Source organism: Bdellovibrio reynosensis, from assembly GCF_022814725.1.
GTDB lineage: Bacteria > Bdellovibrionota > Bdellovibrionia > Bdellovibrionales > Bdellovibrionaceae > Bdellovibrio > Bdellovibrio reynosensis.
In genome coordinates this window covers 1,265,886-1,725,330 of the sequence record NZ_CP093442.1, presented here as the reverse complement: position 1 = coordinate 1,725,330, position 459,445 = coordinate 1,265,886, and the positions used below count along the sequence as shown (strand labels likewise).

General features: G+C 43.5%; 428 protein-coding genes, 3 tRNA genes and 2 riboswitches (2 of these 433 only partly in view). Of the genes, 241 read left to right on the top strand and 190 right to left on the bottom strand.

The annotated features are described in order from the left end of the window. The 4 genes in view from MNR06_RS08015 to MNR06_RS08000 are tightly spaced (at most 35 nt apart) and all read left to right on the top strand, a layout consistent with a single transcriptional unit that may run on beyond the window. On the top strand, nucleotides 1-511 hold the 3' portion of the coding sequence (locus MNR06_RS08015; protein ID WP_243540716.1) for a DUF4194 domain-containing protein. It extends 86 nt beyond the left edge of the window; the window shows 511 of its 597 coding nt (coding positions 87-597); its start codon lies beyond the left edge, outside the window; it ends in the stop codon at nucleotides 509-511. Then, entirely contained in the window at nucleotides 508-3,981 is a 3,474-nt protein-coding gene (locus MNR06_RS08010; protein WP_243540715.1) for an SbcC/MukB-like Walker B domain-containing protein, read from the top strand. Before MNR06_RS08015 ends, MNR06_RS08010 begins: the two co-directional genes overlap by 4 nt. 3 nt (nucleotides 3,982-3,984) lie before the next feature. Continuing rightward, complete coding sequence (locus tag MNR06_RS08005) at nucleotides 3,985-5,082, top strand: Wadjet anti-phage system protein JetD domain-containing protein (protein WP_243540714.1); 1,098 nt, start codon at nucleotides 3,985-3,987, stop codon at nucleotides 5,080-5,082. A gap of 35 nt (nucleotides 5,083-5,117) precedes the next feature. Continuing rightward, on the top strand, nucleotides 5,118-6,092 hold the full coding sequence (locus tag MNR06_RS08000; protein ID WP_243540713.1) for an ATP-binding protein: 975 nt from the start codon (nucleotides 5,118-5,120) through the stop codon (nucleotides 6,090-6,092). A gap of 72 nt (nucleotides 6,093-6,164) precedes the next feature. Here the strand turns inward: MNR06_RS08000 and MNR06_RS07995 are convergent, their stop codons facing one another. Together MNR06_RS07995 and MNR06_RS07990 are read right to left on the bottom strand one after the other, a co-directional pair. Next, entirely contained in the window at nucleotides 6,165-6,713 is a 549-nt protein-coding gene (locus MNR06_RS07995; RefSeq protein ID WP_243540712.1) for a hypothetical protein, read from the bottom strand. Between the two features lie 26 nt (nucleotides 6,714-6,739). Beyond that, nucleotides 6,740-7,417, bottom strand: coding sequence for a metallophosphoesterase family protein (locus MNR06_RS07990; RefSeq protein ID WP_243540711.1), 678 nt, complete (start codon nucleotides 7,415-7,417; stop codon nucleotides 6,740-6,742). 364 nt (nucleotides 7,418-7,781) lie between these two features. Between MNR06_RS07990 and MNR06_RS07985 the strand changes: the two genes are divergently transcribed. The 4 genes from MNR06_RS07985 to MNR06_RS07970 all read left to right on the top strand — a co-directional run bounded on the left by MNR06_RS07985 (nucleotide 7,782) and on the right by MNR06_RS07970 (nucleotide 13,392). Beyond that, on the top strand, nucleotides 7,782-9,692 hold the full coding sequence (locus MNR06_RS07985) for a helix-turn-helix domain-containing protein (RefSeq protein ID WP_243540710.1): 1,911 nt from the start codon (nucleotides 7,782-7,784) through the stop codon (nucleotides 9,690-9,692). After that, nucleotides 9,671-10,090 carry a hypothetical protein gene (locus tag MNR06_RS07980; protein WP_243540709.1) on the top strand — a complete coding sequence of 140 codons (420 nt, stop codon included), beginning with the start codon at nucleotides 9,671-9,673 and terminating at the stop codon, nucleotides 10,088-10,090. Before MNR06_RS07985 ends, MNR06_RS07980 begins: the two co-directional genes overlap by 22 nt. Next, a complete protein-coding gene (locus MNR06_RS07975; RefSeq protein ID WP_243540708.1) occupies nucleotides 10,083-11,393 on the top strand; it encodes a site-specific integrase in 1,311 nt (436 codons plus the stop codon). Before MNR06_RS07980 ends, MNR06_RS07975 begins: the two co-directional genes overlap by 8 nt. Nucleotides 11,394-11,544: 151 nt before the next feature. Further along, nucleotides 11,545-13,392, top strand: a complete 1,848-nt coding sequence (locus MNR06_RS07970) for a hypothetical protein (protein WP_243540707.1) — start codon at nucleotides 11,545-11,547, stop codon at nucleotides 13,390-13,392. A 32-nt stretch (nucleotides 13,393-13,424) separates the two neighbouring features. On the opposite strand, the gene MNR06_RS16740 is transcribed toward MNR06_RS07970, so the two are convergent. From MNR06_RS16740 to MNR06_RS07940, 7 genes are all read right to left on the bottom strand, one after another. Next, nucleotides 13,425-13,769 carry a DUF6527 family protein gene (locus tag MNR06_RS16740; protein WP_407933213.1) on the bottom strand — a complete coding sequence of 115 codons (345 nt, stop codon included), beginning with the start codon at nucleotides 13,767-13,769 and terminating at the stop codon, nucleotides 13,425-13,427. Nucleotides 13,770-13,839: 70 nt separating this feature from the next. Then, nucleotides 13,840-15,036: a ThiF family adenylyltransferase gene (locus MNR06_RS07965; RefSeq protein WP_243540706.1), complete on the bottom strand. Its 1,197-nt coding sequence runs from the start codon at nucleotides 15,034-15,036 to the stop codon at nucleotides 13,840-13,842. Continuing rightward, nucleotides 15,011-15,469, bottom strand: a complete 459-nt coding sequence (locus MNR06_RS07960; RefSeq protein ID WP_243540705.1) for a multiubiquitin domain-containing protein — start codon at nucleotides 15,467-15,469, stop codon at nucleotides 15,011-15,013. The genes MNR06_RS07965 and MNR06_RS07960 overlap by 26 nt, the downstream gene beginning before the upstream one ends. A 91-nt stretch (nucleotides 15,470-15,560) precedes the next feature. Next, the gene (locus MNR06_RS07955) at nucleotides 15,561-16,475 is read right to left on the bottom strand and encodes an ImmA/IrrE family metallo-endopeptidase (protein ID WP_243540704.1); all 915 of its coding nucleotides are present in this window, start codon (nucleotides 16,473-16,475) and stop codon (nucleotides 15,561-15,563) included. Between the two features lie 3 nt (nucleotides 16,476-16,478). Continuing rightward, a complete protein-coding gene (locus tag MNR06_RS07950; RefSeq protein WP_243540703.1) occupies nucleotides 16,479-17,063 on the bottom strand; it encodes a helix-turn-helix domain-containing protein in 585 nt (194 codons plus the stop codon). Nucleotide 17,064: 1 nt separating this feature from the next. Next, a complete protein-coding gene (locus tag MNR06_RS07945; protein ID WP_243540702.1) occupies nucleotides 17,065-17,640 on the bottom strand; it encodes a sigma-70 RNA polymerase sigma factor region 4 domain-containing protein in 576 nt (191 codons plus the stop codon). A 195-nt stretch (nucleotides 17,641-17,835) separates the two neighbouring features. Then, nucleotides 17,836-17,912 (bottom strand) — tRNA-Pro (locus MNR06_RS07940). Nucleotides 17,913-17,995: 83 nt separating this feature from the next. On the opposite strand from MNR06_RS07940, the gene MNR06_RS07935 reads away from it, so the two are divergent. Next, on the top strand, nucleotides 17,996-18,658 hold the full coding sequence (locus MNR06_RS07935; RefSeq protein ID WP_243540701.1) for a hypothetical protein: 663 nt from the start codon (nucleotides 17,996-17,998) through the stop codon (nucleotides 18,656-18,658). Here MNR06_RS07935 and MNR06_RS07930 read toward each other — a convergent pair. Continuing rightward, on the bottom strand, nucleotides 18,655-18,864 hold the full coding sequence (locus MNR06_RS07930; protein WP_243540700.1) for a hypothetical protein: 210 nt from the start codon (nucleotides 18,862-18,864) through the stop codon (nucleotides 18,655-18,657). The genes MNR06_RS07935 and MNR06_RS07930 overlap by 4 nt on opposite strands. Before the next feature lie 112 nt (nucleotides 18,865-18,976). Here MNR06_RS07930 and MNR06_RS07925 point away from each other — a divergent pair, with 112 nt between their 5' ends. Beyond that, entirely contained in the window at nucleotides 18,977-19,417 is a 441-nt protein-coding gene (locus MNR06_RS07925; RefSeq protein ID WP_243540699.1) for a hypothetical protein, read from the top strand. A 78-nt stretch (nucleotides 19,418-19,495) separates the two neighbouring features. Here the strand turns inward: MNR06_RS07925 and rpsR are convergent, their stop codons facing one another. Continuing rightward, the gene (gene rpsR / locus MNR06_RS07920; RefSeq protein WP_243540698.1) at nucleotides 19,496-19,765 is read right to left on the bottom strand and encodes a 30S ribosomal protein S18; all 270 of its coding nucleotides are present in this window, start codon (nucleotides 19,763-19,765) and stop codon (nucleotides 19,496-19,498) included. Nucleotides 19,766-19,946: 181 nt separating this feature from the next. Between rpsR and rpmB the strand changes: the two genes are divergently transcribed. The 9 genes from rpmB (at nucleotide 19,947) to MNR06_RS07875 (ending at nucleotide 26,276) form a co-directional block, all read left to right on the top strand. After that, nucleotides 19,947-20,234: a 50S ribosomal protein L28 gene (rpmB, locus tag MNR06_RS07915; protein ID WP_243540697.1), complete on the top strand. Its 288-nt coding sequence runs from the start codon at nucleotides 19,947-19,949 to the stop codon at nucleotides 20,232-20,234. Between the two features lie 13 nt (nucleotides 20,235-20,247). Then, nucleotides 20,248-20,508 (top strand): KOW motif-containing protein, encoded by a 261-nt coding sequence (locus MNR06_RS07910; RefSeq protein ID WP_243540696.1) that lies wholly within the window; start codon nucleotides 20,248-20,250, stop codon nucleotides 20,506-20,508. A 164-nt stretch (nucleotides 20,509-20,672) separates the two neighbouring features. Next, nucleotides 20,673-21,023 carry a hypothetical protein gene (locus tag MNR06_RS07905; RefSeq protein WP_243540695.1) on the top strand — a complete coding sequence of 117 codons (351 nt, stop codon included), beginning with the start codon at nucleotides 20,673-20,675 and terminating at the stop codon, nucleotides 21,021-21,023. A gap of 5 nt (nucleotides 21,024-21,028) precedes the next feature. After that, on the top strand, nucleotides 21,029-21,859 hold the full coding sequence (locus MNR06_RS07900) for a carbon-nitrogen hydrolase family protein (RefSeq protein ID WP_243540694.1): 831 nt from the start codon (nucleotides 21,029-21,031) through the stop codon (nucleotides 21,857-21,859). A gap of 86 nt (nucleotides 21,860-21,945) precedes the next feature. After that, entirely contained in the window at nucleotides 21,946-22,197 is a 252-nt protein-coding gene (locus MNR06_RS07895; protein ID WP_243540693.1) for a hypothetical protein, read from the top strand. A gap of 64 nt (nucleotides 22,198-22,261) precedes the next feature. Further along, nucleotides 22,262-24,001 carry an electron transfer flavoprotein-ubiquinone oxidoreductase gene (locus MNR06_RS07890; protein ID WP_243540692.1) on the top strand — a complete coding sequence of 580 codons (1,740 nt, stop codon included), beginning with the start codon at nucleotides 22,262-22,264 and terminating at the stop codon, nucleotides 23,999-24,001. Nucleotides 24,002-24,054: 53 nt separating this feature from the next. Beyond that, on the top strand, nucleotides 24,055-25,179 hold the full coding sequence (locus MNR06_RS07885) for a THUMP domain-containing class I SAM-dependent RNA methyltransferase (RefSeq protein WP_243540691.1): 1,125 nt from the start codon (nucleotides 24,055-24,057) through the stop codon (nucleotides 25,177-25,179). Between the two features lie 214 nt (nucleotides 25,180-25,393). Further along, nucleotides 25,394-25,777 (top strand): hypothetical protein, encoded by a 384-nt coding sequence (locus tag MNR06_RS07880; protein ID WP_243540690.1) that lies wholly within the window; start codon nucleotides 25,394-25,396, stop codon nucleotides 25,775-25,777. Continuing rightward, entirely contained in the window at nucleotides 25,770-26,276 is a 507-nt protein-coding gene (locus MNR06_RS07875; protein ID WP_243540689.1) for a DUF5615 family PIN-like protein, read from the top strand. The genes MNR06_RS07880 and MNR06_RS07875 overlap by 8 nt, the downstream gene beginning before the upstream one ends. 54 nt (nucleotides 26,277-26,330) lie before the next feature. On the opposite strand, the gene MNR06_RS07870 is transcribed toward MNR06_RS07875, so the two are convergent. Next, a complete protein-coding gene (locus MNR06_RS07870) occupies nucleotides 26,331-26,696 on the bottom strand; it encodes a hypothetical protein (RefSeq protein ID WP_243540688.1) in 366 nt (121 codons plus the stop codon). Between the two features lie 14 nt (nucleotides 26,697-26,710). Next, complete coding sequence (gene lpxD, locus MNR06_RS07865) at nucleotides 26,711-27,754, bottom strand: UDP-3-O-(3-hydroxymyristoyl)glucosamine N-acyltransferase (protein WP_243540687.1); 1,044 nt, start codon at nucleotides 27,752-27,754, stop codon at nucleotides 26,711-26,713. A gap of 121 nt (nucleotides 27,755-27,875) precedes the next feature. On the opposite strand from lpxD, the gene MNR06_RS07860 reads away from it, so the two are divergent. From MNR06_RS07860 to MNR06_RS07830, 7 genes are all read left to right on the top strand, one after another. Further along, the gene (locus tag MNR06_RS07860; protein WP_243540686.1) at nucleotides 27,876-28,442 is read left to right on the top strand and encodes a hypothetical protein; all 567 of its coding nucleotides are present in this window, start codon (nucleotides 27,876-27,878) and stop codon (nucleotides 28,440-28,442) included. 98 nt (nucleotides 28,443-28,540) lie between these two features. Then, a complete protein-coding gene (infA, locus tag MNR06_RS07855; RefSeq protein WP_243540685.1) occupies nucleotides 28,541-28,759 on the top strand; it encodes a translation initiation factor IF-1 in 219 nt (72 codons plus the stop codon). A 71-nt stretch (nucleotides 28,760-28,830) separates the two neighbouring features. Continuing rightward, a complete protein-coding gene (locus MNR06_RS07850; protein ID WP_243540684.1) occupies nucleotides 28,831-31,200 on the top strand; it encodes a helix-hairpin-helix domain-containing protein in 2,370 nt (789 codons plus the stop codon). A 429-nt stretch (nucleotides 31,201-31,629) separates the two neighbouring features. Continuing rightward, entirely contained in the window at nucleotides 31,630-33,018 is a 1,389-nt protein-coding gene (locus MNR06_RS07845; RefSeq protein WP_243540683.1) for a TldD/PmbA family protein, read from the top strand. Further along, a complete protein-coding gene (locus MNR06_RS07840; protein WP_243540682.1) occupies nucleotides 33,018-34,358 on the top strand; it encodes a TldD/PmbA family protein in 1,341 nt (446 codons plus the stop codon). Before MNR06_RS07845 ends, MNR06_RS07840 begins: the two co-directional genes overlap by 1 nt. 171 nt (nucleotides 34,359-34,529) lie before the next feature. Continuing rightward, on the top strand, nucleotides 34,530-35,360 hold the full coding sequence (locus MNR06_RS07835; protein ID WP_243540681.1) for a L,D-transpeptidase: 831 nt from the start codon (nucleotides 34,530-34,532) through the stop codon (nucleotides 35,358-35,360). Nucleotides 35,361-35,366: 6 nt separating this feature from the next. Next, nucleotides 35,367-35,816 (top strand): LEA type 2 family protein, encoded by a 450-nt coding sequence (locus MNR06_RS07830; protein WP_243540680.1) that lies wholly within the window; start codon nucleotides 35,367-35,369, stop codon nucleotides 35,814-35,816. Here MNR06_RS07830 and MNR06_RS07825 read toward each other — a convergent pair. The 3 genes from MNR06_RS07825 to MNR06_RS07815 form a co-directional block, all read right to left on the bottom strand. Then, nucleotides 35,813-36,859 carry an SDR family NAD(P)-dependent oxidoreductase gene (locus MNR06_RS07825; protein WP_243540679.1) on the bottom strand — a complete coding sequence of 349 codons (1,047 nt, stop codon included), beginning with the start codon at nucleotides 36,857-36,859 and terminating at the stop codon, nucleotides 35,813-35,815. The genes MNR06_RS07830 and MNR06_RS07825 overlap by 4 nt on opposite strands. A gap of 11 nt (nucleotides 36,860-36,870) precedes the next feature. Continuing rightward, entirely contained in the window at nucleotides 36,871-37,308 is a 438-nt protein-coding gene (locus MNR06_RS07820) for a hypothetical protein (RefSeq protein WP_243540678.1), read from the bottom strand. A gap of 125 nt (nucleotides 37,309-37,433) precedes the next feature. After that, complete coding sequence (locus MNR06_RS07815) at nucleotides 37,434-38,213, bottom strand: HAD family hydrolase (protein ID WP_243540677.1); 780 nt, start codon at nucleotides 38,211-38,213, stop codon at nucleotides 37,434-37,436. Nucleotides 38,214-38,332: 119 nt separating this feature from the next. Between MNR06_RS07815 and topA the strand changes: the two genes are divergently transcribed. From topA to MNR06_RS07780, 7 genes are all read left to right on the top strand, one after another. Beyond that, on the top strand, nucleotides 38,333-41,050 hold the full coding sequence (gene topA / locus MNR06_RS07810; RefSeq protein WP_243540676.1) for a type I DNA topoisomerase: 2,718 nt from the start codon (nucleotides 38,333-38,335) through the stop codon (nucleotides 41,048-41,050). Nucleotides 41,051-41,121: 71 nt separating this feature from the next. After that, nucleotides 41,122-42,021 carry a hypothetical protein gene (locus MNR06_RS07805; protein ID WP_243540675.1) on the top strand — a complete coding sequence of 300 codons (900 nt, stop codon included), beginning with the start codon at nucleotides 41,122-41,124 and terminating at the stop codon, nucleotides 42,019-42,021. Nucleotides 42,022-42,146: 125 nt separating this feature from the next. Further along, a complete protein-coding gene (locus tag MNR06_RS07800; RefSeq protein ID WP_243540674.1) occupies nucleotides 42,147-44,165 on the top strand; it encodes a S41 family peptidase in 2,019 nt (672 codons plus the stop codon). Nucleotides 44,166-44,790: 625 nt separating this feature from the next. Further along, entirely contained in the window at nucleotides 44,791-45,921 is a 1,131-nt protein-coding gene (locus MNR06_RS07795) for a thiamine pyrophosphate-dependent dehydrogenase E1 component subunit alpha (protein WP_243540673.1), read from the top strand. Further along, nucleotides 45,921-46,976, top strand: a complete 1,056-nt coding sequence (locus tag MNR06_RS07790; RefSeq protein ID WP_243540672.1) for an alpha-ketoacid dehydrogenase subunit beta — start codon at nucleotides 45,921-45,923, stop codon at nucleotides 46,974-46,976. The genes MNR06_RS07795 and MNR06_RS07790 overlap by 1 nt, the downstream gene beginning before the upstream one ends. Continuing rightward, entirely contained in the window at nucleotides 46,976-47,818 is an 843-nt protein-coding gene (locus MNR06_RS07785; protein ID WP_243540671.1) for a class I SAM-dependent methyltransferase, read from the top strand. Before MNR06_RS07790 ends, MNR06_RS07785 begins: the two co-directional genes overlap by 1 nt. 433 nt (nucleotides 47,819-48,251) lie before the next feature. Continuing rightward, nucleotides 48,252-49,046: a phosphatase domain-containing protein gene (locus tag MNR06_RS07780; protein WP_243540670.1), complete on the top strand. Its 795-nt coding sequence runs from the start codon at nucleotides 48,252-48,254 to the stop codon at nucleotides 49,044-49,046. Between the two features lie 30 nt (nucleotides 49,047-49,076). Here the strand turns inward: MNR06_RS07780 and pyrE are convergent, their stop codons facing one another. Genes pyrE through MNR06_RS07765 form a run of 3 tightly spaced genes read right to left on the bottom strand, consistent with a single transcriptional unit; the run spans nucleotide 49,077 to nucleotide 50,993 of the window. Then, nucleotides 49,077-49,595 carry an orotate phosphoribosyltransferase gene (pyrE, locus tag MNR06_RS07775; RefSeq protein ID WP_243540669.1) on the bottom strand — a complete coding sequence of 173 codons (519 nt, stop codon included), beginning with the start codon at nucleotides 49,593-49,595 and terminating at the stop codon, nucleotides 49,077-49,079. Between the two features lie 39 nt (nucleotides 49,596-49,634). Continuing rightward, on the bottom strand, nucleotides 49,635-49,949 hold the full coding sequence (cutA, locus tag MNR06_RS07770; protein ID WP_243540668.1) for a divalent-cation tolerance protein CutA: 315 nt from the start codon (nucleotides 49,947-49,949) through the stop codon (nucleotides 49,635-49,637). Between the two features lie 3 nt (nucleotides 49,950-49,952). Further along, nucleotides 49,953-50,993, bottom strand: a complete 1,041-nt coding sequence (locus MNR06_RS07765) for a CNNM domain-containing protein (protein WP_243540667.1) — start codon at nucleotides 50,991-50,993, stop codon at nucleotides 49,953-49,955. Nucleotides 50,994-51,193: 200 nt separating this feature from the next. Here MNR06_RS07765 and MNR06_RS07760 point away from each other — a divergent pair, with 200 nt between their 5' ends. Beyond that, on the top strand, nucleotides 51,194-51,979 hold the full coding sequence (locus MNR06_RS07760; protein WP_243540666.1) for a dienelactone hydrolase family protein: 786 nt from the start codon (nucleotides 51,194-51,196) through the stop codon (nucleotides 51,977-51,979). A gap of 156 nt (nucleotides 51,980-52,135) precedes the next feature. Continuing rightward, nucleotides 52,136-52,600: a hypothetical protein gene (locus MNR06_RS07755; protein WP_243540665.1), complete on the top strand. Its 465-nt coding sequence runs from the start codon at nucleotides 52,136-52,138 to the stop codon at nucleotides 52,598-52,600. Here MNR06_RS07755 and MNR06_RS07750 read toward each other — a convergent pair whose 3' ends face one another. Then, nucleotides 52,601-53,437 carry a LysR family transcriptional regulator gene (locus MNR06_RS07750; protein WP_243540664.1) on the bottom strand — a complete coding sequence of 279 codons (837 nt, stop codon included), beginning with the start codon at nucleotides 53,435-53,437 and terminating at the stop codon, nucleotides 52,601-52,603. It lies immediately after the preceding gene. A 92-nt stretch (nucleotides 53,438-53,529) separates the two neighbouring features. On the opposite strand from MNR06_RS07750, the gene MNR06_RS07745 reads away from it, so the two are divergent. Beyond that, nucleotides 53,530-54,000, top strand: coding sequence for a hypothetical protein (locus MNR06_RS07745; protein WP_243540663.1), 471 nt, complete (start codon nucleotides 53,530-53,532; stop codon nucleotides 53,998-54,000). Nucleotides 54,001-54,412: 412 nt separating this feature from the next. Here MNR06_RS07745 and fusA read toward each other — a convergent pair whose 3' ends face one another. After that, nucleotides 54,413-56,521 (bottom strand): elongation factor G, encoded by a 2,109-nt coding sequence (gene fusA, locus MNR06_RS07740; RefSeq protein WP_243540662.1) that lies wholly within the window; start codon nucleotides 56,519-56,521, stop codon nucleotides 54,413-54,415. 191 nt (nucleotides 56,522-56,712) lie between these two features. On the opposite strand from fusA, the gene MNR06_RS07735 reads away from it, so the two are divergent. From MNR06_RS07735 to MNR06_RS07715, 5 genes are all read left to right on the top strand, one after another. Further along, nucleotides 56,713-58,194 (top strand): RecQ family ATP-dependent DNA helicase, encoded by a 1,482-nt coding sequence (locus MNR06_RS07735; protein WP_243540661.1) that lies wholly within the window; start codon nucleotides 56,713-56,715, stop codon nucleotides 58,192-58,194. Beyond that, entirely contained in the window at nucleotides 58,195-58,863 is a 669-nt protein-coding gene (aat, locus tag MNR06_RS07730; RefSeq protein WP_243540660.1) for a leucyl/phenylalanyl-tRNA--protein transferase, read from the top strand. 109 nt (nucleotides 58,864-58,972) lie between these two features. Continuing rightward, nucleotides 58,973-60,490 (top strand): polysaccharide deacetylase family protein, encoded by a 1,518-nt coding sequence (locus MNR06_RS07725; RefSeq protein ID WP_243540659.1) that lies wholly within the window; start codon nucleotides 58,973-58,975, stop codon nucleotides 60,488-60,490. Further along, nucleotides 60,490-61,341, top strand: coding sequence for a trypsin-like serine peptidase (locus MNR06_RS07720; RefSeq protein WP_243540658.1), 852 nt, complete (start codon nucleotides 60,490-60,492; stop codon nucleotides 61,339-61,341). The genes MNR06_RS07725 and MNR06_RS07720 overlap by 1 nt, the downstream gene beginning before the upstream one ends. Before the next feature lie 11 nt (nucleotides 61,342-61,352). Further along, on the top strand, nucleotides 61,353-63,167 hold the full coding sequence (locus MNR06_RS07715) for an ABC-F family ATP-binding cassette domain-containing protein (protein ID WP_243540657.1): 1,815 nt from the start codon (nucleotides 61,353-61,355) through the stop codon (nucleotides 63,165-63,167). A 90-nt stretch (nucleotides 63,168-63,257) separates the two neighbouring features. Here MNR06_RS07715 and MNR06_RS07710 read toward each other — a convergent pair whose 3' ends face one another. The 3 genes from MNR06_RS07710 to MNR06_RS07700 are packed head-to-tail and all read right to left on the bottom strand — an operon-like array spanning nucleotide 63,258 to nucleotide 66,373. Continuing rightward, nucleotides 63,258-64,148: a hypothetical protein gene (locus tag MNR06_RS07710; RefSeq protein WP_243540656.1), complete on the bottom strand. Its 891-nt coding sequence runs from the start codon at nucleotides 64,146-64,148 to the stop codon at nucleotides 63,258-63,260. Nucleotides 64,149-64,160: 12 nt separating this feature from the next. Continuing rightward, a complete protein-coding gene (locus MNR06_RS07705; protein WP_243540655.1) occupies nucleotides 64,161-65,627 on the bottom strand; it encodes a TolC family protein in 1,467 nt (488 codons plus the stop codon). Beyond that, on the bottom strand, nucleotides 65,621-66,373 hold the full coding sequence (locus tag MNR06_RS07700; RefSeq protein ID WP_243540654.1) for a hypothetical protein: 753 nt from the start codon (nucleotides 66,371-66,373) through the stop codon (nucleotides 65,621-65,623). The genes MNR06_RS07705 and MNR06_RS07700 overlap by 7 nt, the downstream gene beginning before the upstream one ends. 209 nt (nucleotides 66,374-66,582) lie before the next feature. On the opposite strand from MNR06_RS07700, the gene MNR06_RS07695 reads away from it, so the two are divergent. Beyond that, complete coding sequence (locus tag MNR06_RS07695) at nucleotides 66,583-69,732, top strand: efflux RND transporter permease subunit (RefSeq protein WP_243540653.1); 3,150 nt, start codon at nucleotides 66,583-66,585, stop codon at nucleotides 69,730-69,732. A 27-nt stretch (nucleotides 69,733-69,759) separates the two neighbouring features. On the opposite strand, the gene ygiD is transcribed toward MNR06_RS07695, so the two are convergent. Beyond that, nucleotides 69,760-70,536 (bottom strand): 4,5-DOPA-extradiol-dioxygenase, encoded by a 777-nt coding sequence (gene ygiD / locus MNR06_RS07690; RefSeq protein ID WP_407933212.1) that lies wholly within the window; start codon nucleotides 70,534-70,536, stop codon nucleotides 69,760-69,762. Continuing rightward, nucleotides 70,536-71,138, bottom strand: a complete 603-nt coding sequence (locus tag MNR06_RS07685; protein ID WP_243540651.1) for a YceI family protein — start codon at nucleotides 71,136-71,138, stop codon at nucleotides 70,536-70,538. Before MNR06_RS07685 ends, ygiD begins: the two co-directional genes overlap by 1 nt. Nucleotides 71,139-71,234: 96 nt before the next feature. Here MNR06_RS07685 and MNR06_RS07680 point away from each other — a divergent pair, with 96 nt between their 5' ends. Then, nucleotides 71,235-72,137 (top strand): LysR family transcriptional regulator, encoded by a 903-nt coding sequence (locus tag MNR06_RS07680; protein ID WP_243540650.1) that lies wholly within the window; start codon nucleotides 71,235-71,237, stop codon nucleotides 72,135-72,137. Here the strand turns inward: MNR06_RS07680 and MNR06_RS07675 are convergent. Together MNR06_RS07675 and thiL are read right to left on the bottom strand one after the other, a co-directional pair. After that, complete coding sequence (locus MNR06_RS07675; RefSeq protein WP_243540649.1) at nucleotides 72,134-72,676, bottom strand: PilZ domain-containing protein; 543 nt, start codon at nucleotides 72,674-72,676, stop codon at nucleotides 72,134-72,136. The genes MNR06_RS07680 and MNR06_RS07675 overlap by 4 nt on opposite strands. 83 nt (nucleotides 72,677-72,759) lie before the next feature. After that, nucleotides 72,760-73,713 (bottom strand): thiamine-phosphate kinase, encoded by a 954-nt coding sequence (gene thiL / locus MNR06_RS07670; RefSeq protein WP_243540648.1) that lies wholly within the window; start codon nucleotides 73,711-73,713, stop codon nucleotides 72,760-72,762. 77 nt (nucleotides 73,714-73,790) lie between these two features. Between thiL and ppk1 the strand changes: the two genes are divergently transcribed. Both ppk1 and sixA read left to right on the top strand, forming a co-directional pair. Continuing rightward, entirely contained in the window at nucleotides 73,791-75,962 is a 2,172-nt protein-coding gene (ppk1, locus tag MNR06_RS07665) for a polyphosphate kinase 1 (RefSeq protein WP_243540647.1), read from the top strand. Further along, nucleotides 75,962-76,468, top strand: a complete 507-nt coding sequence (gene sixA, locus MNR06_RS07660) for a phosphohistidine phosphatase SixA (RefSeq protein ID WP_243540646.1) — start codon at nucleotides 75,962-75,964, stop codon at nucleotides 76,466-76,468. The genes ppk1 and sixA overlap by 1 nt, the downstream gene beginning before the upstream one ends. Here the strand turns inward: sixA and MNR06_RS07655 are convergent. Together MNR06_RS07655 and MNR06_RS07650 are read right to left on the bottom strand one after the other, a co-directional pair. After that, complete coding sequence (locus tag MNR06_RS07655; RefSeq protein WP_243540645.1) at nucleotides 76,465-80,469, bottom strand: DUF3047 domain-containing protein; 4,005 nt, start codon at nucleotides 80,467-80,469, stop codon at nucleotides 76,465-76,467. The two genes, sixA and MNR06_RS07655, sit on opposite strands and share 4 nt — an antisense overlap. 149 nt (nucleotides 80,470-80,618) lie before the next feature. Next, entirely contained in the window at nucleotides 80,619-81,539 is a 921-nt protein-coding gene (locus MNR06_RS07650; protein ID WP_243540644.1) for a Ppx/GppA phosphatase family protein, read from the bottom strand. A 50-nt stretch (nucleotides 81,540-81,589) separates the two neighbouring features. Between MNR06_RS07650 and MNR06_RS07645 the strand changes: the two genes are divergently transcribed. The 6 genes from MNR06_RS07645 to MNR06_RS07620 all read left to right on the top strand — a co-directional run bounded on the left by MNR06_RS07645 (nucleotide 81,590) and on the right by MNR06_RS07620 (nucleotide 86,912). Beyond that, complete coding sequence (locus tag MNR06_RS07645; protein ID WP_243540643.1) at nucleotides 81,590-82,645, top strand: hypothetical protein; 1,056 nt, start codon at nucleotides 81,590-81,592, stop codon at nucleotides 82,643-82,645. 116 nt (nucleotides 82,646-82,761) lie between these two features. Further along, complete coding sequence (gene phoU, locus MNR06_RS07640; protein WP_243540642.1) at nucleotides 82,762-83,427, top strand: phosphate signaling complex protein PhoU; 666 nt, start codon at nucleotides 82,762-82,764, stop codon at nucleotides 83,425-83,427. Beyond that, a complete protein-coding gene (locus tag MNR06_RS07635) occupies nucleotides 83,420-84,124 on the top strand; it encodes a response regulator transcription factor (protein WP_243540641.1) in 705 nt (234 codons plus the stop codon). The genes phoU and MNR06_RS07635 overlap by 8 nt, the downstream gene beginning before the upstream one ends. Further along, nucleotides 84,121-85,545: a sensor histidine kinase gene (locus MNR06_RS07630; RefSeq protein WP_243540640.1), complete on the top strand. Its 1,425-nt coding sequence runs from the start codon at nucleotides 84,121-84,123 to the stop codon at nucleotides 85,543-85,545. The genes MNR06_RS07635 and MNR06_RS07630 overlap by 4 nt, the downstream gene beginning before the upstream one ends. Before the next feature lie 8 nt (nucleotides 85,546-85,553). After that, nucleotides 85,554-86,444, top strand: a complete 891-nt coding sequence (locus tag MNR06_RS07625) for an SAM-dependent methyltransferase (protein ID WP_243540639.1) — start codon at nucleotides 85,554-85,556, stop codon at nucleotides 86,442-86,444. 105 nt (nucleotides 86,445-86,549) lie between these two features. Continuing rightward, entirely contained in the window at nucleotides 86,550-86,912 is a 363-nt protein-coding gene (locus MNR06_RS07620; protein WP_243540638.1) for a hypothetical protein, read from the top strand. A 52-nt stretch (nucleotides 86,913-86,964) separates the two neighbouring features. Here the strand turns inward: MNR06_RS07620 and MNR06_RS07615 are convergent, their stop codons facing one another. Then, nucleotides 86,965-87,234 (bottom strand): DNA-dependent DNA polymerase, encoded by a 270-nt coding sequence (locus MNR06_RS07615; protein WP_243540637.1) that lies wholly within the window; start codon nucleotides 87,232-87,234, stop codon nucleotides 86,965-86,967. An 81-nt stretch (nucleotides 87,235-87,315) separates the two neighbouring features. On the opposite strand from MNR06_RS07615, the gene MNR06_RS07610 reads away from it, so the two are divergent. From MNR06_RS07610 to MNR06_RS07570, 9 genes are all read left to right on the top strand, one after another. Beyond that, on the top strand, nucleotides 87,316-88,578 hold the full coding sequence (locus tag MNR06_RS07610) for a DUF814 domain-containing protein (RefSeq protein ID WP_243540636.1): 1,263 nt from the start codon (nucleotides 87,316-87,318) through the stop codon (nucleotides 88,576-88,578). 62 nt (nucleotides 88,579-88,640) lie between these two features. Further along, on the top strand, nucleotides 88,641-89,582 hold the full coding sequence (locus MNR06_RS07605) for an ABC transporter ATP-binding protein (protein WP_243540635.1): 942 nt from the start codon (nucleotides 88,641-88,643) through the stop codon (nucleotides 89,580-89,582). Beyond that, on the top strand, nucleotides 89,582-90,355 hold the full coding sequence (locus tag MNR06_RS07600; protein ID WP_243540634.1) for an ABC transporter permease subunit: 774 nt from the start codon (nucleotides 89,582-89,584) through the stop codon (nucleotides 90,353-90,355). The genes MNR06_RS07605 and MNR06_RS07600 overlap by 1 nt, the downstream gene beginning before the upstream one ends. Nucleotide 90,356: 1 nt before the next feature. After that, on the top strand, nucleotides 90,357-91,895 hold the full coding sequence (locus tag MNR06_RS07595) for a GldG family protein (RefSeq protein ID WP_243540633.1): 1,539 nt from the start codon (nucleotides 90,357-90,359) through the stop codon (nucleotides 91,893-91,895). After that, on the top strand, nucleotides 91,895-92,899 hold the full coding sequence (locus tag MNR06_RS07590; protein ID WP_243540632.1) for a DUF4340 domain-containing protein: 1,005 nt from the start codon (nucleotides 91,895-91,897) through the stop codon (nucleotides 92,897-92,899). Before MNR06_RS07595 ends, MNR06_RS07590 begins: the two co-directional genes overlap by 1 nt. Next, on the top strand, nucleotides 92,899-93,891 hold the full coding sequence (locus MNR06_RS07585) for a GHMP family kinase ATP-binding protein (protein WP_243540631.1): 993 nt from the start codon (nucleotides 92,899-92,901) through the stop codon (nucleotides 93,889-93,891). Before MNR06_RS07590 ends, MNR06_RS07585 begins: the two co-directional genes overlap by 1 nt. Next, complete coding sequence (locus MNR06_RS07580) at nucleotides 93,837-94,772, top strand: DUF429 domain-containing protein (RefSeq protein ID WP_243540630.1); 936 nt, start codon at nucleotides 93,837-93,839, stop codon at nucleotides 94,770-94,772. The genes MNR06_RS07585 and MNR06_RS07580 overlap by 55 nt, the downstream gene beginning before the upstream one ends. Nucleotide 94,773: 1 nt before the next feature. Further along, nucleotides 94,774-95,460, top strand: a complete 687-nt coding sequence (locus MNR06_RS07575; protein ID WP_243540629.1) for a DUF4336 domain-containing protein — start codon at nucleotides 94,774-94,776, stop codon at nucleotides 95,458-95,460. A gap of 137 nt (nucleotides 95,461-95,597) precedes the next feature. Then, on the top strand, nucleotides 95,598-96,419 hold the full coding sequence (locus tag MNR06_RS07570) for a class I SAM-dependent methyltransferase (protein WP_243540628.1): 822 nt from the start codon (nucleotides 95,598-95,600) through the stop codon (nucleotides 96,417-96,419). Here MNR06_RS07570 and MNR06_RS07565 read toward each other — a convergent pair. Next, complete coding sequence (locus MNR06_RS07565; protein WP_243540627.1) at nucleotides 96,416-97,345, bottom strand: CorA family divalent cation transporter; 930 nt, start codon at nucleotides 97,343-97,345, stop codon at nucleotides 96,416-96,418. The genes MNR06_RS07570 and MNR06_RS07565 overlap by 4 nt on opposite strands. A 160-nt stretch (nucleotides 97,346-97,505) precedes the next feature. On the opposite strand from MNR06_RS07565, the gene MNR06_RS07560 reads away from it, so the two are divergent. Together MNR06_RS07560 and MNR06_RS07555 are read left to right on the top strand one after the other, a co-directional pair. Next, nucleotides 97,506-98,972 carry a penicillin-insensitive murein endopeptidase gene (locus MNR06_RS07560; protein ID WP_243540626.1) on the top strand — a complete coding sequence of 489 codons (1,467 nt, stop codon included), beginning with the start codon at nucleotides 97,506-97,508 and terminating at the stop codon, nucleotides 98,970-98,972. A gap of 31 nt (nucleotides 98,973-99,003) precedes the next feature. Beyond that, nucleotides 99,004-100,080: a phosphatase domain-containing protein gene (locus tag MNR06_RS07555; protein ID WP_243540624.1), complete on the top strand. Its 1,077-nt coding sequence runs from the start codon at nucleotides 99,004-99,006 to the stop codon at nucleotides 100,078-100,080. A 257-nt stretch (nucleotides 100,081-100,337) separates the two neighbouring features. Here MNR06_RS07555 and MNR06_RS07550 read toward each other — a convergent pair whose 3' ends face one another. Both MNR06_RS07550 and secG read right to left on the bottom strand, forming a co-directional pair. Further along, nucleotides 100,338-101,147 carry an AgmX/PglI C-terminal domain-containing protein gene (locus MNR06_RS07550; protein WP_243540622.1) on the bottom strand — a complete coding sequence of 270 codons (810 nt, stop codon included), beginning with the start codon at nucleotides 101,145-101,147 and terminating at the stop codon, nucleotides 100,338-100,340. Nucleotides 101,148-101,254: 107 nt separating this feature from the next. Beyond that, the gene (gene secG, locus MNR06_RS07545) at nucleotides 101,255-101,638 is read right to left on the bottom strand and encodes a preprotein translocase subunit SecG (RefSeq protein ID WP_243540620.1); all 384 of its coding nucleotides are present in this window, start codon (nucleotides 101,636-101,638) and stop codon (nucleotides 101,255-101,257) included. A gap of 134 nt (nucleotides 101,639-101,772) precedes the next feature. Here secG and MNR06_RS07540 point away from each other — a divergent pair, with 134 nt between their 5' ends. The 4 genes from MNR06_RS07540 to MNR06_RS07525 all read left to right on the top strand — a co-directional run bounded on the left by MNR06_RS07540 (nucleotide 101,773) and on the right by MNR06_RS07525 (nucleotide 104,722). After that, on the top strand, nucleotides 101,773-102,237 hold the full coding sequence (locus MNR06_RS07540; protein ID WP_243540618.1) for a hypothetical protein: 465 nt from the start codon (nucleotides 101,773-101,775) through the stop codon (nucleotides 102,235-102,237). A gap of 66 nt (nucleotides 102,238-102,303) precedes the next feature. Next, complete coding sequence (tmk, locus tag MNR06_RS07535; RefSeq protein ID WP_243540617.1) at nucleotides 102,304-102,939, top strand: dTMP kinase; 636 nt, start codon at nucleotides 102,304-102,306, stop codon at nucleotides 102,937-102,939. A 6-nt stretch (nucleotides 102,940-102,945) separates the two neighbouring features. Continuing rightward, nucleotides 102,946-103,893, top strand: coding sequence for a DNA polymerase III subunit delta' (gene holB, locus MNR06_RS07530; protein WP_243540615.1), 948 nt, complete (start codon nucleotides 102,946-102,948; stop codon nucleotides 103,891-103,893). 58 nt (nucleotides 103,894-103,951) lie between these two features. Next, nucleotides 103,952-104,722: a TatD family hydrolase gene (locus MNR06_RS07525; RefSeq protein WP_243540614.1), complete on the top strand. Its 771-nt coding sequence runs from the start codon at nucleotides 103,952-103,954 to the stop codon at nucleotides 104,720-104,722. Here the strand turns inward: MNR06_RS07525 and MNR06_RS07520 are convergent. Continuing rightward, nucleotides 104,712-105,566 (bottom strand): S1 family peptidase, encoded by an 855-nt coding sequence (locus MNR06_RS07520; RefSeq protein ID WP_243540612.1) that lies wholly within the window; start codon nucleotides 105,564-105,566, stop codon nucleotides 104,712-104,714. The two genes, MNR06_RS07525 and MNR06_RS07520, sit on opposite strands and share 11 nt — an antisense overlap. 323 nt (nucleotides 105,567-105,889) lie before the next feature. Between MNR06_RS07520 and MNR06_RS07515 the strand changes: the two genes are divergently transcribed. From MNR06_RS07515 to tpiA, 5 genes are all read left to right on the top strand, one after another. Beyond that, complete coding sequence (locus MNR06_RS07515; RefSeq protein WP_243540610.1) at nucleotides 105,890-106,879, top strand: beta-sandwich domain-containing protein; 990 nt, start codon at nucleotides 105,890-105,892, stop codon at nucleotides 106,877-106,879. 122 nt (nucleotides 106,880-107,001) lie between these two features. Continuing rightward, nucleotides 107,002-108,009, top strand: coding sequence for a type I glyceraldehyde-3-phosphate dehydrogenase (gap, locus tag MNR06_RS07510; protein ID WP_243540608.1), 1,008 nt, complete (start codon nucleotides 107,002-107,004; stop codon nucleotides 108,007-108,009). 244 nt (nucleotides 108,010-108,253) lie between these two features. Beyond that, the gene (locus MNR06_RS07505; protein ID WP_243540606.1) at nucleotides 108,254-109,456 is read left to right on the top strand and encodes a phosphoglycerate kinase; all 1,203 of its coding nucleotides are present in this window, start codon (nucleotides 108,254-108,256) and stop codon (nucleotides 109,454-109,456) included. Between the two features lie 2 nt (nucleotides 109,457-109,458). Continuing rightward, on the top strand, nucleotides 109,459-109,866 hold the full coding sequence (locus tag MNR06_RS07500) for an MAPEG family protein (RefSeq protein WP_243540604.1): 408 nt from the start codon (nucleotides 109,459-109,461) through the stop codon (nucleotides 109,864-109,866). 1 nt (nucleotide 109,867) lies between these two features. Next, a complete protein-coding gene (tpiA, locus tag MNR06_RS07495) occupies nucleotides 109,868-110,596 on the top strand; it encodes a triose-phosphate isomerase (RefSeq protein WP_243540603.1) in 729 nt (242 codons plus the stop codon). A 151-nt stretch (nucleotides 110,597-110,747) separates the two neighbouring features. Here tpiA and MNR06_RS07490 read toward each other — a convergent pair whose 3' ends face one another. After that, nucleotides 110,748-111,173, bottom strand: coding sequence for a hypothetical protein (locus MNR06_RS07490; RefSeq protein WP_243540602.1), 426 nt, complete (start codon nucleotides 111,171-111,173; stop codon nucleotides 110,748-110,750). A gap of 2 nt (nucleotides 111,174-111,175) precedes the next feature. Then, nucleotides 111,176-112,303, bottom strand: coding sequence for a hypothetical protein (locus MNR06_RS07485; RefSeq protein ID WP_243540601.1), 1,128 nt, complete (start codon nucleotides 112,301-112,303; stop codon nucleotides 111,176-111,178). A 283-nt stretch (nucleotides 112,304-112,586) separates the two neighbouring features. Here MNR06_RS07485 and MNR06_RS07480 point away from each other — a divergent pair, with 283 nt between their 5' ends. Then, nucleotides 112,587-116,354 (top strand): tail fiber domain-containing protein, encoded by a 3,768-nt coding sequence (locus MNR06_RS07480; protein ID WP_243540600.1) that lies wholly within the window; start codon nucleotides 112,587-112,589, stop codon nucleotides 116,352-116,354. A 62-nt stretch (nucleotides 116,355-116,416) separates the two neighbouring features. Here the strand turns inward: MNR06_RS07480 and asnS are convergent, their stop codons facing one another. After that, nucleotides 116,417-117,808 (bottom strand): asparagine--tRNA ligase, encoded by a 1,392-nt coding sequence (gene asnS, locus MNR06_RS07475; protein WP_243540599.1) that lies wholly within the window; start codon nucleotides 117,806-117,808, stop codon nucleotides 116,417-116,419. Between the two features lie 279 nt (nucleotides 117,809-118,087). Here asnS and MNR06_RS07470 point away from each other — a divergent pair, with 279 nt between their 5' ends. Continuing rightward, entirely contained in the window at nucleotides 118,088-118,336 is a 249-nt protein-coding gene (locus tag MNR06_RS07470; RefSeq protein ID WP_243540598.1) for a hypothetical protein, read from the top strand. Between the two features lie 7 nt (nucleotides 118,337-118,343). Beyond that, nucleotides 118,344-119,555: a threonine ammonia-lyase gene (gene ilvA / locus MNR06_RS07465; RefSeq protein WP_243540597.1), complete on the top strand. Its 1,212-nt coding sequence runs from the start codon at nucleotides 118,344-118,346 to the stop codon at nucleotides 119,553-119,555. On the opposite strand, the gene MNR06_RS07460 is transcribed toward ilvA, so the two are convergent. From MNR06_RS07460 to MNR06_RS07440, 5 genes are all read right to left on the bottom strand, one after another. Next, complete coding sequence (locus MNR06_RS07460; RefSeq protein ID WP_243540596.1) at nucleotides 119,472-120,359, bottom strand: substrate-binding periplasmic protein; 888 nt, start codon at nucleotides 120,357-120,359, stop codon at nucleotides 119,472-119,474. The genes ilvA and MNR06_RS07460 overlap by 84 nt on opposite strands. Before the next feature lie 174 nt (nucleotides 120,360-120,533). Continuing rightward, nucleotides 120,534-121,343, bottom strand: coding sequence for a substrate-binding periplasmic protein (locus tag MNR06_RS07455; protein WP_243540595.1), 810 nt, complete (start codon nucleotides 121,341-121,343; stop codon nucleotides 120,534-120,536). A 75-nt stretch (nucleotides 121,344-121,418) separates the two neighbouring features. After that, entirely contained in the window at nucleotides 121,419-121,919 is a 501-nt protein-coding gene (gene msrA, locus MNR06_RS07450; protein ID WP_243540594.1) for a peptide-methionine (S)-S-oxide reductase MsrA, read from the bottom strand. A gap of 144 nt (nucleotides 121,920-122,063) precedes the next feature. Further along, nucleotides 122,064-123,461 (bottom strand): hydantoinase B/oxoprolinase family protein, encoded by a 1,398-nt coding sequence (locus MNR06_RS07445; RefSeq protein ID WP_243540593.1) that lies wholly within the window; start codon nucleotides 123,459-123,461, stop codon nucleotides 122,064-122,066. Further along, nucleotides 123,458-124,810 carry a hydantoin utilization protein gene (locus tag MNR06_RS07440; RefSeq protein ID WP_243540592.1) on the bottom strand — a complete coding sequence of 451 codons (1,353 nt, stop codon included), beginning with the start codon at nucleotides 124,808-124,810 and terminating at the stop codon, nucleotides 123,458-123,460. The genes MNR06_RS07445 and MNR06_RS07440 overlap by 4 nt, the downstream gene beginning before the upstream one ends. A gap of 96 nt (nucleotides 124,811-124,906) precedes the next feature. Here MNR06_RS07440 and hisC point away from each other — a divergent pair, with 96 nt between their 5' ends. The 3 genes from hisC (at nucleotide 124,907) to MNR06_RS07425 (ending at nucleotide 127,707) form a co-directional block, all read left to right on the top strand. Beyond that, nucleotides 124,907-126,028 carry a histidinol-phosphate transaminase gene (gene hisC, locus MNR06_RS07435; protein ID WP_243540591.1) on the top strand — a complete coding sequence of 374 codons (1,122 nt, stop codon included), beginning with the start codon at nucleotides 124,907-124,909 and terminating at the stop codon, nucleotides 126,026-126,028. Between the two features lie 31 nt (nucleotides 126,029-126,059). Beyond that, nucleotides 126,060-126,713 carry a (d)CMP kinase gene (gene cmk, locus MNR06_RS07430; protein WP_243540589.1) on the top strand — a complete coding sequence of 218 codons (654 nt, stop codon included), beginning with the start codon at nucleotides 126,060-126,062 and terminating at the stop codon, nucleotides 126,711-126,713. Nucleotides 126,714-126,807: 94 nt separating this feature from the next. Then, entirely contained in the window at nucleotides 126,808-127,707 is a 900-nt protein-coding gene (locus MNR06_RS07425) for a TIGR02285 family protein (protein WP_243540587.1), read from the top strand. Here MNR06_RS07425 and MNR06_RS07420 read toward each other — a convergent pair. Both MNR06_RS07420 and MNR06_RS07415 read right to left on the bottom strand, forming a co-directional pair. Beyond that, nucleotides 127,679-128,185: an OsmC family protein gene (locus MNR06_RS07420; protein ID WP_243540586.1), complete on the bottom strand. Its 507-nt coding sequence runs from the start codon at nucleotides 128,183-128,185 to the stop codon at nucleotides 127,679-127,681. The genes MNR06_RS07425 and MNR06_RS07420 overlap by 29 nt on opposite strands. After that, nucleotides 128,173-129,492 carry a prenyltransferase/squalene oxidase repeat-containing protein gene (locus tag MNR06_RS07415; protein WP_243540585.1) on the bottom strand — a complete coding sequence of 440 codons (1,320 nt, stop codon included), beginning with the start codon at nucleotides 129,490-129,492 and terminating at the stop codon, nucleotides 128,173-128,175. The genes MNR06_RS07420 and MNR06_RS07415 overlap by 13 nt, the downstream gene beginning before the upstream one ends. Nucleotides 129,493-129,743: 251 nt before the next feature. Here MNR06_RS07415 and MNR06_RS07410 point away from each other — a divergent pair, with 251 nt between their 5' ends. The 5 genes from MNR06_RS07410 (at nucleotide 129,744) to MNR06_RS07390 (ending at nucleotide 134,363) form a co-directional block, all read left to right on the top strand. After that, on the top strand, nucleotides 129,744-131,540 hold the full coding sequence (locus MNR06_RS07410; protein WP_243540584.1) for a 30S ribosomal protein S1: 1,797 nt from the start codon (nucleotides 129,744-129,746) through the stop codon (nucleotides 131,538-131,540). 184 nt (nucleotides 131,541-131,724) lie between these two features. After that, the gene (gene sppA, locus MNR06_RS07405) at nucleotides 131,725-132,693 is read left to right on the top strand and encodes a signal peptide peptidase SppA (protein ID WP_243540583.1); all 969 of its coding nucleotides are present in this window, start codon (nucleotides 131,725-131,727) and stop codon (nucleotides 132,691-132,693) included. An 8-nt stretch (nucleotides 132,694-132,701) separates the two neighbouring features. Continuing rightward, a complete protein-coding gene (locus MNR06_RS07400; RefSeq protein WP_243540582.1) occupies nucleotides 132,702-133,313 on the top strand; it encodes an HIT family protein in 612 nt (203 codons plus the stop codon). Then, entirely contained in the window at nucleotides 133,306-134,061 is a 756-nt protein-coding gene (locus MNR06_RS07395) for a rhomboid family intramembrane serine protease (RefSeq protein WP_243540581.1), read from the top strand. The genes MNR06_RS07400 and MNR06_RS07395 overlap by 8 nt, the downstream gene beginning before the upstream one ends. A gap of 110 nt (nucleotides 134,062-134,171) precedes the next feature. Then, nucleotides 134,172-134,363, top strand: a complete 192-nt coding sequence (locus MNR06_RS07390) for a hypothetical protein (protein ID WP_243540580.1) — start codon at nucleotides 134,172-134,174, stop codon at nucleotides 134,361-134,363. A gap of 196 nt (nucleotides 134,364-134,559) precedes the next feature. On the opposite strand, the gene MNR06_RS07385 is transcribed toward MNR06_RS07390, so the two are convergent. The 3 genes from MNR06_RS07385 to MNR06_RS07375 form a co-directional block, all read right to left on the bottom strand. Beyond that, on the bottom strand, nucleotides 134,560-136,398 hold the full coding sequence (locus tag MNR06_RS07385) for a 6-bladed beta-propeller (protein ID WP_243540578.1): 1,839 nt from the start codon (nucleotides 136,396-136,398) through the stop codon (nucleotides 134,560-134,562). A 111-nt stretch (nucleotides 136,399-136,509) separates the two neighbouring features. Beyond that, nucleotides 136,510-136,860, bottom strand: coding sequence for a L,D-transpeptidase Cds6 family protein (locus MNR06_RS07380; protein ID WP_456237214.1), 351 nt, complete (start codon nucleotides 136,858-136,860; stop codon nucleotides 136,510-136,512). Between the two features lie 12 nt (nucleotides 136,861-136,872). After that, the gene (locus MNR06_RS07375; RefSeq protein ID WP_243540576.1) at nucleotides 136,873-137,472 is read right to left on the bottom strand and encodes a L,D-transpeptidase family protein; all 600 of its coding nucleotides are present in this window, start codon (nucleotides 137,470-137,472) and stop codon (nucleotides 136,873-136,875) included. Nucleotides 137,473-137,673: 201 nt separating this feature from the next. Between MNR06_RS07375 and MNR06_RS07370 the strand changes: the two genes are divergently transcribed. The 3 genes from MNR06_RS07370 (at nucleotide 137,674) to MNR06_RS07360 (ending at nucleotide 141,266) form a co-directional block, all read left to right on the top strand. Further along, complete coding sequence (locus tag MNR06_RS07370; RefSeq protein ID WP_243540575.1) at nucleotides 137,674-138,183, top strand: flagellar basal body-associated FliL family protein; 510 nt, start codon at nucleotides 137,674-137,676, stop codon at nucleotides 138,181-138,183. Nucleotides 138,184-138,437: 254 nt separating this feature from the next. Beyond that, nucleotides 138,438-139,844 carry a M16 family metallopeptidase gene (locus MNR06_RS07365; protein WP_243540574.1) on the top strand — a complete coding sequence of 469 codons (1,407 nt, stop codon included), beginning with the start codon at nucleotides 138,438-138,440 and terminating at the stop codon, nucleotides 139,842-139,844. A 3-nt stretch (nucleotides 139,845-139,847) separates the two neighbouring features. Next, on the top strand, nucleotides 139,848-141,266 hold the full coding sequence (locus MNR06_RS07360) for a M16 family metallopeptidase (RefSeq protein WP_243540573.1): 1,419 nt from the start codon (nucleotides 139,848-139,850) through the stop codon (nucleotides 141,264-141,266). On the opposite strand, the gene MNR06_RS07355 is transcribed toward MNR06_RS07360, so the two are convergent. Beyond that, nucleotides 141,267-142,082, bottom strand: coding sequence for a hypothetical protein (locus MNR06_RS07355; protein ID WP_243540572.1), 816 nt, complete (start codon nucleotides 142,080-142,082; stop codon nucleotides 141,267-141,269). It abuts the gene before it with no gap. A gap of 110 nt (nucleotides 142,083-142,192) precedes the next feature. After that, nucleotides 142,193-142,918 carry a hypothetical protein gene (locus tag MNR06_RS07350; RefSeq protein WP_243540570.1) on the bottom strand — a complete coding sequence of 242 codons (726 nt, stop codon included), beginning with the start codon at nucleotides 142,916-142,918 and terminating at the stop codon, nucleotides 142,193-142,195. A gap of 96 nt (nucleotides 142,919-143,014) precedes the next feature. Here MNR06_RS07350 and MNR06_RS07345 point away from each other — a divergent pair, with 96 nt between their 5' ends. Beyond that, nucleotides 143,015-143,920 (top strand): LysR family transcriptional regulator, encoded by a 906-nt coding sequence (locus MNR06_RS07345; protein ID WP_243540569.1) that lies wholly within the window; start codon nucleotides 143,015-143,017, stop codon nucleotides 143,918-143,920. A gap of 59 nt (nucleotides 143,921-143,979) precedes the next feature. Continuing rightward, complete coding sequence (locus tag MNR06_RS07340; RefSeq protein WP_243540568.1) at nucleotides 143,980-145,869, top strand: methyl-accepting chemotaxis protein; 1,890 nt, start codon at nucleotides 143,980-143,982, stop codon at nucleotides 145,867-145,869. On the opposite strand, the gene MNR06_RS07335 is transcribed toward MNR06_RS07340, so the two are convergent. The 8 genes from MNR06_RS07335 to nrdR form a co-directional block, all read right to left on the bottom strand. Further along, complete coding sequence (locus tag MNR06_RS07335) at nucleotides 145,844-146,242, bottom strand: hypothetical protein (RefSeq protein ID WP_243540567.1); 399 nt, start codon at nucleotides 146,240-146,242, stop codon at nucleotides 145,844-145,846. The two genes, MNR06_RS07340 and MNR06_RS07335, sit on opposite strands and share 26 nt — an antisense overlap. 182 nt (nucleotides 146,243-146,424) lie before the next feature. Continuing rightward, the gene (locus tag MNR06_RS07330; protein WP_243540566.1) at nucleotides 146,425-146,730 is read right to left on the bottom strand and encodes a hypothetical protein; all 306 of its coding nucleotides are present in this window, start codon (nucleotides 146,728-146,730) and stop codon (nucleotides 146,425-146,427) included. A gap of 9 nt (nucleotides 146,731-146,739) precedes the next feature. Beyond that, nucleotides 146,740-147,249 (bottom strand): hypothetical protein, encoded by a 510-nt coding sequence (locus MNR06_RS07325; RefSeq protein WP_243540565.1) that lies wholly within the window; start codon nucleotides 147,247-147,249, stop codon nucleotides 146,740-146,742. A 133-nt stretch (nucleotides 147,250-147,382) separates the two neighbouring features. Next, complete coding sequence (locus MNR06_RS07320) at nucleotides 147,383-148,231, bottom strand: pyruvate, water dikinase regulatory protein (RefSeq protein ID WP_243540564.1); 849 nt, start codon at nucleotides 148,229-148,231, stop codon at nucleotides 147,383-147,385. After that, a complete protein-coding gene (locus tag MNR06_RS07315; protein ID WP_243540563.1) occupies nucleotides 148,231-148,788 on the bottom strand; it encodes a GTP cyclohydrolase in 558 nt (185 codons plus the stop codon). Before MNR06_RS07315 ends, MNR06_RS07320 begins: the two co-directional genes overlap by 1 nt. Before the next feature lie 74 nt (nucleotides 148,789-148,862). Further along, nucleotides 148,863-149,315, bottom strand: a complete 453-nt coding sequence (locus MNR06_RS07310) for a hypothetical protein (RefSeq protein WP_243540561.1) — start codon at nucleotides 149,313-149,315, stop codon at nucleotides 148,863-148,865. Next, nucleotides 149,315-149,722: a transcription antitermination factor NusB gene (nusB, locus tag MNR06_RS07305; RefSeq protein ID WP_243540560.1), complete on the bottom strand. Its 408-nt coding sequence runs from the start codon at nucleotides 149,720-149,722 to the stop codon at nucleotides 149,315-149,317. The genes MNR06_RS07310 and nusB overlap by 1 nt, the downstream gene beginning before the upstream one ends. Then, complete coding sequence (nrdR, locus tag MNR06_RS07300) at nucleotides 149,661-150,245, bottom strand: transcriptional regulator NrdR (RefSeq protein ID WP_243540559.1); 585 nt, start codon at nucleotides 150,243-150,245, stop codon at nucleotides 149,661-149,663. The genes nusB and nrdR overlap by 62 nt, the downstream gene beginning before the upstream one ends. Nucleotides 150,246-150,393: 148 nt before the next feature. Here nrdR and MNR06_RS07295 point away from each other — a divergent pair, with 148 nt between their 5' ends. The 4 genes from MNR06_RS07295 (at nucleotide 150,394) to MNR06_RS07280 (ending at nucleotide 153,637) form a co-directional block, all read left to right on the top strand. Continuing rightward, nucleotides 150,394-151,005 (top strand): hypothetical protein, encoded by a 612-nt coding sequence (locus MNR06_RS07295; protein ID WP_243540558.1) that lies wholly within the window; start codon nucleotides 150,394-150,396, stop codon nucleotides 151,003-151,005. Next, nucleotides 151,002-152,189 (top strand): RsmB/NOP family class I SAM-dependent RNA methyltransferase, encoded by a 1,188-nt coding sequence (locus MNR06_RS07290; RefSeq protein ID WP_243540557.1) that lies wholly within the window; start codon nucleotides 151,002-151,004, stop codon nucleotides 152,187-152,189. Before MNR06_RS07295 ends, MNR06_RS07290 begins: the two co-directional genes overlap by 4 nt. A 56-nt stretch (nucleotides 152,190-152,245) precedes the next feature. Continuing rightward, nucleotides 152,246-152,794, top strand: a complete 549-nt coding sequence (locus MNR06_RS07285) for an outer membrane beta-barrel protein (RefSeq protein ID WP_243540556.1) — start codon at nucleotides 152,246-152,248, stop codon at nucleotides 152,792-152,794. 99 nt (nucleotides 152,795-152,893) lie between these two features. After that, the gene (locus MNR06_RS07280; protein ID WP_243540555.1) at nucleotides 152,894-153,637 is read left to right on the top strand and encodes a hypothetical protein; all 744 of its coding nucleotides are present in this window, start codon (nucleotides 152,894-152,896) and stop codon (nucleotides 153,635-153,637) included. Nucleotides 153,638-153,961: 324 nt separating this feature from the next. Here MNR06_RS07280 and MNR06_RS07275 read toward each other — a convergent pair whose 3' ends face one another. Beyond that, nucleotides 153,962-154,720: a hypothetical protein gene (locus MNR06_RS07275; protein ID WP_243540554.1), complete on the bottom strand. Its 759-nt coding sequence runs from the start codon at nucleotides 154,718-154,720 to the stop codon at nucleotides 153,962-153,964. Nucleotides 154,721-154,802: 82 nt separating this feature from the next. Here MNR06_RS07275 and lgt point away from each other — a divergent pair, with 82 nt between their 5' ends. Beyond that, nucleotides 154,803-155,861: a prolipoprotein diacylglyceryl transferase gene (lgt, locus tag MNR06_RS07270; RefSeq protein WP_243540552.1), complete on the top strand. Its 1,059-nt coding sequence runs from the start codon at nucleotides 154,803-154,805 to the stop codon at nucleotides 155,859-155,861. A 201-nt stretch (nucleotides 155,862-156,062) separates the two neighbouring features. On the opposite strand, the gene hisS is transcribed toward lgt, so the two are convergent. Then, nucleotides 156,063-157,313, bottom strand: coding sequence for a histidine--tRNA ligase (gene hisS, locus MNR06_RS07265; protein ID WP_243540551.1), 1,251 nt, complete (start codon nucleotides 157,311-157,313; stop codon nucleotides 156,063-156,065). 102 nt (nucleotides 157,314-157,415) lie between these two features. Here hisS and MNR06_RS07260 point away from each other — a divergent pair, with 102 nt between their 5' ends. The 4 genes from MNR06_RS07260 to MNR06_RS07245 are packed head-to-tail and all read left to right on the top strand — an operon-like array spanning nucleotide 157,416 to nucleotide 160,345. Next, nucleotides 157,416-157,865: a DUF3299 domain-containing protein gene (locus MNR06_RS07260; RefSeq protein ID WP_243540550.1), complete on the top strand. Its 450-nt coding sequence runs from the start codon at nucleotides 157,416-157,418 to the stop codon at nucleotides 157,863-157,865. A 14-nt stretch (nucleotides 157,866-157,879) separates the two neighbouring features. Then, nucleotides 157,880-158,401: a ZrgA family zinc uptake protein gene (locus tag MNR06_RS07255; protein ID WP_243540549.1), complete on the top strand. Its 522-nt coding sequence runs from the start codon at nucleotides 157,880-157,882 to the stop codon at nucleotides 158,399-158,401. After that, on the top strand, nucleotides 158,388-159,080 hold the full coding sequence (locus MNR06_RS07250; protein ID WP_243540548.1) for an ABC transporter ATP-binding protein: 693 nt from the start codon (nucleotides 158,388-158,390) through the stop codon (nucleotides 159,078-159,080). Before MNR06_RS07255 ends, MNR06_RS07250 begins: the two co-directional genes overlap by 14 nt. Then, a complete protein-coding gene (locus tag MNR06_RS07245; RefSeq protein ID WP_243540547.1) occupies nucleotides 159,080-160,345 on the top strand; it encodes an ABC transporter permease in 1,266 nt (421 codons plus the stop codon). The genes MNR06_RS07250 and MNR06_RS07245 overlap by 1 nt, the downstream gene beginning before the upstream one ends. A gap of 321 nt (nucleotides 160,346-160,666) precedes the next feature. Here MNR06_RS07245 and MNR06_RS07240 read toward each other — a convergent pair whose 3' ends face one another. Genes MNR06_RS07240 through MNR06_RS07230 form a run of 3 tightly spaced genes read right to left on the bottom strand, consistent with a single transcriptional unit; the run spans nucleotide 160,667 to nucleotide 165,949 of the window. Continuing rightward, nucleotides 160,667-162,493, bottom strand: a complete 1,827-nt coding sequence (locus MNR06_RS07240) for an adenylate/guanylate cyclase domain-containing protein (RefSeq protein ID WP_243540546.1) — start codon at nucleotides 162,491-162,493, stop codon at nucleotides 160,667-160,669. A 43-nt stretch (nucleotides 162,494-162,536) separates the two neighbouring features. Then, nucleotides 162,537-164,144 carry a fibronectin type III domain-containing protein gene (locus tag MNR06_RS07235; RefSeq protein WP_243540545.1) on the bottom strand — a complete coding sequence of 536 codons (1,608 nt, stop codon included), beginning with the start codon at nucleotides 164,142-164,144 and terminating at the stop codon, nucleotides 162,537-162,539. Further along, entirely contained in the window at nucleotides 164,144-165,949 is a 1,806-nt protein-coding gene (locus MNR06_RS07230; RefSeq protein WP_243540544.1) for a FecR domain-containing protein, read from the bottom strand. The genes MNR06_RS07235 and MNR06_RS07230 overlap by 1 nt, the downstream gene beginning before the upstream one ends. A gap of 146 nt (nucleotides 165,950-166,095) precedes the next feature. Here MNR06_RS07230 and greB point away from each other — a divergent pair, with 146 nt between their 5' ends. From greB to MNR06_RS07215, 3 genes are all read left to right on the top strand, one after another. Then, entirely contained in the window at nucleotides 166,096-166,572 is a 477-nt protein-coding gene (greB, locus tag MNR06_RS07225) for a transcription elongation factor GreB (RefSeq protein WP_243540542.1), read from the top strand. A gap of 81 nt (nucleotides 166,573-166,653) precedes the next feature. Continuing rightward, nucleotides 166,654-167,145 (top strand): DUF3465 domain-containing protein, encoded by a 492-nt coding sequence (locus MNR06_RS07220; RefSeq protein WP_243540541.1) that lies wholly within the window; start codon nucleotides 166,654-166,656, stop codon nucleotides 167,143-167,145. Then, the gene (locus tag MNR06_RS07215; RefSeq protein WP_243540540.1) at nucleotides 167,127-168,104 is read left to right on the top strand and encodes a YheT family hydrolase; all 978 of its coding nucleotides are present in this window, start codon (nucleotides 167,127-167,129) and stop codon (nucleotides 168,102-168,104) included. The genes MNR06_RS07220 and MNR06_RS07215 overlap by 19 nt, the downstream gene beginning before the upstream one ends. On the opposite strand, the gene MNR06_RS07210 is transcribed toward MNR06_RS07215, so the two are convergent. After that, nucleotides 168,084-168,809, bottom strand: coding sequence for a glycosyltransferase (locus tag MNR06_RS07210; protein ID WP_243540539.1), 726 nt, complete (start codon nucleotides 168,807-168,809; stop codon nucleotides 168,084-168,086). The two genes, MNR06_RS07215 and MNR06_RS07210, sit on opposite strands and share 21 nt — an antisense overlap. A gap of 17 nt (nucleotides 168,810-168,826) precedes the next feature. Here MNR06_RS07210 and MNR06_RS07205 point away from each other — a divergent pair, with 17 nt between their 5' ends. The 3 genes from MNR06_RS07205 to MNR06_RS07195 all read left to right on the top strand — a co-directional run bounded on the left by MNR06_RS07205 (nucleotide 168,827) and on the right by MNR06_RS07195 (nucleotide 174,159). Next, nucleotides 168,827-170,299, top strand: a complete 1,473-nt coding sequence (locus MNR06_RS07205; protein WP_243540538.1) for a glycosyltransferase family 39 protein — start codon at nucleotides 168,827-168,829, stop codon at nucleotides 170,297-170,299. Next, nucleotides 170,292-172,538, top strand: a complete 2,247-nt coding sequence (locus MNR06_RS07200; protein WP_243540537.1) for a transglycosylase SLT domain-containing protein — start codon at nucleotides 170,292-170,294, stop codon at nucleotides 172,536-172,538. Before MNR06_RS07205 ends, MNR06_RS07200 begins: the two co-directional genes overlap by 8 nt. A 64-nt stretch (nucleotides 172,539-172,602) precedes the next feature. Beyond that, nucleotides 172,603-174,159, top strand: coding sequence for a LysM peptidoglycan-binding domain-containing protein (locus MNR06_RS07195; protein WP_243540536.1), 1,557 nt, complete (start codon nucleotides 172,603-172,605; stop codon nucleotides 174,157-174,159). A gap of 49 nt (nucleotides 174,160-174,208) precedes the next feature. On the opposite strand, the gene MNR06_RS07190 is transcribed toward MNR06_RS07195, so the two are convergent. Both MNR06_RS07190 and MNR06_RS07185 read right to left on the bottom strand, forming a co-directional pair. Next, nucleotides 174,209-175,960: a hypothetical protein gene (locus MNR06_RS07190; protein ID WP_243540535.1), complete on the bottom strand. Its 1,752-nt coding sequence runs from the start codon at nucleotides 175,958-175,960 to the stop codon at nucleotides 174,209-174,211. 236 nt (nucleotides 175,961-176,196) lie between these two features. Continuing rightward, a riboswitch (cyclic di-GMP riboswitch) is annotated at nucleotides 176,197-176,279 on the bottom strand. Nucleotides 176,280-176,844: 565 nt separating this feature from the next. Next, nucleotides 176,845-177,639 (bottom strand): Mrp/NBP35 family ATP-binding protein, encoded by a 795-nt coding sequence (locus tag MNR06_RS07185; RefSeq protein WP_243540534.1) that lies wholly within the window; start codon nucleotides 177,637-177,639, stop codon nucleotides 176,845-176,847. Between the two features lie 155 nt (nucleotides 177,640-177,794). On the opposite strand from MNR06_RS07185, the gene MNR06_RS07180 reads away from it, so the two are divergent. Then, entirely contained in the window at nucleotides 177,795-178,118 is a 324-nt protein-coding gene (locus tag MNR06_RS07180; RefSeq protein WP_243540533.1) for a hypothetical protein, read from the top strand. Here MNR06_RS07180 and MNR06_RS07175 read toward each other — a convergent pair. From MNR06_RS07175 to MNR06_RS07150, 6 genes are all read right to left on the bottom strand, one after another. Further along, complete coding sequence (locus MNR06_RS07175; protein ID WP_243540532.1) at nucleotides 178,115-178,612, bottom strand: hypothetical protein; 498 nt, start codon at nucleotides 178,610-178,612, stop codon at nucleotides 178,115-178,117. The two genes, MNR06_RS07180 and MNR06_RS07175, sit on opposite strands and share 4 nt — an antisense overlap. Before the next feature lie 329 nt (nucleotides 178,613-178,941). Next, on the bottom strand, nucleotides 178,942-179,964 hold the full coding sequence (locus MNR06_RS07170) for an HNH endonuclease (RefSeq protein ID WP_243540530.1): 1,023 nt from the start codon (nucleotides 179,962-179,964) through the stop codon (nucleotides 178,942-178,944). A 368-nt stretch (nucleotides 179,965-180,332) separates the two neighbouring features. Continuing rightward, nucleotides 180,333-180,767, bottom strand: coding sequence for a YbaN family protein (locus MNR06_RS07165; protein WP_243540529.1), 435 nt, complete (start codon nucleotides 180,765-180,767; stop codon nucleotides 180,333-180,335). A gap of 86 nt (nucleotides 180,768-180,853) precedes the next feature. Further along, complete coding sequence (locus tag MNR06_RS07160; protein WP_243540528.1) at nucleotides 180,854-183,922, bottom strand: efflux RND transporter permease subunit; 3,069 nt, start codon at nucleotides 183,920-183,922, stop codon at nucleotides 180,854-180,856. A 138-nt stretch (nucleotides 183,923-184,060) separates the two neighbouring features. Continuing rightward, complete coding sequence (locus tag MNR06_RS07155) at nucleotides 184,061-184,447, bottom strand: hypothetical protein (protein ID WP_243540527.1); 387 nt, start codon at nucleotides 184,445-184,447, stop codon at nucleotides 184,061-184,063. A gap of 138 nt (nucleotides 184,448-184,585) precedes the next feature. After that, the gene (locus tag MNR06_RS07150) at nucleotides 184,586-184,939 is read right to left on the bottom strand and encodes a photosynthetic reaction center cytochrome c subunit family protein (protein ID WP_243540526.1); all 354 of its coding nucleotides are present in this window, start codon (nucleotides 184,937-184,939) and stop codon (nucleotides 184,586-184,588) included. 145 nt (nucleotides 184,940-185,084) lie between these two features. On the opposite strand from MNR06_RS07150, the gene MNR06_RS07145 reads away from it, so the two are divergent. From MNR06_RS07145 to MNR06_RS07095, 11 genes are all read left to right on the top strand, one after another. Continuing rightward, the gene (locus MNR06_RS07145; protein ID WP_243540525.1) at nucleotides 185,085-186,425 is read left to right on the top strand and encodes a glycine--tRNA ligase; all 1,341 of its coding nucleotides are present in this window, start codon (nucleotides 185,085-185,087) and stop codon (nucleotides 186,423-186,425) included. A 195-nt stretch (nucleotides 186,426-186,620) separates the two neighbouring features. Beyond that, complete coding sequence (locus tag MNR06_RS07140; RefSeq protein ID WP_243540524.1) at nucleotides 186,621-187,328, top strand: MotA/TolQ/ExbB proton channel family protein; 708 nt, start codon at nucleotides 186,621-186,623, stop codon at nucleotides 187,326-187,328. Between the two features lie 62 nt (nucleotides 187,329-187,390). Then, the gene (locus MNR06_RS07135) at nucleotides 187,391-187,846 is read left to right on the top strand and encodes an ExbD/TolR family protein (RefSeq protein WP_243540523.1); all 456 of its coding nucleotides are present in this window, start codon (nucleotides 187,391-187,393) and stop codon (nucleotides 187,844-187,846) included. A gap of 9 nt (nucleotides 187,847-187,855) precedes the next feature. After that, nucleotides 187,856-188,353 (top strand): ExbD/TolR family protein, encoded by a 498-nt coding sequence (locus MNR06_RS07130; RefSeq protein WP_243540522.1) that lies wholly within the window; start codon nucleotides 187,856-187,858, stop codon nucleotides 188,351-188,353. A gap of 82 nt (nucleotides 188,354-188,435) precedes the next feature. Next, a complete protein-coding gene (locus tag MNR06_RS07125; protein WP_243540520.1) occupies nucleotides 188,436-191,414 on the top strand; it encodes a tetratricopeptide repeat protein in 2,979 nt (992 codons plus the stop codon). Then, complete coding sequence (locus MNR06_RS07120) at nucleotides 191,414-191,662, top strand: hypothetical protein (protein WP_243540518.1); 249 nt, start codon at nucleotides 191,414-191,416, stop codon at nucleotides 191,660-191,662. Before MNR06_RS07125 ends, MNR06_RS07120 begins: the two co-directional genes overlap by 1 nt. Next, complete coding sequence (locus MNR06_RS07115; protein ID WP_243540516.1) at nucleotides 191,659-192,789, top strand: AgmX/PglI C-terminal domain-containing protein; 1,131 nt, start codon at nucleotides 191,659-191,661, stop codon at nucleotides 192,787-192,789. The genes MNR06_RS07120 and MNR06_RS07115 overlap by 4 nt, the downstream gene beginning before the upstream one ends. A gap of 5 nt (nucleotides 192,790-192,794) precedes the next feature. Next, the gene (locus MNR06_RS07110; protein WP_243540515.1) at nucleotides 192,795-193,949 is read left to right on the top strand and encodes a hypothetical protein; all 1,155 of its coding nucleotides are present in this window, start codon (nucleotides 192,795-192,797) and stop codon (nucleotides 193,947-193,949) included. Then, nucleotides 193,946-194,653 (top strand): outer membrane beta-barrel domain-containing protein, encoded by a 708-nt coding sequence (locus tag MNR06_RS07105; RefSeq protein ID WP_243540514.1) that lies wholly within the window; start codon nucleotides 193,946-193,948, stop codon nucleotides 194,651-194,653. The genes MNR06_RS07110 and MNR06_RS07105 overlap by 4 nt, the downstream gene beginning before the upstream one ends. Next, a complete protein-coding gene (locus tag MNR06_RS07100; protein WP_243540513.1) occupies nucleotides 194,650-196,245 on the top strand; it encodes a tetratricopeptide repeat protein in 1,596 nt (531 codons plus the stop codon). The genes MNR06_RS07105 and MNR06_RS07100 overlap by 4 nt, the downstream gene beginning before the upstream one ends. Before the next feature lie 2 nt (nucleotides 196,246-196,247). After that, nucleotides 196,248-197,267 carry a vWA domain-containing protein gene (locus tag MNR06_RS07095; protein ID WP_243540512.1) on the top strand — a complete coding sequence of 340 codons (1,020 nt, stop codon included), beginning with the start codon at nucleotides 196,248-196,250 and terminating at the stop codon, nucleotides 197,265-197,267. Nucleotides 197,268-197,384: 117 nt separating this feature from the next. Here MNR06_RS07095 and MNR06_RS07090 read toward each other — a convergent pair whose 3' ends face one another. Both MNR06_RS07090 and MNR06_RS07085 read right to left on the bottom strand, forming a co-directional pair. Then, nucleotides 197,385-197,876, bottom strand: coding sequence for a hypothetical protein (locus MNR06_RS07090; RefSeq protein ID WP_243540511.1), 492 nt, complete (start codon nucleotides 197,874-197,876; stop codon nucleotides 197,385-197,387). A 39-nt stretch (nucleotides 197,877-197,915) separates the two neighbouring features. Continuing rightward, on the bottom strand, nucleotides 197,916-198,230 hold the full coding sequence (locus MNR06_RS07085; RefSeq protein WP_243540510.1) for a hypothetical protein: 315 nt from the start codon (nucleotides 198,228-198,230) through the stop codon (nucleotides 197,916-197,918). A 291-nt stretch (nucleotides 198,231-198,521) separates the two neighbouring features. On the opposite strand from MNR06_RS07085, the gene ppdK reads away from it, so the two are divergent. The 3 genes from ppdK to smc all read left to right on the top strand — a co-directional run bounded on the left by ppdK (nucleotide 198,522) and on the right by smc (nucleotide 206,378). Next, a complete protein-coding gene (ppdK, locus tag MNR06_RS07080; RefSeq protein WP_243540509.1) occupies nucleotides 198,522-201,236 on the top strand; it encodes a pyruvate, phosphate dikinase in 2,715 nt (904 codons plus the stop codon). Between the two features lie 830 nt (nucleotides 201,237-202,066). Next, entirely contained in the window at nucleotides 202,067-202,510 is a 444-nt protein-coding gene (locus MNR06_RS07075; protein ID WP_243540507.1) for a hypothetical protein, read from the top strand. 280 nt (nucleotides 202,511-202,790) lie between these two features. Further along, complete coding sequence (gene smc / locus MNR06_RS07070) at nucleotides 202,791-206,378, top strand: chromosome segregation protein SMC (protein ID WP_243540505.1); 3,588 nt, start codon at nucleotides 202,791-202,793, stop codon at nucleotides 206,376-206,378. A 232-nt stretch (nucleotides 206,379-206,610) separates the two neighbouring features. Here the strand turns inward: smc and MNR06_RS07065 are convergent, their stop codons facing one another. Further along, entirely contained in the window at nucleotides 206,611-207,255 is a 645-nt protein-coding gene (locus tag MNR06_RS07065) for an NAD(P)H-dependent oxidoreductase (protein ID WP_243540503.1), read from the bottom strand. Nucleotides 207,256-207,430: 175 nt separating this feature from the next. Between MNR06_RS07065 and MNR06_RS07060 the strand changes: the two genes are divergently transcribed. The 4 genes from MNR06_RS07060 (at nucleotide 207,431) to ftsY (ending at nucleotide 211,040) form a co-directional block, all read left to right on the top strand. Continuing rightward, nucleotides 207,431-207,841 (top strand): RrF2 family transcriptional regulator, encoded by a 411-nt coding sequence (locus tag MNR06_RS07060; protein ID WP_243540501.1) that lies wholly within the window; start codon nucleotides 207,431-207,433, stop codon nucleotides 207,839-207,841. 11 nt (nucleotides 207,842-207,852) lie between these two features. Beyond that, on the top strand, nucleotides 207,853-208,044 hold the full coding sequence (locus tag MNR06_RS07055) for a DUF5522 domain-containing protein (RefSeq protein WP_243540499.1): 192 nt from the start codon (nucleotides 207,853-207,855) through the stop codon (nucleotides 208,042-208,044). A 297-nt stretch (nucleotides 208,045-208,341) separates the two neighbouring features. Further along, nucleotides 208,342-209,787 (top strand): HAMP domain-containing methyl-accepting chemotaxis protein, encoded by a 1,446-nt coding sequence (locus tag MNR06_RS07050; RefSeq protein WP_243540498.1) that lies wholly within the window; start codon nucleotides 208,342-208,344, stop codon nucleotides 209,785-209,787. Nucleotides 209,788-209,867: 80 nt separating this feature from the next. Then, nucleotides 209,868-211,040, top strand: a complete 1,173-nt coding sequence (gene ftsY, locus MNR06_RS07045; protein WP_243540497.1) for a signal recognition particle-docking protein FtsY — start codon at nucleotides 209,868-209,870, stop codon at nucleotides 211,038-211,040. A gap of 52 nt (nucleotides 211,041-211,092) precedes the next feature. Here the strand turns inward: ftsY and MNR06_RS07040 are convergent, their stop codons facing one another. After that, entirely contained in the window at nucleotides 211,093-211,764 is a 672-nt protein-coding gene (locus MNR06_RS07040) for a Rossmann-fold NAD(P)-binding domain-containing protein (protein ID WP_243540496.1), read from the bottom strand. 23 nt (nucleotides 211,765-211,787) lie between these two features. After that, on the bottom strand, nucleotides 211,788-213,293 hold the full coding sequence (locus MNR06_RS07035; RefSeq protein WP_243540495.1) for a L,D-transpeptidase: 1,506 nt from the start codon (nucleotides 213,291-213,293) through the stop codon (nucleotides 211,788-211,790). Between the two features lie 162 nt (nucleotides 213,294-213,455). On the opposite strand from MNR06_RS07035, the gene MNR06_RS07030 reads away from it, so the two are divergent. From MNR06_RS07030 to MNR06_RS06985, 10 genes are all read left to right on the top strand, one after another. Continuing rightward, complete coding sequence (locus MNR06_RS07030; protein WP_243540494.1) at nucleotides 213,456-215,099, top strand: hypothetical protein; 1,644 nt, start codon at nucleotides 213,456-213,458, stop codon at nucleotides 215,097-215,099. 159 nt (nucleotides 215,100-215,258) lie between these two features. Further along, a complete protein-coding gene (locus tag MNR06_RS07025; RefSeq protein ID WP_243540493.1) occupies nucleotides 215,259-216,947 on the top strand; it encodes a L,D-transpeptidase family protein in 1,689 nt (562 codons plus the stop codon). Nucleotides 216,948-216,956: 9 nt separating this feature from the next. Continuing rightward, nucleotides 216,957-217,721: a hypothetical protein gene (locus MNR06_RS07020; RefSeq protein WP_243540492.1), complete on the top strand. Its 765-nt coding sequence runs from the start codon at nucleotides 216,957-216,959 to the stop codon at nucleotides 217,719-217,721. A gap of 226 nt (nucleotides 217,722-217,947) precedes the next feature. After that, the gene (locus MNR06_RS07015) at nucleotides 217,948-218,538 is read left to right on the top strand and encodes a hypothetical protein (protein ID WP_243540490.1); all 591 of its coding nucleotides are present in this window, start codon (nucleotides 217,948-217,950) and stop codon (nucleotides 218,536-218,538) included. Between the two features lie 106 nt (nucleotides 218,539-218,644). After that, nucleotides 218,645-218,953, top strand: coding sequence for a cell division protein ZapA (locus tag MNR06_RS07010; protein WP_243540488.1), 309 nt, complete (start codon nucleotides 218,645-218,647; stop codon nucleotides 218,951-218,953). Between the two features lie 25 nt (nucleotides 218,954-218,978). Further along, entirely contained in the window at nucleotides 218,979-219,539 is a 561-nt protein-coding gene (locus MNR06_RS07005) for a 5-formyltetrahydrofolate cyclo-ligase (protein ID WP_243540487.1), read from the top strand. Between the two features lie 18 nt (nucleotides 219,540-219,557). Beyond that, nucleotides 219,558-221,123 (top strand): ribonuclease Y, encoded by a 1,566-nt coding sequence (gene rny / locus MNR06_RS07000; protein WP_243540485.1) that lies wholly within the window; start codon nucleotides 219,558-219,560, stop codon nucleotides 221,121-221,123. A gap of 17 nt (nucleotides 221,124-221,140) precedes the next feature. Next, nucleotides 221,141-222,352: a tyrosine--tRNA ligase gene (gene tyrS / locus MNR06_RS06995; protein ID WP_243540483.1), complete on the top strand. Its 1,212-nt coding sequence runs from the start codon at nucleotides 221,141-221,143 to the stop codon at nucleotides 222,350-222,352. A 5-nt stretch (nucleotides 222,353-222,357) separates the two neighbouring features. Further along, complete coding sequence (locus MNR06_RS06990; RefSeq protein WP_243540482.1) at nucleotides 222,358-222,765, top strand: 2Fe-2S iron-sulfur cluster-binding protein; 408 nt, start codon at nucleotides 222,358-222,360, stop codon at nucleotides 222,763-222,765. Nucleotides 222,766-222,816: 51 nt separating this feature from the next. Further along, on the top strand, nucleotides 222,817-223,641 hold the full coding sequence (locus MNR06_RS06985) for an alpha/beta fold hydrolase (protein WP_243540480.1): 825 nt from the start codon (nucleotides 222,817-222,819) through the stop codon (nucleotides 223,639-223,641). Between the two features lie 33 nt (nucleotides 223,642-223,674). Here the strand turns inward: MNR06_RS06985 and MNR06_RS06980 are convergent, their stop codons facing one another. The 3 genes from MNR06_RS06980 to MNR06_RS06970 form a co-directional block, all read right to left on the bottom strand. Then, nucleotides 223,675-224,001: a HesB/IscA family protein gene (locus MNR06_RS06980; protein ID WP_243540477.1), complete on the bottom strand. Its 327-nt coding sequence runs from the start codon at nucleotides 223,999-224,001 to the stop codon at nucleotides 223,675-223,677. Nucleotides 224,002-224,114: 113 nt separating this feature from the next. Next, nucleotides 224,115-225,272, bottom strand: coding sequence for a cysteine desulfurase family protein (locus MNR06_RS06975; RefSeq protein ID WP_243540475.1), 1,158 nt, complete (start codon nucleotides 225,270-225,272; stop codon nucleotides 224,115-224,117). A gap of 116 nt (nucleotides 225,273-225,388) precedes the next feature. Next, nucleotides 225,389-227,134 carry a hypothetical protein gene (locus tag MNR06_RS06970; RefSeq protein ID WP_243540473.1) on the bottom strand — a complete coding sequence of 582 codons (1,746 nt, stop codon included), beginning with the start codon at nucleotides 227,132-227,134 and terminating at the stop codon, nucleotides 225,389-225,391. A 145-nt stretch (nucleotides 227,135-227,279) separates the two neighbouring features. On the opposite strand from MNR06_RS06970, the gene MNR06_RS06965 reads away from it, so the two are divergent. The 3 genes from MNR06_RS06965 (at nucleotide 227,280) to MNR06_RS06955 (ending at nucleotide 231,711) form a co-directional block, all read left to right on the top strand. Beyond that, the gene (locus tag MNR06_RS06965) at nucleotides 227,280-229,628 is read left to right on the top strand and encodes a vitamin B12-dependent ribonucleotide reductase (protein ID WP_407933203.1); all 2,349 of its coding nucleotides are present in this window, start codon (nucleotides 227,280-227,282) and stop codon (nucleotides 229,626-229,628) included. Between the two features lie 288 nt (nucleotides 229,629-229,916). Further along, nucleotides 229,917-231,107: a S1 RNA-binding domain-containing protein gene (locus MNR06_RS06960; RefSeq protein WP_243540470.1), complete on the top strand. Its 1,191-nt coding sequence runs from the start codon at nucleotides 229,917-229,919 to the stop codon at nucleotides 231,105-231,107. Nucleotides 231,108-231,360: 253 nt separating this feature from the next. Beyond that, the gene (locus tag MNR06_RS06955) at nucleotides 231,361-231,711 is read left to right on the top strand and encodes a hypothetical protein (RefSeq protein WP_243540468.1); all 351 of its coding nucleotides are present in this window, start codon (nucleotides 231,361-231,363) and stop codon (nucleotides 231,709-231,711) included. A 2-nt stretch (nucleotides 231,712-231,713) separates the two neighbouring features. Here MNR06_RS06955 and MNR06_RS06950 read toward each other — a convergent pair whose 3' ends face one another. Beyond that, nucleotides 231,714-232,817: a competence/damage-inducible protein A gene (locus MNR06_RS06950; protein WP_243540466.1), complete on the bottom strand. Its 1,104-nt coding sequence runs from the start codon at nucleotides 232,815-232,817 to the stop codon at nucleotides 231,714-231,716. Between the two features lie 155 nt (nucleotides 232,818-232,972). Between MNR06_RS06950 and MNR06_RS06945 the strand changes: the two genes are divergently transcribed. From MNR06_RS06945 to MNR06_RS06930, 4 genes are read left to right on the top strand one after another with little or no spacing between them, the layout of a single operon-like run. Then, entirely contained in the window at nucleotides 232,973-234,181 is a 1,209-nt protein-coding gene (locus tag MNR06_RS06945) for an acyl-CoA dehydrogenase family protein (protein WP_243540463.1), read from the top strand. A gap of 8 nt (nucleotides 234,182-234,189) precedes the next feature. Next, on the top strand, nucleotides 234,190-234,906 hold the full coding sequence (locus tag MNR06_RS06940; RefSeq protein ID WP_243540460.1) for a TrmH family RNA methyltransferase: 717 nt from the start codon (nucleotides 234,190-234,192) through the stop codon (nucleotides 234,904-234,906). Nucleotides 234,907-234,959: 53 nt separating this feature from the next. Next, complete coding sequence (locus MNR06_RS06935; protein WP_243540457.1) at nucleotides 234,960-235,844, top strand: phosphatase domain-containing protein; 885 nt, start codon at nucleotides 234,960-234,962, stop codon at nucleotides 235,842-235,844. After that, on the top strand, nucleotides 235,841-236,239 hold the full coding sequence (locus MNR06_RS06930; RefSeq protein ID WP_243540455.1) for a hypothetical protein: 399 nt from the start codon (nucleotides 235,841-235,843) through the stop codon (nucleotides 236,237-236,239). The genes MNR06_RS06935 and MNR06_RS06930 overlap by 4 nt, the downstream gene beginning before the upstream one ends. Here MNR06_RS06930 and MNR06_RS06925 read toward each other — a convergent pair. Continuing rightward, nucleotides 236,236-237,798, bottom strand: a complete 1,563-nt coding sequence (locus MNR06_RS06925) for a class I SAM-dependent methyltransferase (RefSeq protein ID WP_243540453.1) — start codon at nucleotides 237,796-237,798, stop codon at nucleotides 236,236-236,238. The two genes, MNR06_RS06930 and MNR06_RS06925, sit on opposite strands and share 4 nt — an antisense overlap. A gap of 123 nt (nucleotides 237,799-237,921) precedes the next feature. Here MNR06_RS06925 and MNR06_RS06920 point away from each other — a divergent pair, with 123 nt between their 5' ends. From MNR06_RS06920 to MNR06_RS06890, 7 genes are all read left to right on the top strand, one after another. After that, on the top strand, nucleotides 237,922-238,467 hold the full coding sequence (locus MNR06_RS06920) for a LemA family protein (protein WP_407933211.1): 546 nt from the start codon (nucleotides 237,922-237,924) through the stop codon (nucleotides 238,465-238,467). 2 nt (nucleotides 238,468-238,469) lie between these two features. Beyond that, a complete protein-coding gene (locus MNR06_RS06915; RefSeq protein ID WP_243540448.1) occupies nucleotides 238,470-239,207 on the top strand; it encodes a TPM domain-containing protein in 738 nt (245 codons plus the stop codon). 173 nt (nucleotides 239,208-239,380) lie between these two features. Further along, nucleotides 239,381-240,025, top strand: a complete 645-nt coding sequence (locus tag MNR06_RS06910) for a TPM domain-containing protein (protein ID WP_243540442.1) — start codon at nucleotides 239,381-239,383, stop codon at nucleotides 240,023-240,025. A gap of 93 nt (nucleotides 240,026-240,118) precedes the next feature. Then, nucleotides 240,119-240,194: transfer RNA gene (locus tag MNR06_RS06905), tRNA-Arg, on the top strand. A gap of 172 nt (nucleotides 240,195-240,366) precedes the next feature. Beyond that, nucleotides 240,367-240,876 carry a TlpA disulfide reductase family protein gene (locus tag MNR06_RS06900; RefSeq protein WP_243540434.1) on the top strand — a complete coding sequence of 170 codons (510 nt, stop codon included), beginning with the start codon at nucleotides 240,367-240,369 and terminating at the stop codon, nucleotides 240,874-240,876. A 52-nt stretch (nucleotides 240,877-240,928) separates the two neighbouring features. Next, nucleotides 240,929-242,098, top strand: a complete 1,170-nt coding sequence (locus tag MNR06_RS06895) for an MFS transporter (protein WP_243540433.1) — start codon at nucleotides 240,929-240,931, stop codon at nucleotides 242,096-242,098. Between the two features lie 157 nt (nucleotides 242,099-242,255). Then, complete coding sequence (locus MNR06_RS06890) at nucleotides 242,256-242,816, top strand: hypothetical protein (protein WP_243540431.1); 561 nt, start codon at nucleotides 242,256-242,258, stop codon at nucleotides 242,814-242,816. A gap of 46 nt (nucleotides 242,817-242,862) precedes the next feature. Here MNR06_RS06890 and MNR06_RS06885 read toward each other — a convergent pair whose 3' ends face one another. From MNR06_RS06885 to MNR06_RS06870, 4 genes are all read right to left on the bottom strand, one after another. Then, nucleotides 242,863-243,771: a DMT family transporter gene (locus MNR06_RS06885; RefSeq protein ID WP_243540426.1), complete on the bottom strand. Its 909-nt coding sequence runs from the start codon at nucleotides 243,769-243,771 to the stop codon at nucleotides 242,863-242,865. Between the two features lie 87 nt (nucleotides 243,772-243,858). Then, nucleotides 243,859-244,407, bottom strand: coding sequence for a DUF2231 domain-containing protein (locus MNR06_RS06880; RefSeq protein WP_243540424.1), 549 nt, complete (start codon nucleotides 244,405-244,407; stop codon nucleotides 243,859-243,861). Nucleotides 244,408-244,606: 199 nt separating this feature from the next. Continuing rightward, nucleotides 244,607-245,746 (bottom strand): hypothetical protein, encoded by a 1,140-nt coding sequence (locus tag MNR06_RS06875; protein ID WP_243540421.1) that lies wholly within the window; start codon nucleotides 245,744-245,746, stop codon nucleotides 244,607-244,609. Between the two features lie 283 nt (nucleotides 245,747-246,029). Beyond that, nucleotides 246,030-247,754 carry a hypothetical protein gene (locus MNR06_RS06870; protein ID WP_243540418.1) on the bottom strand — a complete coding sequence of 575 codons (1,725 nt, stop codon included), beginning with the start codon at nucleotides 247,752-247,754 and terminating at the stop codon, nucleotides 246,030-246,032. Between the two features lie 172 nt (nucleotides 247,755-247,926). Between MNR06_RS06870 and MNR06_RS06865 the strand changes: the two genes are divergently transcribed. Both MNR06_RS06865 and MNR06_RS06860 read left to right on the top strand, forming a co-directional pair. Continuing rightward, on the top strand, nucleotides 247,927-248,523 hold the full coding sequence (locus MNR06_RS06865; protein WP_243540416.1) for a hypothetical protein: 597 nt from the start codon (nucleotides 247,927-247,929) through the stop codon (nucleotides 248,521-248,523). Beyond that, nucleotides 248,523-249,248, top strand: a complete 726-nt coding sequence (locus MNR06_RS06860) for a matrixin family metalloprotease (protein ID WP_243540415.1) — start codon at nucleotides 248,523-248,525, stop codon at nucleotides 249,246-249,248. The genes MNR06_RS06865 and MNR06_RS06860 overlap by 1 nt, the downstream gene beginning before the upstream one ends. On the opposite strand, the gene MNR06_RS06855 is transcribed toward MNR06_RS06860, so the two are convergent. Further along, entirely contained in the window at nucleotides 249,223-250,275 is a 1,053-nt protein-coding gene (locus MNR06_RS06855; protein WP_243540413.1) for a M23 family metallopeptidase, read from the bottom strand. The two genes, MNR06_RS06860 and MNR06_RS06855, sit on opposite strands and share 26 nt — an antisense overlap. Before the next feature lie 257 nt (nucleotides 250,276-250,532). On the opposite strand from MNR06_RS06855, the gene MNR06_RS06850 reads away from it, so the two are divergent. The 12 genes from MNR06_RS06850 to MNR06_RS06795 all read left to right on the top strand — a co-directional run bounded on the left by MNR06_RS06850 (nucleotide 250,533) and on the right by MNR06_RS06795 (nucleotide 261,852). Next, nucleotides 250,533-251,306 (top strand): AMP nucleosidase, encoded by a 774-nt coding sequence (locus MNR06_RS06850; RefSeq protein ID WP_243540412.1) that lies wholly within the window; start codon nucleotides 250,533-250,535, stop codon nucleotides 251,304-251,306. A 79-nt stretch (nucleotides 251,307-251,385) separates the two neighbouring features. Further along, complete coding sequence (locus tag MNR06_RS06845) at nucleotides 251,386-251,880, top strand: hypothetical protein (protein ID WP_243540408.1); 495 nt, start codon at nucleotides 251,386-251,388, stop codon at nucleotides 251,878-251,880. 268 nt (nucleotides 251,881-252,148) lie between these two features. Then, entirely contained in the window at nucleotides 252,149-252,691 is a 543-nt protein-coding gene (locus MNR06_RS06840) for a hypothetical protein (protein ID WP_243540406.1), read from the top strand. 197 nt (nucleotides 252,692-252,888) lie between these two features. Continuing rightward, nucleotides 252,889-254,028: a hypothetical protein gene (locus tag MNR06_RS06835; RefSeq protein ID WP_243540404.1), complete on the top strand. Its 1,140-nt coding sequence runs from the start codon at nucleotides 252,889-252,891 to the stop codon at nucleotides 254,026-254,028. Nucleotides 254,029-254,248: 220 nt separating this feature from the next. Continuing rightward, nucleotides 254,249-254,731 carry a Dps family protein gene (locus MNR06_RS06830; RefSeq protein WP_243540783.1) on the top strand — a complete coding sequence of 161 codons (483 nt, stop codon included), beginning with the start codon at nucleotides 254,249-254,251 and terminating at the stop codon, nucleotides 254,729-254,731. A gap of 197 nt (nucleotides 254,732-254,928) precedes the next feature. Further along, complete coding sequence (locus MNR06_RS06825) at nucleotides 254,929-255,360, top strand: helix-turn-helix domain-containing protein (protein ID WP_243540403.1); 432 nt, start codon at nucleotides 254,929-254,931, stop codon at nucleotides 255,358-255,360. 70 nt (nucleotides 255,361-255,430) lie between these two features. After that, on the top strand, nucleotides 255,431-256,639 hold the full coding sequence (locus MNR06_RS06820; RefSeq protein ID WP_243540402.1) for a S41 family peptidase: 1,209 nt from the start codon (nucleotides 255,431-255,433) through the stop codon (nucleotides 256,637-256,639). Nucleotides 256,640-256,824: 185 nt separating this feature from the next. Next, on the top strand, nucleotides 256,825-257,445 hold the full coding sequence (locus tag MNR06_RS06815) for a hypothetical protein (RefSeq protein ID WP_243540400.1): 621 nt from the start codon (nucleotides 256,825-256,827) through the stop codon (nucleotides 257,443-257,445). Nucleotides 257,446-257,505: 60 nt separating this feature from the next. Beyond that, the gene (locus MNR06_RS06810; RefSeq protein WP_243540398.1) at nucleotides 257,506-258,714 is read left to right on the top strand and encodes an RDD family protein; all 1,209 of its coding nucleotides are present in this window, start codon (nucleotides 257,506-257,508) and stop codon (nucleotides 258,712-258,714) included. Continuing rightward, on the top strand, nucleotides 258,711-259,646 hold the full coding sequence (locus MNR06_RS06805; RefSeq protein ID WP_243540396.1) for a rhomboid family intramembrane serine protease: 936 nt from the start codon (nucleotides 258,711-258,713) through the stop codon (nucleotides 259,644-259,646). The genes MNR06_RS06810 and MNR06_RS06805 overlap by 4 nt, the downstream gene beginning before the upstream one ends. Nucleotides 259,647-259,748: 102 nt before the next feature. After that, a complete protein-coding gene (locus tag MNR06_RS06800; protein ID WP_243540394.1) occupies nucleotides 259,749-260,627 on the top strand; it encodes an endonuclease I family protein in 879 nt (292 codons plus the stop codon). Nucleotides 260,628-260,961: 334 nt separating this feature from the next. After that, the gene (locus tag MNR06_RS06795) at nucleotides 260,962-261,852 is read left to right on the top strand and encodes a YaiO family outer membrane beta-barrel protein (protein ID WP_243540389.1); all 891 of its coding nucleotides are present in this window, start codon (nucleotides 260,962-260,964) and stop codon (nucleotides 261,850-261,852) included. Here the strand turns inward: MNR06_RS06795 and MNR06_RS06790 are convergent. From MNR06_RS06790 to MNR06_RS06730, 13 genes are all read right to left on the bottom strand, one after another. Further along, nucleotides 261,836-263,269 (bottom strand): glycosyltransferase family 2 protein, encoded by a 1,434-nt coding sequence (locus MNR06_RS06790; RefSeq protein ID WP_243540388.1) that lies wholly within the window; start codon nucleotides 263,267-263,269, stop codon nucleotides 261,836-261,838. The two genes, MNR06_RS06795 and MNR06_RS06790, sit on opposite strands and share 17 nt — an antisense overlap. After that, nucleotides 263,262-264,272 carry a hypothetical protein gene (locus MNR06_RS06785; RefSeq protein ID WP_243540386.1) on the bottom strand — a complete coding sequence of 337 codons (1,011 nt, stop codon included), beginning with the start codon at nucleotides 264,270-264,272 and terminating at the stop codon, nucleotides 263,262-263,264. Before MNR06_RS06785 ends, MNR06_RS06790 begins: the two co-directional genes overlap by 8 nt. Further along, nucleotides 264,260-265,003 carry a hypothetical protein gene (locus tag MNR06_RS06780; RefSeq protein ID WP_243540384.1) on the bottom strand — a complete coding sequence of 248 codons (744 nt, stop codon included), beginning with the start codon at nucleotides 265,001-265,003 and terminating at the stop codon, nucleotides 264,260-264,262. The genes MNR06_RS06785 and MNR06_RS06780 overlap by 13 nt, the downstream gene beginning before the upstream one ends. A gap of 23 nt (nucleotides 265,004-265,026) precedes the next feature. Further along, the gene (locus MNR06_RS06775) at nucleotides 265,027-265,407 is read right to left on the bottom strand and encodes a response regulator (protein WP_243540382.1); all 381 of its coding nucleotides are present in this window, start codon (nucleotides 265,405-265,407) and stop codon (nucleotides 265,027-265,029) included. A gap of 90 nt (nucleotides 265,408-265,497) precedes the next feature. After that, nucleotides 265,498-265,935, bottom strand: a complete 438-nt coding sequence (locus MNR06_RS06770; protein WP_243540381.1) for a hypothetical protein — start codon at nucleotides 265,933-265,935, stop codon at nucleotides 265,498-265,500. A 140-nt stretch (nucleotides 265,936-266,075) separates the two neighbouring features. Further along, a complete protein-coding gene (locus tag MNR06_RS06765) occupies nucleotides 266,076-267,284 on the bottom strand; it encodes a S8 family peptidase (RefSeq protein ID WP_243540379.1) in 1,209 nt (402 codons plus the stop codon). Nucleotides 267,285-267,341: 57 nt separating this feature from the next. Then, the gene (locus tag MNR06_RS06760; RefSeq protein ID WP_243540378.1) at nucleotides 267,342-268,202 is read right to left on the bottom strand and encodes a hypothetical protein; all 861 of its coding nucleotides are present in this window, start codon (nucleotides 268,200-268,202) and stop codon (nucleotides 267,342-267,344) included. 231 nt (nucleotides 268,203-268,433) lie between these two features. Further along, nucleotides 268,434-271,532, bottom strand: a complete 3,099-nt coding sequence (locus MNR06_RS06755) for a S8 family peptidase (RefSeq protein WP_243540377.1) — start codon at nucleotides 271,530-271,532, stop codon at nucleotides 268,434-268,436. Beyond that, on the bottom strand, nucleotides 271,529-274,849 hold the full coding sequence (locus MNR06_RS06750; RefSeq protein WP_243540376.1) for a hypothetical protein: 3,321 nt from the start codon (nucleotides 274,847-274,849) through the stop codon (nucleotides 271,529-271,531). The genes MNR06_RS06755 and MNR06_RS06750 overlap by 4 nt, the downstream gene beginning before the upstream one ends. Nucleotides 274,850-275,299: 450 nt before the next feature. Beyond that, nucleotides 275,300-278,248 carry an L-glutamate gamma-semialdehyde dehydrogenase gene (gene pruA / locus MNR06_RS06745; RefSeq protein WP_243540375.1) on the bottom strand — a complete coding sequence of 983 codons (2,949 nt, stop codon included), beginning with the start codon at nucleotides 278,246-278,248 and terminating at the stop codon, nucleotides 275,300-275,302. 113 nt (nucleotides 278,249-278,361) lie between these two features. Continuing rightward, nucleotides 278,362-278,982, bottom strand: coding sequence for a hypothetical protein (locus MNR06_RS06740; RefSeq protein WP_243540374.1), 621 nt, complete (start codon nucleotides 278,980-278,982; stop codon nucleotides 278,362-278,364). Beyond that, nucleotides 278,983-279,570 (bottom strand): fumarylacetoacetate hydrolase family protein, encoded by a 588-nt coding sequence (locus MNR06_RS06735; RefSeq protein ID WP_243540373.1) that lies wholly within the window; start codon nucleotides 279,568-279,570, stop codon nucleotides 278,983-278,985. Then, the gene (locus tag MNR06_RS06730; protein ID WP_243540372.1) at nucleotides 279,567-280,058 is read right to left on the bottom strand and encodes a phosphoglycerate mutase family protein; all 492 of its coding nucleotides are present in this window, start codon (nucleotides 280,056-280,058) and stop codon (nucleotides 279,567-279,569) included. Before MNR06_RS06730 ends, MNR06_RS06735 begins: the two co-directional genes overlap by 4 nt. Nucleotides 280,059-280,155: 97 nt before the next feature. Between MNR06_RS06730 and MNR06_RS06725 the strand changes: the two genes are divergently transcribed. Next, a complete protein-coding gene (locus MNR06_RS06725; protein ID WP_243540371.1) occupies nucleotides 280,156-281,055 on the top strand; it encodes an Hsp33 family molecular chaperone HslO in 900 nt (299 codons plus the stop codon). A gap of 653 nt (nucleotides 281,056-281,708) precedes the next feature. On the opposite strand, the gene MNR06_RS06720 is transcribed toward MNR06_RS06725, so the two are convergent. Then, the gene (locus MNR06_RS06720) at nucleotides 281,709-283,862 is read right to left on the bottom strand and encodes a phospholipase D-like domain-containing protein (protein ID WP_243540370.1); all 2,154 of its coding nucleotides are present in this window, start codon (nucleotides 283,860-283,862) and stop codon (nucleotides 281,709-281,711) included. Nucleotides 283,863-284,066: 204 nt separating this feature from the next. On the opposite strand from MNR06_RS06720, the gene MNR06_RS06715 reads away from it, so the two are divergent. Beyond that, nucleotides 284,067-285,143: a sensor histidine kinase gene (locus MNR06_RS06715; RefSeq protein WP_243540369.1), complete on the top strand. Its 1,077-nt coding sequence runs from the start codon at nucleotides 284,067-284,069 to the stop codon at nucleotides 285,141-285,143. On the opposite strand, the gene MNR06_RS06710 is transcribed toward MNR06_RS06715, so the two are convergent. Genes MNR06_RS06710 through MNR06_RS06695 form a run of 4 tightly spaced genes read right to left on the bottom strand, consistent with a single transcriptional unit; the run spans nucleotide 285,144 to nucleotide 288,272 of the window. Then, complete coding sequence (locus tag MNR06_RS06710; protein WP_243540368.1) at nucleotides 285,144-286,046, bottom strand: hypothetical protein; 903 nt, start codon at nucleotides 286,044-286,046, stop codon at nucleotides 285,144-285,146. A 1-nt stretch (nucleotide 286,047) separates the two neighbouring features. Continuing rightward, on the bottom strand, nucleotides 286,048-286,509 hold the full coding sequence (locus tag MNR06_RS06705) for a hypothetical protein (protein WP_243540367.1): 462 nt from the start codon (nucleotides 286,507-286,509) through the stop codon (nucleotides 286,048-286,050). A gap of 36 nt (nucleotides 286,510-286,545) precedes the next feature. Then, nucleotides 286,546-287,271, bottom strand: coding sequence for a coenzyme F420-0:L-glutamate ligase (locus MNR06_RS06700; RefSeq protein ID WP_243540366.1), 726 nt, complete (start codon nucleotides 287,269-287,271; stop codon nucleotides 286,546-286,548). A 2-nt stretch (nucleotides 287,272-287,273) separates the two neighbouring features. After that, a complete protein-coding gene (locus MNR06_RS06695) occupies nucleotides 287,274-288,272 on the bottom strand; it encodes an isocitrate/isopropylmalate dehydrogenase family protein (RefSeq protein ID WP_243540364.1) in 999 nt (332 codons plus the stop codon). A gap of 468 nt (nucleotides 288,273-288,740) precedes the next feature. On the opposite strand from MNR06_RS06695, the gene MNR06_RS06690 reads away from it, so the two are divergent. From MNR06_RS06690 to MNR06_RS06680, 3 genes are all read left to right on the top strand, one after another. Beyond that, entirely contained in the window at nucleotides 288,741-289,391 is a 651-nt protein-coding gene (locus MNR06_RS06690) for a matrixin family metalloprotease (protein ID WP_243540362.1), read from the top strand. 117 nt (nucleotides 289,392-289,508) lie between these two features. Next, entirely contained in the window at nucleotides 289,509-289,751 is a 243-nt protein-coding gene (locus MNR06_RS06685) for a hypothetical protein (RefSeq protein WP_243540361.1), read from the top strand. A gap of 135 nt (nucleotides 289,752-289,886) precedes the next feature. Beyond that, nucleotides 289,887-290,186: a helix-turn-helix transcriptional regulator gene (locus tag MNR06_RS06680; protein WP_243540359.1), complete on the top strand. Its 300-nt coding sequence runs from the start codon at nucleotides 289,887-289,889 to the stop codon at nucleotides 290,184-290,186. On the opposite strand, the gene MNR06_RS06675 is transcribed toward MNR06_RS06680, so the two are convergent. The 3 genes from MNR06_RS06675 to MNR06_RS06665 all read right to left on the bottom strand — a co-directional run bounded on the left by MNR06_RS06675 (nucleotide 290,149) and on the right by MNR06_RS06665 (nucleotide 292,497). Next, nucleotides 290,149-291,423 (bottom strand): Hsp20/alpha crystallin family protein, encoded by a 1,275-nt coding sequence (locus MNR06_RS06675; protein ID WP_243540357.1) that lies wholly within the window; start codon nucleotides 291,421-291,423, stop codon nucleotides 290,149-290,151. The two genes, MNR06_RS06680 and MNR06_RS06675, sit on opposite strands and share 38 nt — an antisense overlap. Nucleotides 291,424-291,454: 31 nt before the next feature. Next, nucleotides 291,455-291,790, bottom strand: a complete 336-nt coding sequence (locus tag MNR06_RS06670; RefSeq protein WP_243540354.1) for a hypothetical protein — start codon at nucleotides 291,788-291,790, stop codon at nucleotides 291,455-291,457. Nucleotides 291,791-292,182: 392 nt separating this feature from the next. Next, a complete protein-coding gene (locus MNR06_RS06665; protein WP_243540352.1) occupies nucleotides 292,183-292,497 on the bottom strand; it encodes a hypothetical protein in 315 nt (104 codons plus the stop codon). A gap of 161 nt (nucleotides 292,498-292,658) precedes the next feature. Here MNR06_RS06665 and MNR06_RS06660 point away from each other — a divergent pair, with 161 nt between their 5' ends. Continuing rightward, nucleotides 292,659-293,522, top strand: coding sequence for a PBECR2 nuclease fold domain-containing protein (locus MNR06_RS06660; protein WP_243540351.1), 864 nt, complete (start codon nucleotides 292,659-292,661; stop codon nucleotides 293,520-293,522). Between the two features lie 53 nt (nucleotides 293,523-293,575). Here MNR06_RS06660 and MNR06_RS06655 read toward each other — a convergent pair whose 3' ends face one another. From MNR06_RS06655 to MNR06_RS06640, 4 genes are all read right to left on the bottom strand, one after another. Beyond that, complete coding sequence (locus tag MNR06_RS06655; RefSeq protein ID WP_243540350.1) at nucleotides 293,576-295,201, bottom strand: hypothetical protein; 1,626 nt, start codon at nucleotides 295,199-295,201, stop codon at nucleotides 293,576-293,578. A 116-nt stretch (nucleotides 295,202-295,317) separates the two neighbouring features. After that, entirely contained in the window at nucleotides 295,318-298,026 is a 2,709-nt protein-coding gene (locus MNR06_RS06650) for a hypothetical protein (protein WP_243540349.1), read from the bottom strand. A 15-nt stretch (nucleotides 298,027-298,041) separates the two neighbouring features. After that, entirely contained in the window at nucleotides 298,042-299,262 is a 1,221-nt protein-coding gene (locus tag MNR06_RS06645; protein WP_243540348.1) for a collagen-like triple helix repeat-containing protein, read from the bottom strand. Nucleotides 299,263-299,363: 101 nt separating this feature from the next. Then, nucleotides 299,364-300,116, bottom strand: a complete 753-nt coding sequence (locus tag MNR06_RS06640) for a hypothetical protein (protein ID WP_243540347.1) — start codon at nucleotides 300,114-300,116, stop codon at nucleotides 299,364-299,366. Between the two features lie 240 nt (nucleotides 300,117-300,356). On the opposite strand from MNR06_RS06640, the gene MNR06_RS06635 reads away from it, so the two are divergent. Both MNR06_RS06635 and MNR06_RS06630 read left to right on the top strand, forming a co-directional pair. Continuing rightward, a complete protein-coding gene (locus tag MNR06_RS06635) occupies nucleotides 300,357-300,623 on the top strand; it encodes a hypothetical protein (protein ID WP_243540345.1) in 267 nt (88 codons plus the stop codon). Between the two features lie 45 nt (nucleotides 300,624-300,668). Continuing rightward, nucleotides 300,669-302,183, top strand: a complete 1,515-nt coding sequence (locus MNR06_RS06630; RefSeq protein ID WP_243540343.1) for a hypothetical protein — start codon at nucleotides 300,669-300,671, stop codon at nucleotides 302,181-302,183. On the opposite strand, the gene MNR06_RS06625 is transcribed toward MNR06_RS06630, so the two are convergent. Together MNR06_RS06625 and MNR06_RS06620 are read right to left on the bottom strand one after the other, a co-directional pair. Further along, nucleotides 302,180-304,402 (bottom strand): RCC1 domain-containing protein, encoded by a 2,223-nt coding sequence (locus MNR06_RS06625; RefSeq protein ID WP_243540341.1) that lies wholly within the window; start codon nucleotides 304,400-304,402, stop codon nucleotides 302,180-302,182. The two genes, MNR06_RS06630 and MNR06_RS06625, sit on opposite strands and share 4 nt — an antisense overlap. A gap of 117 nt (nucleotides 304,403-304,519) precedes the next feature. Further along, entirely contained in the window at nucleotides 304,520-305,959 is a 1,440-nt protein-coding gene (locus tag MNR06_RS06620; protein WP_243540340.1) for a lipase maturation factor family protein, read from the bottom strand. Between the two features lie 82 nt (nucleotides 305,960-306,041). On the opposite strand from MNR06_RS06620, the gene MNR06_RS06615 reads away from it, so the two are divergent. Beyond that, entirely contained in the window at nucleotides 306,042-306,290 is a 249-nt protein-coding gene (locus tag MNR06_RS06615) for a hypothetical protein (protein WP_243540337.1), read from the top strand. Nucleotides 306,291-306,331: 41 nt separating this feature from the next. Here the strand turns inward: MNR06_RS06615 and MNR06_RS06610 are convergent, their stop codons facing one another. Continuing rightward, on the bottom strand, nucleotides 306,332-308,659 hold the full coding sequence (locus tag MNR06_RS06610; protein WP_243540335.1) for an endonuclease MutS2: 2,328 nt from the start codon (nucleotides 308,657-308,659) through the stop codon (nucleotides 306,332-306,334). Beyond that, nucleotides 308,637-310,244 (bottom strand): apolipoprotein N-acyltransferase, encoded by a 1,608-nt coding sequence (gene lnt, locus MNR06_RS06605; protein ID WP_243540782.1) that lies wholly within the window; start codon nucleotides 310,242-310,244, stop codon nucleotides 308,637-308,639. Before lnt ends, MNR06_RS06610 begins: the two co-directional genes overlap by 23 nt. Nucleotides 310,245-310,281: 37 nt before the next feature. Between lnt and MNR06_RS06600 the strand changes: the two genes are divergently transcribed. Then, nucleotides 310,282-311,073 carry a hypothetical protein gene (locus MNR06_RS06600; protein WP_243540333.1) on the top strand — a complete coding sequence of 264 codons (792 nt, stop codon included), beginning with the start codon at nucleotides 310,282-310,284 and terminating at the stop codon, nucleotides 311,071-311,073. A 223-nt stretch (nucleotides 311,074-311,296) separates the two neighbouring features. Here the strand turns inward: MNR06_RS06600 and MNR06_RS06595 are convergent, their stop codons facing one another. Continuing rightward, complete coding sequence (locus MNR06_RS06595) at nucleotides 311,297-312,307, bottom strand: HNH endonuclease (RefSeq protein WP_243540331.1); 1,011 nt, start codon at nucleotides 312,305-312,307, stop codon at nucleotides 311,297-311,299. Nucleotides 312,308-312,911: 604 nt separating this feature from the next. Here MNR06_RS06595 and MNR06_RS06590 point away from each other — a divergent pair. Further along, nucleotides 312,912-314,237 (top strand): hypothetical protein, encoded by a 1,326-nt coding sequence (locus MNR06_RS06590; protein WP_243540329.1) that lies wholly within the window; start codon nucleotides 312,912-312,914, stop codon nucleotides 314,235-314,237. Nucleotides 314,238-314,319: 82 nt separating this feature from the next. Here MNR06_RS06590 and MNR06_RS06585 read toward each other — a convergent pair whose 3' ends face one another. Next, on the bottom strand, nucleotides 314,320-314,766 hold the full coding sequence (locus MNR06_RS06585) for a DUF1761 domain-containing protein (RefSeq protein WP_243540327.1): 447 nt from the start codon (nucleotides 314,764-314,766) through the stop codon (nucleotides 314,320-314,322). 81 nt (nucleotides 314,767-314,847) lie between these two features. Then, a complete protein-coding gene (locus MNR06_RS06580) occupies nucleotides 314,848-316,233 on the bottom strand; it encodes a S8 family peptidase (RefSeq protein ID WP_243540325.1) in 1,386 nt (461 codons plus the stop codon). A 183-nt stretch (nucleotides 316,234-316,416) separates the two neighbouring features. Here MNR06_RS06580 and MNR06_RS06575 point away from each other — a divergent pair, with 183 nt between their 5' ends. Then, nucleotides 316,417-316,929 carry a hypothetical protein gene (locus MNR06_RS06575; protein ID WP_243540323.1) on the top strand — a complete coding sequence of 171 codons (513 nt, stop codon included), beginning with the start codon at nucleotides 316,417-316,419 and terminating at the stop codon, nucleotides 316,927-316,929. Between the two features lie 24 nt (nucleotides 316,930-316,953). On the opposite strand, the gene MNR06_RS06570 is transcribed toward MNR06_RS06575, so the two are convergent. The 4 genes from MNR06_RS06570 to clpS form a co-directional block, all read right to left on the bottom strand. After that, complete coding sequence (locus MNR06_RS06570) at nucleotides 316,954-319,113, bottom strand: lytic transglycosylase domain-containing protein (RefSeq protein ID WP_243540321.1); 2,160 nt, start codon at nucleotides 319,111-319,113, stop codon at nucleotides 316,954-316,956. A gap of 165 nt (nucleotides 319,114-319,278) precedes the next feature. Beyond that, nucleotides 319,279-320,175 carry a protease HtpX gene (htpX, locus tag MNR06_RS06565; protein ID WP_243540319.1) on the bottom strand — a complete coding sequence of 299 codons (897 nt, stop codon included), beginning with the start codon at nucleotides 320,173-320,175 and terminating at the stop codon, nucleotides 319,279-319,281. Between the two features lie 98 nt (nucleotides 320,176-320,273). Continuing rightward, a complete protein-coding gene (gene clpA / locus MNR06_RS06560; protein WP_243540318.1) occupies nucleotides 320,274-322,613 on the bottom strand; it encodes an ATP-dependent Clp protease ATP-binding subunit ClpA in 2,340 nt (779 codons plus the stop codon). Then, complete coding sequence (gene clpS / locus MNR06_RS06555) at nucleotides 322,610-322,954, bottom strand: ATP-dependent Clp protease adapter ClpS (RefSeq protein ID WP_243540316.1); 345 nt, start codon at nucleotides 322,952-322,954, stop codon at nucleotides 322,610-322,612. Before clpS ends, clpA begins: the two co-directional genes overlap by 4 nt. Nucleotides 322,955-323,184: 230 nt before the next feature. On the opposite strand from clpS, the gene MNR06_RS06550 reads away from it, so the two are divergent. The 5 genes from MNR06_RS06550 (at nucleotide 323,185) to MNR06_RS06530 (ending at nucleotide 329,392) form a co-directional block, all read left to right on the top strand. Beyond that, nucleotides 323,185-323,754 carry a type IV pilin protein gene (locus MNR06_RS06550; RefSeq protein ID WP_243540314.1) on the top strand — a complete coding sequence of 190 codons (570 nt, stop codon included), beginning with the start codon at nucleotides 323,185-323,187 and terminating at the stop codon, nucleotides 323,752-323,754. A gap of 160 nt (nucleotides 323,755-323,914) precedes the next feature. Next, a complete protein-coding gene (locus MNR06_RS06545; RefSeq protein ID WP_243540312.1) occupies nucleotides 323,915-324,421 on the top strand; it encodes a tetratricopeptide repeat protein in 507 nt (168 codons plus the stop codon). Between the two features lie 110 nt (nucleotides 324,422-324,531). Further along, nucleotides 324,532-325,647 carry a molecular chaperone DnaJ gene (gene dnaJ, locus MNR06_RS06540; protein ID WP_243540310.1) on the top strand — a complete coding sequence of 372 codons (1,116 nt, stop codon included), beginning with the start codon at nucleotides 324,532-324,534 and terminating at the stop codon, nucleotides 325,645-325,647. Nucleotides 325,648-325,991: 344 nt separating this feature from the next. After that, complete coding sequence (gene dnaK, locus MNR06_RS06535; RefSeq protein ID WP_243540308.1) at nucleotides 325,992-327,896, top strand: molecular chaperone DnaK; 1,905 nt, start codon at nucleotides 325,992-325,994, stop codon at nucleotides 327,894-327,896. Between the two features lie 143 nt (nucleotides 327,897-328,039). Continuing rightward, nucleotides 328,040-329,392 (top strand): hypothetical protein, encoded by a 1,353-nt coding sequence (locus MNR06_RS06530; RefSeq protein ID WP_243540301.1) that lies wholly within the window; start codon nucleotides 328,040-328,042, stop codon nucleotides 329,390-329,392. Here MNR06_RS06530 and MNR06_RS06525 read toward each other — a convergent pair. Continuing rightward, nucleotides 329,389-330,246 carry an MBL fold metallo-hydrolase gene (locus MNR06_RS06525; RefSeq protein WP_243540299.1) on the bottom strand — a complete coding sequence of 286 codons (858 nt, stop codon included), beginning with the start codon at nucleotides 330,244-330,246 and terminating at the stop codon, nucleotides 329,389-329,391. The genes MNR06_RS06530 and MNR06_RS06525 overlap by 4 nt on opposite strands. A 110-nt stretch (nucleotides 330,247-330,356) precedes the next feature. On the opposite strand from MNR06_RS06525, the gene acs reads away from it, so the two are divergent. The 3 genes from acs to MNR06_RS06510 are packed head-to-tail and all read left to right on the top strand — an operon-like array spanning nucleotide 330,357 to nucleotide 333,888. Further along, nucleotides 330,357-332,294 carry an acetate--CoA ligase gene (gene acs / locus MNR06_RS06520; protein WP_243540297.1) on the top strand — a complete coding sequence of 646 codons (1,938 nt, stop codon included), beginning with the start codon at nucleotides 330,357-330,359 and terminating at the stop codon, nucleotides 332,292-332,294. A 29-nt stretch (nucleotides 332,295-332,323) separates the two neighbouring features. Continuing rightward, complete coding sequence (locus MNR06_RS06515) at nucleotides 332,324-332,833, top strand: DUF6580 family putative transport protein (RefSeq protein ID WP_243540296.1); 510 nt, start codon at nucleotides 332,324-332,326, stop codon at nucleotides 332,831-332,833. Then, on the top strand, nucleotides 332,833-333,888 hold the full coding sequence (locus MNR06_RS06510; protein ID WP_243540295.1) for a tRNA dihydrouridine synthase: 1,056 nt from the start codon (nucleotides 332,833-332,835) through the stop codon (nucleotides 333,886-333,888). Before MNR06_RS06515 ends, MNR06_RS06510 begins: the two co-directional genes overlap by 1 nt. Nucleotides 333,889-333,916: 28 nt before the next feature. Here MNR06_RS06510 and MNR06_RS06505 read toward each other — a convergent pair whose 3' ends face one another. Then, nucleotides 333,917-334,171 carry a glutaredoxin family protein gene (locus MNR06_RS06505; protein WP_243540294.1) on the bottom strand — a complete coding sequence of 85 codons (255 nt, stop codon included), beginning with the start codon at nucleotides 334,169-334,171 and terminating at the stop codon, nucleotides 333,917-333,919. 47 nt (nucleotides 334,172-334,218) lie between these two features. Between MNR06_RS06505 and MNR06_RS06500 the strand changes: the two genes are divergently transcribed. Continuing rightward, on the top strand, nucleotides 334,219-334,872 hold the full coding sequence (locus MNR06_RS06500) for a class I SAM-dependent methyltransferase (protein ID WP_243540293.1): 654 nt from the start codon (nucleotides 334,219-334,221) through the stop codon (nucleotides 334,870-334,872). Nucleotides 334,873-335,108: 236 nt separating this feature from the next. Here MNR06_RS06500 and MNR06_RS06495 read toward each other — a convergent pair whose 3' ends face one another. From MNR06_RS06495 to MNR06_RS06485, 3 genes are read right to left on the bottom strand one after another with little or no spacing between them, the layout of a single operon-like run. Next, on the bottom strand, nucleotides 335,109-336,059 hold the full coding sequence (locus MNR06_RS06495) for a tRNA dihydrouridine synthase (protein ID WP_243540292.1): 951 nt from the start codon (nucleotides 336,057-336,059) through the stop codon (nucleotides 335,109-335,111). A gap of 5 nt (nucleotides 336,060-336,064) precedes the next feature. Further along, nucleotides 336,065-336,520: an EVE domain-containing protein gene (locus tag MNR06_RS06490; protein WP_243540291.1), complete on the bottom strand. Its 456-nt coding sequence runs from the start codon at nucleotides 336,518-336,520 to the stop codon at nucleotides 336,065-336,067. Next, complete coding sequence (locus tag MNR06_RS06485; RefSeq protein ID WP_407933202.1) at nucleotides 336,520-336,912, bottom strand: YchJ family protein; 393 nt, start codon at nucleotides 336,910-336,912, stop codon at nucleotides 336,520-336,522. Before MNR06_RS06485 ends, MNR06_RS06490 begins: the two co-directional genes overlap by 1 nt. 117 nt (nucleotides 336,913-337,029) lie before the next feature. Between MNR06_RS06485 and MNR06_RS06475 the strand changes: the two genes are divergently transcribed. The 4 genes from MNR06_RS06475 to MNR06_RS06460 all read left to right on the top strand — a co-directional run bounded on the left by MNR06_RS06475 (nucleotide 337,030) and on the right by MNR06_RS06460 (nucleotide 340,716). Continuing rightward, nucleotides 337,030-337,800 (top strand): SDR family NAD(P)-dependent oxidoreductase, encoded by a 771-nt coding sequence (locus MNR06_RS06475; protein ID WP_243540290.1) that lies wholly within the window; start codon nucleotides 337,030-337,032, stop codon nucleotides 337,798-337,800. A gap of 128 nt (nucleotides 337,801-337,928) precedes the next feature. Next, the gene (fumC, locus tag MNR06_RS06470; RefSeq protein WP_243540288.1) at nucleotides 337,929-339,320 is read left to right on the top strand and encodes a class II fumarate hydratase; all 1,392 of its coding nucleotides are present in this window, start codon (nucleotides 337,929-337,931) and stop codon (nucleotides 339,318-339,320) included. A gap of 7 nt (nucleotides 339,321-339,327) precedes the next feature. Continuing rightward, nucleotides 339,328-340,266 carry a hypothetical protein gene (locus MNR06_RS06465; protein ID WP_243540286.1) on the top strand — a complete coding sequence of 313 codons (939 nt, stop codon included), beginning with the start codon at nucleotides 339,328-339,330 and terminating at the stop codon, nucleotides 340,264-340,266. A gap of 9 nt (nucleotides 340,267-340,275) precedes the next feature. Next, nucleotides 340,276-340,716 (top strand): hypothetical protein, encoded by a 441-nt coding sequence (locus tag MNR06_RS06460; protein ID WP_243540284.1) that lies wholly within the window; start codon nucleotides 340,276-340,278, stop codon nucleotides 340,714-340,716. Nucleotides 340,717-340,862: 146 nt separating this feature from the next. Here the strand turns inward: MNR06_RS06460 and MNR06_RS06455 are convergent, their stop codons facing one another. Beyond that, a complete protein-coding gene (locus MNR06_RS06455) occupies nucleotides 340,863-341,405 on the bottom strand; it encodes a hypothetical protein (protein ID WP_243540283.1) in 543 nt (180 codons plus the stop codon). 493 nt (nucleotides 341,406-341,898) lie between these two features. Here MNR06_RS06455 and MNR06_RS06450 point away from each other — a divergent pair, with 493 nt between their 5' ends. Next, on the top strand, nucleotides 341,899-343,926 hold the full coding sequence (locus MNR06_RS06450; RefSeq protein ID WP_243540282.1) for an ATP-dependent helicase: 2,028 nt from the start codon (nucleotides 341,899-341,901) through the stop codon (nucleotides 343,924-343,926). On the opposite strand, the gene MNR06_RS06445 is transcribed toward MNR06_RS06450, so the two are convergent. From MNR06_RS06445 to MNR06_RS06435, 3 genes are all read right to left on the bottom strand, one after another. Continuing rightward, nucleotides 343,927-344,697, bottom strand: coding sequence for a murein L,D-transpeptidase catalytic domain family protein (locus MNR06_RS06445; protein ID WP_243540281.1), 771 nt, complete (start codon nucleotides 344,695-344,697; stop codon nucleotides 343,927-343,929). It abuts the gene before it with no gap. 109 nt (nucleotides 344,698-344,806) lie between these two features. Beyond that, nucleotides 344,807-345,490 carry an RluA family pseudouridine synthase gene (locus MNR06_RS06440; protein WP_243540277.1) on the bottom strand — a complete coding sequence of 228 codons (684 nt, stop codon included), beginning with the start codon at nucleotides 345,488-345,490 and terminating at the stop codon, nucleotides 344,807-344,809. Next, complete coding sequence (locus tag MNR06_RS06435) at nucleotides 345,487-345,885, bottom strand: hypothetical protein (RefSeq protein WP_243540271.1); 399 nt, start codon at nucleotides 345,883-345,885, stop codon at nucleotides 345,487-345,489. Before MNR06_RS06435 ends, MNR06_RS06440 begins: the two co-directional genes overlap by 4 nt. Before the next feature lie 109 nt (nucleotides 345,886-345,994). Here MNR06_RS06435 and MNR06_RS06430 point away from each other — a divergent pair, with 109 nt between their 5' ends. From MNR06_RS06430 to MNR06_RS06415, 4 genes are all read left to right on the top strand, one after another. Next, a complete protein-coding gene (locus tag MNR06_RS06430) occupies nucleotides 345,995-346,246 on the top strand; it encodes a hypothetical protein (RefSeq protein ID WP_243540269.1) in 252 nt (83 codons plus the stop codon). Between the two features lie 127 nt (nucleotides 346,247-346,373). Then, the gene (locus MNR06_RS06425) at nucleotides 346,374-347,303 is read left to right on the top strand and encodes a ParA family protein (protein ID WP_243540267.1); all 930 of its coding nucleotides are present in this window, start codon (nucleotides 346,374-346,376) and stop codon (nucleotides 347,301-347,303) included. A gap of 10 nt (nucleotides 347,304-347,313) precedes the next feature. Continuing rightward, nucleotides 347,314-347,907 (top strand): hypothetical protein, encoded by a 594-nt coding sequence (locus MNR06_RS06420; protein ID WP_243540265.1) that lies wholly within the window; start codon nucleotides 347,314-347,316, stop codon nucleotides 347,905-347,907. A gap of 3 nt (nucleotides 347,908-347,910) precedes the next feature. Continuing rightward, nucleotides 347,911-348,225 carry a BolA family protein gene (locus MNR06_RS06415; protein ID WP_243540264.1) on the top strand — a complete coding sequence of 105 codons (315 nt, stop codon included), beginning with the start codon at nucleotides 347,911-347,913 and terminating at the stop codon, nucleotides 348,223-348,225. A gap of 158 nt (nucleotides 348,226-348,383) precedes the next feature. Here MNR06_RS06415 and MNR06_RS06410 read toward each other — a convergent pair whose 3' ends face one another. Beyond that, the gene (locus MNR06_RS06410) at nucleotides 348,384-348,623 is read right to left on the bottom strand and encodes a hypothetical protein (RefSeq protein ID WP_243540263.1); all 240 of its coding nucleotides are present in this window, start codon (nucleotides 348,621-348,623) and stop codon (nucleotides 348,384-348,386) included. Nucleotides 348,624-348,757: 134 nt separating this feature from the next. Between MNR06_RS06410 and ettA the strand changes: the two genes are divergently transcribed. Then, entirely contained in the window at nucleotides 348,758-350,428 is a 1,671-nt protein-coding gene (gene ettA, locus MNR06_RS06405; RefSeq protein ID WP_243540262.1) for an energy-dependent translational throttle protein EttA, read from the top strand. Between the two features lie 317 nt (nucleotides 350,429-350,745). Here the strand turns inward: ettA and MNR06_RS06400 are convergent, their stop codons facing one another. Genes MNR06_RS06400 through MNR06_RS06390 form a run of 3 tightly spaced genes read right to left on the bottom strand, consistent with a single transcriptional unit; the run spans nucleotide 350,746 to nucleotide 356,651 of the window. Next, entirely contained in the window at nucleotides 350,746-354,843 is a 4,098-nt protein-coding gene (locus MNR06_RS06400) for a tail fiber domain-containing protein (protein WP_243540261.1), read from the bottom strand. Between the two features lie 59 nt (nucleotides 354,844-354,902). Next, a complete protein-coding gene (locus MNR06_RS06395; protein ID WP_243540260.1) occupies nucleotides 354,903-356,186 on the bottom strand; it encodes a sensor histidine kinase in 1,284 nt (427 codons plus the stop codon). 60 nt (nucleotides 356,187-356,246) lie between these two features. Beyond that, on the bottom strand, nucleotides 356,247-356,651 hold the full coding sequence (locus tag MNR06_RS06390) for a J domain-containing protein (RefSeq protein ID WP_243540259.1): 405 nt from the start codon (nucleotides 356,649-356,651) through the stop codon (nucleotides 356,247-356,249). A 274-nt stretch (nucleotides 356,652-356,925) separates the two neighbouring features. Between MNR06_RS06390 and MNR06_RS06385 the strand changes: the two genes are divergently transcribed. From MNR06_RS06385 to ahcY, 3 genes are all read left to right on the top strand, one after another. Further along, on the top strand, nucleotides 356,926-357,330 hold the full coding sequence (locus tag MNR06_RS06385; RefSeq protein WP_243540257.1) for an SWIB/MDM2 domain-containing protein: 405 nt from the start codon (nucleotides 356,926-356,928) through the stop codon (nucleotides 357,328-357,330). Between the two features lie 513 nt (nucleotides 357,331-357,843). Next, the gene (gene map, locus MNR06_RS06380; RefSeq protein ID WP_243540255.1) at nucleotides 357,844-358,608 is read left to right on the top strand and encodes a type I methionyl aminopeptidase; all 765 of its coding nucleotides are present in this window, start codon (nucleotides 357,844-357,846) and stop codon (nucleotides 358,606-358,608) included. Between the two features lie 48 nt (nucleotides 358,609-358,656). Further along, the gene (gene ahcY, locus MNR06_RS06375) at nucleotides 358,657-360,066 is read left to right on the top strand and encodes an adenosylhomocysteinase (RefSeq protein ID WP_243540253.1); all 1,410 of its coding nucleotides are present in this window, start codon (nucleotides 358,657-358,659) and stop codon (nucleotides 360,064-360,066) included. Between the two features lie 405 nt (nucleotides 360,067-360,471). Here the strand turns inward: ahcY and MNR06_RS06370 are convergent, their stop codons facing one another. The 4 genes from MNR06_RS06370 to MNR06_RS06355 form a co-directional block, all read right to left on the bottom strand. Then, entirely contained in the window at nucleotides 360,472-361,608 is a 1,137-nt protein-coding gene (locus tag MNR06_RS06370) for a DNA alkylation repair protein (RefSeq protein WP_243540251.1), read from the bottom strand. 19 nt (nucleotides 361,609-361,627) lie between these two features. Then, on the bottom strand, nucleotides 361,628-362,152 hold the full coding sequence (gene orn / locus MNR06_RS06365; protein WP_243540249.1) for an oligoribonuclease: 525 nt from the start codon (nucleotides 362,150-362,152) through the stop codon (nucleotides 361,628-361,630). Between the two features lie 76 nt (nucleotides 362,153-362,228). Beyond that, the gene (locus MNR06_RS06360) at nucleotides 362,229-362,636 is read right to left on the bottom strand and encodes a response regulator (protein ID WP_243540248.1); all 408 of its coding nucleotides are present in this window, start codon (nucleotides 362,634-362,636) and stop codon (nucleotides 362,229-362,231) included. Between the two features lie 96 nt (nucleotides 362,637-362,732). Next, nucleotides 362,733-363,008, bottom strand: a complete 276-nt coding sequence (locus MNR06_RS06355; protein ID WP_243540240.1) for a heavy-metal-associated domain-containing protein — start codon at nucleotides 363,006-363,008, stop codon at nucleotides 362,733-362,735. Between the two features lie 170 nt (nucleotides 363,009-363,178). Here MNR06_RS06355 and MNR06_RS06350 point away from each other — a divergent pair. From MNR06_RS06350 to MNR06_RS06340, 3 genes are all read left to right on the top strand, one after another. Then, nucleotides 363,179-363,255: transfer RNA gene (locus MNR06_RS06350), tRNA-Asp, on the top strand. Nucleotides 363,256-363,588: 333 nt separating this feature from the next. Then, nucleotides 363,589-364,017: a hypothetical protein gene (locus tag MNR06_RS06345; RefSeq protein WP_243540232.1), complete on the top strand. Its 429-nt coding sequence runs from the start codon at nucleotides 363,589-363,591 to the stop codon at nucleotides 364,015-364,017. A 109-nt stretch (nucleotides 364,018-364,126) separates the two neighbouring features. Further along, nucleotides 364,127-364,756, top strand: coding sequence for a tRNA-uridine aminocarboxypropyltransferase (locus tag MNR06_RS06340; protein ID WP_243540230.1), 630 nt, complete (start codon nucleotides 364,127-364,129; stop codon nucleotides 364,754-364,756). On the opposite strand, the gene MNR06_RS06335 is transcribed toward MNR06_RS06340, so the two are convergent. Next, complete coding sequence (locus tag MNR06_RS06335; RefSeq protein WP_243540228.1) at nucleotides 364,731-365,207, bottom strand: YaiI/YqxD family protein; 477 nt, start codon at nucleotides 365,205-365,207, stop codon at nucleotides 364,731-364,733. The genes MNR06_RS06340 and MNR06_RS06335 overlap by 26 nt on opposite strands. Nucleotides 365,208-365,385: 178 nt before the next feature. Here MNR06_RS06335 and MNR06_RS06330 point away from each other — a divergent pair, with 178 nt between their 5' ends. The 4 genes from MNR06_RS06330 to MNR06_RS06315 all read left to right on the top strand — a co-directional run bounded on the left by MNR06_RS06330 (nucleotide 365,386) and on the right by MNR06_RS06315 (nucleotide 369,403). After that, entirely contained in the window at nucleotides 365,386-366,270 is an 885-nt protein-coding gene (locus MNR06_RS06330) for a LamG domain-containing protein (RefSeq protein ID WP_243540226.1), read from the top strand. 98 nt (nucleotides 366,271-366,368) lie between these two features. Beyond that, the gene (locus tag MNR06_RS06325; RefSeq protein WP_243540224.1) at nucleotides 366,369-367,214 is read left to right on the top strand and encodes a hypothetical protein; all 846 of its coding nucleotides are present in this window, start codon (nucleotides 366,369-366,371) and stop codon (nucleotides 367,212-367,214) included. Between the two features lie 130 nt (nucleotides 367,215-367,344). Beyond that, entirely contained in the window at nucleotides 367,345-367,788 is a 444-nt protein-coding gene (locus MNR06_RS06320; protein WP_243540222.1) for a hypothetical protein, read from the top strand. Nucleotides 367,789-367,798: 10 nt separating this feature from the next. After that, nucleotides 367,799-369,403: a S8 family serine peptidase gene (locus MNR06_RS06315; protein ID WP_243540220.1), complete on the top strand. Its 1,605-nt coding sequence runs from the start codon at nucleotides 367,799-367,801 to the stop codon at nucleotides 369,401-369,403. A gap of 58 nt (nucleotides 369,404-369,461) precedes the next feature. Here MNR06_RS06315 and MNR06_RS06310 read toward each other — a convergent pair whose 3' ends face one another. After that, nucleotides 369,462-370,316, bottom strand: a complete 855-nt coding sequence (locus MNR06_RS06310) for a LysR family transcriptional regulator (RefSeq protein ID WP_243540218.1) — start codon at nucleotides 370,314-370,316, stop codon at nucleotides 369,462-369,464. 102 nt (nucleotides 370,317-370,418) lie between these two features. Here MNR06_RS06310 and MNR06_RS06305 point away from each other — a divergent pair, with 102 nt between their 5' ends. The 4 genes from MNR06_RS06305 to MNR06_RS06290 all read left to right on the top strand — a co-directional run bounded on the left by MNR06_RS06305 (nucleotide 370,419) and on the right by MNR06_RS06290 (nucleotide 373,001). Further along, the gene (locus tag MNR06_RS06305; RefSeq protein ID WP_243540216.1) at nucleotides 370,419-370,811 is read left to right on the top strand and encodes a hypothetical protein; all 393 of its coding nucleotides are present in this window, start codon (nucleotides 370,419-370,421) and stop codon (nucleotides 370,809-370,811) included. After that, nucleotides 370,799-371,581: a c-type cytochrome gene (locus MNR06_RS06300; RefSeq protein WP_243540215.1), complete on the top strand. Its 783-nt coding sequence runs from the start codon at nucleotides 370,799-370,801 to the stop codon at nucleotides 371,579-371,581. Before MNR06_RS06305 ends, MNR06_RS06300 begins: the two co-directional genes overlap by 13 nt. Nucleotides 371,582-371,644: 63 nt before the next feature. Further along, the gene (locus MNR06_RS06295) at nucleotides 371,645-372,067 is read left to right on the top strand and encodes a DUF4288 domain-containing protein (RefSeq protein WP_243540213.1); all 423 of its coding nucleotides are present in this window, start codon (nucleotides 371,645-371,647) and stop codon (nucleotides 372,065-372,067) included. 64 nt (nucleotides 372,068-372,131) lie between these two features. After that, nucleotides 372,132-373,001: a substrate-binding periplasmic protein gene (locus MNR06_RS06290; RefSeq protein ID WP_243540211.1), complete on the top strand. Its 870-nt coding sequence runs from the start codon at nucleotides 372,132-372,134 to the stop codon at nucleotides 372,999-373,001. Between the two features lie 109 nt (nucleotides 373,002-373,110). Here the strand turns inward: MNR06_RS06290 and MNR06_RS06285 are convergent, their stop codons facing one another. After that, on the bottom strand, nucleotides 373,111-375,357 hold the full coding sequence (locus MNR06_RS06285; protein WP_243540209.1) for an ankyrin repeat domain-containing protein: 2,247 nt from the start codon (nucleotides 375,355-375,357) through the stop codon (nucleotides 373,111-373,113). A gap of 162 nt (nucleotides 375,358-375,519) precedes the next feature. Further along, entirely contained in the window at nucleotides 375,520-376,779 is a 1,260-nt protein-coding gene (locus MNR06_RS06280; protein WP_243540199.1) for a cupin domain-containing protein, read from the bottom strand. Between the two features lie 135 nt (nucleotides 376,780-376,914). On the opposite strand from MNR06_RS06280, the gene MNR06_RS06275 reads away from it, so the two are divergent. After that, a complete protein-coding gene (locus MNR06_RS06275; RefSeq protein WP_243540197.1) occupies nucleotides 376,915-378,129 on the top strand; it encodes a class I SAM-dependent rRNA methyltransferase in 1,215 nt (404 codons plus the stop codon). A 13-nt stretch (nucleotides 378,130-378,142) separates the two neighbouring features. Beyond that, complete coding sequence (locus MNR06_RS06270) at nucleotides 378,143-378,430, top strand: chorismate mutase (RefSeq protein WP_243540195.1); 288 nt, start codon at nucleotides 378,143-378,145, stop codon at nucleotides 378,428-378,430. Between the two features lie 66 nt (nucleotides 378,431-378,496). Here MNR06_RS06270 and MNR06_RS06265 read toward each other — a convergent pair whose 3' ends face one another. The 4 genes from MNR06_RS06265 to MNR06_RS06250 form a co-directional block, all read right to left on the bottom strand. Continuing rightward, on the bottom strand, nucleotides 378,497-381,058 hold the full coding sequence (locus tag MNR06_RS06265) for a U32 family peptidase (protein ID WP_243540193.1): 2,562 nt from the start codon (nucleotides 381,056-381,058) through the stop codon (nucleotides 378,497-378,499). Nucleotides 381,059-381,142: 84 nt separating this feature from the next. Beyond that, nucleotides 381,143-381,907, bottom strand: coding sequence for a TfoX/Sxy family DNA transformation protein (locus tag MNR06_RS06260; protein ID WP_243540185.1), 765 nt, complete (start codon nucleotides 381,905-381,907; stop codon nucleotides 381,143-381,145). 44 nt (nucleotides 381,908-381,951) lie between these two features. Next, the gene (locus tag MNR06_RS06255) at nucleotides 381,952-382,569 is read right to left on the bottom strand and encodes a hypothetical protein (RefSeq protein ID WP_243540183.1); all 618 of its coding nucleotides are present in this window, start codon (nucleotides 382,567-382,569) and stop codon (nucleotides 381,952-381,954) included. A 381-nt stretch (nucleotides 382,570-382,950) separates the two neighbouring features. Then, the gene (locus tag MNR06_RS06250) at nucleotides 382,951-383,343 is read right to left on the bottom strand and encodes a SpoIIAA family protein (protein ID WP_243540181.1); all 393 of its coding nucleotides are present in this window, start codon (nucleotides 383,341-383,343) and stop codon (nucleotides 382,951-382,953) included. A gap of 136 nt (nucleotides 383,344-383,479) precedes the next feature. Between MNR06_RS06250 and MNR06_RS06245 the strand changes: the two genes are divergently transcribed. From MNR06_RS06245 to MNR06_RS06225, 5 genes are all read left to right on the top strand, one after another. Next, nucleotides 383,480-384,205: a hypothetical protein gene (locus MNR06_RS06245; protein WP_243540179.1), complete on the top strand. Its 726-nt coding sequence runs from the start codon at nucleotides 383,480-383,482 to the stop codon at nucleotides 384,203-384,205. Nucleotides 384,206-384,362: 157 nt separating this feature from the next. Then, a complete protein-coding gene (locus tag MNR06_RS06240) occupies nucleotides 384,363-384,602 on the top strand; it encodes a hypothetical protein (RefSeq protein ID WP_243540177.1) in 240 nt (79 codons plus the stop codon). Nucleotides 384,603-384,788: 186 nt separating this feature from the next. Beyond that, nucleotides 384,789-385,085 (top strand): DUF1622 domain-containing protein, encoded by a 297-nt coding sequence (locus tag MNR06_RS06235; protein ID WP_243540175.1) that lies wholly within the window; start codon nucleotides 384,789-384,791, stop codon nucleotides 385,083-385,085. Nucleotides 385,086-385,217: 132 nt separating this feature from the next. Beyond that, nucleotides 385,218-385,481, top strand: coding sequence for a hypothetical protein (locus MNR06_RS06230; RefSeq protein ID WP_243540173.1), 264 nt, complete (start codon nucleotides 385,218-385,220; stop codon nucleotides 385,479-385,481). Nucleotides 385,482-385,488: 7 nt separating this feature from the next. After that, complete coding sequence (locus MNR06_RS06225; RefSeq protein ID WP_243540171.1) at nucleotides 385,489-388,011, top strand: autotransporter outer membrane beta-barrel domain-containing protein; 2,523 nt, start codon at nucleotides 385,489-385,491, stop codon at nucleotides 388,009-388,011. Nucleotides 388,012-388,050: 39 nt separating this feature from the next. Here MNR06_RS06225 and MNR06_RS06220 read toward each other — a convergent pair whose 3' ends face one another. Then, a complete protein-coding gene (locus MNR06_RS06220; RefSeq protein WP_243540170.1) occupies nucleotides 388,051-388,743 on the bottom strand; it encodes an RluA family pseudouridine synthase in 693 nt (230 codons plus the stop codon). Nucleotides 388,744-389,093: 350 nt separating this feature from the next. Here MNR06_RS06220 and MNR06_RS06215 point away from each other — a divergent pair, with 350 nt between their 5' ends. After that, nucleotides 389,094-389,909, top strand: coding sequence for a S1 family peptidase (locus MNR06_RS06215; RefSeq protein ID WP_243540169.1), 816 nt, complete (start codon nucleotides 389,094-389,096; stop codon nucleotides 389,907-389,909). Further along, entirely contained in the window at nucleotides 389,906-391,549 is a 1,644-nt protein-coding gene (locus MNR06_RS06210) for a hypothetical protein (protein WP_243540167.1), read from the top strand. The genes MNR06_RS06215 and MNR06_RS06210 overlap by 4 nt, the downstream gene beginning before the upstream one ends. A gap of 27 nt (nucleotides 391,550-391,576) precedes the next feature. On the opposite strand, the gene MNR06_RS06205 is transcribed toward MNR06_RS06210, so the two are convergent. Beyond that, a complete protein-coding gene (locus MNR06_RS06205; protein WP_243540164.1) occupies nucleotides 391,577-392,251 on the bottom strand; it encodes a hypothetical protein in 675 nt (224 codons plus the stop codon). Nucleotides 392,252-392,512: 261 nt separating this feature from the next. Between MNR06_RS06205 and MNR06_RS06200 the strand changes: the two genes are divergently transcribed. Continuing rightward, nucleotides 392,513-392,836 (top strand): hypothetical protein, encoded by a 324-nt coding sequence (locus tag MNR06_RS06200; protein ID WP_243540162.1) that lies wholly within the window; start codon nucleotides 392,513-392,515, stop codon nucleotides 392,834-392,836. A gap of 31 nt (nucleotides 392,837-392,867) precedes the next feature. Here MNR06_RS06200 and MNR06_RS06195 read toward each other — a convergent pair whose 3' ends face one another. Continuing rightward, nucleotides 392,868-393,206, bottom strand: a complete 339-nt coding sequence (locus tag MNR06_RS06195) for a hypothetical protein (RefSeq protein WP_243540160.1) — start codon at nucleotides 393,204-393,206, stop codon at nucleotides 392,868-392,870. 187 nt (nucleotides 393,207-393,393) lie between these two features. On the opposite strand from MNR06_RS06195, the gene MNR06_RS06190 reads away from it, so the two are divergent. The 3 genes from MNR06_RS06190 to MNR06_RS06180 all read left to right on the top strand — a co-directional run bounded on the left by MNR06_RS06190 (nucleotide 393,394) and on the right by MNR06_RS06180 (nucleotide 396,185). Then, complete coding sequence (locus MNR06_RS06190; RefSeq protein ID WP_407933201.1) at nucleotides 393,394-393,975, top strand: class I SAM-dependent methyltransferase; 582 nt, start codon at nucleotides 393,394-393,396, stop codon at nucleotides 393,973-393,975. 125 nt (nucleotides 393,976-394,100) lie between these two features. Beyond that, nucleotides 394,101-395,594 (top strand): carboxylesterase/lipase family protein, encoded by a 1,494-nt coding sequence (locus MNR06_RS06185; RefSeq protein ID WP_243540155.1) that lies wholly within the window; start codon nucleotides 394,101-394,103, stop codon nucleotides 395,592-395,594. A gap of 102 nt (nucleotides 395,595-395,696) precedes the next feature. After that, complete coding sequence (locus tag MNR06_RS06180) at nucleotides 395,697-396,185, top strand: YybH family protein (RefSeq protein ID WP_243540153.1); 489 nt, start codon at nucleotides 395,697-395,699, stop codon at nucleotides 396,183-396,185. A 4-nt stretch (nucleotides 396,186-396,189) separates the two neighbouring features. Here the strand turns inward: MNR06_RS06180 and MNR06_RS06175 are convergent, their stop codons facing one another. After that, a complete protein-coding gene (locus tag MNR06_RS06175) occupies nucleotides 396,190-399,807 on the bottom strand; it encodes a hypothetical protein (protein ID WP_243540151.1) in 3,618 nt (1,205 codons plus the stop codon). A gap of 296 nt (nucleotides 399,808-400,103) precedes the next feature. Between MNR06_RS06175 and MNR06_RS06170 the strand changes: the two genes are divergently transcribed. Beyond that, entirely contained in the window at nucleotides 400,104-401,183 is a 1,080-nt protein-coding gene (locus MNR06_RS06170) for a hypothetical protein (protein ID WP_243540149.1), read from the top strand. A 61-nt stretch (nucleotides 401,184-401,244) separates the two neighbouring features. Here the strand turns inward: MNR06_RS06170 and MNR06_RS06165 are convergent, their stop codons facing one another. Both MNR06_RS06165 and MNR06_RS06160 read right to left on the bottom strand, forming a co-directional pair. After that, nucleotides 401,245-401,727, bottom strand: coding sequence for a hypothetical protein (locus MNR06_RS06165; RefSeq protein ID WP_243540135.1), 483 nt, complete (start codon nucleotides 401,725-401,727; stop codon nucleotides 401,245-401,247). Nucleotides 401,728-401,874: 147 nt separating this feature from the next. Continuing rightward, entirely contained in the window at nucleotides 401,875-402,195 is a 321-nt protein-coding gene (locus tag MNR06_RS06160) for a hypothetical protein (protein ID WP_243540133.1), read from the bottom strand. 176 nt (nucleotides 402,196-402,371) lie between these two features. Between MNR06_RS06160 and MNR06_RS06155 the strand changes: the two genes are divergently transcribed. Further along, nucleotides 402,372-402,743, top strand: coding sequence for a nuclear transport factor 2 family protein (locus MNR06_RS06155; RefSeq protein WP_243540131.1), 372 nt, complete (start codon nucleotides 402,372-402,374; stop codon nucleotides 402,741-402,743). Here the strand turns inward: MNR06_RS06155 and MNR06_RS06150 are convergent. The 3 genes from MNR06_RS06150 to MNR06_RS06140 form a co-directional block, all read right to left on the bottom strand. Beyond that, nucleotides 402,731-403,204 (bottom strand): hypothetical protein, encoded by a 474-nt coding sequence (locus tag MNR06_RS06150; RefSeq protein WP_243540129.1) that lies wholly within the window; start codon nucleotides 403,202-403,204, stop codon nucleotides 402,731-402,733. The genes MNR06_RS06155 and MNR06_RS06150 overlap by 13 nt on opposite strands. Before the next feature lie 67 nt (nucleotides 403,205-403,271). Further along, nucleotides 403,272-404,027, bottom strand: a complete 756-nt coding sequence (locus MNR06_RS06145; RefSeq protein WP_243540127.1) for a UDP-2,3-diacylglucosamine diphosphatase — start codon at nucleotides 404,025-404,027, stop codon at nucleotides 403,272-403,274. Further along, a complete protein-coding gene (locus MNR06_RS06140) occupies nucleotides 404,024-404,467 on the bottom strand; it encodes a Crp/Fnr family transcriptional regulator (RefSeq protein WP_243540125.1) in 444 nt (147 codons plus the stop codon). The genes MNR06_RS06145 and MNR06_RS06140 overlap by 4 nt, the downstream gene beginning before the upstream one ends. Before the next feature lie 156 nt (nucleotides 404,468-404,623). Here MNR06_RS06140 and MNR06_RS06135 point away from each other — a divergent pair, with 156 nt between their 5' ends. Both MNR06_RS06135 and MNR06_RS06130 read left to right on the top strand, forming a co-directional pair. Then, the gene (locus MNR06_RS06135) at nucleotides 404,624-405,238 is read left to right on the top strand and encodes a hypothetical protein (protein ID WP_243540123.1); all 615 of its coding nucleotides are present in this window, start codon (nucleotides 404,624-404,626) and stop codon (nucleotides 405,236-405,238) included. Between the two features lie 97 nt (nucleotides 405,239-405,335). Continuing rightward, on the top strand, nucleotides 405,336-405,506 hold the full coding sequence (locus MNR06_RS06130) for a hypothetical protein (protein WP_243540121.1): 171 nt from the start codon (nucleotides 405,336-405,338) through the stop codon (nucleotides 405,504-405,506). 54 nt (nucleotides 405,507-405,560) lie between these two features. Here MNR06_RS06130 and MNR06_RS06125 read toward each other — a convergent pair whose 3' ends face one another. Continuing rightward, entirely contained in the window at nucleotides 405,561-406,040 is a 480-nt protein-coding gene (locus MNR06_RS06125; protein WP_243540119.1) for a hypothetical protein, read from the bottom strand. A gap of 218 nt (nucleotides 406,041-406,258) precedes the next feature. On the opposite strand from MNR06_RS06125, the gene MNR06_RS06120 reads away from it, so the two are divergent. Together MNR06_RS06120 and MNR06_RS06115 are read left to right on the top strand one after the other, a co-directional pair. Further along, nucleotides 406,259-406,660 carry a hypothetical protein gene (locus tag MNR06_RS06120; RefSeq protein ID WP_243540110.1) on the top strand — a complete coding sequence of 134 codons (402 nt, stop codon included), beginning with the start codon at nucleotides 406,259-406,261 and terminating at the stop codon, nucleotides 406,658-406,660. An 18-nt stretch (nucleotides 406,661-406,678) separates the two neighbouring features. After that, entirely contained in the window at nucleotides 406,679-407,242 is a 564-nt protein-coding gene (locus MNR06_RS06115; protein ID WP_243540108.1) for a hypothetical protein, read from the top strand. Here the strand turns inward: MNR06_RS06115 and MNR06_RS06110 are convergent, their stop codons facing one another. The 3 genes from MNR06_RS06110 to MNR06_RS06100 form a co-directional block, all read right to left on the bottom strand. Next, nucleotides 407,243-408,022: a hypothetical protein gene (locus tag MNR06_RS06110; protein WP_243540107.1), complete on the bottom strand. Its 780-nt coding sequence runs from the start codon at nucleotides 408,020-408,022 to the stop codon at nucleotides 407,243-407,245. 243 nt (nucleotides 408,023-408,265) lie between these two features. Then, a complete protein-coding gene (locus MNR06_RS06105) occupies nucleotides 408,266-409,144 on the bottom strand; it encodes a DUF2608 domain-containing protein (RefSeq protein ID WP_243540105.1) in 879 nt (292 codons plus the stop codon). Nucleotides 409,145-409,215: 71 nt separating this feature from the next. Next, the gene (locus MNR06_RS06100) at nucleotides 409,216-410,046 is read right to left on the bottom strand and encodes a nucleoside-specific channel-forming Tsx family protein (protein WP_243540103.1); all 831 of its coding nucleotides are present in this window, start codon (nucleotides 410,044-410,046) and stop codon (nucleotides 409,216-409,218) included. 215 nt (nucleotides 410,047-410,261) lie between these two features. Between MNR06_RS06100 and MNR06_RS06095 the strand changes: the two genes are divergently transcribed. Further along, complete coding sequence (locus tag MNR06_RS06095) at nucleotides 410,262-410,771, top strand: CARDB domain-containing protein (protein WP_243540101.1); 510 nt, start codon at nucleotides 410,262-410,264, stop codon at nucleotides 410,769-410,771. Here the strand turns inward: MNR06_RS06095 and MNR06_RS06090 are convergent, their stop codons facing one another. The 10 genes from MNR06_RS06090 to MNR06_RS06045 form a co-directional block, all read right to left on the bottom strand. Further along, nucleotides 410,772-411,632, bottom strand: coding sequence for a hypothetical protein (locus MNR06_RS06090; RefSeq protein ID WP_243540099.1), 861 nt, complete (start codon nucleotides 411,630-411,632; stop codon nucleotides 410,772-410,774). It abuts the gene before it with no gap. 77 nt (nucleotides 411,633-411,709) lie between these two features. Further along, on the bottom strand, nucleotides 411,710-412,471 hold the full coding sequence (locus tag MNR06_RS06085) for a hypothetical protein (RefSeq protein ID WP_243540090.1): 762 nt from the start codon (nucleotides 412,469-412,471) through the stop codon (nucleotides 411,710-411,712). A gap of 79 nt (nucleotides 412,472-412,550) precedes the next feature. Further along, nucleotides 412,551-413,876 (bottom strand): alkaline phosphatase D family protein, encoded by a 1,326-nt coding sequence (locus tag MNR06_RS06080; RefSeq protein WP_243540088.1) that lies wholly within the window; start codon nucleotides 413,874-413,876, stop codon nucleotides 412,551-412,553. 99 nt (nucleotides 413,877-413,975) lie between these two features. Continuing rightward, a complete protein-coding gene (locus MNR06_RS06075) occupies nucleotides 413,976-414,674 on the bottom strand; it encodes a pseudouridine synthase (protein WP_243540080.1) in 699 nt (232 codons plus the stop codon). Nucleotides 414,675-414,743: 69 nt separating this feature from the next. Next, entirely contained in the window at nucleotides 414,744-415,589 is an 846-nt protein-coding gene (locus tag MNR06_RS06070) for a PA2778 family cysteine peptidase (RefSeq protein WP_243540078.1), read from the bottom strand. 80 nt (nucleotides 415,590-415,669) lie between these two features. After that, nucleotides 415,670-416,011, bottom strand: a complete 342-nt coding sequence (locus MNR06_RS06065; protein WP_243540076.1) for a PA2779 family protein — start codon at nucleotides 416,009-416,011, stop codon at nucleotides 415,670-415,672. A gap of 94 nt (nucleotides 416,012-416,105) precedes the next feature. Next, nucleotides 416,106-416,762, bottom strand: coding sequence for a PAS domain-containing protein (locus MNR06_RS06060; RefSeq protein WP_243540074.1), 657 nt, complete (start codon nucleotides 416,760-416,762; stop codon nucleotides 416,106-416,108). Nucleotides 416,763-416,939: 177 nt separating this feature from the next. Beyond that, nucleotides 416,940-417,494: a hypothetical protein gene (locus MNR06_RS06055; RefSeq protein ID WP_243540070.1), complete on the bottom strand. Its 555-nt coding sequence runs from the start codon at nucleotides 417,492-417,494 to the stop codon at nucleotides 416,940-416,942. A gap of 14 nt (nucleotides 417,495-417,508) precedes the next feature. Further along, on the bottom strand, nucleotides 417,509-418,015 hold the full coding sequence (locus MNR06_RS06050) for a DUF6789 family protein (RefSeq protein WP_243540069.1): 507 nt from the start codon (nucleotides 418,013-418,015) through the stop codon (nucleotides 417,509-417,511). Nucleotides 418,016-418,139: 124 nt separating this feature from the next. Continuing rightward, complete coding sequence (locus MNR06_RS06045) at nucleotides 418,140-418,850, bottom strand: hypothetical protein (RefSeq protein ID WP_243540068.1); 711 nt, start codon at nucleotides 418,848-418,850, stop codon at nucleotides 418,140-418,142. Between the two features lie 242 nt (nucleotides 418,851-419,092). Between MNR06_RS06045 and MNR06_RS06040 the strand changes: the two genes are divergently transcribed. The 3 genes from MNR06_RS06040 to MNR06_RS06030 all read left to right on the top strand — a co-directional run bounded on the left by MNR06_RS06040 (nucleotide 419,093) and on the right by MNR06_RS06030 (nucleotide 425,377). Further along, nucleotides 419,093-423,088, top strand: coding sequence for a DEAD/DEAH box helicase (locus MNR06_RS06040; protein ID WP_243540067.1), 3,996 nt, complete (start codon nucleotides 419,093-419,095; stop codon nucleotides 423,086-423,088). 105 nt (nucleotides 423,089-423,193) lie between these two features. Next, nucleotides 423,194-423,787: a CAP domain-containing protein gene (locus tag MNR06_RS06035; protein WP_243540066.1), complete on the top strand. Its 594-nt coding sequence runs from the start codon at nucleotides 423,194-423,196 to the stop codon at nucleotides 423,785-423,787. Between the two features lie 150 nt (nucleotides 423,788-423,937). Next, the gene (locus MNR06_RS06030) at nucleotides 423,938-425,377 is read left to right on the top strand and encodes a beta/alpha barrel domain-containing protein (protein WP_243540059.1); all 1,440 of its coding nucleotides are present in this window, start codon (nucleotides 423,938-423,940) and stop codon (nucleotides 425,375-425,377) included. 57 nt (nucleotides 425,378-425,434) lie between these two features. On the opposite strand, the gene MNR06_RS06025 is transcribed toward MNR06_RS06030, so the two are convergent. Together MNR06_RS06025 and dbpA are read right to left on the bottom strand one after the other, a co-directional pair. After that, complete coding sequence (locus MNR06_RS06025) at nucleotides 425,435-427,531, bottom strand: TonB-dependent siderophore receptor (RefSeq protein ID WP_243540058.1); 2,097 nt, start codon at nucleotides 427,529-427,531, stop codon at nucleotides 425,435-425,437. Between the two features lie 66 nt (nucleotides 427,532-427,597). Continuing rightward, nucleotides 427,598-427,702, bottom strand: a riboswitch (TPP riboswitch). Nucleotides 427,703-427,743: 41 nt separating this feature from the next. After that, nucleotides 427,744-429,144: an ATP-dependent RNA helicase DbpA gene (gene dbpA / locus MNR06_RS06020; protein ID WP_243540057.1), complete on the bottom strand. Its 1,401-nt coding sequence runs from the start codon at nucleotides 429,142-429,144 to the stop codon at nucleotides 427,744-427,746. Nucleotides 429,145-429,278: 134 nt separating this feature from the next. Between dbpA and MNR06_RS06015 the strand changes: the two genes are divergently transcribed. Then, nucleotides 429,279-430,118: a CvfB family protein gene (locus tag MNR06_RS06015; RefSeq protein WP_243540056.1), complete on the top strand. Its 840-nt coding sequence runs from the start codon at nucleotides 429,279-429,281 to the stop codon at nucleotides 430,116-430,118. Nucleotides 430,119-430,166: 48 nt separating this feature from the next. After that, complete coding sequence (locus MNR06_RS06010; RefSeq protein WP_243540054.1) at nucleotides 430,167-431,126, top strand: coiled-coil domain-containing protein; 960 nt, start codon at nucleotides 430,167-430,169, stop codon at nucleotides 431,124-431,126. Here the strand turns inward: MNR06_RS06010 and MNR06_RS06005 are convergent, their stop codons facing one another. Beyond that, nucleotides 431,127-431,684 (bottom strand): hypothetical protein, encoded by a 558-nt coding sequence (locus MNR06_RS06005; protein ID WP_243540052.1) that lies wholly within the window; start codon nucleotides 431,682-431,684, stop codon nucleotides 431,127-431,129. A gap of 182 nt (nucleotides 431,685-431,866) precedes the next feature. On the opposite strand from MNR06_RS06005, the gene MNR06_RS06000 reads away from it, so the two are divergent. Then, nucleotides 431,867-432,193, top strand: a complete 327-nt coding sequence (locus MNR06_RS06000) for a hypothetical protein (RefSeq protein ID WP_243540050.1) — start codon at nucleotides 431,867-431,869, stop codon at nucleotides 432,191-432,193. Nucleotides 432,194-432,217: 24 nt separating this feature from the next. Here the strand turns inward: MNR06_RS06000 and MNR06_RS05995 are convergent, their stop codons facing one another. Together MNR06_RS05995 and MNR06_RS05990 are read right to left on the bottom strand one after the other, a co-directional pair. Then, nucleotides 432,218-433,543 (bottom strand): TolC family protein, encoded by a 1,326-nt coding sequence (locus tag MNR06_RS05995; RefSeq protein WP_243540048.1) that lies wholly within the window; start codon nucleotides 433,541-433,543, stop codon nucleotides 432,218-432,220. Nucleotides 433,544-433,634: 91 nt separating this feature from the next. Next, nucleotides 433,635-434,912, bottom strand: a complete 1,278-nt coding sequence (locus tag MNR06_RS05990) for an acetyl-CoA C-acetyltransferase (protein ID WP_243540046.1) — start codon at nucleotides 434,910-434,912, stop codon at nucleotides 433,635-433,637. 170 nt (nucleotides 434,913-435,082) lie between these two features. On the opposite strand from MNR06_RS05990, the gene MNR06_RS05985 reads away from it, so the two are divergent. After that, entirely contained in the window at nucleotides 435,083-435,448 is a 366-nt protein-coding gene (locus tag MNR06_RS05985) for an STAS domain-containing protein (RefSeq protein ID WP_243540045.1), read from the top strand. On the opposite strand, the gene MNR06_RS05980 is transcribed toward MNR06_RS05985, so the two are convergent. The 3 genes from MNR06_RS05980 to MNR06_RS05970 all read right to left on the bottom strand — a co-directional run bounded on the left by MNR06_RS05980 (nucleotide 435,445) and on the right by MNR06_RS05970 (nucleotide 439,187). Continuing rightward, nucleotides 435,445-436,164 (bottom strand): hypothetical protein, encoded by a 720-nt coding sequence (locus tag MNR06_RS05980; protein WP_243540042.1) that lies wholly within the window; start codon nucleotides 436,162-436,164, stop codon nucleotides 435,445-435,447. The genes MNR06_RS05985 and MNR06_RS05980 overlap by 4 nt on opposite strands. A gap of 208 nt (nucleotides 436,165-436,372) precedes the next feature. Continuing rightward, nucleotides 436,373-438,247, bottom strand: a complete 1,875-nt coding sequence (locus MNR06_RS05975) for a DEAD/DEAH box helicase (protein WP_243540041.1) — start codon at nucleotides 438,245-438,247, stop codon at nucleotides 436,373-436,375. Between the two features lie 139 nt (nucleotides 438,248-438,386). Beyond that, the gene (locus tag MNR06_RS05970) at nucleotides 438,387-439,187 is read right to left on the bottom strand and encodes a hypothetical protein (protein WP_243540039.1); all 801 of its coding nucleotides are present in this window, start codon (nucleotides 439,185-439,187) and stop codon (nucleotides 438,387-438,389) included. Between the two features lie 250 nt (nucleotides 439,188-439,437). Between MNR06_RS05970 and MNR06_RS05965 the strand changes: the two genes are divergently transcribed. Next, complete coding sequence (locus MNR06_RS05965) at nucleotides 439,438-441,072, top strand: ABC-F family ATP-binding cassette domain-containing protein (RefSeq protein WP_243540037.1); 1,635 nt, start codon at nucleotides 439,438-439,440, stop codon at nucleotides 441,070-441,072. Between the two features lie 848 nt (nucleotides 441,073-441,920). On the opposite strand, the gene MNR06_RS05960 is transcribed toward MNR06_RS05965, so the two are convergent. Further along, nucleotides 441,921-442,967: a polyamine ABC transporter substrate-binding protein gene (locus MNR06_RS05960; RefSeq protein WP_243540035.1), complete on the bottom strand. Its 1,047-nt coding sequence runs from the start codon at nucleotides 442,965-442,967 to the stop codon at nucleotides 441,921-441,923. 85 nt (nucleotides 442,968-443,052) lie between these two features. Here MNR06_RS05960 and MNR06_RS05955 point away from each other — a divergent pair, with 85 nt between their 5' ends. Genes MNR06_RS05955 through MNR06_RS05940 form a run of 4 tightly spaced genes read left to right on the top strand, consistent with a single transcriptional unit; the run spans nucleotide 443,053 to nucleotide 446,767 of the window. Next, nucleotides 443,053-443,874 (top strand): ABC transporter ATP-binding protein, encoded by an 822-nt coding sequence (locus tag MNR06_RS05955; protein ID WP_243540033.1) that lies wholly within the window; start codon nucleotides 443,053-443,055, stop codon nucleotides 443,872-443,874. Continuing rightward, on the top strand, nucleotides 443,871-444,707 hold the full coding sequence (locus MNR06_RS05950) for an ABC transporter permease (protein WP_243540031.1): 837 nt from the start codon (nucleotides 443,871-443,873) through the stop codon (nucleotides 444,705-444,707). Before MNR06_RS05955 ends, MNR06_RS05950 begins: the two co-directional genes overlap by 4 nt. Beyond that, the gene (locus MNR06_RS05945; RefSeq protein WP_243540030.1) at nucleotides 444,697-445,536 is read left to right on the top strand and encodes an ABC transporter permease; all 840 of its coding nucleotides are present in this window, start codon (nucleotides 444,697-444,699) and stop codon (nucleotides 445,534-445,536) included. The genes MNR06_RS05950 and MNR06_RS05945 overlap by 11 nt, the downstream gene beginning before the upstream one ends. Next, nucleotides 445,505-446,767: an MFS transporter gene (locus MNR06_RS05940; protein ID WP_243540028.1), complete on the top strand. Its 1,263-nt coding sequence runs from the start codon at nucleotides 445,505-445,507 to the stop codon at nucleotides 446,765-446,767. Before MNR06_RS05945 ends, MNR06_RS05940 begins: the two co-directional genes overlap by 32 nt. On the opposite strand, the gene MNR06_RS05935 is transcribed toward MNR06_RS05940, so the two are convergent. Next, complete coding sequence (locus tag MNR06_RS05935; protein ID WP_243540026.1) at nucleotides 446,764-446,934, bottom strand: DUF485 domain-containing protein; 171 nt, start codon at nucleotides 446,932-446,934, stop codon at nucleotides 446,764-446,766. The genes MNR06_RS05940 and MNR06_RS05935 overlap by 4 nt on opposite strands. A gap of 107 nt (nucleotides 446,935-447,041) precedes the next feature. Between MNR06_RS05935 and MNR06_RS05930 the strand changes: the two genes are divergently transcribed. The 3 genes from MNR06_RS05930 (at nucleotide 447,042) to MNR06_RS05920 (ending at nucleotide 448,861) form a co-directional block, all read left to right on the top strand. Further along, the gene (locus MNR06_RS05930) at nucleotides 447,042-447,632 is read left to right on the top strand and encodes an RlmE family RNA methyltransferase (protein ID WP_243540024.1); all 591 of its coding nucleotides are present in this window, start codon (nucleotides 447,042-447,044) and stop codon (nucleotides 447,630-447,632) included. After that, nucleotides 447,629-448,312: an RluA family pseudouridine synthase gene (locus MNR06_RS05925; RefSeq protein ID WP_243540022.1), complete on the top strand. Its 684-nt coding sequence runs from the start codon at nucleotides 447,629-447,631 to the stop codon at nucleotides 448,310-448,312. Before MNR06_RS05930 ends, MNR06_RS05925 begins: the two co-directional genes overlap by 4 nt. Before the next feature lie 75 nt (nucleotides 448,313-448,387). After that, on the top strand, nucleotides 448,388-448,861 hold the full coding sequence (locus MNR06_RS05920) for a MarR family winged helix-turn-helix transcriptional regulator (protein WP_243540020.1): 474 nt from the start codon (nucleotides 448,388-448,390) through the stop codon (nucleotides 448,859-448,861). On the opposite strand, the gene MNR06_RS05915 is transcribed toward MNR06_RS05920, so the two are convergent. From MNR06_RS05915 to MNR06_RS05900, 4 genes are all read right to left on the bottom strand, one after another. After that, nucleotides 448,858-449,517 carry an HD domain-containing protein gene (locus MNR06_RS05915; protein ID WP_243540018.1) on the bottom strand — a complete coding sequence of 220 codons (660 nt, stop codon included), beginning with the start codon at nucleotides 449,515-449,517 and terminating at the stop codon, nucleotides 448,858-448,860. The two genes, MNR06_RS05920 and MNR06_RS05915, sit on opposite strands and share 4 nt — an antisense overlap. 92 nt (nucleotides 449,518-449,609) lie before the next feature. Then, complete coding sequence (locus tag MNR06_RS05910; RefSeq protein WP_243540016.1) at nucleotides 449,610-450,077, bottom strand: thermonuclease family protein; 468 nt, start codon at nucleotides 450,075-450,077, stop codon at nucleotides 449,610-449,612. Between the two features lie 36 nt (nucleotides 450,078-450,113). After that, the gene (locus tag MNR06_RS05905) at nucleotides 450,114-451,040 is read right to left on the bottom strand and encodes a S8 family peptidase (protein WP_243540014.1); all 927 of its coding nucleotides are present in this window, start codon (nucleotides 451,038-451,040) and stop codon (nucleotides 450,114-450,116) included. Between the two features lie 194 nt (nucleotides 451,041-451,234). After that, nucleotides 451,235-452,341, bottom strand: a complete 1,107-nt coding sequence (locus tag MNR06_RS05900; protein ID WP_243540013.1) for a GGDEF domain-containing protein — start codon at nucleotides 452,339-452,341, stop codon at nucleotides 451,235-451,237. 230 nt (nucleotides 452,342-452,571) lie between these two features. On the opposite strand from MNR06_RS05900, the gene MNR06_RS05895 reads away from it, so the two are divergent. Continuing rightward, a complete protein-coding gene (locus tag MNR06_RS05895) occupies nucleotides 452,572-454,200 on the top strand; it encodes an FAD-dependent oxidoreductase (protein WP_243540011.1) in 1,629 nt (542 codons plus the stop codon). Here MNR06_RS05895 and MNR06_RS05890 read toward each other — a convergent pair. From MNR06_RS05890 to MNR06_RS05875, 4 genes are all read right to left on the bottom strand, one after another. Next, nucleotides 454,131-455,399 (bottom strand): HTTM domain-containing protein, encoded by a 1,269-nt coding sequence (locus MNR06_RS05890; protein ID WP_243540009.1) that lies wholly within the window; start codon nucleotides 455,397-455,399, stop codon nucleotides 454,131-454,133. The genes MNR06_RS05895 and MNR06_RS05890 overlap by 70 nt on opposite strands. Beyond that, nucleotides 455,396-455,833 carry a pentapeptide repeat-containing protein gene (locus MNR06_RS05885; protein ID WP_243540007.1) on the bottom strand — a complete coding sequence of 146 codons (438 nt, stop codon included), beginning with the start codon at nucleotides 455,831-455,833 and terminating at the stop codon, nucleotides 455,396-455,398. Before MNR06_RS05885 ends, MNR06_RS05890 begins: the two co-directional genes overlap by 4 nt. Continuing rightward, nucleotides 455,833-457,821 (bottom strand): autotransporter outer membrane beta-barrel domain-containing protein, encoded by a 1,989-nt coding sequence (locus tag MNR06_RS05880; RefSeq protein WP_243540005.1) that lies wholly within the window; start codon nucleotides 457,819-457,821, stop codon nucleotides 455,833-455,835. The genes MNR06_RS05885 and MNR06_RS05880 overlap by 1 nt, the downstream gene beginning before the upstream one ends. Before the next feature lie 159 nt (nucleotides 457,822-457,980). Then, nucleotides 457,981-458,607, bottom strand: a complete 627-nt coding sequence (locus MNR06_RS05875) for a hypothetical protein (RefSeq protein ID WP_243540003.1) — start codon at nucleotides 458,605-458,607, stop codon at nucleotides 457,981-457,983. 107 nt (nucleotides 458,608-458,714) lie between these two features. Between MNR06_RS05875 and MNR06_RS05870 the strand changes: the two genes are divergently transcribed. Continuing rightward, entirely contained in the window at nucleotides 458,715-459,353 is a 639-nt protein-coding gene (locus MNR06_RS05870; protein ID WP_243540001.1) for a hypothetical protein, read from the top strand. Here MNR06_RS05870 and MNR06_RS05865 read toward each other — a convergent pair. Next, nucleotides 459,334-459,445: the 3' portion of an outer membrane protein assembly factor BamB family protein gene (locus tag MNR06_RS05865; RefSeq protein WP_243539999.1), read on the bottom strand. It continues 1,163 nt past the right edge of the window; 112 of the gene's 1,275 nt are visible here — the last part of the coding sequence; the start codon falls outside the window, past its right edge; the stop codon is at nucleotides 459,334-459,336. The genes MNR06_RS05870 and MNR06_RS05865 overlap by 20 nt on opposite strands.

Genomic DNA, 459,445 nt, shown 5'->3' with positions numbered 1-459,445 from the left:
TAATCAAGCAGCGTTTGAAGCTATAGAGGATCTACAGATTCAATTAAACGAGTACTTTTCGCTCCAAGGGGCGGAACTGGTTATAGAGGCTTCCACGGGTGTTGCTCGGTTAGTTGAAGTTCAAGACTTTGACTATCAGGTATCCTTTAGCGCTAAGAAGACGCTCAATCCGTTAGAGAGTGTGATATGCCTGTTTTTAAGACAGCGTCGTCACGAGCACATAACTGGCAAAGACGTTGTCACCGAGTCAGTAGTAGTCACCGATGATGATATTTGGAATTTCTGTTTGCCATTTAATCGACAGAAAATTGTGAAACGTTTTCGCACCGATGAATTTGACGTAGCAATTTCTTCATTGAGAGAGAAGCAAGTAGTCTCTCAAAACAGTGACGGTACTTACACGATAACTCCAGTATGTGACATCATTATTCCACATGATCTTGTGTCGAACTATTTAGAAGAGGCAAAGAAGTATTTTGCTTCACGTACAGCTAAGGACCTCCCTGAATGAGTCAAGCGAAGCAAACTGGTTATGAAATATCAAAAATTGAATTGTGGAATTTCGGAACGTATAATTCCTATCAAAAAATTCCACTGTCTAATATTCAGCCTGGTTCACTGGCTGACCTTCGATCGCATGTGATGTTTACGGGCAAAAATGGATCGGGGAAATCTACCTTGATGGATTTGATCTGGATTGCACTTTTGCCGGATGAACGATTATTGCGATTAGGCGTTGTGGAGACAGCTTCGCCCGAAGGAAAAAAAAGCGTTAAAGGCGTCAGATCTACGACTGATTATATTCTCGGGAAGTATTTGAGTGGAGATCAGAGCGAGAGCGTTGCTAGGAAGACAGCGAGCCCTTATCTTAGGCATGAAGGAACTTCTGCAATTTTGCTGACGCTGACACATAGAGAAACCGGTAAGAGTGTCTCTATCGGACGATTCTGGTGGTATAGCAACCACATTTTGAAAAATGAAAATGCATTTTTTATCTGTCGTGAGAACTTTTCTATCAACGGTGGAAAATACAATCTAATGAATCCAAAGGGGACGCCTTATGAGAGTGCTCGCCTCTTTCTTCGCGGTATGAAGTCGGAATATGACAGTCTCGTAGAAGTTACCTCCAAAGGAAATGAGTATACGCGGCAACTAGGGGAGTTTTTTGGTGGAATAGAGAGCGATGATATCGTTCTTCTTATGAAAGCGGCAAATGCCAAAGCCATCGACAACGTTAACTATTTTGTTCGTGATTTTATTCTTTCACCTTTGAAAGATCAGGCCATTGAGTCACTCATGGATCGCATTAAGGAAACAAGCTTTCTTGCGAAAAAGATTCAAGATACGACTGCAATGTATGAACTATCTAAGCAGATAGTTGAAGATTTTGATAAGATTGAAGAAGGCTTTGAAAAGCAGCACGCTGGAAAAGTAAAATCGAAGCTTTTGGAGATCTACTCACTACATCTCGAAAATGAGTCGAGAATCAATCAGAAGCAAGTAAAAGAAATTGAAATCCAACAATGCCAACTGGTCTTGGATCAAGTTAGACCGAAAATTAAAGCACTAAATGACGAGGAAATGTCACTAGCGGCCCGGGTTAATTCCTCGGACACTGCGATGAAGATGCGAGAGGTCGATTCACAGATTTCTCTTAAGGAGCAGCAACTAGATCGACAGAATAATGCTTTGAGAGATGCAAAGATCGTGGCCAAAAAAGTTGAAATTGAAATCCCAACGGGTAAGGATGCGCGCGAAAAGCTGATTGCTGCCGCCAATAGTCGGTTGGCTACCATTTCAAATGTGCTAAGGGATAAAGAAGAATCTAAGGTAAAAACCGTCATTGAAATAAGCCGAGACCAGGATCTGTTGAATACCGCCAGCGATGAGCTGAATTATCTCGAACGCAACAGCACTAGTTTTCCTAAGGATCTTTACGAAATTAAGCTTGGAATGATGCGGGATCTTGGCATTCAAGAAAAGGATATAATGTTTGTTGGCGAACTTTTTATGATTCCTTCTGAAAATAGGAATTATGAAAAGGCCATTAAAGCGGTATTCTCGAGTATTGCATCTAGGCTCGTGGTTCATCCTCAATATGAGGTTGAAGCTGACGCCTGGCTGAATCGTTATAAAAACAAGCGACGAATCGGAATTCAGAGTCTGAAGGACTTTTCGTTGTCGAAACATGTAGTGGCGGCGCCAGCACAAGATTCGGTTCTTGATAAAATCAAATTTAGAGATCCATCGGAAAGCTCATTCTACTATGCAGTTCGAGAATGGCTGCAATCCGATTTTGATGTGCGGATAGTTGAAATTTCTGAGTTTTCAAAAAGAACCAACATGGTCGTTACCAAAGAGGGCTATGTTAAGATTAATGCAAAGTATCGTGTTAAACATGGTGAGAGGATTGATGCACCAATAGGTTGGGATCCTGAGCAGAAACGAAGTGAGTTGCTAGCTGAAGTGAAAAGACTTCGTCTTGAGATTGCGAAATCTCAGAAGAGTTTGGAAACGATTACTGCGGTAATTGAAACGGAAACCCATAATCGAATGCTCTTAATGAAATTGTTAGAATCAGGGTTGGAATTTTTGGATATACCAGAGACGGAGCTTTCGTTAAAAGCCCTCAATGAACAAAAAGAGGATCTTTCCAAGGGCGACGATGACTATAATAAGGCCAAAAAACTTTGGTCAGCTTGTAGAGTGCGTAGAGATGAGGCGCTTAGTTTAGAGTCCGCGCAATCGACGCTGATAAAAACATACAATAAAGAGATTGAAGCGTTGGATGGGGCGGTGGCAGAGTCCACAAGAATCCTTCTCAAAGTGTTGGATGAAAAAGTCTCCAGGGGGCAGTCTTTAAACGATTTATTTAGTAAAGATGATATCGATGCAGAACTGACAAGCATTAAGAATGAAGTCGTTAAATCTGGAATCACGTTCCAGCAGTTTGCGCGTGAGTTCAATTCTGAGGTCCAAAACTCAAATAGCAATGGTGTTGCGCCGAATCTATATAAAAATCTAAACAGGTACAAAACATCGTATCCCAATCCCAGTTTGGAATTTGACGTAAATTTAAATAGTGAAACTTTGTTCAAAAAGAAAGCTTCTGGATGGAAAGAGCATTTAACGTATCTTGGCGATACGGAGCTTCCTACATGTCATGATGAGTGGAATAGAGTTTATTCAACTAAGCTTTGGGAATCGATTCGTGATTTCATAGATACTCACAAAAAAAGTATCGAGAAAATCAAGGAAGACATAGAGACACTGAATTCTGGTATCCGTGACATGAAGTTCGAGAAGGCATACTTGGAACTTGGATATGACGATGCTAAGGATGATCAAAGAATTAAAGAGTTTAATCGCCTCTTAGACGTGCTTGAGGGAATCTTTAGTGCACGGTTTAGATCATTAGATCCAAAAAGTCAGGCTGACGAGATTGATCGTGTTTTGGAACCATTTAGTAAATTTATGGCAGATGGCACTAAGAGAGATTTTGCGACAGATCCCAGAAATCATTTTGTATTTTACATTAAATCAACGTTTAGATCTGCTTCCGGGGCTGATGAGGCTACAGAAATATTTAGAGGTTCATCCAAAGATGCCAAATCTGGTGGTCAAACGGTACAGCTTTGTTATGTGTTACTGGCAATGGCCTTAGCCCAGAAGTTTCATTTCAATGATCCTATACGGGGACTAAATACCTTCAGATTCATTATACTGGACGAGTTTGCAGACAAATTGGATAACGAAAAACCAGAAGGAATTGTGAAGTTGTTTGGCGACATGGGTTTTCAGGCGGTATTGCTTACTCCTTATAGCAAAGTTGATCTTCTTCGCCCAATGATGAACAAGATAGTGTCCGTAATTAAAAATACAGATACTCAGCATTCAAAAGCGGCTGAAATTGATATCGACAATTTGTCAGCAGAGGAGCGCGCCGCTCTGATTGACCCGTCTGAAGAGGAGTACGCTTAAGCTATGATTTTTCGCGTTGATAAAGTTATTGATTCAATCGAGAAGAGCTTTCTTATTGATGGGATCGACGAGTTCACTTGTGATCTGAGGTTAACCGAAGAGATTCGGAAAAATTTTACTCAATTCGAGCAACAAATTAGGGGATACCAAGAGATTGAAATAGTGGAATGGCGTGACGCGCGTTTATCCGGGATGAAAACGGGTTTTCCATCCGTGATCAAATTTGGACCTCCTTTAATTTATAGAGTTAGGCCCGAATTGAAGAAAATTAGACGTAGTTTTGAATCAGCGATTTCAGTGGGCAAAGTATTAGATGTGAAAACCTACGTCCGTGACAATTATTCTCTTTGCAAAAAAAATCACGAAGACTTGCAAGCATCAGTTTTAATTGCAGAGTACATAGTCGAAAATAGAGAAATTATTAAAGGCTTACTTCCCAGGCAGATTGCACATGGGCAGTCGACTAAACTATTAGCGGACAATCCTTTAGTAAAAGGTCTCCTTTCAGTTACCTTTGCCGGAGTTCTTAATGATGGCCAGGGCGATGTATTCGATTATTTGGGATTGAAGAAAAAACCTATTTCATTCCAATTTTTTGCAAATAAGGTATCGATCAGAGGAGTTTCCGTATCTAACTTTTATGGCGTCATTAATGAAATAAATGCTGGTGATTTCTTATTCGATGTTAAAAGGACCATCATCGTTGAAAATGAAGAATCGTTTCATCCACTTGCCGAAATAATTCATGATTCGCTAGTGATATTCGGTGGAGGATGGAGAGTTGCTGGCCTCAAGCATTTTTCGCGTCTTTTACCTGGAACGGTATTTTATTGGGGTGATATAGATTCGGAAGGTATAGAAATCTTGAATGGTATTTCGTCCCAAATGGAGAATGTGACTCCAGTTGCAATGGACCAGAATGCGATTACCTACTTCGGTAGTCTCATCCAAACGGTAAAAAGCCATAAGCCATCGGTTGAAAATATTCACATACTACAAGAAGAGTATGTTCGGGTTTGCAAAGAAGGAATTCGAATTGAACAGGAGCAAATTGAAATATCGTATGTAGTGCAAGAGATAGAGCGCTCGAAACCGTTTTAAGTCGAAAATTCAAAGAAATAGTCGGAGAAGGCAAAATGAGAGATCCTGCAAAAGAAATTTTTGATTCGTTAAACTTAGAAACCGACGTTGCAAATTTAATTAGTGGGCAAGTGGAAAATTTGTATATCGACTTTAAAACCAAACAAGATCATAGCACTAAAGATGTAGATTCAGATCTTCAGAAGATTTTGTCCAAAAGCTTGGCTGGTTTTGCGAACGCTGACGGTGGGGTAATAATTCTCGGTGTAGATGCTCCTCAAAATGCATCCCCCTCTTTAAAGCCGATTCAGCCGATCGTTTTATTCGAACAGGAAGTGAATAGTTACATATCTCGTGCAACTTCATTTCCCGTTCAAGGAGTACTGATAAAAAGTATTCCTGTTTCTGGGGGAAGTTTAGGAGTTGTAATAATATACGTTCCTAAGAGTGATCAGGCACCGCATTGTTCAATGAAAGATAAAAAGTATTATCAAAGAATCGGTGATTCATTTTTGCCAATGGAACATTATCAAATAGCCGATATGTTTGGAAAACGGCATCACCCTTCACTCGCTCCTGTCGTACAGATGTCTGGCAATGTGAATAGTAGAGGGAAAATCGAGCTAATTTTGGGAGTTATGAATAATGGGAGGGCCGTGGGCAGATTCCTTCTATTGAATGTTGATTCATATGCCGGATTTTCGTTTAATTCCTACGGCATTACCGGAAATGGCCATTTTGGTCTTTCTCCATTTCCAAGCGCGACTAGTCTATCTAAATATAGAGGAGGATCTGATATTGTTGTTCATCCTAATACTGACTTACCTGTTACAAAAATGGAGTACCATTGTCAGGTCGATGCAGCTGGAAACGTTTTGCACCCAACTAGCGATTTAATTATTGAGGGTCAGATAGCAGCTGATGACTTTCCAATTAGAAAGTGGAGAGTTCAAATTCCACTCGTAGATATCCAGGGTAAAGTAAGCAATCCCAGAGGACCGGCAATAGTCATTCAGGGTGAGATATTATAGGCATTCAAATTGGTCACATCAAAGCGGCGCAAAGAAATTGTTTAGCGCCGCAATGATCTCAAGCTTTTTTCATTATTTTTTTTTCAGTAGTTGCCTCAGTTTTTTGTGAACAGATAGTCCTCCTGTTTTGCTATCTTCAAAGATCTGTTCGATCTTTAATTCATTTAGAAGCGCAGGATCACCAATATAAAAATTATTTGTGTGCATTGCTAAAAGCCCAAGTTGGCGGACTGAGATAGTTTTATATCTGTTAAACAAACTTTTAATATTTTTGAGATCCTCTCGATATTTTGTTTGAGGCATTTCGGCTTCGACCTGATTTAATAGAGCTGACAAGAGTGCGAATGGACGCCCTTCAAATGGGATGAAATCTGTCTTTGATGATTCAGATTTTATTGATTTGACTGATGGTAGAAATTGAATTCTGACTTTGTTTTCAGTTTCTGCACATAAGGTTTTTAGGAAGTTGTGGATGATACTTTCAATGCTACTGACATTCCAAGCTAAGTGGAGCTCTAAAAGTTGGGATTCATACTCGTTTAAGCCCCAAGGCCCAAAATTACGGCAGTGAATACGTAGTCTTTGTAATTCATTTCGAATATAAATTTGTATGTCGTCCATTACCTTCCAACTTTCACGGTAAATTGTTAGTAGAAACTGCTTCTTTTGACGGAGACTACTTCTCTAGAAAGCAAGTCATATTCAATTTCAAATGGATACTTAGGACTCGAGCCTAAACTTCCCAGCGATGCGGCATTGACGAAAACTGAAGAGAGCGTGTCGTAGACACCGCCAAATTGGTGGATGTGACCGAAAATATGTAATTTTGGTTGCGCCTCTTTGATCTTTTCCAAAAGGCCTGGTGATCCCATTCCTCCATCAAGGATATTAAATGGAGGGGAATGCGTTACGAGAAGATCGAGTTGGTTAGGTATTTGCTGCCAGCAGTTTTTACTGAGTTCGCGATCCGTGTCTGCAAATGAATTCCAGGTATCGCTGTATAAAATTGAGCATGGACTGCCAAAAGCTTTAAAACCTTCTAGGTCGACAAATTCATTTAGAAGTAAGTGAACATTTGAGTTAGACAAAAAATTCTTTATTTCAGCGATGTGGCCGGCCAAATAGCTATCGTGATTTCCTCCTGTAAGGATCATTCCTTTTGAGTATCGGGAAGAGATATTGAGACACCATTTGAAGAACTTGTCGGATGATTCGGTATCATTACAGTCTGAATCACCGCAGTGAACGATTAAGTCGCCACCACTTAGAATTTTATCGAAAGCATGATGGTTACCGTGTGTGTCGCTTATCGCGTGTATTTTCATCTTTAATATTCCTAATAGTATTTTTTGGTGCTGGGTCGATTATATCTAACCTTAAACTGCTAAAACAGTAGATAATTCAATAAGTTACGTGCGCGCACAGCACGCACACTTAAGGTTTTAGAACTCCTGCCAAATTATTAAAACCGCTATTTATCCGAGTGATCCATTTTGAGAACACGGGTGCTAAATGTTCAGAGAAATCAGGAAAAATTTAACCAATACCAAGCTTAGTTATGACTTTTTTTTGGTAATACCAAAAAAAATTCTAAGTAATTGAAATCATTGATCCGCATCGAAAATTCAATCGATCTGCGACTGTCCCTCTAAGAAAGATTTAAAGACCATTTTTGGTATGGAGTAATAAATGATTTTTGAAAAACAACAAACAGTTTCAAGAAGTTATCGCACTGTCTCTTCTGAGTCAGAAGTTCCCACTAGGAATTTGCGTTTAGCTCCATACCAAAACAGCAGAATCAATCATTCAGCATTTCTCTCGTACCCCACCTTTAGAAAGTTGAGGTTAGAAGAAATGAAATATGTCGAATTGATAAATTCATACGAGTCAGTTGTAGCGAAAGAAATTGAAGTCAAAAAAACCGAAAATCCAGAGTTCAAAGGAACGAACTTGTTTGCAAATAGGAAAGCCTCCTTCGTGGTATTCTTTCGAGATTTTCTAAAGATTGGAGAAAATTCAGAAATCGGCACGGCATTGACGGGAGTTGTATGGGACAAAAATATAAAGAAGTTTCGCACATGGCTTAAGAACAATGGAAAAGATGCCTCCGTCGCCTCACACGTTTCAGCTGTAGCGCTGTATTATCAAAAGGTGTTTTCACTTGAGGACGCTTTAAAAGCTCCTACATTTGCTGAACGCCTAAAGCGAATCCGGACACTAAAAGGATTTACGACGTCGAAGCTAGCCGTGGCCGTTGGTCGAAAACCCAACAGTACATTTTCTCATTGGGAGATCTGTCATCAGCGTCCTTCTTCAGAGTCCATACCACTTATAGAAAAGATTGAAGAGGCATTGGATATTCCTGCTGGGACATTGACCGAATTGGTTGCACAAAGGATCACACATTCGAAAACGGTCAGAGGAGAACAACTTTGGTTGTTGAATCGAGATATGAAATATCGGATGTGCCTAGAAGATGCACCGAACTTGTTCAAACAGTTTGCGGCTTATGCCACCTATAAAAAAGCAAAAGATACAGATTTAGAGAGAACGACGCGATGGACTCCCGATCTTCAAGGACGATACCCAACAGAAAAAGCGGCAGTTATTCAACTTGAGGTCTATGCTGGTTTCCTTTGTCTTCCGAAAAACGGGACCGATTTAGATTTGGCAGTTTGGAATAAATCCAAGCAAAACTTTGAACCTTTTGGTGTGACAAATCAGATGCTTCAAGATGCGAGTAGGGGAATGGGCTACACCCTTCAGACTTTGGACTTCTGTGAGTTGGCGAAAATCGAAAATATTCGCGCTTATGAAGAGTTCGTTCTGAAACGTACGAACATAAGAAGATTGTTAGATGGGGAGGCCACGTCAGAGTTTGTTACGAGGACGGTAGAGAAGCCAGTTCAGATTTTGGATAATATGTTTAATACTACCCATGGTTTTGTAACTCAGTCGCAGGCTTTGTTTGACCGAGAAAATTTATCATCAGCGGAGTGGATCGAGAAGTGTCGCACAATTTTTAAACAAATACGAAAGTTTAAGAACGGCCTAAAAGATCGTATCGAGGAAGAAAATACCGGTTTGTTCATTCGAGAATTCAATACCCCAAAAATGCCGATGTTGGAATACATTGGATTCCTCGAAAACTTGAGAAAGCATATTGACCTGGCAGTTAAAAGTAAAGCATTGGAGCTAAGATATGCTTTATATGTTTTTCTAGGAAGTTTCCCTCTAAGAAAGAAATCCTTTTCCGATTTTAGAATTGAATGGTTGAAGTTCGATCATGTCAAAAAAACTGTGAGAGTTGAATTTCCAAAGCAGCTTTTAAAAAATGGCAGATATGAAAATAAACGATTTAGTCACGATAAAAAACCATCATGCGAATTGTATTTGTTAGATTTGGTATCGGCTGGAAAGATTAAAACATATGACGTACTTCGAAGATATGTAGACGAAATTCGGCCTGCATATACTAGCTCCATCCCTGAACGTGCTCACCTACTGTTTCCTAGATTTGAAGACTATGCGATCTGGAAAGAAACCCGCCTATTTTCTCCTTCCAAAACTGGATGGGGATGGCATGCATCCGTACGATAGTTGCAAGTCACGTAGACTGGAATTTTGATGATGGTACGCGCATGGCGGCTGATCTACTTTTGAATTCAATTAGAATGGTAGAAAAGCACTATGCGAATAAAGACACCGACGAGTCTCATCAGCTAAATAAGAAAAAAATTTCTGCACAATTGGCGGAAGATAAAAGAAACAAGGGTTCTGTTGGGACCGGAAAAAACGAGCATATCGAAATCGAACTTAGGGCCTCTAAGTCGTCCCATGAAACGATATTAAGCGTAATCGAAAAAATTGGGGGAATTGATATCTTAAAAGGGCTGCCAAAGGATGCGCTTAAATTACTATTGAATGGTTATTCTAAGGATCTCCAAAAAGATATTTTAAATTTTGTAAATATGCTTAGAGGTGAAGCGAATGGCTAAGCAGAGATCGCTCGAAGGATTCAGAATATCAGCTGATGGTCGATTCACTGGATTTATCTATCATGACCGAAAAACGCAAGAGACGACTAGATTTGGATTTAAGCAAGGTTGGCCTGAAAACATTCGAACACTAGAGAGTGCAAAAAAAGAGCGCGGTAGAATTTTAGGTAAGATTGACGCTCGTATGACGGAGGCAGCTGATCGAATTGCTTGGCAGAAGAAGTATTCTGATTTTGATAAGCTAAGTGATGAATACGTCATTTGGATAAAAGAAACTCTGAAAAGAGCAACAGTAGAGTCATATCTGTCGAATGTGAAAAACTACGTTTTCTATTATTTTATTAATCGCGAAGGTCTGAACAATATAGAAACCTGGCCAAAAAACTATAAAGAATTCAGAAATTTTTTGAAGCAAGCGCCTGCACTTAAAATTAGCAAGAAGCTAAGTACGAACTCCCGGAATAATTGCATAAAAGCGCTGAATTCATTTATGAAGTTTATGGAGGAAGAGCACTACATGGGTCCGTTCCCCCGTTGCAAGGAGTTTAAAACAGGTAAGGCAGATCGTCGGGGATTAGAAGACCTATATACAGATGGAGAAATACAAAAATTGATTTCAAATAGCCATGACGCTGTTACAGCTGGCGAGAATGGCGATTTATACAGTTTGTTTTTCAAACTTCTATCCCAGAGTGGCATGAGGGTTAATGAGCAGCTGGGTCTTCACGTGGGCTCCTTTACTTTCGGATCAGTTCCAGAAGCTAAGCGAGCTTTATTTAAAAGAATTGCCGAGGCAGGGTATTCAATTTATGGCTATATTCTTCTGACTGATCAGCCAGAGTTGGAATCGCTATATGATTCCAAGCGAAAAGTTCCGAGAGGTCCACTGAAGGCTCGCGACGAGATTGCACCTGAATACAATCGCTATATTCCGCTAATTGACGAAGAAACTGCGACACAGCTTGCGACCTTAGTTTCCCGCAGACTTAAAGAACAAAAATGTGCCAAGCAAGATAATCTGATTTTCGGATTTACATATGCGCAAATGTACAAAGTGTTATGTGAATTGAGATCGAAAGGTAAAATAAAAGCCGGCGCGGATGTCCATTCTCTTCGCCACACATTTTCCACCGAGCTAACAAAAAGATGCCAAGGAGATAAGACGGTTTCGGCAGAAGTATTAGGTCAAAGTGAACGCATCGCCGAGAGATATGTTCACCTAAATGAAGAGATCGAAAGAGAGCGCAGGCAAGATTGCAATATATCGTCGCCAGAGCGCAGGGTAAAAAAGGTAACATTTTAGGCGATGCATAAGCATCAAGCATCTTTGATTCTGAGTGCGGTCTTTGGTCGATATTTATTTGGTAAACTTGCTCATCCATTACACCAATGGGACGATTAACAATAAATAGTTTACATGAGAGGTTTGTCTGAGTAAGTGGAATGGTGCCAAGTTGCCTGAGCCGCATTTAGTTACACCCTATGGGTCTGTTCTGGTGCTTCAAAACTCTAAAGATATTTCCGATTCAAAACACATTGAGATCGTGAAAGCAGTGGTAGAGATCTTTAAAGAAAAATTGGGCGAGTCAATCGGCGAGATAGAAAACTTTCCTGAGCAATTTTTTTATGAAATCCGAATTCAAGGCTTTTCATACATTGTAAACGAAGAATGTTCTTGGAGCAGTGTCAATAAAAACAGATTACATGAATTAGTTCTTATCTCAGTTAGTGCTAATTTTGTGGCTATTTACACTTCTAATACTGCTCACCGAGCATTTATTCTAAATTCATTAGTTCAGAATAAGACGCTGCAAGTATTAAGAAAAATTCCGTCAGCAGAACTTATTAAAGCCTTTTTAACAACTTCGCAATTAAAGGCGATTTGGATGAGTGGAACACATAAAGTGGTCGATGTTAAGGCGGACTCTAAAGTATTAAGTGGAAGAAATTTAGAGTGTGCATTAGATCCTTTGGCAGATTCAACATATTTGGCTTCCGCTGCAAGGGTGAAGGATATGGGCGTGGCACTCAGGAGTTCTGTTGTATGGACTCGTTCACATGAGAATCTGGACGAATTTGCTAATGGTTTAGATAAAATATTTGAGAGCCTTCGTGCAAATGCAAAATCGCATGGGCAATTGCCAGTTTTAGCTAGTGAGCTTTCAGACTTTAATGGCGTTAGTGGGGTATTTGACTTTGAAGTAGGGCCACCGGAAGCTTTTTCTGGAAGAAGAATTGAAAAAGCAGAAAACTTAATTTCTCTATTTAACTTTGAGACAGCGCCTTGTTCACATCAGAATAGTTGCTGTTTCCATCTGAAAATTCAGCATCGAGGCTCGACAAGAGCGGCAATACAAATTCATCTAGAACCAAAGTTTCAAAAGCATTCTACCGATGTCTTTTTTCAAATGACGGCGGCCCCCCCCGTGGCAAATAGTCTTTATATTCCCATTTTGGATGCCCTGGCAGACTTTCCTGAGCTCTTTAGAGTCTTTTATGAATCTGGACATACGATTTCTGCCGGAGCATTGGCGATATCGAATACAAAAGACCAGAATTTTTCCTCCTGGCGTTGGGCGAATTTCACAAGAAATAATGGGCGGTTATCCATCGCTGTTGACATTAAGAAAGAGAAACCTGATGCGAACAATTTAAGTTTGATTTGGAGTAATCCCAATGAGGATAGTTTGTTTACATGGTTGGTAAGTACTGTTAGTACAGCTCAAGGCGCCAACACACTAGGATTGAAGCCACTGTCGAATTCTTCAGATGTGTGGCTGTTCTGCGATGATGATGCCGGGGAAATTGCTGATTTCGTGCACCTCTATTACCCAGCCAATCCGAGTGCAACGAATCAAGTCAAAGTCACGCTCATCCACATAAAGGGAGCTAAGTCGTCTTCAATAAGAAGACAAATGGTTGCAGGGCCGTTTGAAGTCGTTTGTGGTCAAGCCATCAAAAATGCTCGTTACATCGATAGATCGATCCTAGTAGAAAGAATTCAAGATAGAATATTCGATCCGGATCGCCCACTTTGGAATGACCCTTTACAAACAAATAGTCCTCCTCAGGGCGATCGATTCGACTTTTACTCTTTGCTTATGTGTCTACCGGCTGACACCAAATACGAAGTTTTAATTGTGCAGCCTCACGTCACACAAAGGGCGACTCAGCTTCCAGCTAATATGCCCGGCGCCACCCCGCAATCACTCGGGGCGGTTCAATTACGTAGTCTGTTGTTTTCAACCCAAGCTTCTGCACGCGCCGTTACTGCGGATTTCTGGGTGGTTGGATGCGCATAATGGAAGTAGCCTGACCAATATCAGGCTACTTTCTACCTAAGGCATTGAAGGATTCGATACAACCAATTCTCTTTGGCTTTTGATTTGGATGGTGTGCTGGAGGTTAAGCTTTCTTTTTCGTAGAAGTCCTGCTTTCTCTTAGAGTCAATCGCCCTAGAAAAATTCACTCTTTCTTTTGACCAATGATTTGACCATCTAGTTCTACTGCGAGTTATCCAGTAGTGGGACTGGCAAGGAAAGCTCCAATTCCCAATTGAGGGGTCGAGTGACACGGTGGTTCCATCGAAAGTTAAGCGCCAGTCTGTTGGGGTGAGCGGTGTGACAACCTCGCTTCCGCAGCCACAGCAGCACAAGTGAGAAGCCGTGGCGTATATCATCGAGATGTATAGAATATTCGGCTCCAAATGATCAGGCACGAATTCAACGAATTCGTGCCTGAGGGTAGTGTTAGATTTCATTGTCACTGTCCTCATTATTCAAATGATTTCCGTCAATGGTGTAGGTGCTGAAGTATTCGTTCTCAAAATCAAGGTAGAACCCCATCATTTTTTTCCACTTGATGACGGCCAAAATGCCATTCAATGCATTGAGATCAGCAATTTGAATATTTCGATTGTATTCATTTTCTTCGTGAGCGGCACCGAATGAAATTCTCCCTTTTTCGTGCACATGATTTCTCATGGCCGGGGAGCTCGCTGTGACTCTTAGAATACCGCCCACCTTATCCTCGGCTAAATATACTCCCATACCGACATCAATGAAGGGGATATTCCATGCCTCTAAAGCCTCGATAATAGTTCGCTTGGCGGGGCCATTGTCGATAGCGATAAAGACAAAAGTCATCTCTTTAAGGTGATCTAAGTTAGTACTATTGACCTCGTAAGGATGAACTACGATTCCATTTCGCATCATCGAGTAGATCTCGCCAAAATACTCGGCCTTATTTTGCTTTTTCAACAGTGTGTCGATCGAAGGTGCGCCCGGCGATCTGAAGGCGTTGTGCTGAAGAAATAAGTCACCATCGAATAAATGGATTTCATCGACTGGTGTTTTTGCAATTTGATCCAAGATGTAGGAGCCCGTACCACCAAGACCAATGATGCCAATTTTTCCTGTTCTTAGTTTGTCCGTGACCGCGCCAATTGCAGCTCTGCTTGACGCGGTATCGACGTACTTGAAGATGGAAGTTGTTTCCGCTGGAATGACAGAGAAAGTTTTGGCGGTAGCCGACGGATCAACAGTTTGAGCAGGCCCTTCGAGGATTGCTACGTACGTAGTAATCTTGTCGTAATAATCTAGGTAGCGACCTCCGTTCTCTTTTGGACGAGCGGAAAATGAATGGTCAATTTCGACTCCGTTGCCGAGAGTTCTTCGGGCCGATTGATTCAAGATCTTACCGTTGGGAGAGCCATCTTCATGACATGGAACCTCACCTTGGAAGTGGGTTTGATGGTCATCCGGAATCGTTGTTTTGTCGCCTGCTAGAGTCAAAGTTGAGACTAGAACTCCAAGTCTGACCTCCTTTCTGGAGGTCAGGTAAGGAACGTTCTTAACGAGTAGGTGGTTGGCGCGAATTTCAATTTCATAGCCCTCGTCTTGAAGGCGCTTTAAGTCCGAACTACGATTTATCAGTTGCTGTGACATTGAACACCATTCCTTTCTTGATTCTTACGCTGTGACCAGCCGTGAGTGTGCCCTCGGGATTCTTTTTGGGACCATTACGATATGTAATTGTAAAGAGTGTATTGGGGCCGTATGGTGGATTTTCGAATGCTAGTTTCACGAGTTCATCGAAAGATAAGTCGTACTGGACTGTCTCTTTCCTTTTACCGTTCACAATGATCGGAACTTCTTTTTGAGTGTAAAAGTGGTCGTCCTCGTGAAGGACTACTTCATGGTCATCGCGCGAGATAAGAAAGTCTTCAGAATCGCCAGTCACAGATTTGAACAGTTCTCTGTTGTCTGGAATGTCGGCAAGCTTGTAGAGCGCCTTTCCAGTTGTTGGATTCTTGGACTCGAATTCTTCCCTGTCGATGTGGATACGAGTTTTCTGTTTCGTTACTTCAATGTCTTTCATGACACCTCCAAGTTAGATCCTCTTAGTGAAGATCGTTTATTTATAACCCTATGCCGAGCTATTGGAGGATTTGGGACATTGATGAATAAAATTAAAAAATAATTCCGACTTTACGAACGTAAACTCCTAAGGTCAGGCATTCGTAAGAATTTGAAAAGCTTTCGAAGCGGAAGTCATGAGCATCGCCGTTCACATCGAGAAGGCGTATCATCGCCGTTCCCAATGGGCCGCCTTTGTTGCGAGAACAATACTTTTTGATCGATGCAAAGAGATTAAAGACATTGATATTACCAAACTGTTCTTTGAATCCAGGTGATTCAACCAGATGCTTGATTGGTGCTAGCGCATCGAAGTCATTTTTAGGATGGTGAGGGTGTTGGGAAATTACCCCCACCAGAAACTTGTCTTCATGACATTCTTCAACAAAACGCCAAAGCGTGGAAGTTTTTGTATTTCCAAAAACTTCTGAAAGTTGAAGAACCGTTTTCATGTTGGCTTGATTGTCATTCCCTTCAATAACAAAACGATCTTGAAGAAATAGAAGTTGCCCCGCTGCAAAATTTGCTTCTGCCTCCAGCTGTTCGTGGCACCCTTGGCCCAGTGTTTCCTGGTTGTCGCCAAATAGGAATAGTTTATGCCATGGGGCTAGCCCATGGCCAATCTCATGACCTTCAAACCATCGATGTTTTAGTTTGGGTGTGCTTTCATCGATTAAAATACGCTTATGATCAGGAATCCAAAGTGCTGAGAGCTTTGCTTTTTTCACGACGTCCAATAATAACGAAGGACGCTTAATGATCTGCTTTCCAGCAATTTTCATTCGACTAATAGTCTCCTGAAGAAAGCTGTCATTTGTACTGCTATAATATCGTACGTCGAGCTTAAGTAGCTCTCGCACGTCACGCAAGTCAAGGGGTGGTTTTGGATTTCCAAGACCCTTTATAACTTTCTCAACAATCTTCTTTAAGTCCTCTGCCTCATGTTTACCGACTGTAGGATTTTTCATTAGTTATCCGCGCTTTTTAAGTTCATTTGAAAGAAACTTAACAAAGTCATTTAGGAGTTTCTTTTCTTCTGAACTTAACTTTCCTATCTCTTTTGAGTGAGCGGCAAATTTAACTATTTGATCAGTAAATCCTGAAGAGTGTTTAGATACTGTGCCTGACATCAATACCAATGATCGAGGCTCAAGCTCAAAAAACTGTTCAAGTTGATAGACAGTTCGTGGACTTGGGGTGAAATAGTCATCCGTTTCAATATTCCGTACATCACTGAGATTTATTCTTGCTAAAGCTGCTAATTCTTCTTGGCTAATGCCTTTCTTGCGTCTCAATAGGGTTATGATAGTTCGAAGGCCCTCATGAAGAGCCTTTTGGTTTTGAATCTTTGGCTCGGTTTTCGAAGATATCCTACCTGCCTCGGCAAGTGCGCGAGCAATCGCTGAATCAGCAGCTTTTAGTATACTCTTTGGATCTTCACCTGCCGCAGTGAGGGCTTCATCGAGTTCCTTTTCAGTTGCCTCAAATGCAAAGCTCTCAAACGCTTGTAAGATTGATTGAGGCGAAGGCTTTTTGTTATTTGATTTGTTATTCATTTTACTCCTCCTCTTTGCTTGCTATGTATTTAGCGACCTTTCTTTGAACCCTCTTTCGAACGGTTTCCCATTCCTTTTCATCGAGTTCGAGGGCTTCCATAATCTCTACGCCATCAAGTCCTTCAGCTTTCAACTTTAGAACTTCAAAACCTTGAGTGTCTTCACCAAAAAAGATACGAATCTTTTCAACTTCAGCGGCAGCGTCAATCTTAGAGTCTTGATCGCTTGATCCGTCAGTGATCTTTTGGTTGATTCGATCTAGCTCAGACTCTCTGCTTGTGCGGTGGTGGCCAGCAATACTTTTGATTGTCTGGCTAATGAACTTGATAAAGGAGACGTGCTTGGGCCACTTTCTATCTCCACTTAGTGCGCGACAGACTGCTTCTTGTAAGAGGTCCTCGGGCTGGAGTTCAGAGTAGTGCAGGCCAAACTTTCGCCACCAGAACCGCGCTGAAAGCAGAAGTTTTTTGCGATCACCTGGTGTTAGTGCTCGAACGGCGAACTCCACTTCCTCGCTAGAGGCGTAACTTTGTGGCGTGGCCGTTTTTTCTAGTAAATGGATGTTACGTTCTTTCATTAATATCCCTCTTAAATACTACCTATGCCGAGCAAAGGGTATGTTTGGGACATTAAGATCACTTTTTTTATATATTTTTACGAATTTGAATGAGGTTAACTGCGTTTAACGTGGTTCGGACCTAACCTGCGTATTTTTAAAATCGATGTCTGTTGTGCTTATTTTAGAGAAGAGAACCTAAAGTAGGTTAGAAAATGGTCGGGGAGATAGGATTCGAACCTACGACCCTCTGGTCCCAAACCAGATGCGCTACCAGACTGCGCTACTCCCCGACAAGGCCAGGACAATAAATAAAAGATGGGCCTGTTGTCAAATCTCTAGATAATAACGCACATCAGAAGCTATACTTTTTTTCATGGAAAACTTCATTAACTCTCTGCCGAAGCCCGTTCTCGCATTTTTAGCCATATTAGTGGGCATTGGTGTGTTCATGTTAATCAGTCCGCCACATACAGTTTGTGATACGCAGGCAGCAACTTTTAAGGAACTGCAGCAAGGAAACATTTTTTCGACCACGGTGAAGAAGGCAAAAATTCCTCCGGTGATTGTGCGAGCTAAAGAAGCTTGTCAGTTGGGAAACAGTGCAGGCTCTTGTTATGAGTACTTCATGGTGCTTAAAAAAGTTGCAGATGATATCGGCAAATCCTCTACCGATTGCACCAATCAGGTTTTCAACATTGGTGAAGTTAAGTCAGCTATGAATGATGGCATTGAGTTGATGGTAAGACTAGCCTGGGGGACGAAGCCCCCAGAACCGGGTTTGGAAAGATTCGGATGGATGTCAGAGGCGGAGATCGCAATTTTCTGTCGTCTCCGTGGCGTATATCTTCGCGCGAATGGCGAAGACGGCTGGGTGGCACTTCGTCAACGAATCTCTGCAAAACTTCCGGGGGAAGAGTTAGAGATTTCTACCGACCCTACAGCCGTAGCTGTAGAGCCCAAAAAAGCTAAAGATCTATTGTCAGAGCAAGATATCTGGAATCGCAGCCTGTTTTCCGTACGCTGTGATTCTTTTTAAAGAGACAGAATTTCCATCTCTTTCCATTTTGGCTTTTGCTCTCTGTATTCAAGGTGTCCGTACAGTTTGAAATTCTCATCTACATTGTTGATTAGTAGATAAGCCAACGAGTGGATTCTTTCTAAGCTCCACTCGTAAGGGTTTAAGCCGAAATCGCTAAGTGAAGATTGCAGTTTCAAGTTATTAAGTTCGTTTTGAGAGATCATTTCAGTATTCCTTTTAAAAAATAAATAAGACGAATAGACACTATTGCAAGGCCGGTGCTCGGCCATGCCGCCTTCAAATCAAATATAAAAGGGTTTGGGCTTGAGTTGTCCTATGGGTTGGACTAGCTTCTTGGATATGGGACGAAATAGATTTCTTTATTATTTAATCGCAGAGCTTGTCGTCATCGTTTTAGTGATGGTGATTTTCAGGTTTATTCCCGATCGTCAGATTGCGGCAACGACTGCCGGCTTCCTATTTGTGGGGCTGCCTTTAGGAATGATGGTGCTTGAATATAGAGGGGCGGGCCTAGAGCAATTTTATTGGTTCGTCGCCGTTTTGCAGTTTTGGACTTTATTTGCCTTACCTATTTTGGGGCTGAGACTTGCCAACTGGGGAGTTCCCTTTGATCAACTTTCGTTTATTGGGATTTCGGGTCCGAGCTTACATCAGTGGTCGAGTAAAAGTTACATCGTGATGATGGGTTTTACGGCAGGGGTGTGGTTTAAACTTCGTCGTCAATCCGGGCGAAAACGTTTAAATAAGATTGGATAGCTTTTAAAATGCAAAAAGCCGGTTTTTCAACCGGCTTTTTCTATCCTTCAGGAAATCTAGATCGATTTAAGATCGTTATTAGATCTCGAATGGAACTGGAGAGATAGCTTCAGCTCTGTGGAAATTGTCAAAAGCGTCTGAACCAGAAGGCAATAAAGCTAGGTTGCGAGACTTTTTAACTGCAGCTGCAACTCTTTTTTGTTGAGCTACTGATAATTTAGAGATGCGAGATGGAGTGATTTTACCGCCGTCGCCGATGAAACGAGTCAAAGATGCCGGATCTTTGTAATCAAAAACGTGGTCGCCTGAGAATTCTTGTCTGTATTTGCTACGAGTAGTTTTTTTCATGGAACTGTCCTCTTTCGATTTCCTGTTGGTTAGCGAGTTAATGTGTGTACAAGAAAAAAGAGTTGCCATCAAGTGTCTTTTTAACTTATATGGTTGTTTCTTGTTTGCGGCGCCCATATTAAGTTTTCGTGCGTTGTAGACCCAGACTTGTAGCTAGTTAAGAGAGCCAGAGGAGCTTAGTATGAGCAGATGCGAAATTACCGGAAAAGGCCCAGTTGTTAAGAACTTGGTGTCCCACTCTAATATTAAAACAAAATCAACAGCTCAACCAAATGTTCAAAAGAAACGCATATTTAGCCGCGTTTTGAACCAAATGGTGAGATTGCAAATCGCGACCAGCGCTATCCGTGATATGGAACACGTTGGCGGTTTTGATAACTACCTTCTTAATTCTGATGACTCTAAGCTTTCAAAAAGAGCTGCAGCAGTAAAATCTAGAATTAAAAAGAAAATCAGCACTAAGAAATAAGTAAGAGGCCGTCATGAAATTAAAAGTAAAAAAAGGTGCGACTGTTCAAGTTATCACTGGCTCTGATAAGGGCAAAAAAGGTTCTGTTTTGGCTGTAGACGCTAAAAATATGTTAGTAAAAGTTCAAGGTGTGAAAGTTCAAACACACTATGATAAAAAAGACGGTCTTTTGAAAAAAGAAGGCTTCATCAACTATTCAAACGTGAAACTAGTTGAAGCTGCTACTAAAGAAAAAAAGACTTCTAAAAAAGCTACTAAATCTAAGTCTGCTTAGTATGTAGATATTAGACTTGGTCAGCCGGCAAACTTTGCCTATGACTAAGTCTAATTTTGGTCCTTAAGTCCATCTCTTCGTTTTAGTCTCATACATAGCTGCGTAAAATCAAAGTTGAGCTAGGATTTTTAAATTCTTCCAACTTGTTAAAGAGGAGATGCAGCTTGAAACGGGACCAAATCTCAGCAGAAAAAAACATAAAAGCACTGTGCGCGACGGCGTTAACAGTGCTTTTTTTTTCGTCGTTAGCGAACGCTGACATTGGTGACTCTCTAGTTCTGTGCAAGAACAATAAAACCGTAAGAACTCTGCGTGTGGAAATGGGCAAAGACGAAAAATGTCGTGCTATTTACACTAAGCAAGGCGTTGATGAAACAATCGGCTCTGGACAGAATGTTGATTCTTGTGTTGAGTTTGTTTCTAACGTTAGAAAAAATCTTGAAGAAGCAAAATGGAATTGTCGTGAAGTGAAAGAGGCAAGAACCTCAACGCTTCAATTAGACGCCGCGGAGTAAATCTTATGAGTTCGGAACTAGTGGTTGCAGCCGTGCAGATGACGTCGGTTGATGATGTCGATGCAAACTTGCAGCAAATTTCTGAACTCCTAAAAGAGACCTTTAAAAAAGACCAACCTCGCTTGGTCTGTTTTCCTGAAAATTGCCTATATATGAGAGTGAAAGAAGGGGAGCCGATCAATGGTTTTGACCTTTCTCACTCTGCATTTGCGCAACTTTCTTCTTTAGCAAAACAATATAAGACTCATTTGCATTTAGGTTCGGTCCCGCTTTTGGTTGATGGGGTTTTATTTAACTCTTCAATCTTAATCACTCCTGAAGGTGAAGTTCGCCCGACATATCAGAAGATGCATTTGTTCGATATTCAGCTTGAAGGGCAAAAGCCTATTCGTGAATCCGATGTTTTTAGTCATGGGCAAAAACCGAGTTTGATTGAAGTCGATGGTTGGCGCATTGGTGAATCAATTTGTTATGATCTGCGTTTTTCAGAGCTTTTTGCTCGTTATGCTAAGCAGGATGCTGATTTGATTTTAATTCCTGCAGCGTTCTTGGTGAAAACAGGAGAAGCGCATTGGGAAGTGCTTTTGCGTGCTCGCGCAATTGAAAGTCAGGCCTATGTTTTAGCTAGTGCTCAAGGTGGAACTCATCATGGTGTTCGTGGAGGTTCCAGAGATACATTTGGTCACACGTCAGTGATTGACCCTTGGGGAGCTGTTATTGCCCAAGTTAAAGAGTCTCGCCCAGGTGTGACAATCGCGATACTTTCTAGAGGAAGAATTGCTCAGGTTCGTCAGCAGATTCCGATGAAGTCCCATCGCCGTCTTCCAGTTGCCTAAAGTCTAGAAATCCTGCACTATTTCAATGACAAGTTTCTCAATTGGCTTTTATTATGCGCGCAAATGCGCAGTTAGGGAGCTGGATTATGATCCGAGTTTTCTTATTATTTTTTCTGCTAGTCTTTACTGTTGTTCCGCACGCGTGGTCGCAAGAAGAAAATTCTGAGCCCGCGTTTGATGAAGCAAAAGAAGCTGAAATCGCGATGAAGGCAAAAAAACGTCTTTATCCCGGTGGCAGAGATGAAGAAGAACTGAAAGTGCAGGCCCAAGTTTCTACACCTGTTAGAAAAGTGGCTCCGCAAGCAGAACTTAAAGAAGACGAACCTGCTGAAGAATAGGCGCGCAGAGTGCAGCGGGCGCGGCCCGCGGAACTGAAGCAGAATTAAGTTTGGAGAGATACCTATGTCAACAATGTATACTGAACTACCAGAAGGCGTAACCCGCGAAACCATGGACGTTGATGTTCTTATCGTCGGCGGTGGATCTTCAGGTTTATCTTGCGCCCTTCATTTGCAAAACCAAATTCAAAAACATAATGAAGATGTTTCTGCGGGTCGCAAAACCGGCGAACAAATTCCAGAGCAAATGATCGTGGTTCTTGAAAAAGCTTCTGAGGTTGGTGCCCACAGCTTGTCGGGTGCGGTTTTAAATCCAAAAGCTTTGCGTGAACTTATTCCTAATTTTAAGGAAGAAGGCGCACCACTTGAAACTGAAGTTAAAAAAGATGCGGTTTACTATCTAGGTTCTGATTTTTCTTTTAAACTTCCGATTGTTCCTCCGCCATTTCATAACGAAGGGAACTACATCACTTCAATTTCTAAATTCAACCGCTGGTTGGGTTCTAAGTGTGAAGAAAAAGGGATCAATATCTTCCCTGGCTTTGCTGCTGTAGAAGCGTTGTATGAAGGTGATAAAATTGTCGGAGTTCGTACTGGCGATAAAGGCCGTGATAAAAATGGTAAACCAAAAGCGAACTTTGAACCTGGTTTGATTTTAAAATCAAAAGTTACGATCTTCGCAGAGGGAACTCGCGGATCCTTATTCAAACAAGTTGAAAAGAAATTAAATCTTCGCGCTGGAAAAAATCCTGAAGTATTTGAAGAAGGCGTAAAAGAAATTATCCAAATGCCTCCGGGCACTGTGGAAGCGGGCCAAGTGATTCACACTTTGGGTTTCCCACTTTCTAAGTCTATCGGTGGTACTTTCATTTACACAATCCCAGGTGACAAAATCATCCTAGGTCTTGTGGCTTATTTGGATACGAACGATCCTTTGTTGGATCCACATCGTGAATTGCAAAAACTGAAAACTCATCCGTTCCTACAAAGCATGCTTAAAGGCGGTAAAGTAGTGGCTTACGGTGGTAAGACACTTCCTGCGGGCGGTTGGTATTCAATGCCTCGCTTGTACGGTGATGGCTTCATGGTTTGCGGTGATTCTGCAAGCATGGTGGATGTTCAGAAGCTTAAAGGTATTCACTTGGCGATGAAGTCAGGTATGCAAGCAGCTGAAACTATTATGGATGGTCTTCTTAAAGGTGGTGAGTTCACTGCCGAAGTGACTCAAGGTTATGAAAAACGCATTGAAGCTGGTTACGTAAAAGACGAGCTTTACCGCGTTCGTAACTTCCACCAAACATTAAGCAAAGGCATGTTTGCCTCTTTGCCTTTAATCGGTTTGCAAGAAATGACTGGTGGCCGTGGTCTTAAAGACAACATGAAGATCGAGCATATCGATGCGGATACGACTGAGAAGGTGGTCGACGTTTGGGGTCCTTACGGTCTTGAGCATGAAGACAATAAGCTGCCTAAACCAGATGGCGAATTGTTCTTTGATAAACTTTCTAGCGTTTACATGACGGGCACTATGCATGATGAAGATTCCCCGAACCACCTTATTTTGAAGGATGGGGATATTTGCCGTACGGTGTGTGAGCCGAACTATAAGTCGCCATGTAACCACTTCTGCCCAGCAAGCGTGTACGAGATGGTACCGTCAAAAGTTGAGGCAGGTAAGAAGGACTTACAAATCAATTATACCAACTGTATTCACTGTAAAACTTGTGATATTAAGTGCCCATTCGAAAATATCGAGTGGACCGTTCCTGAAGGGGGCGGTGGACCACAATATCGCGAAGTATAGGGAAGCCTAGCGTTTTTGGGACTGGGCTTCTTTCAACCAATGAAAGGATGCCCATGCCAATCTTTTTTGCCTCCACAGCCCGCGGATTAGTAGAACCTCTTGAAGCCGAACTTAAAGGACTAGGTCTTAAAGTTGTCGATAAGACTGCCGGCGGAGTTACTTTTGATAGCAACTGGAAAGGTTGTTACAAAGCCAATCTGCACTCTCGTTTAGCAAGCCGTATCTTAAAGCCGATTTTGGACTTTACGGCGTACGAGCCTGACGAATTATATAACAACATTCTTAAGCACGATTTCACTAAGTACATTAAGCCGACTCAGACGATTTCAATTGATGCTTCTGTGTCTGATTCAAAAATGCGTGACCAACGTTTCGTTGCGATGAAAATCAAAGACGCTATCGTGGACCAGTTCCGTGATAAGTACGGTGTTCGCCCTGACGTTGATAATTACAACCCGGCTTTGCGCATTCAAGTTCGTTGCGTGAAAAATATGTTTAACGTTTCTATCGATACTTCTGGCGAAAGCTTATTTAAACGTGGCTACCGTAAAGAAGTAGGTGAAGCTCCGTTAAAAGAAAACTTAGCTGCGGGTCTTATTAAACTTTCTGAGTGGGATCAGCAAACTCCGATCGTGGATTTGATGTGCGGTTCTGGAACTTTTTTGATTGAAGCAGCGATGATGTCTTTGAACATCGCTCCTGGTATCAATCGCACTCGTTTTGGTTTCCAAAATCTTTTAGGCTTTGAAAAAGAAGCTTGGGACGACGTTGTTCAAGAAGCTTTGGATGCTGAAAAAGAAACGTTGGAATTTAAATTCTACGGATATGATATCGACAACAAAGTTATTAAGAATGCCAAAGACAATGCTAGAAATGCTGGCGTTGACGAAGTGATTGAGTTCAAAAAAGAATCCGTAGCAACTGTTGAACCACCTGTGGAAAAAGGTTTGATCATCGTTAATCCTCCGTACGGAGCGCGTATCGGTGATGAAGACAATCTTCGTGACGTGTATCGTGATCTTAGCTTCACGCTTAAACACCGTTTCAAAGGTTGGGATGCTTGGATCCTTTCAGGAAACAAAGAGTTGATGGCTGATTTGAAATTAAAAGCCACTCGCAAGCACTTTGTATTCAATGGTAATATTGAGTGCAGATTCCTTAAGTATTCGATGTTCTAAGGGGGGATCGCCGATAAGGGCCCATCTGACTGTTGAAGGCTCCTGCCTTCAACCCCTTGCGGGGCTGGCGCGCAAAAATGCCATCATGGCATTTTTGTGCGTTGTGCGGTCTTTCGCTTCTCTCCGACGTAGCGCTGCTACGCCTGCGCTGCGGGAAGAGGCTTCCGCCTTGCATATGGACCCTTCTCGTCAATCCTGTTTTGCCGAGGGGAAGATGAAAAAACTTGTTTCGTTGTTTCTGTTTTTACCAGTTTCTTCTTTCGCCGCACTACCTGTTTTAAAGTATAGCGAAGTCACTTGTCGTCTATCTGTTGATGAAAAAGTTGTGAAAGAGACGACGGCAAGTTTGATGACTTTGGTTATTGAAGAGAGTCTTGGGCGATTTGCTCAGATTCAGTTTGGTGATGATACTAAGAAAATCCAGTATCAGATTCTTATCGAAAATTCTGAAAAGCAAAAGGATGCAGTCAATGTTCTGCAAAACCTGATGGTAGGTGATGCGGAAAGTTCTGTTGAGTTTTCTGCTTTAACTCCGAATTGGGTGCGGGTTGGACATGGCAACCACAGTGTTGCTTGCGACCTGAAGCAAGTTGACTAGCGCGCACTCTGGCGCAGCCAGAGGTAAACCTTCCCTTCAATTTTTTGTTGATGAAAATCTTTTGGGCCTTGTGAAGCGCCTGCGCATGATGGGAATTGATTCTTCCACCTTGCCTGGTGCTGCTGACGATGCCGTTCTTGAAGTAGCCATAGAAGAAAATCGAATTATTTTAACTAAAGATCGTAAGTTCTTTGAGCGTATTCCTGCTGGGCGCGGGTACTTCGTTAAGGCAGATGATGCTAAGGACCAGTTGCTCGAAGTTTTAGAGCAGTTCCCTTTGCAGGATTATGATGAAGCTTTATCTCGATGCTTTCAGTGCAATACGCCGATTCAGGCAATTGATAAGGCACAAGTGAAAGAGCGTGTTGATGCAAAAACCTATTCTTTGTATGAACAGTTTTACGAGTGCCCTACATGCCTAAGAATATATTGGGAAGGTTCGCACTTTGATAAGATGGTTAAAGAAGTGGAAAAGGTACGAAGAGATCTTTCAAAATAAAAATCCCGGTCTGAGTGCTGCCGGGATTTTTTTATTCTAAATTTTAAACTAAAACTAGAACGGTTTGTTGATAGCGATGAACGCAGCTGTTGTGCCAAGACCCCAAAGAAGGATCGCGATAGGCCAGCCGATATAACCTTTTCTTTTCACCAAAGAAATAGCGATACCTAGAACTAACCAAATACCAATCTTAGCTTGAACCCAAGCTGGTAGTCCCTGAACTAGGCCCAATCTTGCTGCCATACCGAAACCAGACAAGAAGATTAAGAATAGACCCAAACCATGAGTGATGAACGCCATCAATCTTGCAGATTTAGTAAGAGTCACTTTAGAGAATGCTGCTACCATCAATCCGCCGAAGCCGAAAAATAAAAGCATGAAACCTAGCATGTGTAGCACTTTATAGAACTGGTAAGACATGAATCAAAACTCCTTTATTCGTCTTGCAGGCCAAGATGTGTTTTCACCTTGCCCATATCTTTTCTAAGCTTCGTTAGTGAAGTGAAGCTAGATAAAGTTTTTAAATAGTCACGCATAGGCTCTAACGGGAAGCCGCCGTATTGTCCAGGTTTTGTGATGTCTCCTGTGGTGCAGCTGCGGCCAGCCATGATAACGCCATCGCAAACTGTTACATGGGGCCCAATAGCAACTTCGCCACCACACATAAAGTGATTCCCGATTTTGCTTGAACCTGCCACGCTGAATTTACCGGCGATCAAACAATTTTGACCGATTTCTACGTTATGGGCGATATGGCAAAGATTATCCATCTTTGTGCCGCTACCGATCTTAGTTTCTGTTAAAGCGGCGCGATCGATGGCGCAGTTAGCACCAATTTCCACATCATCACCGATAACGACTTTACCGATTTGCGGGATCTTTTTAGGTTGCCCTTTAGTAGGAGCAAACGAAAAACCATCAGCACCGATTGTTGTGTGTGGATGAATTTCGCAGCGTGCACCCACGATACAGTGAGAGCCCAAGAAAACTTGCGGGTGCAACAAACTGTGATCTCCAACTTCCGCATAGGATTCAATAACGGTGTGGGCGCCAATTGTTGATCCGTCACCGATTTTTACGTGCTCACCGATCACCGCAAACGGGCCGACTCCAACATTTTTGCCTAAGTGGGCTGTGGGATGAATGAAAGCCGTGGGATGAATCTTAGTTTCTTGATTGAAGCGATCCATTTTCCCATCGAACAAAGGAAGGATTGCTGCCATTCCCAGTTGAATCGATGCCGTCGTGAAAAGCGTACTTTGTGTATCTGTCGGCAGGTTTAAGTTTTTTAGTGCGACGATGATAGGTGCCTTGGCTTTAAGGGCCATTTCCAACTGTTCGGGCTTAGAAACGAAAACCAAAGTTTCAGAATCGCAGCTTTCAGGTGGAAGAACCTTTGTCGCAACGGCTTGAACGGAGCCGGATACAAAGTTGAGATCGGATGAATTCAGGTCTTTGATAACTTCTGCTGTAATCATAGTGATGCCTCGCGCTAACACTTTACTATTATTTTTTTGATGTCAAGGCACTCAGTGATAGTATAAATCTGCTAATTAAAAGTTTTCGATTGATTCTCACCTTTATTAGAGAGGACTTGGGATGGCAAAAAAGGCTGCAAAAAAGGAAGCACCTGCGGCAAAAGCCAAAGCGGCAAAACCCGCTGCAAAAGCGCCAGTGAAGGCGGCAAAACCTGCTAAAGCAGCAGCACCAAAAGCGGCTGCAAAACCTGCGAAAGCGGTTGAAAAAGCGAAACCTGCTGCGAAGCCAGAGCCAAAAGCTGAAAAAGCTAAAGCTGTGACTGCGAAAGCTCCCGAGAAAAAAGCTGCTCCACCGGCGAAAGCTGAAAAGGCTGAGAAAAAAGCTAAAGTCGAGGAAGTCGAAGAAGTTGAAGCTCCGAAAGAGGCCACTAAAGCCGCTAAGAAAGAGAAGAAAACTAAGCTCGATAAGACCGGTTTATCTGAAGATCAGGTAAAGTGGCACGAACTGAACGAAAAATATAAAGCGATAAAAGCTCCAGCTTATAGCATTTCCGGCCAATTTGAGGCAAAGACACCTTTGCAGCACAAGATTTTCGGTTGGGGATACATTCTTTCTAATGAATACGACCGCTTAGAAGTCCTTTTTGAAGACGGAAAGCGCATGCTAATCAGCAACAGAAAGCTTTAATAATCCGACGGACCAGTTTTATTAAACTGGTCTGACAGCGCACTAGATTAGAGAAAACTATTGCAAGGCAATGCTTTCTGACCTACTAATTTATCTGCATGGCAAAAGACGATTTAGTACAAATTGATGGGAAAGTAATCGACGCCCTAGCGGGTGGCCTTTACAAAATTGAACTCGAAAATAAAGCGATCATTAACGCTAAACTTTGCGGAAAAATGAGACGTTTTAATATTCGCGTGGTTGTGGGCGACAAAGTGAGTGTGGGAGTATCTCCATACGATCCAAGTCATGGCCTCATCATGTTCCGTCATAAATAATTTTGATTTAATCATTTACACTCCGGCCTCCGTCGGAGTTAGACTCATTTCCAATTAAATCTAGAGGTTCTATGGATCAGGCTCTTCAGAGTTATTTGGCGCGTATTGCACCTACTGTTTCTGCAAAATCAGCACAAGCTGTGATCGAACTTGCAGCAGAGGGCGCTACGGTTCCTTTCATCGCTCGTTACCGTAAAGAGAAAACTGGCAATTTGGACGAAGTTCAAATTCGTGCAGTTATCGAAGGTCACGAAACTTATAATGAGATTGTAAAGCGTAAAGCTTTCCTTATTAAAGAAATCGGCGAGCAAAACAATCTTACTGCGGAAATCCAAAAGCGCATCGAGCTTTCTTGGGATCTGGGTGAGCTTGAAGAGATCTACAAACCATTCAAGAAAAAGAAAAAAACCAAAGCGACTGTGGCCCGCGAAGCTGGCTTGGAGCCTTTGGCGCAATGGATTTGGGATCTTGGCCATGGTCTGATCAAAGACGATGCGACTATGGAAATGAAAGCGAAAGCTTTCTTAAATCCGACTGCTAAAATCGTCACTTACGAAGAAGCGCTAAAAGGTGCTCAAGATATCTTGGTTGAAAAAATCGCCAATGATACTGAACTTCGTGCGATGGTTGCGAAGAACTACAATGAAAAAGGCCGTGTTGTTGCGAAAGCAGCTAAGGGCTTTAAACCAAATTCTAAGTACGACATGTACAAAGAATTTGAAGAGCCAGTTAAAAACTTGATGGATGCTAAAAACAATCACCGCTACTTGGCGATGAGACGTGGCTGGCAAGAAGAGGAATTGGCTGTTGACGTTAAGGGCGATGACGAAGACATCTTAAAGTCTTACGAAAAGTTCGCGACTTCAACTCCAGACAACGCTGTTGGTGAATACTTAAAACAATGTGCTCGTTTGGCATTGAACGTTTACGTTCTTCCTTCTGTGGTGAATGAAGTTCATCGTTTGCTAAAAGAAAAAGCGGATACAGATGCTATCACGGTATTTGCTGAAAACGTTCGTAAGTTGTTATTGGGTTCTCCGTACGGATCTAAATGTGTATTGGGTGTCGACCCTGGTTTAAGAACGGGTTGTAAAGTGGCTTTGATCGATAAGACGGGCGCTTTCATTTCTCACACAGTTCTTTACACTTTAGGTGACGATGCAGAGAAAAAAGCAAAAGCACTTTTCGGTGAAGTATTAAAACAAATCCAAATCGAAGCGATCGCTGTAGGTAACGGTACCGCAGGTCGTGAAACTGAAGCGTTCTTGCGCAAAGTTCTTAAGGATCTTGGCAAAAACATTCCAGTAGTGATGGTTTCTGAGTCAGGTGCTTCTGTGTACTCGGCTTCAGAAGTGGCTCGTGAAGAGTTCCCAGATCTAGACGTGACTGTAAAAGGTGCGATCTCTATCGCGCGTCGTTTGCAGGATCCTTTGGCGGAACTTGTGAAGGTAGATCCTAAGTCTATCGGTGTTGGTCAGTACCAACATGACGTGAACCAATCTCAATTGAAAAAATCATTGGAAGCTGTGGTTGAGTCTTGCGTGAATAACGTAGGTGTTGACGTGAATACGGCGTCTGCGGCCCTTCTTTCCCATGTTGCGGGCATTGGTCCTGCGTTGGCGAAAGGGATCGTTGAACACCGTAAAAAAGCGTTGTTCTCGGACCGTTCTGAGCTTTTAAAAATTCCTAAGTTTTCTACAAAAGTTTACGAACAAGCTGCGGGTTTCTTAAGAATCCCAGGTGGAAAACAAATCTTAGATTCTACAGGTATCCATCCAGAGCGTTACCAAGCGGTGACCGACATGGCGAAGGATATCGGTGCAAACCTTTCTGAAATCATTGGTGAAGGTGCGAAAAAACTTTTGGCACAAAGAACTAAATGGGCTCAGCTGGTGGGTGAGTTTACTTTTGATGACATCGTAAAAGAACTTGAAAAACCAGGCCGCGATCCTCGTGATCCGTTCAAAGTATTCCAGTTCCGTGACGACATCATGGAAGTAAAAGACCTTCAAGAAGGTATGATCTGCCCAGGTATCGTGACGAACGTAACTAACTTTGGTGCTTTCGTTGATATCGGCGTTCACCAAGATGGTTTGGTTCATATTTCTGCACTTTCTCACAAGTTCGTGGATGACCCTCGTAAAGTGGTAAATCCAGGGGACCATGTGACAGTGAAGGTTCTTAAAGTTGATACTGTGAAAAATCAGATTTCATTAACTATGAAAATGGATGATGCACCTGAAGCTTCCGCACCTCGCGAAGCTCGTGGTGACAGACGTCCGGATCAACGTGGCGCTGGCGGCAGACCTGCTGGTGGACCTCGTCCTCCTCATGGTGGTGGTGGTCACGGACAACGTCCAAGTGGACCTCCTCCGAAGCCAGCTAATCCGTTCAACAATCCGTTTGCGGCCTTGATGAACGTGAATCCTAATAAGAAGTAGTACGTAAATTAATTTAGAAGGAGAACTAACATGGCAGTAAAAGGTAAAAGCAGAAAAGGTATCCGTCATAAGAAAAAACGTATCTCTCAAAAGAAGAGAATGATTAAAGCCAAAATCCGCAAATAGGCGGGTCGCCGATAACGGCGCATTCGACTGCGTTGTGCGGTCTTTCGCTTCCCTCCGACGTACTAGGAGTACGCCTGCGGTACGCGAAAGATCCTCCGCCTTGCGCCTGCACCGTTCTCGCCAACCCTTGTTTCTCGGTATTTGGGACCCCAGTGGCTTTGCCCTGGGGTTTTCTTTTTGGTGCTACTTTTGTTTTGGGTATTGTCTGGTGATACCTGGACCTTTTTGGGTTAGGTCCTTTCGGAATTGTCTGTCTTATTGTTTCTGGGTTTTGTTATTCTCTTTGAATCTAAGGAGGCTTCGATGCTGGTTCAACCTCATATTTTGACTAAGGCCCTTGATGCGGCTTTAAGTACTGGTGCTGATTTCGCGGATATTTTTCTTGAAGACACTTATTCCTCACAATTGACTGTTTTAAATTCTAAGCCTGAGCAGGCCATTGTTGGTCAGCTTTATGGTGCGGGGATTCGTTTGTTCTTTGGCCATGAGATCGTTTATGTAACCACGAATGACTTATCTGAAACGGGTTTGGTGAAGGCTGCTTTGAATGCGGCTCAAAGCCGTGGCACTGGTGGCGCTAAGAAGTCTATGCCTTTGTTGCAAGTGCCTTTTGATACTATTCATACCTACGGTGAAAAACCTTGGGAAATGAATCGCGATAGAAAGTTCCAATGGTTGAATGCCATTGACCAACATTCTCGTGCTCGCAACTCGGCGGTGACTCAGGTTGAGGCCGGTCTTAATGAAAAATTTCAGCGTGTGCAAATCGCAAACTCTAAAGGTTTGATGGCCTATGATGAGCGCGCTTATTCCCGCATTCGTATGAACACTTTTGTTGAACACAATGGTGTGAAAGAAAGTTCTTCTGAAGACGAAGGTCACATGGGGACTTCTGAAATTTATGATCAGATCAATCTTAAAGAGCTAGCTGAACAAACTGTGGATCGCGCGATGATGTTGACGACTGCAGCTTATGCTCCTGCTGGTGAAATGCCAGTTGTTATCGATAATGCATTCGGCGGAGTTATTTTCCACGAAGCTTGCGGTCACGGTCTTGAAACGACAAGTGTTGCTAAAGATGCTTCTGTATTCTGCGGTAAGCTTGGTCAGAAAATTGCCCATGAAAGTGTGACAGCGATTGACGATGGTACTATCGAAAATGGTTGGGGCTCTTTAAACATGGATGATGAAGGTAACAAAACTAAGAAAACCACTTTGATTGAAAATGGTGTTTTGAAGTCTTACATCGTCGATGAAATGGGATCTCGCCAAACTGGTTATGAAATTACCGGAAGCGGTCGCAGGCAGTCTTATAAGTATGCTCCAGCTTCACGTATGAGAAATACGTTCATCGCTGCTGGTAAAGATACTTTTGAAGATATGATCCGTGATGTGGACTACGGTCTTTATGCGAAGAAAATGGGTGGCGGTTCTGTGAACCCAGGTACTGGTGATTATAATTTCCAAGTGGGTGAAGCTTATATCATTCGTAACGGTCGTATTGAAGAAGCCGTAAAAGGGGCTTGTTTGATCGGTCGTGGTATCGACACTTTGGGTAAAATCACTAAGGTTTCTAACGATCTTAAACTAGCGCGCGGTATGTGCGGTTCAGTCAGTGGATCTATCCCTGCAGCTGTTGGCCAGCCGCAAATCCTTGTATCAAGCCTAATGGTCGGTGGGAGAGCGAAATAATGGATACTATTAAATCGAACTTCGAAAAAATTGCGAATTTGGCCCGTCAAGATGGCGCCAAGGTTGAAATGCTTGTCAGCGGCGGCGAAGAGTTGAGCATTGGTTATCAGAAAAAGAAGTTAGATTCTTTTGAATCTACGCAATCGCAGATGGCAGGCATCCGTGTGATCTTGGGCGCAAGCCAAGGTTATGCGTACACTGAAAACTTAAATGACGAATCTTTGCTGCGCACGTATCGCGATGCTTTGGCAAATGCGAAGACTGTGCAAAAGCAAGGTGCGACAGTTTCTTTGATGGCACCTAAAGCTATCACGCCGATGTCAAATCTGTATAACGTTCAAGATGTGCCGATGAATAAGAAATTGGACATCGCTCGCTTGCTAGAAGAGCAGTGTTTAGAAAAGGATCCGCGCATTTCAGCGGTTCCGTATTCCGGATACAGTGAAGTAAGCAGCTTTAAAAGAATTCTAAACTCTGAGGGCATGGACCAAGAGTTTAAGCAGAATTATTACTCTGGTTATGCTTATCCATTAGCGAAAGACGGTGAGTCTTCAAAAATGGATGGCGAAGGTTTCTTTGCCCGTTCTTTTGACGACATCAAAGTTTCAGAAGTGACTGAAAAAGGTGTTAAAAAAGCAGTATCGCGTTTGAATGCGACAAAGCTGACTACTGGAAACTATGCAGTTGTTATTGATCGCGATCAGTTTTCTACGGTTTTGCAGATGATCTATTCTTATTTCTCGGCAAAACAAGTGGATGAAGGCAAATCTTTATTCAAAGGTAAACTTGGTCAGAAGATCGCAAGTGATAAATTCCAGTTGTTGGATGATCCATTCGAAGCGCGTGGTACGGCGACTCGTCCGTTTGATGATGAAGGTGCCCCATCGCAAAAAACAGTTTTGTTTGAAAATGGTGTGCTAAAAAATCTTCTGACGAACTTAGAGTATGCGCATAAGATGAACCTTCCGCACACATCGCACGGTCGCAGAAGCCCGGCTTCTCAGTTGGAAATTGCTCCGACAAATTTGGTGGTGGCAAAAGGCACAAAGTCTTTGCAGGATCTATTAGCCTCCCAAACTAAAGTTGTTCACTTAACAGAGTTCGCTGGTGGTTTGCATGCAGGCTTTAAGGAATCCACAGGTGATTTTTCAATGCCGGCAGAAGGCTTCCTTTATGAAAACGGGAAGTGTGTAGGGCCGATTGATCAGTTTGTTATGTCAGGTAACGTTCTTGAGCTTCTTCGCGACATAGAGGACTTAGGAAATGACTATAACAAGCCGGGCAGTTCAATGATTTGCCCTGATGTTCTTATTAAGTCTTTAAGTTTCGCTGGAGCTTAAAAGTAATTTTTGCTTCGATACAAAAAGCCCAAGAGAAATCTTGGGCTTTTTTATTTCTGACATCGTTTGTTCAAACATCGTTTTATGTTTTTATAAAATCCCTTTAACCAAAGAGTGAGCTCTTCCCCTGTTCTATGGTCTGATGTTCAGACCATTTCCACGGAGGGATTAATGAGTAAGTATTTTTTGTTAGTGTTAGTTGTGCTGTTTACAGCGACTGAAGTGCAAGCCGGCTGGTGGGATAAGTGGTGGCCACCGGGAAGACGCCGCAGATCTCCACCACCATCAAGACCGCCAGCTCCAATTTCTTGTGAATATTCTCCAGAAGAAAAACAAAGAATCATTCCGATTGAATCAGAAAAAGCCTATGAAAGAACTCCGGTTTCTTATCCGGTAGAAAGATTCGACGTTCAGTCAGCGATGGTGACACGTCCCTGGTTGCGTGACTTTAGATATATTATTGTTATTAATAAGGCAGCGACGGGCAGAACGGCGCAATCAATCATGGTCTTTGAAGATGGGTATCCTATTTTACAAGATCGTGTTTCTACGGGCCGCGAAACTTTAGAACTGCGCCGTCGTCATGAGACTTGTTTAAAACAGCCGCCAAATTCCTATTATTCTGTAACGGCAACTGGGTACTATCCAATACAACAATTGATTGAAAACCACAGATCAGAATCTTTTGATGCGGATATGCCGTATTCAATGTTCTATGATCGTTCCTTCGGTTTAGCTCTGCATCAAGTGAACGAAGCTTTCCTATCAAGATTGGGAAGCCGCGCTTCAGGCGGATGCACGCGTTTGCGCCCAGGGTTTGCTGAAGAGTTGTTCTTTTTAGTTAAGAAAACAAAAGGGGCAGAGATTCCAGTCTTCAAAAAAGATGGATCACCAGTGTTATTGGAAAACGGTCAAATTAAAAGAACTAAAACTATTTCAACTAGTGATGGACGAAGCTCTGCCTACAGTGCGATTGTTATTATTCAAGACATCGTAGAGTAGGGTGATATGTTCAAATTTTCAGTATTCGCAGCCGGTTTTCTTTTGTTAAATCTCGTGGCCTGTTCTTCACTGCAAGAATGGGCTGTTGGGCAAAAACCTGAAGCGAAACTGAAAGAAGTCTTTATAAAAGAAGCAGACATGACCGGGGCCCTTCTGGTTTTTGTCGTTAACGTGCAAAACCCGAATAAGCATGATTTGAAAATTGATGAAATTGCTTATCGGGTTTTTCTTGATGGCAAAGAAGTAAGCCAGGCAAAAACGGAAAAAAATATTTTGTTGAAGGCTGAACAGGAAGCGGAAGTTCCAATTCCGTTGCCGATTAAATACTCGCAAATTTTTGATAATATTGCGGCCGCATTAACTGCGGGATCGATCACCTATAAAATTGAGGGGGATGCTAAGGTATCCCCATTTAGCATCCCATTTTCGAAGTCTGGAAAAGTGGATTTAAACTAAATTCTTTTTTCGTTATTTCTTATGGCAGCATCATTGGTCAGTTTGGTTAGAACTGATGGTGCTACTGCTGAATGAGACTCTGAGCCTTTTTTAAGTTCACTAAAGACCGGAGCGCTAGGCATTAATAGATTTGCCACCGCCATAAAGTCCGCCGTTAATTCAGGAGCAATGCCTTGAACTGCGATGGCTACTTTTGTTGGTAACGAAATATTTATCTCTGCCTGGCCGGCTTGCATGGCCTCGATGATTTTTCGCGCGGCTCTTTCTGCGCTCATAGTAAGAAGTGGAATAGAGTCCGCTAATGCAAACCACGAGTATTCTTTAGAGTGTTGACCGCGAAACTGCGCATGATCGACAGATCCTGTGCGCATTAAACCCGGGCACACAGTAGTTACATAAATATTATCTTTTAATAGTTCAGGGCGAATCGAGCGGGAATAGCCCACCAAGGCGAATTTCCCCGTGCAATAAGACGACAGATGCATCACTGGAACTTTTCCGCCGATGGAGCTTATGTTGACGATACGGCCGCCGCCAGTGGCTTTCAAAAATGGTCGGGCAGCTTCGGTGATATTGTATGAAGCCCAGAAATGAACTTTCAAAGATTCTTCGAAATCCGCCGCACTGAGATTTTCATAAGGCGACACTGTGATGACGCCAGCGTTATTAATGACAACGTCTATACGTCTAAAGTGTTCAAAACATCTTTCCATCGCCGTTAATGTTTGGCGCGGATTGGTTGAATCACAAACTTGATAGATCACTTCGGCTGTTGGTACTTCGAATTGAATTTGGTTCTGCGCTCTTTGCAGTTCTTCTTTGTCCCTTGCTAGTAAACAAACGGAAGCACCTTTTTTTGCAAGTTCTTTAGCTAAAACAAATCCCAAACCTCGCGAACCACCAGAAATCACAACCACCTTGCCTTCCATCTTCATGAAGCGCAGACCCTTTTTCAGTTGGTTGTAAGCAAAGTAAAGCAGCATTCCCATGCCGACGTTTCTCATCAAGCGACCGTTGGTTCTTCTGGTTTTGCGTTGGCGCATTTGGATCTCCTTTAATATTCGCGGTAATGACGGCCTCGGCGGCGGTCCTGGCGGATTCTTTCTTCCAAATCATCCGTGCCATAGTGGTATTGAAAATTTCGATTAGGATCGCGATTTGTTAATTGAATGGTGTGATCCCGCTCAAATCGGTCTTGAGGAATTTCGTTATAGCGATCTTGAGCGAAACAATCGGATTGATTGTACCGATCATCCTCAATGTCATGAGGACGGAAGCGTTCTAGCTCTTCTTCCTCTTCATCAGAAAGTCTATCGTCTTCTGCGCCTTCGACTTGTCCGTGGCCGCCATCGCTGTAGTTTGATACATGAAGGTGTTCCTTTTCACCGGGAACGCGGCGATGTCGTCTGTCGACTTTGACGTATTGTTCAGCACCATGGGTGCCGCGGTTTTGTGAAAAGTTGTCCTGGTTTCGTTTATTGCCATCAGACATAGTTCCACCCTTTTTTTATTTAAGAATGACTATGCAAATTCAAAACCAGATGAACTTCGATAGAAGTGATTTAGAAAGAAAGAAGGGGCATTTTTCTTTTAAGAAAAAGAGGAATGCCCCAAAGATTAGTTTTTATTTTTTAAAATGGCAGAAGCGATTTCGGTAAAACCTAAACCACCACGCTGACGACTCACATAAGTTGGTTTGTTAGAAATCTGATCGATGAAATTTTGAATGTTAGCAACGGCAAAGCTGTGGGGGAAGTAAGCAAACATCGGTTCATCGTTAGGGGAATCCCCGCTAAAGCCACAAAGATTTTTAGCTTCAGAGGCTATCACATTGAATTCTCTTTCTAGGAACCTTAAAGACATTGTTAGTTTGTCGTAACTGCCAAACCAGCCGTTGACGTGGATAGAGCTGACTTTGGCTTGAGCTCCGGCTTGGTTGAAGATCTCAACGATTTTTTGCACTTGATCCTTTGGCAAAGGGTTCACGTCTTCGCAGAAATCAATAGCCAGGTCCATCAAGCGGCAAAACTGATCGCTGGCAAGGTCACAGCCGGGAACTTGATTAAGAATTTGCGATTGAAGCTGCTCAAGCTTTAGGCGATTTTCTTTTTGAGTTTTTTCATCGAAGAAAAAATGGCGATGCATCTTACGATCATGGTAACGGAAGTAAAAGCCACCGTTTTCGCCAACGATGCCACTGACGGGCCAAACCCGAGCAATCATCTCGCACCAGCCAGCGGGTCTTCCTGTGACGGGGATAACGTGAATTCCCGCATGACGAAGACTCCATAATGCTTCATATGCTTCGGCACCAAGAAGACCTTCATCAGTCAGGGTGTCGTCGATGTCAGTTAGAAGAAATTTGAGTGAATGCGAGAATTCCAAAGTGTTTTTCATTTCTTAAATTTATCGGCATTTGGGATGGCTTGTCAAAAATTAGACTTGCACCGAAAGCCATTCGCCTTCATTTTTTGTCTATATATATAGTTCGGGCTGCAACAGTAAGGAACGTCATAATGGCAAAAAAAATGGATACTTCTGATGGTATTAAACTCGTGGTGGTCGAATCACCGACGAAAGCCAAAACCATTCGTAAGTTCTTAGGCAAAGATTATGTAGTTGAATCATGCATGGGTCACATCCGTGATTTGCCTAAATCTGCTAAAGATATTCCTGAAAAAGTAAAAAAAGAAAAATGGGCGCAGCTTGGGGTTAACGTAGATAAAAACTTTGAGCCTATCTACTGCGTTCCCAAAGACAAAACCAAAGTCGTCAAAAATTTAAAAGATAAACTTGAAGAAGCCGCAGAGCTTTACCTCGCGACGGACGAAGACCGCGAAGGGGAGTCGATCAGCTGGCACTTGCTTGAAGTGTTAAAGCCAAAAGTTCCAACTAAACGCATGGTGTTTCATGAGATCACCAAAGATGCGATTCAAAAAGCCTTGAAAGACACGCGTGAGATCGACATCAATCTAGTGCGTGCGCAAGAGGCACGTCGTATTCTTGATCGTTTAGTGGGTTACACTATTTCTCCGTTACTTTGGAAAAAAGTAGCTTACGGTCTTTCTGCGGGTCGCGTGCAATCTGTGGCTGTGCGTTTGATTGTTGAAAAAGAATTAGAGCGCGTTCGTTTTAAAAAGTCTTCTTACTGGGGTGTTCTTGCTGAACTTAACAAAGACGGCGTGAACTTTGAGTCTCGCCTTCAGCAGTACAAAAACCAACGAATTGCCACCGGTAAAGACTTTGATGGTTTAACGGGGCAATTGACTGCGGGAAAAGATGTTTTAGTTCTAGATGAAAAGATGTCAGCAAAATTAGCTGCTGATTTAAAATCAGGTTCTTGGGTTGTTTCTGATGTGGAAGAAAAACCAACCTTCAGAAAACCTGCAGCTCCGTTCATCACTTCGACATTGCAACAGGAAGCCAACCGTAAATTAGGATTAAGCTCTCGTGAAGCCATGCAAGTGGCGCAAAAACTTTACGAGCAGGGTTTCATTACCTATATGCGTACGGACTCTACTTTCTTATCAACAGAAGCGATCAATGCTTCTCGTGATGCGATTCAAAGTAAGTACGGTAAAGAGTACCTGACTCCGCAACCGCGCAACTATGCTGCAAAAAAAGTTAAAGGTGCGCAAGAGGCCCATGAGGCAATTCGTCCTGCTGGTAACCAATTTATGGATCCAGATGAAACGGGTCTTACTGGAACTCAGTTCCGCCTTTACGACATGATCTGGAAGCGTACTATTGCTTCGCAAATGGTTGATGCTAGACAAAAACAAGTCAGCGCTAAAATCCAAGTAGGTGATGCTTTATTCGGAGCTTCGGGAATGACTATCGAGTTCCCAGGTTTCTTGCGCGCTTACGTTGAAGGCAGTGATGATCCAGAAGCAGACTTGGCTGAACGTGAAGTGCGTTTGCCGGCTTTAAAAGTGAAAGATGGGGTGAAGGTTTCTAAACTAGATCCAACTTCCCATGAAACAAAACCACCTGCTCGTTATACAGAGGCAAGTCTTGTTCAAACCATGGAAAAAGAAGGTATCGGGCGTCCTTCTACATACGCTTCTGTTATCGGGACTATCATTGATCGTGGTTATGTTCGTAAAGCGGGGACAGCACTTGTTCCAACCTTCACGGCGATGATCGTTTCTAAACTATTAAGCAGTTATTTATCTCAGTACGTGGATCTTGGCTTTACATCTGAAATGGAGCAAAGCCTGGATAACATCGCTGAGGGTGACCTTGATTGGGAAAAATATCTTTCAAGCGTTTATAAAGGACCTAAAGGTCTGAAAGCGTTGGTTGATAGTCAGGAAGAAAAAATCAATCCTGACGACGCGCGTACCATGACTTTAGAAGGCATGGATCGTTATAAATTCCATGTGGGTCGTTATGGTGCTTATGTCACCACGACTCGTGATGGGGAAGATGTCAGTGCTTCGTTGCCTGATAATGAATCTCCGGCAGATATCACTCCTGAAATTGCTGAAAAATTAATTGATCAAAAAATCAATGGTGCTGATGCCCTTGGTAAAGATCCAACAACAGGTTTACCGATTTACGTTTTGAACGGCCGTTATGGTCCTTACGTTCAAATGGGTGATGTAACGCCTGAAGATGATAAGCCAAAAAGAGCGTCGCTTCCTCCGAACACTCAGCCAGAGCAAGTGGATTTACAGATGGCTTTAAGTCTTTTGTCTTTACCGAAAACTTTGGGTAACCACCCGGGCACTGGTAAAGAAATTAAAGCTGGTTTGGGTCGCTTTGGTCCTTTCGTGGTTCACGATGGCGATTATCGATCAATTCCTAAATCAGACAGCATCTTTACGATCACTTTGGAAAAAGCCCTAGAGATGTTGAGCCAACCTAAAAAAGGTCGCGGCAGAGCTGCGGCTTTAAAGGATCTCGGAGCGCATCCTGATACGGGTGATGCGATTCAGATTTTCAATGGTCCTTATGGTCCGTACATTAAGTGCGCGAAGGTGAATGTGTCTTTGCCAGAGGGTGCATCCCCGGACACTGTTACTTTAGAGCAAGCTATCGGTTTGATTAACGATAAAGGTGGCTTAACTAAAGGAAAAGGCAAAGCTAAGGCCGCAAAAGCGACGGGTAAAGCCCCGGCAAAAGCGAAAGCCGCGGCTCCTAAAAAAGCCTTAAAGAACGCTGAAGGTGCTAAGGAAAAAGCCCAAGCACTGGGTGTCAAAAAAGTGGTCACTCGCAAGGCTAAGAAGTAATTTGTTCATCCCCCTTTTCGCGAGGGGGATTCTTTGCTAAATTTGCTCCATCAATTTCTGTGGAGTATTTTATGAGCGATAGTCCCCTGAAGGGACAATTGGAATTGGGAATCAACCGCGCACCGGAAAAAGATCGTAACTTCGATCGCGGCGGGCGCAGTTTCTATTTCTTTGATTTCGATGACAACATCGCTTTCTTAACCACGCCTTTAATTCTGTTTCATAAAAAAGATCGCAGCGAAGTTAAAATCTCTAGCGGAGATTTTGCCCAGTATCACCAAACCATCGGTATCTCTGGTTTGTACGCTGATTATGAAATGGATTTCTGTGATGTGACGGGAACTTTCCGTAACTTCCGTGATCACGATATTTCTGAAGTGGAAAAGCTTTCGGGTCGCCAACAAATTTTCGTTCAAGATGTGGCGGGTGCTTTGGGTTTTGCTGACTTCCAGTGGAAGGGTCCTTCTTGGGAGTGCTTTTATCACGCTGCCTTTAACCAAAGACCTCTTTCCGTCATCACAGCCCGTGGTCACCACCCGAATACTTTAAAAGACGGCATTCGTGTGTTTGTACAAAAAAAGGTGCTTCCATTAGAGCCTAATTACTTAAGCATCTATCCCGTAAGCCACAAAGAAACTCGCATTGCCTTGGGTGATGCTGAGTTAAAAGAGGGCACTGCGGAATTGAAACAACGAGCTATCCGCGCCAGTGTGGAAAAAGCCATTGAGCTTTATGGCTTCAACGCTCACCACCGTTTTGGCATGTCCGATGATGACCCTAAGAACATACAATTGATCCTAGAGGAAATGACTCGACTTAAGACGAGATTCCCTGAGATGTCCTTCTTTATGATCGAAACTCAGCATGGCAATTTCATTAAGCATGAAGTGAAACATAATGGACTTCATGGAGATAGAGTAGAGAACCTCTCGCAACTTTCTTTCTTCGAGGAAGATCGACAAAAGTCTTAGAACCTTTCAAGAGTCCTAATTTATTGCTGCTATAAATTATTGAATGCTCCTTTCTGGATCTTTGCTATCCTATTGCAATCAGTTAGAGCTCTCGGGAACTGCGAGAGCGACATGGAAGGATCATCATGAGTTCGATCTCAAAAGGTGTTAAAGGTTTTATCATTGCTGGTTCATTAGCGGTTTCGTCAGTAGCATCAGCTCAGCTTAAAGACGGTTTGGAATGCCGTTATTTGACTGTGATTGAGCAAGGTTTCTTGGCTAATCACGTGAAATATACAAATCGCGATACTGAACTTCAGAACCGTGTGATTGAGCAATATTTAAAACGTTTAGATCCATCTAAAATTTATCTGACTCAAGCAGATGTTGATTTAATTAAAAAGAACGCGGGAAATGTTTTTGAGAAAACTAAGAACAGAGATTGTTCTTTCTTGGAAACTACTCAGAAAATCGTGCTTGAAAGAGTTCAAGATCGTGCGAACTTCGCTAAGAAATATCTTGGCAAAGAATTTAAGTTTGATGAAAAAACTGAATTCGCTTTCGATCCAGAAAAAAAGGCATGGCCGAAAGACGCTAACGAAGCCAATGAATATTTGAAAAAATATATTCAATTCCAAATCGGAAACTACCTAGCAACAGACATGAAGCTTGAAGAAGCTAAGAAAAATGTTGCGAAGAACTATGAGCGTGCTGCGAAAAGAACCCAAGAGACGACTCAAGATGATTTGTTTTCTGGTTACCTAGATTCTTTTGCTAGAGCCCTTGATCCTCATTCAAGTTTCTTTTCTCGCGATGTGCTTGAAGACTTTGAAATCCAAATGCGTTTGTCTTTGGAAGGTATTGGCGCGACTCTTTCATCCCAAGACGGTTTCACAGTTGTTGAACAACTTGTACCGGGTGGAGCTGCGGCGAAATCAGGGCAAATCGATCCTCAAGATAAGATCGTAGCTGTCGGCCAGGAAAAAGGTCCGATGGAAAACGTGATCGACATGGATTTAAAAGATGTAGTTAAAAAGATCCGCGGTGCAAAAGGCACGAAGGTTCGTTTAACAATCTTGCGTAAATCGGGTGAAGGCAAAAAACGTTTCGATGTTACTTTGACTCGTGAAAAAGTGAATCTAGAAGACGAAGCAGCTTCAATCACTTACGTTGATAAAGACGTTAATGGTCAGAAGAAAAAAATCGGTATCATCAACTTCCCATCATTCTATGCGGATTCTCGCCGTGGTGGTCGTTCTTCAGCAGCGGATCTTAAAAAGATCGTGAAAGAAGCAAACGACAAAAAAGTAGATGGATTGGTGTTGGATCTTTCCAACAACGGTGGTGGTTCGTTAGAGGACGCAGTTAAAATTGCGGGTCTGTTCTTCCAAACAGGAAACGTAGTAAAACAATCTTCTAAAAATGAAGGTCGTGCTGAATCAGCATTGCGTGATACAGATCCAGCGGTTGACTGGGCAGGGCCCCTTGTTGTTTTAACAAGCCGTATCTCTGCTTCAGCTTCTGAGATCGTTTCTGGTACTTTGCAAGATTATAGACGTGCGGTTGTCGTGGGTGGAGATCACACTTACGGTAAAGGCAGCGTTCAATCTGTCTTGCCAATTCCAAACAACCTTGGCGCGATCAAAGTTACTGTAGGGATGTTCTTTATCCCTGGTGGTAAATCAACTCAGCACCGCGGTGTTGATGCTGACATCATTCTTCCAGGCCCATTTAGCTCTGACGACATCGGTGAGAAGTCTATGGATTACTCTTTACCACCGAAGACAATCGAAGCTTTCCTTTCTCCAGACGCTTTCGTTAAAGATGGCCCGGGAAAATGGACTGAGATTAAGCCTGAGTGGATTAAATCGATCAAAGAACGTTCAAACGACCGTGTGGCTAAGAACGATGAATTTAAAAAGATTGTTGATGAGTTAAATAAAGCAAAAGCCCGCGGTAAAACCATCCGCGTGAGCGAAGTGCTAAAAGATAAAAACGAAAAAGATAAAAAAGAAAAAGCAAAGAAGACTGCTAGTAAGGCTAAGAAAAATGAAGAGTACTTGAAGCGTCCTGATATTCAGGAAGCAGAGAGCGTTCTTCTTGATCTGATTCAGTTGCAAGAGGGTAAAACCCTTGTAACTCCTAAGCAAGCTAGCGCTAAGTAGTTCTTTCTTTTGTTCCATGTAAGTTGTTGTTAGCCCGGTGTAAAAAACCGGGCTTTTTTTTGCTTCGAACGGAGAGCGGGCTTTGGGGCTTAAAGGCTTCTGTGGTCTGCTACTGCAAGAGCACGCCTTCCGGGCTCATTGCCGCCGCAGCAAAGCTGCGGTTCGCGCATCCTTGCGCCGGCAAAGACTCTTTCCGTATCAGACCACAGAAGCCTTTAAGCCCCAAAGCCCTCCGTGCTAAGCAAATAACAATCATTTTTAAATCTCTAAATATCATATATGGCGAAGAAAAGGTTCTTCGGCGTTTTCCGTTTGGGAGCATTGTTGAACTCTCTCGGGCAGAAGAAGATTCAAAAAAAGTTAGCAATATTCTGAATGAATCAGTGGTTGTCGGAGAGGCATTTTTTAGCTTTTGGTCGCTGGCGCCCCTGCCGGGAGCGGGTGCTGACTTACTAGGTTTTTGTAGGGAAGGCTGGTATTGATTGTGCGGCGTGTTGTTGGGTGGAACGTAGATGTTCATAAAGTTTTTTTCAATCAGGGGCTTTGGGGGATTTGGCCGTGACAATCCCTTCTCTTTTCGCTTAGATGGAGCCCGTTATCAGCACCTGTTCTTATGGAGAAAATGATGTCTAAAAAGACTACTGGGAAGACAGCGGCAAAAGGCGCTGCCAAGGGGACTGCTAAGTCGGTTTCTAAGGCTTCGGCTAAAAAAGCTTCTGCTGTTGTTAAGGCTGCAAAAAAGGCTGTTACTAAGAAAGATGATTTCGGCGGACTGTCGGAAGATATTTTGCTTCGCATGCATGACTTGATGGTTAAGTCGCGTGTGTTGGAAGAGCGTCTGATCAAAATCTATAAAGCGGGTGAGGCTTACTTCTGGATTGGTGGACCTGGTGAGGAAGCTTGGGGCGTTCCATTGGGAATGCTTGGGCGTAAAGGTCAAGGTTTAGAGCATGACTGGTGGCACTTGCACTATCGTTGTACTCCAACTTTGATTGCCATGGGTATGACTATGATTGATTCAATCCGTTTGATCATGAATCGTTCAACTGATCCTTCTACGGGTGGCCGTAACTTTGCCAATCACTATTGCTTCCCTAAGTGGAACGTGGCTCCTGTGACTTCTCCTATCGAAGTTCAGTATCCTTTGGCTTGCGGTACGGCTCATGCGCAGAAGCGTGCAGGTGGTAAAGCGATCTCTATCGTAACGGGCGGTGATGCTGGTACGGCGGAGGGCGATTTCGCTTCAGCATTGATTTTGGCTTCTCGTAAAGGCCAAGAGCTTCCGGTTCTAATCACTGTGCAAAATAATAAAATGGGTATTTCAACTCCGTTTGAAGGTCAGCATGGGGAAACTCATATCGCAGACCGTGCTCGCGCATTCAACATTCGTTCACGCGTGATCAATGGAAACGATCCTGTTGAGACTTACTTGGCTGTGAAAGAAGAAATGGAATACATCCGTAAAACGGGTAAGCCTTCTTTCATCGAGGCTCATACGACTCGTTTGTATGGCCACTCTTCAGCGGACGGTGCAAATAAAAAAACTCACATGGTTGATCCAGTGATGGCGTTTGAACAACGTTTGCTTGATGCTGGTATCTTGTCTGAAAAAGCAGTGAAAAAAATCTGGGAAATTTATGAATCTGAAGGCGTGATCGCGCAAGAACAAGCTCGTACAGAGCCAGTGCCGACTTCAGAATCAGTTTGGGATCATGTGTTTGTGAATAATGAAAATGCTGATTGGAGGAATTTCTAATGGCAAGTATTGCTCAGGCCATCAGAATGGCCCTTCACTATGGCGAAACGAATATGGGTGTTAAAGACATCTTTGGTCAGGACGTGGGTGCTCCACTAGGTGGCGTGTTCACGGCGACTCAAGGTCTTAAGACGGCTTGGAACTCTCCGCTAGATGAGCGTGGTATTATCGGCATGGCGATGGGTATCGCCATGGGTGGTGATAAGTGCGTAGCCGAGATTCAGTTCGCTGACTATATTTTTAATACCATCGACCTTCTTAAAATTGCTGGTAACACTTTGTGGTGCACGAACGGTCAAATGAATCTGCCGATGGTTGTGATGACTCCGGTTGGTGCGGGGATCTTCGGATCTGTTTACCATTCCCATTCGTTTGATGCTTGGGCTTCTCGTCTTCCAGGTTGGAAGATCGTTATGCCTTCAAACCCAGTCGACGCTTACGGTTTGATGTTAGCTGCAATCCAAGATCCAAATCCGGTTCTTTATCTTAAATCAAAAGCTTTAATGCGCCATAAAGGTGACGAGTTAATCCCAGGGGAGCCTGCGGATGAAAAAGAACTGAAAGCGATGATCGATAAACCAGTGCAAAATGCTGAAGGTTGGAAGCCTCGTTGGCCAGATCTTCAAGAATACATCGTACCGATCGGTAAAGGTAAGATCACTCGCGAAGGTGAACACATCACTGTGGTTACTTACAGCCGCATGGTTCATCTTTGTGATGAAGCTGCAGATAAATTGCGTGAAGAAGGTATCTCTGTAGAGGTCATCGATCTTCGTTCGATTTATCCTTACGACTGGCAGATGATTAAATCATCTATTGAAAAAACAGGTCGCGTTCTTTTTGTGAACGAAGACACTGAAGTGACTAACTTTGGTGAACATTTGGCTTACCGTGCGACACAAGAGATGTTCTATCAATTGATGGCGCGTCCACGCGTGCTTGCTGGTAAAAATCTTCCAGGTATCGGTCTTCATCCGAACCTTGAAAAGAACTCTGTTCCTCAGTTGCATGACATTGAACTCGCAATTCGCGAAGTAGTAGCGGAAGTGCCGTAATGACTAAAGAAGCTGTCGCTCATAGAAAAAAAGTTCGCCGTCGAATTCAAAGAAAAACCACCAAGGTTCACTTTGATAAGTACGAGCTTTATACTAAAGCTGTGCAATCTGCGCCGAACGATGTCGTTTTTATCAGAGACACCTTCAAGGAACTTAAAGGCCGAAATGCCCGTACATATCGTGAAGATTTCTGCGGGACTTTCGCTCTTTCAACTGAATGGATTAAACTTAATCCGCGCCACGAGGCGATTGGTATCGATCTTGATCCAGAACCCATGGCTTATGGTCGCCAAAACTATCTAAGTAAGATGAGAGCCGAACAACAGCGTCGTATGAAGCTGATTGAAGGCAACGTTCTTGATCCGAATCTGCCTAAGGCAGACATCGTTGCTGCGATGAACTTTTCTTATTTCTGCTTTAAGCAAAGAGACATGCTTAAGAAATATTTCGCCAATGTTCATAAAACTTTGAACAAAGACGGAATCTTCTTAGTGGATATTTTCGGCGGCAGTCAGTGTTATGATGCTATTGAAGACACTATTAAGCACGAAGGCTTCACTTACTACTGGGATCAAACGAACTTTGACCCGGTGACGAATGAAGCTCTTTTCCATATCCACTTCAAAGTCGGCGGAAAAAAGATCGAACAGGTTTTCACTTATGACTGGAGACTTTGGACGATTCCAGAAATTCGCGACATCATGGAAGAGGTGGGATTCAAAAAGACCCATGTCTATTGGGAAGGCACAGCCAAAGACGGATCAGGAGACGGCAACTTCACTCGTGTAGACCACGGTGAGGCTTGTGAATCTTGGATCGCTTACGTAGTTGCTGAGAAGTAGTTTCTGCTTCGAACGCGGGGATGGGAAAGGCTTTGGCTTAGGCCCTTAGCTTGGTGCCTATCCTCTACAGGCGCACGCCATCCGGGCTCGGTTGTCGCCGCGCCTTTGGCGCGGTTCGCGCCATCGTGGCGCCGACAAAGGCGCCTTTCGGGCTAGGCCTCAAGCTAAGGGCCTAAGCCAAAGCCTTTCCCATCCTTGTGTAACCAGAATATTTCATCAAACCTAAGGACCAAATCACAGTCTTCCTGTTGACGGAGAAGTTACATCTTTGGTTTTGGCCTTGGGATTGCTTCGTTAAAATTTGCGATTCATTAAGATGAATCAGACATTGTTTAAGTGGTTTTTAGGAGTGCTTTGCCCTTCGGGCGTGGTGCTTTTGGGCCTTTTTGGGCAATGGTGTTTATTTGTTTGTCGCTCTTTTTTGGAGGTTTGCATGTTCAAGGTGGCTTCATTAGTGCTGGGTTTATCGTTCATGGCCCAAGTGGCTGCGGCTAAGATTTTGGTTATTAGTGATATTGATGACACTGTTAAGGTGTCTCATATTCTTAGTAAAAAAGGAGCGGTTAGTTCGGCGGTGGATTCAGACAGTCACTTTGCTGGTATGCCGGATCTTTATCGTATTTTGGATTTATCTCACCAAGATATTGAGTTTCATTATGTCAGTCTTGCGCCGAAGCTTTTGATGGGTGGTCGTCACCAGGATTTTTTAGATAAGAATGGTTTTCCGATCACTGGTTTGCATATGAATCCTGGGGTTCGTCAGGATAAAGACTTGAAGAATAAAGTTATTCGTCAGTTGCTTGCAGAAAAGAAGCCTGAGCTTGTGATTTATTTTGGTGATAACGGGCAGTACGATGCTGTTGTTTATGATCAGATGGTTAAAGAGTTTCCGCAAGTTCCCTCTATTACATATATTCGTGAAGCATATTCAAGTAAGCTAGAATCCCAATATCCGACGATGCCTGGACAGATTGGTTTTGTGACGACTTTAGAGCTCGCAATTGATTTATCTCAGCGTAACCTGCTTCATGCAAAAGCTTATAAGCACATTGAACAAACTATTTATTCTCAATTGAATTCTGAAAATTCAATCGAGGTTGTGGGTAAAATGTTATTTCCTTGGTGGCAGGATTGCCGTGATTTCAAGTGGCAGTGGGATGTGAAAAATCCAACTGAGCGTTTGATCGAAATCAAAGACGTCATCGAAGAAAGATGCAGCAAGTACTAAATCAAAAGCCCTCTTTCGAGGGCTTTTTTATTATTGGAAATCAGATTTTTTAAACAGCGGAATTAGGTGAACTTTAATTTCTTCTAACTTCGGTTCTGGGAACTGCGGACCTCGGTGAATAACGCACAATACGTGGGAAATTTCTGCGCCGATGGATCTTAGGTCTGCAGTGGATAAAACCACCTGTCCACCGGTCGTAACTACGTCTTCAATCACGCACACTTTTTTGCCTTTAATCTCTAAACCTTCAGCAAATTTACATGTGCCGTACTCTTTTGCTTCTTTGCGAACAAATACGCATGGCAATCCAGTTTCAAGCGACAAAGCCGTCGCGATGGGAATGCCGCCCATTTCTAAACCTGCTAACACTTCTGTTCCTGGGGGAATTAATGGAGCCATTTGTTTGGCGATTTCTTTTAACAACAAAGGCTGGGCTTCGAAGCGGTACTTATCAAAGTACTCGTTAGATACTTGGCCCGAACGCAATTTAAACTCACCAGTCAGGTGGGCGATATCATAAATTTTCTTAGCTAGTTCTTGCTTTGTCATGGGAATCCCCTGGGGCATGTGGTTTGCCCATCTTAGGGGTTACTTCATACTGGATTCAAGCCATCTCTTATATGATTCGTTGATTCCTAAGACGTCTAGAGTCATCACGCAGGGAACCTCGTAGGGATGCAGCTCTAGCACTCTTTTTCTAAGAATTTCCTGTGCGTCAGGGGTGGCCAAAGTTTTTAGGATAAGTATATACTCAGAGCTTGTTTCGATTTTTCCATCCCACCAGTACATCGATTCCATTCCTGGAATAATATTCGCACAACCAATTAACTTTTCCTCTAATAGAGTTTTCGCTATGTTTTGTGCGACTTTTTTATCTGGGCAGGGGATATAGAGCAAAACCACGGATTAGCTCCGGCGAAGTTTTTGTTTGCGCAATTGCCATTGTTCTAAAGCAAACTTACGCATGTCTTCGACGTTATCTAGTTCGTCTACGATCTCAACGCCCAATAGCGTTTCAACCGCATCTTCCAAACTTACCAGACCTGCTACTACACCGTATTCATCCACCGCTAAGGCAATATGTTCTTTTTCTTTGATAAAGAAATCTAGAACCTGGGAAACGGTCATGCGCTCGGGAATACTTGAAATAGGCGAAACCATGTCGCCCACTTTTTTATCATGTTGGTCGTTGGATAACGCTTCATGGATCTTATAACGATAGGTCATGCCGATGATGTTATCTAAGTTGTGTGAATAAACTGGAATTCGCGAAAAACGCAAAGGTTTGTATTTCGCAAAAACCTCTTCCACCGTCAGTTCTTTATCTAATGCAAAGAACACTGATCGCGGGGTCATGATATCTGAAACATAGATCTTATCTAACATTAGAAGGTTTTTAATGATGTTAGATTCTTTACCTTTTAAGGTTCCTTCTTCGACACCCATTTCCGCAGTCATCAGAATTTCTTCGCGGGTGACTTCAGGGTCTTCCGATGTTTTTTGGAAAAGCTTGCCTAACCACTCTGACATAATCACAAGCGGGTAAAGCAAGATAATCATTAGTTGGATGGTGTAAGCAGCAAAGGGCACTAAGGCCTTCCAGTGGGCAGCACCGATGGATTTAGGAATGATCTCGGACAAAATCAGGATTAGAAACGTTAATACGAACGAAGCAATAGTCACAGCCTCTTCGCCATACTGAACTTGAATTTGGTAAGCGATAGCAGCAGAACCCATCGTGTGTGAAACCGTATTCAATGTGAGGATCGCTGAAATCGGACGGTCCAGGTTTTCTTTAAGATGCTCTAGAAGTTTCGCGCTTCGGCGGTTTTCTTTAACTAGAACTCCGATGTATGCGGAAGTAGAGCTAAGCAAAACGGCTTCTAGCATTGAGCATAGAAACGAAATACCAATAGTAAGAAGAAAAAGAACAAGTATCAGTGTCATGGTTGAAATAAGATAGAGTTAGAGAAATTGGCAAAAAGCCTACAATTATCCATAGTTGTTTAATTGTACCATAGCATCTGAGTGACCTGTCTATAACGCAACTTGCAACGTCGAGTTGTGTCCCGCCATATGCATTAAAAGCCCTTTTGACCGAGGGGACGTCTGTTCCTAAGCTTAAATTGTAGACAAAGGGAGGCACGATGAAAGTCTTGAGTTTAGCGTTGATGTTTCTGCTTGAAGTAAGCATCTGTTTGGCCGCAATTAAAACCGAAGTGATCAGTTATAAAGAAGGAAAGACCGAGCTTGAAGGTCATCTCGCCTACGACGATTCGATGAAGGGGCCTCGTCCTGCAGTGGTCATTGTTCATCAATGGAAGGGTCTTTCTGATTACGAAAAAATGCGCGCGCAACAATTAGCTGAAAAAGGGTATGTGGTTTTTGCCGCTGATATTTACGGCAAGGGTGTTCGTCTGACTGCTATGGAAGACGCAAAAACTGTGTCGAGCCAATATAAGAATGACGTTCCTAAATACCGTCTGCGCGTAAAGGCAGCCATCGATGAAATTGCTAAAAACAAAATGGTAAACCCTAAAATGATCGTGGTTATGGGCTATTGCTTCGGCGGGATCGGCGCCTTAGAGGCAGCTCGCATGAACTTCCAAGTGGTTGGTGCCGTCAGCTTTCATGGAGGCCTAACGACTCCATCGCCAGCCATGACGAAAACTGTGAGGCCCAAAATATTGGTTCTTCACGGAGCCCTTGATCCCAACGTACCTACGAAGGACGTAGAGGCCTTTATGAAAGAGATGAACGACGCGAAGGCTGATTACCAATTTATTGCTTATTCAGGGGCGGTTCACGCTTTTACGGACAAAAATTCTGGTAATGATCCTTCAAAAGGGGTGGCCTATAACGAAGCTGCTGACCGCCGTTCATGGCGCCATTTCATGGATTTCCTAGATGAAGTAGCCCCTGTGACTAAATAGACCCACAGTTCTTACTCTAGAATCCATCGGATCAGGATTGTGAAAAAATGGCAAGACAGCCCCCGTCAGCTGGCGGGGGCTTTTTCTTTGTGGTAAATCCCCACTCGCTAATGTCGGTATATCCACCGGCTCAATTTTCCATGAGGAGTTAATACCATGAAAGTATTTGTAGTTATCCTTGCAGCATTATTCTGCTTAAGCGCCCAAGCATCAATCGTTGCTGAAACTTCTGAAGTTTTAGCAAAGAAAAGTTCAAAAAAATCTGAACCAGCTCCTAAAGAAGACGAGCGTGGTGGTGAAGAGTACGATCCTCGTCAAGGTACTTACGAAGGTAACGATCGCGGCGGCGGTTCCTTCGACGGTGGTGGTTACGATGGCGGCAGCGATGAAGGTGGCATGATCGGCGAAATCTTCTTCGTAAGAAATTCAAAAACTTACCCAATCACTACGAACACAAAAACAGAAGATCGCGGTGATGTGGTTGTTTACACGACAACTGTTCAGGAAGACATCAGTGCTAACGAAAGCTGCACCACAGTGACAGTGGTTGTGATTGAAAAAGCGACAAATTCAATCGTTTCTTCAGACAGCAACTATTTCTGCAATAGCTATCCGTTGTAATTAAATTTTAGCGTTCAAGATGGCCTGTACTAGGGCCTTTCCAGTGGCCGTTCTTTTCAAGGACGGCCGATAGACCAAGCACAACGAGTCCCTATAGACACTGATTTGACTGTGCGCGGGTTCAATAGAACTTCCTGAATTCAATGCCACCCTTTTTGGTAAAATCGCATGACCTGCACCAGACTGTAACAGTGTCGCGATCACTTCTAAATTCGTTGAAGAAATCTTACGTGTATATTGCAGTCCTTTTTTCTGAAGTCGTTCCAAAATTACCTGAGTCTGGAAAAGACTAGGATCGTAAATAAGAGTGTCGCTGAGGGATCCTTTCTTTTTCCAAACAGTGACTTCATCCTGGCAAAGTTCCTTGATGATAAGATCGCCATGACGTTCAGGATTGATCACAAGACCAAGATCAAGAGTGTTATCTAAAATATCCTGCAGAACATTTCGTGATAAATCATGGTGAAGTTCCACGTTCAAGTCGCGGTGTTGTTTAAGGGTTTGCGATAAAAACGCAGGAAGCGTGTAACAAGCCACAGAAGGATGAAGTCCCAGGCGAAGGGTGCCTTTGACTTTATCTTCAAGAGAACCGGCGTTACGAAACATTTCTTCATAAAGTTTGATGAGGTTATCAGAGTACTTGTAAATCTGCTCTCCAGCAGAAGTAAGACTGACACCTTTCTTAGAACGTTCAAAAAGCCTCACACCCAACTGATCTTCAAGCTTACGAATGGCAACAGTCAGGGTAGGTTGACTGATGTGAAGTTCCTGGGCAGCTCGGCTCATATTGCCTAAGCGGGCCGTAGTCTTAAAGTATTTCAGTACATCTATATCCATAGATAAAAATAATCATAAATATCAATATTCATCAATTTTAATAATAATAGGAAATTGCTAAAAGCTCCTTATCACCTTTAAGGAGGGTAAAAATGAAAAAACTAAATTGGATCCTGGCTCTAGGCCTAACATTATGTGCAATGACCGCAACAGCAGAACTACGTGAGGAAGTAATCTCTAAAAAAGTTGTAGAACTACCTGTTGATCTATCAACTGCTGGTATCCGCTTAAGCAACGCAGGCTACGGCACCACAAAATTTGTTAAAATCCTTATTCCGCAATTAGCCGATCATACCCTTATGAATCACCGAAACGAAGGCGAATCAGCACCCTGTGTAGCAACCTTCCAAACATTCAAAGTAGAAGACGTAGTCCAAGGAAACCCAGAAGTTCTAACTGCGCCATTTACAATCGAAGTAACACGGCTTGTTTGGCCTGACACGTTCTCAAAAAAATGCTTCATGAGCTTACGTGAAAACATTTCGGCAAACGTCAGAGGATTCGAATTCATACACGAAAGACAAATCGAACTTCCAGAAAGATCACTAGAAGACTGCCGATAGATTGGAAATTAGAAAATTGAATCTAAGCCAAAAAGCCCAAGGATTGGGCTTTTTCTTTTTCCATTCTACGAACGAAGTAAAACAAAACTACCGTGGGATTTGCTTAGCTATGGGCTTTGGTGTCTCCCACGAAGCCGGCCTTCACCGGCGCCACGACGGCGCGCCAAAAATAGCAGGATGCTATTTTTGCGCGTAAGCCCCGAAGGGGTTGAGGGCAGGAGCCCTCAACAACCGCAGCAAAGCTGCGGCGGTGACTGAGCCCGGATGGCGCGCCAGCGTAGTGAGAGATACCAAAGCCCATAGCTAAGCAAATCCCCACCGAGAGCTTTGTTGATCCTATCTCCGACCGAAGAAAGGCAAAAAAAAGCCCAGTGTTTCCACCGGGCTTTTAAGATTAGATCTTAAAGAGAAATTACTTCTGCTCAGCTGCACGCTTAGCTTGGTATTTCTTAGCAAGTTCTTCTTGGATGTTGCGAGGTACTGGAGCGTACTTCGCGAATTCCATAGAGAATTCGCCTTTTCCTTTAGTACCAGAACGAAGATCAGTTGAATAACCGAACATCTCTGTCAATGGAACTTCCGCTTCGATAACAACGTTACCTTCGAAAGCAGTTGTACCAACGATAGTACCACGGCGTTGGTTGATTTGGCCAACCGCTGCACCTTGGTATTCATCTGGAACAGTCGTCTCAAGCTTCATGATTGGCTCAAGAACTGTTGGTTTCGCAGCAGCATACACTTCACGAAGAGCCGCCATACCAGCGATTTTGAACGCCATGTATGAAGAGTCGACGTCATGGTAAGCACCGTCTTCAAGAACAACTTCAACGCCAACGATTGGGAAACCAATCAATGGACCTTTAACAGTTTGCTCTTTGAAACCTTCTTCAACAGCTGGGATAAATTCTTTAGGGATACGACCACCGACAACTTTGTTTTCGAATTTGAAAACAGAACCGTCTTCTTGTGGAGGAAGAGGTTGGATTTTACCAACGATCTTCGCGTATTGACCCGAACCACCCGTTTGTTTTTTATGAGTGTAATCGTAATCAGCTGCTTGAGAAATCGTCTCACGGTAAGCAACCTGAGGTTGACCAACGATAACTTCACAGTTGAATTCACGCTTCATACGTTCAACGTAGATCTCTAAGTGAAGCTCACCCATACCAGAGATGATAGTCTCATTTGATTCCTCGTCACGGTGTACGCGGAAAGTAGGGTCTTCCTTACGGAATTTTTGAAGAGCTTTAGAGAAGTTGTTCGCTGCAGTTTTATCTTTAGGAGCAACTGCCAAGCTGATAACCGCATCTGGAACGTGCATAGATTGCATAGACGCATTCACGCGCTCGTCACAGAACGTGTCACCAGAAGCACAGTCGATACCGAACAATGCTACGATGTCACCAGCGTATGATGCATCGATATCTTCCATTTTATCAGAGTGCATACGAACTAAGCGAGGAATCTTAACTTGCTTCTTGTTCGACTGATTGATGATGAAATCACCTTTTTTCAGCGTACCTTGGTAAACGCGCATGTAAGTCAATTGACCAAATGGAGTTTCCTGAAGTTTGAACGCCAAAGCCACAAGTGGTTTTGTATTGTCTGGGTAAAGATCAAATTTCTCTTCGCCTTTGTTAAGGTCAAGAGCTTGTTCTTTTTTCTCAGCAGGAGTTGGCAAGTAGTAAGTAACGCCATCAAGCAAATGCTGAACGTTTTTATTTTTGAAAGCAGATCCGCAGAATACAGGAACTAGTTTCAAGCTGATAACACCTTTACGGATCGCAGCTTTGATTTCGTCCTGAGTTGGTTCTTCTTCCATCAAGAATTTTTCGCCGATACCATCGTCGATGTCAGCAAGAGCACCGATCATGATGTTGCGGTATTCTTTAGCTTGATCAACTAGGTCAGCTGGGATTTCGATTTCAGTGATTTTTTCGCCGTCTTGACCTTCATTGATGAAAGCTTTCATTTGCACTAGGTCAACGATACCACGGTGTTGGTCTTCCAAACCGATTGGGATCTGAACCATAACTGCATTCAAACGAAGTTTTTCGATCAAAGCATCTTTAACGCGGAAAGGGTTGGCACCTTGACGGTCCAATTTGTTAACGAATGCCAAACGTGGAACGCTGTAACGTTTCATCTGACGGTCAACAGTGATGGACTGAGATTGAACACCAGCAACACCGCAAAGAACTAGAATCGCACCGTCAAGAACGCGAAGAGAACGTTCAACTTCAACTGTGAAGTCCACGTGCCCCGGTGTATCGATTAAGTTGATTGTATAATCTTTCCACTGAACCTGAGTTGCAGCAGACTGGATGGTGATACCTTTTTCTCTCTCTAGATCCATGGAGTCCATTGTAGCGCCGACGCCATCTTTACCACGAACTTCGTGGATAGCGTGGATCTTACCTCCATAGAACAAAATACGCTCAGACAATGTGGTTTTTCCCGAGTCGATGTGAGCCGAGATACCGATATTTCTGACCGTATCAATATTCCACTTTTTGGACATAACTTTACCCTTCTTAATTGGTCGTTTTTATTGTTACTTTTATGAAAGTACTCGAAGTACCATCAAATATAATGAAGTGCAAAAGAAGATTCTAGGGCACCCGGTCGACGCAGCGCTACATTTATTTTTTTCAGAGGGGAATTTTGAGACGCGGTCTTTTAGTCGGGCTCGAAATTTAACTCGGATTTATTTTGAACTGGAAGTTCGAGCCATCTATCCTAATCCCCATGGTCGATTTAAAGCAGCTTTTAGAACAAAACTTTCCTTTCCCAGGCTTTCGCGGGGAACAGGAAGCTATTCTGCGTAAAGTTTGGGCAAACGAAGACCTTCTCGCATTAATGCCGACGGGGATGGGTAAAAGTCTGTGCTTTCAATTTCCAGCAAAGATCCGCGACGGCTTAGTTGTTGTGATTTCTCCACTGATCGCGCTTATGCAAGATCAGGTTTTCAAGGCCCAGGAATTGGGGATTTCAGCGACTTTTCTAAGTTCGACCCTGACCCGGGACGAACGGGAGCTGCGCCAAAGCCGCCTGGCAAAAGGGGAGTACAAGCTTTTGTATGTAACCCCAGAACGTTTTCGAAAACCTGAGTTTTTATCAGCCATCAAAGACCGTCTGATTCAGCTTTTAGCTGTGGATGAGGCCCACTGCATTTCCCAGTGGGGGCATGATTTTAGGCCCGACTACTCTCGCCTAGGTGAATTCCGCGCGATCTTAGGAAACCCGCCGACCTTAGCGTTAACGGCCACAGCTACGCCTGAAGTGCAAAAAGATATTCTTCAAAATTTGAAAATGGCAGAGGCTGAAATTATCTCTGCCGGTATTGAGCGACCTAACTTAGGTCTTTCAGTGCACGATGTTTACGGATTGGATGAAAAAATCCGCGCCATCGTAGGACTTCGGCATCAACATCCCGGCACTGCGATTATTTACTGTTCGTTGATTCAAACACTTAAAAAAATCTCGTCATCCTTACATCGCATGGGTGTGGAACACTTGGTATACCATGGGGATTTGTCGCCGCAGGATCGTAAGCGCAATCAAAAGAAATTTATCTCTGACGAAGCGCCATTGATGATTGCGACCCCTGCCTTTGGATTGGGAATCGATAAAAACAATGTGCGACTTTTAGTTCATACAGAAATGCCCAACGCCATTGAGTCTTACTTCCAAGAAGTCGGCAGGGCGGGGCGCGATGGCAAAGAATCTTTCTGTCATTTGTTTTACGATCAAGACGATGTGACCATTCAAATGGAATTTTTAAAATGGTCCCATCCAGAGCCTGAATTCATTCGCAAAGTTTATCAGCTGATCGAAGAAAAACGCATGCAAGTCGACCAAGATGGTTTTGATTTTCTTCGTGAACAAATGAATTTTAAAAACCGTCGGGACTTCCGCGTGGAAGCAGCCGTCAGTATTTTAGAACGCTGGGGCTGTCTTGAAAAGTCGGACGATCCATTCCCATTTGCCTGCGTGCATGAACCCACCGACGAGCAATTTAAAGCCGAAAACGGTGCGGAAATTTTAAAGGCACAGAATACCAAACTTTTAAAAATGGTTCAGTGGTGCACGCAAGACGCGGAATGCAGATTAAATCGCATCTATCATTATTTCGGTCACAATCACGAAACCCCTTGTGGAAAATGTGATTACTGTCTTTCGGCGGGGCAGTAAATGAAGTTACACTCTTCCGTTGCCTTCCCTGATCCCCGAGAAACTTTAGCTGAAGGAATTTTAGCTGTCGGCGGAAAGCTTGATGTCGGGACTTTGTATACGGCTTACAGCATGGGAATTTTTCCGTGGCCTCAACCGAATTTACCGATGCTGTGGTTTTCCCCCGATAAAAGGGGAGTTTTAGAGTTTAAAGATTTGCATGTGCCAGCGAGCCTTCAAAGACACTTAAGAAAAAATCCGCAAATTCAGTTCACAGTGAATAAAGATTTTCGTCAGGTGATTGAAGAGTGCGCTAAGCAACCTCGTCCCGGGCAAGACGGCACGTGGATTACTCCGGCGATGGTCCGTTCGTACATGGACTTTTTCAATGCGGGTTACTGTTTAAGTGTCGAAGTTCGCGAAAACAACGTCATCATTGGCGGTATTTACGGCGTTTTAGTTCAGGGTGTTTTTAGTGGTGAAAGCATGTTCTATAAAAAGCCCAATGCCTCTAAGTTGGCGCTGTGGTATCTCGCTGATTACCTGAAAAGCCAGGGCCATAAATGGATGGACGTGCAAATGGTCACTCCTGTGGTGGAAAGCCTTGGGGGTAAATACGTGGACCGTGAAACCTATCTAGGCATGTTAGAAAATCGCCACAAAGAGCTATCTTTAGGATCCCACCAGTAAGTGCCCAAAAACCGTAGTGTCTAAAGTTTAGGCACCAACATAGGCCTTCCCTTTGATTTGACCGGGGAATAAGGCTTGCACCCCCTAAATGTCATACAGGGAGTAGCAAATGTTTAAGGTATCTTCTTTTACAAAGTATCTTGTGGCTTTATCTATGGTAAGTCCTGCCATTGCTGGGGCTCAAACTAAGAAAGTAGAAAGACCGCCTCAATATGTGTTGTTTGCCTTTGATGGCTCTTACACAAATTCAGTGTGGCAATACTCCCGTGATTTTTCTAAGGACCAACAGCAAAATAGAAATGCTGACGTAAAATTCACCTATTTCATCAATCCAGTTTATCTTTTATATAAAGATACTACAGGTGCCGCTGATTCCCGCAGATTCTATCGCGCACCAGCTCCATATAAAGGTTCAGCGATTGGTTTTGGTGATAGCAAAGAAGACGTTTCAGAGCGCGTTGATCAAATGAACGATGCTTACCTTGAAGGCCATGAAATCGGTTCCCACGCCGTAGGACACTTTGATGGATCCGTGTGGAGCGAAGAAGCGTGGACTGCTGAATTCACAGAATTCTATACTATCTTGGATAACGTATTTAAATTTAACGGCCTAAGACCAACAAGCAAACAAAACCGCGGTCTTCTTTTCCGTAACGAGATTTATGGCTTCCGTGCTCCGCTTTTAGGTTTCAGCAAAGGCATGTGGCCGGTTCTTCCGAAGTTTGGTATTCGCTATGATACTTCTTTGAAAAACAATGAAAACTACTGGCCGACAAGAAATAAATTTGGAACTTGGGATTTCCCTTTAGCGCAGATCAAAGAACCAAATGGTGCTAGAACTTGGGTGTCAATGGATTACAACTTCTGTGTTCGTGATACAGCAAGCTTGCGTAAAGCAAATCCAGCAACAGATCGCTTGGGTGCTAACAAACCAGGTATTGACTGCTATAAAACTGTGACTGCAGAACAAAAGGCGCAAGTTAAAAAGAACATGTTGAACTTATACCGTACGTACTTTGCTCGTAACTATTACGGCAATCGTGCCCCTGTTCATATCGGTCACCACTTTTCTAATTGGATGAGCGGCGCTTATATGGAAGTGTTCTACGAGTTCGCTAACGAAGTGTGCTCTAAGCCAGAAGTTCGTTGCGGGACATACACGTCACTTATGAACTTTGTTGAATCAAAATCAGCTAAGGAAATCGCAGCTTACCAAGCGGGTGCTTTCGATAAAATGCCTGCGCCAAAATCTATGAAGATTGACCGTCACTGGGATCTGGCGATTGCAATGAAAGCGGACGATCAGAAAATGAATTTTGAATTAAAAGGCGCGGATGCGCAAAGACCAGGCTTGAAGCAAATCATTACGGTGAATGGCAAGAACACCGAAATCAAAGGTGAAATCACCCTAGAGAACATCCGTAAAATGGGTGCCTACGGTGAAGATACTAAGGTTCGTATTGCGGTTGAAGATCGCTTAGGTAAAGAAGTTCAAACAGCGACTTTCAAAGTAGAAGGTCTTGGTACAGATAAAGAGAAAATTTCTTCTGAGAACATCGAAGAAAAATGGAACGATGGTCATTTGGCCGGCGCCCATGATGAAGAAAATGATACTCACGGACACTAATGAATAAAATAATCGTTCTAGCTTTAATCTCAAGTCTGATGGCAGGTTGCGGAGGAGCCGCAACCACATCGGACTTTTTTGCTAAGAATGAAACGGCTACGGCCGGTGTGATTTACGGTGATAATTCGATCTCCGAAGTTAAGAAATCTGAGCCCAACAATTCTGTCAGCCTGGCTCTTATCAAAAAAGAAGACTTTCTATCTCTTAAAAACAAACAAGAAGGCTACCGGGTTTCAGATTTTATCTCTGAAGATCTTTCGTGGAAAGATCAACCGATCAGTGCTTTTTGCTCGGGCGTGTTGATTTCTGAAAACCAGTTTTTAACTGCAGGTCATTGTTTTGCTGAAACGAAGTGCGAAGAGTTCGTGGCTGCTTTCAATTATGACCTAACTGGCAAAGACATTCACGGGGTTGAGTGTAAGAAAATTGAGATCATTAAAAACAGCCTGGATGAAGAAGGCTTGGATTATGCCTTGGTTACTTTGACTGAAAAGGTGGCCATCAAGCCCGCAACTTTAAGTGAAAAAATGCTTTCAGAAAAATCCGCAGTTTATAGTTTAGGTTATCCATTGGGTGCTTATAAAAAGAAATCTGAAGGCCAAATCGTAGAAATTTCTGAAGGACTTTACCGTTCTGATTTAGATCTATTTACTGGAAATTCAGGTTCTCCGGTATTTTCTGCTGAAACCCATGAGTTGGTCGGTATTGTGTCCAGCGGCGAAACCGATTTTGAGGAAAATTCCGAAGGTTCTGGACCTGCGCGCATAAAACACTGCCAGATTGAAAGCTGCCGGGGTGAATTCATCACTCCTATTCAGAAAATCCTAGCCGATATTGCTAAAACAAACTAGTTTGTCGGCATATGCTTCTTATTAGTACCTATAAATTAGAAAAAGCTTTCGCCGGTAAAACCCTGTTTCGCAATGTCAGTTTAGGCATTGAAGACGGCGAGCGTGTGGGATTAGTCGGCCCTAACGGTGCCGGTAAATCCACGTTATTAAGAATTCTTGCCGGTCAAATGGAAGCAGACGCTGGTGATGTCACCGCGAAAAAAGGTTTGCGCCTTGGTTTCTTAGAGCAAACTCCCGTTTTCAAAGATAACGAAACTATTCTTGATGCGGTTCTTAGCAAAGCCCACGATCCGCACGAAGCTATCGCCAACGCCTATGAATGGATGGCGCGCTTAGAACTAACTCAATTCGGTGAAAGCTTTTTAGTTAAAGATCTTTCCGGTGGTTGGAGAAAGCGCGTCGCTTTAGCCCGCGAGTTGGTTCTAGAACCTGAACTACTCATGCTGGATGAGCCGACGAATCACTTGGACGTTTCAAGTATTCTTTGGCTTGAGGAATTTTTAGCGCAAGCTTCGTTTGCAACTTTGATCATCACCCATGATCGCTTGTTCTTACAAAGAGCGACCAATAAAATTTTTGATCTTGATCCTAAAAATCCCAACTACCTTCTTTCAGTTAAGGGCGGATATTTAGAATATCTTGAAGCTAAAGACCAACAGATGGCAGCACAAGAGCAACGCGAAGTTGTTTTAAAGAACACCCTTCGCCGTGAAACTGAATGGTTACGTCGGGGAGCTAAAGCCCGTCAAACAAAGCAAAAGGCCCGTATCGAACGTGCTGGTTCACTTAAAGATGACGTGCAAGAGTTAACACAAAAGAATGCAGCTCGTGTCGCTAAAATTGAATTTAAAGATGCTGATCGCAATCCGCAAAAACTGATTGAACTAGATCATGTCACTAAAGCTTACAATGGCCGCGTGCTATTTAAAGATTTCACTTACCTTGTAAATCCAAAAACGCGCTTAGCTTTATTGGGTGATAACGGTTCTGGTAAGTCCACATTGATTCGTATCATGTTAGGTGAAGAACAGCCTGACACGGGTCGTGTCGCTCGGGCTGATAAACTTAAGGTCGCTTACTTTGAACAGAATCGAGAGACTTTAAGACCTAAAGAATCGGTCCTAAAAAACATCTGCCCTGAAGGTGATTACGTTCACTATCAAGGACAATACGTATTTGCCCGCAGCTATCTAGAGCGTTTTCAATTCAATCGCCAGCAAATGGATCTGCCAGTAGAAAAGCTTTCTGGTGGTGAACAAAGCAGATTGCGTTTGGCCCAGTTGATGTTAAATGAAGCCCAAGTTCTGATTCTGGATGAGCCTACGAACGATCTTGATGTGGCGACACTGACTGTGCTTGAAGAGTCTTTAAAAGAGTTTAACGGTGCCGTGATTCTAGTAACCCATGATCGTTATTTTATGGATCAAGTGGCGTCGCAAATCATGGCCTTCCATAAAAGACCTGATGGTACAACGTCTTTAGAAAACTTCGCCGGGTACTTGCAGTGGGAAGAATGGTTTGAAGAACAAAAGGAACTGGAAGCTATAGAGCTTAAAAATACCGCGAAAAAAGAAGCAGCGAAAGCTAGCGGTAAACCAGTGAAGTTGTCCTTTAAAGAAAAGTTTGAGTTAGAAAACATGGAAGCGACTATTCAGGAATTAGAAAAGAAACTTGAAGAGTTGCAGGCCGAATCCGCTAAGCCTGAAATTGTAAGTCAGGCATCGAAGGTTCAAGAACTGTATAAGCAGATTTCTGAAACCCAAGAGAAAATTGACAAGAATTATAAGCGCTGGGAAGAATTAGAAAAGAAATCCAGTGGCGGCTGATGAAAAGCGGCCAAGCGACTGCGTTGTCGGGGGGGTGTCGTCAACCCCTCCGCCTTGCGCTTGACCACTTTTGATCAGCCTTGATTAATCCTACTGCACTTTTTTAAGAGTGAAGTCGCCTTGAAAACCCTGTTTGTTGTTTTGCCAAGAGCCTTTGTATTCGCCATTCACTAAAGTTCCGTCGAATGTGGCAAGGTAATCTGAACTGTGTTGAATCGAAGTTCCAGTGATAGTTAATACTGGTGGATTCAAATCAGTTTGATAATTTACTTTTAGATATAACGACACAGACCCAGCTGGATCATCAGCGCGATCAAATCGACCGATCAACTTAGGTACCTTTCCTTCTTTCACAACTTGCAAAGTGATGGTGAAAGTAAAAGTTGCTTTGCCACCTTTGATGTTAGCGCCAGTGTAAGTACCAGCAATCGCCTCATACTGTTCGCGAAGTCTTTCATAATATTCGTGTTCTTGATTGTCGCTGCCAGGTTTTTGGCGCTCTGCTGATTGCAGGCTGACTTTCAAAACCCCAACAAGACCTGACAATGATTTCACTTGGCCTTCGATTGTGTTACCGGCGATTTTCGCATTGATTGTGTGGACATCATCAGGGCCTGGAGTTTTATTTTCATTGGTGAAAATCAACTCGGAAGTTTCAGGGATATAACGGACGCGTAAATTTAAGCCCGCACTCGCTGGGTTGATGGCTTTATAGTTCGCGCGCAAAACCACGCGGTTTGTATCTTCGCCATTTTGATTTTGGCTATCCACTTCTTCTAACGTGAACAAAGTTAGTTCGATGTCTTTTTCAGAATTTCCAGTTGAAAGTTTACCGGCGTACGTACCGACAACAGAGTTGTACTTGCTTAATAGGCGGGCGCGCTCTTCAGCTTCTTTTGCATCACTTTTGCTAGTGTCCTGGTCAAAGGCACAAGCGGTAAGGCTAAGTACACCTAAGATTAGAATTAATTTTTTTAACATCTTAAACCCCTCTTATTTAGCATCCGCAGATGGAATATCATCTGGGATCAATTCGTCTCTGACTGCGGCCCATTCGTTAAGGGCGATGGCGTAATCACCCAGTGCGCGATAGTATTGAACTTCAGAGTCGAAAAAATTATTCATTGCAGTAATCAGAATAGAAATGTCCGTACGGCCTTGGTTGTAAGAGCGGTTTAGCTCCTGCGACGCCTTTTCGCGGAATTCCCTTTGTTTCTTTGCGCTGACAGCGATGGCATAGTTGGTTTGAACTTGGCGTTCAGACTGGCCTTCGATATCTGTAGCTTCCTGGATTTGACGTTGCAAACGAGTTGCTTCTAAATCCTTCGTTAGCTTTTTATTGATGATCTGTTCATTTTGAATGTCAGAACCAAAGTTGTATTGGAACTTCAGTCCCACATAGTATTTCGGGCGGGTGCCTGAAGCTAACTCTGAATAAGAACCTTCTGAAGATTCATCCGAACCAGAAGTATACACGCGACCCACAAAATTCAATGTTGGGTAAGCCAATGATTCATAAGCATCAAGATTTTCTTCAGCTGCTTCAACTCTTAGTTTTTGCGAACGAATGCTGCGCAAGTCTTCGATTTTCTTTTGTACTAACTTTGGTACCGCGGGGATGTCTTGAGGGATTTCAAACGTGACTTCCGTCGTTGGATCTAAAGCTAACAACGTTAAAAGATTTTCGCTGTTTTTTAGATAAGCGACAGAAAAAGACTTTACTCTTTGTTCGCGGGATTCCATTTCAGCTTGAACCTGCGGAAGGTCCCCGGGGTTTGAATAACCAAGACCCGTTTTTCTTTTCACCGCATCAACCAACTTTTTATAGCGATCACGGGAAGCAACAGCTTCTCTGAAATTTTCTTGGGCTACGTATGTGTTCCAGAACTGACGGATAGATTCTAATACAACGTCTTCAAGTTCGTTGGCTCTAGCGATCTTGTTAGCTTCATAAGTAAGCTCTGCAGCATTCACGATCCCGCGATCAGCAACACCAAAAGAGTTGCCAAGAAGAGCTTGTTCTAAAGTTAAGCCCGCCACATCCAAAGTTTGTTCAGATGGCGGAGGACTTGTGGGAATGGTATCAAAATCAACTTTTTGCGATAGACGACTTAGTTCTAATCCTAACAAAGTTCCTGTCGTAAAGGGCTTTTGTAAAGTCGCTGTTGTTCTAAGTCGTTCATACTTTGCAGTGTTGCTGCTTGTAGATGAAAGAAGGCCCGCTGATTTATCGTATTCAAAACCAGTCTCGACCCCTAATTTCCAGTCATAGGCTGATAAAGTCAGTGCCGGTGTTAAGCGGAATTGTTGGTATCTTAAGTTCACCTCCAAAGCTTTTGGGCCTTGTTTTAAAACCAGCTCTGCCACAGTTTTTTGTGACAAGGTGATTTTCTTAGGTGTTTGCGCCCACGCCGTGATGAATGTGCATGATGTAATGAGGGCTAAGAATATTTTTACCATGTGATTTTAGTTCCTAGTTCAAAGTTGTCTTTTTGAAGTGCGATGTCAGAGTTGTCTTTGAGTTGTCTTTGGGACCATTCGGTGAACAGGGACCAGTTTTTACCGACAGTGAAATCTAAACCGTAGGCCATCGATTCATAACCCGCAATCTTAGAGAATGTCGCATAATCATTGGCGCTTGCTTGGGTGTAGTTCAAAGTTCCGAATTGAGGAGAGAAAGTGAAAGCCAACCATGAAAGTCGTGCCCACTGCAATTGAAGCAAAGGCCCTAGGCTTAAAAGACTGGTGTTCAAACGAGCATCGTTGATTTTAAAACCAGACGATAAGGTCACATCTGTATCTTGAGAAGCAATAGAAGCTTTAGCGCGAAGGCCGGCCTTCCAATTCAATTGTTTGATGCCGTAATAAGGTGTTAGGGCGCCAAACTCAAAACCTGGCATTACCGTTTCGCCGTTTTTCGCTAGATCAAAAGATCCAACTCCGTCTTTCTGTGCTGTTCCTGCAGGTTGAAATTGTTGTGCAGAAAAGCCTGCGAAATAATTCCAACGACGGGTGATAATTTCAGGACGCGGATCTTTCAAAGTAAGCATTCCAGCGACTTGCGCGTCGGTAGCTGTTTGAACTGTTTTGCCTTGAATTGAAGATTCGGCCAAAGCCTTTTGACGTAAAGATACTTCGCTCACTGCGGGAGCTGCGTAACTAAAAGAGCAGGTCAGAATAGCTGCTGGGATCAATATCCACTTCATTATTTCACCCCTAAAAATAATAGAACTCGTGGGTCAGGAATAGTCCGCACATCAGGGCCTGTCAACCTCGAGTTGCTGATTTGGGGACCTAACAATGAAATCGATTTTTCCATATTGTTTCAATAGTTTGAGAGCATTGTGTTGAATGAAAATCGTAATGACTATTTTACACGGATTGCCTACAGTGGCGGGAGTTTAAAGAGGTAGTGATGAGACTCTCAGATATTTCAATTAAGAACCCGGTGTTTGCTTGGATGTTGATGTTCGGGTTGATGATTTTCGGTCTAATTTCATTTTCACGCATGGGCGTAAGCCAGCTGCCAGACGTGGATTTCCCGACAGTGAATGTCAGCGTCACAATGAGTGGGGCGGCTCCGGAAGTCATGGAACTTCAAGTTGTCGATCCAATTGAAAGCGCCTTGATGACGGTTGAAGGGATTCAATCGATTAAATCAAATAGTAAAACGGGATCAGCCTCTATCACGGTCGAATTTGATTTGGATCGCAACATCGATGTGGCTTTGCAAGACGTTCAAGCTAAAGTCGCTGGTGTTCAGCGTTTGCTTCCAGACGATGTGGATCCGCCAACTCTTTCTAAAACAAATCCTGATGACCAACCGATTCTGTGGCTGGCGCTTACGTATGAAAAGAACGATCCAGAATTCATGATGCGCTATGCGCGCGATTATTTGAAAGATCGTTTCACAACGGTTGAAGGAGTCGGTGATATTTTCTTAGGTGGTTACACGGATCCTGTGATGCGCGTGCACGTTCGTCCTAAGGATCTGATGCGCTATAATATATCTGTTAACGACGTTATGGATGCCGTTAAAAACGAACACTCAGAACTTCCTGGTGGATACATCACAACCGAAAAAAAGACTTTCAACGTAAGAACCTTGGGTGAAGCGAAAACGGAAGATGAGTTCCGTTCCATCGTCATCAGCCGTCGTGCCGGTCAAACTGTCGCGGACCCAACGAACATGGTTAAGATTTCTCAAGTTGCAGATGCAAGCCTTGGCCTAGATAAGATCGAGCGTCTATCGCGCTTTAACGGTCTACCTGCGCTGGGTTTAGGTATTCGTAAGCAGCGTGGCACAAACGCCGTATCTGTGGCGCAGGCAGTGAAAGAAAAAATCGACGAGATTCAACCGCAACTTCCTCCGGGCATGAAAGTGCAAGTGAACTTTGATAGTACAAAGTTCATCGAACAATCCGTGCATGAGCTTAATAAGCATTTGATCTTAGCTGTTATTTTTACATCGCTTGTGTGTTGGATGTTCTTAGGAAGTTGGTCTGCGACCTTTAATGTGTTGTTGTCGATTCCAACCTCACTTCTTGGTGCGTTTATTGGTCTTTACTTCCTTGGATATACTTTGAACATGTTCACACTGTTGGGTCTGACGCTGGCGATTGGTATCGTCGTGGATGATGCCATCATGGTGTTAGAAAATATCTTCCGGTATAACGAAAACGGCCGGGGACGAATTGAGTCTGCTATCTTAGGTGCAAGGGAAATTTCTTTTGCCGCCATGGCAGCCACCGCTGCAGTTATTGCGATCTTCCTACCAGTTGCCTTCATGAAAGGTATTATCGGTAAGTTCTTTATGCAATTCGGTGTGACGATTTCTTTAGCGGTTTTCTTATCGCTAGTTGAGTCTTTGACGATCACACCAATGCGTTGCGCGGGTTTTGTGCATCACGGTGAACGTAAAACAAAACTAGGTCGTGGTTTTGAAGCCTTCATGGAAAACTTGAAATTCGTCTATGAAAAATACCTTAAACTTTCTTTGGCCCATCCTTGGAAAGTATTGGTTGGCTCGCTGGTGTTCGTAGCGTTGTCCTTCATCTCTATCAAATTCTTGAATAAAGAAATGAACCCGGCCCAGGATCAAAGCATTTTCTTAGCGCGTTTAGTTTTGCCAGTGGGAACTTCGCTTTCCCATACAGACGCGCAAACGAAAAAAGCTGAACAGTGGTTCCTATCGCGTCCTGAAATTAAACAAGTTTATGCGGCTATCGGTGGTTTTGGTGGCGGTGTTTCTGATTCCAACATCACGATGATGTTCGTGACCATGAAAGATAAAGGCGAGCGCGGTAAAGATCCTGAATCAGGAAAAGAACTTAGCCAGCAGGAATTCATGCAAGTGGCTCGTAAAGCTTTAGCAAAAATCGAGGATGTTAGACCGATCTTGATGGATCTATCCCAACAAGGTTTCGGTGGCGGTCGTGGTTATCCGATTGAATTTACGATCTTAGGTTCTGATTGGGATAAGCTCGCGAAATACACAGAAACCATGATGAAGGAAATGGAAAAAAGTGGCCTGATGGTGGACGTGGATTCCAATTACCTTTTAGGTATGCCAGAAATCCAAGTGAAACCAGATCGGGTTTCAGCAGCCCAACATGGGGTTAGCATTAACTCTATCGGTACAACCGTCAATGCGCTGATCGGGGGCGTGAAAGTAGGGGAGTTCCCACAAGGCGGACATCGTTACGATATTAAGGTGAAGCTTGTTGATCAGGGTGATCCGATGAATGAAATCAAAACTTTGTTCGTTGGAAACAGCCGTGGAAATCTGATTCCGTTACCAAGAGTGACGAAGGATGAAGTGGGTTCAAGCTTACAAGCGATTTCTCGCGTGAATCGTCAAAGAGCGATCACGGTGACTGCGAATATGAAACCCGGCGTTTCTCAACAAGCGGCCATGGCCTATGTTGAAAACAAAGCTAAGGAAATCCTTGAGCCAGGTTATATGATCGATCCAGGCGGAAGTTCTAAAACATTTAAAGAATCCTTCCAAAGTTTGATCTTTGCTTTGGTGATGGGTTTAGTTATCGCTTACATGGTACTAGCAAGTCAGTTTAACTCGTTCATCGATCCAGTGACGATTCTGATGGCATTGCCATTCAGCTTTAGTGGGGCTTTCTTTGCGCTGCTAATGACGGGACAGTCGTTAAATATGTTCTCGATGATTGGGTTACTATTATTGATGGGGATCGTGAAAAAGAACTCGATCTTACTGATTGAGTTTACGAACACCGTACGTGACCGCGGAACCAGAGAAGCTATTAACGCTTTAATCGAAGCGTGTCCGATTCGCCTTCGCCCTATCTTGATGACCTCTGTTGCGACTATCGCAGCGGCGATACCATCAGCGACAGCAACGGGAGCTGGCTCAGAAACAATGCGTCCAATGGCGATTTGTTTGATCGGCGGGGTTGTGGTTTCAACAGCACTGACGTTGTTCGTAGTTCCAGTGGCCTACTTGTTGATGGATAAATTCAAACAGCGCGATGTCGTTCGTGAAAAAACCAAACAGGCCTTTGCGGCGGTGGGAACTGAAGCTCTTGAATAAAAAAAAAGCTCCTGCAAAGGAGCTTTTTTATTTCCACAATACAGAGCGCATTGAAAGACTGCCTAGTTCATATCCTTCATAAGGATATGAAATCGAGTCCTCAGGGGTCGAAGCACCATAACAATATAAAAGCGGTAAATAGTGGTCAGCTGAAGGAACACTAAGACGGTCGGCTTCCTGATTTTCATCTAAGTACATTAGTTTATAATCTTCACGATTTTCTAATGCAGCCTTTACCTTTAAATCAAATTCCTTTGCCCAAGGGTAAACTGCCTTTTGATCCTTCCAATTTATCAAACGTAAATTGTGGACGATGTTGCCGCTTCCCAAAATCAGTACGCCTTTTTCACGCAACGCCTGCAGCTTGCGACCGATTTCCACGTGGGCTTTAGGATCTTTTTTAACATCAAGGCTTAACTGGTAAACGGGGATATTGGCTTCAGGGTACATGTGCAAAAGAATAGACCAAGTGCCATGATCATAACCCCATTTTTCCGTAAGAATAGCATCACCACCAACTAGCTTCTGAGTTTCAGCTGCTAATTCGGGTGCGCCCGGCGCGGGATAACGAATATCAAATAGAGCTTTTGGAAATCCATAAAAATCATGGATGGTTTGCGGATTTGCCGCAGAAAGAATTTGCGTGCCAGTGGTTTCCCAGTGAGCAGACACTGCAAGAATAGCCTGTGGGCGAGGAATTTTCCCCGCCAGCTGATGAAGTCCTTCCGTGAATGGATTTTTATCCAAAGCATTCATCGGGGAACCGTGACCAACAAATAACACAGGCATTTTAGTCATAACAATTAACCTTTTTTATCCAGCGGTTTGTTTGCTTGAATTTTCAAAATCAAAGTCACTTCGTCGCCAATTGCAGGACCCGCTTCGATCATTTTACCCCAAGTTAAGCCGAAATCTTTGCGATTGATTTTTCCAGTCGCGTTGAAGGCTACTTTATGGTTTCCGTAAAGATCTACAACGTCACCTAGGTACTTCACATCCAAAATCACTTCTTTAGTTTTACCTTTTAAAGTCAAATCACCAACCAGTTTTAGTTTTTCCGGTGTTCCTGAAATCTTTTTTGTGACAAATGTCATTTTTGGATTTTTAGTAACGTCAAAGAAGTCAGGGCTTTTCAAATGATCATCACGATCTTTGTTAGATGTATCGATAGTGCCAACATCCACATTCAAATTAGCTGATGATTTTTCAAGCTTTTGATCCACTGTAATGGTGCCATCAAATTTTGTGAAACGACCTTCAACTGTTGAAATCACCATGTGAGGGATTTCAAAGCCAATTGTTGAATGGGCGCCATCAACGCTATAGCTTCCGGCAGGGATGGTTTTACCTGCAAATGCAGAAAGGCTTGCTAGCGTGATAAGTGATGAAAGAATAAGTTTTGTCATATGTTTTCTCCTTAGGTTCATTAATTGAACAAGATTAGTATCGAAGGATTTTGATTATTGCGGTAGGTGACGGATTCGGGATATACTGTTGCATATATGGAACAATTAGATTTAAACCAAATTCGTACCTTTGTGAGACTTGTCCAGACGGGAAGCTTTACCAAAGCCGCTGAGGTCCTGCGTCAGCCTAAGTCTAGGGTCAGTCGCCGTTTGGCCTCATTAGAGAGAGATTTAGGGGCTCAGCTGATCTACCGAACTACGAGACAATTTCAATTGACTGAGGTGGGCCGGAATTTTTATGACCGCGCCAAAAATCTGATCGAGGGTTTGGAGAGTCTTTCTAATGAGGTCAGCGAGGGAACTGCCGAAGTCAGTGGACTTATCAAGGTCACCGCTTCTGATGATATGGGTGTAAAGCACCTGCCCACGATTCTGGATGAGTTTTCGCGCTTGTATCCACAAGTTCGTTTTGAGCTGCTTTTAAGCCAAGCATATGTCGACTTGGTGAAAGAATCCATAGATGTTGCGATTCGAATTGGCACCCTAAAGGATAGCTCTTTAAGAGTAAGAAAAGTCGGAACGGTAAAAAGTATAATCGTTGCCTCCCCTGGTTTTATCGAAAGATACCGACATTATGAAGATCTGAATCAGATCGAGAAGTTGCCTTTTGTTGGCATGACTTCAATGCAAAAAATTGAAACGTTAAAAGGAAGCGACGGCAAAAAATTTTCGTTCAAGCCGAATCTTTCATACAGCGCCAACAACCCAGCTATGCTGGTTGAGCTTGCTTTATTGGGAAAAGGTATTGCCTATGTTCCCGAGTTTTTATGCGCTGATCACATAAAATCGGGAAGACTATTGCACATTCATAGAAATTTAAGAGGAGTAGAGGCCGCGGTAAACATTGTAACTCCCGAACAAAAAGAAGTTCCATTGAAGGTCAAAAAGTTTTCAGAGTTTGTCGGGAAAAGATTAAGGGACCTATTAACGACCACTTAAGAAAACAGTCTTAACAACATTTTGTAAAGGCCAACATACTCAAAGCGCAGTAAGTGCCAAATGATTGCGCCCCAAGCGAAGCCTAGGATCGCCATCAAGGTCAATTGCGGCGCTGAAGCCAAGCTAAAGCTTTCTTTAGTGCGGTTTAAAAGACCATCAATCTCGCTGCGATCTTGGGTTTCTTTGAACTTCCGCGCTAAGCCTTGGGCAAGCACGATTCTTTGTGACATTTCTAGCTTATAGAAATGCACACCCACTAAGGTTCTTTGTTCTGTGATATTTTCTAAGCGGGTTACGATGCCATAACAAGCCATCTGACGGGAACCGGGTGGAGTGAATTGAATTTTAATAACTTCACCTAATAGCGGGCAAAGATCATCCGGCGCGGTGAACGCTAAACCAGTCAAAGACACATTTTTGATTTCAGTGCCTTCTTCCCAAGGAACTTGTTTGGGGCCGGCCACACGAACTAGGCTGTCGTCCTCGGTATTGAGGATGTAACGGGGTGAGCGACCGTGATAGCGTGCTAGACTTGTCATAGTCTACTTTTCGGCGAAAAGGACCTCAGTCTGAAGCGGGAACTGGAAGACGGAAGATAATTTTTCAGTCTCAAAATGAGAAACTAGAAATGCTTCCAGCCTTTGAATTCTTTAATTTCCTTTTGCGCGTGGGAATCCGTTAAAAAAACTCCGGGCGAGTTTGTGAACTGACCAATTAATTTCCAGTCTTGAAACAAACTGTAATCATCTGGATGTATGGCCATCAAAAGTTCATAGTCTTCGCCACCCCAAAGTACCAACTCAGTTACAGATCGCCCAAGATCAATTGCTAATTGAGCAGTTTCTTGATGCACCGGCAGACTTTCTTCAAAGATATGAAGCCCGCCATTTTCAGGGATAAGCTGTAAGGAATCGTTAACAAGGCCATCACTGCAATCCATCAGGGCATGGATTTTTTGATGGTTCTGTGAAATTGTTTGCACAAGATCAAGTCGCGGTAAAGGCTGAGTGTGTTTTTTCTTAGCTTCCTCATAGCCGTTAATATTTTTATTTAAAGCCAAAAATCCAGTGTACGAAAGCCCTAAGGGTCCGCTGCTTAATAGCAGGTCACCTGACTTCACACCTTTTCTAGTCAAAGGGTGTTCACAGGAACCATAAACGCTGACGTCGATTGAAATCTTGTCAGTGGATGCGGTGAGGTCACCTCCAATGACTTCGCAACCGTGTTCATCTGCAAGGGCGACCATGCCTTTATAAAAATCGTCAAGCCAAGATTCTGTCGTGTATTTCGCTGGCAGGGACAAAGAACACTGGATAAAATGGGGCCGGGCCCCCATCGCGGCAATATCACTTAAGTTCACGGCCAAGGATTTATGTCCTAGGGAATAGGCACTGCAATAGTCAGTTTTAAAATGCACGTCTTCGACCATCATGTCCTGGCAGATAACGGAATAACCAGGGAAGTTTTTAAAAACAAAAGCGTCATCGCCTAACGGAACGACGGTGTTTTTATTTTGACGCTGGACCCGATACTTTATTACGTCGATCAGGTTCCATTCTTTCGGAGTATTCTGCATGCCGTTGTCCTTGGAAGACATTGCCAAAAAATTGGCTTTATTGTGAAATATACGAAGGAAGAGTCAAGGAGGATTCTTTGAATACGCCAAAAGTGGCTTCGCAAAAACGAACGTCAAAAAAGAAATCATCTCGCAAGCCGAAGGTTGTCGAGCATCCTCTGTCGTCTGAAAGCTTATTTAGCAGCCGTGAAATTGGTTGGCTTAATTTCAATCGCCGCGTTTTGGCAGAAGCCGAAGATGTTAGAAACCCGCTTTTAGAGCGAGTCAAATTCCTAAGTATTTCGGGATCTAACCTGGATGAATTTTTCATGAAGCGCGTGGGTGGTTTAAAACGCCACGTAGCCTATGGAATTTCTCCGCGTTCTGCTGATGGTAAAACTCCACTAGCGCAACTTCAAGAGATTCGCCAAGTGGTTAATCCCATGCTTTTGGATCAGGCGAATTGCTTTAAAAAATTGCTCAAGCCTGCTTTGGAAAAAGAAGGCATTCATTTAGTAAATTGGAAAGATCTGAGCGATAAAGAAATAGAAACCATTAAGAAATATTATATCAGAAATGTATTTCCGGTTTTGACGCCGTTATCGGTGGACCCTGGGCATCCGTTCCCGTTTATTTCAAATCTTTCTATCTCATTGGGTGTGACGCTGAAGCATCCTCACAGTGAAGATAAATTATTTGCCCGCGTAAAGATTCCGAAAGTATTGCCTCAGTGGATTCCGGTAGAAGGAACCCCCGGTAACTTGCGCTTTGTAAGTTTGCTTGAGTTGATTAAGGAAAATCTGGATGATTTATTTCCTGCCATGCAGGTTCTAAATGTAATGCCTTTCCGTCTAACGCGAAATGCAGACTCAGATCAAGACCAAGAGGATGCCGAAGATTTACTGGAAGCCATCGAAGAAGAACTGCGCCAGCGCCGATTTGCTGAGGTCGTGCGTTTAGAGCATGGACCACATCCAGATCCGTGGATGCTAAAGTTCTTGATGGATGAACTAGAGCTTAATGAAGAAGATATCTATGAACTGCCGGGTTTATTAGATTACACCGATCTTTCGACGATTTCTGATTTGAATATCGCAAAATTAAAATTTGAACCTTATCTGCCAGTTGTACCGTTGGCTTTTGCTGAAGAAGGTACTGGTATTTTTAATGCGATTAAAATGAATGACCACCTCATCCATAATCCCTATGAAAGTTTCGCGGCATCAGTCGAAAAGTTCATTCGTATTGCCAGTGAAGATCCCAAGGTTCTTGCGATTAAGATGACTCTTTATCGCACCGGCGATAATAGCCCCTTTATCAAAGCGATGATCCGCGCCGCTGAACAGGGCAAACAGGTTGTCTGTTTGGTAGAATTAAAAGCACGCTTCGATGAAGAAAGAAACATCTACTGGGCCACTGAATTAGAGAACGCCGGCGTACACGTCGTGTACGGAGTTGTGGGTTTAAAAACCCACGCAAAAACAGCACTCGTAGTTCGTCAGGAACAAGAAGGCCTTAAGTGCTATTGTCATATCGGAACTGGGAACTATAACGTTGCTACTTCCAGATTCTATACGGACTTGGGTCTTTTAACTGCGAATGAAGAAATCACCAGTGATGTTGTTGAGTTTTTCCATTACCTCACGGGTCGCTCTTTAAAAACGTCTTATAATAATCTGTTAGTTGCACCTGTAAATATGTTCACGCGCTTTAAGGCGATGATTGAACGGGAAGCTGAACACGCAAAAGCAGGAAGACCTGCTCACATCATGGCAAAGTTTAATAACTTTGAAGAAAACGATATCGCCGTTGCCTTGTACGCAGCTTCGCAAAAAGGTGTCGATATTGACATGGTCGTGCGCGGCTTCTGTTGTCTTCGTCCCGGTGTCACGGGGATGAGTGAAAAAATCAGAGTCGTTTCCATCATTGGCCGCTTTTTAGAGCATTCGCGTTTATTCTATTTTAGAAACGGCGCCAAAGATCCTATCGATGGTGAGTTTTATTTAGGATCAGCGGACTGGATGTATCGCAATCTTCATGCGCGGGTAGAGGCCATTGTGCCAATCCTAGATCGCAGCCTAAAAGAAAAATGTTATGAACTTTTAAGTCTGTGCATGAAAGAACAACGTCAATCTTGGCAGATGAATTCGGACGGTAGTTATTCACGTAAAGGTTCCCAGGATGTGGGCATTCATCAGACTTTAATGCAAATGGCAAAGGCCAAGGCCACTTTACATGAAGAAGCCCATCATCAAGGAGATCACGACTAATGGAACTGGTGATCATCCGTCATGGCATCGCTGAAGAAAGGGAAGACTTCGCAAAGAAAGGTCAGGAGGATTATTTTCGTCCCCTGACTTTAAAAGGTCGAAAGAAAATGCAAAAGGTCGCAATCCAATTGCGGGACGTGGTGAAGGAATTCGACCTTATTGTTTCAAGTCCCCTCACTCGCGCGCGCCAGACGGCGGAAATCCTTTCGCAAATTTACTTTGAAACGAAAGTAGTGGAAGCTCCGGAACTGGTACCAGGCAGTCCTCCCCAAGCATTTTTGAAATGGATTCGCATTCAAGCAAAGACCCTGAAACGAATTGCCATCGTCGGTCATGAGCCCCATTTAAGTTCATTTGCGAGTTACATGTTAACGGGGAAAGACGAAAGTTTCATTGATCTAAAGAAAAGTGGAATTATCGGTTTAGAAGTAGAATCGTTTCAAACGGCTGAAGCAGGTGGGGCACAGCTTTTATACGCTGTACCCCCGAAGTTTCTGATTGATTAAGGTTGGAAGCTTAAGGACTTAAAGTAAGCTTCTGAAGAATCTTCCGCATCATTAGAGTCATGTTGAATCGTGATGGCAACGATATCCAAATCTTCGACATTCTTATCCGGGAAGGCTTTCTTTAAATCCGCAGCTAAGTTGCGTTTATAATCTTGAGCTTTACCAAGCATATCTTGATTGTTTAACAAAAGCTGTTTTGCTAATGGTAAAGTCGCAACCACGATGTTTTTATTAGAGTAGTGATTTTCAAAAATATCACCCGCTTTGCGAATTTCCCCTTGGGCTTCATCGCCCCAGTAATAACCAAATAAAAACACCTTATCATTTTTAGGATCTACAATACCGCGGTCACCGTTGGCTTTTCCGTCACGGATCGTAAACCATACTTGGAAAGCAGAATCATCTTTGCCACTTCTGCCTTTTACTGGGTCAGCACCGTTTACACCTTTAGTAACAGCCAATTTCAAATTCATGTTTGCATATTCTGTCGGTGAAAAGCGGTAAGCCAACGTCGTCATGCGAATCGAGTTGTTTTTACTTTTCATCAAAGCCCAGTCCTTATCGCCATCAAAGTCAGCGGTCACGTAACCAAAGTCTTTGTTGTCATCTAAACCACCTGGCGAACGCGATTCATAGTTGAATTGGTGATCCATGCGGAAGTGCACCATGTTCTTATGGTTGTAAGTGATGTTAATGCCCTCTGGTAAATTCGTTTTTGTCACCGGAGCTACACGAACACCTGCCATGATGTCTGGAAGCTTTGCCACATCCAACACCGCGTAGGGATCAAAGCGCCATTGTGATTGTGGAAGCTTCGTTTTCACCTCATAGTTATCAGCCGGATCGTTGATCTTAGGAAGTAACTGTTGATTCATTTCCCAAGAGTTTGAGTAAACCACGAAATCTACGAAGTTTTCGTTTTTAAGCGAATAAACTTTTGCGATATTGTCCTTAAACCATCTGTAGTAAGTTCTTTCAGCCGTCGCACGAGAGTTGGCGGCAGCTAAAATCACTTTCGAGTTCCAAGTCAGATTTTGCTTATCATCACTAATGTTAACTTCAGCTAAAGTTTTAACCACACCTTTCATGAACGCTTTTTGATTAAAGCGCGAAGACAAGATACCGGCCAAGTGATCGGCCTTGATTGTTCCTAAGTCCACAGCTTTTAAAGCTTGTGGGAACTTAGAAGATGAAGTCGTCACAACGCCATCGTTGTTTTCTTCAAATTGACCAATGATCTTAGTCGCTTTCATAAAGATATGGGAATCTTCTGGGTCGCTTTCAAAGGTCACAGAGAAATAACGAGTCAATCCAGTCAAACCTCTTTCATTTTTTCTCCAGAACGCTTCCATCGCAGTTGGTGTAATGGATTTAGCAGCTGTTTTTTCTTTTTGGCAGATTTCTGGAATTTTATTTTCAGAAAGAGCAGACACTAACATGAATGGAAGATCTGTCGTATTTAGAATGCTTGATCCATGTAAAGGGGCTGCAATCGACACGAAAGCCTTTACGTTATTAGAAATAAACGTTGGATTCTTAGTAAAAGCCGCTAAGGCATCCACGGCACCTTTAGAGTAGCCAAGAATCAAATAGCGTGGATTGCTGTGACCACGTTGTGTGCGTGCTTTAAAATCTTCACGCAAGTAGTTTAGAATCACATCGGCGTTGTAGTCACTAGAGCAACCGCTTTCTACTGGTGGTTGGATCACTCTTAGTCCCATTTCATCAGCAAGACCATTTAAGCCAAGGCTGAAGATTTCTTTATCAAAGATGCTGTTATAAATACCTGGGATATAAACGATCGTCAGGTCTTCAAGCTTTTGATTATAGATTTGAGTCAAGGGAGTTGGATAGATGCGGTCTTCTAATTCCGCTTCTTTAATAGCTTCCTTCAATAAAGTTTGCGCCATAGTTGCTGTCTGGAATTGCGCGTTTAATTCTTTAAAGCTTTGTGAAGCTGATTCTTTATTGTTAATCCACTTTCTTGCAAACAGCATATCGCGGCTGTCTTGTAAGAAGGCTTTTTCTTGGACAACGATAGAGCGCTCTAAAAGATAGGGCATTTGATACATTTTCATCGCAGCTCTTTTTGCTGGTAACACGAAGTCTACGATATTTTTCATAAAGTCGTTATCGCCAGACAAATCCTGGTGAGTCAGATCAAGGTTTGCCATCTTGTTACCTTGAAGCATATCAACTTTATCTTTGATCTTTTCTACGCGTGGGTCGTTCATTAGGTTTTCCACTGAACCCGAAGTTAGAACAGCATCCGTCAACGCACCGATGTCTTCGGGACTGATCATGCTTGTTACGTCAAACTTAGAAATATCAAAGTTCATTGGTGAAAGAGTTTGGGAACCCGGTTGTTTGAACGGATCAAACTTAAATGCCGACATGAAGCTTTTCATTTCTGAAACTAGGAAATAAGGACGAGTGTCAGAAACGAAGCGCGTGATATGTTGGAAAATTCTTTTTTGTGAAAGATCTTTAGCTTGAGTCTCAACACCTTGTTGGTAGTTAGCCAAAACTTCTTTTAAAGATTCTTTACCAGTCGTTGCATGACGCTTTTCTGTATTGCCAAATAGTTCCTTCGGATTAACACCTAGGAAGCTAAGAATATCTTTAGAACGGATCTGTCCTGGTATTTTTCTTTTATTAGAAGCCACCAAACCAAATGATGAAGCCGCAGTTAAGGAGCCGTGGGTACGGTACATCTTGGTGAAGGCACCAAGGGAAGATTGTATGTAATAACCATCTTTCAACGTTAAAATGAAATCAGGGAAATCAAAGTTTCTTTCAGAAGCGGACTCAATCAAACGAAAGATTGAATCAGGGTAAGCTGTTTTGGCAGTCAGGTTTAAAACCTCAGTAGCCTTCATTGCTTTTGGAGCCGTTTTGCTAGAGTGGTATAGTTTGTCGATTTGCAGCGGATTGCCGCTTTCTGGATAGTAGTAATAAAGATGGGTCTTTTTATCGAACTGAACTTTCGCTTCTCCGTCAGACGACACCACAGTCATCAGCGTTTCGCTCGAAGAATTGCGATTTAAATAAACAGCCAGATCAAACCAGTTGTGCTGACGTAAACCTTGAATAAGGCTTCTAGTTTCTTTGCGCTCTTTTAAATAAACCGGAGCCCAAGTTCCTAACGCCATTAATGGAACTGCAACGTCTTTAGCGCCTTTAAGTTGTTGAACGTTGTTAAAACCCGCAGACTCAATAGCTTTATTTAGATCAACACCCAAAAGTTCTTGTTCAGGTTGGCCTTCATGGAAGCGTCCGATGTTTCCATGGTCTGAAACAAGGATAACTTCAATATCCTGACCTTTATCTTTCGAGGACTTAATAAGTCTTTGCAGTTCAGTATCAAGGACGCGCATCACGGGGAATAGACGATTTAACTGAGTATGCGCCGTAGAATCAATTGCACCAATATAACCTGTGTGAACTGGTTTTGCCTTAGCGGAAGCTAGTTCATCGACAACTGTTTTAATTTCAAGTTTTGGAACTTCCTCGGTCGGAAAGTACATTAAAGCTTCAACGTAAGGATTAAAGAAACTATCAAACGCACCCATATAATACTTAGGGAACGCCAAACGACGATAGTAATCGCGAGGATCGCCTTGCACAGTTTGTGTTGATTCATCAAAATACGTCGCTTCAACGGATTTGATTCTTCCTGCGGCACCAAAGAGATCTGAAGTATGGGTCATAGTCGCCCAAGACAAATCAGTCATTGATGGGAATGGAGCAATGTGGGCACCATAATTCGTAAAATCTTTGAAAAGACCCTGCTTTTGTGCAGCTAAGAAAGCGTAGTAGCTTAAGCCATCAACAGCTAAGAAAACCGTTTTTGTTTGTTCGACTTTTTTAGAGGCGGCGGCAGCGGGTTTTGGCTTAAACGGTAAATCAAAGGCAACGGATTTTGAGGCCGCTCCAAAAGTCAGTGAACCAATAAGGATGCTTGTAGCAACGGATTGGAAGCTGGTCTTTTTTGATTTCATAAACACCTCTAAAAGTTTGTCTCACTATGAATAGAGGCAAGACCGATGCCACAATAACGAGGCCAAATACTACAAGTGCGACTTAATAGAGGGGATTTTCGTTAAAACTGTCTCAGACTGGGAAAGGTGACATTTTGCTTTAGCGGGTGTTACTTAGTTAGCATCGACCATGCGATCCCATCGCGAAGTCCAACCCCGGGAATTAGAATTTTTTGAACCTCTGCCTGGCGCATGATTGTTTGCACTAACATTGCCGCAGGCACGATCACATCGGCGCGATCAGGGCGAAGTTTCAAGACTTCAACGCGCTCTTTGACCTTAAATGTTTTTAGTTTTTCGATGATCGCATTAAGTTCAGACAGAGTTAAAAAACTATGAGGAGCTGCATTTAAAAGCTGAACCTTAAGTTTACCCAGACACTCTAAATTTCCACCTGTACCGATGGCAAAATCCACGGGGTCATGGTCACAGTTTTTATAAATATGTTCGCCAAGATCACCTAAAAATTCACCCATGATAATATTCAAATGGGCCTCATTCAGTTGGCGCTTAGTAAGATTTTCTAGAATGCGCACGGTCCCCATCGGAAAGGATTTTGTAGCCGTCATCTTGTCGCCGTCAGAAAAAGTAACTTCAACACTTCCACCGCCAATATCAATCAGCATGCTGCGTTTGTTGTCTAAGTTTAATTCTTTGCGGACAGCCAAGTGAATCAGACGACCTTCTTCGGTTCCATCAATCACCTCAATGGGGATGTGGGAATTTTTGAAAATTTCATCGACAAAATCTTGGCGGTTTTTAGCTTCGCGGCAAGCACTGGTGGCGACCGCGCGACAGACCTCGACATTTAATTCTTTATTAGTCTCTGCATATCGGCGAAAGGTGGCCTTTGCTATGTCCATAGTTGCCGGCGTAATAATGCCTTCAGTAAAAACATCATGGCCTAGGCGCACGGCGGCCCGAAATCTTTTAACAACTTGAATTGTCGGAGACGGATGTCCAGAAATATCCGCGATCATCATGCGAATGGCATTTGAACCAATATCAATGGCAGACACACGACGTAACACGATAAAGATCTCCTTTGGCAATAGTATATAAAAATGGCACCATGAGAGACATGAAAAAACGTGTTCTTTGTGCATTATTTTATATTTTTAGCTGCTCTCAGGCCTTCGCTCTATCAGATCTAGAAATTTCTGGGGAACTAGACGCTTCCGTTGGAGTTTCAACTTTGCCAACTGGCGAAAGAGGGAATTCAAACTTTGCGGTTCCTGGGTTGTTCTTGGATATCAATGCGCCGTTAAAAGAAGAAAATGTACTAACTTTGGTTTTTGAAGGTTCAGAGTCTAAAACCTCGTCGACTGAAAGATTCGACGTCAAAGTGCGTGAGGCTTATGTTGATCTAGTGAGTCTTTTTGCAGGAATGCATGCGGTTCGTTTCGGTTTGATTCCCCAAGTTTGGCAAGAAGCCCAGTATGAAACATATCATTACCGATTTTTAGAGCGTGACGCCTGGGCCATGACTGAAAAATGGCGATATCTAAATCCAAGCGACCTAGGCATTTCATTTATGTCAGAGCTTTCCCAAAACTTTGGCGAATGGGCTTTGACTTTTTCAAACGGCGAAGGGGCTGAAGGTGCTGAAGAAGGATCCCACAAGGAGGCTTCATTATTCTTACGTCTGACTCCTGTAGAGCCCTGGAGTTTTTCTTTTGGTTACACCCGCGGCACCTATGAACTTTACGGTGAAGGGGTTTCATTAAAAGAGCGAATTCAAGCGTTAATGATGTATGAAGGGCACGGTGCCGTGACCTGGGGATTGGAATTATTAGCAACCCAAGATCCCGCTGATGGGATGACCGCCTTAGATATTGCCGATGACGTAGATGTGTCGGCACTTTCAGGCCAAGCTGTAAAAGGGCAGGCGGCCAGTTTATTCACTGTCATCAGCACGGGTCCCAAAGCAGAATTGATGCTTCGCTATGACTATCTTAATGCCGTAGTTGGTGAAGACGGAAAAAATTTGCAAACGGGGCTTGCATCTTTAGCGTACCAACTTACTGATGATGTCAAAGCTGCATTAGTGGTGGACTATACAAAATATGGCGAAAGCTTTTCGGTTTCAGCACGGGATCGCACGAAGATTTCCATTGCGGGACAGGCTTTGTTTTAAGGTAGTTTGAGTATATTGTTAAGATTCTGTTAGAATGTTTAAGAATGCCGTGTTAACCGGTGTTTTTGTTAAATAAATAATTATAAACAATGGGCAAGGTGCCCTGGAGAATGATCATGGAAAGAGCGATTGACACTCAAATTGAAGATTTAAAGAAAATGATTCTTCTAATGGGTGGCCACGTCGAAAAAGCTTTGTCGCAAGTTACTGCGGCATTGTTGTCCAAGGACTTGGGCATGTTTGATCAGGTGCACGCCATTGAAAAGCTTATCAATGAAGATCATATCAAAGTCGACAATGCTTGTATGAACTTACTTGCTAAGCAAGGGCCGGTAGCTAAAGATCTGCGTTTGATTTTGTCAGTGATTAAAATCAATAACGATCTAGAGCGTATGGGCGACCAATCTGTGAATATTTCTTATTCTGGAAAAGACTATTTAGGTCGTAAACCAATTCAACAGCAATTGGACGACATCAAAAAAATGTCGGAAATCGCAGGTCGCATGGTGAAGGGGTCTCTTGATTCCTTTGTTCGCGGTGATGTTCAACAAGCTAAAGACATTCTTATGATGGATGACGAAATTGATGCTTTGAAAAACAAAGTCTTTAAAGATGCCGTCCTCCATATGAAAAGCCATGGTGAAGATGTTGAAGCTGGTTTGGATTTGATTTTGATTGCAAGAAACTTAGAGCGCTTGGGTGACCACGCAACAAATATCGCAGAAGACGTTATTTTCGCCTTCACAGGTAAAGATATACGTCATGGAGGAAAGTTTGGCTGAGAATTTGATTCATGTGCTAGTAGTGGAAGACGAACAAGAGATTCGTGAGTTGATGGCCCTGCATTTATTGCGTCAGGGCTTCAAAGTGACCGAATGTTCTTCTGCTGAAGATGCCTTGAATGAAGTGAATCGTAATCCAAACTTCCAACTTTTCGTGCTTGATTGGATGCTTCCTGGGATGAGCGGTGTTGATCTTGTTGGAAAGATCAAAGCCAAAGCAAGGGACGCCTCCGTCCTAATGGTAACAGCGATGGCAGAGCCACAAGATATCGTGGCGGGCCTAGAAAAAGGCGCTGATGACTATCTGACTAAACCTTTTAATCCAGGTGTTTTCATTGCCAGAGTAAAGGCCCTTCTAAGAAGAAGTGCCAATATCGCAGCACCCCCTTCTGATAGCAGTGAAGTTTCGGTGGGTGGCTTAAAAATGAACTTTAAGACCTATGAAATTTCTTATAACAGCGAGCCGCTGCACTTAACTCCATCCGAGTTCAAACTTCTAGGATCGTTAGTGCAAAACATGGGCTGCGTGTTAACGCGAGAAAAACTGATCGAAAATATTCAAGGTGAGGGCATTAATGTGGTCGGCCGCACCATAGACACCCACGTTTTTGGATTACGCAAGAAGTTAGGTGAGTGGGGAGATCGCATTGAGACTATCCGCGGAGTAGGATATCGGGTTAAAGTAGATATCGCATGAAGCGATTTGTAAGATTCCCTTGGCGCATATTTTGGAAATTCTATTTTTATCAAGTGCTAGCATTCAATGTGCTTTTTTTGGTGCTTATTGCTGTGGTCGATACGCGCTACCGTGTGCGACCGTTTGTTTATAACGAAGCCCTTTTAAACTTTTTTTTCTTCAGTAATTTTGTCGCAGCACTCACGTCCTATCGATTTGCACGTCCTATTCATCGCGTGATTCTAAAGGCCTTAAGAATTTCTAGTAAAAGAGTTTATGGGAACCTAGTGGAAAATCAGGAAGACGATCTGCTTGATGATGAGCTGGATGATATTTCTGAGTTAGATGTGGCTTTAAACCACATTCACCGCAAAATGAAAAAGCGCAAAGCCCAATTTCTGCAAGCCCAAGAAGAATCCCAAGCATTTATGAGTGCTGTGGCAGAGGGCTTAGTGAGTGTAAGCCTTGATGAAAAGATCCTTTATTTTAACTCTCAGTTTGGTGCCCAGTTTTTAACTGCAGATCGCATGAAGTCCCCGAACCTGCGTTTAAAAGATGCCATCCGTTCCTCAGATGTTCTTGAAGGCTTTGCGCGCACAATCACGGAAGGAAAAGGGCAGCGTTTTACCGTGAAGCTGCCGACGTTAATCGATAATCAGCAAAGATTCTTTTCGGTTTCGGTCAATCCCATTCGCAATGAAAAAACCAAAGTCATGTACGGTGTGGTTGGCATTTTCCATGATATTACAGAGTTAAAAAAGACAGAACAGATCCGCATTGATTTCGTAGGTAATGCTTCCCACGAACTGCGAACGCCCCTGACTTCGATTAAGGGTTATGTCGATACCTTGAAAGAGGATGTTAAGTCAGGACAGATCCAACAGGCGGGAAGATTCTTAGATATCGTTTCTAAAAATATCGATCGCTTAATGGATTTGGTGAACGACTTATTAAGTTTAAGTTCGTTGGATTCCCAAGCTGCCTTGAAATTAGAACAAATTCATCCCTTACAAATTTCTGAGCATATCATCACAGAACTTGCTGTGATGGCCGGGGCAAAAAATATTTCAATTCGTGTGATTGGCGAAGTGGAACCGTTTATGGCGGATGCCAAAAAGGTCGAACAGGTTTTAAGAAATCTTGTTTCAAATGCCATCAAATTTATTCCTAACGGAAAAACTGTCCAAATCCGTTGGGAAGGTGATGAAAAGAATGTGATCTTACGGGTTATTGATGACGGGCCTGGCGTACCTGAAGAACATTTAGATCGTTTGTTTGAACGTTTTTATCGCATCGACAAGGGCCGCACTAGAGACGCTGGTGGTACAGGTTTAGGTTTAGCTATTGTTAAGCACATTATGCAAAGTCACGGTGGCACAGTGGCAGTAAAAAGTGTAATAGATAAAGGAAGCGAATTTATCTGCACTTTTCCGGTTAAATAGGACTAAAGATGATTTCTGAAGACCACGGCTTTTATAAACATTTTCAAAAGGTGTACGGCGATCGTTGGCCTGCGTTGTTCGCGGCTTTGACTCAACCAGAACAACAAGTGGCGCGCATTAATAATCTTAGCCTGATCGCTGATATCGAAAGTAAAAAGTGGTTTCATCTTAATGAAGAAATGGCCTTACCAGGTTGCAAATGGATGACCCCTGGCAGTTTCGTTCAGCCAGAACGCAATGAGGATGAACTATTAGATGTTTATATTCTTGATCCAGCCAGTGTCATGGTCGCTAGAGCCTTAGATGTTCAGTCGGGTGATCGAGTACTAGATATGTGTGCAGCACCCGGTGGAAAAAGCTTGGTGCTGATTGAAGCCTTAAAAGAATCCGGCGAAATCTTTTGCAACGATCTTTCCCCGGAAAGACGGGAACGCCTCAAAAAAGTCATTCAACAATATGTTCCCCGCGATATTCGCAACCGCGTTTGGGTGACTGGCAAGGACGGCGTACAATTCGGCCTTAAAGAGCCTGAAAGTTTTGATCGTATTCTGCTAGATGCTCCTTGTTCTGGCGAACGACATATTTTAGAAAATAAAGCCGCCCAAGATGAGTGGAGCCCGCGCAGAACCGAACACTTGGCTTCACGACAGTATTCATTGTTAGCCGCGGCTTTTTTAGCAGTGAAACCAGGTGGAAGAATCGTTTATTCTACGTGTTCCATTAGCCCAACAGAAAATGACGAAGTCGTGCGCAAACTACTTAAAAAGAAAAAAGATTCTGTAAAACTCGTTGAAGCTGCCGTCGGTGTCGGCGGCGAGCGCACGGAATTGGGTGTCGCCTTCATGCCAGATAAAAGTGGTTTTGGTCCGCTCTATTTCGCCATTTTAGAGAAATGCTAGGGCACACATAACAGAGTTGAAATTATCACTCCAATTAAGAACTCCATAGAATAAAACCTCACCGCAACTTCGGAGGATCCGAAGTGATATAGACAAGGAGTGTTTATGAGATCTTTACTGGCGATTGTTCTTTTTATTTTAGCTGCTTCATTAGTTATCTTCTCTCAAGCCCAAGCAGCCCCACCTTCTTGCGGATCCTGTGGACGTGGCAATCCTTACGAAAAAAGTTGCGGTAAATTAAGTAAGCAAGTGAAGTACATTTACGAAGAAGCCAATGAACAAGGTGCTAAATCTGAAGTAGAGCTTTGTCTTGATCTAGTAAGCGGCGAGCAAGTTTGCGGTGTATCCAGCGATTCATTATTAATGTTGTCAGTAAATACCATCACTAATTTGCAGGCTCAGGAAGTGTGCATGAAGTTTGAGGTTTCCCAAACGAATCGAAAAATCGTGGCGCTTCAAGGAAGATAGGAACCAAAAAAGAGAAATAAAAGAGCATAAAAAAGGAGCCTAGGGCTCCTTTTTAGTTTTCGTCACCTTGACGAAATTTATGGCGACGATAGTCTTCTAAGGTCATGAACCCGTAGGTCTTTTTGCGGTAGATTTCAATCACTTCAGCTTCGATATCGGCGATGACGTCTTCCATAAAAGCTATGGGAATATTGCCCTGTTTCATTAACTGCAGGGTATAGATATGGACCACCTTCAGAATAAAATCCTGGGATTTCTCCTTCAGGTTTTTTGTTTCTTGAAGCCGGGTTTCAACTATTTTTACTAAGTTATCCGTTGTCATGCCTTGTTACTATCGGAGTTTCCCTTGGGAACCTAATGTCATCCATAGAAATTTGGCCCAAAGAATGAAACAATCTCTGGTATGAAAGCCCTGACCCAGCAAGAACTAGAACATTTTGTCTCTTCAGTAGCACCTTTGTTAGATGGTGCGCAACTTCAAGAAATCATTGCAAACGATCGTGGTCTAGCTTTGGGCTTTCAATCTCGCACCCGCTATTGGCTTGTACTAGACCTTGTGCCTAACACGCCCATGATGCTATTGTTTGAAGATCACTGCCCCTTTAAGAAGAGCCCGAAGACAAAACCGGTTGGACTGTTTTTAAATTCCAAAGCTAAAAATCTGTATTTTACTTCCATGGAAGTTTTAGGGCAATGGGGCAGAATCGTCACAATCGCATTAAAGAATGCAGAAACAGAATGTGAGCTGGAACTTCGCCTGATTCCCAAACAAGTAAATCTGATCGTTAAATCCCAGGGAAAACAAATCGCTTGGGAAAAGCCATTGGATCTTTCCCCACCGCCAGCAATCGAAAATCCGCCGCCACCTAGAACCTTGGAACAAATTGAAACGGAATGGTTGGCAGAGCAAGGTTCGGTTAAGAAATCCAGTTTGGATCCCGTCGCACAGTGGGAAAAACAAAAATCCAAAGACTTAGAGAAAAAACGCAAAGCCCTTAGCGAAATTCAAAAGCAAATTGAAAGCGACAAGTATGAAACTTGGTATGAGCTGGGTAATTTTCTAAAAAGCGAAGGTCGCTTGCAGGTTCCAGAGCATCTTAAAGAGTTCGTTAATTCAAAAGAGTCTTTAAGTTGGAATATCGAAAATAGTTTTTCAAAAGCCAAGCAGCTTTTGGCGAAAAAAGAAGGCGCCAAAGATCGACTGGATGATTTGATTAAAGAAATCAGTCAGCTAGAAAAAGCAACTTACAAAGAAAGACCTGCGGGCAGTCAGCTTGTGGATTTAATGAAAAAAACGGAAGCGCGCGGTCGTAAGCTGCATTTAGAATCTGGAGCTGTCGTTTATTGCGGTAAATCGGCTGCCGACAATTTAGCTTTGCTTCGTCAGGCTAAGGCTTGGGATTTCTGGTTGCACTTGCGGGATTTTCCGGGCGCCCACGCGATAATTCATCGTCACCGTGATCAACTTATTAGCGATAAAGAAGTTCAAGAAGCCGCAGAGTGGGTTGCAAAAGAATCTTTGGCTTCAAAATCCCTTATGGTCGGGCAGAAAGTAGCCGTCGTCATAGTAGAATGCCGCTTTGTTCGCCCTATCAAGGGTGATAAATTAGGTCGCGTCACTTATCATTCAGAGCGCTCCTTAAGTTTAACTTTGCGTCATGCCTAAGGCCCCTTGATCTGACCATGTCTGAAGACTAAAATTTTCGGTGTAATCGAAAGGATGCATCGATGATTGAAGTGCGAGATCTTACTAAAGATTATGGTTCCAGACGGGCCATCGATAAGCTTAATTTTTCCATTTCAAAAGGGGATGTGGTTGGATTCTTAGGTCCGAACGGAGCTGGAAAATCCACGACCATGAAAATCATCACTGGATTCATGGCCCCTAGCCAAGGTTCTGCTTCTGTTGCGGGATTTGATGTTTTTGAAAATCCGCTAGAAGTTAAAAAGCGCATTGGCTATTTACCAGAAACTCCACCGGTTTATGGTGACATGTTTGTGCGCGATTATCTGCGCTATGTGGCAGCTTTAAAAAAAGTGCCCCACGATAAAATTGAAAAATGCGTGGATTATGCTATCGAAAAAACAAACTTAGGCGATGTGCAAAAGCGTTTGATCCAGCACCTTTCTAAAGGTTTCAAACAACGCGTGGGTATTGCCCAAGCGATCGTTTCAGAGCCGGAAGTTTTGATATTAGATGAGCCCACGGTAGGTCTTGATCCAAAACAAGTCGCAGAGATTCGTGATCTAGTAAAATCACTTAAAGGCCATCACACCATCATTCTATCAACCCACATCCTTCCTGAAGTTGAAGCGACTTGTGAAAAAGTCATCATCATCAATAAAGGACAGATCGTCGCGGAAGATAGCATTCACAATCTATCAACAATGGAAAAAGGCCAAAGCCGCATCCACGTTCGTTTGCGCAAAGAAATAACGGATATGAAGTCAGTCCTTTCTGACATCAGCCAAGTGGTTTCGGTGCACTTGGGCGCAACTTCAAAAGAATGGGACATTGACGTTCAAGGTGGTGAAGAAGTTGTCGATATGATTTCTTCGCGCATCGTGGGTAAAGGTTATGGTCTTATCGAATTAAGTCCAAGCAAACTAGATCTTGAAGATGTCTTCTTAAAGCTGACCTATGGAGCTGAAGGGAAGGAAGGTAACTAATGGGCGGAGCACTGACGATTTTTAAAAAAGAACTTAAAGGCTTTTATTTAAATCCAACTTTTTGGATCATCTGTTTTTTTGCAAGCGTGATCTTTAGCTGGGTTTTTACAATTCAATTAAATCTATTTGCTCAGCTTCTTTCAAACTACGTGATGCAACAAGGGGTGGATTCTAAACAGCTGAACATTCATTATGGTGTGTTCTTAAGAATCTTAAGCGTATTGCATATTATTTTGATGTTTGCGATTCCGGCTTTAACGATGAAGCTTTTTTCTGAAGAAAAGAAATTGCGCACGTTTGATCTGCTTTTAACTTCACCGGTGACTTCCTTAGAAATTGTTTTAGGGAAATATTTTGCCGCTGTCGGTGCATTGGCAGGACTTGTGGTATTAGCGCTCTTATATCCTTTGGCAAGCACCCTTCTGACAAAGGTCAACTGGTTGCCTTTATTTGTTTCCTTTTTTGGACTGTTCCTAGTTGGCGGTATTTATGTGGCGATTGATTTGTTTGTTTCATCGCTTACTGAAAATAGCATCGCAGCCTACATTCTGTCGGTATTCTTTAATATTTCATTATGGTTTGTAGGCTATGGCGCTGAAGTTGTGGACGGGGAATTTTCTAGAAAGTTTTTCGAGCACATTTCTTTAGGTACACACCTGTCAAACTTAGCTGAAGGCATCATCCGCACCAATGGGTTGATTTTAATTTTTAGTTTGATTGTTCTGTTCTGCTTCCTTGCTGAACGAGTGGTTGAGTCTTCTCGTTGGAGATAATATGGGAAAATTAAGTAAAATTTCATTTTTATTCGGCTTTATTTCTTTATTGTCCATGGCAATCACCAGATACCTTTTAGGGGACTGGGTTCCATTTTGCTGGCTAGCTTTAGGCATGGCCGTGTTCTTTTTTGGTTTTGGCATTTACAAGGACCGAGAGTTCTTTAAAGAGTTCTTCACCATGAAGACCACCAAAGAGGGCATGAGCATGGGAGTTTTAATCCTGCTTATGGTCGCGGTTTTGGCGATAGTTAATTACCTTGGAATTAAACATTATAAGTCCTGGGATTTTTCTACTAGCAAAGCGAACTCTTTATCAGAGCAATCGATCCAACTTGTAAAATCCCTGGATTCAGAGCTGAAAGTGTTTTTCTTTTATAAAAAAGGTGTCGAAGGTAACGAAGAAAACCGTCGTCAGTTCCGCGAGCTGATTAACAAGTACCAAGACGTCAGCGGCAAAGTGAAATTGCAATTCGTCGAAGTGAATGAAAACCCTGATCTTGCAAAAGACTATGGAGTTGATAAAGGCAGCGGCGTCGTGTTTTTAAATTATAAAGACCGTCGTAATCGCATCGAAAAAATCGATGAACAGGAATTTACCAGCGCCATCGTCAAAGTCACCCGTGAAAAAACCAAGACTTTGTATTTCACCGTGGGCCATGGCGAAAAGGATCTGAATGATTCAAAAGAGGGTTTAGGACTGGGTTCCCTAAAGCTGATGCTTGAAAACAATCGTTACGTGGTTAAAGAACTTTCATTGACGCAAACGCCGCAGATTCCAGACGATGCCGACGTCATTTTAATTGCAGGTCCGATTCGTGATTTTCAAGATTCTGAACTGCTTGTTCTAGAAAATCACTTGAAGGCCGGGAAAACCCTTTTTATGGCCATTGAAAGTCAGAACACTGCAAGACTGGAAAAGCTGACAGAAAAAATAGGTGTTAGATTCGCTAACAACTATATCTTTAACGTCGTTGATACGGTGATGGGACGCGGAGTGAACCAGGGGCCTGCGATCGGTTCTGTTTTTTCTAGCACCAACAAAATCACTAGAAGCTTTGCTCGTACGGATGTGACTCAATTCCGTATGCCTCAGGCTTTAATTAAAATTGACGCTCCGGCGGGAATCACTGTTGATGAACTGGTGAAAACCGCACCAACGGCGATGGCCTTTGACAGTATGCAAATTCGTGGCGATGCACCTGAAGCCACCTATACGTTGGTTGATGAAGTGACAGGGCGTTGGCCAGGGACCGATGAAAAGTCTGAAGAGTTCAGAGCTATCATAGTCGGCGACGTGGATTTTATGACCAATCAAATGCTATACCAAAATTTGAACCGTGATTTGGTCCTAAACTCGATCGCGGCTTTGGCCAAGGAAGAAAACTTGATTAGCATCACGCCAAAGGAAACGATGACGACACCGCTAATGATGACAGAAACCAAGTTTGCCGTTTTCTTATTTGCATTCATCATTCCACTGCCTATCCTGTTACTGGGAACTAGCATTGGTTTGTGGTTAAAAAGGAGAAACGCCTAATGAAACTTAAAGGTCGCTCCATTTTAGTCTTCTGCCTTTTGTTATTTGGCGGCTACGCTTATTGGGACTTTTTGCGCGATGAAAAGAAGGCGGAAAAGACCCAGCAAGCCAACCGTCTTATGACCGTGGACTTTCAACAGGTAGACAGTGTTCAACTTAAAAAAGATGACCAAGAAGTTTCATTAAAGCGCACTGTCGATGGTTGGGAAATCGTATCACCAATAAAAGACCTAGCTGACAATACGGTGGTGGATGATTTCGTAAAAAATATTTTTCCGGAAAGTGTGATCGAAGTTGCAAAAGAAGGGGATGGTATTGATTGGGCCGTTTATGGCTTAGATAAACCCCTGGGCACCATCACTCTTACCACATCAGCTGGGGCCAAAAATACGTTTGAAATTTCTGAAAAAAGAAATTTTGAAGAAAATGCCTTTCTTCGTAAAGACGGTGAAAACAGGGTTTTGGTGGTCAATTCAGTTTGGCAAAGCCGCATTCAAAAATCTGTTCTGGATTTCAGAGATCGTAGACTGTTAAGAAAGAAAATCGCCAGTATAGATGAAGTGCGCATTGAAAACGCCAAAGGCGCTCTTGAAATCAAACGAGTTGATGGAAAATGGATCAGTCCAGTTAAGAAAGATTTGGCCTTAGATCAAAACAAAGTTCGCGCCTTATTAACATCTATCGCGGATGCGAAGGGAAAAGAAATCTTCGAAGGTGGCGCACAAATCCCACCTGGTAAAAAATTATTCGGCTTAAAGCTGGTGATGGCCGATGAAAAATGGCAAGCCCAAGTGACCCAAGCTAAAGACTTAGGAATCTATGCGGTTCCCTCAAGTGGTCTATCGATGAAACTCGAACCGGGTGCATTGGATGGTCTTATAAATATGACGGTTGAAGACCTTAAAGAGCAGCCTGCTGATAAAAAAGATCCGCTTGAGAAAAACTCAAAGCCAGTTGAAGATAGTGATCAGGCGATGATCGTTCATCAGAAAGAAATTCAGTAATGCAAAAAATCGTTATTAAATCCCCAACCCGCGTTGATTTAGCAGGCGGGACCTTGGATCTTTGGCCATTATATTTGTTTATCAATGGTGCTTCTACTGTGAATGTGGCCATTGATATTTACACTACTGTAGAGCTTACTCCGCATGCTGATTCAAAGATCATTCTAGAAACTTTGGATCTGAATATTAAAAAAGAATACCGTGATCTTAACCAGGCTCTTGCTGATCAAGATCCAAAAATGATTTTGTTGCAAACGCAGTTACGTTACTGGAAGCCGGTGAAGGGGTTTCATTTAAAAACTTCTTCTGACAGTCCAGTAGGCGGCGGTTTAGGTGGAAGCTCAAGTTTGACAATCAGTCTGATGAAAGCTTTTTCGTTATTCTGCGGTCGTCCTTTTGCTGACATTCACCAGATGGTGCATGTGGCACATAATATTGAAGCTGAAATTCTTAATACTCCAACAGGCACGCAAGATTATTATCCGGCAGCATCGGGTGGAATCAATATTTTGCATTATGACTATGATGGTATTGAACAAGCAGTTTTGCCTGTAAAAAACACGGCGTTGGCTGAAAAATTCATGTTGGTTTATACTGGTAAAGCCCATCATTCAGGTCTTAACAATTTTGAAGTGATGAAAGATGGCGTAGTCAAAGATCCTAATACGATTCAAGCATTGCGTGATCTTAAAGCCATCGCTATTGAAACTGAAAAAGCCGTGCGCGCAGGTCAATGGCAAGCTCTTGGAAATTTATTTAAACAAGAGTTTGATGCCCGTGTGCGTTTGGCCCCTGAGTTTTCAAGTCCTGAGATTGCTAAGCTTGCGGAAGTCTCTTTGCAGAATGGGGCAGAGGCTGTTAAAATTTGTGGAGCTGGAGGCGGCGGTTGTGTCCTAGTTTGGTGTCCTCCAGACAAACGCGAGAAGGTAGCAAGCGCATGTCAAAAAGCCGGCTTTCAGGTGATGGACGCAAAACCCGTCGATCCCCTGTAAAGAAAACGACAAAGAAGGCGGTGGTTTCAAAACCATCGACTTCAGAAACCCACGCAGGGGAGGTCCACCGTTTTGTGGGTCTTTCCCTTAGTGGCGGTAAGTCCGACAAAGCCTGTATTGCCATCGTTGAATACTATCCTAAGCACAAAAAAGTTTTTCTTTCTCGGTTGGTTGAGAAAATAAAATCTGACGAAGTTCATTCCGCTGATTTTAAAATCTTTGAAATCATTAATCAGTACCACGATCAAATCACAACCTTTGCTTTTGATGTTCCTTTCAGACTGCCGCATTGTACAAATTGTGAAAGAAGCTGTCCTGGAATTGAAGGTTGTCCAGAGCCCCATGTGAAGTGGATGTGGGAATACACCCGCAAACTGCATAAAAAGAAAAAACCAAGAAAACTTTTCACCTCATACACTCAACGTTGTGTCGAGATGTATGTGTCGACGGAACTTGAAGAGCCTTTTATCATGCAGCATGCCCTGGGGGCGAACATTGCTCCGCTTTTAGCTCGCGCCATGTACATTAAACGCCGTCTGACCACGGTATGTGTTGAAGTAAATCCCAAAATTTCAGTGTGGCGAATCGGGCGAAGTCTTGATGTGATGAAAAGCCATTTGCGTTTTCATAAACACGCCATTAGTGGGGATGAAAGTCGGCGGGAAATCCTGCATGCACTTAGCAGCAGAAATGTCGCTTTCGTTTACGATCAAGACGTGAAGCTTATGATTGAAAACAATCACGCCTTTGAAGCTTTTATCTGCGCCTTAACTGCGTTTTTAAAATTCAAAAATATGACGGAGCCCCGCCCAGAAGGATTTCCTGAAAATGAAGACTGGATTGAAATTCCTAAGACCACATTGAAATGGACAGGGTTTTAGAATGTTAATTCCCGTAGGAACAAACATCTGGGTTGCTGAAGGTGTGGCGACATTCCCCGGCGGATTTAAAATGCCGGGAAGAATGACGGTTATTAGACTTGAAAATTCGGAGCTGATGGTGATTTCACCAATTGCTGTCACAGAAGATCTTATTAAAGAGGTCAATCATCTCGGCGAAGTGAAACACGTTATTGCGCCGAATGGTATGCATCACCTGTTCTTCAAAGATTTTGCCTTAAATTATCCTAAAGCCGAAACCTGGGGACCGCTGGACCTGCACGCTAAACGGTCCGATATTAAATTCACTAAAAATCTTTCTGATTTAGACATGCACCCCTGGAAGCAGGAAGTGGAGGTTTTTTCTGTGAAAGCAAACTCTCCGGTATTTGAAGAAATCACATTCTTTCATAAACTTTCAGGATCCTTGATCGTCACAGATCTATTTTTTAACTGGCACAAGTTCCCAAATGCTTTCTATAAACTTTTTTCTAAAATAAATGGTGCTTACAAAAAGTTAGAGATCACTAAGATCGGCAGAAAATCCTTCACCCATACGATTTCCCTTAAAGGTTTTTTAAACCAAGTTCAGCAATGGAATCCTAAGACTTTGATCATTGCCCACGGCGATCTTGTTTATGAAGACACACTTAACAAGATCACCGTCGCTTTAAAAAAAGTACTTCATTAGCCTGGGGGCCGCCTTTCCCGTACTGTAAAAGAACATCGTTTGTGTCTAACGAGCGGCGCAAAAAAGTCAATGCGGCAGACGGTCTTGCTATTATTTTGAGAGTCTTGGTAGGATTTTTCTCTAAACTGCGAGGAATTATGTCTAAGAAAGCTGACTTTCCATACCTCCACGGATTTTCAACTGAGGAACAGGAACGACTGCGTAAGCAAGCGCGTTTTGGTGAATACACGGTTTATCGTAACGTCAATTTCACCGGCGTTGAAAAGTTATTGGAAGTCGGTTGTGGGGTTGGCGCACAAAGTGAAATTATTCTTCGTCGCTTCCCTGATTTAAAACTGACTGGCATTGATCGTTCGACCAAGCAGTTGGGGGCCGCCCAACAGTTCCTAAGTCAATTGCCTTTCGCCCAAGGTCGATTCGAATTAAAAGAAGCTGACGCCACCAACATGGAGTTTTCAGCGAACGCTTTTGATGGTGCATTTTTGTGTTGGATCTTAGAGCACGTCCCAGAACCTATTCGCGTGCTTTCAGAGGTGCGCCGAGTTCTTCGCCCCGGTAGTCCGGTGTATGTCACTGAAGTTTTAAATGCCTCATTCTTTTTGGATCCTTATTCACCAAATGTTTGGAAGTACTGGATGGCTTTTAATGAATATCAGTTGAAACAAAAAGGGGATCCCTTCATGGGGGCTAAGCTTGGTAACTTGCTGATGCAGCTAGGATATAAGGACATTCACACTGAAGTTAAAACGTGGTTCTTGGATAATCGTTCGCCGCAAGCCCGCAAAGATTGTATCGAATATTGGACAGAGCTTTTGCTTAGCGCGAGTGAACAATTGCTTGATGCTAAATATGTTTCTAAAGAGGTTGTTGAAGGAATGAAAACAGAAATGGCCGCTGTGGCCAGCGACCCTAATGCTGTTTTCTTTTACTCTTTTGTTCAAGCTTCCGCTAGAACTTAGAACTGGTCTTTTTTTAGCCAACCTTTACGAAGCATCCACCAAGTGATGGCTATGACAACAGTCAACATCACACCTAGGGTGATGAAGTACCCATATTGTAGTTTTAGTTCTGGCATGAACTCAAAGTTCATGCCGTAAACGCCGGCTATAAAATTCAAAGGTAAGAAGAAAATTGAAAACACCGTAAGAACCCGCATCACTTCATTGGTGCGGTAAGAGGCTTCATTGGTTTTTTGCGCCATCAATGACAGATGCAGATTGATAAGGCCCGTGATTTCTTCCTGAATGCTATCAGCAAAGAAGATCAACTTATCTAGGGGCTCGCGCACGTGATTGATATCTTTTAATGGCACTTCCATTTCGGTATTTAGTTTAGCGATGATATCGGAAGTGAACTTAAAGATTTTGCGATAAGAAGATGTTTTTCTTTTTACGATATAACCTTGGCGTAAAATATTTCTTCGCTGCAAAGCAAAGACACGTTCTTCAATCACATCGGTTTTGCTATCAAGATCATCAAGGGGTTTATCGAAACTGCGGATGGTATGTAAAAAGAGCCCTTTAACAAAGGAAATCATTTCCACGTTGTTTTGGCTAGAGCAAGTTTCCTTCTTATCCGAGATGCTTTTGATAGCAGCACGGTGGATCGTGATCACGAAATTCTTGCCGACAAATAAAATAAGTTTTGTCGAAATTTCCTGCATAGTAGCAGCACTTATTTTGGCTTGTTCATCGTGGTGGCGAAGAATGATATAAATCAGCTTATCAAAGACCTCGCACTTAGGGAGGTGTTCCGGGTCTAAGGAATTAGAAATCGCCGCACGAGGGATGTTAAATTCCCCAGCCAACATTTCTAAATCAGCAGGGGTCGGGGCCTCGATATCAATCCATTTAAAGTCTTGCCATTTGTGTTCAAAGCGCTTCATGGCTTTAAGTATGGCAAACAATTTACGGCTGCTCTATCTAAAACTTTGACAGGTCATTTGTAATTTAAGGTGGTTTGAACCTTAAAGTCGAAGGCATACATTCTGCAACCTAGGCCGCAGATGGATACCAATGACGGGATCCTATTCTGGAGTGAAAATCATGAAGAAACTAGTTCGCAGCTTATTATTAATTCCTTTTTTAGTGTCAGCCTGTGCGCCAGATTCACGGGAAACAGGAATGCCTGCGACAACAACCGCGGAACCCCAAAAACCAACCATCGTTGACCTTGAAGGCTATCGTGTAGCCAAAGGTGCGACACGCATTCAAGATATGTCGGTTCTTTTTGACAAAGAAACTCGTTCAATGAAAGTCCGTGGTAAAGTCGAATATTTAAGTCTAGATGGTCGTAAGATCGAATCTCAAGATTTAGACCTTAACGGGATTCTAGATGCAGAAGGTTTCATTGAATTGCGTTCCCACCCAAGTTTAAAATTGAAAGAAGGATTGCAAGTCGCAGCCAAAGCGACCTGCTTAAGTCAGGAAAACACTTGTACCTCTTCATTTATCGATATTTACCTTGCGATTAACGGAGTGGTTTATCATCACCAAGTTGAATCCCATCAAGATTCTGGAGAGAAAGTTACAGAAGAAGATCATATTACCGATGAAGAATTAGAATCTGAAGATGAATCAGACCACGCTGATGGTGAACCAGGCCAATACATTGGTAGCCAAAAAGAAGATATCGACAAACTGTTGGATGTAAAACCAGCTCCAAAAAAAGAGGAGCCTAAGGAAGATCCAAAGCCAGAAGAACCAAAAAAAGAAGAGCCAAAGCCGGAAGAGCCGAAGCGTGAGGAACCTAAACGTGAGCCAAAGCCAGAGCCAAAAAAAGAAGAACCAAAGCGCGAGGAGCCTAAAAAAGAAGATCCTGTAAGGCCTCAACCGCGTCCTTCGCAGGACCCGGTGGCTAAGATACCGAAAGCCAACCAAGCGATTGGTTCTGTGAACTTAGGTTGGTTGCAAAATGCTGTGAGCCTACTAGATCTTCAGCAGAAGACTTCGGATCCAGGATTTAAAATTATTCGTCCCGAAAGAAAAACTCATTTTGCTACAAATGAACTGGCGTATTTGATTCAACAAATGGGCAAGTTTACAAATGCCGAAGTGAGCGGGCAGACTTTAGCAATTGGCGATACTTCTCGCCAAAGCGGTGGAAAGTTAGGCCGACATAAATCCCATCAAAATGGTCTTGATGCGGATGTGGCTTTTTATTTTAGCAACGGATCATCGCAGAAGAGCTTTGTATCTGCTGTTTCTGGAAGCAAGCCCCACAGCCAATGGATGCCTGAGGTTTCCTGGAAGTTATTTAAAAGTATCGTGGGCACAAAGCTAGTGGACAGAATTTTCATCCATAAGGCACTTAAAAACGAGCTTTGCAGGCTTGCCATTCAAAAAGGAGAGTTGCGGAAAGGTGACACAACCAGTTTGCCAGCTGAAACCCTGCGCCGATTGATTCCAGATACAGACCATGACGATCATTTCCATGTTCGTGTGAAATGTTCCAGCGCCCAAGTGCGTTGCCGCCAAATGGCAGAGCCTGCGACAGGGTCTGGATGTTTTTGACCTAGGGTCTTAAGACTGCCAAACTTAAAGCATGGCAGATTGGCGCGAACGAAGTGAAATGAATGGTGATGTGGTGTTCTTTCGATATGTATCGGAAGGAATGGAAAAAAGCCATGACGAGGTCTTTATCTGGGACCTCGATAAAACCTACCTTGATACCACAATCGATTCTTTGTCGGGTTTAATGACTACGATCTTAGAGCGCGCTTTAAATAAGAAAAACATTCCTGGTACCAATGCTCTTTTGCAATCGCTTTCAGAATATCGAAAGCAGCAGAAGGGCTATATGTATTTTCCGATATATTTTATCACGGCTTCACCGCCGCAATTAGAAGAACGAATCTCTGAAAAATTCTCGTTAGATAATATAAGACCGTTTGGATGTTTTTATAAAGACAACCTAGCGAATCTTCGCCCGGGACGGTTCTGGCGTCTGACCAAACAAGTGGGCTATAAGTTGCAAGCGCTTTTACAGCTGCGTACGCGCTTGGGTGAAAACGTTCGTCAAATCTGCTGGGGCGACGATAGTGAAACAGATGCGATTATTTATAATCTGTATTCGGATATTTGTTCCCGCCGTCTAAGCGCTCACGAGATTCGCACAACTTTAGAAAAGTTAAACGTTTCAGGTGAACAGGTTAGTACGATCTTAGAACTTCAGTCGAATATCCCGGAAAACGATCCTGTTGAAAAAATCTATATCAACTTAGCAACGGATACGGATCCCGATTATTATCTGAAATTCGGCAGAAGAACTTTAGCTACCTACAATACTTTTCAAGTCGCTTTAGATTTATATCAGGACAACCGTATTAGTTTTGAAGGCATTTATTCAGTCATCCAAGACATGATCTATAATTACTCATACACTCCAGAAGAGCTGATGAAAAGTTTTGACGAATTCATCCGCCGTGGAATTCTAGGCGAAAGAGCCTTCCATGAAATAAAACCCTTCTTCTTTGAAAAAGGTTTGCTTCACGCATCCTACGAGCCATCAGTGGCGCCCCTCAAAGAAAAAACAGTTCAAGATGGAAGAGTCTTCGAACTCGAAGGAGTCCACGAACCTTGGATTCCTGATCGCATCGACTACTTACACGATTATCGTTAACTCGAAGGCGGGCTTTTGCAGACTGAAGGGCTCCATTTACACCGGACGCTTCGGTCGGCACGCCATCCAGGCTCAATCGTCGCCGCAACTTCGTTGCGGTTCGCGCCGTCGTGGCGCCGACGAAGGCCTCTCTTCGGTCCGTTGCAAATGGAGCCCTTCAGTCTGCAAAAGCCCTTCGTGCTAGCGACAATACATTCATTTTGTGTGGCATCCAAGTGAACTTCGTCAGCGTGGCTAGTTGAATTTTTTAACGGCCACTATTCGAAGCGCAGAGGGAAAACAGTGGTGATTGGGTCGCCGCCGAAGGATTTAAATTCCACGCGTTTTGTTGCTTCTAATAAACATTTTTTGAAGCCTGCATCAGTGATGCTTGATGAAGCTATTTCGGCTTGGGCGACTTTGCCGGTTCTTTCGATCGTGAAGCTGATCGAAGCTTGTCCCACAACTCCTGGTGTTTTTTGCAGAAGCTGAGTGTAGCATTTAAAGAAGTTACTGCGATGGGTTTTTAACGTGTCTTGGATTTGTTCTGACGTTAAGCCCTCAGCCATATTGGCAACTGGAACTGCGGGTACGCCTGTTTCTGCCGGAGCTAATTCTGGCAAGGTTTCCTCAGGAGCTTGCTTTTTATAATTCATTTCATAATCAGTGGCGGTCCAACGAACGCCGTCTTTTGAAATATAAACGCTGCCTTCACGGCCGAAGTTTTCTACCTGCAGATCGCCGCGCTTAATAATTAAAACGATGCGTTCTGTTTCTTCATCGATTGTGATCAAGCTGTTTTCAGGAATGCGGATACGGTAGGCAGAATCAAATTCCATGGTGGCATCTCCGTCCACACTTGTTTCAACGGAATCTAAAGCAAAAAGACTGGCTTTGCGGCCCAGCTTTTCTTTTTGGGTCATGTTTTTTCTTAAGACGAAAACTTTGCCTAGGTTTAATTCCAGACGAGCAAGAGGACGTGCGCCAGGTTTTTGTTTTTCAGTTTGCGAAGCTATGAATAACGAAAGGGCTACGCTAAATAAGCCCACGACAATCAAAGAAGGAATAAGCCAGTTGTTTTTCGCCATAGAAAAACTATAGCGAAACCCAGATTGAAGATGTAGTAAAATCAGCGGATCAAGTCAGGAACCAAAAGCGCCCTTAAAAGAAAAGAGCGCTTGGACGGATCAAATTACTATTGAGCAGGTGCTGCAGTCGGAGCCGGCGTTGCTGCTGGAGTTCCGTTAGCTGCAGGTGGAGCTGTCTCTGGAAGAGCCGTTGCCGCTGGAGCAGCAGGTGCTGTTACTGGAGCTGTTGGAAGCGGTAAAGAATCAACAACAGATTTTTCGTGAGAAGAAGTTAAAACAGACAAAGCCAAGCAAGTGATTGCGAAAACTACTGCAGCCCATACTGTCATTTTACCAGCAAGAGTTTGCGCGCCAGTCGCACCTAACAATGAATTTGAAGTTGAAGAGCCGCCAACGCCTAAAGCGCCGTTGCTTTTAGAATCTTGAATAAGAACCAGAACGATCAAAACAAGTGCAACGATGATGTGCAAGATACCAATGAAAGTAGTCATTTATTTATCTCCCGAAGTTCCTGAATATAGGGACAGAAGGGGGAATCGTCCATCCCAAAGTGCCCAAAAATTCTCCCTTTGGCGCGCATAGTCATAAGGTGGTTTTCATCTTCCATCCGGCTTAAAATCAATCCATGAGAAAAATTCTACTATTTAGCCTTACCATCGCGACTCTTTGGGCTGCTGGCTGCACTTCAGAAGAAGGAAAGCTTAAAAAGCAGGCAATTTCAACAGGCGAATTGCGCCTTCAGCAGTTGATTCAGCAAGAAGCGCTAGATGGAATGCCTCAATCTTCAGAACTGCGCCAAGGCTATCAGGATTTTATTATGGCCCGCTCTGAAGTGGTCACCGATGAACCAGAAATTATCGGGGGTTCTGCGGTAGTCTCGGTGGCTGCCATGATTCCGCCAGTAAAGCTTCGTAAAACCCTTATTGCCATCGCTGGAAAATTGGATTCCAGTAAAGCTCGTCGCTTCAACTTTGGTGAGGCTGTCAGTCTGATAAAGCGCCAAACCGGTGAAGACACTGAAAACACCAAGCAAGGCCTTGGCATTGTGAAGTTCGTAAAACAGGGCGAAGCTTGGGTTCAGTCGGAATAGCGCGTAAAATCAAGGCTTCCGCGTTTGCTGTTTGACCGGCAGCACGCAATATCTGACAAAGTCCCCATGAAGTTTTTAGTATTTGAGGGCCTAGACGGTTCAGGCAAAAGTTCATTGATGGCAGCTTTAGAACAAGAGCTGCAAAAGCATCAGATCGATTTTCATCGCACGCGTGAACCGGGTGGAACTCCACTAGGTGATGAAATCCGTAACATGATTTTACGTACTGAAGGTCCATCGCCTTTGGCTCGCGCTGAACTTTTGCTGTATGAAGCAAGTCGTGCCCAACACGTTGATCAAGTGATTCGTCCAAAATTACAAGCGGGGACCTGGGTCCTTTGCGATCGCTTCTCAGCTAGCTCGGTTGCTTTTCAAAGTGGTGGCCGTGAAATCTCTGAAAAAGACGTGGTCATGTTAAATGAATTCGCGACGGGTGGTTTGAAAGCTGATCTTACGATTCTGCTAGATTTGCCCGTGGAAGAATCCCGTCGTCGCCGACAAGGCCGTGGCGCTGCGAATGGTGAATCAGAAGATCGCATCGAGTCTGAAGCAGACACGTTTCATGAAAAAGTTCGTCAGTCCTTTTTAGCCCAAGCCCGCGCCGATGAAAAATCTTGGTTGGTGCTTGATGCTAAAAAAACTCCGCAAGAATTGTTCGTGCTTTTACTAACTGCTTTGGCAGAAAAAAATATTTTAAGGTAATAAAAAATGCCTCGTCTGTTGGATACGATTCTTGGGCACCAAGAAACAATCGCAAAACTGGTTGCTTCCTTTGAACAAGGTAAGCCTGGTCAGACGTATCTTTTTGTTGGTCCTGCAGGTATCGGAAAAAAACTGACTGCCACAGGCTTAGCCCAAGCTCTTTTATGCCCACAAAGCAAAAGAGGCTGTGGCACTTGTCCAAGCTGTTTTCGGGTCACGAATAAAAGCCACGAAGGACTTAAGATTGTTGAGCCTGAAAAAGCCAGCATCAAAATGGAACAAGCTAAAGAAGTTTTAGAATTCTTAAGTTTAAAAAGTCTTAGCGGCAATCGCGTGATCATCATCGATCAAGCGCAAACTTTAAATCCTCAAGCGGCGAACTCGTTACTTAAAACATTAGAAGAACCACCTGAAGGCACGTTTTTCTTTTTGATCGCCCCCAGTGTCGCGGGGTTATTGCCGACGATTCGTTCCCGTTCCCGCATAGTCCAATTTAAACCTCTCACGGCAGATGATTTAGCTAAAAGAGTGAAAGCTCCGCAATGGGCTTTGAAGTCTGCTGGCGGAAGTTTTGAAAAACTAGCGCACTTGCAAGAAGGTCCTGAACAAGAGGTTCGCCAGAAATCAGTAGAAATTTTAAAGCTGATGCTGACAGATCCAGATTTCTTACTGAATGAAATTTGGCGCTCTGAATTCAAAGACCGTAGTCACGCCCAAAGCCTTATCGCTTATTGGGTGGGCTTTATGAAAGATGCCATCTGCCTTCAAGAAGATGCTAAAACTCAAATCGTCAATTTGGACCAAGCTGCGCTTATTAAGACTCTGGCAGAATACAGCCGCGAGTACTTATTAACTCTGATCCAAAAATCCCTGAACGCTGAACAAGCCATGGCCGCCAACCGCGATGCTCAATTGGTCTTGGAAGAGCTTTATATTACCGCTGGCCGTCCTTAATCGCGCAAAACACGAAGTGGCCCTTTTCACCGCTTCGGTTGTAGAGTAGACTGACCGTATGGAATGGATTGATATTCACGCTCACTTAAATATGCTCGAAGAAGGCGTTGAAGCGGCGATCGCTAACGCTAAATCTGTGGGCGTTAAAAAAATCATCACTATCGGAACTGAGCCTGGTGATCATCAGCTCGTTTTAGATATCGCTCGTAAATACTATCCCGATGTTTATTGCACCCTAGGTGTCCATCCCCACGATGGCAAAGTCTATACCGAAGCTGCCGGTAAATTTATCGAAGAACACGTGGTTGAACCCTGCGTGGTCGCGGTCGGAGAAATCGGCTTAGATTATTACTATGATCAATCCCCACGTAAAGAACAGCAAGATGCGTTCCGTGCTCAGCTTGAAATCGCTAAACGCACGAAAATGCCAGTTGAAATTCACACGCGTGATGCTGAAGAAGACACGATTGGAATTTTAAAAGAATTCAAAGGCTCGGTGAATGGTCTGATTCATTGCTTTACGGGTACAGAATGGCTCGCTCGCCAAGCTTTGGATATCGGATTTAATATTTCTATCAGCGGTGTTGTCACTTTCAAAAACGCCGACAGTTTACGTAGCACCGTAAAGATGCTGCCTTTAGATAGAATCCATGTAGAAACCGATGCTCCTTTTCTAGCGCCCATTCCCATGCGCGGGAAAAAGAACACACCGGCCTACGTTATTCACACTGCTAAATTCGTCGCTGAACTAAAAGGCATTTCAGAAGAAGAGCTTTGTGAGCAGACTCGTAAAAATGCCTTAAAGATGTTCCCTAAAATCAGTTGGTAAGAAGTTTAGATTCGGTTTCGCGAATCCACTGCGCAAAAGGGGCGACCTTGGTAACTTGACCACGGCCCTTGCAGCTCGTGAACCCGTTATCCAATTTTGTGCCGTACACGGCTGAATGAACTCCAATAACTTTTAAAACTCCATCTTCATGGAAAAATTGCGGTCCGCCTGAATCACCAGAGCATATAAATACAGAAGTCGAGGGATCTAGAAAATAGCGGTCGGAATAAGAGTTATAGTTTCCAGCGACTTTTAAAACTCCGCGGTGAAGTACGCCCACGTACTCGTGACCTCTTTCGCCACGTTTGCCTGTGTAGTCTTGGGATTTTCCAAAGCCATAGGAATAAACTGTTTGATGGGCGTAATTTGCTGCTTTGTCAGAGTCATAATCGACAGGTTCATATCCCTCTGGAACTTCACCTTTAAAAGTGCCTAGAGCAATATCATGATCGTACATCTTTGTGGAATTGTAAGAGCCATGCAGGGCCATTCTTAAACCCTTAAGTTTCAAGGCATTGCCATAGGTCTTTAAATAATTATTAGTGAAGATCACGTTGAAACCGCCAAAGGCGCGCATTCTAGTCTTATCAAAACAATGGGCCGCCGTAAGGACGGTGTTAGGACCAATCAAGGTCGCCGTGCAAATGGTAAGCGGTCGACCTTGGATATCGTGCATTTCAATAAGGACAACGGATTTGGCGGCATCACTAACCCTTTCTTCAACCGGGGTGCCGTTGATAATAGATCCATTGCCGCTAATATCTTGGTTTTCGTGGGTTTGTATTGCGAGGCCGCAGCCTGAACAGAGAATTAAAACACCCGCCATGAGTTTTCTTAGATCCATTTTGTCACTCCTTTGAAGCAAAAACGCTAGCCCACCGAAATATCGATTTCAGGTGATTTCTTTGAAAGGTAGCAACAAAAATAAAATTATGACCCAGGGACTCAATGTCTAAACTTCAGACAGTAGAACTTAAATCAAATATAAGGCCTCGAGGGAAAACCGCGAATTTCAGAAAATAACCGACAGCGTGAAGGAAGCACTCGTTCATGGCAGGCCTGTAAGCTTCAAAAGCACGCCAGGAGCCTTTTTGACACCAAAAAGGGTGGCACAGAACTTGGATAACCGGAATTCGGATTTACTATTAAAACCCTAAAGGAGTTCCCATGAAAAAGAACCTCATTATTGGATCACTCATTGTCACCAGCCTTGTACAATATACAAGCCCTGCCTTTGCGAATAAAGAAATCATCGGCAGCGTTATTGGTGGCATTATCGGCGCTGGTGTCGGTTCCACTATCGGTAAAGGTAATGGTAACAAAGCAGCTATCGCTATCGGTGCGATCGCAGGAACTATTATCGGTAATAAAGTAGGTCAAGACTTAGACGAAGCGGATCGTCGTGCAATTAACGATGCACAAAACCGCATGCTTCGCCAAGGTGGGAACTGTGATTGGGACGGTCGTAACTACGGTTCACGCACAGGTTCTCGCGGTCGTTTCACTTCTGTTCGTGAAGGTACTAATATCTACACTGGTGAAGTATGCCGTGAATACACAAGCGTTATCTATACCCGTCGTACCACTGAAGAAACTCGCGGTATTGCGTGCTCTCGCCCAGATGGTTCTTGGTATGAAACTCGCGAAACAGAAGTAAGATTCAATGGTCGTGGAAACGGTGGTGGCCGTCATAATGGTGGTGGTCGCCATAACGAACCTCCTCGTTACAACCCAGCTCCTCCTCCAGCACCAAGCCGTCCATTGCCTCCGCCACCTCCGCCAGTGAACCGTTACGGTTATGAAGGTCAAACGCAATTAAGCCAAATCACTCGTCGTACGGGTGGTGAATGGTTCCGTGTGACTTTGAACCAAGCTGTATCTTTAGAAAACATCCAAGTTTATGTTTTGGCTGCAGGGCTAAAAGTTCATGACACAACTGTTTACACAGAGTCAGGTCGTCGCGTTCAAGTCTACCAATTGACGAACACTCAAAATGCGTACTCTGGTCAGACGTTGTCTTCTGCAAATCTAAACCTAGGTTCAGACAGAGTGACTGCGATTGATCTTCGTGTTGAGTCCATGGGCGGATACGCTGAAGCCATCGTAAAAGTGACCTCAAATGAAACTTACCCTTCTTTGAGTGTTTCTCGTTACTAAGCTCAAGTTCGCGGAATAAAATTTCCTTTTTTCCCTCAAAGCCAGTCTATGACAGACCATGTCTAGACTGGCTTTTTTCGTCTGATGGGTCGATATTGTGGGGGTTTAAAAAAGGAGACATCATGTCTAAGTTACGCGTTGGCATCAACGGTTTTGGTCGTATTGGTCGTGTACTTTTCCGCGCTGGTTTTGAAAAGCTAGATATCGTCGGAATCAACTCTCTAGACAGCATCGAGGGTGATGCTCATCTTCTAAAATACGATTCAGCACATGGCGTTTTCAAAGGTGACGTTTCTACTGAAGGTCACAACCTTATCGTTAATGGTAAAAAAATTGCGGTTTCTAAAACTCGCAACCCAGCTGAAGTTCCTTGGAAAGATCTTGGCGTTGACTTGGTTCTTGAGTGCACTGGCGCATTTAAAGATAAAGCTGAGTTCATGGGCCACATCAATGCAGGCGCAAAAAGAGTTTTGGTTTCTGGTCCTGCAGAAAAAGGTGCTGACCTAACTATGGTTTACGGTATCAATCACGATGCCTACGATCCATCTAAGCACCAAGTTGTATCTAACGCTTCTTGCACAACGAACTGCTTGGCTCCTTTGGCTAAAGTTTTGAACGAAACATTCGGTATCGAACACGGTACTATGATGACTGTTCACTCTTACACAAATGACCAAAAAATCTTGGATGCTCCTCACAAAGATTTGCGCCGTGCCCGCGCTGCTGCGGTGAGCATGATTCCGACAACAACAGGCGCTGCGAAAAACGTAGGACTTGTGTTGCCTGAACTAAAAGGTAAAATTGACGGTATCTCTGTGCGCGTTCCAACACCGAACGTGTCTTTGGTGGATTTCACATTCACTGCGAAAAAAGATGTTACTAGAGAATCTGTGAACGAAGCCTTGATCGCTGCTTCCAAAGGCGCATTGAAAGGCATCCTTGCAGTAGAACATGGCGAACTAGTGAGCGTTGATTTCAACGGCAGCCCTTATTCATCAATCGTGGATCTTGCTTCCACAATGGTAGTTGGTCCGCGCATGGTGAAAGTGCTTTCTTGGTACGACAACGAAACTGGTTTCTCTAACAGAATGGTAGACGTAGCCTTGCACATGGCCGCAAAAGGCCTATAATCGCAACCGCTGAAAGAAATGCCATCACGGCATTTCTTCGCGAAGCCCTCCGAAGGAGGGTAAGGGCAGGAGCCCGCAACAAAATGGCCCATCCGACTGCGTTGGATCGGCCATGTCCTCGCTCCGATGTGGCGCTGCCACACCTCCGCTGCGGTAAGTCCGCTCCGCCTTGCGGCTGAACCATTTTGAGCGGTCGCTCGTTCGTCTTAGTTTTTTTGATTTTATTTCTTAAGGGAAGTACGTTATGGCAAATGGTCTAAAGGGTATTAAAACAGTTCGTGATTTTGAACTTGATGGCAAAGTGGTTTTCTTGCGTCTTGATTTGAACGTTCCAATGGAAAACGGAAAGATCACTGATGAAAACCGTATCACCGCTTCTTTGCCTACAATTAAACATTGCATGGAAAAAGGCGCGAAACTTGTTTTGGCGTCTCACTTGGGTCGTCCAAAATCTAAAGACGATAAAGAATATTCTTTAGAGCCTGTGGCAAAACGTCTTCAAGAGCACTTGAATGCGGAAGTGATCCTGGTTGAAGACCCAGATTCAGATGCTCCTAAACATCTTTTACAATCTTTGAAAAAGAATCAGCTGATCCTTCTTGAAAACGTTCGTTATGAAGAAGGGGAGACTAAGGATTCCATCGAATTCGCACAAAAAATCGCAAACTACACTGACATCTATATCAACGATGCTTTCGGTGCTTCCCACCGTGCGCACGCGACAATTCATGCTTTACCGTCAGTGATGAAAGATAAAGGTATTGGTTTCTTGATTGAAAAAGAAATCAATATGCTTGATTCACTATTGCAAAATCCAAAACGCCCTTACTTGGCTGTTATGGGTGGCGCGAAAGTTTCTGACAAGATCGCGGTTATCGAACGATTGATGGACGTTGTTGACGGCTTCATCATTGGTGGCGCTATGGCGTACACATTCCTTAAGGCGATGGGGCATCCAGTTGGTAAGTCTTTGGTTGAAAACGACAAAGTTAAATACGCAAAAGAAATGATTGAACGTATTGAAGCTCGTAACAAAACAATCTTGTTGCCAGTGGATCACGTAGCGACAAAGGGTATCACGGATACTGCAAACGCTCGTACGACAAAAGACGTTGTTATCTCTGAAGATGAGTTGGGTGTAGACATTGGGCCTCAAACCCTTCGTTCTTACACAGCAGCTTTGATGGAAGCTGGAACTATTTTCTGGAATGGTCCCATGGGCATCTTTGAAAATCCTGCGTTTTCAAAAGGCACTTTCGGTGTGGCTAAAGCGATCGCTGAAAGCAATGCTACAAAAATCGTCGGTGGTGGTGATTCAGCAGCTGCAGCAGAAGCGTCTGGTTTTGCTGACAAAATGACTCACATCTCTACAGGTGGTGGTGCCTCCCTTGAATATCTTCAAGGTGATAAACTTCCAGGTTTAGAGATCTTAAGATCTAAGAGATAATTATGAATTTTTTCACTCCCAAGGTTCACATCGGGCTTTTGTATCTAGGAATTCTGGGTTTGATGTTTTTTGCTTTGACGGTGAACGTGATTGTTCACCGTTGGAAGTTCCGCGTTCCTATCGGGGGCGGGCAAAATCAAAAAATGACCCAAATTATTCGCATGCACGGACATTTCGCTGAATATGTGCCGTTATTGTCTTTGATGTTGGTCATCCTTGAAATCAACCGAACTCCTTCAGAATTTTTACATTTCCTTTGGATCAGTTTGGTTTTGTCCAGGGTCTTCCATGCGTGGGGATTGTATTCAAGCCATTTGCCACACCTGGGAAGATTCCTCGGCATGACTTTAACTGCCATTGTCTTACTAGGAAGTTCTACCGGTCTTTTAATCAGCTACACAGGGAACTAACATGAAAAAAATCTTTGCCGCTAACTGGAAACTTTTTAAAAGTCCTAAAGAAACCCGAGAGTTCTTTACTCAATTTAAAGAAGTTGCGGGAAAAGCAAAAGGGGAATTGGTATTTTTCCCTTCTGCGATTTCGTTAGAAGCGGCAAGCACAACGCTGCAAGGTTCTGCTGTTAAGTTTGGTGCGCAGAACTGTTATTCCCACGCGCAAGGCGCTTTTACTGGTGAAAACTCAGCTCAAGTTCTTAAAGACTTGGGTGGAACTTACGTTTTAATCGGTCACAGTGAACGCCGTAAAATCTTTGGCGAAAATGATACTTTGATCGCAGATAAAGTGGCTTACGTTCAATCTTTAGGTTTAACACCTATGTTGTGCATTGGTGAAACTTTGCAAGAGCGTGAAGATCTAAAAACTTACAAAGTTTTAGATGAACAGCTTCATTACGGTTTGGCTAAAGCTGACAAAACAAAACCGCTAGTGATTGCCTACGAACCAGTATGGGCGATAGGAACGGGGAAAGTGGCGACTCCATCACAAGTGGAAGAAACACACGCGGATGTCTACGCCATTCTTACAAAACTAGGTTTTGAAGAAAGCCCGATTCTATATGGTGGCAGTGTAAAACCAGATAATGCAGGTGGACTGATCAAAATCCCTCACGTCGATGGCTTCCTAGTAGGTGGCGCATCACTAGAAGTTAAATCATTTATCGATATCGCTTCTGCTGAATAGGTTCTTCGATTGGGGAAGCGGTGAAAATACCCCATTCGACTGCGTTGGAATGGGTTTGTCCTCGCTCCGACGTAGCGCTACTACGCCTGCGCTGCGGGAAACCCCCTCCGCCTTGCGACTGGGGCATTTTGACTGCTTCTGTTTGGTGTAGTTAGCCGTTGCCTTCGGAATATTCGCGGTCTGAGTTTTTTATGGATTCTTTGATGGCTGCTGCATCTTTCGCGGGCAGTTTTTTTAGGGCGCTTTCGAAATCTTTTTTATTTCTTTTATACAGCGGCACTAGTAATTCGCCTGCAGCTTCAGATGGGTCGCCTTCGAATGAAATTGCGGCTACTCTAAGTAATTCTTGGTAAAGCTCTTGAGTTGGTTTTTCTTTCAACATCAACTGCACGGTCTTATCGATAGTTAAAAGCATCTCTGCTGTTTTTTTGCCGACTTGTTCATCGCTGTTTTTCGTTGATACAGTTACGTCGCTAACAGAATAAGTTTTTAATTTTTTCAAAGCCTCAGATAAGTTTTGAGCGCTCGCGGAAAAACCAAGAAAGAATATTAAGGATAAAGCTAAGAATTTTTTCATGATTACTCCTTAATCATCACGCCGACTAAAACACGATTGTATAGCGGTCTTGAAGTCGGTCTATAGAAATCACTGACGTAGCCACCCTTAGATCCCCAATCAGTTTTAATTTCAGCATGGCCCGCATGTTTTCTGTCGGTTCCATGTCTGTAAACAAGGATAGCACCTTTCGGAGCGTCCTGGGGATTTTTGATAAGTTTCTTATATCTTGGATCTTCCATCATATTGATGAAGCCACGGCGTTTTAAATCACCGACAGCATTAACGGCTTTTGCTCCTGGTAAATAGTCATTTACCAAGTCACCACCTAAGATCGCGCGCTTCACGTAGCGGTAACAAAGTTTTTTAGAGCGCGCTTCTTTGTTGCGCATTCCGTATTTGATGGATTTTTCAACCGATCTGCTAGTTGAATAACGAGCCACCGACGGAAAGTTTTTCCATTTTTCTGAAGGAATATCTGCGACCTGCGGACGAGGCTGTGGTCGGGGAGTGCTATCAACTTCCTTTGCCACTTCGCCGATGTCCTTGCGATTTTGTTCTGTGGTTCCTGGCTGAGTGGTTGAACACTCCGCACAGAAAGACCCTTCCGTTTTAGTTGGATCAGAATTTTTCGCTAAATTAGGATCTTCAGAAACTGGAGCTGGTTCTGGCTTTTGTTCGCGCAGAACTTCATCTTTTGTTGGAAGGTGCGGAGTCACTGTCCCTTCCGCTGGTAGACCTTCGCCATCTTTGATAGCTTTAGAAGTTAAAGCCACTTCAGGGTCTTGAACTTCAGCGCCCTCTTTATCTTTTAAAGTTAACCATGGATCTTTTTGCGAAAAGTAAACCCAAGTTTCGTCGCCGACTTTAGGAAGGTTTTTCGCTTTGCTTTCGCCAACTTTAGTAAGACGTACTTTGATTCCGTACGAACCCGTTTTCGCTAGTTTTCTTGTTTCAACAACAGTTCCTTCAGAACCTTGTGGCACTAAGAATTGCACATTGCGAGCTTTCTTGCGGAAATCCAAAGAGGAGCGACCGTTCAGATCACCTGTAACGACAAGGTCTTGCAGTTCTTCCCAGGCCCCGAAAGCGGAACTAGAAAAAATCAAAACAGCTAAAAAGATGTGTAAGCAACGGCTGAATAAACTCAAAATAGTTACCCCTACAATTTCTTGTCGGAGCATTTAGTTCAATCTATGAGAAAACCAAAAGAATCTAGACGTTTTTCCTGTTCCCTCTCCGGACTTCCGAATCGTCTTTTATGGGGGCACATTACTGTTACATACATTTTTTAAAGAGTTATCCCACAGAAGTTAAATAGAAATGGTTCAGAATGAGAAAAACCTCTCTTAAGAAGAAATTTGGGAATGAAAAAGCATGAAACTTTTTTTCGATTTAATTAAATAATTACCCATATTTTCCGATAAGTTAGGTATGAAAAACATATTTCAAAGCACGTTATTTCTTATTGTGTTTTTAGTAGCTCTTACTAATGCAAACGCTTCTCCTCAATCTCTCACTTATCAAGGTCGCATTATAAAAGCTGATGGAAGCCCACTTGAATATTCGCAAGTGCAATTTGCCTTCAAGATTATGGATCCGACAGGGCAATACGTGATCTATGAAGAACTTTCTGGCTTTGTCGATATGTCAGGTTCAAAAGGTGTGTTTGATGTACCAATCGGTAACGGCACCAAAGTTTTTCCAGACGCCAACATACAAGTATTGGATGCTGCCTACGTTTTAAATTTCAATTTGCTAAGTGCTTTTAATAATTCAACTCCTTACTACTGCAAAGGTTCAAACAATCCGAACTGCTATGTACCGGTTGCGGATCAAGGCCGAGTGCTTAGAGTTCAGTTTTGGGATGGAATAGGTTGGAAACAAATTTCTCCAGACTCTGTCATTCGCTCTGTTCCTTTTGCGGGTTTTGCTAGTTCGGCTGCTAAACTTGGAACATACACCGCAAGTGACTTTCTTTTGAAAGTGGGCTTACCAACATGTGTTGCAGGAACTTTTCTAAGCTGGGATGGATCGATGCTATCTTGTACCGGTGTGAGTGGAGCTAATGGCGGTACAGTGACTTCAGTCACTTCAGCGAATGCATATATCTCGGTAGTGAATACCACAACAGCGCCCGTAGTTACTTTAAACGTAGGGACTGCAGCAAACACAGTGGCAGCAGGTAATGATGCGCGTTTCACTGATGCTCGTGCACCGACTGGTGCAGCGGGTGGTGACTTATCCGGAACATATCCAAATCCTAGTGTTGCAAAAATTCGCGGAGCTACAGTTTCATCAACGGGACCGTCGGGGACGGGTCAAACCTTACGCTATGATGCAACTGCTAGTGAATGGGTTCCGGCTAAACTTGTGACTGCAGATATCACAGGCTTATCGACGTCGCTGTCAAATGTTCCAACCTACAGTCAATTTGCTATCTGCGATGCTGATGAAACTTTGACGTTCGTTTCGCCAGCAGGTGGATTTATTTGTACTGCGATTTCACTTGATGGAAGTGGAATTAAAAATACGGCCGCTTTGACGGTGGCCTCAGTGACCGCTTCGACTTTGAATGGTACTGATGTTTACTCAGACAGCGTTTATATTCGCAGTCCAACAGGATCACCTACAAACACAATTAAAATCACAGGCCCGACAACTGCGATTGGTGCAAGTTATACCCTAAAACTTCCACAAGCTTTGCCTGCAGCGAATGGACAAATTCTTTCTGGTGATACTTCTGGAAATCTTTCATGGGTCAGCAGCACGGGTGTTGCCATCAATTCTTTGACAGGCGATGTGTCAGCTTCAGGAACCGGTTCGGTGGCTGCGACCGTAAATTCTGTTGGTGGCTCTACAGCTGCCAATATCAATGCAGCAACTGTTCTAGCGAATGCTGCGACCAACGCAAATACAGCTTCAGCGATTGTAAAACGTGATGCTTCCGGAAATTTCGTTGCGGGTACTGCTTCATTAAGCAGTACGGTTCTTAGAGATTCGGGTTCAAACACTGTAACCCTGCAAGCGCCAACCACAGTTTCAACAAGCTACGCCGTCAAATTTCCGACAGCACAAGGCTCTGCAAATCAGTTTTTGATCAATGATGGCTCTGGGAATTTATCGTGGACAACATTGTCTTCTATCAATGGTCAGACTACAGCTTTGAATAACGGGCAGATTCGGATTGGTAATGCTTCAAATGTGGCCACGGCAGTAACTCCTGCAGGAGACGTTACGATCTCTAATACGGGCGCTACGTTGGTTGGAAAAATTCAAAATACCGGCGTTGTTGCAACAGCGCCGACTGCCACTAATAATTTCTTCAAATATAACGGAACAAATTGGGCGCCAGGATATATTAACATCACTGATATTCGCTCTACAGCTGCGGGGAATGCGCAATTTTTCCCAACCAACTGTACTGCCGCCCAAACTTTGACGTGGGTGTCGGGCACTGACAGTTATACTTGTACAAATATTGCGGTTTCTAGTTCGGCTGTCAGCTTTGGTACTCCGGCTGCGAATTCGTTTTTTGCTTCACCAAACGGATCTTCGGGCGCACCGACGTTCCGCGCTTTAGCTTCAGCTGATCTTCCAAAAACGGGTGCCGATGGCGCTTTCATCAATGGTGGGAACAGCTTCGGTGTAGCAGCTGTGCTTGGCACGAATGATAATAATACCTTCACACTAAAGACCAACAACACTGCAAGAATGACAGTGGATGGATCTGGATTTTTCGGTTTAGGTACTACATCACCTTCAGTCAGATTCAATGTTCAGGGAGAAACCTATAATGATTCTTCAGCTTTGTTTGAACGTAACGAAGAAAGCACTAATGCGGCAGGCTTACAATTTCTAAAATCCCGTGGCACGACGGCAAGTAAAACAGCTGCTGCGGCAGAAGATTATTTAGGTAATGTTATCTTTAGTGGTTATGCAACGACCACTGATGTGGGAACAGCTGCTATTATTACCTCTGTGCCAGCAGCGACTTGGACAGGAACTTCAGCTCCTGGCGATTTAGTTTTCCGAACTAATTCTGGAACTGGAACTCTCACTTCCACTTCTGAAAAAATGCGTTTATCTTCAGAAGGCTTTTTAGGTCTTAATACTAATGATCCGATCGTGGCACTTGATATCGTGAATAATAACGCTGGCGATCTTTACGATGATATTAACATCCGTACTTTCTCGGCATCTGCAACTCCAGCGGTCTTATTTAAGCGCGCGCGTGGAACTCTAACTGCCCCAACAGCCATTCAGGCAAGCGATAATATCGGTGGTCTTATTCTGAGTGGTCATAACGGATCGGGTCTTGTATCCGGGGCTACGATTCGTGCTTATACCGACCCCACTGCCGCATGGTCGGTGGGAGCAACACCTGCACACATACGTTTTGAAACCAATAACGGAACTACTTTAGCTGAAAGAGTAAGAATTGCTTCGTCGGGATATGTTGGGATTAATGACTCGACACCAAGTTACCACTTAGATGTAGCTGGAACGATTCGCGGTACTACACTCATCAATGGTTCCTTCGATTTTATTTTAGGCAATAATGATCAAACCAGCCGCGGTAACTCGGGTACTTCAAGGGCGTTAGTTAAGAATGCTGGGAATATATTGATAATCAATTATGGTAATGATTTCACCGGTGGAGTGATGACAGGGTCCATGTTAAGACCTGAAACGGATGGGACATTTTCGCTAGGGGATTCAACCCACCGTTGGAGCGCAGTCTATTCTTCTAATGGTACAATTCAAACTTCTGACGGTCGCTTAAAAACAGAGATCAAAGAAATTCCACAAGGCTTAAACTTCATCACAAGTCTTGAGCCTGTTTCGTATAAATGGAAAAAAGAAAAAGACAATGCGGATGCAAAAACTCACTGGGGTTTCATCGCGCAAGACTTAGAACAAAAGATCAAGCGTACAACAGCATCTGAAAAACCTGCGGCGATAGTAAAAGAATCTGAATACTATGGAGTTAACTATTCTGAGCTGATCGCACCGATCGTGAAGTCCATCAAAGAACTTTACGCACTAGTGATTAAAGGCCAACAAGGCGATGACCATAGATTAAAAGCTTTAGAGTTAGAAAATCAAAAAGTAAAAGCGGAAAATGAAGCACTGAAAGCCCGCTTAGATAATCACGAAAAGCAACTTGAAGAGATCAGAAAAAAACTAAGTTCAAAATAAAAAAAGCCGGGGAGAACCCGGCTTTTTTGTTGCGGCGCAACCGTAAAAAGAAGCAGGCACTTCTAGAACAAAGCGTTCTTTGGTGTTCTTGGGAACGGAATAACGTCACGGATATTTGTCATACCAGTTACGTACATCAACATACGCTCAAAGCCCAAACCGAAGCCCGCGTGCGGGAAGCTTCCATAACGGCGCAGATCCAAATAGAAAGAATATTCTTCTGGATGCAAGCCCACTTCCTTCATGCGTTTTTCAAGAAGCTCTAGGTTGTCTTCACGTTGAGATCCACCAATGATTTCACCGATGCCTGGGGCTAACAAGTCCATCGCACGAACGGTTTTACCATCTTCGTTTAACTTCATGTAGAAAGCTTTAATGTCTTTTGGATAGTCAGTTACGAACACAGGTTTTTTAAAGTGTTCTTCAGCTAGGTATCTTTCGTGCTCTGACTGCAAGTCGATACCCCACTGAACTGGGTATTCGAATTTCTTACCGCATTTTTGCAAGATATCGACAGCCTCAGTGTAAGTCACACGACCGAATTCGCTGTTTAGAACGTTGTTTAATTTATCAAACAGACCTTTTTCAACGAACTGGCTAAAGAATTCCATTTCCTCTGGGCATTGTTCCATCACATAGCGGATGATGTACTTGATCATCGCTTCGCCTAACTCCATATCAGCAGAAAGATCCGCAAATGCGATCTCTGGCTCGATCATCCAGAACTCAGCAGCATGACGTGAAGTATTTGAATTTTCCGCACGGAATGTAGGACCGAAAGTATAGATGTTACGGAAAGCCGCGCAGAATGTTTCACCATTCAGCTGGCCACTTACGGTTAAGTTTGTTTCTTTACCAAAGAAGTCTTGGGAAGCATCAATAGTGCCATCTTCTTTGCGTGGTGGTTTATCCAACTTCAAAGTTGTCACACGGAACATTTCACCAGCACCCTCAGCATCAGAGCCAGTAATGATTGGCGTGTGCACGTACACGAAACCTTGATCTTGGAAGAATTTGTGAATCGCATAAGAAAGCACAGAGCGCACACGGAAAACTGCAGAGAAAGTATTCGTGCGAGATCTTAAGTGAGCAATTTCACGCAAGAACTCATAGCTGTGTCTTTTGTTTTGCAAAGGATAAGCAGCATCCGCTTTTTGCACGACTTTAACTTCGCTTGCTAACACTTCAAAAGACTGACCGCCACCTTGGGATTTTACAACTTTACCAGTGACAATTATGGAAGATGCGATTGTTAGTTTTGCTACATCTTCAAAGTTTGAAAGATTGGTGTCGAAAACTACCTGCACGCCTTTAAAGAAAGTACCGTCATTGAGCTCAATAAAACCGAAGTTTTTTTGGTCGCGGATCTTACGAACCCAACCCGACATGTGAACAACTTTATCGATATACTTATCAGTCTCTCTAAATAGCGTCTTAACCTGCGTAGTTTCCATTAAGTGAATCCCTTTCAGCAAGTCACTAAACTACCTTATACCGCGATGGATGAAAAGGGCCCATCTGACTGCGTTGGAATCCTCTTGTCCTCTCTCCGACGTAGCGCTGCTACGCCTGCGCTGCGGGAAGAGTCTTCCGCCTTGCATATGGACCCTTTTGATCCATCGCTCTCTTCCGAAAAGACGCGCGGAGTCAATGTGGATATGTGACTCGCTTTGAGACTGGGCCTTGCTACGTCCCTTTCGAAATCTTAAAATATTAGAAAGAGGGAGGCCCTAATGGCCACATCTACACACTATCGTGTTTGTCATAGATGTCACACGGTGAATAGCGCTGAATCTCAGCTTGTGACCACCTGTGAATGTTGCGGAAAGCATCTTGCACCCTTTTATTTTTTCGACGAAAGTAAGGCCTTGGGTCTGCAAACCACAGATCTTTACTCTAGCGTGAAAGCGGCGACGGAGTCGAAACTTCCATTGAAAGAGTATCCCCCGATTGTGGGATTAACGGTGTACTGGGAGTCTTAGTTTAGCCATGAAAGTTACCTTCGCAGATATCGAGAAAGCACGCGAGCTTCTAAAAGACGTCATTAACAATACAGAACTTAGCCATTCTACCAGCGCCAGCAAATTACTTAACTCTGAAGTCTATTTTAAATTTGAAAACACTCAGCGCACTGGAAGTTTTAAATTCCGTGGAGCGTTTAATAAAATCAGCAATCTAACTCCAGAAGAAAAGGCCCGCGGGGTCGTGGCAAGTTCTGCCGGTAACCATGCCCAAGGTGTCGCGCTTTCAGCAAGCCTTGCTGGTGTTAAATCGACAATCGTCATGCCTGAAAATGCTTCTATCAGTAAGGCTTCAGCGACGCGTGCTTACGGTGCAAACGTAGTCCTTAAGGGCGAGATTTACGATGAAGCTTTTGAATACGCTAAAAAATTAGAATCAGAAAACGGTTATACGTTCGTTCATCCCTATCAAGATCCCCACGTGATCGCAGGGCAGGGGACCATCGGTATTGAGATCATGGAAAGACTTCCAAATCTAGATACCATCATTATTCCAATCGGTGGTGGCGGATTGATCAGCGGTATTGCCCTAGCAGCTAAGACGCTGAATCCGAAAGTTCGCATCATTGGCGTGCAAAGTGATCGTTCCCCGGGAATGGCTCACTTATTTAAAAAAGAACCGCTCACCAATGTGAAAAGATCACCTACGATTGCTGACGGTATCGCGATTAAAAATCCATCGCAAATTATGTACGATAGCTTCATCTCTAACTACGTAGATGAAGTCGTGACAGTCAGCGATGACGAGATTGCAGAAGCGATCGTGTTCTTGATGGAAAGAGCAAAAACGGTGGCTGAAGGTTCAGGGGCCGCAGCCATGGCCGCTGCAATGTCCAGAAATTTGAATTTAGGCAAACAGTGCTGCGTGATTATCAGCGGTGGTAATATTGACTTGAATATCGTTTCTAAAATCATCGACCGCGGTCAGATATTACGCGGGCGTCTTTATGAGATGTCAGTGATTGTGGATGATCTTCCGGGAAATTTAAGTCGCCTGACTCAAGCCATTGCCAATGAAAAGGCTAATATCTTAGAAGTCCGCCACGACCGCGTTTCTAAAGGTCTTTCTTTACGTGAAACGCGTATTGATTTTGTTTTAGAGACTTCCAGTATAGAACATGTTGAAAAGATCAAGCGGGCTCTTGAGCAAACCGGTGCTAAGATTATTCACAGCTCCTAGGGACATCTTCGATTTTTCCCAATCTTCCAATCCATATTTATCTAAAATGCGTTGAAGCTCTCCGCTTCGGCGCATTTCTTCAATGCCTCGATCCATCATTTCTGCATATTGATTTGCATTGGGATTGGCTGGTGACAAAGCTAAATACAAGAATGGCTGATCGCTTTTCACCCAGCCCGCGGCCTTCAGGCTATCAACATTCATTTTTCTTTCTTTCACGACACTATGTAAGACGATTGGATTTTCAATAAAGGCGTCCAGGCGACCGCTTTTAATCATTTTCAGCACTTGATCCAAGGGTCTATCGCCAGAAAAAGGAATAAAAGATTTGTGACGGGCAGAGATCATTTTATCAATGCTTGTTCCATAGGAATAGCCATTGATAATTCCAATACGCATGTTCTGCAGGGATTTGCGTCCTTTATAGACCCAGGTAGAATCTTTTCGTGTGAAAAAAGCCGAGCGAGAAACGCCAAGAGCTTTGTTATGAAATACAAAATCTGGGGCATCCGTTTTGGCAGAACCGATAAGTCCTTGGGCTCTATTTACACGGGTGTCCTTGATTGCACGAATCCAGTTCGTCAAAGAAACGTCAGCAGAGATATTGTGTTTATCAAAAATGTGACGAGCGACTTCCACCATGTAGCCAGGGCGGTCCGAATTTGGATCGCAGACATATGGGCACCAATAATCCGATTTAATTGAAAGAGTTTCGCGTACTTCCGCAGTGTTTTGCGCAAATGCGAAGTCATTTAATAGAGCTATAATGGCAACAACAAAGAATATCAGTGATGTTAGCTTCATAAGGTTTCCCCTCTCCTTATTAACTTACTTCATTGAAATACTTTGCTGTTTAGCATGTTGCACGCAAAAATCAGCGTCATTTCGGACATGTAATTTTAGGCAAACAAATTACGATCTTAAGTTATAAAAAAACCGGCGAAAAGATGTAACGGATTTTGTCCACGGTAATAAAATTTAAAGACTTTTGAATTTAATTTTTTCCCAATCTTCAGTTCCGTACTTTTTCAAAATACGTTGAAGCTCTCCTGTACGGCGTAATTCGCTGATGCCTGTTTCAAAAATTTCTAAATAACGAGCAGACTCTGGATTGTCTGGTGAGAATGCTAGATACAGCATTGGATTTGTCGTATCCACCCATCCAGCAAAGCGAAGTTTCGTTGAAGGAAAGCCGAGTTTATCCATCGTATCTTTAAGAACTAATGTTTCTTCTACGACGGCATCAAGTCTGCGTGATTCAACCATTTTTAAAATCTGTTCAATAGGTTTCTCGCCCGAGATCGGAATCAATGATTTATTTTTGTATTCGATAAACATATCAAGGGCTTCACCGTAGCTATACCCGTTGATGATGCCGACTTTTTTATGTTCAAGGGATTTTATGCCCCGAAAAAGCCAGTTGGAATCAGCAAGAGTATAAAAACCCATACGCTGAATCCCTATAGCGTGTCGTGATCGAATGAGCTTTTGTGAACTCTTTGCAGTTGCAGCAACAAGAACGGCAATTCGGTTTTCTTTTACTTCAGCCATCGCCCTGGCCCAGCTTGTAACTAAGAACTCTGGCTGAATGTCTTTTTTAGAATAGATAAGGCGCAAAACTTCAATCACATATCCAGGACGTTCTGAAGTTGGATCGCAAACATACGGACACCAATAGTTCGTCGTTAACAGAAGCTTCTCTGGTACATGCGCTTTAATTTCCTTCGCACTAACAAAAGAACAGAAAACAAAAATAATTAAAAAAATAATTCGTCCGGCGACGTTCATATTGCCCCCGAATACTGGTTCTATTTCGATATTGCACGAAAAAGAATCAGTGCTTCTGCTATTGTAATCTAGAACCTAGAACTGCAGTTTTCTTTCAAAGTGGCAGGTATAGCCGCCTGGATTTTTCACCAAATAATCTTGGTGATAATCTTCGGCATTCCAAAATTCACCGGCTTTGACGATCTGAGTAGTGGCGGGTTTTCCCCAGGCTCCAGATTTATCAACTTTCTCTTTAATCTTTTCTGCGGCTTCTTTTTGTTTGTCTGAAGTGTAAAAGATAGCGCTGCGGTATTGGGTTCCAATATCGTTGCCTTGGCGATTGCTTGTTGTTGGATCATGGATCTTAAAGAAGAACAAAAGCAAGTCTTCAAATTTTAACTTATTGGGATCAAATACAACTTTCACCGTCTCTGCATGGTTCGTCGTGCCTGTCTTCACTTGAATGTAAGTGGCGTTAGCAGTGTCTCCACCCATGTAGCCAACTTGAGTTTCAAGTACGCCGGGTTCCTTACGGATAAGGTCTTCCATACCCCAAAAACAACCACCGGCTAAGTAAGCGACTTCCGAAGATTCCATGCGTGACCCTTTCACTGCTTTCTTTGCAAAAGCTGTTGAAGCTATAAGACAAATCAAAAGAGGCAGTATCTTAAAGAGATATTTCATATCTCAAAGCATACACCCATTCAAAGTATCTGCAAGCGGTCTGAAACTAAAGTGAATTTACTCTTTTCCGAAACCGCCGCCAGAGCCAGAACACACCGTGATAATATCACCACGAGTAAAGCGCTGTTGACCAAGGACCGGTAAGGTTTTTTGTTGGCCCTGCTGTTCTAAGGAAATAGCGCATGGGTCCCCATGGCTACAATTTTTCGGCAGACGGGGACGGTGCAAAGTCAAATCCGTAAGCCATGTGCCTTGCACGTCCTCAGTGACTTCAAACTTCATGATCACACCGCGACCGCCACTGAACTTGCCTTTACCGCCCACAGAGTTGCGCTGATCAATGCGTTGAACTTTCACTGGGAATTGCGATTCTAATTTTTCAATTGAAAAGCTATTAGCATGGGCGGAAACACCGTCACAGTTGCCATCAGCTCCTTGGCCACCGGATAAAGTGAACAGAGCATGATTGTCGTTATGGTGAAGGTCAAAATAGATTGGACAATGACTGGTTACTGACTTTTCTTTTTTCTGATGAATTTGCGCTAAGGCTAATTCCAAAGCCGTCTGCAAAGCCGCCACACCACAAGTCATGCCTTTGTGAGTTGGTGCAGGGTATTTCCCTACCAACCAGCAGCCTGCGGGTTTTGTAATCTGCAAAATAGAAAACGATCCAGAATTAGAAATATTATTAAAGCCATAAAAAGAACTGATCACATAAAAGCAAACACCATAGGTCGCTGATTCAGTCAGTGACACTGTTTTTGCGCCACTAGTACCACCGAAATCTAGGGCAATCCGGCCGTCGTGAATATCCATGTTCACACGTAAAAGCTCACCGCTATCTAAAACCACATCAATGCGTGCTTCACCTGATGATAACTCGCTGATTTTTTGGACTGCAGTTTGCTTAGAAAGCTCGATGTATTCTTCGATAAGCTCGGAAGTCACAGTGAAGCCTGTTAGCTCTAAGGCCTCATGCAATTTTTTGGTTTGCAAAGTTAGATCACGGACCTGTTCTTTCAACCATTCAACAAAACGAGGGGGGCAAGCGGGATGGGAAGCCATGGCCTGCAAGATCATTTCGTTAAGTTGGTTTTTTTGCAGAATCGGCGTTGGCGGAATTCTTAAGCCTTCTTCTTCAACGGACTTTGCAAGTTTTAGTGAGCTTTCAATACTGCGACGAGTGACCCATAAAAGATCCTCTGACACTGCGACAACAAAAGTCATTTCTGAAAGCAAGCTGCCGCCGCTATAAGGATCATTTAAAAGAACGATATCGCCTTCAAGTAATTTTAAATATTTGCTAGCAGTTGCTGCCGCTGTCGTTAATGTGCCGAAAGTAACAGGCTTTTCACCACGAACCGCTAACACTTCACCTTCTAACGTGACTAATGCAGATTCACCCTTAAGGAAGTCGTTCAGTAATGCATGGAACAGTTCTACTTGATAATTCATAAAGAAGCCTCGAGGGTTTTCATTCCGAAGACTGCTGTGGCAGTGGATTCAGCAAAGTCTTTAACATCAACAGTGGTCTGAGCATCTTTCTTAAAGACGTTGGCAAACACATTGGCTAAGGGACCTGTCACTAAAAGTTTTTTGGATTTTCTTTTTAAGTAAGCTTCCATCGCTAAACGATGCATAGACAAACTTTGCAGTTCTTTTGTGATCGTCGTTACTTCGTTATCACGGATTTTACTGATTTTAGATAATGCAAAAAGGCTGTTTTTGAAACGCGTGATTCCTTGCGGAGCCAAACGATCTTCAAGGCCCGCGGTCTTTGCAAGCTTGGCATTTTCAGCCCATAAATCTAAAAGGCAAGATTTCTGACCACGGCCTAAAAACATCGGGCCGGGCTCCCAACCTTCTTGAGTCGTGTTGAAATCAAAACGGTTGAAGCTATTTAAGCTGATACCTAAAGTCGGCTGGATGCCCAACTCATCAAATTGGACGTGCTTTAAAGCGACATCCCCCCAGGCGCTGTTCCACGAATCTTTCCATTGTTGGCCTGAGATCAGCCAGAAATTTTCTAATCCCAAGTAAAGAACATCGGTATTCTTATCAGCACCAAAAACCATACCCATGGCTGTAGATGCCGCAAAAAGACTTTCAAGCGCTTCGTTCTTTGAATTGATAAGTTTGCCTGAAGAACTTAGGAAATAAATTTTATCTGCAGGAATGCCTTCGCAAGCTTCAAGCACTTCTTTTTTGCGCTCTTCAAAAAGGCTGCTCATTGTGGCGTTCAGTGCATTTTTATTCCAGCGCTCTGTTTCGGCGCCATCAGCATTATCAGGAACAAAAACTTCCAGACCCTTTTCAGTAAAGAAGTGTTGGGCTTGAATCAAATGCGATGGATTTTTATTTGAATGCAAGAAGTGCAAACAGATTTTTTTGCAATCAACCAGGCTTAGTTTTGCGCTGATCGCTTCAAGGTCTTCAATTTTTAAAGGCGTCTCAATTGTACCGCTAGCTAGCACACGTTCGGTGATGGAAAAAATAAGATCTTTGTTAGTCAAAGCCGCGTGTTTGCTGCCGCAGACATCCAACCAGTTTTCAAACCCCTCAGTGGTCAGATGCGCAACGGCTCCGCCGAAACGGTAATCTAAAAGTTTTTTTGGCAAACGCAAACTAACGAAGACGTGTTCAGGTTTTTCTTTTTGCTCAGCAATAAACTGCGACAGTGATTGTTTTAAGTTTTCTCTAGAAAGATAAACTCTTTTTTGAACTAAAGCCTCTTCACCTGACAACAGTGAGTACTCAGCGAAGGATTCTCCGACACTCACGCCTAACACGAAACGGTTTTGCATTTTTAAACGCTCTCTATATTGAATTTGCTTTAGAATGTTGTTAAAGCTAGGGGGTCAGATATAGCAAAATAATTGTTCTAAGAAAAGGATTCTAACGTGAAGATTTCTCCCGAAATTCTGAACCTGGTGCCCTACAAACCTGGTAAACCTATTTCAGAAACTCAGCGTGAATATGGTTTAAGCACAGTCTATAAGCTTGCAAGTAACGAGAATCCTTTAGGTCCTAGCCCAAAAGCGATGGCTGCAGTGAAGCAGGCTTTGGATCATCAGCATCTATATCCAGATCCATCTCACTATGAATTACTGAACACATTGTCGAAAGAGTGGGGTTTTTCTACTAAACAATTGGCGATTGGCAATGGAAGTGATGAGCTGATTGACTTGTTGACGCGCATTTATTGTGAACCAAAAGACGGGGTTTTGACCTCTGTAGCGGCTTTTAATGCTTATGAAGTCAGTGCGCCTGCTAATCGCGCGGTGATTCACAAAATTCCAATGAAAGAAGGTTATCGCTTCGATTTACCAGCGATTGCCGAACATTTCTTAGCGCATCCAGAAAAAAACATCCGTCTGATTTTTGTATCTAATCCAAATAATCCCACAGGTACTTATGCGACTAAAGCAGAAGTCGAAAGCTTCCTTGAAAAAGTAGGCAATCGTGATGATGTGATGATTATTTTTGACGAAGCTTACAATGAATTTGTCAGAGCTTCTGATTATGCATCTGCGCAGAATTACATGGGTAAATACAACAACCTTATCGTGCTTCGTACGTTTTCAAAAATCTATGGGCTAGCGGGTTTCCGTTTGGGCGCCATGATCGCTCCTGAAGCCACGATTGAGGTTTTTAACCGAGTGCGCAAACCTTTTAATGTCAACGATTTGGCGCAAGTTGCAGCAAATGCAGCTCTGCAAGATAAGGAATTTATTGAGCGTTCGCAGCAGACTTGTTGGAAAGGGCTTGATTACTTTTATAAGAAGTTAGAAGAATTAGGCCTGCCATACATTCCATCTCAGGGAAATTTCGTCATGTTTGACACCCTTCGTGAAGCCGCCAAGGTGAATGAAGCGTTGTTGCGTCGCGGGATCATCATGAGACCTCTTTTGAACTATGGATTCAAAACCCATTTACGATTGAGTGTAGGGCTAGAGCATGAAAACGAAGCGGCAATTAAAGCTTTGGCTGAAGTGCTAAAAGAAGTACCAGCGCTGTCATAGCAACGGTATGGACTTATCAGTTGGAGAAAGAATGGGAATGGTTGTTACGATAGATGGCCCCGCGGCCTCAGGAAAATCTTCAGTCAGTCGTGAGTTGGCTCGTCGTCTTGGCTGGAACTGGGTTTCAACAGGCGCTTTCTATCGTGGATTGGCATTTGCTGCTTTGCAATTGCAAATCGACCTTGATGACGTCAAAGCTTTGGCTGATCTGACTCACAATCCAGTATGGAAAGTGACGATGGAAGACGATCGCACCCGTGTTTATTTCGACGGTGAAGACGTCACTGATCTTATTGCCCATGAAGACGTTGGTAACTTTGCCAGCAAAGTCAGTCATTACCCAGAAGTTCGTAAAGCCCTTTTAGAGGCGCAAAGAAACTGCAGCAACGGACCTCAAGGCCTTGTGGCTGAAGGTCGTGACTGCGGAACCGTTGTATTCCCACAAGCACAAGCGAAGGTTTACTTAACAGCCCACAGTGAACACCGCGCCGCTCGCAGAGCTGCTGAGTTGGGGCTTGATCAAGAAGACATGGTAAGAGCTCAAAAACAACGTGATCATCAGGATTCTACTCGCAAAGTAGCGCCTATGGCCGTTCCTGAAGATGCCTTTGTCGTCGATACGACGACTTTGAACTTAGAACAAGTTGTTGAAAAAGTCGTTACCTACGTAAAAGCGAAAATCTAATTTTCTCGCAATACCCATTGTAGGATTGCAAATAAAAGAAGTGTTTCTTCGAATGAACCTCAAGGACTGTTAATCTTAAGTCTTGAGGTGAGAAATGGTTTCTTTAATTTTGGGACTCACAATTGCCTGGGCCGCTGTGGATGCACCACAGGTTCCTGTCGTTCCCTCGGACGATGAAAAAACCATTCAGTGGATCGTGAACGATTTCCCACCGTACTTGATTTTAAATTCAAAAAATACCGATGTGGATATGGGTAAAGCCAAAGGGCCTTTGGCTGAAGGGTATCGCATTTTAGAAGGTGGTTTACCGCAGTATAAGCATAAGTTTTTGCGTGTGCCGTTTGTACGTATGCAAAAGATTATCGAAGGAAAAAAACCTTTCTGCTCTTTGCTATTTCAGGAAACCCCAGAACGCGCCCAGTATCTTCAATTCGGTGAAGAAATTGGCAGAACCATCCCTGCAGGATTAGTGGTTAAGTCAGGCGCTCGGGTGAAATATGCAGTGGACGGTGGGAAAGTGGATCTAGCCAAAACCCTGCAATTAGGAAGTTTCCGTTTGGGCGTCGTGGCGGGCCGCTCTTATTCCCCTGAAGTTGATGAGATATTACAACGCAATCAAGTGTCTTTTCGCCTTATGACCGATCAAGCCGTCGGCGGGCTTTTTCAGATGTTGGATGCAGGCCGAATTGATGGGGTACTAGCTTATTATCTGGAAAAATCATCCATAGGTGTTGGGCAGGACCAAAAAGCGAAGTTTAAATTTATACCAATCAAACAGTCAAAAGAAGCAATCATCTTAAAAGTGTCTTGTGTGAAAACGCCATGGGGGATCAGTCGACTTAAAGATATTAACCCTGTCGTGCGCGAGAAAAAATTTAAAGACATCTCTTTAAAACATGTTCTTGCAATGCTGCCTGAATCAGAGCGAAAAGAGTATTTAGAGCTTCACCGTGAAAGCGAAAAAACTAAACCAGGGATATCTCGGGGCGATTGATCAAAGTCTGATAAACCACGCAATATCGTTCCGTCAGATCGATCATCTTTTTTTGCATGTCAGGACTGACTTCAGAATCAATTTCAAAGCGCAAACGGATCTTGGTGAACCCCACCGGCGCAGTTCGATCAACACCCAGTGTGCCACGAAAATCCAAATCCCCCTCCGCGATTATTTTCGTATTTTTCAAGGTCACGCCGAAATGAAAAGCGATGGAATTTAAAGTGACGCCGGCGCAGGCGACTAAGGATTCTAACAACATATCACTGGAGCAAGCTAAGCTGCCGTCCCCGCCAGTATAGGGATGAAGGCCTGCTGTTTTATGGGGCTTGCCAGAGGCAATTTTGCAGGAAACATTTTCGCCTAAAATACCTTCCGCTTTTAATGTCAAAAAAGCTTTTTCAGGATTTGCCTGATAGATTTTTTTTAATTCAAGCTGACGTTTTTTAAGATCATCAAACTCATTTATAAATTCCATTTTGAATCCGCCAATGCGAACGCTTTCGCTGTCAAAGCTGTGGTGTAGGCCGTTGATCTCCACACGACATTAAAGCGTGCGGTAAACAGTGCTGCGAAATAAACTTCGCCTTTCCAATAACTTCGGCCGCCAGAGTCTTTCATTTTTTGTGATAGCAGATACTTTAAGCCTTTCTGCGCGTGATAACGATGCACTTTGTTTTCTGGATCTCCCAGCATTAAAAATGCATTTAATGCCCATGCCGATGACTGAATAAAGTCAGGTCTTGCTAAAACACTGTTGCGCCAAGAGCCGTCTTTATTTTGTTTTTGAATCAGGTAACTTAATAAATCATCGCGGGTTGGTTCAAGGCATTCAGCCCCGTTTTCCATAGCGTTAGCCATGGAATAGGGAAGGGCATAGAGACTTGGATAATACATTCCGCAGAAAAAATACTGCTTCCACTTTACGACCCGGCGCAGATGATTGCAGGTGGATTTATATCCTGGGGTGTCTTCTTTATTCGCGAGGGATAGCAGATTTAAAATATTGGCATTCACGACACAATCGACATCGTTTTTTGCAAAGGGAATTCGCGGTCCTTTATCTGGCGGCGCAAATAAAAATCGCGGCATATCGGCACTGTTTTCATCCATGAGGTAAGTCATGAATGCTCCTGTATTGATGTGTCCTTGCGCTAAATTGTATCCATGGGGATGGCGGTTTAAATCCCGCGTGTTTGCAAGTTTTTTTGTAAAGACAGCGGGCACTGGAGAGCTATGGCCAGGTGGCAACCATCGCGGATTTAATTTATTCAAATAATACTGATAAGTATAAGTGGCTGAATTGGTATCAGCGTCCGGAGGGACATTGGCAAATCCCCACCAAGCGCGCGCTAAGTACATGTGCTTAGGCCCAACGACCTTGGTTCCGCGATAATATTTTTCTGGATAAAAACTAAAAAGGTAAGAGTTCAAACGAAACGGATAAATGCCGTTTTTAGTTTTCTCTACCAGCGCAGGAATTTTTTTAAAGCGGGGATTCTGGAAATATATTTCCGCCAAAGTATTAGCGACTATTGCCGCTGTAAAGATCGAGGGGTCATCGTAGGGAACCGCAAATTTACCAATGCCAATCGCACTTGGTGCATAGGAAGTGACCTTGGATTTCCAATGGCCGGGGAAATAGCCATCGCCGGTCCCTTCAGTTTGGTAGGCAGCTAGAAAGTCTAAAGAGGAATTAATCAGGGAATCATAGCGACCTGCTGCATAACTCCCAAAGGGTAAAGACAGAAGTGAAACTAGGAAAGCCCCCAGAATTTTCATCATATCAGTCCTCCAGCTCAAATATGTTAGAGTTGGGGCCATCTGTCAGGATCAAGATTCCAAGTCTGCAAGTATACAAGTTGGACCCAAAATCCGCTCTCGACACAGGACCGCTGAAATCCCTGCCGGAATGCGCAAAACCTTTGACTTCCAGGGTCTTAGCTAGCTAAACCAGTGACTCGCCCAGAGAGGCGAAGAAAGGTTACGGGTAGGATCCAAGAGGTCTTACTACGTGGGAGGTTCCAAAAAACAATATGACAAAACAATTAAACAAAGCCGAGCTTGAAAAACAGAAAGTTCTAGCTTTCTTGGATGCGGAAGACGCAAAGGTTCCAGCGAATCCTGGCATTTTGACTGCCAAAGCTGAAGGTGACTTCAATAAATTATTTGAAGCATCCATGAAAGAACAAGACTTCAAAGTCGGCGACGTTGTCACAGGTACAGTAGTAGAAGTTCAATCTGACTATGTTCTTGTTGATATTAACTACAAGTCTGAAGGTTTGATCGCGATCAATGAATTCCGTATCGTTGACGGTGTTCGCGAAGTTAAAGCTGGAGACAAAGTAGAAGTTTTGATCGACCGTATCGAAAACGAAAACGGAATGATCGTTCTATCTAAAGATAAAGCTGACATGCTACGTGCATGGACTGATATCTCTAAAGCAGCTGAGAACGAAGAAGTTATCGAAGGTACTGTTGTTGCTAAAGTTAAAGGTGGCTTGAGCGTTGATATCGGCGTTAAAGCATTCTTGCCTGGTTCTCAAATCGATCTACGTCCGGTTCGCAACATGGACGTTTACTTGGGCAAAAAATTCAAATTCAAAGTTATCAAATTCAACAAAAAGCGTGGCAACATCGTTCTTTCTCGCCGTGCGCTTCTTGAAGAAGAACGTGACAGTCTTCGTTCACAAACTTTGGACACTATGGCTGAAGGTTCAATCGTTACTGGTGTTGTTAAAAACATCACTGACTACGGAGCATTCATCGACCTTGGTGGCATGGACGGATTGTTACACATCACAGATATGTCTTGGGGCCGCGTAAAACATCCTTCAGAAATGTTGAATGTTGGCGACGAAATCCAAGTTAAAGTTCTTAAGTATGATAAAGAAAAAGAACGTGTATCTTTGGGCATGAAACAACTTTCTTCTGATCCTTGGGAATCAGTAAAAGCTTCTTATCCTCCAGGCACTAAACTAAAAGGCAAAGTTGTATCTTTGGCTGAATACGGTGCATTCGTTGAGCTTGGTGAAGGCATTGAAGGTTTGATCCACGTTTCTGAAATGTCTTGGACAAAACGTGTAAAACACCCTTCTCAAGTAGTAACTGTAGACCAAGAAGTTGAAGTAGTAGTTCTTGAAGTAGACACTGAGAACCGCCGCATCAGCTTGGGTATGAAGCAACTTCAAACAAACCCATGGGTTGAAATGAAGGAATCATACGCTCCAGGTACAATCATCGAAGGCGAAGTGAAATCAGTAACTGATTTCGGTATCTTCATCGGCATCGAAGAAGGCATCGACGGTCTAGTTCACATTTCTGACTTCTCTTGGACTAAACGTGTTAATCACCCAAGCGAAATGTTCACTAAAGGAACAAAAGTTCGCGCGGTTGTATTGGGCGTAGACATCGAGAACGAAAGATTCTCTTTGGGTATCAAACAACTTGAGTCTGACCCTTGGTCAAACATCGAATCTAAATACGCTATCGGCACTCAACACGACGTTAAAGTAACTAAAACAGCTGATTTTGGTGCTTTCGTTGAACTTGAATCTGATATCGAAGGTTTGATCCACATTTCTGAACTTACAACAGACAAAATCAACACTGTTGAAGACTTCGTGAAACCAGGTCAATCTGTTAAAGCTGAAGTTATCTCTATCGACAAAGACGCTCGTAAAATCGGTTTGTCTTCTAAGCTAGTTAAACTTCGCGAAACTAAAGCTGATGTTGACGATTACGTTAAAAAAGCGACTGCAACTTCTAAGTCTACTTTCGGTGACTTGTTTGCTGATCAATTGAAAAACGTAAAGACAGATACTAAGCAGTAGTCCTCCTTCCGCCTTCGTTGCGCTACGCGCAACTACGGCGTGACGAGTCCTCTCATCGAGGACTCGTTGACTGAGAACTCATAAAAAGGGACCCTTTAAAAGGTCCCTTTTTTTATGCCTGAAATTTGGCGCATTTAAAAAGCGGACTTCTATTTTCAAACAAGTACGTTTCGAGGGTGCAGCTATGAAGGGCAGTTTCTTAAAAAAACTCATCGTTATTTTTCTTATCTTTGTTGGTATCGGCGCTTTGCTAAAATTAAGCGGTGATTTCTTTGGTGAACCGGAAAAGCGCCTGACTTCCCGTAACTCGATTCTTCAGCTTGAATTGAATGGCGTTATTCTTAACGGCAAAAAATTTCTTAAGAACTTAGATAAGTATAAGGACGAAGATAAAGTAAAAGCGATATTGATCGTGATTAACTCTCCGGGCGGGGCGGTGGGTCCTTCCCAAGAAATCTTTGCTTCCATCAAGCGTGTTCGTGAAGAGCTTAAAAAACCGGTGATCTGTGTAAGCACCGGAGTCATGGCTTCGGGCGCTTATTATTCAGCTGTAGGCTGCGATAAGATCGTCGTAGCACCAGGAGCACTCGTTGGGTCCATCGGTGTGATCATGGAATTTGCGAACATCGAAAAACTTTATGAGTGGGCTAAGATCTCTCGTTATTCAATCACTTCAGGCCGATTCAAGGATTCTGGAGCAGAGTACAGATCTATGCGTGACGATGAAAAAGCCTTGTTCCAAAGCATGATCGACGAAGTTTATGCTCAATTTAAAACAACAGTGATGACTGAAAGAAAATTAAAAGAAGAAGTCGTTGCTGAATACGCTGACGGCCGTGTCTTCACTGGGGCTACCGCGGTAAAAATGGGTTTTGCTGATCAAGAAGGTTTTTACGAAGACGCTGTAAAGCTTGCAGCGGAAACAGCAAAATTGGGTGACGACTACGACGTTTTCGAAATTCCAAAAAAACGCATGAGCATCTTTGATTTCGGTAATTCCGACATGGATGATGATGTGAATTCGCTAGCTGACTATAGCGATATTTTAAAAAGCCAAAACTTCGGTGCCAATATCGAAGGCGCATTTAAGTTTGTTTTAAGATCTAAATTCTTAAACCAACCGCTAATGCTTATGCCAGGCTACTGGGAGTAATTCAGTTCATGGCAAAAAAGAAGAAGCCGATAACAGCTAAGAAAAAAATAGCTACAAAAAAAACCAAGAAGCCAGCACCAGCTTCTTCGGCTGCCCAGATTAAAATCAACAGTGAAGTTTGGCCTTTAGAAAGAGACGTTCTTTTTAGGCCAGATCGCATGAAATATGTGCGTAAACTGATTAAACCCGAGGGTTGCGTATTCTGTAAAGCTGCTGGCAGTGAAGCTTCTTTCGATACTCTTTGTGTTTTTAAATCAAAACATTCAATGGTGGTACTTAACAAATTTCCTTATAACAGTGGACATGTTTTGGTTCTGCCACAACGTCACTGTGGGGACTTGTTAAAACTTAGCGATGAAGAATACACGGATTTGCAAAATACCATTCGTTTTGTGATGGCAGCTTTACATGAAGCCTACCAGCCTGGTGGCATTAACTTAGGTTTGAATCATGGTGCTGTTGCTGGTGCTGGCATTCCAGAACATTTGCATTACCATTTGATTCCGAGATGGGCGGGGGACCTTAATTTCTTTCCGCTGATAGCAGAGACTAAGGTCTTGGTTGAAAGTCTTGAGCAGACCTACGATAAGCTTTGGAGTATTTTAAAAAAATATGAATAGAGGCGGCGTAACTTTTCAAACAGCTCCCATGACTCCTGCAGTGAAGTGGTTGCTGATCATCAATGTAGCGGTATGGTTTGTTATTCAAGTCATTGTGGAAGGATTTTTAAAAATTCCTTTTACGTCGATCTTTGGCCTTTACCCTGGCAAAGTTCTTTTTGATTTTAATATCTGGCAGATCTTTACCTACATGTTCCTGCACTCGATGCAGGTGACTCACATCTTGTTCAACATGTTAATGCTGTGGTTCTTCGGAGCTGAGCTTGAACAGCGTTGGGGCACGAGATTTTTCTTAATCTATTATTTTGTTTCTGGTGTTGGTGCTGCGATTCTTTACTGCTTGGGCGTGTGGGGATGGGCCTTGGCTACGGGGTCGCAAACAGGCTTAATCGTTCCAGTGATCGGTGCCTCAGGTGCGATCTTTGGATTGCTATTGGCCCAAGGGATTTTGTTCGGCGAAAGAATTGTTTACTTCTTTATGCTGTTCCCAATGAAGACCCGTTATTTTGTGGCTCTTATGGGCCTTGTCCAACTGGCTTCGATGATGACTTCTTCGGTTTCCGGCGGGGAAGTGGCTTACTTGGCCCATCTTGGTGGCTTGGTTTCAGGATATATCTGCTTAAAATCTAAATCTTGGATCGACCGCAATAATCAGAATCGTCGCACCAAATCTAAAGGTCGAAACCTTCGCCTTGTCGTGGATAACGAGAAATCATCCAAGGACAAGCCGCCAAAATACTGGAATTAGGCCTTAATAGCGATTTTACCGGGGTTTCAGGGGCTTTTTAGCCCCATCTGAATTCTTGTCTTTGCCTTTTAATTCGGCTATAAAATTAGCCTATCTACAAGGAGATTACTGTGTCTTTAGCTCAAGCTAATAAAAATTTGAAGTTTGATAAACGTCTTACTGAAAGAAACGTAACTGTTGGTGAGATGTCTAAAGAAGAATTGCAAAAGCACCTAGAGTCTCTTCCAGATCTTGCTCACAACGTTGAGAAGTTCACTATTGATGGAAAGAACGCTTCTTCTTCATCTGACGAATCTCACTAGTTTCAACATAGTGAAATTCAAAAATAAAAAAAGCCTGCTTTCAAAGAGCAGGCTTTTTTATTTGTTATGCTCATAGTTTATCGGCTTAACAAATGGTCCTCTGAATTCATCGGCCCCTATGAACTACAACATTACCCAGAGTGAGATTTTGGGAGACAAGGGTTATGGTAAATAATGTTTATTCGGCGGCAATATGTTACTCAAGAAGTGGTATTCCGAGCGGACTGAACTTCTGGACGCGGCGGTTGTAAAGTTCTGTAACAAAAATGTTGCCTTTAGAGTCGATGCCCAATCCTGTCGGAGCGGAAAGTTTTCCAACCACTTGTCCAGGGCCGCCGATAATTAAGACTAAATTTCCGCCACTATCGTACTTCTTAATAGAGTTAGTGAAGAAATCAGAAACATAGATGTTACCGGCGGCATCGACAACAATGCCGTAGGATTGCGGAGCTGCGAATTTAAATTGAAAAGTACCTGCAGAATTAAATTTAAAGACGAAACCTGACAAGTCTGCGACGAAAATATATCCATCTTTATCTATGAACATGGCAGAAGGACCACCGAGTTGACCTGGTCCCGAACTGCCGAATTCAGTTAGATAAGTACCGGCAGTGTCAAAGATTTGAATGCGCGGATTGTTGGCATCCGCAACATACACCTTATCGAACTTGTCGATGAAGATTGCGCCTGGAGCTAAAAATTCACCCTGACCCATACCGTTGGAACCAAAGTGAGAGATAAAGGTTCCATCAGCTTCGCGTTTTACCACGCGGTAAAGTGCAGCGTCAGTTGTATAGATACGACCTTGACTGTCAGTAGCACTGGCAAAAGCGTAAGTAAATTCACCATCGTTGGTTCCGTTCGTTCCGAAACTTCCTTGTTTGACTCCGTATTTATCGAATTTTAGAACTCTTTGCGGAGTAGATGTGTCGACACCTTGAGTGACAAAAATATTATCTTCCGAGTCGACGAATAGTCCCGTCGGTTTACCGATATCTTTTTCCGTAGCAGTGTAGTCGGCATAGTTTTTAATAAAAACGCCGTCTTTATCCATCATAGTAATCAGAACTTTTAAAGCATCACTTACGTAAACGTTATCACTGCTATCAACATAAATATCCCAGGGATAGGTGATAGGGTTTGCGGGATCGCCGGTGAAGGACGAGATAAAGGTACCAGTACCAGAAAATTTATTTATTTTTTTAAGAGTTCTATCTAAGACAAAAATTTCACCTAACGAATTCACTCGCACTCTTGTGACAGAATTGAATTGCCCCGGGCCATTGCCATTCGAACCAAACTTCAAAACATACGCACCAGATGAATCAAATTTCTGAATGCGTCTGTTATTATGATCACCAACGAAAACATTTAGGTTTTCATCGATAAATACACTGGTTGGACAATCCAATTGTCCGTTCCCGGTTCCTGCAGTTCCAATATACTTATTAAAGGTGCCATTCGCATTTAAAACTTGGATTCGGTCGTTTGTACATTCTGCGACGTAAATCAATCCGTTTTTATCGATAGATAAATCGACAGCGCCGTTAAATTGTCCTGCAGCTGCGCCCGAGCTTCCCACTTTGCGAATGAAAGTCCCAGTGGAACTAAAGACTTTGAATTGATTTTGTCCTACCTCTAGAACGTAAATGTTTCCGCTTGGATCTAAGCCGATTTTTTCTGGTGTAGATATTTCCGCATCGGTATAGCCAGAAGGCCCAAATCCCATGATCAGTGTGTCATCACTGACATTATATTTTTGCACCGTAAATGCGCCTTCACCTGCAGATGCGACAAGGAGATGTCCTTCGGGCGTAAAGAGCATACTAGCTGGCTGTACAAACGGATATTTTGTTTTGCCGATAGGGAAGGTGCCTTTAGGTTCTACCGGGATGTCTTCAGAGGGTTCAGTAAGGTCGGCGGGGGGTTCGCTGGTTAAATTAGCAACGATAGCGTCCATCGTGCATCCCGTGGTCAGGATCACGAACATAAGTGCGATAACAAAATGGAAAAAGCCGACGTTCAAAAGTGCCATTTGTATATAACTATTCGGCTTTTAATGAGCTTTGCTAAATAATAAAGTCCAGGTTCGTCTCAGTCTGAGACGGTTTTATGTGATAACTATTCCGTATTATTTTACTAGGGACTACTGCTGAGATTGATTAGCTTGCGCAGTAATTGAATCGCCTCGAGCGATCGCAGCGCTGACTTCTTGCTGACTAAATGGAGTCCACTCTTCACGGATGATTTTATAAGTGTCGCCTGATTTTAAAGCGTAAATAGTCTTAACTCCATAATCCACGTGCTGGTCAGATTCATAGCGCTGTAACGTCTTAACTAGCAACTGATCATTGTGAGCTACGATATAAGGTTGTGACAAACGTACTTTGATAAATTCGTACTTAGTCTTTAAGTTAGCTTTGTGGGCTTTCCAGCTAGTGAAATTAAAACCTGGAGCTTTGAAGTCTTGATCGTAAAAGCTCATGTACTTTTCGATGTCTTGGTTTTCTCAAGCATTGCGCCAGCCTTCAATAAAAGAGTTCATTTGAACACGGCGCTGTTCATGCTGATCTTTAGTAACATAGCTCACTTGATCAAAGATCAAGATCGGCGTTTCACCCAGCTTAATATAATCTTCTAACTTTTTGATCACTTCATTTCTAACAACCACGCAACCGCGGGATCCACGAGTTAACGGAACTGTGTCAGGGATGGCGTGAAGCCAAATGCCAGAGCCCGTTTTATGCTCGCGCTGATCAAAAAGATTTGGATAGTTCGTAGTAAACGCCAAAGCTCCATAAAGACTGAACGGAATTTTCGGTTGAGTTAATTTCTTCTCTAAGAAGTAAATGCCCTCTGGAGTTTTGTGGTCGTCACGTTTGGTTTTGTTGCCACCTTTTTTACCGATGTCAGCTGGGTATTCTTCAACCTTTTTGATCTTTTCACCATTACGTTCAAACACGGTGAGCTTACGTTGCTCTTTATCAACTAGAAAAACGTAGCGGGAAAAAGCTTCTGTTTCAGAGATTTGTAAAAGCGGTGCAGGAAGAAGTTCAGGTGTCTCAATGCGAGAAGGCTCTTCAGCAAAAAGCGGAAGAGTAAAAAACAATAAAGCAACGCCTGAGAACCTAAACCTCATAGTCTTTATTATGCTTCAATACAGTGCATTCTTGTCAAGTGTTAGGGTCTTTGTGTCCAATGCTTAGTCATTTTCATAGACATTCATCCATTAAAAATTGTCCAGAATTGTGGTCTTACATCTTAAGACCTTCGCCTGTTTCACCGATAGTTTCTATGACAAGAGGTTTACATGGCAGAAAAACAAGAACAAGCAGCAGCAAAACCAAAGAACTTGGGAAAGCTCTTACAGGTGGCGTTTGCCGTCTTGAATCTTGCGATGATGGGAGCGGGCGGGTACATGGTCTATGCCTCGACGATGGGATGGGAAAATCCATCTATCAGCGAAGAGCAAGCCGACCGCGAACTTGCTTCAGTTGAAAGCACTGAAGGCGCGGGACCTCTTATTTACACGATGGAAAAATTCACCGTGAACTTGGGTGGCGAACCAAAGCGCACGATCCGACTTGAAGTGAATTTACAAATGTTGGGGCAAGATGGTTTTGAAGAGGTGATGGAGCCTGAAAACCGCGCTAAGGCCCGTGACCGTATCGTACGTCTTTTAAATGAAAAAGCTTTTGCTGATTTAGACAGCATTCAAGGCAAACTTTTCCTGAAAGATAAAATTGCCGGTGAAGTGAATGGCATCCTGAAACAGGGTGTTGTAAAGGATGTATTCTTCTCTGACTTCGTGGTTCAGTAACGGGTCGACGATAAGCGAGCATCTGACTGCGTTGTCAGGGCTTTCGCTTCTCTCCGGCGTACCTTACAGGTACGCCTCCATTTCGCGAAATCCCTTCCGCCTTGCATATGCCCACTTCTCGTCAACCCTTGTCTCTCGGTAATTTCTTATATCCAAGCTCTGCCAAAAGTCTTAACTAGCCGCATTTCGTTGATCTCCGCTTCCCAGAGTTTCACACTAGGAAGGTCGGATTTTTCAACGAAAGAAGTTCTAGCATGAAGACACGTTTTTCAATTTTATTTGTAGGCTTAAGCATTGCTGCTTCTGCTTACGCCGTCGAACCTACTCCGTCTGCAGTTAAAGATAGCAAGAAAGCTGATGTTATCGGTGCCATTAAAGGATGGAGCTCTAAAGACGATCTTAAGATTTCTCTTCCAGTTACAAAGTTTGTTTTGCCAAACGGACTGACGGTGATTTTGTTAGAAGACCACTCTGTCCCGATGGTGAGCTATCACACTTGGTACCGTGTGGGTTCCCGTGATGAATATCCTGGTGTGACGGGGGCGGCGCACATGCTTGAACATATGATGTTTAAGGGTGCCAAGAAGTACGACGGTAAATCCTTTGACCGTATTTTCCATGAAAACGGTATAACTAACAATGCCTTCACATCCAATGACTACACAGGTTTTTACGAAGATCTTCCAAGTTCGAAGTTAGAATTGGTGATGGATATGGAAGTGGACCGTATGAGTTCGCTTCTTATCAGCCCGGATGATCTTAAAAGTGAAAAAGAAGTCGTGGCAGAGGAGCGGCGCTGGAGAGTTGATAACAATCCAATGGGTCTAATGAATGAATTAATGATGGGAACATTGTTCAAAGTTCATTCTTATAAGTGGCCAGTGATCGGGTACATGAAAGACATCGCAGCTTATGATTCTGAAAAGTTGCGCTTTTTTTATAACACGTACTACGTACCGAATAATGCTGTTCTAGTTTTGGTTGGTGACTTCAAAACTTCGAAAGTAAAAAGCCTGATTGAAAAGTATTATGGCCAGTTGCCTTCACGTCCTTTGCCGGAAAGAAAATATCCCGAAGAACCAGCGCAGAAGGTTCAACTGAATGCGACGTTGAAAAAGGACGTGCAAAATAGTTCCTTCATCGTCGCTTTCCGCAGTCCAAAACAAAGTGATCCAGATATGTATGCTTTGGATTTAGCGATGAATATCTTAGGTTATGGCAGCTCAAGCCGTCTGCACAAACGCTTGGTATACCAAAAACAAATCGCCACTTCTGCTTATGCTTATAACCGCGCCCTTCAAGATTCAGGTGTGATGGGTGTGGGTGCGGCAGTTAAGCCAGGTATGGGCATTCAAGAAGCTTTGGACGTGGTTTATAACGAAATTTATAAACTAAGAAATCAAAAGGTTTCTGAAAGCGAACTTGAAAAAGCTAAAACTCAAGTGATGAAGGACCTAGTTGATGGTTTAAGAACCATGGACGGAAAAGCTCGCTCCTTAGCGGTGAATGAAATCGTGACTGGAAGTTATCAAAGCCTGTTCACGGATTTAGAAAGATATCAGGCGGTCACTGCTGAAGACATCAAACGTGTTGCTGAAAAATATATGCAACAAACTCAACGCTCTATTATTAGTTTAGAACCTAAGGCGAAAAAGGAATAATCCATGAAAGCATCATCATTAGCTCTGACACTTCCTCTGATCTGCTCTGTCATGGTGGCCTGTTCTAGCACTGGATCCAAAGACTCGGCTAAGGCGCCAGCTGGTTATGTGACTAAAGGTAACGGGTCGTTCACGTTACAGCCTTATAAAACTGTGACCTTGGACAACGGTTTAAAAATCGTTTTTATTCGCGATACAAGTCTTCCGCGCATCAGTTTAACCATGATGCTTAAGACTGGGACGATGCAAGAGCCAGCTCAACAGGCGGGCCTTAATGCATTAACCGCTTATCTTTTAGAACAAGGATCGCAAAGTCGCGATGCCATGAAGATCGCCGATGATTTTGGTCAATTAGGATCTTCCATTGATATCAGTGCCGGAGCTGACATCACGACTGTATATGCAGATTCTTTAAATGTGTCTTCGGATTTTCTTTTAGATCTGTTTGCTGACGTCACTATGAATCCTGCCTTTAAAGAAGGCGAGATCAACCGTATCCGTGCACAGATGGTAGCGGCGTTGCAAAAGAAAGTAGATAATCCTTCTGCTTTTGCAAATTTGAAAATGGATCAATACCTTTTTGGTAACCATCCCTATGGTCGCGATGAAAACGGTACGATTGAAGGCTTAAAAGGTATCACGAAGCAAGATATCATTAAGCACTATCTTACTTTCTATAGACCGAATAATGCTTCTTTAGCCGTAGTCGGAAACTTTAAAGAGGATTTTGAAAAACGCGTGCAGGAACAATTCAGCAAATGGGGTAAACGAAGTATTCCAATTATCAAAGCTGAAGCTCCTCCGGTAATCGATGGTTTGAAAGTTAAATTGGTTGTAAAAAAAGGTTTGCAACAAACGCAAATCCGTATCGGTCAAATAGGGATTTCCAGAGTTGATAAAGAATACCTAACGTTGCGTTTAGCAAACGAAGTTTTAGGGGGCAGCTTTGCTAGCCGCCTAAATCAAAAGGTAAGGGATGATCTAGGTTTGACTTATTCAATTTATTCCTACTTTGACGTGAAAAAAGAGCCAGGAAGTTTTGAAGTTTCCACGTTCACTAAAAATGAAACAGCTGGAAAGACTTTAGAAGAAGCGTTGGCTGTTATTAGAAATTACGTTGAAAAAGGTGCGGATGATAAAGAAGTGGATGCGTCTAAGAATCAACTTGTCGGTCAGTTCCCAAGAGCCATCGAAACAGCGGATAGACTTGCTTATAATCTTTTAGCTTTGGATTTCTATGGTATTTCCGTAGATTACCTTCTGAACTTTAATAAAACGGTGAACAGCATTTCGAATAAGGAATCTAACGCCGCTTTAAAACAAACTTTGAACCCAGAAAAATTAAAGGTTCTAGTTTATGGCGATGAAAGCATCATCGCGCAGTTTGAAAAGTTTAAACCAGAAATCGAAAGAATGAAGTAATCACTCGCTATAATTTTTAGCGTCTAAAAGCACCTCTGGCCCCCACATCACGGTGGAACCAGAGGTGATGTATTTTTGAACGAAGTTTCTTAAGTCACCTGCACCTTCATTCATCCAATACATCACACAATCAGAATTCGTTGTGTGGGCCCCATGGGCCGTGTCTTGGTGATGTGTCGCCATAGGCACTCCGTTATTCACAAAGCCCAACGCGTGACCCATTTCATGTACTAGTGTACTTTGCTCGACATATTTTTTTACGACAGCAGAGCTAGAAGAAGAATTAATCACATCTTTAAAAATGGCTAATACCGGTGTCCCGGAAAGACTGACGCCTAAGACGGCATTTGAAGGTCCGCTGCCAGAATTAAAATAGCCTTTCAGAAAGTATACTGAAAAGTGGGCCTCTGCGGCGGTGGATCTTTCTTGGTTGGTTCTGCTGTGAAGATCTAAGATTTCCGTTCCTAGCCAGTCGGTTTTATTTTGTGCTGGCAGCGTGTTCATTTCGTTAATTTGTTTTGGAACTACAAGGACGGGTATTGAGCTACGGTACTGAAAGATGGCTTGTAAATTGTCTTCAAGAATTTGCCAGTAAGGCATTCCTGCAAGCGTGGTGTCGGCAAAAGGTTCAGCCCCAGGTTCGTAATAAACATCAACGACAATTTTCTGAGTGGTTTTAAAATAGTTCAGTGCCGTGGACTCTGGGAAATTCTGGTTGGGATTAGAACCTACGTTGTTCTGACTGCAGTTTTGAAACAACAATAAACAAGCGCCTAAAAATAATGCCGACAGAAGGGCTCGAAGTCTTTTTTCCATGCCATACTTTTCGGAATGACCACAGGCGGTCTTGAACAAGCCTTAGTAAAAATTTAAGGCAAAAAGAAAGCCGTCTCAACTAGAGACGGCTTTTTTAGTTTATTAGAAATCTACTTGCGTTTTTTACGAGCGCGTAAATAAATGATCGCGCCTAAAGCAGCAAGGATCAAAGCACCCATTAACAACATGGTTTTATTTTTATTACCGCTTCCTTCTTCCATGCCTTCACCCTGCATCATATCCGCAGGCATTGCAGAGCTGATCGGTGCTCCTAATGTTTCAGAGCCGGGGCGGATAGGACCAAGGTCTGGTTTGGTGTAAAGGTTTTTAGAAGCGATGACTCTTAGACTCATCACAGCTTTAAAAAAGTCTTGGCTGTATTTCGTGTAGTACTGTTTGTGGGCGCTAAAGGTGACAAGGATTGCAATTTTATCTTTGATGGTTGCTAGGTAACGAGTGAAGTAGTTAGGAACTTCTGAGCCTAAGTGCAATGAATCTACCCACGGCTGATCATTGATTTGCACGCTTTTCGCTTTATAAACGATTTTCGATTCGGTCATCCCACCGCCGCGTAAATTCACAGAGATTGGCGCGTTTAAATGGGATTCATAAAGGGCAAACGTGTCTGTAGGGCCCACTTCTTTGGCTGTTAAGATAATGATCGCTTCTTTAGATTCTTTAGTTTGTTCACTACGACAAACCCATTCGGTCTGTTCAAGATTACATTTCCAGGACTCTGGCATTTCAAAAGCGATATAGGCATTACGAAAGACTTTTGCTTGAGCGCTAAAACTGAGTAGAATAACGGCGAGTGATGCGAACAAACGATACTTCATGCAGACTCCGCTACTCCGACGACGTCGGAGTGTAAACAAGTTGTTAATGCATTTAAGTATATTAGAGCACTCCACTAAGCGCAAAGGAGATTTTCCGTGAAGAACCTCTATCAGCTGACCACTTTTGTTACAGTCATCAGCGAAGGCAGTATGACTGCAGCGGCAGATAAGCTTTATCTTACGCAGCCTGCGGTGTCTCAGCAGATTCGTAATCTAGAGGAAGATCTAGGAGTCGAACTCTTAGTGCGCGGCGTACGCCAGATTAAAGCGACTCCTCAAGGGGAGGTTCTTTATGAGTACGCAAAAAAAATTATCAATTTGACTCAACAAGCGGAAATCGCCATTAAGTCCATTGGGCATCAAATGAAAGGTCAGTTGCGAATTGGGACACTGAACTCTTTAGGATTGCACTTAATGAGTCCCATCGTGGGCCGTCTTATGAGGCACAATCCTGATTTGATGTTGAAGATCGATTATGACCGTGGTGATGAACTGATCAAGAGTTTCAAAAAAGGTCATTACGACATCTTGATTCTTCCGGATGTAAAAGTAGAGTTTGCATCTGAGCTTGAAAATTGCGAATCAAAATTTCTAGTAAAAGAAGAAATGTGGCTAGTGGGGTCATCAAAAGAAGAAAAAATGCCCCAGCAAATCAGCCTTAAGGATATTGGATCATTTTCTTTAGTGAACTTTACTGACGAGTTCCCTGGATTCAACAATGCTGTGAATTCAAAACTTGATTCTTTAGGCGTGAACGTCCCATCCATTTTCGAATCAGCCAATGTGGGAACGCTGAAAAGAGTGATCGAAGCTGGACTGGGTTGGGGTTTTCTTCCAGCCCATTCAATTAAGAAGCAAGTAAGGTCGGGACGCTTAAACCGTGTTTACGTCAAAGACCTTCATTACGAAATCGACCTCATGTTTTATTATAAAAAGAATTCTGAAAACCGAGCTTTACTTGAAGTCTTCTATCAAACGATGGCTCAACAAGAGAAAGGCTAAAAGTTCAGTTAATTCCTAAAAAGGAAATTCCGATGAGTGCTCGACAAAGGGAACTCATCATGCGCAAAAATCATTCTATTCAGGTCAAACTTGCGACCCCCATCATCTTCATAGCAGTGATTGTCTTAGGATCCATGACTTTCTTCATGGCCAAGCAAAGCAATCAAATGGCGACGAATGATGCCACTGAAAAATTAGTGGCGATGGCACGAGGATCTTCAAACGAGCTTCGTCTTGAAGTTGAAAAAGGCCTTTCTGTAGCCAGAAATATTGCGCACACAGTAGAGTCCTTAAAAGAATCAGGCCACACCAACCGTCAGCACGTGGCTGAATCTATCCGCGATAGCTTAATAAAAAATAAATTTTTAGTGGGAACATGGACTGGTTGGGAACAAAACGCCTGGGATGGTAAAGATGGTGAATTCGCAAATTCATCCGGCCACGATGCTACGGGAAGATTTGTTCCTTACGCAAACTGGGAAGGCGGCAAGGCCTCTGTGACACCTTTAATTGGATACACCAATCCAGGTGAAGGTGATTACTATCTAGTTCCGAAAACGCGTTTAAAAGAAACGATGGTGGAACCTTATCTGTATCCGATCGATGGAGTACAGGTTCTTATGACTTCAGCTGCAGTACCTATAATGATGAACGGTAAGTTCGTGGGTGCAGCGGGGGTTGATTTACCGTTAAAAGAAATTCAAAAAAAAGTAGGGGCTATTCGTCCTTATAAAACGTCACAAGCCTATTTAGTGACGACAAGTGGGAACTACGTTTCTCATCCGGAAGAAAAACTCATCACAAAACCTGCGGACTTTCCGTTTGAAGCAGGGAAATTCAAAGATGCTATTTCCACGGGTAAAGAAGTTGTTATTTCTGGAGTGGATCCCGCTGATGGCGCTGAATATCTTTATGTTGTTTCGCCAATGATGTTGGGTGATACAGAGCAACCTTGGGCATTGATCGTTAAAACACCAACTAAAACGGTTTTAGCAGCTGCAACAGAAATGTTGTGGACTCAAATCATCATTGCCATCACGGGGATTTTAATTTTATTCGCAGCAGTTGTGCTGATCGCCAAGTACATTTCTAAATCAGTCAGTTCTTTGTCGGCGCAATTAAATTCTTCAAGCGAACAAGTAAGCTCTGCCATCAACCAGCTGACCATTGCTGGACAGTCCCTTTCATCTTCTTCAAGTGAATCTGCGGCTGCTTTGGAAGAAACTGTGGCAAGTCTTGAAGAAATGAGTTCGATGGTTAAGTTGAATTCTGACAACGCTAAGCAAGCGGCGACTTTGTCGTTAAGTTCTTCAGAACTAGCGGTGAATGGCGAAAAAGAGATGGAATCACTTATTAGTTCAATGAATGTTATCAGCAATACATCTAAGCAGATTGAAGAGATCATTAACGTAATCGATGATATCGCTTTCCAAACAAATCTTCTTGCTTTGAATGCTTCCGTCGAAGCAGCAAGAGCCGGAGACCACGGAAAGGGCTTTGCTGTAGTCGCTGAAGCAGTACGTTCTTTAGCGCACAGGTCCGCTTCTGCCGCGAAGGACATTTCAACCTTAATCACGGATTCTGTAGAGAAGATTGAAGATGGCGCTAAAAAATCTGCAAAATCTGGTGACATGCTTAAAGAGATCGTTAAATCAGTGAAAAAGGTTTCAGAGCTTAATAACGAGATTTCAATGGCCAGCGAAGAGCAAAGCACTGGTATTGCTCAAATCAGCAAGGCTATGAATCAGTTAGATCAAGCGGTGCAATCTAATGCGGCTTCGTCAGAAGAGATTGCTGGGACGGCAGAAGAAATTAACAGCCAAGCTAAGATTATGAACGGTGTCGTGGAAGAATTGAACCTTGTGGTGTATGGCGATGCTGTCCAACGGCAACAAGCCGAAGTCGTACCCCTTAACAGAGGATTTAAAACTTCGACGAAGGCTGCGTAGTATAGCGGTTGGGTTGAACCGGTCGTAGGAAGCAAAGGTTATGAATGGCCGCTGCTTCCTTCCACGCATGCGATGTCATCATGGTCCGTCTTAGGTACCAATAGACTTTCATTCTTTCATATAAATTTAAATCACAAAAACCTGTATCAATATAGCAGCCCACGTGGCTGTCCAGAGCTTCTTCCTGCATGCGTTCACAGGAAATCTGTCTGGATAATTCTTCTGCCCGTGTTTGCAGGCATTCGCGCACATCTTTCAGCCATACTTGGGTCTTTTGGGGGAATGCCGCCTGGTCGTCTAAAAACTTATTGCAGTAATGGTCGCCGAAATGAAGCCAGTAGCCATCTTTACCGCAGGGTTGCTTTTGTTCCATGCATTTATAAAACCCACAAGAGCGGGAACTGGGTTCGCAGGTATTCCCATAGGAAAAGCTTGAAATGAAAAAGCTAAAAAGAAGAATTAGACGAAGCATTGGAAGGTTTTAAACGAAAAGAGGGACTTTGTCAGTCCCTCGAAAAATAGGCCTTAATGGCGCGGTAGTTTTTTCACAAGTATTTAACTTTTGGCCGTTTCTTCATGCTCTTTTCTTTCTTGTTGCCAGCGAAACACGACAGAGGCTCCGGTAATAAACAGTGCAAAAACCATGATCTCTGTGACGTAGATAGAAGCATAGGGGGACAGGGTATTGAGCCATCGCTCAAAGGCCACAGCGAGCTTATAAAGAACAAATTCAAACGCCAACAATCGAATCGCCAGGACTGTATTGGCGTTTTTCCAAAATCTCCATAGATAGAATGTGATAATTAACGTCACGATGATTTGAAAAGCAACGACGCTAAGAAGACCGGTAAGTGAACCCATATTGACTCCTTATTTCTTTTTCTTTTCTGAAATATATTGTTGGATAGCTTCTTGAACCCGGCGTTCAACCTCAACCTTAATCTCTGCAGAGTTGCGGGTACTTTGGCGAATCTCATCACATTCCGATTTGTGATGTTGCACGACCATTTTTAAAGTTCTTAATCCAAGCTTACCTAAAACCAAAGCGACAGCGGTTGTTTTAGTGAAGACAGGTTCCGGCGCTAAAGCCATACAGATAGCAATTGTTTCCGTTGAATATTCAGTGACTTGTAAAAGTTGATCAGTGACCTCGAAAAATTCGCAAGCTCTTGGGGAAAGGGCCCATTGATTTTCGTTTATTTCCTGATCGCGCGCATAAGAAACAGCCAAGGCCAGTGTGTTTTCATCTAAGTTTTCAGCCATCATTTCTAGGTGGGCCGAGCTTACACTGTCACAACTTTCGACACCAACGACCTGAGCCGCTTGCGTGCGCATTGAAAAACAAATCACAAGGGTGAAAAAGATCACGGTTAATTTCATGGTTCCTCCTGCTACTGAAAGGACAAAGCAAGGGCGAAGCCAAGTTTAAAACCGGCTGGCGGCCAATATATAAGAGCTCCGGTCATGGGGCTCTTATATTAAGGATTTGATTCTAAGAAAATGGATGGTTTTATTAAAAGATAACAGAGTCGGGAAGACCCAATCGGGCGGCGATGATGCGCACGATTTCTGAAGCGTTTTCCTCTAGAGCACGTTCGGTGACGTTAAATACGGGCCAGCGGCGGTTCTGCTTAAAGATCTTTTCGGCGTATTCAATTTCTTTCGCGATGTGGGCCATAGAGGCATATTCACCACCAGGATCCTGTCCGAATTTTTCTAATCGGCTTTTGCGAATGCGCTGCAAAGAATCCATATCAATAATCAATCCCACAATGCGGCGCTGATCGATTTTGAATAATTCTTCGGGCAGTGGAGTATCAAGCACCATCGGCACGTTGGCGACTTTCCAGCCTTTATGACTTAAGAAAATCGAAAGAGGAGTTTTGCTGGTTCTAGAAATTCCTACTAAAACGATGTCTGCTTTATCTAGCTCTGCAAAAGTTTTTCCGTCGTCGTGTTTAACTGTGTATTCGATAGCTTCAATGCGTTTAAAGTATCTTTCATCCACAGCACGCAAAGCCCCGACATGGGCTTCAGAATGTTCACCAAAGAAAGTATCTAAAGTGTTTAATAAAGGTCCCAGTAAGTCGAAATAGGGAATGCCTTTGCCTGATGCTATCTCTCTGATTTTATTTCTTAACTGCGAGCTGGCAACCGTGTAGGCAAGCATACCGCGGCGTTCGAAGCATTCTTCGATCACGGCTTCTGCCTGGGCTTCTGTGCGCACGTTTTTACAACGAATGATATTAATTTCTTTCGTAGAGTACTGCACAAGGGCCGCACGAATCATCGTCGCTGCGGTTTCCCCGGTGGAATCTGAAACTATATAAATCGTGTAGGTTTTATTTTCACCGTCAGTCATTAGTCAGCAAATCCATTTATTAAAGCGCGACGCACGTTTTCGATATGTTCTTTTAACCACAAGTCGGCCATTTCAGAAAATAGGATAAATGCAAAATCAGGACTTACTTTGATTAGTAAACATTCAGCACGCTGGTTTGGATCCAATTGCAGCAGCTGAAGGCGGGCTAACATCGCTTTAGAGTCCGTTTTTAAAACAGCCATTAAATTCATTTCTGGAAGTTTCAAAGTAGGTTTGGTGTTGGTTTTAATTAGGTGACTGACACCTTTATGAAAGTAGGCTTGGGCTTTCCATAAGCCGTCGTTGTTTTCTAATAAAACTCCGCCATCAAAAAGCATCGCTAATCTTGAAAAAACGATGATAGCGCGATCAATGTGATCTTCAGGCAGGCCTTGTGAAATACCACGGACCAAAGATACATCACGGGAAGATTCAAATGGGGTTTGATCGCGCTCTTTTTCTTCGACCTTGTTATCAAAGTCATTTTCTAAGAACGACTCAAAACGCTTTTGTAACATTGTGATTTTTGAAATGAACGATTCAGATATCTTTTCCATGATTAACGCTCCGACAACGTAACAGACTCTGCTTCCTGCAAAGTTCTTTATTTATTGTCCCGAGGAACGCGGAGTTAATCAAGCACGACGGTTAGGTCAGAGGGACTCTGTTGGCCTTCGAAAACTTTTGGAATGTTCCCGGTACTTTGTCCAGGTGGCAGGAAAATACGCAGGCTTGGTGATTTTAATTTTTGCCAAATTTCTAATGCCTGATTGGTCCAAGTGTTCATATCACCTTGCCAAGGCAAAATAACAACCCACTTATTCGGTAGCAGTTGTTCACTTGAAATCATCAACGGTGCTGAAGTCTTTGCGCCTACCGCTGAAGTTTCAATTTCGGTTTCGGTAATAACCTTATTTAAAAATTCAGGGATCACAGCCGATTTATGCCGCGCAGATTTGCAGATTTGAAAATTCAGGTACCAGTCAAGGCGGGCGGTCCACTGCGACTTTTCCAAGTCAGGCACGATCCACAGGTCAGAACCGGGATTTAATGCGCTGGCTTGGGATAGTACGCTAATGGCCATTAGTAAGCCTTACCCACCTGATCCAAAAGTCCGTTAACAAAACTTGCTGAATCAGTAGTGCCGTATTTTTTCGCGATCTCAACAGCTTCGTTGATAGCGATGTTTTCTTTGATAGGTTCAGAAGCGAATTTCATTTCATAAACTGCGATACGCAAAATATTGCGATCGATGGTCGCCATGCGCTCCACTTTCCAGTGGGCACTTGAAGCTTGGATTTTAGCGTCGACTTTTTCTTTATTGCTTTGCACGCCTTGAACCAAGGTTTCTGCATAGCTGGTTACTTCAGCATCCAGACTTTGTTCAAAGACTTCTAGGAAAGTTTTAAAGCTGATTTGCGGGGCGAACTCAGTTTGAAATAAGATTTGGAGTGCGAGCTCGCGGGCTTGTCGTCTTGCTGTCAGTTTCATGGTTAGGCTTTTTCTCGCTTTCAACAAAGGTCATCGCTGTAAGGCTTAATTGTGGATTACTTGCATCCACAAAATCAAGCAGTTCAGCGTCTTCAAGAGTTTCAACGAACTCCTGAACATCTTTAAAGGTACGGTATACACTGGCAAAACGGATGTAGGCTACATCATCTAGCTGTTTTAGTTCTGCCATGACTTTTTTGCCAATAAGACGAGATGAAATTTCGCTTTCGCCACGATTAATGACCCAAGCTGAAATTCTTTCCACTACGGCATCAATTTGTCCCAAGCTGACCGGTCTTTTTTGGCAGGCCGCTTGAAGTCCTTTAAGGATTTTTTCTTTGCTGAAGGGTTCGCGACGGCCGTCTTTCTTGATGATGAAAGGGAAGGCCAACATGATGGTTTCCACTGTCGAAAAACGGGCTTTACACTCAAGGCATTCACGGCGGCGGCGGATGCTACCATCTTTCTGCACTCGAGTATCTAGAACTCGATCATCTGCATGTCCACAAAAGGGGCATTTCATAGTCTTTGGTCCCGTCTTAAAAGCTGTCCGGAGATTAGGGAGCAGTCGATTCGCAGTCAACTTATGTCAAGGTAAATAGCAATATGCGTCATAGGCTTACTTCCTTAACTAAAAGCTGGAAGAATAGAAGGAAGAATTGAGGTGCGTTGTGAAGACTTTTCTAGCTGTTGTTTTGCCCTTCTTTATTAGCTCCGTTGTTTCTGCCCAAACCGTAGGACGTGATGCAGCTGCTCGCTATTTTCAAAAACGTGATGTGGCGCAATCCCCATTTGGTGGTGCGTCTGCGGATCATTACCTAGCTTTGCACTTTGGAAAATACATGTCTTCGCAATCTTATGAGTGGGGTAAAAACGGGCAGGAAGATGATGTCGGAGGAAATAATTTCGGCGTCACGTACCGCATCGGTGAATGGTACAACTCGATGGATTTAAATCTGCGTATTGATTATGCGGAATTTGAAGTGGGTGATGAAAACAGCAGTAAGATTTCATTTGTACCGATGATTACTTTCCCAGATGCTTCCTCACGTTTTCCTCTTTATTTCGGCGCAGGCATTGGGCCGGGTGTGTTTTTTAAACAAGTCTCTGGCAAATCTTCTTTGTCGTTGGACTATCAGTTGATTGCGGGTGCACGCTTTTTCAATATCTTTGAAAACACTGGCTTCTTCATTGAAGCTGGTTTAAAAAACCACCTTTTGCTGCTTTCTTCGGGGCAGCTTAACGGAACCTTCTTAGCCTTTGGCTTGGTATTTACATTTTGAAAATACATAGACATATCGTAGAACAGATTATTCAGGCTCTTGATGAAATTTTTGAACAAGGGCAGTACTCCGACAAGGTGATTGAACGTCACATGAAAGCCAACCGTCGTTGGGGCGCTAGGGACCGCAAATTCTTTGCTGAAACTGTTTACGAAATTGTGCGCTGGGAAAGGCTTCTTGCTCACCTTGCTGACGACAACGACTTCTGGAAAATTTGGGGAGCTTACTGGCTTCGTCAAGGTAACGAACTTCCTGACTGGGAAGAGTTAGAAGGGTTGTCTGAAAAATCAGTTCAAGCCCGCGCCAAAGATCTTCCTTCTTTCGCGGTCGCGCAATCCATTCCTGATTGGATGTACGAACGTGGCATTCAAGAACTTGGCGAAGATTTTAAAGAGATCGTTCGTGCGTTAAATAAGCCCGCGGAAGTTTTTTTGCGCACGAATACTTTAAAAACGACTCCTGATGAGTTGATCAAGGCCTTGGCCAAAGAAGAAATCCAAGCAACAAAAGTTTCTGCAGATTTACCTGACGCTTTAAAACTGACGGTTCGTAAAAACGTATTTATCACAGAGCCTTTCAAAAAAGGTTGGTTTGAAGTTCAAGATGCGGCTTCACAAGTGGTGGCGCCGCTATTGGGTGTTGAACCAGGCCATCGTGTGATTGATGCGTGCGCTGGTGCTGGTGGTAAAAGTTTGCACATGGCTTCGCTTATGAAGAACAAAGGAAAAATTATTTCTTTGGATATTCACGAGTGGAAATTAAAAGAATTAAAAACCAGAGCAGCCCGTGACGGTGTCGATGTGATCGAAACCCGCGTGATTGATAATACCAAAGTGATTAAGCGTTTAGAAGAAACAGCGGACCGCGTGTTGTTAGACGTGCCTTGTTCTGGAATGGGCGTTCTTCGTCGTAATCCAGATACAAAATGGAAGCTGACTAACGATGAAATTTCTCGTCTGCATCAGTTGCAGTACGAAATTCTGACTAGCTATTGCACGATGACTAAAAAGGGCGGGCGCTTGGTTTATGCAACTTGCAGCTTGCTTCCAAGCGAGAATGAAAAACAGGTTGAAAGATTCCTAGCTGAACACGGAGCCAACTGGACTTTGTTAAAACAGGTTCACCTTCGTCCAGATAAAGAAGGCTTTGACGGTTTTTACGCAGCCCTTTTAGAACGACGTTAGTCTAAATCCCAGAGCAAGACCTGCAATCTTTGTGACCTTCTTCCGATAGGAAAAGTGTGAAGAAGGTAGTCGCTTTAGTTCTTATTTTGTTTAGCGTGAAAGCCCAAGCAGGAATGTTGCTTGAGGTGGGTGCTACCTATTTGTCTGACAGTTTGAAAACTCCGACATCAACGGCGTCTTCGGGATATTTTTGGAATTTAGGTGTGCTTTTCACCTATAACAAAAACGTGTGGGGCGGTTGGAATTTCTCTGGCATCTCGACAACTGCGACGGGAACTTCAACTGATACATTTACGACATTGGATACCGGTCCTTACTTGAAATGGACGTTCGGCAAAAACAATGTTTTCAATTTGGCGGGAGTATATAATTTAAAAAGCTCTGCCACCTACAGTGATGGGACTACGAACGAAACTTGGTCAGGCACAAGTCTATGGCTTCAGTTTGGTGTGGCTCCTGAAATCAAAGATGATCTTCGCGTTGGGGCCTCTTTCAATTATTACATGGCCACATATACAAAAAAGGTCGTTTCAAGCACAGAATCCACAACTTCGAACTCAAAAACGTGGATTTTCCCAATGATTACTGTTTCTAAATCTTGGTAGTCTGCGTTAATCGCTAAAGATATTAGCAACCTCGCTTTTTTATTTGAAACACGAAATTCCGGCTGATAGAAAACTCCGCAACAAATAAGGGGGTCCATAATGATTCGTTCTCTAATGGCAATGGCATTGACACTAGGAATGGCATCTTCAGCTTTCGCGGTTGATAAGGCATATTTCGAAATTAAAAAAGTAACTGTGACTGACGTTACTGAGCAATACGCTCAACAATTCAAAGCGACGACAAACTCTGTTAATGGTCTTAACGAAGATTGCAACACAGGAGCTGATTTCGTAGCTAGAACATCTTCTGAAACTTCTGTTCTTGATGCTGCAAATCCGTTGAACGTTGTTGAATTGATCGTAGATCAAATCATCAATATCGGTAAAAAAATCTTCGCTGTGATCCAAGCGGGTCGCCCGGTTGTTAACTTGAAATTAGATTCTGCAAACGCACTTCCAAAAGGTTTGACTTGCTGGTCTGATCTTTCTGGTTGGAACGTTCCAAATTCTAAAGTTTACAACGTGGTATACGAAAACGGTTTCGGTATGTCTGTTGTAGATTACTCTTACCGTGTTATTTACACTGCAGGCGGTTCAGCTGACGGTGTTGGTAAATACATCACAAACGCAACTTTCCTTCCAGCGAACGTATCTGTAGCTTGGGGCTTCACGTTTGATGCTAAAGCTGAAATTCCATCTGTATTCAACACAGGTTCTAAAAAAGATCCTGTAGCTGGTATGGTTATGAACATGGAATGGAAAGTAACTTCTGCAGTTGCTCATGAGCAATCTACAGAGTCCTACTTCGTAAGTGGCGACAACTCACTAAAACAACTTCAATAAGCTGGGAGCTGTGAAAAAGGCCCCGCTGACTGCGTTGTCGGCCTTTTTTCTTCTCTCCGACGTGGCGCTGCCACGCCTCCGTTTCGGAAAAAAACCTCCGCCTTGCATCGGGACCTTTTTGACAGCTCCTGTTTTGCCAGGCTCGGGGATAAAAAAAGGATCGACATTGAGTCGATCCTTTTTTTTTTGCTCGTCGGCTTTGCCGCCTCGGAAGTGCCTGCTTGCGGCGGGCTCGTGCCCTTGCCCTTCGGGCTGACGCGAAAAAATGCCTTCCTGGCATTTTTTGCTTTTTTGGGTCTACGGCGCGTTACCGATGCGGTGGTGTTAGAAGAAAATTTTTAGGCCGCTTTTGATTCCGGTTCTATCTGTGGTGGTTGTATCAGTTGCTGCGGGTAGTTTTGTCTTTTCTTGTTCTTTGTACCACGTTCCGAAAATTCTGAAGGCGTTGAAGTCGATGAAGACTCCGGCTTCGCTTTGGCTTCCTTCTATGTTTCCTAAGCTTTCAGTGTCTATTGGTAGGTAATGGCGGTATTTGCCGTCTATTCCGAAATATTTAGTCAGATATACTTGCAGGCTTACTTGGCCGAATTGTTGGGTTCTGCGGCCGCTGGTGTCGTTATCGTGGGCTCTTTGGCCGTAGTGGATGGTAAAGGCGGTATTTTGGATTGAATCTCCAAGTAAACGGATATTTAGCATTCCGTTGACGTCGTTATAGCCCTCGTCACCGTTATTTTCGTATTCTGCCGTGATCCCGACGAACTGGGCATAGGCAGAAAACTCACTAAAGAATGTCGAATAGGATTCGCTCGTGGCGCCGCCTTCGACTTCGGATTTGTAGTTCTTTAACGCCCCACTAATTGAAAATTCAAAAGGGGAGGGCGAGTTCATCGACAGCCACATGTCCATCATGCGGTTGCGCTCTTTCATTTCTAACCATTCCCCGAGGGACCAGCGGCCCTTTTCGCGGTCAGCAGCGCGTTTTGTAAGATCCAAGTCGATGCCCCAGCGGCGAGTTTTTTGCGCGTAGGACAGAGATGAAAACACCATAATGCAGAGTAGAACTAAAGATGAAAACCTAGACATGTATCCATTTTCTCGCTTTTATTGTGCAAGGTCTAAGAATTCCCACGTTGATACAAGTTAACGTCTCAAAGAAGGATACGTTGTGGTTCATGATTTTGATCCGTTTGCGCTAAGAATCTCCGGCAATTTTGGTATTCGTTGGTATGGTTTGTCCTACATGGTGGGATTTATCTGTGCTTATCTGATCATCAAATGGCTTGCGCGCCGACAAAGAGCCGGTCTTTCTCCGAACATGGTTGGTGATTTTATCACTTACTGCGCGATCGGAACTTTGGTAGGTGGCCGCTTAGGTTATGTGCTTTTCTACGGACCAGATCTTTTCTTAAAATTTAAATCAGAATTTCCTTTCTGGGGCTTGTTAGCAGTGAACGAAGGCGGGATGGCGAGCCACGGTGGAATCATCGGTATCGTTGTTGCCTGCTTGTTGTTTGCCCGTAAATACTCTGTAAATTCACTTTACCTTTTAGACCTAGTCGCTTCCGTGGGACCTTTGGGAGTTTTCTTTGGTCGTATCGCGAACTTCATCAACGGTGAACTTGTGGGTCGTCCTGCTCCAGCAGATTTCCCGTTCCCTGTGAAGTTTCCGCAAGATATTTTTTCTTGGCCAAGCCAGGGGGCGGAAAAATTAGCGGAACTTGCTCCTGTTGTAGAAAAAGTAGGATTCACCCGTGAACAGTGGTTAGAACTTACGGATAAATTCCGTTTTGATCCTGCAGCCCGGGATCAAGTTTACGGCGTTTTAAATAAGATTGTTGAAAGCATTCAAGAAGGAAATACAGCAGCCAAAGAAGCCATCGCGCCATTGTTGATTGCCCGTTATCCGTCGCAATTGATTGCTGGTTTGCTGGAAGGTTTATTCTGCTTTATCGTGCTTTTCTTCCTTTGGAGAAGACCGCGTAAGCCAGGATTTATCGCGGCTTGCTTCGTGATTTTATACGCAACAGTGCGTGTGATTAATGAAGAGTTCAGAATGCCCGATGCCCATATCGGTTTCCAATGGTTGGGCTTAACACGTGGTCAGTGGTTAAGTGCAGCGATGTTTGTTATCGGCATTATCTTGATGGTTGTTTGGACAAGAGCTTCGTCTTTGACTATTCCTGGATGGGGGCGTGGTCATTCAATCAAGCTGAATCGCAAGTAATCCGGGTCGGTGAAAAGCAGCCAGCTGACTGCGTTGTCGGCAGCCTGCCTTCACTCCAACGTACCCTACGGGTACGCCTCCGTTGCGGCAAACTACCTCCGCCTTGCATCTGACTACTTTTGACCGACCCTTGTTCTCGGTAGGGGGAATAAAAAAACGCAGAGCTTCGCCTGCGTTTTTTTATTTTAGATATGTTGATATTTAATTTTTAAATTCAAAAGACTTCAATGCTTCGCGGGTGATTTCGGATTGGTCGCCGGTTGCGAAGTTTTTAATTGTGACAGTTTTGTTTTTTACTTCGTTGCCGCCTAAGATTAGCGCGTAGTTTGCGTTCATCTTGTTGGCTTTTTGCATTTTTTTGCCCATTTTGCCGCTTAAGAAGTTTTCGGCTTTGATTCCGCGTGAACGGATTTCGTGGGCGACCTTAACGCTTTCTTCTTCGCCGTCGTCGTCAGCGCCTATGATGGCAACTAACACTTCATTTTTAATTGCTAACTCTTTTGGTGTTAAGTCAGCTAAGCGGTCAATGCCCGCAGCCCAGCCAACACCTGGAGTTTTTGGTCCGCCCATCATTTCGATCAAACCGTCGTAACGGCCGCCAGCTAGCACTGTGCCTTGCGCGCCTAGTTTTGCTGTCGTGAATTCAAAAACAGTGTGGCAGTAGTAATCTAGGCCACGCACCAAGTGATCATTCACTTTGTACGGGATTCCTAGTTTTTCGATGCCTGCTAAAACTTTGGCGAAAAAGTTTTTGGAATTTTCATTCAAGTGATCTTGTAAAGACGGAGCGTTGGCATTGAGCTTTTTATCGCCCTCATCTTTAGAATCTAAAATTCTTAGCGGATTTTTTTCTAATCTAGTTTTGCTATCAGCAGAAAGCTGATCCTGGTGTGCGGTAAAGTACTGCACTAAAGCATTTCTGTAAGCAGCTCTGCTTTCAGCGTCTCCAAGGGTGTTAATTTCTAAAGTGCAGTCAGCAGAAATGCCGATTTTCTTTAAAAGATCCCACGCTAAAGAAATGCATTCTACGTCAGCTAGGGGGCTGTCATAACCTAAACACTCTGCGCCCAATTGGTAAAATTGACGATATCGTCCTTTTTGTGGTCGCTCATATCGAAACATAGGTCCAGAGTAATAATATTTTAATGGCAGATTTTGACTTAAGCCTTCAGAGATAAATGCGCGCGCGACACCCGCTGTTCCTTCGGGTCTCAAAGTGAGTTTCTCTCCGCTGCGATCTGTAAAATCATAAGTCTCTTTACTGACAACATCGCTGGTTTCGCCAAGAGTGCGGTGAAATACTTCAGAAAATTCAAAAATCGGAGTTTCAATTTCGCCGAAACCGTACAACAAAGCGGCATCATAGGCTGAATCTTCGACAAAACGGAAAACAAGACTGTCCTCGGGAAGAAGGTCTCTGGTGCCACGAACTCTTTGAATTTTGCTGCTCATATTAGGCCTCGTATTTACGCTAAGGATTCTCTTATATCAGAGGCGCCGACGGGGCGCAAAGCTATTGCATATTTAGGTCAGAATGGTCTTTAATAATAGAATATGAAAAAGTGGGTTTTAGCGGGTATTTTTATATTAGCGGTTGTCACGGGGGCAGTGATTTATCACGGCATTGGTGGCGGTTCTGCTAATTTAAACGGGGTGGAAGTCGATTGGCGCCTTTTGGGCGAGATGGATTATATCTCAGGAACAGGTTCTTCAGAGCTGACCTCTTTAAACGGGAAGGCCGTTAAAATCCCTGGCTTCATGGTGCCATTAGAGGATGATCAAAAAGATGTGATTGAGTTTTTATTGGTTCCAAGTCCTCAGGCATGCATTCACGTTCCTGCGCCTCCACCAAATCAAATGGTGTATGTTAAAATGAAGCGCGGAACGGAAGTAGCCGTAGGGCCGATTTGGGTATATGGTACTTTGAATCTAGTTACTAAAAAATCAATGTACGGCGATGCCTCGTTTGAGCTCGTTGGGGAAGCTGTTGAACCGTACAAATAACTGAGGAGGTCCTTGTGTTTAAAGTTCTTCTTTTTTCAGCTATTGTTTTTGCAGCAAATGTCAGTTCGGCGCAGTCAGAACCGGAAAGCGCTCCAGTTCAGAAAAAGCATCTTCATGGTTTGGCGACAACCACGATGGGCTTTGACGATAAAAAAGGAAAAATTGAACTGCACGTGAATGCAGAAGCCATATATGGCTTTGAGCACGAAGCTAAATCTAAGAAAGATAAAGCCCGCAAAGAAAAAGGCCTGGCAAAGCTTGAAGAAAAAATTGCGGACATGATCGTCTTTGATAAATCTTTGAACTGCGAAATCAAAAAAGAAATTTTTGAAGTGAATCAAGAACGCCGCGCCCACGCCGAAGTGATTGCAGAGTTTTCAGTCACTTGCACCGCACCAGTGGCGGGCACCAGCGTTGAATTTAATTTTCAAAAAGCCTTCCCACGCATTAAAACAGTGCAGGTGGATGCGATCGTTGATTCAGTTCAAAAATCAGCAGAGATCACTAAGAACGGAGAAAGTCTTGAGCTCAAGTAATATTCTGGTAGAGATTCGCGATTTACAGTTCACTTATCCCGGGCAAGAAAACCCGACATTGCGAATCCCAGAATTTTCCGTAGTCCGTGGGGAGGAGTTGTTCTTATACGGCCCCAGCGGAACCGGTAAGACCACTTTGCTTGAGCTTTTTTCCGGGGTTTTAAAGCCCACATCTGGCAGCCTTAAGATCCTAGGTTGTGACTTCGTAAAGATGAACGATGCTGAACGGGATGCCTTCCGTGCTGAGCACATGGGTTACGTGTTTCAGAATTTCAATTTGATTAATTATCTGACTGTTCAAGAAAATATCGAACTTCCCATTCACTTAAGCCCCGCACGCAGAGCTAGATTAGGCAGCGTGGATACAGCACTTGTGATCCGAGCGCTATGTGGAAACTTAGGCATCGGTGACCTATTAGGAAAAAAAGTAGGGGAGTTAAGTGTTGGTCAGCAGCAACGTGTGGCTGTGGCCCGTGCCCTTTTAGGTAAGCCCGATTTGTTATTGGCCGACGAACCAACTTCAGCATTAGATACTGATCACAGAGAGAAGTTCTTAAAGTTGATGTTTGAACTCTCTGATCTGTACGGCACGACTGTGGTTTTTGTTTCCCATGACCGCAACATTGAAAAACTTTTTTCACGCTCCATCTCGTTAGACTCAATTAATAAGGTTGTGTAATGGTTTTCCTAAGTTTAGCCCTGAAGTCTTTAAAGAACCGCTCGTTTGCTACAATCTTAACTGTGATTTCTATTGCATTAAGCGTGATGCTTTTATTAAGTGTCGAAAGAGCGAAAAGAGCGGCTGAACAAGGGTTCACTCAAACCATCAGTAAAACTGATTTGATCGTCGGCGCTCGCAGCGGACCACTGCAATTAATTTTGTATACAGTGTTTAACATGGGAAATGCGACCCACAATATTTCCTATGAAACCTATGAAACTTTAAAAAAGCATCCGGCGATTGAATGGACTATTCCCTATTCTTTAGGTGATGGTCATCGCGGGTTCCGCGTTGTAGGAACGACTGAAGATTTCTTTAAGCACTATCATTATCGTGGTCAGCAGAAAGTTAAAGTTGCCCAAGGGATTGAGTTTAAAGAACTGTTTGATGTGGTATTGGGTGCCGAAGTAGCAAGAAAATTAAACTACCGCATCGGTGATAAAATCGTAGTTACCCACGGGGTAACAAAAGGTGAGGGGATTCAAGATCACGGTGATAAGCCTTTTGTTGTATCGGGAATTTTAGCTTCAACGGGTACACCACTAGATCGTGCTATCTATATGCAACTAGAAGGCATGGAAGCGCTGCACGTCGACTGGCAAGAGGGTGCAGCACCGACAAAAGATAAAATTGTGCCGGCACATCAGTTGAGCAAAGAAAAACTTCACGTTCACAGCATCACAGCGTTCTTCGTTGGGACTAAATCAAGAATTGAAACTTTAAGTTTACAAAGAGAACTGAATACCTACAAAGGAGAGCCGCTTTTGGCGATTATTCCTGGTGTTGTTCTTAGCGAACTATGGCAGGGCCTAAGCTTTGTTGAAGGTGTCCTAAAAATTATTTCGTGGATGGTAATCGCTGTGGGTTTCATGGCGATGTTAATCGCTTTAACAACATCACTAAATGAACGCCGCAGAGAAATGGCGATCCTAAGAGCTATCGGCGCTAAGTCAGGTCAGATTGTCGGTTTGTTGGTGTTTGAATCAGCGCTATTGACGTTGCTAGGAATTGTCCTTGGTACTGCATTAGCGTTTACCTTAGCACTCGTACTTGGACCGTGGATTGAAGGGGAGTTTGGTCTTTACCTTGCTGGCCCAATATTCATGTGGAAAGAGCTAATGTATCTTGGGATCACCTTCATCGGTGGAACTTTGATTGGTTTGATCCCGGCACTAAGAGCACAAAATCTAGCGCTTAAAGATGGTCTGAGCGTTAGATTGTAAAAATATTTAGTAGGTAGTTTAGCAATGTAAAAACGGCGCCCAGAGCGCCGTTTTTTTTGCCCAAAAAATTAGGATTAAAATCCTCGATCCTACAAGTAAATCTGAATAATTAAATTTAAAAACCCTGAATCATAAACCTAGCAAGACTTTTTCTTGGAGAGTGGGTTTGGTGCGCCTGCTGAACAGAGGGCTTTGCCGGCGCATGGATGCGCGAACCGCAGCAAAGCTGCGGCGGCAACTGAGCCCGGACGGCGTCCCTCTCGTAGAGCAGGCGCACCAACCCCACTCTCCAAGAAAAAATCCCTCGCAAGGACCCAAGACCTAAGCAGCTTTAACTTTCACTTTATCTGCAGATTCCGCTTCGTAATCAGAGTAGGGAGTTTTCACTTCCACCATTGTTCCGTCTTCTGCTTTATAGCCACGGACTTTGAACATTTTAAGCGCTTCCGAGCGGCCTTTTACTTCCGCAGCACCAGCAAGTTCATATTTAAAGTCTTCGCCAATTCTTTCAATAACAGTATCACTAATAAGTAAGTCAGCACCGAAAGCTTTCGTCGAAGCTTCGATACGGGAAGCGGTGTTCACCGTGTTACCGATAACCGTATATTCCATACGCTCATCAGAACCGATGGTTCCTGAAATTGCATTTCCGGCATGCAAACCCATTCCGATGTTGATCGGGGGTTGGTCACGGGCAATTCGTCTTTCGTTTAAACCTTCAAGGGCACGGCGCATTTCTAAACACGCGCGGACCGCCATGTGCGCATCGCGATCAGAACTTTTAGGAGCACCCCAAACGGCCATGATCGCGTCACCGATAAATTTATCCACGACACCACCATGGGAGTTGATGATTTTAACCATTACGCCAAAGTATTCATTTAACATTTCAACGACTTCTTCAGGACGACGTTTTTCAGAAAATGCGGTGAAACCACGGATATCCGAGAAGAAGACCACAACCTCTTTACTTTGACCGCCAACTCCGATGTCCTTGTTGATCAAATCCTCTGCTACAGAAGATCCGTGGAACTTCGAAAAAAGGCTTTTTACTTTATCACGTTCTTTAAGACCATCAGTCATGTGATCGAAGGCTTCCGCTAAGTCACCCACTTCGTCATGGGAACGAACAGCGGCGCGGGCTTTCACATCGAAATTACCCTTTGATACTAAGTTAATCATCTCTGCCAATTTTTCAATCGGGGAGGTCAGGGTCATAGAGAAGAGGAAGATAAAGAAAATCGCCATCGAGATCGCAGATCCGGCAACGAAGATCGCTCGTCGGCGAACCTCTTGGGATACCTCTAAGATTGTTTCTTCAGAGGTTTGCGAAATTACGGTCGCACCAAAAGAGGTTTTTACCGAAGCACCAAAGAAGTTTTTATCTGTGTCTGGATCTATAAACTTAGTTTGATATTGTGGTGATTTCGTCGTCATGGCCTTTTGCACGAATGGGTATTTCGCCATGCTTAAACGAGCCATCGCTTTCTGTTCGTCTTTATGGGCTAAAAGCTCTCCGGCACGATCAATTAAATACTGAGTACGCTCTGAAGGATCCGTGAATGGTTTTTCAAATGGAGCTAAAGTTACATCAGCTAAAGCGATATGAGTGATTCTGCCTTGGTCATCACGCACCAAAGGAATACCAATCGTGATCATCGCAGGAGCCTTCGGATAAGAAGCATTTTTTAATTCAACACTTCCGGTAGCCACACTTCTGATTGGAAATTTCTGCCAAGATCTTACGTGAATCATGTAAGTGGGGTTTAAGCCATAGGCTTTCAATGCATCTTCCTTTACACGACGGGCAATAGTTTCTACTTTTGAGCCATCAATCTTAAGAATTTCTAAAGCGATAAAAGTTTTATCTTTAGTGAAGTTGAAATCAAAATCGTCACCAGTTCCAGCATTCGCAGAAGTGCCCTTCATTAATAGGGAGCCAGTCACACGGGTTTTATCCACCAATGAAGTCACGATGTTTTCAATTTCTTTTGCTTTTGCCGCCGCTGATTCTAAGTTTGCGATGTCCACTTGCTCTGACGCTTTTTTCTCAAAGTACGAAGATGAAATCCAAGTGATGGTTCCAGTAGCCGCGACCAGAATTAAAATGGTCACGGTGATTAGTTTTGTTGAAATAGGTATTCTCATTACCATCTCCTGTCTACACTCCGGCTAGCCGGAGTAAGAACAACTAAAATGCCCACTCGGCAAAAAAGTTAATATAGTTACCAACGACAGTTGATTCGTTCACGTCACCATCTACGGCAAAGTTGGTGGCGCTAGGAACTGCCTTGTATTTCATTCTGTCTTCGCGTCGGGCATAGCCCATTAAGCCAGTAAATTTCGAATTAAATCTGTAACTTCCTAAGAATCCAAATTGAGTCGATACCGAGGGGCTCAGTGGCTGACCATTCGGGGTTTCAACTTTAATCAGTGAAAGATACATATGCATGTTCACTTGGATTCCTAATTTCGGAGTTAAAGAATACCAATACTCGCCGCCGAAATGAGGGCCCGCAGAAACGATTTTCAAATCTTGCGATTGTCCAGAAAATGGATCACCCACTGTTTCTGGAAGTTCTTTATAATAAGGACCTGCCTGGAATCTGAACTCGCCACGATCACCCATTGATTTTTTATAAACGCCGTTTATTTCTGCAGAAGCAAAGGTGTGAGTTTTGCCATTAAATGTAAAACCACTTAAATCGATAATGCTTAAAAATCCCCAAGGCGTATCCGGATGAAACCAACCAAGACCCATACGACCCGTACCACCCATCGCACTGTAAGCAACAGATGAATTGTTTTCTGGGTTGATTCCCGTAAATTTCATGTCGGTTAGAAGGTAACTTGCAATAGCGTAAAACCCAGTGACTCGATCAATGGATTTTCTTACTAGAGCCGTGTATTCCGCAGCCGGAGAGCGATTCCCGTGACGAACGTTAAAGGCTTGTTTTACTAAGGCGGAACTAGGGCGCATGTCTGATTTTGCTCGCACCGCTATTTGATATTTACCACCAGGCCAAGTTTCATCAAAAGGAATAGAGTCTTCTTGCGTATCATTAAAGACTTTGTATTTATCCCATTTTTTGTTTGCTGTATCATATTTCAAAACGTAAACGTCGTATTTCGAAGCGTAATCAGGACGGCTCCATTTCACTTCACGAACGAATTCACTTTCTGGCTTGTCAATTTTTGGATTTTCTAAAGGTTTACCAAGGATAGAAAATTGGCCAACAGATGTGGCATCACTTTGAATGCCTTCTTTGTTGTTAGCAGAAATTTTCCAGGTGTAATTCATGGCTACGGGTAATTCCATTTTGAAATTAGGCTCTGTCAAAGTTTTAGAAACTTCGGTTTTGCCATCTTCAGAAGTTAAAACAAATTGGTATTCATCAGCGCCGCCCACTGGGGCCCACTGAAATTCCATTTTTGCTTTTTCAGTTTCTTTGCTGCCAATTTTCGCGCGGGCAGGTGGGTATTTCAAAACTGCAGTTTCTAATCCCACGTTGAATTCACTTGGTTCTGACCAATCACCCGGCACATTTCGATAATCGCGGGCACGCAGTTTCATCATATATTTACCAGGGGTCAGTTGTCCGTTCCAAGCCGCTTCCTTCACTTTAAAATTAAAGGTTTTGCCACCTTCGGACTTAGCCTGTTGAAGTTCGATTTCATAGGTTTTTGCGCCTTCGATTTCTTCCCACTCAAAGTTCACTAAACGGCGATACGGTGCCGCCCAGACCACTGCAGTCCAGAAAGTGAAAATTAAAATAAGGAAGCTCGTCATTAAACGCATCAATTGACCTTAATCTTTTTCAAAGTCGGAGCTTTTAATCCTGATTTATCAGGCACTAATAGTTTTCTAATAGGCCCCACTTCGCTTGAGCGACCGTGGGTGTCCATCGCCGTTAATTCAAGATCGTATTCACCAGGTAAAAGGTTTTTTAATGAAGTCGTTGTGTTCGTGTACTTAGAGCGCTTCAACTCTTTTCCTTGTTTGCGAATCACTAACCAGTATTCTTTAGCACCTTCAACCGGGTTCCATTCTAGCTGAGTTTTTCCATCAGATGCCGCTTGAAGATTTCCTTCAGCCGGTAAAAGCTGTGGTGATTTCAACAGTGGTAACACTGCAAGCGTCAAAGGTTGTGACGTTGTTGTGCCAAGAACTTGACCGTCTTTATTTAAAGCTTCAACGGAAGCAATGTAGCGACCTGGTTTAGTCACGGGTGCCTGGACATTAAGATCTTTCACTTCAAGACTAGTTGCTGAAGATGGATCGGCATTTTCTTCTAATAGTTTTACGCGGTAACTATTCACGTGCTCGTTTTTATCAGTCTTCCAACTTAAACCCACTTTTGGATTTTGCACGAAGTATTGAGAATACTGAGCTTCTGGCATTGTGAAGTTCACTTGAACAGGAATAATCTCTGCTTGAACTTTCACTTGTTCTGCTGGTTTGACAGTGAACTTTTGAACTTTACCTAAAATCGGTTTATCGGAATCGGTGAAGTAAGCACCCATTCTATAATAGTAGGTTCCGGCATCCAAAGCGGGCAGGGTGAATGCTTCATCACTAGCAAAAGATTTTGAAGTCAGTTTTTGTTTTAAAGCGGCATCTTTCCAAACTTCCAAAGTCGTTTGGCGAGTGTCATCACCCTTTTGCCATTTAAATGTCACATCAAACGGCGTTGCCGTTGCAGGGATTTCTGCATCTGAAAGTGGGAAGACCACCGTTGGAGCATAACGAGCTAAAACTTCCGACTTATAAATCGTACTTTCAGCCACATTTTTTCCGTCGGGTGTTGTTCCTACTAACTTCCAGTAGTGGCGGCCAAAAGGTAAATTTGCAGAAAGCTGGGACTGATTTAAATCAGATTTAGCAACCTCTTTAAGTTCCTTTCGGCTAGATCCTACCCACAAGGAAACTTGAGTATTTGCAGGAAAGCCACTCCACTGGAATTGCACTGGCTGTGGAGCTTCAGCATCCATGGCGATTGGTTTTTGTGGCAATGGGGCAAGGATTTTAATTTCTGTTGTCGCAGAAGTTAAATCTTTGCTTTTACCATCAGATCCTTTGATTGACGCTTTACCTTCTAAGACTTGGACATCAACCGAGTTACCTTTACCTTTAGATAAAGAGGCCGACGCTTGGGAAAGATCAACTTTACCGTTAGCAGAGTTTAACACCAGGCCTGGAGCATCTTTACTGTCGCCACCAGCTTTGGCATTAACGAATAAACTACCTTCCATAAGATCAAGGGCGATTTCACCTTGGGATCTTTTAATAACGATCAAAGATTCTGGTTCCAGATCCAAGTAACGATCTGAATCTACGAACTGAATGCGCACTTCGCCTTTTTCACTGGTACGGATCGCTTCACCATTATAAAGAGGCTCACCTGTGTTTACGAGTTGCCACAAAAGACGGGAAGCAGGACGACGTTGAATGTCTTCAACAACTTTACCAACATAGGCCAAAGGCTTTTCATTGCCATAGGAGGAATTAGAATTGCCAGTTGACTGGTACCAATACCAAGTCACAGCAAACACAGATGACGAGCTTAATGCTGCGACAAGCAAGCGTTTCCACTGTTTTTTCATTAATCCTCCACAATCTTTTTTCGGAGGAAATGTCGGCTTGTTTAATAGAGCAAAAGTCCAGGTCCTTCTTCAATATGCCAAATAGTTTTTTGACTCACAGTCGAAAGGCTAGTGCAAAGTATGTGAATTAGTCTAGAATCTTGCGGATGGATAATAACAAGAACTATATCACTCCCGAAGGTCTTACGAAATTAAAGGACGAATATCATCAGCTCATGCACGTTGAGCGTCCCAAGGTGGTGGAAGTAGTGGCGTGGGCGGCAAGCAATGGCGATCGCTCGGAAAACGCCGATTATCAATATGGAAAAAGACGTTTGCGAGAGATTGATCGCCGCGTTCACTTCTTAACAAAAAGAATAGAAGATGCGGAAGTTGTGGATCCGAAACTTATGAAGGGCGGCACGGTTCTTTTTAGCGCCACCGTCACTGTGTCGGATGAAGATGGTGAAGAACAAGTTTATCAAATTGTCGGTGAAGACGAGCTTGACCCTAAGAGGGGCAAAATATCTTGGAAGTCTCCTGTCGCTAAAGCGCTGCTTGGCAAAAAAGTGGGCGAAGAAGTGCGAATTGTAAAACCCGCTGGGGAAGAATTCGTCACGATAGAAAACATCGAATATAAATAGGTCTGAAGTTCTTGCATAGCATGGTCTTAGTCGTTGAACTTGTCCGCAGATTTTAGGACACTTTCAGGCATGGAGGGGACCATGACGAATCTACGCCATCTATCGCTATATGTCTTGACTGTCCTTGTGGGATTTTCATCATTCAACGAAGCTCACGCTAAAAGAAAAAATAAATTCCAAGAGCCAGCTCCTGAACCTTTAAACATCTCTTTAGTTGATGATACTGCCAGCGATACCGATATTGTTAGAGCGGTGAACGACCGTCGCCGTGTGAACTTCGTAGAGGGCGGCAGTCTGACAGTTGTAAAAGTTCTGCCTGACGACAGAAATGGAAGAGAGCACCAAAAATGGGTGGTTCGCCTTTCTAATGGTCAAGAAATGCAGGCAGTGTATAATTCAGACATGTGTCCCCGTGTTCCCGTCAAGGCAGGTGATGTGATCGCCATGGGCGGAGAGTTTATCTGGACTAATAAAGGCCCGTTACTTCATTGGCTGCATGGTGATCCCCGCGGAAATAGAACTGATGGATATGTTTATCTAAAAGGAACTTACTATTGCAAAGACTTGAACTGATTCCATTAAAAGCACCATTTTGGGCTGACAGCGGTCACGGTCAGACTTTGTGGGCGCATTTTTTAAGTTCGCCAAAGTTAGAATACCTAGGTAAAAATTTTGAAGTCGATCTTCCTGACGGGGATCGACTTTTTTGTTTTTATAAACCAGGCACAAGTCATCTAGTTATCAGTTTGTTTCACGGTTTATCTGGTGACGTGCATGCCGATTATATGCAACGAACGGCTTTATTGTGTGAACAGCTCGGACATTCGGTTGTTTTAGTAAATCATCGCGGGGCTGGCCATGGATTTGCCCACGCTCGTCATCCTTATCATTCAGGCCGTGCTGAAGATGTGTCAGCTGTACTCGCCAAATTGCGTGAAATGTTCCCGGGTAAAAAGCAAATTGCTGTGGGTTATTCCATGAGTGGAAATATGCTTTTGTGCCTGTTAGGTGGTTTTAAAGGCCATGTGAAGCCCGATGGAGCCATCACGGTGAATGCGCCTTTAAATTTAGCTAACGGTTCAAGAAATCTTAAGCAAGGGTTTAACAGAATTTATGATTTAAGATTCGTAAACCGTCTGCGCAAAAATATTCACAAAAAACATCGCCACGGTCTTATCGACAAAAAATATAATATTCCCCTGTGGTCGACAGTGTGGGATATGGATCAGATTTATACAGCCCCAGCGGGGGGCTTCAAAGACCGTGAAGACTATTACCAGACTTGTTCATCGATAAATTATATTTCAAATATTGATGTGCCGACCTATGTGCTTTCAGCTTTGGACGATCCGTTTATTATGGCCGAAGATTATTTGAATGCACAATTTTCAAAAAGCGTTCAGGTGCATATCGAAGCGCGGGGCGGGCACTTAGGTTACATCCATTCAGATAAAACACCGCTTGGGACCAATCGTTGGCTTGACTATTATCTGCACGAAGCTTTTAAGGCTTTAGAAAATACTCTTCGCTAAAAGATAGAATCGTTCTCGCCACAAATGAAAATTGGTGGCAGCCCCAGAATCATGGACTGGAACCTCGATGATTTTCATATTCAGTTTTTTTGCCGCTTTTAGCAGTGGTAAATTTAAATACCACCCTTTAAGCGATTTTTCTGACAGATCTTCTTTTATTTCTTGAAAGACTTTTTTGCGAATACCTAAGGATTCACAAAGTGGATCTTGTAAAGAATTTTGCATCTTCTCTTTAAAAATGGGATTAAAAAGATGCTCTAGCTTGTGACGAGGAGTTGCAGCAGCGTGAAACGGGCTTTGTTTTTTGGAAACTCTTTCGCCGCTGCAAATATCCACTTCGGGAGTTGTCATAAGATTCTGCAAAATTTTAAATTGGTCACCGAACGGGGTTGCAAGGCTTGCATCAAGGGTTAGCATGTATTCAGCCTCTGCGTTAGAAAGACCTGTATACAAACTCGCAGCTCTTCCCAGACGGCTTTTGTTTTCAACCAGTTTGATTTTTTCTTTTTCATTAGCAACGCCCAAGGCCGCTTTAAACTCTAAGAGTTTTTCATGGGCCTGGGGTTCAAACACCGCAACAAGTTCATAGTGCAGAGGAAATTTTTGAAAAAAGCTGCGCAAGTCAGAAATAAAAAGATCTGGCTTTGAGTCTTTATCAAAGTAAACAATGAAAGAGCAATGCGGGGTTGACACAGAAGATTCCATCTTTACGATAAATACCAATGAAAGACTTTAAGGTCACGAAATACCATCGCGCCTTTTTATGGCTCGCATTGCTTTTTTTGGTGATGTGGACCCGCTTTTTTCATTTGTCGGCAAAGCCCATTCATTTTGATGAAAGTATCAATGGATGGTTTTCTTTGCAGATCTTTAAAGGTCTTTATAAGTACGATCCTAATAACTATCACGGCCCTTTGTATTTTTATTTATTAGCAGGCTTTGAAAATCTGTGGGGGCGGAGTCTTGAAGTTCTTCGCGCGGCACCCGCAGTGTTCAGCGTGCTAAGTGTCGTGCTTTTTTCTTTCCGACCGTTAAGAAATCAAACTAGTCAAAATTGGCTGATTTTTTTCTTAATTCTAAGTCCCGCCTTTATATTTTTTGGCAGATCGGGCATTCATGAAATGCCATTTGTATTTTTTCAAATTTTGCTGATGGTGGGCGTAATCAGATGGCTTGAGATAAAAGATACCAAGGCGCTGGTTCTGGTGCTTTTTGGAATCTGGGGAATAACGCTTTTAAAAGAAACCTTTGTCATTACGCTATTTTCTATTTTTATCGCCCTTTGCACTTTAGGTTTTGCGTGGTGGAAAGATTTAGCAAAACAAATCGCGAAGATTTGGAATACGCAATTAACATGGTTAACCCTTATTCTTTTGTTTCTTTTCGCTCAGTTTTACACAAGCTTTTTCACAAATGCGCGCGGACTGATTGATTTTATTAATTCGTTTTTACCATGGGCAAAAACCGGCATTCATGGACATGGGCATGACAAAGAATTTTGGTTTTGGCTCGGCGTTTTATTAAAAGCAGAGCCTGTCGCGTTATTAGGCGTGATCATTTCTTGTTTCACGATATTTAGCAGATCAGCACCATTACGAGCCGTAAGCATTTTTTCACTTGTTCAGTTAGTGGTTTATTCAGTCATTCCTTATAAAACCATCTGGTGCCTGCTAAGTCTTGTCTGGGGATTTTATTTTGTCTTGGCCTTTACGTTCGTTGAAATCAAGCGCGTAAAGCTAAGAAATCTGTTGATCGCCATTACTTTATTTTTAAGCCTGTTTAATATCCTTAGTGCTTTTAACTCTTCCTATCGCAAGCCTTTGCAGTTTTCCCATCCTTTCTTTTACGTAAATTCGACATATGCTGCGCAAGACTTGCAGAATTTAATCTTAGAAACGGCAAAGCAACATCCATTGCTTTTGGAAGAACCAGTGCAAATCGGTATGGCAGAACAATGGCCATGGCCGTGGACCTTGCGTCACTTCACAAAGATTAGTTATGATTTATGTGGAAAAAATCTGATTGCGACTGCAGCTATCTATATGTGCGAGCAATCGGATATGTCAAAGGTAGAAGAATTTGTCGGGGATGATTACTGGAAGATAGAGCTTCCCATTCGCCAAGCGCGGGGGAACTCTATCATCTATTTGAAGAAAACTTTTTTTAAAGAGGAACCAAGGATTAGTAATGAATAAAAAAATGATTTCTGGTTTGCTACTTTGCAGTCTTTCCGCTTCATCTGTCTTAGCACAAGTGCAGACGGTTCACGTGAGTAAAGATATCCCATCAAAGAAAATCGTCGATCTTTATCAAATTATGTCCAACCAAGAGCCTAAAAACCTAAAACCTATGGCGCGTTTAAAGGACCATGAAATTCATCTACGCTGGTCTGAATGTGCAAGCCTGGCACCGTCAGTTTTTGCGATCAATACTTCTTTACGCGGATGGATTGGGCTGACGTGGTTGCATTGTATATCAAAGCAGCAGAAAAAGAAAAAAGACGTCGCTGCCTTGGAAAGAGCCCTTGGCACCTTGCAGGGGAATAAGCATCTTTTCACAGACGGTCCGTGGTCAGTAGATTTAGCGCGAAACTATTTAGCTTTGAAGCTAGAGCACTTAGATGATCTTGTCGGAAGAAAATTGGGCAAAGCCTCTGATTTAGAAGAACTTTTAGCTGGCCCCTTTGAGCTGTCAAAAGATCAAAAGTCCAAGGTTTATTCTTTATTAGGAGATATGGCTCTTAATAAGTCCGATACGGCGCAAGCTCAGTTCTTTTTTGAAGAAGCGCAAAGTTATAAAGACACTTCGTATATTGAAGACCGTTTGGATTTCATCGAAAGAACAAAGAAGAAGGCCGATGCCGTCACTGAAAGTTCTGCAGAGCTTCCGCCAGTTCCTAAAACCGTTGTTGTTGATCCGGAGATCAATCTTGAATTAAAAATCCAACAAGATCTAAAGCGCGGTGATCCGACCGCGGCAGTGAAATCTGCTGTCACCTTGTTAAATCAATTTCCTGGCAGTTCCCAAGCAAAACGAGTGAAGGATAAGCCTTTAGAGATTTACAATACATTATCAGATGATTTTAAAACTCGAGCGTTGGCAGAAATGGGCGAAGCGGATTCAGTTCGTCTGTTAGAGTGGGCGCAAAGCCTGCATCGCCGTGGCGATTACAGTGCTAGTTTGCACTTTGCCTCTAAATATTTAGAAAAAAATCCCGCTGCAGAAAAGACAACAAGTGCCCATTGGATTATCGGTCGGTCTGCGCATTTTGTTGGTAACTATGATTTGGCATTAGAGCATTTTCAAAAGTTGATCTCGTTCCATAATGGCTCAGATGAATCTTCAGAGGCTTTGTTACGAGCAGGGTTGATTTATTATCGTAAAAAGGATTTTCTGACAGCAAGTACTCACTTTGATCGCTTGTTTCAGCAGGATAAAGACAAATATGATCTGAACGCGCAGTACTGGCTGGTTCGCTCTTTACAAGCTTTAAAGGCAGAACGCGCTAAAGAAGTCGCGGAAAAACTTATGCAGCGCTATCCTTTTTCATACTATGGTTTGCGTCTGCGCGCAGAGTCTGAAAATGGAAAACTAAAATGGCCCGAGGTGAAAGAAAAACCAAAAAACACGGCCGAGGGTTTTTATTTGGTGGGAAAACAAAAAGACACTTGGAAAAGATTTAGCATTTTATCTGATGCAGGGTGGGTGGTGGAGGCTCATTATGAAGTTCCTAACCTGCCATTTGTGAAAGATCCGACGTTAAAGATTAAAATGGCTGAGAAAATGGCAGAGCGCATGCAGTTTTTTACGGCGATTCGTTGGACCAATGATGCTTTGGAAGCCGACCCGTTGCTGCGCCAAGAACAATTTATTAAGTTCGCCTATCCAAAAGTATTTGAAGACGTTTATAAAAAAGAAGGGGAGCGCTACGGAATTCATCCTTCTTTGTTGCGCAGTTTGACTCGGCAGGAAAGTGGTTTTCATTTACAGGCCGTTTCAACTTCGAACGCCTTGGGATTAATGCAGATGATTCCCTCGACAGCGCAAGAAGTCGCGCGCAAATTAAGTCTGCGCATCGAAATTCCGGAAGACATGTTCAGGCCTGAGATCAATATTCCGATGGGTTCTTCTTATGTGTCCCAGATGTTGGTCCAGTTTCAGAACAATGTGCCGTTTGCGCTCGCAGCTTATAATGCAGGTCCCCATCGTCTGAAAATTTGGATGAATAGCAGAAGTGAAATCAGCGAACTTGTCACTCGTCCCAGCGGTGAAGTGCTTGATGAGGTGTGGTTTGACGAACTTCCATGGACAGAGACCAGCTTTTATGTGAAAGCCATACTCCGCAACGTTTTGCTCTATCGTCTCGTCGAGGATAGGGAAATCTCTTTAAAACCCGTCTTATGGCAGGATTTGCTGTATAAAAAGGCAAAATAAGGGAGATGTTTTATTGAAAAAAAAATTTTAATTTTGTAGCCTGAAACCTGTCGGAGGAAGACTCATGAGGAGACTTTTTACATTGTTTGTGGTCCTGGCCCTTTTGGCAGGATGTGCGCATAATAGTAACGTGGGCACAGCGCCAAAAAATTCAGCAGGTACCGGTTCGGAAGGTGAACTTAAAGATATCAGTTCCTTCCGTTTGTCAGATCCCGAAGGCCCTAAGGTCGTCGATCAAGAGTTAGAGTCTATTCCTACAGAAGTAAACCCACTGGTTGAAAAATGGATTGCCTATTTCCAAGGACGCGGTCGTCCTCATATGGAAAGATATTTGGCGCGTTCGACTCGCTATGAAAAGTTGATGAAGAAAGTTTTGCGCGACAACGGGTTGCCTGAAGATCTTTTCTATATCGCTTTGATCGAATCGGGTTTTAGTTCAAAGGCGACTTCCCACGCATCAGCGGTTGGTTATTGGCAGTTCATTCGCGGAACGGGTAAACGCTATGGTTTAGAAATCAGTGCCTTCGTGGATGAAAGAAGAGACCCTGTGTTCGCAACTCAAGCAGCTGCTGAATATTTCAAAGGTCTTTATAGCGTGTTTGGTTCTTGGTACTTAGCAATGGCTTCTTACAACGTGGGTGAAAACCGCGTGAAGCGTGAAGTGATGAATCACTATACTCGCGACTTCTGGGAACTGGCTCGTAAAAAGAGACTTCCAAAAGAAACAATCAATTACGTACCAAAATTTATCGCGGCTAAGATGATCGGTAAGGATCCAGCGAAATACGGATTTGATGATATCGATTATTTACCACCGATCGAATTCGATCACATCACTGTGGCTAAATCTGTGAACCTTCGTCAGATGTCTGAAAAATTGAATTTGAACTATGAAGACTTTAAAGCCTTAAATCCTAAGTTTAAGGGTGAGATCGCTACTTTGAAAGGCTCTGAACTAGTTCTGCGTATTCCTCCGGGAACTTCAGAGACAGCTTTAGTAGCTGCTAATGAAAGCTTCGTTGATAATGTTCAATTCGTAGCTGACTCTGGCGACACCCAAGTTTATCGCATCCGTCGTGGTGACACTTTAAGTACGGTAGCTCGTCGTTACCGCACGACGGTAGCTTACCTTCGTGATTTGAATGATATTTCTCGTCGTAAAGCTTTGCGCGTGGGTATGAGAATCTACGTTCCAGATCGTACGCCGCTTAAAGAGCGTTCTTCTTTACGTACTTCAACGGTAGCGAAGAAATCGGCTCCGGCTGTGACTGTGAGTTCTGATGGTCGTTACTACATCGTTCAATCTGGTGACTCTTTGTTCACGATTGCTCGTAAGTATTCAACAAGTGTATCTGAGCTTCAACGTTTGAACGCCATCAAACGCGGTCGTACTTTGAAAGTGGGAATGAAAATTAAGATTCCGTCTCCGGATAACAACTCTTCTGCTCGTGAGGTTTCTAAAAGCAAAGTTCACGTCGTTAGAAGAGGCGAAAATCTGTCTGAGATCGCTGCGAAATACAAGGTTTCATTAAGCGATATCAAGCAGAAGAACAAAATCCGCAATCCAGCATCGTTAGTGGTTGGATCACGAATCACGATTCCGACTGAAATGAATCAGTAATTAAATCTGAAAATTTGGAATTAAAAAGGGACCTTCAAGGTCCCTTTTTTTATGGTTCTGGATGACCGTCGACTCTAAGCTGAAATAAGAAGTACGGCGGAATGCAGGCGCCTTTGCCTTCTTTGGTTTTGGTGCAGATGTAGTCTTCACGGCATGGTGTTGTTTCATCGCAGGCTTGCAAAGCACCCGGTTGGGTGTTGTTAGCAAGACATTCTGCGAACGGCTTTTTTCTAGCTAAGCAATCATTGAAACCAGCAAGAACTGCGATGGAACCGCAAGTTTCGCCGGGTTTTAAATTTGCGCAGCCCTTCGAACACATGCCGCCGGGGAAGCCGACCCTGGTGTTTTGGCAGATGTAACCCGCGCCGCAAGAACGGGGAGTCCCTTTTGTTAAAGAGTCTTTTTTGTCATTGGCAGTTTGGCTTATCGTTCCTGTTTCACAAGGAAGACCTGCTAAGGATTCATTTGGTAAGCACAGGCCTAACTCTGAAGACGTCGCTGGTGAAATCACGCTGGTGCAGGTTAAACCCGGTGCGCACTTCCAGGACTGAAACTCGGAATTCGGGAATCCGCAATGCTCGTTGGCTTTGCCAAGGATTTTTGGATCTCGCTCTGAAAAGGGACGAGCAGCATCTGGTTTTTTGTCGTTCAGAAGATCGTTGAAATAAGTGATACGGCGTTCAATATCGCTGATTAGATGTGGCGAGCGGGATGAAAAGATGGAATTTGCGAAGATCGTTTTTTCTGAATCTTTTCCGAGGAAGTGAAAGCCCGCGATGGTGCGACCTTGATGGCAACCGGCGCAGGTTAAGTCATTCAGGCGACGGCGCATTGATGACGGGCCATAGACGTATTCTAGGTTTTTATAATCGATGGTTTTGAAATCATCTTTCTTGAAGATTTGATCAAAGGGTCTGTTTGCTAGGCGATTCATTCCGTGTAGGGCAAAGGACGAAGTTTTGCGTGCTAGGAATTTTTCGGGAATGTTTAAGATGCCTTTATCTAAATCCTGAATTTGTTGGGGTTGTGATAACCACTGCAGAAGTTCTGCTTTTAAAGCGGGATTTTTATTTATCAACTCCACATCTGGGGTATTTTCTAACGGGGCTAAGTTGAGATGTCCCGCTGAGTTTAATTTGTACACTCTTAAGAAATACTCCGCGTGACCACCCATATCTCCGCGAGTAGTTGATGGCCAGCGCGTGGCTTGAAGATTTAGCTCTAGGGATTTTAAGTTTTCAGGTTTGGCCCATTGTTTTAATTGAGTGGAATCTAAGGTGAGCCAAAGTTTTGCTAAGTCTTTGCAGGATGTTCCCTCTGGAAAAAAGAAAACCGCATTGGCTGTCATCGGCAAACGGGATTCAACGGAGGTGGTGTTTTGTTTTTTCGTATAAGCCAAGCGATAGATAAATCTAATCTCTCCGCAACGGTCTGGATTAAAGACGGCGCGGTCTAACCGGTTTACGATTCCCACTAATTCAAAACGGGCTGCTTGTGAGGTCAGCCATTTAGAATGAAAAAGACGGTGAGTGAAAGACATTCCCGGGCCCAGTTGTGGATCTGTTTTGCGAAGGTCGTTTAAGTCAGCTGTAAGGTCTTCAGCGAGGTTTGTGTATCTTGGGACTTGCGCTAGTTCTTGGTTGTTTGAAGTTCTTTTAGTGAAGACTAGCTCGCTAAGGCTTAGTCCTTCTTTTTCAAATTGCTCGAGCTTTAAGGGATCATCTATTAGAAGCGGAGTAGCTGTGGCGAAAGAATAAGAAAGGATTAAAAAAACTACTGCGAAAAATAATTTAATAGGCATGATCTGTTTTCTCGCAAAATAGGAACGCGGTCACGTTGCAATTAGCGGTCGGCAGATTGCATCTTCGGTAAAGAACTCTGGAATTTTTTGGTAAATTTAGAATGAACTATCCCCAAAAACAAAAATGCTTACGAGGAATCGTCAGTGATAACTCGTAAGCTAAGGGGAATGAAACCAATCCTTGTATGTAATTGAACCTTCCATATGCACACCTCTGATTCCTCAGGTGACTCACCTTTGGCAGCTGGCTGGCATGGCTTGCGCCGACACCCCTCTAGCTTTGCGTCCCGCAGTTTCCCACGGTTTGCCTTGAGGCAAAGGAAGGATCTAAATCCTAACGAGTATAACCCTAGGAACCTCCTTTGAGTTACAGATCATCAGATCCATCCTGTTCATCATTCTTTAGAGAGGCCTGAACTCAAAACCTCTTTTTAATAATCCTAGTGACGCGTCTTCACTTCGGTGGTTCATCATGATGGTCGTGTATACGATGCTTCATCTTGTGTCCTCCATCGCTGGCCCAAAAGCGTTCACTTGCTCTAGGCAAGTCTTACGAGCCGTGGTTTCAACAAGACTAGAATACTTCGACCAAAGTTGTGTTTTCAATAGGGCGAACGTCGATTCTCAAAATACGTCAGTTTCCGGCGCGAAACGAGACACCGGGCGAATGAAAAGGGCCCAATCGACTGCGTTGTGCGGTCCTTCGCTTCTCTCCGACGTACCTTACAGGTACGCCTGCGTTTCGCGAAGGATCCTCCGCCTTGCGCTTGGACCCTTTTGATTCGCCCTCTCGGTTTTTTTCGCAGAGAATTTTGGGGAGGGGAAAAATGAAAACGGCGAAGTTTTTTGCTTCGCCGTTTTTAGATTTTAATTACTGTGATTTTTTACGGAAGGATTTCGCGGATTTTGTCGGCGATCTTCATGAATTCTTTTGCTTCTGCTCCGTTGGCGTTGGCTTCTACGATGGGGATTCCTGCTTCGCAGGCCATTCCTACTGATGGGTTGAATGGAACTTCGCCAAGTTTGCGGATGCCTTTTGCATCAGCGTAGGAATCCATTTCTCCTTTAGGGAAGAGTTGCATTTTTTCGCCGTTTGCCGGGTTGATCATGTAGGCCATGTTTTCAACCATGCCTAACAATGGAACTGCTACGCGTTCGAACATGTCGACGGCTTTTTTTACGTCAAGCAACGCTACGTTTTGTGGAGTTGATACTACCACCGCTCCCGCTACTGGAACTTTTTGCGCAAGAGTTAGCTGGATATCGCCAGTGCCTGGTGGAAGATCCACAACTAAGTAATCAAGCTCGCCCCAGTTTACGTCTCTGAGGAATTGATCCATGGCTTTGAACAACATCGGTCCACGCCAAACTACTGCGGCGTTTTCTTCGATCAAGTAACCGATGCTCATTAGTTTGATGCCGTAGCGAGTGATTGGCTCAAGTTGATTTGTTTCTGGGTTAATATGAGGTTTTTGTCCAATTGTGCCTAACATACGAGGAACACTCGGACCGTAGATGTCAGCATCAAGCAGACCCACGCGGGATTTTTTCCCAAGGGCCATAGCCAAATTAGTAGCGACTGTACTTTTACCCACGCCGCCTTTTCCGGAACTCACGGCAATAATATGTTTCACTCCGGGAATTGCTGTCTGTTTTTCGAAGGGATTTGGGGCTGCCATGGATAGGACTCCTTGATAATTTTGTGATCCCAACGAATAATAGAATCTGGATGAATAGCCAAGACTTTTTGACATTGAATTTAGTGGGAGCGGGAGCTTTCATCTTTTGGTACTTAGTTTCGCGGGGAGGCCCGCGTCGTCCGACGCAGTTGAATATGAAAGCGAAGGATAGCGCACCGCCTATTTTGACTCCATTACCCCCTGAAAACGAACTTACGCCTTCTCAACCAACACAAACTCCAGCGCCCTATCCTGCGCGCCAAAGATCTGCGGGGGCAGCAGCTCCGGCAAAAAACTTGAATGTCATGTTCATTTATAACGGACATAGTTGGGATGCCTATGAAGTCCTTGGGGTCCCAGCGGGGGCTTCGATCAAGCTTGTGACGGAAGCTTATCAAGCAGCACTTCGCCGTGCCGACAAAGAATCGGTGGATTTTTTAGAAACTGCTTATCGCGCTATCTTAAATAAAGTTGGTTAAAGACTTTTTGAATATAGGCACGTCATGCCTTTGCCATTTCGGCTGATATCCCAGTTAAAAGTTTTGTCGTCGCCCAGAATGATCGCATCTTCAGATTGCAAACTGATCGTACTGCCTTTGTAAGAAAACTCAGTCACTACATTTTTTTTGATCCAATTGTCTTTTTGTTCAACCAGGGTCCTAGTTTTGCGAAAGCCCTTGTCAACGCGTTCAGTTTTCAATTTCATTTTCTTGTTAATCGCACAGAACTCTTGTTCCTCAGGAATAGAGCCGCTGTTGTTCAGTGGCGTAATCACAAAGCCATTGCACTGAATTGCCAGGTCCACTTGCAGAGGACACCCGTCGGTGCCGTTTACAAAGTTATAAGTTCCTTCCTGAGCTTCAGGAATGCTTTGCGGAGTTCTTTGAGGATTTGCTTTCGGAGCATCGATCAATACCTGTGCTGTGAAGTGCAGTCCCAAAATGAGAAAAAGCATCGTGAACCTGTAAAGCATGTGTGAACTCCTCGATAGCGGATTGAAGAGCAAGGACTGTGCTTTATAGGGAGGAGTTTAATTAGGTTTTGAGGAGGGGATTCTCAGAATGAAATGTCGAGGAGGAGAGATGGTGACGTTTTTTGGGGAGATGATCGCCTTAAGAGTGGCAAACAAAGCTGTACCTTTAAGGTCTTGAGTGATGGGGAGCGCGCTCGAGAGAGCTTCGATAACTGCACTTGGTGAGGTAACATAATACTTCTAGATTTCTGTATTTGCAGTTCACCCACTCAGTGCGCTCAACTGCATACAGAATCGTTTAATTAAACCTACTCACCATTCACCTTTAACTATTCAGAATATCTTTTTCGAAGACCTGCTTCAGATATATATTTGTTTCGATTATGTTGGGCGCACAGAAGCTGAAGATTATTTAAATGATTACCGCCTCCAGCCCACTTAGACATTCTATGATCTACCTGAAGAGCAAAGGTACTTTTACACTGCTTACCAGATTTCAAATCAACATACTGACAGCACTTATCTCGCTGAAAAATCAACCTACGCAATTTTGGAGTTACCGATTTTCTTTCTACCACCGTTTCGGTGGTGATTATTGCAGGCTTGGAAGATTTGGGTTCTTGCGAAGAACAAGGACTATGCGGATTTCTTGGTACAACTTGATTTTCTAATGGTCTGTCGACTTTTGCAGTTTGCTTTACCGATTTGTTTTTAGTTTTTTTGATTTTCTTATCCAAATAATGATTTGCTAGGAATTCGATAACATCAGTCATGGAGACTGAACCATTACCCTCCAAAAGAATATGAGCAGCCAGATCTTTACATTGCATCAATTTTTCGTACTGATTTTTAGATAAAGTGATTTCTAAACGCACGGATTCATCTTTTTGGACTCTTTGCTCATCAAACTCTTTAATAGGTAAGTCGAGGATTCGTGCGAGTTCATGCTGAGCTTCTTGAGTCGTCCTTCCACTTACCATTGCGATCAATTCTTGTTTCTGCAACGGTGATACTTTATCGCCGCTCATTTTCTCTTTTTCTTTCACGGCGCGCGAAAGCTCGCCGATTTGCGAAAGGTTCAATGAGCCCTCTTGAATGCGTTCAGCGATTTCAGGCACATCTCGCATCAAACGAGCAGCCTCCAATCTGCGCATAGCCGCTGATCCCGAATAGCCAAGTTCTTTCGTCAAATATTCATAGATAGATGAATAAGCTTTTTCCAAATAAAGTTTACGCGCATCGATTTCGCGAATGTGTTCTAAAATCACATGTAAAAGCTTTCTTTCTTTTTGCACTAAATCTTTCAAACGAGTTTCAAGTTCAAGATTTGATAAACGCGAAAGTGGATTCATAAAGTTCTCCTCAAGATTGAGGAAGGTATATCATAGTTTTTAAAATGATATTTTTACGACCCCTCGGACCAAGTATATAGACAGTCCTAAACGCTTTATTAACCTCTATTCGAAGTGATTTTAGAAAAAACATCTTTTGAAATATTCGCTCTGCCATTGCTTGAATAGACTTAAAAATAAAAACAACGAAATCACGTCAACGAAATCTCACATGACAATTTGGATATGACAAACTGAGTAACCGAAGCGGTGGTAAATTACTATTGGATCGGAGACAAACTGATTTGAGCAAGAGAAAGTTGAAACGACATGAATTCAGAAAAAATTTTTTGAGCTATTCACTCGGCAATTGACTGAGTAACAAGAAATCATGGCTTAATCGAACTCGGTCGCGACCAAATGAAAATCAAAACCCCCAGACAAATTACCGCAGCAGAAATTTTTCCATATATTGGGATGTGCGGCTTTGAAAGAGAATACGCTACCAACGGCACCATGATTCCGGTTGAAAGTAGCTTCGCTTTAGTACGAATAACCCCATGACGTTCCCAATCCACAATAAGCTGTCCTAGATGAGGCTGGCGTAACAACCATTGGTGCCAACGATCTGAACTGCGTGAAAAGCAAAATGCTGTCAAAAGCAAAAACGGCGTGGTCGGTAGAAGTGGTAGGAAAATGCCGATCACTCCAAGGGCTAGAAAGATCCAACCAAAAACAAAAAAGATAAATTTTTTGGTTGAATTTAAAATCTGCATGTTTAAAAAACTTTCTTTTTTAGGTATCGATCTTTCGTTTAATTCCAACTTTCAAGATCCTTATGCTTTAAGCAATTAATTGTGTGGATTCTTGAGGCTGATAAGCAAAAAATGTTTCGTTATTCCCCAAGTTCCTAAAGCTCCGCAGGCTTCTTCTTGCTCTCAAATCTTGAAAGCAAAAGATAAAGCGCCGGTACCACAAACAAAGTTAGCAAGGTCGAAACAACTGTACCACCGATAATCGATAAACCCATCGGCAAACGAGTTTCTGCACCAATCCCACTGCCAAATACCAAAGGTGCAGCGGCAGCGATGGTCGCAACCGAAGTCATTAAGATCGGACGCAGACGAATCGGGCAGGCTTCAAGCAATGCCTTTTCGATATCCTTTTCGCCGTGCTTACGAACCTGATTGGTGAATTCCACCAACAAGATCGAGTTCTTTTTCGCAATACCCATCAATACAATCAAACCGATAAAGCTAAATAGATTCAAAGACACGTCGAACATCCACAATGCGATCAAGGCCCCGGTCACCGAGAATGGTAAGGCAACAAGAACCGAAATTGGATGCACGAATGAGTTGAACTGAATCGCCAGGATCAAGAAGGCCACTAAGATACCGATCAACAACGCAGTATAAAGACTTTTAAAAGATTCAGCGAATCCGGCAGAGGCTCCTTCAAAAGCAAACGAATATCCCACTGGCAAAATCTCTTTCGCGATTTCAGCAGTGCGATCCAATACCCGCGCCTGCGATTCACCCGGAGCCAAGTTACCAAACACAGAAATCGCACGCTGACGATTCACGCGGCTGATTCCTTGAATGGATTTTTCTTCCTTAATAAAGACCAACTGTGAAAGCGGAATTAAATTCCCGAAGTTATTACGAACATACAGCTTCTTAAAATCTTCCGGAGCTTGAATGTATTCTTCTTTAATTTTAAAGCGAATATCGTAACGACGACCATCAGCTGTGTAGCGACCTTGGCGAAGGCCACCAACACCGGCAGAAAGAACTTCGCCCACGTCTTGAACGGAAACGCCACGTTCTGACATCGCTTTACGATTTGGAACTAGGACAAGCTCTGGGATACCCATGCGGAAATCCGTATCCAAATCTACAGCCAGGTTTTCCTTCGACAAGCGATCTATCAGTTCCTGGGATTTCGCCTGTAAAACATTTAAATCCGGTCCGCGCAAATTGATCGCCAAAGGATTTTGTCTGCCGGAAGCCAAGTTACGAGCAGAAACGTCACGCATAGTAATGCGAGCACCTTTAATTTTCTTAAACTGCCCCCGCAGGTCATTCATGATCTCAGTGTGATTCTGCGATCGTTCTTCACGGGGAAGCAATGTCACTGGCATGAACACCTGATTCACACTTGAACCACCACCGCCACCGCCGACGGATACAAAGAAGCCTTTGATGTTTTTATTTCCGCGCAAAATCTCTTCAACTTCGCCAGCTTTAGCGCTGGTAGCCTGCAACGAAGTTCCCGGAGGAGTCTGTGCCTGCACGATAATAATATCTTGATCTTGTGGCGGCACGAACTCTTGGCGAACTTTCGTGATCAAGAATAACGAAACCACGAAGAACACCATCGAACTTCCAACGATGACCCACTTCCAATTTAAAGTGTGGTGCAAGACCCCTCTATAAGAATGAGCGAACTTTTCAAAAAGCTGATCCAACCAATGTTCAAGCTTAGAAACCTTAGGCTCACTGCCTAAGAACGCTGCTGCACGCATGGGTGTGATCGTCACAGCTTCAAGTAAGGAAATCAAAACCGCGGCACTCATGGTGACACCAAATTGGAAGAAGAACTTTCCAATAATGCCTTCCATGAATATCACCGGCAAGAACACGGCAACAACTGCTAATGTTGCGGCGATCGCCGCAGGCAATACTTCCTTTGATCCATCTGAAGCAGCCTTAGCCGAACCCTTACCCATGCGGTAATGGCGCACGATATTTTCAAGTAACATAATCGCATCGTCGACAACGATGGAAATGGAAAGGGTCAAAGCCAACAAAGTAAATAGATTTAAAGTAAAGCCCGAAAAATAAAGGATCAAAAATGTTCCAACAATGGAAGTTGGAATCGAAAACAGAATATTAATCGCCGCTGGAATACTTCCCAAGAAAAGGAAACACACTAGAATCGTGATTAAAGCGGCCACCCATAGCTTTTCCATCGTTAAATGAACCGTGGCATCGGTCGAGCGGGTATAGTCTACGTTGATACGATACTCAAACCCAGGAGGAAAGCGGTCTTTGATAGAAGCAATTTTCTCTCGAACTGTATCTGCAACCGTCACTTCATTGGTTCCGCGTTGCTTACGGATTTGAATGCCTACAGCCTGCTTACCATCAACGCGCGCTAGACGACGAATGTCAGACAAACCATCTTCCACTGTCGCCACATCGCGAATAAAAATCTGACGGTCATGGATTCTTTGTCCACCCCGACGTAGAATCTGAATATTGGCAATTTGATCCACCGTAACAGCTTCACCCAACCAACGAACTCGCAATTCACGCTGGCCTTCGGTGAATTGACCCGCAGCACTTTCTAAATGCTGCATGCTTAACGCTTCAACGACGTCATTCACGGTCAAATACATCTCAGAAAGCTTTTTAGTATCAAGCCACACGCGCAAGTTACGCTGACTGAAACCGCCAATACTTACTTCACCAACGCCAGGTAGGAAGCGAATTTGATCAAGCAGATAGTTTTCAGTCCAATTCAGCATTTCTTTTAAAGAAGATTCTCCATAAATAGAAAAAATGATGATCGGATCTTCTTCGGGATTTTGTTTGCGGATAATCGCTGGGTCCACCCCCGGTGGCATTCGCAATTGCCCCAACGCGGTTTGAACCTCTTGCAAAACAACATCAACGTTGCGATCAATATCAAATTCCAAAGTCACGCTGCCAGAACCTTGACGGGCAGAGGAGCGCATTTCTTTAATGCCCTCGATCGCAAGCAAGCGTTCCTCAATCGGGTCGATCAACTCAGCTTCAACAACTTCAGGCGCAGCACCTTCATAAGAAACCGAAACGCTAACGATAGGGAAGTCGACGTCAGGAAGTTGACTGATGCCCATGCGATTCATGCAGATCGCACCAAAGACGATCAAGGCAAACATTAGAACCCAGGCAAACACCGGACGACGAATCGAAAGATCAATTAAATTCATAGGAGTAAGTCCTTCTAAACTCCTATAGAATTACGCAACTGAAAGTCTGTCAAGGCAGCGGAGTAAATGAAAACAGAAGAAAAAAGGCCCTGGTTAAAAACCAAGGCCTCCTAAAGAATAATATAAGCAGTTTAACAACTACTGTTGAGAGCAGGTAGTAACTAAGACCGAATTATTTCTTGAAAAACGCACGTCAAAGCCACCATCATTTCTTTTAGCAATATTAATGATCGAAGCATTAGTGTAGGTACCGCCGCTAGATTCCGCTAAGTCCGAAGAAGAAATAACAGCAGTGATTTCTTTTTTTGCAAGAGTTCCCTTAGCAACACTTGAATTCGTAAGCTTAGCAATGACGTTTTCGCCCATGTCTGAAAGCTTTACCGTGATTGATTCAGTTGAGCCGGAGTTATCTAAATAGATGTCCATATCGAATTCATGGCCAGTCATGCACACCAAGTGAGTATCCTGTGCAAACGCGCTTACTGACATAAAGCTAACCAAAGCTGCTACGATAAATTTCTTCATTTCCGAATCTCCCTGTTAAAGTTTTAGACTCTAAGCCTTTTCATGGCACATGGTTGTACCTGAAAACGGCTATAAGCCATTTAAAATGTTTGTAAGCTTTCGGAGTGAAGAAAGTGCGAAGGATGTGCCTAAGAAATGTTAGTGAGCTTTGGCTTTTACGGGTTCCTTGTAATCAGGAACGAGCTTACCACGGTGACACATGTAACATGTGGCCATGGGGCCCTTTTTTCCGTCAAAGCCATTGTCTTTCAGCATTTGGGTAAGCCTCATGTGCTCTTTGCTGACTTTAAAATTTTTCTTAGAATCGTCGCGGAAATTTTGAACGTTGTGGCATTCAGCGCAAGTCACACCCAGCTCGCGAGAAATCGTGATCATCTCTTCGCGGATTTTTTCTTCTTTAGTTACAAATTTAGCAACTGATTGAGATTGGACCACGGAGCCCGTGAATAAAACCGCCAAAACTAAGACTAAAACTGTAGAAATGCGACGCATAAAAAGAGGATCGCTTGAGCCCCGGTCTTGAGGCAAGCTGGGAAGTGGTTTTCTTGACTGCTTCTGGACCGAAGTGTAACCATACTGTCTGTCTACAGCGGTCTGCAATCCAGCAGGGTGACATGTAGAAGATGGAGTTCCATGTATGAAAATTAGGCAACTAGCAGATCTAAACACCCTTGTTTCCCTTAGCAAACGCCGCGGTTTCGTTTTTCAATCCAGCGAAATTTACGGTGGTCTTGGTAGCTGTTGGGATTATGGACCTTTAGGTTCGTTGATGAAGCTTAATGTGAAGCGCGCATGGTGGAACGCCATGACCCGCAGACCAGACATCGTAGGTCTTGATGCTGCGATCTTGATGCATCCAACAGTGTGGAAAGCATCTGGTCACGTGGATGGTTTCAGTGATCCTTTAGTTGACTGTAAAGACTGTAAAACTCGTTTCAGAGCTGACAACACTGATTCATACATCAACGAAAAAAAATGCCCTAACTGCGGTAGCAAAAACTTATCTGAAGAGCGTAACTTCAACTTGATGTTTAAAACTCACATGGGTCCTTTGGAAGATTCAGCGAGCGTGGTTTACTTGCGCCCTGAAACTGCACAAGGTCACTTTGTGAACTTCCAAAACTGCCAACAAGCTTCTCGCTATAAAATTCCATTCGGTATTGCAGCGATTGGTAAGTCGTTCCGTAACGAAATCACTCCAGGTAATTTCATTTTCCGTACGCGCGAATTTGAACAAATGGAAATGCAATATTTCGTAAAACCAGGCACGGATGAGCAATACTTCAACGAGTGGAAAGAAACTCGCATGAAGTTCTATCTTAAATATGGTCTTAAAAAAGAAAACATCCGTTACAAAGACCACGATAAGCTAGCTCACTATGCAAGAGCTGCGGTGGACGTAGAGTTCAAATTCCCAATGGGCTTTTCTGAACTTGAAGGTATCCACAATCGTTCAGACTTTGACTTGACTCAACATTCAAAATTCTCTGGTAAAAACCTTGAGTACTTTGATGAAGCAAACAAAGAAAAATACATCCCGTATGTTATCGAAACAGCCGTTGGTTGTGATCGTTTGTTCCTAGCTTTCATGTGCGATGCTTACCGTGAGGAAGTAACGACCGACGAGGCGGGTAAAGAAGACGTGCGCGTGGTGATGGGTCTTCACCCAGAAATCGCTCCTTATAAAGTAGCGGTGTTGCCTTTATCTAAAAAAGAAGAGCTGACATCAATTGCTGATAAATTGCGTGATCAATTGGCTGAAGACATGGATGTGACTTACGATGAAACTGCATCCATCGGTAAGCGGTACCGTCGTCAGGATGAAATCGGAACTCCATTCTGCGTGACTGTGGATTTTGAAACTATCAACGATCAAGCTGTGACAGTTCGTCATCGCGATACGATGGTTCAAGAGCGCATTCCAATGTCCCAATTGAATGGCTACATCGCGGGCAAGTTGAAAAATTTCAACGCTTAAGATTTCCTTATAGATGACATAATTCGAATTCATACAAGAGAGCTTCGTGCTCTCTTGTTAAGCAATATCGATTGTTTATCTGCATTTTTCGCACACAAAATTTAAGAATTCCCTTATATCCAGCCGTGTCAAAGTACATTTCACTTTGCCAACCTCTAGACCATGGTCTGTAATCTTTGGCGACAGGAGGGGAATATGGAATTTTTAACTACAACAGCACAAGCGTTCGCACACGGTGGTTTTTGGATGTGGCCTATTTTGGCGATCCAATTGGTATCTTTCGCAATCATGGCAGAAAGAGCCTACGCTCTTTTCGTTCGCCGCAAGACAAATCAAACACAATTTGCTCTTGGTTTTGAAGAATCAATCCGTCGTGGGGAGATGGATGCAGTTATCACTAAAGCTACTAGCATGCAGGCAACAAACCCTGTAGCACGCGCAATTGCAGCAGGTGCAATGGCAGCTAAGAACTTGGGTGGTAAAGAAGAAGTTCAAGGTAAAATGGACGAAGTTCTTTTAGAAGAAAACGCTCACCTTGATCACCGCACAGGTTTCTTGCAAATGCTAGGAAACGTAGCGACTTTGACAGGTCTACTTGGAACTATCACAGGTATGATCAAATCTTTCGCGGCGGTTGCGTTTGCGAATCCTGCTGAAAAAGCATCTTTGCTTTCTGCAGGTATCTCTGAAGCGATGAATGCGACAGCATACGGTCTTATCGCAGCGATCCCAGCACTAGTTGCTTATGCGATCTTGCAAAACCGTGCGAATCGTTTAGCTGAAGACTTGAACCAAGGTGGACTTAAAGTTTACAACTGGTTGAGCTATGCTTACGACCCAATCACTTCTTACCAAATTAAGACTAAGAACAAATCTGAGCGCAACACTGAAGTGAATGCGTAATTAGTGCTTTTCAGTCTGCTTACTCCGACAAGTTCGGAGTGTAGACAGAAGAAGGTGGTTTGATGAAACACTCTAAAAAGCATTTAGATTTTGAAGTGAACCTTATTCCGTTCATTGACTTGTTGTCAGTGTCCATCTGTTTTCTTTTGATCACAGCAGTGTGGTTGAACGTGGGCTCTATGAATGTGAAGCAAGCCGTTGGTGGGCAAGCGCAAGAGGATACTAAAAAAAGTCCTCTAGTGTGGATCCGTATGACTGCTAAAGGTGATTTGGATCTTGAAGTTCAACAAAGCTCTTTGGTGCCAGCGAATTTACGTAAATTCCGCGTGGGCCAACAAGATAATAAAGTGAACTTCGACGGTCTAGAGAAGGCTCTTGCGAATTTAAAGCAAGTGGATCCTTCTTTAAATACCGGATTGATTCAGCCGACAGCTTCCACAGCTTACGAAGAAATCATTGATGTCATGGACAAACTTAAAAAGAACGGCATGACGGACTTAGGCGTTTCGCCTTTGTAGGGGGATTTAATGATTTCTGATGGAATCTTAAAGACATCAGTGTTGACGGGGACTTTAGAGGGTCACTCTATTATCAGTCCTCGCGGCGCTAAATTAAAAAGAACGATCGCAGCTGACCTGCTTTTGACTGCTCTTATTGATGCCTTCTCGATCCTGGTAATCTTTCTTTTGATGAATTTCTCCAGCACTGGGGAAATTTTAATGATCGGTAAAAACATGGAGCTTCCTAAAGCGGCTCAAACCGATGTTCTAGAAAGAAATCCGGTGATCAAAATCGACGACAATAAATTGTATGTTGAAGACACGGAAGTAACAGCGAATACAATCACGGCTGAACTTTTGGAGCTTCGTAAGAAGTACCAAGAAATTCATCCAAACGAAGTGTTCCCTGGTATTGCAACTATTCAAGCGGACCGCCGCGTGAAGTATGAGTTCTTAAACCAAGTTATCTTGGCGATGAACCAGGCTGGTTACAGCGACATTAAGTTTGCAGTAGTAGTGAAATAGCAATCGAGGTCCCGAAGCGATTCGGGACCATTCGGACCTTCCGGTGAAAGCCGGAGTCGTCTTTGGGACAGAGGGGGTCTCGATGATGAAAAAAGGACTTTTAGCATTCTCATTATCTTTGGGTGTGGCGGCACATGCGCAAACATCTACTAATTCAACCCAAGATCTTCTGATTCAAAAATTGACTCAAGTGCAATTAGGCTTGGCTCCGGCAGATCCTGCTCGTGGCGCAGTACTTTTGCGTTTGGCTGACTTGCATGCAGAACGTGCTCGTCAACTTTCAATGAAAGAACTTAACGACGGCTGCACAGTTTGTAAGGCCGGCGACAAAGATCGCGAAAAAGCATTAGGTTATTATACTGAAGCTTTAACTAAGGTGGCGCCTGCAACTATGGCGAAAATTCACCTGCAAATGGGTCATCTTTATGAACTTCAAGGTCGTAATGAGCTAGCTGAAAAAAGTTACCAAGCGATGTTGAGTTCTTCATCTTCTCCGTTAGAGATGGCTGAGGCGAACCTTTCTTTGGCTGAAATGGCCTTTAGAAAAAATGATTTCTCAAAAGCTCAAGGCCTTTATGGCAAAGTCTTAGCAACTGAAGGCGCAAGCTCTCAAGGACTAGCGGCTTATCGCAATGCTTGGTGTTCTTTCAGAATGGGTGACATGGAAGCTTCCATCACTCAGTTGCAAGGCATTCTAAAAAATCCAAAACTTCAGTCACGTATGGCTTCGGCTCGTGGTGTGGCTGATGCTCAATTCCTAGAGGAAGTTTCCCGCGATATGGCGACTTTCATGGCGGCACGCGGTCTTAAAGACGGCGACGCGGAAACTTTATTTGCACTGACTCCTGAACAATTCAAAATGCAACAAATCACCATCCTTGCTCGCGAGGCTGTGCGTTTGGGGCAAAAAGAGCCAGCTCTTAAAGCTTGGGATTTTGTTTATCAAAAACAAAGTGATCCTAAGGCGCGCCTAGAAGCGCAAGTGCGTATGGCGCAACTTAACTTTGATCTTAAAAATACTTCAGCGGCAGCAAAATCATTCCAAATAGCTTTAAACCTTTGGGGTGGGACTGATTGCACGTTGGCTAGTTGTGAAGAGTCAGCAAAAGGTCTTCGTCAATTTGTGGTTGGTTGGAACCGTTTAGAAAACGGCAAGCCAAGTGCTGAATTGCTAACGGCTTACGATGAATACTTTAAAGTGTTCTCTGAAGATGAAGACATGTACGTATGGGGTGCACAAGCTGCGGCTGTGGCAAACCAATACGCGCAAGCAGCGCAATGGACGGCTTTAGCTAATAAAGTGATCCTTGCTAAATGCACTGCGGAAACAGATGCGGCTCAGAAAAAAGCTCAAGCTGAAAAATTAGAAAAGAATTTGTTGTTGGGTATCGAAAATGCTGAAAAATCAAAAGACGAAGCTCTTTTGGTGGCAGCACAAGATGACTACTTGGCTAAATCGGTTTCTAAAGCCAAAGCCTTTGATGTTCAGTACCAAAGAACTTATGCGATCTACCAAAAAGGTGATTACGCGACTTCGGCTGAACAACTTAAAATGTTGGCTTTAGATCCTAAAGGGACGCGCGCGATTCAAATTCAAGCTGCAGAGTTGTCTTTGGATGCTTTGGCGATCCTTAAAGACGATGCTCGCATTCAGCAATGGGCTGCGGAATTCGCAGGTAAATTTGCTGAAAAGAAGGCGGACTTCCAAAACGTGCAACAAAAATCAATCCTAACTCAATCTGCGAAATTGGCTGAAGCTCAGCCGGATCAAGCTTTGACTGTGTTAGCTGGTTTTGTCCCGGCGGCGGCAAGTGCTGAAGACCGTATCATCTATCTTAAAAACAAAATCCTTCTGAACGAAAAAGTAAATAAGATCACAGAAGCAAGAGTGGCAGTTGAAGACCTTCTTCGCGAGCCGTCTTTGACTTCTGATGAGCGTGAGTTTGCTTTAGGTCGTAAAGTTTGGTTTGCGGAACTTGAACTTGATTTTGCCACAGCTTTAAAAGCAGCAGAGCAAATGAAATTCAGCACTCTTTCTCAAGAAGAAAGAATGTTGAAGTTGGCTCTTTATTCAGAGCTAGCTGATAAAGATCCTAAAAACTATTATTCTCAATATTTGAAAAATTCCAAAGACGATGAAAAGAAAGCGCTGATTGCGACTCAATTAGTGCGTCTTTCGAAAGCTCCGGTCAAAGACCTGGAAGCTTCTAAGTCTTACTATAAAAACAACATGGGTCTTTATGCTCGTGCGGCGTTGGATGTTTATGCAACAACGAACGATATTAAATTCCTTGAGCGCGTAGCTAAAGAAAAAGGTGATTCAAAACAAGATGCATTCGTGATGATCGAAAAAATCTTGGTATTGAATGAACTAAAATCTATGTCTGCTCAAGTAGCGGCCCACACAGTTGATACTAAGAACCAAAACACAATTGCGGCAGGCCTTAAAGCTCGCGTGAAAATGTTAGATAAATTAGACGTTCTGGCAAATCGTGCTATTGCGTCTGGTGACTGGTCCTCTCAATTGTTAGCTTTAGATGTAGTGGCTAAAGAAAATCTTCGTTTTTACAACGAAGTACTTTCTTTACCAATGCCAGCGGGCCTGACTCCTGAACAAGAAGGTGAATACTTAACGATCCTTTCTCAGCAAGTTGCTCCAAACCAAAACACAGCGACAATGGCTGAAAGCAAAGTAAAAGAATTCTGGGGTCAAAAGACGGCTTTAGATTCTTATAAAACTTTTGCACATCAAAATTTCCAATGGGCGAAGTTCACAAATGCTGAAGTGGAAGCTTTGGCCGCCGTGGCACCTGAAGATCAAAAAGCTTCTTGGGCAGCTTTAGCAGCTGACATTAGGAATGCGGATCTTGCGACCCAAAAACCAAGTTTGGCAGAGCTTGAAAAAGCCCGCACAAACTTGAAACAAAACCCATTCATGGCAACCGCTATCGAACAGGTTCTAGTTTTAGAAAGAAAAGCACAACGTAAGAGCATGGTGGAATACCTTGAAGGTCGCCTAGCGTCCTTGGCAAAACGTGATGATGCGAAAGGAAACCAATAATGAAATCAGCATTAGTGATGGTTTTAGTTCTGGTGGGCTCAATGGCCCAAGCAGCAACAGACAAGCCGGCAAAGAAAACTGATATGAACTTCGAAGACCTTTTGGTTAGCGGTCAATACCATTTCTCGGATGAAGCGGTAACCACAGTAGAAGAAGATAAAGTTTTAAACAGCTTAATTGGGGTCCGCGCGGATTTCAAAGATCGCATGAAGCATTCAGCGACTTTGGGAGAGGTTAAAGGCAAATGAGTTTAAGATTAGTATTAGAAGACAATTTAGGAAACATCACTCGCCAGTTCCCAGTGACTGAGAAAAAAGCGCAATTGATCCAAAGAGCCGACACAAAACGTTTGGAAGTTGTGACGGACACTTCAGCGCTAGAACTTAACAAAATTAAGTTCTCTACAATTGCGGATCTTGATTTTGACGAAATGAAGGGTGGCAAAGTTGCTATTGGTAACTTTGGCTCTGTTCGTTTAGTTAAGGAAGTTTCTGCAGTTCCAGTTGATGGCAACGTTAAAGAAGAAAACAAGAATGATCTAAAGTATTCAATCTTACTTGCGATCGCTTTGTTTTTTATGATCATTTCAGTTGTTAAGTTCGCGCCAAAAGAAAACGCGAAAGTGACTGAAGAGCTTAAGCAACAAGTTGTTAAAATCGTAAAAACTAAAGAAATGAAGCAACAACGTGTGACTCCAACAAGCAATATGTTGGCAGATCAAACGGCGACTAAGATGCCAACAAAACGTGCGGAACTTGTGAAACGTTCTGGAGCATTGGCAGCTCTAGGAAGTCTTCGTTCAGGGAAACAACGTGGTGGCTTAAACCTAGGTGCAGTTAACACGACTGCCGGTGTTGGTTTAGGTGGCACTGGCGGTAGCGGTGGTGTGCAAACTTCTCTTTACGGAAAAGGTATCACTTCAGCTCCTTTAGGCCATGGACAAAATATCGCCGGTGGCGGTGGTTACGGAACGAAAGGTAAAGGCGGCGGCCAAGCGGGCTACGGCAGTCTTTCACTTGTAGGTTCTGCAGGCGGCGCTCCAGTTCCATTGGGTGCTGAAGCCGAGATCGCGCAAGGTTTAGACCGTTCTGCGATCGATGAAGTTATTCGTCGTAACTTGGGGCAAGTGCGTTTCTGTTACGAGCAAGCTTTGCAAGGTACACCAAACTTAAGCGGCCGTGTTGCGATGGGATTCACTATCGGTGGCAATGGCTTAGTTAAGTCCGCATCTGTAGAGAATTCTTCAATGGCGAACAAAGGCGTTGAAGACTGCATCACAATGCGTTTGAAAACATGGAAATTCCCGCTTCCTCAAGGTGGCGTGGACGTAAAAGTAACTTATCCTTTCGTATTACGTAGACAAGGACAGGGGTAATTCAGATGAAAGTATTTCTTTCTATTTTCGCAGCATTAGTATTTTTGGCTGGCTGTAATTTCCAACAAGATCCTTTGGCTGATGCTTCAGCTCAAGTTCGTGAAGGCCGTCTTCCAGATGCTGAAAAACCAGTAGCTGAAAAACCACTTCCTAAGGAAGCTTTGCAAATTGATGCTCCGACATTGGTTAATGGCCGTGTTGGAAGCTCTATGGAATTTAAAATCCAAGGTCGCGTGATGACTCCGGATGTGGGTTACAAAATCACAGTTGATAACTTGGCTGATTTCCCAGGCGCTACTTATGATCAGGCAACAGGCGAGTTCAAATGGACTCCAGGTAAAGCGCAAGTTGCTGGTTTCCCAAGTATTGAATTGCAACTAAAGGTCTCTTTAGTGACTGAACCAAATGCGGTGAATCCGACGATCTCAATTGAAAAGAAAACTATTTCTTTGATCGTTGTGAACACTTACTCAAAACCAATCATGAACACAGTGACAGGTCCAACTTCATTGTTGGTTGGTAAACGCTACGCTTTGGAATTCACTTTAGAAGACGTAGATGCAAACACAGCAGCTGACGTTGCGGTTGTGGTACGTGATTGCCCATCAAGCTACTACACTGAATCCATCGCTCATTTCGTTGATGTGAAAAAAGTTGAAGCGGATCCAGCAGTACCAAATAAATACAAAGGTGAAGTTTCTGTAGAACTTAGCAATGCAGATAATTTGCTTTCTGGTAACTACTGCTTTGCTTTAGGTGCGGTTTCTAAGCACGGTGTGATTTCTGAGCTTTATAAAAAAGACATCATGGTCGAAGCGAAGATGAAAAACACAAAAATCACATATGATACTTTCCCTAACTTAAAAGTGGGCGAGTCCATGACGGTTTGGTTCTCGATCTTTGACCCATCTGGAAATGGTCTAGTAAGCATCGTTTCTCAAGACGATATTGCGACATCTTTGCCAGGAAGTTCTTTAGAATGCAGAAAGCACACTTCAAATAAGAGCCAAGTGGACTGCACAGCGGTTATCCAAACCGCGGGCGCATCACCTCGCACTTATACTTTCCTAATCACATCTGAAAATGCTTCAGGTCGTACAACTCAAAAAGTCACTACTATCCACACTCTTCGTGTTCCAGTAAAGGCGGCTACTCCATGAAATCATTAAGCCTAGTTGTTGCATTACTTCTATCATCAACTTCCTACGCTCAAGTTCAGGAAGAAGTAGATTCTTTCGGTGGTAACGAAGCGCTTTACATGAAAGCAAAAGCTTTAAACCCTGAAGTGGAAAACGAAGTTATCCAAAATCGTTTTATCTCTCGCACGAAGCGCGTTGAGCTAGCTCCAGAATTTTCTGGCGTGTTCGGGGGTGATTCATACAACCAAACAAACAACATGGGTATGAACGTTCACTATCATATCAACCCATCTTGGAGTGTGGGTTTAAAATACAGTTATTCATTCAACACTTTAACTCCTGAAGGTAAAGCGATGGTGGATAAGGCGAATAAAGACGCCGCTGCAAACAAAAAAGATCCAAACTACCTTTTCCCGCAAGTGATCTATCCTAAAACTGAAACGACAGCTTTGGTTAACTGGTACCCTATCGTGGGTAAACTAAGCTTTGGTAAATTGGGTGTTGCTCACTTCGATACGTACCTGACTGCAGGTTACGGTTCTATGGAGCTTTCAAATAGCTCGACTCCGGCTGCGACTTTGGGGCTTGGCTTGGGTTTCTGGGTTAATCAAAACCTGACAACTCGTTTTGAATACCGTGCTCAACAGTACAAAGCTGAATACTATAATAAGACTGAAAACATGGTGACTAACGTCGCTTCAGTACAAATGGGATGGATGTTATGATGATCGTAAAATCCTTAACTGTTGCATCTTTACTTTTAGGTGTTCACAACGCGGCTTTAGCTGAAGACGACTTGATGAGCATCCTTGAAGGAAAGACTGGCACTTCGGCAGCTCAATTCGTTGAGTCTGAAGAAGTGGCTAAGCTTAAAAAAGCCGTGAACCCTTCATCGGCTGAACAAAATATCTTCTTTCAGTTCTTAGTTGAAAAGAACTATGAAAAAGCTTTGTTCCAGTGGAGCTCGGCTTTTAACGGATCTACTTTCCAAGCTTTAGAAACTGGCAAAGCCCTTGAGGCGTTTTTATATTATAAAAACGGCTTAAAACTGAATGGCGTCGAAAGTTTGATGGCAATTAAAGAGCCCCAAAAAATTGACAACTCAGTTATCAGCCTTTGGAAAGAAAACTTGAACGATAAAGATCCAGTGTGGGGCATGGTTCAGATCACCTGGAATCCTTATTGGACAGGTGTGTTCGGTGTGGGTGCTGAAATGGCGGTGGTTTTGCAAAAAACCTACGTTGAAGAAGACATCGCAAGCCTGACTGAACTAATCAAAAAGACCCCGGTGGATTCAGCACAACGTGCGATCCTACAATGGCAGTTGGTTTTAAATCTTGGTATCAAAGGGGACGCTTCAAAAGCGGCTCAAGTTCTTGCTCACTTAATGAAGGTTAAGAACAATCCGATTGATAAAGATCTTATGACGATCACTGCGGGCCGTTTGTTATATCAAAACGGTTTCTTGGATGCTTCGTTGAAATATTACGAAAAGATCTCTAAGAAGTCTGATTACTGGTTTCAAGCTCAAGAAGAAATGGCTTGGGCTTACATGAGAAAAGGTGAACCACAAAACGCAATGGCAATCACTAAAACTCTGACTTACCCACACTTTAAAGGTTGGGTAGGAATTGAGTCGTATCTTTTAGGTTCTTTCACAAGCCTAAAAGTGTGTGATTACCCAGGCGTGATCGCGACAATGAAAGCGATAAAACCACAGTTTGGTGAACACCTTATTGCTTTAGAAAAATTGGCAGCAGACGCTCGTCAACCAGCAGTTGCGAACTTGATGAAGTCTTTGGCTGATGGACCTGTTAGCAATGAAAAGCTAGGTAAAGATGCTCATCAATTGCCGACTTATGCCTCTAAAGATGAGATGTTGTCTTTGTTAGTAAAAAGACATCAATTCCTATCTAAAGAAGCGGGTGTAGCTGAACAGCTTTACGCTCGTTCTTTGACTTTCGGAAACTTGCAAGGTCAGTTTGAAACTTTGAAAAACCAAGTTCAGACTCGCGCGCAAATGACGGAAGGTGCTGGTTACCAACGTGTTCAAGATCTGGCGAAACAAGAACTTGAAGACTCAAAACAAGTTATGCAACGCCTAAGAATCGTTGAAGTTGAAATGATCCAACAAGTGGATTCGGCGCAAAAATTCCTTAAAAACCTAGGCACGTCTGAAGCGAAAATCGGTAGCACCGGTTCAAGCAGCAAACATGCGATGAACTTTGTGCACGACAAAGAAATTTGGTTCGACGAACTTTCAAATTTCAAAGTCGATGTTAAAAAAGGTTGCGCGAAAGCCGTTGCGAAGGAGTAGTAATGAAATTAGCTAATAAATGCATCCTTGCATTGGCAGCGGGTGTAGCTTTAGTAGGGTGCAGCCCGAGCGAATCAACAAAGCTTGTCGCTAAAGCGGTTATTCCAAAGGAAGACTTCCAGGAAAAACCAAAAGACTTTGCGGTCTTTAATCCTAAAGTAGACATTCTTTTTGTAATCGATAACTCAGGAAGTATGGCGGAAGCGCAGAACAACTTAAGCCGCAATGCTTTGGAGTTCGCTGATGCTATTTCTAAAGTTTCGATTCTTGATTACCACATCGGTATCGTGACGACAGATATGGATGACTGCAGTACTGATTGTGGGAAGCTGCAAGGATATCCTGCCTATGTTGAAAACAGCACCCCAGATCTAGTGAATATCCTGTCACGCAAATTCATCGTGGGTACCAACGGTTCAGCTTCAGAAGAAATGTTCGGCCCGGTATTAGCGGCTTTATCCCCAGCTTTAGAGATGGGTGTGAACCGTAACTTTTATCGTCAGGACGCTTTCTTGGCGGTGATCTTTATCACCGATGCGAAAGACCAATCTAATTATACTCCACAGGATTTGTTGACACAGCTGGTGGCCAAAAAGGGTGACCCTAATAAAGTCTTGGGTTACGGGGTTATTCGCACAGTGGCTCAGCAAGATATCTGCACTTCAATGGAAGATGTCGATGATAAGCTTGAGGGCTTCTTAGGAACTGTTGTGAACGGCGATAAGATGCAACAAAACATCTTAAGTCTTTGCGCTCCAGACTACGGTGTGAAATTAGCGGAGTTTGCTCGCGATATCGTAAGGAGAACATCTGGTTCGGTGAAACTAAGCCGTATCCCGAATGTTAAGACCATCAAGGTGTCTTATGGTACGCAAGTGATCCCTAACAGTGCAACAAACGGTTGGGTGTATCAGCCTTCGACGAATTCAATCCTTCTAGCAGAAGGAATTGAGTGGAACTATCAAGGTCCGAACGTTGGTTTGACCATCGACTTCGAAACGATCGACGTAAGTAATAAATAGCGGTCGCCGATCCTCCGCCTTGCATATGGCCACTTCTCGCCAACCTTGGCTCGGTGAAAATAAAAAGGCTTTAAGTTTATCACTTAAAGCCTTTTGTTTTTTTAAAATCAGAACCCATTATTTTACTGAGGTTTTGACTTCGATTGTTGTGTTAAGTTCCTGATCGCAGAAATCACCGCCGCATTTCTTACGAGCTTTGCGTTCGTCGATAAACATTTGAGTTGTATCGATTGTGTAAGTGAACTCTCTCATTTCGTAGTTCTCATCAAAACCTACAACTTGAACTTCGTAAATTCCTGCGGCTATTCTTGTAGCTGACTTAAACTCCCAGACGGCGTCGTCAATTTTGAAATCCGCATAGATGTTGCCCATTTCACCCAAACTTGCGAAACCAAGATAAACTGTATAGCGCGGGGAAACATCAGTGCTCATACCAAGCTCTTCTACGATGATGTTTACTTTTGTATGACCAGATTCGCGTTTATCTACCAGACGAACCACTTGATCGATGCTTGAAGGTGCGATTTCGATTTTAGAAGAAGGAATTGTTTTCGCAAAAACACTCGAGGACATAAGCAAAGACATAAATACTAAAACAGCTTTGTGCATGGATATCTCCTTAAAGTTAATGGGTAAAATTCTAAGCGATTACCACAAATAAATAGCTGTAGCGTCTTCTTGTGTTGAACGGTAAGCAATTCCGTCGATTTGTTGGCCAACAGTTACTTTGCGAGTTGTGATGAAGCCAAATGAACTTACTTCGCCGATAGCAAGTGGGCAGTTGAAGCTTGGAGCGTAAAGATATTTTTGCGACCAATCGATTGTTACGCGAACTTGTGTTGCGCTCACTTCAGTTACTGATTTCACTTTGCCTAAAATTTGAGCGTCAAGTTGAGTGCAGTCGTTAAAAGCTAAAGCTGAATTTGAAAGTAATAGACCTAGGGCGATTGCCACTTTTTTCATCGAAATTCTCCTGTTTGTTTTGAATGGCGCACTTCTATCATAGGGGTATGGGAATTTCCGTTAAGTTCCGGTTAGGTCAGTTTTTCCTGTAAAAAGTGCCTAAGTGGTTAAAAAACAACGCGAATTCGAAGTCGAAAAATGGTAATTCCATTGGAGTGCGGACTCTATAACTCATCGCATAGGTCTGCGAAATATAGTCATTGATATTAGGCACTTAGCAGTGTTCTATACCAGATAAATAACTTACTTTTCGGGGCTGCTCTGACCAGGTCAGAGTGTATCAGGAGACTTATGCACCAGAATGTAAACACCGAAACAAAACCAACTTCCACAACAACCATTCCTCAGAAGTTCGTGTATTTCTTCGCAGCAGGTGAAGCTGAAGGAAATGCCGGCATGAAGAATATCCTAGGCGGTAAAGGTGCAAACCTTGCTGAGATGACTTCTTTAGGCATTCCAGTTCCTCCGGGCTTCACAATCTCTACTGAAATCTGCGCCCACTTCTATGAAGCTGGCGGCAAATTACCTGAGTGGGTTCGTCCTGCGGTAATCACTGCAATGGAAAAAGTTGAAGCGAAAATCGGCAAGAAGTTCGGTGACGTGAACAATCCGCTTTTAGTTTCTGTTCGTTCTGGAGCTCGCGCTTCTATGCCGGGTATGATGGATACAATCTTAAATCTTGGTTTGAATGATCAAACTGTAGAGGGCTTAGCTAAGTCTTCTAACAATCCTCGTTTTGCTTGGGATTCTTACCGCAGATTTATTCAGATGTACTCTGACGTGGTGATGGGTATGAACTCTTCACTTCTTGAAGTGACGTTAGAAGACCTTAAAGAAGAAAAGCACTATAAACTTGATACTGAAATGACTGTTGATGACCTAAAACTTTTGGTGAAAAAGTTTAAGGACCTAGTTCATCAAATGACGGGTCAATCTTTCCCGAACGATCCATGGGAACAACTATGGGGTTCTGTTTCTGCAGTATTCCGTTCTTGGAATACTCCGCGCGCGATCACTTACCGTGAACTTCACAGCATTCCTGCTGCTTGGGGTACGGCGGTGAACGTGCAATCCATGGTTTTCGGAAATATGGGCGATGACTCAGCTACAGGCGTTGCGTTCACACGCAATCCTTCTACTGGTGAAAAAGCTTTCTATGGCGAGTTCTTATTGAACGCGCAAGGTGAAGACGTGGTAGCGGGTATCAGAACTCCGCAGCCAATCACTAAAGTTGCTGCGGCGGCTGCAGGTGTGCCTTCTTTAGAAGAAGCATTGCCTGAAGCCTACCAACAGCTTGTTGATATTTATAAAAAACTTGAAGGTCACTATCGCGACATGCAAGACATCGAGTTTACGATTGAACGTAAAACTTTGTGGATGCTGCAAACTCGTAACGGCAAAAGAACAGCTGCTGCGGCTTTAAAAATCGCTTGTGACATGATCGATGAAAAGTTGATCAATCAAGATGAAGCGTTATTAAGACTTGATCCTTCTTCATTGGATCAATTACTTCATCCTACCTTAGATCCTAAAGCTCAAAAAACTTTATTGGCTAAAGGTCTTCCAGCTTCTCCAGGCGGGGTGAACGGTCAAATCGTATTCACTTCGGAAGAAGCGGTTGAGTGGAAAGAACAAGGTAAGAAAGTTATTCTTGTTCGTATCGAAACATCCCCTGAAGACATCGCAGGTATGGTGGCGGCGCAAGGTATCTTCACTACTCGTGGTGGTATGACGTCGCATGCGGCGGTAGTAGCGCGCGGTATGGGTAAATGCTGTGTGGCTGGTTGTGGTGATGTTGAAGTCGACTACCGTAATGAAACTATGAAAGTAAAGGGCTACGTCCTTAAAAAGGGCGATGTGATCACTTTGGATGGTTCTACGGGTGAAGTTTACTTGGGCGAAGTTAAAACCATCGAGCCTAAACTTGATGGCAACTTTGAGCGCATCATGAAAATCGCGGACCAAGTTCGTAAGTTGAAAGTTCGTACGAACGCGGATACTCCGAAAGATGCACAAACAGCTCGTAACTTCGGTGCTGAAGGTATCGGTCTTTGCCGTACAGAGCATATGTTCTTTGGTGCTGATCGCATCGATGCGGTTCGTGAGATGATCATCGCTGACAACAAATCAGACCGTGAAAAAGCGTTGGCAAAACTATTGCCAATGCAAAGAGATGACTTCTATCAATTATTTAAAATCATGGACGGCTTGCCAGTAACAATCCGTTTATTGGATCCACCTCTTCATGAGTTCGTGCCTCACACCGATGAAGAAACTAAGGAGCTAGCAGCTCGCATTAACATGGATTATGAACGTCTTCGTAACAAAGTAAAAGCTTTGCACGAGTTCAATCCAATGTTGGGTCACCGTGGTTGCCGTTTGGCGATCACTTACCCAGAGATTTATCAAATGCAAGTGCGCGCGATTGCGGAAGCAGCTTGCTTGATGATCGGTGAAGGTAAAAAACTAATTCCTGAAATCATGATCCCACTTGTGGCGACGGATAAGGAATTAGATATCCTTCGTCATTCAGCGATCAATGAAGTTAAAAAAGTTCAAGCCGAGAAAAACGTGAAGTTTGATTACTTGGTTGGAACTATGATCGAACTTCCTCGCGCCGCTTTGACTGCGGATGCGATTGCTGAGCATGCTGACTTCTTTAGCTTTGGTACCAATGACTTAACTCAAACGACTTTGGGTCTATCTCGTGATGACTCTGGCCGTTTCTTGGGCTCATACGTTTCTAGCGGCATCTTGCCAAAAGATCCGTTTGTTTCCATCGACCAGGTGGGCGTAGGTTCACTAGTGAAAATGGGAACAGAACTGGGTCGTCGTCAACGTCCTGACCTAAAAGTCGGCGTGTGCGGCGAGCACGGGGGTGATCCAGATTCTATCGAGTTCTTCCATAAGGCGGGACTAGATTACGTGTCTTGTTCTCCGTTCCGAGTGCCTATCGCAAGACTTGCGGCAGCTCGTGCAGCTTTGATGAAGAAAGCTGTGCACTAGTTTCTAAGTACTTTTCTAAATAACAAAAAAGCCGATCGCAAGATCGGCTTTTTTATTTTCGCCCCGATATCGGCAGCAACCAAAGGGTGCCTGCTTGCTGCGGGCTCCTGCCCTTGCCCTTCGGGCTTACGCGAAAAAATGCCTTCGTGGCATTTTTTGCTTTTTACGGTTTCACCGCGTCAGGCTCCCACCTGAAGTAAACTTCATTGCGTACATCGTAGCAAATTCTACTTCCGAATCGGTGGTAACCATTACGCAAAATCAATTTCCACCACCGCTCCGGTGGTAAAAATTGCTGAAAGTAAATTTCTACCACCGTATCGGCGGTAACCATTGCGTTTGTCCAAAAGGTGCCTGCTTGCTGCGGGCTCCTGCCCCCTTGCCCTTCTCGCTTACGCGAAAAAATGCCTTCGTGGCATTTTTTGCTTTTTACGGTTTCACCGCGTCAGGCTCCCACCTGAACAAACTTTCTTGCGTACATCGTAGCAACTTTCACTTCCGATTCGGTGGTAACCATTACGCAAAATCAATTTCCACCGCCGCTCCGGTGGTAACCATTGCGTGAATTCAATACTCACTCCTGAATAGAGCAGTAAATTGACACGCCGAAACCGTAAAAAGAAGCAGGTACCTTTAAGGCAGGAGGCTGGGGCGAGCAGGGTCCGTTCTGTCTCATAATGAGAATTTGGTTATGTAAAAGCTCCTTAGTGGCTGCCGTTGAATGTCACTGTCTAGGCATCAGTCAGTTATTTCTTTCCCTACGCCAATTTAAGCGCCTGCCGCTGTGGCAATGCCTTTGCTTTATTGATTAGTCATTAAGGAAGAATTTTATGAAAACAAACATTTTGTTCGGAAAAGTTTTAAAAGTAGCGGCTCTATTAACAATGACTGTGTTCCTTGCGAATTGTGGTAAAAGTAATAGCGGCGGCACAACAGCAACTACTGTTGCAACAACTGCAATCAGCTCTACGGCTGGATACGCGGTGTCTGTCCGTGATAACCAATGTTATCAATGGCAAACTTCTCAATATGTTGCGGTAGCTTGTAATAACATTCCGAATGGTTCTTACATCATTTATAATCACATGTGCCAGCAAGTTCAAAACGGCAGCACAACAGTAGCTTCAAGCCAAACTGCTTGTGCGATTCCAACACAAGTTTGTACAGGTCAATATTTCGACAGCTACGGCACAACTGCAAACTGCGGATCTCAAATGAGCTGCAAAGGTTACACTTTGTACAACTCACAAGGTCTTCCAGTTCGCTGCCAATAAGAACAGTCTTCCCTTAAAGAACAAAATAGAACGGCGCTCAAGCATGGGCGCCGTTTTTTATTGTGCATAATCCCTAAGCATCTTGAAAACGCGATGCGAAATTTCGTTCTCAATATCTGCTTAAATTGTAAGCTTCTGTCGTTCTTTTCAGAGCCACTTGTTGACATACTTCTGCGGAGTGATGAAATAGCAATGGTCTAAGGTCTAGCTAGACCTAAGACTTGGTATTTTGAGGGGAAATGTTGCACAGAAGTGCCAACACTCAAGAGGGGATAGAACCTTGAGAATTAAAAAGATTGAACTAGTTGGTTTTAAGTCATTTAAGGATCGTACAGTCATTCACTTTGATGCCGGTATCACAGGTATCGTTGGACCGAATGGTTGCGGTAAATCCAATATCGTGGATGCCCTTATGTGGGTTATGGGTGAAATGTCTGCAAAGGACCTGCGTGGTTCGCAAATGACAGACGTTATCTTCGGCGGAGCTGAAGGTTATGCACCTCTTGGTATGTGTGAAGTGTCGCTGACTTTAGAAAACGACGGCGGCGCCTTCCCAGCTAAATACATTAAACATTCTGAAATCATGGTCACTCGTCGCCTGCACAGAAGCGGTGAGGGTGAGTACTTCGTAAATAAAGAACCTGCTCGTCTAAAAGACGTGCAAGAGATCTTTATGGATACGGGTGCGGGTTCTAAAGGTTTTTCTATCATCGCCCAAGGTATGATTGGTAAGATCATCACTGCGAAACCTGAAGACCGTCGTATGCTTATCGAAGAAGCTGCCGGTATCACGAAGTTCAAAGCTCGTAAAAAAGAATCTCAACGTAAGTTGATCTCTACCGATCAAAACTTGGTGCGTTTGCAAGACATCATCGGCGAGTTAAAACGCCAAATCGATTCTTTGCAAAGACAAGCTCAGCGTGCAGAACGTTACCGCAACATCAAAAACCAAATCGAAGATTTGGATCTTTGGTTGTCATCAGCTCAATACATCGAGCTAAAACGCGCGGCTGACGAAGCACAAGCGATCTTCAATGAAGCCCAAAGCATGGAAGTGGAAGGCGAAACAAACCTTTCAACTCTTCAAGGCCAGCTTGAAGTTTTAAAACTGCAAATCTTAGAAAAAGAAAAAGCAGTTGAAGAACAACAAACTGAGTACTTTGCGAAGCAATCCACTGTTCAGAAAAAAGAAATGGAGATCCAAGAGCTTCGTTTCGAAATCGAACAGGCCCGTCGTAATGAACAAATGACTGGCACCATCTTGCAAGAGCAACAAGCCCGCCAAGAGCTTTTGACTCGCGATAAGATGAACCTTGAATCTCAAGTGAATGAATTAAAAGAAGAAGCAGAAACATTGTCTGCAACGTTCACTGAGAAAAATGAAATTTTCCAAAACTTCAATTCCCGCATTGGCACTGTAGATGAAGATCTAACGACAAAACGCCGCGAACTATTCGCCGTCGGTCAGTCTGAATCTTCACTAGATGCCCGCGTGAATTCGTTGTCTGGCCAAATCGCTGATTTGACAGACCGTCAAGACAACGAACAACAGGTTTTGAACGAACTTCGTGAAAAACAAGTAGAGTTCGAAGCTCGTCGTAAAAAAGTTACTAACGAATTAGATAAAGAACGCCAAATGCAACTGGATTTGGCGAGCGACGTGGATTCATACGAAGCTAATAAAAAGATCTTGTCTGATTCCGTAGCAGAGAAAAAAGCGGAAGTAGAACTGTTCAAAGATTCTTTGAACGAAGTGGCTTCTCGTTTGTACGGTTTAGAAAACTTGCAAAACAACTTCGAGGGTTTCCAAGAAGGTGTGAAACAAGTGATGTTGTGGCAAAAAACTCGCACAACAGAGATGATGGCGGATGGTTCCGTTGTTTCTCACTTCCAACCGGTTTCTGAGGTTGTTGAAGTTCCCGCTGAATACGAAGTAGCGATGGAAGCGGCATTGGGTTCACGCCTGCAAATGCTTCTTTCTTCCGATGCTAATATCGCCGTAGACGCCGTTACTCATCTTAAAGAAAACAAAACCGGTCGTTCTAGCTTTATGCCAGCAAACGACAGTGGTTATTCTTTCAACCGTTCTGAAGCTCCGACTGCTCAAGATGGCGTTCAAGCTATCTTAAAAGACGTTGTAAAAGCGGCTGATAAATTCCAAAACGCTGTGGCTTACATGCTTGATGGTGTCGCGATTGTTGATTCCATCCGCACAGCTCTTAATCTTCGTGCAAAATACGAAGGTTGGACTTTCGTAACTCTTGACGGTGACACGTTGACTGCTGACGGAGTTTTGACGGGTGGATCTTCAGAATCTGCGGATTCTGGAATGTTAAAACGTCGTCGTGAAATTAAAGAATTGTCTGAGAAAAAAGACGAATTCGCTGGTAAGTTGCAATTAGCGCAAATGGTTCTTAAGAAAACTGAAGAACAACTAGCGAACGTTCTAAATGATTTCGAAGGCGCACAAAAACGTAAAATTGATCAAGAGATCAAAGTTACTGAACTAAGAAAAGACTTAGAGCGCGCTGAAAACGAAGTTCACAACGCACAACAAGCGGTTGAACGCCAAGAACGCGAAGTCAAAAAATTGACTGAGCAACTTGAAACTCAAGAACAAAAAATGGAAGAACTGAACGAAGCTTTGATTGAAGCTCGTGAAAAGAAAGTTCTTCTTGAAACTGAAGTTGCAAGCCTGACTAACGAAATGAACTCGGTTCGTCTTGGTTTTGACGGTTTGCAAGCGGAAGTGACAGATCTTCAAGTAAGATCGGCTTCTAAAACTCAAGAATACCAAGGTGTTTTAAGACAGCTTGAGATGGTGACGAAGTCATTAACAGATCTTGAGTCGCAACTAGCTCGTATGAGCGAAGAAGCAGAAGGCTATAACTCTCAGATGACTGAGAGCCAAATGCTTCTTGAAGAAAAGAAAATCGAATTTGAACGTCTTTTGGATGAAGTTGAGCAATTGAAACTTCAAGCAGCTCGCACTAAAGACGAATACGAAGTGATGTCTGAATCCATTCGTGCCATCGAAGACGAAGCAAGTGCTTCGCAACGTGCACGTAACGAAAGACAACACAGAATGAACGACTCTCAATTGAAGCTTGAACAAGCTAAGATGAAAGAGCAGTACTTAATCGATCAAGTTCGCGAACGTTACATGTTAAACCTTCCGGACGTAGTTGAAAAATACGCGAGCCGCGATGGTGACTTCATGGGTGCCAACGAAGAACTTAAAGAACTTCGTGAAAAGCTTGCGAAGATCGGTGAAGTAAATCTTTCAGCGATTGAAGAGTACGAAGAAACGGCTCAACGTTACGAGTTCCTGACGAAGCAACATTCTGACTTAACTGAAGCTAAAGAGCAGTTACGTAAAGTGATCGATCGTATTAACAGAATCTGTTCTAAACGTTTCAAAGAGACGTTTGACCTTGTTAACGACCGTTTCACTCGCGTATTCCCAGTTCTATTCGGTGGTGGTGAAGCTTGGTTAACTTTGGTTGAAGAAACAGAGAAAAGCGAAGCGGGTATCGAAATCATCGCGCGTCCTCCGGGCAAAAAGACTCAAAACGTGTCTTTGATGTCGGGTGGTGAGAAAGCGTTGACTGCGGTTGCGCTGGTATTCTCGATCTTCCTAGTGAAGCCGTCTCCGTACTGCTTACTGGATGAGGTTGACGCTCCACTTGATGACGCCAACGTATTCCGTTTCAACGACCTAGTTCGTGAAATGGCGAAACGTTCGCAAATCATCGTTGTTACCCATAACAAACACACGATGGAAGTGGCTGGAAAACTATACGGCGTAACTATGCAAGAGCGTGGTGTATCGACGATGGTTTCTGTGTCTCTTCAAGATATCAAGTAGGCCGCTGGCCTACTTGTCACGCCGAAGCGCAAAGCGCAAAGCGCAAAGCGCGAAGGCGGAATCTACGTTTAAAAAACAAAAATCCCCGTAGCAAAACTACGGGGATTTTTATTTAAAGAAATGAGTTTTAGTCCGGTCACTGCACAAAGAAAAACGAGAGTAAGGCAGGACAACTTTGAATCGAGTAGAAAAAGCGGGGGGGAGCCGCAACCGGTATAAAACTCACTACCTTTTATTTTACGTATTCAATGACCGAATCTTCGGCGAAGCGCACTTTCTGCATGTTTTGGAAAGTGTCTTCGGCGTGACGGTAACCTAGAGCTACTGTCGCAACTGTTTTATAGCCGGAACCTTCAAGACCCAGAATTTTGTCGTAAGATGCGGGATCTAAACCTTCCATCGGAGTAGCGTCGATTTTTAATAATGCTGCGGTTTCAAGTAAGAATCCCATGGCAATGTAAGCTTGTCGCTGAGACCAAACTTTGATTTTTTCGCCTGGAGCTTTAGCCAAGTTTTCAATCATCATGGCTTTGTAACCATTCAGTGATTCTGGATTTACTTTGCGAACTTCAGAAATACGATCGACGTATTTTTGAATGAACGCTTCATCCATTTCTTCTTTATACGCAAATACCACATAGTGGCTAGCATCGGTCACTTGCGTTTGGTTCCAAGAAACTGCTTTGAGTTGTTCACGAACTTGGGGGTTTTCAACAATCAGGAACTTCCAAGGTTGCACACCGTAAGAAGACGGAGCCATAAGAAGGGAATTTGTCAGAGTTTTCCAATCGGACTCTGAAATTTTCTTGGTCGCATCGTATCTTTTCGTAGCGTAACGCCATTCTAAGGCTTCCATAATCTGCTTAGTTGAACTCATTAATATCTCCTAGCGTAAAGCTAAATGTAACAAACATAGATACATTATAAGTAAACCCAGTTTTAAATGCAACAATTAAAGTTACATTTAAACTCTTTCTCAAGTTTAAGGGGTTTTACGCGAACCTTGGGGTCCTAATGATTGTGTATTTCTTTAATTTAGGTTAGGATGAGCCATGCTTGATCAGAAGTTCTCTGTCTCAGTCCATATTATGACCGCATTAGCTTATAGTAAAAATGAGCTAGTGACGTCGGAATATTTGGCATCAAGCATTCGCACAAATCCCACGGTTGTTCGTCGATTGCTCGCAAAATTGGTCGAGGCTGGTTTGCTTGAATCTTTTAAAGGTAAGGCGGGTGGAGTACGACTTTCAAAGTCTGCTAAGGAAATCACTCTTAAAGAAATTTACTCTGCCGTATGTGAGAAAAAACTCGTAGCTACGTCGGATAAAGAACCCGTCAAACAATGCGCTGTCAGCTGCAGCATGAAAAAGATTATGGAAGACGTAGTAGATGGTATTGAACGCCAGTCCATGGATTATCTTTCAAAAATCCGTCTTCATGAACTGACATCGAAGATTAAGTAGAACTTTTCACCATGAACTCTCGCGATGAAATAATTAAGAAGCTTCATGAAGAAGCGATCAAGAATGGATCTGATACTTACATTGATCCCCTGACGGGTTATCAGGTATTCACCGAAGTTTTTCATAAGAATCGTGGATATTGCTGCAACTCTGGTTGTCGTCACTGTCCCTATAAAAATAGTGTAAATAAGTCCTCAAAATAAACAAAAATAACTGTGAATCTGAAAATAATCATTTTCTAACCCCGGTGGATTGGCCAAAGCAGTTTTTGTGAGGATCATATTTTCAAATTTCCCAACGCAAACAAATTGCGAGGAGAAAAACGCATTTTTCATTCGCAAAAAACGCGAGCAATCTTTTTTAAGTTTAATAAACAAACCTAGTGGTTTGGCCAACGAAGTGATCTTAGATCACGTGTTTTTATAAAAAAAATTCCTGCGATCTTTAGAAGCCAATACATCTTCCCGATACATATTCGTCAATTTTAATAAGGGGCGTATATGTTTTCTAAGTTAAGTTTAAAAGTAAAAACAATCGCAGCATTCGTCGCGATTTCAATGTTAATGATAGCTGTTGGCGGAGTAAGTTGGTACTTCAATAAGCAATCAACTGCAAAATACGATGCGATTGCAGAAACAAATTTGCCAAATATCGCTTCAGTGGGGGGCTTGCGTTTTAGAGCCCAGGAAGTAAATCGCGTGCTTCTTCGTGCTGTGTTTGCAACAGACGAAAAAGAGTATGACAACTACAAAGATCAATACACTTCAGCTTTAGGCGAATACGAAAGTGCTGTAAAAAAATATCTTGAAGTTGAATTTTTCCCGGGTGAAGAAGCTTTGTATAAGTCTTCTGAAGAGCACTGGAAAAGCTTCGTCAAGATGACGGCAGTAATTATTGAACTTGCCGGTAAACCTGAAGGCAAGGAAAAAGCCCACCAGATGTTAACGGAAAACTTAACGCCTCTTCGTCGTGCCCATGCTGATAGCGTGTCTGGGTTAATGCAATTCCATCTGGATGCTGCAAGCAAAGCCAGCAACGAAGCAGATGAACTTTCTCAGCGTGGTGAAGTGATCATGGTTTCCATTATTATTTTTGGATTCATTTCAGCCTTAGCGCTAGGTTTCTTCTTCGCGACTTCTTTATCTAAATCGTTGGGTCATATCAGTGAGGAAATCTCGGGTGCTGCTGAACAGACTTCATCAAGCGGTACTCAACTCTCTGCCGCCAGCCAAACGCTTTCTGCTGGTTCGTCCCAAGCTGCTGCTTCTTTAGAAGAGACTGTTGCATCCTTAGAAGAACTTTCAAGCATGGTAAAACTAAATGCCGAACACGCGCATGAGGCAAATAACTTGTCGCAAACTTCCCGTGATTCTGCCCAACGCGGTGAAGGCGAGATCAATAAATTGATTAAAGCCATGGAAGAAATCGCAAGTGGCTCTAAGAAAATCGAAGAGATCATCTCTGTGATCGATGATATCGCTTTCCAAACAAACTTGTTGGCGCTAAATGCAGCTGTTGAAGCAGCTCGTGCAGGTGAACAAGGCAAGGGTTTCGCCGTAGTTGCTGAAGCTGTCAGAAATCTGGCGCAAAGAAGTGCCGCTGCTGCCAAAGAAATCACAACTCTGATTCAAAACAACGTAGAGAAATCTACTTCAGGTGCCAGAGTTGCAAGTCAAAGTGGTGTGGTGCTGAAAGAGATCGTGGATTCTGTCAAAAAAGTGGCAGACCTAAATAGCGAAATCTCTGTAGCCAGCAAGGAACAATCAAATGGCTTAGAGCAAATTTCTAAGGCCATGAACCAATTAGACCAAGCGACCCAAGGAAATGCTGCGTCTTCAGAAGAAGTAGCCGCATCATCCCAACAGATGTCGTCTCAAGCGACAGTTTTGGCAGGTTTAGTTGTGGATTTACGCTCTCTGGTAGAGGGCGAATCCAAGGCAGCATAAAGAATACTGGTTTATCCCAGTAAAGTACGATAGACAGGGGACACTTAAAAAACCGACTAACGCAAACCGTTGGAGGATTTATGATGTCCCCGAGTCATGCCCAGCAAATGGATTACCTGTTGATTGCCATCGGCGTTCTTTTAGCCGTTATCCTGGCAGTTATCTTTATTGGTGTTTATAAAAAACGTCACAGAAAATTAAGCCCGCGCGAAGTCTATCCTGAAACACAACGTGAAGTTGTTGAAGAGATTAAAGTCACGCCGCCGCCACAAGCCGTAGAGCTTAAAAAGGAAGCGGCTGATTACATCGCTGAACCAGTTCCTGAAAAGGAAGTGGATCTAAAACAAGTATTGAAAAAAACCGAAGAAAATCTTTTCGGTCGCATTCGCAATCTTTTTAAAGACGATACCGGCGCAAAACACTTAGAAGAAATCGAAGAGATTCTTTACACCAGCGATCTTGGTCCAACGACCGTGCAAAGATTGATGGGCGCTTTAGAAGACAAACTTTCTAAAAAAGAACGCGGCGATTACGACACTGTTCGTGAAGCTTTGAAAGAAGAAATTAAACACATCTTCTCTGGGTCCCATAACACAGGCCCTGACACTGGTATTTTATCAAAAATCCAATTTGCATCTGAAGCACCCACAGTATTGATGATCGTGGGAGTGAATGGTGCAGGCAAAACAACTTCGATTGGCAAAATCGCTTCACAACTAGCTGGCCAAGGCAAAAAAGTTTTAGTTGCAGCAGGAGATACTTTCAGAGCGGCCGCAGGCGGGCAGTTGAAAGTTTGGACTGATCGCGCGCAGGTAGAAATCTTTTCCCCTGAGGGAGTGACAGATCCAAGTGCTGTTGCCTTCGACGCGGTTTCGAAAGCAAAAGCACAGAATTATGATGTCGTAATCGTCGACACCGCAGGACGCTTGCACACCCAAGCAAACCTGATGGAAGAAATTAAAAAAATGAAGCGTGTGATGACGAAGGTTATTCCTGATGCCCCACATGAAACATTGATCGTACTTGATGCAAATTCAGGTCAAAACGCCTTGATGCAGGCAAAAGAATTCCACAACGCTTTGACGTTGACCGGTGCTATTCTAACTAAGATGGATGGGACTGCTAAAGGGGGAGTCGCAGTAGGCTTAGCACAAGAACTGCAAATTCCAATAAAACTTATTGGTGTCGGTGAGCGTATTCAGGATTTAAGAACGTTCTCTTCCCAAGAGTTCGTGAATTCATTGTTTCAATAATTAAGATTTTTAATTTTGCATTAACGAAAAAGCCCGCATTCCGCGGGCTTTTTTACTTTTGATCAGCGATGTTTTGAATCTGATCTGATTTGTAGGTGTGAATTCCTGCCTGAAAATTCAAGATCGCAATCGCCATGGCTTTTGCGATATCTGTCGCCTTAATCGGACGATACTTTTTAAAAGGCCCCACTAAAAGAGGGTTTAAGTAAGGTGAAATCTTTTGCGCAAACTCCTCGCCCTTACGTTCTTCTTTTCGCTTACCTAATATCAAAGACGGCCTGAATATTTCGATCTGCGGAATCGAAAGATCTTTCAGATCCCTTTCCATTTCACCTTTCACGCGGTTATAGAAAAAACTAGATTCCGCATCTGCACCCATAGCAGAAATAACTAAAAACTTTTGCGCCTTCACTTTTTCAGCAATTCGAGCAAAGGCCATCACATAGTCATAGTCGACTTTTCGAAAAGCCTCTTTGCTGCCGGCTTGTTTAATGGTGCTACCCAAGCAACAAACAAAGACAGGAGCCTTTAAAGCTTCTGCATAGTCTTCAAGTTTATCAAAATTTAAAATGATATTGTCGACTAACGATGGAACTTTTCCTAAGGGGCGGCGAGTGACCGCTTTGACCGTATCGATTTCAGCAAGGTGGCTTAAAATAAGAAGGAGCTCGTGTCCCACGAGCCCCGTCGCACCAACCAGACAAACATCAGTTGGATAAATCATCTCATTCACTTTCTGGCGTACTATTAGTTTGGCTGTTGTTCGTTCTTTTCAACTTTCGGTGGATAGTGCACACCGTAAGTGTTCAAGAAAGCAGGAACCGAGTTTCTGAAGTCAGCCATACCACTTACTTTGATCACGCCTTTTGTAAGAGCCGGGTTTGGATGAGCATAGTTAATGAAACGTCCTTCGTCGACAAGGAAATAACCACTGAAGTTTTCTTCGTCGATGTTGTAACGATCACCTGATTTACCACCAGCAGCACGTCTTGTAGTCTTAAGAGCTACTGCATTTGGATATTGGTCCACTTCGTAAACACCCTGTTCGATGTAGTTGTTAGTGCTATAGCGAATTCCTTTAGCCAAAATAGTGTTTAGATCCGCAGTCAAACCACCAGATTGTTGGGCACCGTCAGTTAATAACATGTATTGCCAGTGAAGTGGACGTTCATACGTGTCAGCATAACGTGGAAGTGGCGAAGTTTTCTTTTTGAAAACACCCGTCGTAATTTCTTGCTCACGAGTCGACTCTTTCGCATACACGCGATAGATATCTGTTCCCGGTGGCAACAAGTGACGAAGGTAAGCAATCGCTCTGTTTTCTAAACGTGTGCAACCTGAAGAGCCCGGATTTGAAACCAAGTTAACAAAGAATCCACGAGTCAATTCGATCGCAGCGGGGCCGTCTTTACCCCAGCCCATTGTTCCGTGCATCCATTGATAATTCATACCATTGATTTCATCACCTGGAGTCAACTTGCCCGCGTACCAACCGAAGGCGCCATAAATAGTCGAGCCACTGCCTTTTTCAACTTCAGTGATCCACTTTCTGCCACCCAAAGTTTTTGTGACACTGTCCGTGATTGGAGCTGGAATAGTTTTGATGTCCTGTCCCGCTTTATACCAATGAGGATAGTGTCCTAACCCGTCTTGATAGAACTTCACCCATTCAGAAATTCTTGCATGACCCAACCATGTTTTGAAAGCATGTGGATCTTTTTCGCTGCCTTCTTCTGGGCGACCTACAACCATGTCTGATTCCATCACAAGTCTGTGAGCGCAATCAGGGCTTGTCGTGCAACGCTCGTAGACTCTGGTTTTTTCAGTCGCTACGTTTTGAATAACGAAGTATTTAGAACCTGGAAGAACGACTTCCTTAGTGCTTAAATAGTCTTTAGATACAAACAACTCTAAAGCCGCATCATTACGCACAGTCGACGACTTAAGAATGCGGATTTGAACTAGCGGAGTTGCCTCATTTAATAGATTAAGAATTTCAACTTCATCATTTAAAGCAAGCTTACCAACCACATTTCCTGCGGCAGTAGAGTTACTGCTTCTGACATTTAAAGAGTCAGTGGAAATAAAGTAGCGTTGCCCCACGATAAGTTGGGATTTATCCACGCCCTTTGTAGCCGTCGCTGCGACACTGGAAGTATTTGTCGCAAGTTGCGCCGTTGAAGCTACAGGAGTTGTGGCAATCAACACACTCAATAGACTTGAGCAAATTTTTGCAGATCTAGAAATAGACATGAAACGTCCTCCATAAATGGAATCTATTAAACCTTTGTCATCAGGAACCAAGCTAAAGCAAGAAGCGTGACAGGCTTTATTCCTGCGGTATTTTTTATTGATGCATTTTTAACCGTCAAAATGTTTTTCAACGCTGCCCAAATGCGGCACCAAGGAGGGGAAATGAAAATCGTCGGAATGGGGTTGCTATTGCTATTAGCATTGCTGCCCGGTCTTTCAAATGCGCAAAGTGATCGCTGGGTGATCACTAAGACTGAATGGACGGAACAAGATGAAATTAATTTCGGCGCCTTTATCACCCAAATTGGCCAAGCCGTAGAGCGCAGGGAATGTCTTACTGTTGATGCCTGTCTAAAAAGCCCCGCAAATCCCTATGCTGGAACAGATCCTGAGGACCTAGAACTTTTCGCTGATTGCGCGGACCTTCCTTATTATTTAAGAGCCTATTTTGCTTGGAAAAACGGACTGCCAATGTCCATTCAAGAGGGAGTCAAAGCCCGCGAACCTAACGACAACAAAGACCCTCGTTATACGATGTATGGGAATATTCCTAAAGGCCGCTTTGATATTATTCCGACAAGATTTAAGGCCCCGAATGCCGTGCGCCTATTGAATAACGACATCGTTGATAAAACGTACTCTGCTTCTTTTCGCATGATGGGAAATGAAATTGCAGGGGTCACTTACACGGATTTCTATCCAGTGAAACTGCACCGTGATGCTATCAGACCGGGAACCGTCATCTATGATCCCAACGGCCACGTCGCCATCATTCATAGAATTACCGATGATGGACATATCTACTACATCGATTCCCATCCAGATAACACGATCACTTCAGGACTTTACACTCCGAAGTTTGTCAGAAGCTTTCCGTTTCAAGGAGCTGGCTTTAAAAATTTTAGACCCTTAGCTTTAGTAGGAGCTTCGAAGAATTTTTCAGGGGAATACTTTGGCGGAAAGATCGTAGCTGCCACAAACGCGCAACTTCCCCATTTTAGTTTAGAACAATTTTATGGAAACCAGCCCGATCCTGCCGGTGACTGGAAGAACGGCAAGTTCGTGTTTCAAGGTTCCACTTTAGGTTACTATGAATACTTGCGTTTGATGATGGCTTCAGGGGATTTGCAAATCGATCCGCTGCAAGACATGCGCACGATTCTAGGTGATATCTGCACAAGTCTAAAAGACCGTGTGGTCGCAGTAGATTTCGGACGTCAAAAAGGAATCGACCAAGTTCCCCATCCGATTCGACTGCCAAAAAATATTTATGGCACGGATGGAGAATGGGAAGCCTACGCAACACCAGCCCGCGATGCTCGATTAAAAGTAGCCTATATGGATTTATTGTTCCAAGCCCAACAATCGATTTTGCGTTATCGCGCGAAGGACCCCCAGATCATTTATTCAGGGCCAAACTTAGCCCAGGATCTTTTAAGAATTTATCAAGCGGAAGCAAGAGCCTGCCAGTTTGCTTACACAAATTCAGCGGGGGCCCCTGTGATGTTGGACTTAGAAATGGCCCGCATCAGATTGTTTGATCTTAGCTTTGACCCTTATCATTGCGTGGAACTTCGCTGGGGAGCCAACAGCGCGCAAGAGCTCAGCAGCTGCCTTGATGATCAGAACAAACGCGACTGGTACGCCAAAGAAAAGTGGCTTCGTTACCAATGGGAGCGGCGCTATGACGCTCGCATGGATTTCACATTAGAAGAGCTTGATGGCCCAAAACCAGGGGCAGGATTGTCTCGCCCGCCTGATGTTGATATCATCAGAATGCTGATGTCCCAAAGGGTAAAAAATTAGTTTGTACCACCAAAAAGGGCTGTCTCAAAATGAGACGGCCCTTTTTCATGGTGACATTATTAGGCCCGTGTCTAAAGAATTCACCGCAATAAAGCTCTGCAAAGACCTTTGATGGTGGCATCTTACTTGAAAGTAAGAGTGTTGGATGAGGTCTATCTTATGAATTCTAGCTGGATTAGAAAAACTTTCGGTTTGTGCTTAGGTGTGTGTTTGTTAATTCCAAACATGGCCTTTTCTTTTGGCGAACCTGAAACGATCCGCGAAAAACTCACAGCGCAAACTTTCGTACCTTTGATAAAAGGGTCTAACGATTTCATTTTGCATTCAGACCGTTTAAATTCTTTATATTCTTTACGTGGCTACCAACCAATTTGGGTTGATAGCACTGGCCGCCCGACTAACAAGGTGGTGGATCTTAAGCTTGCACTTATGCAGGCGCCACGCAATGGTTTGTTAGCAGCGGACTACTGGGATGCAACCGTAGAAGCACAATTACAAAAAGTAACTCAAGATCCAAACCACTGGCTGACTTTTGAGTTGGTTTTAAGTGAATCGTTAATTCGTTACGTAAGTCATCTGGCCCATGGCCGCTTTAATCCAAAGGATATCGAAGAAGAAAATAGAATTTTCTTTAAGCAAAAAGCCTTTGATTTGTGGGCTGATTTAAATACCCGTGTCTCTGATGATAAGCCGCTTTCGACGACACTAGACTTCTTTGCGCCGCAAGTGCAACGCTATAAAGATCTTGTAAGCATTTTAGGCTTCCTCACAGAACTTAGAAGAACCCACGGTGAGTGGGATCAATTGGTATCTCCAGGTGTGGCAGTAAAAAAAGGATATAAAGGTGATTTCGTAGGTCAGCTTCGGGATCGCTTTAACTTAATCGGTTATAAAGTAACTGCCGACGGTCCAAATAGAAATCAAGTGGACGATGAACTAGATCAAGTCTTACGCAACTTCCAGAAATTAAATGGTTTAAAAGTGGATGGTATCATCGGCACTCGTTCTGAGGTTTTAAAAAACTTAAACTTCACGCTTTCACAAAGAATTGGCCAAGTTCTAGTGACAATGGAAAAAATCCGTTGGCTTCCACGTAACATGGAAGCTCGCCACATCTTTATTAATCTAGCAGCGGCAGAATTCAGACTTTTTGACAATGGTACGAAGGTTTTTGATTTCAAAGCCATTGCGGGTCAAACATGGCGCCGTACTCCGACAATGAGAAACTCATTGTATGAAGTTGTATTAAATCCACCATGGAATGTTCCAGACAGCATCGCATGGAAAGATAAGCTTCCAGAAATTAAGCGCGACATTAACTATATCTATAAGAACAACCTAGTGGTTTACAACAACGACAACCAACAAGTGAACCCTGAGTCAGTTCCATGGCACAGTCTTTCTCGCGATTATTTCCCGTATCGTTTGGCGCAACGGCCTGGCTATAACAATGCTTTGGGTGTTGTTAAGTTTTCGTTGGATAACGATCAAGCGATCTATTTGCATGATACTAACGACCGACAGTTAGTTCTTGGTGATCAACGTCACCAAAGCTCGGGCTGCGTGCGTTTAGAAAAACCTTTAGAACTAGCTGAATACTTACTTGCTGGTACCGAATGGACAAAAGAAAGAATCCATGTCGAAGTACCCCATGAAAAGGAAACTTCGAGCAGACCTACACGCTATATTAAATTAAGCAAGCAGGCGGCGATTCCAACTTACTTAATGTATTTAACTGTAGAAAGAAGCGAAGACGGATTTATCCGCTTCTTTGACGATACTTACGGTCAAGACGTGCAAACGGGTAAAGCTGTGCAAAATAAAAAAGTCGATAACGAGATGTTTTAGGAAGTGACTATGAAACTATTTTTACTAATCTCATCACTCTTTATTTCAAGTCTTGCTTTTGCTGACGGCTTTTTGCAAGTCAACGGCAATGCTGGTCAATACCAGGCATTCAGAAAAGTAAAAGCGGTTCGTTGTATCGAAGGTCAGCGCAACTCTTGCGGTCCGGCAGTGTTTTTTGATTTAAATAAACCTATGCAAGTTCCGGCGGGAAGTTATCTTTTAGGTTATGAAAACTCCATTCACCCAGGGTTCGTGCGCGTGCGTGACGGGCAAACAACCGCGATTAAATTGGAAATCAAGTATGCGCCTACGTCGCTAGCAGGAAAAAAGATCCGCGTGTACCGCGATTTTAGTTCACCAATTGAACAAGAAAAAATCTTAAATACCGTTTACCACATGGGCCGCCACTTCTTCCGTCTGACAAAAGAAAACTTCGGCGATCTTTACTTAACCAGTACTTGGGATCGCGATTTCGTGCAAAGATTTACTTACGAAGTATGTCCACGTTTGAAAAAGATGATCAACGATGGCGCTTTGGTTCCTGAAGTTTCTGTTGATAACTGCAGAATCTGGGAAGAAGCAAATTCGCCACAGGATTTGAGTGAGCTGTTTACTTTTAATTCTGACGGAACATTCAAACAAAAATGGGTTACCTTTCCTGGCTACTCTATGGATATGAGTCACCCACGCTATTTGGTTTCTGTTCCGATGAGACAACAGGATCACGTAGCAGTTTTTAGCGGCTCCTATAAATTCAAAGGCGACACGCCTTGATGAAAAGCGGCCATCTGACTGCGTTGTCGGGGGTTGTCCTCGGCCACACCTCCGCTGCGGAAAACCCCTCCGCCTTGCATATGCCCCCTTTTGATCAAGGCTAGAGATGTGTGTTTTTTTCGATTTGTTTCACAATGAGTTTGCTGGGAATTTTTATTGAATGATTCAGGCAGATTCTTTAGCCTAATATCTCATGCTCTATTCTTGAACTTTTTGGGGTTGTGGGATGCAAAAGTTAGCAACAGCATTATTGATATTTTTGGCTCCGCTGGTTTCATCAGCCGAAGGCATTAAGCCTATTTCTGTGTCCTATGAAAACCTCATGCGTTGCTTCCCAGAACTTCAAGATGAATCCCTCTCTTTCAAAGTGGACCTGAACCGCCTTAAAGAATTGATCGATGAAAAGTTCGTGACCTCTCAGTCACAGCTGCGTCAAAGAAAAGTCCACTATCTGGATGCAGAAAAGCAAGCCATGAATCTGATCTTAAGAACCAAGTTTATGGGTCATAAAAAGATGGATACCGAGCTTTTCTTGCAGCAAGTTGACGCTAAGGGTGTCGTTACAGACATCCGAATGACTGGGAATCAACGCATCAATCCTAAGCAAGACGTGATTAATAACTTCCTTTTGGGTGCGACCATCAAATCAGACGAGTATTCATACAATGACACGAAGCTAAATGGCATTCACTCGACCTATCGCCGGAACTTCAAAGACATTGAAGAGTATGAACTGACCGACAAAGCCAATCGCCGTTCGATTCTGTGCGAAAAGAAACCGGAGCTTGGGACTATCTGCACCTGCTCTAAGAAATAAAATTTTAGTTATTGAATATCGGCCTTTTAGAGTTATACTTTTGACAGTGTTGAATCTAGGTTTTTTCTAGAGTTTTAAAAGGTTTAAGGCAGCTTGAGGTGTGCTAGTGACATCTGATAAAAAAACCTTCAATTTCCTAATTGCGGGTGTCCCTTACAAATTAAAAACTTCCCATGACGATGCGACTGTTCAAGAGCTCGTTGAATTTGTAAACAGCAAGATGAATCACGCTTTGTCGTTAACTAAAAACGGTTCTTTCCAAAACGCCGCTGTACTAACAGCTATGAATTTAGCGGAAGAACTGATCCTTTTAAAAAGAAAGGCCCACCGCGAGCTTGAAAAGCTTGAAGAAAGAGCGGTGCAACTTTCTGTTGATCTAGAAAATTCCAAGAACAACAAGGTTTTGAACAACTAACTTTGTGTGATTTCTTGGAGTGTCCATGTCTGGTTCTTGGAGCTCTAAAAAGGAATGTCGTTCCTTCTTTAAATCTCTTTGCGCTTCACAGTTCGCGCAAGGTCTTGTTCAAAATCAACAGCAGCTCGATCTTCACATCAGGGATTTTTTAAAATCCCAAAGTGGAGTCTGGGGAGCCTATCGAGGTCTTCCCGAAGAGGCCAAGGTTGAAGATGTTAAAAACATCTCTCACCTGAGTTGGGTTTTTCCGCGCATGCGGGAGGGCCATTTGGATTTTTTTGAGGCGCGCGACTTTGCGCTTGGACCTTATGGAGTGTGGGAACCGTCCCAAGACTCTCCTCAAAAAGACATCACCTCTATCGATGGTCTGCTGATCCCCGGATTAGTTTTTAATAAGAACGGCAATCGCCTGGGAAAGGGCAAGGGTTTTTACGATAAGACCTTGGCTTCCTACCAGGGGGTTAAAGTTGGAATTTGTTTTGATTTTCAAGTCAGCGAAGACCGACTGCCCACCGAGGCCCACGATATTGTGATGGATTACATCATAACAGAAACAGGCCTTATTGATTGCAGCAAGCATAGATAGCACCCAGGAGTAAGGATCATGGAATTAGTCATCACCGCACTTATCAGCATCATTGTTGGCGGAGCGATTGTTTTTGTTGTTAAACGTATTCAAGACGAAAACAAAAAGAAATCAGCCCGCGTTGAAGCTGAAAGAATCGTTAACAAAGCAAAATCTGAAGCCGCTAAAATCAAAAAGGATTCAGAAACAAAAGCCAAGGACTTCGAAGTCCGCGCTAGAAAAAATGTCGAAGCTGATATTCATAAGCAAAAATCGACAGTAAAAAACAAAGAATCTCAGCTAGAACGCCGTTTGAAAGAAATTGACGACCAGTTCAAGGCAAAGATGGAAGAAAACGAGCGTTACCTAAATACGCTTAAAGACCGCGAAGAAAAAATCGCTATTTCTGAAAATCGTATTAAAGATCTAGAGAAAAAAGGCGAAGCGCAAATCGGGGAGCTAAAACAAAAGTTAGAGTCAGTAGCCGCAATGACCCAGGACGAAGCTCGCCGCCAACTTTTGAGCGCTCTTGAAGATGAAGCAAAACAAGAGGCCGCTAAAAAGATCGCGCAAATCGAAGAAGAAGCCCACAAAGAATCTGATAAAAAAGCGAAAAGAATTTTGGCAACGGCCCTTTCTCGTTTTGCTTCTGAATACACCTCAGAGCGTACAGTCAGTGTTCTTGCTCTGCCAAATGACGAGATGAAGGGTAAAATCATCGGTCGTGAAGGTCGTAACATTCGTACCCTTGAAGCGCTTTGCGGTGTGGATTTAATCGTGGATGATACTCCGGAAGCAGTGGTTATTTCTGGTTTCGATCCAGTTCGCCGCGAACTGGCTCGTAAGACGATTGAAAAACTAATGGAAGACGGCCGCGTGCATCCGGCACGTATTGAAGAAGTCGTTGAAAAGCAGCGTTCTGAATTGATGAAATCCATCAAAGAAGAAGGCGAACGCCATGTGATGGAACTTGGTATTCCGAACATGCACCCGGAATTGATCAAGATCATCGGTGGTTTGAAATACCGTTCCTACCAAGGTCAAAATGCTTTAAACCAAGCTTTGGAAGTGGCAAACATCGCCGGTCTTCTTGCTGGTGAAGTGGGTGTGAACGTAAAACAAGCCCGCAGAGCAGGTCTATTGCACAACATCGGTAAAGCTATCGATCACACTGCAGAAGGCAGCTACGCTTTTGTTGGTGCTGAGTACGCGAAAAAATATAACGAATCAGAAGACGTATGCCATGCGATCCGTTCCCATGATGAAGAGGAAAAACCTCATTCGATCCTGGCGTGGATTGTTCATGCCGCTTACATTCTTTCTAGCTCTCGTCCGGGCGCTCGTCGTCCACAAATGGATTCATTCATTCACCGTTTGGAAGACCTTGAAAGCATCGGTAACAGCTTTGATGGCGTTCTTAAAACTTTGGCTCTTCAAGCCGGTAAAGATGTTCGCGTTTTAGTTGAAAGCAGCAAAGTGACTGATGACCAAGCTGTGATGTTGTCTCGTGATATCGCTCGTAAAATTGAGCGTGAGATGCCACAAGCTGGTACGATCAAAATCACGGTGGTTCGTGAAACCCGTTCTGTCGAGCATGCTCGCTAATTGTTAAGAAGGTAAGTATGAGTTTTCTAGATCCTCGCGAGCAGTTAGAAAGAATCAAATTCGGCGTTGCAGAGTTTATCAACGACGAAGAGATGCTTAAGAAACTTAAAAAAGGGAAACCTTTGAATATTAAGTTGGGTGCAGATCCAACTCGCCCGGATATTCATATTGGTCACACGGTTGTTATCAATAAACTAAAAACCTTCCAGGATTTGGGCCACAAGGTTCAATTCCTGATTGGGGATTTCACCGCGATGATCGGGGACCCGTCTGGTAAAAACACCACGCGCCCCATGCTAAGCCGCGAACAAATTGAAGAAAACGGTAAAACCTACGCTAAGCAGATTTTTAAAATTCTAGATCCTGAAAAAACAGAGATCGTTTACAACTCATCTTGGATTGGCAAGATGACTCCGCAAGAGTTCATCACAATGTCAGCCCAATACACAGTTGCAAGAATGCTTGAGCGTGAGGACTTCACCAAACGTTATAAATCTGGAACTCCGATTGGTATTCATGAATTCTTATATCCGTTAACTCAAGGCTACGATTCAGTGGCTTTAAAATCGGATGTTGAACTGGGTGGTACAGATCAAAAATTCAACTTGCTTGTCGGTCGTGACATGCAAGGTTCCTATGGTCAGGAAGCACAGTGTATTTTAACGATGCCAATCTTAGAAGGTATCGACGGCGTTAATAAAATGTCGAAGTCTTTAGATAACTATATTTCTGTGATCGATACGCCGAAGGATATGTTCGGTAAGACCATGAGAATTTCTGATGATTTGATGTACCGTTGGTATGAATTACTAACTGACATCAAAGCCAGTGAATTGGCGACGTTAAAAGCTGACGTTGCTAGCGGCAATAAACATCCGCGCACTGTGAAAGTGGATTTGGCTAAATTCTTAATCAAACGTTTCCATTCCCAAGAAGCTGCGATGGCTGCTGAAGAAGAATTTAATCGTATCTTCGTTGATAAGGGTTTACCTGATGAAGTTCCAGACTTTGAAGTTTCTTCTGAAGCACAAGTGGGTTTAGCCCCACTGATGGTAAAAGCGGGGATGGCGGCTTCTAACAGTGAAGCCAGCCGTTTGATTCAAGGTGGTGGTGTGCAAATCGATGGCGAAAAAGTGTCTGATCCAAGATTAAAAATGGATCTTACATCGGGCCAAAGTTTTGTTGTGAAGGCTGGTAAGAAAAAATTCGTAAAGATTGTGGTAAAGTAGTCGTTATGAAAATTAAATTTCTTCCGCAAAATATCGAAGTTGAAGGCTCTCCTGATAAGAGTCTTTTGCAGATTGCGACGGAAAACCATCTTGAAATTCGCTCGATCTGTAAAGGTGTTCCGTCCTGCGCAGAATGCCGCGTACGCATTGCTGCAGGGGAAGCTAACATCTTGCCACCGAATAAAGCGGAATTGAATCTGATTGGGACAAGTCATTTCATCGACAGTCGCAGATTAAGCTGCCAAGTTCGTTGTTTTGGCGACGTCACTGTGGATCTTACAGAGCAAGTTGAAAAAGCTGAAAATCAAACCAAGAAGATCCGCGGTTTCCGCACTAACAAGCAAATCGAATCAAAAGCCGTCAACGACACCATGCTTTTGAATGAAAAAATCGAAGATAAAGACAAGAAGTAAGTCCAAGGTCTAGTGAACTGCTAAGGCTCCTTATCCGATAAGTAATCTTGTATGTCTCATAAGATCACTTTCAGAGAACGGGGCCAGGGGCCGCTATTAGTTCTTCTTCATGGTTATGGAGGAAGTGTTCAGCATTGGGAAAACATTGCCCAATCTCTTTCTTCTTCTTACCGCGTGATCGTTCCAAATTTAAGCCACATCTACATGGGCTCAGACAAATTATTCTTTACTGTACAAATCGAAGCCTTGGCTAAATTCATTCGTGACACTTTTCCTGGTGAAAAGGTTTCTGTCGCAGGTTTAAGTTATGGTGGAGCTTTGTCTTGGGGTTTAGCTTGTCAGCACCCTCATTTGGTTCATAAAACTGTTTTGATTAATCCGATGGTGACAGATCCAGTGAAAAACTTCCTTCCGGTGGAATTGAAATTCTTTTTATCAGTGCCACTGAATTTAAAAAGTGTGTATCTGATGCTGTCAACACCCATGGGGAAAGCATTCTTAAGAAGATCCGCGCAGATTTTCAGAGATGAAAGAAGCGGGGATAGTGCCATCGCGGTAGAAAATCTTAAAGGTCGCAAGCTGCAATTTGTGGCGCACATGATTCAGCATTTTTCGTGGATTTTACGTTCGGAAAATTGGAAGTTCTGGAATCAGAAATTATATAAATATCGTGGTGATTGCCGTTTGATCTTTGATCAGGATGACTTGTTATTTAATCACCAAGCATATTCGAAGTTTGCGGCGCACATTGGTTGTGAAGATGTAATCACGCTTAAAGGTGCGGGGCACTTGGCGATTAAGACTCAGCCGGATGAAATTTCTAAATTTATTTTTGAGTTTTTAGAAACTGATAATTTGAATGAGCGAGTTGGCTAAATCAGGCGAAGCGCCCGACGGGCGCTACATGGGTCAGACGTTAAAGCTAGATCCGCAGCCGCAATGCTTATTAGCATTAGGATTGTTGAATACGAAGCCCTTGCCATTCAATCCGCCAGAGTATTCTAGAGTCATACCTAAAATATAAAGCATGCTTTGAGGATCAACCGCGATTTTTTGACCGTGGGATTCAAACATTTTATCGCCGGTGCGCGATTCAGAATCGAAATTCATTTTGTAAGACAAACCTGAACAGCCGCCTTTTTTCACTTCAACGCGAAGAAATGCGCTGTCGTCTTTACCTTCTTCTTTTTTTAAAGAAGCTAATTTTAAAGCTGCTTCACTTGAAATTTGGATCATAAAGGACTCCGTTTCAAAAATTAACCTGTGCAGTATAGCATAAGGCCCGGGCAATGAGGAGCCTTTAAAAGGCCCCTTTTAAGGCCTTGGTTGTGGGGGCTAAGTAGCTAAAATTAGTGGGAAATAGATCCCTTTAGGATTTCCACAGCGCGCTCTAATTCTTCCTGGGTGGTCCAACGGCCAATGCTTAATCTTAAAGTGCATGGAACCACATCTGGCGCTACACCAATGCCTAAAAGAACATGGCTTAGTGACATTGAACCAGTCCCACAGGCAGAACCCGTGCTAACCCCAAGTTTTTGCAAGCGTGGTAAAAGCTGTTCGCTCTTATGGCCAGGGAAACTGACGTTTAAATTATTCGGCGCTCTTTCCGTAGGATGACCGTTAAGAATAATTCCTGGAATCGCGGCTTTTAGTTTTTCCCAAAAGAAATTTCTAAGCTGCAGTTGGCGCTCGTATTCATGTTCTAAAGTGTTTTTGCAAAGTTCTGCAGCCACACCCATTCCAACAATCGCTGGTACATTCAAAGTTCCAGAGCGAAGTCCTTTTTCTTGGCCGCCGCCATAGATCAGCGGATTGATCAAAACTTTTGGATCTTTACTGCGAATGTAAAGACCACCGATCCCTTTTGGGCCGTAGACTTTATGAGCAGAAAAAGACATCAAATCAATCCCAAGATCTGTTACGTTCATTGGAAGTTTTCCAAAGGCTTGGGTGGCATCGGTATGGAAATAAATTTGATTTTCTTTGGCGATTTTTGCGATCTCAGCAATCGGATTGATCGTGCCGATTTCGTTATTCACCCAAATAAAACTCATCAATTTCGTATGCGGTTTGATGGCTTTTTTTAAAGTTTCAATTTCAACTTGGCCATAGGAATTTACGGGAAGGAAGTCTACTTCCACTCCCAATTTTTCCGCAGCGGCCATGGCCTTCATAATTGAACTGTGTTCAACCGTGCTTGTGATAAAGTGCAAAGGCTCTTGCGGATTTTCTTCGCGCAATTTTGAAATCAAACCAAAAATTGCCCAGTTATTTGATTCCGTAGCGCCAGCTGTGAACGTGATTTCATTTGGTTTTGCGCCGATCAAAGAAGCGACCTGCGTGCGAGCTTTGTTAGTCGCATTTTCAGCTATCCAACCCCAGTGATGGGCGGCACTTGCTGGGTTTCCAAAATGCTCTTTAAAGTAAGGCTCCATAGCATGGAAAACAACAGGGTCTACCGGAGTCGTGGCGTTGTAATCAAGGTAGATACCTTTGTCGATATGCATAGGCTTCTCAAGAGGTCTTTCAGAGCTAATTTCCATAGGCAAAGAGCTAATCCTGCGAAGGCCCTTGCGTCAACTGCAAAAGCTAGGATTTTGATTGGGAGGAATCCAGGAAGGGGTTAGGCTAATTTTTTCTTGTTTTCTTTAGCTTCAAACTCTTGGATTTTGTCGTTTAAAAAGTTCTGAGCGCGGTACTTATCAAGATCCTGCAGTTCATGCTTTAAAATGTGCAATTCCTGAATGCCTTGATTGTCCAAACGCTGCTTTTGAACGTCGTAAAAAATGGCTCCGCGGGGAGTGTATAGGACGTACTTATTATTTCTCGGTAAATGGATGTAAACGTTAAATTCTACGGGTACGCCCGCGGCTAAATCTTTGGTTTTTATTGATGCCATTTCTTCTGCAGCAGATTCGCCATAGGAAGTCCGCACGTCTTGACGAGGGAAAAAGGCCATGGCCACTTCGTTACCATCATGCACCGACTTACGCAGGAACTCAGCACAATCAAGGGCCCAATCTTCAAAAGGCACTTGTTTGATTCGCAACTGCATCGATTCACCTTCGTCAATTTTTTCACCATTATCTTTTAAAAACTTGATCAGCTTTTCATTGATTCTTTGAATAAATGCGCTGTCGATAGCGCGATTGTTTCCTAACGCCGCCACTAGATAACCAGAAAATTTTGGCGATTCAACTACGATGCACGCCACGTTTGTTGAGCTTTCAATTGCTTCTGATTGCGCAAAGGTGCCGGTGATATTGCAGGATTTATCTAAGGCATCTTTGGTGCCTCGTAACATCACGGAATCGCCACCCTTTGTCGCCCGCGGATCTTCTTCAATTTGTTCTGGTCCTGCGCGATGTTTTTTAGCTTTAGGTTTTACCGGAAGCGGAGCCCATCCGGGACCATCACCGCGATTTAAATTATGGATTGAAGAGGTATAGGGTTTATCGTCATCAGGATCGAAGTTGCGCGAATGCAAAGCACTGCCACCCATTCCCCTTGGCATATGCTCTGAATCGCTGTTAGTAGAATTTCCAAATCGTCCCGGCATGCCCGGAGGCATACCTGTGCCCGGTTGCATTCCGTTGAAGCCATTTCCAGCAGCCATTCCTTGAGGTTGATTGCCATTAAACCCGGGTCCGGTTAAAGGAGCTCCGCCTGCAAACTGTGGATTGCCTTGTTGAGCTCCTGGAATCATTCCTTGAGGACCGTTAACGTTGTTGTTAGATGAGCCGGGGACCATGCCCTGTGGTCCGTTTGCATTTTGTTGAGGTGAACCTGGCACCATGCCTTGAGGAGAATTTTGCGAGCCCGTGCTATTCACAAAAGATGCACCGTCTTCGCCACCAAGCATTTGCGCTAACAAACTTTGCGCATTCTGAGAATTAAACTGTTGATCAGCGCCACCGCGAATTGCGATAACACCTTCTTCTTCGTTTTGTTTTAACCCAGCACGCGCCATCATTTGCGCAGGATCTTTGGTTTGTAAGTCTTTATAGTATTTGTTAACAGTTCTTTCTACTGCAGGACCTGTCACTGGTGGATACAAAAGATATTCAGTGGCAGCATTGCTCAGCATATTGTACGAGGCCGTTGAAGACTCTTCAGCAAACGCGATCACGCACACGGGGAAAGCAGCCGTTAAAATTTTTGGAAGGTTGCGAACTTTTTTGTTCGGATGATCAACGCTGACCATGACGAACTTAGGTTGTTGTTGAACTAAATGAATCAGCGCTTCTTTAAGATTGGTCGTGGACTTTACTTTCCATTCACGATTGCGAAGAAAACTTTCGACAGTCGCAAGACTATTCGCGGAGCCTTTTATGATTAACAGAGTCTTGTTCGCGTTGTCCTGCTTCATAATATTCCCATGCAAAGAAATTTTGATTCCTCACATTTCTTAACGGCCTAATTAGGTTCGCTAATTAACATAAACCTGAGAAATTCCCTAGTATTGCCAAATAGTAAGCGCTCCCTAGACCTTGTGTTAGGTGTCTTGCGAACATGTGTTCGTAAGGTCGACCTCACTTGTTGGAAAGCCGTCAAACACCTACAATAGTTCAATGAAGAAAAAAGCCTTACACAGTCCATCTTATTTCGTTCCTTCTGGTGAAAATCCTGAGCGCATGTTTGCGTGGAAAAAATACGACTGCGAGATTCGCAATCGTAAAGGGGAAGTGTTTTTCTCAATGAAAAATGTAGAAGCACCAGCTCATTGGTCACAGCTTGCAGTGGATATCGCTGCCAGCAAATATTTTCGAAAATTAGGTGTACCAAAAACAGGACATGAAAAATCTGTGCGTCAGTTGACTGAAAGAGTTGTGAAGGCAGTAACCGCGTCGGCGTTATCCCAAGGTGGCTACTTCGCAAATAAAAAAGACGCCGAAATTTTCGCAAAAGAGTTGAAGTACATACTTCTTTCGCAAAGAGGCGCCTTCAATTCACCGGTGTGGTTTAATGCGGGCCTGTGGGAGTCTTATAAAATCAAATCGCCAAGTGAACATTTCGCGTGGGATGAAAAGAAGAAAACGATCATTGCGACCCAGAACGCCTATGAGCGCCCGCAGTGTTCAGCCTGCTTTATTCAAAGTGCGGATGATTCCATCGAAGGGATTTTCGAGTTAGCAAAAACCGAAGCAAAACTTTTTAAATACGGTTCTGGAACTGGCAGCAACTTTTCAAAAATCCGAAGTCGTTTTGAAATGACGGGTGCGGGCGGAATGAGTTCTGGTTTGATTTCCTTTTTAGAAGTTTTAGATAAAGGTGCTGGCGCGATTAAATCGGGCGGTACCACACGCCGGGCTGCTAAAATGGTGGTCGTTGATATCGATCATCCTGAAGTTTTAGATTTCATTGATTGGAAAATGCGCGAAGAACAAAAAGCCCACATGCTAATTGCAGCGGGTTTAAGTTCCGAGTTTGAAGGTGAAGCTTATCGGACTGTTTCTGGTCAAAACTCAAATAACTCAGTTCGAGTGACTGATGCCTTTATGAAAGCCGTGGATGCTCGCAAGGACTGGAAACTGATTGCAAGGGCTTCGCGCAAAACGATTCGAACCATTCCCGCAGCAGAAGTGTGGAAAAAAATCACTCACTCGGCTTGGGTGTGCGCCGATCCGGGAGTGCAATTTCATTCGACGATTAATAAATGGCATACTTGCCCGAACACCGATCAGATCAATTCAAGCAACCCGTGTTCTGAATATATGTTTCTAGATGATTCTGCGTGCAATCTGTCTTCAATCAATCTTGTGAAGTTCTTAAATGAAGATGGCAGTTACGATTTTGAATCTTTCATTCATACAGCAAGAACTCTGTTTGTTGCTCAGGAAGTTTTAGTTGATTACGCAAGTTATCCAACTGAAGAGATTGCACGGAACTCCCATGACTATCGCCCCCTAGGTTTGGGGTTTGCGAATCTTGGCAGCTTATTAATGCGAAAAGGTATTGCCTATGATAGCGATGAAGGCAGAGCATGGGCTGGAGCTTTATCAGCACTTTTATCTGGTGTTGCCTACCTAACCAGTGCTGAAATGGCGCGAGCAAAGGGTTCCTTTGCAGGATTTAAAAAAAATCGTGCTCCGATGTTAAAAGTAATGAAAATGCATGCCCAAGCCGTCGGAAAAATCGACTGGAGCCTTTTACCAGAGGGCTTAGAAAAAGCGGCGAAGAACTTGTGGAAAGGGGTCGTTTATAACGGCGGCCAACATGGGTTTAGAAATGCTCAAGCCACAGTGATCGCTCCAACAGGGACCATTGGCCTATTGATGGACTGTGATACCACGGGCATTGAGCCTGATTTTTCCCTCGTGAAATTCAAAAAGCTTTCAGGTGGTGGGGAAATACAAATTGTTAATAACGCAGTTTCTGAGGCTTTACGGACCTTGAATTATTCGCCTCAAGAAATCACTGCGATCACGAAGTATATTGAAGAGCACAATACGTTGATGGGTTGTGAGCAGATCCGTAACGAAGACCTGCCTGTGTTTGATTGTGCCACTGGAGTCATTGGCCAAAGGGTGTTATCAGCGGAAAGCCACGTGAAAATGATGGCAGCAGTGCAACCGTTTATTAGCGGAGCAATTTCTAAGACGGTGAATCTGCCTAATACAGCGACAGAAGAGGAAATCGGTAACATCTATTTTCTTGCCTGGAAGCTAGGGGTGAAGGCGGTTGCGGTGTACCGCGACGGCAGCAAGCAAAGCCAACCCTTAAACATGCGCAAGACGACTAAGCCCCAAGAGGGTTTTGTACCTAACTTTACGATGAAATGCCCAGAATGTGGCAGCGACACGGTGCTAACAAGCGGCTGTTATCGTTGTCCAAACTGCGGAACCACTGTAGGTTGTGCTTAACTCGTCCGGTCGGAAGGCTTCGTAGCTGGCTTAGAGTATCTGCCACTGCGAGCGCACGCCTTCCGGGCTCAGTTGCCGCCGCAGCAAAGCTGCGGTTCGCGCCATCCAGGCGCCGGCAAAGGCGCTCTTCGTGCCAGACACTCTAAGCCAGCTACGAAGCCTTCCGAGGACTAGTTAGCGAACTACTGTGGGTTTGGACGAACGACGGCGTGGTTTTTGGGTCGACTTCGTCGACGCTCTAGGAAATTGGTTTTTTAGATTTTTATTTTCTTTTAAGGGAATTTAGATATGAGCAAAAAAGATATTTTTGGTGATGATATTGAAGAATCAAAGAGCTTTGAGAGTTTTGAGCAGATGTTTGCTCAATCTGAAAAGGGCTTAGATCGTAAACTTCGTGTTGGTGATGAAGTTCGTGGAGAGATTCTTTCTATTGGTCGTGAAGAGGCGTTCATTTCTACGGGTACTCCGGTGGATGGGATGCTTTTTACTCGTGATCTTTTGGATGAGAATAAAGAAGTTAAATACAAAGTTGGTGATGTTATTGATTGCGTGGTTACGGCCCTTAAAGGTGGCGAGATTCGTCTTGCTAAAAAAGGTGCTAAGGGTGCTACCACTGATAACTTGGAAGATGCATTTGATATGGAACTTCCTGTTGAAGGTCGTGTGACAGAGACTTGCAACGGTGGATTCCGTGTTTCTGTTCAAGGTAAAACGGCTTTTTGTCCTATCAGCCAGATTGATATGAAATTTACCACTGATGCTAACGAATATGTGGGTAAGAAATTTGATTTCTTGATCACTCAGTACGACAAACGCAATATCGTTGTTTCTCGTCGTCGTTTGCTTGAATTGCAACGTGCGGAAAATGAAGGTGCTTTCATGCAGAAGCATGAACCAGGTGCTTTGCTTGAAGGTAAAATCGTGCGTGTTGAAAAGTTCGGTGCCTTTGTTGAGTTAGAGCCAGGTATCGAAGGCCTTGTTCACGTGTCTGAGCTTTCCTGGTCGCGTGTGCATGATGCCCATGAAGTGGTTTCTATCGGTAACGCTGTGACCGTGAAGCTACTTAAAATTGAAGAACTTGATGGTAAGCTTAAGATTTCACTTTCTTTAAAACAGGCTGATGGAGCTGGCAATCCTTGGATGACAGTTCCTGAAAAATTCCCAGTGGGAACTATCGTAAAAGGCAAAGTTGAAAAGAAAGAAGTTTACGGTCTTTTCGTCAATCTGGCGCCTGGTATTACGGGTCTACTTCCAAAGTCAAAATGGAGAGACTCTGTGGATGCTGCCCAGTATGAAAATAAAAAACGTGGCGACGAAGTGACCGTACAAGTGGATCAAATTCTTTTTGAAGAAAAGAAGATTTCCTTGGGTCTTCCAGGCGAAGTGGAAGATCAAAGCTGGAAAGCTCACACTTCAAAAGCAGGTAGTTTTGGGTCTTTAGGGGATGCGTTTAAGAACCTAAATATCAAACCAAAGTAGCTGGTCTACTCTACACTCCGACGTTGTCGGAGTAAGGCTCACTTAAGAATTAAATTTATTAAGAGGCAGCAAGGACGCTGTCTCTTTTTTTATTTGGCGTCCTTTGATTTTGCCTCTGCAATGCTTTGCCCTGGTCACCTAATCATAAAAATTGTTTAGGGGTTCTTCCCATCCTTTATTTTTCCCTCCAGGTTCCGAACAATTACCAGAGTCCACGTGTATTTGCTTGAACGTCTTGGAAAGTGGGGCAGCCGTGAATAGTCAAAAAAACTATATAGAAGGGAAGATTTTAGAGTTAGCCACTTCAAAATGGCTTTTTCAAAACCTAAAGTTTGCTGGGGAAAGGATCTCTCCAGATCAACGCAAGTATTTAGATTTTACCCTGATGCAGGTTTTTGTAGAGAGCAACTCGATATCAGTTCTGGGAGCTTTCTATAAGAATCAAATTTTTCAAGGCGAATATCAAAGCGCTCACGAGGCGGCCGCTTTGGTGTTCGACCATCTTCGCTACGTTGATACCAACTATCAACGTCTGCAAATGGCACCAGAAGACTACGTGAAAAAATCCTTTTTCAAAAAAGTCTTCGAGCGCCTGGCGAAATAATCCTAAACAATGTTTTTAAGCCAGAAGATCAACGCCATCTCTGCAAAATATTGATGGCGGCGATCTTTCATATTCGCCGTTTTATAAGGTGTGGTGATGATGTCTTTGATGATCTTTCCTTTGTGTTGAAAAATCACTTCGCAATGATGCTCATCGCGAGTTCTAATTTCCAGATTTAACTCTGCACTTAAGGCAGTGTTTCTAGTTTTAGAAATGCTCCACGTTTTATTAGTCATGAAATCGCGTAAGACCGGCATCAGTCGGTTTACTAAAAACTGACCCGTCACTTCATCGACTAAATTTAAACTTTTAATTGGCTTTAGGTGAACTGCTAAAAGTTCTGCGATATCGGCGCCATCGCGGGTGATGCAGCAATAGTTTAAGGCTTCAGTAAGTTTTTGAATCGCAGGCAATAATTCCTGCTCTTGGGATTTATAGTAGGAAAATTTCACTTCCACGTACGGCAGGTGCACGCGATAGCCTATTTCGCCAGGAACATCTTTTAAAATTTCTTCCACCATAATAGCGATGTCAGATTCACCAACCCCCAGGGTATCCCAGGTACGCGTGATGTATGGATCAAGGTGCTTGGTGTTTTCAATAAGCCAGTCGTGAATGTTCGCATCCCACACGGCTTCAATCTCTCGCGGCGGGCCGGGCAACACGAATAATTTTTTACCATGACCATCAGCGAAGAAGGCATTGGCGGTCCCCTGGCTATTAACTAGAACTTTGGATCCTTTTGGAAAATAGCACTGCTGCTTTTGGATTTCTTTAACGGTGTAGCCGCGGGAAGTAAGACGGTCAGTCACATGTTTCCAAGACATTTCATCAAATTCCAAAGGCACACCCAACCATTCAGTGACGATGTCTCTAGTGAAATCGTCAGAGGTGGGCCCAAGGCCGCCAGTTAAAAAAAGCACGTCACTGTGGGAAGCGCAAAAATCAATTCCTTCGCGCATCAGTTTTTTTTCATCAGGCACCACAAGATGGGTGGATGTGGTCAGCCCCAGTTTTTTAAGTTTTTTAGAGATCCAAGAAGCGTTTTTGTTAACGATTTGACCATCAACTAATTCAGTACCAATTCCAAGAACAGAGGCTTTCATTTCCGAATTTTCTCCAATAGTTCTTGAACCGTAGACTAGGGCGTTCCAATTGCGCTATGCGCGTCGCATTATAGGGCTCAAAACCTTGCCCGAGAGTCAGACTCTCAATAGATTCACCCATTCTGATACCTGCGTAATTAAAGGAGACTCTACCCATGTCTTTCAACTGGAAAGAATTTGATCTTTACAACCCAACACCTGAACACGCCATGCTTCGTGAAACGGTGAAATCTTTCACTGAATCTGAAATCGAACCACAAGCGCACGAATATGACCGTTCAGAAAAATTCAATCTTCAGCTTTTCAAAAAAGTCGGGGAGTTGGGGCTTCTAGGTATCACAGTTCCAGAACAATTCGGCGGAGCTGGAATGGATGCGACAGCAGCAGCCATCGTTCATGAAGAGATGTCAGCTTCTGATCCTGGTTTTGCTTTGGCTTACCTTGCGCACTCTATGCTTTGCGTGAACAACATCGCAGTTAACGGCAGTGATGAACAACGTCACCGTATCTTGCCGAAACTTTGCTCTGGCGAATGGGTTGGTTCAATGGCGATGTCTGAGCCTGCTATCGGAACAGACGTTCTGGGCATGCAAACTAAAGCTGTAAAAAAAGGCGACGAGTACATCATCAACGGTCGCAAAATGTGGATCACAAACGGCACTATTGATGAAAACAACACTCCTTGTGACCTGGTTCTAGTTTACGCTAAAACGGGCGAAAAAAACGGCCGTACTCAGGTTTCTACTTTCCTAGTTGAAAAAGAACACAAAGGTTTCGAAGTTGGTCAAAAGATCAAAGACAAATTAGGAATGCGCGGTTCAAACACAGCTGAGCTTGTGTTCCAAGATTGCCACGTTCCTGCGTCTGCTTTAGTAGGCCAAGAGGGTGATTCTATGTTGCACATGATGCGCAACCTTGAAATCGAGCGCCTAACTTTGGCAGCTATGAGCTTAGGTATTGCTCGTCGTTCAATTGAAATAATGAATAAGTACGCTGTAGACCGTGAAGCTTTCGGTAAATCTTTAAACCACTTCGGTCAAATTCAACGCTACATCGCTGATAGCTATGCTGAATACAAAGCTGCACGTGCTTACGTTTACGAAACAGCTCGCCGCATGGATCTTAATCATGAAGGCAATCGTTTGGATTCAGATGGCGTTAAACTTGTTGCTACAACAATGGGTAAAAACGTTGCTGACCGCGCAATCCAAGTATTGGGTGGTTACGGTTATGTTGGTGAATACACGGTTGAAAGACTTTGGAGAGATGCAAAGCTTCTTGAAATCGGTGGCGGTACTATTGAAGCCCACCAAAAGAATATCACTCGCGACTTAGCTCGCAGTCCTGAAGCTTTATACAAGTAAGAGGTTCTATGTTCCCCCATGGTCCCGAGTTAGACATCAACGCCAATTTAAAAGTTCACTATAAATTGGTTCTAGAAAAAATCGGGCCTTTGTTAACTGAGGAACGCCGTAAAAAAATCGAACGAGTCGTGTCGTTACGCAACTTCGACACGGCCGTGGTTCTTGAAAGCATTTATGATCGTGGCAATGTGTCTGCGGTGATGAGAAGTGCCGAGGGCCTAGGTTTTGGCAATTTTCATGTCATTGAAACCCAAGAAAAGTTTAAAGAATCAGCCCGAGTTACTCAAGGTGCTGACAAATGGGTGGAAGTAAAAAAGTGGAAAGCCACCACCGACTGCGTGAAGGCCTTAAAAGCCCAAGGTTATAAAATTTGTGTGACTCACTTGGATGAAAAGTCCAAACCTCTTCATGAAATCGATTTCACTGGCAAAGTGGCATTGGTTTTAGGAAATGAAAAGGATGGCGTTTCAAAAGAAATGATCGAAGCTGCTGATGAACGTATCATCATTCCAATGACGGGCTTTGTGCAAAGTTTTAACATTTCCGTGGCAGGTGCCTTAAGCCTTTACCACATCTCCCAAGACCGCCTTAAAAAGCTAGGAACAAATGCTTCTTTGACAGAAGAAGAGCAGGGGATCTTGCAGGCTCATTACTTTATGAGAACCCAAGATTCAGCCGTTCAGTACCTAGAAGAGCTCTTTAGTCGCGGTTCCCTGAAAGCCTAATCCTGGTTGTTTATAGTCTTAAATTCCTCTAGGCTCTTATTAAGGAGCCTACGATGAAAAAGACAGCCTTGCTTTTACCTCTATTCGTTATCGTTGGATGTACCGGAAAACCTGTTTCGCCTTATAAGGAAGAAAGGAAGGTTTCTCCTTCCTCATCTTTTTTTATGACGAAGCCCCAACCGACTTCGCCTGTGGAACTGGTTTTTGATGATAAGTACGCTGGTCCAAAACCCGTTAACTTCCGTCAGAATAAAGACCTTAAGATGTCAGGCAGTGCGACTTTAAATCCTCGTTCGTTTAAAGAGATCGCTAAAACACCGAAAAAGATGAAAACCCCTTTGTACGTGTTCGATCTTCGTCAAGAATCCCACGGTTTGATCAATGATAAGCCAGTGACTTGGGCTGCGGATCGCGATTGGGCCATAGCTGATCTAAACCATGACGAATCTGTGCGTAGGGAAAGACGTCTGTTGGGTGATCTGGGAGTTGGTGAAACTATAGCTAGTGAAAAAATCAAAAGTATTGAAACCGAAGAAAGCATGGTTCGCAGTGCGGGTCATCAGTATGTAAGACTGATTGTCACTGACCACGTTCGTCCGGTGGATGCAGAAGTCGATCGTTTTATTGATGAACTTAATGCGCTTCCTGATAATGCATGGATTCATTTTCACTGCAGGGCAGGTAAGGGTCGCACCACAACCTTCATGATCATGTACGACATGCTGATCAATGCAAAACACTTAAGTTTTGAGGAAATCGTCGAACGTAATAAAAAGCTAAGCAATGATTTTGATGTGCTTGCTGTCGGTGATCCTAAAGAATGGAAGTATCCATTCGCTGTGGAACGTGCGGAGTTTATCAGAAATTTCTATGAATACGCCAAGGCCCATCCCCGCGGGGAAGGAATGCTTTGGTCGCAATGGGTGGTGGTTAAATGAAATGGTTAAGTATTATCGTTTTATCGTTGGTTCTTGCATCTTGTGCGCACAAGGAAAAGTCTGAAGTTCTTGGCATTGGGACGAAGGCGCCAGCTAAGAAGTCAGAACAGTCTGTTGCTGCGCCAGCCGCGCCAAAGCAAATTGAAGTGGACGCGAATGATCAAAAGGCGTTGGATAAGATGACTAAAGCTGTTGAAAAATACGTGATTAAAAAAGACATCAAACAATTTAATAAACTTTGTAAGGACAAACGCTTTGATTGCTTTGTGAATGAAAAACCATTCCCGAAAAACAAAAAAGCCATTGCGCGTTCGGTGCCGCCATTTGCTAGCGGCAGTAAGATGGGCTTGCACGGTGAAGAACGCGTGCAAGTTCGCTATGACTTTTACCCTTAGCTTTTTCTTAAGATAATTGATTTCATCAAGGGCTCCTGATCTGGGAGCTCAAAGTCCAAGCCTTGTGACGGCGCTGGCAGAATCGTAAACGAGAATTCTTTTTTAAGTTTCGCTAGTCTTAAATGCAAATCTCCAGAATTCCATTTTTCATAGTTCGTACAGAAAAGTAGAAGCCCATTTTTTTCTAGGCAGTACAAACAATTGATAAGAAGCTCATCGAAGTTTTTGCTGATGGAAAAAACACCGCTTTTAGAGCGACCAAAGGAAGGCGGATCACAAACAATCAAGCCAAATTTTCTTTTGCGGCGGATAGTGCCTTTTAAGAACAACAAACAGTCATTCACCCAGAATTCATACTTATCATCTTCAGGATCAAGACCGTTGATTTGAAAATTGTTCTTGCTCCAGTCAATAAAGTTTTGTGAAACATCGACAGTGCATACTTCAGCCGCGCCGCTTAAAGCTGAAACGACGCTAAAGCCGCTGGTATAAGAAAATAAATTTAGAACTCTGCGGTCCTGGGCATGGTTAGCCACCCACAGGCGGTTTTCACGTTGATCTAAGAACAAACCCGGAGACAAACCTGTGTCACAGCGCAAATCATAACTCACACCATTTTCTTTAGCTGTCCAGCGTGGGTGGGTGTTGCCGATATTCCAAAGAATTTCTGCGTTCGGATCATCTCCACGATTTAGCATCTTACGAATGAATATTTTTTTATGACAACGCTTTGCTAATTTTTCAAAGCGCAGAAGATCTTGAACCGTCGGGTCGGATTCTTTGTACCAATAGACCCAAAGATATTCGCCGTATTGATCAATTCTGTAAGTATCTAATTCACGGTGGCTGACGCGCAAAGATTCATCGCGAAGCTCACTGCATTTAAAAAGTCTTTCACGGCGTTGCATTGCTTCCGCAATAACCAAGTCTTCACCAGAACCATAATCTTCCTGGGCCCACACTGGCATAGTGGTTTCGAAAAATACTTTTTCGCCTTTTAATTCAAAGCCTAAAGAAAGTGAATGCAGGCACAGTCGAAAAAAAGGACTGCCGCCATGTTCTTCGTCGCCTAAGATTGCAATGCCGTTAGCTTCTGCATGCAAACGGATTTGATGGGGCTTGCCAGAGTGCGGAACTGCTTCCCAAAGTTCATTGTCGCCAACGGTCTTTAGCCAACGAAATGAAGTCTTAGAGTTAGCCTCTTGGGATTTAGTGCTGACAAAGGCATTTTTTTCTTTGCTGATATGGGACTCATAGGAAAAATCTTTTTGCGATTTTTTCTTATCAGTCAGGAACAGGTACTTCTTAGCGACTTTGTGTTGTTCAAAGGCTTGGGTTAACTCTGCCGCAATTTCAGAACTTGTTGGGAATACTAAAGCACCCGAAGTCGCTTTATCCAAACGATGCACGGGATAAAGCTTGCGATCCAATTCCTCTTCATACACTTCAACGCAACCTCTTTTCCCATGCTCTGGGGAGTGGGTATTTAGGCCCGCGATCTTGTCAATAAAGATGCAGCCCGCTAGCTCGGTGTATTGAAGCTTAATCTTCCGTGTCATCCGACGAGTATATTCCGGTTTTCATTGAGGGTCACCGAGAGATTCGCTAGAAATGACAAGTAGTCCTGTTAGGAGGTACTTGTGAAAAAAATCGTACTGCTGTTCTTGGTTCTTGCTCCGTTCATGGTGGGTTGTGGAATTCAATCTTTGCCACAAAATAAAAATGCCACTGAAGCAGCATTGGCCGAAGTGAACAACCAATACAAACGTCGGGCTGATTTGATTCCGAATCTTGTGAATGTAGTTAAAGGTTACGCAAAACACGAAGAGTCTACTTTGACTGCGGTGATCGAAGCCCGTGCTAAAGCAACTTCAATGCAAATTGATCCATCTAAAGTAACACCAGAGCAATTGGCAAAATTCCAACAAGCTCAATCAGGTGTTTCACAAGCATTGGGTCGTTTGATGGTTGTTGCTGAACAATATCCAAACTTAAAGGCCGATCAAAATTTCCGCGACTTGCAAGCGCAACTTGAAGGCACAGAAAATCGCATTACGATTGCTCGTCAAAGATACATTGAGTCGATTAACAACTTTAATAATCTTGTGACTGTTCCGCCGACAAGCTGGACAAACTCATTAGTTTATCATTTCGAAAAAATGCCTCAGTGGGATATGACAGCCGAAGAAAAAGCAACAGCTGAAAAACCACCAGAAGTGAAATTCTAAGAATGCGCAATATAGCTCTTTCGCTTTTCATTTTAATCTTGGGCTTTGGGTTCATTTCTGAAGCCAAGTTTGAAGTGCCGGCCTTGTCGGGTCCGGTGATTGATGAAGTGGGATTAATGTCGCGCGATGATCGCCAGGAACTGATGCAGCTTCTTTATGATTTCAATCGCCGAGGAAAAGCTCAGGTTCAGGTTTTTATTGTTAAAGACCTGCAAGGGCTTCCGATTGAACAAGCTTCGATTGAAATCACGGATCAATGGAAATTAGGGGATGAAAAAAAGGACAACGGTGTTCTATTTCTTATCGCGCCTAATGATCGTTCGATGCGCATTGAAGTCGGCCAAGGTTTAGAAGGAGCTATTCCTGACATTTACGCCAAACGTATTATCAGTGATCAAGTCATTCCTCTGTTTCGTTCAAAAAGATACTCTGCCGGCGTTGTTCTTGGCGTTCATGAAATCTTAAGACTTGCTGACAAAGAGTTTGCTGATGAAAAACAACTGACTAGTGAAGCTCCAGCTTCAAATGGTGGTGGGGATCTGCCGATTGGTTTAATCATCGGTATCTTAATCATCATTTCTGTTCTTGGTCGCTTTGGCGGTGGAGGCCGCAGAGGTTTCCGCGGCGGTTACGGGGGCTTTGGTGGATTCGGTGGAGGCGGCGGCTTCGGCGGTGGCGGGGGCGGTTGGTCTGGCGGCGGTGGCGGCTTTTCAGGCGGCGGCGCTTCCGGTAATTGGTAAACACGGCGGGCGAATGAAAAGGGCCCATCTGACTGCGTTGTGCGGTTCTGTCTTGCTCTCCGACGTACCCTACGGGTACGCCTCCGTGGCAGACAGAATCCTCCGCCTTGCATATGGACCCTTTTGATTCGCCTGGTTTTTGAGTAGGAATGTCTTCGAACTGGAGAAGCAAGATGACGTGGATTAATAAGTATCTCACTAATGACGAGATGAAAAAAATTGAAGAGACAATTTCTCGTGTGGAAGAGGAAACTTCTGGGGAGATTGTTCCTGTCATCGTGAAACGCTCATCTGCTATCGGCCATGTCCCTTTGGTCTTAACTTTGATTCTAACGTTAGTATTTGTACTGGCTGAGATTCCCTATAGTGACTGGCTGTGGGTCACTCCTTGGGTTTGGATGTGGTTTCCTGTACTTATAGTTATCTATGGGGTTTCCTTTTTCTTAGCGAAGCTTCACTGGTTTCAGAAAGTTTTTGTTTCTGAGGCCGATGAGATTGCGCAAGTCCATCAGCGGGCGCAGTTGGAATTTTATTCCAATAAAATTCATCGTACTGAAGCGGGGACTGGGGTGTTGATTTTTGTTTCGGTCATGGAAAAGAAGGCTGTGATTTTAGCTGATGAAGCTATTTCTGGTAAGCTTCCGCCGGACACTTGGAATAATCTATTGAAGGATTTAAGAGCCAGTTTGCACGATGGTCACTGGCACGCAGCCTTCACCAAAGCTATTGAAACATGCGGGCAACACCTTAAGACGCACTTTCCCATCGCAGAAACTCGCAAAAATCAGCTAAAGAATCACCTGGTTGTGAAGGAATAGGGCAGAGCTTCTTGCTTTTCCCTTTCCTTCCAGGATAGTGTTATTACTCATTGGATAGAACGCTTGGCTCATAGCCAAGCGGCCTATCCATTTGCAGTCGTAGTTCAATGGATAGAGCACTTGGCTTCGAACCAAGGGGTTGCAGGTTCGAGTCCTGCCGACTGCACCACTCTTTTCTTTCTTCGTTTCTTTTAATTCTGTTTATGTGGACTCTTGCTCCGGCAGGACGCCGGCACAACTGCCAACAGCACCATTTTTTGTATTTCTATCAAATATTAAATTCGATTCGTTCCGCACGGGCATCTTATCTAAACTAGCTATGTTATGGCGGAGAGCCCCTTATGATTAACGAGTCCAAGAGCGTTCTGACAGTCGGAGATATTGAAGTTTCTAAGTGGCTTAATGCTGCCGAGGGTTTTGAATTACCTTCAAATAAAGTTGTCGCTATCCATGCTTTTCAGATGCTGTGTCCTGGGTGTGTGATGCATGGGATTCCCCAGGCGCAAAAGCTTCACGCTAGTTTTAGTGAAGAGCATGTTGCGGTGATAGGGCTTCATACGGTTTTTGAACATCACGATGCAATGACTGAAGTTGCGCTTAAAGCTTTTTTGTATGAGTTCCGTGTTGGATTTCCTGTTGGCATTGATGTGCCACTGGGAGATGGCATTCCTAAAACGATGCAGAGGTTTCAAATGCAGGGGACGCCAAGTTGGCTTATCTTTGATCGTAAAGGAAATCTTCAAATTCATGTGTTTGGGCAGCTTGAAGACATTACTTTGGGTGCTGAAGTTGCGCGGCTTGCGCTTGAAGGAATGCCTTCAGATATACCCCTTCACAAAAAGTTACGATAGGTGATCTCTGCCTGCTGTTGACGAAAAAAACTAACGTGTTAGGCTTCACGAAATGAAATCCAAAGCTCTTCTGCTTATTCTTACTTTCATTGGTTTTATTAGTCTTGGTCTTCCGGATGCGGTGAATGGGATTGTTTGGCCGTCTGTGACTGGTACTTTTGGTATTCCGGTAAGTCACTTGGGTTTTGTGCTTTTGTTTTTCTCAGTGGGTTATTTAAGCTCCTGCATTTCGACTGGCAAAATTTTACGATTCTTTGGTGTGGGTGGATTGCTTGCTGTTAGTTGTTTTTGCGTGATCTTAAGTTTGTTTGGATTTGCGACGGCACCTTCTTTTGGTTTTTATCTAGCAAGTGCTTTAGTAGCGGGGCTTGGTGCAGGTGCGATTGATACCGGGCTAAACGCTTTTGCTTCCAGGACTTTTTCAGCAAAGCATATGAGCTGGCTGCATGCGTGTTGGGGAATTGGTGCTACTTCTGGGGCATTGGTGGCGACAGCGGTTCTATCATCAGGTCAGTCATGGAGACTGGTTCCCGCTACCATTGCTTTAATACTTGTTCCTATCACGGTTACTTTCGCTTACAAGCGCAAGCTTTGGAATAGTGACCATCCGGCTAGTGCCACCGAAACAAAAGAACTTCCGGAAGTAAAAATCACTGAAGCACTAACTCATCCAACAGTGATATTTCAGGCGCTTATATTCTTTGTCTATGTTGGAGTAGAATCCATAACAGGCTCTTGGGCATTTACCATCCTTACTCAAGATAGAGCCATGAGCGCAGGCGCTGCAGGAACATTAGTGAGTTGTTATTGGGGATCATTAACAGTGGGCAGATTCCTGCTAGGTCATATCGTCGAAAAAATCGGTGTTCGCTATTTACTGTTAATTTCAATTTCTACGGCTCTTATTGGCGGACTGCTATTTATCCTGGCTGACAATGCGATTTTAAGCGGAATCAGTTTATTGATTTTAGGATTTTCCCTCGCACCTATTTATCCTTCAATGATGTCACAGACCCCTTTAAGGCTTGCGCATCTTTCTGATATCACCGTCGGAATTCAAGCGGGCGCCGCACTTGTGGGGCAAGTGAGTTTGCCAAGTTTAGCGGGATATTTTCTGAAGAACCATGGCTTCAACACCGTCTATACATTCCTTGCAATCGCGATGGTGTTTTTATGGTTCTTAATCATCTCACTTTTTCGTAAACCGCTGCCACAGCAATAGCGATAGCAAAGTTTTATAAAATGTCTAAAGAGTTGTCGCCTCTCAAGGCGATACTTGTCTTGCGCGCGAAATCGCTTTTCGGGTGCCAATGGATTATTATGTTAACAGATGGAAAGTGCACGTGGGCTGAATAATCTATCGATGAAGGAGTATCTGTATGATGAAGCCATGTGTTTTTAGGGATATCAAGATTGTTACGAGTGCGTTGTTCGTGGCTGCGCTCGTCGGGTGTATACAGGGACAGGATGGGACCTCTGCTTCTACCGCGCAAAACACGAATTCGCAGTTTTCTGCAACGTCGAACAAGGTTTACTTTGATGATGCAACTGTGGATCAGTTAATTCCCCACAAAGTAGCATGCCCCGCAGAAGAGCTAGATTCTGAGCGCGAAAAAATTTGCATTCAGGTCTGTCATATCCCGTCAGGTGATATGGAGAAAGCTCACAACAAAGTACTTCCTCTGGGAGCTACTTATGCCCACATTGGTCACGGAGACTTCTTAGGCCTTTGTGATGGTACGACAGATCAAGCACCAGTAGATGAAACTCCAGTAGAGGAGACTCCTGCTGTTGATGAGACTCCAGTTGAAGAAACTCCAATAGATGAAACACCAGTCACTGATGGCGAAGAAGGCATTCCAATGTTCTGTCAGCCCTACTATGAAATCGATCGCGATTGCGACGGCTTCAATGACGAAACGGGTTCACCATATCTATAACCATTTTTAGGAATTTAAAGCGGGGACCTTCGGGTCCTTTGCTTTTTTAGTGTTTAGCTTCTTCTTTTGTCAGAAGCGCTATTGTCGCAAGGATGCACGCGGTTCCGATCCAATCAAAGAGTCCAAATGTGACGTTAAGCCAAATCACAGCGATGATCGCTGCGGATAAAGGTTCTGCGCAAGCAAGCAGGCTTGCCTTCGTCGCTCCAATTATTTTTATCGACAACAGATACGAATAAAACGCCACCGTAGTTCCAAAAATAATGATCGCAGCGGTGAAAAGGTAACTCTTCATATCCCATACGCCTGGCACGGCCAGTGGTGAATTGATTAAACTAAATGCCACGCCTCCAATAAGCATGCCCCAACCGACGACAATTTTGGCATCGTATCTTTCCATAAGACGAATCGGCAGGATTGAATAGACTGCTAACGCGACGGCAGAGCTTATTCCCCAGAATAATGCTTCGTTACTCATCGATAGGCTTTCAATACTTCCATGCGTAACGATAAGAAAAGTTCCAAATAGCGCCAAAAATATGGCGATAAGCTCTTTAGGAATAGGAATTCTTTTTTCTTTTACCGAGTAATAACAAGCAATAAACACCGGGCCTAAATACTGCAGAATTGTAGCCGTCGCTGCATTTGAATGTTTAATCGCTGCGAAATAAGTGTATTGAACGGCGAGCATTCCAAGAATTCCAAAGGCGATCAGTTCAAATGCATCTCGTTTATTCTTCCACGGTGCAATGACTTGGGCTTTGGTGTTCCATAATGGATAACTTAAAAGAATAACTCCAGACACTAAAAGTCTTATCGTTACTAGCCACTCTGCCGTGACACTTCTTTGTTCAAATAAGAACTGAGCAAGTGTGCCAGAGATACCCCACATCAATGCCGCTAAGAATGCCAGTGAATAACCAGTAAATTTTGAGGAGTCTTTTTTAGAAGCCATCGTTAAATACTATGAGTGGCGACAGGGGAAAATTCAAACGATTATAAGGCAGGAATAAGGGGAGCCTAAAAAAGGCTCCCACATCTTTTAGTGATGAAGGTATGTTGGTGGCTCGTTGCGGTTTTCTCTTGGTGGTACGTAAGGGTATTCCTTTTCGTATCGGTCCTGAAGGATGGCCTGTTCTTTACTCATCATAACGCCCACTTTATGTTCAGAAACCATTTTCCATCCATAAAAGCCCGCGCACAGCAAAGTGAGTGTCCCTAAGCCAGTTAAGGCAATCGGCGTTGCTACGCTGTCTGCTCCAAGGTTCCAGCTGCCTCTGATAACAATGGCGTTGATCGCAAAAAGACCCAAGGTAATTAGATTCAATGTCATATGGATCATTCCATCTTTTTTGGCGATGGTGTTGTTAGGAATACCCACAGACCAATCAATGAAGCCCGGGATCGCAGCTAAAAAGGCCATGCCAACGCCGGCGTAGTTACAGAAGTAAGCAAGGTTGTACCAGAAGATATCGGCGCTAGCTGTGGCGTAAACAACGAAGCCGACGAAAGTTAAAAGATAAAGTGTGATAGGGAAGGCGACTAACATTGGATGTATCGGATGATCGCCAATCTTGGCTTTGCTATACATTAGGCACTCCTTTTTTAATTTGGTGAATGCCCTTAAGTTTTCCAGCAAATTTCTAAAAAAACTTTTTTTTGCCCGTCATCAGTGTCCGACCATGTTGTCTGCCACCTTAAGGATGCGCGCACCGTTGGCTGGCAGAAACAAAAAAAAGCCAGTCATGTTTAGACTGGCTTTTTTCTGCTTTCAAACTTTCTATAAGAAACTAGAAAGAATGACGGTAGTACAACATGAAGATCGGATCGATTTTTCCGTTATCGATGTTTTTTCTGTTGTAGTTAACGTAGTTCATAAGATCGCCGTAGGCTTGTTGCACGCGGAAACCGATTCTCCATGATCTTTTTCCCAATGAAAGATCGATGTACGGTGTGCCTTCGTGTCCATCTTGGTGAAGTTTGCTTTCATGGCCAATCTCTGCTCTGTAAGTTAAAGAATCAGGATTTGCTTGGCACCACAATGTGCCGCCCACGTTGGCTGCGGCATAGCTTGCGCCTTCGATAGTAGAACCGCGGCCGCCAGTTTCAGCAAAACCACGCACACGGCAGACGTTTTTAGCAAATAGGTATTCTTTAGCCACACCCACCATCAAACCCATGATGAAACCATCGCGAGTTTTTTCGCCATCACTTGTATAGATCGGAGTTTTAGTTTGGCCAGGTTTCAAACTATTCACAATATCATGGAATTTTTCTTGGTGAGTCGCACCGTGGAAAAAGCCACCTGGATTATCAGATTTAAGTTGGTGCCAACCAGCTTCTGCTTTCCAGTAGAAAGTTTGCGCGCGAGCGTTGTCGATATTATCCAAAACAAATTTTAAAACTGTTTCAGTAGTAAAGTTTTGCGCCACTTCACGACCACCGTCTTCCAATTGTTTCGCTGTGCCATTGATTGGTTGAGTGTAAAGATCTGAAGAGTAAGAGAACGTTAGATAGTGACCTGAAGGTAAAAAGCCACCAATCGCGATATTGGCGCCATGGGTGTGACCATGGTCATCAGTATCTGCGCCAACAGCCAACGGATTTAAAACGTTGTAGTCGTTTGAGACTGCGAAATAAAGAGTGATACCACGAGGACGATCAAAAGTTTCGCCAGGCAAAAACTTTCTGTACATTTCAGGAACGTCGCGAACGTCGTTAAAGTGAATACGGATGATGCCATGAAGACCTTCAACAGGGCTTGATGGAGTAGGTGCTTTATAACTAAAAGGTCCAGGCGCAAGAATGTCTTTTTGTTTCTGAATTTCAGCTGGATCTTGATAAATCCAAAAACCTTCTGGTGCTGTTTCTGCTGATGCAAGACAAGTCATCAACATCGTCGCTAGAACAAGAACTGCGCGCTTAACCATTTACTTCCCCTCGTGTAAATTTTGCCTGTGGTAGGCCAGGGGGAGCTAAACTACAAGTATTTACTCTAACATTTCAAAGAAAGTAGGCATGCGCTACAGCAATCGCACGAAGATTCCGCGAACGTTCACATCGTTCCACCAAAGACGGCGAGCGGCGAATGAAAAGCGCCCATCTGACTGCGTTGTGCGGTCTTTCGCTTCACTTCGACGTAGCGCTGCTACGCCTGCGTTTCGCGAAAGATCCTCCGCCTTGCATATGGACACTTTTGATTCGCCTTAGACGTTACTTGCGTTTGAAAACTATTGGAATCCATTCTGTGGCGCCGTCTTCGCCAGTTGGAAGTGGGCGGAGCAAAGTCAGTTCGTTTGAGTTGCACGTGTATTTCATCGGGCCTTCTGCGGCTAAGTCTTGGAAGTGTGAATACGGTTGTTCTGATTCTGCAACACCCTGTGGGAATTCCACGCGGATTTTGATGTTGTATTCATCGCCGATGTCTGAAAAACACAGTTCACCTTTTTTCGGGTGTTTAGCGATGGCATCCGTTGTTCCGTCTAAGGAAACGCTGGCTTTGATATCGCCGTGGTCGTCGTCGTGAAGAATTACTGCAGCCGTGAAGCCAGTTTGGGTGAAGTTAAAGCGCTGAGTTCCGGTGATCATCAGATCATATCCACCTGATGATTGCACGACGGTGAATTTCTTGTCCTGGAAAATTCGTCTGAACATATTGTCGATGGATTTTGGATCGATTTTGTAGTTGCCATAAAGGCATGGATCGAATTGTTCCGCATCAATGCACTTGCATTCAGTTTTTTGTGATTTGATTCTTACTTTAAAGTTTTCGGGAACGCCTGAATCATTTTGACCGGCATAAGAAGAAAGCATATTTACGAAATGCGTGTTCTTCTTGCACGAAGTATCAATCGCATAAGGCCAGTTTGGGAATAGCTGCCCCCACATGCCGGCACCAGAGTTACGGAAAGAAATAGGATTGTTGTAACTTTCAGTTAGATTTTCAATATAGGTGATCGATTGCGCTGGCACTTTTAGTTCAGTCACTTGCATAGTTAAAGGTGCAAGGTCCCATTCCAAAACATCTTCACCTTCTTCAATGTCTTCTTCTTCGGGCTCGCCAATGACAGAAGTCACAATGTGCTTCCCATTAAAATCTAAAATGCGACTGCTGGTGATTTCTTCAGCGAAGGTATGCCAAAGAAGATTCATTGAAGGAGTATCTAAAACAGCCTTGGCTTGATCATCTGAAGTCCCAGAAATGGGCATATCCTTAATCAGGCTGATCACGCCCTGTAAACCCAACCAAGATTGAGAAACGGATTGAAAGAACAAATACGCTGCATAAGGCTCTTTTTGTTCGACCAAGTTATCATCAAAGCTGTAGGAAGCATTCCAATAAGATTCTTGATTATTAGAAGGATAAACCAAATTACTAAACCAAACAGCCGTACCTTCAGACCACCAAGAACGAATCGCTTTTGGTACATTCATCTTCTCTTGCCATACTAAATCCTGGACACAGTGAAAGATTTCGTGGGCAAGTTCCTGTTTCTGATAATCCGGTGATTCTTTACGAAGATTTGCAGCATAAACGATGATCGGGCACAGTTCGCCCTCTTGGGCGTGACCGATTTGCACTTTCGCGATTTCAGTGTCTTCGGGTGGGTGATCCGTTAAAATAAAATTTAAGCCCGTGAATCTTAAACGCGGATAAAGTTCCGGGTTCACGCGAACGATGGTGTTGTAAACATCATGAAAAACTTGTGTTGCGCGATAAGCAAATTGCAAATCTTCCGGATGTTGAGGGAAGTCCTTCGTGTATTGATATATATGAACTGGAACCCCGCTGACGTCGAATTTCTTTTCAAGCTTGCAGTCAAGTCCCGCCGGGAAGCGAGGATCAGCATGGCCTTTAACGTAAAGCTCTTTGCAGTTATAACCCCATGCACAGAAACCGAATAATAAAACGAATGTCAGAAGACTGAAAAATTTCATGTTTTTCCCCGATTAATAATCCGCCCGTTACATAAGCTTTCGTAAGAAGAGTGACAAGCAAACTCCTGCGAAATGGCTGCATTTTTGGAATAAGTTTTTGTAATGTTTTATCCTTGACCTAATAGCCCCTAAAAAATCACCATGAGTAAAACCTTCAAGGATGGAGCCAGGCTTGTTTAAACAAATTTTCCTTTGCGGGAGTATTCTATTATCTCTTTCAACAGCCACAGCCTTCAAAGACCGCGGCCTTTATTTAGGAGTCGGCTTCTATTCACAAAATGCCTTTAACCGCACCGTCAATAGTGCTACCGGGTCTACTGGATTATTCGGAACTTCAAGTTATCCTATTTATCTTAAACAAGATTGGTCTTTGAACTCGAACTGGTTTATCAGTCCGCAGCTTTCTTATACTTTGATACCCCGGGATTCCACCGACGGGGCAGCGAAGAACACCCTGACTCACATCAACGTGGCCTTTGGCCAAAATTTTTCTGATGACTGGGAATGGTCGGTAGCACCAGGAATTTTACGTCATGATATCAAAGGTAATGGTGGCTCTAAGCAGCTGAACAATGGCAATGGTTATTCGACTTTTGCACTACCTGGGCGTGCTGTCGCGATTCATTCTTTCACGGTTACTGCGGGGGTCGCCTATGAACTTACGAAAGGTCGCCTGGCATTTGATCTTATTTTTGAAAACTTCTTAAGCTCAGACAAACGGTCGCAAAACTTTTTTCTTAGTTACGCTTATTTGTTCGGAGGATTCTAATGAAACCTGTGTTAGGTCTTTTTTTATTACTTTTGACTCCCTCTGCGCAGGCTTTCACCTTGATGCTTTCAAGCAACTCGAACATGTATGGCTGGGCTAGCAGCAATGTTAAGTTGGATGTCAATACGGCCAATTGCCCTGCAGGTATCGATGTGCCGGGAATTATTTCTGAAGCAGCGGAAGTGTGGAACAATGTGCCCACCAGCAACGTCAAAGTCAGCTACGGTACAAGCACAACAAGTACCACTTATGGAAATCCCACCACGGTTTACTGCGATACAAATTTTCCCGGAGATCAAGATAGCATTCCCGGTGCGGCTTCCATTCAAACCATCGGAGGTGTGATTTCTGGTGGTGCTTTGATTTTAAATGCATCATCCGGGGCTGCGAACATCGCCACCTTTGATCGCGAAAAGCTATTAATTATTTTGGCCCACGAAATCGGCCATATTCTGGGCCTTGGGCATTCCGGAGATTCAACCGCACTGATGTATTACGATGCGACCTTAAAAACATCCTTGGGCCTAGCGCAAGACGATATGGACGGAATGAGTTACTTATACCCTAAAGATGAACTTTCAGGTGATCCCATCATGGGCTGTGGCTTAGTAAAACAAAACCCACCTACAAATGGTTCAACCATGTGGTGGGCCTGTTTGGCGTTGTTATTACCGTTATTAATCTATAGCAAATTGCGCTTTAAGCTTTCACAGACAAGAAGTTAAAAAACGCGGCAACTGAATCAAGCAGTCCTGCAAGGAATCGACGAGGGTTCGTCGGGGCATAGCCCTTTCCCCCGGGTACTAAAGTTTCAAAGTGAAGGTGGGGACCCGTCCCGATTCCAGAGCTTCCTGAAAGAGCGATCAACTGTCCTTGATCAAGCTTCGATCCATTTTTCACTTTAAACTGAGACAGATGGGCGTACTTGGTTTCAAGTTTTGCAGCAGGATGCACAACGATAATGTAATGACCGTAGCCTTTGATTTTTTTACCACGCTTTTCAGTACGGATCGCAAGAACTTTACCAGGCAATACGCTGACGACTTCTGTTCCGTCGGCGGCACGTAAATCAATCCCTTTGTGCATGCGTTTACGTTTTAATACCGGATGTCTGCGCGGGCCAAATTCACTGGTCGCCTTTAAGCAACCCACTGAGCAATCTTTTAAGGGGCTAATAAGCGCCGTCGCTGTCACTAAGTCTACAGTCGGCTCGTTAAAACGAATGTCGCGAATTCTTTGCACTAAAGCTGAAAGTAAACCGCTGTCACCCTTTTTTTGGAACTGTTTAAACGAAGCGATTGTCGCTTCATGGTTGCTTTCTAAGGCTTCAAGCTCGCTTAGTTTTGAAATAGAAAAACAGAAATCAGTGCGATCGGCATCTTCAAGTTCACGTAAGTCTTCATCATTGATGTCCACGATACGTGCACCGCACACCCAGCCTCTAGCGGGCGTCACGGCCTGGGATTTTCCTGGTGGAACAAAGGGATAGCGAATGCGGTGAGGTTCGTTTTTATCAAGCTCCACAGTTCTTTCCAGAAGTTGCATGTCGATAGCGATAATGGATTCTTCTGGTAAAGCCATAGCAGGGACTAAAGCACGAATGCCAGCTCCTAAATCTTGAGGAAGGAAAACGTAAGTCTGCCTTTTAACTTCAAGATATAAAGTAGAGGCCTCATCAGCAGGGGAGGCGACAGCCGAAGTGGCTGAGAAAACTAATACGCTTCCTAAAACAGCTAAGATTACGTGCTTCATAAGTGTCCTCCAATTTCTCTCCGTCCTGTCCTTTTTGCGAAGAGCACGCCACTGCTTTTTGACCCTAAAATCGACTGTATTTCTTCTTATGTCCCAGAGAGGGAAAAAATGATATACAGAGCCAGAATTTGTCACCACTTTGACCGAAGCCCATACATATCATTTTGCACCGAACAAATATTAAGGAGCCTTTTATTCCCTAAAAAGACGTGTTACCTTGGATCATTGATTTATCGAATGAAAATTGAAGGAATAAAATGAAGACGAAAAAAGAAATTGTAGATAACTGGCTGCCTCGTTACACAGGGGTCCCACTTTCAGAATTTGGCCAGTACATCTTGCTTACGAATTTTAGTAATTACGTAAAAATGTTTGCAGAAAGATTCGATGTGCCTGTGATGGGCCAAGACAAACCGATGCAAACGGCGACTGCTGAAAACATCACGATTATGAATTTCGGTATGGGCAGTGCTCTTGCCGCTACTTGTATGGATCTTTTAACCGCTATCAATCCTAAAGCAGCCTTGTTTTTAGGTAAATGCGGCGGCTTAAAAAAGAAAAACCAACTGGGTGACTTTATTCTTCCGATCGCTGCCATCCGGGGTGAGGGAACAAGTAACGAATACCTTCCTGAAGAAATCCCAGCATTGCCTTCATTCCGTTTACAGAAAGCTGTTTCATCGATGATCGCCAAACATCAGTGCGATTATTGGACGGGGACCGTGTACACCACGAACCGCCGTGTGTGGGAACATGATGAAACTTTCAAGGATTATTTGGTAAAAACCCGCGCCATGGCTGTGGATATGGAAACAGCGACGATCTTCGTAACAGGTTTCGTTAATGAAATCCCGCGCGGTGCCTTGTTGCTAGTGTCAGACAATCCGATGATTCCTGAAGGTGTAAAAACAGAAGAAAGTGATAAACGAGTCACTGCGAATTTTGTAGATAAGCATCTAAGCATCGGCATTGACGCTCTTCGTGAGCTTCGTGATTCCGGTGAATCCGTGAAACATTTGCGCTGGGATTGATTTCCCACACGTCATTTGCACATTTATTTCAAATCACTTACAGGTCGCTTAGTTTAATAAAAAACGAAAGGCGACCTGTATGGCTCAGTGGCTCTTAGTTCTCTTATTTGTTTTCTCTGCGACACCTGGTTTTTCTCAACTGCCCCGGCCTTTGCCTGATAATCCCAGCGAGGGGGACCCTTATCCACCGGCGCCTCCGGCTCCCGCACCTCGTCCGCCAGATGATAAAAATCGCCCTAAGGAACGTTATAGTTATTCAATCGGCGAGGGGGACACCGGTCGCTTTAAAGCTCGTCGCAATGCCTTTTATACGCGTCCTGATTTCAATCAGGTCACCCAGATTCGTATCGTGGGTTTACAAAACAATATCGAAATCAAGCAGGTCCTTATTCATTATGCCGATTATGGATCGGTCTTTAGTGACGAGGTTCTGCCGGGCGAATTAAAAGAAGGATACACCCGCGTTGCGGTGTTTGATGGACGTCCGGTTCACTCTATTGAAGTGGTTGCTTCGGCCTCAAGATTTTGGAAGAAGCTGGGTAATTTTAGGGTTGATATTGTGGTGGAAAAATAAACAAGTTCGATCCTGAAAATCTGTCTAAAGTGTTTCCATGAAATTTATTTCTGTGGCAAAGCGATGGGTTTTTTCGGCAGGGAAAAAATGCATTTTCCCTCTGAAAAACCACGAAATTTCATAGCGTTTTTTTGCATGATTTGATCCGGGCAAAATTTACATCTTCTTCGATCCAAAGTAACATATTGTGTCATTTTGAAAACTGCGATATAACTGTGCCCACTTTGAATCACTATCTTTATTGATGCACTTTTTGGGGAGGCTCGCTTTGATCAATCCAGGCAACGGTACGCAAGTGGAAGAAATCGATTCTGACTTAGACTTGGACTTAGAAAACGAAAAAGAGATGAAAAAAACGTCTGCCTTTGAAGCAGACATGGATGACTCAGAAGTTGAAGCTGTTTTAGCGACAATGCCTGGCAACCTTCTTATGGAAGGTGAAGAAGACGATCTAAACCTTGATGAAATTGAAAACATCTTAGAGTTGAACGACCAAGGTTATCCAAAATTCACTTTGGCTAAAAACAAAGCTCGTTTCTTAAGAATGGTGAGCTGGTATCGCGGTAAAGAAGAGTGGATCGAAGTAGCTCCTCTTTCTGGCGTAACAAAACTATTCAAACAACAAACGAAAGAATTAGAAGGCATCCGTTCTTCTAAACTTGATTATGAAATGGAACTTGAAACAGGAACTTTGACTCCTTCTCAACGTTCATACCGTCGTGACGAACTTAAGATGTGTAAAGTTCAAGAAAAAATGGCAGTACACCTGATCTCTAAGCTACAAGTTAAGATCAAATCTGGTCGCCGCTAAAAGAGTCTGTCCGCTGTAGCTCCGCAGGAGCGAAAATGGAAACACGAAAGAGCCGAGTTAATAACTCGGCTTTTTCTTTTTGCGGACAACTGCAGAAACTGTCCTTGAAGCATTCCTATTACATCGCGCTAATTTCTTAAAAAGAAACTGTAATTTTATTCTAAGTGTTATAAACGCAGTCTCATTTAGGAGACATAATGAAAGCGTTTTTAGTTTTGGTTCTTTTATTCTGCAGTCATTCCTTTGCCGAAAGCAATACTGCGAAATCTTGTGAAGTGATCCATCCCCAAGGGTTGGTGTGGGGTGCGCCGGCACAATATTCATGGTCTGGCGGCTGTATTAGTGGCAAGGCCCACGGATATGGTTGGTATAAGTTTTCTTTGGCTAATGATGGTTATGCGAATTCTACGGTTGAACTTTTAACCGAATTCAAAAACGGCGTTGAACAAAATAATTACTACTATGTGAAAATGCTGACGGACGATGCGGTGACTTTTGAAGGTTATGCGCAGTTTGGCGGATTTCAAGTTGATGAAAAATCTTGCCTGCAATCGCCTGCGTGCGCGCAAGTTCAAGACGTCGTGAAAAATGGAGTTCGTCCACCACTTCCTCCTGCACCTCCGGCTCCTCCAGCAGATCCAAATCCAGAAGTTCCTGAAACACCTGAAACTCCAGAAGAGCCTGAAGACGGTGATGATTGGGAATACGGCAGATACAAGAAAGGCAAAAACTGCTTAGGACAAGCCGATAACTCGGGCGAGCAGGGCGGCGGAGATCTTAGTGATTTAAAAGCGGAGTTCCCCCATGCTGTTCGTCGCGCGACAGAATGTCTGTTTCACCTTGTAGATACTGAGCACGATGGCAGTTCCTATAAAAAACAAACGATCCTAGATTCAATGAATCAATTTTCAAATTATTTCCCGGTCTATGTTCGTCATATATGTCAAAGAAATCGTGTGGTCCAATACACTTGTGAAGAAGACCAGTATTCAATGGCATTAAATGTGTTGGGTTACGTTTACTACTATGGATACAGTGTCACTGAGCTACTTAAAAATTATCACGACAATTATCGGCCTTTAGGTGAACAGTGCGAAAACGCCAGCAGCAATGGCGAGTTTAACAACTGCTGGGGTGCCCAAATTCAAAAGCTTGTGAATTTCATCGCCAAGAACCATCCCAACGGTGCCAAAAATGGATCGGTTGCTTTTGATGCTTTAGCAAGCGCCTTGGCCCATGCAACTGCGGGCGGCGGGTCGGCCTACACTGCAGATTATTTGGATCTGTATGAGCACCTCATGTGGTTTGTATTAGATGTTTCTAAAACAAATTATTAGTCGTTCTAAGCCGGGGTGCCCCCGGCTTTTTCCTTCGGACCCCGTGTTGTTAGTCAAAATTATCTTACTTCCATTTCGGATGCGCAGTTCTAATTGAAAACCAATTAGCTTGGGGTCGTTTTTTAGTTTACGCTTTTTTCACGGAATTAGTTTTCACGTTGAAAGGGTTCGTATGGCTAAGAAAAAAGATCAGCAAAAAGAAGCATCGTCTAAATCACAGATGTCTAAGACTCACATGAATATTGATATTGGTATTAAAGAAGGGGATCGCAAAAAGATTGCTGAAGGGCTTTCTCGTTTGTTGGCTGATTCTTATACTCTTTATCTTAAAACTCATAACTTTCACTGGAACGTAACTGGGCCGCAGTTTCAGACTTTGCATGTGATGTTTGAAGGTCAATACACTGAGCTTTCTGCAGCTGTAGATTTAATTGCCGAACGCATCCGTTCTTTGGGGATGCCGGCTCCAGGAACTTATAAAGAGTTTTCTAAGCTTACTTCCATTGAAGAACCCGACGGTGTGCCTTCAGCTACTGAAATGATTCAACAACTTGTTGAAGGCCAAGAGGCTGTGGTGCGCACCGCCCGCTCTATTTTCCCTGTTGTTGAAAAAGCAGGTGATGAAGCTAGCGCTGATCTTCTTACTCAGCGTATGCAGCTTCACGAAAAGACGGCGTGGATGCTTCGTTCTCTTCTTGAATAGATTCGATTTGAGGTCTTGCTTTTCTGTTTCAAAAAAGCAAGGCCTTCTTTTTCCTCCCTAAAAGTCTAGTAATTTAGAGCTTTTAAAGTGTCTCAAAAAATATTTGCAACTAGCCCTAAATTCTCACGGTGATACGCCGATAGGTACAAAGTGAGTCAATTAGGCTTTGTTAATGTTTCAAAAGGGGAGGACATAACATGTCACGCACAGTAATGATCGTGGTCAGCGATAACCAGGAAACTATCGAAAACGCAAAGAAGTACTGGGAGAACCATGATGTGACAGTTCAAGCATACTCGTCGTCACAATGGCGCGATGGTCTTGATAATGCATTTTTCAGACAACAACTAATGGCGGGTGTACCAGCTTTGGTTTCGGGCTCTAGCCCAATCAACTCTGATGTTGGTGGAAACGTAATTCAGTTTCCTACAGTAACGCCGTCTGCATCTAGCGTGCAAAAAATGGAAGAGCTTGAAGCTCATGCTATTGAAAACGCTATCGTGCAATACAAAGGCAACCTTACTGAAGCTGCTAAAGCTTTGGGAATTGGTCGCGCAACTTTATATCGCAAAGTGAAGCAATACCACATCGATCCTTCTGCTGCTCGCAAGAAGAAAGTGGCTGCTTAAGACCCTTTTGAAAATTGGAATTCGAACCGAGTGTCGACCGCACTCGGTTCTTTCTTTTTTAATCACAAAAATGATGAAGCGAATATCTGCAATAGTCTTTGCAACCTTCTGCGCCTACGTGGGCTACAAATTTACATTGCATCAAAGTTTTGTAAACCCGTATCCCGTGGTCTGTGACATGGTCGCTGAAAAAATTTATCTTGATGATAAAGATATTCTGCCGTGGAAGCGCACTTGCTTAAGTCGCAGCCATTTGGTCACACCGTTTTCACCAAAGAAACTTATTCTTAAAGACATCAATAATGTTCTAGATATTTTAAACGTCTCGCACCTTGAAGTTTTTGATTCTTCAGAAGTCAAAACAATCTGGAAGGGTGAAAGTCTTGAAACCGGTATTGAAAGTGAATTCGTCGATAGTGAACTGGTGATTTTCAAAGTTCACAAAGATTCGCCGGCCGAAAAGCTGGGAATAAAAATGGGTGACGTCATTAAAACCATTAATGGTGAACAGCCCAACCCGTGGGAGGCGCAAAGCCAATCCGGAGCGTTTATCCTAGAAAGAAAAGGGCAAGCGCTAAATTTAAATTTAAAAGCTGCAGATATAAAGCGCACTGAAAAATTAGAATTGCAAAAACTTAGCACTAAGCATGCGCAAATAAAAATTCCTTCCTTCCGTGCTGAATTTTTCAAAGGACCAGAGTGGTCTGAAATTCAAAAAGAGCTTTCTAAAACCGAGCGGCTTGTCGTGGATGTGCGCGGGAATATCGGCGGGAACTTTGTTGCTGGATTAAGATTTCTTTCGTTCATCCTTTGTGATCCCCAAGAAGTGGGAAGACTGATTCATCCAAGGGCAAAGACAGGACATATTGAAGAACTCCCGAACGAACTTTCTGATGATAAGCAGCTTGCCGTGTTAGATCGCAGCAGGGAAGTGATTCTAAAAACGTTTCCCCCAGCTGAATGTTACAAAGGAAAAATCGAAGTCCTTGTTGATGGCAAAACCTCTTCTGTGGCAGAAATGGTGGCGCAGGCTTTAAAGGAATTTAAAAAAGCCCGCCTACTAGGGGCCCCAAGCAAGGGGCAACTGTTAGTGGGGGTTTGGTATCCCTTAGATGAAGTGGGCCCAGGAGTAGAGATTTCCATTCCTGAGGCACTTTATCTGAGTCACGGAAACCATCGCATTGAGGGTAATGGGGTGCAGTTGGATAAAGTTCTTTACTATCACCTTCCTGAAATGCAGGCGGGCGTTGATTCTTGGGTGAAACAGGCCCTCGACTAGACCCGCAACTTTTAGATTTTTGCGAATCAAAATGAGATGATCATTTTAATACGTCAAACAAGTTTTGTTCGCGTGTTCATCTCTTTTGCATTCAAAGAGAATAGATTAAACTTATAAACGGCACGCCTTTCGCTACTGCTATCTTAGTGTCTTTATCCGACGATGTCGGGGCGAGGGGTAAAAAAATGAGGACTGCGACAGTGATCGAATTTCCTAAATCTCAGTCATTTAGAAAAACGCTTCAAGACAAAGCCCAAGATCGTAAAGCGGCCTTGGTTCTTTCGTTGGCTTCGGTTTTAATCACCACCGTTTTTTTAAATCAATGGATCTCTGCAGGGACGGATTCAAGTTTGGCAGAGGGCGGATCACGTAATATCGCAAGCTTTGAACCCAACGCTTTTGCTAAAGACATCAAATGGGAACATTCCCTTGCTAAGGAATTAGCAGCTGACAAAGCAGCTTTGACGGGCAGTCTTGCAGAAAGCCTGACGGTACGTGATGAATTGATCTTTGGGTTTTTAGAAGGTCGTTACGGCATGAAGCTCGCTCAGGGACGGATTGAAACTTTAGAATTCATCGATGCGCAAGCAGGTGAACAGCCAATGGCGATCTCTGATAAAGTTGAATTTCTTAATAAGTACGCTGATGCTATCGGCTTAAAATACGCTGAAGTCAGCCGAGTGGCGCAAAGCTCGGGCCCTGAAGAAGTTTACAGCCTTATTAACGATGAAAAGCAGATCATTGGTCACGCTCGTTTCACGGTGGATGAGCAAGGTCGAGTCCAGCAGATCGCATTCAGTCAGTAATTAGAGTAAGCCACACAAAATAAACTTTAGTACGCTCTGTCCCAGGCCGATACGATCAGTATGCTATTTCCTGATTTATCGGCTCCAGAAATTAAGCCCGCATCATCAAACTTTAAAAAGCCTGCCATTGTTTCAGTGGCAGACCGCTGTCTTGCGCTGCTTTTAGATTTTCTAATCTTTTCACCGATCATAAGTCTTTTCATCGCAGGCATGGTGCGAAAAACGAAAACGTTTTTCCTTTTAAATTCTGTTTCAACAGAAGGCTCCATCGGTATCGTTCTAATTCTTTTAATGATCATGGCTTTGATCGTAGCCTTGCAAACTGTCTTTCTATTTTATTGGCAGGCAACACCAGGTCAGCTTTACAGTCAGATTCGCGTAGTGGCTTATCCAGGAAGTAAACAACGCCTGACTTTAAATCAATGCGTGAGCCGTTCTTTCTTCTGGTGCTTCAGTTTCTTTGGCTTGGCTTTGCCATTTCTAGAAGTTCTTAGTCATCCCTTAAGAAGAGCTTTCCATGAGCGCGCTTCTGACACGATGGTTGTGACCTTAAAAAAAGAATCTGATGAAGGTCCTCATCCGATTGAATCAAGATTTATTGGTTCTTGGATGCGTTTAAGCTTTTTGCTTTTGATTTTATTTGGCGTTGTTGGTTTTTTTAAGTCTTACAACACTTTAGTTGCTGGCGGTTATCGCGACACGGGCAATGACTCTGGTTACGCGTGCTCGGATATCAAAGATAAAACTCTTTCTGCCGAAGCTCGCCTGGATTCAGCCCTGACTTTGTATTTTTTAGAAGCAGTCAGCCCGGAATGTTTAAATAAAGAAGCGGAAGCCGTCTTATGGGGCAGCAACGAACAACTGCAAGGTCTTGCTTACGTGGCAAAATATGTTTTAGCCGATCAAGAAGACCAACAGAAATATTTAAAACAAATCTGCAGCGAACAATCTAAAAACTGCGCTTTGGCTAAATACCTTAGCGAAGGCAGCGATAAAAATGAGCTTAGCAAGGCCGATCAAAATCTTTTAATAGTGAAGTTCTTTAATTCAGAAGAACTTTTTGAACAGAAAAATTTCAACGCAAGTCTGACAGTCGTGGATGAATTGCAAAAACATCCGCATCTAAAATCAGCATTAGAAAAACGTTTCGTTCGTTCTGTATGGGCTTTAAATGAAACTCAAAGATCAAAGACATCAGGCCGCAGTCCTGCAAGTGCAAACAAACGCACGTGGCTTGAAACTTTTAAAGAAAGGTATGAATTTAAATGATTCTGCCTTGCCCAGAGAATTTTAAAGAGTTTTCGCGCCTGCCACTGACGTGGACTTTGGCCATTTTAAACATCTTTATTTTTCTGCTGATCTTCAGTGGCAATAAATCAGCTCTTAGCACGTCGTCGATGTTAAACCGCGATGGCTTAACATTAACTGGAAGACTGTACTTTCAATACATTGAATCTCTTTCTGAAAAAAGCCGCGCTGATAAACCCACTTGGATTCAACAAATCAACCGCCAGGATCCAGAACAAATAGGGGTTCTTGGAGCCTATGCCCTTAGAGACGCTCAATTCGTTAACGGCGCTGAGAAAATGGCATTTAAAGGCGACCAAGTTCAGATCTCGCAATGGCGGGAAGATCTTGCAGAATTTAAAAAGAAGTATCAGGAACAAATCCTTTTCCGTTTCGGTATTAGCTCCAGCGATAAAAGTCCCTTAGCGTGGATCACCTATCAGTTTTCGCATTCGAACTGGCTTCATCTATTCTCGAATTTAATATTCCTAATAGTCATGGGGGCTGCGGTTGAAACCCTGGCGGGTGGATTTGGCGTTCTGCTGATTTATGTGTTTGGTGGGTTTGCCGGAGCCGTGGGATTTCTATGGTTAGAAGGCCAAGGAACCGTGCCGATGGTGGGTGCTAGTGCTTCGGTCAGCGCCTTATTAGCTTTTTATTGTATCGCTGAAACTAGAATGCGAGTTCGCTTTATCTATTTCCTTTCACCGATCCCCGGCCACTGGGGTCCAATCTATCTACCGACTCTTTTGATCATTCCTTTATTTTTGCTAGTAGACCTTGGCAGCCTTCTTTCAAACCCGGAAGGGCTAGGGGGAGGGGTCGCTTATGCCGCCCATCTTGGTGGCACCGTGTTTGGCGCCGTTATAGGCTGTCTATTTCGTTTACGCCGTCCCACTGTCGTTGCCTCTTAGGCTTTCTATAAAAATTATACCCCCATTGACGTATTATTACGGGTAGGTCACATTACCGCTCAGAGGCTGTACATCACCCACCAACAGAAATGGCGGACCCGAATGAAGCTAACCAAGCTCATTAAGTCAGTGATTGTTCTTTCAAGTTTATTTGTTTGTGTAGTGGAAGCTGCACAAAATTCTCCAGTGATTCCGTACTATGGGGAAGAATTTTATGCCGCTATAAATGCAGGCGAGAGCGATGAAACTTTGGTTTATAAAATCAAAGCTGTGCTTCGCAGTTATCACGTAAAACAAAATGGCAAACCTGACCTTATTGTAAAGTCTTGCTTAGAGCAAAAAGGCAGCCCATGTTATGCGCACACTCCAATCAGCTACGGTGAAGCTAGAAAGTTCCTGATGGGGAAATTCTATCTTCACTCTGACGGTGCCGGTGGTTACACAGTCAAAGATGTTTACTGTGATGTTGAAAGACCGGCGCGCGATTTCCGTAAACAAGCTCCTAAGCCAAATACCATTCCTGACAATAAAGTGATCAACGTAGAGCACACATGGCCACAAAGCCGTTTTGCTCGTAAGTTTTCTGATGATCTGCAAAAATCTGATCTTCACCACTTATTCCCAACTGATTCTCAGTTGAATGCGATCCGCGGGAACAATCTTTTCGGCGAAGTGACTACTGACCTTATTGATTTAAAATGCCCAGCTTCGCGCTTCGGTGTTGGTTCTGCCGGCCCCGAGGACGTGTTTGAGCCACCTCAACAGCATAAAGGCAACGTGGCTCGCGCTTTGTTCTATTTCTCAGTTCGTTATGACCTTTTCATCACTGGTGATGAAGAGAAGATCTTGCGCAAATGGCACCGTGAAGACCCGGTAGATGATGAAGAAATGCGCAGAAATAACGAGATCTTTAAGGTGCAGAGCAACAGAAACCCTTTTATCGACTTCCCTGAGCTCGTCGACAGCATCTCTAACTTCTAATTCCTTGTATTTTCTTAGAGATATTTAATAAAGCTCGCTTCTTGCGGGCTTTTTTTATTAAAATCTTAAATAATCTGTTATTACCTTCTTGCAATCCGATTTTTGTTATGCTGCAATCATTTTTACGGGAGGGGTGATACCAAGGAAGGTCTCGGGGAGCATGATGTTCTCACCTCTATTTTTGAATAATTAAAATAAGGCCTGCTGCAAAGCGGGCCTTAATTTTTTGTGCAGCCGTTAGACAGTCTTTTCTAAATTTCAAAGCCGAAGATGCAGACTCTGCAATAAACCCCACAAGTGCTATAAATACCCCGAATTTTTCCGTGAGGTTTATATGAAAAAAATGGTCTTATTTTTTTCGGCGATGCTGATGTCTTCAGTGTCATTCGCTGAAGGCCGTTCAGTTCTTTACTCTGAGTGGTTTAAAAGCCAACCAAAGCACGTTCAAGAGGCTTTAACTGACGATCAGGTCGTGGTGACGACTGCTGAAAAAGCTGAAGAGATCGTTGGCAACCGCCACGAACTTCGTTTGGATTCTACGGGCTACCAATCCAATGTTCCTACCGGCGACGGAGGCCAGCTTCTAGTTCTTTATAAATCCCGCGTATCCCAAAAATGGACTGTGATTGCGATCATGGAAGGCATGAATCGCTACGACTATCAAGACGGCAGAATCGGTGCTGGCGCCATTTATCATATGGATAAAAAAGCGCTGAGAGTTGAAATCACTGAGGCAGGCCGCAACACTTTATTCCCTGCGCGTACGGCCGAGGCTGAATACGTAACGCCGCTAACTGATAAGTTGGTGGGATATGCTTCATTCAGATATTCAGATTATCAACAAGCTGACGTTGTTAACTATTTGGCATCTTTAGCTGCTGAATACTATGTCAGCGGCAAAGACATGCTTTATTTACGTGTGTTTTTATCGCGCGATAATTTCGCAAATGCAAAAGATGCGAATTCAGCGACAGGAATGATCAAGTACGTTCGTTTTATCACTGACGACAACCGCGTATGGGTATATTACGCAAACAGTGTAGAGCATTATGCCCACAGCTATGATTCCGGTGTTGGCCAACTTAAAGGCAATACGTACGGAATTGGTGGTTCTTATAAGATTTCAAAAAACTGGTACGTTGAAACGAACCTTGAGTATCAGGACCGCAGAAACTCTGACACTAAAAACTACGTGGTCATGTTCTCTATCATCCGCCGCTGGTAAGACCTTTTCGCTTCATAGATCCCCAACGGTGATCTTTCTTAAAGGCTTTAAGCACGCCCTCAATTCTCCAGAGGGCGTGAACTTGGCGATAGCCGAAGTTTTCTAGAATCGAAAACATAAATATTTTTGTTAAAGATGGGAAGTGACGACGATTTTCGTCAAAGCTATCGTCAATCATCGCAGCGGCATAGGTCACAATACTTCCGTAAAAGATACTGATAAAGAATAACAGCACTTCCGCATACTGACCGAAATAACCAAAACCAACGCCGGCTACGATTAAAAAGATCGCGAAGAACTCGATGAAGGGACTTAATAAATCCACAAAAAGAAAATACGGGAATGCGATAAGGCCCACAGTGCCGTAACGTGGATTCATCAGTAAGCCTTTGTACTTCCATAATACTTGGGCAAGTCCGATAGACCAACGACGACGCTGTTTTTTTAAGGTGCGCCAGTCACTAGGAACTTCTGTCCAGCAGACAGGTTCAGGTAAGAAGACGATTTGATAAGGGATCTTTTTAAGTCGGTGATAAGCGTGGAGGCGGACCACAAGATCCATGTCTTCGCCTAAGGTGTCTGTCTGATACCCGCCCACCGCTACGACAGCGTCCTTTTTGAAAGCTCCAAAGGCTCCGGAAATAATGATCGTGGCATTAAGAGAATTCCAGCCCACGCGACCGCAGAAGAAAGCGCGGATGTATTCCAATAACTGAATTGCCGGAAGGAATTCTTTAGGGAAGCGGCGTTCAGTGACGCTTGAGTTTTCAAGCTTATTGCTATTAATAACTCGAATCGTTCCGCCTGAAGCAATGGTCGTGGGATCTTCTAGGAAAGGAGCCGTGACCGCAATAAGGGCATCTTGCTCTAATAAAGAATCAGAATCTACACAGCAGATTAATTCTTTGGATGCGTAATCAATTCCGACGTTCAAGGAATCAGCCTTACCTGAATTGAATTTATCAATGACTGTCAGGTTCGGGAAGATTTTAGATTTATAAGTTCCACGCACGATGCCTTTTCCAAGGTGAGACCAGCGAGGCAGATTTTCTGCATAAAGCGCAAACTTTTCCTTTAGGATTTCTAAGGTTCCATCTTTAGAACCATCATTTAGCACCATCACTTCATAACGCGTGTACTGAAGGTGTAACAGGGCCTTCGTGGATTCTTCAATGGAACGCTCTTCATTGAAAGCGGGTGCTAGAATGGTAATTGCAGGTGAAAAACTTAAGTGATCCATTTGCCCGGTAAAAGGCTTTAAATTCTTACGCTTTTTCACTGACAATAATGCCAAGACCAGAAGCAACATATAAAAGCTATTTACAGCGATAAAATAATAGGCCGTGTACTCAATACCCGGAAGACCGTATTGAATGAAGATCTGGCGCAGGGATTCGTAAAGACTGATGTTATCCATAGGTCCCTGCTCCCATATTGATGGCGAAGTTTTCAAAGGCTTCTTGTAAGCCGACGACTTCTTCTTTGTTAAGCGACTGGAAAAGTTCTTCTTTTAATTCAGGGCGAATGACTAATAGCGAGCACATCGCTAAAAAGCGAATTTCTAATTTTTTGTGCTGCCTTAATCCTTCTAAAAGCTTTTCTGATTCGACGTCAGGTTCGATTGTCAGGCATAGCAAGTGGCTTTTAAAAAACAAGGTGTCGTTCTCGTCATTACGAATCATTTTATTTAAAGACTCACGCACAGCAGGCAAACACTCTGTCACTTTGAAAGAATGAATGACTTTTAAGTAAATCTTTTTAATTTCGTTTTTTTGCACTTTTCTAAATGAATTCACAAAGAATTCTCGTTGATAAGAAGCAAGGGTGATCAAGATTTCTAATAAAGAATCCTTGCGTTTTTCATCCATCACCGATTGCAGTGCCTGTTCCAGCGCGGGAATGTGATTTGAGTTTTTACGCACGATAAACTTAATAGCAGAAAAGCGAATATAGAAATTTCGATCAGAAATAAATTTTCCTAAAAAAGGTAAAGAGCTGTCATCTTGTATAGTTTCAATTCGCGCCATCGCTCGCAGGCGTCTTGCGAAACTAAACGAGTTCAGCGCTTTATGATCTAGTTTTAAATATCCAAGGTTTTTATAAAGTTCCACCAGGGCAGGGCGGGCTTTCGGGGAAAGACTTTGGGCAACGACGATAATGGCATCGCGGAATTCTTTTTTTAAACGGCGAGATGTGATCTTGTCCAAAGTTTCTTTTGGAAACTCAAAACCCAAAGAAAGATCTACTAAAGATTCCATCCAGTGATTTTTATAGGTTTGCCTCTTTTTTTGCAGATTTAAGCGGCGAGAACGTTCCACGCGAATCACAATACCAATTAAAACCACTACGATCAGTTCAAGAATGATCAATAAAGTTAAAAATAAGTGATGGGATTCAGTTAGAACCTTTAAAATTTCCACAAGCCCACGACACCGTAATAGTTTTGATCAATCAGCTCGCCCCACGAACGAGTGAAGTTCACGCTGATATCCAGTCGATCGGTTGCAGAAAATCCGGCACCTAGGTAAAGAGTTTTAAAATCTTGTTCAACACCCACATCTTCTAGGCTACGCCCCCAAGCATAGGACATCTCTGTGAAAAATCGTTGAAACAACGGCGCTAATTTTAAGCTGATGCGGTAGGCGTTAAGATCATCGTTGGAAGCAGACAGGTAAGCTGTCGCTGCAACAAAACTTTTATCACCAAGGTAATAGCGATAAGTTAGTAAAAACAATTTAAGATCTTGGGCTGAAAATTGGGCTTCGCGGTAGCCTACGCCCAGTTCTGATGAAGGCAGGGCCGTGAAGATCTGGGTTTGTGTCGACCAATATGGTTTGCGTTTGTCATTCTGGCTGACTTCAAGATCGTTTTCCCAGTACCAAGTGTCTTGAGCTAGCGTAAAGCCCGCAGTCGTCGAAAGATTTGAAATCGTAGGGCCATTGTTTTCATAAGACCCTGCAAGATAGTGAAGTCCTGCGCGAAGATTTCTTAGAACGCTATCATCTACTGATTTATAAAAATCAGCATCCACGCGATAGCCCTTATAAAGGTCCACGGTTTCTTCAGATGAAAGGCCAGTCACGACATCCACCGATGCGTAAGATGAAATAGAAACAAATAGAAATGCCAGAACCAAGTTCATCAATTTCACTAAAAGGCTCTCCACACGAGGCATTAAATCGGCTGTTGTTTTAAAATCAGCTGGATCTTTGCTAAAAAGATATGAGGATTGATAGGCTTTTGGATAAAGTCCATAGCACCCACATTTAGACTTCTTAGAAGCGATTCGTCTTCTTTACTTGCCGTAAGGACGATCGATCTAAAAGCAGTCCCTTCTTGTCGCAGATCACTGATCAATTCTATGCCATTCTTGCCGGGCATGAAAAGGTCCGTAATCAGAAGATCGAACTTCTCTGTGCGAAAGACTTGCAGTGCTTCAACGCCATTTCTCACTCTGGTAACGGAAAACCCGCTCTTAGTAAGAGTACGCTCTGTAATCAAAGCGTCGGTGTCGTTATCTTCTGCTAATAGGATGCGTATCTGAGGTGAGTTCACAGTCTAAATCTAGCGAGGCCAAGTTTGTAATGTCAAGCGTACGAAGTGTGGCTCACGTCAACAAGGTGCGTGAGCCGCTATTAGAAGAGCTTAGAAAGGAAAATGACTGTAGAAATTGAGTAACAACTCATCGCTATTTGGCACTTGGCCTTCATTCAAATCGATGAGCACGTCGTTAACTAAAAGCAGATCCATCATTGATGCCTTGCTGTTGAACACGAGGCCACCCAAATTCTGTTTACCCCAAGGGGCCCAGAACATTGGATAGCATTTTAATTCCTGGGAAAGAGCATCCATGAACTGGGTCACGGTGATGTGTGGTGTGGAAGCTAAGTTTTTAATTGTGCTGATTTGTTCATCAGAAAGTTCGCTGCAGTAAATTTGCTTATTTTTAGCAGAACGCTCTTTGTTGACGAATTTTAAGCGGTGGTTGGTCTGCTCAACAAAGTCGGCTGTGAACTCTTCAACAGTGACCGCTTGTGCATGAAGGCTGAAAGCGAAAGTCAGGGCTAATACGACCTTTTTCATAAAAACTGTCCTTTGTGAATAGGGGCAATTTATATGAAGTTTAATGAATGGAAAAGGGCAGGCGAAACTCCGTGAAGTCTTTGCAGTGCTGTTAAAAAAAAGCCTCCGTCTGTGGGGAGGGAGGCTTGATAAATTGAGCTTTAGCGAGGCAACAAGGCTGCCGCATCAACGGCGCCTGGGGCGTTTGCTAGGCCGGCTCCGATAGGCTTATCAGGAATAGCTACAAACGGACGAGCGGTGGACTTTAAAATTTGAGTCACTTGTTCGGGGGTCAAACTTGGATTCGTCGCTTTGATAAGGGCAACGACACCAGTAACATGGGGTGCTGCCATCGATGTGCCGCTCATCTCGCCAAATCCAGTTGTAGATTCGGTAGAATAAAGGGGAAGGGTAGACACAATGTCAGATCCCGGTGCAGCTATATCGACATGATTTCCATAGTTAGAAAACTCTGAACGATTGCCGTAAGTATCAGTGGCAGCTACGGAGATAACTCCCGGGCAAGAAGCTGGATAGTAATTGAAATCCCCTGAGTTTTTATTGCCAGCAGATGAGACAACGACAACTCCAGACGAAATAACTCTTCGAAAAATCTCCGCTTCATAGGCCCATGGTTGACTTAGTCTTCCCAAAGATAAATTAGCAACGTCTACTTTTAATTCTACAGCCCAATCTAAAGCCCGAAATATGGCTGAATGGGGGCAGCCCTCCTCACAGACCTTAGCAGCATAAATGCGCGCTCGTGGCGCCACTCCCGTGAAGCCATGGGCATCAAGACTTCCTGCAATGGTTCCTGCGACATGGGTGCCATGGCCGCTATTGTCTGTCAGATCATAAGGAAGTTGACCTTCAATGAAATTCTGACCTTTTTCGAAATTTTCTTTTAGGTAAGGGTGGGTATAGTCAATTCCAGAGTCTAAAATCATGACTCTTGCGCCAGCCCCATGATTGGAACGCTTCCAGGCTTTCATGGTTTTTGTTGCTAGGATCCCCCAAGGTGTTCGAGGGCCAGGACGATATACAGAGGAAGTCTCTAACGGATAGGGAGTTTGATGAGGTTTGAAGTCAGCTTCGATTTTAATTAAATGGTCCTCACTCACATCCTGCACATAAGGATTATTATGCAACTTGCTGATGGTTGCTTGGTCTGCATTTCTAATTAACGCTACGCCAATGTTAGGCAAGATTTCTAAATCTTGGATATCAGAAAGATCAGTTGAGGCATGGCTCCACTGAATAGATGTGTTCTTCCATACAGGAAGGTCTTTAAGAGTAACTATGGTCAGCCCGGTATTGGCGCTTGCGAATAATGGAAATAAAAGGAAGAAGAAATAAATTAATTTATTCATGGATTATCCAAAAATGAAAAAGGGAAGACCATTGCGGTCTTCCCTTATAAAAACAAATTACCAGCTGATTGAACTTTCATCGTAACCGAATTGAGTTAAAGCATCTTTATACATGCCTTTGATGAATTTCTGTGCTTGGTGAGGTTTAAGCCCCAAAGCGGCTGCAGATCTGTTAGTCAAATCGCGCATAGCTTCTTTTTCGCCAAGGCTCAGTTGTTTAACTGCTGCCAAAGCATCTACGTATTCAACTCCGAAAACGCTTTTGAAAGTTTTCGCGATGTCTTTTTCAGAAGTGAATCCACGTTCCATCGCAGACACAGCCCAAGAATTCAAAGATGTCGCAATTGCAGTCGCCTTGTTTTTTTCAAAGCCATACTCAGTAACTAATGTTTTAGCAGCTTGGGTAATAAGAGCTTTTGAGCCCTCTGCTTTTAAAGCAGCAAAGCTAGTGTCAGATGCGTCTTGGGAACCTTGTTCATTGATAGCCCAGTAACCGTCATAACTTCCGAAATAAAGAAGTCCGTTATTCGGGTTGTATAAGAAGGCGTCAGAAGAAACGTCAACCACCCCTTGCACACTTCCAACAATACCGACGCGTGTTCCACCTTGGTAATTCACAAGGCTAGAAGCAGAGATATAGTAAGTGATTCCATTTTGAGTGTACTGACCGATACCATACTCGTCGAAGTAGATAGCCACAAGTTGATGTGAATTAGGATCTTCCGATGCTTTTACGCGCACGCCGTTTTCATGAAAGCTGCAGCTTGGTTTTGGTTCAGAGCAAACTCTGTCGCCGTAAAGTGATTTATATGGATAATATACAGCGCCGCCGCCACCACCACCGCCTCCGCCGCCACCGCAGCCGTAAAGAGAAAGGGAAAGTGCAGCAAGACCCGCCAATAGAACGTTCAGTTTCATTAGATCTCCTAATACAAGAATTTGTTTGGCAGGTTTTAGGAAAAGTCCTGTGAAAGAGCAAATTACCATCACGAAATTTAAAAAAAATTTTAACAACAAACGCGAACGATTTTTACTAATTTACGAATGTCCGAACAATGAAGATTTACATTCCACGAATTTCCGAATGCCATAAAAAAAGGCGCTAGTGACAGCGCCTTTTTAAAAACAAAAGTTCAAGATTTTCGAATATTAATAACTTAGTTTTACCCGTAAAAGACTGTCACCACAGTAGTAGTCAAAAGAATGTGCGCTCTTTATTCCGCTAAACACAGGCGTATCCATTGGACGACAGTTTTTAGCAGATTTAAATCTTAACCGTGCCGGTGAAACCAACTCGATGGCAGTTCCATCTTTTGCAAACACAGGCACCACCATCTTTACACCACGACTAAGTTCGGAACTTTCAGTCGTAAAGAGCGCTGGAATTTTAGTGTGACCGTTGCGTGCGTCAATCAAAGTCAGTGGGAAATACAGATTTGTCATCAGCATATCAGGGAAAAACGTATAGCGTTCAAAACTGCGGCTGATAACTTTTTCGCCTTCTAAGTCATGATACTGAATTTCTGAATTTGTAAGCACAAAAGCCCCTTTGCGATACAGGCCCGAAAAGACGGCGCGCACCCATAGAGCTGAATCAAACTGACTGCGTTCTGCTTTTAAATTCTGATCTAAAAGTTCCCAGTTTTTATTATCAAACAGGCTTAAGCGCTGTTGGCGTAAAAGGCCTTCACCAAACCAAAAGCTGCCGGCGAATTCGTCGATGCCATAGTCAAGGGATTGAACTTTATCAACCCGGGTATCAAGGATATTGCGGTAGGTTTCCTGATTAACGAAAAGATCTAAGGACATGAAGTTTTCAATTTTGCCATTGATAACTTCAGCAATAGCAAAGTCGTACAAATAAGAAGGCTTAGCTTCAGAGCCTTGATTTTTTGCTAATAAAACCGGAACGCGACCGGCAATCAGTTGCTCGCGTCTTGGTTCAATCACATCAATGATTCTGTATCCATTATATTCAACCAATGTTTTCAGTTCGTTTTTTTCATTAAGATAGTAAAAGCGAACTTCAGCAGCTTCGTAATCTTCTGGATTTTCCCAGCGCTCTTTAAGGCCGCGTTTTTTATCAGGGTTTTTGCCGCCACCAACCCACGCCGGGCGTTTTGTGTTACCTACTTTTTGCCAGTACAATTGAAACGGAGCTGGGGCTAAATCTGCAGAGTACCTAAAGCTTTCCAGCAGCTTCATTGATTTATCAAAAACAAAAAAGGTCATGGGTGAAGGCAATGGTTCGTCAAGCTCGCTGTTATCTTCATAAACACCCATTACGTATTCACTTTGACCATCACCATTTAAATCCAGGCGGGTCAGAATCTGTTCACGCAAATTATCAGCGTCACCTTCAACCTTGATTTTGGTTCCACCGACAGCGTTGTAAGACCCATCACGTGCGTCAGCCACGATCCACATTTGCCAACTATTATCTTGTTGTGACAAAGCAAAGTAGTCCCGTTGCTCTGGATGGCCGTCCAAGTTTTCTTCTATTGGTAAAAAGGACACTCGGGTCTTAGGCATATTGTTGATTTTAAAAGTTTCAACATCGGCTGAAACCAGCTCCGGTCCGACGCTGACGGTGACTTCGCTTTCAAACACATACCGACGGGTTGCTTGCTGATGAAGGCTGACGTCAACTGTTAAGTCCAACTCGCTAGGGATCCGTGAGTGCGACGGATCAGCGGCATCAACCAAAGTCATCATCACAACATACTTACGCACTTCATTTTGTTTCCAAACCCCAGGGTATGGGGCTGATTCTTTGATCGCCGTAATCCACGGGCGAACGGCTTCAAGATGGGGCTTGATGAATTGCGCGTTCATCTTTATTGCATTGACGTCGACTTCTTGCCATTTATTCACAAAGGAAATTTCAAAACTCAGATCCTTGGATTTGCGATCCCAAAGTATTTCAGACTTTTCTTTTGTTGCCGGAACGATCAAAGGTTGCGGTTGAACATTCAAGGCTTGTGCAACATCCAAATTTCCTGCCACAGAATATTTTGTGTAAATCTGATTTTCAGGACTTAAAGAAGATCCCTCTGCATGGGAACCACCGGCAAGAATAGAAAGATTTTTCTGGACAGGACGCGCACCCAAAACCAAACGGGCATAGATTTCGTCAGCAGATATTCCGCGCGCCATTAATTCTGCAACGGCCGCCGCAACGTAAGGGGAAGCTTGGGATGTTCCACTTAGGAATTCATAACCCAGTGTAGATCTAAAGCGCACCGGGCGGCGACTTTCTGGGTAAGTGCTTAAAATGTTAAGTCCCGGAGCTAAAATATCTACACCACTTCCGAAGTTTGAAAAGTGCGAAAAGGCTCCATCAGGACCGGCCGCTCCGACACAAATAACATTCGGATAGGCGCAAGGGCGAAGAAGAGCACGGGTAGAGTCATTTCCCGCAGCAGCAACGATGATGACACCACGGCTTTGGGCTTCGGCGATCACTTTTCTCATGAAGTCAGAATCTTTTGTCTGTGGCCAACCCATAGAGAAATTAATCACTTTTGCGCCGGACCGCATGGCGTAGATCACTCCACGCGCGACCATATCACCAAGAGATTTATTTATATGCGCACGTTCTTTTTCATACGGAGTATCATAGATCGATAAAGGTTTTAAGGGTTCACTAGGTTGAACGCCGATCACTTGAACCGGCAGAATTTCAACATTATCGCTTAAACCACGAACTCCGATATTGTTATCAATGGCTGCCGCGATAATCCCTGAAACGTGGGTGCCATGACCTTGTTCATCCGTGAAATCGGGGCGTCCCATGATACCTGCGGCGTTGTTACCACCTAATAAACTCCAACCTTGGCAATCTAAAGGGTAACCATTTTTATCTTGATCTACTTCAGGGTTATTTAGATTCATCCATTGTTTTTCGCAAGTCTTGCGATCTTTATCAGCAAGACAGGCTTCAAACTTTTTTAAAGCAATACATTCAGAATCTTTGCGAACAATGATGCTTTGTAAATCGGGATGGTCCTTTTGAATTCCTGTATCTAAAACCGCCACGATGACTTTGGTTTTAGCTTTATAATCTAAAGGCAAGCGAACGTCTTCTTGGGCCCGAGCTGGTATTTTATAAGTGTGCAAAGGATCCAAATCGATCATTTGCGGAAGGCCTTGATTATTGATTCCCCATTGCAAGTGAGAAAAAGGATCCGCCGCCAAAGCAGCGCCCGCAAAACCTAAAGTAAAAAGAATAAGAGATAAATGTCTCATCGGAAGCTCCCAAGGCTCTTATCTAACTCGATCGGGGATATTCTGGTTTTATTAGCAAACATTTGAATAAGACCGTTGGCATAATCAAATTTTTTCTTTGGATCACCCAAAGTGTTAGAGAAATATTCGATGTCACCGTCTTCATCACCTGTACGGAAGCCGTTCATGCGCACGAAGTAAATATAGTTATCTTCGCCCAAGAACTTCAGCAGTTGAGGCAATGGAATTTCTTCTTCTAAGACATAGATCACATTCGTCATCCACTGAGTTTGGGATTTTTTGTCTTTTGGATAGCTCGCAGAAAGTTTTAATAACTTTTCCATCCACGGCAGCATGCAATCAAAATATGTTCCATTCACCCAAGAGCCGGTATAATTCTGCGTGCGCTCTTTTTTGTGCATGTCTTGTTCTTCGCGGCACTCGTTAACGAATTTAGTTTCACCCGCTTTGAAGTTACCATTTCCAAGAACTGTGACCATGTCCTTGTACATTTCCTTGTCATGGGGACGGGCGTGACGGCCCATTTTCTCGCTCAGCTTTTGGAATAAACGACCGATGAACTTTGCTTTTGGAACGGATTTTCCATCTTGGTCAGGTTGTAAAATCAGATCACGGATTTTATCTAAGCCTCCTGGCAAAATCGAAAGATTTGCAGTGATACGATAAAAGTCGATCGCTGTCACATTGGCAAAGGCTTCTTTTTCTATCAGACGGTAAGATGCCACGGGCGAATCTTTTAGCTCGCCTTGAACTTCATCAATAAGTTTTAAAAACTTTTTGCGGTTTAAATGCCAACCGCCCCATACGTGCTGGACAATCGCCACTGACGGGTACTGTTCCGCATTTTTTGTAAGATCAGATTCGGTGACGACAGTTCTCCAGTACGCTTTACCAAAAGGTGTGTTGGCCGGGTTTGGATCATCTGAACGGGCTAGGTCTACTCGGGCTTTCGGTGACCATTTGTTCATGATTCCTTCAAACCAATCAAAGGCAAAACCTAAAAGATCACGGCCTTTCAATTCCCCACGTTTATTTGCAAAAAGGGTGATTTCCTCGTCTTGAGGATTTAAGTCAGGAGCTTCCTCACTGCGGGGATACAGGATTTTTAAAAGATGATCTTCATTAAACTTGTTCACTCTTAGGGCAAAAAGTTTAGTTCTGACCTCGCGAGTTTTTAAGTCATGATCAATTTCAAATTTTCTATGCTGAAACCGAGCATATAGAATTTCAGGATCATTTTCTTTAAAAAGCGCGCGTAAAGCGGGTTTTAAATTGTCGCGTGTTCTAATGAATTCTTTAACGAACTTAGCATCCTTGTTTTCTGAATCAATGTATTCAGCATATTCAGGATTGTAATCAATAACGAAGGCATCGGTGCTTAAGTCAGCCCAAGTTGTGCTGGCACGGACGCGCATCACGTTGATGAAGTAATTAAGATCTAAGCTCATTCCCAGGGCTTTCGCCGTTTGCGAACGAACGTAAACTTGAATACCTTCTTTGGTGCGCATAAAGCTTGTTTGTCGAAGGATCGCGCGATTGCCATCCACGCCCACAGCCACTGAATTTAAGTAATTTAAAGGTGAAATACCCAACAACACATCAAGGGACGAAGAAGCTTGGGCATAAGCAGACAGCGCGATCGAATCAGTGATGGTGAACACTTCGCCTTCACGCAATTCTGCTAAGAAAGCATCTAGCGGCTGGCGGTCTGGTTTTCCTTCTTCGGTGGATTTAATTAATTCGTTTTGATCTAATACGCTTGCTAGTTTCTTCATGAAGCGTGGGATTAAAAGGTCTTTCCACGAAACCTTCGTTCCCTCTTGCAAAGAATTTAAAGGACGAACGTGAGTGTAATCACGCATCACCATGATATTGGCGCCACCGAAAGGACTGATTTTCGGCAGCCCCTCTAAAGTCATAAAGTAACCCAAGCGACCGGCAACACTGACGTTATCTACAAGCTGAATCGGTGCCGAGCTGCCGAAGTAGGTGCCTGTCGTGACATGGCGGGTAGCCGCTAAATTAAATCCCCCCACGGGTCCGCCCCAAGCTTCGACCTTTTGATATAGAGGTTCATAAGGACGTTCGCGTATGTGCTGAAGAATTCTTTGGGTCATTTCTTCACGGCGTCCTTGATAAAGATCGCCGACAGATAATAAGTCTAACTTTTCGTTGATGTGATTAAGAACGGTGCTGATGGCTGCGGATTTACCGCGAATTCCCATATAACGATTTAAGTCACCATCTTGGAACGGGGATTGACGATCCCCATGGGCAAAACGCTGCGGAAAGCCCGGAACAAATTCGCGAGTGACCTTACCGTTCGTCACTAAACCCGAATGTGAAGTTAGGTTTAAGTCAGGCAGTGGCCATCCTGCTGTGTTTTTAAGACTAAATAACTCTAAAGCATTGTGAGCACGGTGTAAAAGTTTAGCAAGAATTAAACCTTCTAACTCTGGGGGGAACGCGCCGGCACGAACGATGTCAGCAAAATCATTATAGCGGAATTCTGAAAGACGGCGCACTAACCAGCGCACATCCTCGTAACTTGCAGCTGAAAAAGATTCTGCCGAAGGATGATTGATCACAACATGTCCTGAAAGAATAGAACCGAATTTGGCAGAAAAGCGATTGATACTTTCTGGAACTTCCACCAAAGAAAACGGCAGAATTAAAGCACGGTAAGCTCTGTAACGGGAATAGCGTTGAACTGCGGGAAGTTGTTTTGGATTGTTTGGATCTGGAGCATATCCCCAATGAATATCAAAGTATTCAGCCATCGCTGGTTCAAGAACAGCGTCAGAAAATACAACGGAGTGATTTTCTTTATTGTCTTCCACCACCCACCCGCGACTTTCAAAGTCAGAGATCATGGATTCCTGGGCATTTGAAAGGAACGTTTTCTTTTCTTCTTCGTTTCTAAAATAAAGGCGCAGGTTTTTATAATACTTTGGTGACGGGAGGTAATATCCCAATTTGCGCAACAAAGCCGCGCGCATAAGGACAGTGTGGGTCAAACGACTTAAACTTAGGCGATAAAAAAGATTTGGATTTTCAAGGGACTGAACTCGGGACATGTAGGTGAATGGCAAGGCGGCTTCTTCTGAAAGGAATTGAACACCTTTTGTGCCGGTGGGGTATGTGCCTGGTGCTTCTTCGATGGCTGGATAAATGCGGTTTTGCCACATTTTATTTTCTAAGGGATTTAAAACGCTAAGATCTTTACCCTGTTGTGCAAGGGCTGCTGCTTGCCCCACATCCACGGCTTGTCCAGAAGTGTTGATTAAATCCGAAGCGGGTTTTTTAATGCTATTCAAAGGCAGAGAGACGCTCTCGGCACTAGCACGGGAGGCTATAAGCAAACCCGCTAGGGTGGCGATGAGGAGTTTAATTTGCAGCATAATACATCCCTTCAAGGGTGGTGTTAAAACGAACCTCGGTTCAATCCGCTCCTCGAGAAAAGCAAAGAGCGGGCCATAATTTATGAATTTGAGTCGCGCGGGGCTTGCCACGCCGAAGCTTTAGCGAAGGCGGGTAGGCAGAAGCTTGTAAGACTTACAGCTCTGTTCAGATCTTTAACGAGATCAAATCGCTGCGTAGGTACCAAGAAAACAAAACGCTGAATATAGATTTCGCTAACATTTCTGAAGGGTAATCAACAGTTTGCGATAGTTGAAAAATTGAAAAAGGCTGAAGATTTTAGTTAAAAAAAAGCCTCTATTCTTTAGTGAAGTAGAGGCCTTTAGATATTAGAACTTTTCTAAAAACTATTCTTCGGCCGGAGCAAAACCACGGCGCAAAGTATTTTCTGTCACTGCAATCGGTTCCATATATTGTTTCAAATAATCAGGACCGCCGGTTTTAGAACCAACACCTGACATTTTGTAACCACCAAATGGATGGCGATCCACCATGGCACCTGTGATGCCGCGGTTCACGTACAAGTTCCCAACCTCAAGCTCGTTTTTCACGCGAGCGATGTTAGCAGGGCTGCGAGAGAAGATACCACCTGTTAGTGCATATTCAGTGCTATTCGCGATTTGCAGGGCTTGATCCAGGTCTTTCGCGCGAATCACTGTCACAACCGGCCCGAAGATCTCTTGTTGAGCAAGCTTCGCGTCGCCTGGGACATCACCAAAGATTGTTGGTGGCGCAAAGAATCCAGTGCTTGGAACATGGGCTTTAAATAAAAGCTTATGGTTTTTTTCGCCCTCAGCAATAGTGCCAAGAATACGATCATAGGCTTCTTTATCAACCACAGGTCCCATGTAAGATTTTGGATTTTCCGCAGGTAAAATCTCAATTGATTTTGCGGCTTCAACCAAACGCTCTACGAAACGCTCGTAAACTTCATCTAGTACAATCACGCGGCTTGCAGCAGAACATTTTTGTCCAGCGTAACCGAATGCAGAGTAAAGGACCCCGTCGACGGCCTCATCAAGATCCGCATCGTTATCGATGATCACGGCGTTTTTACCACCCATTTCGATAATGCAGCGTTTGACATGGGTTTGACCCGGTTGAACTTGCGAAGCGCGGTTTAAGATATGTAAACCCACCGCTTTAGATCCTGTGAAGGCAATTGTCGTCGTGTGTTTGTGATTCACGATGTATTCACCAACTTCTTCACCAAAACCAGGAAGGAAGTTGATAACACCTTGTGGGAAGCCGGCTTCTTGGATCATTTTCATTAATCCCCAAGCAACCACAGTTGATTGTTCTGCAGGTTTCATCACCACAGTGTTACCAGCAACAGCTGCTGCTGTAACCATTCCGGCAAGGATCGCAAGCGGGAAGTTCCATGGCGCGATCACCGCAGTGACACCACGAGATTTATAAATGTAATGGGAAACTTCACCAGGAAGTCCGCCCACGCGAAGTGGTTTTTGCAGTTCACGCATATTACGAGCGTAGTAGCGGCAGAAGTCGATCGCTTCAGCCACGTCGCCATCAGCCTCAGCCCATGGTTTACCCACCTCAAGAACTTGCGTCGCAATAAGTTTAAAGCGATCACGAACCATGATGTCAGCAAGTTTATCAACTAAAGCTGCGCGCTGTTCAGCAGGCACGTTCTTCCAAGTTTGGTAAGCCGTGTGGGCTGCTTGCATCGCAAGTTCCGCGTGCTCAACTGTTGCCATTGAAATTTTACCAACAACTTGCGAAGCCTCAGAAGGATTCACGCGATCAAAGATTTTTTCAGAGCGAATTTCTTTGTTGTTAATCATCGCGGGCACGTTCACTGGCAATGACGCTTTCATGTCAGCCAATGCTTTATGCATTTTTTCGCGATCCGCTTTTACAGCGAAATCTAGAAGAGGTTCGTTATAGAACTTGTTCGCTTTTTTAGGAATGATCGGTGAAGTCGGAGTCAGACCTTGAGCAGGATCTTTTAAAAGTTCTGCTGTGGTTTTTCCATCAGCGAATTTTCCGCGAAGCCAAGATTCATTGGAAGTGTTTTCAAGTAAACGACGAACTAGGTACGCCATACCTGGGATCAATTCACCCACCGGAGCGTATTCACGCAAACGGTAGCCCATGTCGACCACAGTTTTCTTAATTGGTTCCGCCATTCCGTAAAGCATTTGGAATTCCAAAGCTTCTTTCGGGATGTTTAGTTTTTCTGCGTAAACCATACATGCCGCCAAAGATCTTACGTTGTGGGACGCAAAAGCAGGGCGGATGGTTTTAATATTTTCTAGCAAGTACTTAGCGCATGCTTCGTAGTTTGCGTCTGATTCGGCTTTGTTCGTATAAACAGGAACTGGCCAGCCACGTTGTTCAGCATCAATGGTTTCATAATCCCAGTAAGCACCTTTCACCAGACGAATCCAGAATGGAGTGCCACGTTTTTGCGCGAACTCTGTCAAAGCTTTGCAGTCTTCAAATGAGTCACGAAGGTAAGCCTGGATCACGACACCAAAGAATTTATAGTTTTTAAATTCAGGCTCGTTGATAAGTTCTGTGAAAACTTCAAGTGTTAGATGTTTTACAGAGTATTGTTCCATATCCAAATTGATGAAGACGCCTTTTTCCATACCAAGACGGAAAACAGGGCGCATGCGATCTTTAAGGATTTTTTTAGATTCATCCCAAGCCAAGTCTTTGATTTGGGAATAAAGAGCCGTCATTTTCACGGACACGTTCACTTTAGGAATAGCCCCTTCGTGATCGCGATCTAGTTGTGGAATCTCATCCCAGTTTTGCGCGTCTTTCGCAAGCCATGTGATAAGTTCCATGTAGCGATTGGTATAATCTTGCGCTTCTTTTTCAGAAAGAGTCGCTTCACCTAAAATGTCTACCGTGAAAGTCATTTTGTTTTTGCGCGCTTTTTTAAGAACCGGCAAAGCCTCATCAGGGCTTTCACCAGTGATGAACATTTTTGCCATGCCCATCACGTTTTTCTTAATCGCGTTGGCCATCAAACCTGGAGCTAAGGAACCAAGTCCCAAGCCCACGTTGAATACCGGAGGAAGAGTTCCACCATCTTCAGAGAAATATTCTTTTAAGTGACGAGAAACTTCATCACCAGAATTGATGGATGGAAGTACGTCCACGAAGCGGAACATGTTTGTTTTGAATTTTTCATTTTTCATACTCCATTCCATGATGGAGCCATACCAGAAATCTTTAGAAAAAATGGATGCCTTAGATTGGCCTTCCATACGCTTCAAAATCTCTTCGCCACGGGCGACGATTTGCGACTGAATATCGTTCATATTTTTACCTCAAACTGAGGGCCGCATATTCCCTCTGGAAGTGGTAAAACTCAAGGACTTTGCTGGATCAAAGGCGGCTAGAATAGAAGAATCTAGCCATCTGCGTTAACAGTTTAGAATCGGACTCCTAAACCGACCGTAAGCAGGCTGGTTCCGCCGATATTAAGCTTTGATGAAATAGGCTTCACTGCAGAAAATTCCAAGCCTAAATACCATTTAGGGGAAAACCAGAAACGGCTGCCTAAGAAGACTTGCGCATAGTTGTATTCGTATTCGTCAGTTTCAAAGAAAACGTTTCCTGTGTCCTTATCCTTAAGTTCAAAAGGATCCGTGTTGACGTGGGCATAACGAACGGCTCCGTAAGGTTCAAACCAGTTATATACGCCACTGACCAAAAGGTCGCCGTACTGGTGGGAACCGCCGATAGAATTACCAATCCCTAAGGCGCCGGCAAACGACACGCCTTGAGTTTGATTGATGAATGAATATTTGCCGCGAATCCCGATGCTGGTCGCTTCAGCGTGCAAACCTAAATCAAAATTTTCAGTAGCCCCATAACTCCATTTAAAAAACGGTGGAGCATTACCTGCGCCGAAGGAAAGTTCATGCATTCCTTTGCCGACAGATCGTGCCGTTTCATGGTTTGCTAAAGGACCCAGGGCGCATCCGCCTAGGGCGGCCGCGCAGAGTATGAAAAATAGAAAATGGAAAATAGATAGGGAGAGCTTTTTCATTTATTGGGCCTTCCACGTGTGCATCATTTTTGTTTTAAGTTCTGCTTCTAGGATGTCGCCTTTTTTGATCGGTCCTACGCCAGAGGGTGTTCCTGTTAAAAGCAAGTCACCCGGTTGAACGGGGAAATGTTTTTTTACGAAGTTAATTAAATCTTCGATCCTAAAAATCATTTGGTTTGTGTTGCCTTTCTGACGGACTTCGTTGTTGATTTTCAGAGTGATTTCTAAGTTTTTCAGTTCTTCTAAATCGTTTACTGGGAAAAAATTTGAAAGCGGGCAAGAGTCTATAAAACTTTTTGCTAAGGTCCATGGATGACCTTTGGCTTTTAATTCATTCTGTTTTTTTCGGTCTGTTAAATCTAAAGCAAGGCAGGCTTCATCGATTTGCAGGTTTTCATCAAATTGCAATGCAAGCTCAACCTCGTGATGAATTTCGCTATCCCAGGTTGGCAGGTGTAAATCTTTGGATGCCAAGGTTGCCGTGCTGCCGGCTTTTAGAAATATCATGGGCTCTGTTGGAATTTCGTTTCCAAGTTCTTTGGCGTGTTCAGCATAGTTGCGGCCTACGGCCCAGATATTTTGAATCATAAAGCGATCCTTTTTAATTCGATAAAATCAAAAACTCCGTCGGGACTTGATTGAAAGCCCGCATATTGGCATGGATACCATTGTGCAAACTCAGGGCCCGTCAAATCCGTAGAGCAGGGGATGGCAACCATCGCTTCCACCACCACGTCGTAATGTGAGCACATAAAAATCACCGAGTCTGCGTGGGTCGCAGCTTCTGCAAAAAGTTTGGCGATGCGTTCGCGGAACTCTGTCAAATTTTCGTCGCCCTTTTGTTCTAGAAGACCTTCATGGGTTTGCATTTGCAAATCAAAATGTTGTGAAAGCGGACGGAAAGTGCTGTGGGTTCTTTTTTTCGGAGAAACCCATAATTCCATAGGGCGCGGAAGTTCGCCTTTAAGAACTTTATCAAGCAAACGAGAAGCTTGGGCATGTCCCTCTGCAGTTAAATCAGGATCGCCAGAAAAATCCATGGCTTTTTGCGCATGTCGGAAGAGGTAGATCTTCATTCTTAAGTTCTCTCTGCTTGAATTTCAACGGGGGCTTTGTTAGTTTGCCTGTACCCATTTAAGTTCCATAGTTTTCCACCGTTTTCGGGAGTTTGTCATGAGTAAAGAACGTGTTCATCGTTTTGTTTCTAAAGATCTTACGTTGAGAATTGCCGCGGTGAATGCTTCTGAAGTTGTTAAACACATGCAAAGCTTGCAAAATACATATCCGATTGCATCAGTGGCGGTGGGACGCAGCATGGTTGGGGCTCTATTAATGGCCTCACAACTTAAAGACGGTCAAATGGTAGGCTTGTTGTTCCGTGGTAACGGTGCATTGCAAAGTGTGTATGCCGAAGCTTCGTTTGAAGGCCACGTGCGTGGTTACACTCCAAACCCACAATATCAACCACCAAACTATGATAACGGTTTAAGTCTTAAAGAAGCCCTTGGTAATGGGACTTTAAGTGTTGCTCGTCATCAACCATTCCAAAAACAACCTTTCCACGGAACTGTGGAATTGGTCAGCGGTGAAATTGGGCAGGACATCGCGCACTACTTACATCAATCCCATCAGATTCGTTCGCTTGTAGCTTTGGGTGTGTATCTTGATACCAACGGAAAAGTTGAAACAGCCGGCGGAGTTTTGATTGAAGTCATGCCGGGGGTTGAAGAATCTGTGGTTGAACTTATTCAAAAAAATTACGACGAGAAAAAACCAAACATTTCAAAAATGTTGTTAGACGGTGCTCAACCCATCGATCTGGTTAAGCCCTTTATGGAAGGTATCGAGTTTGAAGAACTTCCACACGATTATCCAATCGAATACTACTGTCCTTGCACACAAGAGCGCGTCATCAGAGCCCTTGAAACTTTGGGCGAAGAAGAACTCCAAGACATGATCACCAAAAAAGAAGACGCCAACGTCACTTGCCAAATCTGCGGCAAACCTTACGTCGTCACTGTCGCCGAAATTTCTTCGATCAAGGATCGCGTTCACAAAGAATCCATGCACTAAGCTTTACTAGCTCAAGCGCTGCGGTCCTCGGTGTCGGCAAGGCTGGGCTCTGTGCCTGGCACTTTGCTATTCCTAGTAGCTTCAAGAGGCACGCCATCCTGGCTCATCGTCGCCGCAGCTTTGCTGCGGTTGTTGAGGGCTCCTGCCCTCAACCCCTTCGGGGCTTACGCGCAAAAATAGCATCCTGCTATTTTTGGCGCGCCATCGTGGCGCCGACGAAGGCCTCTTTCCGTACTACCCAGCCTCGCCGCACGACATTTGTGAATTGAGGTAGAAAACTTTGGATGAATTTCAGGTGTAGGCGATTAATGATTTAAGGTCTTTTAGGTGATTTGATTTACATTTTTTTTTGACGAAGAAATGGATGCTTTTTGTTGGTGTCTTTTCTTTCAATTTGGTCTGCGCCTTAAGACTAAAATATGTTTGTAATCTTAATTGGTATTACTATCGAAGCTAGATCTTTGTTTTGAACAGATTTGGCGTATAGGAGTGGAGTAGCTTAGGCCTCATACGGAAAGAGCCTTCGTCGGCGCATGGATGCGCGAACCGCAGCGTAGCTGCGGCGACGACTGAGCCCGGACGGCGTGCTCTTGGAGGAGGAGACCTAAGCTACTCCACTCCTATACGCCAAATCCCTCGTTCGAAGACAAGAATTAGAACTCCGAATCGAATATCCCAATAACAAGTTTCTGCCACAGCCATACTTTTTGTTTTTCGGTGATGGGGCGGGATTGTTGTAAATACACTTTATAGATGCTTTCCATTTTCTTTGCGAGGGCTGGGCTGTAGATCAAAGCTCCGTTTTCCATGTCGTGGATGAAGCTTCGTTTATTAAGATTTACTGAACCTAAGAAACTTAGCTCATCATCTATCATGATGAGCTTTGAGTGAAGGATGATTTTTGGTTCCGTGTATTCGTAAACCTTAAATGTGTCTTTAAATTTATTGACGCCGTCTTTGTTTACTGCGCCCAGGATGAGGTCCGCAGTGTCACCTTTAAGATCTAATCTTGTAAGCAAAGTTACTTGAACGCCGCGGTCTGCGGCTCTTTGTAAAGCGTCACCTACTTTTTTAAGTGGGCGGAAATAGGGTGTAGAGATCAACACTTTTTTCTGAGCACTGTCGATCAGGTCCGCATAGAAGTCTTCTAGGATTTGATTGTCTTTGTACGGAATTGAAAGATAATGGCGCACCAAAGGTTTTTCATTGGCTGATTCAAAGTACTTTGAACTCAGTTTGTTGGGTGAACTTAGTTGCACCGTGGTGGGTCTAACATGGAAGCTGTCGGTATCTTGCATCCATAAAGTGTAAAATTGGCTTGCCACTTTTTCAGTGAACTCTTTTGATTCTACTGTGAATTCAAAATCGCGCCAGTGAACGAATGCTTCCTCTTTTGGATAGTTGATCAAGCTTGGATATTTTGAATGGTTCGGAACAGTTCTTAGCAAGAATCCATCATGGATGTTTCTGCCACCAAGAACGACCTTGTTTGCTTTAGGATCTGACGATGACAGGGTTAAAAAGATCTTAACGTGGTTTGTTCTATGCAATTCATGGAACTTTCCACCACTTTTTGAATCGTTGTCGTAACGATATAATAGGGCTTTGATGTTTCCATTTTCGGCCATCAGTTTTTCGAAAAGCGCTTTATCCTTATCAAGGCTAATGACGTCGGAAATTAGCAATCTTACTTGGGTTCCACGATCGGCGTGATACTTCATTAAGCGAGCCAGGGTGTTTCCGTAAAAATCGCTTCTAAAGACTAAATAAGAAACAAAGATGCCGTCTAATTTCGGTGCTTTTGAAAAATCCAACGGTGCGTACGGATTTTTATCTGCTAGGAATTTTGCTGGTAACTTTTGGCCTAAAAGCATTTCTGCTTTGGCTTGCAACCCATCTTCGGCTTGTTCTAAGGTTGTGACTTTTTCTGCTTCTAATGGGCAGTTCATGTAAGTGTAACCGCTGTTTAAGAAAAAGCTTTGCGTCTTTTTTAGACCGTGAGTTGAAGGAAGCACGCAAGCTTCATAGTTTTTCGCTAGCGTTTCTAAGAAACCCAGTTTTTCTTTTTCTGTCTTAAACTGAATGGCATATTCTTTTCTTGTATCACCCCATGGATTTTTAAAAGTCAGTTGGCAGTTTCTTACTTCGGCAGAGGGGCGAAAGCGAACTTTTTGGCCATTTAAATTGCCATCGTACCAATGAAACTTTGCAACGTCCTGGGATTTGTAGTGATCGAATTTGAAAATTCCCGATTTAAGTGAAAAACTTCCATCGCACTTTAATATCGCCTCTAAATACTTTTGGGCTTCCGGTGTTTCTTCAGTCCGAGTTGGGACTCCGCCGCTTTGTTTATAGAAAACTTCGTGGCGTAATAACAGCTCGTAATTTTCAGCATTATGATTGGACATCGAAAAAAACGGCATCTTTGCTGATTTTTCGTAATAACCCAGATCAGTCAGTGTATACGCTTCATTTTTAACACCCCAACGACGAAGCATCAGGGTTTCAAAAGTTTTTGGTGCATCACCGTGGGCTGACTGGACAGTCAAACCCATGGCTTGGGCTTCAAGTTGGAATTTTTTCTTTTTTAAATCAGCTACGTTTTGTGCCCATTCGTCTTCAGATTGGCTTAAACTTTTTTGCGCTAGACGAAGTTTTTCTTGGCTTTCTAATAACGCCAATTCATTTTCATAAAGTTTTTCTAAGCTGGAAGGCATATGAAAAAGAGCAGCTGGTTTTCTGTCAAGACTGTGACAAGCTGATAAAACCAACGCTGAAAATACAAGAAGGTACCGGAAATTTTTCATAGAATCCTCCAGATCTGCTTATCGGACTTTAGGCGAACTATTTTAGGCACTGTCTAGAGTTTAGACAGTCCAATTCCTAATGGGATCAAAGCAAGCTGGGTGCGGTCTTTGCTCTTGATAATAGCGGTGAAAAAAGTCAGTTTAAGTCGCTTAGAAAAGCGACCACTCATATGGGTTTCATTTTTTATCGGGATCAGCCTGATCGTGGCTATTCTGAGTGTTACTTATGAAGCTTATCGCGCTAAATCTTCGGTTGAAGATTACGTGGGTATTTGGGAAGACGACATTGCCCGGGCGAAGCTGTTTCAAGGCGATCAAAGTTTGCAGAATAAAATTCTAAAGCAGCTAAAAGAAGTGCATTCCGCTGTGGGCACCACCGAAGTTCAAAATCCAGAAAAACTGCAATGTGTTTTTTCAACCGATGTTCCATTGACCTATCATTCGTTGCCGTCTGGTAGCATCCGCGTTTGTTTTAACGTGGTGGATTTAAGTTTAAGCGCTTTAGCTTCACCTTTATTCATGTTGGGTATTTTGCTGGCGTTGATTTCATTAGGCGTGGGACTGCGTCGTGAATTTATGAATCGCCTGCAAGAGCAACGTTTAGAAGCAGAACTGGCTTTATCTAAAAAGATTGCACAAATCTCTAGACAGGTCGCCCACGATATCCGTGGTCCTTTATCAGCGTTAACCACTTTGAATGAACTAGATCATAATATGGCTCCGGACCGTAAGGAACTTCTTGATCTTGCCGTGAAACGAATCCGTGGAATTGCGGATGATCTTTTATCAACAGGAGTCAAAGCAGCTCAAGACATTGTGCAAGCGGTCCCGCAGGCAGCTGAAGGCCATGACCTAACCACGATGTTAGAACCTTTGGTAAAGGAATATAAGTTCGCTCATCCGCAAGTGAACTTTGCATGGAGCAAACATCTGTATTCCGAAAAAGCCCTGGTACAATTAGAAACCATCAAAATACAACGCATTGTAAGCAATCTTTTAAATAATTCTTTAGAAGCTTTACCTGCACATGAAGCCACTATTCAGCTTGTCTTAATGGAACGTGAAAACCATTGGCTATTGCAAGTGATGGATAACGGAAAGGGCATTCCAGAAGACATTCTGCCAAAGCTAGCAGAAGAGGGTGCTACCCATGGCAAACAAAACGGCCATGGCTTAGGACTTTTTGATGCTAAAAAGACTTTGCAATCCATTGGCGGTGATTTGCAAATCCGCTCTAAGTTGGACGTGGGCACGCAAGTTTCTTTGATATTCCCAAAGTAATTACTTATCTAACTCTATACCTAAAACATTTTCGATGGTTTTATCGTAGGAATCCTTTTTCCTTTTTGCTGGCTGAGCCATTTCTTTCGGTCGAGCCACAGAAGCTTCCAAAGGTAATGCGACGTAAAGGTCGCGCTGGTTTTGGCTTTGTTGTAAGGCGATAGAAAATTCAATTTCTTTGCACTTTGCCTTCACCATCGCCTCTGCAGGCGCATTCTTTTCTGGAGTGATTTGCAGCTCTGAATTATTCAATGTCACAGTTTTAATTTTGATTTGGTCCGAAGGGTTTTCAATCTGTTCAACCACGCACGGAATGGTCACAAAGCTAGAAATTGTTTTTTGCACCAAGACCGCTGGCTGCAAAAGGGGTGCGGAAGGGGAGGAAGAAAAACTTCTTTCCTCAACTAAAAGTCCCCACGGATTTTCTAAGGACCTTTCAGTAACATGAATTTTCAAATTCGTTTTTATGAACAGGTTCTGATTGGATTTAGCTTCTTCGCTGATTTGCAGACTGACCAAAGCTTCGTAGCTGCCATCAGGCAATAGACGTAAAGAAGAAAGCTGGCCAAGTTGGGAAAGATTTTTTTGTTCCGTTTTTTCTTTAAGACGGCTGACTTCCCTAATGCGTTTTTTGCCTTGTTCAGGGACCATTAAGGCCGCTAGTGAAGTCTGTGATTGCCAGAAATTATTTGAGTTATAATTAAAGTATCTTTCCAAGTACTGACGAAGAAACGTCAGTTTTTCCATTTCACCTAAGTGAACTTGCTGCAAGGATTCTTTTCCTGTGTCCATAGTGATAGCGATCACTCGGGGGTTGTTTTTAAGCTTCCAGTAAAAATAACTGACAGCTGTTGCCCAAGTCGTTGTCACTATCAAAAGCAGAACTAGAATCTTTGTTTTCATGCTAGTTTTTCTCAAGCGGCGTGATTTCAATCATCTGGTCACGATGGTATTTTTTGTTTGGACCTTCATCAACCCACTGGTCAATCTTATATAGTTTGATACGAGCTTTCCCTGACTGGAAAAACTTTTTATCGGCTGTGCCGGTTGTATCTTTTAAAAGGGTTGCTGGACCATTTTGGAAGAAATCTAGCTGCGCCTTCATTTTTTCATTTTCTAAGCGCATGACTTCAAGGTCTCGCTCGTCGTTAAAATAAAAGTTTGACGCCACAGCGCCTGCTAGACCAAGAAGTCCGCCCCAATACATCGCATGAAGTTCTGTACGTTCATCTTCAGGGGCAGTTCCCGCACCGATAGCGGCGCCTACGGCAAATCCAGCCACCGTCGTTGCGATCCTGCTTTTTTGATTGGTTGCACATCCACAAAGAAGCGAAAAACTAAGAACAAAAAGGATATTTGATTTCATAGAACAAGCTTATGTTTAAACCTGTTCCTGGCCAAGTCATTTTATTAAATGTTGATATAGGGGAAAGTACATATCCTCTTCAGGTGAAACTAGAAGATCGGACTTCTGAGCGTGGTCACAATACTCTAATGGTGCGTTCTTGATTAAAGCGAGCGGGCGGCGTTCGGCAGCTTCACCCATCATTAAGACTGCCGCTGAAGCCAGACTGTCTACAAGGTTGATTTTTGTCATTTTCAAAGGTCGACCAAAAAGATCTTTTTCGCCGATCATATTTTTTAATGGTGCAAAGCCAGCAAAAGAAATGGCAACACCGGTGACGCCTAAACGTAATGGTCCCGTTTTAGAGTCAGTCAAAATCACGCCCAGATTTTTAAGTCCAGTGCGCGCTTGAAGACCGCTTCGAATAACTTCCGCAGATTTAAAAGGATTTAAAGGGTAAAGGATGTAATCGCCATCTTCAGAATTGGATTCATCAATTCCGGCCCCTGCCAGAAGCAAATGACTTTTCACCGTCAAAGTGACGCCGTGACCAATTTCACCTAAAAAAATATCGGCTTCTTTCTGCATAAGTTCCTTTTTAGAAATTGAATCTGCAGGAACCACGCGGCCTTCGGCAAGACTGACAATTTTAGAAGTGATGGCAAGAACAACCTCTTCCTGCCATTCGTCTTTGGAGATATTTTTAAGAATAAAATCGATCAGGTCTTCACCCTGACGGTAAAGCGAAGTTTGAACAGGATTTATCGTCAGGGGTTTTTTCATCGTTAACCTAGTTGTTGAATGATCGCATCAGTGAAAGATGTTGTCGAACCGTGACCGCTCAGATCTCCAGTACGTGCGTTCACATCTGACAATGCGGCAATCAAAGCTTTCATGATAGCGTCAGCTTTAGTGTTTTCACCGATATGTTGAAGCATCATGACAGCTGATTGTAAAAGGGCTGTAGGATTGGCTTTGTTTTGCCCAGCAATGTCGGGTGCAGAACCATGAACCGCTTCAAAGATCGCGGCCTTTTCGCCGATGTTGGCACCAGGAACAACTCCCAATCCACCCACAAGCCCCGCGCAAAGATCACTTAAGATATCGCCGTAAAGATTTTGTGTCACAATCACTTCAAACTGTTGAGGCTTTGTTACTAACTGCATGCAAGCATTATCGACGATCACATCTTTCGTAGAAATAGACGGGTATTGCCAGCCCACTTCTTGCGCCACTTTTAAGAATAAACCGTCAGACATTTTCATAATGTTGGCTTTATGAACAACTGCGACTTTTGATTTCCCGGTACGCTGGGCTAAATCAAAACCATAGCGCGCAATACGCTCTGAACCTTTACGTGTAATGCGCTTGATACTTTCAGCCGTATTATCATCAATCATGCGCTCAATACCCGCGTAAAGGTCTTCAGTGTTTTCGCGCACGATGGTTAAATCCACATCCGGCGCTACGCACTTCACTCCAGGTAAAGATCTTACAGGGCGAACATTGGCATAAAGATCAAACAACTGGCGCATGGTTACGTTGATAGACTTGTGACCTCCGCCCACTGGAGTTGTTGTCGGGCCTTTGATCGCAAGTTTGTTTTTATTGATGGAATCAATAGTGGCTTTAGGCAAAAGTTCACCCACAGTGTGCAGGGCGACTTCACCTGCTTGATGTTCTTCATATTCAAATGGTGCTTTTACGTGCTGAAGTACACGCACCACTTGAGTCATAATTTCAGGTCCGATGCCGTCACCAGGAATCACAGTCAGTTTAGTCATTTGTGTTTTGCCTTTCGCGAATGACTTTTCCTTATCACGCGCGAGCTGGCAGGAGGAGCTTTTTCATGCTCCCTACCAGGGAAGGTAGGATGTGGGGTGGGTGTGGTGGGCTTCGTGGTCACCCTGATGAGGGTTTGAGCCCGGTTGTCTCAAAATGAGACTGCACTATTCCCTAAAGCAAGCCTCGGACCAGCTCGGTCAGAGTCGTTTTGCACCTCTTTAGGTTTCGCTTTGCGGCGCGGGGGTGTTCGATTCTTTGACAGGGAAGATGCCTTGATAAATCAGCAGCTTAGAACCTTTCGCTATAGGTGTTATGAGATCTAACACTTCTATTAAGCGTTTATTGTGTTATGAGGCAGTTTGCGCTCTAAAGATAAAGTCTAGTTATTTCAACAACCTACAAATCTAAATCGAAGGCCACAGCATTGGTCTTTTCTTTGTAATAGACAAGGATAGGAGGTCGCATCCATGAACGCGCGATTTAGAAACTGGCTTGGGATTACAACAATCCTTTTCACAGTCCTAACAATTCAAGCTTGTGCGCCGAAGTCTCAAGAAGACTGCGGGTTCGTGCAAAACGTCTATGGCGAGCGCGTCTCTTGGCAAAGTGATGTTCCAGTGAATATGTATATTCATTCAAGCGTTCCAGTGGAAATGGATGCAGCGATTATTGCGGCAGCCGATAGCTGGCAGACGATTGTGGGTCGTAAAATCATTAATATCATGGGTCGCACAAACGAATCAGTTTCTCCTCACAAAGACGGTAAAAACATCATTTATTTTATGACGAGCTGGGAAGCAAATCGCACGTCAGAACAAGGCCGCACAAGCCTTTATTGGATTGGCGATCTTATCAAGGAAGCAGACATTCGTTTAAACGGTGCTGACTTCAGTTTCTATTATAGAAATCAAAGCAACGTTATTTCTACTGCCGCGAAACCTAAATCTAACTCTGCTGCGGTAAATATCGAAGCCCTTGTTCTTCACGAAATGGGGCACGTTCTAGGACTTAAACATAAAGACACCGATGATTCAGTTATGGCGACCTTTTTAGCAAGTGGTGAAGACCGCGTGAATGTGGCTCCCACCGATGAAAAGGCGCTCCAGTGCGAATACTAGGGCGATGTAAGAACAGTGCAGTGTAAAAAAGAAATGTAAGTTTATTTAAGTTGTTGATTAGAAAATTCCAAATAGACTTTTAGTTCTGCGCCAAAAGGTGCAGCAGAGGAGAGCCAGATGAGAGTGATCACTTTAAACAAAGACCAAGCAACAGAAGTTTCTAATTTAGACTCTGCTTTCTTGGCGCCTCTTGCTGAAACTACTCCTGTAACTCATAAGTCTTACCACGAACTTTCAGATCGTCCGGTGGTTGAAGCTGATGCTTTAGCTCAATTGCACGCGAACATCGAAATGCTAACGGACCTTTCAGGTCGTCTTTCATTCTTAATGAGAGAAGTTCGTTACCTCATGAAGGTTTAAGCTCGAACAAATGTTAGACTTAGAACAAATGTTCGTTTGCGAACAGGGTTGAGTTTAGTAAACCCTGGGTGGATTATTCGCACTTCTAATATTTGTTGCATGACATATGTTTAGGAACGCGATCTAATTTCATATATGTCAAAGCCAGAAGATTTCCAATCATACGTTTTCAAGCATTTCGAAAAATGGAACTTCACTAAAACTGAGAGTGAGATTGCCTTGATGATCTTAAAAGGCTTCAGCCTTAGAGACATCGCTGGCAAGCGCGGGACGACGGAAACGACGACTCGCCAGCAAGCTTTAAGTTTATATAAGAAAGCTGCGGTCGATGGCCGCCACCAGCTTTCTGCTTTTTTTATGGAACATTTGTTAACCGCTCCGCAAGCGGAAGTTGAAATTACGCCTTACGGTCGTAACGGTTCAGATTCCCTTTAGGGATTTGATAAACGACCCAGTCGCCTCGGCGTTCACGGGTCATTCCCTCTGTGATCACTGGCTTATCAAATGGGAATTCCTCACGGAATGTTTGATAGTTCGCGCTGCTGGTGATCTTTCCATCTTCTTCTATCTTATCTTTGAATGAACGTTGGCCCGACACTGTGGCCTTGTCGTTTTGAATCGAAACTTTCACTGCGTCTTTTTCATGTTCAGGCACGAAAGCTTCTAACACGTAGAAATTCATGCTTTCGCTAATTCGGCTGCCACGATCTTCCACCTTGTAAAACGGATCATGTTCTTTGTTCGCGTATTTTTCAGACGAACGAACGAAATCTTTGCGAGTTTCATTCAGCTGCTTAAGGTAGTTCTGATTTTGAATATCTAAGCTCTCTCGCTGAGCGTTTTCATTTTTGGCGTAAACACTTTTAAAGCGGCTGTTCTGAGTTCTAAGTTGATCCTCATTGGCCTTCTTGTTTTCAGCGATTTTTTGCGAATAAAGTTTATTGGCTCTTTCTTCGCGGGACGCCCAGTTTTTTTCGATTTTTTCCTGGCGTTGGGCTGCCGTCTCATCGATTTTTTGTAGCTGCGTGCTTTGTTTTTGCTTTTCTTCTGTGATCATCACTTCGCCACGTTGACGAAGTTCAGTGTGTTCTTTTTCGTTGCGAGAGCGCACTTCATCATGCACTTCACGACCGCGTTCGATTTCGCTTTTAAGACTTAAATCATTAAGTTGACGTTGCTGATCCAAGCGTTTTTCGCTGTATTCATTGATCTGCTTCATCTCTTTGTTGAATTTGCCTTTGGCTTTTTCTAATTCAACAGAACTTTGCAAGCGAACATCTTCAATACGCGCTTGCGCATCGTTTTCGATATCACGAACTTTTTCGTGGGTTGAAGCCTGGGCTCTGCGAATTTGAGCTTCGCGGCCCTCACGGGTGGCAGCTAGCTTATCATCATAAGTCTTCTGCATAGCTTGGGCTTTATTTTTATAACTTGAATTAACCCTATCGCGCTCTTCGGTCGCCTTTAGGTTCATTTCTTTTTGTCGTTTTTGGATGTGATTGATAGCGGCTTCGTTTTGCGCGCTGACAGCGTCTTTTTTTTCGCCGTAGTATTCTTTCAGATCACTGATCTGTTCTTCGTTGTCTTGAACGAGCTTCTTTTTTTTACGCGCGTATTCGGCATTAAGTTCGGTCAGGTCCGCTTGTTGGGATTTTCGTTCAATCGACGACATGAATGTAGTGTATCAAAAAGATACAACTACATTAAGGTGAGGGATTTGCGGCTTCCTGAATCTGGCCTTTCGGGTTGGGACACAACGCTTGGAAATCGCCGGTGCGCCCGTAGCAGCGCCAGGTATCGATGTAAGTAACATCTTCATCCGGAGCCAGTTGGTGATAGAAGCGGTATTGAGTAGGATCTAAAGTGCTTTCCACCAGACGGAAGTCTGGGGCTGCAGAAGCTGGCGCGCGTCCTTCAGTAGGGGCGGTAGCGGCTTTTTTCGTTATCTTTAAAACGAAGACGCGGTACTCAGCAAAGCTCAGTCCCGGTATCAAAATAAGAAATAAAGCCGATAAGAACACTCGATATTTCACAAGCATTCCTATCGGCTTCGCGGTGGGAATCTTTAGTCTAAAGTCGGTCGGTCGTCGATAAGGGCCCAATCGACTGCGTTGTGCGGTCTTCCGCTTCTCTCCGACGTGGCGCTGCCACGCCTGCGTTTCGCGGAAGATCCTCCGCCTTGCGCTTGGACCCTTCTCGCCAACCTCTGCCCTCGGTTTTGCTGGGAGGAAATTTGGAACTTCCTTGTCCCCCCGGAAGAAGCGTTCTTGCTCTTACAGTTTTTTGTGCCTACGAAAATTAGAATAGCATTTTGCCAACGCTGCGCAGAATAATTCTTTGATTGGTGTCGAATTAGAACTCTAAAAGTTAGGCGCTTTCTTTGGCTTTTGCTTAAGTCCAAAGAAAGCGTCGAAATATTGATCAGATTATTTTAGTGATGTTCGTGATTGGCGCGCACCGTGTTTTCAACGATGTGAAAGTAAGCGCGAACCAGCATGTGGTAGGACTCTGAATCTAGGGCTTGAAGGTAAGCCATTTTTTCAAAGTACGATTTTTTGGTGATGAGTTCCGTCATCACGTCTTGGACCTTTTTCATTTTTTCAAACGAGTAAAAGTCTTTGTCGTCTTTGACTTCTTTGAGGACTTCCGCGATGTCTTTGTTTTCAAATAAAACATGCACACCCAAAGCGGAATGAGACAACAAAGCTTCCATTCTTTCTAAACTTGTCTCTTCGATATTGGCCAAGGCGCCTCCCTTGCGACATCTTAATTCAGATGGTGAGGAAAAAGCTCGGCCGTTGCAACATGAAAAATGACGGTATGACGAACCTTGTCGAGTCTGTTTTTTTTTAAGTTGTTTGCGGCACAAGATTGTCTCGATAATGAAGTGTGAGGGGTGCGAGAAATATGGCAAAAACGAAAACCCGTGCTAAGAAAAAAACATCTGGTCCGACTGAACAAGAATACATTCTTGTAGATGAAGCGGCAGGACTTATTTTTGAGTCTGAAGAAGCCTTGTTTGGCTACTTTGAAGAAGCCATCGACCATATGGAGCATGAGTACCAATCTCTTCGCATTGAAACCGATTATTCTGACGAAGAACAAATTGCCCATGAGCATTATCTTGAAACAACTTTGGATGAACCCGAAGAAGTGTGGATGGATGATAAGACTTTTGAGGACTTTGCCGTTTATCACTTCATTAAAAATATTCAAGAAGGCGATGAACAGTTCACTTATGTGGCAGTAGCTTACGTTTCTTCGGAAGAAGAAATTCCAACTTTTGTTTTTATCCACTTCCCAACTCGTGATCCGAAGATGGTAGAAGCCTTCCAAAAAGGGGAGCTTGTTTACGATAAAACTTTTGAAGAAGTTTCTGGTGGAGCAGTGGAAGGCGACGCCCTGGGTGAAGGCGACCCTTTGGCCATGGGGCTTTATATTGCCATGCTAAAAGTGCGCGGTGAAAAAGATATTCCTCAAGATAAGTTTTCTGAATTCGCGAATCTTCGTGAAGACACCATTGAAAGTGCTGATGAAATTTGGCGTAAAAATGATTTAGATGGAAACGTCTTGGTTTGCTTTATTAAAGAATATCCAGACCACGAAACGACTAAGGATCTTACCTACATTGCTGTGACCCAGGAAGATGAAGAATCCAATGTTCATTCGTTGTTATTCTCTTTCCCAACGACCGATGAAAGTTTGGTGGATCGTTATCGCCAGGGCGAGAATTTGCAGGCTGAGGAAGTTTCTCAGGAATCTGCGCATTAGGTTAGTTTTTGATTTTGGGAAGAAAAGAGCTCCTGGAGGAGCTCTTTTCTTTGCTATTTAACCTCTGTCACTGATTCAATAAACGGAGCGATTTTCAGAGCTTTTATGAGTTCGCTTTTTGAAAGCGGGTCATTTGGGAACTTCACGTAAATGTTCGTCGCTCCTTCACGTATACTGCCTGATGGAAATATTATTGTCTTCGCAAATCCAGCGTTCAATGCCTCAAGTACGAATTCAAGTTTTAGGTATCCATCTGGGTAACAGTAATGAACTTTGGCAACTGCAGAATCTTGGCACAACGTGAACTGATCTTTCTTATATTTGATTGCAAGAGTAATGTAGGTCGTTGCCGACAGATAAGCAGCTGTTGAACCCTTTGTATAGCCTTCGGTTGTTCCTATCGGTCTAATCGTATCTACGTACGAAAGCATCCCCAACGCTTTGCCTAGTTTGCTCATGTCGGAATAATAAGACATCGCTCCTTCGTTAACTAAAGTGAAGATAAATGATCTTTCATTCTCAATTTTGGTTAACCAAAAATTAGGATTCACTATCGGTAGACCCTGTGGCCAAGTGGTGTGGAGGCTTGGAACGACGTCTGCCTCAATTTTTTCTGGTTTAAAATACTTTCCGTTGCAAAGATCCTTTAGCTTTAGGCAATCAGCGTGCTCATTGACCGTGATACGATATTGTTTCATCACAAATCTGTGGGTAAGGCCCAATAATTCAAATTGAGTGGAAGCACGCAGTGTTCTCATTAACTCATCCACTGCACTTTTTTCGACTTTTACTCGAAATGAAAAAAGATAATGTTCTTTACCCCACTGCCCAACGACGGCGACGTATTTATTCTTTGCAGTTTCTTGGACGATTCTTAAAAGGTGCTCACTGGTACGAGTGTGATTTGGGTTCGGTTTTATGCGAGCGGTAACAATTTGCCATTCTTGAGCAGGCACGTGTACGACATCGGATTGTTCCGGAGTTTTTGTAGGTGAACCTTCGCTGCTTTTGATTGAGACATCATTTGCAATGGCCTTCACTAAAGGATGACGTGATAGTTGCACGAAGGCTGCGTTTAAGTCATTCACATGTTCTTTGTTTCCATTAATAAAGCCTTGCGCGAGGTCTAATTCTTCGTTGGAATTTTGTGCGATTGAAATTCGAGGGCTGACATCTTTTCGTAAAGCTGTTTGCAGTTCGATGGCAGAGATTTTTTTATTTAGAATTAAGCTAAAGCGAATTGAATAAGGAGTAATACCTAGGCTTGAAATCAAGCCGGCGCGGTTTTGTTGAATTTTCGCTAATCTTTCAACAGCCATTTTTAGGTCAGCTCTTGCCGAAAAAGAAACTTCCAGATCAGCGGGGCTTGCGCCAGCATCAATCATTTGATCGACGGTGGCTTTGATTTCTTCATTGCTGGTGCCCTTGAATTTTTCAATGGCCATAGTTCTAAACACATTTTTAAATTCAGCGCGGTCGCCTTCCATCTTGGCGCGGGTTTCAGAATCATAAATTTGATTTGCAACCGCTTTACCTTCATTCACTAATGCTGCATCAGAAATGTCGACAGTGCTTGAAGCTTCAAATGCGCCTTGTTGCGCGCAGTTTTGAAAAGCGAAAATTGATGCTAGTAAAGAAATACCGATGAGACTTTTAGAAAAAGTACCGCGCAGATTCAATGGCCACCCCCAAACATAGAATCGGCCAAGATATGGAGGCCCAATAGGGCTCCATAAACGAATCTCAATTTAGATCAGGAACATTGCGAACACTTAAAGAAAACTAGCTCCGTTGACTAATTTTTAATTATTAGTAACTTCATCATCTCATTTGTTTCTTTTTCATTCAGATTTAGCGGTGTTACCAAAGCTAACTCCTCAGCGATCTTTTCCTGCAGCATAAGTAAGCGTGGCATCGCTTCTGAATATTCAATTCTACCTCTAGCTACCACCTCAGGAGTTGGTAAATAGATTTGCAGACCTAGTTGATCTTGGTTATCAAGTTTTAGGATCCACCTCTTTGATGAATTTTCAAAAATCAATCTATCTGGTTTCACGTTAAGCAAGTTTGCAATGTCGTTAGTTCCGCTTGATCCTTTTTCATAGGCAGAAGAGTAATTAACATTACTAAATCCATTTTTTCTGGAGATGATATAAGTTAACAGATTACGCAACATCAAAGGATTTTGCCTTACAAAGCAAAACTTCTTTTTTTCCTTCACACAGTCAGATGTTTCTGCCGTAATTGAAGGCCAGTCCAATTCAAGAGCATGAAGCAATGGCTCCCCAGCTAAAATGGATTCTTGGGCTATTGCAATCTTAGTGATTTCTAAAGCTCCGGCCAACCATTGTTGAGACCATTTAGTCCCATTTTCCATTCCCTCTTTTTCATCGGTGAGCGTTTCTAAATTTTCAAAGTCTCTGATATTCGTTGAAATATAAGGGTGCAGGGCAACTAACAAAGTCCCATATCTTTCTAAGGATAACGGGCCGACAAGATCAACCAGTGACAGCAGATTTGGCTCGCGATTCACAGTGGCTTTTGAATATATATGGTCAATCTTTCTAGACTGGTAGGTTTTGAAATCCAGTACTGGAAGATGCAATGACATCTCTTCAAAATCTTTTTTGCTAATTTTGCCATGGAAATAATTTAATGCAGGAGTGTAGAGCTTACTCTGAATTTTTATGCCACTTTCCTTTTCGCCATCCTGGAAACGATTGATGTGGCGAAGCAACAGAGGAGTATCACTGATAAACTCTTGTTTGAAAGCTAAAGACATCGCGTGATGACAGCTTTGGGCATAACTTCCTTGGCTTGAACTTAGGGCATCGCGAATTCCTTTTAGTCCTCCAATTTTCGTTAAGAAGAGTTGGCGGTTAAGGCTTGCTTCACGAACTGAAACTAAAGATTTCCGGACGCCAACAGGCGATGAAGAAGAGTAGGCATAACTTAAAAGAGCATGGCACAGATGAATGTCTCGGTTTAAGGTAAGGGCGTTCAATTCAAGATTAGTGATAATATCGTCACGAATTTCAGCCAAGGCTCGCAGTTCCTGCTGATGATACTCGTCGATCATGACGGCTAAGTCTTTGATCATGCGTACAGTGGCTTTTTGAATTTTCAAAATTTCCATTTGGGTTTTTTTGATCTCGGCCAAGTCTTGTTTCACCATGCCTAGCTCAGATGGGGCACCGCCAATTCCTAAAACACCTCCAGCCCCTCCGGAAATAACCCCCAGGGCTCCGACTAAGCCCCCTGTTGCATAAGCCTTTACGGCTCCATGGACTAGTTCGACCCCTGCGGTAACCTTCTTAGCGGTGTTCATTGCGTCGACTAGCGAGGGATCGATTCTAACACCCAGAGCACCAGAAAGCTGTTCAGTAATATTAATAAGGTTACTTAGTGAGTCCGATGCGTTTTTCGTGCTGGTTAAGAAGCTGTCGACATTTTTATCGATTGGATGCGCCTCAGTCAGAAAGCTTTTCTTTTCGCTTGATGCCTTTTCACCACTATTTACTTTGCCATTCAGTACATCATCAAGATAGCGAATGACGCCCTTACGTGCTTCTTCTGAAACCACCATTTGATCAGGGTCGGTAAGTCCTTCGTAATATTTCAGATCTTCAACGATATTTGAAAAAGAAGATTTAATGTTCTTCCAGTCATTTTTTAGAGCTTGACCGTGTTTTGATAATGAGTCCGCTAATAGCAGAACATTTTGAATTTTGGCTTTGGCATCATTGACCTCGCCAACAATGCGAATGAGTTCTTTTACGGTTTTGTGTTCTTTTAAAACTTCATGAAGATGATTCGCTATTAGACCATACAGAAGTATCTTTGCCTGATCTTCATCAGGAATTCCATATGTTACTAACAGGCGGTCTGCCTGTTTTAAGACCTTGGTAATTTCAGCAGCTCGATTTTTAACATCAACAGAAATTAAACTATCAATTTGCTGAATGATTTCCGGTTGTTCTTTTGACCATCGTTCTACAAGTTCTGCTGAAATTTCTTTGCCTTGAGAATTAAGAGTTTCGTTATAGGTAGCCATCAAGCCTTTAAGAGCCTCGCTTTTCGCCATATTGGCTACTTGGATTTCAATTCTTCCTGCGAACGAACCGGCAGCGCGGGCTTCTTCAATTTGTCGAATTAAAGATCGAGACATGTATTCGGGATCATATACTGCCGGTGAAGCGCCCATCACGAATCCTTGCGCAGTTTTTAAGATCTTATGGGTCGTCGACTTTTGCAGTTCTGCCCAATTTACGCTCCCTTCCATCTGTTTTGCCAGTTGGGTCGCTACTTCAGGATTTAATAACTTAACTTCTTGTGCCGCGATTTCTGCAAGAGCAAGGTTGGGTTGAGGACCAGAAATTAATTTTTTAAGTTCCGTCTCGCCCTGTACTTTTATTTCTGTTTTCACTTTCGGTGAGGTGGTGGAATTAGAACATCCTGAAAGAGCCAAAGAAGTCACTAAGAGTAAAGAAATGGAATTTTTCATATACGATCCTTTTGATTAAAATACTTTGCAGATTGTTTCTTCGTGCTTGTGAAGACTTACGCATGAGTCTTGTGCTGTGCCGCTGCTACCTGGTTGTCCTGGTTTGCCCGGATCGCCGGCTTTTCCTTGTGCGCCTGCCGGGGTTGCTGGACACGGATAGTAATCTCTGACACCTTTTCCGCCCGGGCCGCCGGGGCCACCGGTGCCGCCTTCACCACGAATTCCACCGGGACCTGGAAGTGTATGGATTTTCAAATAGAGTGAATTATTTTTTTGTCCGGAGTACTTAAAGGTTCCGGAGTCGCCACCATTGCCGCCATTTCCACCAGGGCCCCCTTCAGGGCCTTGTTTGCCTTGTTCTCCAGGAGTGCTTTGGACTTTACATCTTGGGCTTGGATCCGGGTGATTATGCCCAGAAACTCCCATTTTTCCGTCTGCACCGGCTGCGCCTGCATTCTTATTACTGTCTCCTGTTCTTCCCCTTCCACCAACGGTGCCTCTAAGAAAAACTTCCAGATTGCCGTTTGCCTCCAATGCATTTATCGCAACAGCACCGCCATTTTGACCCCGGCTAGCCTCAGGTCCTTCCATCATTGCCATTTGTTTGGTGAAAGTTTCGATAGCACCGAACGTAATTAATTTTTGTACATTGAAAGTTATAGATTTTCCCTCTGTTACAAGTGAGGAGCCGTAACCTAGAACTAAATAGCCAAAATCAAAAGTTCCAGAATCTAAATTTAAATCTGACAAAGTTTTTACTTCACCAGCGGCGATAAAAAGATCGGGAATGAAGTTGACTTCGAATTGTGTCAACTTTTTTTCTCCGTCGAAAATTTCGTAAGTAAGTTCTTTAGATTTGAATCGTTTGATAGCACCCGCACCTTCGCTAAGGTCGACTTCATCAATAAGGTTCCAAGAATTCGTTGAGACACTTTGAACTAGATGTGAAAGCTCGCTGTTTTCATGGGTGTATTTGTCAACTTTAAGTACGCGAATTTGTGCAAGGGGTTTTCCTTTTATGTAGAATTCAACGACGAATTTATTTAAGTCTTCTTTGAACGAGGTGAGATTGCTAAGATCCTCAGCAAGATCCGTCTTTCTTGCGTACGAAAACTCAACTCCATCTTTGCTTAATTGACGCAGGGTTAGTGGGGTTTGCTTTTTATTTGAAGAGCTATCTTGACTGCAGGCTTGAAGGAAAAAAATTAAGAATAAAAATAAAGTAAGTTTTTTCATACTGACCCGCACTGCAAGGGCAATGCCGGGTCTGAGAGGCGCTATAAAGAATTTAAAGCATTCTAGTTCTTTATTTTCGGATTACGGTCTTGAAATTCGGATTAAAAGCAAAATGCATTCGCCATCGATTGATATTGAGTCGAAGAAAACCCCTGACCAACTTGGCTAGCAAAAGGGTGCAGGTTTTTTAGAACTTCGGCACGAGCATGACCTGAAGCTTCTGTCGCATAGTCGTTTGGATTTGCGTAAAACATCGGTAACAAACCGTCAGTTTGGCTGATCGCTTTGTGTGTTGTTAAATTGTAGTGCGTGATTTTTAAAGCGTCGTATTCACCTTGGGCATCTTTAAGATTGACCAAGATGTTCACGCGATTAAAGAATGTTTGTGGATCCGTGATACCAAGGCCCGAAGCTGCAGAGGCAACATCACTCCACTTAAGGGTTGTTTTCCAGTTAGTAAGTGCTTGGTTGTTCGTTGAATCAATTAAAACAAATTCTAAAGCTGAAGAATCTAGATAAGTGCTGCCTGCAGAGTTAGATAACCACTTCCACATAGAGATATAAGACTGATCGTTTTTAAAGCTAGCAGGTAGTGCTGTTAGGCGAACATAAACTAGGTCCATGCGAACAGCATTATTTTCTTGGTAAACTTTCATTTTGGATGTGATTTCAGAACCTGTCGCCTGATTGCAGTAAGCTAAAGGCTTTGTCGAAGAAGCAGTAATGTCAGTTTCAGTCACGCGACTTGAATAGTCTTCGCTGCCAACTTGAGCACCTTTAGAACAACCAACTAATAGAGTTGCTGCAGTCAAAGTAAGTAAGACAGTGATGATTTGTTGTTTTGTTGTTTTCATATAAAGCCTCTATTTTTTGTCCAGCTTTGCCGGAATTAATTTCTTTATGCTGATTTCTAAAGCAAGTGCGGTGCCATATTTCAGTCTGGGACGGAATAAAATGACTTTTAAAATCGCGTACTTACAATTTAGAAAAATCTCTTCTTGAAACGATATCACTCTGGTACGTCAACGAAATGTCTAGGTGGCGAAATAAAGGTGCCCTGTTGAGGTTTAATTAAGATTCACCGAAAAGAAATCATGGCTGGCAAAGTAATAACTATTTGTCTCATCATGATAAGTCTTAGTGCGTGCAGTGATACTGTGCCGCAGGTTGATTATTTGATTTTGCCATCAAAGCCTAAAGTCGCAGATAAGTCGTTTGTTCAGTCAGGGATTAGTGCTAACCAGTCTATTACTACAAGTGATGGATATCGCAGTCAGGTCTTGATTCATTCTGGGGCTGAGTTGAAGAAGCTGAAAACTTCAGACAATTATTCTTTAGAAATCCGCAGTCTTTCCTTTTAATTAGCCGTTAAGCAAAGCATTTTAGATGCCGAAATATCTAATGTGATGAAGGCATTTTTAACCACTTTAATATTAAGCTTGTTTGCTTCGTCGGCTTTGGCTGTGGCGAATTCGATGACCATCAGTGGTCGTTTGTTCAAGCCGGATGGAAGTGTGTTAAATTCTGCAACCGTTGCATTTGAATTCAGTGTTTATGATCCAGCCGAAACATGTGTTCTTTATCGCGAGCAAAGTGCAGTCTATGATCTATCTTCATCCGATGGATTATTTGAACATCCTTTAGGAACGGGAACGGTGGGGTTTGGTGGAAGTCTTTTGGATGTGTTCAATAGCTCTGCTTCAAGCATTTCGTGCGATGGAGGGGGAACTTATACTCCTGCAGGAACGAATCCTTATTTATTAAAAATTAAATTTCATGATGGGACAGGGTGGAAAACTTTTACTTCGACCGTTCCTTTACGTCCCATCGGGCAGTCGATGTATGCCCATCGTGCTGGTAAAGTCGGGGAACTTGCCGCTTCTGATCTATTAACAAAACCTGGCGTTGGTTGCGGTGCTGGTTCAATTCTTAATTTTGATGGCACGACGGTAAGTTGTTCCAATTCTGTTGCTGACGGTTTTTTGGCAGGATTATCGGTTGATAAATTGATCAGTGCGGCTGGAAAATATTTTGATTATAAGCCAAATGGGGTTGCTTGTAATAACAACGAAACATTGAAGTACACCACTGGCACAGGTTGGGTCTGCGCCGCTGCGGCGGCAGGTGGTGGTGGTTCAGTGAATTCAGTCAGTGCAAATCCGCCGTTATCAATAACGGGCAGCGCCACCGATCCGGTGGTGAATATGACTGCATCGTCCGCTGTTACTGATGGTTACTTAACCCAAGCAGATTGGTCGACTTTTAATGGGAAGCAAAATTCAAATGCAGAGTTGAACGGCATTGCCGGGATTGCGTTAACGGGGATTGTTCAGCGCACGGGTGCTGGGGCTTACACTGCTTTGGGTGTTTCTGCGCCACTGAATGTGACGGCGGGGAATTTGGGTATATCTAATATTTCTGCGGGGCTGATTACTTCGGGGACTTTGAGTCAAAGTGTATTGCCAAGCACTGCAGTGATAGATGGAGGTAATTCTTCCGCTGCAACAATGACTGTGGGCACTTCGAGTTTTCAAACGTTGAATCTGGTTACCGATGGGACAACACGGGTAAATATAGATAAATCTGGAACCGTAAAGATTTCTAATGCACTTCTTATGAAATCCACAACTTCAGTTGCAGGTTCTACCATTGATTTTGCTAATGGAAATCTTTTTTCAACCACATCAAGCTGCGGTGCTTTTACTTTTCACAATATAAAAGATGGTGGATCCTATTCGTTCATCGTACAGGGAGCTTCATCAACGACTTGCTCGTTCTTAGCATTTTCTGATGCAGGGTCGACTGCACTCACTATGCATATGCCGCCTGATCATGGTCCTACGATCCCTTCCAAACATACGCTCTATTCACTTCTTGTGTCTGGCACTCACGTCTATGTAACTTGGATTCCGGGATATTAGGTCGTAATTGCAAAACCAGTCGAAGTTCCAGAAAAAATTTTATCCCAATGGGTCAAAGTTCCTATTTGTACTGGCGAACTCCGGTTGGTGATCGGCGCATGGCCCAATTGACCGCTCGTGTTTGTGCCCCATCCCCATAAAGAGCCATCTTCCCTTAAACCGAGTGAAAAGTCTGCGCCAGCACTTACAATTTTCCATTGAGTATTTGGTCCTAAGAATACGGGGGACAACCTATTTGTTGTACTTCCATCGCCAAGTTGGCCGTTAGAATTTGCGCCCCATGCCCAGATGGTTCCATCTGATTTGACAGCGAGGGAATGACTTGCGCCTGCTGATACTTTTCTCCAGTTTGTTAAAGTTCCGATTTGCATGGGACTTAGAGAAGTGGCAGTTCCGTTATTTCCTAGTTGTCCGCTTGCATTGTAACCCCACGTCCACAATGTACCGTCGGCTTTGACGGCTAAGGAATGGCTAGCGCTAGCACTGCAGTCAAGCCATGGACCTGCATTTATCATCCAGGGTGTAGGAACGGTGTCGGCTGACCCATTACCAATTTGCCCCAAACCGTTAGATCCCCAACCCCATAGACTTCCATTTTGTTTTAACGCCAATGTGTGTGAGCTTCCTGAGGAAATGAAGGCCCAATCGTTTTGCGCGCCGACCTGAGTTGGACTTTTATAGAGAACCCCCACTTGGCCATAATCATTTTCTCCCCACACCCACAAGCTGCCGTCAGATTTTGTTGCTGCTGAATGCCTAAAGCCTGCAGCTACTTTTGACCACGTTAACGATGCGCCAATTTGAATAGGAGAAGAATAACTGCCACCGGTCATTCCGTTACCTATACATCCACTATTATTATATCCCCAAGCCCACAAACTTCCGTCAGTTTTTATCGCCAGAGCGTGCTGATGTCCCGCTGACATCGTACTCCATACAGGTAAAGCGCCGACAGCGACTGGAGATATGCTGTTGTTGATCTCACCCATAGCATACAACATATTGTCATTTCGTAGAGCTAATGAGAAATGAAGTCCGCCGCTAATATGACTCCAGTTTGTCAAAACGCCAATTTGAATAGGAGAAGATCTATCAAGTGTATCACCCAGACCGAGCCGTCCATTCACATTAGATCCCCAACTCCAGAGACTTCCGTTAGATTTAATTGCTAAACTATGGGAATAGCCTGAAGCAATCTTTGACCAGTTTGTAGCTGTTCCTACTTGAGTGGGTATTGATTTATCTATAGTTGTAAAATCGCCTAATTGCCCCACGGAATTATAGCCCCAGGTCCACAACGAGCCATCATTTTTAATAGCCATTGAAAAAGATTGGCCAGTAGATATTTTTGTCCATATATGAGGAGTTCCAATTTGAATTGGCGAAGACTTGCTTGTAGTCGTGTTGTCGCCAAGTGCGCCGTTATTATTATTTCCCCAAGCCCAAAGACTGCCATCCGTCTTTATTGCAAGCGAATGCGCATATCCAGCGGAAATTTTTTGCCAGTTAGTCAACGTCCCTATCTGAGTCGGAGAAAGTTTATTTGTTGAAGTTCCGTCACCAATTATTCCAAAAGCATTCCATCCCCATCCCCACAATGTGCCATCAGCCTTAATTGCAAGTGTATGATTCGTGCCGCAAGCAATGTCCGCCCAGTCTAATTGAGCGTTGACCTGATTGGGAACAGCAGTGGAAATTCCTATTGCGCCATAGATGTTGGTACCCCAACCCCAAAGAGTCCCGTCATTTCTTATGCCTACGGTATGATAGCTTCCTGCATCCACTGATAACCAATTTGTCTCATTTCCAATTTGAATAGCAGAAGACCTAGCTGTGTTCGTTCCATCACCCAGCTGAAAATTAGGATTAACTCCCCAGCCCCAAAGACTGCCATCTGATTTTATTCCCAATGCTGAATTTGTATTCGCTGAAATATGTGACCAGTTGGCACCAATATGAACTGGCGATGATGTAGATGGTCCGCTGCCGTTACCAAATGAAAAATTAGAATTTGAGCCCCAGGCAAACGCACCTTTGATGGTTCGTCTTTTCCAAGCGCCATGCGGAATCATCTGCGCATCTGCTTCATTCGGAACCAGCGACAACAAACCCAGTGAAGAAGCCTTCGCCCAGAATGCGGTGGTGGATAAACCGATCACGCCTTTTGCGACTGACTCAAGGAAATTCCGACGTTCAAGATCTAAAAATTCATCAGACATGGGACATTTCCTCCAACGGTTACCTAAAAATGGTAGGAGGAAATTTATTTGCAGACAAACAATTATAAAACTTGTTTGGGAAAATGGACTTTTTCCTGCGGACAGAAACGAATTTATCTATTCAACAAATTCTTCGATCTGAAAAGTGGGCCCGTAAAAGCCAACCATCTCTCGTTGCCACCAAATGCCTTGCTTGCGCCATTGTTCCCACGTCGCAAACTTATAGTGATACTTGATTAAACGTAAAGCCTTCGGCGATTTTCCTTTAAAAGGATCTTTTTCAAACAGAGCTAAAACATCCGGAGCTTGCTGAAAAATGCGTGTCATCAAGTTTTGCAACCACAGGTTGTCGTTGAAACTTTCTAAAGCCGCAAACCACATCTGCCAATCCAGTCGCGGTTGGTGAGGGGCCACAATGGGTGGCATTCGTTTTAGTGAAGTTGGTTTATGCTTAAATTCGTATTCTTCCCAATGTATGCCGTCGTTACTGCCTTCTAAAACCAACTCGGGGCGAGTTTTCGTCATCACCGCAAAAAGCCCATAGGGATTTGAGATGCGAAATGGGTAAAGCAGTCTTAAAAGCGGCAGCATGAAATCCAACTTCTTGTCGTTTTCAAAAATACTTTTGTAAATCCAAAAGACTGAAGAGGGAATAAGTAAAACCGCCGCAAAAACTGCAGCCCACGTTGGTATCGTGGTTGTTTCAACCCAATTAATCTTAAAACCCCACACCGAATCGGGCAGAACCCCGAAAATAAGTCCCAAGGTGATAAGATTAAAAAATGCATAATTCCCCGTTAGCAGAATTAAAACCTGCAGGCCCGCTAAAAAGATCACGGCTAATACTTGTGTAGGACCTGGAATAAAAATAAAAAACGGCGCTACAATCTCTGTAAAAAACATGATCAAAGTGGAAAAGCGCTGAAAGTGTAAAGGCAACTTATCAGCAAAAAAAGCGATGGGATTTGGCAGGGGTTGAGTCCAATAGTGATAGGTTAATGCCGTCAGATTTTTCCACACCGGATCTTTGCTGGTCAGTTTTACGACGCCAGATAAAAACATCAGCTTAAACAACAAGAACAAACATAAAACATAAATCAACGGATGAATCGCATAGGCGCCTAGCGGAATCCATTCCCATTTTAACGGCCCAAAGAAAAGTCCGATAAATCCAAATTCTAAAAGCAGACTGTCCCACTGATAACCTAAGAACACCTGCCCGCAACTTACAAAACTTAAGTAAGCAAGAAAGCAGATCAATAACATCCATGTTTGACTAAATCCTAAAAACGAAAGCGAGGCTGCCATCATTCCGATAAAGCACATGCCTTTCAGTGCTAGATCCGAAGAGTAAAGCCAGAAAAGACTTGGGACATGATAGAATCGCTCTGCCCGCATTTCTTTATCTAACAGATTTAAAAGGTGATCGATGGACAAAATACCATTGTGCCCGTAAAGCCCTAGCACTTGCGGCAGCAAAGATAGGAATGCAATGAAGTAAGAAAGACTTAAGGATTTAGACAGTATCCAGCTTGAAATATTAAGATCCGTAAACATACTGACTTCCCACACATTTCCTAAAAGTTATTGGTAACTCTTCATGTGCCTAAATACGCTCCTTTGCAGGAGGAATTAACCTATGAAAACATTTATTGTAGCAATTTTTGCTGTGGTTTCAATGTCAGGTGCAATAGCACAGGCCAATGAAGTACAAAGTTTTGAAGATATGCAAGAGGCATTCGTGGTAGAGCCAACGGCTCATCGCTGTTCAACAGGATATCGCATGATTGCGAAATACTGTTGGGATGCGTTCCGTGGCTGTCATGTGAAGTGTGGTTTTGTGTGTATGCCTGAAAGACCCCTTCCAGAAGATCCAACTCCAAACTAAGTTTTGGCAAAAAAAATCCCATCTTCGCGATGGGATTTTTTTTATGATTCTCCTAGTTCAACCCATGTGATGCCATCGCCACCACCTTCCGGGGATCCCGCTTTCCATTTTTTGACATAAATAGAGCGACTTAAATATGTGCGCACAGCTTTTTTCAATGCCTCTGTGCCGTGCCCGTGAATAATTTTAATTCGATCTTCTTTAGAAGTGGCTGCTTTATCTAAAGCCAGTTCTAAATCTGATAAGGCATCTTCCACAGTTTTTCCGCGCAGATCCAAGGTGCGATCTTCATCGGCAATAGCCGCCGCAAACGGGGAGCTTTGGCGAACCAATTGGGCCGTTGGATTTTGCGGTTTGCCTGGAGGTTTTAAATCCTGCCAATTTAATTGCAAGCGCACGGAACCTGAAAGAACCAAAACTTCACCTTTATTATTAGGTGTGCTTTGCACGACGCCATCGGCACTTAAGTTTGGCACCCACACTTTAGAGCCTGGTGGGAATTTCTTTGCGAATTCTTCCGCATTTTCCGGAGCTCCAGGTTGGGTAATTGGTTTTGCTTTTACGATCTCAGGAAGTTTGTGTTTCACTTCTTGCAAAGCTGTATGACGTTTAAAGGTTTCAGTGACTTTAGCCTGGGCAATGGCTTCTTCAACCTTGCGTTCCGCCTTTTTCAAAGTCCTTTGCAGCCACTCTTCTTTATCTTTATTGAATTGCTCTAACAGGCCTTCGTATTTTTTACGGGTTTCATTGGCCTTGTGAGTTTCCTTTTTAAGATGATCTTGCAAAATGGCGATGTCACTTTTTAGCTGCTCGATTTGCTCTAGGCCTTCTAAGCGCGCGCGGGTCGCAGGTGCTAATACATCCATGGCTCTTTGTACAATGGCTTGGGTAACTCCCACGCGTTTTGCCGTTTGAATTGCCAAGGAATCACCAGGAATACCGGCAATGAATTGATATGTAGGTCTTCCTGTTTTGGGATCGTATTCTAAGCTTCCGTTAAGAACGCGGCTTTCTTCCCAGCCTGCTTTCAAAGGTCCTAAGTGGGAAGTGATAATTCCGAACACATCGTGGCTAGAAAAGCTTTCAATAAAACTGCGCGCTAAGGCACTGCCTTCTTCTGGATCTGTAGATCCGCAGATTTCATCGATAAGAATTAAGTTCTGGCGACCTTTCAATGTGGCAGCTCGACTTAGAATTTTTAAGTGGGCAGCAAAGGTACTAAGCTCTTCATCCACGCTTTGCGCGTCACCGATACCAATTAGCACATCAGTAAAGAACGGCAGCTTTGAATTTTCGCTTGCACAAATCGGAAGTCCGCATCTTGCCATCTGTGCGGCAAGACCGATGGATTTTAGTAGAACTGTTTTACCACCGGCATTGGGGCCACTTAAAAGCAAAATACTTTTTTGCCCTTCAAGCACCACAGAGTTTGAAACTACTTTTTTACCGGAAAGTTGCAAAAGCGGATGGCGTACGTCGACAAGCTCTAACGTGTCTTCTGAAAACTCAATGGCATGAGCTTCAATCAACGCCGCAAACTGCGCTTGTGCAAAACGCACGTCGCATTCTTCCATAAGCTGTCTTGCGGTTTCGATTTCTGAAGCCTTTGATGAAAGATATCGGGAAAGCTCGGTCAGCAATCTTTCGATCTCATCTTCAATTTCAACTTCGATTTGGCGCAAACGGTTGTTTGTCGGAATGACCTTTTCAGGCTCCATGAAAACAGTTTGCTTGGTTTGTGAAGATCCGTGGATGACACCTGGAAGGTGATGTTGCATCCCACTGCGTACGGGTAACACCCAACGACCATCGCGGGTAGTAACGTACTTATCTTGCAATACGTTTTCCATTTGGTGATCTTTCACCAAACGATCTAGGGTCGTTTGCACTTCGCGGGCTAAGCGTTCTTTTTCGCGATAAAGGCGGTATAAAGTTTCGCTCGCGTCACTGCGGATTTCTCCGCCAGGGGTGATGATGGAATCAATTGCCGACAACGGCTCTTCAGCTTGAAACAAGCTTGAAGAAATAGAGTGGGCCCATTCGTTGTCTACTGAATTTAAAGCTTCTTTTAAAGCCAAGGCTTCAAGACAGAAACTTCTTACGTCTTTGATCTCTAAGGTTTTTAAAACGGCGTTCTTTTTTAGCCGCGCAATCCAAGTCGAATAAAGATCAAGACTTTGCATGTAGGGGCGAATGCCTTGGTTGACGACGGCACCGGCACTAAAAATTTCTTGAAAGCTTTTGTAGGCTTCTTCGCGGTTTTTTAGTGGACCGGTTTTCATGATCGTTTCACGACCGGCTTCACTGGTTGCATGGGAACGGATTTTTTCTAGGATTTCCGTCCAATCAAGGACGACGAGATCTTGCATGAAGAGCTCCTGTAAGAATGATTGCAACCAGCGCTGCTAAAAGCACCATCCAATCGCGATAACCGTATTGAACATAAACAGTTTGTGGGGCGTCTTTTAAATACTTTATCACAAACTGACCATACCACTCTTGATGAAGCGGGGATTTCTGTAAAACTTCACCGTTTGCCAAAATCGCGGTGCTGATCCCAGTGTTCGTTGAGCGAAGCAAAGGTCGGCGTGCTTCGATGGCGCGGGCTAAGGTCATGTATAAGTGTTGTTGTGGTTCGAACGTACGGCCAAACCAAGAGTCGTTTGTGACATTCACCAAAATATCAGCACCTGCTTTTGCTAAACCACGAGTGAACTGGGGGTAAAGACCCTCATAACAGATTTGACCGCCCCAATTGACTTTTTCGTTCTTGTTATTCCAAGCCATACTTTGCGGCCCGTGACCCCGGCCAAAGTTTGAAACGAAGGGTAAAAGTTTTAGTAGCACCGGAAAGGTTTCGCTGAATGGCAAATACTCGCCAAATGCTAGCAGTTCGGTCTTGCGGTAAGGCTTATCAAGATTGTTGCCTTGAGGATCGACAAGGAAAAGAGCATTGTAAGTAGAGCTGTCCTTAGTTTCGTCGGTCTTAGGATCTTTAGAATAAGCGCCCGTGATCAGCGGCACGTTCATCGCTGAAAGTTCTTGCGTCAGCAGCAGCGTATTTTTTCTTCCTAAAAGATGTTGATCTAAATAATCGGGGAACGCGGTTTCTGGCCAAACTAAGACGTCGGTGCCGGGATGCTTGTTTAAGGCCTCGCGACTGAGTTCAAGGAATTTTTTGGTAATCACTTCTTGATAACCGCGCCCTTGTTCAGCGTAGATCTTTTCTAGATTTCCGATGTTGGCCTGAATGACGGTGGCCTTAACTTCGCGGTCAAACTTATTCCATTCTTTGCCATGAAAGTGACCGATGCCTACTAATGCAGCAAAAGTAAGCGTTAACAGACTTAGATGAGTCAGTGCGGTTTTTAGGTACGACTGTTTCAGCCAGATGAATCCAACCCAAGCATTCAGTAAAAGAACGATCGCCGACAAACCAAAAAAGCCAATGACATCTGCGAGGTGATAAATGGGAATTTTCGCCCAAAGCAAAGTGTAACCCAGGTGCCAGTCAAAAATGACGGGCCAAACTCTTTCAAGTAAGGCGTGCAGAATTGCCAGAGTGAAGAGGCTTTGTCCTTGAGAAAGTGAAAACTTGTAACGCAACCAAGTTCCTGCAGCCAAGGTCACAGGAATATACAAGTGCATTGCCGCACAAAAAAGCAGCAGTGCAATGATTGAAAGCGCCCAAGGAATTTGCCCGAACTCGTGGGCCGTGTGAGCGATCCAATGAAAACCGATCAAGCTCAGTATGAATTGCGTGACCCATCCTGCCCAAAAAGATTGCTTCACTGAGCGACTGTCTTCGACCGCGTAAAGCCAAAGTGGAGTGTAGCAAAAGATCAATGCCCAAGGAGGGAAGGGGATATAACTTGTTCCGACTAGAACACCTGACAAAATCGCCCAGCGAAATTCGTAGGCTTTCTGCTTGAAAAATTGAATCCATCTCTTCATCATGGTATTAGTAACATAAAGAGCGAGTGAGTCCACAGTGAAATTGAAGATACGATGTCCTTCATGTGCTAAATTATACGAAGTTGCGAGTGATGATATTCACTCTGAAACTCCATTGTTTCAGTGCATCTCATGTGAGAGTCGATTCAGTTTTGAATATCCTCCGGTGGACTTTGCGAATGTTCCGACGTTCATGGTGACGTTGAATGCTGCGGAAACCAGTGATGCCCAGCATCAAGAGGAGCCCGTTGCGCAAACTGTGTCCCAAGAGATGAAGGCATGCCCGAAGTGCGCGGCTTTGAACGGTCGTCGTGCGAAGGAATGTTACTCTTGCCACGTTCTTTTTGAAAAGTTAGAGGGCCTTCCTAAGGATCCAAGTTTGAAAGCGCAACCTAGCTTGGTGCGCAAATGGAAAAACTTAGTAGAAAATTTTGATAATGAAGATCTGCACGAAGAATTCATCATGGCTTGCCGTGAGTTGGATGCTTTACGTTTTGCCATTTACAAGTATGAAGAGTTGAAAGCAGCCCAAGGCGGCGATCCGCATTGTGATCAGATGATTGCAAGGGTTAACAGCTTGATGATGGTGGGCCTTTCCCAGAAGCCTGTTGTTGGATTGGGCGCGAAAAAAGAAGAAGCAGTTAAACCGAAGTGGCAGAAGTATTTATACTGGGGTCCTTTCGGCTTAAGCGCTTTGTTGATCCTGTTGGGTATGGTAAATCTTGGTCATCGTAATCTGATTGGAACGGGTGTCGCGCTTGCATTCATGGCAGCGGGTTTGATTGTTATGATTAAGGGGCGAATTTCCCTGTCGGATTTTATTGATTAGGGTGGGGATGCCCTAATCGGTTTTCTTTTCTACCAGCCCATTTTCCGTCATTGGTTTGCACGCGGCAGTCCACCTGCCTATTAAGACTTCTTAAAGAAACTTTAAAAGCGCCAGTCAGCTATTTAAATTGCTTTCGATTGTTATCATTTGGCTAAACAGTCGAAAAACCTGGGGGATCGCTCAAGACTTGGTTTTTTACTTTTTACCACCGGATTGGAGGAGGTCATCTTGTCCCACTTCTGATGTTTGCTTCATTCAAATATTTGCTGCGATTGTGTTGCGCGCACAAAAGTTGAAGGTTCAACAAAGAAGTCTTCCCGCCAGCCCACTGTGATGTTTTATGATCGACTTGAAGAGCAAACGAGCTATTACACTTCTTTCCTGTTTTCGCGTCTATATATTGGCAGCATTTATCTCGGGCTAAGACGAGTCTGCGGAGCTTAGGTGTTACTGATTTTCGTTCTAGATTTAGGACAGATATGCTTTTCGCAGTATTTTGGGATTTCTTTTTTTCTACTACCGCTTCGGTGGTGATAATTGCAAATTTTGGACTATTATTATTATTATTATTAGGTACATGCCGTTGAACGGTTTTCCTCTTTTTAAATTTATCATCCAAATATTGATCAGCTAAAAACTCAATGACATCAGTCAAGGCAACGGTTCCCGAATCCTGCAAAAGAATATGCGCAGCAAGATCTTTGCATTGAATAAGTTTCTTGTATTGTTCTTTTGTTAGGGTAATTCCCAAACGAACTGATTCGTCTTGTTGAACCTTCTTGGTATCAAATGCTTTAATAGGTAAATCCAAGACGCGCGCAAGCTCATGCTGAGTTTGTTCGGTGGTTTTACCAACTACAAATTCAACAAGTTCGTTTTTTTGATTAGGTGTTACGCAGTCGCCGCTGAGCTTTTCTTTTTCCTTAATTGCGCGAGTAAGCTCGCCAATCTGCGAAAGATTCAAAGACCCTTCTTGAATCCGTTCTGCAACCTGAGGAACATCGCGAAGAAGACGGGCAGCTTCAAGTCTGCGCATGGCTGCCGACCCAGAATAACCAAGTTCTTTTACAAGATATTCGTAAATAGAAGAATAAGCTTTCCCAAGGTAAAGTTTGCGAGCATCAACTTCACGAATATGTTCTAAAATCACATGCAGAAGTTTACGTTCCTTCTGAACAAGATCCTTCAAACGAATTTCAAGTTCCTGATTAGACAAGCGGGCAAGTGGATTCATATCAATCTCCTCGATTGAACAATGTATATCATGGCTTTTGAAAACCACTTTTTAGAGGATGTACTGACTGAATTTAAAATCGATGTAAATCGCTTAACGCCGTCTTTATAGAGAGATCTATTTAAAAACATTTTTTCGAAATTCTACTTATAGATCGTTCAACAGAGCGAAGATTAACGACGCAAAAAACACGTCAAATAAATCACGCATGACAATTTTGATATGACATCGCGAATGACCGATGCGGTGGTAAATATTATTTCTGAAATGGGAATTGCGAAAACCTGAAAATAGAGTTTGAGAGTGGTGGAGTGAAGTACAAATGGGAGGAGGTAAAGGAAAGAAAGGTACAAAGCAGGAGTAGATTGAGGTGATTCGAGAAAAAGAAGAAACCACTTCAGTGGTGAAACCAACCCTGTTCCCCAAGTACCATTAGTTTTTCCTACGGAAAATTGCGGAAACAATTCGTTTCATGTTCGTTCACTTTCCGAACTAATGAAACAGGCAGAAAAATGTTTTTGTTTCCGGTTTTTAACTATAATTCCCACACCTAATCGGTTTAGAACTCGCGCCTGCATTGAAAAATAACTTATAGGAGACAATCATGTCGTTAAGACTGTTTTTATTATTAATGGGCTTGTCCCAATCCGTCTTTGCCGATTTTTCTTGGGACACTTCAAACCAATGGTTGAACAAGCAGCGCGAGCAATCCGAGTGCATGGACATCCACGGCGTATATATTAACGGTGTCTGCATTGAGGCCTCCGCATCAGGACAAGTTGCAGCCCTTTTGCACAATGACTTTAGAAAGTCCGGCGGCAATGAAACCTCCATGGGTGATCACGTAACGGAAGGTTCAATAAAAATCATCAGAACCAACGATAACTCGCGCATTAAAAACATCTTTATTTCAGTTAGCATGATCCCGAAAGATCAAGTGCTTAACTATAACGAAGAAAGCGAGCAGAACTATCACAACAAAGATCGCATCCGCGCTGATGGTTACGTAGATCGACCGTGGATGATCGCAAACATTGGCGCCAACATTGAAATCACTGACAGCCAAGATGTCACGATTTTGGCGGGCAGTTTCCCGGCCAGTGGATTAGATCCGCTGCAAGGAAAACCAAGCCGCTATTACATGACCGCACCCTACGGCATTTTTGTTCGTTACGACAAAGGCATTCAATTGAATTATCAATTGAAAGAAGAACTAGATCGCGTGATCCTAGCATCTTTCAGCGTGGTTGACGGGGATACTTTAAAAGGCGAATCAAGCATAGATCCCTTCGACTCCCGCGCGAATTCTTACCCGGCTTATGCAGGAACCCTTGAATTAAGAGTTCTGAATGCCGTTCGTAAAATTTTTGACAGTTCAAATCCGCATTTTAAAAATCACGATCTATACGTAGGTGTCACCGGAGCCCACGGCGACGTCGGCAGCTACCCCGGAGAAAAAAGAACCCAAGATGATATGACTGCGTACCTGGGATACGTCTTCACATCAAAATGGGGAGACGCCGAAGTGCGCGTGTTCAAATCCGATTTCACCCGTAACAAAATGGGCGACGGCAACGGCCGCCACGGCCCCCAGATCGACTCAAGCGCCAAGGGGATTGAAGTAGCATTAAGAAATATCGAATCCAAATACTGCACGTGGGATTTCTATTATAACCAACACGTCTTTGATTCTGACGGACAAGACGGTGAGTTCACACCTGAAAAAGTTCGGGCCGTTAAAGGATGGACCGTCGGTTCAGCTTGCAGAAACGCTTTTGGCGTCAAAGATCTGGCGGTTGGCGTAGAGTACGGAAGAAATCAATTAACTCGCAACAAGGGTGCAAAAGATGTGGAGTCATATCCAACCACAGCGTCACAGTTCAATCTGACCTTCAGCTATCGTTTCAATTTAAATAAAATGATTCGCTAAAAATAAAAAAGCGGCTTCAAAAGAGCCGCTTTTATTAATAATTTTTTTTGAGTTAATTTAAATTCCGTCTTAAATGGTCCGACTATCTTAAGTGCGCCAATACCTGACTTATAAGCTGCAGTTGCACGAAATCATGAGCAACGTTAATCGCCACTAGTCGCCAGCTGCGCATTTCCCAAGAAACTTTGTTCAGTTGTAGTGGCACAAAAAAGCCAATCCAGACAAAAAATGCACCCCAAAATCCGTAAGACCAGGCTGGTCCGTCGGCTCCGATATGCCCCCAAACAGAAGGGCGCCAAACTTGATTCGTGTGAGCCAGAACATAACAAATCAAAAAAGTTCCGATAAGATTTACCGCTAACGACTTTTGCATCACTTTTTTGTCGGGCTTCTTAGTGAAGTCCATGTTCATTTCTTTCGCCCAACGTTTACCCATCAGCGGCCCATAATAAAGACCTCCCCAAATAAACGAGACTACGATAGCTAAAACAACCGCCAAATAATTGATAGTAATCAGTGGATATTCCATGAGTAGATTTTTTGATGAGACGAAAAAAAATGCAAGCGTATATCCGCTTGCACTTCGACATTAGATTAAAAACTTAGCTAATTAGAAACTTTCATTATCCTGCTTCGTTCCCAACTTAGAAGGACGCGGCTTCGCACCCATCGCATCAATCAACGAGCGACCAAAGTGGCTCATCTCTTTTGCTGTGGGATCAACGCCATCTTCAGCAGCCGTTGCGCGAGAATTCTTATCATTCGGATCCGAAGTGAAATTTCTCATCGACTGGGTATTCACAGCGATAACTCCCGTAGCAGAAACCCCTTGGTCTAAGATCGTCAAAGCTTTATATAAATTCAACTGACGGGAAGTGCGGGTCTTAGAAGCAAGCTGGCTTTGTGCATCCCCTGTAGCAAGAATGTATTTCTTAACATCTTCCGCATTAAAAGAATGTTTGTGTGCCATCACCAAAGCAGCAGCCCCAGTAACAAACGCTGTGGCTTGCGAAGTTCCAGTCATATAGCCATAGGAATTATTCGGCAGACAAGAAAGGATGTTTTGACCCGGAGCCGCGATATCCACAGTCTCAACACCATAATTTGAAGATGCTAAAACTTGCGTTGCTGGATCAATTGCCGTCACAGAAATGATGTTGCGAAGTTTATAATCTGCAGGGTAGTAGTGATGTTGGTCCGAGTTTGAACGCTCATTCCCCGCAGCCGCTACGAATAGGATTCCCTTTTTGGAAGCTTCAGCAATAGCATCGTGTTCTTCTTGCGAAAACTCGGTGCCCCCACCGGAATAGTTAATCACGTTCGCGCCCATTTTTACCGCGTAACGAATCGAAGCTACGGTGTTTTTTAAGTTGTCAGTGCCTGCTACTTTCGGATCATAGTATTTTAAAATCATCAGGCTCACTTGCGGAGCAATCCCCGTGATTCCTTTGCTGTTACCAGCTCTAGCACCAATGATCCCTGCGATGTGCGTACCGTGACCATGATTATCATCAAGTTTGTTGTTGTTAGAAACAAAGTTCCAACCATGGGTATCATCGACAAAACCATTGCCATCATCATCGATACCGTTAGAAGCTTTGTTGCGACCAAGAGCATCTTTGCCAGTCTCTCCTGGGTTCTTCCAAAGATTTTCAGCTAAGTCTTCATGGAAAGCATCAATCCCAGTATCAATAACTGCGATGACGATATCCTGACTTCCTTGGGTCACTGACCAAGCGCGAGCCGCATCTGATTTTTTCAAGCCCCAAGCTTGGCTGATTGCCGGGTCATTGAATAATGCGCTGGGCTCATCAACGACCTTGTCAGTTTGTGAAGTGATGAAGGAATTTTCTAAAGCACGAGTGCCATCTTTTTTACTGGAACTTTGCGTGCGTAAAGGGGATGAAGCTTCGGTTGAGAATAAGTAAACACCAAGTCCACCAAAGAAGACTAAACCTAAGCAGCCAGCTGTAATCCAAATCTTGCGAGAAAACATGAACATTTCCCCTTTCTCCACCACGACTTATCGGTTTTTAAAAAGGTCTTCATAAGACTTTTCGCAAGGGAAGTCAGAGTTTGTGGGCCTAGGTCTTGTATCAAAATGAGATTACAACGCCGAGCCAGCCTAGAGAGTCCACGGCTGCTTAAATATAATAAAGGCAAGCCGATAGGAGAAAATATGAAACAATATATTATTCTTTCAGCGATGGTTCTTTTAAGTGCAAGTTGCAACACCACCGGAACTTCCGGCTCGACAGATCTAGGCAGTATCACTAACGACGTCAGCTATCACACGCAAAATGAAAACCCGGAAGTCGACGGAGAATACTCGTACGCAAAAATCGAATTAAAAGCCAATAACGACTTCGAACAAAGCGAAGCAATATTCACTGGCCCCACTTCAGGAACCAAATGCACCCTAACGGGAACATGGGCAATACCAACTCCAGATGTAACTTCAGAAGTTGGTAACGAACTTGTAGCAACAATCACCCATGTCAACGGCGTCGCCCTAGGCACGCCAGTAGAAAAACGCTACGAACTAAGCGAACTTTCTACAGACACATTAAAAGTAAAATACACTGAAGAATCAGAAGAGGTTGATCTAACCAACGTAGATCACGTCACCTACACGGAATACTCAGAAGTCGACACGACCGCCCTCACAGACAACACATTCTGTAACAGATGATAAACCGAAAGGTGCCTGCTTCTTTTAGAGGGCTAGTAGGTTTTCGGGGAATGGTGTTGGAGTATCGGTATTTAAAAGTCTTTGATAGAAAACGTAGTTTCTCATCGTCAACTTGATGTAGGCGCGGGTTTCTTCGTAGGGAACTTCTTCGATGAATTCAACACTATCCGGACGAAGGCGGGTTTTTAGCCAGCCGCGAATAGCGCTATCATTGGCGTTGTATCCGGATACCGCTAGGATGAATTTGCCTTTGTACTTTTTCATTAAGTTCTTTAATTCAAAAGCACCCAGCGGAACGTTGATTTCAGGCTTCATCAAATCAAGGGGTTCTTCGTAAGGAAGTCCATTTTCCTTAGCCAATACCTTGGCTACACTTGGTAATAGTTGCATCAAACCAAAAGCATCAACCGGGCTGCGGGCTTCAGGATTGAATGCTGATTCCTGACGAATGATTGAAAAGATAAACTCTTGCGGGGTTCCGCTTTTCGCCGAAGCCGCAGCGATGATATCGCCATATGCTTGTGGGAATAATAAATCAGGATGATCTTTTAAAAGTTGATCCTTCACACTTGCAGGCAAAGTTCCAATGGTTGCAAATAAAGGAAGATACAAACCCGTGCGCGCAAACGCTGAAGACATCGTCAGCCACGTTTGTTCTGAAGTGACGTTGCGTTTTTTAAGATCCTCAGCCGCAGAATTAAGTAACTTCTCGGCATAAGGCTTTTCGTTCACGGCAATCAACCACTCGGTTGTTAAACGGGTAGCAGGAGCAAGCTCATTAACCCCCAGCAGGCTTAAACTTTCCAGTTCCTTATTGTCAGTTTTAAGCGGGGAAAACTTTTGTCCAAGCTCACGCACCGCTAAAACACCGTAATAACCAAGCGGATCTTCTTTAATTAGATCCTGAAGCTCAGCTTGAGCTTCTTCTTGTTTGTTCAGTTTAACTAGTGAACGAGACAGCCAAAAGCGAGCCCGGGCTTTATCAGAAGGATCTTTAACAAGATCTTTCATTTCCTCAAGGCTTGTGCGAGCTTGTTCCCATTTTTGCAATTTATAATAGTTCCACGACTTCAACCACGCGATCTTGTCACGTAAGCCAGCAAGGCTCACAGGTTGGCTGTAACTAGCTTCAAAGTATTCGATGGCCTTCTCGTAGTTGCCTTTTTCTTCTTCAATTCGACCCAGGATAAATAAAACTTCATCCATCGGGTGAAGGTTGCGCAAAAGCTTATGCGTTTCATTTAAAACCTTCACCGCGCGCGACGTTTGATCTTCAGTCCACAAAGTTTTAGCAAATAGAACTTGAGCATCATGATAGCGAGAAATAACCCGACGATCTTTTTTATTGTGCTGAAGTTGCTTCTTAGTCCAATTCACAAGTTCCGCAGTAGCTTGAATATAATCATTGCGTTTCTGCGCAACCTTGTAAGTTTGACGGATATTTTTTAAAGCAGAAAACTTATCATCCGTAGAACTGTTGTTATCAGTCAGGATTTTATTATAGACCTTCAACGCCGAATCAAAATCACGGTGAAATCGATAATCACCAGCCACCGAGCTAAGATCTTTTAAAGTTGGCTCTGGCATCAAACGGGGAGAGTTCTTGTAAAGTGAAGCTTGAATCCCTTTAAGATCTTCTTCACCCCCAGGAATTTTCTTCGCCACATCTAAAGCGCGCAGATAATAATCTTCTTTTTTCTTTTTATTGTTATCAGCCTTCGCTTTATCAACTAAAGCTTCAACGTCATCTTTTAAATCTGAAGATTCCAAAGCCTCTTTAAGTTTAATGTCGACATAAAGATCGTGATACCAGCTCGCAACGGTCTTAGGCAGCGGCCCTAGCTTTTCATTCTTAGGGCAAACTTCATAAGCATGAAGCAACGCTAAATCAAAAAGCGGAAATTCTACAGTTTGCGAAAGCTGTTTAAAACCAGTACAAGATTGCGCCGGTGCAGATTCCTTTTTAGCCAAAGCCAAAGTGTAAGTCTTCCACCAGCGAATGTTATCTTCGCTATCGCCCACCTGAAGTTTTTCAAGTTCTTCAACCGAAGCATTTTTCCATTTATTTAAAAAATTAGGAATTGGCGGAGTTAATCGTTTATCAATACGGGTGTCTAAGCGCGAAATCGTCGCACAACCCATAAGCACAGATAAAAATGAGAGTGTAATTATTAAACGAGGCATAACCCATTTAGGTTATGCCTCTTTAGAGGAAAGAACAAGGCTTGTCTGCTCTGCGGCTCCGCCGGGCTTGTCTGCACTCCGGCTTCGCCGGGCTTGTCTGCACTCCGGCTCCGCCGGGCTTGTCTGCACTCCGGCTCCGCCGGAGTAGGTCAGAGTAATTTGAGACTAAAAGCGTCCGCGTTGTAAAGCTTCGATACGAACTTCTAACGGCGGGTGAGTCATGAATAATTTCGCGATTCCACCTTTGTCTCGGTTAGAAATCATCAAAGTAGACGTCATGCCTTCTTCTGGCGGAATTGGTAATTCATAAACAGAGCGCAACTTTTGTAGCGCCGCGACCATGTTTTCACGCGAAGAATACTTCGCACCACCGGCATCAGCGCGGAATTCACGACGACGAGAGAAGTAGTTCACAACGATGGAACCCAATAATGTGAATGCGATATCGCCAAGGATTGTGACGCCGAAACGCACGATCTCACGGAATTTTTCATCCACATTAGAAGCTACAAGGTTCGCTAGAATGCGCGAGAAGAACATCGCAAAGGCATTCACAATACCTTGGATCAAAGTCATCGTCACCATGTCGCCGTTCGCAATATGCGCGACTTCGTGGGCAAGGACGCCATCCATCTCTTTTTCGTTCATTCTTTGCAGAAGACCGGTAGAAACTGCCACTAGAGATCTGCTCTTAGAAGGGCCCGTAGCGAATGCGTTGATATCTACTGATTCATAGATACCTACTTCAGGCATCTTTGGAAGTTGCGCGCGACGAGCAAACTCATGAACTTTATTTACTAGATTGCGCAATTCTGGATTTGGATTGTTCGGTTCGATGATTTTTACACCATGGAACATCTTCGCCATCCACTTAGACATAAGCAATGAAACGAAAGCTCCACCCATACCCCAAACCGCACAGAATGCGATCAAGAATGGGATGTAAGAATTAAGACCGGCAAGTCCAAGGAAGCTGCTGACTAGTGACCATACGATCCCGATCGTCACCATCACCAGAACGTTTGTTAATACAAATAATCCGATACGTTTAAACCATGCCATACAATGACACTCCTTTAGAAATCAATATCAAGCGGCTGATGAGTTAACAGCCGCCTCTTAATAATGATATCTCAATTGAGAATGTCAATGCCAGCACATCACGTCGTGACGGGTTGTTTTTGATTCTTTTGGCCGGTTCCGCTTGGGGTGGTGCTAAAATGGAACTTAAGTGCTTCTTTTTCAAGTTCAACACTTACACGTCCGCCATCGACTAGGCGTCCAAAAAGAAGTTCGTCAACCAGAGCTTTTTTCAGATGTTCATCTACGACACGCGCCAGTGGGCGAGCGCCATAAACCTTATCATAGCCCTTTTTCATCAACCATTTTATCGCATCCTGAGACACGTTTAATTCAACGTGTTTTTCAAGCAGAGTCATTTTCAACTCATCCACAAATTTCTGAGTAATTTTTAGAACCATGTCCTCAGAAAGATCGCGGAAGGAAACAACGGCATCCAAACGATTGATAAATTCAGGAGAGAACGCTTTTTTAATGGCATCCATTGAAAGCGAACTGCGACCTTCATCAACCATACCGATAGTGCCTTTAGAAGTTTCTAAAGCACCTGCGTTTGAAGTCATCACTAACACGACGTTTTTGAAATCGGCGACGCGACCATTACTATCAGTCAAGCGACCGGCGTCCATCACCTGTAAAAGTACGTTAGTGACATCAACATGGGCTTTTTCGATTTCATCTAAAAGCATGACTCCGTAAGGGTGTTTGTTCACGGCCTCAGTTAAAAGACCGCCTTCTTCATAACCCACGTATCCCGGAGGCGCGCCGACTAGGCGAGCCACCGCATGTTTTTCCATATACTCACTCATATCAAAGCGTTCAAAGTGAACACCCATGATTTGAGCAAGCTGTTTACAAACTTCCGTTTTACCAACGCCCGTAGGTCCAGTGAACAGGAAGCTGCCGATAGGTTTATTAGGTCGACCCAAACCACTGCGCGCAAACTTGATGCTAGCCACCAAGCGATCAATGGCTTCGTCTTGTCCAAAGATATGGGCTTTTAGTTTCTTATCCAAATCTTTGAGCTGAGTTTTTTCACTTGAAGAAATACTAGCAACAGGAAGTCCCGTCATCTTAGCAATGGTTTCTTCTATTTCATTAGAATCAATTTGAACGGTGTCTTCGCCTTGGTGTTTTAAACGGAAGTGAGCACCAGCTTCATCCAGAACGTCGATGGCTTTATCTGGAAGAAGTTTTCCATGGATGTGTTTTTGAGAAAGTTCGACTGCGGATTTTAAAGCGTCCTCAGTGAAGGTCACAGAGTGGAATTCTTCATAGGACTTGCGCAGACCGTTGAGGATCTTAATGCAATCTTCTTTAGACGGTTCGTTCACATCAATTTTTTGGAAACGACGATTTAAAGCGCGATCTTTTTCAAAGTACTGACGATATTCTGTATGGGTCGTCGAACCAATGCAGCTAATGTCCCCTGAAGCCAATGCTGGTTTCAAAAGGTTAGAAGCATCCATCGAGCCACCACTTGTGGCACCAGCACCTACAATCGTGTGAATTTCGTCAATAAATAGAATCGATCCCGGTCGTTTGCCGATTTCTTTTACGACGGCTTTTAAGCGTCCTTCGAAATCACCACGGAACTTAGTTCCCGCTAACAAGCCACCAAGATCTAACGAATAGATCACAGCATTTTTTAGCTTTTCAGGAACTTCGGCTTTAACGATTTTTTGCGCCAAACCTTCAGCGATGGCTGTTTTACCAACACCGGGTTCACCGATTAAAAGCGGATTATTTTTCGTTCGACGGCAAAGGACTTGGACCGTTCTTTCGATCACGTCTTCGCGACCAATTAATGGATCCAATTTTCCCTGTCGAGCACGATCATTTAAGTTTACACAGAAACTTTCAAGCGGGGAGCCCCGACCTTCTTCATAAGCTTCACCTTGATACTCATTTCGAGGAGCTTGGGATGAAGACGATGAAGCCGGAGGAATATCATGCTCTTTTCCGTCTTTAGTAATTCCGTGTGAAATATAATTGATAATATCAAATTGTGTAAGACCCTGGCGGGCCAAGGCGAAAGTCGCGTGGGAGTCTTGTTCATAGAATAGACTTACTAACAAACTGCCTTCACTAATCTGATTGCGTCCGGCACTTTTCATTTGAATGGCAGCGCGCTGAATAAGACGATGACAAGCCAATGTGAACTCTGGCGTCCAAGATTCAAAGCCGCCGTAAGAGGACAGCTGATCATCCGTAATCATTGGTATCCCAACTTTTAGATGATCTCTTAAATCTTGTCGGAGTTTTTGAACATTGACGGCACACGCTTCAAGAATTTCAACCATCACTGGCGATTCTGTGAGTACCAAGAGTATGTGCTCTAAGGTCACAAATTCGTGATGGTGGCGTTTCGCGAGTTCGGTTGCTTCTGCGAGCTTGCGCTCAAGTTCTCGGCTCATCATGCTTCCTCCTCCAGTGTGCTTTTTAGCGGATACTGATTGAGTTGTGCGAATTGATTCACTTGCATCACTTTCATCTCTGCTATCTCTAGACTGAAGACTCCGGCGATACCAGCCCCCTTCTTATGTACATCTAACATGATTTGGGTCGCTTGCTCTTCTGTTTTCGCAAAAAAACGACGCAATACAAGGACCACGAAATCCATCGGGGTATAGTCATCATTCAGAAGGATAACCTTATACATCTTCGGAGTGTCTAGTTTTGGGACTAGTTGGACCCCGGCTTCTCCTTCTGGAGATGAAAAGGGATAGTTGCTGTTATTATTATTGTTGTTCTCACCCATGGCTTTATTCTACCTTATGCCTCAATTTGATCATCCATTCAGATATGACAAGTCTAGGGTCTAAAGAAAAGCTGGTTTTTAGTCGATACGTTTTCGTTCGGCTGTGTGCGGTTGGAATATGCTAGGGAACGTAAGTGAATTTTCCCTCTGGACTCTGTCTTGCAAAGCTAATTAATTTTTGACACACTTATGCCTGTAAACAAAAAAAGATAAGAACCATGGAGGTTTTAATGTTTTCATCTAGGAATTCTCAACGCGGTTTCTCTCTCGTTGAGTTGATGGTCGTTGTTGCGATCATCGGTGTGTTGGCTTCGATAGCAGTGCCATCGATCAACAAATATCTTGCAAAGGCTCGTCAGTCAGAAGCTAAGACTCAGCTGTCATCTTTGTATACTTCAGAAAAAGCTTTCTACGCAGAATACACTGCATACCATGGTATGTTCGGCGCGATCGGATATTCTCCAGCAGGGGAATTAAGATATAACGTTGGTTTCACAACTGTGACTTCTGAAGCGGGCGCTGCAAACGGATACAACACAACTCCTGTAGCTCCAGGAAACGTTCGTACTGCATCAGCTTATTGCGTGGCTCCAGGTGTTGCGATGGGCGCAACAGGGTGCAGAATGGTCCGTGGTGCTACCAATGCCAATCCGCCAGCAGTTCCAGCGATCGGAACAATCACTGTAACTACATTTACTGCGGCAGCTACTGGACGTATCAGTTCTTCTTCAGGTGCTGACGATGTGTGGACGATTGACCAGAATAAAATCTTGTTGAACGCGACAGATGGTATCCGTTAATTGGAAGCTTGCTAGTTTCCTTAGTAAGATTTTTTTTCTTGCACCAATCGGCTTAATTTTAGTCACAAATTGGTGGTCCTTTTCGAATAAACAGGAAGCGCGATCTCTCATCGCGCCTCCTGCCTACCTCAGCAAATTCAGTTTTGGTTATCAAGAAGTTATGGCTGATACAATTTGGATCAGAGCCATTCAAGATTTTGATTATTGCGAACAAAAGAAGGCCGAAAACGTTTGTGTTGATAACTCTTGGCTTTATCACATGGTGGACGCGATAACGGAACTATCGCCAAAGTTTCGCGTGGCTTATTCAAACGGTTCGTTGGCGCTTTCCGTGATTATTTCCGATATTGAAGGGGCTACAAAAATTTTCGATAAGGGTGTTAAGGAATTTCCAAATGATTGGACGATTCAATATCACGCCGCATATCACTACTTGTATGAAGTGAAGGATCGAAAAAGAGCGGCTGAATTACTTTTGCAGGCGGGGAATAATGGTGCTCCTGCATGGGTGTTTACTTTGGCTGGGCGCCTTTATTCTGATGAAGGAAATTTTGAGCTGGCCGAGTCCGTACTTCAAGAGATGATTCAAAACAATCAAGATCCAGTGCTTATTAAGCGCCTTCAAGACAAAATCAATTCAATGAAAAAGCCCGCTGCATCTAAATAGAAGCGTCGCATCCAACTTTAGAGTTACTAAATTTACAAGGAAGCATTGACGGACCATCTATTGGCACCATATTTTGGCCTCTACTATCAGGCTATGATTGACGGAAAACTATGGCACAAAGAGATTACTACGAAATTTTAGGCGTTCCCAAGGATGCAGAACAAGATGTGATTAAGAAAGCTTATCGCAAGCTTGCTATGCAATTTCATCCTGATAAAAATCCAGGGAATAAAGAAGCAGAAGAGCAGTTTAAAGAAGCTGCCGGTGCCTATGAAGTTTTAAGTGATCCTCAAAAACGTGCACAGTACGATCGTTTTGGTCACGCGGCTTTCAGCGGTGGTCGTGGTGGCGGTCAAGGCTTCCAAGATGTGGAAGATATCTTTTCTCACTTCGGCGATATTTTTGGCGATTTCTTTGGTGGTGGCCAACAACAGCAACGACGTCGTAATCGCAATGAACCACGCCGTGGTTCTGATTTAAGATATGTCACGGAAGTGACTTTAAAAGATGTCATCACAGGCTTAGAAAAAGAAATCGAATTTGAAACTGATAAAAACTGCGACGACTGCAAAGGTTCGGGCGCAGAAAAAGGTTCGCAAGTTGTGACTTGTACGATGTGCGGTGGCTCGGGCCAAGTCGTACGTTCGCAAGGTTTCTTTGCGATGGCTTCAACGTGCCCAACTTGTCATGGCCAGGGCACCCAAATTAAAAATCCATGTAAGTCATGCAAAGGCAAAGGCCGCGTGGCTGAACACAGAAAGATCCGCTTAAACATTCCTGCTGGAGTCGACACGGGCACGCGTCTTCGTGTTGCAACAGAAGGTGAAGGTGGATACATGGGCGGCCCTCCAGGAGATCTGTTCGTAGAAATCCGTGTGAAGCCGCATCCGCACTTTGAAAGAAGAGGCGATGATTTATTCGGCGAACTTTCAGTGCCATACATTCAGATGTTGCTAGGTGCAGAAATCGATGTGCCTACAGTGACAGACGAAGTTGAAATGGACATTCCAAAGGGCACTCAACCTGGTGACACTGTGAAGTTAGCTAACGAAGGTTTGCCATCCTTAAGAGGCAACCGCCGAGGCGATATTTACTTCCGCGTGAACGTTCAGTTCCCTGAAAAATTACATAAAGACGAAGAAAAACTTTTAAGAGATATTGCGAAAGCAAGGGGGCTCAAAGTTTCGCCAGAAGGCGGCAGCGGATTCTTCGGAAAAAAGAAATAGCTTCAAGCTTTTCCGCCTCTATTTTTCCATTTTCCAGATTGATTTCCTCAATTTTTTTGCAGAGCAAAAAAATTGAGGCCCCGGCGTTGAAGGGTTTGCGCCGAGGCCTAGAGGGGTAAACATTATTCTTTAAGAGAGGAGCGAAGACTCATCATGCATAGTTTTGCGTGATAACACGAGTTAAAGTTCCGTAACCTATTGAATTCATTTGTTAAAAATCTGTCATAAAAAATTCAGTTTGGACACCTTGACGAAGTCCGGTTCGTGACCACATTTACCTTGTTAAATCCAATCACATCATGTTTTTTAGATCAGCTTATGATCACGTTATTAGGAGAAGAAGTATGGGCAAAATTATTGGTATCGACTTAGGAACGACGAACTCATGCGTCGCAATTATGGAAGGCGGCGAGCCGAAAGTTCTCGTCAATGAAGAAGGCGCACGTACTACTCCTTCAGTTGTTGCGTACACAAAAGATGGCGACCGTTTGGTTGGCCAGATTGCAAAGCGTCAAGCTGTCACAAATCCTGAAAACACTATTTACTCTGCAAAACGTTTCATCGGTCGCAGATTCGACGAGATCTCTGAAGAGATCAAACTTGTTCCTTACACAGTTGTTCCTAAAGGAAATGACTGTGCGTTTAAGGTTCAAGGTAAAAACGTATCGCCTGAAGAAATCGGTGCAGCGGTTTTAGCAAAACTTAAAAAAGTGGCTGAGGACTATCTTGGCGAGCCAGTGACTGAAGCAGTTGTTACTGTTCCTGCTTATTTCAACGACTCTCAAAGACAGGCAACGAAAGATGCCGGCCGTATCGCAGGTCTTGATGTAAAACGTATCATCAATGAACCAACAGCAGCCGCACTTGCTTACGGTCTTGATAAAAAGAAAGACGAAAAAATCGCGATCTACGACTTCGGGGGAGGTACATTCGATATCTCTATCCTTGAAGTAGGTGACGGTGTTGTTGAAGTTCGTTCAACAAACGGTGACACTCACTTGGGTGGTGATAACTTTGACGTTGTTATCCTAGAGTGGTTGATCGCTGAATTCAAAAAAGACCAAGCGATTGATTTGAAAAACGACAAAATGGCGTTGCAACGTCTTAAAGAAGCGGCAGAGAAAGCAAAAATCGAACTTTCTTCTGCACAAGAGACTGAAATCAACTTGCCGTTCATCACTGCAGACCAATCAGGTCCTAAACATCTTCAAACTCGTTTGACTCGTGCAAAATTCGATCAAATGACAGAAGACCTTGTAAGACGTTCTATTGAGCCTTGTAAAAAAGCTCTTCAAGATGCGGGCTTAAAAGCTTCAGAAATTGACGAAGTTGTATTGGTGGGTGGTTCGACTCGTATTCCATCTATCCAAAAAGCAGTTAAAGATTTCTTCGGTAAAGAACCAAACCGCACAGTGAACCCTGACGAAGTTGTGGCAGTGGGTGCCGCTGTTCAAGGTGGTGTATTGTCTGGTGACGTAAAAGATGTACTTTTACTAGACGTTATCCCTCTAAGCCTTGGTATCGAGACTTTGGGTGGCGTTATGACGACACTTATTGAAAGAAACACGGCGATTCCTACTAAGAAATCTCAAGTGTTTTCGACAGCTGCTGATAACCAACCAGCCGTAGACATCCACGTGCTTCAAGGTGAGCGTAAGATGGCTACTGACAATAAAACTCTAGGCCGCTTTGAGCTAGTTGGAATTCCACCAGCTCCACGTGGTGTGCCGCAAGTTGAAGTGACTTTCGACATCGACGCCAACGGTATCCTTCATGTCAACGCGAAAGATATGTCGTCTGGTAAGTCTCAACAAATCAAGATCACAGCACAGTCTGGTCTTTCTGAAGAAGAAATCAAACGTGCAGTGAACGATGCTGAAGGACACGCTGAAGAAGATAAAAAGAAAGCGGAAGCAGCGACTGCAAGAAACAACCTAGACAACTTGGTTTACCAAACTGAAAAGTTGATCAAGGATTCTGGTTCTAAACTTCCAGAAGCTGAAGTGAAAGCAGCTAACGATGCTATCGCTGAAGCGAAGAAAGTTTTAGAAAATAAATCTGCAGAAGCATCTGAATTGCAGGCAGAGTTTGAGAAACTACAAACTTTGACTCACAAAATGACTTCTGAGATTTACAAACAACAAGGTGCTTCTGGCGGTGGCGACGGACAAGGTCAACCACAACAAGAAGAACCTAAAACAGAAAAAGGTGACGACGTCATCGACGCCGACTACAAAGACGTTAACTAATCTGTTTTGTTGTTAAGATATAAAAATCTGAAGCCGGGCTGATGAATGTCAGTCCGGCTTTTTTATTTTGATTGTGGGCACGTCTAGTAGTGTTTCAGGTCCCTTTGTTCATACTTAAGCGTAGGTAGGGCAATGGGGGTTCTATGAAAAGTCTATGGGTTCTAGGGGTTTTCGCTGTATCAGTCGCCTGCAGTTCCGCGAATGCATTTAATTTAGGGGATCTGCGCGGAGGTATTCGTCAGCAATTCACTTCGCCAAACAGCTTGTATGAGCTTTGTGTGGTTCCTAAAAAATGGCAAGGCGGCGATTATAAAAATGGCGACATCAAAAAAGAAGTCGAGCTTTGTACCTTCGATTTTTATACGAACATGGGAATTTGTCCGAAGTATTCATCCACGAATCCCGGCGTTTTACTGATCAAACCCACTTCCAAAAATTCTAAAACGACTATTGATGCTTCTCACTGTGATGTCGACGTCTTAGGTTATAAGACGGAAGCGAAGTTTAAGCAGACTTTCACATGTTCATCAACACCTTCGATCTTAGCTTACTACCAAGTTTCAAGACTTCTGGGGGATATCAATCAAATTCCAGTCTCTGTTATTCGCACCATGGATGCCGGTATCCACAGAGGGCTTGTGGATAAAGCCAACAAGTACTTAAAAGGATCGGGCCGTTATACAGAGATCACTTGGAAAATGATGGAAAAAGTCCATCTTAATCCGCGCGACTATCCCGCACTGATTGACGACACCCACAGACAAATTTACGGCGCCCTCTCAGATAACGTTAAGAACGAAGAAAAATACACCGAAGTCAGCGGCCGGGGGAGTTATAGTACTCGCTACACACGCTTCTTGTCGCTTGCTCCATTCTTAAGGCTGACGGAAACAAGAAGTGTCACTGAAATCGTAGGCTTTAGCGAATTTGCGAAGGTCGCGCAAACCGTCGTGCAGATGAAAGATATCGCTGACATGATCTTGTTAGATACTTTGTTAAATCAACAAGATCGCATCGGCAACATTCATTATAAGTTTTATTGGATGTTTGTTGATCCAAGTAATAATTCTTTAAATCGTCAAAAATCCGACGCCAAGTGGAAGGACAATGTCTTAATTGTTCCTGAGGCTGAAAAAACAGAAATGGCAGGCAAACAAGCAGCCCTGGTTAAACAAATGGTTTTAAAAGATAACGATTGCGGAGTGACGAAAACAAACATGATGCGAAAACTGCAAGTCTTGCAAAAGCTGAATCACTTCAGTTACCGCACCTATCGTAAGTTCTTAGCTTTCGAACAAAGTCTGCAATCACCAGAGGCCAAAGAGTATTTCAAAACCGAACTACTTTTTGGTGATAAAAGCTTTCAGTCGTTATTGAAAAATGCCAAAGAAGCACGTCAAATTCTTAAAGGGAAGTGCGAACGAAAAGAATTGCGCTTTGATTTAGATTTAGAGGGCTATGTTCCTAATGCGCCAGCACTGAATCCTCAGTGCTAGCTTAAAGGAATTTTTAAAAAGCGTTTTCCGTCCTTTTCGGGCTTCGGTAAGTGGCCCGCACGGATATTGACTTGAATGCTTGGTAAAAGCAGTTTCGGTGCTGTTAATGTGGCATCGCGGGTTTTTCTAAAGTTTACAAATTCTTCTTTCGTGGTGACTCTGCGAAGCTGGATGTTTTTTTCCATCTCTTCACCAACGGTGGTTTGGAATTTCAGTTCGCGCCCTAGTGGTTGATAATCATGGCAAACAAAGATTCTTGTTTCTGGCGGCAGGGAATAGATTTTTTCATGCACGGACTCATACAAAGTTTCAGCACTTCCATTGGGGAAATCACAACGGCCCGTGCCTGAATCAGGCATAAATAAAGCGTCACCGACGAACAGGCAATCTTCAATAAGGTAACTTGCGCAGGCAGGCGTGTGGCCAGGGGTGAAAAGGGTTTTAAATTTCAATGATCCTGCATGGAAGGTTTCATTTTCTTTTAATAGGATATCAAACTCGCTGGTGCTGACCTCGCCATCTTCCATGTTAAAGATATTTTTAAAAGTTTTTTGTACGACACTGATACGTTCGCCGATAGCGACCTTAATGTCGGGATAAATCCTTTTTAAAATTTGTGAGGCAGAAAGGTGATCGGCATGGGCGTGGGTTTCTAAAACCAAGTGCGGTTTTAGGTTCACGGTTTTAATGTAGGTCACAATCGGCTCAATGCTTTTTTCACTCAATGCGCCCGACGCCGGGTCAAAGTCCCACACGGGATCAATAATCACAGCATCCAAGGTTTTTTCGTCGTGCACCACATAAGAGAGTGTCGATGTTGCTTTATCAAAAAAATGTTGTACTTGGATGGCCATGTTTACCTCTGCCCTCGAAGATAAATTAACACATTGAAACATTCAAGAAGCGGTTAATTATTTGACGTCAATTTAAGTTGAATTACGATAACGTTTTATTTGAGGTGACTATGCACAAAGACCTGTACCCAGTGAAACCTGAGATTGCTAAAAACGCCTGGATCGATGAGTCCAAATACAAAGAGATGTATGAACAGTCCATCAAAAATCCTGAAGAATTCTGGGCAAAGCAAGCAGAGCGCCTTGAGTGGTACAGCAAGTGGAATAAAGTCAAAGAAACGCAATTCACCAAACCTGTCTCAATTAAATGGTACCTAGGTGGAAAGCTCAATGTGTCTTACAACTGTATTGATCGTCATTTGAAAGAGCGCGGTGACAAAGTTGCCTTCATCTGGGAGCCCGACAATCCAGAGGCCGCGGTTCGTAAAATCACTTATAAAGAATTACATAAAGAAGTTTGTAAGCTTGCGAACATCCTAAAAGACATGGGAGTCAAAAAAGGTGATTTCGTCACCATCTACATGCCGATGATTCCAGAGGCGACCTTTGCGATGCTAGCTTGTGCTCGCATCGGCGCGGTCCACTCGGTGATCTTTGGCGGTTTTGCTCCAGACTCCATTGCAGATCGTATCGCTGATTGTGAATCTAAATTCGTGATCACAGCCGATGCTGGCTACCGTGGCAGCAAAGTGATTCAGCTTAAAGAAAATATCGATAAGGCCATTGTTAAATCTGACAACGTTAAAAAAGTGCTTGTCGTAAAATACGCAAACACCAAAGTTGAAATGAAAGCAGGCCGTGATCTTTGGTATCACGAAGAAGTGCAAAAAGTTTCTGATCAATGTGAGCCTGAAAAAATGGATGCAGAAGATCCGTTATTTATTCTTTACACTTCAGGCTCTACCGGAAAACCAAAAGGTGTGATGCATACGACGGGTGGATATTTAGTTTTTGTTAGCATGACCCATCAGTATGTTTTTGATTATCACGACAATGATATTTATTGGTGCACGGCTGACGTTGGCTGGGTGACGGGGCATAGTTATATCGTCTACGGACCGCTTGCTAATGGCGCGACCTCTTTGATTTTTGAAGGTGTGCCGACTTATCCAACTCCTTCAAGATTTTGGGAAGTGATTGATAAGCACCAAGTTTCTATTTTCTATTCTTCGCCGACAGCGCTTCGTTCCCTAATGCGTGAAGGGGATCAGTTTGTTAAAAACACTTCGCGCAAATCACTGCGCGTTTTAGGAAGTGTCGGCGAGCCGATTAATCCTGAAGCGTGGGCGTGGTATCACGATGTTGTTGGCGATGGACGTTGTCCTATCGTCGATACTTGGTGGCAAACTGAAACGGGTGGAATTTTAATTTCTCCTTTGCCAGGAGCGATTGGACAAAAACCGGGCTCAGCGACAAAACCTTTCTTTGGTGTTCAGCCAAAACTTCTCACATTAGAAGGAAAAGAAGTTCAGGGTGCTGGTGACGGCGTGCTTGTTCTTGCTGACTCTTGGCCAGGACAGATGCGCACGGTATATAGAAATCATTCGCGTTTTGAAGACACCTATTTCTCAAATTATCCTGGTTATTATTTTACTGGAGATGGTTGCAGACGTGATGAAGATGGCTACTACTGGATCACCGGTCGGGTCGACGACGTCATCAATGTTTCGGGACATAGAATTGGTACAGCCGAGATCGAATCCGCTCTGGTGGCCAATCACAAGGTGGCCGAGGCCGCGGTGGTGGGCTATCCCCATGATATTAAAGGGCAAGGCATTTACGCTTTTGTGACCTTAAAAGCTGGCGAATTACCAAGTGATGAGGTTCGTAAGGAATTGGTGCAGACCGTACGTAAAGAAATCGGGCCTATTGCTACGCCAGATCTAATACAATGGGCGCCGCGCCTGCCGAAGACTCGGTCGGGAAAAATTATGCGAAGAATTTTAAGAAAGATCGCTGAAAATCAACCTGATCAATTGGGTGATACCACGACTCTTTCTGAGCCAGGCGTTGTCCAAGAACTGGTGGACAATCGCATGAACAAATGATAATTTTGTAGCTCTGTTCGGGAGGGAATATGAACCAAGTTTTGACTTTAGTGATGATGGTTTTAGTAGCTGCTTTTAGCCGCCTTATTCCCCACCCTTGGAATTTCACAGCGATCGGTGCTATGGCTCTTTTCGGTGGCGCGATGTTCCCTTCAAAAAAACAATCTTTGGTTCTTCCAATCGCAGCTTTGTTCATTAGCGATCTAGTTCTTGGTTTACATTCAACAATGGTTTTCGTTTATTTCGCATTTTTAGCGATCGTACTTTTGGGTTGGGCTCTTCGTGACAACAGAAGTGTTGTGCGCGTTGGAACTTTCGCCCTTGTTTCTAGTTCAATCTTTTTCCTAATTTCAAATTTCGGTGTTTGGATCATGGGTGGCATGTACACTCCAGATTTCGCTGGCCTAGTAAACTGCTACGTTGCTGCGATCCCGTTTTTTGATAATCAAATCTACGGCGACCTTTTCTTCTCTGGCGTTCTTTTCGGCGGCTATGAAGTCGTTCGAAAATTCGCACCGCAAGTTACTGTTTCTAATTAATGTTTGGTTTGCATCGTCCTATTCTAGACGGGAAGGTCAACTTCCCACTGTGTTTAGCTCCGATGGTGGGCTTAACCCACGTAGCTTTGCGTGAGGTGATGCGCGAGTATTTGCCTGACGGTGCTTACACTATCTGGCCAACTGAGATGTTAAACTCGCGGCGTATTCCTGGGGAAAATCTTGAAAAGACTCCTGAAACTATGCGTGCTGTGCACGAGCCTGGTTTAGTTCCGCAGATTCTTGGTAACGAAGAAATCCCTATTGCTGAAAGTGTGAAGCGCCTGATCGAATGGGGAGCGGAAGCCATCGACATCAACATGGGTTGTCCGGTGCAAAAGGCTTTAAAGCATAATTACGGAGTCGCCTTAATGGGTGATCCAAATTATGCCGCTGAAGTCGTGCGCATGACCGTCAAAAATTCTTCGATTCCTGTGAGTGTGAAACTTCGTGCGGTGGGAAGTACCAAAGAATTCGATGATCTTTTAACTTTCGTCAGTGGCTTAAGAAATTCTGGTGCTGCGTGGGTGTGTTTACATCCAAGAACAGCCGCACAAAAACGTCGTGGTTTTGCTGACTGGGAGCAAATCAAACAACTTCATCAAGCTGTGGATTTTCCTGTGATCGGTAACGGTGACGTGCAAACAGCGGAAGATGCTTTGTTGATGCTTAAAGAAACAGGCTGTGACATGGCGATGGCTGGTCGTGGGCTGGCTGCGCGTCCGTGGATGATGTGGCAAGTGGGAGAGGACCTAGGTTTTGCTCCTCCAACTGGTAAAGAGGGCTTACGTGCGCCTCGCACTTCGGAAGAAGAGGGTGCTGAGTACGGAAAAGTTTTATTGAAACTGATCGATCGCTGTCGTCATTATTTTGGCGAAGACTTAGCGATGCGCAAAGTACGCTTCTATGTGCGCACGACATCGGTGTGGCTGCCATTTGGAAATACGTTGGTGGGAGTTTGTGCGAAGGCTCGCACGTTGGACGAAATGGTCGTGGGAGTTCAGAAATTTTTTGAAGGCTCCGTGGAGATGAGTCTGCGCACGGAGCTTAGACAGTAACACTTCTAAAAAGCGAAGCGTATAACTGTTATCGACCAAGTAAAGGCATTAGCTTGCCTTGTTCATCAAGTTCTTTCATGTCGCTGTAGCCGCCAATAAGCTTGCCATCAATCAAAATGATGGGGACGGTTCTCCAGCCAGTTTCGTGCTTAATGCGGTCAATTTCTTCAGGTTGATTGGTTAAATCGATGACCTCGTACTGAATTTCTTTTGCTTGAAAGAAGTTTTCAGCGCGGTCACAAAAAGGGCAGGGATTTTTTTTGTACATTACAACTTTAGCCATAATTCATTTTGACATGGGAACCGCTCAGAGACAAGGATCTGAGTAATATGAATTGTTTGCTCTGCCAAGCTTCTAACCCAGCTCCGTTTAAAGTGGATAAGAATCCCCAGCGCAGTTATTTTCACTGCGCTGTTTGCGATTTGATCTTCATGAATCCGGCAGAGCGCTTAGGCCCCCAAGATGAAAAGCGTCGTTACGATCAACATCAAAATGAAGGCAGCTCTGGTTATCAGGCGTTTCTAGAGCCGTTAGTTAAATACATCGATGATCATTTTAAGACATCGGGCCATGTTGCAAATTCACTGACGACTCTGGATTTTGGGTGTGGGCCTACGGCATTTTTATCTCAGCTATTGAGCTATCGTGGATATCGCACTAGTCACTATGATCTTTATTATTTCCCGGATCAAAGCGCTTTAAGAAGTACGTACAATTTCGTGACAAGTACGGAAGTGTGGGAACATCTTTTTAATCCCAAACAAGAAATCGAAAAAATTCTTCGTTTAGTAAAGCCCGGCGGCTTAGTCGGTGTAATGACTTCCGCGCATCGTGGGGAAGCGACCTTCCATGATTGGCATTATCGCCGTGATCCAAGTCATGTGGTTTTTTATTCAGAAAAGAGCATGAACTGGATCGCGAGCACTTATAAATTGAAAGTGCTTAAGGCGCAGAGTCCTTATTGGGTTCTGCAGAAAATTTAAAATCGTTAAAAGTTAAATCGTGATTTTTACTTCTGAATCGGTAGTGGAGATTACTCTGTTTTATTGTTACCACCGGAGCGGTGGTGGGAATTACAGAGCTTGAATACTTACCGCCGAAGCGGTGGTGGAGATTACAGAGTTTGCATTCTTACTACCGAAGCGGTGGTGGATATTACAGAGTTTGCATACTTACAGCCGAAGCGGTGGTGGAAATTACGGACACGGTCTTGAGAAAACTACAAGCAAAGTTTCTCTAGTGTAGCGCGGAACTCGATCGGCTTTTTAATAATCTTCAATTCATCAAAAACCGGTTTCGCTTCAACACATTTCAATGAAAGCGCACGCAACCATTGTTTTGATCTAGAAACAGCGAAGTAGTCATTAATATAAAGCGTACTCGCTTCAAAGAACTGCGGCAGCAAAGGCTTCGCTCTTTCCCAAGTCATTTCCTCAACGGGCTCTTGATTTAAGCTTTGCTTGATTTGACGGAAGATAAACGGATTACTCATCACTCCGCGGCCGATCATATAATCTTGGCAGTCAGTGACTTCAACGCAACGATTGAAATCCCCAACATTCCAGATTTCGCCATTAGCGATAATCTTCACTTTGGTTTTTTCTTTGATTTTAGGAATCCATTCCCAGTAAGCGGGTGGTTTATAGCCATCAGTCTTCGTGCGACAGTGAATCGTAAGCCATGTGGCATTAGCTTCTTCAACCGCCTGAGCGATTTCAATACATTTCGTTGGATCATCAAAACCCAGACGGATCTTCGCAGTCACTGGCACTTCCGCAGGTACTGCCTTTCGAACAGTATCAACGATTTTAAAAACGCGATCACATGACTTTAAAAGCGAAGCGCCACCATCATGACGGTTCACGGTTTTAGCCGGGCAGCCGAAGTTAAGATCTACCCCTAAAGCACCTAGCTTCACCGCACGTTGCGCGTTTAAAGCTAAAGGCTCCGCATGGCCACCCAACAACTGCACAAACACCGGTGTACCCCAGCGCGTGCGCGATCCCGTTTTTAACTCAGGACAGTTTTTATAAAATACACTTTCCGGATGCAGCTTATCAGTGACGCGTAAAAACTCCGTCACGCATTGGTCGATTCCTCCAATACGCGTTAACGTGTCTCGCATCACCCAGTCTACAACGCCCTCCATGGGGGCTAGGAACAGTTTCATTTAGATTAGCCGCCTAGTTTACTAACAATATCAAAGTGCTTTTTCTCAACAGGTTGAACAGAAAGGCGCGAGCCCTTTGCCAACACCATCATATCGGCTAATTTTGGATTTTCTCTTAGGTCTTGCAGACTCACGATATGTTTAAACTTTGAGACGAACTGAACCTCGACGCAGAACCAACGTGGTTTGTCTTTAGTCGCTTTTTCGTCAAAGTATTCGGACTTTTTATCAAATTGAAGCTTATCGGGCTCAGCAACCTTAGAAACCTTCGCAATTCCAGCAACACCAGAGGGTTCAGCATTGGAATGATAAAACAAAACCAAATCGCCGACCTTCATGTCGTTCATCATATAGTTGCGCGCTTGATAATTGCGAACGCCTTCCCACCAAGTGGTTTTATCTTTCGCTAATTGATCAATGGAAAAAACATCAGGCTCTGATTTCATCAACCAGTGGTTCATTATTTTTTCTCCGCCTTGATTTTGCCGGATTTAAAAAACCACTCGCCTGCTTGTTTTCTAAACGTACTAACTTCGTGGTGAACAAAATCTTCGTCGTCGACATTGTAGAAAGCTTTAAACTCCACCGTGCCCTTGGTGCCTTTTTCTTCAGCCTTGATGATTTCTAGTTTTAAGAACTTTGCTCTTTCAGCCCATTCTTTATTGGCTTCATCATCAATGGAGTCCAAAGTTTGTGGATCGGTTGTGTCGCGCAAGTACTGCATTTGATTTTTTGCAAAGGCACTGTAGCGTGAACGCATTAAGGCCTCAGCCGTGGGCGCTGTTTCGACACCGGAATGATAAAGACCGCAACATTGAGAATAATTTTTTTCTGAACCACAAGGACATTTCATAGGGCCCAAGAACTACCAAAAAACGGGTGGCTAAGTAAGTAAATGAACGCATTGCGCGAGGCGGCAGGCTTGGTAGGAAGCCCCGAGGCTGTTATTCTTTTCCCTCTAGGAGAATTTATGACGAAATGGGCTTTAATCACCGGTGCCACTTCCGGAATTGGATGGGAAACTTCTTTTGCTTTGGCAGCCCAAGGCTATGCCATCCTGGCCACAGGACGTCGCTATGAAAAACTTGTCGAACTTGAACAAGCACTAAAGAAAGCTCACCCGCAATTAGAAGTGAAGCTTGCGGCCTTCGATGTTTCTGATCGTTTCGAAGTGAGTGAGTTTTTAAAAGCCCACGCCGCTGATTTAGATCAAGTTGAAATCTTAGTGAACAACGCGGGTCTTGCTAAGGGTATTGAAAAAATGCAGGAAGCAAATTTGGATGATTGGGAAGTCATGATTGACACCAACGTGAAAGGTTTGCTGTTCATGACCCGCGGGGTGATCCAAAACATGATTAAGAAAAACACGGGCCACATCGTGAATTTGGGTTCTGTCGCAGGCAGATGGACTTACCCAGGTGGTGGAGTTTACTGCGCTACTAAGTTCGCTGTCAGAGCCCTTTCCGAGGGGCTCCGCATGGATTTGTTAGGCACAAGAATTCGCATCACCAACATTGAGCCCGGCATGGTCAACACTGATTTTTCCTATGTGCGCCTGGGTGATAAAAGCAAGGCCGATAAGGTTTACGAAGGCATGACTCCACTTGAAGCCAAGGACATCGCAGAGACGATCGCGTGGTGCGTGGCGCGTCCACCGCACGTCAACATTCAAGAACTTGTCATTTACCCAACAGATCAAGCTCACGTAGGACAGGTTTTCAGACGTGGGGATGGCCGATAAGGGACATCTTCCGCCTTGCATGGTGCCTTCTCGGTCATCCGATTTGTGCGAGGGGAAGTTTGTAAGGGAACATTTTGTGATTTGTGGTTTTTGCTTGATATGATTTCCGTTTTCTTCTGGAGGAGCTTATGGCTGAAAATAAAGTGCGCATTGAAAAAGACACCATGGGAGAGGTTCAAGTTCCTTCAGAAAAATACTGGGGAGCCCAGACCCAAAGGTCTTTGCAAAACTTTAAAATCGGCGGCGATCGTTTTCCGCGCGAGATGATTCGTGCTCTTGGGATTTTGAAAAAGTGTGCTGCGAAAACCAATCAGCAGCTGGGATTGTTGGACGCTAAAAAAACTGATTATATTTTGAAAGCGGCTGATGAAGTGATTGCAGGGAAACTGGATGCTCATTTTCCCTTAGTTGTGTGGCAAACAGGCTCAGGCACGCAGACCAATATGAACGCCAATGAAGTGATCGCCAATCGTGCGATGGACATGATGAGACTGACTCTGCCAAATAAAGAAATTCATCCCAATGATGACGTGAATAAGGGGCAATCCTCGAATGATACCTTCCCAACGGTGATGCATATCGCAGCTGCCGAACAGATCCATCACCGTTTGTTGCCGATGCTTGATAAACTTCACAAAGCGCTTGAACAAAAACAAAACGAATTTAAAGACATCGTGAAAATCGGGCGCACTCACTTGATGGATGCGACCCCGCTGACATTGGGTCAGGAATTTTCGGGTTACGTGAATCAGATTAAAAAATCCATCACCCGCGTGAATAACACTCTTCCTCACTTGCATGAATTGGCTCTTGGTGGAACGGCAGTGGGTACGGGGCTTAACACTCATGTGAAATTTCCAGTTGAAGCGGCGAAGGCAATTGCGCAAGAAACCAAGATCCCATTCGTTTCAGCAGAAAATAAATTTGAAGCCTTAGCTAGCCACGATGCGCTGGTTGAAGTTAGCGGTGCTTTAAACGGCGTTGCTGTTTCTTTGATGAAAATCGCTAACGACATTCGCTTGCTTGGCTCAGGACCGCGCTGCGGTTTGGGAGAGCTAAGGCTCCCAGAAAATGAACCGGGAAGTTCGATTATGCCGGGCAAAGTAAATCCAACTCAAAGTGAGGCCATGACCATGGTCTGTGCCCAGGTGATGGGAAATCACGTGGCGGTCAGCGTCGGGGGATCCAACGGGCATATGGAGTTGAACGTCTTTAAGCCGGTGATTATCTTTAACGTGCTGAACTCGATCAGATTGCTTGCCGATGCCTGTGAGTCCTTCACTGATCATTGCGTAATGGGAATAGAGGCCAATAGGGACCAAATTCGAAAGCATCTGGAGCATTCACTCATGTTAGTGACTGCTTTAAATCCCCGCATCGGGTATGATAACGCAGCTAAAATTGCCAAAACTGCCCATAAAAATGGCACAACACTGCGCGAAGAAGCTATCAATCTTGGACTCCTCACTGGCGAAGAGTTTGATAAGATAGTAAAACCTGAACTGATGGTGAACCCCTAGGAGACTCATGAACCCGCTGCTGACTAAAGCGAACTGGATGGAAAGCGATGATATTCGGCCTTATGTTTTTGTTCGTCCAGAAAATCAAATCGCACTGCCGGGTTCAGTTCATCGCTTAGATTGGTTTAAACAGCAGCCCATTTTTAAAGACCCTTTAGATATTCACAACATCGCTTTTGCTGATCGTATTTATTCACTTGAAGAAAGAGCTTTCGGTCCATCAAACATGGCGATGCCTCGTTGGGTGTTTTACGATTGCGCGGTGATGCCAGGGTTCGTTGCCGGTTTTGCCGCTCGTCCATCGGCACTTTCAAAGGAAATGCGCGCAGCTTTAGATCCGAAAGTTTTCCCTGCGACGGGTTCGCCGATTAAAACTTCTTCTGTGATGAAAGAAGTCACTTCGCTTGATGATATGGATTGGGTTCCGCTTTCTTTGTTTATCATCATTCCATCCATGCATCGCGGGGAGTGGATTGCCCACAATCTTTGTTCAGTGAATTCTTTGTTGCCCCAAGGACAAGGCCTTTACGGTTTGGGATTCCTTTCTAAAGCCTTCGGTCTTTGGTATGCGAACGTCGAGCAATGCTCTGGCATGACTCAGTGGGGAAGCCCTGCTTTAAAACTGCATTCGCACTTTGGTCACCTTGAAGTGATCGGGGCTTATGCGCCAGTGCACTCTCACGCAAAAACCATCACTTATCGTGTTTCAGTAAATACCCACTGCTGGGAAAAGTTCTTTAACAAAGAAGAAGACCTGGCGTTCTTAGAAAATTACGGTCCGACTGATACATACATCGATCCAAAAGATGAAAACAGCATGCTTGAGTTTCAGCAGAAGATCGAAGCGGGCAAAGGCCCTTACTACTTGAGTGCGAGTGAAATCGCGCACAAGAAGCTTGATGAAAAACTAATGATTTATAGTTTAAAACAACAATATAGTAGATAGGAAGAAAAGATGACAATGAATACCCTGCCACCAGTAGCAAAATCGTTTTTTGCGTTCTGTAAAAAGTGCGACGCTGATAGATACCACGTAGTTTTAGCTCACACTTCTGCAACGTCAGCAAAAATCAAATGCGAAATTTGCGGGTCGCAAAAAACTTTTTCTCTTCCTAAAGCTCAAACTAAAACGGGCAAACCATTGACGGGTGCTGCAGCGAAAAAACGCGAACAAACACTAAGCTCAAGAAAATCAAGCCACCGCAACGAATATGAAATGTTGATGTCTGACGAAAAAGCTCCAACAGCTAGCTACAATATGAAGGGTAAATTCGAAAAGAACACAAAACTTCAACATCCAAAATTTGGTATGGGTTTTGTGAAAGATGCTCTTACGGATAAAATCGAAGTCGTATTCGAAGATGAAGTGAGAACGCTAATCCACAACAGACCGTAGCCGCAATCGCTGAAAATGGGCCATTCGACTGCGTTGTCGGCCCTTGTCCTCGCTCCAGCGTAGCGCTGCTACGCCTACGCTGCGGGAAGGACCTCCGCCTTGCGCCTGACCCATTTTGAGCGATCGCTCTTCCTCGGTTTTTTAAGTTATTCTTGGCAGAATTCTTTCGGTAGCGGCACAAGGTTAAACACATCATCACCTTTAGGTGTTGGAGTTAGAAAGATGGGATCGTCTTCCTCTCCGCAGCCTCCGTGCATGACGAAGCCGTTGTTTTTAAGGGTAGCTCCTTTAGATGGATTGCTTGTGCTCCAGCGGATATCAGCGCTCCCACCATCACACTCAACACCACAACGGAGTTTTCCTGAGGCCGTTTTTTCACAAAACATCAACGTCGTATAATCTTTGTAAACGAACTCTGTCGTTTCTTCTGAATTTCCAGAAGGGTCAGGCTTGACCGGTCTTTTTATTTTCGCATCAACCGCCAACGCAAGACTCGTGTAAGGCGCTTCCCCAGTAATATAAAACTTAAGCTTCATTAACTTAACAGTCTGCTTAGGACGAGAATTCATGTGCTTTTCAGAGTACTCCCGCCCATAGCACAAAGGCTCACCGGGTTTCACCGTATCTGGTGTGCGAGCAAAAGCAATTGAAGCAAATAAGAACGAAATGACTAGCAATAGAGTTTTCATAGAATTCTCCCACCCGCAGGCTAACAGAATTCAAAAACATAGCAGCGAAAATACTAAGGCTTGTAAGTAAGACATATCGTTGACCACTGGTTTTGCAAAAATGCCCAATCTGCAATATTCACCACCGCTTCGGTGGTAACTCCGAAAAGTGCCTGTTTCTTTAATTCAAAAGGTGCCTGCTTCTTTTTACGGTTGCGCCGCGGTAGTTATGAATCTGCAATAATCACCACCGCATCGTTGGTAACTCCGAAAAAGTCCCTGGCACCTTTTTTTGTCAATTCATAACTTCCCCGGACGAAATTTCCGAAAGATGAAATTAATACGAAAAAAGTTTTAGTTTCACGCTGAAATGCCCATTCCACGGGCAAAAGAATGGAAAAGGTGCCTGCTTCTATTTTCGGTCCATGGTGCGTTATGGGTGTATTTGGTTGCGTGCTTGCAACTCTATTTTGCTTTGTCTATCCTTCCATTTTCTAGACGTAAAAGGTTCGTGATGGATTGGTTAAAGGGGTTAAACCCTGAGCAGCAGAAGGCTGTTAAGCATAATTTTGGTCCTCTGCTGATTTTAGCCGGAGCGGGTTCGGGTAAGACCACCGTTCTTGTTTCCCGCACAGGACGATTGATTTCTGAGCGTGTGGCAAAAGCCAATGAAATCTGCGTTCTGACTTTTACAAACAAAGCCGCGCGCGAACTTAAACATCGCGTGGGAGCAAAGCTTGGCAACACCGGTAAGGGCTTGTGGGCGGGAACATTCCATTCTTTTGGTTTGCAGATTCTTCGTCGCTTTCACAAGCACGCAAATCTTTCTCCTTATTTTGGAATCGTTGACCAGTCGGATTGCAATTCGATTTTAAAAGACCTCATCAAGGATATTAAAAATTCCGGCAAAGATAAATTCGACGTCGACAAGATTTTGACGATGATCAATGACCGTCGCACCGGTTTAGCAGTGCAGACGGAAGGCTTTGACGAATATCACGAGATGGTCGAAGTATTGACGCCAAAATTCGCAAAACGCTTAGAGCATCTTGGTGTGGTTGATTTTGAAGGTCTTCTGATTAAGCCTTTGCAGTTATTTAAAGAAAACCCAGATATCTTAGAAAAGGTTCAAGCCTCTTTCAGCCAAGTGATGGTGGATGAGTTCCAAGACACCAATCGCATGCAGATGGACCTGATCGCGCAACTGATTGCAAGCCATAGAAATATCACCGTGGTCGGCGATGACGATCAGTCGATTTACGGCTGGCGTGGGGCGGAAGTAAAAAACATCCTGAACTTCCCACAAGAATACAAAGGCTGTGAAGTCATCAAGCTTGAACGCAACTATCGTTCCAGTGCCGAAATTTTGGCGGTGGCGAATGCTGCGATTTCAAAAAACAAAAATCGTCACGGTAAAATCCTAAGAGCGGAAATCGCACAATCCACAGGCGAGCTGCCAGAGTTATTCTTGCTAGAGCGCGAAGAAGACGAGTGCGAATTCGTGATGAGCGAAATTCTGCACTGGCAGCGACAGGGTTATAAATACAAAGACTTCGCGGTTCTTTATCGCTCGAACACTCAAGGTGGCTTGATCGAAGCCTCGCTAAGAAGAGCCAACATTCCGTACAATATCTCTGGTGGTACTTCGATCTTTGACCGTCGCGAGATCAAGGACCTTATGGCTTACCTAAAACAAGCCTTAGCTCCGAATGAAGTTTCTTTAAGACGTATCATCAACGTTCCAACTCGTGGAATCGGTGATACGACCATCGAAAAACTAAGCGAGTTCGCGCTGAAAAAACGCATCAACTTCGTCGATGCCTGCCGCTTCTGGAAAGAAGCTGAAGTTCAAGAAAAAGCCGGGGAGTCCATCGATCAACTGATGAAGTTTATCGAAGACCTTCCAACAAACATTTTAGATTTCCAAGTGGGTTCATCCCCTGGAGCTAAGATGGTTGAGATCTTCCAAAATATCGGCTACCGCGAATACGTTTACGGAACCGCCGCTGATCCAACCAGTGCAGAAAAAAAATGGATGGTCGTCGAAATCCTAGGACGCATTCTAGATTCATATTTGGGTCGCCGTTCTTATGACGTAGAAAACATCAAATCGTTCGTCGATTCAATGTTACTTAGAGACGACATGTCTGACGAAGAAGAAGAACCAAACAAAGTTCAACTCATGACTTTGCACGCTTCTAAAGGTTTAGAGTTCCCGCTAGTGATTCTTGCAGGTCTTGAAGAAGACCTATTGCCACACAAGAATCTGGGTTCAGATATCGACGAAGAACGCAGATTATTCTACGTAGGTGTTACAAGAGCTAAAAAGAAATTAGTGATGTCCCGCTGCCAACAACGCAAAAAAAATGGCGTGGTAAGACCGGTGGCGCCTTCAAGATTTTTGCTAGAGATTCCGACGGAACTTTACAAAGAGTTCCCGCTAGGGGCACGTCCCGTAACAGGACAAGAGCGTGAAGATCTAGTGGCAAGTTTCCTATCTAAACTTGATAGCAAACTGCCACCTCCGAAAAAAACTTTTTAATTAGCGAAGGCTCACTTCAGCGCCGCTTAAAGAAGCATCATCAAGATCTGCGTGGTAGTGATAAATCAAACTGCCACCTTTAAGCAGAGGAATGATTTTTTGTGCGACTGACATTGAAACTGCCGGGCATCCCCAGCTTACACCTAAGCGGCCACGGGCATTGCCAGTTTTTGGATCGATTGAATTAATAAAGTCTTCACCTACATACCAAGCACCATGCAATACGATATCACGATTGTAGGCTTCATCATTTGAACGCTGCAAACCATACATACGAAGAGTATCCCCATAGTGGCCCGTATAAACTTCACCAGCCACGTAGATACCTAAAGAAGTCTGACGGGAATCTTTGGTGTTGCTGAAAGCTACAGCGTAATTACTTTTACCGCTTCCAATGCCATGGGCAGTATAGAATTTTTGAACGGTACCGGTTTTTAAATTGATAAGATAAAATCGTCGTTTTGTTGATGGTGCCGTAAAATCAACGATGGCTACATACTGAGGGTTAACAACCGTCACACGTTTGCTGCTGCGATTGCGTTTAGATTCCTCGCAAGGGCGAACGCTGTTTTCATCACGACCATCACAAGTGTAGGTATCAATGGTGTAGGTACGGCCTTGATTGTTATTTATAAATTTCTTAAGGCGATTAAAAGCCTCAGCAGGCACACCTTGAGCCAGAATCTTTTTTTGAACGGCCGCTGTTTGCGCGAACGCAACGCCAGCAGAAGAGCTTACTAAAGCAGTTATTAAGAGAGACTTTAAAATCATAAAAACCCCCGGAAACTTGCTGTCTTATATGCCGCTCTTGGCGCCTTGAAAACTGTCAGAAAATTTGACAGGCAATTCTTACCAAACGGTTGGTTTCCGAGGGAGATTTTTACAGTTCTTCAGTGGATTTAACTAACTCTTCAAACTCCGCAGGAATCCCAGTCGTAAATTCGTGGGTTTTACCCTCTAGTGGAAGGCGTAATTTAAATGCATGCAAATACATTCGATCCGTACCATACATACCCGTCATCTTAGAGTTGTACTTTGGATCGCCATAGCGAGAATCACCGACGATAGCATGTTTAGCCATGGCCGTGTGTTTGCGAATTTGGTGTTGGCGCCCCGTCATCAGCCGAACTTCAATTAAGGAAAAATAGCGATTGGCTTTAACAACTTTAAAAAGAGTCTTCGCTTCAATACGATCTTTGCTAAGACCTTGCGGATTCTTGCGCCCCTCCGCTTTATCTGAAATGGATTGATTCCATTCTTGCCACTGTCCAGTGACGGGCATAGGTCCGCGCAAAACAGCGTAATAAAATTTCTCGGCCTGATGGGTTTGAAAAAGATCAGCTAAGTTCGCGGCCGTCTTTTGATCCAAAGCTATAAGCATCAGCCCGCTAGTTTCTTTATCCAAACGGTGAACCAAAAAAATATCCTGATAAGATCCGGCTGGAAGCTGCTTTTTTAAAAGACTCTTCACGTCGCCCACTTCATTGTGAACACTAATGCCAGCTGGTTTATCCACCACCAGCCAGTGCTTATTTTTCTCAATGATTATTAATTCCGTACTCAAGAAAGCTCCTTCACAACAGCATCAACTTCGGCAGGACTTAAATTTCGTTCAGTCAAGCTACTGGCAAAAACCTTCTGCTCTTTTCGCGAAATTGCTAGCGAATGAACGGAAAGAAGCACAATTAAGTTAAAGAAAAATCCAACCCAGCTTAAGAATAAAAAGAACATTCCCATGAAAAGCAGATTTTTTTCATAGGCTTTCAAATCCTGTTCTTCTTTTCCCTCAACAAAAGGTTCAAGATCCGAACGGGATTCTCGCCATTGCAAGTGCACCTTTTGCAGGTTGCTTTGTAACAAGCGATAGCGGGCGGACTTCACTTTTTTACGGTGAAGCCAAATATGTGCGGCCGTGACTGCCGCCGAAGGAAGCCAGCCTATGATATATCCCACTGCCATTTCTGGTGCCATCCCCAGACTATAATCTTGCCTGTGATTGTTAGCAAGATGTCAGGGGCGCCACTTTAAGATGCAGCCAAGGCATAGCAAAATGTTGAATGAGGTGACTATGAATCCAGCTGTGCAAGAATTTATCGATTTTTTAGATCGCGAAGATGACGAAGATTATGGCGACTTTAAACGCGAAGTCGATCTGCACTTTCACTACATGGTGGATTCATTAAAACCATTAAGTGAAGAGCAAGTCTGGCGGTTACGCAAAATGCGCGAACAATTGCTCTGGTCCTATAAAGACAACATCGAAGAGGTGCGGGACCTCTTAATGAATGAGGCCGCACACCTTGAAGACTTAAATACATAACTCTGTGCGCCGTTCTTGCGCTCATCGCGCCTGCTAGGTACGCTTTCCTAAACGTACCCGGTTATCCGCCTTAGCAATTGCGAAGGAGGATTTATCCGCCGAAGCTTTAGCGAAGGAGGAAGGTCCTATGTCAGTTCTGGCAACGCAGGAGTTTTGCATCACCCTGAGTGATCTGGCCTCTTTCATGGAGATTTCTCCTACTGAAGTAAAAAAGAAAGCAGAAGCTGTTCTAAATAAAAAAGTAAAATCACCATGGCTGATGCCCGAAGAGGTGAGAACGCTACTTTTAGCTTCAGGCTATAAATACCCGCAGAAAGTTATCTCAGTACAAATGCTAAAGGGTGGAGTTGCAAAAACCACTTCTGTTTTGAATGTCGGTTTAAGAGCTGCCATGTACGGGGCAAAAGTTCTATTCATCGATTTAGATCAGCAAGCAAACTTAAGTTTCGCTTTGGGAGTCGAAGATGAATCCTTGCCAGTATGGGTAGACATCGTCGAGAAACGCAAAAGCATTGAAGAGTGCGTTCGTTTCGTGGAACCCCATGTGGATCTAATACCATCTTCATTAAATAACTCAGTCCTTGATAGAGCTCTAATGAACTCCAATCGCAATTGGGCGCAAGTGGTAAAAGCTCCATTAGCAAAAATCCGTCACCGCTATGATCTAATCCTAATTGATACAGCACCTGCCTTAAGTGCGGTGAATACAGCAGTCACAGTGGCTTCCGATGAAGTCGTGTTGCCAGTGAATCCAGATAAGTTTGCCTTCCTGGGTTTAGAAAAAAACTTAAGTGAGCTAGAAGACATCAAGCAAGACTTCAACCTGCAGTTCCGTCGAAAAATTCTTTTCACGAAATTTGATGGACGCGAAAACACCAGTCATGAGCTTCTACAAAAGTGTATTGAATCTTTTGAGGATAGTTTGATGAAGGGCTATATTCGAACCTCTTCTGAGGTTAAAAACACCGTGCGTTCCGGCAAAAGCCTTTTCGCTGGAAAATCGCCTGTAAAAGCTGATTATGATTTTGTGACTCGAGAAATGTTAGGCTTCGTTTAAGGGGAAAACCATGCCAGAAATTAAGCATTATGATGGAAAGAAAAAGCATTCGACTAAAACCCAGGCTGCAAAAAAGGGGAGTCATCACGCGTCCCACTCGAAGCCCCATGCTGCTAAAAAACGTCGTCCCCACCACGACATGGCGGCCGATAAACATCACGAAGATGAAACTGTAAAACTAGCAGAAGCGGTTTTAGAGGACACTGAAGCTATCAACACGGAAGCAGCTAACGAAGGCATCACGAAAGAAGAAATCTTCGTCGCGGAAGTGATTTCTGAAGAAGACACAAATCACGGTCATCCAGACCGCTCTGATATCGGTGAAGAGCGCCTTAAGGTTCATTTGGACTTCTATGGCAGCGAGCTGCTTCGCCAAAAAGCTCCGAAGGTGATGGAAGTTGCCGACACGGTTGCTGATGAATGGATGCATGACGGCAATTTCGAAGGTCTTCCTGTAGGAAATCCATTAGCGCAAATCGCGGCAGCGAAAGCTTTACGCACGGCTAAGGATGTAGAAAAGAAATTGGAAGAAAAAGGTGTTATTACTATGGCGAAAATGGGATTAGATTACGTCAAATCCAAAATCGAAAAGAGAAACACTTAAATAATGTCCCGTGCTTCTAGAATCAGTGAAATTTTAAATCAGGCTCTTGAACCCGTTCATTTAGAGATCGAAAACGAGAGCCACATGCATTCGGTCCCGCCAAACAGTGAAACTCACTTCAAAGTTTTGGCGGTTTCAAATAAGTTCGAAGGTCTTTCCCGCATCGACCGCCAAAGATTCATCAATGATTTGCTAAAAGATGAGCTAAAAAGCGGCTTACATGCCCTGACCCAGAAAACTTTGACACCCCAAGAGTGGGAAAAAGATAGTTCTCGGTTTGAATCGCCGGACTGTCTCGGGAAGTCAGGTCGCCGATAAGGCCCCATCTGACTGCGTTGTTAGGAACCTCGCTTCTCTCCGACGTACCTGATAGGTACGCCTGCGTTTCGCGAGAACCCTTCCGCCTTGCATATGGGACCTTCTCGCCAACCCTTAGTTCGCGGTAATACGAAAAATTCTAACCCAAAACCTATAGTTTACTCGCTAAATTCGCTTAATTTTGATTTTAATTCGCCAAGAAGACGTTTTACTTCCAAAAGCTGCTCTTCTTCTGGAGATATCTTATTCGTCATTTGTTCGGTCAGCGTTTCCCAGGTATTTAATGCGTGGCTAAGATCTTGATTGAGGTTCCCAAAAAGAGGCTTTTTGGAAGTCTCCTTCTTTTTCGGCAGTTGTTCCTGCTGATCGGGTTGTTGCTCTAAGATGCTGTCACTCATTCGCTGTGTAATTCTATCTGCCGTAATTTTCTATCGTAGTGCTTCATGCACAAGGGCGATAGTGTGATAAAATGAACTCCATTTGACAAGTATTTTTACCCTGGTAAAACTACCGTTTTTAGGAGTGTGACATCATGTCTCAAGAGATTATCTACACAATGAAGGGCGTAAGTAAAGTATATCCTCCACAAAGATATGTGCTGAAGGATATTTATCTTTCTTACTTTTATGGCGCCAAAATCGGGGTTTTGGGTCTAAACGGCTCTGGTAAATCCACTTTGCTTAGAATTATGGCAGGGGTAGATAAGGATTTCTTGGGTGAAGCCTTCCCATCTAAGACGATGAAGGTCGGTTACTTCGAACAAGAACCTCAGTTGGATGAGACTTTGACGGTAAAAGAAAACATCTTTGCTGGCATGGGCGAACTTCCAAAGTTGATGAAAGAATATAACGCCATCAATGATAAGTTCAGCGATCCTGACTTGGATCCGGATGAAATGAACAAGCTGATCGAAAAACAAGGTGCCATCCAGGAAAAATTGGAAGCTTTGGGAGCTTGGGATGTCGATCAGAAGATCGAAATCGTGATGGATGCACTTCGCTGTCCAGATGGCGATTTGCCTGTAACAAATCTATCAGGTGGTGAAAAACGCCGTGTGGCTTTGGCTCGTTTGATTATGTCTGAGCCAGATATTTTATTACTGGATGAGCCAACGAATCACTTGGATGCGGAATCAGTGGCTTGGCTTGAACAATATCTTTCTAAGTTCCCAGGGACAGTTATTGCGGTTACGCATGACCGTTATTTCCTAGATAACGTTGCTGGTTGGATCTTAGAACTTGATCGCGGTGAAGGTATTCCTTGGAAAGGGAACTACACGTCTTGGCTTGAACAAAAAGACAAACGCACAGCGAACGAACAAAAGGACCAAGCTCGTAAAGCTAAGACTCTTGAAAAAGAGTTGGATTGGATTCGCCAAGGGGCTAAAGCTCGTCAGGCAAAATCTAAGGCGCGTATTTCTAACTACGAAAACTTGTTAAAAGAAGCATCGCCAGAAAAAATCCAAGAGATGTCTATTTACATCCCACCAGGACCTCGTTTGGGTGACATCGTTGTCGAAGCTAAAGACATCACGAAGGCTTACAACCACAAAGTTCTTTTGGATAACGTGAGCTTCACGATTCCAAAAGGGGCTATCGTGGGTGTTATCGGACCGAACGGTGTGGGTAAATCGACTTTATTCCGCATGATCACGGGGAAGGAATCTCCAGATGGCGGTTCATTCAAAGTAGGTGAGACGGTGAAGATCGCTTACGTCGATCAAACCCGTGAGACCTTGGATCCAAACAAAACTATTTATGAAGAACTTTCTGGCGGAGCAGACGTGATCCAATTAGGAACACGTGAAATCAATGCTCGTCAGTACGTTTCTTGGTTTAACTTCTCTGGAACAGACCAACAGAAAAAAGTCGGTCAGTTATCCGGTGGAGAAAGAAACCGCGTAAACATGGCGAAGATCCTTAAACAAGGTGCAAACTTATTGCTTCTGGATGAGCCAACAAATGATCTAGACGTAAACACGATGCGTGCGCTTGAAGAAGCGTTGCTTGAATTCGGTGGATCTGCCGTAGTGATTTCGCATGATCGCTGGTTCTTAGACCGCGTGTGCACGCACATCATGGCGTTTGAAGGGGACTCTAAGATTGAGTTCTTCCCAGGAAACTTCTCTGAATACGAAGAAGACCGCAAAAAACGTCTTGGCGAGAATGCTGGGCCTAAACGTATTCGCTTTAAGATGGTTTAGTTCTTGATCGGCAGTCCTCGGTGCGGATTTCCTTTGGCCTTAGTGCTTGGGTATCCGCTCCGGTCGCCCACGGCATCCTGCCTCACTGGCCTTTGATACGCCATCGTGGCGGGCCAGAGGGGCGACCTCCGGGATACCCAAGCACTAAGGCCAAAGGAAATCCCACGACGAACGATCAAAAAAATAAATTTTTAAGAGAATAAAATTAAAAAGCAGTCTGAGAAGACTGCTTTTTTTTCTTCGATTAGTTCCGCTAAGACTAAAAGGTGCCCGCTTCTTTTTGCGTGGTTTCACCACGTCAGTCAGACCAGAAGAAATTACTTCTTTAGAAGCATTCTTTCAATCTTATCCATGCGGGCTTTCAGATCATCATTCGCCGCTTTTAACTTCTGCATTTCTGATTCAGTATTCTTCACTTTCGCTTTTAGCTCTTTATTTTCTTCAACCAGGCTTGCGATCATTCGTGAATGAGTTTCCACTTTTTGTTCAGTGGATTCGCAGCGGAACTTCAACTCTTTTGTTGAGTTCACTAGGGCCCAGAAAATAGGGGAGCTGTTCAAGCTTAAGTATCCGTTCTTTTCCAATTTCACGGCGTCGGGGATTTGTTTTTGTACTTCTTGAGCCAAAACTCCAACGAATTCTTTTTCTGTCTCTGCGCCAATCGCGTTACCGTTTTTATAGCGGAAGCGGATGACATCAAGATTCGCGATTTCTTTTAAGCCATATTGATATTGGCCGGTAACATCTTTAAGGCGTTTATCTGAAGGAACAGTCCATGCGATATCACCACCGTTGCGGTACGGAGTTCCTGTGATACGGAAGTTTCCTGTAACATCTAAGGTATACTGCGGACTTGTATTTCCGATACCTACAAAGCCTGTATCCATTTGGAAGGACATCCAAGTGTAAGTGTCACCACCTGTTGAAAGGCGTGTGAAGTTAGCTGCATTATCTTGCACGATTCTGAAATCTTTATTTGTAGAACTCATACCTGTGCTTCCGAAACGTATTTCGTGGGCACCGGTTGCTTGTAAATCAAGTTGGCCATTCGGGGTCGTTGTGCCAAGGCCCGTGTAGCCGTTTGTTGCAAACGTTAATCTTGGGGTATTTGCAATTCCAAGATGCAGTGGTGCCGAGGATCCAGTACCCACAAACATATTGCTCGTCGGTTTACCAGCCCAACTGCGAAGTGCTACGGAGTCTGCTATCGGAACTGTACCAAATGTCCCAGTGTGCGTTGTAGAGTAAGCCACCATTTCAATTGCTGATCCGTCTGATTCAGCAGCTGTACTAGCATAAGCTGTAGTACCTGAGTTGTGAGAGTTTCTTACGCGAACAGCGGTGTTGCTATCTTGATCTCTAGCGACATCTAATGCCGCCGACGGTGATGAAGTACCAATACCCACTTCACCATCATGATCTATTCGCATTGTTTCTGCGTTCGTGTTTGTGCCATTAGCTATAGTCTTAAACAGTATTGCAGTACCGTGATTTGTCGCTGAATGCGCTTCCGTCGTAACGAAATGCATTTCTCCACTATTAGCACCAGCCGACCAAGCCGTGCCATCGTAACCACTTCCGACGATAGATAAAACCACATCACCCGAAGAGAGTGTGGTAGGGGAAGCAATAGTGCCTCGAGATCGATATCCCAAAAGAACAGGGGACTCAGTCGCACTTGAAGTTTTTAAGCCGATTCGACCTGTCACATCTGTTCCTTCGCCTTCAGCGATAATACCAGCGCGATAAGGATGAGTAGCTGTTGTAGCTAGCGCTGATCTTACATGCAATGGAACTACGGGCGAACTTTGTCCAATCCCCAAGTAACCATTTGGTCCCAAGGTCATGCGAGTTGATCTAGTAGTTGAACCAATTGGGGTCGTGCCAAAATCAATAGAGCTACCTTGTGCTGAAGCCGTTATGTTTTCCGCTGCAAGAAATTGAATAGCAGCGATATTAGCGGTGAAGGCGTTGCCGGAATGATAAGCCTGACCATAAAGACCCATGATGCGGTCACCAGAAAGAACCGCTGCTGGAGTCGTTATATCTCCTCTAGATTTAGCAAATGCGACAGCTGGTGCATTGGTATCGGCAGAAGATTGTTGAATACGAAGATAGCTGCTGTTGTTTGCGACGATATCTAAAGTACCAATAGGGGCAGTAGTACCGATACCTACTTTACCATCATTATTGATGCGCATTCTTTCAACCATAGTACTTGCATTATAATGTCTAAAAGCCAAAGCATGGGTGCCGGCAAAATTCAAATGCTCTAAAGTCATTCCATTGGCAGGAACACCGGCTGTATTTGCGCCATCAGAGCCGAACCCCAAAACGCCAGTCACTTCACCGGCATCGCCTTGGGTGTTTCCGCTATCACCGTTAATCATTAAATATGCTGTCGCAGCATCAACTACGCGCGCCTTGCTTGCAACGTCTAGTTGTACAGCAGGACTGCCATAACCGACGCCCACATTTCCTGAATTCGCAACCGTGATCCTTGTGGCGTTATTCGTTTTTAAAAGAAGACTATGGTCATCGTTAGCACCAACTGAAATCGCAGCACCCGTAGTGTTACCGCCATCAACAAGCACTCCGCCGGCAGCAACCGGAAGAAGTGAAGCGGGGATTCTAGCGCCACCATCAAGTTCCACTAGCTGACCTGCAGAAGTACCAAAGTTTTTAGTTGAAGCCGTTCCCAAACCGGAAACTTGAGTATTGGCAATCGCAATCGTCGTACAAGCAAACGTGTCGGTGATTGCTGACCAAGTCAAAGTTTTGTCAGCAGTCGAACACGAAGTCGGCATCTGCAAGTTACCCGTAGTTGTCGAGCGCATTTGCCCAAAACCAAAATACTGGATACCCCAATTAGTACCGTCAAAAAGGAAAGCCTGTCCCGTTAAAGGCGTCGTAGAAACAACACCGACGTTTTGAATTTTGACGACTTTCGTAGACGCAGCTCCACCAGTGGAAGTCACATCACCAGTTAGATTCGGAATATCACCCGCAACTAAAGAAGCTCCCCCAGTAACCAAACCCTTCGCATTGTAAGTGATCTTAGTCGCCGTACCTGCAGTCACCGTATCTGAAAGTGAAATCGTCGGGGTCGCGCCACCACTGCTAGCTAACGGCGCACTTGCTGAAACAGAAGTCACCGAACCCACAGCCGGAGTCGACCACGTCAAATTTCCGCTACCATTATTAGTCAGCACCTGACCACTAGAGCCAAGTGTATCTGGAAGTTTAAAAGTTAAATCTCCAGCCAAAGCAGCAGGAGCTTTAAGTTCTACATAATTGGCACCTTGATAAACGCGGAAGCCGTTTGAAGTTTGAATTAAGCCACTCGTGTTAATTGCAGTAGTGCCAGCGATAGTTCCAGAAGTAATCGCACTGCCTGAAACTTTCCCAGCCGTAGAGATTGTCGCAAGTTTCGTATCAACAATTGCAGCACCTGCAGCGATATCAGCGTCGACGATTGTAGCATCTAAAATTTTTGCTGAATTTACAGCACCATCAACGATCTTCGCCGTAGCAACAGTGCCATCAGCTAAAGTGACCGTTGCCACCGGACTTCCTGAAGAAGTCACATCACCAGTCAAACCCGTCAAACTTCCTGCAGTGCCAGCATCATCCGCCGGAGCCCACTTGGACCCGTCGTATTTCAAAACTTTACCAGAGGCGATACCAGTCATATCGACCGTGACACCTTTGATCTTATCTACACTCGTAGCGCCTTGAGTTCCTGAGACATCCCCAACAAGCGAACCAGTAAAGCCTGCGGCGCTTCCAGCAATGTTACCAGTTACATTTGCACCGGGTACGCTAGGAGCCGAGCAAACGAAAGTTCCCGAAGGGGCAATATGACGAAGATATTCGCCAGCCGCACAAACCGGCAAAGAAGATTTCGCTACAAAATCACTTGCGACATTGCTTCCAAGTTTTAAAGCAGTCTGTGCTACTTTGGCGTGACCCGCAAAAGGAACAGAGCGAATCTCACTGTCAGGGGAAATTAATTTCCAACCCGTGCCATCATGAAATTGCACACGTAAAACTCGCTTGTCATCAACAAGGGGAGTGTACGTGCCGCCGCCTTCACAAGAAAGGGCAGCGCTATTATCAAAACTATCAAGAAGTTTAAAGCCCGCCGCAGCAGGGAAGTTCTTAGTGCCTGTGCCAATTGGAACATCGAACACACCCGTAGAGTTGCGCATATCCACCGCATTGGAAGTTTCGCGATAAAGTGCACAAGTGCCTGTCGGATTCATGATGGTGAATTCGAAAACAACACCATTCACTTCGAGGCCTTGCCCTTGAGAATCTTTAATGCGCCCTTGATAGGTTAAAGAACCTGGGACGGCATAAGCAGTCAGACTAAAAAGAAGAAGTAACGCGGCAAATACGTTCCGTTTTTTCATAGCTATCTTATCGGAATTTTAACAGGATTCTGCAGAGTCCAAGGGACTCAATTCTCATTTTAAGACGGCTCTGCATGCACCTTCGCTAATGGAAGTCTGAGCCTTACAATAGTCCCGCGCGGGCGGTCTGGGGTTGCCTCAATTTGCGAATGGATTTCAAGACTGCCATCCATAAGCTGCAAATACTCTTTGGCTAACGGCATGCCGTAACCCGTGCCTTTTTCCCCTTGGGTTCCCGGGCGAGAGGTCTTTGCTTGCAAACTAAAGATTTGCTCTAAGATTTCAGTCGGAATGCCAATACCATAATCTTGAATTTCAACAATCACCCCTTCGTCCTTAGAAAAGGCCCGCACGTCAATGCGCTCGCCGGGATGTGAAAACTTAATGGCATTACTCATCAGATTTAGCAGCACTACGTTGCTTAGTATCGTTCGCTCGGCGTTAATCATCATTCGATCCCGCGAGAGTTCTAAAGACAGCTTAATACCCTTACGCTGGGCCTGGGAAAGAGTGGACTCATAAACTTCATTCAGGACCAGAGCTAAAGATAGAGGTTTTAAAGGTAACTCTGCCTTACCATCTTTAACTGACTTAAGGTGTCGCACTTGGGAAAGCAGATTTTGAATATCATCAACAGCCTTTTCCATTCGCTCAAACTCAACACTAGAAAAAGCCCTTGGCCCTTCTTTGGCGCGTAACAAATTTGAAGTCATTCCAGTCAAGGTATTCGCCACGTCATGAATAAGGACCCGTAATAAGTTTTCCACATCGCTGTTTTGTTTTTGCAGGCGCTTCAGGTGGCGTTCTTCGCTCTTAATATATTGATGGGTTGTGAAGCATGAAAACAGCAGGAAGGTGATAAGATTAAAGCTCTTTTCCTTTTCATAATTGCCGTAATCGTGAATCACATTGGGCCCAATACGAGAAACATGCAGCCACCAAAAGACGGTGATGATGACGGTAACAATGATGTATCCTGCTAAAGAACCAGGCAATCCTATTAAAACCCCAAGCACCAAGGGCACAGCAGCTAACCAGAAAATTCCGGGAGCTTCAGCTCCGCCCGCTGTATATAAAAGATAAGTCAGCATCCCAATCGCAAAGAACGACAGGGTTAAGGCTGACCAAAGGAAGTTCTTTGTAAGCTTCATCATCAGAAGGGGAATGATGGCAAAACCAAGCCAGCCGGGGATTAAGACGTGATTGTACTCTGTGGTTTTGTATTCGAAATTGTATTTAGCTAAGTAGATTAAGCAGACCGAAACACCCAATGCATAGATAACCTTAAAGTAGGTAAGTCTCTTTTTAAATGCTTCATTAGATGTAAACTCAAGGTCGCGCATAACCGACCTATCGGAATTTCATGTAGGTAATATTAATGTATTCGTGTTTATAAAAGATTTTTAAGGAGTTAGACCTTTTAACGTCTCATAGTGAGCTTTAAGATCGATGAATTGTTCAGTGTTCCCCCCGTGATCGGGATGCAAAATGATCGCAGCCTGACGGAAAGCTTTCTTCAATTCGTTGGCAGTAAAGCCTTCGTTAAGATCATGGATCCATGACTTCATGAATTCATAAGCTTGGCGTTGTGAGTGATTGAAAGAGTGGGGCTTTCGTTGTGGACGTACCTTCGGCGCAGGATATTGTCCACGGGGAGTTTGTAACTCCAAACGACCTATTTTCCCTAGCAAATAAGCCATGTGAGCAGGGTCGTTCAAAGAGGGATCCGTCATTTTAGCAGAGGAGGAAGAGGTGTTTTCACCCATTTTCTCTCTAAGAATCTGCTTAAAACTTGCTTGAAAACTCATGCTGAACTTATCGGTTCAGGTGGGTTTTGCCTTAGTCCAGAAGCATTTTTCCCTAGGGAAATAGGCCTTTTTCATAGGTAAAACAGCCATTTTCCTAGGGAAAAAACGGGTTTTCCGAGGGGAAAAAGGCCGTTTTCAGGGATTTTCCCTTTGAAGGTGTTGAAAAAAAAATGATTTTACCTGCATTTTTTTTTGGACAAACGACTGGACTTAGATACACACTAAGCTCATTCGTATAAAAAACGAGACTAAAAACCTAACGGAGGAATTACGAATGGCGAAAGCTAAGAAAGCTACCACTAAGAAAGCTGCAGCTAAAAAAGCTGCTCCTGCAAAAAAAGCTACTGCGAAAAAAGCTGCTCCAAAAAAAGCTGCTGCTCCTAAAAAAGCTGCTGCTAAAAAAGCTGCTCCAAAAGCAAAATCTGCACGTAAACCAAACGCTGCATTCATGAAAGCGTTGACTCCATCTGCAGCTTTGGCAGCAGTTGTTGGTGCTTCTCCACTTCCACGCACTGAAGTTGTTAAAAAACTTTGGGCTTACATCAAAAAGAACAATCTTCAAGATTCTAAAAACAGAAGAAACATCAACGCTGATGCAAAACTTAAAGAAGTTTTCGGCGGAAAAACTACTGTTTCTATGTTCGATATGACTAAACTAGTTTCTAAGCACCTTAAATAGGCCTTAGATTTTAACTAAGTCGAAAAAAGCCTGGGATTACCCAGGCTTTTTTTTTTTGCCTTCGAGGCGGGTTGATGAAAAAGGGTCGTCTATGAATGGCTTTGCCATTCACCCTTCGGGCTGCGTTGGACTGGTATTGTCCTCGCTCCGACGTGGCGCTGCCACGCCTGCGCTGCGGGAATACCAGTCCGCCTTGTATACGACCCTTTTTGATCAACCCTTGGCTCTGTTTTCGTACCTTGCTCCACTTCGTGGTCGCCTTTGGTGCTCGACTTCGTCGTCGCTACGGGGATGCTGCACTTTGTGTTCGCAGGGGCGGATTCATTTTTTAACTTAGTTGTGGCTTTATGGGAATGCTTCTAGCTTTCTTTGGTCTGTTTTTGGGGCAGGGTTGTTATGGAAGACCATTCAATTCTTATTTATTGAATTTGATGCTTAGAGTGAAATTTCTCTCTTATTTTCCGCAATTTACGGCCTATCCAAGTAGCTAGACCCATGTTATAAAGTCGGTCTATGGGAATTAAGCCTCTTTCGTTAGAAGAAATCAAAAAGATGACTCGTGCTTGCCGTATTGCAGCCGATACATTGACCTATCTTGATAAATACGTAAAAGCCGGGATCACAACCAACGAGATTGATAAGTTGGCCAATGATTTCATGATGACTAAAGGGGCGAAGTCCGCTTGTTTGGGTTATCATGGTTATCCTAAGTACACTTGCACTTCAGTGAATGAGGTAGTTTGTCATGGTGTTCCTGATGATAAGACCATTCTTAAAGATGGCGATATCATCAACGTCGATGTCACTGCCTGGATTGATGGTTTCTTTGGTGATACTTCAAAAATGTACATGATCGGCAATGTTTCTGATGAAGCTAAAGATCTTGTAGAAACCGCGATGATGGCCCGCGACAAGGGGATTGAGATGATCACTCCGAATGGATTCACGGGTGATATTGGTTTTGAAACCAATAAGCTTGTGACTCGTAAGGGGTACACCACTGTCAAAGAAATCGGTGGTCACGGTGTGGGGCGTATTTTCCATGAGGAGCCATTTGTTCCTTCATTCGGGAAAAAAGGAAAAGGGGATCGCCTTGTTCCCTTCCATTGTATCACTGTAGAGCCTATGGTAAATCAGGGTACTGATGAGATTATTGAATATTCCATCCACGGATCGAGTATTAAATATTATCACACGGCCGATGGCTTGTTATCAGCGCAGTTTGAGCACACGGTGCTTGTGACTGACACCGGCTACGAAGTTCTGACTTTACCTTAGAACTTTTTTTGAATTAATTTTGATAAGTAACAACGTAAGGATAAATCAATGTCATTAACGACGACGAACGGAAAATCCGCTATGAAAAAAAACGCAAAGACTGCTACTAAAGCTCAACCGAAATCAAAAGCTGTTACTGGCGATTTCAGAGTTTGCAAAGAGGCGATGGAAAACCCAGAGGTTTTCGATAAATTGGCTAAATGGGGCCGTGAAGAAATCAAAATCGCTGAAACTGAGATGCCAGGTTTGATGGCACTTCGTAAAGAATATAAAAAACAACAACCTCTTAAAGGTGCACGCATTTCTGGTTGCCTTCACATGACAATCCAAACTGCAGTTCTTATTGAAACACTTGTAGAACTGGGCGCTGAAATCCGTTGGTCTTCTTGCAACATCTTCTCTACTCAAGATCACGCTGCTGTAGCTATCGCTGCTGCGGGTATCCCAGTATTTGCTTGGAAAGGTCTAACTGAAGAAGAGTTCAACTGGTGTATCGAACAAACTATCACTGGCTGGGGCAAAGAAGGCTTCAACATGATCCTTGATGACGGTGGTGATTTGACGAACATGATGCATGAACCACGTTTTGCAAAAGAAATGAAAAAGATCATCGGTATCTCTGAAGAGACAACAACTGGTGTTCACAATCTAGAGGTTCTTTTGAAAGCTGGAAAACTAAAAGTTCCTGCAATCAACATCAATGACTCTGTAACTAAATCTAAATTCGACAACTTGTACGGTTGCCGCGAATCACTTGCTGACGGTATCAAACGTGCAACTGACGTGATGGTTGCTGGTAAAATCTGTGTAGTTGCTGGTTACGGCGACGTAGGTAAAGGTTCTGCGCATTCACTTCGTGGTCTTGGTGCTCGCGTTCTTATCACTGAAATCGATCCTATCTGCGCATTGCAAGCAGCTATGGAAGGTTTCGAAGTTACTACTATGGATGAAGCCGCAAAAATCGCTGATATCTTTGTAACAGCGACTGGCTGCTGCGATATCATCACTGATAAGCACTTCAACTCTATGAAAAACAACGCGATCGTGTGCAACATCGGTCACTTCGATATCGAAATCGACATGGCTTGGTTGAACAAGAATTCAAAAATCCGCGAAGTTAAACCTCAAGTGGACATCCACACTTTGAAAAACGGCAAACAAATCATCGTCCTTGCAAAAGGCCGCTTGGTAAATCTTGGTTGTGCTACTGGCCACCCAAGCTTCGTTATGTCGAACAGCTTCACAAACCAAGTTTTGGCGCAAATGGAACTTTTCATGAACCGTGATAAGTACCAAGAGCTTGCGGTTTACCGTTTACCAAAACACCTTGATGAAAAAGTGGCGGCACTTCACTTGGATAAACTTGGCGTTAAGTTGACTAAGCTTTCTTCAAAACAAGCTAAGTACTTGCACATGTCTCCACAAGGTCCGTTCAAACCTGAACATTACCGTTACTAATTGACCCGCTTTCGGGTTGGTTAAAGGGGGCTGCTCTGCTGGCAAAACACTCAGACAGTCCTCGCGCGAAGGGGAGCCATCTTGGCTTCCCTTTTTTTTGTCTTTTGTTTTCTGATTACTACTGCTGATTTTTCGGGCGCTGTGGAACTCGGTTTTGCCAGCAGAGCAGCCCCCTTTATCCATCCCGAAAGCTGGAACTGTTAGGGGGAAAAGGTGCCTGCTTCTTTTTTGGGTCTACGGTGCGTTAGTCAAAACTCCGGAAATATCCAAATGAAATACCTCAGCACTTTGGTGCCTCTGCCGAGAGCGCTGGAGGTGCCTGGTTCTTTTTTACGTCCATGCTGCGTTACCGGATCGGTGGTGGAGAGTTTGGGGGCAAGTTCGCATGTAACATAAAACTTTTTGTTACTTGGTTTTTAGTTCGAACTTGGCTTTTGCTAGTAGGACTCCGTTGACCATGATTTCAATGAAGTGGGTGCCGGGGTAGTAGGTTCTTGTGGTTATCGGTTTGAATGAATGTTTCTTTTTTAAAGCCAAAGCTTCTTTGGCCTTTAGGTTTTTGATCGCGAGTTTGAAAACTTTGGGGGCGGTTTCGCCGTTGTTTTTTTGGTGGTGGACCAAATAGTCGATCATGACTTGGCAGTCTTTTGGGGATTTTAGATCGAAGGCGAATTCTAACGAGTCGCCTACTTTGACTTCTTTTTTTGCCAGTTTGAAGTTTTGGATTTCGACTTTGGCTAAGTTTTCGAAACCTAAAAGCTTCAATGCATCCTTATCGCCCTTCTTTAAAAGAGTTCTTAAGGCGTGTTTTACGATCCACTTTATCTTTACTTTATGTTTTTCCGGCGCTTCTTTGAGCCACTTGCTTGCCACCTGAACTGCAAGTTTTGGATGATCTTTTGAGATATCATTCAAATGATTGGCGACTGACTTTCTAACATACAGTTCTTCGTCGTATTTTAATTTTTCTAAAAGTTCTATGGTTTGCGCGGGGTCTTTAATAAAGTGCTTTAACTGTTCACCCCAGGGAAGCCTTGGTCTTGAGCCCTCGGAAACCAATCTTCGCACGTGGTGATTGGGGTCTTTTGCCCATTGATGTAGTACTTTAAGTGTTCTTTTTTCTTCTTTGATCAAGAACGGTCTGATTGCAAACTCACCAGTGAACCTAGAGGTTAACTCTTTAAGTGCTGCCACGGATTCATCGAAATCTTCAAGTCCATATCGTTGAACAAATTCGGTGAAGGCCCAAAGATCAAAACCGGCTAACGGTTTCATTTTTGGCGATGGCTCCGTCGCCGCCTTCATCAAAATCGCCAACGCCTTTTTATAATCCGATGGCAGATGAGTTTTTAAAAAATCACAAATCAGGCGCATCCTTGGTTTTAGTTCCAAGGCCGGTAGTTCATGGCTAACTTTTATAAACTCTTTACTAGCAAAAGTAGGGTAGTGAAATTGGATATGATGGGCCGTCCTTTTCACCAAGTCCTCGTTGATCCAATTTTTAAAAGCGGATTCTTCAGAGGCTTGGTTTTTTGCTGGCACGGCCGTGATCCTTATCTAACTACTTAAAATTGATCTTATCAGTGTAATGGCGAAGTTCTTGGATGCTTTCGCGAATGTCGTCCAACGCGCGATGCTTGTTCGCCTTTTGATAGAAATAATTAAACTTATTATTGATGATCACTTTCCATGAAGACACATCCACCATGCGATAATGCAAACGGCTTGAAAGATCCTTCATGTACTTATCAATAAACAGACGGTCCTGCATGATCGAATTCCCAGCTAACACCGGGCGGTCTTTTGGATCTGGGAAATGCTTTTTCACCATGTCGACTAGTTTTGCCTCGACTTGGTCAGGCTCCATCCCAAATGGAACTTTTGCAGTCAGGCCCGATTTTTTATGGTGTTCACGGTTCCAGGCGTCCATTGAATCCAAATACTTCTGCGGTTGTTTCACCACTGTTTCAAAAGTATCAAGTTCGGCAAAATTTAAATCAGTGACAATGGCCGCCACCTCGATGATCACTTCTTTCTCAACATCAAGTCCGGTCATTTCCATGTCGAGCCAAAAAAGCTTATTCATTTACGAATCCTGTTCTAGGGCTATCAGCCCGAAAAATCTTATTTTGAGGGATAGTGAGGGGGCAGACAAGTAAAGCTTACGGCTTGTCCTGCTGCATACCGCGATTCAAGGCGTCCTGAACCGTGCGGATCAAAGTTTTTTCGTCCCACGGTTTATCGATGAAGGCTTGGGCTCCGTATTTTTGCGCTTCTCGCACGATGTCTTTTTGGCCGTAACCGGTGTGCATAATAAAGGGAGTATTAATGCCGTGTTCGCGCATCCACTTCAAAACATCTAAGCCCGATTTTTTTGGCATTTTTTCGTCAGATAAAACCGCGTGAAACTTTTTTTGCTTCAAAAGTTCAATCGCCTCAATGCCGTTAGCTGCTTGAGAGATTTCAGAAGTGACGTCTTCAAGCAAGGCCACCAAAACTTCGCGCAGTTCTGGTTCATCATCAATAATTAGCAAGTGCCCTTTAGTGGTGGGCGTGGATTCGACATTCATTAGGTGATTAGTATGACAGAAGCTAAACTCCTCGTCATTTGATATACAACAGAACGAGGAGTTTTTTAGTTAGGTAGCCAAATGCTTGCGAAAAAACTATTTCGAAGTTTCAGAACCGGTGATTTTATAGTCACCAGCTTTAGACATCTCAGCTTGGATTTTTTCTTGAGGGATTATAACGCCCGCTTTAGGAGAAATCACAACCTTGCCTACAGACACTTCACATTTTTCAAGGCCTTCCATTTTGCAGACATGGGCTTTGATAGATTTAGCGCAAGAACCGCAGTGCATGCCTTCCACTTTGTACGTCGTGGTTTCAGCAAAAGAGATTTGAGCAAACAATAATGCCGCTAAAACTAGGGCTTTTTTCATCGGGGACTCCTTTTAGGTATCTGGAAGCTACACTATACCTGAAAAATACCTTTTCCAAGACGCTATTATGCTCAAAAAAAGGGCATTGGGCGCCATGACTAAGTTTTTTTGCAAAATTGTTGTTGTCTTGCGGGGCCAGAGTAGCTATAAAAGACCTTCCAAATCGATGTGGGGTGGTAGTTAAGTTGGTTATAACGTCCGCCTGTCACGCGGAAGGCCGCGGGTTCGAGTCCCGTCCACCCCGCCATTTATCTAAAAAATGGCGATCCTCACAAGCGATAAGGGCAAAATTACCGAGGCTTAGTTCTCGGTTTTTTTATGTCCAAAACCTTCCTATATCTTTTTATTACTCTTTTTCTATAGCACCTTAAGTATCCCTCCAGTTCAACAGTTCCAGACGAAACCCGCAGAGAACGACCAACGTTTCGACACTTAAAAGTTGCGGATGTTCCTTATAAAGAAAATGGAACACCCCTGAGAAATCCTTTATTTTAAGCTAAGCTGGATTGTCTTAGTTCCCTTAGGTGGGCATAGCGATTGCTCTTCAGATTTGTGCAAACAATAAAAAAGGAGATTTCTAATGAAACTTTTAATTTCTGCATTGATTTTCTTGGGAGTGGTTCAAGCCTCTGCGGTTGAGGGGCAAACAAAGGTACTTTGTGAGCTCAACACTCGTAGTATGTTCAAATTTGCAGCTGAAGACAATAAGCTGATTGTCTCGCAGGTAATTGGAGGCACCTGGTATGATTCAACCCGTGAAATAGTGAGTGCTCGAGAAACAGATGACATGGAAAATGAAAGTGCCCGCCACTTTTCAGCTTCTAACAGCAAAAATAATAGAAAAGTAGTTTCTGGTCGCGCGTATAACTTAGTACCTGTGGATCAAGCTATAGAGGGATTGTATAATGTTACATTCGCGGTATTTCAGATGTCTGATGGATCTCAAATGGCGATCAAATTTGACAGAAGAGAATATCCAGTTTTCGACAGCAAAGCTTGCAAACGCTAATTAAAAATTCTTGTCTCGTACTTTAGCTGTCCTCCGTTGGAGGACAGCATTTTTAATTCGCGGTGCTTTTATGTTTACCAGCGCGGTAAAAGCATGGAACCTGTACATTATGAAAGTTCATACGCTGAATATCTTTACCCGCAAACGAAAAACTATCGATCCCTGTCCTACATGTTTTCTACATCGCCAGCGTTGTATCTGCGCTTTTATTCCTAAGCATGATCTTAAGATACGTGTGAGCCTAATCATTCACGCAAAAGAACTGAAGCGCACAACCAACACAGGTCGCCTTGCCTTGCACGCTCTAAGTAATTCGCAGATGTACGTGCGAGGTCAATCAACAGAGCGTTTGGATTTAAATACGTTACTTGTACCTCAGTATGAAACCTATGTGCTTTTTCCATCAGACGATGCGGTGAACTTAGAAGACATCAAACCGCAGAAACCAATTCAACTGATTGTGACTGATGGCAACTGGCGCCAAGCCAGTAAGTTGAACACGCGCCATCCAGAACTGGCGCATTTGCCGCGAGTGAAAATCGGTGCCGCAAACACAGCTCGCTATCATCTGCGTAAGGAACACTTCAGTGAGGGCCTTGCGACATTAGAAGCCATCGCTCTAGCTTTACGAATTATCGAAGGCGAAGAAGTAGGGGACAGCTTACTTGGTTTGTATCAAAAAAAGCTCACTGCCACTTTGCAGGGCCGCGGTCTTACACCCTCTTCTGAGCTTGAATAATCTGATCTAATTTTCCCAAGAATTGCGACCGTGCCTTTTGATCCATGGGGGAGGGGCCGCCGCGCATTTCACCCATGTGTCTTAGGTTTTGCATAAGTTCGCGATTGGCGACAGCAGAGCCAATGTTGTCTTCGTTAAATTCGACACCTTTAGGTCCTAGAGCACGGGCCTTTTTCTTTACACAACGTTCGGCCAAAAGAATATCAGCAGTGATTACAATATCACGGTGGGTAACAGTTTCTGCAATCCAATCATCTGCGGCATCGAATGTTCCCGCGACAACTTTCATTTCTATGAGTGGATCAAGTGGCACATTTAAATACTTATTAGCTACCACATAGGTTTTTATTTTGTAGCGTGCGGCGACCTTGTAGGTTTCTTCCTTAACGGGACAGCCGTCTGCATCGATGAAGATTTGAATCTCATGTTTGTTTTCCATCACTAAGATCATCACTCATTGATTAAAATAGAGAAAGTAAATTCAAAAAATCCTTCTTTAAAAACCAACCTGCAACATTGCAGAGGCTTAGGTCGCTATACCCTGATGTATCTGCGCAACGGCTCTTTTCTTCCATGGCAACTTCATTGAATCTCTCATTGAATTGCATTGAGCAACCTATGGAGGTTTCATGAGTCAACAGAATGTCTTTTTATTAACTACAAAAACTTTCATAGGCGCTCTTGTCTTTGCGGTAGGTTTGCAAGCTCAATCTTCACAGCAATCCGATCGACTATCTAATTACAATAAGTCTGTTTTAGCTGATAACCCAGTGATGTTTTTAAATATGGGTTCACCAAGACTTGGGATCGAGCAGGATCTGTCAGGGAACGGTAATGCGGGAAGATATTTTCCCTCAGTATCTCGTCCGCGCACCGTAAGAATGCCTAACGGGGAATACGCAGCAGACTTTAATGGACTTGATCAGTACTTAGAAATTCGTAGTGCTGCGAATTTATCGGTGCCAACTACGGGGATACTGACACTTGAAGCATGGATCAGACCACGCACTTTGGAATTTCCAAAAGTGGAAGGAAGTGGTTACGTTTACTGGATGGGTAAAGGAATGCCGAATGAACATGAGTACGCCATGCGCATGTACTCATACACCAACGCAGAAAATCGTCCCAATCGAATTTCAGGTTATGCATTTAACTTAACTGGCGGCTTAGGTTCCGGCGCCTATTTTCAGGATGCTGTGAAAGTGGATCAGTGGCTTCACGTGACTTTAGTGATCAATACGAAAGCAACTTCAGCTACATATCCTACAGGCTACGTGAAGATATATAAAAATAAAAGGTTAAGACAAACGCAAGGCCTTCATCAATTCGACGTCATTCCCGGTGCAGGGTCTGCACCGTTAAGAATTGCTACTCGCAGTCTTAATTCTTTTTTCTTAGGTGCGATTGGAAAAGTTGCTGTCTACGATTACGAACTTAAACCTGCGCAAATTGTTAAACATCAAGATGTGATGTGTAAATCAGGTGGGTGTTACGGGGCGTTCTGGGAAAATTAATGTCCGTATTCGCGTAGCTGAAAACCTACTGAAAACTTGGCGCGTATTCTTTGTCTATTCCTTCAGTCTATGACATGAAAACTTCACTGGAGGAAACAATGCGATTTGCAAAATTAGGATTTTCATTTTTATTAGCAGCACTTTTTTGTTCACAAGGTTTGGCTTCATTCAATGTTCAAGACGTGGGAGTGATTGGTTTATTTTCCCACGATGTCTTTGCTTGGGATCATAAGAAGGAAGTGAACACTGAAAACAGTCGTTTGGATCTAAGTACAATCTTTGACTATGAAAATGGCAGCCGCTGGCACCTTGGCGGCAATACTAAGAACGCCGAGAATGCTCCAGTTTATACTGTGGCGATAACACTAGTGAATACTTATAAGAAGTTCTTGGCAGAAGGTCATAAGCCTGTCGAGGCACGAAAATTAACAGTGCTGGTATTTCATGAGATGGTTCGCGAATCCTACGAGCGAGCTTTGCAAGAAAAGTTCCCAGAGACTGCGCTAAGAGAGCATGTAAATAACGTGGATCAAGCTGCTTTAAGAGGCTTACATGATCTGCTACCAGGCCGTATTAAATTGTACGACCGCACTTTCCGGAGCGAACTTAAGCTTACAAATTTCATGACAGCAAAAACCTTTCTGAATGATAGAGAATTGGCGCAAGATCTTAAGCCTTTTGATGGAGATTACGATCCAGAATATAAAGCTATCGAAATTCCATTCTCGAATGTGGTTTTAAACCTTAAAGAAATTGATAGAAAATTTATCGAAAAATTCAGTCACTTTAAGCATGATCAAATGCTAGCTGAATTGGCCAAAGTTGGAGCGGGTGAAATGACCATGCAACAGCTTTCATTTGCAGCAGAATTGCGCGGCCTTTTCAGGAAAGCCATGTGCGGTGAAGGCAATGCCTACATGCCGCAAGATATGATCTGTGAGTAATGAATTTTAGGCAAACCGAAGCCTGTCTTCGGTTTGCTTTATCTAGTTAACGCGGGATGATTTTTTCGCCTGTTGCGCCATCTCTGCACATGTATTGACAAGCAATAGACGGAGCGATTTAGTCCCTGCGATGAAAAAAATTATTTTAAATCTGATTATGTTATTAGTTTCAATTCCTGCATTTGCTTGCCCTGAGCTATCAGGCAACTTCGAGTGTACATCTGAGTCTGGCCCGATCACTTCGTTTAGCATCAGCAAAGGCTATGAAAAAGGCCAGGTCATCTATCAAATTAATGGCACCAAGCTGATTGCTGACGGAGTTCCAGTGACCCGTTCTAAAGGTGACGGCTTCCCAACAACTTATACGACAAGTTGTGAAGGACAAAATCTTCGCGCCAGAATGCAGACCCATGTTTCTTCGGCGATCTGTCCGTCATTACCTTTAGCTGTGGATTCAATCACGATCTTCACACCAGTTGGAAATCAAATTGAAATGGATGATGTTACGATCCTGCTTTGTCCTGATAAAGCACCAATGAACATTCGCCACAAATATACTTGCACGAAAAAATAAGGAATAGAAAATGAACCGTCAAAAACTTACTACTATCATTGCAGTTGGTGTTTTATCTTTAATCGCCTCTTCAGCGAGTGCTGAAAAATTCTTAATTTCATTTAAAGATCACAATCAAGCGCAAGCCTTCAAATCTTCAATTCAGAATAATGCAGGGGTTCGTCTAGATAGTGATTTGTCTGATCTGCAAGTTTTGATCGTAGAAGCGCAGAACCAGAATCAAATCTTTAATTTCGTTGATGCAAAAGACCTTCGTTTCATCGAAAAACAAAAAGTTTACGGTGCTCCTCGGGTGCAGCTGGCACCGACGCCGGTTTCTAATTTACCGCGCATGACTTTGATGAACAATCAGGTGCCGGTTTCCCAAGGTCTTAAAATGATCAGCGTACCTCAAGCATGGACTATGAGCCGTGGTGTTGGCGCGCGCGTGATGGTGATCGATTCAGGTATTGATCAAAATCATCCGGCTTTTGCGGGCCGAATTGAGCAAATGAAGAATTTTACAGATGAAGGCGGCCCTGAAAACACAAAAGATGATGGCGGTCACGGAACCCACGTAGCTGGTATTATTGCAGCTCAAGCGGCACAAGAGGCCGTGGGTGTGGCTCCTCAAGCGAAACTACTTATTGCTAAAGTGTGCGGAGTAAAAGGTTGTAAGAGTGATGCGATTGCAAAAGCTCTAGGCTGGGCCCTTCGTGAAAAAGTAGATGTTGTGAATATGTCTTTAGGTGGCGGCGGAAGCGTTACTGAAAGATTTATGATTAATCAATTAGACGGAGAGCAAATTCCAGTTGTTGCAGCTATGGGTAACAATGGTATGGAGGCGACTCCTTTGCCTGCGGGATATCTTTCTGTGACGGCAGTAGGTGCAGTTGATATGAGCGGGCAGCGTGCAGCGTTTTCTAACTGGAGCCCAGCTTTAGACTTAATGGCGCCAGGTGTGGGTATTCGTTCTGCAGTACCATTGGGGATGGGCCGAGCTGCGCTTTCAAGCTTTCAAACTCAAAGTGGTGATTGGAAAGTTCTTCCTGGAGTGACATTTATCGGGGTTCCTACGACTTCCCTAAATGAAGCATCTATTTTTGGTGAATACGGCACAGTGGATGAACTTACAAAAGTAAATGCAACAGGAAAGATCCTAGTAGTTAAACGTGGCAATTTGCCATTGTTAGATAAAATCAAAAACGCGCAAAAAGCGGGGGCTTCAGCTTTGGTTATCTGCAATAACGATTCAGCTTTGGTAAGCGGGTCATTAAGTGAAGATCCAAACGAAATCCAGGTCCCTGTAATTATGGTCGAAAAAACAGCTGGCGAAGAATTAATCGCTAACTTAGCAAACTCTTCGTCACTTAAGGTGCAGTTTGAAATTCAAGCCGCAGATTATGCAGAATTCAGCGGTACTTCAATGTCATCTCCCTATGTGGCAGGTGTTGTGGCATTGATGAGATCTGTCGTTCCAGGCATCACTTCTTGGAAAATTCGTCAAATCATGGACGGTACAGCGACTCCAATTAAAACTGAAATTCCAAATCAAACTGGCAAGGGCTTGGTCAATGCCAAAGCTGCCGTTGATGGTGCGTACGCTGTACGTAAGAAGTATCGCAAAATTAATTAATTTCTCGATTTACTACACGTAAGAAAAGGCAGCCAACAGTGCTGCCTTTTTTTGTTTTTTAGCTCAAAAAGGACGGCGCCTTTTTCTCAAGTTCTTTTAAAATCAAACTGTGCAGGCGCGAATAATAGGGCTGATCGTGGTAGTGAATAGTAATGGGTCGTTTGTACTTTTGATATCCCGGAACGATCTTCACGTACTTATTGTCGTTGACTAAATGACGGCTCATCACCGCGCGGCCCAGGCCCAATTCAACCGCGTCAATAATTCCATAAACATCGCCCATAAAGGATCTACGAATAAGTTTGGGAACTTTGGACTGATTTTTAAAAAATGATTCCGTCGCATTATCTAAGGGGCCATGATCCAAATAGACGTCAGCGGGACTTTGATGTTTCACGCTTTCAATCACCACAAACTCCTCATAACCAAGCACGGATTCATGCAAGCCGCTTTTACCCCACTTGTAATCCATGACGATAAGATCCGCTTTAGCAGATTTCAAAACATCCGGAAGCTCATACATTTCGTAGGACTGAAAATCGATGCTGATTCCCGGGTGAGCGCGCATGAGGCCCGCTAAAGAAGGGATAATCATAGAGCGTAAAACCGAAGAATAGGCCGCTAATCTAAAATGACCGGCGATATTTTCTTGAGAGCCTTTGATGTCCCACAGAAGTTCGTTTTCCAATTGCTTTTGAATACTGGCAAATTTCAGCAGTTTTTCTCCTGCCTCCGTGAGTTTTAAACCTCGTGGTTCTCGCACGAACAAGGTCACTTCAAGATCTGCTTCAAGAAGGGAAATACGTTGCGACAAAGCAGACTGGGTTAATCCCAGCTCTTTGGCGGCGTTTGTAATATTCAAGTCCTTGGCGGTCTGCAGGAAGGCGGAAAGGCCTAAGTTCGAGATTTTCATAGGTATTAGTTATTCTAATGGATATATAAAAACAATTAATTTTTATTATTTATCGAGAGGGGCTAATCAGTATTCAGCGATAAAGCTCTGAAAGGATTAACCATGAAAACTTTAGTATTTGTTATGATTTTAATGTTGAACTCTTTGGCTTTGGCAACGCCGGCTCCCGTGGTCCTAGGGACTCACAATTGTTTTAGCGATGCCGGAGCCTCCTTAAGTGTTACGGTCATTCAAGCGCGCCCGGCGCAAGCAACAGGCGTAGTAACTAACCCAGATACGACGTCAGAAACTTTCACTGGTTGGCAAGTGGTGGAACTACCTTACACTTATGGCTTAACCTCTGAGCAAACGGGGAAAGAAGCTACTTTGTCTTTTTCTTATCCCAAGAATTACGGTGGCAGATGTGGACGTTGTGGCCCTGGATCAGGAAACCCTACCTATTATGCCAAACTTCAAATCGAATCCCAAGAATATAACTTTACATGCCCGATGTAGGCCAGAAACTGGTTTCACTAAAATGGAAAGCCTCTTTTAAACAGGGGCTTTACATTCTTATCTATCTGCTTGTAGCTATCGCATGGATCGCTTTTGATGGCCACGCGCTCACTATTGAATCTGAGGAATCTAAAACAGCGGATTTGAAACCCGTATTTAATAAAATCACCTGGCAGTGGGGTAAAGACCAGGATGTCTGGATGATGAATCAAAGTCATCACGGAGCGAATGCTGATCCCACCCAGTGGGACAGGTTGGCCATCTTTATTGATAAAACTAAAAATCCCAAGGTGGCCCGTTTTTACCAGTTAAAGCCCGGTGATTTAAAATGGAGCGACAATTTAATTGAGCAACGAGTTGAATATCGCGCCAATTGTTTTATCTGTCATAACAACGGCCCGCGTGCGATCCGTCCGTTCGCAGAAAGTCAGGACGCTGCCTTAACGTGGCGTGAGCGAATCAAGATCCACACTTGGAATTTAAGAATGAAGGCCTATGGCAGAATTGTTTATGATCGGACACATGACCAAGAGGATGCACATCTGACTGTTCCTTTTTCATATCATTCTCGCGAAGATAATACCTTCTTGAAAGTCAAAACTTGCGTACGCTGCCATAATGAAAGTGGATCTTTCGCTCGCGGTTTTTTACGCCGCCAGCACATAGGCACTATTCGCGCCTTGATACAAAAAGGTCACATGCCTCCTTTAGGATTTTCATTGGATCAAAAAGAAAAAAGGCAGCTTGAAGACTTTATTCGTGGTTTCTAAAACAACTGTGTACTATAGTTCTTAGGTGTTGTGAGTGACCTGAACTATGTATAGGAAGAGACAATGAAAAATAAAAGATGGTTTGCCGTAAAAACGCTTTATATAACTCGTGCTGTGGGTAAATCCAGCGGAAAAGGCAAACAGGCCTTTGCTGAATTGCTTGAAGAGCGTGTAGTATTGTTCCAAGCAGCAACTCCGCTTGCCGCAGTAAAAGCGGCTGAAAAAGACGCTAAAGAATACAGCCAATACACTTATACAAATTTTGAAAATCAATCCGTACGCACTGAGTATTTAAAAGCCTGCGATGTTTTTGAAATTTATGAATCACTAGATACTGGTGTTGAAGTTTTTGCATCAACTGGAGTATTGACTAAAAAACCATCTAAAAATGATCTGATTACACGTAGACTTGGAAAGATGGAAACAAATAGCACAATTAAGATGCGCAAAAGGTTTATGAGTAAGGAATTAGGTTCTTACATCTAAAATATTTCAGAATATAGACCGGGACTTAATAGAGTTCCGGTCTATATTTTCCGGGGTTCGTCTATTGTTTGAAACATTGGCGAATTACACAGCTTCAACACCGGATCATTTAACTGTTTCCGTGCTATTATATTTTTTTATGCCAGCTCAGCTATTGTTTCTTTTATTGAATCTTTTTGTTCAAACCGCGTTTTCAAACGAAGTGGTGCGCATCTCTACGGGAGAGTGGTCACCTTTTGTTTCAGAACATCTTGAAAATAAAGGCATACTTGCTCATATCACTAAAGAAGCATTTGCAGTGAAGGGAGTGGATGTTCAGTACGGATTTTTTCCGTGGGCACGCGCGGCCCAGTTTTCAAAAACTGGAGAGTGGGATGGAACCATCGCTTTTGTACGTCTGAAAGAGCGTGAACCTTTTTACCTATTCAGTGATCCTATTTACGTCGGGCACTATGCTTTCTTTCACCTTAAGTCCACTCCTTTTTCTTGGAACGATTATGCAGATTTAAAAGATAAACTTATCGCTTCAACAATTGGCTTTGGCGGGATGGGGGATGGGTTTATCGAGGCTGAAAAAAAAGGAGCTATAAAGGTCCTTCGCTTGCTATCGGATGTTCAGAGTTTCAATATGTTGATGGCTAAAAGAGCCGCAGCTGTTCCCAGTGATGTCGAGGTGGGTTATGTGCTGGCGAAAAAACTTTATGGCGAAAAAGCGATCCTCATTACGCACAATGATCATTATATTCAACGAGCTGAATACCATTTAGTGATTTCCAAAAAAATTAAACACGGCCAAGACTTGATTAATAAATTTAATAGCGGCCTTGCGCAACTTCGTAAATCGGGGCGCTATCAAGAAATTCTAAATAGCTGGTATGAAAAGCCCATTTACAAAGATGCCGTCCCTAGAAAATACCTAAAGTTGAAAAAATAGAAGGAACTTGTTCGAGTTACTGCAGGGCGCCTGCATTTGCCAGATCTTGCAAGGTGCTAGTTCAGAAACGTCAAATGCCTGTTCTAGCAAATCAGCGATACATTGCTAACTAGAGCTTAAGTTTTCCTTCTTTCCACTCTTCAGCGATTTCGATCATCTTAGTGTCATAGTCTATCGCGGATTTTAGCACCTGCATTCTGATAGCAAGATCATTATCGATTTCGCCGCTGGCCTTTTTACTTTCGTATTTGGCTTTTGCTGATTCAAGTTCACTGGTTTGACGGCGAATATTGAATTCCAGAGTATAAATAAATTTTTGATAATCTTCAAAGGTATGATCATTTTTTAATAACAAAATGAGCATTTCATGACTGCTAATTTTATTAGAGTCGATGCCTCTGCCATTCTCTTTATAAGAAAGCGACCAACCACTGCTTAATAAACCAGACATAAGATTTAAGTTGTTCTCAATCAGAACCGTATCTAAAAACTCTATAGAGCGCGCACCTTGCGAAGATAGATAAATTAAAATTTCTGTTTCTGCAGGTGTCAAAGTTCTCCATCGATTCCACTTCTTGATAAGTTCAGCTAATGCTCTTAGTGTTCCATTCAGCTCGGCTTTGCGTTCTACAAAGAACACAGCTTCCGCAAGTGTTTCGATAAAAAAGATGGGTCTTTCGATGGACTCTTTTTCCCCGTCAATGTTTGCACCCGCATTGGCTAAAACTTTAACCAAGTCTAAATCGTCATTTTCTAAAGCTAAAATTAATAAGCTGTGACCTTTACGGTTTGAACCATGAATTTCAGCTTGATGATTCAATAAAATTTGCGGCAAGTTTTTACGATTATTTTTAATTGCAGCGAAAAGCGGAGTGTCACCTTCTGCATTAACTGCGTTCACCTCAGCTTTAGCGCTTAAAAGAGCCTTTAACACTTTCTCATTAGCCGCGAAATGAAGGGCGGTGTTATCATTAGCATCGCGAAGATTTACTGGCGCACCATTTTGTAAAAGGAGTTCTACGATTTCTGACAAACCTTTTTTAGAAGCCTCTTGTAAGGGAAGTTTATTCTGGCCGTCTTTTTTATCTAATGGGACACCTGCTTTAAGCAGAAGTTGAGTGGCGAAGATATTACTATTTTCAATGGCCGTCAGAAGCGGTGTAGTATTGCCGCAATCAACCGCTGGATTTACATTATATTTAAAAACCTTTTCCAACATAATGTTGTGGCTAGTTTCTAAGATTCTGCAAATCAATGGGGATTTTTCCAACAAAGCATTTGGATTGGCTTTTTTGCTTAATAATAGTTCTGCTACGTCAGTCTTACCACCCTGAACAGCATAGGAAAGTGGCGTATTGCCAGAGCTGTCTAGGGCATCAACAAGACTGCCCTGGGACAGCAAGATTTCTGCGGCGTTTTTAGATTTTATATAATGCAAAGGCAATCTATCAGCTAAGTCTTTGAAATTAACCTGGGCTTTTTTCTGAAGTAGTTTTTGCATAATATCAACTGCATCGACCTGAGTCGCTACATGCAAAGACGTAGTGCCTTTATCTATGTCTTTAATATTCGCTCTTAAGTTAATATCAATATCGGGTCTGCTTAATAAAAAATCAGTAAAAGATTTATTTTGAGAAGCGATGGATGAATTTAAAAGAACATCGTTTCCATTTACAGAATTCGGGCTGGATCCTTTTTCAATTATCTGCATGGCCTCCGTTACAAGGCCTTGGGTAAAAGCAAGGTGAGCTACAGAATATTTCTCGCTAATATTTTCGACTTTAAGATCATTTCTATTTAACAAAGCCGCTAAAACAGGTTTTATTTCTTTATCACGGCCTTGATTCAGCAGCTTTTCTAAAAGGGTCTGATTCAACTTTGAATCGTGAATATTGACGTCGGTTTTTGGCCATTTTATCAAAGCCAAGGTTATTTCATCTCTATAAAAACTTGACCCTTTAGCTGCTTCAAAAAGAATAGGATCCCCAGATGAGAGGGTTTCATTGGGATCTGCTCCTGCTTGTAAAAGCATTTGAACAATCTTCGGACTGTCTTTAAACATGCCACGGGTGATGATGTGGTGAAGAGGACTAATTGAAGGATCCCAGAAAGTTTTAATTTTTGTATTGGGATTTGCACCTTTCTTAAGATTTACTGCCACACAGGCTGCATCTCCGCGCTCTATAGACTCTGCGAAATTCCAGGGGAAAACGCATTTTTCCGTTTCAAAAGAGAGTTTTTCAGTAGGATCAATGGAAGTTTTCGAAGCAGAACAGCCCATTAAGATTTGACTGACAGTTAAAGGCACTAACACTGAGGCCATTAAAGACGACATATTTTTGACAGTTGATTTCATTGATTTTTCCCCATGAAAGGTTCTTAACGGGGCTCTATAGGGCAAGGTGTGTGCCAAAAGATTTTGGCGCCAAATCAAATTGATGAGCTATGAAATTGATGTATTCTAAAAACAGCTTCCGGAGACTAAGACGAAATCCAGATTCTTGGAACGGGTTTGCTGCTAACTGCAGGAACCGGCATCCACAAGCTTCTGAAGCAATGCTAAATCCTTTTTTGCAGTTAAGCCTTTTAAGAACTGACCCACCAAACAAGTCTTACCTGCGTTCAGGGCCGTCACGAGCTTAAGAAGGCCCCTAGATTTCGATTCAACTAAAACGCCACCAAAACTGAAGTAGAAGACTTTTTTGTCGGTAAGACTTTGTTGCCACAGGATTAAAGCGCGATTGTTGCGCAGTTTGATATTTAATTTCGGAGTTATTTTTAAATCAACCTTCGGAATTGTCTTAAAACCTTGAAGCGAAATATGCTTCATCCAAGATTTTAAAAATGCCTCTTGCAACTGAAGGGCAGACAAGTTCTGCAATACAGCCATCGAATCGCGGTAAGCACTAGGAAGTTCTGTCACTTCGCCAGACTTGTTGTGCAGGGTTTTAAACGAAGTTGTCGGCTTGAGTGCATCTTTAGCTAACTTCGAATCTAGAAGATCCTTCAAAGAATCAGAGAACATATTCTTGTGAGGTTGATCAACCCACACGCCCAAGCTCCACGTCGCACTGAAAGAGCCATCAGATTCAGCAATATGCCAAGCATTTGACGGCCAATAAGTCATGTCGCCAGGGCGAGCCTCTAAAACCAAGGAGTCTTTTTTGTATTTATCATACTTAAAAGCGCGATCCAGATCGGGATGCTTTTCGGCGAACTCAGGTGTCCAAAGACGGAAGGTCTTAGTTCCAGCAACCGGGAAACTAAATACACCGCAGGAGTCTACGTGGACCCCAAATGGAGTCTTACGATAGTTCCCTAAATAAAGACCCATTTCAGAAAAACGATTCGGGAAACCTACGTGATGGTAAAGCTCGTCGGTAAAGTCAGTCAGCAGATGCTGCTTTTTTAAATTCACCTTAAGGAGCTCATCGCAAACTAGGCAGTAATCTGAAAACTCCGCTTCCATACGGGCGTGATATCCCAGCAGGGACTTATCACTCTTAACGGGCAGGACTTGCAAAACATCATCGGCATCGGCCTTAAAACCATCGATATAAAATTTAAAGCCTTCAGGGTCGTTCAGCTTACGGCAGCGGTCGCTATAAAGGACCAAAAGATCAAAGATCTCTGCAGCGCTCATTTCTAATAAACCGGATTTGACGTTTTTAAGCGCTAAGGGCTTTTTTTCCCAATAGTTCGCGGCAAAGTTCTTCCAAAACTTTTGATCTAACAGGACTGGTTTTAAAGGCGATACAGACGTTTTAGAAGACTTCATAAGCGCGAGAGTCGTTTAGAAACCCACCACAGTCAAGACAGCCTTGTAAATTCGCCAAGGGCTTTCAAGAAGGCGCCTTAAGCCCTTGTGGAGCCTTCGTAATTAGCTTAAATATTTACCTCCTTGGAGAATCTAATGAACCCAGCTGTGACCTTTGATGAATCCGTTCAGACCCTAGAGCTTAAGCGCGATGTAACTAAACATCTTAAGCAAGGCCACCGCTGGATATTTGCAAACTGCTTTGAAGAGGGGCGCTCTGTTAAGTCAGGTATCCATCTTTTAAACTATAAGGGCGAAACCCTTGCTTTGGGGATCTGGCAAAACGACACACAATTACGTTTTAGAGTTCTAGTCCTTGCCGAAGAACCTATCTTTAGAAAAAACAGCGTCAAGCGCACCTTAGAACTCTATTTTGAAAACCAATGGCGTAAGGCCGTTGAAATCCGCCGTACTTTTGATCTTTCAGTGACAAATTCTTTCCGTTTGATTAACGGGGAGGGTGACGGTCTGCCAGGTCTTATCGTCGATATCTATAACGACACAGCGGTTATTAAGCATGACCACGCTATCATGGAAAAAACTTGGAATGCTAAAGCTATTGGCGAAAAAATCCAAGAGGCCTTCCCGCAAATTAAGTGCGTATACCTGAAACGCCGTAACGACGCTGATGAAAAAGGAACCAACATCATCGGGACATTAGCGCCTGAGGTTCAATTCCTGGAAAATGGCGTTCTTTTTGCCTCTAACATTCGTGACGCTGCTAAGACGGGCTTTTTCCTAGATCAACGCGATAACCGCAAAATGATCCAGCATTTTGCTAAAGGAAAGACTGTTTTAAATCTATTCAGTTATACGGGCGGCTTTTCTATTTTTGCTGCTAAAGGTGGCGCTAAAGAAGTGACAAGCGTCGACATTGCCAAAGTCGCTATTCAAGCGGTTCAGCGTAATTTTGAAATCAACAAACTGAATACAGTTCACCATGACGTAGCGACAGATGCCTTTGCATACCTTGAACAGCTAAATACCGAAAAGAAAAAATACGACATCGTCATCACAGACCCGCCAAGCTTTGCACCGAACGAAAAATCAGTGGAGCAAGCCAAAGCTGCTTACGCAAAGGTATTCTCTAATTCCATTAAGCTTGTGAATCAAGAAGGCCTCTTTGCGGCAAGTTCTTGTTCAAGCCACATTTCCACTCAAGCTTTTATGGAGATCTGTAAGGAAGCTTTCTCTAAAGCTCGCAAAAAAGGCACGTTGGTTTATATGGGTGGTCAGCCCGTGGACCATCCATATCCTTTGGCGATGGAAGAACTTCGCTATCTAAAATTCGCACTTTTCCGTTTGGACTAAGAGGGAGCTATCTGTGAATACCATCGCAAGCCTTCGTCAGGAAATCGATCAAGTTCATAAAGAGATGCATGCGCTTTTAGTGCGTCGTCGCGATTTGACTATGGCCATCTGGAAAATCAAACAAGCAGAAGGTCAGCCGTTCTTTAATGCCGAACGCGAAGCTCAAATAATTAAAGATTTTGTCGCTTTAAATGAGGGCCAAGAAAAAGACCCACAATTTGATGAACTTCTTAAGGGAGTGATGAACTCCCTATTAAGAGAATACGAAACTTACCTAAAATCGAAATTTCCGCCGAAGTAAGCTGGTCTGCACTTCGGCTTCGCCGACTGGTCTACACTTCCGCTTCGCCGAAGTAGCCTCTAAGAACTACTTCTTTCTGCTCTGATATTCTTTTTCTCTGCCGAAATGACTTTCTGAAAGTCCGTAGCTTTCTACGTTTCCTAAATCCTTAATCAAAGATTCCAGATTCTTAGTTCCAGAGATAAAGTCCAAGTGCGCTTGGATTTTCGTGATCAATTCCGCACCACGCTCTTTTAAAGCTTCATAGCGGATGTAACCAAGACCGAAGGACTCCCATTCCTTCACGTAACGAGCCGCAGACTGCGAGGTCCCGTTATACATAGTATTGCGGCACTCTTGGTCAGGCTTAATCTGATGCCAGTTGCCGAATTGGTCTTTCAACTTCACTTCATGTTTTTCACAAGGCTTACCGCAGTCTTTAAAGCTAGTCCCTTTGCTTAGGAAAGCCGCGAACACACAGTGCTCCATGTGGAAGCTTGGCATGTATTGATAAGCTGTCACTTCAAAGCGTTCAGCTTGACCCGCTTGAATCAATTCGCTGACCTGAAGGTGATTTAGGTCATAACCCAAACAAACGCTTGTAAGGCCTTTATCAAGCAAATACTGGGCAGTTAAATGATTGGCCACGTTTAAGCTAAAGTCGCCAAGGATTTCGCCTTGGAAGCCATTAGCTTGAAGATACTGAACAGCGCCTAAGTTTCTAGCCAAGATCGCATCAGGATTCATTCTTAATAGAGCTTTGATATTGCGGTGTTCATTAGGTTTTAAGATACGCGTGGTCGCAACAGCAACTTTCAGATTCTGCGCTCTTAAAACATTTAAGCTTGGTTCAAAATCCAAACCGAATTCAAAATCCAAGATAAAGTAATTGATCCCAGCCGGCGTCAACTCGCCATTCTTAATCGCATTAGCAACATCTTCCACTTGATGCTTATCACGTAATAACAAGTTCAATTTCAAACCAGGGTGCGCAGAAGTTTTAGAGATTTTTTTACTAGCGATCCAATCCATCACCGCAGGCTGCGCCGGAATAACCGGAGCCGCGCCATTTTTAATACGCAGGTCAGTCAATTCTTTGACTAGTTGTTGGCGCAATTCCTTAATTTGACGGTGAGGCAAGAAAAGGGGAGTCATAGCATCAATCATGCACTCAAAACCTTCCCCGCGGAATGGACTACCCATTAAAGCAAAAAGCTCTTCTTGCAGGTCTTGAGCATTGAGGCCCTTGTTCTTGGCAGCTTCGCACACGTTTTCAGAAGAAGCTGAAACTGTATAGGTGCCGTCTGTGTATTCAACGGTCAGTGGTTGACCTAAAGAAGCTTGAGCACGAATGAAAACAGGAAGACGTTTCTTTCTTTGTTTATCTTCAACACTTAATGAAACGTCTTTTTTAAGATCTTTATCATGGTTATAGAAAACGCGGGCGCCCAGGTAAAGGCCATCCATCGCGATGTCTCTAGAAAACTCTAATTCAAATTTGCTTGAAGAAAGGCATTTAACCGCGAATACAAATCCGCCTTTTTCTAAGTTTTGTCCTGAGCGGTCCTTATACACCCACAAGATACCGTCACCGGCTTTAATGAAGTCCGCTTTTAAACCTTGCAAGAAAGCCGCAGGATTCAATTCAACTTCTAAAGAGTTGCCATTAACACGAGTGATTTTACCGAACTCAAAACCACGGTGGGCACTGAAAGTACCTTCAACCAATTCCTGGTGATTCACGCCATGGAACCAGCCACTATAAAATCCACGAGAGAAGGCTGAAGCCATTTGTTTTTTCTTAAGGATAGGATTAGCTAAAGCCTTACCACCTTGCGCTGAAGTGATGGCTTCATCAAAGCTGCGAGCGGCCGTCGCCACGTATTCAGGAGTTTTAAGGCGACCTTCAACCTTGAAGCAATCTACACCTGCTGCTAAAAGCTGGGGAACTTCGTTGATACCGCAAAGATCTTGTGGGGAAACTAGGAAAGACTTGCCGTTAAGGTCACGCTTTTCGCCGTCAACGTGCATTTCGTAGGTGAAGCGGCAGCTTTGCGCACATTGGCCACGGTTGGCAGAGCGTCCACCGATGCCTTCAGAAGTAAAACACTGTCCAGAATAGCTCACGCACAAAGCACCGTGAACGAAGACTTCGATTTCTTTCGTCGTATTTTGTTTAATAGCGGTGATTTCGCTGATGGAGTTTTCGCGCGCAAGCACAAAGCGCTGAATACCTAAATCATCCAACCATTGGATTGCTTCAGCATTAGTGACGCTCATTTGTGTTGAAGCATGCACACGCTGCCAAGGCGCCATTTGACGGATCAAGCGCACTAAGCCCAAATCTTGGACGATGAAGGCATCAGGTTTTAACGGAAGGATTTTTTCTAAAACTTCAACCGCACCTTGAAGCTCGTTTTGGAAAATCAGGATATTAAAAGCAAGGTTCACTTTTACGCCATGAAGATGGCAGGTATCGATAATGTCCTTAACCTCTTCGATTTGGAAATCATGGCTGCGACCGCGGGCATTGAATCCCGGTACCCCCATAAAAATGGCATCAGCGCCATTATGAATAGCCGCCAAGGCCATATCCTTGGTGCCCACAGGAAGAAGCAGTTCAGGTCGCTTTAGATTTTGATTTTCCATAGGCAGTAATTAGCCAGTTCATCCCCTGGGGCGCAAGAGGGAACTTGAATAACCCCTAAGAAAAGGAAAATTCTCTAAGATTATTCATTTCTTAGTCGATTTTTTAGACACTTTTTTCTTTTTGGCAGGGCTCTTTTTTTCCCTAGGCAACGATTTTACGAAGGCCCGGGCTTCTGCCTTTTCCTCATCAGAAATTCGTGAGAACTCCGTATTAGTTAAGGCCCCGATCAGGGCATAGGCATAAAGGGAGTGGCGGTGCTTTGGATCATGGGCCGCAAGCTTCTGAATCGTCTTTTTCCAGCCAAGCTTGATGAATTGAGCAGCAGTGGTGATACCAACCTGCGCGAACTGTTTTTCTGAAACCTCACCGAGATTTTTTAAATCAGAAATTTTTTTGGCTTTCTTTAAAACATCTTCAACGGGTTCATCAGAAAACATGCGCGGACGGCGAGTATCAATTTTCTCTGAAACTTCGTCTTGTTTTTTACTTTTGCCTTTTTTATTTTTTGGCTTAGGAATACTTCCCCAAACGCTATTTGGTCGCAAAGCTTCGCGAATAACTTCAGTTGCCACTTCATCAAAACCTTCGGTGGAAATCGGAAGATAAAGCCACTTAGGCAAAATCATGTGCGGAGTTAATTCAGGAAATTTCTTAAGAATCGGCGATTGAAGATCATGCTCCACTGGAAACATAAGACCATTCCACCGTTTGTCTTTTGATTCAAAAATCAAAAGCATCATTTTTTCATCAAAGTAATAGGCAAACCCGCCGAACATGGATTTTCGGCGGTAACGATGCTCGGGAAGCAAATCTTCAATCCATTTCAGTTCGCCAGGTTCTTTTGCCATGGGCCTAAACTAGTATGAACTGCAGCGTTTTTCAATTTCGGAATTTAAAACCGCTTTTGAAAGGTTAAAAATACCGTCTTGTCGCCAAAAAGCGAAACTGTCAGGCGGGTATTCTGCTTAGTCCCGAAGCGATTAAAGACTTCATATTCGGCAATCACCAGATCAGAAGCAGATGGATTTTTGTCATAAAGAAATTCTTTGGGAACAAAGATCGAAGCGGCCAATAAAGCAGAAAGATTTTTATTCAAACCCTGCTTGCGCAAATAGGTGTCGACTAGTTTTACAAAGTAAGCATGACACCAACGATTAGAAATATCGCCTTGGTTATGCTTATCTGAACAAGCAGCCCCTTGCGGATCGTTATCCATCGCTAGCACTTCTTTTTCGCTAAACCCAAAAACAGTCACAGGGCCTAAGCTATCTTCAGTCTCAGTGACAACCACGATTTTTTTGTCATGGTCTTCTGAAGACTTATACTGCGGCTCTTGCAGTGCTAATTCGCGAATGATTCTAAGTTCTTCTTTTGAAAAATAGGGATTGAAGCTGTCATAGTCGCTGATGTCATAAACATCTGAATTTTTAGCAGGCGGATTGGGTCTGTTTTCTGCGTACACAAGAGCAGGATTCGCCATGATCAAGGCTGCAATAATTAATTTTTTCATTAGAACTCCAATTTAAAGAAGAGGAAGCTCTACATGAAAATGACTGCAGGTATAAGTTAAATACCCGTCACTGAAGTTACAATGGCGCCACAATTAGTGCAGATTATTTTTTAAGTTTATCGCGCAAAGTAAGCGGGCAAAGTCCGGCTTTGCAACACAAGCGAGCCAATTCTTTTGCGTCAGCTGACTTATTGAAAAGCGCTTGAAGCAGATTCATTGCATGAGCCGACAACAGAGTACTTTTGCATTCACTTCCAGATACAAGATGAACAATACGCACTGAACACCTCCGTAAGATTAGGATTAGAGAGAATCTTGGTGAAGGCTATTAATAGAGAATAATTCTCAATAAATGAAAGGCCGTTGAGAATCGACCTCGACTTATCTTAGCCAGTTTTCATCTCGCAAGAAAGGTTCCGACACCCAAGCCTTGGCTTTGTCATAATCCTTTAATTCATAGCCAATGATCTTACCTGGAACTAAAGGGCTTAAGGCGTCGTAAAATAAACGAACCTTCTTTTCATCTGAAACAATCGCCATCCGATTCCAACGATGAATATGTTTAAAACTGATTTTCAAATAATCAATCAGCGCCGCCACGCTATAGTTTTCCATTTCAGTTTCAAGCCGTACTAAAAAATTGATGGCATCATATTGAGCAGCGACTTCATCGACCCTGGCCATGACAACTCGCTCGTATTCATCTTGAAAGACTTTTCCAGTGGCTTTATAGGCAACAACGTAAGGCGGGAAGTCTTTTAGTAATTCAACCATGGTAGAAGGGTCTCATCGAAATTTAGAAACAGGAAGTGACACCATGGGGATACTGTCAAAAAAATGGACACTAGTTTTTACTCTATAATTAGCTAATTTTCTTATTATCTGGAATACATTCTGCAAAGCCCAAGACATGGCAAAGATAGTGTTTGGATTACTATTACTATTAGGTTCGATAGCGTTCGCAGAAAAGCGTGAACCGGTGACCTTTGGCGAACTTCGAACACGGTTGTTATTGGTCGCTGAAGCAGATGTTTACACTGTCGAAAAATATCCCGAATTCATGATGCCTACAGGTGACTCTAAGGTTGATTTAAAATTCACTGAGTACCAACAAAAGATGATTAAAAAGGATCAGTACTTTCGCATAAATGCCGCGAACTCTTTTGAGACCTATGACATGAAAGAAGGAAAGATCAACGATGTCGTTTACAACATCGTTTTAGAAGAATTAGATGAAAATCTTTATCCCACAGGTGTTAGCGTCAAAGTGGGTGTCAGGGCTTCGCCTGGAACTGTTGTTGGCAACTTCAGCCAAATCAAAGATCAACTTTCCATGAGCCCGACATTAAAAACAGGCCGCGGTCTTGTCGGTGATCATGTGATCAATTCATTTCCCACTGTTTTAAATAATGAAAAAATTCCGGCTTATAGCAAGTTTGAAGTGATCGGCGTAACAAAGAAATACATGCGCTTCACAATTGCGTATGAATACACACTTCAAATTCAAAACGTGCGCACAAAAAAGATCTATGAGATCGCAGCCCCACAAAGATTTAATCTCCCTAACTGGGCCCACTTAGTGGCAGAGAAAAATCGTCGCGTGATCAAATTTAAGGGTATGGAATTCCATTATTAACAGTTAGAAGCTAAGCAGCTCCAATTAAAAAAATCTGTTATTTAATGAAAAATAGCTCTGATTTTGTCTAAAAAAGAAAAATAACCAAAAAGCATTTGTTTTCTTCATGCCTCTATCATAGGTTGCGCCTGAAAATAGCCCAACCTAGGAGAAAATCGTGAAAACTTGTGTTTTAGCTCTTTCTATTCTTTTGTCAGCTTCTGTATCTCAAGCAGCTCTTTCTTGCGGTCAACTGGTTTCTTACAAAGGTAAACTTGCTGCTGAACTTTCTTGGATTCAGGAAAAAATGAACAGCACAATGAACGAAGATAAAATTGAGTTGTACATGGATCAATACGAAGAGATCTATGCTCGTTACCAAAACGTTCAAAAAGCACTAAAAGATCAGTGCCAATAGTAATCTCCTAAAAAAGAGAATTCAAAAAAAGGCGGTCATCAAGACTGCCTTTTTTTTGATGATAGTTAGCAAAGAAATATTTTATTCTCTTTCGGCATCGTTCATAGGCGCTACCATACCAAAATGGAGTCGCCACTACTTTCTACGATAAATCATAATCTCGATGTCCTCGCTAAAGTGATAGAAGTGTGGGGAGTATTAGTCATTGTCATTGGCGGCCTTATCGCCACTGTGAATTATGTTCGCGAACACTTTGCAAAGAACCCACACGCCTACGAAAATTTACGAAGCTCTTTAGGTAAAGCGATTTTGCTGGGATTAGAATTCCTCGTGGCAGGGGATATCATCGGTACCGTCGCCGTAGAGCCCACCTTTATATCGCTGGGTGTGCTCGCGCTTATTGTTATCATCAGAACGTTCTTAAGCTTCTCTTTAGAAGTGGAAATCGAAGGCCGCTGGCCGTGGTCACGAAAAGCCGATTAGCATTGGCTCCTATCTAAAGTCATAGGGAAATTCCGGGAAAATCCATGGATTTTCCATACTTGTCTTACGAAACAGTAATGAGTTTAAGGTCGATACTAAGGAACCCGATAAATCTAATACATGCGCTTGAGAATGTGTTTTGTTTTTATTCTGTCGGGAATTCTTGCGGGCTGCTCGTTGGAAGCGTCGATAGTTTCTTTAGAAGAAACGGTCGCACCCTTGATTGCGGCAAAGGGAAAAGCCACTATTTCCCCTTCGAATCAAATTCAAGCACAGGATCAATCAGGACAATACAGAGTTGAAGGAGTCGTGGGAGAAATCACATCCTCTGAACAAGCTCAATCTCAAGACGGAGCGTATCGCGCGGAACTAAATATTCGTTACCAAGTGATGTGAGGCTGTTATGACGTTGAGATATAGCATACTTATGTTCGGTTTACTGATGGCCACCATCGCTTATGCGGAAGGTCCCAAGTCAGTTCATATTTCTGGAAGAATTTTAGATAACTCTAGCGACCTACCATTAGCAGCAGCAAACGTAGACTTCAAAGTTCAAATCCTTAGCTCTGACAACTGTTTATTGTATGAAGAACAACATTTAGGAAAAGACCTTTCAACGTCAGAGGGTGTTTTTTCTATTTCAGTCGGCACTGGTACAGCAGCAGTGAACGTTTATGCGGCTGCAGGGCAAGAACAATCCCGCGAAAACTTGCTTAAGGTATTTTCTAATTCTTCAGCAACAGTAAATGCTTTACAGTCAGCTCACCAAGGTTCTGAATCAACCGTGTGCTCTGGAAGTTATACTCCGGCGGCTGGCGATATTCGCAAAGTAAAAATAATCTTTGATACGGGAACAGGTGGAGCCCGAGCAATTTTACCTTACTATCAAGTCGGCACGGTGCCGTATGCGATGGTGGCGCAAGAAGCAGCCAAAGCAAAAGACGCCGATAAACTTGGTGGTGTCGCAGCTGCGAACTATGCAAAACTAACTGATCTTGCAACTGAAGTTCCAAATAATGAAGATGATCCCACAGTTCAAACCTTCGCTAAAAATGCCTTACCAACCTGTGCTGCCGGAGAAGTCTTAAAATCCAATGGCACAAGTTTTTCTTGTGTGACGGACACGGGTGGAGCTGTGGCAGTTGCGACAACGACTTCAACAGGTATTGTGCAAATTGGTTCCGGTCTATCAGTCACGGTAGCAGGCTTATTGAGTGTAGCTTCTTTACCAATTTCGCAAACAACAGGCTTACAAACCGCTTTAGATGATCGACTGCAAATGAGCAGTTTGCTTCAATGTACAACAAGCCAAGTATTAATCTGGCAATCGGCGAGTGACACTTTCGTTTGTTCTAATATCAGTGTGACCGCAAGCCAGATGTCTGATTTCAACACAGCAGTGGATGCTCGTATCAGTTCTGCTGATACAGCGGCGCCAAAACTTCCGCTTGCTGGCGGCACGATGACTGGTGATTTGAATATGGGAAGCGAAGATATCCTAGCTTCAGGCCATATCACCATGAGTTCAGGCAAAACTTTATTGCTAGGAAATTTAACTCAAGTTCAAGAAGATGCCCTTGTGCTTGCTGCGGGTCACAAAGGTTTAAGCTGGTATAACTCTGATATGAAAGCCGTGCGTTTTTACGATGGCACTGCAAAACAAACAGTGGCTGCAAGTACTTCGGCATGCGCTGATGGACAAATTTTAAAATGGAATAACACGGCTAAAACTTGGGACTGTTCAGCAGACTCGACGGGTGCAGCACCTAGCGATGCAAGTTATGCGACAAAAGGTATTTTAAGATTTGATACCAGTGCTGCTGTGTCTGGAATCACGATTGCTTCTGGTGTAGCAAATGTAAATACCGGAACGGGTGCGAATCAGATCGTGAAGCTGGGTGCGGATTCAAAACTTCCGGCCGTCGATGGTTCCGCGTTAACAAGTTTAAATGCAAGTAACCTCTCTTCCGGTACTGTTTCAGCCACATTACTTCCAACAGCAACGGTTGCTAAAGGTGGCACTGGGTTAACTTCAGGCACAAGCGGTGGTATTCCTTATTTTGATTCTGGAACAACCATGGCGTCTTCAGCAGCACTGGCAGCAAACGGAGTGGTGCTAGGCGGGGGCGCGGGTGCCGCACCAGTAAGTACGGCTGCAGGCACAGCAAGCCAGGTATTGCGCGTTCCTGCTGGTGGTGGTGCGCCGGCGTTCGGGTCCTTAGACATTTCATTAGCTGCTACTGTTGGAACTTCTGTTTTAGCGATAGCCAACGGTGGAACAGGGGCAACAACGGCTGCTAATGCTCGCACGGCTTTAGGATTAGGAACAGCCGCAGTAGCAACGACCGGTAGTTCTTCTGGCAACGTTCCCACCTTGGGCGTTACCGGTATGACGGCAAATAAAATGTGTACTTCGGATGGAACTGGAACGGGGATTGTCTGCAGCACCAATATCCCTGCAACAAATTCCTTAGTGGGTTCACTCACAATGTTAGGAGCAACGAACTGTCAGTGGCAGCTTGCACCTGCAAGTTTCACTTCCTATACGACCGCCGATGCAGATTGCGCAGCAGCGACTGTGACTGGTTTAGCGTCAGCACCTACAGAGGGAAAAATTCCCGCCATTCGCTTTGCAAGCTTGCCTGCTGGCGATTACGAAGTATCAGTCTTTATGTACTCAATGTATCCCGTCGATGGCGGCGTTTATTGCAGATGGCGCCTTTGGGATGGTACAAATCATTCCGGTACTCACGGAGCTTATGAAGATGAAGTGGTTCACTTAAGAGGCTTTTTCTCTTACGCTTCTGATCAGACGAATAAAACTTTCTATATTCAAACTATTACGGATACAGCCACTAAGAATTGTAGAGCTGATATCTCAATTCCTAGCGACGACAAATTGCAGATCTGGGTCAAACGCCTTTAGACTCGGGGTTGGAAAGCTGCTCTTCCGTATCACTAATATCTAATATTCAAAATCTATCAAGCTTCGGAAGTACGCTGGCACCGGGGCTTTGATGTTCATGCGCTTTTTCGAATGCGGGTGAGTGAATTCGAGTTCTGCAGAATGCAGCCTTAAATCTTTAAAGCTCGCATTTGGTTTTCCATATTTGCTGTCACCAACAAGCGGATGGCCTTCGCCTGCAAAATGCACACGGATTTGGTTTTTCTTGCCAGTCACCAAATTGACTTTAACTAAGCTAAATTTGTCAGTCTCTTTTAAAACTTCATACTCAGTGATCGCAAGTTTACCTTCTTCCGAAGTTTTGCTTGAATGAACGACGTAATCTTCGTCTTCAGTCAGATAACTTTGAATTCTGCCGGATTTCTTTTCCATCTTTCCGTGCACGATGGCGTAGTAGGTTTTTTTGGTGTCTTTCCAGTTATTTTTCAAAAACTGTTGCACCTCTTCAGTTTTTGCAAAAATCAAAACCCCGGAAGTTGCTTGATCCAGGCGATGAACCACGAATACGGATTTAGTTGAGCGGGGATTTCCCTTACGAATGTATTGATTCAAAACGCCGTGAACAGTGTTTTCACGCTCCCATTTGGCAGCAACAGTAAGAATCCCCGGCGCTTTATTGCCGACAATAACGTCTAAATCCTCATGCAGGATTTCAAAACCTTTGGGCTGATATTTTTTAGGAATCTTCTTCATTCCCGGAAAGTATCTGAATTTAAGGTAATAATGAAGGCTTTAATGCTTCATAGCGATTTTTCACTTTTTCCCAAATGTTACCGTGGGGTCCCGTAATTCCGTCTTCACCAACGACTTCGGAATGCCTTACCCAGTATGAAAACCCCGATGACCGCGAAAAGGGACCTAGCTTTTTTAGTGATGGCGGGGGTCAGGGTGAGGGTTATCGGTGCCTGAAAGAACTTTTTTCACGAAGGAAGACGTCATTAAACACTTGTAAGGTCAATCAAAGCTTACTTTTATCTTTGATAAAAACTCAACAAGAGGCTATTTAGAGGGTCCATTTTTTAGTTCTCCAGTGGAGTATCAAATTGAGATATTTAATAAGTCTGCTTTTAATTTCTTTTCTTCTAACATCGTGTGCGCCGTCGCCAAGGCATTCAGTCTCAGATCAAAATCCGAATGGAATCATAGGTGGATCTATCGTTGCTGAAAACGATGAAATTGCCCTTCATACAGTAAAACTAGGCATAACTATTCTAGCGGATGGAGTAAAATTAAAATCGGGAAGCTGTACAGCAGTTCTTATTGCCCCGAGAGTTTTGCTATCAGCGGCCCATTGTTTTGATAAGGACCGAGCAGATGCGAAAGTAAATATATCCGTCATCTTTAATCGTAATAGTGAAGGCTTAGATAAAGCTATTAGGTATAAAGCGGCTCATCACATTATTCATCCCAAGTACTTTCCAGAAAAAAAGAATAGGCAAAACTATGATATTGCCGTTGTTTTACTTGATGAAGACATTCCGTCTTCATTTAGACCTGTGCCGATCGTTAGCGACTGGTATGGAGTTATAAAATTGGGTGCGCCAGTGACCGCTGCTGGTTATGGTGCGACTTCTAAAACTGGTTCCTCTTCACCAGTTTTAAAAAGACTAGATGTCAAAATAGATCAGGCCAACAAAGAAGCCATTTATACCCTAAGAAGCCCAACTAATAGTTTCTATTTTGGGGATTCAGGGGGACCGTTGTTTATTAAGCAGGGCGGCCGTTTGCATTTGTGTGGAATTGCCATTTCAAATTTAGCGGTAACTAAGGATGATTTTCACGGTTGGGATAAATCGTTAAACCTGTTTTCAGTTCAAGATTTTTATAAACCCTATTTGGTTAATGGAGCCAACCTATGAAAAAACTCTTCCTGTTTGTTTTGTTTTTTAATTTTTCCCAAATAGGATTTGCCGGCAGTCCACCGCTACCACCAAAACCACCAACAAGTTGCACGGTCCTTCATCCTTCCGAATTAGTTTGGCAACGTCCGGATAAATCAGTTTGGACCGGGGACTGTGCCAATAAAACAGCGCAAGGGTATGGCTGGTATAAATTTGATCTTGCTAAAGAAGGATTTGCGGATTCACGCGTAGAAATTCTTATCGAATTTGATCAAGGCCGAGTGGCTAATAAATATTATTACGTTATTATGTACACGGACAACGAGGCTAGCTTTGAAGGCTTTGCAGAACTTGGTGGCTATCAGGTGGACTTGGATTCTTGTTTAAAGATTTCAGAATGCACTCGTACTTTAGAGTTTCTGAAAAGTGAAGTTACAGAACCAATACAGCCCACAAATTGTCTTGGTCAGGAAGTTGAGGAAGAACACGAAGACCGAGAAGGATTGATTGAAAATCAGGAACTTCTAAAAACCTGGGCGGCGGAAGCGGCAGAATGTGCGATTGCGGCTGTGGACCGTGATGCTGATCTAAGCCCTACCATCAAAGAAGAAATGGATAAATTCATTCAAAACTTCTTTCCCTTCACGCGCGCCATTTGCCAGCAAAATGGACGAGCGAACGAACAGTGTGAAATTCAGCAATTAAGAAAGCTAGCGAATTTATTCAGAACCATTCACTATAAACATGACCTCGATAAAGAGCTGGCAAGCTTGCATTCATCATCTGACTCACTATCGGAAAAATGCAATGACCAGAGCGCAAACAATTTTAATACTTGTTGGACCGAGGAAATTGAAGCACTGGAAGAAAGAATCAAACTTAAAAATCCAACTGCCGGCAAATATGCATCACAGGCTTTTGAAGCCTTGGCTTATGCACTTGCTTACTTAGAAGCAAATTCTGGCTCTAGGTATATGCAGCAAGTAAGTCATTTGCGTGAAGAACTGGCCTGGTATGTGTGGGATTTGGTCAAGTCGTCTCGCGTTCCAGAGCCGCCTGCGCCGCAGCCTCAACCCAAGCCCCAAGAAGAATTTCCCACCAAGTTTACTGACATGGGACAAGCTAAACAAATTTTCCACTTGGCTGTGCAAAGAACAACCGATCACATGTTGCAACGGGTGGACCGAGAAAAAAATGGTGCTCAGAACATTAAAGATGGCATCGCTTTAAGTATGCAGCAATTTAAAGACAATTATGATTCGTACACGACGTGGATGTGCATTCGTAAAAAAGCTTTGGTTATTGCTTGCGTGATTTACCAATATGAAAAAGCGGTTTTATCGATGTCCAATTTCTTAAAAGGCACTTCGATTTACAAAGCGGCTTTTCCGACAAGCTACACTTCATTTCTATATGAATGCGGGGGCAATCCAAACAATCGCGACCATAATCGCTGTTGGAAAAGAAAGATCGATGAACTAGAACAATCCGTTCTGCGCAGACATCCTAATGGTGGCAAGGCTGGCGCCGAAGCACTGGCTGGATATGCCTGGGCGATCTCCTATTTTGATAATTGGGAAGGCTATTCTGCCGCCGTTACAAAAAATTACGAAGCGATGATTTTCTATCTGAATGAACAAGCGTCAGTAGCTTGGTAAAATGAAAAAAGCCCTTCTCAGGGCTTTTTATTCTTTATTCAAGACAGTGGCTCTTTCAAGAACCACCAATCCTTCAACCCGTTTGTTTTTATAGACGGGTGCCATACGACGAATTCCCATATGCATTGTTAACTTTTCAGCAGAGCGGGCCTCGCGCAATGGGTGCCAAGGAACGTTTGGCTCAAAAGTTTCGTGAACATCACCAGAAATAGCCTTTAAAGCTTCATCTAAGATCATCTGGTTGTATTGAGCATCGCGCTCAAACAAAGTCCACCATTCCAACGTGTGCAGCTCTTCTAAAGTGTACGAACAGCAGTCAAAGAAATTAAAGTTTCTGAAAAGTTGAATTTGGTCTTTAGAATAAATCTCAACGATATCTTCTTTTTCAACGTAATTGAAAAGATCTGAACTTGGGGTCAAACCTAATTTGCGGAACGCGCGCCAAGTAAATGAAAGGTTGTCGTTGATTTTATATCCTTCACTGATGTGGCTTTGGCAAAGTTCTTGATAAAAGCGCACTTGTTGAAGAACGTTCAATTTTTTTTCTGCAGGTAGCTGAGAGAAATACGGAATGCCTGAAAGAAAGGGACGAACAGTTTTGCCTTCAGCTTTAAGCATTTCTGAAATACTTAAAGTTACAGTCATGAATTCTTCTTTAATGTTCTCATCAACATTGTCACGGAATGACGGTTTTGCTGACATTTGGGCCTCTCTCTAGCGGACGTTTACAACGAATGTATACATTCTAAGCCTTTAAAAGGGCAAAGATAGAGTCAGAAGTGAAAGAATTTTAGATATCTTTTCAAACTTGAAATGGAGCGCGTCAAATGGATATCACCCTAAGGCTCCGCTCTTTCTTTCTCAATGCATTTTCGATTTGTGGGTTCCAGGGGATAGTCATTGAGAACTTAGGCTGCGTCCATTACCTTCCCCAGGCTTTTAAACCCGAATGGAGGATAAAAAATGCGTCTTTTACTAGCGACAATGATTTTCTTGGTGTCTTCTGCAGCCCTAGCTGGCGACCTTTGCAGCAAATATGAACACAAAGAAAGATTTATGAAAGCCCTAAACACAGTGGCGACTCACCAAAAATATGCTTTAAGCGAAATGTGCAGCCTGGCTCACGTTCAAGACGTGGAAGTTCAACCTTCCCAAGTGATCACTCCTAAAGGGGATGTGATCCCTCATGTTCGTGTTCATTTGCACTCTTCAGAGTATAGCTGCCTTTACATGGTCCGCGACGCTGACCAAGTCATTACTTCTAGCCGTTGCTATTCAACGTTCTAGTCAAAAAAAAAGCCCCTTCTCGGGGCTTTTTTTATTCGATATCATCACCTGATCCCACACATTTTAGTTCGGTGTGGACCTTGCTTGCGCCTGTGGCCCTTTGAATCACGGTCACAGTATGATCGTTATTATTCATGATCACCTGAACTTTGGAATTCGAAAAATTGCGAACTCCGTTTTTTTCACCGATATAGGAAAGGACTCCGTCGTCACCTTTTTCAGTTAAGATAAAGGCGATGTCAGCCTCTAGGGCCATGATGTCGTCTCTTTGACCGTTATCTGGGTCAATAGCCGTGCACGTGATATATCCATCCGCAAATGCTTGGGAAAAGGACAGGGTCATAACCAATGCTGCAAATAGGGCTTTCATTTTAGAACCTCCGACTTAAAATTCGCTGGGTTACAATGCAAAGGCCTTACCCAGCGAATATGGGTTAAAATCGCTAATAGACCTGATCGCTGTTTATATCCCCAAAAAAGTGACGTTTCTAGTTACCTTACCCGGGCTTGCATTACAGCAGTTCCCAGTCTGTAATACCCCTTAAGCAGCAACGGAGATGACAGTGGCCAATAGACTGAACCTAGGATGTGGCAGATTCCCTTTAGAAGGTTGGATCAATTTAGATCTAAAAAAGGGGAGGGGAATTGATCTTGAGTTTGATTTAGACCGTTGTGTGGAAATGCCTTTACCGTTTGAAAATTCCTCGATCAGCGAATTTAAAATGGAACACGTGCTTGAGCATATCAAAGACACTTTGCCGCTGATGCAAGAGCTTCACCGCGTGGCGACCCCAGAGGCATCACTCACAATTCGCCTTCCTTATGGAACAAGTGATGACGCGTGGGAGGATCCAACCCACGTGCGCCCTTATTATCTTGGCAGCTTCGGTTATTTTTCTCAGCCCTATTATTGGCGCGCTGATTATGGTTACCTTGGTGATTGGCGCACAGAAAAAATCACGCTTTTTATTTCTCAGGCAGAGCATGGGCAATTGACTCAAGCCGAACTTTTTCATCGCATCAGACACTACAGAAATGTTGTCAGAGAAATGCATGTTGAGCTTCGCGCCGTAAAACCGATTCGTCCCCCTGAAAAGGAATTGCAGACTCAAGCAACAGTTGAAGTCCACTGGATATAACCAAGACTTCATGGGAATTTTCGCAATAATTAAATGCAGCACAACATGATGATGTTGTTCTAATCAGTTTTCTTTGAATCAGTCCCGAAACCAAGTCTATCTTGAATCCCATGACGGGGGCAGTTATGCGACTTACTTCATTAATGGTTTCAGTAATTCTAAGTCTTGTCTTTCTTACAGCCCACGGATTAGAAAATCCACAAGTCAAAGTTCAAGACGGATGGGTTGAAGGACTTCAACTAAAAAACACCGAAGCTTTTTTAGGCATTCCCTATGCGGCGCCGCCAGTAGGGAATTTACGTTGGAAAGCTCCGCGCGCGGTAAAGTCTTGGTCAGGAGTTTTGAAAGCCCAAGAACTTGCCATCGCGTGCCCGCAAAAAGGAAATTTCTTTTCCCGTGTTCCGGCTTCGGAATTTGATAAGCCGGTTGGGAAGGAAGACTGTCTTTACCTTAATGTCTGGAAGCCTCGCAAAGTTCAAGAAAAACTTCCTGTTGTGGTGTGGATTCATGGTGGCTCAAACCTTAAGGGAACGGCTTCAGACCCTATCTATGATGGTGCTTATTTATCTGAAAAAAGCAAAATCGTATTTGTGAGCATGAACTATCGCTTAGGCATGCTTGGCGCTATGGCTTCGCCGTTAATCAATAGCGGCGATAAACTGGATCAATCCGGAAATTACGTCACCTTGGATTTAATCCAAGTGTTGAGCTGGGTGAAAGATAATATTCAGGCCTTTGGTGGCGATTCTAACAATGTCACGATCATGGGACAATCTGCGGGTTGTATGAATGTATGGGGTTTACTGCAAACGCCATTATCGAAAAATTTATTTCATAAAGCTATATGTTCTTCTGGGCTTCCAAATTCTTACCCGCGAAAAATTGCTGAATGCCGCGCCGATGATTTTTTGAAAAATCTTATAGTCAACGCAGGTCTTGCTAATAACAATGATGATGCCCAAGATTTTATAAAATCAAAAAGCGAAAAATATCTGCGAGAGTTTTTATATTCCCGTAGCACCGAAGAAATCATCAAAGCCCAAGACTTTACCATTCCAATTCAACATATTCATGATGGAACTGTCTTTCCCCACGGCCTTGAGGGCGCCGCTTTAGGGGACTTTCAGCAAGTTCCTTTGATCATGGGGTTAACTAGGGATGAAGGCACTTACATGGTGGGAAGTTCTTTCTTAAAACCCACGCAGCAAGAATTGTGGCAATGGATTCAAAAGACACCAAAGGGTCTTGAGATCGATGACCTATTGTCGGTGCATCCGTTGAAATTTAAGGCAATGACTAAGTCAAGCTCCCTAGCTCTAGAAAACACTTTGTTTAAACTTTACCTGGGTGCCAAAGTTTATACTCCTACGTATCGATATACATTTGCTTGGGATGAAACACCTTATCCATGGAATGAAGTCTTCGGAGCAGTCCATGGATTGGATGTTGCATTTTTCTTAGGAAATTTTGACACCCACAACGAAAACTTTCTGCGTTTCGCATGGAGTGATGAAAATAAAAAATCCCGCGAAGAGCTGCGCGATAAAATGATTTCCCATTTCACTAGCTTCTTTTGGACTGATGATCCGCAATGGAAGGGATCCATTAAGTTTGAATAAAACTTTTTGTAGAGCTGCATAAAAGTCATTCTGCTTTTTTCCAAGGTCAATTGATCACCTTTATTTTCCTGCCATTATAGGCGGAAAACCCACGGAGGTCCTTTGGAACCACAAACCAATGCCCAAGTAAATAAAAATAGATCAAGTGCTTCTGCGGAAGCTGAAGTGCGTGCCCTGATGGATCAATGGGCCGACGGCATTCGTTCACGAGATATCGAGAAAATTCTATCCTGTTACGCTCCCGATGTGGTTGCATTTGATCTTATGCCACCAATGAAAATCGAAGGGGCCCAAGAGTATCGCAAGAACTGGGAAATGTTTGAACAATACACCCAAGGCGCGGTTCAGTATGAATTTGTCTACCAAAAAACTTTTGTCAGCGAGGACTTGGCGATATTTTTTGCTGTCACGCACATGAATTTTGCAGATGACAAAGGACAGACCATGAATGTCTTTGCTCGCTATACAGCAGGCTTAAAAAAACAAAACGGGAAGTGGATGATCATCCACGAAAACAACTCTGTCCCTGTGGATATGGAAACCGACAAAGCGATGTTTGATCTTAATCCCGAAAAGAATCCAAGACATTGAAGGTCTATAAAGGTTTTAGAGGTGTCGTTAAGATACGTTTCTTCGGTGTATCTAAAAGAAGTAAACCAAGTGGCGTCACTTCTAAGCCCAGGCCTTTGCCGCGAGTGGCATTTTGAATTCCGGTAAGTTTTAAACCCGTGATCGGAATTTGAACAAATCCTTCAGCAGCACGGGCGGCCCATACTTGGGTGGCCCTGCCTGTAGCCGTGTCTTCATTCACGACAAAGTAATTCCAGCCAGTCGCAGTGTCCTGCACGGCATGGACCCAGGGTAAATTCCCTGGGTAATTCGTGAAAGTTGAAAAATCGATTTCATCGTAAACTTTCGGTGCACCGCTTTCGGTGACTACTGAAACTCTTCTTAAACGATGAGCATCAAATACTAACAAATCATTATTAGTTGCTGACTGCATGCCATAGATGCGAGTCAGAGGGGTGCCCAGCGCCGTAGCGCCGCCGCCGCCGATAGAGGAATATCCTGCAGCGCCGGTAGCTCCGGCCACAGAAGTGATAGTGGTTGGCCCCGAACTTTGGAAAATCCAAAGATTCTGATCCCAGCTATCATTGCTTGAGCCGACGAAATAGAGTTTACCATCACTTAAGAACGTCGCTGTAGAACCCCAATCCTGCAGGTTCACGCCAGCGTTATAAGCAAAAGAAGTACCTAAGGTAGGGTAGGCAGCCGTGGTGCCACCGTTAAGGTAAATTTGACCTCCACCCACGGTGCTGGCACCAGAATTCCAAGTGGTTAAATCAAGTGCCTTCCAATAATAAACCGGACTGACTGATTGATTTACGACGATTGCAGTGCCGGTTTTGTTAACAGCAATTCCACCAAAAGATCCGCTATTAGATAACGCCGCGTTCGTGCTCATCCCAGTTTCGATCAGGGAAATAAATGGAGTCGCTGGTGTTGTTGTTGTATCCACTTTCATCCGGCGAATGTGATTGATTCCACGAGTGTATAAAAACTTATTCACAGGGTCATACGCTAAGCCCGCTAGTGAGGTGAAAGCCACCTTCGTTGGGTCAGTACCATTCCCATAGGTAAATAGCGGAGTCCCACCGATATTAGATTGTTCCCAAGCGGTTCCTGTATGTTTCACTTCGAAAATTTCATTGGTCACGCCTGAAATAACGTAGGCCGCTGAATCGGAAGATCCCAACCGCATCTGCATATTACCAAGATTGTTAAATGTACTTAAAGTTACGTGCGTCGTATGAAGCTGATTGGTCGCAGTATCAAAATAGGTGACATTGCGCCCTTGTCCCGCATGACGGATGCAATAGTATTTTGAAGCATCATTTCCAATCATCACCGTGCGGGTGCAAGGAGCTGTCGCCGTACCTACAGCCGTTACTTCATAATTTGCAGTAGTGCTATTGAAAGTCAGCGTTACTTGATTGGTTGTCGAGCCTGTCACGCTATAAATAAAAATTTTCTGACGATCATAAGAAACATTCCACCAATTTGAATCTAGCGTACAATGAATCTGCAGAGTCGAAGAAACACTGCCCACCACAGGCAAGGTGTTAGAACAGCTAGAGCCATTACCCATCACAAGTTTTGGGGTGCTACTAATAGAGTTTAGATTAAGTTCATACAGCGCCAGAACTGTGCCGATCGTGTTAATTACGGCAAAATAGTAATAACCTGCTTTATGATAAAAACCCTCAGTGGAAGTTTGATTAGAACTCCATGAAAGATGGGGAACACTACGGTTCCATATGATACTTTTATCCGAAATTTTTACGCGAGTGATAGTTCCACACATTCCGGAAACAATGGTCATTTCACCATTTGAAATATCCAAAATGCGCGGGCGGGTGAAGCTTGCCACTGAATGAGTCGGGCAGCCTGCAGATTCAAGATTTCCCAACCACTGTTCGACGATACCCGTCTGACGATTGACTTTTAGAATACCGTTTTTAGATCCAGAATATAGATTATTGGCAGAATCCCCGTGAACCGCAGTCCACGTCGTCATATCAGCAGCGCTTAAGTGGATTCCATAATCCATGTTTCCAGGACTACCAATAAGAACTTTCCAAATCGAATTTTGGAAACCAGATAAACCCGTGGCAATAATTCCAGCGGCCGTTTTACAACCTACTAACACGCGAATAGGTGTTGTACCCGTGATCGTTTGGCCTGATGGCGTCGCTGCTGGCACCGTCCAATTATAATGGCCTGTGGTCGCAGTATCATTGTTCGTTTGGTTTGTCGCAATCACGTGATACGTCACACCATCATCGACCGTATACTCAATGCTTGAAATTGGATTTGTGGCTAAAGCCACCGAGCCTGAACTAGAGGAACATTGCCAAGCAATATTCATCACCGCACCCGGAGAATACGACCCACCCTCTGTAGGTGAGGTGATTAAAGCTACCGGAGGAGTTCCGTATTCTAGGGTCACGGTGTCTGAGACAACGTTACTAACAATGCCGGCGCTACTTTTCACCTGGGCGTACACTGTTTTTAAGGCGCCAATTTTGCTTAATGAGAAAGTAAGGTTCGGAGAGGTATAGGCCACCCATGTGGTATCTGCGAAGGTATTATTTTCTGAAATACGATAGTGAGAAATCGCAGAAATTGAAGGCGTCACTGACAATAAAGCATTCAGGGAAGGAAGCCCTACGTTTTCATTACCATCGGCCAAGACCAAAGAATTTAAAACCGGTGCTGCTGTATCAATCGCAAAAGTTTTAGTGGATGTGACTAAGTTACCTAAGGCATCGGCTAAGCGTAAACGCAAAATGGCCCCGGCAACGCTTGCACTCGGTGCGGTCCAGGCCTGATTATAAGTTTGCGCCGAGATGGTCCCATTTAAAGATCCTTGAGTTGAAAGAACAGTCCATGTGCTTCCATTATCACCACTATAATCTAAAATCACATTTTCGGAGGCGCTTCCATGAGGCTCGGTGACTTTCCAAGTGACGGTGATCGCGGCTCCGCCTTCTAAATCTGTTGCGGGACTGACCCAGGCTATAACCGGAGCCGTTGTGTCTTTGGTGGCAACGCGGCTTACGGTCGTATAGTTTTCAGCAATATCGCCTTGGCTGACCATAAAGGTTAAATCGCCATCGACCGCTGCACTTACATCTGCCTGAATGTTCCAGGCGTTGGCAGTACATGTCGTCACACCAACAGCTGCGCCGGTTAAAGTGACTAATTGGCCGTCTTCTGAACACGTTCCGCTTAAGGTTGCCTGCAAAGAGTTTAAAATGAGCAGATCATTGTCATTCAGTGGAGAATCAACACTAAGAACTGGCGGCACAGTATCCACCGTCCATTCGTGTTGACCGCCAATATTTTCTTCGCCGGAAGCATCTATAGCCTTCACGCTGAAAGTGTGGCGGCCTTCTGATAAGCCTGAATAGGTCACGGGGCTTTCACAAGTTTCCCACACCAGATTATCTAAGGAACATTCAAAGCGTACTATGTTCGCGCCGAAATTTTTCTCTGAAAAAGTAAACGTTTGCGTTGAACTTTTAGAAACAGTCGAAGCAAAGGTCGGATAAATTTCTAATTCAAAAGCTTCTTTGGTCGGTGCAAGGGTGGTTTCAAGAGTACAAGCAGAACTTAGCAACGCAACAGCAACGCCGAAGAAAAGTCTCAAACTGAGATTGCGGAATAAGCTCTTAATCACATTAGTTTTATCGGTCTTTCTCCACCCCCTCTAAAGATATTGTTGATTCCTTAATATCGATAAATCACATATCAAAAAAATCGGACTAATATCTGTTCCAGAACAGCGTCCTAGAATGAGAAGGATAAGCCATGTTGATTCGCAAAATAAAAACTTGCAAAGATTCATCTGCAATTACATTTCCATAATTAGCTCGAATGATTCTGCATTCTTCAAAAGTGATTTGGTATAAAAACCCAGACCATTAAACCAGGAGGAAATTCACCATGAAAATGATGCTACTTTGTTTTCTGTTTGCGACCCCCGTCTTTGCCATGCAAGAAGCACCTGAAATTTTTAATTCGTCCGATCAAGTAAAAACCGATGAAGGTTGTACGTTGTCACATCCCTCGACATTGACGTGGCGAAAACCTGCAAAGGCTTCATTTAGCGGGACATGTGCAAACGGATTGGCCCAAGGCTATGGCTGGTACAAATTCAACTTGGCTAGTGACGGGGCGCCAACTTGGGCCGTAGAGCTTTTTATTGAGTTCAATGCGGGTGTTACTAGCAATAACTATCTTTACGTGAAGATGTTCACTAACGGAAATCTGCTTTTAGAAAACTTCATGGATTTAAATAATCACAGTCTTGATTTTGCAGATTGTTTGCAAATTCCAGAATGTGCGCGCACTGCGGATGTATTGAAAAATGGCACGAAGCCGACACCACCACAGCCAGCGCCGCCCCAACCAGCACCTCCTGAAAGACCAGCGCCTCCAGCTCCGCCTGAACAACCAGCGCCTCCCGTAGATCCTTTAAAGCGCGCGCAGGTAAGATTTGTTTCATCATGGCAAGCAGGGTTGCAGGTTCTATTAGAGCGCAGCAAAGGCGATGCAACAGTTCGCCAGGCGATCACAACGGCGATGAATGAATTCTATAAAAACTATCCTAGTTATGCTGCGAATATTTGTCAGCGTAACAAGCGCAATCTTTTAAACTGCGCGATTTTTCAGTATGACAATGCCAGCGTTTCACTTGAAAGATTGGTCAATGGTGATTCCATTACTGCGATCTATTTCCCTGTGGCTGGGTTTGTATCAAGGGCAAAAGAATGCCAAAGAACTAGAACGAACACAGAGTTTTTGACTTGTTATGCAAATCGTTTAGATAAAGATCTTGATGTTATTTCAAAAAATCATCCAAATGGGGCGGCTTTTGGCTCTAAGGCTTTAAAAAACTATGCTAAAGCCCTTGCGATGATGGATCAAAATGCAGGACCCGCTTTGACAGCGGCAACTTTAGAAAATTATGAACACTTCTTGCGCTACTTGATGGAGCAAGCAGAACGCCCTTGGGATAACTAAAATAAAAAAAGCCCCAGGTATTTTAACTGGGGCTTTTTCATTTAACTTTAAAATTTAATTCTTAGTATTCTTTGTTCCAATTTAAACTGTCGCTCTTTCCTTTTTCATCAACGGTAATCGTTGTAAGAACATTTCCTTTTACGGATATTCTATAAGTCGCGATCACTTTCTTGTTTTGATAAAAAGCGATGCCAATCTGTCCTTTAGAACAAACACCGATATAAGTTAGACCTTGGTTTTCATAGGCTTTGCCATCGATCGTATAGCGCAATGAAGTTTTATTGTCTGAACCCTGGGCTAAATCAATATCCGCTGCAAATTCCATGGTGTTATCAAATTTTGCAGTTGTAATCAAAATGCGGAATGTTCTGCCGTCTTGAGTTGTTAGATAGGAACCATCAACAGCCGGGCACTGAGTTCTGTTATGGGCTGATACATTTTTGTTATTCAGAGTCCCTTTTTTACCATCACCACTACCGTTTTGAGCGCAGGCAGAAAGAATTAAGGATACTAATGCCATCGCGAAGATTGAAGCCGGCTTCATTTACATCCCCCAAGTAATGTCAATTTTTTGAAGGATTCATTCTTACTAAAATGCTTTATTCAGTGCCAGCTGAAAAATTATCCATGAAAAAAAAGCCCTTTAGCTTTTACACTAAGGGCCTTTAAAAGCGATGGGTTTGTTTTCAGGCTAGCTGCCATGGCCGCCACATCGTTCGCTGTGGTCACCCCATTTGCAAGGGCGTTTATCTCGGCAAGCGATGCCACATTTGTAAAAGCCGCGCTTCCAACCACCCCAGCAATATTTTTTAGCATCACTCCAGCCATCGGGGCATTGTCCCGAACGTGGATAACAGTATTCATCCGTCGGGGAATCTTCACAGTATTGTTTCAATGGCTGTATCACTGAACTGCCGTTGTCGTCATACGTTAAAACTCCTTGATACGCCGAAGCCGTCAAAGATCCTAAAAGAATAAATGTCAAAAGCACTGCTGAAATAATCTTCTTCATTGGTAATCTCCATTTGTAGATTTTTGATTTCCAAATTAAAGAAGCTTGGCTTGGTAAAAGCCAGGAGCTTTGTTGCAAAACAGAGCTTGGTTGTTCCAGGCAAATTCGTGGGTGCTTAATTACATCTGCCTTAGATTCCAAAACTCTTTGAAAATAAGTTTCACGGAGGATGGATTATGGAAAAAGAAACCATGGAGGTTGGTAAGAAGCTTGTCGACTTCTGTAAGCGTGGCGAAAACATGAAGGCCGTAGAAAGTCTTTATGATTCAAACATTGAAAGTATTGAAGCCGAAGAAATGCCAAATTATCCAGCGCAGATGAGAGGCATTGAGAACATCAAAAGAAAAAATAAAGACTGGGCTGAAAACAATGTCGTGCACGCGGTTGAAGTAGAAGGACCATTCCCAGCAGGGGACCGCTTTGCTGTTTTGTATAAATTTGATGCCACTAACAAAAAATCCAATCAAAAGATGCACTTTGAGGAAGTGGCTTTATACTCTGTTAAAGACGGCAAAATTGTGAAAGAGGAATTTTTCTATTCGATGTAAAAGTCAAAGCGGGACTTTAAGGAATTTGAAAGATAGGTTGCAAGGCCTTTCACATGGTAATTCATACGAAAGGCATTCATTATATTTGCGTGATTCAGCTCGGGATTACGACGTAAAAGCGGTTGGTATTCTGTCCAATAACTTAAATAAAAGAATCGATCAAAGCTATCAGCAACTAAAGAATTTAAAGCAAAAGATTTTAAAACCTCTTCATTGGCATCACGCAATTCTTGATTCTGTAAGGCTTTAGCACCATCGATGATCTTTTCGACGTAAAGTTCCACCGTAGAGTTATCAAGGTTTAAATGTTCAAGATCTTCTAACAAGGATTTCAAAAATTTTGGCAGGTTTGATTTTTCCTCAGCTGAGGCAGTGCCATTTCCAAGGGCAAACAGTGTTTCAAGCTTGGGCTGAATCACTTCTTTTAGCCATAGTTGTTGGGAATCCCTTTGCGCGCTCATGTTTTAATTTTAGGGCACCCAGCACTGCTAAGTAAAACTTGTAAATTAAAACTGGATGAAGCAGATTTTATTTACGAACTTCTGTGAGATGCGTTCTGATTTGCACCTGTTCGGGATTGATCTCAATAAAGTGGGGTTCAATCAGCCAAGACCCGCTATTTAAATACTCGCCACTTGGTAGGGTCAAACGACCAGCATGATGGGTATGCCCAAAGATGACTGAATCAAAACCGCGGGCACAAATTTCTTCAGCGGCTACCACAAAATCCGGCGGTTCCCCTGGTAAAGTCGGTACTTCGCCCGAGGTTCGCAATGAATTGCGGAACTTTGATTTTAGCTCTTCAAATTTAATCCAAATTCGATAAACCCTGGGGCTGACCATCAATGGAAACCCGCCTAGCCAAGTTAGAAATTCATAAAGTCGGGGATACTTAACAAAGAAGGGGTCATAAAGATGCCCATGTTCGATACGAATTCTTTTGTCGCCACATTTTACATTTAAAAATGGAGCAAGAATGATCGAGCCCCAGTCTTCTAAGAAATTTTCTAAAACAATGTCATGGTTTCCGACGACATAATAAACGCGGTTTCCTGCTTTGGAAACAGCTTTCACGGCGCGAAACACTTCAGGGACATCTTCTGCAAGTCGGGTAAAAGAAACTTGGGCGATTTCAAGGCCGTCCCCATTCACGCAGACGTCATAGTTATTATCAGCGGCCCAATATAAAAAATCGATAACGCTTTTTTTGGCGCTAGAAAAGGGATTGCCGAGGTGAAGATCTGAAATCACCACCATTTTGCGAGTTGAAATATCAATCATCATAGATTGTTTTCTACCACTTCCTTAAGCTTAGCCTTCGTCACTTGTTCATTGTTCACCAGGATAATTAATTTTTCATTCGTCATACGAATACGACCGCTTAATTGCTTCATCAATTCAAAAGCAAAAGTGGGATCTCTACGAATTTTTAATAGAAAGCTTCCCGTGTCTAAGGCGACCAGTGTGGTTTTGCCAATAGCTCTAGCTGAAGCCGAGCGGGGCAGGGATTCAAGCATCGACATCTCACCAACGATGCCACCGCGTTCAATACAATCAAGCACGATGGTACTGCCTTCAACTTTCTTGAAAACCTCAATGCGTCCGGATTGAATGACATACATTTCACGACTGGTGTCACCTTCGCGAAACAGAATTTCGCCATCATCGAGTTTTCGTAATTGGTGATCCGCAAATTTTTTACCGAGCAATTTTGTATTCAGCATAGAAGCTTAAGAGTACCAAAGACTTTGTGTCATTCCACTCTACAACTGGAAGGCTGGGCTATTATCGAGTCTTGCCATCTGGCCTTTTCGTCATTGTAAGTAAGGAACCGACAGAACCTATGTTAGACCTATTTCCTCTTAACCAAGGATCACTTCATGAAAACCCTATCAATGACTCTAGTTATGTTGCTCCTTTCTGTAAATGTCCTAGCCCGGACTGCGGCCGAAGAAGCACAGTATCAGTTTCAAGAATTAATTCATGGTCCAGTGATGGAAAAAGCGGGGCAGGTCACTACATCCTACGATGAAGAAGTGAGATCGGCGATCATGGATAGTCTTTTTAGCTTTAGTGGCAGCTATCTTCAGTTTGTAGATAGTTTTTGTCATAAAGCCGAGGGTTGCCGCCTTCGTCAGTTCGCGAACGTCACAAAATCATTAAATGCCTTTTTGGCGGACCCTAAAAGTGGCCGCAAGGATTTGATATTAGCTTTGCGTGAGCCAGTATCTTTAGAAGAAATTTGCGGCAACCTTTCTAGTCGTTCCCAAACATTGGCGTGTGAGGATGCAGCCATCACGAAAAAGGAAAAAGAATTAGAGACACTGGTATCCCGAGAAAAGTATGAAGCGGGTATCAATATGGCGACAGACTATTCAGCAGCTTTAGGATTTATTGAAAGTCGTGGCTCGTTTAAAAGCAAAGAAGTGATTGATTCTTATTACTTTCAACTTCTTCATTATGCGATAGAGCAAAGTTTGATGGTTCAACAGTAATCTGCAACGGCGAAGGTCTGATTAATTGCATAGACAAAACCCAGAAAAGTGCGTTCACTTGCTAAACTAAGAAGGTCGCGAAGCAAGGAGGCAAGTCATGTCTGGAAATAAAAATAAGGGATTCAGTCAGACAAGCAAAAAATATGATGGTGATTTAAAGTTGCAGCATCAGCGGTCACGCAACAAGCAAATGGACCATTCTGCAGATCATCGCAATGAGGAAAGTGAAAATGTCGATGAAAAGCGACCGGGTCAACCGCGCAAATAATCTGCTAATCCCCAAAGTGTGCGCACCTGCAGCTTTGGGGATATTTCAACTTACCTAAAAATTGAAAATATAATTTCTTTCAAACCCGTGGGTATCCCACTTACCGTTCAGCCGCGGAGCAATCTCTAAAATAAAAGAACCAAAATGCTCAAGCTTTAACTGAGCGCTGGCTTTGCATTGATAGACATCTTCGTAAGAAGTGTTTTTATCAAAAAGACTTTTAGCTTCAAAACAAAGTACGTCGCCGGGCACGAACTGTTGTTGGCCTTGCACGTTCACCCAAAAAAGCACTTCGTTTTTTGGTAGCTCTTTACTGACCTGCTGCCATTCATAACTTACTAAAATAGCGGAGCTGTCTTTGTTCCAGCAATCCTGACGGGGAGGCCGCAAGATCGAAGCAATAAGCTGAAGCCCCTGCTGAGTTGTCAGGGATTTTGATTGGCGAAATAGCGGTGAGCAACCCGTAGTATCAGCAAAGCTGGGTTGTACCCAAAATAGAACCACAGAAGTTAAGACAATCCATATCTTTCCCATACCAGCACCTCGATATTTCTATATAGTTGAAATTTAAGGGAAAGGCTTACAGAAAATCACTACTTTCAAAAAGGTAAGACATGGCATTTTTGAAAGCCATTCTGTAGGTTATTTTGACAGTCAGATAAGAACTTCACTTTATGAATTGTCACTGGAAAATTCGGGGTCCCATCGTTTAAATAGTCCCATATTTAACAGAAAATTTTTAAGGAGATTTTATGAAAACAATCATCGTTTCTGTAATGTCGTTGTTGGTTACTGTGGCTGCGAATGCAAGACCGGCTCCTGCTGTTTACGCAACTTGTGAAGGTACTTTAAACGACGGAACGCCAGTGGCATTAGTGGTTCGAGAAATGGCTATCAAAACTGTTCAGCAAGGTCTTTATACGGTAGGCGAAGGTGCTGAGGCTTCTACTTTAAGCCTCATTTGCGAAACTGTTACAGGAGAAAGAACCCCTGATAAGTCTCCTGTTTATCAATGTACCGAAAATCGCAATGGAGAAGGAAAAGTTTTGGTAACGCTTGAGCGCGGAGTTACGGGTTTGGTTATTGGGCAAATTCAACGCGAACAAATGTTTCCTTTAAAGCCTGTATCTATCGGCAGCCTTCTTTGTAAGTAATTTCTTTGGAGTTTTGAGATGTTCAAAGCAGCTATTGTTTCTTCGTTATTGGTTCTAACTTCAGTGACGGCGCTAGCAGATTGCGGTCTTTTGGTAAGCTCTAAATTTAAAGGTGAGCTTAGAGAAGTCATTCGCTCTGAACTTGCTAGCAACGGTGTAACTGCCCAGTTTACTGATGAAGTTAATGGGGAAGAAGCCAGCGCTTTCCTTGAGGACACTCCAGAATTTATCAACGAAGGCGACTTTGTTAATTATTTTGGAGTTCGTCAGGGAGTTGAAACATCTCCGTACTTTTTGTCTCAGCTTTACTCAAGTTTTGAAGAAGGTGCTTACAACATCACGACAACAACTGATTTCACCTTCGGTTTGGCACGTCTTCAATACTGCAAACAAAGACCAGAAGGTTACGCTTGTAAGGCTCGCCTTAAAGAAAAAGGCTTAGTTTACGAACGAGTGATCGCGCACTCAACCCGTGATCTTATCATTGCAGGTGGGGAGCTTTTAGACCTAAACCGTCTAAAAGCCGACGAGACGCAAATCAGAAGCTACATCAAAGCAGTTTCAGCGAAAGTGTGTGAGTAATTATTTTGTCGGGTCAAACCACAGTTTCTTGTTATCAACAGGAACTGTGGTCGGCAAAAAAGGATTGTTAACTTTAAAAAGTTTTCTTTTCTTTAGGTTTAACTGATCAATGACTTTTCCATAATATTGATTAAACTTTTTATCAAATTCGCCACTATCAATCAGTTTTTCTAAACCTTCTTTAGTTCTTTGCGCCAGTTTCTTGCCGTCTTCAGTTTTCGGAAACCAAAAGTAAGTCGGCAAAGAATAAAACATCATTATATTATCTTCGATAGCTAGGTTTGGCAGACGATTTTTGCGAGCCGCGAATTCATCTTGGACTTCGGTGACGCCGCGAGGGAAGGCTGTCGTATGATCGCTAAAAATCAAGTTTTCAAAAATGCGATCATAATAAACTTCTTTAATCACATTAAAGCCAGCCTGCTCTAGGATCGCAATATCCCCCCAGCCTTCACCCTGGCGCATGGGGATTTTCTTTAACTGATCCAAGGTTTTAATACTATCAAAGGTCTTTTTATCTTTTTTATTGATCAAAAGAACTCGGTAACCAATAAGATTTTTATCGATTGGAATACGAACGGTCTCAAGTTCCTGCTCACGCTCAATGGATGTTTCGCGAATCATCACAGTGAGCTTTTTGCTATTGCTGCGAAGCTCACGCACCTGGCGGTCTTCTGTCATGCGTACTGAGGGCTTAAGGGTGTAGGCTCCGTATTTTTCTTTTGTCGCTTCCAGGGCCGCTTTTAACAAATCCCAGTGATAGGTATAGCGTGTGTCCATGTCGGACTCAGGCGGGTGGTAAATGTAAATCATGTGGCCATGGGCACTGAATAGGGGGGCTTGTATTAAGCAGAATAGCAGAACAATTAAACTATTGCGAAACATCCAAAGGCCTCCGTGTTTAAAGCTAAAATTCTTTAGGGAACGAGTCAAAAGAATTGCCTGATGCGGACGTGCCTTGAGGGTTCTGTAATGGACGCAAATAAAAAAGGCGCCTGTGGGGCGCCCTTTTAAAGGGAAGTTTTAGTAAGCGCCGAAGACTTCTTCTAAGAGCGCTTTGATCTTGTTCCACTCACTAATAACTTCTTGTTTATCGGACTTCTTAAAGCGCTCCACTTGTGGATCCATCGCACCATAGCGCATGGATACTACGTCCACTGCGCTTCCTTCATAAGCCTTTAAAACGCGATCTACGTGCTTTTCATGGTCATCAACAAAGATGATCACAGGATAATCTTGGCGTACTTTGCACAGGATGGCTCTTAACATCGCACCTTTATGTTGGCCGCTTGTATAGAAAACGCCGTCTTCATATACAGAAGGACGTGAATCCTTGACACCCCACAAAGCAAGTTCTTGCGCAGTCAGGCAGTTTTCAGAAGGTTGTTGAACGTTGATCGGAGTAAATCGGCTCGCAAATCCTCCTAAAGGTCCTGGAGAAGTCAAAGTAGGGTTGTAACCGTGACGGGCCAATTCCTTTTGTGTCACGTTTTGGAAGTCAGCGCCGCGGGAAGTAAGAAGGAATAAGGGGAAACCCTGTTGTTGGAAATGATTTAGTAGTGCCGGGGTCATTGTTTCCGGAGTGCGCATTTTGCCTAAAGTGAAAAGATAACCTTGAACGCGAAGTAAGCTATCAAAGTCCGGAGCCGCTAAGTCAGCAGTATCTTTGTTTTTAAGTTTTTCTTCCTGCCAAGAAAACCAAGCATCACCGCCCAGGTCTTTTTCAGTAGTCAGGATTGTATTGTCGATATCAAAAACTAAAAGGATCTGCGATGGAGAATAAATTTTTTGATACTGTTCTACTTTTTGCAGAACTTCTTGCATGCTTTTGATTTGGATTTTTTCAGATGCTTGAGCTTGAAAGAACGAGAAACTGATAAGAAAGGCTATAATGAACTTCATAAAGGGCCCCCGTTAATGAAGATCGGAATTATAGCCTTTGTATTTTAAAGTCAAAGTCTTTGGATTTACGACTAAAACTTATAGGTCAGTGCCAAATAGTGCCCGAAGCCTGAAGTCTCTCCAGCAAAGCCACCGTCTTTGAATAAAGCCATATCTTTATAAAGCTTTAAACCGTATCCCGCGGCATAACGAGGGGAATGCCAGTAAAGACCGTTAAACCATTCTAAAGAAGAATCCGTGCGATTCACATCATCAGAAATTTGCGTTGCTGCAAATTTGTAATCTAAATAACCCTGCCAAGTTAGGAAGCTGCCATTGCTAAAGAAATAAAATGGTTTAAACCAGTTTGTAGCGAGTACGTAGCCATCCCAACGGCCTTCGTTGGCAGCGTTGAAGTTTTCGCGCACGTAGCGGGCCATCAGGTTCACTCCCATAGTTCCCATCCAAGGAACTTCCAGGTCGGTGCCTAAGCCTACGAACTCTTCAAACAAATCTTGTTCGCCGATATTGAACAACATCGAAACATAAAATTCTTTAAACGGACCTATGCTAAGATCTTTTCCTGTCACTGCATCAAAAGAAACGCGGGGAGCAAACTTAAAGAAAAAGTTGTCTTCATTTTGTGTGTCTGTGCCATGGCGATCGCTATCTTTTGAATCGAAAACGTCAAACACATCTAGGTAACCGTAAAGGTCAAAGATCCCAGAACGTCCACCAAATTCCATTTCAAAATAAGTGTCGTTTTGATTATCAAAAGGAATCTTGTTGTCGATACTTTGCATGATGTTGAACTGAAACCACTTGCTGTCGTTTTTATGCAAGTCACCTTCAACATACTCTTTAGCAAAACCTGTTACTGAAAAAAGAATCACTGCCATAAAGGCAAAAAGACTTCTAAGCATGGATGCGCTCCTCAAAAAATTTGTGGCTTTGTTATGTCGCAAAGGCAGACACAAAGCAAGCAAGGTCCTCTCAATGCGCGCGGACAAATGACATTTCCACACTCTAAAAGTGCAGGGACCATTTAGCACCAGTTTTGATGGCACCTTGTTTGCTTTTCCTTACTAACAGTGAGCCGCACAGACAAAAAATAACCACTGCAACAAGGAGCGCAATCATGAAATCTCAAACCATCAAAACAGTATTTTCGGGTATGTTACTTTCTTTAACTTTAGCATCCGTCGCGCAAGCCCATGAGGGCTTTGAAACAACAACAGAAGTGTTCAGTATCGAAGACCGATATTCAAGATTGGAGCCTGTAAGACCAATCCCTGGTGACCGAATCCTTCCGCCGCTTTGTAGAGCGTATCCAGATCTGGTCGTGTCAAATCTTTTAGATCCTCTTTATGATCATCCAACTCATAGTTCTATCATTAAGGCTGTGGTTAAAAACCAGGGTGGGAAAGCGGCGGCGACTTTTGTCGTGCGACTTGTGGTTGATGGATCAACCATTCGTGAAGTCGTTGTGCATGGTTTAGGCGCAGGAATGCAAACAATGGTGACTTTCACCGTGCCGTTCTGGGTTTACAATCCAGATGCTCAATATGAAGTGAAAGCCGACTACAGCAATCGTATTAAAGAGTGCAACGAAAAAAATAACGTGAAAGCGTTCTTCGGACTTGGCTAACTAGCGAGCCCGGTCTTTGAGTAAAGATTCGCAGCGCGAAAGAATGGTTGTGCGAATATTCTCCCGGTGTTTTACGAACTCCGGGAGTTTGCTTGATTGCACGATTTTGTAAAGACTGATGGCTCGCTGTAAATCAATCAGTCTTTGCTTTTGCGGCCCCTTAGACAAAGGAAACTTCGGCACCGGTTGGTGAAAGAAAACCGCGCGGTGAACTGATTCCGTCCAGTCAATTTCAGTTTGTGTTAAATAGATTGTAGGGATGAATGGCTCATGACTGATGCTGCGAGCTTCCGCCATTTCGGTGGACTGTTTATCAAGCCACTTCAGTTCATTCATGATCTGAGTAAACTCGCCGTCGTACTGTTTCCCAAAAAGTTTAAAGACTGTTTTTTTCCAAGCCTCACAAAAATCAGCAAAGCTAATGTCCTGAGCCTTTTCATAAAGGGGAGGGCTAATGATGTATTGCAAAGCCTTGTTAATAACATCACTCGAAATCACCGGCGAGTTGTTGCGATAATTCAAACGCAAAAGATTATGGGCCCAGCTTACGATATTTGAAACTGACAAGGCGCTGACTTGGGCTGTTCTGAAGTTTAAATGAAATTCTAAGTAAACGCTGCTATGCAAAGGGCGATCAAGCAGTTGATCGATATCGCTTTTACGGCGATCTGATTTGGCAATGGAAAAATACTGATCTAAGTGTTCAGTGAACTTTTCAAAAGTTCCCGAAAAAACCTGTTCCCGCTGGCAGGTTTTATAAAGTTGAAAGGCTTTTGTAGAGCTAGGTTCTGCCTCATCCAATAAGGCATTGATCTTTTCTTCTAGAATTCGCGGGAAAGAGTTCCATAATTCTTTGATCATGAAACTCAGTTTAGCATGGGGGATTTTTAAAAAACGAAAATCATTTTTTGTCGAAGTTTTAGACAGAATCTTTAGCTTTAAAGCTCTACCGAATTAAGCGGCCATTTTAAAACAGTGAAATAATCAGTTCTGTGGATTTTGGCGCTAGTGCCATCGATTTCCATAAGGTAGCCGCGGTTAAAACCTTTTTCCATAAGGAAGGCTATAGGAACTGTGATCGGGAAGCCCACGTAAATAAGGCCAGCAATACCACGTTGCAAAGCGGGAATGTCTTTATTGCGAATATCGACTCTCATCGCACTTCGTAAGCCCTCATAGCCAGGCGTGCGGTTGGCGTAAATACGACCGCTAGTGATACCTAACGAAGAAGTGATTTGCGAAAGGGCTTGTTGGGCTTGGTTTTCATTCATGCCTTCAAGCACAGAACAGGCATTAAACGCAACCAATGCATCTTTAGAAAAGCGCCCTACGATAGGACCGAATGCTTGGGGAATGTCTTCAGGAAAATTGAGCTGAAAAGTTTCTTGTTCATTGTAAAGCTTCATCTTCACGCCGTGGGAACGGATGAAAAGACCCAAGACCTCTTTGTCTTCAGGCGGGTTTGCCATAGCGACTTCAAGGTCTTTTCTCATTTCTTCGATGGTATTAGCGCGGATCGTGTAAAGGTGAGCGTGGGGATAAAGCTTCTTCCATACGTCACGGTCGGCAGCTTCATCAAGATAAGGGGCTGTTACGGCACCGCGAATGTCGTGTTCTTTCGTATTTACTAAGAATATTACTTGGTTTTTTCCATGACTCATTACTGGCATTAATAAAAGAACCCACAAAAGGAATTTCATAAACCCACCTTGAATTAGAAGTGGCACTATCCTGTATCCACGATGCTAATTCAAGGTGAGGGAAATTTTTTCTTAACCGTTAAACGGTTAACTGTAGCTGAAAAGCAGCTTTGTCATTAGCACTAAAGCTAGTGGCGCTGAATGAAGCCCCATTGGCTTTGGCTGTGGATTCTACTAAGACAAAGTTGCGCTGACCGTTGCCGATGATACGTCGATTGTTGGGAATGACGTCGGGGGAGCCCGGGATATTTCGGCTATGAATAGAGCTAGAAGTAATTTCATAGGTTTGATACCCCAAAAATGAAGACTCGATCCGTGAAATTTCACTGTAGTGAACGTCTCCCGAGCCAAAGATCACTTTAGAATAGGCGTTTTTTAATTCCTTTAGCACCTCAGTAAAATTCACGGGGTGGTCGCCAGAAAGAGATTCTTTCCAAGGAACGTTAGGAAATAACTGACTGCCGTTTAATAACCAGGTTGGTCCCTGATTATTGCGCACTAGTTGTAACATCCAAGTTTCTTGTTCCTGCCCCCAGTGGCCATAACGTTCCCGTGAACCACGGCGTTCCCGGAAGCTGCGATCATCCATCAATAGGAACAACTGGTCTCTGAAGTGAAAGGCACTGCTGACCCCGGGCCCTCGCTTTAAAAGGTCGCAGTAATCTGGATCTTGGGCAAAAAAGCTTAAGAAGTTATCTTGGGATTCTTTGACATAGGCAAAGTCTTTTGAATTAGTGTCGTTTTTGCCAAAGTCATGATCATCCCAAGTTGCAATAATTGGTATCAGCGTCTTGCTATAGTAAATATCTAAGGTTTTGCGAGACTCACAGAAACGTTTCCACATGTGCGCGGGATTGACCCCACCGCCGCCGATAAGACCTGAATCCACATAAACACAGTCGCCGATAAAAAAAATCACATCAGGATTTTTATTAACCAAGCTGCGCCAGATTTCTGGCTTGTGATCCATATCATGCATGCATGAACACAGAGCAAAGTTCACAGCCGTTTTCGTTAAATCCAAAGTGTGAAACTCGCGCAGATCAATCACTTGATCCGTGTTTTCGTCTATCACATGGAGGAAGTAGTTATCTTGCGCGGATAAGTTCTTAAAGTAAACTTTCGTGATTTGCTGATCGTGATCAGCAAAAGTGATCGTGCGCTGATCATCTGGGTACCAGCTTTGTCCTAGGGTGTTTGTAACCAGAAATTTTAAGGGCACCACTTTGTCGTGCACGACGGAAAATTGGGTTTTGGAGTCGTCCGTAGCTCCTTGCAGAATCGATGGCCCTGTTTGCCTTTTCACGAAACCGGGCGAGGTTTGCGCGAAGGCCTTATTTGCTGCGCCTAGCACGAAAGCTTGAGTCAAACCAAGCTTTATAAAATTTCGACGTTCCAATTTCATTAACAACTCCTTTTGTCATGATGGCTTATTGGACCAAAGAATGATTAAGGATTTAAGTTAGAAAATGGTCATGGATTAAAAGTGCGAACAAACAGAATGTTAAACACCAGACGCAGAAAATAATTTCTCTAGCTTCGTCCATTTTTCACAGGCGGGCGCTTCAATTTTTATATCCTGATTTGTCCAAGGATGAATGAACGAAAGACTTTGCGCTTTTAAACATAGTCCCGGGATCTGCAGTTCATCCCGAAAGAATCGATTGTGATAAGTATCTCCGTGTTCGATATCTCCAATCAAAGGATGAGCGATGCGATCAAAGTGGCGGCGTATCTGGTGCCAGCGTCCCGTAACTGGATTCACTTCGACCATTGTATAGCGTGAAGTCGCATACTTTTTTCCCACCGCAAAAGGAAGTTCAATGTGCTTGATGGTTCTATAGCGGGTCAGGGATTCTTGCAAGTCATCAAAGCCCGCGATTTCAAGCGGAATATCGATTTGTCCTTCAGTTTGTAAGTGACCACGGGCCACGGCTAGATAGGACTTACTGATTTTTCTTTCCATAAAAAGACGGCTCAGTTCGCGGGTGGCAGGTTTATCCATGGTGAATAAAACCAAACCACTTGTGGGAGCATCCAAACGGTGAACCGGAAATACATCTTGTTTCAGTAAATCGCGCAGAACATAAAGGCAAATTTTTTCTGGTGGGACCGGGTAAGGAGATAGCTCCGGAGGATGCACGAAAAAACCAGAGGGTTTATTAATCGCAAAAAAATAATCGTCTTTATAAATAATTTCCATTGAACAAAAAGCCCTCAAAACCTGGGCAAGCATGGCTTTGGCAGTGGCTTCTTGTCAAGCTGAAGGCCTTTAAAAAGAGAGTTTTTCTAAGTACATAAGTTTTAATTCTTCCGGAGTTGCCACAAGAGCTAAATCTTTCATTTCGTAGGCTTTTTCATACTGACCATCTTCGTGATAAAGAATCGCGAGATTAAAAAGCAAAGCCGGTTCTGAAGGATTTTTGTTAAGGGCTTCTTGGGACTGAATGATAGCCAAGGGCCGATTCTGTTCATTGTAATATAAATTTGCTAAGCCCAGGTGGGGCTCATAACGGTCTGGGAACTTCTGGGTCATGGATTTAAAAATAGTTTTTGCGATAGTGGGCTTTTTTATTTTCTCAAACAACATCGCATTATCTAAGGCTTCATCAAACGTCACGGTTTTGGGAAGTTGCGACGGTGGTAAAAGGATGTAAGCCCAAGATCCGCCCCCTTGCCAAGAATAGGCGAAGTGATCCATCTTCCATTCTTCATAGGCTGTGGTACCGCTATGTAAATACAAAACGTTTTTTTCCAGGTTATAGCCGACCACCAGGGCGAAATGCCACTGTGGCATCCACTTTAAGCCCAGGTTTTGAAAGACGACAACAGGGTGTCCGTCGTGTATTTCGGCGATCAGTTCTTTGATGCTATTGACTTTATAAGGAACTAAATCCAGACGACGGGCTGCTGATAAAACATCGGACTTAAAAGTTCCTTGCAGATTTTCACGAAAGCTGATTTTTTGATATGAGGCTAAGGGCAATGGAGGATTGTAAATCTCGGCTGCCATTTTTATGACACTGGGACCGCACAAGTTTTTCTTTTGCGGAACAAATTCCACATCCAGTTTTTTTTGCGCGTCCCAATCTTTGTTAGCATAGGATTTTAATTGCATTTTTGGGGCACTAATACAACTGCACAGCAACAGAAAAAATGCCGCAAGTAAAACATACCGAACAAAGTGCACAAGATGTCCTATCTAATTAGAATCACAATAATGATGATAAGCAAAACTGTAACAATGCCTATGTCACCGCCAGCTTGATTTAAGTTTTTAGACTGAATGAAGTCTTTAAGTTCTTGTTCGTTCATGGCAGCTAATCGCGCGCGGGCTTCGTCCTTGGTGATTCCAAACTTCGCAAGCTGCTCTTGACTTTCAGGGCGCTCAAGCTGTTCTAACAGCCGTTGCTGAAGGGGTGCTTGGGTTCTCGCTCTTTGGTGCATTTCTTCAAGAGTGACCAACCCCGCAAGACTTGAAGTCGCGGTAAAGAATGTCATACAAAAACACAAGAGTCCGATAATAAATTTTTTTGTCATCGCTCCCTCCTTTTCTACAACTTCATTTAATTTCAGCGATAGAAAAGAAAGACTTCAAGAAAGCCAAGGTCTGGCTTGTAGCAATACAGAAGTGTTACTTTAAGCTGTGCTTAAGATTTGAAATGTCGCGAGCGTGAACGACACAATATGTTGGGTTGTGGTTGTCGTCTCTGACAACTCCCACTTCAACTAGAACGGGAAAACGAGACCCGTCTTTTCGAATATGAAGACATTCAAAAATGTGATGGCTTTTCGACCAGATCATTTGGGTATGTTGGGCAGCGATCGCTGCAGCTTCGGGGGCTACGAAGTCCTTAACGTGCATGCCTTTCATTTCTTCGACGGTATATCCATGCATGCTGGCATATTTGGGATTCATTTCTCCCATTAACATGGACATCCCTGGGGAAATACAAACGCCCCAATCCGCCTTTTCGTAGGTGGCTATCCATTTCTTTAAATTTTGCTCTAAGATTCTTTCTTCAGAAATGTCGTGGACGACCTTGAGATAGAATTCAATTTCGCCGTTCTTACCTAGAATGGGGTAACTATTTTCTTGAGCCCAGAAAAAAGTTGCATCTTCTCGCAAGCGCCAGCCCTGACTGTCATAGCTTGGATATTCTAAAGTGCCAGAGACACTTTTGACGAACAAAATTCCTTCGTCTTTGCCTAGGATGTCTTTTGATTCGTACCCAAAAAGTTCAGTCGCTGGTTCATTCCAAGTTAAAATTCGTCCTTCTTTATTAATCAAATAACAGGCCTGCCCCTGTGCCTTAGACAGAGACGAGGAGGACAAGACGTCGATTAATAAGTCAGTTGGGGACAAAGGAGTTGGCATGAAACAAGGTTTAATTTAGCAGGATTTCGGTGTCAAAATACAAAATGGAAATGTTGGAGCCCCGAGACTCCAACATTAGTTCGGCTATTTCTAGCGTAAATGGTTTTTTTGATCAGGGTTTACTTTGCGGGTGACTCCGGATCGGCCTGCGCCAATATCGGTGTAGGCTCCCGTTTCTCCACCAGGTTCCCCAGTGTGTTCATTACTGCGGTCAAGATTTTCTCTGTCACGCGAATGGCGATTTCGGGGTTTGCTGTGGGTCGCAAGCCACTCATCTGTTTTTTGTTCGACTTCCTCAATTCCGCCAGGAGTATGTTGGAAGGACGCACCTATTTCTGTGCGAGGACTGTCTTCCGTGGATTGATTTTGATAACCAAAGATTGAAGACTCCATGGCATCAGCGGCTCGGTCCATCTGTTCTTTGACGTCCACTTCGCCGCGCATGAAATCCCCTGGTTCGTCTTCCAAAGATTCGTAAGATAATGACTTAGCGCCCAAGTTTTCATCGTCGCGATGGGGATTCAGTTTGCGGGTCACATCCTGGTCATTCAGAATTTCATTTTCATCATAGCTGTTTTCTTGGGGCTCTCCCTTGGTAGGTTGAGTGAAGTCAGGAATTGGTGTGTGATCTCTTTCTGGTGTCATGGCATCCTCCTAAATTAATGCGCTCGCAGCGGATGTTGTCGACCATCCAGCATATCTTTTCCGCGATGGCGAAGTTCTTGTTCAGCAAAAGCAAGGCTAGAGCCCCATACGACGTGGCTCACAGCCATCATTAAATTTCGTTGTTTAGTCATGCGTGCGCCGGCAGAAGCAAGTCCCAAGCCTGGAATTAATCCATAATAACTTGCAGCCCATACGGCCAAACCAAACGCAGCACCTTTTACTAAAGGATTGGAACCAGGAATTTTTTCAGCTAGAAATGCATAGACAACTCCGGCCGCAGCCCCATAACCAAAATGGGAAACCATTGTGACCTGTTGTTGTTTCTGCGAATTTAGAAATTTTGAAATTCCTGTTTTAGCCACCACATCTTCACTTAATAAAGCGGGTGGAAGTGGTGCCTTCTGTAAAAATGGAAGTTTTTTAAAATATCCAAACAAGGTCAGAGTCATCGAACCTGTAGCCATAACACTGGCCCAGATTCCGCGAAGGATGGTATTCATAAAAGCCTCCCTTTGTATCTAAGTGTAAGCGAAACAAGAGAGTTCAAAAAAAACCGGGCCAGTTCCTTAACAAGTTTTAAGTAATGGCCCGACTTTAGAGTGAGAATTTCTGAATTTATTTTATTTAGGCGTGAGCAAAACTTGGCGCAAGTGTAGGAATGGCTATTTCATGCACAGCTGCTAACGGAGAAATCTTTTTTTCTTCTTTGCGGTCGTGGTACTTGTTCCAAAGTTTACTAACCCAGTGATGGGTCAAAGGATCTTGGAATTTTCTTTCATCTTTCTTATCAAAAAGAACAACGGCGCATTTATAGTTCATTTTTTCGATATGGCCCGCGACGCTGGCACCCAGGCGTTTGCACATCTGATCGACTTTTACGTCAACCCTGGGGGTTCCTAGGCCTAAATGAACGTTGGAGTTATCAAAGTAGTTAAGTCCAAGGCCCGCTAGGATTTCACCCCAATTAACCTCTTGGCACTGACGGCGCCATTTCGGCGATACAGTGAAGTATTCCATAGTCATCACTTTCCTCAGTTTCCCCGCAGGGCACTGGAAAAGGGTTTGATCTAGTTCTTTAAAATAATGGTGATTTCGATGAGCAGCTAGCTGCATATCGAAGGTCGTGAATAGGTTAAAGCCGATGACTTCTTCCCTAAACAACAATACGCCCGCAGAATGGGATCTAAAAAAATCTCCATGATCCAGAGTCGCTCCGGCTTCGGTTAAAACTTGATCAAATGTCTCTGTCCACATCTCATAGATTTGGTTGACCAGGTCTTTTTGGGTTTCACAAACATGGTGTAATTGAACGATTTGATAATTGAAGTTTGGCATAGGCCTTATATTGCGCCTTCACAGCGGAAACTGAAGGGTTGCCAGGCGAAATTAAGACTTTTGAAATATGTTTTGTGAACCTACTCGAATTTCTTAAGACCTTCGTCTTCTTTAAAGTCAACAAGACTCATAAGGAAATTCTTATTTATTTGCCCATTTCGCCCCAGTTCTGTTCGTGACTTTCATGGGATTCTGCGGGATTCTACCGGATGCCCTTTTAAAGCATAGCCTAGGAAGTTTTAGTGTTTTTTGCGCCTTTGACGCTATTAAATATCTCCCACCTTCGCGAACCCGATGAGGTGGTGCCGTTGGGAGAACGAAACGCTTTTGCGGAAGGATTAAACCTTCTTGAAGATGGCGCATTTCAAACTTACGAGAAGACTTCCGGCGAAGGCGAAGCTTTGCAGCTTAAAGTTACGCTGCTTGATCCCCAACTTAAAAAAAATCTGAATGTTAGAGCTTTTGAAGTGGAAGAGGGCGGAGCTGTTCACTTTTACTGTGAAAATTGCAAGACTTCAGCTTTCACTCCGGAAGCTTGTCGCCACCAGTGGGCAGCATTCACTTTGGTGTGGCGCGGGCTTACTTTGCGTGAGCTTGGTGATGCAAGTTTAATGAAAGAGCTGGCTGAAGATCTGAAAGGGCCGCTCTTTCTTAGTTCCAGTCATCAAGGCAGTAATACGGCTCCCGCTGAAAAGCCTTGCGAACTTGAATCCATCAGTTTGTTTTTAGAAGATCATCCACTTTTGGGTGGGGAGTCTTTGACGTCGCTTTTCACCGAATCTTTAGGGCAATACAAACTTCAAGAAGTTGCAAAAGAGCAGGAAGCCCTTTCGCCACTTTTGTGGAATATGCCTGAGGTGTTTCGCAGAAAACTGTCTGCTTATTCGGAGCACTACTTTAACGAAGTGAATGAACAAAACCGTCTGGTCAGTCTTGTGCGCTATAATTTCAGCGACGGCAGTCAGATCAGCGCGAAAGAAATTCTTCGTCATCCACTTCATAAAAGTGTACCTCGCCACTTATTGCCGCAAGCTAAGACGCAAAACTCATTGTTCTCGCAATGGCCACTGACTTCTCAGGTAGGAAATCTTTTTGTCAGTCAGAATATCCGAGAGCTTGAGCTTATTATGCAAGGTCTGCTTGCAAATATTGCGACCCAAGTTCGCCAAGGTCGTTTGCCACTATATATTCAGTCAAAGCATTCCCGCGAAGGGGCGCTGTTAGTTAAAAACATTTCCTTTGATGCAGCCTCTGAATTTGAATGGCGGGTGGAGTTTGTCGAAAAGCGCGAGCTTATTACCGAGTTAAAACTAATTAACTCTGCCAAGCGTGATTACACTTTCTTTGATTCTTTTGCTTTTGATCCAGCTTCCGGCACTTTGATTGTTCATCCATGGCAGCGTGAATGGAAAGAGCTTGAAACAGTCTTGAATAAGATCTCCCCTGATTTTGGATCGATCCATTTAGAGCGTGGTGAAACACCGACGTTAAGAGTGGAAGGCGAGATTGAAGCGAAATCTTTATTAAAGCATTTACGTGCTCGGACCATCCCGGTGAAAATTACGGGCGAATCAGTGACCCTTGAAGCTCAGTTAAGTCAAACGGACTTGAATCTGGAAGAGACGGGTTTATTCTACATCGCTCATCGTGCGCGTATCATGGGCCAAAAAGATTTGGTCCGCCGAGGATGGACTCCACGCACGGTGTTATTCTTGAGAACTCTTAGCGACGGACTACCATTTCTTTTAAATAGTGACGCTAAAGACGTTGCGTCCCGGGCCCGTGGAAAGCGGGATTGGGATTTAAAATTATTAAAGCACTTGGGTATTCTGCAATACCTTTTCCTAGAAACCCTGTCTTATCATTTTGATGGCTCCCTGACTGATGGCCGCATCGTGGATAAGAAAGATATTTTCCCATTGCTTCAAGAAAAACTGCAAAAGCTTTTAGTCAGTGGCACGGGCGTGGTGTTAGCCCGCGATATGTCTTTAAGTGAACTGTGTTCGAAATCGGTACTCACTCATTTTGAAGAATTCATTTCAAAAACTTTGGAAAGCTTAAGCAGCAGTGAATCGTTTTATTCTGAACAAGGGGAAGTGAATTTAAAAGGCGTTGTCGAGCGTGAATTCAGACTGCTTTATGAGATTTTAAAATACTTGGCGCTATCCACGGGTGGTGAAGCTTTCAAAAAATCCCGCACAAGTCTGCTGTCAAAAATGTGGACCGGGGATGTTGAAAATGACGGGATGTTGATCTCTGGCATGTTCCATTTGCCACGTTCTAAGGGTGAAGACGTCAATCTTGTTCATGAAACCCTAGAGATGATGCAAGGTTTGTTGACGGAAAATTTCCAAATCTTCTTTAAAGGTCAAGCTTTGCAGGAACTCAGTGATGAGGACTTCCAAGTCGACTTCAATTTGCAAAGCAATATGACTCAGGGGCATTTCAACTGGTTTGAGCTCAATCCAAGATTCTTCCTGAAAGGTCAAGAAATTGACCCGCAAGAAATGGGCAGCTTCGGTAGCGGTGGAGTCATTGAACATGAGGGCAAGCTTTACGTCGTTCCTCGTAAACAAATGCCATCGTTACGCCGTTTAGAAAATTTCTGGCGTAAACTGCAAAAAGGAAAAAAGGAAAGCAGTCAAAAATTTGGGGCTGAAAAGATTTATCATCTGCCACGCCACCAAGTTCTTGAACTTTTGGCTTTGCGTTCTTCTGGCTACGGCATCCGTGGTGATGAAGAATGGAAGAAACTTTGTGATTTCTATGATCAGCTTGGAAAATCAGAAAGAACTATTCAAGTTCCAAAGACCATCAAGGCAGACTTAAAGCCCTATCAGGCCGAAGGCTTCCAGTGGCTTCAGGATTTGTATAACTTAAAACTGGGTGCTTTGTTAGCTGATGATATGGGTTTAGGTAAAACCCTTCAAACTTTAACTTTCTTAGAAAGCTTGCGCGCTAAAAAAGAACTTCGTCAGGTTCTTATTGTGGTGCCTTCATCATTAATCTTTAACTGGCAAACGGAAGTGGAAAAATTCACTCCGGAAATTCCTTTAACCGTGTTTTCAAGTAAAGACATGGATAAGCTGGGCCGCCGCTTAGAACTTAAAGAAGAACTTGTAGTGATCACTACCTACGGGTTGCTGATGGAAAATGAAGCCTTCTTGTCACAATACCAGTGGCAGATTCTGATTTTCGATGAAGCGCAAAACCTAAAAAACATTACGACAAAACGCACCAGTTCTGCGCGTTCATTAAAAGCGCAGTTTAAAATCTGTTTAACTGGTACACCGATGGAAAACCATTATGGCGAATTCTATTCACTAGTGGATCTTTTAGTTCCAGGCAGTTTAGGAAAAATCGAAGACTTCCGTCGTCAATTTGTGAATACCGATATCGTAAGCCGTGAAGAAATTGAAGATCTTAAACTTAAGATTAAGCCGTTGCTTTTACGTCGCACGAAAAAAGAAATCTTAGATCAGTTGCCTGAAAAGCAAGAAACGAAAGTCAGTATTGCTTTTGAAGAACAGCAAAAAGAAATTTATCGCGATATTGCCCTGGCTTATAACCAAAAAGTTCAGGACAGTCTTCTGACCCAAGGGGAAACGGCAGTGCAGTTGCAAATGCTAACAGCCTTGTTGCGTCTTCGTCAGGCATGTTCGGATCCCGCGAATCTTCCGAATATTCGTTACGATAAGGTGCCGCCGAAGTTAGAGGCGCTGATGGATTCGTTAGAAGAAATTGTTTCTTCTGGTGAAAGTGCCTTGGTATTTACACAGTTCTTACAAACTTTAGAGCACACCGAAAAAATCCTGAAAGCCGCAAATATCCCTGTCTTTGTTTTGCATGGCGGGGTGCCAACAAAACAGCGTCAAAAAGTTTTATCCGACTTTAATAAAGTGGAAGGTGGCGCTGTTTTAGTTATGACTTTAAAAACGGGCGGGGTCGGTTTGAATTTGACCAAAGCCAGCTACGTATTCCATTTAGAACCGTGGTGGAATCCTTCCGTCGAAAATCAAGCCACCGACCGTGCCCACCGCATTGGTCAGAACAAAGCCGTACAGGTTTTCCGCTACATCATGCATGAATCCTTAGAAGAAAAAATTGAGCTTCTAAAGAATCGCAAAGATTCAAAGTTTAAATCTCTTTTTGCTACCCCAGAAAAGGAATCAGAGATTGGACCGGGCAGTGGAGCTTTAACTAAGGAAGACTTTGATCTTTTGCTTGGATTGAAATGATCCTTTAGTTAGCGCAAAAACTTTCCCATCTTAGGGCCAGAGAATGGGGCAAAAGCCTTCTATTAAAACCTTTTTTACCTAGAGTACTCCCATGGAGGAACATCAATGCGAAGTTCTAAAATGCGAGTACTTTTAAGTTTTGCCTTAGGCCTTTCTCTTTCAGCCTGCGGCAATTCTTTTGTACCGGCGAAAAATCTAGAAGTCCCCAATTCAAGCCAAACTGTGACACCAGATCCAGTGACGGAAACACCAGCGGCTCCGCCTGAAACTCCAGAGGAAGTTCTTGATATGTCCCTATGTGGCGATATGAACGTGTCAGCTTGTCAGGTATTGATGATCACGAATAAGGAACGAGCGGCCTTAGGACTGCCGTCTTTATTAGCAAATTCAAAGTGCATTAATGAAGCCCAATACCACGCCCAAGATATGGCGACATATGGTTATTTCTCTCACGATGGGCGTAACGAAACCACTTCCGAGCGGTTTGCGCGCTTTGGTCTTTCTGGAGTTTCCTGGGGTGAGAATATCGCTTCTGGTTATCTGACAGCCGCTGAAGTTATGGTGGGATGGATGAATTCTCCTGGGCACAAAAAGAATATCGTCAGCACTTATTATAAATCTTTAGGTGTTGGATATGCCGTGGACTCTAAGGGGGCGCCGTATTGGGTTCAGTGCTTTACTGGTCTTCCCGGGGACTAACACTGTCAAAACTCACAAGGCTTAGGCCCTTTTTTGTGAAACCAATGTCCAAATAAAGGCTTAAGACCGATGACGCACTATAGGAAAATCCACAAAGATAAAGGTTCTGTAAGTTAAAGTCTTGTAATAGGTAGGAGAGCAAATTAATAAATGTCTATGCAAAAACATCCGATCATAATTCAAGGTGGAATGGGTATTGCGGTTTCTTCTTGGAAACTTGCAAAAACAGTTTCGTTAACAGGACAACTTGGCGTTGTTTCTGGTACGGCAATCAATTCAGTTTTAGTTCGTAGACTTCAAGATGGCGATAAAGATGGCGACACTCGTCGTGCGATGAAGGCGTTCCCGAATCAAGCTATCGCAAATCAAATTCTTGCTACATATTTCATTGAGGGCGGCAAGGAAGCTACTAAAGCTTACAAACGTCCTCCAATGTTCACGGTGAATTCTCCGAAAGCTCTTTTGCAATTGAATATCATGGCTTCATTCGTTGAAGTCTGGCTAGCAAAAGAAGGCCATTCAAATCCAGTGGGCATCAACTTGCTTGAAAAAGTAGTTTTGCCAAATCTTTCTTGCTTGTACGGCGCTCTGCTTGCTGACGTGGATTACGTTATCATGGGTGCGGGTATTCCTCGTGAAATCCCAGGCGCACTAGATTTACTTTCTGAAAACAAAGTGGCTTCGTTGAAAGTTCCTGTTGAAGGAGCGGTGACTGGTGATGAAACTATCACTTCACTTGATCCAGCGGCGGTTATGGATAATGTAATGCCAGCAAAATTGAAGCGTCCTTATTTCTTCCCCATCGTTTCATCAAGCGTGCTTGCTGCGAACTTGAAAAAGAAAGCAACTGGCGAAGTCAATGGCTTCGTAGTGGAAGGTCCTTTGGCCGGTGGTCACAATGCGCCTCCGCGTGGACCGATGAAATTAAACGAACGTGGTGAGCCGATTTACGGTGAGCGTGACGTTGTTGATTTAAAAGAAATGGCAGCCTTAGGTTTACCATTCTGGATGGCAGGTTCTTACGCGACTCCAGAACGTCTTAAAGAAGTTCAAGATCAAGGTGCCGTTGGTATCCAAGCTGGTACTTTGTTTGCTTTTGCAAAAGAGTCAGGCCTTGCTGACAGCATCCGCGATGAAGTTGTTCAATTGATCGCTAAAAATGATGTTCCACCAGAAGGATTCATCTTTACGGATCCATTGTCTTCACCGACAGGCTTTCCGTTTAAAGCAGTTCGCCTGGGTCGCACGATTTCTGATAAAGACATTTATCAAAAACGTAAACGTATCTGTGACCTTGGTTACCTTCGCCATGCCTACAAAAAACCAGATAACACTGTAGGCTTACGTTGTCCGGCAGAACCAGTTGACGACTACGTTAAAAAGGGCGGAAAGATGGAAGACACCATCGGCCGTAAATGCTTGTGTAATGCTTTGATGGCAGACATCGGTATGCCTCAGGTTCAAGCGGGCGGTGAAGTTGAACAGCCAATGCTAACTGCAGGGGATGATTTGAACTTGCTGGGTCGTATCTTAAAACCAGGCCAGCTTTCATACTCAGCAACTGAAGTTATTGATTACTTGCTGAAGTAATTTTTTAAGAAAATTTGTAATAAAAAAGGGAGTCAGATGACTCCCTTTTTTTGTGTCCTATAAGTTTGTGAAGTAACTTAAAGAGAATGTTCTTTCTTCACCCGGGTACAAGTAGATGTGCCCGTATTGAGTTGGTGATTCCTTCCAGTAACGAGTGTCTGCGATGTTATCTACAGCAAATCTTACTGACGATTGTTTTTCAGTGTTTAGTTTATAGCTGACACCTGCATCCAATCTTGTCCAAGCGGGCAGCATAATAGAGTTATCAGCTAAGACTGCGCGCTCACCCTCGTGGGTTAGGCGGGCGTTTAAAGCTAATCCATTTGCTTGCGTCACTTGATAGTTCGTTTGCGCACGTAGTGTGTAATTAGGAACGTTTACTGGTTTATTGCCGTTTACTTGCGGCGCTAAAGTGCTGCCTTCGCGCTTAGCCTGAAGGTACATTCCTGAACCTTCGACGTTCCAATTTCCAAAGTCTTTTGCACCAGACAGTTCTAAGCCTTGATGAATTGCATCTCCATCAATGCGATAGATGGGCTCAGCATCGGTCACAGTAGGACGAGTGATGTGGAAGTATACCGCACTCCACTTAAAGTTCGTTTCGCCTTTAACACCGACTTCAAGCTGTTTACTAACGACGTCAGGGATGAATTGACCTGGATTCGTGTAGCCCGGCTTATTAGGCGTTACAAACGCTTCTACACCTTGACCGTAGCTGATGTACGAGGTGATGCCATCAAAGTCATAGGAAAGAGCCGCCCATGGTGTGGTGAAGTTTTTATGAAAGCTTGTTTCTTCAGATCCGTCTGTTTTAACGCTGCTTCTTTCGACATCACTGAATCGAAAGCCAATCCAGCCTTTCCATGAACCAAATTGGGCTGAGTCGTAAATGAAAAGCTCGCCAACTTTTGACTCTCTGTCCGTACCTGTTTCGTCCATCGCAGGTTCTGCTGGAACTCTAGCAGTACCATCGACGTTACCACTTCCTGTCGTCTGATTGTAAGCCTGGGGGTTATTATCTTCCTTGAGCGTGCTAGCCAAAATACCGACATTCAGTTTGTGCTGAACTTCGCCAGTCTGTGCATTAAATTGCAGTCCCGTTTTTAAAGAGTTTGTTTTGCGGCTTTCATCCAAACTGCGATAGTCATAGATATCGAAAGTTCCATCTGAACAATAACGATCGTAATTGCCTTCAGCGCTGCAGCCATAAGGATATGCTAAGTAATCATCTGTCGCTAGGTTTTGGATTCCAACGATGGTGGACCAACTTAAATTTTCTGACACTTGCAATGAATACCGAGCTGTTGCTGTTAATCCTTCAAAGCGTACAGGCTCTGTCCAATCTTGATTGTTTAAATTGATCGTCGGATCTACAGGGTCCGGCAGAGTGTTTCCTAAAAGACTGAGACCCGGTTGACTTGGTTGAGAGCGCAAAGACCACTCGATATCTGTTTCAAGTACCGAGCGGGAATTGATCTGCCAGTCATTTGCTAAGCTGATCATAGAACGCGAACCATTTGCAGATTTTAAGTGCGGGCGCAGCTCTTCATGGGCCACGTTAAAACGATAACCAAATTGCGGAGCTGTTTTAAAGCGTCCACCAGCATCAGCCGCAACTAAGACATTGCCTTTATCAGTCACGTCTGTGCGCAAGGTTCTTAAATCATTTTGTGTCGGTCTTTTTACAACATAATTCACCATACCGCCTGGCGCGCTTGTGCCGGCTTGAATACCGCTAAGGCCTTTTAGGATTTCCACACGCTCTTTATTTTCTAAAGCGATGGAAGTTTCAGAACTGATTGGTAAACCTTCACGCAAGAAGTTTGTGCGGTTATCTAAAGTAAAACCACGAATGGAAATATAGTCCCAGTATCCTGCAGCATTGTAGCTATCCGTCGTTGAAGCATCTAAGCGCAAAAGATCGGCCATACGGTGCGCACGAGTTTCTTGAATCTCTTTAGCGGTGATTACTTTTGCAGATAAAGGAAGCTCTTGATCGGTGGCATCACCAAAACCGGCAACGTCTGAAAGATAGCTGCTATCTTTAATTGAAATCGTGTTAAGAGTTGATTCTTCAGGTGTTTGCGCATTGGCGAAACTTGAAGAGGCGATTAGTAGCGCGGTCAAAATTGACGGGCTTTTTCTTTTTACCATGTTCCATCCTTATAGTCGGGCGGGGAGCATGGCAGACCTTCTGCGCTGTGAATGATTCACGGTTGATAAGGTCTTTTACTGCTTCCCTGCGCGAGCATTATCTCTGTCAGGTTCAAAGGGTTTTTCTCAGATGTTGGAGTTAAATATCCAACAACACCCCTAGCTGTGGTTAGTTATGCGAGACCCTTTGTTGAGAGTCAAGCAGTGTCTAGTTACTTGGCAAGCTTCACCGGAAACTTTTTGCCTTTGATTTTTCCACCGCGCAGATATTCTAAAGCGTCGTCGACTTTTTTAGAGTTGATCGCCACATAGGCAAATCGATCTTGAATTTCGATTTTTCCGATGTCAGAGGATTCCAATCCCGCGTCACCCGTTAAGGCACCTAAGATATCGCCAGGGCGAAGTTTATCTTTACGGCCACCTGAAATAACCAAGGTCTTCATGGCCGTTTCTTGAAAAGATTTTCCTAAGCCATGCTGATTTTTAAATCCTAGGTTTTTACGCAGGAATTTTGCGCCAGCGGCTTTTTCTAACTCGAGGATCTTTAATGTGTCTTTTGCATAACACATTGTTACTGCGGTACCTTTACGACCTGCTCTGCCAGTACGGCCGATGCGGTGTACATAGGTGTCTGGAGTTAACGGGAAGTCATAATTTACGACAAGATCCAAGTTTTCAATATCAAGTCCTCGGGCTGCGACGTCCGTTGCTATAAGAATGCGGTAACTGCCGTTACGGAAAAGAGCCAGAATACGATCGCGGGCTCTTTGATCTAAATCACCATGCAAAGCTGCGCAGCTGACACCTTGCTCTTCGATACTTTGAGCTAATTCACTCACAGTGTTTTTCATATTGCAGAAAACCAAAGTGGTTTCAGCAGGGTGCTGCTGCAAGATGCGCATCAAAGTGCTGTGCTTATCATCTGGGGTTGTTTCATAAATAATTTGTTCAATTTGCGCAGCCCCATCTTTAGCTTCATCTATCACAACAGATCTTGGATCTTTTTGATAACGTTTGCTTAAAGCTTGGATCGAATCAGGGTAGGTCGCTGAGAAGAACACTGTTTGGCGTTGAGCTGGAGCAAACTTCATCACGGTTTTGATTTCGTTTTCAAAACCCATATCCAGCATTTTATCAGCTTCGTCTAAAACCAATGTCTTTAGAGAATCTAATTCCATGCGACCACGCTCTAACATATCCATCACGCGACCTGGAGTGCCTACAGCGATGTGGACACCTTTATCTAGGGCTTCTGCTTGCTCACGACCTGGAATTCCGCCTACTAGGGCTAGCACTTGCAAACCATTGTGACGCCGGCCCCATCTTCTAAACTCTGCAACGACTTGGGTTGCTAGTTCACGCGTAGGGCAAAGCACTAAAGCTTGCACCTGACGATTTTCAAGATCGATGTTGTTTAAGATAGGCAACGCGAACGCAGCTGTCTTTCCACTACCGGTTTGCGCTTGACCGATAAGATCTTTTCCTTGAAGCAAATAGGGAATACTGGCCGCCTGAATAGGTGTCAGGTTTTTAAAACCTAATTCTTGGGCGACGGTTATTAGATCACTTGAAATTTGAAGTGAAGAAAACTCAAAGGTCTGAGGCGTTGTCATAAGGTAAATATTGTGCGGTCACGTGAGTATTGTCACGGGCTTAGGCTTGGAATGTAGTTTTTCCTGCTTTTTTAGGCTTAATTACGCTATGTTAGCAGCGCTTTAAGCAGCAGCATTTTTTTGAAGGATTCCCCATGGTCGAAATTGGTCAGGTTAATAAGTTAAAAGTTTTAAGACATGTTGAGTTCGGCGTCTTTTTAGACGGAGGCTCTGATGGCGAAATTCTTTTGCCTTTACGTTATATGCCGGATCAATGTGAGCCCGGGGACACCGTCGAAGTCTTTATCTGTTTTGATTCTGAAGACCGCTTGATAGCGACGACTGAAATGCCTTTTGCCAAGGTGGGGGATTTCACTCACCTAAAAATCAAGGCAATCGAACGCGTCGGTGCATTTTTAGATTGGGGTTTACCAAAAGATTTGTTTTTGCCTTACAGCGAACAAACCCGCGAACTTAAAGTGGGCCAATACGTCGTCGTTTATATCTACCTTGATAAAAGTGATCGCATTTCTGCTTCCATGCGTTTAGATCGATTTGTCGATAAAGAGCCTGGCAAATACACGGAAGGTGAAGCCGTTGATCTTTTCATCGCCTCTAAAACTGATTTGGGTTTTAAAGCCCTTATTAACGGCAAGCACTGGGGTATTCTGTACGCCAATGAAGTTTTTGAACCACTTTACCACGGTCAAAAAATTAAAGGGTTCATTAAGAAATTACGCCCGGACGGAAAGATCGATCTTAGTCTACAACAGACTGGACATAAGGGTGCTGAAGATATCGGACCAAAAATCATAGAGGCGCTAAAAAATCACGGTGGTTTTATGCCTTTGACGGATAAGACAGACCCGGAAGAAATCTATAAACTATTTGGCGTCAGTAAAAAGAAATATAAGATCGCTTTGGGTGGGCTTTATAAAAAACGCCTTATCGCCATTGAGGATAAGGGCATCCGACTTTTAACTGGTTCCAAATAACACACTGAAAAACTTCAGCGTAGTGGCTAACCTGAATAGGGAGCCACTATGACAAGAAAAAATCTGTTCTTTCTTGTAATCGCTTTTATTATCGGAGTTTCCGTGTGGCTTTACCATGTCAATCGCGGCATGAAGGAAACTCAGAGCGTTCTTATCGAACGTGCGGAAAGTCTTCCGCGCCGTGAAGTTCGACTGCCGGTGGTTGTAAGTAACGCACAGACCACTAGCTCTCCGGCCATACCCAGTGCTGAAAAAGAACAACTCGCTACTGAAATTTTGGCTTTGCAAGATCAGCTTGCTGCCGCTAGGGAAGCACGCGAAGACCGGCGCCAAACCTTAGAAGGATTTCGTTCGCAACAACGAGTTCAAACAGAACAGCAGCGTACTCCTGCTAATTTCACAGCGCAGGTACAAAATACCGGGATGCAGATAAATGACTTTGTCACCGATCTGCAAAATTTTGATCGCCGTGAAAGTGAGATCAACCGGAAAGCAGAAGATCTATTGAAATTGCAAGATAGCCAGGCGCAAGCAGCCCGCCTGCAGATTGACGAAGATATTCGTAATCAAGAAAGTACCATTCGCCAGGTCGAAGAACAGCTAAACTATTGGCAAAACGTGATCTTATTTTCCCCAGAACGCGAAGCCCGCATCGTGGATTTACAATCTTTAATTAATTTACAACGGGAACAATTAGAACTTCTTCGCCAAGAACGTGTGTTGATTTCTTCGCAAGTCGTAGCAAACAATCAAGCCGTTTTAAGTGAAAAAGATCAACGTCTAAGTGAAATAGCTCAGCAACGAGAAGACATTCAAGAAACCATCAATGAGCTTCGCCAAAATATTTTAGCGATGGAAAGAGAGCAAACCCAAATTCGCACGGTAAGAAATTCTATTTTAAGTCAAATCAACCGAGCCCAAAGGGATTTTGAGGCGGCCAACAATCGAGTCAAAACCATTGAAGCCTCATTAAAAGAAAAAGCCGATCAATTATCAACGATTCAATAACTAGTATTCATCACACCAAGAGTTGGGAGTGATGACTTTTTTGATTTCATTACTGCGCATATAAAGAAACTCGTTACCAATGGCAAGTCTAAGTCTTTGGCCACTTTGTGATTGGCGGGAAGAAGTAACGATCTGTGCGTAACCATCGTTGTCGGTGTAAGTGACACCTTGAATGCCTTTTAAGTTCCAGCGAATGTTCCTGCGTTCTAAAGGTCTTAAGTCATCATCGGTAAGAATAGTTGAAATTGTTCCTTCAGATTCCCGGCACAGCAGTCTGAAGTTAATAACGACGAACTGTTCTTTGTGACAATCCTTTGACGGTGAAAATCCATAGCCCACTTCACAGGTGTTAAATGATTTTTCTTTATAACCAAATGATTCTTTATCGCGATCCATGTCTAAGTGATTTTGCAAAGCTGGGTAATCAATCCGGGAAGTCGTTTCTTCTTCGGGGCTTGGTGTTGCTGAAGCGCTCGGCTGTTGAGTCGTAGGTCTTTCCTGCATTGTCGTACAACCAGCTAAGAGCAATAGGAAAGATATCAACCCGATGTTTTTCATAAATGCGCCCTCTTTGTTTTATTATGCAATAGCTTAAAGCTTAGACCAATCATGGAAACACTATTGAATCGACAAACTGCCATTAAACTTAAATCTCGGCTTTAATCCCGTTTAAAAATGGGAAAGTTCCACTCTGACTCCATACTTAATCTTTAGGCTTATTTAAAACAAAGGAGGGATCTATGATCCTTAAGAAAGACCGAATCGCAGAAGTTCAATTGTATATCTTGACCACTTTGGTATTGGCTTTTGCTCCGCCAGCATTTGCTCAGGAAGAAGCCCGCAAATCCCACGAAGAGCATCGTGCTGCCTTTGATGCTTGTTTAGCGGAACTAGGTGTAGAAAAGCCTGAAAAAGGTCAGCGGCCCCAAGCTCCTGATGAAGAGCTGCGCACTAAGATTGATGAGTGTTTGAAAGAAAAAGGTTTTGAGCCGCCAAAATTCCGAGGCGGTAGAGGCGGGCACCACGGGCCGCCACCAGAAGATAGGGAAGGTAGCGGCGTAAGATAAAGAACACTTGGAAGGTCTGTGGAACTAGTTTCCGCAGACCTGATCTAGGCTGACTTTATATTTTTCTGGCTTAAAGATACGACCTAATTTTCCTTTGATGCCGCCACCAGTTTGACGTTCGATTTTGCAATTTTCGATTTTCGCAAACTGATCACTGATCATCATACGGTGCAAGCTCACGCGCAATGTATCCACAGCTGTTTCCGCTTTTACTTTTGCTACAATTGAATTTGTTAATGAGTTACCCGCTTGCAGAACGTGCAAGATATCCGTGATACCGTTTTGGTAACGCATGAATTCAGCATCATAAACTTTACGAAGGTTATTCTCAGCGATGATAGCGGCTTGTAATTGTTTTTGTGCCTCTTCCAGGGAGCCCAAAGTGGTTTCAATCAAGTTTGCTTGATCTAAACGCAGTTCTTTTTTTCTTAAGCGCATTTGTTCAATGTGCAAGTTGCTAAGCTCCAAAGCTGGGAAGTAGCCAAAACCAAGGTTCACAGAACCAGAACCTGCGATGGAGCTAAATGATCCACCCGTGCGGTTTGAATTTAGGGAAGCGCCGTTAAGGAAGCTAAAACCTTTACTCCATTTATTGTACTGAGCCGCTGTGATCAAAGACTTAATTTGTTGAGTTTCTGGCGAACTTTCATGGATTTTTTCTAGTAAAGCCACCGGAGTTTGTGATTCCGCTGCAGAACTTGTAACGCGACTTGGTTCGAAAACGATTTCCTGATCAAGTTCTAAACCCAACATTTGGCGTACAGAGGCTTTTTCTTTTTTTAGCAACTCGTCAATTTGTGAAACTTGAACTAATGCCATTTGTGCTTGGGCTTGCGCCTGAAGGTAATCTTCTTTTGGAATGATCCCTGATTCAGCCGGTAAGCGAAGTTGTTCTTCGATGGCTTTAAAATTTTGGTATTGCTTAAACAATGCCGAGCGTAATTGCATGTCACCAATGATTGTTTGGTAGATCGCATAAGCTGAAGCATACCCGTTTAATTGCGCCAAATAGTAAGATGTGCCTTGAGCATTCAGAAGGTGAGAGCTTTCTTTCAGATCCATCCAATTGCTTGGCATTAAAAATGGCAAAAGCATAGAAACGCTGTTCAACATAAAACCAGCGCCGCTAGAAATCACTCCCCCCAAGTTAACGGATGGAAGTAAGTTTGCGCGGGCTTGAATGACTTGAACCTTTGCTTGTTGAACATCGTTTAAGGCGATGGCAAGGCCGACGTTGCGGTTTAGGTAATGAGTGCGTAAAGAAGTGGGATTCACAACCACTGTTTTTGGCGCAGCAAATGCCGAAGAAGCGGTTAAGAACGCGGTGAAAATCAGAGTAAGAAATTTCATAAAAGGACCCTCCTCCATTTATGGACGCATTAAGAGTTATTAGGATGAAGGGCCCTTGTCAAGGAGTGGGCCCTTAGAAGATCCCTGCAAACTATACGGACTCCAAAATAGCAGCGACGCCCATTCCTCCAGCCGTGCAAATCGAGATTAATCCTCGGCCTTTGCTGCCTTTTTCGTGCAGCATTTTCGATAAGCTTGCAACAATCCTTGCCCCAGTGGCGCCGAACGGATGACCTACCGCCACACTGCCGCCTTTCACATTCATTTTAGAGCGATCAATGGGCCCTAACGCAATAGATCTGCCTAAGACTTTTTTACAATAATCATCAGATTCCCAGGCTTTTAAGGTGCAAAGAACTTGGCCTGCGAAGGCTTCATGGATTTCGAAATAATCAAAATCATCAAAGCTTAAGTTATTTCTTTTAAGCATTTCGCTGACAGCGATAGTGGGTGCCATCAGTAAACCTTCACCGGCCACATAATTGACGGCAGAAGCCTGGCAGTCCACGAAGCGCGCCCACAAAGGAAGGTTCAAACGTTTGGCTGCGTCTTCAGAAGTCATGATCACAGCCGAAGAACCATCAGTCAGCGGGGTAGAGTTCCCCGCAGTCAATGTTCCTTTATCTGATTTATCAAAAGCAGGTCTTAACTTTCCTAATTTTTCAATCGTTGTATCAGCGCGAAGAATGCCATCGCGATTCAAACCTTTAAATTCGAAAACAAGATCCTTATAAAAACCTTCATCGTAAGCTTTAGCGGCCTTTTGATGACTTTGATAAGCCAGCTCGTCCTGTTCGGCGCGGCTGATCATCCATTCTTTCACCATTTTTTCAGTGTGTTCACCCATAGAAAGTTTAGTGCGGGGTTCGACCACTGCTGGAAGCTGCGGTTTCAAATCTGAAAAACGCAGTGATGCCAAAATTTTGGCTTTTTCCATTCCGCTTTTTGCTGCGTTTAACTCAACAAGCTTATGGGACAGACTTTTTGAAACCATGATCGGCAAATCGCTGTTGGTATCAACACCACCGGCAATACCAATATCAATTTGGTGGGCAGAAATTTTTAGTGCCATATGATTGGCAGTTTCTAAACTAGTGCCGCAAGCTCTTTGCACGTTGTAACCAGGAGTGTGGGGATTTAAGCCCGAGTTCTGTACAACCTCTCGCGTGAAATTCCAATCAGATGCACTTTGCATGACGGCACCAAATGCGACGTCACCTAAAAGTTGACCTTCTAATTTATATTTTTGCACAAGCTTTTGTAAAGTGACTGACATCAGTTCTGAACTTGTCACGTCCATGTAAGTCGTCATTGATTTAACGAAAGGAGTTCTTAAGCCTCCTGAAACAAAGACCGGTCTTGTGCGCATAAATCACCTCGTTCTGATACCTTAAGGTTTACTAAATAAGCTCCATTCTTATTATTAAAAAAATTCTTGTCTAGAAGTGTTTCACGACGGGAAAGCGCAGCGAGAATTTTTGCGAAAAAAAACCGCTATGCTAATCTTGATTTCAAGAGTCGATTTCGAGGAGTTGTACGTTGGAGCAGAAGTCGTTTCAGTATTCCTTTGCCCAAAAAAATGGAATGATCGTTGTTTCTTTGTCAGGTGAAATGAATGGTTTTGTTTTACCCGCGTTAGAAGCTTGCCGGCACGAACTATTTTCTAAGGAAGATGTTCGTCAGGTCATTTTATTTTTTCAAGGTGTACCAGAAATCAGTTCTGATGCCGTACCATGGATTGCGCAAATACAAAGGGACATTCGCCTGCGTAAGGCCGAAGTTCGCCTGGTGGCGTTGAACTCAAGCTGCAAAGAAAGATTTATTAAAATGGGTGTGGTCCGCGGGACCGAGGTCACTGAAGACCTCAAGTCCGCTTTGATGAGTTTTGTGAAAGTGGCCGCTTAGCCTTGGTGGCAGAATTCAAGTTTTCTGATCGCTTTGCGGATGGTGTTATGTTTGCTTTGATCACCACGTAAAACCGCCCAGTAAGTTTCGCCACGCTCGCCGTACAATTCACCTTCTCTTTGCAGCTGTGAATTGATCATATCTAAACCGCAAGGCAAGGTTGTTTCAGCTTCATCGCCGTCACCTTTAGTGCATCCATTTCTGTTTTCTGCATTTTTGTGAAGTTGAAGCAAACCAATTGCTGTTCTTCCTTTAATACCGCGAGCTTCTACGTTTTCGTCACAGGTACTTTCTAAATGAGACATCGTATTTAAGATCATTACCCAAACAAGTTCTTTGTCTTTATCTTCTAAGCGCGGATATCTAGGGCAATCGTCATAAAGATCTTGGGTGCCGCGATACAGATTTGAATATTCACTTTTATTTGTTCTCATTTCGGTGATGATGATTTCGCCCCACGGTCCTAATTCGTTGCCTTGAACGAATTCACACCGAGGAGCAAGACCAAGCTCTCTGTTAGCATCTGAAAGTTCTTGAACATTTCCACCAGAAACTAGGATATGGCTAAGCTGTTGAAGCTGGTAGACCGTTTTGTGTTGGGTATTAACGCAATCAACACAGCTTGTGTTCGCTTCGGTTAATGATGTTCTATGAACATTTGCATAACCAGGAATGGTCACAACAATTGACAACACAATCAATAGAATGCTTCTCATATGTTTCTCCGTATAAGAAGCTTGTAAAGCAATGATGATGCCGCAGAATGAGATTCAAATAAAACTGATTTCAGCAAAAAAGCTGTCGAACTTACTAACGATGAAAAGCCAAAAATGCGCTCTGTCTTAATCTGAGACAGCCGGCTTAAAACGAAAAAAGCCAGTGAGGTTGCTCACTGGCTTTTTATAAATTCTAGATCGCTGCTAATTAATCGCGAGGGGCGCGCTTAGAGCTGCTGTTAGCGCTTGGACGGAAGCGCTTGATGCCGCTGTGTTCGCGACGCTCTCCAGAGCCACGCTCGCCGCGCTCTGATCTTTCGGATCTTGGTGCTCTTTCTGAACGCTCCGAACGCTCTGAACGGAAAGAAGGCTTTTCGCTGCGATCACCACCACGGAATGATGGTTTTTCTGAACGATCCGATCTTTCAGCTCTTTCAGTGCGTTGAGGGCGGTCAGAGCCTTCTGATTCATTACGGAAAGAACGGAAACCGCCGCCTGAAGAAGAGCCACGGCGTTCTGCGAATCTTTCACTGCCACGGTCAAAGTTGTCATCACCACGGTCATCACGGCGCGGGCCACGATCACGACCGAAACGGCGAGGACCACGGTCACCACCGCGATCGCCACGGTCAGAACCACGGCCACTTGTGAAGCGATTGTCTCTTGGATCACGAGGTAAAAGTTCACGAGGAATCTTGTCGCCCATATAATCAAGCATTAAGTCTTTCTTCACGAATACATTCGGGAAGTAAGCGACGATGAAACGCGCAAGCATTTCTTCTTTCGTGAATTCCTTAAGATTGATGTCGTCACTTTGCGTAAGGTCGGTGATCAAATCACTAGCTAGTTGCAACTGTGGGTTGTCCGCTTTCATCGTGCTGACTTTATCGATAACGTCTTTGATTTTTAAACCAGCCACTTCATCAGCAGAAGGAACCACACCTTTAGTCATCACTGCTTTCGTGCTTTGCATAACACGGCGAAGAAGGTGAAGCTGTTCAGGGTTTACCAAAGTGATGGCAGTTCCTTTTTGGTTGTTACGGCCCGTACGACCGATACGGTGAACATAAGACTCAGCATCCCAAGGAAGTGAATGATTCACAACGTGAGTCAGGTCTTTAATATCAAGACCACGGGCAGCAACGTCTGTTGCTACGATCACTTTTACTTGGCGTTGTTTGAATTTCTTTAAAGTTTGCTCACGCTCTGCTTGGGATTTATCACCATGCAAAGAATCCGCTGGGAATCCACGTTGAGTCAAAATGTCAGCAAGTTCTGCCACTTCCATTTTAGTTTGGCAGAAAATGATGCCGTAAAATTCTGGAAGAGTTTGTAAAAGGCGAGAGATCACTTCTGTTTTGTAGGAATTTTTAACAGTGAAGTAAACTTGCTCGATAGTTTCAGCAGTGCCACCAGTTTTATTGACCTGAACAGTTTCTGGATTTTCAAGGTAGCTGTTAGAAATGCGGCGAACTTCTGTGCTCATAGTTGCCGAGAACAACCAAGTACGGCAAGCAGCGCGGTGTGAATCCTGATCTTCAGGGTGAGTCGCTTTTAAGATAACTTCCAAATCATCTTTAAAGCCCATGTTTAACATTTCATCGGCTTCGTCTAGTACCAAGGTTTTTACGTTTTGAAGTTTGATGATTTTTTGTTCAATGAAATCAACCAAACGGCCTGGAGTCGCAACTACGATGTGTGCGCCACGTTTGATACCATCCATTTGCGTGCGGTAGCTAGCACCACCGTAAATCGTAACTACGCGGATGCCTTTTTTCTTACCTAGAAGGGTTAATTGTTCAGCCACTTGCAAAGCAAGTTCACGAGTCGGGCTCATGACAAGAGCTTGAGTGTCTTTGATGGTTGCATCGATGTTTTCAACAAGAGGAATACCGAAAGCAGCAGTTTTACCAGTACCAGTGGAAGCAAGACCGATAAAGTCTTGGGCACCAGCAAGTAGAAGCGGAAGGGCTTGGCGTTGAATAGGAGTCGGCGTTGTGAAGCCCATGTCCTGCATAGCCGCCATAACGGGCGCGCTTAGGCCAAAGCTTTCAAACGAATCTACAGTTGTAATTGGAGTCATTATAGGGACCTTTCGAAGGGCCCATCAAGTCGGTCAGAAACGCCGAGGTCGCAAGGCCCAATATAAAAATAAGTGCGCCCAAGATAAACGATCTTGGGCGCAAAAGCTCTTTATATTTTAACCCTGTAATGCGTATGAACTATTTGCACAAAGGAAGTGCTTTAACCATACTCTGAATAGAGCTGATTTGTTGATAGCGGCCACCAGATTTGATTACAGCCCAATAGACCCCTGAACTCACCACAATGCGACCTTTGTTTTTGATTTGCAAAGCCATGATACCTACACCGCAATCAAGGTTTAGATAGGGATCAAGAATAGTTTTCTTTGGGTCTGTAGGGCTTAGGTTTTTATCTTTGTTCCAGTCAAATTTACACCACGGTGCCCACTGAATATCCTGATAAGAAAGCTGCAAAAGACCCTCAGAGTAAACAGGTTTGCGTGTGACGGGGTCTGAACCCATTGTCGTTTCCTGCATACGCGATACAGGCGAATAAGCACTTTCAAACTTCGCAATCGCTACGAAAATCTGAGCCCATGCATTGGCACGCTCGTTATTGTCCAATTGATTATAACGTGGGCAGAAGCTTGTGATGTCATCGGCCCCTGGAAGCAAACTGCTCCATTCGTTAAGAATGATTTTTTGTAAGTGCTCCGACCATTGTTTGCGTTCTGGTTTTGATTCCGTTTCCCAAGCCAGCGCCTGCATTTTGTATGAGTTTTCAATCGGCGCTGGTGGAGTTGTTTCTGCCGGAGTTTCCGTCGTTCCTTCGTCTGTACCTGTGTCTGGAGTAGCACCTGAACTTTGGTTGGAATCATCGATGGAAGTGATTGGGAATTGCCCTTGTTTCGCACATCCTGTCGACAGGACGAAAGCAAAAATCGCTGTCAGCGCGAACAGGCTTGCGTTTGGCGTGTTGTGGTTTTGTTTTAAGATCATGTAAATACCCCCGCAGAGCCTATAGAGCAACGCTAAGGCCATGTGAGGTGCTCTATTCTTCGTGGAAGTATTTGAAATCCTTACGTCTTGATTCACCCCAAAATTCGCGAATCTGCGATTTTTTGTGTACACTCTTTTCTGTGCATACAAACTAGGCAAAAAATTTTAAAATTTTTGGCGCATCTTCGATATTTTCGCGTTATACAAAAGTCCTGCATATATGTGCGCACAGAGCGGAGCGAGTGAATTCATGATCCATTTATCGAATATTTCGAAGCAACACGGTAACAAGATCCTTTATAAAAACGGATCCTTTCAAATCAACGCAGGTGAAAAGATCGGTCTTGTCGGTCCCAATGGTGCCGGTAAGACAACTATCTTCAGAATCATCACGGGCGAAGAAGGTGTTGACGGCGGAACGATTTCCAAATCCGATCGTACAGTGATTGGTTATTTCTCGCAAAACATCGAAGAAATGAAAGGCCGCTCAGCAATTGAAGAAGTGAAATCAGCTGTCGGCAACATCGGTGACATGCAAGCTCGCATGCAAGAATTTGAAGCAAAACTTTGCGATCCTGATTTAGATCCCGATGAGATGAATAAAATTCTTGAGACCTACGGCGAACTGCAAGCGGAGTTTGAACGCTTGGGTGGTTATGACCTAGAATCCCGTGCTGCTGAAATCTTGACCGGTCTTGGTATCGGTCCTGATGATTATCACCGTCCTTCTGAAAGCTTTTCGGGCGGGTGGAAGATGCGTATCGCTCTTGCCAAAATCCTTGTACTAAATCCTGAAGTTCTTTTGATGGACGAGCCGACGAATCACTTGGATGTTGAATCCATCGTGTGGCTAGAAGAATGGTTGGTGAATTTTAAAGGTGCCATCCTAATGACGTCGCATGATCGTGACTTCATGAATCGCTTGGTTTCAAAAATCGTTGAGATCGCAAATAAAACCATCACTGTTTACGGTGGCAACTATGATTTCTATGAGCGTGAGCGTGATATCCGCAAAGAACAATTGATCGCGGCAGCGAAACGGCAAGAAGACATGCTTGCTAAGGAAGAGGAATTCATCGCGCGCTTCGCAGCCCGAGCTTCCCATGCCGCGCAAGTTCAGTCTCGCGTAAAGAAATTAGAAAAAATTGATCGTATTGAAATTCCACCTGAAGAGGCCGAGATTAAATTTGAATGGCCCGTTCCTCCGCGTGGGGGTGACGAGGTTGTTAAATTAGAAGGACTTGGAAAAATCTGGCAAAGGGATGATGGCAAAGAAAAGCTGGTATTTTCTGGAGCTAACGCTTTAGTAAAACGCATGGACCGGATTGCGGTTGTCGGTGTGAACGGTGCTGGTAAATCCACGATGTTAAAAATTATCGCGGGTCACACCGAAGCAACTAACGGTAAATCGACATTAGGTGCTTCGATCAATGTAGGTTATTTTTCTCAGAACTCATTAGATGTTTTAGATCCTAAAGCGACGATCTTAGATGAAGTGCATTCGCGCATTCCCAATGCCGGGATGGGCTTTGTGCGCAGCTTGCTGGGCGCATTCAAGTTTTCTGGCGAAGAAGCTGAAAAGAAAATTTCTATCTTGTCGGGGGGTGAAAAATCCCGCGTGGTACTTGCTTGTATCCTAGCGCAACCCGTGAACCTTTTGATTCTGGATGAGCCGACGAATCACTTGGATATCAAATCCCGTGAAGTATTACTTGAAGCCATTAAGAACTTTCCAGGCACAGTGATGATCGTAAGCCATGATCGCCATTTCTTGCGTGAAGTGACCACTCGGGTGTTTGAAGTGGATAAAAGTCAGCTGCGTATTTACGAAGGAAACTATGAATACTACGCTCACAAGAAACAGGAAGAACTTGCGGCTCGCTAGTTGATGAAGGAACCCTTTTGGGTTCCTTTTTTTGTCTCAATATGATTATCCCAGAAATGAGTGTTCCTTACCCTAGCGAAATAATTTTCTCAGGGATCATTAGTTTGAAGTAAAAACTTTAGCTACCTAAAAGTTCTGCCGAATAGTTCTACAGAATAACCAAAATATTTGAACGTAGGTGGTGGTTATGAGTATAGAGCTTGGCTCATTTGCCTTAAGGCAAGTGCTGTCGTCAACTGTGGTCCTTGGACCGCTTATGTTATTAATAGGCGCAAGTTACTGTCTTTTTAAGCAAGATAGAAAAAGTGTTATCTTCTATCTTGCAACGGGGACTGTTTTCACGCTCGTCGGCATGGCGTGCCTGTATTCGGGGTTTCACTTAGAACCCATGAGTGCAGAACGAAGCCAGAAGGCGGCGGAGACTTTGGCTGTGGAGCCTGCGCAGAAATAATCTTTTCTTAAATCAAAGGTTCTACAGGACACAGGGTGGTGCTTCGCCGGGTATTGGCCTATGGCCTTTTAGGGGGATTTCCTGAAGCTTGGCAGTGGACCCTGTGCCGTCTAGAACCTTTCATTTTTTGCTTCGATCGCGGGATTTGAAATTGCCAGTGGGCTTGGGGTATTTTCTGCGTAAGGCACGCCATCCGGGCTCGGTTGCCGCCGCTCCTGCGGAGCGGTTCGCGCCATCGTGGCGCCGGCAAAGGCCTTACTCCGAAAATCTCCCAAGCCCACTGGCAATTTCAAATCTGGATCTAATAAAAAACTGCAAGACTTAGTTCTTTTACGCTTCTACGAGAAATGAAAAAGGCCCCTTTCGGGGCCTTTTCGTTTTTTTGCTTCGCTGGATTTTAGTTCGTTTTGATTTCTGTCCAGGCGTCTTCGTATAGTTTTGTTTTATCGCCTAGGTCTTTCAAGCTTTCTAGTTTGCTGGTGTCTTCTGGGAATAGTGCCTTGTTGGCTTTTAAATCCTCAGCAAGGGTGGCTTTGGTGTTTTTTAGTACTGGGCCACCGTAGATTGTTGATACTTTGTTTTGTTCGGCTTTTTCGCTCATTAGGAAATTAATTAGTTTGTGAGCGGCTTCTTTATTTTTGCTGCCTTTTAGAATTACTAAGTTATCAATTGCTACTGTTCCGCCTTCTGTTGGAAGGATGTAGGCTATGTTTTTGTTTTTGGCTGCTGCTTGTAGGGCGTCAGATGAATATGTTTGCGCTGCTGCTACTTCTTTGTTGTTTAGGATGTCGATGGTGTCGCTGCTGAACATTTTTACGTCTTTTTTTGTTTTAAGAAGAACTGCTTTGGCTTTTTTGATTTCTTCTTCGTTTGTGGTGTTGACGCTGTGGCCGTTCATTTTTAGGGCCGCTGCCATTGTTTCGCGGACGTCATCTAGTAAGGCAAATTTGCCTTTTAATTTTGGGTTGGCCAATAGGTCCTTCCAGCTTTTGATTTCTTCTTTGTATAGTTCTTTATTTACAGCGATGCCGGCTGTGGTCCATGTGTAGGGGACTGAGAATTTGTTTTCTGGGTCGTAGCTTTGTTTTAGGAATTTTTCGTCGATTTGGGATTTGTTGGGGATTTGGTCCATGTTTAGTGGTTCTAGTTGATCCATTTTTGCTAGGACTTCCACCATGTAGTCGGATGGGACTGCTACGTCGATGCCCGAGGCTCCGGCTTGGATTTTTGCCAGTAACTCTTCATTTGAAGAATAGTTTGAGATGTTGATCTTGATTCCGCTTTCTTTTTCGAAGGCTTCTTTCATTTCTGAGGACAAATAGTTACCCCAAATAGATAGGTTCACTTCTTTGCTTACTGGTGCCGAAGACGTCTCTTCTTTTTTAGTGCAGGCGCCAAGGAGGAATGAAATTAGAACGCAGGATAGGATCAATATTCTCGACATTTTTTTAAATCCTTCTTATTGTTAAAACATGCTTGAGTTAGTAAATATCGGTAAAACTTTTTCCAGTCAAACGGCCTTAACGGGGGTGAATCTTTCGATCGATGAGGGAGAGTTTTTCTCTCTGCTCGGCCCCAGTGGTTGTGGGAAGACAACGCTTTTGCGGATTATCTCAGGCTTAGAGTCAGCCACTACCGGGCAGATTTTTTTGGATGGAAAACCTATTGATCATTTGTCCGCGCAGAAGCGGCCTTTTAATATGGTGTTTCAGCGTTACGCTCTATTTCCGCATCTGAGTGTTGCTGACAATATTGCGTTTGGGCTTAGGATCAAAGCTTTACCCAAAGAAGAAATTGAAGCGAAGGTAGCCCAAGTCTTAGCTCTGGTTGACATGTCAGAGTTTCGCGAGCGAATGCCTGAAACTTTATCTGGCGGGCAGTCGCAGCGTATTGCTTTGGCGCGGGCTTTGGTCAATGAACCGAAAGTACTTTTGTTGGACGAACCCCTGTCAGCTTTGGATTATCGTATGCGCGAGCATATGCAAAAAGAGCTTCGTCAATTGCAGCAAAAACTGGGTTTAACATTTATTTGTGTCACCCATGATCAGGAAGAGGCTTTTGCTCTTTCAGATCGCATCGGGATTATGAACCGTGGAGTTTTGGAACAAGTCAGTTCACCGCGGGAAATTTTTGAAAAGCCCGATTCTATTTTTTCTGCTCAGTTCGTGGATGCGACCTCGAAACTTCGTGGCGAGCTGGTTGAAGTCAGTAGCGATCTTGTCACCATCCGTCTTGGTGATGGCAGCCTGATTAAAAGTAAAACCAATATGCCACCGCAGGATTTGATTTTGGGAATGAGCCTTGATGCTTTTGTTAATAAAGCCATGATTTTTGGGGAGCGCCATAAATGAGATTAGCCCCTAGGTTGCTAGTCGCTCCTTTTCTTTGGTTTGCTTTTTTCGTTCTTATTCCATTGATCATTGTGATGATCGTGAGTTTGGCGCAGCGTGGTCCCTATGGCATAATTCAGTGGACCTTTGGTCTTCAAAATTATTTCAATGCTTTCAACCTTAGATACTCTGGGATCTTAGTTGAAAGTCTAAAGCTTGCTTCTGTGACGTCACTTATCTGTTTGGCGCTTGGTGTTTTGATTGCCTGGGCCATGGCGACTGCGGATGCGCGCCTTCGATCTTTTTATGTGATGGCGTTGGCACTGCCTTTTTTAACGAATCTTATCATCCGCATTTATGCTATTCGCCTTTTTGTTGGCGTGGACGGACCTTTACAAATGACCTTGTCACATTTAGGAATCAATTTTGATCCCTATGCCTTTACCCAAAATAAAGTCTTAGTTCTTTATGGGATGGTGACGACTTATTTGCCGTTTATGGTTTTTCCTCTTTACGGAGCCTTTGAGAAGTTTGATTTCAACCTAGTGGAAGCAGCCCAAGATCTTGGCGCTAATTCATTACAAGTCTTCTTCAAAGTTTTATTGCCAAACTTGAAAACGGCGATGGGCACAGGTCTTATTTTGGTCTTTGTTCCAGCACTGGGGGAGTATGTAATTCCTGATCTGCTTGGTGGCGCCAAAAATATGTTACTTGGAAATTTGATCACAGAACAATTTCTGAAGTCCCGTGATTGGCCTATGGGTTCTGCGTTATCCGTGATTTTAATGGCGATACTTTTAATGTTTTCTGCGCTTGTGGTGCTGTTAAGAAAAAGGACCAAACATGGCGCATGAAAAAAGAAGACCTGCAGCGCCGCTTGTGGCTAAAGTCCTCTTGATTATCACTATCGTCTTTCTGTATGTGCCTATTGCAGTCATGCTTTTAAGCGCGGTGTTAGTGCGTACTGAAGGCGAGCTTAACTTTACGTTCAAATATTTCCTCGAGGTCTTCCAAGATGAATCCCTCATGGACGCTCTGAAAAACAGTTTCATCGTCGGCTTAGGCTCTAGTCTTCTTGCTACAATTCTTGGAACATTGGCGGCACTAGGCCTGCATCGTCAAAAAAATGCCATGACCTTCCTAGTGCATGGGCTTTCGCTACTATCATTGATTTTCCCTGAAATCGTCTTTGCACTTTCGCTACTGTCTTGGTTTTTTGTTTTAAAAATGGAATTGGGACTTTTCACCGTGGTGCTTGCCCATATTAGTTTCACATTGGCTTTTGCCATGATGACGGTGTTGGCTCGCCTTGCTAGTTTAGATCTGTCTTTCGAGGAAGCTGCAAAAGACCTGGGTGCCAGTGACTGGCAGATTTATCGAAAAATCATTCTGCCGCTTTTAAAACCCGCGATTCTTGGTGGATTTATTTTAAGTTTCCTATTGTCCTTTGATGATTTTCTTATCACTTATTTTGTCAACGGTGTCGGCCAAGACACATTGCCAGTGAAGCTTTATAGCTCGATGAAAATGGGAATTACACCCAAGCTGAATGCCCTTTCCAGTTTGATGTTCTTGATGACTTTGTCAGGACTGATTTTCTTCTTCCGTTCTAGCGCTTTCCGTGTTTTCTTTGAACAAGGCAGGGGAAAACATGCAGAAGAGCGAAAAGAAATTAGTCAATAGCTGGGCTTGGTACGATTTCGGTAACAGCGCTTATTCTACAACCGTCATGGCCGGATTTTTTCCGATCTTCTTTAAGAACTTTTGGAGTCAAGGTACTGACGCCGTAGTCACCACCGCTCGCTTGGGTACTGCCATTTCCGTTTCCTCTCTTCTGATTGCAATCCTAAGTCCGTTCCTAGGTGTGATTGCTGACTTAAAAGGCTTTAAAAAACTCTTCTGTCTGCTGTTCACTTTCATCGGCGTGATTTCTTGCGCGTGGATGGGAATTATTCCGGCAGGGGATTGGTGGAACGCCATTTTAGCTTATGGAATTGCGATGATGGCGTTTAATGCCGCTACTGTATTCTATGAATCGCTTCTTCCTTTTGTCGCACGCCGTGAACACATGGACTATGCTTCGTCCCTGGGATATGCAGCCGGATACTTGGGGGGCGGAGTTCTATTTGCCATCAATGTCTTGATGTATCTTTTCCCAGAAAAGTTTGGGATCAGTGACGGCGTCTTAGCCGTGCGTATATCATTTATCATGGTGGCCGCATGGTGGTTGGCCTTTTCCCTTCCTCTTGCTAAAAATATCCCAGAACCCGCAGTGCAATTTAAAGAAGGAACTTTCTTTTCATTGTCTAAAGAAAGTTTAAAAACTTTAAAACGCACCTTCAAGTCGTTGCTTCGCGAAAAAAATCTGCTTTATTTTATGGTGGCCTATTGGCTGTATATCGATGGGGTTTACACCGTAATGACCATGGCCGTGGACTTTGGGGTGTCCATCGGCTTTGAAGCAAAAGATTTAATAGCAGCACTTCTGATAACTCAGTTTATTGGTTTTCCGTGCGCCTATTATTTTGGAAAAGTAACGGGTAGATTCGGTACAAAAAAACCGATCTTATTTTGTATCGGGGTTTACTCTATCACCGTGATAGCTGCGACTTACATGTCCCAAGCCTGGCACTTTTATCTGCTCGCAACCATCATCGGTCTTGTGCAAGGTGGTGTTCAGTCTTTAAGCCGTTCGATGTTTGGGCGCATGATCAAAAAAGAAGAAAGTGGAGAGTATTTCGGGCTGTTCAATCTGGTCGGAAGATTTGCTTCAATTTTAGGTCCACTCGTCGTTGCCTTTGGTGTAACGACAACGGGAAGTTCACGTATGGGTATGATCGGTCTTTTGATCTTATTTATCAGCGGCGGAATGCTTTTGACTCTAGTGAAAGAACCAGGGGAGCAAACCCGTTAGTGCTTCTTTTCGTCGTCTGATTTTTTGCTGTCTTCTTGCTGTTCTTCGATAATCTTTTTTGCCTTCTTACCAGTGATACCCATCCACTCTGGTAAGAAAATAGCGATCACGATAAAAATAAGGGTCACTATGATGAAAAAGATGCTCATAGTAAGGACCAATGACATGCTAAACCCCTTGGCAAGAATGAATCTTTTTTATAATAACTAACGACCAAAGGGAATTAAAACTTAGTGTTGGACAATGCCCCTTATTAGCCCGATAACCCTTTAATATGACTTACAATCCACGGGATCACTATTTTAAAAAGGCCAAGCAAGAAAACTTCGCGGCCCGCTCTGTTTTTAAACTTGAAGAGATTGATAAAAAGCTGAAACTTTTTAAGCCAGGCCAAACTGTTTTGGATTTGGGTGCTTCTCCGGGGTCATGGTCCCAATACGCTTCGCAAAAAGTCGGCGACTCAGGCCGAGTGTTGGGTGTGGATTTAAGCCCCGTCACAGTGAAGTTAAAAAATGCTGTTTTCATTCAAGCCGACCTACGTGATTTGAATTTAGAAGAAATTTTTAAAGAACATGGCTTCCAACCTCCGTTTGATTTAGTGCTTTCCGATATGGCGCCGAAAACCACAGGAATTCGCATGACTGATCAAGCTCGTTCCATGGAGCTTTGTGAACTTGCGCTCGATGTTTCCCGCCGCTTCTTGAAAAAAGACGGGCACTTTGTATGTAAGCTTTTTCACAGCGATGACTTCACAAAGCTGCGTGATGAAATTAAAAAAACCTTTCATAAGTTCGAAGCCGTAAAACCAGATTCGACTCGCAAGATCTCTAAAGAGATTTTTTTAGTGGGCATCAGTAAAAAATGATCATTCGTCGGATATTTGAGAGCGATGATTTTGTGTTGATTGACAAACTTGCTGGTGTGTTAACAACGCCCAGTCGGTTTGAAGAAGAAGATATAAGACTGTGTTTAGGAACCGCTTTACAGGCGGAAATGAAGCAACAAATTTATCCAGTTCATCGTTTAGATTTCGAAGTTTCAGGCCTAGTGATGTTTGCAAAAAACGCAGAAGCCCATCGTCAAAGTAACGCTTGGTTTGAAAATAAACTCGTGCAAAAAACTTATCGGGCGCTAACGACTCCTCAAGATTTTTCCCATATTCCAGCGAATATTTCTAATCCACGAATTACTTTTGAGCCAAAAGCAAACGAAACTCTTCACTGGAAATCTCAACTTTTACGAGGGAAAAAGCGTACTTACGAAAGCCCCCAAGGCAAGCCCAGTCTGACTTTGGCGGCCTTTCTAGGTACGACTAAAGATTTTTTGTTGTGGGATCTTCAACCCGTGACGGGACGACCCCATCAACTGAGGTACGAGTTAAGTCGGCACGGATTTCCGATCGTTGGTGATGCGCTTTATGGTTCGAAAGTTCCATTTGGTGAAAACAAAATCGCACTTCGTTCTTACAAAATCGACTTCTCAAAAGCTCCATCCGCCAAGGCTTTCGGGCTTCCACCCGCAGTGGAGATTGAAGCCGAATTCTGACTTCGCTAATCATGTATGAGTACGCATATAATATTTTATTTGCCCTATTTTACTTAGTCAGTCTAAATATTAAACATGAATCCTGTTAGTGGTATTGGTGAAAAAGTAAGTAGGAAAGAAATTAGCGAATTCATGGACTGCATTCGCCATATTTTTAAAGCACTTCGTGTGTCTTCAAGTCATCTCGAAAAAGTTTTGGGACTTAGTGCTGCGCAAATTTTTGTCCTGCAAAAGTTAAAAGAAGAGCCAGGTCTATCCATCAACGATCTTGCCGTTCGCACGACTACTCATCAAAGTTCTGTTTCTGTGGTCGTAAAAAAATTAGAAGAACATGGCCTTGTAAGCCGATCTATTTCTAAAGAAGATTCCCGCCGTGTCGTGGTGTCTTTAACAAACGAAGGTATGAATCGTCTAAATACCATCCCTAGCACAGTCCAAGATCAAATGATCTTATCGCTAGAAAAAATGCCAGAAGAAAAAACCACGATGCTTGCGACCCTGATGAAAGAGTTTGTGAATTCAGCAGGCATCGTAGGAATTAAAGACTAAATTTCCCGTTTAATTTGTTCTAAGTAAGTTTTGATGAAGGCGATCCTATGTTCGCCTTCTTTTTTTGCGCTTTCGGTATTTAAGTGGTCAACCAAGCGAAAAAGCTTCTGGAAAAAATGATCGATCCCATAATGCTTGTCATTAAGATCCCGCGCTTCGGCCCATGGATCTTCACCAGAATAAAAAGGCCGGCTCATAAGGCTGCTGGTAGCGAAACAACGGGCAATGCCGATAGCACCTAAAGAATCCAAACGATCGGCGTCTTGGACGATTTTAGCTTCAAGGGTGGTTGCCGGAATTTGCGCACTATAACTGTGGGCTTCAATGGCGTGGCGAATAGGTTCAAAGGTGTCTTCAGGGTATTGAAGGCTTTTTAAGTACTCAATTGTCGCCTCTGCTGATAGTTGCGAAGCATAGGGGCGTCTTGGATCATCTTTCGGCACATTAATGTAATCATGAAAGAACGCCGCCGGCATAACAATGCGCCAATCTGCATTTTCTAAGGTGCAAAGATTTTTGGCGGTATTGACGACTCTTTTAACGTGCAAATAATCATGGGCAGGATCCGTGTGAGGATAAAGTACCCGCGCCTTGTTATTGAATAATTCGAACCATTTTTTTTCATCAAAAGTCGGCGCCATTTTTTCAGTTTCCATCAAATGCTCCCACTTTTATGTCCTCTGATATTTTCAATTTAGAGGACTTTGGGCGCAAGTTTTCGTGACTTGTTTTGTAGCTAGGCAGAGCTTTAATGATTTGCAGGACGGCGTAAAGCCTTGCACCAGTCAGGATGCCTTTTAGTCCCACCGTCGTAAGCATAGGCTAGGTTGTTTGCTAGCAAAATGTCTTTTAGGGATCTTCCGTCGACCATCACATCCGCCAAAATGCGGAAGTACTTATCACGTTGGACGTTGTGAAGCTCTACCGACTTCGCGCCTTTCAGTGTCGTTGATACTAAGTTTCTTGCCACACGACCGGCTTCTTTTTCACAGCGATCTTTGGTTTTCACTTCGGGGGTGTCTATACCGTGAACGCGCACAGAAATGTTTTTTCCAATAAGCGCCGGCACATTTGGAATATTAACGGTGATGGTATCACCATCATAATTTTTTAAAACTTTCACACAGCGAAAGGTGGTGTCGTCATGGTTGCAAGGGTTGGCAAAAGAAAGTGAAGAAACTAAGAAAAAACTTAAAGCAGAAATCAAGATGTTCATGCTTTAAGCCTAATGGCGCCAGAAGGCAGGGGTCAACTACGGGATGCTATTCAAAGCTGCTAAATTCGAAATTCTAGCGTGACTGCGCACTTTCTTTGAAAGCAGTCGGTCTTTCACAGCGATTTTATCTAAAAACTTCTTGATATCTTCAGGTTTCCACGAGCGCTCTGTTTTTACTAAAATAGCCGCTACTAATCCCGTCACCCACGCGGTGGCCTGGGAAGTTCCTGTCATCGCACCATACTTCCCACCGGGCAATGATGAATGAATGTCCTTACCCGGGGCAACGATATCCACAGTTTCGATACCATAATTACTAGAATCCAGAAGTTTTTTATGTGAATCCATCGCGGCCACGGAAAGAATATTGCTTAAACGGTAACCCGCTGGATAGTAGCCGACGCGATCGGTATTGCGCCCATCATTACCGGCCGCTGCAACAAAAAGAATTCCCTTTTTTTGTGCATCACGGATGGCAGCTTCTTCCAGCGGGCTTTTAAAATCCCCACCACCAGAATAGTTAATAATATCCGCCTTCATCTGAATCGCATAACGAATGGCTTTTACTGTATTTAAAAGGTTTTCTTCGCCCGACTGATCGGGATCAAAATACTTTAAGATCATGAATTTGACTTTGCCGGTGCGAGCTTTTTGCAGAATGATGCCAGCCACATGGGTGCCATGCCCATGATTGTCAGAAAGATCATTATTATTAGAAACAAAATTCCATCCATGGAGGTCATCGGCATATCCATTGCCATCATCATCGTTCAAATTTTTACTGTCTTTCGGATTCACCCAAAGATGATTTCTTATAAGGGGATGAGTCGTATCGACGCCTGTATCAATGATCGCAACGATGACGTCGCGATTTTCTTCTGCCTTTGCAGCAACCACTGCGCAGATGTGAAGTAGGATGATCAGTAACAATATTTTCTTTGAAAATCTTTGCGTCGTCTTCATGACTAATACACAAAGCAATGATGGGGCCAGGCTCAGCAGTTCTTAAAATGTATTTTGTCTGAAATTTTTTTCAGACTGATCAATTTTTTCTGAACATAAAAAATGCCCGAACGGTTGTTCAGGCTTTTTTAGTCAGTTTTAATCTTTCGACAACTGTCAAAAGTTTAGACAGTTCCCCTCTGAAAACAGAGTGTTTAAGCGACTCGTTTGATACCAGGGGCTTTTGCCAAGGTGTACTTGTTACGACCGGTTTGTTTAGATTCATAAAGAGCCTCATCCGCTCTTTTGTACCAGTTGTCGGCAATTTCGTTTTTAGTAATTTCAGCAATACCCATTGAAACAGTGAAGCGGATCTCTGCGTTTTCATGAACAAAGACTTCTTTGCGGATTCGATTCATGGCTTCTTCAGCCATTTTAATCGCAGCTTGTTCGTCACAGCCAGGCAGTATCACCGCAAACTCTTCACCCCCTAGGCGGGCAATAAAGTCTTCCTCACGACTGAAAGCTTCCTCTAGAAGTCGCACGCATTCTTTAAGGATAAAGTCGCCGATATCATGGCCATAGTTGTCGTTGATTTTTTTAAAGAAATCGATGTCCAAGATAATCAAGCTCATTGGATCACCATCGATCTCATGAAGCTGTAAGTAACGACGTACTTGTTCATCGTAACTGCGGCGGTTGTGCGCCCCTGTTAGATGATCGCGACGCATGGTTTGATTGGCTTCCATCAATTGCTTTTTAACCGTCGTTAAATTCTTTTTGATGGATTCCATGCGCTTAGATCGGCGTTCATCTTTGGTGCTTTGATGTTTTAAATAGAAGTTAATGAACTCGCGGGACTTGGCACGCAAGTCTTCGATGGAATTTGATTCCACAGCTTCGCGAAGTTGTTCAAGACTTTGATTGATGTCGGCTTGGGCTGCATCTTCCACTTGGGCTTCTTCACCCAAATGGTCAGCGAAGTCCCAGATGATACGTTTAAAATCATCAAAAGTGTTTTGTACATAAGTGTATTCATCAATTCGGTAGCTAGATATAAATTGGCGTAACTTAAATAGCGTCTTTTCAGTAGATTCTGAATCGGGCTGAACAAGTTCTTTTGCAAATGTATCTAGTTTGTTACGAACTTTTCTAACGGAATGATTTTGAATTTCAAAAAGATGTTTATTATAGACATCCAAGATATATAACAACGTTGCGCGGTCTTCAGTTAACATCGGTGTTGCTGATTCTTTACCTTCCGGTGAAGAACCCCAGTCCATATCAAATTGCTCGACAAGTTTTTTCATCCACGTTTTCAAGGACAGCCTCCGGGGCTTCAAGTTCCAACTAGTTACTTTCTTTTCGGAATTTTTTGTTGCTCTGTTAATATCAACACTTCTTGATTCTGAAATTTCACTGTGTCATTCCGAGATTCTGTGCGCTCGCACATGGTCTTTACCCGAAGATTGCTGTTTTTCTGCATAACTTTTTGACTGGACCTGCGACTAGCGCCGAATGGTTTTATGATTTTTAAATTTGGAGGTTCACCATGGCAATCAGTGCAAAAACCAGCGGACCGGATTTTACCAAAGGTGTGCAGATTGAAATTCTTCAAGACGGCGAAAGCTTGCTAGGGCATGTTGGCGATGAAGCAGTTCTTTTGGTCCGCCAAAATGGGGAATATCACGCCATCGGTGCCCAGTGTTCCCACTATGGGGGCCCCTTAGAAAAAGGATTGATCACCGGGGAAACAGTCCACTGTCCTTGGCATCATTCCTGTTTTGATCTTCGCACCGGGGAAGCATTAAAAGCACCGGCATTAAATCCTATAGCAGCATGGCATGCAGAAATTTGCGAAGGCAAAGTTTATGTCACCGATAAAAAAGCACCGGTGGTGAAACCACGTCCAGGAACCGAAGTTCAGCGCTTCGTTATTATCGGTGGTGGTGCTGCTGGGACTGCCGCGGCTGTGATGTTACGGCGCCAAGGCTTTCAAGGAAGCATTCATATCATCAGCGAAGATAAAAACCCTCCCTATGACCGGCCGAATCTGTCTAAAGATTATTTAGCGGGGAACGCTCCAGAAAGTTGGATTCCTCTTTATGATGAAGATTTTTATAAGCTTAATAAAATTCAGTTAGAGCTTTCTACGAAAGCCGATAAGGTGGATCCTCACCGTCGCAACATTCATTTGTCGAATGGAAAAACCCTGCGCTATGACCGCTGCTTAATTGCGACAGGTGGATCACCCATTGTTCCGCCGATCCCGGGTATCAACACCGACAAAGTTTATTTTTTAAGAACTTTGCAGGATTCCCGCAGAATTATTGCGCGTACCTCTTGGGCTAACAAGGTTGTGATTATTGGGGCTGGTTTTATCGGGTTGGAAGTGGCAGCGTCTTTAAGAATGCGCAATATGGAAGTGCATGTGGTTGCGCCAGAAGGGGAGCCACTCATGAAGCAGCTTGGTGTGCACGTCGGAAGCCACATTAAGCATTTGCATGAATCTAATGGCGTCCATTTTCACTTAGGTCATTCGGTAAAAGAAATCCGTGAACGCAGTATTATTCTTGATGAAGGGCAGACCATTGAATGTGACTTCATTGTCGTAGGGACAGGGATTCGACCTAACATTCAACTGGCCGAACAAGCTGGGTGCTGGATTGATAATGGTGTTTTAGTAAATGAATATCTTGAAACCAGCGTCCCTGGCATTTTTGCTGCCGGGGATATCGCGCGCTGGCCGGATCGTCGAAGTGCCCGACCGATCAGGGTTGAACACTGGGAAGTCGCCGAACGCCAAGGGCAAGTGGCGGCCTTAAATATGTTAGGGGACCGTGTGCGCTTTCATGATGTCCCGTTCTTTTGGACAACTCACTATGGAATTACCTTTGGCTACATTGGCTTTTCAGACCGCTTTGATCGCATGGATGTGATTGGGGATATGAATAGCGAAAATTTCGCAGTGGCTTATTACGAAGATCAAAGAATTGCAGCGTTATTGACTGTTGGCCGAGATATGGAAAGCCTGATGGTGGAAGAAGCCCTTGCACATTTTAATGATGATGCCGTGAAAGACATCATTCGAACTTTTGAAAGAAAGATGAATCAATCACCTAAAATTTCGCCCCCATCGGCGCCACCGCCTTCTTCCTCGGGCTCCACAGCCTCTGTATAGGAGCTTGGATCTATTTTATTGATCCAAGAGTTTGGGAAGAAACTGTAGTAGGCATAGTTGTTTCGGCACACATCAATCGTCGAAACAAGGGGATGCCACGGCGAATTTTTGTCGTTGCGGATGGGAATAGCCAAGTCGACCTGTATGATGCTGTTATCATTTTTAACCCACTCACAGGTTTTTTGCGCCAGTCGCCAGTAAATAAGTGGATCACACTGAGTACGCGTCATCAACCACGGCGGTTGCAAAGAAAGATCTTCTTTGCTGCCATCCTTTTTCCATATTGATAGGTGAGGCTGGCATTGAACTCGGCCATCATACATGATCATGGCGTACATGCGCCCTTCGCCAGTTAAAGCGGAGTTTCCAGGAATCAGGTACTGAGGCAATTGTAAAATAAGAAAAATCAAAAGCAGGATTTGTGCTGTTTTAGTGCTAAAAGCTTTTTTAAAGGATTCTTTAATATTCCACTCTTCGACCGTCGGCCTGACGATCAAAAGTATTCCTAACAGGGAAAGCATGACGACGGGGTAGAAAAAACGAGTTAAATGCCAAGAGTATAGGTGAAAATAAACCAGCTGAAAAAAAAGAAAATAAAACCAACGATCTTTTTTTGAAAAAAGGAAGAAAATTAAACCCAATTCAAGAACAAGCACATACCAAACTCCAAGCGTCGTCATATAGCTTGGCATGATATGGTCATTGATAGCTGTACCGGTAAGCCACTGACTATTTATTTTTAGTACACCGGCTGTAAAATAAATAATGAAAAAAGAAACGGTCAGGCTAAATCTTCTTTCCGGAATCAAAAGAAAAACCAGTGCTAACATTGTCGGAAGGTAGTGGTAGTTACCAGTCAGTCGATAATCTAACGCGATAATAGAAATTTTAAAAAGAATCAGAATCAATAGCAGGCTCGTAGCAAGCCGAACTTTCTTGTTCCACCAAGCGATAGCGCCCGCAATGGCAAAAAGACCATACAGAACAAGGATAAAATTTAGAATCCCTGGTGATGGCTTAAATAACTCGCAGCTAGAAAAGAACGGCCAACAGATGGGGGCATTGGAAGGCGATAAAATCCAATGCAAGGGTCTTTCGGTCAACCAAAACAAAATCGTCAGAAGATGTTCAAGGCAGAATATAACCCCGATAATTCTTAGGGCCGGATGTTTTTGCACTTCGAGGATGAGTTTTTTCACGGCGATTCCTTCATTCCCAAAGAAAAAGCCGTTTCTTTTGAAAAGGGCAGGCGGGTTTCAGAGTTGAAAATGGCGCCTTCCAAGTTCGCACCATACAAAAGAGCTTTTGATAAATTAGTGTCTTTAAGATCAGCAAAGCGTAGGTCAGCGAAACCTAAATGGGCTTTTTCTAAATTTAGCTTAGATAGATTTTTACCATTTAAGACGGAAAACGGTGCATACAGATTTTCTTGCAGAATAACGTTGGCATCAGGAAAACGTGGTTCTGTCCCAGGAGTTAACACCGGAAAAGAAGGCGAGAAGACCTGATCTTTGGAAGGAAAGTACAAAGAGTTGATCTTTGGTGGCGGAAACAAAACTCTTCCTTGCGGGAAGAGTTGAGTTGCTACCAAAAAAATCCCTAACAAAGAATAATAGATCTTAAAATTGATCATTAGAAGCCATCGCCGTCACCGTCACAGGTTGTTCCGTTGTTGATATAACCAATGGTGCGGGTTGAACCATTATAACATTGATAAAGTGTCGACGTTCCACAAGAACCTGCAGTGGCGTAAACCAACCCATGACCATTACCACCGCAGGCGCTGCCGGCTGCAGCAACAGCGACATGGTTCACCGCCGTGATGCGACCCTGGGCATCCACATAGAATTGCGGGATATAAGAGCCATTCCCATACCATCCAGCACCGACACCGGTATTTGTAAGTCCAAGATAAACAGCACCGCTGCCGCCACCACCTTGCAGTCCCGTGCTTGGTCCTACGTAAGTGATCGTACCGCCAGAATTGTTATCGGCTTGGGGAACCCACTGGCCGCCATCCCATTTTAAAACTTGGCCAACACCAGGGTTGACGTTAGCAACCCAGCGACCTTGAACTCTTTGAACTGTGGTTCCAGTTTGTCCACCGACCACGTCGCCTGCTAAAGCACCATAAAATCCCGCGGCATTACCAGATATATTTCCTGAAACCTTCGCCCCCGAAACCGAAGCAATTTTCGCGTCAGTGACATTGCCGTCTGCGATTTTAATTGTCGTTACGTTTCCATCGGCGATCTTTGCTGACGTCACATTTTGGTCAGCGATCTTGGCTGTTGTTACGTTTAAATTCAAAATCTTAGCTGTCGTCACACTGTTGTCGGCAAGCTTTGCAGTCGTAACATTAAGATCTGCAATTTTAGCTGTTGTCACAGCTTCATCAGCTAGTTTACCTGTTGTCACATTTAAATCAGCTAATTTATTTGTGGTTACGTTCGAATCAGCAATCTTGCTAGTAGTTACGTTCGAATCAGCAATCTTGCTAGTAGTTACGTTGGAATCGGCAATTTTGGCTGTCGTCACATTTTGATCAGCAATCTTTGATGTAGTGACATTGCTATCTAAGATCTTCACTGTGGTGATAGCGTTATTTGCTAAATCCACTGTATTGATAGTTCCATCAAGAATCTTAGCCGTCGTAATGGCCGAGTCGACGATCTTAATTGTACTGACTGCACCGTTAGCGATTTTATTAAACGTAATTGCACCGTCAGCGATTTTTGAATTGGTCACAGCACTTGTCATAATTTTGTCAGATGTAATAGCTTCATCTGAAATCTTTTCTTCGGTGATCGCTTCATCTGCTAGGTCATTTGTCTGAATACCCGCAGAACTAGTGACGATGTTTTGCCATTGACCGTTTGCTGCGACCTGAACTGTTTTCGTGGCTTCATCAAATCTCATTAAACCATCACGCGGGGGAGCTGTGGTAGAACCGTCTGACGTCGGAATGCCAATAGCTCCGGTTGTCGCTGCTGTAGAAGTAGGATTTAATAAAGCCAACAGTCCGTCAAAGTTAGCGGGTAATAAAAGTGTTTCCACTTTTGTCTGAGTGATATTCGCAGAATTTTGAATGAAGTCGGTAGCTTTCTTACCATTTAAGGCAACGGCATTTTCTGACTCCATCGCATAAGGAACAGAACGTAAGTTTAAATCCGGAGCCAAAGTAACTACCTCAGTGCCTACAGTGAAGCTAACGCGAATTTTTCTAGTGTCACCACTGAGAGGCGTATAACTATTGCCGCTATCACAGAAACTTAAGGAATTAATGACCGCGGAATTTTTTAATATTTGATGAATAGCTAACGAGTGACCTACATTTACCTTTGTGCCTTCACTTGAACCGATAACAAAGTTAATGACACCTTTAGAGTTCGTCATATTCACTGTGCGGTTTTCTTCCCAAAGCACGCAGGATTCCGCATTAGGCGAAATGATTTTAAGATTAAATGTGACGCTAGCATCTTCTAACGGAAGACCATCAGGCTTAATGATGCGACCTTGAAGGCTCAACCCTTGCGGAACTTCGGTAAGTTCCATCTGCGCATGGGTTGCGATCGAAGTTAAAAGAACAACCAACAAAACCAAGGTTCTTTTTAAGTTCATAAAAGTTTCCTTTAAAAGACGTTCAATAAAAGAAAACCAAGCTACTTGAATTCTTATCGGACTTATGTGTGACGGATTTTAGGGCATCCTGGCCTTATTAAGAAAATTTGATAAACGTGCGCCATCTAGAGATCAGCTAGGAGTCCGAAATTTGCATTCCTAACGTGACGATTCTGAAATATTTTTTCTGCACGAAGCGCTTAGCAAGGGTAATTGCTCGCGCAAACAAGCGAAGTATCTCTTTTGATTTGCGCAAAATTTTTGAATATCAGATTCACAGTCTTTTTTAAATTCCGCTTGGATAGAGGCGACTTGGTTTGCGCAGGCCCCCGAAATTTCATCTTTCTTGTGTCTTAAGCAAGCCAAAGGACTCTCTGAAAAAAAACGCGTTTTGCGACACAATGTTTCGTAATCATCCCAGCAGGCCTTTGCATTTTTTAAAAGCTTTTCCTTCGCTTCTTTCGAAGATAAAGGTTTGCGATGATCTTTTTTGTGATCAAGTTCTGCAGGCATTTCAAATGCCGATGGATCTACAATCTCCATATTTTTTACTGTGGAATTAGTTTGTGCAGCGACTTCTGCTTTCGGTGCTGGCGGTGGCGGTGGAATCAATGTCTGTGACGTTTGCAAAGCTGTATTGAGTTTCGGTTCAAGATGCATTGGCTCAACATTGGATGTTTGAATAGCTTCCTTAGAATTTTGCAGTATCTTAAAAGTAATGAAACTTGAAGCCACGGACAGGCTGACGATGCCAAATACAATTAATAGGACGCTCCGGATTTGCATAATAATTTGCTTCGGCCATTTCGCGAATTTTCTAAAATCTACTTCGAGCTCCTATTTAATAGTTCGATGAATAGCGCCGATAAATTAGATGTCATGAGGAGGTTAGCATGTTTCGGAACCTTTGGGTGCTGCTACTGCCTTTTGCACTTCTCACAAGTGCCTGTAGTCTTGAAGCTAATATTGATGATCTATTAAAGACGGCCTTGTCGTCTCCTCCCAAACTTCCTGCGGGAGTAAGTTTACCCACTCGTCCTATTTCAGGCGTTGTTACTGATGCGGCCTCATCAGACTTTTTATTAAGTGAAGCCTTCGTGGGGTCCCATGGCGTGGCTGATGGTGAAACCCCACTGATGGTGGTGGTACGGCTGATGAATTCAGACAACACCGTGGTTGCAGGCCATGTGCCAGAGTTAGAAGTCGTTAGCGGAACCGGTGTTATTAAAGCTCCGTGCACAGCTTCAGATAACTTTGGTATAGTTCTGTGCCCTCTAAAATCTTCTGATTCCGGAGTGAAAAAAATTAAATACACGAACTTGAACGGTTTTGTTGTAGAAAAAGACTTGGTCTTTGATTCACCTGTGAAAGAAACCACCGTGATTGGTTCTTCCGGCGGAGAAATGCAAGAACTGACAGACCCGCGTGGCTGGAAGATGTCAGGTACGGTGGGAACTTCCTACGGAAAAGTTCTAGCAGAAGATCGTGGCTGGAAATTATATGTGGGCCCGGTTAGTTCGACTCTTGAGTAAGAACTAATAATCCGTCTGCACCTGAAGTCGCCAAGAATAAATGACCCTTATGATAAACCGGAGAACTTGAAAAGGTACCGGTTAGTTTTATC

What these genes read in the sequence shown, in the direction of transcription:
- MNR06_RS08010 (WP_243540715.1), top strand. Translation starts at nt 508, where the DNA reads ATGAGTCAAGCGAAGCAAACTGGTTATGAAATATCAAAAATTGAATTG.
- MNR06_RS08005 (WP_243540714.1), top strand. Translation starts at nt 3,985, where the DNA reads ATGATTTTTCGCGTTGATAAAGTTATTGATTCAATCGAGAAGAGCTTT.
- MNR06_RS08000 (WP_243540713.1), top strand. Translation starts at nt 5,118, where the DNA reads ATGAGAGATCCTGCAAAAGAAATTTTTGATTCGTTAAACTTAGAAACC.
- MNR06_RS07995 (WP_243540712.1), bottom strand. Translation starts at nt 6,713, where the DNA reads ATGGACGACATACAAATTTATATTCGAAATGAATTACAAAGACTACGT.
- MNR06_RS07990 (WP_243540711.1), bottom strand. Translation starts at nt 7,417, where the DNA reads ATGAAAATACACGCGATAAGCGACACACACGGTAACCATCATGCTTTC.
- MNR06_RS07985 (WP_243540710.1), top strand. Translation starts at nt 7,782, where the DNA reads ATGATTTTTGAAAAACAACAAACAGTTTCAAGAAGTTATCGCACTGTC.
- MNR06_RS07980 (WP_243540709.1), top strand. Translation starts at nt 9,671, where the DNA reads ATGGCATGCATCCGTACGATAGTTGCAAGTCACGTAGACTGGAATTTT.
- MNR06_RS07975 (WP_243540708.1), top strand. Translation starts at nt 10,083, where the DNA reads ATGGCTAAGCAGAGATCGCTCGAAGGATTCAGAATATCAGCTGATGGT.
- MNR06_RS16740 (WP_407933213.1), bottom strand. Translation starts at nt 13,769, where the DNA reads ATGATATACGCCACGGCTTCTCACTTGTGCTGCTGTGGCTGCGGAAGC.
- MNR06_RS07965 (WP_243540706.1), bottom strand. Translation starts at nt 15,036, where the DNA reads ATGTCACAGCAACTGATAAATCGTAGTTCGGACTTAAAGCGCCTTCAA.
- MNR06_RS07960 (WP_243540705.1), bottom strand. Translation starts at nt 15,469, where the DNA reads ATGAAAGACATTGAAGTAACGAAACAGAAAACTCGTATCCACATCGAC.
- MNR06_RS07955 (WP_243540704.1), bottom strand. Translation starts at nt 16,475, where the DNA reads ATGAAAAATCCTACAGTCGGTAAACATGAGGCAGAGGACTTAAAGAAG.
- MNR06_RS07950 (WP_243540703.1), bottom strand. Translation starts at nt 17,063, where the DNA reads ATGAATAACAAATCAAATAACAAAAAGCCTTCGCCTCAATCAATCTTA.
- MNR06_RS07945 (WP_243540702.1), bottom strand. Translation starts at nt 17,640, where the DNA reads ATGAAAGAACGTAACATCCATTTACTAGAAAAAACGGCCACGCCACAA.
- MNR06_RS07935 (WP_243540701.1), top strand. Translation starts at nt 17,996, where the DNA reads ATGGAAAACTTCATTAACTCTCTGCCGAAGCCCGTTCTCGCATTTTTA.
- MNR06_RS07930 (WP_243540700.1), bottom strand. Translation starts at nt 18,864, where the DNA reads ATGATCTCTCAAAACGAACTTAATAACTTGAAACTGCAATCTTCACTT.
- MNR06_RS07925 (WP_243540699.1), top strand. Translation starts at nt 18,977, where the DNA reads ATGGGTTGGACTAGCTTCTTGGATATGGGACGAAATAGATTTCTTTAT.
- rpsR (WP_243540698.1), bottom strand. Translation starts at nt 19,765, where the DNA reads ATGAAAAAAACTACTCGTAGCAAATACAGACAAGAATTCTCAGGCGAC.
- rpmB (WP_243540697.1), top strand. Translation starts at nt 19,947, where the DNA reads ATGAGCAGATGCGAAATTACCGGAAAAGGCCCAGTTGTTAAGAACTTG.
- MNR06_RS07910 (WP_243540696.1), top strand. Translation starts at nt 20,248, where the DNA reads ATGAAATTAAAAGTAAAAAAAGGTGCGACTGTTCAAGTTATCACTGGC.
- MNR06_RS07900 (WP_243540694.1), top strand. Translation starts at nt 21,029, where the DNA reads ATGAGTTCGGAACTAGTGGTTGCAGCCGTGCAGATGACGTCGGTTGAT.
- MNR06_RS07895 (WP_243540693.1), top strand. Translation starts at nt 21,946, where the DNA reads ATGATCCGAGTTTTCTTATTATTTTTTCTGCTAGTCTTTACTGTTGTT.
- MNR06_RS07890 (WP_243540692.1), top strand. Translation starts at nt 22,262, where the DNA reads ATGTCAACAATGTATACTGAACTACCAGAAGGCGTAACCCGCGAAACC.
- MNR06_RS07885 (WP_243540691.1), top strand. Translation starts at nt 24,055, where the DNA reads ATGCCAATCTTTTTTGCCTCCACAGCCCGCGGATTAGTAGAACCTCTT.
- MNR06_RS07880 (WP_243540690.1), top strand. Translation starts at nt 25,394, where the DNA reads ATGAAAAAACTTGTTTCGTTGTTTCTGTTTTTACCAGTTTCTTCTTTC.
- MNR06_RS07870 (WP_243540688.1), bottom strand. Translation starts at nt 26,696, where the DNA reads ATGTCTTACCAGTTCTATAAAGTGCTACACATGCTAGGTTTCATGCTT.
- lpxD (WP_243540687.1), bottom strand. Translation starts at nt 27,754, where the DNA reads ATGATTACAGCAGAAGTTATCAAAGACCTGAATTCATCCGATCTCAAC.
- MNR06_RS07860 (WP_243540686.1), top strand. Translation starts at nt 27,876, where the DNA reads ATGGCAAAAAAGGCTGCAAAAAAGGAAGCACCTGCGGCAAAAGCCAAA.
- infA (WP_243540685.1), top strand. Translation starts at nt 28,541, where the DNA reads ATGGCAAAAGACGATTTAGTACAAATTGATGGGAAAGTAATCGACGCC.
- MNR06_RS07850 (WP_243540684.1), top strand. Translation starts at nt 28,831, where the DNA reads ATGGATCAGGCTCTTCAGAGTTATTTGGCGCGTATTGCACCTACTGTT.
- MNR06_RS07845 (WP_243540683.1), top strand. Translation starts at nt 31,630, where the DNA reads ATGCTGGTTCAACCTCATATTTTGACTAAGGCCCTTGATGCGGCTTTA.
- MNR06_RS07840 (WP_243540682.1), top strand. Translation starts at nt 33,018, where the DNA reads ATGGATACTATTAAATCGAACTTCGAAAAAATTGCGAATTTGGCCCGT.
- MNR06_RS07835 (WP_243540681.1), top strand. Translation starts at nt 34,530, where the DNA reads ATGAGTAAGTATTTTTTGTTAGTGTTAGTTGTGCTGTTTACAGCGACT.
- MNR06_RS07830 (WP_243540680.1), top strand. Translation starts at nt 35,367, where the DNA reads ATGTTCAAATTTTCAGTATTCGCAGCCGGTTTTCTTTTGTTAAATCTC.
- MNR06_RS07825 (WP_243540679.1), bottom strand. Translation starts at nt 36,859, where the DNA reads ATGCGCCAACGCAAAACCAGAAGAACCAACGGTCGCTTGATGAGAAAC.
- MNR06_RS07820 (WP_243540678.1), bottom strand. Translation starts at nt 37,308, where the DNA reads ATGTCTGATGGCAATAAACGAAACCAGGACAACTTTTCACAAAACCGC.
- MNR06_RS07815 (WP_243540677.1), bottom strand. Translation starts at nt 38,213, where the DNA reads ATGAAAAACACTTTGGAATTCTCGCATTCACTCAAATTTCTTCTAACT.
- topA (WP_243540676.1), top strand. Translation starts at nt 38,333, where the DNA reads ATGGCAAAAAAAATGGATACTTCTGATGGTATTAAACTCGTGGTGGTC.
- MNR06_RS07805 (WP_243540675.1), top strand. Translation starts at nt 41,122, where the DNA reads ATGAGCGATAGTCCCCTGAAGGGACAATTGGAATTGGGAATCAACCGC.
- MNR06_RS07800 (WP_243540674.1), top strand. Translation starts at nt 42,147, where the DNA reads ATGAGTTCGATCTCAAAAGGTGTTAAAGGTTTTATCATTGCTGGTTCA.
- MNR06_RS07795 (WP_243540673.1), top strand. Translation starts at nt 44,791, where the DNA reads ATGTCTAAAAAGACTACTGGGAAGACAGCGGCAAAAGGCGCTGCCAAG.
- MNR06_RS07790 (WP_243540672.1), top strand. Translation starts at nt 45,921, where the DNA reads ATGGCAAGTATTGCTCAGGCCATCAGAATGGCCCTTCACTATGGCGAA.
- MNR06_RS07785 (WP_243540671.1), top strand. Translation starts at nt 46,976, where the DNA reads ATGACTAAAGAAGCTGTCGCTCATAGAAAAAAAGTTCGCCGTCGAATT.
- MNR06_RS07780 (WP_243540670.1), top strand. Translation starts at nt 48,252, where the DNA reads ATGTTCAAGGTGGCTTCATTAGTGCTGGGTTTATCGTTCATGGCCCAA.
- pyrE (WP_243540669.1), bottom strand. Translation starts at nt 49,595, where the DNA reads ATGACAAAGCAAGAACTAGCTAAGAAAATTTATGATATCGCCCACCTG.
- MNR06_RS07765 (WP_243540667.1), bottom strand. Translation starts at nt 50,993, where the DNA reads ATGACACTGATACTTGTTCTTTTTCTTCTTACTATTGGTATTTCGTTT.
- MNR06_RS07760 (WP_243540666.1), top strand. Translation starts at nt 51,194, where the DNA reads ATGAAAGTCTTGAGTTTAGCGTTGATGTTTCTGCTTGAAGTAAGCATC.
- MNR06_RS07755 (WP_243540665.1), top strand. Translation starts at nt 52,136, where the DNA reads ATGAAAGTATTTGTAGTTATCCTTGCAGCATTATTCTGCTTAAGCGCC.
- MNR06_RS07750 (WP_243540664.1), bottom strand. Translation starts at nt 53,437, where the DNA reads ATGGATATAGATGTACTGAAATACTTTAAGACTACGGCCCGCTTAGGC.
- MNR06_RS07745 (WP_243540663.1), top strand. Translation starts at nt 53,530, where the DNA reads ATGAAAAAACTAAATTGGATCCTGGCTCTAGGCCTAACATTATGTGCA.
- fusA (WP_243540662.1), bottom strand. Translation starts at nt 56,521, where the DNA reads ATGTCCAAAAAGTGGAATATTGATACGGTCAGAAATATCGGTATCTCG.
- aat (WP_243540660.1), top strand. Translation starts at nt 58,195, where the DNA reads ATGAAGTTACACTCTTCCGTTGCCTTCCCTGATCCCCGAGAAACTTTA.
- MNR06_RS07725 (WP_243540659.1), top strand. Translation starts at nt 58,973, where the DNA reads ATGTTTAAGGTATCTTCTTTTACAAAGTATCTTGTGGCTTTATCTATG.
- MNR06_RS07720 (WP_243540658.1), top strand. Translation starts at nt 60,490, where the DNA reads ATGAATAAAATAATCGTTCTAGCTTTAATCTCAAGTCTGATGGCAGGT.
- MNR06_RS07715 (WP_243540657.1), top strand. Translation starts at nt 61,353, where the DNA reads ATGCTTCTTATTAGTACCTATAAATTAGAAAAAGCTTTCGCCGGTAAA.
- MNR06_RS07710 (WP_243540656.1), bottom strand. Translation starts at nt 64,148, where the DNA reads ATGTTAAAAAAATTAATTCTAATCTTAGGTGTACTTAGCCTTACCGCT.
- MNR06_RS07705 (WP_243540655.1), bottom strand. Translation starts at nt 65,627, where the DNA reads ATGGTAAAAATATTCTTAGCCCTCATTACATCATGCACATTCATCACG.
- MNR06_RS07700 (WP_243540654.1), bottom strand. Translation starts at nt 66,373, where the DNA reads ATGAAGTGGATATTGATCCCAGCAGCTATTCTGACCTGCTCTTTTAGT.
- MNR06_RS07695 (WP_243540653.1), top strand. Translation starts at nt 66,583, where the DNA reads ATGAGACTCTCAGATATTTCAATTAAGAACCCGGTGTTTGCTTGGATG.
- MNR06_RS07685 (WP_243540651.1), bottom strand. Translation starts at nt 71,138, where the DNA reads ATGACAAAACTTATTCTTTCATCACTTATCACGCTAGCAAGCCTTTCT.
- MNR06_RS07680 (WP_243540650.1), top strand. Translation starts at nt 71,235, where the DNA reads ATGGAACAATTAGATTTAAACCAAATTCGTACCTTTGTGAGACTTGTC.
- MNR06_RS07675 (WP_243540649.1), bottom strand. Translation starts at nt 72,676, where the DNA reads ATGACAAGTCTAGCACGCTATCACGGTCGCTCACCCCGTTACATCCTC.
- thiL (WP_243540648.1), bottom strand. Translation starts at nt 73,713, where the DNA reads ATGCAGAATACTCCGAAAGAATGGAACCTGATCGACGTAATAAAGTAT.
- sixA (WP_243540646.1), top strand. Translation starts at nt 75,962, where the DNA reads ATGGAACTGGTGATCATCCGTCATGGCATCGCTGAAGAAAGGGAAGAC.
- MNR06_RS07655 (WP_243540645.1), bottom strand. Translation starts at nt 80,469, where the DNA reads ATGAAATCAAAAAAGACCAGCTTCCAATCCGTTGCTACAAGCATCCTT.
- MNR06_RS07645 (WP_243540643.1), top strand. Translation starts at nt 81,590, where the DNA reads ATGAAAAAACGTGTTCTTTGTGCATTATTTTATATTTTTAGCTGCTCT.
- phoU (WP_243540642.1), top strand. Translation starts at nt 82,762, where the DNA reads ATGGAAAGAGCGATTGACACTCAAATTGAAGATTTAAAGAAAATGATT.
- MNR06_RS07630 (WP_243540640.1), top strand. Translation starts at nt 84,121, where the DNA reads ATGAAGCGATTTGTAAGATTCCCTTGGCGCATATTTTGGAAATTCTAT.
- MNR06_RS07625 (WP_243540639.1), top strand. Translation starts at nt 85,554, where the DNA reads ATGATTTCTGAAGACCACGGCTTTTATAAACATTTTCAAAAGGTGTAC.
- MNR06_RS07620 (WP_243540638.1), top strand. Translation starts at nt 86,550, where the DNA reads ATGAGATCTTTACTGGCGATTGTTCTTTTTATTTTAGCTGCTTCATTA.
- MNR06_RS07615 (WP_243540637.1), bottom strand. Translation starts at nt 87,234, where the DNA reads ATGACAACGGATAACTTAGTAAAAATAGTTGAAACCCGGCTTCAAGAA.
- MNR06_RS07610 (WP_243540636.1), top strand. Translation starts at nt 87,316, where the DNA reads ATGAAAGCCCTGACCCAGCAAGAACTAGAACATTTTGTCTCTTCAGTA.
- MNR06_RS07605 (WP_243540635.1), top strand. Translation starts at nt 88,641, where the DNA reads ATGATTGAAGTGCGAGATCTTACTAAAGATTATGGTTCCAGACGGGCC.
- MNR06_RS07600 (WP_243540634.1), top strand. Translation starts at nt 89,582, where the DNA reads ATGGGCGGAGCACTGACGATTTTTAAAAAAGAACTTAAAGGCTTTTAT.
- MNR06_RS07595 (WP_243540633.1), top strand. Translation starts at nt 90,357, where the DNA reads ATGGGAAAATTAAGTAAAATTTCATTTTTATTCGGCTTTATTTCTTTA.
- MNR06_RS07590 (WP_243540632.1), top strand. Translation starts at nt 91,895, where the DNA reads ATGAAACTTAAAGGTCGCTCCATTTTAGTCTTCTGCCTTTTGTTATTT.
- MNR06_RS07585 (WP_243540631.1), top strand. Translation starts at nt 92,899, where the DNA reads ATGCAAAAAATCGTTATTAAATCCCCAACCCGCGTTGATTTAGCAGGC.
- MNR06_RS07580 (WP_243540630.1), top strand. Translation starts at nt 93,837, where the DNA reads ATGTCAAAAAGCCGGCTTTCAGGTGATGGACGCAAAACCCGTCGATCC.
- MNR06_RS07575 (WP_243540629.1), top strand. Translation starts at nt 94,774, where the DNA reads ATGTTAATTCCCGTAGGAACAAACATCTGGGTTGCTGAAGGTGTGGCG.
- MNR06_RS07570 (WP_243540628.1), top strand. Translation starts at nt 95,598, where the DNA reads ATGTCTAAGAAAGCTGACTTTCCATACCTCCACGGATTTTCAACTGAG.
- MNR06_RS07565 (WP_243540627.1), bottom strand. Translation starts at nt 97,345, where the DNA reads ATGAAGCGCTTTGAACACAAATGGCAAGACTTTAAATGGATTGATATC.
- MNR06_RS07560 (WP_243540626.1), top strand. Translation starts at nt 97,506, where the DNA reads ATGAAGAAACTAGTTCGCAGCTTATTATTAATTCCTTTTTTAGTGTCA.
- MNR06_RS07555 (WP_243540624.1), top strand. Translation starts at nt 99,004, where the DNA reads ATGGCAGATTGGCGCGAACGAAGTGAAATGAATGGTGATGTGGTGTTC.
- MNR06_RS07550 (WP_243540622.1), bottom strand. Translation starts at nt 101,147, where the DNA reads ATGGCGAAAAACAACTGGCTTATTCCTTCTTTGATTGTCGTGGGCTTA.
- secG (WP_243540620.1), bottom strand. Translation starts at nt 101,638, where the DNA reads ATGACTACTTTCATTGGTATCTTGCACATCATCGTTGCACTTGTTTTG.
- MNR06_RS07540 (WP_243540618.1), top strand. Translation starts at nt 101,773, where the DNA reads ATGAGAAAAATTCTACTATTTAGCCTTACCATCGCGACTCTTTGGGCT.
- tmk (WP_243540617.1), top strand. Translation starts at nt 102,304, where the DNA reads ATGAAGTTTTTAGTATTTGAGGGCCTAGACGGTTCAGGCAAAAGTTCA.
- holB (WP_243540615.1), top strand. Translation starts at nt 102,946, where the DNA reads ATGCCTCGTCTGTTGGATACGATTCTTGGGCACCAAGAAACAATCGCA.
- MNR06_RS07525 (WP_243540614.1), top strand. Translation starts at nt 103,952, where the DNA reads ATGGAATGGATTGATATTCACGCTCACTTAAATATGCTCGAAGAAGGC.
- MNR06_RS07520 (WP_243540612.1), bottom strand. Translation starts at nt 105,566, where the DNA reads ATGGATCTAAGAAAACTCATGGCGGGTGTTTTAATTCTCTGTTCAGGC.
- MNR06_RS07515 (WP_243540610.1), top strand. Translation starts at nt 105,890, where the DNA reads ATGAAAAAGAACCTCATTATTGGATCACTCATTGTCACCAGCCTTGTA.
- gap (WP_243540608.1), top strand. Translation starts at nt 107,002, where the DNA reads ATGTCTAAGTTACGCGTTGGCATCAACGGTTTTGGTCGTATTGGTCGT.
- MNR06_RS07505 (WP_243540606.1), top strand. Translation starts at nt 108,254, where the DNA reads ATGGCAAATGGTCTAAAGGGTATTAAAACAGTTCGTGATTTTGAACTT.
- MNR06_RS07500 (WP_243540604.1), top strand. Translation starts at nt 109,459, where the DNA reads ATGAATTTTTTCACTCCCAAGGTTCACATCGGGCTTTTGTATCTAGGA.
- tpiA (WP_243540603.1), top strand. Translation starts at nt 109,868, where the DNA reads ATGAAAAAAATCTTTGCCGCTAACTGGAAACTTTTTAAAAGTCCTAAA.
- MNR06_RS07490 (WP_243540602.1), bottom strand. Translation starts at nt 111,173, where the DNA reads ATGAAAAAATTCTTAGCTTTATCCTTAATATTCTTTCTTGGTTTTTCC.
- MNR06_RS07480 (WP_243540600.1), top strand. Translation starts at nt 112,587, where the DNA reads ATGAAAAACATATTTCAAAGCACGTTATTTCTTATTGTGTTTTTAGTA.
- asnS (WP_243540599.1), bottom strand. Translation starts at nt 117,808, where the DNA reads ATGGAAACTACGCAGGTTAAGACGCTATTTAGAGAGACTGATAAGTAT.
- MNR06_RS07470 (WP_243540598.1), top strand. Translation starts at nt 118,088, where the DNA reads ATGGCCACATCTACACACTATCGTGTTTGTCATAGATGTCACACGGTG.
- ilvA (WP_243540597.1), top strand. Translation starts at nt 118,344, where the DNA reads ATGAAAGTTACCTTCGCAGATATCGAGAAAGCACGCGAGCTTCTAAAA.
- MNR06_RS07460 (WP_243540596.1), bottom strand. Translation starts at nt 120,359, where the DNA reads ATGAAGCTAACATCACTGATATTCTTTGTTGTTGCCATTATAGCTCTA.
- MNR06_RS07455 (WP_243540595.1), bottom strand. Translation starts at nt 121,343, where the DNA reads ATGAACGTCGCCGGACGAATTATTTTTTTAATTATTTTTGTTTTCTGT.
- msrA (WP_243540594.1), bottom strand. Translation starts at nt 121,919, where the DNA reads ATGGAATCTTCGGAAGTCGCTTACTTAGCCGGTGGTTGTTTTTGGGGT.
- MNR06_RS07445 (WP_243540593.1), bottom strand. Translation starts at nt 123,461, where the DNA reads ATGAATTATCAAGTAGAACTGTTCCATGCATTACTGAACGACTTCCTT.
- MNR06_RS07440 (WP_243540592.1), bottom strand. Translation starts at nt 124,810, where the DNA reads ATGCAAAACCGTTTCGTGTTAGGCGTGAGTGTCGGAGAATCCTTCGCT.
- cmk (WP_243540589.1), top strand. Translation starts at nt 126,060, where the DNA reads ATGGGAATGGTTGTTACGATAGATGGCCCCGCGGCCTCAGGAAAATCT.
- MNR06_RS07425 (WP_243540587.1), top strand. Translation starts at nt 126,808, where the DNA reads ATGGTTTCTTTAATTTTGGGACTCACAATTGCCTGGGCCGCTGTGGAT.
- MNR06_RS07420 (WP_243540586.1), bottom strand. Translation starts at nt 128,185, where the DNA reads ATGGAATTTATAAATGAGTTTGATGATCTTAAAAAACGTCAGCTTGAA.
- MNR06_RS07415 (WP_243540585.1), bottom strand. Translation starts at nt 129,492, where the DNA reads ATGATGAAAATTCTGGGGGCTTTCCTAGTTTCACTTCTGTCTTTACCC.
- MNR06_RS07410 (WP_243540584.1), top strand. Translation starts at nt 129,744, where the DNA reads ATGACAAAACAATTAAACAAAGCCGAGCTTGAAAAACAGAAAGTTCTA.
- sppA (WP_243540583.1), top strand. Translation starts at nt 131,725, where the DNA reads ATGAAGGGCAGTTTCTTAAAAAAACTCATCGTTATTTTTCTTATCTTT.
- MNR06_RS07400 (WP_243540582.1), top strand. Translation starts at nt 132,702, where the DNA reads ATGGCAAAAAAGAAGAAGCCGATAACAGCTAAGAAAAAAATAGCTACA.
- MNR06_RS07395 (WP_243540581.1), top strand. Translation starts at nt 133,306, where the DNA reads ATGAATAGAGGCGGCGTAACTTTTCAAACAGCTCCCATGACTCCTGCA.
- MNR06_RS07385 (WP_243540578.1), bottom strand. Translation starts at nt 136,398, where the DNA reads ATGGCACTTTTGAACGTCGGCTTTTTCCATTTTGTTATCGCACTTATG.
- MNR06_RS07370 (WP_243540575.1), top strand. Translation starts at nt 137,674, where the DNA reads ATGGCAGAAAAACAAGAACAAGCAGCAGCAAAACCAAAGAACTTGGGA.
- MNR06_RS07365 (WP_243540574.1), top strand. Translation starts at nt 138,438, where the DNA reads ATGAAGACACGTTTTTCAATTTTATTTGTAGGCTTAAGCATTGCTGCT.
- MNR06_RS07360 (WP_243540573.1), top strand. Translation starts at nt 139,848, where the DNA reads ATGAAAGCATCATCATTAGCTCTGACACTTCCTCTGATCTGCTCTGTC.
- MNR06_RS07355 (WP_243540572.1), bottom strand. Translation starts at nt 142,082, where the DNA reads ATGGAAAAAAGACTTCGAGCCCTTCTGTCGGCATTATTTTTAGGCGCT.
- MNR06_RS07350 (WP_243540570.1), bottom strand. Translation starts at nt 142,918, where the DNA reads ATGAAGTATCGTTTGTTCGCATCACTCGCCGTTATTCTACTCAGTTTT.
- MNR06_RS07340 (WP_243540568.1), top strand. Translation starts at nt 143,980, where the DNA reads ATGCGCAAAAATCATTCTATTCAGGTCAAACTTGCGACCCCCATCATC.
- MNR06_RS07335 (WP_243540567.1), bottom strand. Translation starts at nt 146,242, where the DNA reads ATGGAACAAAAGCAACCCTGCGGTAAAGATGGCTACTGGCTTCATTTC.
- MNR06_RS07330 (WP_243540566.1), bottom strand. Translation starts at nt 146,730, where the DNA reads ATGGGTTCACTTACCGGTCTTCTTAGCGTCGTTGCTTTTCAAATCATC.
- MNR06_RS07325 (WP_243540565.1), bottom strand. Translation starts at nt 147,249, where the DNA reads ATGAAATTAACCGTGATCTTTTTCACCCTTGTGATTTGTTTTTCAATG.
- MNR06_RS07320 (WP_243540564.1), bottom strand. Translation starts at nt 148,231, where the DNA reads ATGACTGACGGTGAAAATAAAACCTACACGATTTATATAGTTTCAGAT.
- MNR06_RS07315 (WP_243540563.1), bottom strand. Translation starts at nt 148,788, where the DNA reads ATGGAAAAGATATCTGAATCGTTCATTTCAAAAATCACAATGTTACAA.
- MNR06_RS07310 (WP_243540561.1), bottom strand. Translation starts at nt 149,315, where the DNA reads ATGGCCATTAGCGTACTATCCCAAGCCAGCGCATTAAATCCCGGTTCT.
- nusB (WP_243540560.1), bottom strand. Translation starts at nt 149,722, where the DNA reads ATGAAACTGACAGCAAGACGACAAGCCCGCGAGCTCGCACTCCAAATC.
- nrdR (WP_243540559.1), bottom strand. Translation starts at nt 150,245, where the DNA reads ATGAAATGCCCCTTTTGTGGACATGCAGATGATCGAGTTCTAGATACT.
- MNR06_RS07280 (WP_243540555.1), top strand. Translation starts at nt 152,894, where the DNA reads ATGATTCGTTCTCTAATGGCAATGGCATTGACACTAGGAATGGCATCT.
- MNR06_RS07275 (WP_243540554.1), bottom strand. Translation starts at nt 154,720, where the DNA reads ATGTCTAGGTTTTCATCTTTAGTTCTACTCTGCATTATGGTGTTTTCA.
- hisS (WP_243540551.1), bottom strand. Translation starts at nt 157,313, where the DNA reads ATGAGCAGCAAAATTCAAAGAGTTCGTGGCACCAGAGACCTTCTTCCC.
- MNR06_RS07260 (WP_243540550.1), top strand. Translation starts at nt 157,416, where the DNA reads ATGAAAAAGTGGGTTTTAGCGGGTATTTTTATATTAGCGGTTGTCACG.
- MNR06_RS07245 (WP_243540547.1), top strand. Translation starts at nt 159,080, where the DNA reads ATGGTTTTCCTAAGTTTAGCCCTGAAGTCTTTAAAGAACCGCTCGTTT.
- MNR06_RS07240 (WP_243540546.1), bottom strand. Translation starts at nt 162,493, where the DNA reads ATGAGAATACCTATTTCAACAAAACTAATCACCGTGACCATTTTAATT.
- MNR06_RS07235 (WP_243540545.1), bottom strand. Translation starts at nt 164,144, where the DNA reads ATGCGTTTAATGACGAGCTTCCTTATTTTAATTTTCACTTTCTGGACT.
- MNR06_RS07230 (WP_243540544.1), bottom strand. Translation starts at nt 165,949, where the DNA reads ATGAAAAAACAGTGGAAACGCTTGCTTGTCGCAGCATTAAGCTCGTCA.
- greB (WP_243540542.1), top strand. Translation starts at nt 166,096, where the DNA reads ATGGATAATAACAAGAACTATATCACTCCCGAAGGTCTTACGAAATTA.
- MNR06_RS07220 (WP_243540541.1), top strand. Translation starts at nt 166,654, where the DNA reads ATGACGAATCTACGCCATCTATCGCTATATGTCTTGACTGTCCTTGTG.
- MNR06_RS07210 (WP_243540539.1), bottom strand. Translation starts at nt 168,809, where the DNA reads ATGGAATCTTCTGTGTCAACCCCGCATTGCTCTTTCATTGTTTACTTT.
- MNR06_RS07205 (WP_243540538.1), top strand. Translation starts at nt 168,827, where the DNA reads ATGAAAGACTTTAAGGTCACGAAATACCATCGCGCCTTTTTATGGCTC.
- MNR06_RS07200 (WP_243540537.1), top strand. Translation starts at nt 170,292, where the DNA reads ATGAATAAAAAAATGATTTCTGGTTTGCTACTTTGCAGTCTTTCCGCT.
- MNR06_RS07195 (WP_243540536.1), top strand. Translation starts at nt 172,603, where the DNA reads ATGAGGAGACTTTTTACATTGTTTGTGGTCCTGGCCCTTTTGGCAGGA.
- MNR06_RS07190 (WP_243540535.1), bottom strand. Translation starts at nt 175,960, where the DNA reads ATGCCTATTAAATTATTTTTCGCAGTAGTTTTTTTAATCCTTTCTTAT.
- MNR06_RS07185 (WP_243540534.1), bottom strand. Translation starts at nt 177,639, where the DNA reads ATGGCAGCCCCAAATCCCTTCGAAAAACAGACAGCAATTCCCGGAGTG.
- MNR06_RS07180 (WP_243540533.1), top strand. Translation starts at nt 177,795, where the DNA reads ATGAAAGCGAAGGATAGCGCACCGCCTATTTTGACTCCATTACCCCCT.
- MNR06_RS07175 (WP_243540532.1), bottom strand. Translation starts at nt 178,612, where the DNA reads ATGCTTTACAGGTTCACGATGCTTTTTCTCATTTTGGGACTGCACTTC.
- MNR06_RS07170 (WP_243540530.1), bottom strand. Translation starts at nt 179,964, where the DNA reads ATGAATCCACTTTCGCGTTTATCAAATCTTGAACTTGAAACTCGTTTG.
- MNR06_RS07160 (WP_243540528.1), bottom strand. Translation starts at nt 183,922, where the DNA reads ATGAATTTAATTGATCTTTCGATTCGTCGTCCGGTGTTTGCCTGGGTT.
- MNR06_RS07155 (WP_243540527.1), bottom strand. Translation starts at nt 184,447, where the DNA reads ATGAAGAAATTTATCGTAGCAGCTTTGGTTAGCTTTATGTCAGTAAGC.
- MNR06_RS07150 (WP_243540526.1), bottom strand. Translation starts at nt 184,939, where the DNA reads ATGCGTCGCATTTCTACAGTTTTAGTCTTAGTTTTGGCGGTTTTATTC.
- MNR06_RS07145 (WP_243540525.1), top strand. Translation starts at nt 185,085, where the DNA reads ATGAAAATTAGGCAACTAGCAGATCTAAACACCCTTGTTTCCCTTAGC.
- MNR06_RS07140 (WP_243540524.1), top strand. Translation starts at nt 186,621, where the DNA reads ATGGAATTTTTAACTACAACAGCACAAGCGTTCGCACACGGTGGTTTT.
- MNR06_RS07135 (WP_243540523.1), top strand. Translation starts at nt 187,391, where the DNA reads ATGAAACACTCTAAAAAGCATTTAGATTTTGAAGTGAACCTTATTCCG.
- MNR06_RS07130 (WP_243540522.1), top strand. Translation starts at nt 187,856, where the DNA reads ATGATTTCTGATGGAATCTTAAAGACATCAGTGTTGACGGGGACTTTA.
- MNR06_RS07125 (WP_243540520.1), top strand. Translation starts at nt 188,436, where the DNA reads ATGATGAAAAAAGGACTTTTAGCATTCTCATTATCTTTGGGTGTGGCG.
- MNR06_RS07120 (WP_243540518.1), top strand. Translation starts at nt 191,414, where the DNA reads ATGAAATCAGCATTAGTGATGGTTTTAGTTCTGGTGGGCTCAATGGCC.
- MNR06_RS07115 (WP_243540516.1), top strand. Translation starts at nt 191,659, where the DNA reads ATGAGTTTAAGATTAGTATTAGAAGACAATTTAGGAAACATCACTCGC.
- MNR06_RS07110 (WP_243540515.1), top strand. Translation starts at nt 192,795, where the DNA reads ATGAAAGTATTTCTTTCTATTTTCGCAGCATTAGTATTTTTGGCTGGC.
- MNR06_RS07105 (WP_243540514.1), top strand. Translation starts at nt 193,946, where the DNA reads ATGAAATCATTAAGCCTAGTTGTTGCATTACTTCTATCATCAACTTCC.
- MNR06_RS07100 (WP_243540513.1), top strand. Translation starts at nt 194,650, where the DNA reads ATGATGATCGTAAAATCCTTAACTGTTGCATCTTTACTTTTAGGTGTT.
- MNR06_RS07095 (WP_243540512.1), top strand. Translation starts at nt 196,248, where the DNA reads ATGAAATTAGCTAATAAATGCATCCTTGCATTGGCAGCGGGTGTAGCT.
- MNR06_RS07090 (WP_243540511.1), bottom strand. Translation starts at nt 197,876, where the DNA reads ATGCACAAAGCTGTTTTAGTATTTATGTCTTTGCTTATGTCCTCGAGT.
- MNR06_RS07085 (WP_243540510.1), bottom strand. Translation starts at nt 198,230, where the DNA reads ATGAAAAAAGTGGCAATCGCCCTAGGTCTATTACTTTCAAATTCAGCT.
- ppdK (WP_243540509.1), top strand. Translation starts at nt 198,522, where the DNA reads ATGCACCAGAATGTAAACACCGAAACAAAACCAACTTCCACAACAACC.
- MNR06_RS07075 (WP_243540507.1), top strand. Translation starts at nt 202,067, where the DNA reads ATGAAAACAAACATTTTGTTCGGAAAAGTTTTAAAAGTAGCGGCTCTA.
- MNR06_RS07065 (WP_243540503.1), bottom strand. Translation starts at nt 207,255, where the DNA reads ATGAGTTCAACTAAGCAGATTATGGAAGCCTTAGAATGGCGTTACGCT.
- MNR06_RS07060 (WP_243540501.1), top strand. Translation starts at nt 207,431, where the DNA reads ATGCTTGATCAGAAGTTCTCTGTCTCAGTCCATATTATGACCGCATTA.
- MNR06_RS07055 (WP_243540499.1), top strand. Translation starts at nt 207,853, where the DNA reads ATGAACTCTCGCGATGAAATAATTAAGAAGCTTCATGAAGAAGCGATC.
- MNR06_RS07050 (WP_243540498.1), top strand. Translation starts at nt 208,342, where the DNA reads ATGTTTTCTAAGTTAAGTTTAAAAGTAAAAACAATCGCAGCATTCGTC.
- ftsY (WP_243540497.1), top strand. Translation starts at nt 209,868, where the DNA reads ATGATGTCCCCGAGTCATGCCCAGCAAATGGATTACCTGTTGATTGCC.
- MNR06_RS07040 (WP_243540496.1), bottom strand. Translation starts at nt 211,764, where the DNA reads ATGATTTATCCAACTGATGTTTGTCTGGTTGGTGCGACGGGGCTCGTG.
- MNR06_RS07035 (WP_243540495.1), bottom strand. Translation starts at nt 213,293, where the DNA reads ATGTCTATTTCTAGATCTGCAAAAATTTGCTCAAGTCTATTGAGTGTG.
- MNR06_RS07030 (WP_243540494.1), top strand. Translation starts at nt 213,456, where the DNA reads ATGAAAATCGTCGGAATGGGGTTGCTATTGCTATTAGCATTGCTGCCC.
- MNR06_RS07025 (WP_243540493.1), top strand. Translation starts at nt 215,259, where the DNA reads ATGAATTCTAGCTGGATTAGAAAAACTTTCGGTTTGTGCTTAGGTGTG.
- MNR06_RS07020 (WP_243540492.1), top strand. Translation starts at nt 216,957, where the DNA reads ATGAAACTATTTTTACTAATCTCATCACTCTTTATTTCAAGTCTTGCT.
- MNR06_RS07015 (WP_243540490.1), top strand. Translation starts at nt 217,948, where the DNA reads ATGCAAAAGTTAGCAACAGCATTATTGATATTTTTGGCTCCGCTGGTT.
- MNR06_RS07005 (WP_243540487.1), top strand. Translation starts at nt 218,979, where the DNA reads ATGTCTGGTTCTTGGAGCTCTAAAAAGGAATGTCGTTCCTTCTTTAAA.
- rny (WP_243540485.1), top strand. Translation starts at nt 219,558, where the DNA reads ATGGAATTAGTCATCACCGCACTTATCAGCATCATTGTTGGCGGAGCG.
- tyrS (WP_243540483.1), top strand. Translation starts at nt 221,141, where the DNA reads ATGAGTTTTCTAGATCCTCGCGAGCAGTTAGAAAGAATCAAATTCGGC.
- MNR06_RS06990 (WP_243540482.1), top strand. Translation starts at nt 222,358, where the DNA reads ATGAAAATTAAATTTCTTCCGCAAAATATCGAAGTTGAAGGCTCTCCT.
- MNR06_RS06985 (WP_243540480.1), top strand. Translation starts at nt 222,817, where the DNA reads ATGTCTCATAAGATCACTTTCAGAGAACGGGGCCAGGGGCCGCTATTA.
- MNR06_RS06980 (WP_243540477.1), bottom strand. Translation starts at nt 224,001, where the DNA reads ATGATCCAAATTTCAAGTGAAGCAGCTTTAAAATTAGCTTCTTTAAAA.
- MNR06_RS06975 (WP_243540475.1), bottom strand. Translation starts at nt 225,272, where the DNA reads ATGCATATCGACAAAGGTATCTACCTTGATTACAACGCCACGACTCCG.
- MNR06_RS06970 (WP_243540473.1), bottom strand. Translation starts at nt 227,134, where the DNA reads ATGAAGCAGGACAACGCGAACAAGACTCTGTTAATCATAAAAGGCTCC.
- MNR06_RS06960 (WP_243540470.1), top strand. Translation starts at nt 229,917, where the DNA reads ATGAGCAAAAAAGATATTTTTGGTGATGATATTGAAGAATCAAAGAGC.
- MNR06_RS06950 (WP_243540466.1), bottom strand. Translation starts at nt 232,817, where the DNA reads ATGAAAGCCTCTGTTCTTGGAATTGGTACTGAATTAGTTGATGGTCAA.
- MNR06_RS06945 (WP_243540463.1), top strand. Translation starts at nt 232,973, where the DNA reads ATGTCTTTCAACTGGAAAGAATTTGATCTTTACAACCCAACACCTGAA.
- MNR06_RS06940 (WP_243540460.1), top strand. Translation starts at nt 234,190, where the DNA reads ATGTTCCCCCATGGTCCCGAGTTAGACATCAACGCCAATTTAAAAGTT.
- MNR06_RS06935 (WP_243540457.1), top strand. Translation starts at nt 234,960, where the DNA reads ATGAAAAAGACAGCCTTGCTTTTACCTCTATTCGTTATCGTTGGATGT.
- MNR06_RS06930 (WP_243540455.1), top strand. Translation starts at nt 235,841, where the DNA reads ATGAAATGGTTAAGTATTATCGTTTTATCGTTGGTTCTTGCATCTTGT.
- MNR06_RS06925 (WP_243540453.1), bottom strand. Translation starts at nt 237,798, where the DNA reads ATGACACGGAAGATTAAGCTTCAATACACCGAGCTAGCGGGCTGCATC.
- MNR06_RS06920 (WP_407933211.1), top strand. Translation starts at nt 237,922, where the DNA reads ATGGTGGGTTGTGGAATTCAATCTTTGCCACAAAATAAAAATGCCACT.
- MNR06_RS06915 (WP_243540448.1), top strand. Translation starts at nt 238,470, where the DNA reads ATGCGCAATATAGCTCTTTCGCTTTTCATTTTAATCTTGGGCTTTGGG.
- MNR06_RS06910 (WP_243540442.1), top strand. Translation starts at nt 239,381, where the DNA reads ATGACGTGGATTAATAAGTATCTCACTAATGACGAGATGAAAAAAATT.
- MNR06_RS06900 (WP_243540434.1), top strand. Translation starts at nt 240,367, where the DNA reads ATGATTAACGAGTCCAAGAGCGTTCTGACAGTCGGAGATATTGAAGTT.
- MNR06_RS06895 (WP_243540433.1), top strand. Translation starts at nt 240,929, where the DNA reads ATGAAATCCAAAGCTCTTCTGCTTATTCTTACTTTCATTGGTTTTATT.
- MNR06_RS06890 (WP_243540431.1), top strand. Translation starts at nt 242,256, where the DNA reads ATGATGAAGCCATGTGTTTTTAGGGATATCAAGATTGTTACGAGTGCG.
- MNR06_RS06885 (WP_243540426.1), bottom strand. Translation starts at nt 243,771, where the DNA reads ATGGCTTCTAAAAAAGACTCCTCAAAATTTACTGGTTATTCACTGGCA.
- MNR06_RS06880 (WP_243540424.1), bottom strand. Translation starts at nt 244,407, where the DNA reads ATGTATAGCAAAGCCAAGATTGGCGATCATCCGATACATCCAATGTTA.
- MNR06_RS06875 (WP_243540421.1), bottom strand. Translation starts at nt 245,746, where the DNA reads ATGGTTAAGCGCGCAGTTCTTGTTCTAGCGACGATGTTGATGACTTGT.
- MNR06_RS06870 (WP_243540418.1), bottom strand. Translation starts at nt 247,754, where the DNA reads ATGAAATTTTTCAGTCTTCTGACATTCGTTTTATTATTCGGTTTCTGT.
- MNR06_RS06860 (WP_243540415.1), top strand. Translation starts at nt 248,523, where the DNA reads ATGAAACCTGTGTTAGGTCTTTTTTTATTACTTTTGACTCCCTCTGCG.
- MNR06_RS06855 (WP_243540413.1), bottom strand. Translation starts at nt 250,275, where the DNA reads ATGAAGCACGTAATCTTAGCTGTTTTAGGAAGCGTATTAGTTTTCTCA.
- MNR06_RS06850 (WP_243540412.1), top strand. Translation starts at nt 250,533, where the DNA reads ATGAAGACGAAAAAAGAAATTGTAGATAACTGGCTGCCTCGTTACACA.
- MNR06_RS06845 (WP_243540408.1), top strand. Translation starts at nt 251,386, where the DNA reads ATGGCTCAGTGGCTCTTAGTTCTCTTATTTGTTTTCTCTGCGACACCT.
- MNR06_RS06835 (WP_243540404.1), top strand. Translation starts at nt 252,889, where the DNA reads ATGAAAGCGTTTTTAGTTTTGGTTCTTTTATTCTGCAGTCATTCCTTT.
- MNR06_RS06830 (WP_243540783.1), top strand. Translation starts at nt 254,249, where the DNA reads ATGTCTAAGACTCACATGAATATTGATATTGGTATTAAAGAAGGGGAT.
- MNR06_RS06825 (WP_243540403.1), top strand. Translation starts at nt 254,929, where the DNA reads ATGTCACGCACAGTAATGATCGTGGTCAGCGATAACCAGGAAACTATC.
- MNR06_RS06820 (WP_243540402.1), top strand. Translation starts at nt 255,431, where the DNA reads ATGATGAAGCGAATATCTGCAATAGTCTTTGCAACCTTCTGCGCCTAC.
- MNR06_RS06815 (WP_243540400.1), top strand. Translation starts at nt 256,825, where the DNA reads ATGAGGACTGCGACAGTGATCGAATTTCCTAAATCTCAGTCATTTAGA.
- MNR06_RS06810 (WP_243540398.1), top strand. Translation starts at nt 257,506, where the DNA reads ATGCTATTTCCTGATTTATCGGCTCCAGAAATTAAGCCCGCATCATCA.
- MNR06_RS06805 (WP_243540396.1), top strand. Translation starts at nt 258,711, where the DNA reads ATGATTCTGCCTTGCCCAGAGAATTTTAAAGAGTTTTCGCGCCTGCCA.
- MNR06_RS06800 (WP_243540394.1), top strand. Translation starts at nt 259,749, where the DNA reads ATGAAGCTAACCAAGCTCATTAAGTCAGTGATTGTTCTTTCAAGTTTA.
- MNR06_RS06795 (WP_243540389.1), top strand. Translation starts at nt 260,962, where the DNA reads ATGAAAAAAATGGTCTTATTTTTTTCGGCGATGCTGATGTCTTCAGTG.
- MNR06_RS06790 (WP_243540388.1), bottom strand. Translation starts at nt 263,269, where the DNA reads ATGGATAACATCAGTCTTTACGAATCCCTGCGCCAGATCTTCATTCAA.
- MNR06_RS06770 (WP_243540381.1), bottom strand. Translation starts at nt 265,935, where the DNA reads ATGAAAAAGGTCGTATTAGCCCTGACTTTCGCTTTCAGCCTTCATGCA.
- MNR06_RS06765 (WP_243540379.1), bottom strand. Translation starts at nt 267,284, where the DNA reads ATGAATAAATTAATTTATTTCTTCTTCCTTTTATTTCCATTATTCGCA.
- MNR06_RS06760 (WP_243540378.1), bottom strand. Translation starts at nt 268,202, where the DNA reads ATGAAACTGAACGTTCTATTGGCGGGTCTTGCTGCACTTTCCCTTTCT.
- MNR06_RS06755 (WP_243540377.1), bottom strand. Translation starts at nt 271,532, where the DNA reads ATGAGACATTTATCTCTTATTCTTTTTACTTTAGGTTTTGCGGGCGCT.
- pruA (WP_243540375.1), bottom strand. Translation starts at nt 278,248, where the DNA reads ATGAACGATATTCAGTCGCAAATCGTCGCCCGTGGCGAAGAGATTTTG.
- MNR06_RS06740 (WP_243540374.1), bottom strand. Translation starts at nt 278,982, where the DNA reads ATGAAAAAGCTCTCCCTATCTATTTTCCATTTTCTATTTTTCATACTC.
- MNR06_RS06735 (WP_243540373.1), bottom strand. Translation starts at nt 279,570, where the DNA reads ATGATTCAAAATATCTGGGCCGTAGGCCGCAACTATGCTGAACACGCC.
- MNR06_RS06730 (WP_243540372.1), bottom strand. Translation starts at nt 280,058, where the DNA reads ATGAAGATCTACCTCTTCCGACATGCGCAAAAAGCCATGGATTTTTCT.
- MNR06_RS06725 (WP_243540371.1), top strand. Translation starts at nt 280,156, where the DNA reads ATGAGTAAAGAACGTGTTCATCGTTTTGTTTCTAAAGATCTTACGTTG.
- MNR06_RS06720 (WP_243540370.1), bottom strand. Translation starts at nt 283,862, where the DNA reads ATGAAAAATTTCCGGTACCTTCTTGTATTTTCAGCGTTGGTTTTATCA.
- MNR06_RS06710 (WP_243540368.1), bottom strand. Translation starts at nt 286,046, where the DNA reads ATGAAAACAAAGATTCTAGTTCTGCTTTTGATAGTGACAACGACTTGG.
- MNR06_RS06705 (WP_243540367.1), bottom strand. Translation starts at nt 286,509, where the DNA reads ATGAAATCAAATATCCTTTTTGTTCTTAGTTTTTCGCTTCTTTGTGGA.
- MNR06_RS06700 (WP_243540366.1), bottom strand. Translation starts at nt 287,271, where the DNA reads ATGAAAAAACCCCTGACGATAAATCCTGTTCAAACTTCGCTTTACCGT.
- MNR06_RS06695 (WP_243540364.1), bottom strand. Translation starts at nt 288,272, where the DNA reads ATGACTAAACTGACTGTGATTCCTGGTGACGGCATCGGACCTGAAATT.
- MNR06_RS06690 (WP_243540362.1), top strand. Translation starts at nt 288,741, where the DNA reads ATGAACGCGCGATTTAGAAACTGGCTTGGGATTACAACAATCCTTTTC.
- MNR06_RS06685 (WP_243540361.1), top strand. Translation starts at nt 289,509, where the DNA reads ATGAGAGTGATCACTTTAAACAAAGACCAAGCAACAGAAGTTTCTAAT.
- MNR06_RS06680 (WP_243540359.1), top strand. Translation starts at nt 289,887, where the DNA reads ATGTCAAAGCCAGAAGATTTCCAATCATACGTTTTCAAGCATTTCGAA.
- MNR06_RS06675 (WP_243540357.1), bottom strand. Translation starts at nt 291,423, where the DNA reads ATGTCGTCGATTGAACGAAAATCCCAACAAGCGGACCTGACCGAACTT.
- MNR06_RS06670 (WP_243540354.1), bottom strand. Translation starts at nt 291,790, where the DNA reads ATGCTTGTGAAATATCGAGTGTTCTTATCGGCTTTATTTCTTATTTTG.
- MNR06_RS06660 (WP_243540351.1), top strand. Translation starts at nt 292,659, where the DNA reads ATGGCAAAAACGAAAACCCGTGCTAAGAAAAAAACATCTGGTCCGACT.
- MNR06_RS06650 (WP_243540349.1), bottom strand. Translation starts at nt 298,026, where the DNA reads ATGAAAAATTCCATTTCTTTACTCTTAGTGACTTCTTTGGCTCTTTCA.
- MNR06_RS06645 (WP_243540348.1), bottom strand. Translation starts at nt 299,262, where the DNA reads ATGAAAAAACTTACTTTATTTTTATTCTTAATTTTTTTCCTTCAAGCC.
- MNR06_RS06640 (WP_243540347.1), bottom strand. Translation starts at nt 300,116, where the DNA reads ATGAAAACAACAAAACAACAAATCATCACTGTCTTACTTACTTTGACT.
- MNR06_RS06635 (WP_243540345.1), top strand. Translation starts at nt 300,357, where the DNA reads ATGGCTGGCAAAGTAATAACTATTTGTCTCATCATGATAAGTCTTAGT.
- MNR06_RS06630 (WP_243540343.1), top strand. Translation starts at nt 300,669, where the DNA reads ATGAAGGCATTTTTAACCACTTTAATATTAAGCTTGTTTGCTTCGTCG.
- MNR06_RS06625 (WP_243540341.1), bottom strand. Translation starts at nt 304,402, where the DNA reads ATGTCTGATGAATTTTTAGATCTTGAACGTCGGAATTTCCTTGAGTCA.
- MNR06_RS06620 (WP_243540340.1), bottom strand. Translation starts at nt 305,959, where the DNA reads ATGTTTACGGATCTTAATATTTCAAGCTGGATACTGTCTAAATCCTTA.
- MNR06_RS06615 (WP_243540337.1), top strand. Translation starts at nt 306,042, where the DNA reads ATGAAAACATTTATTGTAGCAATTTTTGCTGTGGTTTCAATGTCAGGT.
- MNR06_RS06610 (WP_243540335.1), bottom strand. Translation starts at nt 308,659, where the DNA reads ATGCAAGATCTCGTCGTCCTTGATTGGACGGAAATCCTAGAAAAAATC.
- lnt (WP_243540782.1), bottom strand. Translation starts at nt 310,244, where the DNA reads ATGAAGAGATGGATTCAATTTTTCAAGCAGAAAGCCTACGAATTTCGC.
- MNR06_RS06595 (WP_243540331.1), bottom strand. Translation starts at nt 312,307, where the DNA reads ATGAATCCACTTGCCCGCTTGTCTAATCAGGAACTTGAAATTCGTTTG.
- MNR06_RS06590 (WP_243540329.1), top strand. Translation starts at nt 312,912, where the DNA reads ATGTCGTTAAGACTGTTTTTATTATTAATGGGCTTGTCCCAATCCGTC.
- MNR06_RS06585 (WP_243540327.1), bottom strand. Translation starts at nt 314,766, where the DNA reads ATGGAATATCCACTGATTACTATCAATTATTTGGCGGTTGTTTTAGCT.
- MNR06_RS06580 (WP_243540325.1), bottom strand. Translation starts at nt 316,233, where the DNA reads ATGTTTTCTCGCAAGATTTGGATTACAGCTGGCTGCTTAGGTTTAGTC.
- MNR06_RS06575 (WP_243540323.1), top strand. Translation starts at nt 316,417, where the DNA reads ATGAAACAATATATTATTCTTTCAGCGATGGTTCTTTTAAGTGCAAGT.
- MNR06_RS06570 (WP_243540321.1), bottom strand. Translation starts at nt 319,113, where the DNA reads ATGCCTCGTTTAATAATTACACTCTCATTTTTATCTGTGCTTATGGGT.
- htpX (WP_243540319.1), bottom strand. Translation starts at nt 320,175, where the DNA reads ATGGCATGGTTTAAACGTATCGGATTATTTGTATTAACAAACGTTCTG.
- clpA (WP_243540318.1), bottom strand. Translation starts at nt 322,613, where the DNA reads ATGATGAGCCGAGAACTTGAGCGCAAGCTCGCAGAAGCAACCGAACTC.
- clpS (WP_243540316.1), bottom strand. Translation starts at nt 322,954, where the DNA reads ATGGGTGAGAACAACAATAATAATAACAGCAACTATCCCTTTTCATCT.
- MNR06_RS06550 (WP_243540314.1), top strand. Translation starts at nt 323,185, where the DNA reads ATGTTTTCATCTAGGAATTCTCAACGCGGTTTCTCTCTCGTTGAGTTG.
- MNR06_RS06545 (WP_243540312.1), top strand. Translation starts at nt 323,915, where the DNA reads ATGGCTGATACAATTTGGATCAGAGCCATTCAAGATTTTGATTATTGC.
- dnaJ (WP_243540310.1), top strand. Translation starts at nt 324,532, where the DNA reads ATGGCACAAAGAGATTACTACGAAATTTTAGGCGTTCCCAAGGATGCA.
- dnaK (WP_243540308.1), top strand. Translation starts at nt 325,992, where the DNA reads ATGGGCAAAATTATTGGTATCGACTTAGGAACGACGAACTCATGCGTC.
- MNR06_RS06530 (WP_243540301.1), top strand. Translation starts at nt 328,040, where the DNA reads ATGAAAAGTCTATGGGTTCTAGGGGTTTTCGCTGTATCAGTCGCCTGC.
- MNR06_RS06525 (WP_243540299.1), bottom strand. Translation starts at nt 330,246, where the DNA reads ATGGCCATCCAAGTACAACATTTTTTTGATAAAGCAACATCGACACTC.
- acs (WP_243540297.1), top strand. Translation starts at nt 330,357, where the DNA reads ATGCACAAAGACCTGTACCCAGTGAAACCTGAGATTGCTAAAAACGCC.
- MNR06_RS06515 (WP_243540296.1), top strand. Translation starts at nt 332,324, where the DNA reads ATGAACCAAGTTTTGACTTTAGTGATGATGGTTTTAGTAGCTGCTTTT.
- MNR06_RS06510 (WP_243540295.1), top strand. Translation starts at nt 332,833, where the DNA reads ATGTTTGGTTTGCATCGTCCTATTCTAGACGGGAAGGTCAACTTCCCA.
- MNR06_RS06505 (WP_243540294.1), bottom strand. Translation starts at nt 334,171, where the DNA reads ATGGCTAAAGTTGTAATGTACAAAAAAAATCCCTGCCCTTTTTGTGAC.
- MNR06_RS06500 (WP_243540293.1), top strand. Translation starts at nt 334,219, where the DNA reads ATGAATTGTTTGCTCTGCCAAGCTTCTAACCCAGCTCCGTTTAAAGTG.
- MNR06_RS06495 (WP_243540292.1), bottom strand. Translation starts at nt 336,059, where the DNA reads ATGAAACTGTTCCTAGCCCCCATGGAGGGCGTTGTAGACTGGGTGATG.
- MNR06_RS06490 (WP_243540291.1), bottom strand. Translation starts at nt 336,520, where the DNA reads ATGAACCACTGGTTGATGAAATCAGAGCCTGATGTTTTTTCCATTGAT.
- MNR06_RS06485 (WP_407933202.1), bottom strand. Translation starts at nt 336,912, where the DNA reads ATGAAATGTCCTTGTGGTTCAGAAAAAAATTATTCTCAATGTTGCGGT.
- MNR06_RS06475 (WP_243540290.1), top strand. Translation starts at nt 337,030, where the DNA reads ATGACGAAATGGGCTTTAATCACCGGTGCCACTTCCGGAATTGGATGG.
- fumC (WP_243540288.1), top strand. Translation starts at nt 337,929, where the DNA reads ATGGCTGAAAATAAAGTGCGCATTGAAAAAGACACCATGGGAGAGGTT.
- MNR06_RS06465 (WP_243540286.1), top strand. Translation starts at nt 339,328, where the DNA reads ATGAACCCGCTGCTGACTAAAGCGAACTGGATGGAAAGCGATGATATT.
- MNR06_RS06460 (WP_243540284.1), top strand. Translation starts at nt 340,276, where the DNA reads ATGACAATGAATACCCTGCCACCAGTAGCAAAATCGTTTTTTGCGTTC.
- MNR06_RS06455 (WP_243540283.1), bottom strand. Translation starts at nt 341,405, where the DNA reads ATGAAAACTCTATTGCTAGTCATTTCGTTCTTATTTGCTTCAATTGCT.
- MNR06_RS06450 (WP_243540282.1), top strand. Translation starts at nt 341,899, where the DNA reads ATGGATTGGTTAAAGGGGTTAAACCCTGAGCAGCAGAAGGCTGTTAAG.
- MNR06_RS06445 (WP_243540281.1), bottom strand. Translation starts at nt 344,697, where the DNA reads ATGATTTTAAAGTCTCTCTTAATAACTGCTTTAGTAAGCTCTTCTGCT.
- MNR06_RS06435 (WP_243540271.1), bottom strand. Translation starts at nt 345,885, where the DNA reads ATGGCAGTGGGATATATCATAGGCTGGCTTCCTTCGGCGGCAGTCACG.
- MNR06_RS06430 (WP_243540269.1), top strand. Translation starts at nt 345,995, where the DNA reads ATGAATCCAGCTGTGCAAGAATTTATCGATTTTTTAGATCGCGAAGAT.
- MNR06_RS06425 (WP_243540267.1), top strand. Translation starts at nt 346,374, where the DNA reads ATGTCAGTTCTGGCAACGCAGGAGTTTTGCATCACCCTGAGTGATCTG.
- MNR06_RS06420 (WP_243540265.1), top strand. Translation starts at nt 347,314, where the DNA reads ATGCCAGAAATTAAGCATTATGATGGAAAGAAAAAGCATTCGACTAAA.
- MNR06_RS06415 (WP_243540264.1), top strand. Translation starts at nt 347,911, where the DNA reads ATGTCCCGTGCTTCTAGAATCAGTGAAATTTTAAATCAGGCTCTTGAA.
- MNR06_RS06410 (WP_243540263.1), bottom strand. Translation starts at nt 348,623, where the DNA reads ATGAGTGACAGCATCTTAGAGCAACAACCCGATCAGCAGGAACAACTG.
- ettA (WP_243540262.1), top strand. Translation starts at nt 348,758, where the DNA reads ATGTCTCAAGAGATTATCTACACAATGAAGGGCGTAAGTAAAGTATAT.
- MNR06_RS06400 (WP_243540261.1), bottom strand. Translation starts at nt 354,843, where the DNA reads ATGAAAAAACGGAACGTATTTGCCGCGTTACTTCTTCTTTTTAGTCTG.
- MNR06_RS06395 (WP_243540260.1), bottom strand. Translation starts at nt 356,186, where the DNA reads ATGCGCGACCTTGAGTTTACATCTAATGAAGCATTTAAAAAGAGACTT.
- MNR06_RS06390 (WP_243540259.1), bottom strand. Translation starts at nt 356,651, where the DNA reads ATGAGTTTTCAAGCAAGTTTTAAGCAGATTCTTAGAGAGAAAATGGGT.
- MNR06_RS06385 (WP_243540257.1), top strand. Translation starts at nt 356,926, where the DNA reads ATGGCGAAAGCTAAGAAAGCTACCACTAAGAAAGCTGCAGCTAAAAAA.
- map (WP_243540255.1), top strand. Translation starts at nt 357,844, where the DNA reads ATGGGAATTAAGCCTCTTTCGTTAGAAGAAATCAAAAAGATGACTCGT.
- ahcY (WP_243540253.1), top strand. Translation starts at nt 358,657, where the DNA reads ATGTCATTAACGACGACGAACGGAAAATCCGCTATGAAAAAAAACGCA.
- orn (WP_243540249.1), bottom strand. Translation starts at nt 362,152, where the DNA reads ATGAATAAGCTTTTTTGGCTCGACATGGAAATGACCGGACTTGATGTT.
- MNR06_RS06360 (WP_243540248.1), bottom strand. Translation starts at nt 362,636, where the DNA reads ATGAATGTCGAATCCACGCCCACCACTAAAGGGCACTTGCTAATTATT.
- MNR06_RS06355 (WP_243540240.1), bottom strand. Translation starts at nt 363,008, where the DNA reads ATGAAAAAAGCCCTAGTTTTAGCGGCATTATTGTTTGCTCAAATCTCT.
- MNR06_RS06345 (WP_243540232.1), top strand. Translation starts at nt 363,589, where the DNA reads ATGAAACTTTTAATTTCTGCATTGATTTTCTTGGGAGTGGTTCAAGCC.
- MNR06_RS06340 (WP_243540230.1), top strand. Translation starts at nt 364,127, where the DNA reads ATGAAAGTTCATACGCTGAATATCTTTACCCGCAAACGAAAAACTATC.
- MNR06_RS06335 (WP_243540228.1), bottom strand. Translation starts at nt 365,207, where the DNA reads ATGATCTTAGTGATGGAAAACAAACATGAGATTCAAATCTTCATCGAT.
- MNR06_RS06330 (WP_243540226.1), top strand. Translation starts at nt 365,386, where the DNA reads ATGAGTCAACAGAATGTCTTTTTATTAACTACAAAAACTTTCATAGGC.
- MNR06_RS06325 (WP_243540224.1), top strand. Translation starts at nt 366,369, where the DNA reads ATGCGATTTGCAAAATTAGGATTTTCATTTTTATTAGCAGCACTTTTT.
- MNR06_RS06320 (WP_243540222.1), top strand. Translation starts at nt 367,345, where the DNA reads ATGAAAAAAATTATTTTAAATCTGATTATGTTATTAGTTTCAATTCCT.
- MNR06_RS06315 (WP_243540220.1), top strand. Translation starts at nt 367,799, where the DNA reads ATGAACCGTCAAAAACTTACTACTATCATTGCAGTTGGTGTTTTATCT.
- MNR06_RS06310 (WP_243540218.1), bottom strand. Translation starts at nt 370,316, where the DNA reads ATGAAAATCTCGAACTTAGGCCTTTCCGCCTTCCTGCAGACCGCCAAG.
- MNR06_RS06305 (WP_243540216.1), top strand. Translation starts at nt 370,419, where the DNA reads ATGAAAACTTTAGTATTTGTTATGATTTTAATGTTGAACTCTTTGGCT.
- MNR06_RS06300 (WP_243540215.1), top strand. Translation starts at nt 370,799, where the DNA reads ATGCCCGATGTAGGCCAGAAACTGGTTTCACTAAAATGGAAAGCCTCT.
- MNR06_RS06295 (WP_243540213.1), top strand. Translation starts at nt 371,645, where the DNA reads ATGAAAAATAAAAGATGGTTTGCCGTAAAAACGCTTTATATAACTCGT.
- MNR06_RS06285 (WP_243540209.1), bottom strand. Translation starts at nt 375,357, where the DNA reads ATGAAATCAACTGTCAAAAATATGTCGTCTTTAATGGCCTCAGTGTTA.
- MNR06_RS06280 (WP_243540199.1), bottom strand. Translation starts at nt 376,779, where the DNA reads ATGAAGTCTTCTAAAACGTCTGTATCGCCTTTAAAACCAGTCCTGTTA.
- MNR06_RS06275 (WP_243540197.1), top strand. Translation starts at nt 376,915, where the DNA reads ATGAACCCAGCTGTGACCTTTGATGAATCCGTTCAGACCCTAGAGCTT.
- MNR06_RS06265 (WP_243540193.1), bottom strand. Translation starts at nt 381,058, where the DNA reads ATGGAAAATCAAAATCTAAAGCGACCTGAACTGCTTCTTCCTGTGGGC.
- MNR06_RS06260 (WP_243540185.1), bottom strand. Translation starts at nt 381,907, where the DNA reads ATGGCAAAAGAACCTGGCGAACTGAAATGGATTGAAGATTTGCTTCCC.
- MNR06_RS06255 (WP_243540183.1), bottom strand. Translation starts at nt 382,569, where the DNA reads ATGAAAAAATTAATTATTGCAGCCTTGATCATGGCGAATCCTGCTCTT.
- MNR06_RS06250 (WP_243540181.1), bottom strand. Translation starts at nt 383,343, where the DNA reads ATGGTTGAATTACTAAAAGACTTCCCGCCTTACGTTGTTGCCTATAAA.
- MNR06_RS06245 (WP_243540179.1), top strand. Translation starts at nt 383,480, where the DNA reads ATGGCAAAGATAGTGTTTGGATTACTATTACTATTAGGTTCGATAGCG.
- MNR06_RS06230 (WP_243540173.1), top strand. Translation starts at nt 385,218, where the DNA reads ATGTGTTTTGTTTTTATTCTGTCGGGAATTCTTGCGGGCTGCTCGTTG.
- MNR06_RS06225 (WP_243540171.1), top strand. Translation starts at nt 385,489, where the DNA reads ATGACGTTGAGATATAGCATACTTATGTTCGGTTTACTGATGGCCACC.
- MNR06_RS06220 (WP_243540170.1), bottom strand. Translation starts at nt 388,743, where the DNA reads ATGAAGAAGATTCCTAAAAAATATCAGCCCAAAGGTTTTGAAATCCTG.
- MNR06_RS06210 (WP_243540167.1), top strand. Translation starts at nt 389,906, where the DNA reads ATGAAAAAACTCTTCCTGTTTGTTTTGTTTTTTAATTTTTCCCAAATA.
- MNR06_RS06205 (WP_243540164.1), bottom strand. Translation starts at nt 392,251, where the DNA reads ATGTCAGCAAAACCGTCATTCCGTGACAATGTTGATGAGAACATTAAA.
- MNR06_RS06200 (WP_243540162.1), top strand. Translation starts at nt 392,513, where the DNA reads ATGCGTCTTTTACTAGCGACAATGATTTTCTTGGTGTCTTCTGCAGCC.
- MNR06_RS06195 (WP_243540160.1), bottom strand. Translation starts at nt 393,206, where the DNA reads ATGAAAGCCCTATTTGCAGCATTGGTTATGACCCTGTCCTTTTCCCAA.
- MNR06_RS06190 (WP_407933201.1), top strand. Translation starts at nt 393,394, where the DNA reads ATGACAGTGGCCAATAGACTGAACCTAGGATGTGGCAGATTCCCTTTA.
- MNR06_RS06185 (WP_243540155.1), top strand. Translation starts at nt 394,101, where the DNA reads ATGCGACTTACTTCATTAATGGTTTCAGTAATTCTAAGTCTTGTCTTT.
- MNR06_RS06170 (WP_243540149.1), top strand. Translation starts at nt 400,104, where the DNA reads ATGAAAATGATGCTACTTTGTTTTCTGTTTGCGACCCCCGTCTTTGCC.
- MNR06_RS06165 (WP_243540135.1), bottom strand. Translation starts at nt 401,727, where the DNA reads ATGAAGCCGGCTTCAATCTTCGCGATGGCATTAGTATCCTTAATTCTT.
- MNR06_RS06160 (WP_243540133.1), bottom strand. Translation starts at nt 402,195, where the DNA reads ATGAAGAAGATTATTTCAGCAGTGCTTTTGACATTTATTCTTTTAGGA.
- MNR06_RS06155 (WP_243540131.1), top strand. Translation starts at nt 402,372, where the DNA reads ATGGAAAAAGAAACCATGGAGGTTGGTAAGAAGCTTGTCGACTTCTGT.
- MNR06_RS06150 (WP_243540129.1), bottom strand. Translation starts at nt 403,204, where the DNA reads ATGAGCGCGCAAAGGGATTCCCAACAACTATGGCTAAAAGAAGTGATT.
- MNR06_RS06145 (WP_243540127.1), bottom strand. Translation starts at nt 404,027, where the DNA reads ATGATGATTGATATTTCAACTCGCAAAATGGTGGTGATTTCAGATCTT.
- MNR06_RS06140 (WP_243540125.1), bottom strand. Translation starts at nt 404,467, where the DNA reads ATGCTGAATACAAAATTGCTCGGTAAAAAATTTGCGGATCACCAATTA.
- MNR06_RS06135 (WP_243540123.1), top strand. Translation starts at nt 404,624, where the DNA reads ATGAAAACCCTATCAATGACTCTAGTTATGTTGCTCCTTTCTGTAAAT.
- MNR06_RS06130 (WP_243540121.1), top strand. Translation starts at nt 405,336, where the DNA reads ATGTCTGGAAATAAAAATAAGGGATTCAGTCAGACAAGCAAAAAATAT.
- MNR06_RS06125 (WP_243540119.1), bottom strand. Translation starts at nt 406,040, where the DNA reads ATGGGAAAGATATGGATTGTCTTAACTTCTGTGGTTCTATTTTGGGTA.
- MNR06_RS06120 (WP_243540110.1), top strand. Translation starts at nt 406,259, where the DNA reads ATGAAAACAATCATCGTTTCTGTAATGTCGTTGTTGGTTACTGTGGCT.
- MNR06_RS06115 (WP_243540108.1), top strand. Translation starts at nt 406,679, where the DNA reads ATGTTCAAAGCAGCTATTGTTTCTTCGTTATTGGTTCTAACTTCAGTG.
- MNR06_RS06110 (WP_243540107.1), bottom strand. Translation starts at nt 408,022, where the DNA reads ATGGACACACGCTATACCTATCACTGGGATTTGTTAAAAGCGGCCCTG.
- MNR06_RS06105 (WP_243540105.1), bottom strand. Translation starts at nt 409,144, where the DNA reads ATGAAGTTCATTATAGCCTTTCTTATCAGTTTCTCGTTCTTTCAAGCT.
- MNR06_RS06100 (WP_243540103.1), bottom strand. Translation starts at nt 410,046, where the DNA reads ATGCTTAGAAGTCTTTTTGCCTTTATGGCAGTGATTCTTTTTTCAGTA.
- MNR06_RS06095 (WP_243540101.1), top strand. Translation starts at nt 410,262, where the DNA reads ATGAAATCTCAAACCATCAAAACAGTATTTTCGGGTATGTTACTTTCT.
- MNR06_RS06090 (WP_243540099.1), bottom strand. Translation starts at nt 411,632, where the DNA reads ATGATCAAAGAATTATGGAACTCTTTCCCGCGAATTCTAGAAGAAAAG.
- MNR06_RS06085 (WP_243540090.1), bottom strand. Translation starts at nt 412,471, where the DNA reads ATGAAATTCCTTTTGTGGGTTCTTTTATTAATGCCAGTAATGAGTCAT.
- MNR06_RS06080 (WP_243540088.1), bottom strand. Translation starts at nt 413,876, where the DNA reads ATGAAATTGGAACGTCGAAATTTTATAAAGCTTGGTTTGACTCAAGCT.
- MNR06_RS06075 (WP_243540080.1), bottom strand. Translation starts at nt 414,674, where the DNA reads ATGGAAATTATTTATAAAGACGATTATTTTTTTGCGATTAATAAACCC.
- MNR06_RS06070 (WP_243540078.1), bottom strand. Translation starts at nt 415,589, where the DNA reads ATGCAATTAAAATCCTATGCTAACAAAGATTGGGACGCGCAAAAAAAA.
- MNR06_RS06065 (WP_243540076.1), bottom strand. Translation starts at nt 416,011, where the DNA reads ATGACAAAAAAATTTATTATCGGACTCTTGTGTTTTTGTATGACATTC.
- MNR06_RS06055 (WP_243540070.1), bottom strand. Translation starts at nt 417,494, where the DNA reads ATGACACCAGAAAGAGATCACACACCAATTCCTGACTTCACTCAACCT.
- MNR06_RS06050 (WP_243540069.1), bottom strand. Translation starts at nt 418,015, where the DNA reads ATGAATACCATCCTTCGCGGAATCTGGGCCAGTGTTATGGCTACAGGT.
- MNR06_RS06045 (WP_243540068.1), bottom strand. Translation starts at nt 418,850, where the DNA reads ATGCCAAACTTCAATTATCAAATCGTTCAATTACACCATGTTTGTGAA.
- MNR06_RS06035 (WP_243540066.1), top strand. Translation starts at nt 423,194, where the DNA reads ATGCGAAGTTCTAAAATGCGAGTACTTTTAAGTTTTGCCTTAGGCCTT.
- MNR06_RS06030 (WP_243540059.1), top strand. Translation starts at nt 423,938, where the DNA reads ATGTCTATGCAAAAACATCCGATCATAATTCAAGGTGGAATGGGTATT.
- MNR06_RS06025 (WP_243540058.1), bottom strand. Translation starts at nt 427,531, where the DNA reads ATGGTAAAAAGAAAAAGCCCGTCAATTTTGACCGCGCTACTAATCGCC.
- dbpA (WP_243540057.1), bottom strand. Translation starts at nt 429,144, where the DNA reads ATGACAACGCCTCAGACCTTTGAGTTTTCTTCACTTCAAATTTCAAGT.
- MNR06_RS06015 (WP_243540056.1), top strand. Translation starts at nt 429,279, where the DNA reads ATGGTCGAAATTGGTCAGGTTAATAAGTTAAAAGTTTTAAGACATGTT.
- MNR06_RS06010 (WP_243540054.1), top strand. Translation starts at nt 430,167, where the DNA reads ATGACAAGAAAAAATCTGTTCTTTCTTGTAATCGCTTTTATTATCGGA.
- MNR06_RS06005 (WP_243540052.1), bottom strand. Translation starts at nt 431,684, where the DNA reads ATGAAAAACATCGGGTTGATATCTTTCCTATTGCTCTTAGCTGGTTGT.
- MNR06_RS06000 (WP_243540050.1), top strand. Translation starts at nt 431,867, where the DNA reads ATGATCCTTAAGAAAGACCGAATCGCAGAAGTTCAATTGTATATCTTG.
- MNR06_RS05995 (WP_243540048.1), bottom strand. Translation starts at nt 433,543, where the DNA reads ATGAAATTTCTTACTCTGATTTTCACCGCGTTCTTAACCGCTTCTTCG.
- MNR06_RS05990 (WP_243540046.1), bottom strand. Translation starts at nt 434,912, where the DNA reads ATGCGCACAAGACCGGTCTTTGTTTCAGGAGGCTTAAGAACTCCTTTC.
- MNR06_RS05980 (WP_243540042.1), bottom strand. Translation starts at nt 436,164, where the DNA reads ATGAGAAGCATTCTATTGATTGTGTTGTCAATTGTTGTGACCATTCCT.
- MNR06_RS05975 (WP_243540041.1), bottom strand. Translation starts at nt 438,247, where the DNA reads ATGACTCCAATTACAACTGTAGATTCGTTTGAAAGCTTTGGCCTAAGC.
- MNR06_RS05970 (WP_243540039.1), bottom strand. Translation starts at nt 439,187, where the DNA reads ATGATCTTAAAACAAAACCACAACACGCCAAACGCAAGCCTGTTCGCG.
- MNR06_RS05965 (WP_243540037.1), top strand. Translation starts at nt 439,438, where the DNA reads ATGATCCATTTATCGAATATTTCGAAGCAACACGGTAACAAGATCCTT.
- MNR06_RS05960 (WP_243540035.1), bottom strand. Translation starts at nt 442,967, where the DNA reads ATGTCGAGAATATTGATCCTATCCTGCGTTCTAATTTCATTCCTCCTT.
- MNR06_RS05950 (WP_243540031.1), top strand. Translation starts at nt 443,871, where the DNA reads ATGAGATTAGCCCCTAGGTTGCTAGTCGCTCCTTTTCTTTGGTTTGCT.
- MNR06_RS05945 (WP_243540030.1), top strand. Translation starts at nt 444,697, where the DNA reads ATGGCGCATGAAAAAAGAAGACCTGCAGCGCCGCTTGTGGCTAAAGTC.
- MNR06_RS05940 (WP_243540028.1), top strand. Translation starts at nt 445,505, where the DNA reads ATGCAGAAGAGCGAAAAGAAATTAGTCAATAGCTGGGCTTGGTACGAT.
- MNR06_RS05935 (WP_243540026.1), bottom strand. Translation starts at nt 446,934, where the DNA reads ATGTCATTGGTCCTTACTATGAGCATCTTTTTCATCATAGTGACCCTT.
- MNR06_RS05930 (WP_243540024.1), top strand. Translation starts at nt 447,042, where the DNA reads ATGACTTACAATCCACGGGATCACTATTTTAAAAAGGCCAAGCAAGAA.
- MNR06_RS05925 (WP_243540022.1), top strand. Translation starts at nt 447,629, where the DNA reads ATGATCATTCGTCGGATATTTGAGAGCGATGATTTTGTGTTGATTGAC.
- MNR06_RS05920 (WP_243540020.1), top strand. Translation starts at nt 448,388, where the DNA reads ATGAATCCTGTTAGTGGTATTGGTGAAAAAGTAAGTAGGAAAGAAATT.
- MNR06_RS05915 (WP_243540018.1), bottom strand. Translation starts at nt 449,517, where the DNA reads ATGGAAACTGAAAAAATGGCGCCGACTTTTGATGAAAAAAAATGGTTC.
- MNR06_RS05910 (WP_243540016.1), bottom strand. Translation starts at nt 450,077, where the DNA reads ATGAACATCTTGATTTCTGCTTTAAGTTTTTTCTTAGTTTCTTCACTT.
- MNR06_RS05905 (WP_243540014.1), bottom strand. Translation starts at nt 451,040, where the DNA reads ATGAAGACGACGCAAAGATTTTCAAAGAAAATATTGTTACTGATCATC.
- MNR06_RS05895 (WP_243540011.1), top strand. Translation starts at nt 452,572, where the DNA reads ATGGCAATCAGTGCAAAAACCAGCGGACCGGATTTTACCAAAGGTGTG.
- MNR06_RS05885 (WP_243540007.1), bottom strand. Translation starts at nt 455,833, where the DNA reads ATGATCAATTTTAAGATCTATTATTCTTTGTTAGGGATTTTTTTGGTA.
- MNR06_RS05880 (WP_243540005.1), bottom strand. Translation starts at nt 457,821, where the DNA reads ATGAACTTAAAAAGAACCTTGGTTTTGTTGGTTGTTCTTTTAACTTCG.
- MNR06_RS05875 (WP_243540003.1), bottom strand. Translation starts at nt 458,607, where the DNA reads ATGCAAATCCGGAGCGTCCTATTAATTGTATTTGGCATCGTCAGCCTG.
- MNR06_RS05870 (WP_243540001.1), top strand. Translation starts at nt 458,715, where the DNA reads ATGTTTCGGAACCTTTGGGTGCTGCTACTGCCTTTTGCACTTCTCACA.